The organism is Pseudomonas sp. A1230, assembly GCF_044218825.1.
GTDB classification, from domain to species: domain Bacteria; phylum Pseudomonadota; class Gammaproteobacteria; order Pseudomonadales; family Pseudomonadaceae; genus Aquipseudomonas; species Aquipseudomonas iridis.
Genome location: NZ_CP162582.1, coordinates 288,358 through 741,430, shown reverse-complemented (window position 1 = coordinate 741,430; position 453,073 = coordinate 288,358). Strand labels below are relative to the sequence as shown.

Genomic DNA, 453,073 nt, shown 5'->3' with positions numbered 1-453,073 from the left:
ATGATGTTGGTGCTGCCATTCTTTAGCCCTGTAACTTTCCCATCTGTGCTCACGGACGCGAAGGTGCTGTTTTCCGGGGTAAAAATATATGGAGGGACACCCCCCGTCGGCACACGCGTTTCTGTGTTGCCAATAACCTCACCGGGGGTAGCCCACCCATAATTCTGGATAAGCTTGAATCCCTTCAGATTCATCTGTGATTGAGAAATCGCCAACGGATGTGCCACCACCACCCTCCGCACCGTGGACACCGGGTTACTGGCATAGAGCCCCTTGGCCGTGAAGCTGTGGCTGGTCACGGCCAGCCCCGTCACATCCCGCGTCCAGATGCCGTTGCCATCGACATCCGCCTGGCCCTTGGAGGTCGTGCCGTCAAGGACCTCCACCTTCGTGTTGGCCGTCGCCGTGCCGGCCAGCTTCACGGTGGTGTCCACCGTGGTGTGACCATCGGGAATCTCCACCCCCTTGCTGTCCTTGACCGAGTTGATCGCCGGCGTCAGCGCCGCCAACACCACCACCCTCCGCACCGTGGACACCGGGTTACTGGCATAGAGCCCCCTGGCCGTGAAGCTGTGGCTGGTCACGGCCAGCCCCGTGACATCCCGCGTCCAGATGCCGTTGCCATCGACATCCACCTGACCCTTGGAGGTCGTGCCGTCAAGGATCTCCACCTTCGTGTTGGCCGTCGCCGTGCCGGCCAGCTTCACGGTGGTGTCCACCGTGGTGTGACCATCGGGAATCTCCACCCCCTTGCTGTCCTTGACCGAGGTGATCTCGGGCTTGAGCGCCACCAGCGCCTTGACCGTGTATATACGGATCGGGAACAGGACCGCCGTGCTTTCATCCGTACTGCCATCGAAGGTGACCTTGAACTCGATGCGCAGGGTCGAGCCGTCCTTCAAGCCGCGCAACTGGGCCACCGGCGCATTCGGGTACATCCCGCCAGGCAGGCCTTCGATGGGCACGGGCGTCGCGTCATAGGTCTGCGCGGCATAAGGCGTGTCATCCGCGTTGGTGCCGGCGTAGCTTAGCCAGAGCTTCTGACCGACGGCAATCTGCGGCCACCTGGCGATCCGGGTGCGCGCGTCGCTGGGCAGCGTCGTCACATCCAGCACACTGGCGCCGTTGGAGATCTTTTGTTCGCGCAGGTTCAACGCGCTGCTGTCCGGGGAGTTGGGGGTTTGGCTGGTCATGGGGGCAGACTCCTATCGCGGCTGGGGCGGATAGTTTTATTTACACCCGCGACAGGGAGGGTTGGCTACTGTCAGAAATTACAGGTAGGGAGTCTATTCCGACGAGTGGTGGCAGTTTTCACAAGCTGCAAACGCCGAACAAACAACGTCGACTAAATACCCCCCCCAAAAAAAACCGCTGACCAGAAAAGACTCAGCGGTTTCGATGACAAGGTGCAATGAATGGATCTGTCACAGATCTGTCACTTTTTTGTCTCCGGCAGTATCAACTCATATCAATGTTGAATGTCCAGGTTTCGTCGCGAGCGAGCATGGCCGAGGACCGTACCTTGGCCCTCCTCAACTTGCCTCAATCAGGCAGCCAGACCTTACGCCACGATGCCAGCGCATCGTCGTTGAGCATCCAGTCGCGCCGGACCACTTCACGCAAGGCATCGCCAGCAAGCGCCGTGGCATCCAGATCAGCCAGATGCATGCGAATGGCCTCGACCCAGTCTTTAAAGCGATTTTTCACTCGAGTAACCGGCAGATCACCCTGGTAGCAGACCAGAGAACTGCACACTACCGGGAAGCCGCACGCCCCATACTCCAGCAAGCGCAGATTGCTTTTGCATTCGTTGAATAGATTCTGCTCCACCGGCGCCACCGCCAGATCCAGATTCAGCCTGGCCAGCGCGGCCGGGTAAAGACTGATTTCGACCCCGCTATGAAATTCCTTCACATAGGGCCGAAGCTTGTCCGGACACATGCCGAAGAAAACCCAGTCGACTTCATGCGCCAGAGCCTTGACCACATCGCTGATCATTTCCAGATCACCCTTATGACCTATCCCGCCCGCCCAACCCACTCGCGGCTTGGCGCTGGTTCGACGCTGACTGACCGGTAACTCACTCCACCAATCTGGATCAAGGCGGTTTTTCATCACCTTGATATCAGGATGGAAGTCTTTTAACGCCTCGGCCAATGGCTCGGTCGACACTACAAAGCGATCCACATACGACAAGGCACGACGCAAGCTGCGCACAATATCCTTGGGCTGCTGCTCACGATAGATGCTTTTTAGCGGCAGGTTAGGCAGGTAGTCATCCAGTTCGAAGACCTTGAAGGCTCCGGAAAATTTCTGCATGCGACGCAGAGTATTGAGCTGCTCTTCACCGATCTGCCGTTGCAGGACGATTGCATCGGGTGCAAGGCGTTCTATTTCAGTCACCGGCAGCAACACTCCTGACATTACTCCGTCGATCAAACCGGCCTTCTTCTGCGCATTGAACGGCTGGATCACCCGATACTGACCACACCCGTAACGATCGGCGGGGTGTACCAACACTGTCGGCGAGGGTCGCCAGACCAGTGGACGCCAGCACAGCTGAGGGTCGGCGAACTGGAAAGCACTGCTCTGCATCAATGAAAAATTGAGATTGTAAGCCGGGTCGCGGGCGAGAACAGGGAGCCAACGTTCGTATAAAGCATCCTCGACCTTTTCTCCTAGCGGCTCGGCCTGCACGCTATGCATGAGTAGCGAGCGAGGCGTCCAGACAGTCAGATAGCCATGCTCACCGAGTCGCAGGCACAAATCCACGTCCGCACCCAACTCTGGAAACTGCTCTGTATCGAACCCGCCGACGCCATCGAACAGCGTTTTGCGAACCATCAAACAGGCATCGGAAACGGCGCCGCAACTCTGATCAACCAGCAAACGGTGCATGTACCCGGCAGAATCAATCTTTTCACCAGCAAATGCCGGTGCCGCTGCGCCCTGCAAGCCGAGGATCAACCCGGCATCGGTAATCTGACTGTCGCTGGAGACGGTTTTCGCCCCGACAATTCCCACTTCCTGACGCTGCGCATGGTTCAGCAACTCACCAAGCCACTGCCCCTGAAGAACGGCGGTGAAGGTACGTAGAAACAGCAGGTATTCGCCTTCGGCATATTGCGCACCGATATTATTCGCTGTCGAACGGTCCACCGCGTGCGTCAATCCAAGTACGCGAATGCGATTTTCCGACATCTCTTCGATCGCTTGCAGCCACTGCCGAGCCTCGTCCGTCTGACTCGCATTGTCGACGATCAGTATTTCGTAATACGGGTAAAGCGTTTGTTCCAGGACACTGAAAATACAACGCTGCAGCCCTGCCAACTCGTCGTTCAGCACCAGCACGATTGAGACCAACGGCTTGGACTCATGACCATAATCAATCTGGTAGTGACCCGGCTGCGAGCTATTGATGAGCGCCTGTTGATACCCACGCTGCTGAAGATGCTCGGCAATCGCGCGCCGCTCCCCGTCGTTTTCGCGCAACACTACTGCCTGATTGATCAGCAAGGGTTCGGATATATGCCCAAAACCCGAGGTCCCGCCCTGATTGATCAAACGTAAAATCAGCTCGAGCTCCAGCGCCTCTGTGTAAGCCGCGTCGAAACCACCGGCGTCCAATACCACCCCACGCCTGAATATCCAGTTGTGAGCCATGGCCGTCGGCAAGCTCAGTAAATAATCCAGATTAAAGTCCGGCCGCAACGCGATACCCATCTCGCCATTGCCCTGACGGAGAACGCCGTCACAAAAAACCGCCCGGCAATCGGGATCGGGCAACAGTTCCAGTCCGGCAATCAGCAAGCCGCTACGGGTGAATTCATCTCCCGCCTTGACCAACAGACACCACTCGAACTCCCCTGCCCGCAATAGTTGATTGATTTGCGCGACGTAGTCCGACTGCAAGGGCAGGAACTGCACCACCTCATCTGTGGAGGTCTCTGGAGGTTCTTCAGGCGTCAGCACCAGCACTTTCAGCGCGTCATAAAAATTGCGCTCACCCGCCAGACTCTCCAAGGTGCGCTTCAACGCCTGAGGCTCACCCGACAGATCCAATACAATCACCCCGATCAACGGGCCGCCACCGTTAGCCTGCAGGTAACTATCAATCAGTTGGTGCTGAATCTGGCTTGGCACCCGTGCAGCCATCCAGCGCCGTTGTTGTTCCGCCGATACCTGCTTGGCGTGGCTTTGTTCCAGCAGATCCAGGATGTCTACTTTTTCGAATACCCGCTCGCCATCCATTGGAGAAACCGATACCAGGCAGTTTTCAGGACCTTCCTGACTCCAGCCTAACTCTCGAAGACTGCGCCTGAAGTCGGCACGACCGTTATTGCCAATGCCAGGCTGATCGCGCCCCAGTTGACTACCCTGCTCAACAGACACACGAAAATCTGCCAATGGTTGTTTAAGCAAAGCCAGGTTGCCCTTTTGCAAGAGCTTCACATACATCGCCAGGTCGCCAAACCAGTAAATCAAACAACCGTTGAGCGACATTAAATCGTCACCCAAGGCCAAGAGATCTTCACGACGACAGAGTACGCAACTCGGTTCACCAATGAAGTTGATGGTGTGCTCACCGAGGAACGACGTCAGCTCCGCGCCATTGATCACGACATCGGTCGAAAAGGGCAGAGCCGTAGCAATAACATCCGGCAGTTGTTCCCCCTCACAATCCACCAGCCGCCGGCGCGAAGAAGCGATAGAAACAGAAGAGTCACCCTCCATGGCGGCGACGAGTTCAGCCACACAGTCGGGATGCAGGACATCATCATCATGGAGAAACTTTATGTATTTGCCGTTGGCAAGTTTTATACATTCAATCGCATTGAAAAGCTCTCCGCGCACCTGCTCGTTAAATTCATAACGAATAGAAACTCCCGAAGACTCCTGATACTGGCGTACCAACGCACTGATTATATCGGTGCGCGAATCATCACAAACTACAATTTCCAAAGGTTCATAGGTTTGTCGACAAGCACTGGCCAGTGCCGCGTCAAAATACATGGTTTTGTAGGCAGGAATAACCACACTAACCAGTGGCTTGTCGTTCATATAAACCTTCTTTATTTCTAACACCAACATACTGTAATCAGTTACAGCCGACGCTTGCCACAATCAAAAATTACGCATTAGATTGCAGCAAGGCAGCACTAAAACCACCATCCCTTCCCAAGCACCTTAATAAAAATAAAGGCAGGTGTCCCAGCGCTCTTCAGTATGGTGGCGAATGCCTATTTTATAATCACCACGCAACCCTTCAACGTATTTGGAAATGTCCAACAAGTCAGAAGCTCTGTGATAGGCCGAGATCGCCATTTTTGGGCGCCCATGAAGAATATGTTCCTGCGCCCCTTTCAAGGTCTCGAGTTCTGCGCCCTCGATATCCATTTTTATCAACGTAGGCGAATCATCCAGCAGACCGTCCAATCGTCGAACCGCAACATTCCTGCAAATTGCTTGATCTGTAGGGGCTGCCAAAAGATGACCACCATGCCCACCCTCATGCAAGAACGGCATTTCTCCATCCTCGCTACCCAGTGCGACCCCCAACAACTCAATGACACCTTTTTCGCCCGTGACAGGGGGCCCCGAATAATCCGTGATAAAAGATGCAATTGTCCGCTGATTGACCTCGTCGGGCTCAATCATCCATATTCTCTTGAAGACGCCATCTGTCGCGTCGATAAAAGCTTTAGTGGATTCAGCTATCGAGGCACCGCAATCAGCAAAGCGTTCGCCCTGGCTGGGTAGCCATAAGCCCGATCGAAAATATAAAGTCAGGTACGGTTTCGCCGCATTCAAAATCCACTCAGGGTTACAGGTCAGATGACTGAGTAAAACGCTGAACAAGGTAAAGCGAGAATAATCGTCATCCAAACGATGACTGAGAGCGATCAGTTCGGCTGCATGCGAAGCGATGTATCCACCCCAGTCATCAATTCGATGATCAGTACAGGGGCTAATTGAAAGCAAGCGCAGAGCCTGTTCAAAGTTCAACATTGGAATGACGTGCTGCAACGTCAGATTCTTGAAATAACGCCGTGAATAGTCATATCGGCAGCCGTTGATACTGATGATCCGCTGCTCGCGCGCCAACCTCAACATGGCCTCCGAACTGATAATGGGAATGCCATGAAAAGCAGCGCCGTCTTTTGCCTTAAAATCGTCTACCACGCCAACAATCTTAATCCGCCCTGCAGCTTCATTAATAAAAAGCTGAGAGAACTGGGTTGTGCCCAGCAATACAACCTGCGTCAAACCGCCTTCGGACTGGTAAATCCGGCAGGCCTCAGGTGGTATGCAAAACCATGGACTCACTTGATAGGATGATACCGCTTGCTGAAAAATGGTTATGAGATTTTGATAATTACCCGCCACTTCCAGACCCATCATTTCGCTATAACCCTTCGACATTTTGCTTCCCAAAAAAATATAATTTCATGTTGATGCACCGGTATAAAAACCAGGCTAAAAATCTAATTATTTTTTTTCAAGATTCTCGCTCCATCAGGCATCAAGCGATCAAAAAAAGATTGATCCGGAATTATTTCTGGCAACTGCCCACCCAATAACCACTCACAATGGTGGCCGATTTTTGTTCCTTTCAACGCAAAACTTCCCGTGGAAAGCGTAGTGCCTTTTCCAACCACCACGTCCCGCCCCAGAGTCACCCCACACTGCAGCGTCACGCATGAACCCAAACGCACCGAGTGATCTATAGTGACCTGGCGATCCAACCAGCAGCCCAAACCGACAACACTTTGTCCGGCGAGATTACAGCCAGCGCCAACATAGACATTCCCCATCAGCACGACCCCCTCGTCGACTATCGCCTTGGGTGATATCAAATTAAATAATCGATAGCCCGCCATACGAACTCGCGCAATCAATTTGTGTCGAGAGTAATTGACTGCACGCTCATCTAACGCTGCAAAAACCAGCGTATCGTCGGACGCATAGGTTGCAAAAAAATCATCAAGCTGAAAGTTATAACGATCCGCCGAAGGCAACTCAACCCTTACGCAGGCCATCCCCAGATCGTCCGCTACTCCACAGGCGCACTCAAGTGCCGAGCCTTCACCCAATACAACATAGTTCGTCATACCTTCTCCCCCAGCACATGGGTTCGATACCAGAGATGCTGCTGAACTATATGGGCTTCATATTCTCCATGCATAAATCGACCTGAATGCTTTCCAAACCCATCCTGCAGGCTTTCAAGGACCACCGTATCCTCTGCAATAACCGTCCGCTCCCCACGAATAAGCGCCGATAATAACGCCGTAAAGTCGGTGCGTTCATCCTTTCGGGTTGCCGTCATCATCCACAAGTGGTAATCGGTGACTCCTGGCGACACCGGGTCAAACTGTTGCAGCAAAAAATGCTCACCTTTGACACTACAAAAATTTACATTGGGGTATATAAACCAGTTGTAGTAGGCCTGCTCATCACCGTACTTATTACACAAAGAAGCAAACCAGTTCTCATAAGGCTTAATCGAGGCCTTTGAACTATAACTTAGACTCCCAAGTTCTGGCGCAACACTTTCATCTATTAACTGGACCACCTTCGAAGGTTCCTCCGAGTCAACAACATGAAGCGCTTTCACCATCTTGGCCAACGCTGGCATAAACGTTTTCGAGTGCACGAAAGGCACGTGATTATAGTCTTTTACGTTCTCCATGTTTAATTTCCAGTTGTATCGAACGCGATGACAACTGTAAATCACCTGAGAGTCCAAATGAGACGATACATCTCTCAACTGTTCAAGAAAGTCTTCAGAGAACTGTTCCGTCAAGGCAATCGGATTTTCCGAAAAATTTATAAAAAGTAACTGCCCTACTTCTGCCACTTGAAGCTTCTTCAGGCAAATTTTCTCTCGCTCTGCCGCACTGAACTGATAGAGCCCTTCGTTGGGCATGCCACGAAATTCACCCTCAGCCCCAAAAGACCATGCGTGATAAGGGCAGACTAATGGGCGTTTGCCGGTGCTGCTCGTCTGAATGGGCGACAGTCGATGCGGACACTCATTGATAAAAGCACGAATACCGGCCTCGGTACGCTGAATGAGGACAGGCGTGCCCGCGACCTTTCGAGTGAAGAATTGGTTACGCTCGTGCACCATCGAACTGAAACCGACAAAGCTCCACAATTTCCCAAAAAGCTTCTCGCGTTCAAGCGAGAGCGTTTCCGGACTGGTGTAGTGCATTCCATCCAAAGCATGACGCGGCATAAACTTACCCGTAAAAATTCGTGACCAGGCAACCACAACCTGGAGCTCTTACAATGCCTTGTTAAATATAACGCGAGCCGGGTTACCCACTACGGTCGCCCCGGCAGGGACATCCTTAAAAACCACTGCCCCCATACCAATTACTGCACCTTCACCCACACGGACGCCACGAGCAATCATGGCTCCGGAATTAATCACCACTCCGTTTTCGATCGTTACATAGCCTGCCAGCAGACACCTGGGGGCGATATGAACGTAATCGCCAATCACCACGTCGTGACCAATCATGGTTTCCTGATCGATAAAGCCAAAATCACCTATCTTGCAGTCAACACCACAACTGGCGTCATAACCAAAAAAAGTCGGGCCCCAACTACTTCGGGTACCTAATTGGCAGCGAGTACGAATGGCCACAAACTCTGCGCCCTTATCGAGGAGTAGCTTCACCTGCCGTTGGCGGCTTGACGGATCGCCAATGGCGACAACAAACAGGTGCTCAGGCCCAGGCTCAAAGTGCTCGGGATATCCTAACCAGGGATAGTAAAGCGATTCGGAAACGACCTCTGGACCGCGCTCGTCGACAAAACCGCCAATCACCCAATCTATGCCGTGAGAGTAATCAACCTGTAGCTGAGCCAATACCTGGCGTCCGAGCCCTCCAGCACCCAAAATGATTATCTTCTTCATGCCCTGGCTCCTTCGGCCCCTAAGTGATCGTCAGTCCACCGTCCATCACTAATGTTGTGCCCGTTACCCAACGGCTGGCACTTGAGAGCATAAAGATCGCTGCGTTAGCGATATCCTCAGGTTTGCCGAAGCCCAAAGGATGATTTTCAAGTTGCTGAGTCATAGAGTTCATCACTTTGACTGCCTCATCAAACAGCGGCGTTTCGACCAATGACGGCGACAAGCAGTTGACGCGAATACGCCGCTTGATGACTTCCATTGCCAGACACCGTGACATAGCGATCAAGGCCGCTTTGGTTCCGGAGTAAGCCCCAACCCCTGGCACGCCAATGTGGGCAGCGATAGAGGCGATAAACAATATTGATCCATCTACAGCCATCAGGTTGCGCTTCAATATGCCCTGGGTGAGCAACATGGGAGCCTCGACGTTGATAGTTTGAAGCTCTCTCAGATGCCCCTCGCTCATCATACGAGTGGGGCAAAGCCGGGAAATACCTGCGCTATGCACCAAACCATGAATCTCTGAACCAAGTGCCTCCACTACCGCCGCGCGCCCTTCAACAAGAACCAGGTCAGCCTCAATCATTCGATGAGGCAAATCCGAAATACTCAGCAGGTCCTCAAAAGTCTTCGTCAAACGTCCCTTATCACGGCCCGTTATAATAAGCTCTGCCCCCATACGGGCACAGCTCAACGCAATGGCCTGCCCCAAACCGGAACTTGCGCCGGTCACTAACACTCGTTTGCCGGCCAAGCTGAACGGATTGAAACTGATATCGGTACTCACCACTTTATTCTCCAGCTCATTATTCAAGTACTTGCAAACGGATATCAGGACTCGATCAGGTCAGGAAACTTCGCCCCATTGATGTCGATCAAGCAAGTGCCCCATGACAAGCCGATACCGAAACCCGACATCAATACGCGATTAGGCCCATCTTCGAGCTGCTTGTTGATCCTGACGGTCATGGTCAATGGCAAAGAAGCGCCACTGGTATTACCGAAGTCGCGCAAAGTGGAAGGCACTTTCTCTACCGGAAGAGCCAGCTTTTTCCGGATAGTTTCATTGATCATTCGATTGGCCTGATGGAAAACAAAATAATCCACCTCTTCTTTCGATGTATTCGCGTACTCAAGCATTTTTTCTACTGCAGGAGGAATCCGCTGAGTCGAGAAACTCAATACGGCAGTGCCATCCAACTGAAGATCGATAGCACGCCTCCAGTGATCGTTTTCGTCTTCACGAAACGGAATCAAGTGCTGCATGCTGACAGGCTCGCGGTGCCCGCCGACGGGCAATATAATTGCTTTGTGACCGCTACCGTCGCTGTTCAAATCAAAATGCATCGGCGGCGCGTCAGCACAAAACTCCAGAGCCGTTGCGGTTCCTGCGTCGGAGAAAATCGGGTCGCTCAAACTTGCGCCACGATCTCCGACCAACACAAGTCCCTTCTTCACCCCGCCAGCAGCAATCATTGACCCGAGCAGATGCAGGGCAAACGGATAACCCGAACATCCCAGATTGACATCAAAGGCGAGGGTCGAATGAGCCAGCCCCAGGCGATCCTGAAGAATGATCGCAGTGGCAGGCGCCAGGTAGTCTGGCGACTGGGTTACAACAATAAGCGCATCAACTTCCTCACGCTTCCACTCCAGACTTTCCAACAACTTTTCGGCGGCATCGAAAGCCAAATCGGAGAAACACTGCCACTCCTGCGCTAGTCGCCGAAACTCAATACCGATGTTGCGGACCAGCCTTTCGCGTTCCTGGCGAAGTTGTGGTTTACAATCAGTCAGATTGGAAACAATGCGTGTTGGGACGCAGGTTGCCATTCCAGCGAAGCGCACAGATTTCAACGTAACAAGTGGCATATCAACTAACCTACCAAGTTATAGAGATCACCAACAGTGACAGCCTTATGCAGGTCATCCCCAGTGAGTACTTTTTGGTATTCCATGTCGAACATGACGATAACGCCCAGTGCTGCCAGGGAATCCCATTCAGGCAGATTCATCAATTCGGTGTCCATACTGACTTCGACCGGAGTCTGAAAATCGGTGGCCGAAAGGAAGTTTTCAATAAATTGTTCTTGACTCATACCGCAACTCCATCAATTAATAAATTACACTGCATCATCATGCCACGACCAGAAAACAGCGCATTCCAATGACGCACTGTTTTCCAGCAAAACAAATACTACTCACAACCGGCTCGAATAATTGACACAATCCTTTCGACATCCACCAATTCAAGCCCGGGATAAATCGGCAGGCAAATAACTTTCTTTGCCACCTCCTCAGCATGAGTCAACGGATGCCGACGCAATTCAGCTTTTTCGCTATATACCGACAACTCGGTAATCAGCGGGTAAAAATAGCGGCGCGCAAATATATTGTGTTCTTGCAGCAGGTAATAAAGCTGGTCCCGAGACAATCGATACTCAGCTCCCACCAATATCGGAAAATAAGCGTAGTTGGATACCTGCAATGGCGTTGGCGGCTTCAGTTCGATGCCTGGTATTGACTGAAGTTGCGCGCGATAGAAGCTGTTGATCTCCTTGCGCTGCTGGAGGGCGCGATCAATGTGCTGTAACTGCAAGAGACCGAACGCTGAATTAAGCTCACTCATTTTTCCGTTGATGCCACAAGTCACCACGGTGACCTCATCGACGAAGCCGAAGTTTCTTAGCTGATCGATGTGCAACTTGGTTTCCGCATCGGGGCTAATAATTGCGCCCCCTTCAAACGTATTAAACACTTTGGTTGCATGCAGGCTTAATACACTGAGATTGCCATGACGTAGAATACTGCCGCCCTTATCCTGCACGCCAAAGGCATGTGCGGCATCATAGATAACCCGTAGGCCATGCTTATCGGCAATTCGTTGTATCGCCTCAACATCGCAGGAATTACCATAACAATGCAACGGCATGATAGCGGTCGTCTGCGCAGTGATAGCCTGCTCTATTTTTTCCGGATCAATATTGAAGGTCTGCGGATCAATATCTACAAACACCGGAGTCAGCCGATTCCAAACCAACGCATGGGCTGTGGCAACAAAGGAATAAGGAGTGGTAATAACCTCTCCGACCACATGCAACGCTTGCAGCGCAGTAATCAACGCCAGCGTACCATTGGTAAACAACGACAAATGCCCAACACCGAGGTAACGAGCTAGTTCCTGCTCTAACTCTTGGTGAAAGGGACCGTTATTGGTCAGCCGTTTGTTTTTCCATATCTGCTCAAGATAGGGAATAAACTCCTCCAATGGCGGCAAGAGCGGACTGGTCACCGAGATTATTTCATTCATGCCTTATTATTTCTTATCGAACCCAGCATCCTCACGAAGGAACTCAATCCCCCCACCCCGTACCCTAGCCATGCCTGGCAGACCCTGCGAAGTCAAAAAAATAGCTATTTCCAGACACCACTCGCAGACGAAGCAATAATCCAGCCAAAATCCGAAGAGATCAAAAAGTCAAACCAAAAAAGGTTCGACACTGATAGTCACGATGCAAATCCAGGGGAATCGGCAGACACGCTCAAGCTCTGGGCCCTGTAGCAGCTGTATGTTGTCAGGAATCGCGGCGCAAGTCCGGCGGGATCGGCAGGTCGTCCTTGAGCGGATCCGGACGCTTACCCTTGCCCGCGTGGTATTGGCGGATCTGATAGACGTAGGCCAATACCTGGGCAACGGCCAGGTAAAGCCCACCAGGGATTTCCTGATCGAGTTCGGTCGAGTAGTAGATCGAACGCGCCAACCCCGGCGATTCGAGGAGCATGACGTTATTGGCCACGGCAATTTCGCGGATCTTCAGTGCCAGGAAATCACTGCCCTTGGCCAGCAGTATCGGCGCCCCACCCTTTTCCGAATCGTATTTCAGCGCCACGGCGTAGTGGGTCGGGTTGGTGATGACCACGTCGGCGTCGGGAATGGCCGCCATCATGCGTCGCTGGGACATTTCGCGCTGGGTCTGGCGGATGCGCTGTTTGACCTCCGGGCGACCTTCCTGATCCTTGTGCTCGTCGCGCACTTCCTGCTTGGTCATCTTGAGCTTTTTCATGCTCTCCCAGATCTGCACCGGGACATCGACCGCCGCGATGATGATCAAGCCACAGGCCAGCCACAGCGTGCTCCAGCCGACCAGCACCACACTGTGAATGATCGCCAGCTCGAGTGGCTCATGGGCAATACGCAGCAAGTCATCGACGTCCGCAGCCAACACCATCAAGGCCACGGACAAGGTGATCAAAAACTTTGCCAGCGCCTTGAGCAGTTCGATGATGGCCTTCATCGAGAACATCCGCTTCAGGCCGGCTCCCGGGTTCATCCGGCTGAACTTGGGCGCCATGGAGCCTGCTGCGAACAGCCAGCCACCGAGGGAAATCGGCCCGATCAGCGCGGCCAGCAGCAGCGTGATCATGATCGGCTGGATCGCCACCAACGCGAGTTTCCCTGACTGCAAGAGAAACGCGCCCATGGAGCCCTGGTCCATGATCACTTCGCGCGACAGCGTGAAGTTAAGGCGCATCAGGTCCATCAGGTCTTCGGCAAGCATGCCGCCGAACACCAGCAGCGCGCCGGAACCGGCCATCATTACAGCGAGGGTGTTTAGTTCTTTGGAGCGGGCAATCTCGCCCTTCTCACGGGAGTCCTTTTTACGTTTCTCCGTGGGGTCTTCTGTTTTGTCCTGACCGCTTTCGCTCTCTGCCATGACTCAGCGCGTCCGTGCGAGTTCGCGTAGCAACTGCAAGGCCTCGGTGGCCAGCGGCTGATACTGATTGAGAATATCCGCCAGACCGACCCAGACGATGAACAGCCCGAGCACCAGGGTCAGCGGAAAACCGATGGAGAAAATGTTCAGTTGCGGCGCGGCGCGGGTCATTACGCCGAAAGCGATGTTGACCACCAGCAACGCGGTCACTGCCGGCAGCACCAGCAGCAACGCCGCCCCCAGGACCCAGCCGAGTTTGCCGGCCAGCTCCCAATAATGCGCGGTCATCAGCCCGCTACCCACCGGCAACGTAGTGAAGCTCTCGGTGAGGACTTCAAATACCACCAGATGGCCATTCATCGACAGGAACAACAACGTCACGAGCATGGTGAAGAACTGCCCGATCACCGCCACCGAAACGCCGTTGGCCGGGTCGACCATCGAGGCGAAGCCCATACCCATCTGGATCGCGACAATTTGCCCGGCCACGGCAAATGCCTGGAAAAACAGCTGCAGGGAAAAGCCAAGCACGGCGCCGATCAGAATCTGCTCGGCAATCAGCAGCAAGCCACTGAGATCGAGCGGACTCACCGCCGGCATCGGCGGTAGACCCGGGACAATCACCACGGTGATCGCGACGGCGAAATACAGGCGCACGCGCCGCGGGATGAGGGTCGTGCCGAATACCGGCATGACCATCAGCATCGAGGCCACGCGAAACAGCGGCAACATGAACGTCGCCACCCAGGAACTGATCTGGGTGTCGGTCAGCTGAAGCAGCGACTGCATGGCTTAGCCGATGACCATCGGGATGTTTTTGTACAGCTCGATGATGTATTCCATGAACGTCTGCACGATCCACGGACCGCCGACGATCAGGGTCACCAGCATCACCAGCAGACGCGGCAGAAAGCTCAAGGTCTGTTCGTTGATCTGCGTGGCTGCCTGAAACATCGCCACCAGCAAGCCCACCAACAGGCTCGGCACCACCAGAATCGCGACCATCAGTGTGGTCAGCCACAGCGCCTCACGAAAGATATCGACCGCGACTTCCGGCGTCATGGCGAGACACCTCCGAAACTGCTGGCCAAGGTGCCGATAATCAGCGCCCAGCCATCCACCAGCACGAACAGCATGATCTTGAACGGCAGCGAGATGATCAGCGGCGAGAGCATCATCATACCCATCGCCATCAGCACACTGGCCACGACGAGGTCGATGATCAGGAACGGAATGAAGATCATGAAGCCGATCTGGAAGGCCGTTTTCAGCTCGGACGTGACGAACGCCGGCACCAGAATAGTCAGTGGCGCCTGATCCGGGGTGGCGATGTCGGTGCGCTTGGACAGGCGCATGAACAACTCAAGATCGCTGGTGCGCGTCTGGGCGAGCATGAAGTCCTTGATCGGCACCTGGGCTTTTTCCACAGCTTGCTGGGCGGTGAGTGTCTCCGCCAGATACGGTTGCAGCGCATCTTTGTTCACCCGGTCGAACACCGGCGCCATGATGAACATCGTCAGGAACAGAGCCATGCCGGTGAGGATCTGGTTCGACGGCGTCTGCTGCAAGCCCAGGGCCTGACGCAGGATCGAGAAGACGATGATGATCCGCGTGAAACTGGTCATCAGGATGACCGCCGCCGGGATAAAACTCAGCGCGGTCATGATCAGCAGGATCTGCAGACTGACCGAATACTCCTGCGCGCCGTCGGCGTTGGTGCCCAGCGTGATCGCCGGGATCGACAACGGATCGGCGGCGAACGCCAGCGGCGCGGCCAGCATCAGGGCCAGCGTCAAGACGATGCGTAGCGCACCCATTACTTCTTATCCTTCTGATCCTTGCCGAGAATCCTCAGCAGATGCTGGGCAAATTCCGGCGTCGCTTTCTCGCTGGTGCTCGGCACCTCGACCGGTTCCTTGAGCACGTGCAGCGCGGTGATGGTGCCGGGGCTCAAGCCGAGCAGAATCTGCTCATTACCGACCTGCACCAGCATCAGACGGTCACGCGGGCCGAGCGCGCGCGAGCCAATCAGCTCGATCACCTGCCCTTTACCCGCCGGCCCCGCCTGCTGCACCCGACGCAACAGCCAGGCGAGGAAGAAGATCAACCCCAGCACCAGCAGCAGGCCGAACACCAGCTGCGTCAATTGCCCAGCCACGCCACTGTTGACCATCGGTGCGGTAGCAGCGGCAGGCGCGGCGTGGCCAGCCACCGGTTCGGCAGCCAACACGCTCAGGGGCAAGGCCAGCAGAGCCCAGAGAAACCTTTTCACTCAGCGCAGCTTCTTGATGCGTTCGCTTGGGCTGATCACGTCGGTCAGGCGGATGCCGAACTTCTCGTTGACCACCACTACTTCGCCGTGAGCGATCAGCGTGCCGTTGACCAGGACGTCCAGCGGCTCGCCGGCCAGGCGATCGAGCTCGATCACCGAACCCTGGTTGAGTTGCAGCAGGTTGCGGATGTTGATGTCGGTGCTGCCGACTTCCATCGAAATGGACACCGGGATGTCGAGGATCACGTCCAGGTTCGGGCCGTCCAGTGTCACTGGGTCCTTGTTCTTCGGCACGCTGCCGAACTCTTCCATCGGCAGACGCGAGCCGCTGGATGCGTCGGCCGCCAGCAGTGCGTCGATTTCGGATTGACCATCACCGGTCTCTTCCAGGGCAGCAGCCCATTCGTCAGCCAGTGCCTGATCGTCCTGGGCGTTCATATCGTCGTTCATCATTTGTCCTCGGCGGGCAAAAATTCAGCTAAATGTGGGGGTAAAAGCGCCGCTTCAGCGACGCTCGATCGGCTCGATCACCTGCAACGCGAGGTTGCCTTTGTGCGAGCCCATCTTGACCTTGAAGGCCGGCACGCCGTTGGCGCGCATGATCATTTCGTCCGGCATCTCGACCGGGATCACATCCCCCGGCTGCATGTGCAGGATGTCGCGCAGCTTCAACTGGCGGCGGGCCACAGTGGCACCGATCGGCACGTCGACATCGAGCACGTCCTGGCGCAGGGCGTTGACCCAGCGCTCGTCCTGATCGTCGAGGTCCGACTGGAAACCGGCGTCGAGCATTTCCCGCACCGGCTCGATCATCGAGTACGGCATGGTCACGTGCAGGTCGCCGCCACCGCCATCGAGTTCGATGTGGAAGGTGGAGACCACAATCGCTTCGCTCGGGCCGACGATGTTGGCCATGGCCGGGTTCACTTCCGAGTTGATGTACTCGAAATTGACTTCCATGATCGCTTGCCAGGCTTCTTTCAGATCGACGAAGGCCTGCTCCAGCACCATGCGCACCACGCGCAGTTCGGTCGGGGTGAATTCACGCCCTTCGATCTTGGCGTGACGGCCGTCGCCGCCGAAGAAGTTGTCCACCAGCTTGAACACCAGTTTGGCGTCGAGGATGAACAGCGCGGTGCCGCGCAGGGGTTTGATCTTGACCAGGTTGAGGCTGGTCGGCACATACAACGAGTGCACGTATTCGCCGAACTTCATCACCTGTACGCCACCGACGGCAACGTCCGCCGAGCGGCGCAGCATGTTGAACATGCTGATGCGGGTGTAACGGGCAAAACGCTCGTTGATCATTTCCAGAGTCGGCATGCGTCCACGGACGATGCGATCCTGGCTGGTCAGGTCGTAGCTTTTGACACTGCCGGGTTCGGCAGCGTTATCGGTCTGTACCAGACCATCGTCGACGCCATGCAACAGCGCATCGATTTCATCCTGGGACAGCAGATCCTGCACGGCCATGTCGTGTTCCTACTGCAGTACGAAATTAGTGAAAAGCAACTGTTCGATCACCACTTTGCCCAGCTCTTTCTGCGCCACTTCCTGGACGCTGGCGGTGGCCTTCTGGCGCAACATTTCCTGGCCGACCGGGGTCGCCAAGGTGGCGAAGTCCTGACCGGAGAAGAGCATTACCAGGTTGTTGCGGATCACCGGCATGTGCACTTTCAGCGCTTCCAGGTCGGCCTGGTTACGCGCCAGCATGGTGATGCTCACCTGCATGTAGCGCTGACGGCCGTTCTGGTTGTAGTTGGCGACAAAGGCGGGGGCCATCGGTTCGAAAATCGCCGGCTGCTTGCCGACCGGCGCTGCTTGGGCGGCATCGGCAGGCTTGCTCTGAGCGCTGTGCATGAAGAACCAGGTCGCCCCCACGGACGCACCAATGGCCAACAACAACGCCAGCACGATCACGATGATCAGCTTGAGTTTGCCTTTGGTTGCGGGGTCTTTTACTGCTGCTGTTTCGCTCTTCGCCATGCCAATAATCCGTCACTATTCGGGTTTTCACAGTCGCACGGCAAGGCAAGAGCAAGTGTTATGCCAGAAGTGTTGGAGGGGAGGACGGGCACCATAAAACAACTGTGGGAGCGAGCCTGCTCGCGAAAGCGATGTAACAGTCGACGTAAAAGTTGAATGTTAAACCGCATTCGCGAGCAGGCTCGCTCCCACAAGGGCGATCAGTGCTTTATCAGGCGTAATAATCGACTGCGCTGGTACCGATCACGCTGGTGGTTTGAACGGCTGCTTCAGCAACAGCGGCGGCTGCCAATTCTTCATCTGCCGAATCCAGTCGACCACCGCCAGCGCTGGTGCGCCCGCTCTGGCCTTGTTGCGCCTGTTCCTGACCTTGCTGACCCTGCCAGCCACGGCTCTGGTCGGAGACGTTGACGTCGACCTGGCCCATGCCCTGCTGGTTGAACATCTCACGCAGGCGATGCATCTGCCCGTCGAGCGCTTCACGCACACTCGGGTGCGCACTCATGAACGTCACTTGGGTTTGCTGGTCCGGGACCATGTTCACGCGGATATCCAGACGGCCCAATTCGGCCGGCTGCAACTGAATGTCCGCCGCCTTGAGATTGACGCTCGACAGATACATGACGCGATTGACCACTTCTTCGGTCCAGCCGCTCTGATGCATGGCAATCGGCTGATTGACCGGCACTGCGTTCGCGGTCTTCGGTGTAGCGGCCTGGGTCAGCGCTGCCAGACGGTTAGCGAAGTCATCGACGCGGGTATCGCTGGTGGCGGACTTGAGGTCTTTGAGGCCGTCATCGAGCAGCCCGCTGAAAGCTTTGTCACCGCCCTGACTGGTGCTGTCCTTGTCGGTCTGCACGTCGAGCATGCTCGCCATGCCCGCGGCAAAAGTCTGCGCCGAGGTCAATTCACCATCGGCCTGTGCTGGCGCAGCTTTGGGCTGAGCCTGGCTAGCGGCGGAAATATGACCACCCTGCTCCATCGCCATCCGCACGGCAGGCAGCGAATCAAGCGGATCGGCCGAAGGGTCGAAATCGCTGTCGGCGCTGGCCGCCGGGTCTTTGACCATACTCGCCATCACGGCAACTTCCGGAGTTTCGTCCTGGGCCGGTGCGGTCGCTGGACCCGCTACGACGGGCGCCGTCACGGTCGGCTGCACGATGGCAGCCAACGCCGGATCCAGGGCCGGGTCAACCACTGCGGCGTCACCGACAGTGGCGTCGGCTACCGGCGTCTGTGCGCCATCGTCGCTGGCAGCCTTGTCGTCGCTCGATGCCGCTGTATCAGCAGGCAACGCCTTGCCGCTATCGGCAACCGCCGGCTCGGGAGCGGCAGACTGATCGGTGCCGGCGTCCTTTTTGCCACCGGTATCGGCAACCTTGTCGCGCGCCGATTTCACCGAATTATCAGCAGAGACCGCAGGCTTGTTCGAGCCCTGATCGGCGAACACTTTGGCGAAGCTTGTAGCCTTGTCCCCAGCGTCTGCGGCCATTGCCGACGATTTGGCAGACGCGGCCTGAGCCTTGGCCTGGGCGGCGTTCTGAAGAAGAATGTTGGGGGTCGCAGGCATGAAACGGTCTCCGCTGCACTGGGATCGTAGGTACAGTTATGGAGTTATTAGCAAGCGCCGGGCCATATTTGCCCCACACTTAAGAAAAGCGCCGAACGGAAGAATCAGTGGAGGTGGATGTGCTGTCGTTCGTTTTCGTAAACAGGGCGCACATTGGCAAATTCGCCGCTGATTTCAGCCACCAGTTTGACGTTTTCTGCCGGGCTCTTGTTTTTTGCGTCCGATTCAAGCTCCTGGCAAAGCGCTGCCAGTCGAACAGCCCCCATATTGCTGGCGCTGCCCTTGAAGCTGTGCGCAACCTCCGAAAGAACCCTGGCATCAGCGGTCTTTTGCAGCTCATGCAAACGGCTTTCGGAATCGCTCAGGAAGGTATCCAGCAGGTCCGGATAACTGTCTTCCATCACTTCGCGCAAGGTATCGAGTACCTCGCGATCAACTTGTTTATCTGCCACTTGTTCACTCCTTGATCAAGAATTGCGCGGATTATGCCTCAACCTCCCAGAAAAACTCCACGTGGGCACTACGACCTTCGTCCGACCAACGGGCGTTGCGCCCCAATTGCCGGACCAAGCTGACACCACGCCCCGACAAACGGACACCGTCCAGCGGTCGTTCCATCACCCGCGCCACATCAAATCCCTTGCCGCTGTCATCGACACGAATGACCAGACAGCCGCCCGCGCCTTGCGGTCTGACCTGCAAATGCACACGCACATAGCCGTCCTGCAAGACCTCCAGACGCGCGTTGCGCTGTTCATAATAGCGGGCGAATCCTGCGGCATCGCGCTTGAGGCTGGAATCGAGCCCCAGCACCCCGTGCTCCAACGCATTGGAATACAACTCCGCGAGCACACTGTACAGCGCGCCGCTTTGCGTGCGCAGGCCGTGCACTTCCAACAGCAATTGCAGCAGGTAGGGCAAAGGGTTGTAACGCCTGAGCGTAGCGCCACGGAATTCGAAGCTCACCGACCAGTCCAGCGGGCTCAATTGGCCGCTGTCGGAATACATGGGCGCCGGCGGCTGAACCTGCTCAGGCCTCAGCAGACTGACCTCGACCATGCTGACATCGTCGCGAGCCTCGCCGCGAAAATCCCGCAGCGCCCGCTCGATATCCTCGAACAGCCGATCCGGCTCACGGTTGGCGGCAAATACTTGCTGTAAACGCTCGACGCCGAACAATTGATCGTTGGCATCGCTGGTGTCGATCACCCCGTCAGACAACAGAAAGACCCGATCACCAACGGCCATCGGGTGCACCTGTGTACCGTCATCAAATGCTTGCGGGCTGAGCACACCCAGCGGCAAATGCCGTGCGGCCAACGGTATGCGTTCACCACTGGCGATGCGGTGCAGATAACCGTCCGGCATGCCGCCGTTCCACACTTCAACCGAGCACCGCTGAAAGCTCAGGGACAGCAGCGTCGCGCAGCAAAACATGTCCACCGGCAGAATGCGTTTGAGCTTGGCATTCATCTCGCGCAGGGTTTCGGACAAGCCGTAACCCTTGGCTGTCATGCCATAAAACACCTCCGCCAACGGCATGGCGCCCACCGCAGCCGGCAAGCCGTGCCCGGTGAAATCGCCGAGCAGCACGTGCATGTCGCCCGCCGGCGTGTACGCCGCCAGCAACAAATCACCATTGAACAGCGCGTAGGGGGATTGCAGATAACGGATGTTCGACGCACTCAAGCAACCGGAATGCGCGACTTTATCGAATACCGCTTTTGCAACACGTTGCTCATTAAGCAGGTAGTCGTGATGTTTGGCGATCAGGTCGCGCTGTTGCAGCACCGTGGCCTGCAAGCGGCGCAAGCGGTCCATCGCCTTGATTTTGGCGGCAAGGATCACCTGGTTGTAGGGCTTCGCCAGAAAGTCGTCGCCGCCAGCCTCCAGACAACGGGCCAGCGCTTCACTTTCAGTCAGCGACGTGAGGAAGATGATCGGCACCAGCGTTTCCCCAGCCAGCGCCTTGATCTGCCGCGCAGCCTCGAAGCCGTCCATCACCGGCATCATCGCGTCCATCAGCACCAGACTCGGTTGCTGCTGGCGAAAGATATCGACGGCTTCGGCCCCGTTGGCCGCCGTCAGCACCTCATGACCTTGGCGGCGGACAATGGTCGACAGCAGCAACCGGTCAGCGGCGCTGTCTTCGGCGATCAGGATTATCAGCGGCTCTTGCGCCTGCATGGCCGTCAACTGATGTCAAAGAGCTTGTCGAAGTTGGAGATGGCGAGGATTTTGCGCACGTCGGAGTTAGAGTTGACGACGCGGATCTGCGAGTCGTCTCCGCCAGCGTGATCACGCAAAAGCAGCAGCATCCCAAGCGCGGAACTGTCCAGGTAAGTGGCGTCTTTCAGGTCGACCACGATGGACTCGGGCTTTTGATTGAGTCGCTCGTAGGACTCGCGAAACTCCTGATGGCGACCGAAATCGAACCGCCCTTTGACTGAAATCGTCAGTTTGTGACCATCGGGAGAGACTTCTGTAACGACTGACATTGACTGGCTTCCTTGTCATTAACAAACGTCTACAAGGTTTAGCACTTGGTAGACGCAGGGGCAAGGTGCAACGCAAGATCAAATGTGGGAGCGAGCCTGCTTGCGAAGGCGTCGTGTCAGTCAACATTTCAGTCAACTGGCCGACTGCATTCGCGAGCAGGCTCGCTCCCACAGGGTATATCGCAGTGGTTTAAAACGGATCATGCCGTGGCAAACGCTGGGACAACTCATCCAGCAACTTCTGCTCACGCTTGTCTTCCAGGCGTTGCGCCTCTTCGCGATACCGCTGGACCAGTTTGCGCAGGCCTTCGACCTTGGCGAACGCTTTCTGCCATTCGTCACGCGCCTTGTCGAGATTGTTCTGGTGCCAGACCAGGCTCTGGCGCTGCTGATCAACTGCCGTATCGAGTTGCGCGAGAAACCCCTGAAAGCCGAGCAACCATTGCCCGCTCACGCCAGTGCTGCCGCGTACGATCCACTGCTCGGAGTAATCCAGACGAAAGGCGTTCAGGTCGGCGAGTTTGCTTTCAGCGACCTTGACCTGGCCCTGAAAGTACCCAAGGCGCTGCACGGCGGTTTTCTCGGCCTTCTCGGCCATGTCCACCACCGGCGCCAGGCGCGCGGCTCGGCTGACGGCCATAAACGGTTACCCGCCCGCCGCAGGGGCGAACAGGGTTTCGAGATATGCCTGGCTTTCGCCCATGTTGATTTTGTCGTTCAGGCCCTGACGCTGATACCTGACCAACTGCGCTTGCAGGGAAATCGCCAGGTCGGTCTCGCGGTCGCCACCGGCGACATAGGCACCGACGCTGATCAAGTCGCGACTCTGCTGATAACGCGACCATAGCTGCTTGAAATATTGCGCGCGCTGCATGTGCTCCGCCGAGACAACCGCCGGCATTACCCGGCTGATCGACGCTTCGATATCGATGGCCGGGTAGTGACCTTCCTCGGCCAGACGCCGCGACAGCACGATGTGACCGTCGAGCACGCCCCGCGCCGAGTCGGCAATCGGGTCCTGCTGGTCATCGCCTTCGGATAACACGGTGTAAAACGCGGTGATCGAACCCCCGCCCTTCTCGGCATTACCGGCGCGCTCCACCAGTTTCGGCAGTTTGGCGAATACCGACGGCGGATAACCCTTGGTCGCTGGCGGTTCGCCGATGGCCAAGGCGATTTCCCGCTGGGCCTGGGCGAAACGGGTCAGCGAATCCATCAGCAACAGGACATTCTTGCCCTTGTCGCGAAAATACTCGGCGATACGTGTGCAGTACATCGCCGCGCGCAAACGCATCAATGGTGCGTCGTCCGCAGGCGACGCGACCACCACCGAGCGCTGGAGGCCTTCTTCACCAAGGCTGTGCTCGATGAATTCTTTCACTTCCCGACCCCGCTCACCGATCAGCCCGACGACGATAATGTCGGCCTCGGTGAAGCGAGTCATCATGCCCAGCAATACCGATTTACCGACACCGGTACCGGCGAACAGACCCAGACGCTGGCCACGACCGACCGTCAGCAAACCGTTGATGCAACGGATGCCGACGTCCAGCGGCTCGCTGATCGGGTCACGGTTGAGCGGGTTGATCGTCGGGCCGTCCATCGGCACCCAGTCTTCGGCTTTCATGCCGCCCTTGCCGTCCAGCGCACGACCGGCGCCATCGAGCACACGACCGAGCATGCTCATGCCCATCGGCAGGCGACCGGTATCGGCCAAAGGCACCACGCGGGCGCCCGGGGCAATACCGGCGACGCTGCCAACCGGCATCAGAAAGACTTTGCTGCCGGAGAAGCCCATGACTTCCGCTTCCACCTGCGAAGGATGGTAGCTGTCGTCGTTGATCACCAGGCAGCGCGTGCCCATGGCGGCGCGCAGGCCCTCGGCTTCCAGCGTGAGGCCGACCATGCGCAGCAGGCGACCTTCAAGAATTGGCGCCCCGGCAATTTCAGTAGCCTCGGTGTAAGTGCTCAGGCGCTTGGCGAAGCTGGTGCGTTCAAGGCGCATCGTCGGCGTCCGCGAGCGGCTCGTCAGTCACGGCAGCCGGTTTGACGTCTTCGGCAATGTCCAGACTCAAGTCCGCCGCCGCCGGGTGCAGGGACTGTTCGTGCAACTGATTGAACAGTTTGTCCATAACCTGCGTCACACGCGATTCAATGCTTGCATCAATGCGGCTGTGCGCCGTCTCAACCCGGCAACCGCCCGGCATCAGCGCTTCATCCTCGACAATGCGCCAGGTTTCTTCGTGACGTTCGCGCAGGGCTTTGGCCTGCTCGAAGTCCTGCGGATTGACGAACAGGCGGACATTGTCGACACCCAACGGCAACAGCTTGAGGGCGTCGCGCATGACGTGTTCGATCTGGCTCGAATCGATGGACAGTTCGCGCTTGATCACCTGTTTGGTGATGTGCTGAACGAGATCAACCAACGATTTTTCGATCTGTGTGTCTTGCTCGGCAATGGGCTCGAACAGGTTCGCCATCAATTGCTCAAGGCTGGCCAGTTTCGCCGCCAAGGCGACTTCAGCCTCTTGGCGCACCTTCAAAGTGGTGCTGTGAAAACCTTCTTTTTCGCCGGTCGCGAAGCCTTCGTTATAAGCCTCCTGGCGGATGCTTTCGAGTTCTTCCAGGGTCAGTGGCTGGACTTCTTCCAGCGGCACTTCTTCCATTTCCGGCGGTTCGGGCTCTGGCTCAGGCTCGGGTTCCGGTTTTGGCGGATCGAAGCTTGGCATCGCCCAGGACTCGAAACCGCGTACATCGCGGGCACGGATCAGATCCGTCACATCGTCGTCGTGCTTGTCCATGGGCTTAGATCATTTCCTCGCCGCCCTTGCCACCGAGCACGATTTCTCCGGCTTCGGCCATACGGCGGGCGATGGTGAGGATTTCCTTCTGCGCGGTTTCGACGTCGCTGACGCGCACCGGGCCTTTGGCCTCGAGGTCGTCGCGCAACAGTTCGGCGGCACGTTTGGACATGTTCTTGAAGATCTTCTCCTTGACGCCTTCGTCCGAACCCTTGAGGGCCAGGACCAGCACGTCGGAGGACACTTCGCGCAGCAGCGCCTGTATCCCGCGGTCGTCGACATCGGCGAGGTTGTTGAACACGAACATGAGGTCTTCGATCTGACCGGACAGGTCTTCGTCGACTTCGCGGATCGAGTCCATGAGCTGGCCTTCGATCGAGCTGTCGAGGAAGTTCATGATGTCGGCCGCACGCTTGATGCCACCCAGGGTGGTGCGCGAGGCATTCGAGTTGCCGGAGAACTGCTTCTCGAGAATCTGGTTGAGTTCTTTCAATGCCGCCGGTTGCACGGTGTTCAACGAGGAGACGCGCAGGATGATGTCCAGACGCACCTTGTGGTCGAAGTTGCCGAGCACTTCACCCGCCTGATCGGGGTCGAGGTAGGCGACCACGATCGCTTGAATCTGCGGGTGCTCGTAACGGATCACGTCGGCAACAGCACGCGGCTCCATCCATTTCAGGCTGTCGAGACCGCTGGTGTTGCCACCGAGCAGGATGCGGTCGATCAGGCCGTTGGCCTTGTCTTCGCCCAATGCCTGGGTGAGCATTTTGCGCACGTAGTCGTCGGAACCGACGCCCAGGCTGGTCTGGTCGCCGACGATGTCGACGAACTCGCTCATGACCTGTTCGACCTGCTCACGATGGACGTTGCCCATTTGGGCCATGGCCACACCTACACGCTGAACCTCTTTGGGGCCCATGTGGCGCAGCACTTGCGCAGCATCGGTCGAACCCAGTGACAGCAGCAGAATCGCAGCTTTGTCGACCTTGGTCAGCTTGACGGTTGCGGCTCGGTTATCACTCATCTGCGTTAATCCACTCTTTCACGACCTGAGCCACACGACCCGGATCTTCGGCCACCAGGCTCTTGATTGCATTCAGTTGCGCGTCATAACCCTCGCTCGGGCTCGGCAACAGAATGCTCTGCGGACCACCGAGGCTCACGCGGTCGTTGGACAGTTCGCCATCCAGGCCACCCATGCCTCCGAGTTCCACGTCGCTGCCCAAACCGGCCAGCTCCTTGCCTTTGCCGCCGCCGGTAATGTTGTTGAGTACCGGACGCAGCACACCAAACACCAGCACCAGGATGAACAATACACCCAGCACTTGTTTGACGATGTCCCAGAACCAAGGCTGGGAGTAGAACGGAATTTCGGCAAACACTTCACCGCGCTCGGCGGAGAACGGCATGTTGATCACGCTGACGCTGTCGCCACGGCTGGCATCGAAGCCAACCGCGTCCTGCACCAGACGCGTAAAGCGGCCCAGTTCGTCGGCGGTCCACGGCGCGCGGGTGGTTTCACCGTTGGCCGCGTTGACCTTGACCTGATCGTCGACCACTACCGACACCGACAGGCGATTGAGGCGACCCTGCTGCTGCTTGGTGTGGCTGATGGAACGATCGAGCTCGAAGTTCTTGGTGGATTGTTGACGCTTGTCTGCAGGGTACGGCGCGAGCATCGGCTGCCCGGTGGCCGGGTCCATGATCTGCTGGCCGTTGGCGTCAACCAATGGCTGACCTGGCTGTACCATGGCGGCCGGAGCGGCTGCACCCGCGGTGGTTTGCGGCGCCGAAGCCGGCGACGGCGGCTGGTTGCTCAAGGCCCCCGGCACACCTTGCGGGCCATTGCTGGCGGTGCGTTGCTCGCTGACCGACTGCTCGCTGCGCAACGCCGGTTGATCCGGGTTGAACTGTTCGGCAGTCGACTCGACGGCGTTGAAATCGATATCGGCCGAAACCTCAGCCTTGTAGCGATCGTTGCCCAGCACCGGTTGCAGAATGTTGTGGACGCGCTGGGTCAGCATGCTTTCCATGCGGCGGCTGTAATCGAACTGCTTGCCGGCCATGGTCATTTCGGAGTTTTCCGCCTGATCAGAGAGCAGGTTGCCCTTCTGGTCGACGACGGTGATCTGCGATTTGCTCAACTCTGGTACGGAAGTCGCCACCAGATTGATGATCGCTACCACCTGACCCGGCTCCAGCGAACGACCGGAATACAGCTCGACCAGAACCGAAGCACTTGGCTTGCGCTCATCGCGAACGAATACCGAACTCTTCGGAATCGCCAGGTGCACGCGGGCACCCTTGACGTTGTTCAGGCTGGAAATGGTTCGCGCCAGTTCACCTTCGAGGCCGCGACGGTAACGGGTCGCCTCCATGAATTGGCTGGTACCCAGACCCTGTTCCTTGTCGAGGATTTCATAACCGATGTTGCCGTCGCTGGGAGTGACACCAGCGGCTGCGAGCTTGAGCCGCGCACGGGACAAGTCATCGGCCTTGACCAGCAAGGCACCGGAGTTCGGTTCGACGTTGTAAGGGATGTCGGCGGCGGCCAGTGTTTCCATGACCTGCTTGGCGTCCAGGCCGGCAAGGCTGCCATACAACGGACGGTAATCCGGCTGCTGCGACCACAGCACCACGGCAAAGCCAATCGCCACGCTCGCAGCCAGGCCGACCAACAGGCCCACCTGACGCAGCACGGTCATCTCGGAGAGGTTTTCCAGGAAGGACAGGCCGAACAACGGCGGTTTGCCGTCTATCGGGGTGGCCTTGGCCGGAACGTTATCGGCGACTGCTTCTGCCATGACTCAATCTCGTCCTTATACCGGCATCTGCATGATGTCTTGATAAGCCTGAACCAGTTTGTTGCGCACCTGGGTCAGAGCCTGGAACGACACGCTGGCTTTTTGCGAAGCGATCATCACGTCCGTCAGATCGACGCCGCTCTTGCCCACTTCAAAGGCGTTGGCCAACTGAGTCGACGCCTGCTGGGTATTGCTGACTTTGTTGATCGCCTGACCGAGCATGTCGGAAAAGCTGCTGCCCGCCAATTCAGGGACAGCGGCAGTCGATTTCGGCGCTGACATGGCGTCTATTTTCATAGCCTTCATGTCCATCATCAATCGATTGAATTCAATACCTTGGCTCATGGTCTACTCTCTTGGGCGGCCCGCAATTTTTTGACACTCACTCGGCGGGTACACAGGTATTAGCAACAAGGGTGCCAGCTCATGGCCGGCCCTTTCAGAAAAGCGTTTTCAAACATTGCGCCAGCGATCAAGTGGCGAACAGATAACCTTCGACGTCCATCCCGGCATCGCGCATTTGCGCCAGTTTGTAGCGCAGGGTGCGCGGGCTGATGCCGAGTTTTTCCGCGGCTTCCTTGCGTCGGCCGCGCTCGCTGCGCAAGGTGTCGATGATCATCTGAAACTCCCGGCGGCGCAGGTCATCGCCCAAGGCACCGGCCGAATCAGCATCGATTTCGACTTCACGAATGACCGCAGGCGTCGGCACTGACACAGGCAACGCAGCAAACATCACCGGCCCGGCCAGGCAGAAATCCTGCGGCTGAATCACGCCGCCCTGCTGCAAGATCAACGCACGCTGAATCGCGTTATCCAGCTCACGCACGTTGCCCGGCCACGGGTATGCGGTCAGGCACGCTTGCGCCTCAGGCGAAAGTTTGGCCGCTGCATGCTTCATTTTATTGACGTGTTTGGTCAGCAACCGCTCAGCCAGCGGCAAGATATCGGCAGTGCGCTCGCGAAGTGGACGCCACGCCAGGGGGAAAACCGACAGACGGTAGAAAAGATCTTCACGGAAGCGCCCCGCCGCCACTTCTGCGGCCAGATCACGGTTGGTCGTGGCGACCACACGGATATCAAGGGTAATGGGCTTGCGCCCGCCGACCCGTTCGACTTCACGCTCTTGCAGCACTCGCAGCAGCTTGGCTTGCAGGCCGAGAGGCATTTCGGAAATTTCGTCGAGCAGAATGGTGCCACCATCCGCCTGCTCAAACTTGCCCGGCTGCGCGGCGATGGCGCCGGTGAACGAGCCTTTTTCGTGACCGAACAGTGTGGCTTCGAGCATGTTGTCGGGGATCGCGGCGCAATTGATTGCGATGAACGGTTGAGTGGCGCGATAGGATTGCTGGTGAATGTAGCGCGCCAGCACTTCCTTGCCGGTACCGGACTCACCGGAGATCAGCACCGTGGAATCACTGCGGGCCACTCGCGCCGACAGCTCCAGAAGCTGGGCACTGGCCGGCTCGACCGCAATCGGGCCTTCGACGTCAGTTGCACCGACACTGCCTAGCGCATGTCGCGACACCAGATCGAGCAAGGCTTTGGGCTCGAACGGCTTGACCAGATAATCCGCAGCACCCTGGCGCATCGCATCGACGGCACGCTCGACGGCGCCGTGGGCAGTCATCAGCAACACCGGCAATTGCGGCTGACGCACTCGCAGCAGCGAGAGCAATTGATGACCATCCATACCGGGCATGTTCACGTCACTGATCACCAGGCTGAACGCTTCGCGCGCCACCGCCGTCAACGCTTCTTCAGCGCTGCCGACTGCGTGGTAATCATGGCCGGCCAACAGCAACGTATCAGCCAGCGCTTCGCGCAACGAACGATCATCCTCGACCAGTAACACCTTGATGCCCATGTCTTTTACTCAGCTCCGTGGACAGCGCAAAACAGCGGCAGGATCACCTGCGCGCACGTGCCGCGCCCGACTCGCGAGCGCAGCTGCAATTCTCCCTGATGTGCTCGCGCCACCGCTTTGACCACGGTCAGGCCCAGGCCAGTGCCGGTGACCTTCGTGGTAAAAAATGGCTCACCGAGTCGCGCCAACACCGCAGGCTCGATCCCGCTACCGGAATCGCTGATGCACAGACGCAGGGTGTTGTCGCGGGTGTAGCAATGCACTTTCAGGCGCACCTCGCCGGCGCTGGCCTGAATCGCGTTTTCGATCAGATTCAAGAGCGCGCCGACCAATGTGTCACGGTTGCACAGCAGCTCACCGGCATGGCTGTCGCACTGCCAGCGAATCGGCAGATCCTGTACGTGGGTCAGGGCCGCAGCTTGCAGCGCCTGCATCAAGGCATTGGGGGTGAGGCGATCCGTCAGCGGCAATTCGCCGCGAGCGAACACCAGCATGTCGCGCACCTGATGCTCCAGCTCGTGCAGGCGCTCTTTAAGACGCCCGGCAAAACGTTGCTGAGTGGCGACCGGCAACTCCTGCTCAGTCAAATGACTGGCGTAGAGCAAAGCGGCGGACAATGGCGTGCGGATCTGATGAGCCAGCGAGGCCACCATTCGCCCCAGCGAGGACAGACGTTCGTGGCGCGCCAGTTGATCTTGCAGATGACGGGTTTCTGTCAGGTCGTTGAGCAACACCAATTGCCCAGGCTCGGCATCCAGCGAACGCGTGGCAATCGACAGGCGTCGACCGTTTTTCAAGGAGATTTCGTGACCGTCGTCTTCACGCGGGGCGAAGCAGCGAGCGATGACATGGCGCCACAACTCGCCCTCCAGCGGCAGACCGAGCAAGTCGATGGCGGCAGGATTGGCTTCGCGCACGATGCCGTGACCATCAATTACGATGACGCCACCGGGTAACAGATCAAGGAGGTTTTGCAGACGGTTGGCCAGACGTTCTTTTTCCGCCAGCTCCTGCATGCGCTGTGCACTGACCACGGCCAGTTCACCCTTGAGCTCGGTGACCCGCGCTTCAAGCATGCTGTAGGAGTCGGTCAGTTGGCTCGACATCTGACTGAACAGCTCGAAAGCCTGCTCAAGCCCCTGGCGGCTTGCCTGCTCTACGGACGAAGGTTGCCCCTCGGGATTGGAGGCAGAGATCTGGGCGGCTTGGGGCATTGTGCTCTCTCGCTGGCTGACCGTCAGTTAAACGGAACGTTGCGAGGGATGTAGCAATACCCGTGCCTAAAAAAAACTGCTTATAAATGAAGCAGTTGGAAAACAGGCGTCAATCCTCCGCCTGTTCGTCACCGTCGCGCCGGCTCATGCCGTACTTGCGCATCTTCTCCACGAGCGTGGTACGGCGAATGCGCAAGCGCTCTGCCGCGCGCGCCACAATGCCATTGGCATCGTCCAGCGCCTGCTGAATCAGGCCCTGTTCCAGACCACCGAGGTAGTCCTTCAGGTCCAGGCCTTCCGGCGGCAACATGGCGTTGGCGGTAAAGTCCGGCGTATGGCCATTGATTGCCACGCGCTCTTCAAGATCGCTGCGCAGGCTGTCGACCAATTGCTCGTCTTCGTCGTCGACGTAGCGGAATTTCTTCGGCAACTCGACCACGCCGATCACCCCGTACGGATGCATGATCGCCATGCGCTCCACCAGGTTGGCCAGTTCGCGGACGTTGCCCGGCCAGCCGTGACGGCACAGCGACATGATTGCCGCCGAGTTGAAACGGATCGAACCGCGCTTTTCGTGTTCCATGCGCGAGATCAGTTCGTTCATCAGCAACGGAATGTCTTCGACACGCTCGCGCAGCGGCGCCATCTCGATCGGGAACACGTTCAAGCGGTAGTAGAGATCTTCGCGGAATGTGCCGATCTCGATCATGCTTTCGAGATTCTTGTGGGTCGCGGCGATGATGCGCACGTCGACGCTCTGGGTCTTGTTGCTACCCACGCGCTCGAAGGTGCGCTCTTGCAGCACGCGCAGCAGTTTGACCTGCATCGGCAGCGGCATGTCGCCAATTTCATCGAGGAACAGCGTACCGCCGTTGGCCAGCTCAAAACGGCCGGCTCGGCTGGTGATAGCGCCAGTGAAGGCGCCCTTCTCGTGGCCGAACAGTTCGCTTTCCAGCAACTCGGCCGGGATCGCCCCGCAGTTGACAGGTACGAATGGCCCGTCGCGACGCTTGGAGTGGTAATGCAAGTTGCGCGCGACCACTTCCTTGCCGGTGCCCGACTCGCCGAGGATCAGCACGCTGGCGTCGGTGTCGGCCACTTGCTGCATCATCTGGCGCACGTGCTGAATCGCCCGGCTGGTGCCGACGAGGCTGCGGAAAAGATTAGGTTCGCGATGACGGCCACGCTCGCGGGCCTGGTCGTACATCTCGCGATAGACCTGGGCACGGTGCAGAGAGTCGAGCAATTTGCTGTAGCTGGGCGGCATTTCGAGGGTCGAAAGCACTCGGCGACGCTGGTCTTCAGGCAAGTCGATGGAAGAATTATCGCCCATTAACAAAACCGGAAGGAACTCATCCCAGGTTGAGAGTGTCTTTAGCAAGCCCAAAAGCGCGCCAGGAGCATTTACAGTCCCGATCAGTACGCAAATGACCTCACGACTAGACGACAAAGAGCCGACTGCCTGCTGCCAGTCATGGCTGCCGCAGGGTAAATTTTCTTCGCCGAGAAAATTTAGAATCACCGCCAGGTCGCGGCGGCGAACGCTATCGTCATCGATCAGCAGAATTTTGGTTTCACGCCACATGCAATAGCAACTTCCCTAGTCAACTCAATGCCCGAAAAATGGGGCAAGCGAGACGCTTGCAGGACACCATGTGCCTGTAGACGCCTGAAATCTGAAAACAGCCACTAGTTAAGTCAAAAAACCGTGCACAGTCAAATTTATGGCGCACATGTTTGGATTAACTGGAGGTTAATTAGCCAAACAGATGGTAAACCTTTGCCGCCTTCTGCGCTTGGGTGATCTGCGACATCTCGTTGGCTATCGCCTGCCGCTCCCCCATGGCCACCTCAAGAAGCTCCTTGTAGACATGGAGCAACTCCTCAAGGTTATCGCGCAACGCGACCTCATCCATCGAAGCCTCACTCAAGACGTCTTCCATGCAGGAACGGCAAGCCAGATCCAACTCGCCAATGGCTTCCCAGTTGCGCTCGGCCAAGGCACTGACCAATGCTTCACGGGTATCGGCAATTCGCTGCAATACAAGACTCATGGTGATCTCCTTAAAACTGGGGGCCTGGTGGAGCAATTCCGTCCCAGCCTTCTTTTACGGTGCGCAGCAGGCCGGCGACTTCGTCGAGAATCTGCGGATCACTCTTGACGTTGGCTTCGGCAAGTCGCTTCATCATGTAGATGTAGAGCTGGTTGAGGTCACCTACCGAATCTGCGCTATTTTCCAGATCCAGGCCTTCACACAGGCCACCAATGATGCCCAAAGCCTTGCTGATGGCCGTGCATTTGGCAGCAATATCCTTGCGCTCGATGGCGCCCTTGGCCTCGGCAATACGCCCGAGACCACCTTCCATCAACATTTGCACCAAACGGTGCGGGCTCGCTTCGGACGTCTGTGCGTGTGCGCCGACTTTCTGGTATTGCCGAAGGGCTAACATCGGATTCATGTTCTACCTCATTGCCACAATGACTCGTATAACCAGTGTATCGCCAACGAATCACAGAACTTTAGATCAATAAGACAAAAACCCGGCACACGCCGATAAAGCGTAGCCGGGTTTTTGTCGTGCCTGCCTGTTACTTCGCGGACTGCTGAGCGTTCAGCGAGCTGAAGAACGAAGTGATGTTGTTCGCCGTCGCCTTCATCTGCCCTACCAACAAGTCCATGGCGTTGTACTTGGCAGTCAACGTCTTGGTCAGGTTATCGACACGCAAGTCCAGTGCCGCTTGCTGGTCGGTCAGGTTTCTGGTGTTTTTAGTCAGAATGGCCATGCGCTGATCAAGCAGACTGGTGCCGGTGATGCTACCCGCCGGTGGCTTGAGATACGAATCAACAGCCTTGCTCATACGCGCCAGCAGACCATTGGTGTCGTTGGTACCAGTGAACAACTGCTGAACCTGGCCAGTCATGCCTGGCTGCGCCATGGTTTTAGTGAAGGCATTGGTATCGAACGTCAGGTTGCCGGTGTTGCGGTCGGTCATCACGCCCAACTGGGACAGCACCGCCAACGGACCGCCAGCCCCTTCCGCCGTCAACTGACCACGAATATCGGCGATCAGCGAACGCGGCATCGCGTCACCCGTGAACGCTGCTTGCACAGTTAGCTTGCCATCCGCGTCCGGCGTCGCCTTGGACAGCGTGTCGATGGTCGTCTTCAACTTGTTGTAAGCGTCGACAAACGACTGAATCGATGTCTGCAAACCCTTGGTGTTGGCATCCACACTGACAACAGTCGGAGTCGCAACGCCACCCGAGAGAGGACTTACAGTCGTCAGATTCAGGGTCAGACCACTGATTGCACCGGTCACCGTGTTGCTTTTGCTAGTGACTTCAAGGCCGTCGATGGTCAGCTTGGCGTTTTTCGCAATGTCGTTGACGGCCCCTGAGGCGCCTGCAGCCGGGCTAGTGCCCATCGGCTGGGTACCATCGATTTCCAGACCGGCAATACCGCTGACGGAAAGGTCAGAACCTGCGCCGGTCTTGCTCGAGCTGATCACCAGGCGCGAAGAACCGGAGCTGTCGGTCACAATGTTGGCGGAGATACCGTTGGCGCCCTGAGCCTTGTTGATCGCGTCGCGGGTAGTCTGCAACGTGGCATTGGCCGGAATATCGACATTGTAATCAGTGCCATTCTGACTGATTTTCAGGGTACCACTCGGAATGGCACTGGCGGCACCGCCGGCGAAAGAGGCACTGGCGATTTTCGAGCCAGTGGCCAATTGACTGACGACAACGTTGTAACTGCCCGCCACTGCGGTGCTGTCGGAAGTCGCGCTCAGAGTGGCATTGTTCGAAGTTGCGGTGAAGCCGGAAAATGCAGGATTGGTCTTGCTGCCCAGATCGGTCATCGCCGTCTGGAACGCGGTCAACGCGCTCTTCAACGAACCGACACCGGAAATCTTCAGCGTGTTGACCTTGGTCGCGGTGTCGATCTGCGTCTGCTTCGGCGCCTTGTCGGCGTTGACCAGTGCAGTAACGATAGCACCGATGTCCAGGCCGGAACCCAGTCCGGAACCCGGTAGAATTGGACTTGCCATGTGCATCTCCCTTCAGATTGTTGCCATTCTTTTGACCGTTACACGCATCTTGAGAACGTACAAACATTATTCATGCCAGCTATCAGGCCTTGGCGTCGAACAACACATGACTTGCGTTGGCGAGGCTGTCTGCCAGCTTGAGGGCTTCTGCGGAGGGAATCTGTCGAACGATTTCACCCGTCTCGCTTGCGATCACCTTGACGATGACCTTCCCGGAATGCTCATCGATAGAGAACTCCAGATTGCGCTTGATCGATTGAACAAACTTCTCGATCTCCTGCACTGCCAGTTTCAACTTGGCATCGTCCGTATCCTGACTCTTGGCAGCGACCGGAGCTTCAGCCTTGGTAACTTTAGGCGTCTCTGACGGTTTGTCAGCAACCGGCGTTACTGGCTTGGGAGCCGGATAAGACAGGTTAAGCTTCACGCTCATGTCCATGCTCATCACCTCCTGACGTAAAAAGGCGAGAGAGCACGACTAGCGCACTCCCCCGCCCAAACTTGTTCCGAAATTACTGAAGCAGTTTCAGTACAGCGGAAGGCAGTTGGTTGGCTTGAGCCAGAACGGAGGTCGAAGCCTGCTGCAGAGTTTGCTGCTTGGTCAGGTTAGCAGTTTCTGCGGCGAAGTCGGTGTCTTGTACACGACCCTGTGCAGCAGTGGTGTTTTCTACGATGTTCTGCAGGTTGGCGATGGTGCTGGTCAGACGGTTTTGCGAAGCACCCAGGCTCGAACGAGTGGTGTTGATCGCGGCAATTGCAGCGTCGATCGCGGTGATTGCGTTGTCGATGTTGGTAGCAGCGGCCGCGGTGCTTGCACCGGTCAGAGCTACAGTACCGCTACCTACGCTCAGGCTGACGGCGTCGAACTTGGAGCTCAGTACCAGGTCGATGTGGTTAGCCGAACCGGTGTTTGCGCCTACTTGCAGGGTCACAGTACCAGCCGAACCGTCCAGCAGGTTTTTGCCGTTCAGGTTGGTGGAAGCAGAGATACGGGTCAGTTCGTCCGACATCTGGGCGAATTCATCGTTCGTTGCTTTCTGGTCGATGCTGCCGTTGGTACCGGTACGGGCTTTAACAGCCAGTTCACGCATACGCTGCAGAATGTCGGTCGAAGCTTGCAGAGCGCCTTCAGCGGTCTGGGCAACGGAGATACCGTCGTTGGCGTTCTGAATCGCCTGGTTGCCACCACGGATCTGGGAAGTCATACGAGTAGCGATCTGCAGGCCAGCGGCGTCGTCTTTAGCGCTGTTGATTTTCAGGCCGGAAGACAGGCGCTGCATCGAAGTCGACAGAGCGTCGGAAGCGCGGTTCAGGTTTTTCTGAACGTTCAACGACGTGGTGTTGGTGTTTACTGTTAAAGCCATGACGAATTCCTCGTTGGTTGGGTACTGCGGCTTCCGGCCCTGGCAACCGCCGGGTATGGCCTAGAGAACCTTCGTAATAGTTATCGTCGGGAATGCAGGTTGCTTGAGGGCTTTTTAAAAAATATTTGCCATCACCCTGCCACTCCCAAAAAAACAAGGGCTTAGCGCGCCCCACCCACGAAAAAATGACGCCATAAAACTGCCCACATCACGAACCCCCGTGCCAGAGCCGTCGGTCCCCCCTCAGATCTGCACGCTGTCCAGCAATTCAATCAGTTCATACTCGATGAAATCGGCGAGCCCCAACCAATCCTGGCGCTCCTGACAATCCAGAATGTGCGTCAGTACCTGTGCCCACGACTGCTGGGCTTCCTCATGGGCGAGCGAGAAAAACCGTTGTGCCTCGTCAAATACATCGACCATGGTCAGTGCCGCTTCCACATCACGCCCCAGACGAAATAATCCGGCGCATTGCCGGCATGCGCTGATGCACATCAACTGCGCACTCATTGCACAAACTCCGGATTGAACTGCGTGCCCACGATCATCGCCCCTGCCCGACTGCTGTTAAGGAAGCTGACCTCTGGATGCAGAGCGATATAACGCTCCAGCACGCACAGGTAGCCACGAAAATTCAACTGCGTCCTGACCCGTTCGCCATTGCCGTCACGGACCCAGTGCCGAGCCTGCGCCACGGCTGGCCCCAGATCGCCATCGTCCCATCCGGCATGCGTCTTGTTCATCGGGAAGGCAAAGTCGGCGCCGAACAGCGTGATGCGTGTACCACCCATTTTCACGGCCAGGTCCACGGCGGGGTGAATCACGCTGCCGCCGGCATGCAATTCGGCCCGAGGGTGCTGCTGACGCAACGTGGCGTAGATGGGGCTAGCGGTATAAGCGCCATAGCGCTTGCCTTTCCAGGCCTTCAACACCGCAGGAGAGCTCATGGGCAGGTACACCAGCGGGATGCCGTCGGACTCCTCAAAAGGCAGATGCCGACAGCTGATCAACTGATCGATCGTCACCACCAGATCGGGGATAATCCCATGCTGACGCAAAGGCCGATAAGCCGTGTCGACACAAATGAACAGTGGCCGCCCGGCCTGCCCACGCACCGACGCCAGCCGTTCAAAATGTCCTTCCAGGCTCGGCCCGGTGCCGATCACATAGATTTCGCGGCCGATGCAGGTGCCAAACAGTTGCGCCACATCATCATCCGCAAGCAGCAACTCCAGGCTATCGCGCAAGCGCTGCTGAATCGCCGGCAATTGCGGATCGAACTGCCGATTGTTGAAACTGAGGTGAACTTCATTGACCAGTCGATCACGAATTTTGGCGCTGAAGTCATCGGCCAGGAGCATTTCCGCGGGCAGCGCAAAAAACGGCGTGTAGATATCCGCATGATCGCCGGCGTACATCAGTTCCACTCTGGGGTCTTCAAGCCATTGCCGCTGGTCGAGCAACTGCAGCACCAACGCAAACAAGGCGCCATTGAGAATGTGCACGTACAACCGCTCAAGCACGGCTCGCTCCAGCAACACCGACGGGAGGTCCCCAAGACCGGTGCCGTAGACGTGCAAGCGAGGCTTTTGCGGCAGGCTGGCTGCCTGGACCCGGGCCTCGTGGATCCGGTCGTGGCGACTGGTAAGTTGAATGCCGTCCACACTCAGCGTAGAGCCCAGGCCTTGCACGAGTTCGGCTTGAATCGCCAAACTGTCTTCAGCCACTAATCGTGCAAACAGCGCCGGCCAGCGTTGCTGGATCACTTGGGCGTTGGCCTGGAAAAACTCGCTCATGGCGCCTCGCGCTCCGTTTCAGGCAAAAAAATAGCGTTCAAGGTTAACCTTGAACGCTATTTTTGTATCCGCCGTTTTTAATCAGGCTCAGGGGCGGAAGATGATCGCCGAGCCCCACGACAGACCGACACCGAAACCACTGAGCGCGACACGCTGCCAAGCGGAATCGATTACGTGCTTTTCCAGCAGCAGCGGAATACTCGACGACACGGTGTTGCCAGTCTCGACCATGTCCTTGATGAACTTCTCAGGCTCGCCTTCAAAGCGTCGCGCCACGGCATCGACGATCGCCGCACTGCCCTGGTGGATGCAGAAGGCATCGATATCATCAGCCTTGAGACCGGAATCATCGAGCAACTCGTGCAAGTGTGCTGGGACTTTGAGCAGCGCAAAGTTGAACACCTGACGACCGTTCATGAAGAACACGCCATCGGTGACCTTCAGGTGTGGCGCGCCGGAACCGTCGGTGCCGAACTTGGCCTTGCCCAGCGCCCAGGTCGGATCTTCACCCATCCAGGTCGCGGTGGCGGCATCACCGAACAGCATGGTGGTGTTGCGATCTTCCGGGTCAACGATTTTCGAATACGGGTCGGCGGTGATCAGCAGGCCGTTCTTCAGGCCTGCGGCTTCCATGAAGCCCTTGATCGCATAGATGCCGTAGACATAACCGGAGCAGCCCAACGAAATATCGAACGCGGCAACGTTGGTCGGCAGACCGAGTTTGTCCTGCACGATCGCGGCAGTGTGCGGCAGGCCTTCTTCATCACCGTTCTGGGTGACGACGATCAAGGCATCGATCGATTCACGCTTCAGTTCAGGGTTGCTGGCAAACAGCGCGTTGGCTGCTTCCACACACAGATCGGAAGTTTCTTGATCAGCGTCTTTGCGCGGCAGGAATGCCGAGCCAATCTTGCCAAGGATGAACTCTTCATCCTTCTCGAATTTTGCACCTTGTGCGTAATTGTCCACGCCGGCTACAGGAACGTAGCTCGCAATGCTTTTTATGCCAATCATTACGGCTTCCCAATAAAAAACAGCCCAAGACCACCGCTCGCAAGGATTTGAGGGGCGCCGACAAACAGAAAATGGTTGCCACGGCGGGCAACCAAGGGGAGCGCAAAGGGCTATCACTGGAACCGAAAACGGGCCAGGCGCCATCTCCCCGATCAATACAATACAGTGAAGATGCGCGTTATGACTCGCAGGTCACGCTATTTTGCCGAATCCATTACAGATTGGGTTATTCGACCAATGACCAATCCAGCGGCGTACCGCGCTTGATCGGCGCGCGAGCGCAGCGCCCGAGGACGGCATCGGTGTGCTTGGGCGGCAGGCCGAGGCCGGGACGAATGGCGCGCAGATTGTCCCGCGTAAAGGGGTCACCGGCGGCCATGTCGGCGGTCACGTACAGCGAGCGGCGATACACCACCGACTTGAGTTCGGCTTCGGTTGCGCCGTATTGCACCTTGCCGAGCGCTTGCCATGCGCGTTCGGTTTCCACCACCAGGCTGGCCATCTCGGCCGGCTCCAGCGAGAAACTGGCATCCACCCCGCCCGCCGAACGGTCGAGGGTGAAATGCTTTTCCACCACCGTCGCGCCGAGCGCCACGGCCGCCACCGAGACGCCAACGCCCATCGAGTGATCGGACAGCCCCACCTCACAACCGAACAATTCCCGCAGATGCGGGATCGTCCGCACATTGCTGTTTGCCGGAGTCGCCGGATAAGTGCTGGTGCACTTGAGCAACACCAGATCCTTGCACCCGGCTTCACGGGCGGCGCGCACGGTTTCATCAAGTTCGGCGATGCTGGCCATGCCGGTGGAGATGATCAGCGGCTTGCCCGTGGCGGCGACACGGCGGATCAACGGCAGGTCGGTGTTTTCAAAACTGGCGATCTTGTAAGCCGGCACGTCGAGGCTTTCGAGAAAATCCACGGCCGTGTCGTCGAACGGCGTCGAAAACGCGAGCATCCCCAGTTCCTTGGCGCGAGCGAAGATCGGCGCATGCCATTCCCACGGTGTGTGAGCCTGCTCGTACAAGTCATACAAAGAAGTGCCGGCCCACAGACTGCCCGGGTCTTTGATGAAGAACTCGCCCTCGGCCAGATCCAGCGTCATGGTCTGGGCGGTGTAGGTTTGCAGTTTCAGGGCGTGCGCGCCGGCCTTGGCGGCGGCTTCGACGATTTGCAGGGCCACGTCCAGCGACTGGTTATGATTGCCGCTCATCTCGGCAATGATGAACGGCGGCGCGTCGGCACCGATCAGACGGTCGCCAATCTTGAAACTACTCATGAACGGTGTTCCCTATTATTCAAACTGGAGTTCAGCCCGTCGGGCAGCAACTGCGCATCGTCCAGTGTGGCGTGGCTTGACTTGAGCACACCATCGGCCAATGCCGCGGCGACTCGCAATGCACCGCGTCCATCGACCATTTGCCGAGAACGTTCGGCCAGGCTCTGGCGCAGATAAAAGTTGCCTGCGACAAAACCAATCGCGTCACGCAACTTCGTAACGCTGACCTGCTCGCGCGCGCCCATGAATACATGCGCGCCGGCTGCCGCCATGACCTCGCCGTTGACCTGCTGGTTATTCGACACCGCTATACAGATCGTCGGCAGACCCAACGCCGCACGCTCCCAGCTGGTGCCGCCACCGGCGCCGATAAACAGATCGGCCTCGGTCATACGTTGATGGAAATCGCTGACAAAACTGTGCAGACGCCAGTTCGGCCGCGTTTGCGCAAGTGTCTGCATCTGCGCCCATGCCGGATTGTCGACACCGGCGACGAAGTCCACTTCAAGTTCAGTAAAATGGGCCAACGCCAACATCGCGTGATGGGTCTGCATCGCCGCGTCGAAACCGCCGAAGTTCACCAGCACTCGCCGGGCTTCGGGTTTGATTTCGATCGCCGGGCAATCGAACTCTTCACGCAACATCGCATAGCGCGGGCCGAGCAGTGTGCGGCAGCCCTCGGGCAACAGCGGCGTGTAGTTATCGCTGAGGCCGGACAAATTCTGATTGAGCAGCAAATCAACGCTGTAGCGCCGAGTGGCGAGATCGTCGACGGCAGCAATACGCGGCGCCCAACGCCGTGCGGCGGTCTGCCAGTGATGATCGAGGCCGTAATGATCGACGATTATCCAGTCGAATTCGGCGTGATCTTCCATCAGCAAATCCAACGCATCGATGTCGACCTGCCACGGCAGCATCGACTCGATGGCCTGCTGCGGATCTTCACCGGGATAAAATTCAGGCAGTGCGAATGTCTCGAAACCTTCGGCGCTCAGAGCATCGAGTCGATGCCCCGGCAACTGCCGACAGGCAAACGCGACATGACTGCCCTGCTTGCGCAGCACCCGCGCCAGCGTCAGGCAGCGGGCGATATGGCCGCTGCCGATGGTCGGCGAGGCGTCAGCGCGAATCAGGACTCTCATTGCAACTCTCCGCCGGCCTTGAGCGCGGCGTAAAGGTATTCGGCACGTTTCCAGTCTTCAGGCGTATCGATGTCCTGCACCAGATGCCGGGGCAAAATCACCGGCAGACTGGCTGGCGAATAGACTACCTCACCGCGCAGCCACGCGTCGCTGCGCCCCCAGTAGAACTGGCCAGCATCCTGAAACGCCTCGGACAGATCCTGCGAACGGGTGTCACGAAATTCCGGGTACAGCGCCGTAAGCGCGCCCTGCCCGTCCAGTGTCAGCGCACGCTGCACCGGAAAACCGAAATTGCACACGGAGAAAGCGAAAGACTTGTCCGGATGCTGCTCCAGCAACTCGAATCCTTCGCGCAGATAACGCACCTGCAACAGCGGCGCCGTGGCGTACACGCAACAGGCGTAATCGAAGGCCGGCAGTTGCTGCAAGGCATGCACGATCACCGCTGCGGTGCCGGTGAAGTCATCGGCCAGTTGCGCCGGACGCAGGAACGGCACCTCGGCGCCATGAGCCCGCGCCACGTCGGCAATCTCGGCGTCGTCGGTGCTGACCACAACCTGATCGAACAAACCTGAATCGAGCGCCGTGCGGATCGAACGGACAATCATCGGCACGCCGTCGAACGGCGCAAGATTCTTGCGCGGGATGCGTTTGCTGCCCCCGCGCGCCGGGATGATTACGACATTGCTCAAAGGTGTTTTTCCAAGAGGAACCAAGTGACATCGTCCGCCGGGAATTGTGGGTCGCGGTGATAGACGAAGCCGTAATCGAGCAGTTGCAGATCCGGGTAGCGATCAAGCATTTCGCCAGCGAAATCACGCTTGAACAGTTTGCCGCTGTTGCCACGATAGGACACTTCCAACGGTGCCGGGTTGTAGTACTCGGCGATCAGAATGTAGCGCCTGCTCAGTTCATATAGCTGCGCATACGCGGTCGGCAGCAGCTCTGGCGCCAGATGGATCAGCACGCCTTTGCTCAAGCTCAGGTCATAGCTGCGCTCACGCGGGAAGTCGAACAGCGAACCGTGCCAGATCCGTGCGATCTGCAGCGCCCGGGCCTGAGCACAAGCGCTGTCATTGATCTCGACGCCAAACAATTCGCAGTGCGGCAACAGTTGATGCAGCGCCTGCAAATTGTTGCCGGCGTTGGTGCCCAGCTCCACCAGGCTCTCGATCTTGCCCGCGCGTCTCAGCGCCTTGGCAAACAACGCCAGATTGACCGCCACCAGTGGTTGACCAACGTTACGGTCAACGTACTGATTACCGAACTCGCCCTGCCAGAATTTTTCCTGCTCACTCAGATCACGCATTGCAGACACCCATCCACCGCCGCAGAGGCATTTATTCGGTCAACCGGCGCAATTGCTCGACCACATAGTCCTGCTGCTCATCGCTCAGCAACGGGAACAACGGCAGGCTGATCGCTTCAGCGTAATAGCGTTCAGCCTCAGGGAAGTCGCCCTCGGCAAAACCCAGGTCTTGATAGTAAGGCTGCAAATGCACGGGTATATAGTGCAGATTCACACCGACGCCGGCCGCGCGCAAGCCTTCAAAAACCTGGCGATGACTGAGACTGATTCGATCTGTCTGCAAGCGAATCACATACAAGTGCCACGACGACTCTGCGTCTGGTTGAGCGCTCGGCAACGTGATCGGCAAGTACGTCAGCAGACGTTCGTACCGGGCCGCCAGCTCACGGCGTCGGGTGATGAAACCCTGCAGTTTTGCCAGTTGCGACAAACCCAGTGCGGCTTGCAGATCGGTGATCCGGTAATTGAAGCCCAGCTCGATCTGCTGGTAGTACCAAGGGCCGTGGCTGGGCTCGGTCATCTGCTGCGGATCGCGGGTCATGCCGTGGCTGCGCAGGCGTTGCAGGCGCTCGGCCAGTGCCGGGCGATTGGTCAGGACCATGCCGCCCTCGGCACTGGTGATGATCTTCACCGGATGGAAACTGAAAACGGTCATCGCTGCGAATTCGCCGCAGCCGACCGGGCGTCCGGCGTAACTGGCGCCCACCGCGTGCGAAGCATCTTCGATCACGGTGAAGTTGTAGCGCTCGGCCAGTTCGGCAATCCGCCGCATGTCGCAGCTCTGTCCGGAAAACGCTACAGCCACCAGCACTTTTGGCAAGGTGCCGTCCTGCTCGGCCTGATCCAGTTTCGCTGCCAGCGCAAAAGCATCAAGGTTCCAGGTCAGCGGATCGATGTCGACGAAATCGACGTCCGCGCCGCAGTAACGCCCGCAATTGGCCGAGGCCAAAAACGTATTCGGTGTAGTCCAAAGGAGATCACCGGGCCCAAGCCCTGCCGCCAGACAGGCAATGTGCAACGCCGCCGTGGCGTTGCACACCGCCACGGCGAAATCGGCCTGGCAACGCTCGGCCACAGCCTGCTCGAAGCGCTCGATGGTCGGCCCTTGCGTCAACCAGTCCGACTGCAACACCTCGACGACGGCATCAATGTCCGACTGATCGAGACTCTGGCGGCCGTAGGGAATCATACCGAGAGCTTCGCGTGCAGCGCCGCGATCTGTCCGACCGAGAGGAAGTGCGGATTGGTGTCGGAGCGATATTCAAAATCTTCGCTCACCGCGCGCCCATGCTCGCCGAGTTTGTCGACGGCAAAATCGACATCGACGCTGGTAAAGCGAATCGACGGCTGGATGGTGTAGTGATCCTCGAATTCAATAGTCATCCGCGCATCGTCCAGCGGCACCATCAACTCATGGAGTTTTTCCCCTGGACGAATGCCGACGTTTTTGTGCGGCAGATGTTCAGCCATGCCACGGGCCAGATCGACTATGCGAATCGACGGAATCTTCGGCACAAACACTTCACCACCGTGCATGCGCGCAAAGCTGTCGAGCACGAACTGCACGCCGTGATCCAGAGTGATCCAGAAGCGGGTCATGCGTTCGTCGGTGATCGGCAACTCACTGGCGCCATCGGCGATCAGTTTGCTGAAGAACGGCACCACCGAGCCACGCGAACCGGCCACGTTGCCGTAGCGCACCACGGCAAATCGGGTTTCCTGCTCGCCGGCAATGTTGTTGGCGGCCACGAACAGTTTGTCCGAGAGCAACTTGGTCGCGCCATACAGATTGATCGGGCTGGCAGCCTTGTCGGTGGACAACGCCACAACCTTTTTCACACCGTTGTCGATGGCCGCGGCGATGATGTTTTCCGCGCCATTGACGTTGGTGCGAATGCATTCGGTCGGGTTGTACTCAGCCGCCGGCACCTGCTTCAACGCGGCGGCATGCACCACGTAATCGATGCCGCGCATGGCCTGACGCAGACGGTCAGCGTCACGCACGTCACCGATGAAGTAACGCATGCACGGCGCATTGAACGTCTGCTGCATTTCGTATTGCTTGAGTTCATCGCGCGAGAACACCACCACCCGCTTGGGCTGGTATTGCTCCAGCAGGTGGCGGATGAAATTGCGCCCGAAGGAGCCGGTGCCGCCGGAGATGAAGATCGATTTTCCGTTGAACATGTTCTGATTCCTGTCCGGCAAAACTCAGGCGAGCAACTGCGCCCAATTGATCGAGGCATTTTCGCCCAGGGTAAAGCCTTTGCCGCTCAGAGCCAGGTTGGCGTTGTAAGCCGGATCCTGGGCGAAAGCGCCTTGCCACTTCTCACGTAATGCCGCCAGCGCTTCAGCAGCCTGTGGCAGTTCGCCGGTATGCAGCACCTGCACCAACGGCGTCCACACAGTGAGGTATCCGGCCTGACCGGCCTTCAGGCACAGGTCGACATCGCTGAAAGCGTCAACGAATGTCACTTCGTCCAGACCGCCGAGGGCGTTGAACAATTGCTTGCGGACCATCAGGCACACTTTCGATACGGCGGAATAATTCTGCTCGACCGCCAAACGCTGCATGTAACCGGCGCTGGCGTGTTTTTCGCCAATAAATGGCGAACCGACGCCCCCGTTCAGGCCGAGAATCAAACCGGCCTGGGCAATCTTGCCGTCGCGCCCCACCAATTTGGCACCAACGATGCCGACTTCCGGACGTTGGGCATGGTTGAGCAGCGAGTCGACCCAGTTCGGGTTGACGACTTCGCTGTCAGCGGCCAGCAACACCAGATACTCCCCCTGCGCCTGCTCGCTGGCGGCGTTATACAACGCCACTTCACCGAGCGTCTGACCGGCACGCAATACGCTGACTTTCGGATTGCGCATTTGACCCAGCCAGTCGTTTACCGCTGCCGACTGATTCGGATTGGCCGCCACCAGTACCTCATAGCGGCTGTAGCGGGTCCTGAGCAGCACACCTTCCACGCAGCGGCGCAACGCAGGCAAATCATCACTGGCCGGCACGATGATCGACACCAGCGGCTGTTCGGTGTGACGGTAATCGACCTGCCAGGTGCCCGGCAGTGCCGAAGTGACCCTGGCCTTGTAACCGCGATTGCCCAAATGGCGCAGCAACGCCTGCCGTTCGTGAGCGTTCTCTTCCAGCGCCACGGCCTGGGTGATCAGCAGCGGTTCGTCGAGATGCGCCAGACCGTCGAGGCCGCCCTGCTCGATCAGGCGCAGCAACAGGTCAAACTCCAGCGCCTTGTTGAAATCGGCCTGATACCCGCCCACTTCGAGGAAAGCCTCCCGTCGGATCAACCAGTGGCGCGCCATCAGCGAAGGAACGCTTTGCAGCAGATCAAGGTTGAATCCCGGGCGGAACACGTCCACCAGCGCGCCATTTTCAGTACGCTGGATTTCGTCGGTGGCCACCGCACGCAGGCTCGTGGCCGACATCAATTCCAGGCCGGCACGCAGCAGACCACCGGCGGTGAATTCATCGCCCACGCTGGCCAGCAGCAACCAGTCACATGAAGCCTGCGCCGCGCTCTGGTTGAGTTTGTCGACGAGGTTGCCCGGCGTGACCCGGACAAAGTGCAAGATGTTCTGCGCGGTGGTCGCCGTCTGCGGTTCGCCCGTGGTGAAGACGACGATTTTGAAAGCCTTGCTGTGGCCTTCGACGAGGCTGTCGAGGGTCACTTGCAGCTTCTCGACGTTGTCGTCCAGGTCCAGCAGGAAAATGCCGAACTGTGGCCCGCCATGGTGCGCCGCCAGATGCGCGGCGATCAATGCAGCCTGTTCGGCGTCCGGCTTGCGGCCCGCCAGCCAGTCGAGCAAACGGCCGGAGCGCATCTTGTCGAAAACCGGGTAGTGATCGACGCTCGATACGTCTTCAAGACGAGCGCCCCACTCAGCCATTTCCTGCGCCTGATCTGCCTCGTCGAGCACTTGCAGTTGCTCGGCCAGACGCTTGACCACACTACGGTTGAACACGTTGCAGTCATGCGCCCGCCACAAACGGTCGAGGACACTTTGCGGGGTATCGTTATTGCGCGCCTGCAGCAGATACTCTTGCTGGGTCCATACACCCTCAAGTTTCTCCAGTTGGACACGACCGGCCGGCATCGCGTGAAGTAGAAACTCGAACTGGGTCAGCAAGTCAAAAAAGCGCTGGTTGTAGAACGGCATCTCGACGTATTGCAGTGGCCCGAATTTGCGCTCCGGTGCCTTGGTCAGGTGGTTCCACTTCGATTCGAAAATCAACTCGATCGTCAACGCCCGTCTGGTGACCAGGCTGTCAGCCATAGCCGCGAAGCTTTCCAGGGCAAAAGCCTTGCGCTGTGACTGATCCAGATCATTGATACCGGTTGGCAGCGACGCGAGAAATTCGGCGAAGGCTTCGCGCTCGGCCACCGACTTGGAATCGGTGTACGACAGCGCGTGATACACCTCGGTGTTGTGATCGGAGAAACCGAAGTTGATCTCGCGCACGACATAAGGGATCGGCAGGATGCGCGCCTTGGCGTTCGCCAGCAGGTAATAGGTGTGGCCGATTTCCTGCCATTCGAAACTGGTGCCCGGCGGCAATGCTGCGTACCAGTCCTTGATGATCGAGGTGCGACACACACCATAGAACGGCGGCACGTACTGATGCATGAAGTCGAGGACCCGATCCTCGGCGCGCTCCGAGGCATAGTCTTCGCAGATTTTCTTGTCGCGACGGAAGTAGTCGACGCTGTCAGCCCGCGCCAGGTACATCAGGCAATAGCCGTGGCACAAACCATAGTCGCGGTTTGCTTCCAGAAAACTCACCGACTCGGCAAGCGACTCGTGCAGTATGAAGTCGTCATCGGCGGCAAATACCATATACGGCGTCGTCAGTTGCTCGACGCCGTAGGTCAGTTTGGCCTGCATCCCCCAGTAGGCGAATTGCGGCAGGTGCTGATAATCGACCGCAGAGAAATCACCTTCCGGGCGCTCGGGAGAAGAGTCCAACACCAAAACCTTGCAAGGCAGGCTGCTGTAATACTGCAGCGCTCGACGCAAAAAAGCCGGGCGGTTGTGGGTGATCAGTACCACCGTCAGCAACTCGCTCAATGGCTGCTTGTTTTCAGAACCGTACTTGCCTTGCATAACTTCTCCCTACAACCGGCGAAACCGCCTGAAAAACGCTTGAAGATGAAACTGATTAACGGACGCGACGCAGATAGCCGTCCGAGGCAACGGTGATCAGCAGCTTGTCTTGCATCTGCTGATCGATCTCGAAATCACCGTTCTCCTTGAGGTAAGCCCAGACGGCGGTTTTCGGATTGTCGCCCGGCCCCCATGGACGATCCGGGAAGGCATCGGCCGGCATGTCTTCAACCACGGTGTCCATGACCACGCAGTAGCTGTCCACCGAGACCAGCGGTGCGTAAAGACGCAGTTCTTCGAGGACATGGTCGTGGGTGTGGTTGGAATCGAGCACCACGATCACTTTCTTGCCGGCCGCAGCCTGACGAACCTGTTCGACCACTGCCGGATCGAGGCTCGAGCCTTCGATCATGCTGATGCGCTTGATCATCTGATGGCTTTCGATGGCCTCACGGTTGTGCGCACGGATGTCGCGATCGATGCCCAGCACTTCGCCGTGGCCCTGCAATTCGAGCAGCGAGGCGTAGTAAATGATCGAACCGCCGTGGGCGATACCGCACTCGATCACCAGGTCTGGCTTGATCCGCCAGATCAGTTCCTGCATTGCCATCATGTCTTGCGGCAATTGAATGATCGGACGACCCATCCACGAAAAGTGATAGGTGTATTTGTGTTTGGCCGACTGGTTGTAGAACTCCTGGGCCAACGCCTTCAGGTCCTTGTCCTGGCCTTGGGCAATCACTTCGGCCTGGCACTCCGCCTCGAAGGCTTTGATTACGTTATCGCTCATTGTCCGGTCTCACTGAAAAGTCATTTGATCTTCGAAGCGCATCAACGTGTCCGCTGCGTTTCAAGTAATTGTTCCAAACGGTCGACCACCGCCCAAAACGCCATGGGCTCGTGTGTCGGGTAGGGGTAATGCCCCAGATTCAAATTGATCGAAGCGCCGCGTTCACGAACGCGTTGCTCGACCAGGGTTCTTACCGAAATCGGATGGCCACTGGCGCAATTGATCACACCGCTGAAGTCCCGTTGCTGAACGATTGCGCAGAGAAAATCGGCAGCGTTCCTGATCGGCAGGAAGTCGCGCAACTGCTCCCCGGCCGACATGTTGAACGTCGCATCCCCGGCATCGATCGCCCGGTCCAGCGCCGCCAGCAGACTGTTTGGGTTCTGCCCTTCGCCATGCAGATAGAACAAGCGTGCCCACTGCAAAGTGAACGGATTTTCTTGGGCAAGGTTCTGCAAAAACAGATGCAGGGTGTGCTTGGCCAGACCGTAGGGATTACTCGGCTGCGGCTCGGCCTGCTCGCTGAGCGGGCCGCTTTGCATGCCGTATTCAAAGCATGTGCCAGTCACTAGAACCTGCTTCACGCCCGCTTCGACCGTGCCTTTGATAAAGCGGTAATCGGCCATCAGGTTGTGCTCGAAATGGAACAGCGCCCGATAGTTCGGCAAACCCGGCCAGGCCAGATGGGCAAGAACATCGATGCCATCGGTGAGCGCTGCAATGTCCAGCTCAGGCGCGTGAATATCCGCCGCGACGAACTCGACATCGTTGATCCACGGCATGCCCTGCGCGGTTTCTGCGTTGCGTGCAACTGCACGAACAACGCAGCCGCGCGCCAGCAATGCCGCGACCAGATGCCGACCGACGAAGCCCGTGGCTCCGGTTACGAGGACCTTCACAGCACTTTCAACTCAGGCACCGCAATCACGAAGCGGCCGTCCCACTGACGCAGCTGCGCCAGTTGCTGACTGACTTCGTGCAGCAGGTTCCACGGCAGCACCAACACGTAGTCGGGTTTTTCGATATCGATCTGTGCCGGCGCAACAATCGGGATGCGGCTGCCCGGCAGAAACTTGCCTTGCTTGTGCGGGTTGGCATCGGCCACCCAGGCGAGCAGGTCCGGTTTGACCCCGGCGTAGTTGAGCAAGGTGTTGCCCTTCGCCGCCGCGCCGTAACCCACCACACGTTTACCGTCAGCCTTGGCCTGCAGCAAAAAGCGCAGCAGTTCATGCTTGATTCGTTCGGCGGCAGGCGCGAGGGTCGCGTAGTACTCGGGCGTTTTCACCCCTGCATCAAGTTCAGCCTGCAACTGTTGTTGCACCGCTGGTTGCACCGGGCGACGCTCGCCGTCCTTGCGCTGCACAAATACCCGCAGCGATCCGCCGTGAGTGCTCAACTGGCTGACGTCGAAGACTTCCAGGCCGTTGCGTTCGCACAGGGTTTGCACAGCCGTCAGCGACAGATACGAATAGTGCTCGTGATAAAGCGTGTCGAACTGCGCGCCCGCCATCAGCGTCAACAGTTGCGGGAATTCGAAAGTCGCCACACCGGTCGGTTTCAGCAGTGCCGCGAAACCACCGAGGAAATCGTTGATGTCCGGTACATGCGCGAGCACGTTGTTGGCGGCCATCAGGTCAGCGGCCCAGCCTTCGCTTTTCAGCTGCGCGGCGGTGTCGCGACCAAAGAACAGCTCACGAATGTCCAGCCCCTTTTCCCGCGCCGCTTGTGCGGTGCTGCGGGTCGGCTCGACGCCCAGACACGGAATGCCGCGACCGGCTACGTATTGCAGCAGGTAACCGTCATTGGCAGCGACTTCGACCACGCGGCTGTCGGCGGTCAGGCCAAAGCGTTCGACCATCTCGGCCACATAGCGCTCGGCATGGGCCAGCCAGGTGCTGGAGAACGAACTGAAGTAGGCGTACTCGGCGTCGAACAGGCTGTCGGCGGAGGTGTAATCCTCGGTCTGCACCAACCAGCACTGCTGGCACACGGCGACCTTCAGCGGCACCCAGTGCTCTGCCTGTTCCAGCCGACCGGCATGCACGTAGGCGTTGGACGGTGGCGAGGTGCCGAGGTCGATCAGCGGCAGGCTCAGCGGTGCGGCGCACCCACGGCAATTCATAGACGCACTCCAGCGAAGTGTTGATCGAGCGCGGGATGGCTGGAATCACGCGCTGACAAATTATTGACAGGCAACGGCCAGGCAATCGCTAGCCGTGGATCATTCACCGACAGACCGCCCTCATGCGCAGGTGCGTAATCGGCGCTGTGCAGGTAAAGCAATTCGGCGTCTTCGGTCAGCGTCTGGAAACCGTGGGCGAACCCGGCCGGAATCAACAGACTGCGACCGTCCCCGGCCTTCAGATGCTCGGCGTGCCAGTGCAAAAAGGTTTCCGAGTCCGGACGCAAATCGACCGCCACATCCCACACTTCGCCGCGCAGGCAGGTGATCAGTTTGGCCTCCGGAGCGTTCGCGTTCTGGTAATGCAGACCGCGCACGCTGCCCTTCTCGCGGGTGCAGGAATGGTTGATCTGGCGGATATGAAATTCACTGCCAAACGCACTCAGACTGCCTTCGCAGAACAACCGGGCAAAGTGCCCGCGCTGATCTTCAAAGCGTTTGTGCTGCACGCTGAACAATCCGGCCAGCGGCAATGCCTGCAAGGAAAACTCGCTCACAACGCGCCTCGGTACAGGTTCAGTTGGCCGAGGGTGACGGCGCGCATGTCGTCGCCGCTCTGCCACGCCAAATGCCAGTCGAGGGTCTGGGTCAGGCATTGCTGCAAGGTCCAGCGTGGTTGCCAACCGAGCAGTTGGCGTGCGCGGCTGCTGTCCAGACGCAGCAGACCGGCCTCGTGCAGTTCGCTCGGCTCGATGCGCAGACCGCGCGCTTGCGGCCAGCGGCTGGCGAGCAATTCGACCACTTCGCCGACGCTGCACATGTCCGCCTCGCCGGGGCCGAAGTTCCACGCACCGGCGTACTCCGGCCCTTGCTCGTAGAGGCCGGCAGCCAGTAGCAGATAACCGGCCAATGGCTCCAGCGCGTGTTGCCATGGACGCACGGCGTGCGGGTAACGCAGGGTCACCGGCTCGTCTGCCGTCCAGGCTTTCAGCACATCGGGAATCAGCCGCTCAGGGGCAAAATCACCGCCGCCCAACACGTTGCCGGCACGCGCCGTGGCCAGGGCCAGGCCGTGCTCGGCGTACTTGTCTGCCGGGAAGAAAGACGCCGCGTAAGACTGCGCCAACAGTTCGCAACAGGCCTTGCTGCTGCTGTAGGGATCATGACCACCGAGGGCTTCGTCTTCGCGGTACGGCCACAGCCATTCCTTGTTGGCGTAAACCTTGTCGGTGGTCACCAGCACACAGGCACGTACGCAGCCGACCTGACGAATCGCTTCGAGCAGGTTCAGCGTGCCCATGACGTTGCTGGAATAAGTACCTAGCGGGTCGCGATAGCCTTCGCGCACCAGCGGCTGGGCGGCCAGGTGCAGGACGATCTCCGGCTCGGTGTCGGCAATGATTTCGAGCAAGGCACCAAGGTCACGCAGATCGCCGCGCTGATCATCGATGCCTTCGTGCACCCGCGCCAGTTCGAACAGGCTCGGCTCGGTCGACGGATCCAGTGAAAAACCGCTGACTTGCGCGCCGAGGCTTTGCAACCACAGGGTCAGCCAACTGCCCTTGAAACCGGTGTGGCCGGTAACCAGCACACGCTTGCCGCGCCAGAAATCCGCACTCAGGCCCATTGCTTCCATGGGGCCTCCCCGCTCTGCCACAGCGCTTCGAGATGGTTTTTGTCGCGCAGGGTGTCCATGGGTTGCCAGAAGCCATCGTGCTCGAAGGCCTTGAGCTGTTCGTCCTGAGCCAGGCGGGCCAATGGCTCCGCTTCCCAAGTGGTGTCATCACCCGTGATGTACGGCAACACTTTTGGCGACAGTACGAAGAAACCGCCGTTGATCCAGCCACCGTCTCCACGAGGTTTTTCGGTGAAGCCAAGGACCTGATCGCCTTGGCGTTCGAGAGCACCGTAACGACCCGGCGGCTGCACCGCAGTGACGGTCGCCAAGCGACCGTGAGCCTTGTGGTAATCGACCAGTTGGCGAATATTCAAATCGGAAACGCCATCGCCGTAGGTGAAGCAGAACGCTTCTTCATCCTGCAGGTAACGGCCTGCGCGCAGCAGACGGCCACCGGTCATGGTTTCTTCGCCGGTGTCGATGAGCGTGACACTCCATGGCTCGCTGTAATTCTGGTGCACGTCCATGCGGTTTTCGCGCATGTTGAAGGTGACGTCGGAGGTATGGAGGAAGTAGTTGGCGAAGAAGTCCTTGATCGCGTAGCCCTTGTAGCCGAGGCAGATGACGAAGTCGTGAATTCCGTGGGCGGAATACTGCTTCATGATGTGCCAGAGAATTGGCTTGCCGCCGATCTCGATCATCGGTTTGGGCTTGAGGTGCGACTCTTCACTGATGCGCGTGCCGAGGCCACCCGCCAAAATAACTGCCTTCATCGTCTCCCCTCTCGTTCGTCACCGGGCTGCGTACGGCTTTTTTGAGCATTGCGGCCTACTGGCTAACCTTTTTTGCCGGTTCGGGCGCAGGTGGGATGCCCGCGAGCGCTCGTTTTATGGCGATTTGAGGGGGACTTGCAGGAAACGCGCCAGCTCATGAACCCCTCACCACTTAACAAAATGAGCGCAAGCTCGGCTGCAGCTCTTGACCTTGAAAGGCCCGTCGGCAGGCTGAGTGGCGGGATTGATCCGGGGGTGGGAGCGCCTCGACCGTTTGGCGAAACCAAACACATCACGAGGAGGTACAGCGAAGCAAACCGGAGGCGCGTCGCGGTGAATGCGGGACTGTTATCGCGCCGAAAGTCAGCGATGGTTTTGAAATCGGGGGCCAGTAGAACCAACAGCCACATGACTTCAACATTGCGCTGACACTCGGCTTCGAGTCGTTGCGAGGAGCCAATACGCTGGAAATAACCGTAGAGGTCGAGTTTGAGCAAATCGGCAGGATCATCCAGCGGCACTGTAAACAGCGCTGTCCGGGAATGGTTGTCACCTTGGAGATAGCGCATAAGAAAAATGCCCATATCTGGCGATACGGGCATTTTCTTTAACCGGCCAGCACATCGCCAGGTTTCACACCGCCGACTCTCAGGTCGCCTTTCCAGTGCAGCTTAACGGATCAATCCGCCAACCAGCCATATTCCCAATACCGCAGATTGTCGCCACGCAACACGTAATCGCGCAGCACCACCTCACGCAAATCGTCACCCATGCGATAGCTGGCGTCCGGGTCGGCCAGGTGCATGCGGATTGCCTGCAACCATTCGTCCGTGGTGTTGGTCTTGATCCGTGTGCACGGCAGATAGCCTTGGTAGGCCTCGGTGTTGGTGCAAATCACCGGATAACCGCAGGCGCCGTACTCCAGCAGTCGCAGGTTGCTCTTGCAGTCGTTGAAAATGTGGAACTCCAACGGTGCGAGGGCCAGGTCCAGATTCAGGCCGGCCAGCTTCGCCGGGTATTCGTCCAATGCAATTACGCCGTGGAATTCATGCATGTACGGAAGTAAATCATCCGGGCACATGCCGAAGAATACCCAGTCAACCTCGTTGGCCAATTCACGCACCACATCGGCGATCACCGCAAGGTCTCCATGGTGACTGGTGCCGCCCCCCCAGCCGACCCGCGGTTTTTTCGATGTACGGCGCTGACTGTGCAGGTTGCCCCACAAGTCCTTGGCCAGCATGTTCGGTACCACACGAATGTCATGGTGCATGTCCGACAGCATGTTGGCCAGTGGCTGAGTCGACACGACCACGCGATCACACAGACCGATCGCACGCCGCACCATGCGCTCCATATCCTGCTTGTTCGGCATGTTGCGGATATGCGCATTGCGGTGAGGAACATCGATGACATAGTCATCGAGTTCGAAGATCCGCCGCGCATTGAAGTATTTCTTCAGCGGTGGAATTTCATCGATGGAGTGCTCGGAGTAGCGCCCTTGCAGAACGATCACGTCGGGCGCCTGACGCTCGATGTCGATGATCGACGGCAAGCCGTAGCAAACACGTCCTTCAGCCCTGTTGGCCGCTTCCAGTTCGATCATCGGCTGGCTCATGCGGTAATGGCCAATGGCAGAGGCGTTGATCGGCACCACCAGCAGGTTGGGCAATTGCGCCTTGGAAAACGCGCTCCATCCGGTACGCATACCGGGTTCAAGACTGAAATTGGTGGCGCCGACGCCCTGCAATGTGAGGTTGACGTTGTAGGCTGGGTCCCGCGCAATGATCGGCAGCCAGCGCTGGTAGAAGGTATCCGTTTCTTTGACGAGCAATGCTTCCTCTTCGTGCGTCGCCGTTGCTACCGGCCGCGCACCCACGGCCATTACAGCATGCGGGTTCATCACCACAAGGTAGCCTTCGCGGCCGACCCGCAGGCAAAGATCCGCGACATTCAGGGTTTTTTTCAGTTCCTGTTGATCAAGCCCGCCGACCGCTTCGAACACCGACTTGCGAATCATCAGGCAATCGCCACCGACGGCGCTCAGATCGTGCACCGCTTGCAGGCGGAACATGTAGCCTTCGGTATGCATCGCCTGGCCAATGAACGGCAGCCCGACCGGTCCGTTCAAGCCAAGAATTACGCCCGCATGCGACACACCACCGTCCGGGCTGAACAGTTTGGCGCCGACGACTCCGACCTCGGCACGCTGCGCGTGATTGAGCATTTCGTCGAGCCAGTCGCTTTGGGTGATCACTGCAAAGGCATTGAGCACCAACACATATTCGCCACGCGCCTGCGCCACTGCAAAATTGTGAACGGCGGCAGCGTTATCCTTTTGCGGATAGCGCAACAGACGAATCCGCTCGCCGCCCAGTTGTGCCATGCCATCCAGCCATGCCAGTGCTTCAGCGCTTTCGCTGCCGTTGTCGACCAGCAGCAACTCATATTCGGTGTAGGCAGTTTTTTCCAGCAGTGTCTCGACACAGCGCTGCAATGCAGCCGTCTGGTCCTGAGTGACAATGATCACCGACACCAGCGGACGCCGGGCGTGATGATAGTCGACACGATTGAGCAGATTTTTGCCGCCACCACGGATTTCGTGGGCAATGCCGAGGCGTTGCAGATGCGCTTCGACTACCCGTGGGTTTTGCTCGACAACACCCGGCTCGGTGAGCCATTGCGACAGATCGAATTTCGACTCCAGCAACACCTCAGCGATGTGGCCCACCACCTGTAGGCCTTCGCTTTCGACCATGCGCCACAGTACGTCATGAGGCGCAAGCTCGGCGAAGTCGGGCACGAACCCTCCGAGCTGCAGAAACCGCTCGCGCTTGAATGCCAGGGCACGCCCGACGTACGGGTAGCTGCGCATGAGGTCGAGATTGAAATCCGGCTTGAACGCCGGTTCAGCCGACTCGCCATCGCGCAGACTGCCTTCATCGCTGTACAAGCACGTCAGTGAGTTCGAGTGCGCGATTCGATCGGCCATCACCAGCAGGGCCGGTGCAACCGGACGATCGCCTGGTTGCAAAAGATAGAGCCAGTCAGCGCCCTCCAGCTGTGGCAGCAGCGCGTTGATCTGCTCCAGTCCGTCGGCCTGCAACGGCATACTGAAGACACGCCCTTCGAGTTGCGCCTCAGTGCAGGAAACCGACAACACCAGAATCAGTTCGGGCGGATAATCCTGAGCACCCAGCGCCTCTAATGTACGCTCCAGGCCATCGCGGCTGCCCCGCGCGTCAACAATGATCGGCACAATCCGAGGACGGCTCGGCCAACCGGCGAGGATTTCCGGTAGCCACTTGCGTTGCGCCTCAGTGAGCACACGGCATTCGAGCCATTGTGTGTAGAGCTCGCCAAAACTGAAGCTGTCGACACCGACGCCCAGCTCCTGACGACTCTGTTTAGAGCCCAGAGTCCGACTCAGGGCGAGCTCTTCCCAGACCCGTGGTGATTCCTCAACCTTGGTCAAATGCACATAACGAACCCACCCCTGCGCGGGTGCCGACTCGCCACTGCGTACCTTGAGCATTTGCGAAATCCACTCGCGCTCGATTTCCACTGCATCCTTCATCGGTTGCTGTGCACTCAACCGTTCCGGGTAGAGACGCTCGACACTCAGTACATTGTTGGACGCAACCAGATTGCCGCGTCGCAGCAGACAGACATACAAGGCGAAATCCAGGGTCGCGGTGAAGCAGGCGCCCTCCTCCGTCAATGCGGGCAACAACTCGACGACATCGGCACGACGGAACAGCGCACAGCTGAAACCGCCGAGCACGTTCACCGGAAATTTTTCAAAAATGCCAAGTACATCGTCGCCCTTGAGCAGCCCGCTCACCGGTGTCAGCGACGTGTTTTCCAGGCGTGGGGGCAGGATGATGTCGTTCGCATCCCAGAGCAGTCGCTGAGCCACCGCCAGACTGACCTCGGCATGACGCATCTCGTGAGCCTGCTGTTCGATGCAGGTGGAATAGAGCAGGTCATCGTCACACAGAAACTTGATGAGTTCGCCCTGCGCCTGGTCAAGACAGGCTTTCAGGTTGCCGACGAATCCGAGTGTGCGAGGGTTGCGCACGTAACGCACCGCAACGCCCGCCTGCTCCGAGACCGACGCCACAATATCTTCGATTGCGTTGTCACGACTGTCATCGCAAACAATGATCTCCAGATGACCGTAGCTCTGGCTCACGGCACTGTTGAGCGTGCGCTCGAAAAAACGCGAATTGAAGGCAGGAATAACAAGGCTGACAAGGGGAAGTGAATTCACGGCGGACTCGCAAGCGGCGGGACCCCGCCCGGAACAGCGAGCCCTCTGAAACCGCGAAAAAAGACATTGGAAACTAAAGAGCCGAGCTAGCGGGCGCTTGCGCGCCCGTTACCGTCAAATCTTGTTGAACAGGCCCAACTGACTGATCTTGCTGAACGCCAGTTGCGCGGCCTGCAACATGGTCTGTTGCAAGGTCAGGCGGGTCATGACTTCAGCCGGGTCCGAATCACGGATCGAGCCTTGGGTCGTGGTGTTCGCTGTGCTCAGGCTGTCGTTGGTGACGGACTGCATATCCAGCGACTGGCCACGGGCACCGATGGAGGTGACAGCGGTGCCGATCTGATTGGTGGCGGCGTCGATGTTGCCGATACCTGCTTCCATGGCGCCCTGCAGTTTCTGCTTGGCCACCGGGTCGCCATCGATCGGCGTATTCAGCGCGGTAATCATCTGACCCAGGGTGTCGAGCACGTTCTGAGTCTGGTGGTTGTTTGGCTGAATAGAGAATTGATCGCCGGCTGCCGGGGCGCTACCCAGAGCGAACGTCACACCGGCTGCCGTCGCGTTGCTACCAGCCACAGTGCCCGAAGACACAGGTTTGCTGTCAGCAGTTACCGGCGCCGCGTACAGGTCGAACGCAGTGGCACTGGTGAACTTGAGGATCGCCCCGCCCTGCGGAAATGCCGCGGTGTAGGCCGCCTGGTCGGTGATGCTGGACCCCGTGATCACCGCCGTCGATGGATTGCCCGGGCTACGCGACGTGGTGAACGTGTCCGGTGTCACCGCCAGTTGAAAACTGTGCCCGGCAATGACCGCATCCGGGTTGGTGTCACCGGCCTTCAGGTTGATGTTCAGCTTCATGTCGACACCGCGGAAGCTGAAGCTCTGGTTGCTGCCGCTGGTGTTGTTGATCACGCCGTTCTTGCTGGCGTCAGCAGTCACGTCATTACCCAGCGCGTCGGTGATCTTCATCTGCGTGCTGCTGACGAAGGCGACGGTGTAGGGCTGACCGCTGACGAACTTCGAGTTATAGGTGGCAGCGGTGCCAACGGTACCGTTGGACAATACGACGCGACCGTCATCCACCGCTGGGGCAGTCAGGCTGGTGTTGGTGCGACCGGTATTGATGGTTTGCTGGAATGCCTCCCAACCGGTGGTATTGGTGCCGACCGTCAGGCCATCGCCGATGCCCAGATTGATGGTGGTCTGGTCACCGTTATAGCTGTAGGTGCCGTCGGTGTTTTGCGAATACGGCGCGGTGTCGGTTTTCGAACCGGAGAACAGGTAGTTGCCGTTGGCATCCTTGGAGTTCATCAGGCCCAATACCTGTTTCTGGATCTCGCCCAGTTCCGCCGCGTAAGCCTGGCGATCCTTGTCGGTGATCGTGCCGTTGTTGGCGGCCAGGGACAGTTCCTTGGCGCGGCTCAACGCCGTGGTGATGGCATCCAGCGTGGTTTCCTGCACGGTCAACGCACTCTTGGTGCTGTTGATGTTGGTGGTGTACTGATCCAGCATCGCGGCCTGCTGACCCAGTTGCAGCAGGCGACCGGCACCGACCGGATCATCCGCGGCGGTGTTGATGCGTTGCAGGTTGCTCGCCTCGCTTGCGGTGGCCAGCGCCTTGTTGAAGTTACGCTGATAGTCCGCAGCTTGCGTTCCGTAATACTGGGCGGTGGAAATGCGCATGAATTACGACTCCTTAAAGGCTGTTGATCAGCGTGGCGAAAGTTTCCTGCGCAGCTTTGATGATCTGCGAAGACGCTGTGTAGTACTGCTGGTATTTGACCAGGTTGCCGGTTTCTTCATCCAGGTTGACCCCGGACAGCGAATCACGCGCACCGGCAGCCTGCGTCAGGATCGCCGTGGTGGCTTCAACGTCAGACTTGCCTTGTGCGGTCTTGGTACCGACGTTGGTCACGAGTTTGTTGTAGGCGTCGGTCAGGCTGATGCCTTTGCTCGCCGAACCGGTGTCGACGGTCTGTTTGGTTTGCAGGCCAACCAGCGCCTGGGCATTGCGGTTATCCGAAGAGGCCGCGCCGGTCATGTTCATGGTGAAGGTTTCGCCATCCTTCGGCGTGCCGCCGACGGTGGTCTGCACGGTGAACGTCTTCTGCACGTTAGGCGTGACCGAGGTGTCCATGATCTTGGCGCCGTTGGCATCGACCATACCCACTTTCAGGTCCAGGGTGTTCGCCTGCCCCGGAACGATCGTACCGGAGCTGATGAGCCCGCCCTTGGCGTCGACCATGGTGTACGGCTGGCTGCCGCCGCTCGCCTCGCCGAACACCAGTTTTACCGGCGTCGAATATTTCAGCGCAGTCTGCATTTCGGCCTGAGCGGCCGGGTTGTAGATGTTGATCTTGTCGGTGAGCGTCGGCTGGGTATAGGTGCCGGAATTATTGGCGCTAGCGACACCGGTCAACGGGCCCGCTGCAGCGATTTTCTTCGGATCGGTCAGTACGGTCTGGATGCTCGCTGCCGCATTGCGCGTCGGCGTCACTTTGAAGCTGTCGCCCGCGCTCAACGCGCCGCCCTTGAGGGCCAGACTGAAGCCGTCGATCACCGGCGGTGGCGTCGTGTTGGTGCTGAACGTCCCCATGTCAGTGCCGTCGGAGCGCTTGACGCTGTAATCGGTGGCGCTGGTGAACGTCACCTGGTAATCGCTGGTGGTCAGCTTGCCGGTGTCCTTGATGGTGACATCAAGGTTGCCCGAGCCTGCGCTGTTGCCCGACTGCGCAATGCTGCGCTGGCTGATCAGCGCGGCACTGTTGATATTGTTGAAAATCGCCGCGCCGAAGTCACCGTTCTTGTCGATGCCCTGGGCTTGCTGGCTGTTGATCTGATCGGCGATGACCAGCGCTACACGCCCCAACTCGTTGAGCGACGGGTCGAGCACTTCTTTGCGATAAGTCAGCAAGCCACCGATTTCGCCACCGTTGATCACCGAAGTGATGTCGATGGTGCTCGAACCGCGATCCATCTGGATGCCCAGGCGCGTCGGGTCATCCTTGCTCGGCACGGTGCTGAGGGAGTTGGTGGTGTTGCCGATGACCAGCGGCTGGCCGCTGCCGACATACACATCGAAACTGGTGCCACGCTCGACGACTTGCGCGCCGGTCAGTTCGGACAACTGACGCACGGCCTCATTACGGCTGTCGAGCAAATCGTTCGGCGCACCGCCGCTGGTGGAGATCTCACCGATCTTCTGGTTGAGCGCGGCGATCGAGTTGGCCAGTTTGTTCACCTGGGCGGTCATGTCGCTCAGGCTGCCGTTGATCGTGGTGTTCTGGTCGTTCAATTGCTTGGCGATGGAATTGAAGCGACCGGTCAGCGCCTGTGCGCCAGTCAGCACCGATTGACGGGAAGTGTCATCGGTGGCCGAAGTCGATACGCCCTGCATCGAGGTGAAGAATTTCTGCAACACACCGGTCAGGCCGGTGTTCACGTCGGACAGCGTGCCGTCCAGCGGTTTGGCTTGCGCCAGAAACGACGCCGATTCGCTGTTGAGCGAAGTCGCGGTGTGCAACTGGGTTTCCAGGTACGAGTTGTAGACCCGGCGCACGTCGGCCAGGGTTGTGCCTGTGCCGATGAAAACGCTGCCGTACTGCTGCGAGGATTTGGTGCCCTGCACGGTTTGCTGGCGCGAATAACCGGCGGTGTCGACGTTGGCAATGTTGTTGCCTGTCGTAGCCAAAGAGGACTGGCTAGCCGACAGCCCCGACATCCCGATATTGAGCAAACTCATGGTTCAGACCTTATACCTTGTGCCTTATAAAGGCGTGGTGGAAACGCCCGCCGCAGCGTAGTTTTCAAAACTGTTCATCTGCTTGGCTATCTGCGAAATCTTGCTCGCGTAGTTCGGGTCGGTTGCGTAACCGGCCTTCTGCAACTCGCGTACAAACTGTTCTGGGTTATCGGCCGACTTCAGCACTTCTTGATAGCGATTATTGGACTGCAGCAAAGTCACCAGATCGTGGAAGCTGTCCTTGTACGAGGCATAGGAACGGAACTCGGCCGTCTCCTTGACCATCGCGCCATTGCGGAACTCGCTGGTGATTGCCCGGGCCGAATCGCCCTGCCAGTTGCTGCTCGCCTTGATGCCGAACAGGTTGTGGCTGCTGCTGCCATCCTGCGCGCGCATGACCGATTTGCCCCAACCGGTTTCCAGCGCGGCTTGCGCCACCAGGTAACGCGGATCGACGCCGATACGGTCGGCGGCTTCCTTGGCCATCGGCAGCATGGTGTTGACGAATTCGTCGGCAGAGCTGAAGGCTTTTTTCGCTGGTGCCAGCGGAATCTGCGCCACCGCACGGCCGTAAACCTGCATCTGGCCGCCCGAGGCTTTTTCGGCCTCGGCACGCGCCAGCCAGTCGCCGTTGTACAGCGGGCCTGTGCCAGTGATGGCAGCAGTCGTGGCGCGTTGCGGCAATTGAGTTGTCGCGGCAGGCGTTGCCGACGGCACCAGCCCAGCGAGCAAACGATCAGCCAGTTTCGGCGGCAAGGCCAGACGGCGCTGGTTGATCAGCGCCATGTCATTGCTGTGCGCGAGCAGGGTGTTCGGCGCATGCACCGCACGCGAGGCCCACAGCGGACGCTCGCCATTGAGGCGTGACAACGGGCCAGTGCCGACGGTGCCGGCCGCAATCGGCGTGGCGACATTAGCGGCAGCGGCTTTCGCGGCTTCCTGCTTGGCAGCAGAGGCGGCTTCAGCTTCGCCCGGCGCCATCGGTTTGTTCTTCGACATCTGGCGCATCAGCACGTCGGCCAGGCCAATACCACCGCCCTCGCGGGACATGGAAACGGCCAGTTGCTGGTCGTACATTTCCTGGTACTGCTTGGCCGCCGGCGTGTTCAGCGGATTGTCTTCGCCCAACGCATTAGTGGCAGAGCGCATCGACTTGAGCATTTCACCGAGGAACAGCGATTCAAACTCCTGCGCAACTTTGCGCATGTTCGCATCGCTGTCCTTGTCGCCGACCTTGAGCTGATTCAGACGATTGAGATCGGAGTAGGAACCCGAATCGCTGCTGCCGACCAGACCGCTTTTGCGCATATCCATAGTGGCTGTCCTCAGATCACGATCAGGTCGGCTTGCAACGCACCGGCCTGTTTCAATGCTTCAAGAATCGCCATCAGGTCGCCCGGTGCCGCGCCGACCTGGTTCACCGCACGAACGATCTCGTCGAGGGTGGTGCCCGGGCCGAACTTGAACATCGGTTTGGCTTCCTGTTCGGCATTCACTCGCGAACGCGGTACGACAGCGGTCTGGCCGTTGGACAACGGACCTGGCTGGCTGACGATCGGGTCTTCGGTGATGGTCACGGTCAGGCTGCCGTGAGTCACGGCGGCTGGCGAAACCTTCACGTTCTGGCCGATGACGATGGTGCCGGTGCGCGAGTTGATGATGACTTTGGCGACGGCCTGACCCGGATCGACTTCGAGGTTTTCCAGGATCGACAGATAGTCGACACGCTGGCTCGGATCGAGCGGCGCGGTCACGCGAATCGAACCGCCGTCGATGGCTTGTGCGACGCCAGGGCCGAGCATGTCGTTAATCTTGTCGACGATGCGTTTGGCGGTGGTGAAGTCGGAGCGATTGAGGTTCAGCGTCAGGCTGTTGCCCTGGTTGAAACCGCTCGGCACTGAACGCTCAACCGACGCACCGCCAGGGATGCGACCGGCCGACGGAACGTTGACGGTAATCTTCGAACCGTCACGACCTTCAGCGTCGAAACCACCGACAACAAGGTTGCCCTGAGCAATGGCGTAGACGTTGCCGTCGATACCCTTGAGCGGGGTCAGCAACAGTGTGCCGCCGCGCAGGCTCTTGGAGTTACCGATCGACGAAACGGTGATGTCGACCTGCTGACCCGGCTTGGCGAACGCCGGCAGATCGGCACTGATCGACACCGCCGCGACGTTCTTCAACTGCACGTTGCCCGATCCCGGCGGCACCTTGATGCCGAACTGCGAGAGCATGTTGTTGAAGGTCTGCAGGGTGAACGGCGTCTGCGTCGTCTGGTCACCGGTGCCATTAAGCCCGACCACCAGGCCATAGCCGATCAACTGGTTGGAACGCACGCCGGAAATACTGGCGATGTCTTTCAACCGTTCGGCGTGTGCAGTGAAGGCCACCGACAACATAACGGCGGCCAGCATGAGGCTCTTGAAATTCAACGTAGCCACCTAGAAAGGGAACAGCGGGCTGAGGAAGAAGCGGTCGAACCAGCCTGGCTGACTCGTGTCGGCAAACGCGCCGGTACCCGAATAGGTGATGCGTGCATCGGCGACGCGAGTCGACGAAACGGTGTTGTCGGTGGCGATGTCATCGGCGCGAACCATACCGGCGATGCGCACCAGCTCGTCGCCGGTGTTCAGCGTCAGCCACTTCTCGCCGCGCACGGCGATGATGCCGTTAGGCAACACGTCGGCGACGGTTACGGTGATCGAACCGGTCAGGCTGTTGCTCTGTCCCGACTTGGCGTCACCCTTGGTCGAGCGGTCGGCGCTGTAGCCGGCGTTCAGGCTCAGGTCGCCGCCACCAATCGGGTTGTTGGTGGTCAGGCTGGAACCGAACAACGAGGTCAGGCCGATCGAGTTGTCGCTGTTCTTGTCCATCTGCGAGTTGGCATTCTTGCTCGCCTGGGTGCGCTCGTTCAGGGTGATGGTGATGATGTCACCGACCCGAAACGCCTTGCGGTCGCTGTACAGGTTCTGCTCGAAACCGGCCTGATAGATCGAGCCATTGTTGGCAGCCGCCGGCAACGGCGTGCGCGGCAACACCGGAGCGTAGTAAGGGTCATTGGGCTTGGGCGTCGGAGCGACGCAGCCCGCGAGCGAGACGACCCCACTCAATGCCAGAACAGATACAAAGCGATTCATGACCCTACCTCACGGTGTTGCAGGCGACCTCATGGCCGCCTCATAGACTTGATTACAGATTCTGCGTTACGAACGAGAGCATCTGGTCGGCGGTGGAGATCACCTTGGAGTTCATCTCGTAAGCGCGCTGAGTGGTGATCATGTTGACCATCTCTTCAACGGTGCTGACGTTGGACGTTTCCAGCGTGTTCTGCAGCGTGGTGCCGAACCCGGCCAGGCCCGGAGTACCGACTTGCGGCGCGCCGGAAGCGGCGGTTTCCAGGAACAGGTTGTTGCCCACGGCTTGCAGACCGGCCGGGTTGATGAAGTCAGCGGTCTGCAGGTTGCCGATCACTTGCGAGGCGGCGTTGCCCGGCAGCGTGACGGAAACGGTGCCGTCATTGCCGACGGTGAAGGTTTGCGCGTCGTTCGGGATAACGATTGCAGGCTCCAGAGCGAAACCACTGGCGTTGACGATCTGGCCATTGGAGTCGAGGTGGAACGTACCGTCACGGGTGTAGGACGTGGTGCCGTCCGGCTGCAGGATCTGGAAGAAACCGCGACCGTTGATGGCCATGTCCAGCGGTTGCTCGGTGGTCTGCAGGCTGCCGGCGGTGAAGTTTTTCTGGGTGCCGACGATGCGCACACCGGTACCCACTTGCAGACCCGACGGCAGTTCGCTGTCCTGAGTCGACTGGGCGCCTGGCTGGCGTTTGATCTGGTACAGCAAGTCCTGGAACTCGGCGCGGTCACGTTTGAAACCCGTGGTCGAGACGTTCGCCAGGTTGTTGGAAATGGTGGTCAGGTTAGTGTCCTGAGCGGACAGACCCGTTTTGGCAACCCATAGAGCCGGAAGCATTCGATTCTCCTCGTGCGCCTGTTTTACGGCGCGACGTTCTGATAATTAGCTGATCTGCAAGACCCGAGCCATGGCCTGGTCGTCGTCTTTGGCGGTGTTCATCATCTTGACGTGCAACTCGAACTGCTTGGCCAGGGCCAGCACCGAGGTCATCTCTTCGACGGCATTGACGTTGCTCGACTCAAGGAACCCCGACACCAGTTTGACGTTGGCATCAGCCTGCGCCGGCTGGCCGTCCTTGGTGTAGATCGAGCCGTCGAGGCCTTTATTCATGTTCTTGATGTCAGGGTTGACCAGTTTGATCCGGTCGACTTCGGCCATCACACGCGGGCCTTCGCCCATCGCACGAATACTGATGGTGCCGTCTTCACCGACTTCGATTTGCTGCTCGGGCGGCACGGCGATCGGACCGCCATTGCCCATCACCGGCATGCCGTTGCCGGCGCGCAATACACCGAGGGCATCGACGTTGAGGCTGCCGGTGCGCACGTAGCTTTCGCCGCCGCTCGGGTTCTGCACGGCGATCCAGCCGTTGCCGGTCACGGCGACGTCAAGGTCACGTCCGGTCTGCACCAGCGAGCCCGGAGTGAAATCGGTGGCGGGCCGCTCGCTCATGGCAAACGCACGCGCCGGAAAGCTGTCACCGAACACCGGCATCGAACGCGCCTGCTCCAGGTCGCGCTGAAAACCGTTGGTGGAAATGTTCGCCAGGTTGTTGGCATGAGCCCTTTGCGCCAGCGCGTTTTGGCTCGCGCCGGTCATTGCTACATAAAGGTACTTGTCCACGCTCTTTCCTCTGCATGCCGGACGTTTGCCGCCCACTGCTGTACTGCTGAGCCATAAGCAATTTGCAGACCAACTTTTTTCTGGCAGCGCGAAGCCCGGCAAACAAAGGACTTGAGGGGGATTGCGGGGAAAGGGGAAATGTATCGAAGTCGAAAAACCGGCGGTGTTGTGCCGGTAGGTGGCAAAGGCTGACACCGACGTTGTCTGCAATGCCGCCTTCGCGAGCAGGCTCCCTCCCACAGGGGAGTGCATTGCAACTGTGGGAGCGAGCCTGCTCGCGAAGAGGCCATCAAAGCCAATGGAGTTTTTGACTATGACTCAGACTTGCCAACCTCATACTCTCGCAATTTATTGGCAATGGTCGTGTGCGAGACGCCCAGTCGCTTGCCCAACTGCCGACTGCTCGGGTGCTCCGAATACAACCGCTCCAACACGGCTTTCTCGAAGCGCCCGACGATCTCGTCCAGCCCGCCCTCCAGCGAAAAATCGCCAAGCGGCTGACGCACGCCGTAATCCGGCAGGCGAATATGTTCGGCTTTGACCATACCGCCGTCACACAGCGAAACGGCCTGGAACAGCACGTTTTCCAACTGCCGCACGTTGCCCGGCCAATGGTAATGGCTGAGCCGATCCATCGCCGCCGGCGCCAGTTTCGGCAGCGAACAGCCGATCTGCCGACTGGCCTGATCGAGGAAGTGCTCCACCAGCGGCGTCAAACCGTCGAGGCATTCGCGCAGCGGTGGAATGTGCAGCGACAGCACGTTCAAGCGGTGATACAGATCCTGGCGAAATTCGCCCCGCGCGCACAATTCGGACAGGTCCACCTGCGTCGCGCAAATCACCCGTACATCCAGATAAACCTCTTCATCACTGCCAACGCGACGGAAGCAGCCGTCCTGCAGAAAGCGCAGCAGTTTGACCTGGAGGCGCGGACTCATCTCACCCACGCCATCGAGAAACAGCGTCCCCCCTGCCGTCAATTCCAGCAGACCAAGCTTGCCTTCGGCCCGCGCACCTTCGAAAGCACCGGGGCCATAACCGAACAGTTCGGTCTCGGCCATCGACTCCGGCAGACCCGCGCAGTTGAGCGCCATCAGTGGCGACTGCCCGCGCGGACTGGCGAGGTGACAGGCGCGCGCCAGCAACTCCTTGCCCGTACCGGTTTCGCCTTCTATCAATAGAGGTGCATCGAGTGGCGCCATCCGCCGTGCTTCACGCACCACTGCGGCCATGACTTTGGAGCTCTGGAAAATGCTGTCGAACCCACGCAGCTCCTGCTTGCGCACGTTGTAGATGCGCTCGCCGACGCGGTCGGCGCGGTGCAGGGTCAACACCGCACCGGCCATCGCTTCGCTGTCGTCGTGTTCCGATTGCAGCGGGGCGATATCGGCCAGAAACACGTCGCCCTTGACCTTGACCCGCATGCCGTTGATTCGCGATTTATTTGCTCGCACCAGTTCCGGCAAATCGAAATCTTCGGCATAGCGCGACAGTGGAATCCCCGGTACTTCATCGACCCGCACGCCGAGCAACTGTGCCGCCGCGCGGTTGGCGGCGACGATCGAGCCGCCCATGTCGATCGACAGCACCGGAAACTCCAGCGCACCGAGCAATGCGTTCAATTCCATGTGCCGGCGCTCGCTCGGCATCAACCCTACCCGCTTGACGCCGAACACGCCGGCAATCGCTTCGAATTTCGGCCGCAGCGCCTGGAACTGGATATTGATCAGGTTCGGACAATGCAGATAGATCGCGTTGCCATGCTCACCGCCGACCTCGCCGCGCGCGACGTTGATCCCGTACGCCACCAGCAAATTGAGGATGTCGCGCAGGATGCCGATGCGGTTCTGGCAGTGGACTTTGATACGCATATAAATGACCCGACAGACCAGTAAAAAGGTTGAACACAGACCCTGTGGGAGCGAGCCTGCTCGCGAAGGCGGCGTCACATTCAGCAGTGATGTGTCAGACAATCCGTATTCGCGAGCAGGCTCGCTCCCACAGGGGATACTTTCTGCCGAGGCACGCAGATAGTTGTCAAGATTATGTGACAGCTACCGACCTTTTCAAACCCGTGAATCACTGTAAACGCGAGATATTCGTCAAAGCGTAATGATTACTTTACGAATTAAAGAGAAATTTCCTACGCGCAGGTGATTCAACCTGCTGCACATCAACGCGCTCTCAGGTAAATCTGAGTCCATCGCTGGACATAACAAGAACGAATTCCCCTAGCAGGAGAGCAGTATGAAGCAGACGCAATACGTGGCCCGCGAGCCCGATGCGCAAGGTTTTATCGACTACCCCGCCGAAGAACACGCGGTGTGGAACACGCTGATCACTCGCCAACTGAAAGTGCTTGAGGGTCGTGCGTGCCAGGAATACCTGGACGGTATCGAAAAACTCGGTCTGCCCCACGACCGCATTCCGCAACTGGGCGAGATCAACAAAGTGCTCGGCGAGACCACCGGCTGGCAGGTCGCCCGTGTCCCGGCGCTGATCCCCTTCCAGACCTTCTTCGAATTGCTCGCCAGCAAACAATTTCCGGTGGCCACGTTCATTCGCACCCGCGAAGAGCTCGACTACCTGCAAGAGCCGGATATTTTCCACGAGATTTTTGGTCACTGCCCGCTGCTGACCAACCCGTGGTTCGCCGAATTCACTCACACCTACGGCAAACTCGGCCTGCAAGCCACCAAGGAAGAGCGCGTTTATCTCGCGCGCCTGTACTGGATGACCATCGAGTTCGGCCTGGTCGACACCCCGCAAGGCAAACGCATCTACGGCGGTGGCATTCTGTCTTCGCCCAAAGAAACTGTTTATTCGTTGTCGGACGAGCCCGAGCATCAGGCATTCGATCCGCTGGAAGCGATGCGCACGCCGTATCGCATCGACATCCTGCAACCGCTGTACTTTGTCCTGCCGAACCTCAAGCGCCTGTTCGATGTGGCCCATGAAGACATCATGGCCATGGTCAGACAAGGTATGCAGCTAGGTCTGCACGCGCCGAAATTTCCGCCAAAACCAAAAGCGGCGTGACCCGCCACTTTTGCTGACAAGTGAGTCTGTCAGTTGCCGCCACTTTGCTTTAGCGTGGCGGCATTGACGGCCAATATAAAAAAACACCTCCAGATTTCAGGAAGCCCACCATGTCTACTTTGAACCAAGCCCACTGCGAAGCCTGCCGCGCCGATGCGCCACAAGTCAGCGACGAAGAACTGCCGATCCTGATCAAGCAGATCCCTGACTGGAACATCGAAGTTCGCGATGGCGTGATGCAACTGGAAAAACTGTTCCTGTTCAAAAACTTCAAGCACGCGCTGGCCTTTACCAACGCCGTCGGCGAGATCTCCGAGGCCGAAGGTCACCACCCGGGCCTGCTGACCGAATGGGGCAAAGTCACCGTGACCTGGTGGAGCCACTCGATCAAAGGCCTGCACCGTAACGACTTCATCATGGCCGCGCGCACGGATGAAGTGGCCAAGACCGCTGAAGGACGCAAGTAATGCACTTTGACGCCATCGGCCGGGTCCCCGGCGACCCTATCCTCGGTTTGATGGAGGCGTATGCGCAGGACCCTAACCCGCGCAAATTCGACCTGGGCGTTGGCGTCTACAAGGACGCCCAAGGCCTGACGCCGATCCCTGAAGCGGTGAAAATCGCCGAGGCGCGGCTGGTCGAAAGCCAGGACACCAAGACCTACATTGGTGGCCACGGTAATCCGTTGTTCGGCAAGGTCATCAACGAGCTGGTGCTTGGCGCCGGTTCGAAACTGCTCGCCGAGCAGCGTGCAGGCGCCACTCAGACGCCGGGCGGCACCGGAGCCCTGCGTCTGGCTGCCGACTTCATCGCCCAATGCCTGCCGGGCAAAGGTGTATGGCTGAGCAATCCGACCTGGCCGATCCACGAAACCATTTTTGCGGCGGCCGGTGTCAAGGCCAGTCACTACCCTTATGTGGGCAGCGACAACCGTCTCGACGTCGAAGCGATGCTCGCGGTGCTCAATGAAGTGCCGAAGGGCGACGTGGTGTTGCTGCATGCGTGCTGCCATAACCCGACCGGTTTTGACCTCAGCCATGACGACTGGCAGCGTGTGCTGGACGTCGTGCGCAGCCGTGATTTGTTGCCGCTGATCGACTTCGCCTATCAGGGCTTTGGCGATGGCCTGGAGCAGGATGCGTGGTCAACCCGGTTATTCGCCGCTGAACTGCCTGAGCTGTTGATCACCAGTTCCTGCTCGAAAAACTTCGGCCTGTATCGCGACCGTACCGGTGCGCTGATCGTCTGCGCGAAAAGCGCCGACAAGCTCATCGATATCCGCAGCCAACTGGCCAACATCGCCCGCAATTTGTGGTCGACGCCGCCGGATCATGGTGCAGCTGTGGTCGCGACGATCCTCGCTGATCCAGAGCTCAAAGCCCGTTGGGCCGACGAAGTGGAAGCCATGCGCTTGCGTATTGCGCAATTGCGCAGCGGCCTGGTCGAAGCGCTGGAGCCGCACGGGTTGCGCGAGCGTTTTGCACACATTGGCGTGCAGCGCGGGATGTTCTCCTACACCGGCCTGTCGCCGGAGCAAGTGAAACAACTGCGCGAGCATCACAGTGTGTACATGGTGAGTTCGGGTCGGGCCAACGTTGCCGGCATCGATGCGACACGCCTGGCGCTGCTGGCCGACGCAATCGCCGACGTCTGCAAGTAACACCGCAATACCCTGTAGGAGCTGCCGCAGGCTGCGATCTTTTGATCTTTTTTAAAGCAAGATCAAAAGATCGCAGCCTGCGGCAGCTCCTGCATTTGTTTTTGCAGCAATCTTTTGCTTCCCGCCCTCCCCCTGCGGCCATTTGTCGCAATAAATTGAATTAAAAGTCTGATTGTCATTTTTCCTGCTGTATCCTGCGCAAGCTTTCTGAAAGCGCGGATCTACCAGATCTATCAACAGACTTAGCGAGGAGCGCAACCATGCACGAGATTCCTAATCTCCCCTTCCCAAGCCTGCACGAGCCTGAGCAGACGACCATGCAACAAGCCGGCGCCGCACAGGCCGAGCCTGAAGAAGCTGCTGAGAGCCGTCCGGCCGACAGCGAAGAGTAAGCAACACCCGCCGTACAGACCGTGTGGAAAGCGCTAAGATGCGCTTTCCACACTGCCTGAACCGAGCCCGCCATGACCGACGAATTCTCCGAAAGCCAAGCTGCCGTCCTGATCGGCGCCACCGAGAAAATGATCGAGATCTGGAGCCGCCTCTCTCCCGAGAAACAAGCCGCCCTGCTCGCCCGTTTCGGCAGCGAAGAAAATGCCCTCGCTGCACTGGTCACCACGCAACTGGTTGCTCCCGCCAAACCATGAAGTCGCCGCCAGGCAAATAGTTTTACTTTTCCCGCCCCAGATCTTTTCTCGCCGGTATCATGAGCAGCCTATCTATTGTGCTGCTCCCGTGGATCTTTACCCATGTCGTCCTCTATGTCCGAGCCCCAGCGCCCTATGAAGGTTACGCTGCAGGTTGTTTCCATCGTCCTCTTCACCTTTATCGGTTATCTGAACATCGGCATTCCGCTCGCGGTGCTGCCGGGCTATGTCCACAGTGATCTGGGTTTTGGCGCGGTCGTCGCCGGGCTGGTGATCAGTGTGCAATACCTCGCCACCCTGCTCAGCCGCCCGTACGCCGGCAAGATCATCGACAACAAGGGCAGCAAGCTGGCCGTCATGTATGGCCTGGCCGGTTGTGGCCTTAGCGGCGTGTTCATGCTGATTTCCGCGTGGACGCCGAACCTGCCGGTGCTTAGCCTGATCAGCCTGTTGATCGGGCGTCTGGTATTGGGCAGCGCGGAAAGCCTGGTCGGCTCCGGCTCGATTGGCTGGGGCATCGGCCGCGTCGGCGCAGCGAACACCGCCAAAGTCATCTCGTGGAATGGCATCGCCAGTTACGGCGCACTGGCGATCGGCGCGCCGTTCGGGGTGTGGCTGGTCAGTCGACTGGGCTTGTGGAGCATGGGCGTGAGCATAATCTTGCTGGCCGTGCTGGGCCTGCTGCTGGCGTGGCCGAAAACCGCCGCCCCGGTGGTTGCCGGTGAGCGCTTGCCGTTCATGCATGTGCTTGGGCGGGTTTTCCCGCACGGCTGCGGACTGGCGCTGGGCTCGATTGGTTTCGGCACCATCGCCACCTTCATCACCCTGTATTACGCCACGCAACATTGGGACAACGCGGTGTTGTGCCTGAGCCTGTTCGGCGCCAGTTTCATCGGCGCGCGGCTCTTGTTCGGCAACCTGATCAATCGCCTCGGCGGCTTCCGCGTGGCGATTGCCTGCTTGTCGGTAGAGACACTGGGGCTGTTGCTGCTGTGGCTGGCGCCGGATGCGCATTGGGCCTTGGCGGGCGCGGCACTGAGCGGTTTCGGCTTCTCGCTGGTGTTCCCGGCGCTGGGCGTAGAGGCAGTGAATCTGGTGCCTGCGTCCAGCCGGGGCGCGGCAGTCGGCGCCTACTCGCTGTTCATCGACCTGTCGCTGGGGATCACCGGGCCATTGGCCGGGGCCATTGCTGCCGGATTCGGTTTCGCCTCGATCTTCCTGTTCGCCGCCCTCGCCGCGCTCAGTGGCCTGGCGCTGAGCGTGTACCTGTACAAGCACACGGCGAAATACCGCGAAGACTAGAAATCCACCTTGCCGCGCCCGGCCTTGATGCTGCCGCGCTTGGTTTTCGATTCGAGCCGACGCTTCTTTGAACCGAGGGTCGGCTTGGTCGGGCGACGTTTCTTCTCGACTTTGGTGGCGCTGACGATCAACTCAACCAGACGTTCCAGCGCATCGGCCCGGTTAGCCTCCTGCGTGCGGTATTGCTGGGCCTTGATGATCAACACGCCGTCGCTGGTGATGCGACTGTCGCGCAGCGCCAGCAACCGTTCCTTGTAGAACTCGGGCAAGGACGAGGCCGCAATGTCGAAGCGCAGGTGCATGGCACTGGAGACCTTGTTGACGTTCTGCCCACCCGCACCCTGGGCGCGAATGGCCGTCAATTCGATCTCGGCATCCGGCAGATGCACATTGTTGGAAATCACCAGCATGGAAAAGCGTCCGTATTCAGTAAGCGCAGGATACCGCGAAAACCCTCTCGAACCTGACGAAGATCCACTGTGGGAGCGAGCCTGCTCGCGAATACGCAGTGTCAGTCGAAAATCATTCAGCTGACACACCGCCTTCGCAAGCAGGCTCGCTCCCACAAAGAATTTGCAAAAGGCTCAGAAACAACAAACCCGGCACATTGGCCGGGTTTGTTGTTTGTGCAGCTTGCTTACTTGGCGGCAGAACTCGCCGCGTGCAGCGCCTGCTGCGCGCCACGCTTGTTCTTGATCACGTAGCAGACCCACATGAACACGACCCACACCGGAATCGCGTACACCGAGATCTGAATACCCGGGATCAACAGCATCACGCCGAGAATGAACGCGACGAACGCCAGGCAAACGTAGTTGCCGTACGGATACCACAGAGCCTTGAACAACGGCGTCTGCTTGGTTTTGTTCATGTGCTGGCGGAACTTGAAGTGCGAGAAGCTGATCATTGCCCAGTTGATCACCAGGGTCGCCACAACCAGCGACATCAGCAGTTCCAGCGCATGCTGCGGGATCAGGTAATTGAGCAGCACCGCCACCAGCGTTACCGCTGCGGAGGCCAGAATCGAACGCACCGGCACGCCGCGCTTGTCGATTTTCGCCAGCGCTTTCGGCGCATCACCCTGCTCGGCCATGCCCAGGAGCATGCGGCTGTTGCAGTAGGTGCCGCTGTTGTATACCGACAGCGCAGCGGTCAACACCACGAAGTTGAGGATGTGCGCGGCAGTGTTGCTGCCGAGCATCGAGAACACCTGCACGAACGGGCTGCCGCTGTAGGAATCGCCAGACGCGTTGAGGGTTGCCAGCAGGCTGTCCCATGGGGTCAGCGACAGCAGGATCACCAGGGCGCCGATGTAGAAAATCAGGATTCGGTAGATCACCTGATTGATCGCTTTCGGGATCACGGTTTTCGGCTTGTCGGCTTCGGCTGCGGTGAAACCGAGCATTTCCAGGCCGCCGAACGAGAACATGATGATCGCCATGGCCATCACCAGACCGCTGACGCCGTTGGGGAAGAAACCACCGTGGGACCACAGGTTGCTGACCGAGGCTTGCGGGCCACCGTTGCCGCTGACCAGCAGGTAGCTGCCGAGGGCAATCATGCCGACAATCGCCACGACCTTGATGATCGCGAACCAGAATTCGGCTTCACCGAAGACTTTGACGTTGGCCAGGTTGATCAGGTTGATCAGCACGAAGAACCCGGCAGCGGACACCCAGGTCGGGATCTCCGGTGCCCAGTAGTGGATGTACTTGCCGACCGCGGTCAGCTCCGACATGCCCACCAGAATGTACAGAATCCAGCAGTTCCAGCCCGACAGGAAACCGGCAAAGCCGCCCCAGTACTTGTGCGCGAAATGGCTGAAGGAACCGGCCACCGGCTCTTCGACGATCATCTCACCCAACTGGCGCATGATCATGAAGGCGATGAAGCCGCAGATGGCGTAGCCGAGGATCATCGACGGGCCGGCGGATTTCAGGACCCCGGCCGAGCCGAGGAACAATCCTGTACCGATCGCGCCACCGAGGGCGATCAGTTGAATGTGTCGATTTTTCAGGCCGCGTTTCAGCTCGCCTGATTGAGAGGGTTGTCCACTCATGAAAAAGGTCTCACGCAAGGTTTGATGATGTTCAGTAGACGTTGCTGCAAGGTTGCGATTTCAAGCAGCCCCGATCAAACCCCAGCGCAGGCACCAGGAGTTCAGCTTTTTTACAACGGTCATGCGTCACCTGTTTGTTTTTATCTGTGACGAAATCGAACCCGACACGCTTGTGGCGCGGCGGAGTGAACAAGGCGTATAGCCTTGAGATTCATGCGATTACGCAGAGGGTCACAGTTAAAACGCGGCGCATTGTACACCGCTAACCCCCTGCCGCCAGACCCCGCTGGATCAGCGTGTCGGTTGCCGGGATTGCGTGTGTCCGCCTCGAGACGCTCGAGCGGCTGCAAAAATTGAGTCAAGCCTTTGCGGGCCATCGACGGGAACGGTAGGAAAACCGTCCCACGGTGAGAAGTGGAAATCAGTCACGGCGTTCATTGCGCCTCCTTCTTGTTATGCACCTGCACGGCAGGCATGAGGCGCATCTCACCCTTCAAACGCCTCTGAAACAAGCGCGCCAGAGCCTTGCGCAGCTCCCGGCGGATGGGGCTTCGGCAGGTTTTCCTTACAGCGTTGACATCAGGCTCCTTTCACTGGGGTTTACCGCAGATTTCGTAAACATTTATTTACAGACCGTAACGAAGAGTTTCCATTTCAGAAATTTCTGTCAGACGTCTGCAAATTGACGGTAGCTAGCTTGCTAACGATCCGAACGCTTAGTTTTTTGTTTTTAAATAAGAAAACCGCCTTCAAAAAACAGAATAAAAAATCCATTTAAAAATTAAATGAATGATTTTTTGCATTATAAAAATCCCTGAACTAGGTTCTTCACGTCTCGCCGGCCAACTCGACCGGCCAGTCACAACCGTGAAAGTCATCTAGGAGATCGACCATGCAAGCATTGGAAAAAGACTTGGATAGCGAACTGCAACTGGACGAATGGTTTGAAGCACCGACCCACGAGGCCGCCGTAGAAATGATGCAAGCCGACGCGGTCGTTCCGTTCGGCACCGCGATGTGGCCTCTGTAAAGACATCACCGGGCAGGCACGATCCGGCCGGTCATGCCTGCCGCTTTCTTCACGGTCAGTCAGGGAGGACTCATGGATAAGCCCCGCGCGATCTCGCATTTCCTTTACTACCTCGAACATCATCCAGCCCTCGCCGGCCTCGACTCGGCGCAGGTCTTGCTCGGCCACACCGCCGATTACGAAGCCCTGACCGGCGCGATCGCCGAACAGGCCGGCGATCATCCACGTTTCAACTTCAGCGCCCGGCGCCTGGACCTGGAGAGCACCGCAGCGCTGACCTCGGCGATAACCGACAGCGATCTGTACATTTTCTTCTACGACTCTTCCACCCTGCCTAACCCGCGCCCCGACGGCCCGGAGTTTGTCCGCGCGCTACAAGCGGTCATGGCGCAAAACTGGAAGAAGTCGCTGCTGTTCAAGGATTACGGCGATTATTTCTACGACACGTTCAGCGTCACGCCGCAGCGGATTGCCGGACTGAACAGCCACCTGATTCAGCGCATGTCCCAGGCCACCACCCTGAGTTTCAAGGATGACCTCGGCTCATGGTTTGAAACGCCGATGAGCAGCATCAAGAAGTGGACCGACATCAACGGTGTCGGCAACTTCGACCTGGCCCCCGGTGAAATCGCCACCCACAGCGAAGAAATCAACGGCCACGTGAAGTTCAAGGGCACCTTCCTCAGCACCATTCCGTTTGCACGCAAGTACGGCGTGCTGGAGTCGCCGCTGGAGTTGTGGATCGAAAACTCGACCATCAGCCGCATCGCCACGGATGTGCCGGGCCTGGAGCATGACTTCAACAAATACCTGGATGCGAATCCGTCGAACCGGCGGATCGAAGAACTGGGGATTGGCACCAACGAAGGCGTGAAAGACCTGTATGCGCGCAACGCCGGGTTCGAGGAACGCCATTGTGGCTTGCATCTGGGGCTTGGTGGCGGGGCCAAGGGCAGCCATCACCTGGATCTGATCTTCTCTGGAGGGGTGTTGGCGCTGGATGACAAGCCGGTGTTTGATGGGCGGTTTGTGTTCTGATTCTGGAAATCATGGGGCTGCATTGGCCTCATCGCTGGCAAGCCAGCTCCCACAGGGATCTGCGGTGTTCACAGGATTTATGCAACGCAACAAAAACCTGTGGGAGCTGGCTTGCCAGCGATGAGTCCCTCAAAAGCACTACCCCACTTTCGCCAGACGAAAAAAAACGCCAACCCTGCGGTTGGCGTTTCTGCTTTAGCTTGAAGCTTGCCGCTAGAAGCTCACAGCTGCCTTATTCCGGTTTCTTGCGACCGAAACCCGGACGCTGGCCGGAACCGGCCGGTGCGCCGCGACGCTTGCCCGATGGCTTGTCGTCGGCCAGTTTGATCCCCGGACGCTTCGGTGCAGGCTTGGCCGGACGCTTGTTGGTGGTGTCCGCTGGACGATCCGCCACTGGCGTACCACGACCGGCAGGTGCTCCCCGCTCGCCACGCTCGGTGCGACCGTTGGCCGGACGCGGAGCGCGCTCGCCGTCACGGACAACCGGCTTGCGACCCGGACGCTCGCCTTCGATGTGCGGCTCGCGCGATGGACGCGGGCCGGTCGGAGCACCAGCGGCAGGACGCAGCGTACGCACGCGCTCGGTCTTGCCCATCGGGCGCGACGACTTGCGCTGCAGACGCTCAAGCTTGTCTTTGCTCTTGGCGTTCAGTTGCGGCATCGCCACCGGTGTCAAACCCACTTCAGCACTCAGAATGTCGACTTCGTACTGGCTCATTTCGCGCCAGCGGCCCATCGGCAGATCCGAGTTGAGGAACACCGGGCCGAAACGCACGCGCTTCAGACGGCTGACCACCAGGCCCTGGGATTCCCACAGACGACGAACCTCACGGTTACGACCTTCCATCACCACGCAGTGATACCAGTGGTTGAAGCCTTCGCCGCCCGGCGCCTGTTTGATGTCGGTGAACCTGGCAGGACCGTCTTCCAGCACCACGCCCGCCTTCAGGCGCTCGATCATTTCGTCATCGACTTCACCGCGTACACGCACGGCGTACTCGCGGTCCATCTCGTACGACGGGTGCATCAGACGGTTGGCCAGCTCACCATCGGTGGTGAACATCAGCAAACCGGTGGTGTTGATGTCGAGACGACCGATGTTGATCCAGCGCCCTTCTTTCGGACGCGGCAGCTTGTCGAACACGGTCGGACGGCCTTCCGGGTCGTCACGGGTGCAGATCTCGCCATCGGGTTTGTTGTACATGATCACGCGGCGCACCGATTCGGCAGCCTCTTCACGCTTGATCACTTTGCCATCAATGGTGATGGCGTCGAGAATGTCGACGCGCAGACCGAGGGTGGCGTCTTTGCCATTGACCTTGATCCGGCCCTGGGTGATCCAGGCTTCCACGTCACGGCGCGAGCCGACGCCGATACGGGCGAGGACTTTCTGCAGTTTTTCGCCTGCTGGGCCGATTTCCTGGTCGTCTTTCTGATTGATGTCACTCATCTGGGCACCTCCCGGTGTGGTCTGTTCAGCCGTCCTGAGCTGGGCGTCTGAAGCATTGGAATCTGGGTTCTTCACCGAAGGGATCGGCGAAGGGTCGCGAATCATACGCGGATGTGCGGCATCGCGCATCAGAGACTAGTCGATCAGGCCAAGGTTATTTCTTTTTCCGCCGACCGGCGCCGCCGAGTTTGATCAGGCGCAACGCGGCTTCGGCCAGTACAGTGTGCTTGTCATCCTTGTCGAGTTTCTTCCAGGCCTTGATTTCGCGCTTGCTGCGCCCGCAACCGAGGCAGATGTCGTCGGTGAATTTGCAGAGGCTGATGCAGGGGTCTTTTGTAGAACTCATCAGATACTCCAGATGTGCAGGGCTCCATGTGGGAGCGAGCCTGCTCGCGAAAGGGTCCTGTCAGTTGACATCATCGTTGCCTGATACAACGCATTCGCGAGCAGGCTCGCTCCCACAGGGGGCAACAGTGTTCTTGAGGAAGGATCAGTCCTCGAACTCGCGACGTTCGGCTTCGATGGCTTCGGCCAGGGCGCGGGCTTCGGCTTCTTCTTCGCTCAACTCCGGTTCGGGTTCTGGCGCGGGTGGCTCCAGAGCCGCCACGGCAGCGAGCAGTTTTTCCCGAGCTTCGGCTACGCCCAGAATGTCCTCTTCAGGTTCGGCTTGCGGCTCTTCTTCGAGTTCAACTTCGTTCACCGGCTCGACAGTTTCGGTCTCGGTCGACGGTGCTTCGGAATCGGAGTCGGCACCGGCATCGGCGCCATCGCGCAACAGATCGTCGAAGTCGGTCTTGATCCCCTCCTCCATGCTGTCCAGCTCCAGCAACAGCGTATGGAAACTGGTTTCTTCTTTCTCTTCCTCCGGCTCGGCGCTGGCGTCGGCCAGTTCCTGCAAGCCTTGCGGCACCGGGGCATCGTCGAAATCGAGTATCGGGTCGGCTTCCATCTCGCGCAGTTCGGCCAGCGGTGGCAGGTCTTCCAGATTCTTCAGGTTGAAGTGATCGAGAAACCCCTTGGTGGTGGCGAACATTGCTGGCTTGCCGGGCACGTCGCGGTAGCCGACGACGCGGATCCACTCGCGTTCGAGCAGGGTTTTGACGATGTTGCTGTTGACTGCTACGCCCCTTACGTCTTCGATCTCGCCACGGGTGATCGGCTGGCGATAGGCGATCAGCGCGATGGTTTCCAGCAAGGCCCGGGAATAACGCTGCGGCCGCTCTTCCCACAGGCGCCCGACCCACGGCGAAAACTTCTCGCGGATCTGCAAGCGATAGCCGGACGAGACCTCTTTGAGCTCAAACGCCCGGCCCTCGCAGGACTTGCCCAGCAGGGTCAGGGCTTTCTTGAAGACTGCCGGTTCAGGCCGTTCGCCTTCTTCGAACAGTTCAAAAAGGCGCTCAAGGGATTGCGGCTTTCCCGAGGCCAACAGAAAGGCTTCAAGCAGGGACGCCAGCTCGCGGGGTTCAGTCAGGTTCATGTTTCGACTCGTTATTCGGCTCGGGCTCGCACGTGGATCGCGGCGAACGGCTCATTCTGCACCAGCTCGACCAAGGATTCCTTGACCAGTTCAAGGATCGCCATAAAGGTCACCACTACACCCAGGCGACCTTCTTCGGCGGTAAACAGCTCGACGAACGGCACAAAACCGCCGCCCTTGAGCCGCTCCAGCACATCGCTCATGCGTTCGCGGGTGGACAGCGCTTCGCGGCTGACCTGATGGCTTTCAAACATGTCGCCACGGCGCAGCACTTCGGCCATGCACATCAAAATCTCTTCCAGCGCCACGTCGGGCAACAGCTTGCGCGCCCGGGCTTCGGGGGCGTCGAGCTTGGGCACGACCACATCACGGCCAACCCGGCTCAAGCCGTCGATGCCTTCGGCAGCAGCCTTGAAACGCTCGTACTCCTGCAGACGACGGATCAGTTCGGCGCGAGGGTCGTCCTCTTCCGCCTCGACGGTTTCGGCCCGCGGCAGAAGCATGCGCGATTTGATCTCGGCGAGCATCGCGGCCATCACCAGATACTCGGCGGCCAGTTCCAGACGCACCGACTGCATCAACTCGACGTAGCCCATGTACTGGCGAGTGATTTCCGCCACCGGGATGTCGAGGATGTTGATGTTCTGTTTGCGGATCAGGTAAAGCAGCAGGTCGAGCGGACCTTCAAAGGCCTCAAGAAAGACTTCCAGCGCATCCGGCGGAATGTACAGGTCCAGCGGCATTTCCATGACCGCCTGGCCATAGACCATGGCGAACGGCAGCTCCTGCTGGGCGCCGGCCTGAGGATCGGCAACGGTTTCCACTGCGGACATTCAGGCCTCGACCATGAACGGGGTCGGATCGCCGCAACCGACGCGGACTACTTCAGGATCGTCGCCCGTCAGGTCAATCACGGTGGAGGCCTTGATGCCGCCGAAACCGCCGTCGATGATCAGGTCCACTTGATGCTCAAGCAATTGACGCATTTCGTATGGATCCGTCATTGGATCTTCATCACCGGGCATGATCAGCGTCACGCTCATCAGCGGCTCGCCAAGTTCGGCCAGCAGCGCCAGCGCAATCGGATGGCTGGGAACGCGCAAACCGATGGTGCGCTTCTTGGGGTGCAGCAACAGGCGCGGCACTTCACGGGTGGCGTTGAGAATGAAGGTGTACGGTCCCGGCAAATGCGCCTTGAGAATACGGAACGTGCCGGTGTCGATCTTGGCGTAGTTGCCCAGTTGCGACAGGTCGCTGCAGATCAAGGCGAAATTGTGCTTTTCGTCGAGCTGACGCAGGCGTCGAACGCGCTCGATGGCGGTCTTGTCGCCAATTTGGCAACCGATGGCGTAGGAAGAGTCGGTGGGATAAATCACGACCCCGCCCTTGCGGATGATCTCGACCGCCTGTTTGATCAGGCGCGCTTGCGGGTTTTCCGGATGTATCTGGAAAAATTGACTCACGTTCTCTACCTGTTCAGACGGCGGCAATAACTGTGTCATGTTTGAACCGACACCACAGGGGTGGAAGGTCCTCGGGAACCGGCCGGTACTGGCCGATCTCGGACCAACCTCCAGGGCCATGAAAATCACTGCCGGCGCTGACCAGCAGACCGAACTCACGGGCAAGGATTGCCAGGCTGCCCACCTGTTCCGCGGGCTGATGGCCATTGACCACTTCGATCGCGTGCCCGCCCGCTTGAATATAGTCGGCAATCAGCTTTCGGCGTTTGCTGCGGGTGAAATCGTAGTGCCACGGATGCGCCAGGCTGACCCAGGCACCCGCAGCGCGCAGCGTGCCAACGGTGTCTTCGAGCGTCGGCCAGTGTTGCTTGACGTCGCCCAGCTTGCCGGCCCCGAGCCACTTGCGGAAGGCTTCGGCGCGATCCTTTACAAAACCTTCACGGACCATCCAGTCGGCGAAATGCGGACGGGCCGGGGCGTTGCCGCTGTCGCCCAGCTCCTGCTGGATCTGCCTCGCACCATCGAGGGCACCGGGCATGCCCTTGAGGGCGAGTTTGCGGCTTATTTCTTCCGACCGCAGCCAACGCCCATCGTGCAATCTGGCGATCGCCTCGACCAACGGTGCTGCATTGACGTCGAAACCGTAACCCAACACATGAATGGTCGCCCCGCCCCAGGTGCAGGACAATTCGACGCCGTTGACCAGTTGCATCCCCAGTTCGGTCGCGGCCGTGTGCGCTTCGGCGAGGCCTTCGAGGGTGTCGTGGTCGGTCAGGGCCAGGACTCGCACGCCGTTCTCGAACGCACGCGCAACCAGAACCGCAGGCGCCAGGGCGCCATCGGAGGCCGTGCTATGGCAGTGCAAATCAACATTCACGGAGAGTTGTAACCTCAAATCAGCGAGCGCTATCGCGCGCCCATATGTTTGTTATTATGCCGCCACATCCAGCTTCTGGCTCTCACTGTGAAACAATTCATCGATTTCATCCCGCTTTTGCTGTTCTTCATCGTTTACAAACTTGATCCACGGGTCGTCGACATCGCTGGCCATGAAGTGACTGTAGGCGGTATTTACAGCGCCACCGCGATGCTGATCATCAGCTCCCTGGTGGTGTACGGCGCGCTTTTCATCCAACAGCGCAAGCTGGAAAAGAGCCAATGGCTGACCCTGATCGCCTGCCTCGTGTTCGGCAGCCTGACACTGGCGTTCCACAGCGAGACCTTCCTGAAATGGAAAGCCCCTGTGGTCAACTGGCTGTTCGCCGTCGCCTTCATCGGCAGCCACTTCATCGGTGACCGCCTGCTGATCAAACGCATCATGGGCCACGCGCTGACCCTGCCGGATCCGGTGTGGACCCGTCTGAACATCGCCTGGATCGCCTTTTTCCTGTTCTGCGGGGCCGCCAACCTGTTCGTCGCCTTTACCTTCCAGAGCATCTGGGTGGACTTCAAGGTGTTCGGCAGCCTGGGCATGACCGTGCTGTTCCTGGTCGCGCAGGGCGTTTACCTGTCCCGTCACCTGCATGACGCCGATACTACAACACCAAAAACCGAGGACTGACATGCTCTACGCAATCATTGCCACCGACGTCGCCAATTCACTGGAAGCTCGCCTGGCTGCGCGCCCTGCGCATCTGGAACGCCTGCAAGCGCTCAAGGGCGAAGGTCGTATCGTATTGGCCGGCCCGCACCCGGCCGTCGACAGCAATGATCCGGGCGCAGCGGGTTTCACCGGCAGCCTGATCGTTGCCGAGTTCGACTCCCTGAGCGCCGCGCAAGCCTGGGCAGATGCCGATCCATACATCGCGGCAGGCGTTTATGCCAACGTGATCGTGAAGCCGTTCAAGCAAGTCCTGCCTTAAAAAGTCCGGTAATGAGGAGATTCATCTCCTCATTACCCGCGACACACCTGTAACACTGAACCTTGTCTGTTCATCACACTCTCAATCGCTCATTATTCTCGTTTGCCTGCCGACAACCTGCCCAATATCCATTTGGAAACAGGTGTCGCGATGCGCAAGGGTCCGTTGTGTCTGATGTTGGTCACGTTGTCGATCATGGCGCCCGCCCATGGTGATGAAACCACCGAAGGCGGCAGCTCCACGCCATTGTCATTAAGCGCCGGCAGCCAGATCACCGAGTTGCAGCAGCGCCTCAAAGTGAGCGAGCAGCAGCGGGAAGAATTGAGCAAACAACTGCAAAATGCCGACAACCAACGTGAAAGCGCTCAGCTCGCCCGGTTGCGCCAAGAGAACCAGCGCCTCAAGCTGCAACTCAAGGAAGCCCAGGCCAGCCCGGTGCCGCGCTTGTTGACCGATCAGCAGCAGTGGTTCGTCACGGGTGCCGGAGTAGCGCTATTGGCGCTGCTCTGCGGTATCTTTGCCAGTGGGGCAAGCCGAAAACGTCGGCAATGGTTAAATTGAGTGAGTCATGAGCGAGCTGTTAATTATTGATGATGACCAGGAGCTGTGTGAGCTTCTGAGCAGTTGGCTAAGCCAGGAAGGCTTCCAGGTACGTGCCTGCCACGATGGCCAGAGCGCCCGCAAGGCCTTGGCCGAAACCGCCCCGGCGGCGGTGGTGCTGGATGTGATGCTGCCCGATGGCAGCGGTCTGGAACTGCTCAAGCAATTGCGCAACGATCACGCCGATCTGCCGGTGTTGATGCTCTCGGCCCGTGGCGAACCGCTGGACCGGATCCTCGGTCTGGAACTGGGCGCTGACGACTACCTGGCCAAACCGTGTGATCCACGCGAGCTGACCGCACGCCTGCGCGCCGTGCTGCGCCGCAGCCACCCGGCGGCCGTGTCGACGCAGCTTGAGCTGGGCGACCTGAGTTTCAGCCCGGTGCGCGGCGTGGTCAGCATCGACGAGAGAGAACTGACCCTCACCGTTTCCGAAAGCCGTCTGCTCGAAGCCCTGCTCAAGCAGCCCGGCGAGCCGCTGGACAAACAGGAACTGGCGCAACTGGCCCTCGGCCGCAAGCTGACCCTGTACGACCGCAGCCTCGACATGCACGTGAGCAACCTGCGCAAAAAAATCGGCCCGCATCCGGACGGGCGCCCGCGCATCGTTGCCTTGCGCAGCCGCGGTTACTTCTACTGCCTCTGACCTGATCCCCCCTCCAATGGGAGCGCCCCCCCTGTAGCAGCCTTCGGCAGCTCACAGGGGTATGTGTGTAAGGCTTGAGACAAATCGTCTTTACCCAAGCTTTACCTAGCGCTGACCGCCGCTGACCTTGATCTGCGTAATCTGAACTCATCCGGAACGTACCGGGAACGAGACAAGGAGATACACCATGCGCAAGACTCTTATCGCTCTGATGTTCGCTGCCGCTCTGCCAACCGTCGCCATGGCCATGCCGCAAGACGGCGGCCCGATGGGTGGCCCGCTCGACGGCCCACGCCACGGCGGTCAGATGCACGGCATGCACGGCAAAGGCCCGTACAGCCAACTCGACCTGTCCCGCGAACAACGCGAGCAGATCCGCAAGATCATGGGCGAGCAGATGCACGAGCGTAAGCAAGTGGTCGACAAGTACCTGGAAAAACTCTCGCCGGCTGACCAGAAAGCCATGAAGGATGAGATGGCAGCCAACCACAAGAAAGCCGAGGCCGATGTTCGCGCCGTGCTGAAACCGGATCAACAGAAGAAATTCGACGAGATCCAGAAGAAAAAGGCCGAGCGTCGCGCCGAATGGGCTGAGTTCAAGGCGTGGAAAGCGCAACAGCCGCAAAAAGCGCAATAATGTTTTAACCACAGGCCCGACGGCTAACACCGTCGGGCCTGTTCATATCCGCCCTCTGTAGGAGCTGCGGCACGCTGCGATCTTTTGATTCTGCTTTTGAAAAACAAGATCAGAAGATCGCAGCGTGCCGCAGCTCCTGCAGGGGTTACGCGTTTGATTGAGGATTTTCTGTGCGGTCATTGTTCTGGCGTATTCTCGCAAGCTTCTGGCTGGCCATCGCTCTGGTTGCAGGGCTGTCCATTCTGTTGGGGCACATGCTCAATCAGGACGCGTGGATACTCAGTCGCCATCCGGGCCTCAACACCCTCGCGGCTGAGTGGACGCAAAGCTACGAAGCACAAGGCGAAGAAGCCGCTCAGCAGATCCTCCAACAACGCAAACGCCAGTACCACATCGACGTTCAAGTGCTGAACGAAAGCGGTGACCCGGTCGTGCGCGGCACCTTCCCCCGTCGTGCCGCTGCCTTCGAAGCCCGCCAGAACAACGATGACCGACGCCTGCCGTGGCGGCGCCTGACCGATGAGTTCACCAGTGAAAAAACCGGTGACACCTACCTGTTCATCTACCGCATCCCACATCCCGAACTCGACTCCTGGCACCGCGAAAGCCTGCTCTGGCCATTGAGTGCTCTGGGCATTGCGCTGGTGGTACTGACTCTGTTCAGCTTGCTGGTGACCTTCTCCATCACCCGTCCGCTTAGCCGTTTGCGCGGCGCGGTACATGACCTGGGGCAGGCGACTTATCAGCAGAACAGCCTGGCCAAACTGGCCAACCGCCGCGATGAGTTCGGCGTCCTAGCCAACGACTTCAACCGCATGGGTGCGCGCCTGCAAAGCCTGATCGGCAGTCAGCGTCAGTTGTTGCGCGACGTATCCCATGAACTGCGTTCACCGCTGGCGCGGCTGCGAATTGCCCTGGCGCTGGCAGAGCGCGCCAACCCTGAAGAACGCGAAAAACTCTGGCCACGACTGACCCGCGAATGCGATCGCCTGGAAGCGCTGATCAGTGAAATTCTGGTGCTGGCGCGGGTCGATGCCGACAACGCCAGCGCTGAAGACGTGGATTTGAATACGCTGCTGAGCGCCCTGCAAAAGGATGCGCAGTTGGCGTCGCCGGAACAGAACGTGAGTCTGGACGCCGAGCAACAGCTGAATCTGAAGGGCTGGCCGACCATGATCGAGCGCGCCGTGGACAACCTGCTACGCAATGCGCAGCGCTTCAATCCCCAGGGTCAGGCGATTGAAATGCAGGCCTCGCGGCAGGGTGAGCGGATAGTCATCAGTGTTCGCGATCATGGCCCGGGGGTTCAGGCCGAGCACCTGAGTCAGTTGGGCGAGCCGTTTTATCGGGCGCCGGGGCAGACAGCGGCGGGTCATGGTCTGGGCCTGGCGATTGCACGGCGTGCGGCGGAACGGCATGGCGGAAGTCTGGTGCTGGCAAATCATCCTGACGGCGGATTTGTTGCCAGTCTGGAATTGCCGCTGGTGCCGGGGGCAGTCGTCCAGCCCTGACAGCGACCCTCATCGGAACGCCGCCCGCCCAGCCCTCTCCCTTCGGGAGAGGGTTAGCGTGAGGGGCTTTTGATCTTCAGGCCTTACCAGGCCAAGCGCTGACAAACTCCGCCAGATCGACCTTTTCCGCCACCCGCGGCTCTTTCTGCGGAGTGCCGAGGTACAGGAACGCAATCACCTCCTCGCCCTCCACCAGTCCCAAGCCTTTCGCGACATGCTGCGAATAAGCCAGATCGCCGGTACGCCAAACCGCACCAATCCCCTGCGCATACGCCGCCAGCAAAATCCCGTGGGCGGCACACCCGGCGGCCAGCAACTGCTCGGCCTTCGGGTACTTGACGTGTTCCTGCAGTTTCGCGATCACCACAACCACCAGCGGCGCACGCAGGGGGCCGTTGCGCGCCTTGTCGATCATGGCTTCAGTGATTTCGCCTTCCTGCTTCTGCGCAGCTTCAGCCAACAGTTCGCCCATCTGCTCGCGCGCAGCACCTTCGACGCTCAAAAAACGATACGGCTGCAAGTGCCCGTGATCCGGCGCGCGCAAAGCGGCGGCAAACAGGGCTTCGCGCTGCTGCGCTGTAGGGGCCGGTTCGACCAGTCGTGGAACGGAAACACGGTTGAGCAAAGCGTCGAGAGCCTGCATCGGCCACCTCCTGAAAAAAATATGCGGCTATTCTAGCGGTATCTACCAAAAGGATGCCGGTTTACATGCCCTGCCCCACGGGTAGAATGGCGCCCTTCCCCTATCAGCCCGAGCAGACTTCATGGCGTTGCCGACCTTACGGATCATTGGTTTCATCATCGGCATCTTCCTGATTACTCTGGCAATTGCCATGGTCGTGCCGATGGCCACCCTGGTGATTTTCGACCGCACCGGCGATCTGCCGTCGTTCCTCTGGGCGAGCATGATCACCTTCGTTGCCGGCCTCGCACTGGTGATTCCGGGCCGCCCGGAACACATTCACCTGCGCCCGCGTGACATGTACCTGCTGACCGTCAGCAGTTGGCTGGTGGTGTGTATTTTCGCCGCGCTGCCGTTCCTGCTGACTCAGCACATCAGCTACACCGACTCGTTTTTTGAAAGCATGTCCGGCATTACCGCGACCGGCGCGACCGTGCTTAACGGCCTCGACAGCATGTCCCCCGGGATTCTGATGTGGCGTTCACTGCTGCACTGGATTGGCGGCATCGGCTTTATCGGCATGGCGGTGGCGATTCTGCCGCTGCTGCGAATTGGTGGCATGCGCCTGTTCCAGACCGAATCGTCGGATCGCTCGGAAAAGGTCATGCCCCGTTCACACATGGTGGCGCGCCTGATCGTGGGGGCGTATGTCGGCATCACCATCCTCGGCAGCCTGGCGTTCTGGTGGGCAGGGATGAGCCTGTTCGACGCGATCAATCATGCGATGTCGGCTATTTCCACGGGTGGATTCTCGACCTCCGACCAATCCCTGGCCAAGTGGACGCAACCGGCTGTGCACTGGGTGGCGATCGTCATCATGATTCTCGGCAGCCTGCCGTTCACCCTGTACGTGGCGACGATGCGCGGTAATCGCCGAGCGTTGATCAAGGATCAGCAGGTGCAGGGCATGCTGGCGATGTTGCTGGTGACCTGGCTGGTGCTCGGCACCTGGTACTGGTGGACGACCCAACTGCATTGGCTGGATGCGCTGCGCCATGTGGCGCTGAACGTGACGTCGGTGCTGACCACCACCGGTTTTGCCCTCGGTGACTACAGCCTGTGGGGCAACTTCTCGTTGATGTTGTTCTTCTATCTGGGTTTTGTCGGCGGCTGCTCAGGATCGACGGCAGGCGGGATCAAGATCTTCCGCTTCCAGGTCGCCTACATCCTGCTCAAGGCCAACCTTAATCAGCTGATTCACCCCCGTGCGGTGATCAAGCAGAAGTACAACGGTCACCGGCTCGACGAAGAGATCGTGCGTTCGATTCTGACGTTTTCGTTTTTCTTCGCCATCACCATCTGCGTGATCGCCCTGCTCCTGTCGCTGCTGGGCGTGGACTGGATGACCGCGCTGACCGGCGCCGCCAGCACCGTGTCCGGCGTCGGCCCGGGCCTTGGCGAGACCATCGGCCCAGCGGGCAACTTCGCCACCCTGCCGGATGCCGCGAAGTGGATCCTGTCGTTCGGCATGCTGCTCGGCCGACTGGAAATCATTACGGTGTTTGTACTGTGTATACCGGCCTTTTGGCGTCACTGACGGCGTTGAGCGCCTTGGCCAACCGCGCCCGGTAATCACCGGGCGTGCTGTCGAACCAGCGGCGGAAGGCACGAAAAAAGTTGCTCGGATCAGCAAAGCCCAACAGATAGGCGATTTCCAGCAGGGTCATGCTCGGCTGAGCCAGGTACTGTTCGGCCAGTTCGCGGCGAGTGTCATCGAGCAACTGCTGAAAACTCGTGCCCTCCTCCTGCAGCCTGCGTTGCAACGTGCGTTGCGAGAGGTGCAGAGTCTGCGCCACCGCATCGCGCTTGGGCTCACCCTGAGGCAACAACCGACAGAGCACCTGCCGCGCCTTGTGGGTCACACGGCTTTCGGAAAACCGCGCCAGGTATTCTCCCGCAAAGCGATCGTGCAACAGCGCCATGGCCTCGTTGGCGGTGGGCAGCGGCGCCTCCATGTCAGCGCGTTTGAAGATCAGCGCATCGTAAGGCGCGCTGAACACCAGCGGCGCATGGAAAGCGTGTTTGTAGGGTTGCAGATCAGCCGGCTCATCGCCCTGCAGCAACACTTTGACCGGATGCAGCGTGCGCCCGCTCAGCCAGCCGCACAGGGCGAGCGCACAGGCCAGCGACGCTTCGGCGCTTTGCCGGGTGGGCGGCAGGTGATCGCCGTGCACCGTCAGAATCAGGGCGTAACCTTCATCCAGCAGACGAAAACTCAGGTCGGCGCTTTCGGCGATGATTCGTTGATAGCGCACCAGCCGTTGAAAGCCTTCGACCAGGGTATTACTGGACATCAGCGCGTAACCGGCGACATGAAACGAGGCCGGACGCACCACTTTGCCCATGTTCAGACCGATGGCCGGATTGCCGGACACCTCCACCGCCCGTTGCCAGAGCCGGGTCATGGAGTCTTGGGGGAAACGCGCATCCGGATCATCCAGAGCCGAGTAATCCAGCCCCAGTTGCTTGAACAGAACCCGGCAATCCAGGCCGTCCATCTCCAATGCTTTGACAATCCCCATCGCCCAGCTTGCAGAAGTCGTTCGTTCGCTCATGGCGTTTTTCTTTTGCATGGCGGGTCGCCTGTTGCGGCCCGATTTGCGAAGGATACTAAAGTGGCGCCAATTGTCACTGGCCCACCCCCATGATCACTCTAGACTCAAATAAGCTGCCCGCAGCACAACTCGTCGCCAGAACAATAACCACAGAGATCGCAGTCGTGGAAAACATCAAGCATTTCAAAAGCTTCGCCGAGTTCTATCCGTATTACCTCAGCGAGCACAACAACAGCACCTGCCGTCGCCTGCATTTCATTGGCACGACCCTGGTTATTTTCATTCTCGCGCTGACCATCGCCAAAGGCGCCTGGCTGCTGTTATTGGCCCTGCCGCTGGCGGGTTACAGCTTCGCGTGGGCGGGACATTTCTTCTTTGAAAAGAACCGGCCGGCGACGTTCCAGCATCCGCTCTACAGCCTGCTCGGCGACTTCGTCATGTACCGCGACATGATTCTGGGTCGCGTGGCGTTCTGAAAACAAGCAACAACGAGGATTGCCGATGACCGTCAGTGCCCGCTTCACCCATATGCAGGATGGCACCCAGGAAGACTGGGCGATCATCGCCGCAGACTTCAGCGCCTATGCCAAGCAGTTGTCATCACGCATCACCACTCACCTGAAGTTGCTCGAAGGCGATTTCGGCGGTTTCCCGGTGGATCGCCTGACCCACTCGCTGCAAACCGCCACCCGCGCCTTTCGCGATGGCCGTGACGAGGAATATGTGGTGTGCGCCCTGCTGCACGACATTGGCGATACCTTGGGCTCGTACAACCATCCGGACATTGCGGCGGCGATTCTCAAGCCGTTCGTCAGTGCCGAGAACCTGTGGATGGTCGAGAAACACGGGGTGTTTCAGGGTTACTACTTCTTTCATCATCTGGGGATGGATCGGCATCTGCGCGAGCAGTTCAAAGAGCACCCGCAGTTTCAGGCAACTGCCGAGTTTTGCGCCAGATACGATGCAGCGGCGTTTGATCCAGAGTACGACACGCTGCCGTTGAGCTTCTTTGAGCCGATGATGGAGCGCTTGTTTGCCCAGCCGAAGAATTCGATCTACAAAGCGGCGATGGAAGAACACAGCCCGGCCTAAGATCAAAAGATCGCAGCCTTCGGCAGCTCCTACATTGGAATGTGTACCCCTGTAGGAGCTGCCGAAGGCTGCGATCTTTTGCTTTTCAGGCGGGTTCGGCAACTTTGGCAGCTTTCAACTCCGCCTCCCGCGCCTGCGCATCCGCCAGCCGATACAACTCGATCGTGCCGTCCCAATGCTCGATCAGCGCGGTGCACGACTCTACCCAATCGCCGCAGTTAAGGTAATCCACGTCGCCGACCTTGCGGATTTCGGCGTGGTGAATGTGCCCGCAAACCACACCGTGCAATTCGCGCTTCACACATTCATGGGCGATGGCTTCTTCGAAGTCACTGATGAAGCTTACGGCCGTCTTCACCTTGTGCTTGAGGTACGCCGACAACGACCAGTAACCGTAGCCATATCGCGCGCGCCAGTGGTTGAGCCAGCGGTTGAGCGTCAGGGTAAATTCGTAGGCCGAGTCGCCGAGAAAGGCCAGCCAGCGGTGATAACGGGTGATCACATCAAACTGGTCACCGTGTATCACCAACAGATGGCGACCGTCCGCCGTGACGTGCACGGCCTCGTCGACCAACTGGATATTGCCCAGAATCAGCTTCGAGTAACGCCGCAGGAATTCATCGTGGTTGCCGGTGACGTAGATCACTTCGGTGCCGCGCTTGCTCATGGTCAGCAATCGGCGGATCACGTTGGTGTGAGCCTGCGGCCAATACATGCCGCCGCGCAGTTTCCAGCCGTCGATAATGTCACCGACCAGGTAAATCCTGTCGGTGTGATAGCCCTTGAGAAATTGCGACAAATGCTCGGCCTGGCAATCCCGCGTGCCCAGGTGCACGTCGGAAATCCACAAGGTTCGCACCCGTTGTTTGCGGCTGGGTTTGGCGAGCTCGGCGCTGGTCATGGGCAACCCTCTGGATGTTTTCGCCAGCTTGCGCGCGCCCGGTTAATCGTCCATGACAGCCGCGAGTCAGTCCTGTGACAACGCACTCGGGAGGCGCCGGTGTAGACTGTCGGTCACTTCGGAGACGACCTGCCATGCGACCGATCCTCACCCTGCGTCATTACTCTCACGACCTGATCGTCCACAGCCACGACCACGCGCAACTGGTGTTCGGCTTGTCCGGCGCGCTGGACTTCGAGGTCGAGGGCTGTGGCAGTCAGGTGCGTCAGCAGAGTTTCGTGGTCATTCCAGCCGACGCCCACCACGCCTGCGGCAGTCCGCAAGGCAGTCGTTGTCTGGTCATGGACATCCCTGACGAGCAATGGCTGCTCGATTCACTGGGCGAGCACGCCGAAGCCAGCCGCCGCCTACTCGACAAGACCGCCCGGTTATCGCTGGATTCAGGACAAAGCCAGTTGGTCAGTTGGCTGGCGAACAGCCCGGTTGGCGATCCGCTGATTGCGCAGCAAGGCGCGGTATTGCTGCTGGCCAGTCTGAATCATGCGCAACCTGTCGAACTCACCGCCCGGCGCTTGCCTTACGCGGCGCTGGATGCACACATCGAGCAGCATGCTGCTTATCCGCTGCAAGTCGCCGATCTGGCGCGGATCGCCGGATTATCCAGTGCACGTCTGCACGCGCGCTTCATGGCTGAATGCGGGCAGACGCCGATGGACTACATTCGCAGTCGGCGCCTGCACAAGGCTGTGACCCTGCTGCGTGAGACGGTGCTGCCGATTGGCGAAATCGCCAGTCGGGTCGGCTACAGCTCGCAAAGTGCATTTGCGGCAGCTGTGCTGCGCGAGTTTGGCGCCTCGCCGGGCCAATTGCGGCGCGAGGCTGGCGACAAAGGACAATAGTTTGCCGACAGATTTATGGGCTGCGACACGTTTCAATAGGTCTGTGAATCTGCGTTTGAATTAAGGACTGCAATGACTCCGCGTACCGCCCTCGGCGCCCTGCATATTGGCGCTCTGATGTTTGGCCTGACCGGCGTGTTCGGCAAGCTCGCCGCCGCGTCCCCTGCCGTGATTGTCTTTGGACGTGCCGCTTTCGCCGTCATCGCGCTGGCATTTTTTGCCCGATTCGCCAGCCAGCACGGTTGGCAAAAACTCCAGGCCGTGGATTGGCGGCGTCTGCTGCTCAGCGGTGTATTGCTGGCCGGGCACTGGGTGAGTTTTTTCATTTCGGTGAAGGTCGCGGGTGTAGCCATCGCGACGCTTGGCTTTGCCAGTTTCCCGGCGTTCACGGTGATTCTCGAAGGGCTGATCTTTCGCGAGCGCATCCGTGCCAATGAAATTCTGCTGGTGGTGCTGGTGAGCGTCGGTCTGGTGCTGGTGACCCCGGCGTTCGATCTTGGCAGCGGTGCAACCATAGGTTTGCTTTGGTCGGTGTTGTCCGGGCTGCTGTTTTCCCTGTTGTCGCTGACCAATCGCGCCAGCTCCGGGCGAATCCCGGCAGTGCAGGCAGCGCTCTGTCAAAACGTCGTGGTGGCTTTGTGTCTGCTGCCAGTGGCGGCGCCACAACTGAGCGAAGTGCGCGCGCTGGACTGGTTGTGGATCGCCCTGCTCGGCGTGTTCTGCACCGGCGTCGCCCACAGTTTGTTCGTTGCCAGTCTGGCAGTGATCAAGGCGCGCACCGCTGCTGTGGTGTTCGCCATGGAACCGGTCTACGGCATCACAATTGCCTGGTTGCTGTTCGATGAAAATCCGACGTTACGCATGCTGCTCGGCGGTGCGCTGATCATCGTCGCCATCGTGGTGTCGGCGCGGATGTCAGGCAATGCCGACAAAAAAACCGTCGCCGCCGAAGCCGCGTCTCACTGAGCGCGGTCGTTGTGGCCGAGGTCGCGGTCAGGTTCGATCTGGTCGCGCACCCGCTGCTTCAACACCTTGGCCTCCGGGAAACCGCCATCAACCTTGCGCTCCCAGATCTGCACGCCATCACAAGTGATGTGAAACACCCCGCCCGTGCCCGGTACTAGTGACACTTTGCCGAGGTCGTCGCCGAAGGTGCTGAGCAGTTCCTGCGCCAGCCACGCCGCGCGCAGCAGCCACTGGCATTGGGTGCAATAGGTGATGACAACTTCTGCTTTTGCGACAGTCATGTTCAATGAAACTCCGGAGACAGAGGGCGCCGCTATAATACCCGGCTTTATCGTTTGCCCCGAGACTCACAATGCGCCGTCTGCTGTTTTGCCTGCTGCTTGGTTTTCTTCCTTTGTTCGTGCTTGCCAGCGAAGCGCCGCGACCGAAAGTCGGCCTTGTGCTGTCCGGTGGGGCCGCTCGTGGTCTGGCACACATCGGCGTACTCAAGGCGCTGGAAGAGCAAGGCGTCAAGATCGATGCGATTGCCGGCACCAGCATGGGTGCGGTGGTTGGCGGCTTGTATGCCTCGGGCTACAAGATCGACGAGCTGGAAAAACTCGCCCTGGAAATCGACTGGCAGCAGGCGCTGTCCGACGCGCCGCCTCGGGAAGACGTGCCGTTCCGGCGCAAACAGGATGACCGCGACTTTCTGGTGAAACAAAAACTCAGCTTTCGCGACGACGGCAGTCTCGGCCTGCCACTGGGCGTGATTCAGGGGCAGAATCTGGCGCTGTTGCTCGAAAGCTTGTTGGCGCACACCAGCGACACTCGGGATTTCGACAAGTTACCGATCCCCTTCCGCGCCGTGGCCACCGACATCGCCAATGGCGAAAAAGTGGTATTCCGCAAGGGCCATCTGCCCCAGGTGATTCGCGCCAGCATGTCGATTCCGGCGGTGTTCGCGCCGGTCGAACTCGACGGCCGCCTGTTGGTGGACGGCGGCATGACCGACAACATTCCGCTGGATGTCGCGCGGCAAATGGGCGTCGACATCGCCATCGTGGTCGACATCGGTACGCCGCTGCGCGGTCGCAAGCAACTGAACACTGTGGTCGATGTGCTCAACCAGTCGATCACCCTGATGACCCGACGCAACTCTGAAGAACAACTGGCCGCGCTGAAAGCCACTGACGTGTTGATCCAACCGTCGCTGGCAAGCTTCGGCGTGACTGATTTCGGCCGCGCCCAGGAAATGATCGATGCGGGTTATCGCGCAACCCGAATCCTTGACGCTCGCCTCGCCAGTCTCAAACCTGCCGAGTCCCAGGACGCCGAACTCAACGCCGCCCGAGCGCCGGGTCAACGTACGCCGATCATCACCGCGATCAAGGTCGAGAACGATTCGAAAGTCGACGACGACGTGATCCGCTACTACATTCGCCAACACATCGGCGAACCGCTGGATCTGGGTCGATTGCATTCGGACATGGGCACCTTGTACGGCCTCGACTACTTCGAACAGGTGCAGTACCGCGTGGCGCACAAGGGGCAGGATCACACCCTGGTAATCAGTGCCCGCGGCAAACGCAGTGGCACCGATTACCTGAGGGTCGGCCTGAACCTGTCAGACGACATGCGCGGTAGCAGTGCTTTCAACCTCGGCGCCAGTTACCGCAAAAACGGCATCAATCGTCTCGGCGCGGAATGGCTGACGCGTGTGCAGATTGGCGACACACAGGAGCTGTACAGCGAGTTCTATCAGCCGCTGGACGTTGGCTCACGCTACTTCATCGCGCCGTCGGTGGTGTTCGAGGCGCAAAACGTCGATGCGGTGCTCGACAATGATCCGGTCGCCCAGTACCGCGTCGAGCGTTACGGCATGGCCTTGAATGTCGGCCGGCAAATCGGCAACAACGGCGAAGTGCGCTTCGGCGTCGGTGAGGCGTGGGGCAAGGCCGATGTGCGCATTGGCGATCAGGACCTGCCCAGCGAGAATTTCAACGAAGGCTTCTATTCGCTGAAGTATTCCTACGACTCACTGGACAACGTCTACTACCCCCACGAGGGCAAGGACGTCAGCCTGACAGTCCTGCAATTCGAGCCGAGCCTGGGCTCGGATACGCGTTATCGACAGTGGGAGTTCAAATTCGACAAAGCCATGAGCCGCGGACCGGACACATTGATTCTGGGCGGGCGCTATGGCCGTACCCTCGACGACACCAATGTGGTGACGTCGAGCTTCCTGCTCGGTGGCGCGCGCCAGCTGTCGGGCTTTCGCGAGGATGCGATTTCGGGGCAGAACGTCAGTCTGATGCGGGCGGTGTATTACCGCCGTCTGACACCGCGCTCGTATCTGCCGCTGGACTTCCCGCTGTACGCCGGCGGATCGCTGGAACGTGGGCGAGCGTGGAACAACGACAACGAGTTCGACAGCGGTTACATCAATGCGGCGAGTGTGTTTATTGGCTTCGATACGCCGCTGGGGCCGTTGAATTTCAGTTATGGGCTCAATGATGCGAACGAGCAGGCGGTGTATTTGAATCTGGGGCAGACGTTCTGATCAAGGTTCAGGAGTGAGGGTGCCTGGCCGGCCGCCATCGCGGGCAAGCCCGCTCCCACAGGTTGAGCGTCGTTCACTGCATTTTTGTTCGGCATCGATACTTGTGGGAGCGGGCTTGCCCGCGAAGGCGTCATCAAGATCGCCGCAACAGTGACTGAAGCTCTCGAATTATCGGATCCCGGCCAAAAGGGTTCTGGCGGTTTGCTTCAAAGGCTCGTCCCCGTCCTTGAGCAACTCATTGAGCAGCGCAATCGCGCTGTCGATGTCACCGTCATCGATGCAGGTCTGCGCCTGTTCGAGCTTCCCCGCCCCCGCCTCGTCTGGCGCTGACATCTGTAAATCCAATGGCTCCAGTGCCAGCGAGGGCAGCGGATCGGAAAACGCTTCAAGGAAGTCATCGTCCAGCGGCTGTGCCTCAGGCTCCGGAATCCATTCAAGCTCCGCGTCTTCACTGGCCGCGGTCTCTGGCAGGTCAAAGTCCTGCGGCAACACTTTCAGGCTGGAAGCGAAGCTGGAGTCGTCTGTTGCTGACTGAGCCAGTGCCGGGCGGCTGTCCTCCAGATCCCAGTTGGAGTTCACCGACAACTCATCCAGATTCAACTCGAAATTGTCCTCAGGCAACACGGGCCCGGCGACTACGACGGGAGCAATGCCAATGGCCGATGGCGTGACTGCCGCCAACGGCGCAGTGCCCAACAGCTTCGGATGCCGAGCGCGGATGTCCTGCAAGGCTTGTGCAGCAACGCCCTGTTCACGCAAATGACTTTCCTGCTGTTCGAACGCTGCGCTATCGCCCTGACGTCCTAGCACTTCGAGTAGCTGCAAACCAAGATCGGTGCGCTCGGGCTCTTTGTGCAGCGCATCGCGCAACAGTCCGGCGGCTTCGCCGAGGCGCCCATAGGCCAGGTAAATCCCCACGGCTTCCAGCACATCACCCGCCGTCGGCTCTTCACGAGGATCGGCCGAGGTGTGCCCCATGACCGGTTCAGTCACCCCCTGTGAGGAACCGGCGTCATCCCCATCGGGCTCGTTGCTCAACGGTAATAACGGCAAAGGTGCATCGCCCTGCTGCTGTTGCTGGCGTCGACGAAGTACGAGCAACCCGGCCAATGTCACCAGCAACAGCAAGCCACCGAGTAATGGCCAATTCAAACCGTCCTCTGCGGGCTCGATTGGCGCAGCGGCAGCTGTCGGTGTTGGTGCCGGTGTCACTAATGGCGCTGGCGGTGCCTTTTGCTGCTCGATCAAGCGTGCTTGCAGATCACTGACCTGTTTCCTGCCGTCGGCAATCTGCACATCCTGCGCCTGCAGTTTGGCGTTCAGCTCATCAAGGGACTTTTGCAGCTGCTGGTTCTGCAACACGCTGGCTGACAGTTGTTCGGCCAGTGCATCGTTGGCCGGAGCGGTTGTGGATGAAGGCGCGGCCGGCATGGCGCGTCTGCCCTGGGCCGCCTGTGGTGGCGCGCTCACGGGCTCCACAGTGGGAAATGCTGAGGATTGCGCGCGCGGGTCCGGCTCATCGGTTGCCGGCACGATACCCGGTGAACCCGGCGGATCGATCAGCACCGTGTATTCGCGCAGCAAGCGCCCATTGGGCTGATTGAGCTGCACCAGGAAATTCAGAAAGGGTTCGTTGACCGGTTTGCTGGAGGTCACCCGAATCATCTGGCGATTGCCATGCAGGATCGGCGTGAACTTGAGGTCGTTGAGGAAAAACACCCGCTCGACCCCGGCATGGCCAAACTCTTCTGCCGTGGCCAGGCTCACTGACAGGTCGTTCTGCGTCAGTGTCCCGACATCGATCAGCGCAATATCGGCCTTGAGCGGTTGATTGAGGGCTGAGTGAATCGTGATCTCGCCAAGCCCCAAAGCCATCGACAAGGTCGAATAGCCGAATGCGCCAGCGACCAATAATCCCTTGGCGTAAACGCGCAGTACCGTGTGCCAACTTGCGAGCATGAGCATCCCTTAAATAAGCAAAACCGACTTCTTATGCGTTCGCACATCCGGTACGAACACGATATTGCCTAGTAGTTCTTATAGTCTGCTCAGTGCGATCTCTCAAAAAACGGGTGCGCGGTTATGCCTCAAGATTTTTCCAGATTGGCCAGAATGTGACCGTGAACACGCATGCACACCTTTAAATCCGCCTCGTCGACACCGTCGAACAATTCGTGGCGCAGTTGGGTAGCAATGGTTTCGATTTGTTCGATCAACGGCAGGGCCGGTGCACACAGGACAATTTTTTTCGCCCGGCGGTCTTCAACCACCGACTGGCGTTGCACCAGCCCTTGGCTTTCCAGACTATCGAGCAAGCGCGCGAGGGTGGGGCCTTCGACGCCAACGCTTTGTGCCAGCTCTCGCTGTGTGGGCGCTTCCTCGAAACGCGCCAGATGCAGCAGCACCAGCCAGCGCGCCTGGGACAGGCCAAGGCCGGCCAGACGCCGGTCCAGCTCGGCACGCCAGCCGCGGGACATCTGGGCCAGTTGCATGCCAAAGCGGTGTTGATCGGTTAACGGCATAAAACACTCATGGTTAGACGGATGTAATAGAGAAAAACTAATTATTAGTCAGCTAAGCATGAGCTGCAGCTATAGGCAAGTGTCGGTCTGTACTGAATCGTTACATCTTGAAAAGCCCCTCTCCCAAAGGCAGAGGGGCTTGATTGGGGGATGCTGCACAAATCCACCGACCTGACAGGGCTTTACCGAATCCTTGATCGACATGGTCTGTCAGGTCGATGTAATCCGCAAAACACCTCGGTCGGCTCCCTCTCCTCTTGGAGAAGGCTGCGGGCGGCGTTCCGATGAGGGTTGGACCGAATTACATTTCGAACTCGGATTGCAGCGCCGCCCGCACACAGTAAAGGACGCCTTCAGGAACACGACCGGCGAACAGTTCGGCGATTTCGGCGACCGGCGGTAATTCACCCTCGCCATCAAGGAACGCGTCCTGCACCTCACCCATCAGCTCTTCAGGCAAGTCCAGAGCCTGTTCCAGTGAGAGTTGTTGCTTGCCGATCGCCTCGGCGAGCATGGTGTAGACGTTCTTTTCCGAGCACTGCAACTGCCCGGCAATCTGCATCGGGGTCATGCCGGCGCGGGCCAGGGTGATGAGCTCGTGACGCACATCGGCCACCACCTTCGGCGCCTCGACCTCGCCGCCGAGCACTTCGAGGAAAGCATCGCCGTAGCGCTCCAGCTTGCGCGCACCGACGCCGCTGACCCGGGCCATTTCCGCCAACGAAGTTGGCTGGCTGCGAAGCATTTCCAGAAGTGTCGAATCCGGGAAGATGACATACGGCGGCACGCCGTGTTCTTCGGCCAGTTTGCGTCGCAACGCACGCAGGGCTTCCCACTGCTCGCGCTCTTCGCCGCGCACCAGTTGGCTGGCCTGGCTCTTGCTGCCGCTCTTGGCGGTGACTTGTGGTTTGAGATCGCGGCGCAGTTCCAGTGTCACTTCGCCCTTGAGCAGTGGCCGGCAGGAGTCGTTTAAACGCAAGCCGCCATAACCTTCGTGGTCGACATCGGCCAGTCCACGCGCAACCAATTGACGGAACAGCGAGCGCCATTCACTTTCGCTCAGAGCCTTGCCAACGCCGAACACCGACAGATGCTGATGACCGAAACTGCGAACCTTTTCGTTGTCCTTGCCCAGCAGCACGTCGACCAGATGGCCGACGCCATAACGCTGACCGGTGCGAAAGATCGCCGACAAACCCTGACGTGCAGGCTCGGTGGCGTCCCAGGTCTGCACGCCGTCGACGCAGTTGTCGCAATGGCCGCAGGGTTCGGCCATCTGCTCATCGAAATACGCCAGCAGCGTCTGACGACGGCAACGAGTCTCTTCGCAGAGCGACAGCATCGCGTCGAGCTTGTGTTGCTCCAGACGCTTGTGACGCTCGTCGCCTTCAGAGTTTTGCAGCATCTGCTTGAGCATCACCACGTCTTGCAGACCGTAGGCCATCCACGCATCCGCCGGCAGACCGTCACGACCACCGCGTCCGGTTTCCTGGTAATACGCTTCGAGGGATTTCGGCAGATCGAGGTGGGCAACAAAACGCACGTTGGGCTTGTCGATGCCCATGCCGAACGCCACCGTGGCGACCATGATCAGGCCTTCCTCGTTGAGGAAACGCTTTTGGTTGAAGGCGCGTAGCTCGTTGGGCAGACCGGCGTGATACGGCAGCGCCGGGAAGCCTTGATCGCTAAGGAATGCCGCGACTTCTTCAACCTTCTTGCGCGACAGGCAATAGACAATGCCGGCATCGCTGCGCCGCTCGGCAAGAAACGCCAGCAACTGCTTGCGCGGCTGCTCCTTGGGCACGATGCGGTAGAAAATGTTCGGTCGGTCGAAGCTCGACAGGAAGCGCTCGGCGTTCTGCAGATGCAGGCGCTCGACGATTTCTTCGCGGGTACGTTTGTCGGCGGTGGCAGTCAGCGCGATGCGCGGCACAGTCGGGAACAACTCGGCCAGTTGCCCGAGTTGCAGGTACTCGCGACGGAAGTCATGACCCCACTGCGACACACAGTGCGCTTCGTCGATGGCGAACAGCGCAATGTCGAGACTTTGCAGGAAGGACAACATGCGTGGCTGCACCAGACGCTCGGGCGCCAGATAGAGCATCTTCACTTCACCGCGCTTGATCCGCGTTGCCAGATCACGCTGCTGTTCGGCACTCAACGTGGAGTTCAGCGCGGCGGCCGCCACGCCCAGCTCTTCGAGGGTGGCAACCTGGTCATCCATCAGGGCGATCAACGGCGACACCACCACTGCCAGGCCATCGCGTAACAGCGCCGGAACCTGGAAGCACAGGGACTTGCCGCCACCGGTAGGCATCAATACCAGCGCGTCACCGCCACTGGCCACGCGCTCAATGATTGCACCCTGGCGGCCACGGAAACTGTCGTAGCCGAAGATGTCCTTGAGGACGCGTTGTGCCTGTTCGAGCATAAAAACTCCAAAAATCTACCGATACATCCCTGCTCAGGCTGGTTCAGAACAGCCAGGGCCGTTTAAACAAAACGTAAGAACGCATTGCACGACAACCGCAATGCGGGCAGGGATCGCAAAACGCGGCAGTATACCCGAGGCCTCCCCTGCACAGGGTGCCGCTGATAAGACACTGATAACCCTGCCACACATAAATCCCTTGTGGTAGCGAGCCTGCTCGCGAATACGGTGGGTCATTCGACATAAAGGTGCCTGATACGCCGCTTTCGCGAGCAGGCTCGCTCCCACAGGATTTACATGCAGCCCGGCAATTGCGGCAAATCTGCCATGCGGCTGGCTTGAGCGCGCAAGAAGGCCTAGAATTCCCGCATTATTGATTCCCCAAGGTAGCAACGTAATGTCCTTCGCTGAGCAACTGACCCGCCTGCAAGTCTTCCTCGACGCCGACGAGCTGCACGACGAGGCGCTGGATTACGTGGCCGCCCACGGTTACCTGACCGCGCTGTCGATCTGCTCCGAAGAAGTGTCGGAGCGTGAATGGATCGACGCCCTGTTCGCCGAAGAGCCGCATTACAGCGACGAAGCACAGCGTGCCGAGATCGAAGCCACCCTGATCGGCCTCAAGGCGCACATCGCCCGTCAACTGGCGTCCGATGAAGAATTCGAACTGCCGTGCGAGCTGGATCTGGGCGAAGACCCGGACGATTCGGAATTGCGCGGCTGGTGCATTGGTTTCATGGAAGGCGTGTTCCTGCGTGAAGCCGCCTGGTTCGAAACCGCCGAAGAAGAAGTCAGCGAAATGCTCCTGCCGATCATGGTCGGTTCGGGTCTGTTCGACGAACAACCCGAGTTCGAAGACATCGCTCAAGACGCCAATCTGATGGACGACATGATTGTGCAGATCCCGGAAGCCCTGACCGCGCTGTACCTGCTGTGCCAGGCGCCAGACGAAAAACCGGCGATCCTCAAGCCACGTCACCACTAAGATCCAGCCTATGGACAACCCCATAGGCAACCGCCCCCTGATGTTGCGCTACTTCCTGCTGGCCATCGGCTGGCTCAGCGTGGCATTGGGGGTGATCGGGATTTTCCTGCCCGTCCTGCCCACCACCCCTTTCCTTCTGCTCGCCGCCGCCTGCTTCGCGCGCAGTTCTCCGCGTTTCTATCAATGGCTGGTCGAGCATCCACGGCTCGGGCCATGGATCCGCGATTACCTTGATGGCAACGGCATTCCCCTCAAGGGCAAGGTCTACGCGATCGGGCTGATGTGGACGAGCATTCTGCTTTCCTGCTACCTGGTGCCGCTGGTGTGGGCGCGGGGGTTTATGTTGACGAGTGCAGTGCTGGTGACGGTTTATATTTTGCGGCAGAAGACCCTGCGCAAATCCTGAAACACTAAAAGATCGCAGCCTGCGGCAACTCCTACATGAAGATCGTCTGTAGGAGCTGCCGCAGGCTGCGATCTTTTGACTTTAAACACCCACGTTTAAACCAGACCTGCAAACACTCTCCGAAGCTACACGTCCTTGCGTAATTGCCTACAGCTACGCCAGAATCCGCCGGCTTGTGCGCCTTGGGGACGGGTTCTATTGTGGGGCGGTCGCTGACGAATCAGCGATCGGGTCTCGCAGCCCGCTGATCTCTAGACGCACAACACCCGTCCTTGTTATGGCGGCTGTACGTGGGAGACCTTCGGGTCTGCCGGTTCTAGAGTCCCGGTCTGCGACCCGCGTATAGCTGCCACCTCCTTTTCGTATCGCAGCGAAATGTGGCGGCTCCGTCGACTCTAGGAGCTTCACCATGATCAAACCAACGCCCAACCCGCCCGAAACCGATCCCACCTCGCCTTACGAATCCATCGATTCGAGAAGGCTGAGCGAAGCCGCCGACCGTGCCCTCGACCACTACCTCTGCCCGCCCGGCTCCACGCCACCGCCCCGAAAAACCCGCCGGATGTACGCCGTGACCGCAGACTTCAAAAATGAAGAACTGCTGGCCGATGCCAGCGAAACACTCGCCTCAGCCAGAACCATCGCCCATGACTTCGCCCACCTCATACCCGCGTCGCAGCGCAGGACGCTGTTGGGGATCGCGCAACTGATCATGCTCGGGGAGCTGGCGGTGAATCGGGTGATCGATAATCTGGAGTTGCCGGGTTGATGCAGGCGTGATCAACCGCTGAGTTATTCGGCGTCAGATCTGGCGCTTTCGCGAGCAGGCTCGCTCCCAGAGTTAACCGCACTCCAATGTGGGAGCGAGCCTGCTCGCGAAGGGGCCAGAATGAGCAACGCCATACCATCAGACAGAAAAAACCCGCCGCCCCATCAACCGGGGCGGCGGGTTTTGTCGTTTCAGGTCTCGATCACACGGTATCCACCTTCAACGAATGATCATTCAACATCCCGCTGATGATCGTCGCTGTGTCGTGCCCGCTGGCAATCATTCCACCGGCGCCAGGCGTGACGCCGTAGTGGCTGGCGAGATTGACGCCGGCCAGATCGATCGTCTGGTTCGGCGTGGCGCCGGCCATGGCGCTGACGTCGATGCTGGTCATGACCGAGGCGCCGCTGCCGCTGACGGTGAAGTGCAGGTAGTCGTCGAGGGACGACGTAGTGCCGTTTTCGCCTTGCAGCAGTTGCGACAGGTCGAGCTTGTCGGTGCCGGGGGTGAAGTCGGTGATCAGGTCGTGGCCGCTGTTGCCTTTGAGCCACTGGAAGGTGTCGGCCCCTGCCCCGCCGGTCAGAGTGTTGTTGCCCATGCCGCCGATCAGCAAATCATCGCCGCCGCCACCATTGAGGGTGTCGTTGCCCAGGCCCCCGTTGATCACGTTGTTATTGTTGTCGCCGGTCAGGCTGTCGTTGAAGTTCGAGCCGACGAGGTTTTCGATGCCGGTCAGGGTGTCGGTCCCGGCGCCGAGGGTGTTTTGCGCGACGAGCAGGCCGAGGTTGACGGTGACGGCAGCAGTCGCATGGGCGTAGCTGGCGGTGTCGGTACCGCTGCCACCATCGAGCAGGTCATTGCCCGCGCCGCTGTAGAGCAAGTCGTTGCCCGCGCCGCCGTGCAGCTCGTTGTTGCCTGAGCCTGCGGTCAGTACGTCGTTGCCGTCGCCGGCATTGATGATGTTGTTGCCGGTGCCCGCCACCAGCACGTCATCGCCTGCTGTACCGGTGAGGGTGTGGCCGTCCTGATAGCTGATGCTCACGTTGGCGGTGTCGCTGCCGCCATGATTGTCGTTGGCGGTGTAAGTGCCGTGGTAGTCCGGGGCGATGTCCTGGGCCCCGGCGTAGTTGAGCTTCATGGTCAACTGGTAGTTTTCCGATCCGTTGACGTTGCTGCCCGAGGGATTGGTCAGGTTGGTGATGTGAATCTGGTAGACCGCGTTCGACGTCGCAGTGAGGGTTTGCCCGTCCGCCAGCGCGATCCAGCCGCCGCCGTTGATCGAATACTCCATGCTGACGTTACCGGCCGCCAGGTTGTGGTCGAGGTTTAGGGTTTCACCCTGACGCAGGTTGACGGTAATGCGGTCTTCATCGTTGGCATTGCTGTTGGTCACGGCGCCCAGGTAGCCGCTGACCACCAGCACGGCGGTCATGGTTGCCGCGTTCGCCGAGAACGCACTACGGACGTTGGCCAGATTCTGGTTGGCCGCCGTATTGACGTTGGTGCCCGTGAAATTGATCGCGCCGGTGCCGGTGAAGTCCGCCGCTTTCGACACCCAACCGGTGTTAAAACTGGTCGGCGTGGCGTTGAGGGTATCGCCGTTAGGGTCGGTGTCGTTGGCCAGCAACAGCTCACCCGGCACCACAATGTTGCCCGACAGCACGTTGGTGATGACGTGGTCGTCCATCGCCACCGGAGGCGCGTTGGGGATCACTTTTACGGTCAGCGTCGAGCTGGCCAGATCGCCATCGTTGTCGCTGACGGTGAAGCCGATATTTTCGGTGAGCACCACAGCGGTGGTTTTCTGCGAGGTGTAGGTGTATTCGCCCGTGTCGAGGTTGATCAGCAGCGTGCCGCTGTTGTTGGTCGCGATGCTCAACGTGTTGTTCGCGGTGTTGAAGGTGCCGTGATTGACACCACCGCTCGCGATCAGCGATCCCTGGCCACTGAGGGCTTTCGGGTCGTAGGTGTAAGTGGTGCCGTCGATCACGATGGATTTGATGAAACCGCCATCGGCGCCAAACGTGCCGCCCTCGCCCAGCAGCGAACCGGTGACCGGCGCGCCCTGCACGGTGCCCGACAGCACCGAGTTGAGCTGGTTGAGGTCAGTGACCACCACCGCGTTGGTGTTGGTGTGGTTGATGCCGTCGTAAGCCAGCGGATCGAGGTTGGCGTTGCTCACGCCACTGCCGAGGCCGATCGCGTAGTTCTTGATGTTGTTGGCATCGAGGAAGTTTTTCAGCGCGGCTTCGTCGGCAGCGTTGATGTCGCCCTCGTTGGGTTTGCCGTCGGAGAAAAAGTAACCGACGTTCTGCGCCCCGGTGAGTTTTCCCGAGGTGTTGAACGCGGTCTGCATCACCGCAACGGCAGCGTCGTAGTTGGTGCCGCCGCCGGCGGTCAGGCCTGCGAGAATCGTCTTCGCTGTCGCGACGTCCACCCACACGGCAGTTCTGTCGGTGGCGTTGCTGCTGAAGGTCACCAGTTGGACTTTGACGTCGCCCAGATCGTCGTACTTGTCGAGCAAGGCACTGATCGCCTGCTTGGCAAGCGCCAGGCGCGACAGGCCCGGAACGCCCGAGGCATCGGCCATGCTGCCGGAGATGTCGAGAACGATCAGCAGGTTGGAATCGATCTCCACTGCTGTCACCGAGCGATCCGAGGCCACGGCTTTTGGCACGTCATCAACGATGTTGACGACGAGGGTGCTGGTGGTGGTGTTGCCCAGCGCATCGGTGGCTTTGTAGGTGAAACTTTCGCTCAGGGTGTTCGGCCCGTCGTTGGCGTTCGGCGAGGTTTTTGGTGCCGAAGTCAGCGTGTAGGTGTAGGTGCCGTCGGCGTTGAGCTGGATCTGCCCGTAAGTGCCGGTGGCGCTGCCAACCAGGGTGTAGGTGAGCGCACCGCTGCCGCCGGTCACCGCACCGACCAGCGTGCCGCTGGCGGTTTCGCCGGTATTGCCAGGCTCGCTGCCGGTGACCGTGCCGGGTGCCAGATCCTGGCCATCTTTGCTCAAGTCCAAGGCCTTTTCGTAAACGGTCACGTCCTGATCGACCGAGGCGATGAGTTTGCTGTCGGCGACGTTGATGGTGATGGTCGTGGTGCTTTCGTCGCCGTCACTGTCGCGGATGCTGTAGGTGAACGTGTCGGTGGCGCCCGGTGGGCTCACCGAGTTCGGGTTGCTGTGGTAAACGGCATTGCCCGCCGCATCGAGGGTCAGGTAACCGTAGGCGCCGTTGATGTTGCTGTTGAGCCCGCCGACGGCCGAGGTGGCGGTGTTGCTGCCGGCGCGCACGCCGATCACCGTAACCGCGCCATCGGCACCGTTGACGTCGTTGCCCAGTACGCTGACGTTGACCGTACCACCCTCCGCCACCGAGCCGGTGTCGGGTTTGGCGGTCGGCAGATCATCGACGATGTTGACGTTGATCTGACCGCTGGCGGTACTGCCATCGGTGTCGGTCGCCACCACGTTGAAATTCTCGGTGATGCTGTTGGCACCGTTGGCGTTCGGGTGGGTTTCGTTATCGACCAGGGTGTAGCTGTAGCTGACCACGCCCGTTGTCGCGTTGAATCCGGTGATGGTGAACGTGCTGCCCAGCGGCGAGACGGTTGATTGCGGGAAACCTGCGGCCACGCCATTGGTGACCACGGCGATGCCACCGACAGTGAGGGTTTGCAGTCCATCGAGCGCGGTGACGGTGAAAGTACCGCTCTGGGTCAGCGCCGGGGTGTTGGGGCTGGTGCCGTCACTGAGGTTCTTCTCGTAGACGGTGAGTTCGCCGCCATTGACGTCGAGGCCGTTGAGCACCACCGGATCGTCATTGTTGTGGACGTTCAGCACCAGGTTAGCGGTGCTGGTATCGCCGTCGGCATCGGTCAAGGTGTAGGTGAACGTCTCGGTGCCGTTGCCGCCACCTTGCAGGTTTTTGAAGTCGGCGTCAGTGGCGTCGAGTGTGTAGGTGTAAGTGCCGTTGGCGTTGAGCACCAGCGTGCCGTACGTCCCGGTGAAAGTGCCGGGGGTAATCGGCCCGGTCGCCACCACGTCTGCGCCTTGCACATCGTTGGTCAGCACGTTGCCGCTCAGGGTCAGTTGGGTTTCCGAGGCCGTGTTGGCATTGCTGTCGTCCATCGCTTTGGGCACGTCATCGACAATGCTGACGACGATGGTGCTGGTGACGATGTTGCCCAGCGAATCGGTGGCCTGATAGGTGAAGGTTTCGGTCAGGGTGTTGGCGCCGTCATCGGCATTCGGTGTGGTGGTCGCTGGCGATGTCAGGGTGTAGGTGTACGTGCCGTTGGGGTTGAGGACGATCTGCCCGTAGTTGCCGGTGGCGCTGCCAATCAGCGCATAGCTGATCGCGCCGACGGCACCGTTGACCGAGCCGACCAAAGTGCCGGACGCGGTTTCGCTGGTGCTGGTCGGGTCGCTGCCGGTGACCGTGCCGGGCGCTAGATCCGCGCCGTCCCTGGTCAGATCAAGCGCTTTCTCGTAGACGGTGACATCTGTGTCGCTGACTGCATACAGTTTGCTGTTGGAGACATCAATGGTGATGGTGGTGGTGCTTTCATCGCCGTCGGAATCGCGCACGGTGTAGGTGAAAACATCCACTGCACCTGGGCCATTCACCGTGTTGGGATTGCTGTGGTAAACCGCGTTGCCGTTGGCATCGAGGGTCAGGTAGCCGTAGGTACCGTTGATCTGCGAGTTCAAGCCACCGATGGCCGAAGTCGAGGTATCGGCACCGACGCGCACGCCGACCACCGCGCCCGTCACGGCCGGGCCATCAGCACCGCCGATGTCGTTAAGCAACACGTTGCCGCTGACGGTGCCGCCCTCCGCAACCGACGCTGCATCGGAATAAGCGCTTGGCAGGTCATCGACGATATTGACGTTGATCTGCCCACTGGCGGTGCTGCCATCGGTGTCCGTGGCGACGACGTTGAAGTTCTCGGTGATGCTGTTGGCACCGTTGGCGTTCGGGTGGGTTTCGTTATCCACCAGGGTGTAGCTGTAGCTGACCACGCCCGTCGCTGCGTTGAAACCGGTGATGGTCAGCGTGCTGCCCAGCGGCGTGGTGACCGATTGCGGAAAGCCTGCGGCCACGCCGTTAGTGACGACGGCAATGCCGCCAACGCTGAGGGTTTGCAGACCGTCGAGGGCCGTCACGGTGAACGTGCCGCTCTGGGTCAGGGCCGGGGTGTTGGGGCTGGTGCCGTCACTGAGATTCTGCTCGTAAACAGTGAGCTCGCCACCGTTTACGTCGAGGCCGTTGATGATCACCGGATCGTCGTTGTTGTGGATCTGCAACACGAGGTTCGCGGTGCTGGTGTCGCCGTCGGCATCGGTGATGGTGTAGGCGAAGGTCTCCGTGCCGTTGCCACCGCCGGTCAGGGCTTTGAAGTCAGCATCGCTGGTGTTCAGCGTGTAGGTGTAAGTGCCATTGGTGTTGAGCACCAACGTGCCGTACGTCCCGGTGAAAGTACCGGCGGTTATCGGGCCGGTGGCGACGCGGTCGGCGCCCTGCACGTCGTTGGTCAGGACGTTGCCGGTCAGCGTGAGTTGAGCTTCCGAGGCGGTGGTTGCGTTGCTGTCGTCAACCGCGTTTGGCAGGTCGTCGACGATGTTTACGTCAAGAGTCGCATTGGCGGTGGTGCCGTTGTCATCGACCACGGTGACGGCGAATTGCTCAGGCAAATTGTTGGCGCCGTTGCCGGTTGCGTGCGCTTCGTTGTCGACCAGGGTGTAGCTGTAACTGACCACGCCCGTCGTCGCGTTGAACCCGGTGATGGTCAGCGTGCTGCCCAGTGGGGTGGTAACCGATTGCGGGAACCCGGCGGCGACGCCATTGGTGACCACGGCGATGCCACCGATAGTCAGCGTGGTAACGCCGTCCAGTGCGGTGATGGTGAAGGTACCGTTTTGGGTCAGCGCCGCAGAGTCAGGCGCGCTGCCGTCGCTGAGGTTTTTCTCGTAAACGGTGAGCTCGCCACCGTTCACATCCAGACCGTTGATGATCACCGGATCGTCGTTGTTATGGATCTGCAACACGAGGTTCGCGGTGCTTGTGTCGCCGTCGGCATCGGTGATGGTGTAGGCGAAGGTTTCCGTGCCGTTGCCACCGCCGGTCAGGGCTTTGAAGTCAGCATCGCTGGTGTTCAGCGTGTAGGTGTAAGTGCCGTTGGCGTTGAGCACCAGCGTGCCGTAGGTACCGGTAAAAGTACCGGCGGTGATCGGGCCGGTGGCGACGCGGTCGGCGCCTTGCACGTCATTGGTCAGGACGTTGCCGGTCAGCGTGAGTTGAGCTTCCGAGGCGGTGGTTGCGTTGCTGTCGTCCACGGCGTTTGGCAGGTCGTCGACGATGTTCACATCGAGGGTCGCGTTGGCAGTGGTGCCGTTGTCATCGACCACGGTGACGGCGAACTGCTCAGGCAAATTGTTGGCGCCGTTGCCGGTTGCGTGCGCTTCGTTGTCGACCAGGGTGTAGCTGTAACTGACCACGCCCGTCGTCGCGTTGAACCCGGTGATGGTCAGCGTGCTGCCCAGCGGGGTGGTAACCGATTGTGGGAACCCGGCGGCGACGCCATTGGTGACCACGGCGATGCCACCGATCGTCAGCGTGGTAACGCCGTCCAGTGCGGTGATGGTGAAGGTACCGTTTTGCGTTAGCGCGGATGAGTCCGGCGCGCTGCCGTCGCTGAGGTTTTTCTCGTAAACGGTGAGCTCGCCACCCTCTACGTTCAAGCCGTTGATGATCACCGGATCGTCGTTGTTTTGGATCTGCAACACGAGGTTCGCGGTGCTGGTATCGCCGTCGGCATCGGTGATGGTGTAGGCGAAGGTTTCCGTGCCGTTACCGCCGCCGGTCAGGGCTTTGAAATCGGCATCGCTGGTGTTCAGCGTGTAGGTGTAAGTGCCATTGGCGTTAAGCACCAGCGTGCCGTAGGTACCGGTAAAAGTACCGGCGGTGATCGGGCCGGTGGCGACGCGGTCGGCGCCTTGCACGTCGTTGGTCAGGACGTTACCGGTCAGCGTGAGCTGAGCTTCCGAGGCGGTGGTTGCGTTGCTGTCGTCAACCGCGTTTGGCAGGTCGTCGACGATGTTCACATCGAGGGTCGCATTGGCGGTGGTGCCGTTGTCATCGACCACGGTGACGGCGAATTGCTCAGGCAAATTGTTGGCGCCGTTAGCGGTTGCGTGCGCTTCGTTGTCGACCAGGGAGTAGCTGTAACTGACCACGCCCGTCGTCGCGTTGAAACCGGTGATGGTCAGCGTGCTGCCCAGCGGCGTGGTAACCGATTGTGGGAACCCGGCGGCGACGCCATTGGTGACAAAGGCGATGCCACCGATCGTCAGCGTGGTAACGCCGTCCAGTGCAGTGATGGTGAAGGTGCCGTTTTGCGTTAGCGCGGATGAGTCCGGCGCGCTGCCGTCACTGAGGTTTTTCTCGTAAACGGTGAGCTCGCCACCCTCTACGTTCAAGCCGTTGATGATCACCGGATCGTCGTTGTTTTGGATCTGCAGAACGAGGTTCGCAGTGCTGGTATCGCCATCGGCATCGGTGATGGTGTAGGCAAAGGTTTCCGTGCCGTTACCACCACCGGTCAGGGCTTTGAAGTCAGCATCGCTGGTGTTCAGCGTGTAGGTGTAAGTGCCATTGGCGTTGAGCACCAGCGTGCCGTACGTCCCGGTGAAAGTACCGGCGGTGATCGGGCCGGTGGCGACGCGGTCGGCGCCTTGCACGTCGTTGGTCAGCACGTTGCCGGTCAGCGTGAGTTGCGCTTCCGAGGCGGTGGTTGCGTTGCTGTCGTCCACGGCGTTTGGCAGGTCGTCGACGATGTTCACGTCAAGAGTCGCATTGGCAGTGGTGCCGTTGTCATCGACCACGGTGACGGCGAATTGCTCAGGCAAATTGTTGGCGCCGTTGCCGGTCGCGTGCGCTTCGTTATCGACCAGGGTGTAGCTGTAACTGACCACGCCCGTCGTCGCGTTGAACCCGGTGATGGTCAGCGTGCTGCCCAGCGGCGTGGTGACAGATTGTGGGAACCCGGCGGCGACGCCATTGGTGACCACGGCGATGCCACCGATAGTCAGCGTGGTAACGCCGTCAAGTGCGGTGATGGTGAAGGTACCGTTTTGGGTCAGCGCCGCGGAGTCCGGCGCGCTGCCGTCACTGAGGTTTTTCTCGAAGACGGTAAGTTCGCCACCCTCTACGTTCAAGCCGTTGATGATCACCGGATCGTCGTTGTTTTGGATCTGCAATACGAGGTTCGCGGTGCTGGTGTCGCCGTCGGCATCGGTGATGGTGTAGGCGAAGGTTTCCGTGCCGTTGCCACCGCCGGTCAGGGCTTTGAAGTCAGCATCGCTGGTGTTCAGCGTGTAGGTGTAAGTGCCATTGGTGTTAAGCACCAGCGTGCCGTACGTCCCGGTAAAAGTACCGGCGGTGATCGGGCCGGTGGCGACGCGGTCGGCGCCCTGCACGTCGTTGGTCAGGACGTTGCCGGTCAGCGTCAACGAGGTTTCTGAAGCGATGCCATTGCCGTCATCGACCGCGACCGGCAAGTCGTCGGTGATGTTGACGTCGAGCGTTCCCGTGGCAGTGTCGCCATTGCTGTCGCTGGCAATCACCGTGAACTGTTCACTGAGATTGTTGGCGCCGTCACCGGCCGCATGGGTTTCATTGCCGTTGAGCGTGTAGCTGTAGCTGACCACGCCAGTTGCCGGGTTGTAACCGGTGATGGTCAGCGTGTTGCCCAACTGCGTGGTGATCGACTGCGGAAAGCCGACCGCCACGCCAGCATTGATCAGGCTGATGCCGCCAATGCTCAAACTGGTCAGACCGTCCGGTGCCGATACGGTGAAGCTGCCGCTTTGCGTCAGAGCCCCGCTATTGCCGGCAGAGCCGTCGGGCAGATTGGCTTCGTTTACGTTCAGTTCGCCACCGTCTACCGCAAGCCCGCCGAGCGTGACGGGATTGTTCACCGGTGGCGGCGGAACAACAGGCACGACGATATCGCCGCCGTCGTCACCATTGTCGATGACCGCTTCGCGGCGCTCTTCGGGAAACTCGGGAATACCGTTAAAGCCGGCAGTGGGGAAACCGATAACCGGATCGACCCGCCCGCCGACTTCCTCCAGCAACACAAAGCTATGGCCGCCGCCCACCGCGCCCGGCGCACCCGTTGGGGCATTCGGGCCTGCAGCGGTGGCTTCAGCGGTTTTACTCGGGTCTTCACCGGCGGCGATGGCTTTCTGGATCTGTTCGACATCGGTCAGTTGTGCGTCACTCGGGGTCAGCGCTTCAGCGACGTTCACCTGTCCTGCCTGGCCCGCCAGCAATTGGTCGGTCATGGTCACGTTGCTACCGCGGCCCAAGGTCAGTTCCTGGCCATTTTGCAGATGAACGGCAACCGCGCCCTCGGCCCCGGTGATCAGTTGATCGCCTGCAAACAGCCGATCCCCCTCAACCAGGACGCGACGGGTGCCGTCGATACCTTGAGCGAAAACCTGACCAATAACCTTGGTGACTGTGCCGATGAGCGTTGCCATGTGAAATCCTCCGCTGCTGACCACCGTCAGCACTGGTTCGCGAAGTAGCCCATGGCTCAATCGGGTTGTCGGGGCGACGCTCGCACCCTCGACAGTTCGTTTCACAGGCCTTGCCCGAGCGAGAAATTTGAGTGCTTTCAAGCACCTCCAAACCCTGATCGAGGCAACCAACCTGCTAACGCTACGTAACGGTGGCGAAGCACTCGAGTGACAGAAATCTGTCGCTCATCAACCGTTACGCGTCCCTCCCCTTCAGCAGTACTTCGCCGTATGTCGCAAAGTGAATGGAACTTTCCTCAAGCCTTTTTGCGCTCCCTAAAGCGCACAAAACAAAGGCTTTCGTGGTGAACAATGTGCTGCATTTTACAAACCGCATAAGTTTTTTTCGGAATAAGCCTTATGAAAATTTTTTCTTAGCTACGCTTCAGGATGTTCTTAGCTCTGTTGTTACAAGAGTGAAACGCTTAGACCTCATAATATCGTCAAATATTTGGCGACAGTAACACACCATCAGGACTCAGGGAGATGCACCCCATGCGCGTTCTAACCCCCCTCTGCAGCGCGGTTTTGCTGGCCATGGCCTGCACTTCTCAAGCCCAGGCAATGAACCTCACGGAGGCGATTCAAAGCACTATCGCCACCCACCCGGAACTTGCGTCGCGCGTGGACGCGCGCCTATCGGCTGATGAACAAGTCAAGGTCGCCAAGGGTGGTTTCTATCCATCCGTCGATTTGAACGCGGCCTACGGTCGCGGTTACAGCGACAACACCAACACCCGGGCCTTCGGCAATCACAACACCGAAATCCTCACCTACACCCAGTCCGAGCTGCGCATGCGGCAGATGATCTTCGATGGTTTCAACACGGCCAACGAAGTCGAGCGCACCAAAGGTGTGTCCAACTCGCGCGCCTACTACGCGCAAGGCACCGCGCAAGACCTGGCCCTGCGCACCATCGAGGTCTACCTCGAAGTGCTCAAGCGCCGCGAACTGGTGACCCTGGCGACGAACAACCTGCAGGCGCACTTGCGCGTCAACGATCAGATTGGCCTGCGCACCGAGCGCGGCGTCGGCAGCGCCGCCGACTCCGACCAGTCGGTAGCCCGTAAAGCCTTGGCACAGAACAACCTCGACACCGCCGAAGTTGATCTGGCCGATGCCGAAGCCAATTTCTACAGCGTCGTCGGGCGCATGCCCGATGAACTGGAAACCCCGGCCTCGACTCGCGGCGAACTGCCCACCCAACTGCGCGAAGCCCAGCAGAGCATGGTCGACAACAACCCGTACCTGAAATCGGCGCAGGCTGACGTGCAGTCGGCCGAGAGCCAGTACGAAGTCGCCAAGTCGCCGTTCTACCCACGCTTCGATGCTGAAGCCGCCGTTGGTGCGAACAACAACGTGCAGGGTGACGAAGGCCACGACAACGAATGGCGCGTGGGCATTGTGATGAACTACAACCTGTTCCGTGGTGGCAGCGACAAGGCCCGACTGGCCGCGAACGCGCACGACATCAACCAGGCGATGGACATCCGCAACAACGCCCTGCGCCAGCTCAACGAGAACATTCGTCTGGCCTGGAACGCCATGGAAAATGCCAAGAAACAAACCCCGACCGCCCGTGAATACGCTGAAACCACCAAGCGTGTGCGCGCCGCGTACCAGGATCAGTTCGGCCTTGGCCAACGCACCCTGCTCGACTTGCTCGACAGTGAAAACGAGCTCTACAACGCCAACCGCCGCTACACCGAAATCCGCTACACCGAGGAATATTCGATGTATCGCGTGTTAGCCAATATGGGCCAGTTGCTGAGCAAACAACGGGTGGTGCTGCCAGCGGATGCGATTGCTTCTGCCGAAGTCAAAAACGAAGCACGCCTGCCAGAGCTGAAGTAAGTCCCATGTAGGAGCTGCCGAAGGCACGGGCCGCGATCGGACGATCTTTTGATGCTGTTTTCAAGATCAACAGATCGCAGCCTTTGGCAGCTCCGACGGGGGATATAGGGATACTCGAGCCAGTCCAACAGGGGCGATCAATATGACTAGCATGGCCGGAGGCGGCAACGCCGGGGTCGATCCACGGCTGAGCTTCGATGATCCGTTACTCGACGGTCTGTTGATCCTCTGCAAACTCCATGGCGCGACTGTCAGCCGCGCCAGCCTGAGTGCCGGACTGCCCCTGAACAAACAACGCCTGAGCCTGGATCTGCTGCCTCGCGCAGCCGCCCGGGCCGGGTTGCAGGCGCGGCTGTTACGCCGCGAGCTGAAAGACATTTCCCCGCTGAATCTGCCTATTCTGCTACTGCTCAACGACGGTCGCACCGCCGTGCTGCGGCGCTTTGGCGATGACGGCAAGGCGCTGATCCTGCCCAGCGAAGCCGATGGCGGCGAGCAGTGGGTCAGCCGCGAAGAACTCAGCGAACACTACAGCGGCCAGGCCTTGTTCGCGCGGCCACGGCATGAACTCGAAGACCTGCGCTCGCCGCTGGTGCCACGGGTGCATGCGTGGTTTCGCGACACCCTGAAGCTGTCTAAATGGCTGTACAGCGATGCGATTCTTGCCAGTTTCCTGATCAACCTGCTGGGCCTGATGGTGCCGCTGTTTGTCATGCAAACCTACGACCGCGTGGTGCCCAATCAGGCCACGTCAACCCTGTGGGTGTTATCGATCGGCCTGTTGATCGGCACCGGTTTCGAACTGGTGCTGCGAGTGGTGCGTGCACACCTGCTGGACAGCGCTGGCAAGAAAACCGATGTAATCCTTTCTGCGACTTTATTTGAACGCATCACCGGTATGTCGATGAAGGCTCGGCCGGCCACCATCGGCGGTTTTGCCCAGAGCATTCACGATTTCCAGGGCCTGCGCGAATTCCTCACCGCGGTTACCCTGACCAGTCTGATCGACCTGCCCTTCGTGGTGCTGATGCTGGTGGTGATCGGCCTGCTCGGCGGCTGGCTGGTGGTGATTCCACTGCTGGCGTTTCCGCTGACGATCATCTTCGCGATGATCATCCAGGTGCGCCTGCGTGACACCGTGCAGAAGAGTTTGAGCCTCGGAGCCGAACGCCAGGCCTTGCTGATCGAGACCCTCGGTGGCCTGGAAACCCTCAAGGCCTGCAGCGCCGAAAGCGAGCGCCAGCACAAATGGGAAAGCACCCACGGCGCCCTAACCCGCCTCGACAGCCATGCGCGCAATCTCTCGGCGCTGGCCACCAACGGCACATTGTTCATCCAGCAGTTCGCGGGGATGGCGACGATTGTTGCAGGGGTTTACAGCATCATCGCCGGCAACCTGAGCGTCGGCGCACTGGTGGCGACGTACATGCTCGGCAGCCGCGTGCTCGCACCGCTGGGGCAGATTGCCGGGCTGATTACCCGCTATCAGCAAGCGCAACTGACCATGAAAAGCACCGATGCGCTGATGTCGTTACCGCAAGAACGCGACGGCAAACAGCGGCCTCTGGAGCGCACACAACTGCAAGGCGCGCTGGACGTCAGCGGCGTGACCTTTCACTACAACGGCCAGAATGCCCCGGCGCTGAGCAACGTCAGTTTCAGCCTCAAACCCGGTGAACGGGTCGGTATCATCGGCCGCAGTGGTTCCGGCAAAAGTACCCTTGCGCGACTGCTGATGGGTTTTTACGAACCCGAAGAAGGCCAATTGCTGCTCGACGGCCTCGACCTGCGGCAACTGGATGTCGCTGACCTGCGCCAGCAGATCGGTTACGTCGCACATGATTTGCCGCTGCTGGCCGGCAGCCTGCGCGACAACCTGACCCTTGGTGCGCGCTACATCAGCGATTCACGCATGCTCGAAGTCGCCGAGCTGACAGGCGTCACCGAACTCGCCCGCCAACACCCGCAAGGCTTCGACCGGCCGGTGGGCGAACGCGGGCAACTGCTCTCCGGTGGGCAGCGCCAAGCGGTATTGCTGGCTCGGGCATTGCTGCTCGACCCGCCGATCATGTTGCTCGACGAACCCACCAGCGCCATGGACAACAGCAGCGAAGACCAACTGCGCCAGAAGCTGCATGGCTGGGTGCAAGGCAAAACACTGCTGCTGGTCACCCACCGCACTTCGATGCTGAGCCTGGTGGATCGGTTGCTGGTGCTGGATAACGGCCGGGTCGTCGCTGACGGCCCGAAAGAAGCGGTCATCGAAGCACTGCGCAAGGGCCGCGTCGGCTCGGCAGCGGTCTAGGAGTTGCCCCATGTCTGCTTCCACAGATAGCAAATCACGCGGCTACTTCGACAGTTTCGGCAAAAGCGCCGAGGTCGAGTTCATGCCGGAAACTGCCGGGGCTTCATTGCAGGATTCGCCGCGCTGGTCGCGGATCACCGTGTGGCTCGCGGCGGCACTGTTGATCAGCGCGGTGGTCTGGGCCAAGTTCGCCGTTCTCGAAGAAGTGACCATGGGCGAAGGCAAGGCGATTCCGTCGAGCAAGGTCCAGGTGATCCAGAACCTTGAGGGCGGGATCGTCACCGAGCTTTTCGTCCGTGAAGGGCAAATGGTCAACAAGGGCGACACCCTGCTGCGTCTGGATGACACGCGATTTTTGTCGAACAAGGGTGAAAGCGAGGCGGATCGTTATGCGTTGACCGCCCAGGTTGAACGGCTGTCGGCAGAGGCCGAGGGGCGCCCGTTCCAACTCTCCGCCGAGGTGATCGCCAAGGCCCCGCAAGTCGCTGAAGACGAACGCTCGCTGCACGAACAACGCCTGCGGCGGCTGGCCAGTGAACAACGCACCCTCAGCGAACAACTGCGGCAGAAGACTCAGGAACTGGCGGAGTTTCGCTCCAAGCAAGGCCAGTTCAGTTCAAGCCTCGCCTTGCTGCAACAAGAGATGAACATGTCCGAGCCGCTGGTCAAAACCGGCGCGGTATCACCCGTGGAGATCCTGCGGCTCAAACGCAATGCCGTGGAGATCCGCGGTTCGCTGAATGCGACCACCCTGGCGATTCCCCGCGCCGAATCGGCGATTGCCGAAATCCGCAGCAAGATCGACGAGTCGGAGCAAACCTTTCGTTCGGATGCCGCCAAAGAGCTGAATGAGAAACGCACCGACCTGTCGAAAATCACCGCATCGAGCATCGCCATCGATGATCGTGTGACGCGCACCACGGTGACCTCGCCGGTGCGCGGGGTGATCAAGCAGATGAAGGTCAACACCATCGGCGGCGTGGTCCAGCCAGGCAGCGACATGGTGGAAATCGTGCCGCTGGAGGACAACCTGCTGATCGAAGCCAAAGTACGCCCACAAGACGTCGCGTTCCTGCATCCGGGCCAGAAAGCCATGGTCAAGTTCAGTGCTTACGACTACACGATTTACGGTGGCCTGAGCGCCAAGCTTGAGCTGATCGGCGCCGACACGATTACTGACGACAAGGGCAACAGCTTCTACCTGATTCAGGTACGCACCGACAAAAACCATCTTGGCGGAGATGTGAAACCGCTGCTGATCATTCCGGGGATGGTGGCGACAGTGGACATCATCACCGGGGAGAAAAGTGTGTTGGATTACCTGCTTAAACCGGTGCTCAAAGCGCGGACCGAGGCGATGCGCGAAAGATAAGATCAAACGATCGCAGCCTTCGGTAGCTCTTACAAAAGCTGTGGCGCTCGCAAAACCCATGTAGGAGCTGCCGCAGGCTGCGATCTTTTGGTCTGGATTTTGTGGTGAATGATCTGGCCTTATCGCTGGCAAGCCAGCTCCCACAGTGCCCGTGTCGAACACAAAACCTGTGAACATCACCAAAACCTGTGGGAGCTGGTTTGCCAGCGATAAGGCCAGCAAAAGCACCGATCATTTTTCAGCATGATTACGCTGAAACGTCTCCTGCCCCATCGCTGCAATCTGCCCCTCGATCAACGCTTCAAAAGGTTTCAGCAACGGTTCGAAAGACGCTGGCGCTTCAAGCGTCTGCAATGCCTGCACAATCGCCTCGATGGTCGACAACGCCCCGGGGCCCGGTGCCTTGCGCAACCGATACCGCGACACCCCGCCTTCCGCCAGCGTCACCCGTGGCAACGCCATCAGCAGCGGATTGAGGTGCAGCATCTTGCGCGCCTTGCGCCAGGTGCCGTCGGGCACGACCAGCAACAGCGGTTCATCAGACGCGCCATAAACCTGCATCGGCTGCGCATCGTCAGCGGGGAACAACAACCGCGCCTGATAGCCCGGCCGGTTCAGCAGTGTCGGCAAATCCTCAAATACCTCACCGACAATCAGCTCGGCGTTGGTCAGCCCCAGCGCGGCCAGGCGCGCAGTGTTCAACGCATGATTGACCTCGCTCGGGTGCTGCAACAGCAACACCCGGGTGCGGCTGTCGAGGCTCGGGATCAACGGGCAAAGGCAATGGGTTTGTGGGCGCAGGCAGCGCGGGCATTGGACTCTGGACATCATTTTTACGCCTGGTTGAGCTGGGCTTTAAGCAAATCGCGGAAAGTCTGGATCAGCGGTTCGCGGCTGCGGCCACGGCGCATGATCATCGAAAACGGCGCCTGGTAGCCGAAGGTCGCGGGCAGCAACACGCGCAAATCGCCCTTGTCGGCCCAGGCCTGGGCGTAGTGCTCCGGCAGATAACCGATGTAAGCGCCGGACAGCACCAGAATCAACTGCGCCTCCATACTTTCTACCGTCGCCGCGCTGTGTTTGAAACCGTGGCGAGCCAGCTCTGCCTGGCTCCAGTAGCCACGACCGACCATGCGTTGCTGGGTGATGACTTGCTCGGGAATCCGTCGCTCGTTAAACAACGGGTGACGACTGCTGCAATACAGCCAGTGCTGTTCGCGGTACAGGGGCATGTAAATCAGACCGCTCATGCGCGTGGAGAACGCACCAATGGCCAGGTCGAGGCGGTTGTCCTGCACGCCGAGTTGCAGTTCGTAGGGGCTCATTACCGACAGGTGCAAATGCACGGCCGGGTGTTCCTGACTGTAGGCGCCGATGGCTTCGGCGAACGGCAACGCTTTGTCGCTGACGGTGGAGTCGATCACCCCGAGGTTGAGCGTGCCGCGCAATTCGCCCTTGAGCGCGGCGGCATATTGCTCAAACCCTTCGAGCTCGGCGAGCAGACGCAGGGTTTCCTGATGGAACAGTTCCCCTTTGCTGGTGAGGCTGAAACCACCGCGGCCGCGATGGCACAACACCAGGCCGAGCGCGGCTTCGAGCTGGCTCATGTAGGTGCTGATCGCCGAGGTCGACAGGTTGAGTTCCTGCTGGGCGTTGGCGAAACCCTGATGGCGCACGACGCTGACGAAGATGCGTAATAGTTTCAGGTCGGGTAAAGCGTTGGCCATGTTTGCTCCACACATCATCCAGATTTAAACCACAACCCTGTAGGAGCTGTCGCAGGCTGCGATCTTTTGATCTTGATTTTTGCCAGCCTTGGGGCCGCTGAAGATCAAAGGATCGCAGCCTTCGGCAGCTCCTACATAGGCAATCAGCAGTGGGAGAAGTCTAGCGTGGGCCTGGCCATTAGTTTAGAAAAATCTGAACTAAGTATTTGCCCGTAGCGATTCTTCCCCCTCACTACATTTTGCAGAATCGGCCCCACAGCGGCGTCCGAACCTTTGCTGAACGGCGCGCCGACATAAATAAAACAAAGACGATGAGGCCCTACCCGTGGACAAGATTCTTCACCAACCACTGGGCGGCAACGAAATGCCGCGCTTCGGCGGCATCGCCACCATGCTCCGACTCCCCCACTTGCCAACCGCTGCCGGCCTGGACGCTGCCTTTATAGGCGTGCCGCTGGACATCGGTACTTCGCTGCGCCCTGGCACTCGCTTCGGGCCGCGTGACATCCGCGCCGAATCGGTGATGATCCGCCCGTACAACATGGCCACCGGTGCTGCGCCGTTCGATTCGCTGTCGGTCGCCGACATCGGTGACGTCGCGATCAACACCTTCAACCTGCTCGATGCCGTGCGCATCATCGAAGAAGCCTACGACAACATCCTCGAACACAACGTGATTCCGATGACTCTGGGTGGCGACCACACCATCACCCTGCCGATCCTGCGTGCGATTCACAAAAAGCACGGCAAGGTGGGTCTGGTACACATCGACGCTCACGCTGACGTCAACGACCACATGTTCGGCGAGAAAATCGCCCACGGCACGACCTTCCGACGCGCCGTCGAAGAAGGCCTGCTGGATTGTGACCGTGTGGTGCAGATTGGTTTGCGCGCCCAGGGTTACACCGCGGATGACTTCAACTGGAGCCGTAATCAGGGTTTCCGCGTGGTGCAGGCCGAAGAGTGCTGGCACAAGTCGCTGGCGCCGCTGATGGCCGAAGTCCGCGAGAAAGTCGGCGGTGGTCCGGTGTATCTGAGCTTCGACATCGACGGCATCGATCCGGCCTGGGCGCCTGGCACGGGCACCCCGGAAATCGGTGGCCTGACGACCATTCAGGCCATTGAGATCATTCGCGGCTGCCAAGGCCTCGACCTGATCGGTTGCGATCTGGTAGAAGTCTCGCCCGCTTACGACACCACCGGCAACACCTCGCTGCTGGCCGCCAACCTGCTGTACGAAATGCTCTGCGTACTGCCTGGCGTGGTTCATCGCTGAGGGTCGGGTCATGAACGATCATGATCAGGTTTTGCATGCGGCGGCCGAGCTGGTTTCAGCCTTCGCACGCAATGATCGCGAAGCCTACTTCGGCGCGTTCAGCGCCGACGCCAGCTTCGTGTTTTACACCCTCGAACAGCCACTGCTGTCGCGCGATGCCTATCAGGCGTTGTGGGACAGCTGGCGCACCGAGGATGGCTTCGAGGTGCTTTCCTGCACCTCGAGCAACGCCTTCGTCAGCCTGCAGGGTGACGTGGCGATTTTCATCCATGACGTGGCCACCGAGCTGCGCATGCAAGGGGAGCAACACTTCAGCCAGGAGCGCGAGACGATTGTTTTCAAGAAACAAACGTCGAGCCTAGAACAACAAGGCCATTGGCTGGCCTGCCACGAACATTTGTCCGCAATGCCGGAAGGGCTGCCACCCCCTTAGCCAATGGTGACGCTCACGCACGATGAGCGCGCCTGATGATCGGAGCAGATCATGAATAACAACAACAATGAAAAACGCCTTAGCAGCATCGAAACAAACGGGGTCGAACAGATCCCGGATCATGAGCGTGACGCCCGGCCCAGCGACCTGTTTCGCTTGATCTTCGGCGGCGCCAATACCTTTGCCACGGCTGTGCTCGGCAGTTTCCCGGTGCTGTTCGGTCTGTCTTTTCAGGCTGGCGTCTGGGCGATTGTGCTGGGTGTGGTGGTCGGTGCGCTGATCCTCGCGCCGATGGGCCTGTTCGGCCCGCTCAACGGCACCAATAACGCCGTGTCTTCCGGTGCGCACTTCGGCGTGCATGGGCGGATCGTTGGTTCCTTCCTGTCATTGTTGACCGCTATCGCGTTCTTCTCGCTCTCGGTGTGGAGTTCGGGCGATGCATTGGTTGGCGGCGCCAAACGCCTGCTCGACCTGCCGGAAACCGACCTCACGCTCGGCTTGGCCTACGGGCTGTTCGCGCTGCTGGTGCTGACGGTTTGCATCTACGGCTTTCGCTTCATGTTGTGGGTCAACCGCATTGCGGTGTGGGCCGCGAGCCTGTTGTTCCTGCTCGGCATCTTCGCCTTTGCCCCCGCCTTCGACAGCCAGTACGCCGGCAGTGTGGCCATGGGTCAGGCCGGGTTCTGGGCGGCGTTCATCGGCGCGGCACTGGTGGCCATGAGCAACCCGATTTCCTTCGGTGCATTCCTCGGCGACTGGTCTCGCTACATTCCTCGCGAAACGCCGAAGGGCCGCATCATGCTGGCGGTGGTCGCCGCGCAACTGGCGACGCTCATCCCGTTCCTGTTCGGCCTGGCCACCGCAACCATCGTGGCGATCAAGGCACCTGACTACATCGCGGCAAACAACTATGTAGGCGGTCTGCTGGCGGTGTCGCCGAGCTGGTTCTTCCTGCCGGTGTGTCTGATTGCGGTGATCGGCGGCATGTCCACCGGCACCACGTCGCTGTATGGCACCGGTCTGGACATGTCGAGCGTGTTCCCGCGGGTGCTCTCGCGGGTCAAGGCGACGTTACTGATCGGCGTACTGTCGATTGCGTTCATCTTCATCGGACGCTTTGCGGCGAACCTGGTGCAGAGCGTGTCGACCTTCGCCGTGCTGATCATCACCTGCACCACGCCATGGATGGTGATCATGATCATCGGCCTGGTGGTGCGTCGCGGCTTCTACTGCCCGGATGACCTGCAAGTGTTCACGCGCGGCGAGCAGGGCGGACGCTACTGGTTCACCCACGGCTGGAACTGGCGGGGCCTGGGCGCGTGGATTCCGAGCGCGGCGGTGGGCCTGTTCTTCGTCAATTTGCCGGGGCAGTTCGTCGGCCCACTGGGTGAGTTGGCGGGCGGCATCGACATCAGTTTGCCGGTGACCCTGGGGCTGGCCTCGGTGGTGTATCTGACGCTGCTGCGCCTGTTTCCGGAGCCGGCGGCGGTTTACGGCCCGAAGGATGAACGCAGCCAATTCATGCCCCCCTCAGCGAAGCCCGAACTGGCCTGACACTTTTCCTCTGTGGGAGCGAGCCTGCTCGCGAAGACTTCGGCACATCCAGTATGGATGTCACTGACAGATCGCCTTCGCGAGCAGTCTCGCTCCCACACAGGGCAGCTCCATCGAACCAATTTTGTTTCACCATAAAAAAGACAATCGGAGACACGCCATCATGGCTTTGGATTTATTCGTCGTCCTCATCTACGCCGCCGGCATGCTTTTGCTCGGCTATTTCGGTATGCGCAAGGCCAAGACCAACGAGGACTTTCTCGTTGCCGGTCGCAACCTGGGCCCGAGCCTGTACATGGGCACCATGGCCGCGACGGTGCTGGGTGGCGCGTCCACCGTCGGCACCGTGCGTCTGGGCTACGTGCATGGCATTTCCGGTTTCTGGCTGTGCGCGGCACTGGGTTGCGGCATCATTGCGCTGAACCTGTTCCTGGCCAAGCCGCTGCTGAAACTGAAGATCTACACCGTTACCCAGGTCCTGGAAAAACGCTACAACCCGATGGCCCGCTCGGCGAGCGCGGTGATCATGCTGGCCTATGCACTGATGATCGGCGTGACCTCGATCCTGGCGATCGGCACCGTGCTGCAAGTGCTGTTCGACCTGCCCTTCTGGGTCTCGGTGTTGCTCGGCGGTGGTGTAGTGGTGGTCTACTCGGCGATCGGCGGGATGTGGTCGCTGACCCTGACCGACATCGTCCAGTTCATCATCAAGACCGTGGGCCTGATGTTCATCCTGTTGCCGATCTGCCTGTACCGCGTCGGCGGTTGGGATGAGCTGGTGCTGAAACTGCCGGCCACCGCGTTCAACTTCACCAGCATCGGCTGGGACACGATCATCACCTACTTCATGATCTACTTCTTCGGCATCCTGATCGGTCAGGACATCTGGCAACGGGTGTTCACCGTCAAGACTGCCAAAGTCGCCCAGTACGCCGGCAGCATCGCGGGCGTCTACTGCGTCCTCTACGGTCTGGCCTGCGCCCTGATCGGCATGGCCGCTCACGTGCTGATCCCGGATCTGGACAACGTCAACAACGCGTTCGCCGCGATCGTCAAACTGTCGCTGCCGGACGGCATCCGAGGCCTTGTGATCGCTGCCGCACTGGCCGCCATGATGTCCACCGCCAGCGCCGGCCTCCTCGCCGCCGCCACCACGCTGACCGAAGACCTGCTGCCGAAACTGCGTGGCGGCAAGCCATCGAGCCTGCGCATCAACCGTCTGTTCACCCTGCTGACCGGTGTTGTCGTACTGGGCATCGCGCTGGTGGTAAACGACGTGATCAGCGCCCTGACCCTGGCGTACAACCTGTTGGTGGGCGGCATGCTGGTTCCGCTGATCGGTGCGATCTTCTGGAAACGCGCGACCACCTCCGGCGCCATCGCCAGCATGGGCCTGGGCTTTGCCACCGCGCTGTTGTTCATGTTCAAGGACGGTCTGGACGCCAACACCCCGATCTACTACAGCCTGGCTGTGGGTCTGGTGAGTTTTGTGGTGGTCAGCCTGCTGTCGCCGCGCCCTGCGACGGTGGCCAGCGCGATCTAAGTTCGATGTAACAACTGATGCTTTCTTCGACGGGTGTGGCGTCGGTTGCCACACCCGTTTTTTTCGCCTGGAGGAAAGTGCTGGTGAAGATTCGATGCAAAGAGCTCAGCCACGCTCGATGATGGACGAATGGCTGCGGCAACAACCTTGATGCCTGCTGTAATCAGTCAAACAACAACGAAATATCTGCCATGAGAAGAGCTGCCGTACGTGCCGCCGTGCATCGGTATATCCGCCGCCTGCTGGAGAACCGCGAATTCAATGACAACACCAGCCTGGCGCAGTTGGGATTAGAGAAAGCTGATATCGAGGACCTGATCTTTCATCTGGAAGATGAATTCGGCCTGACAGCTTTCACCGCTGAAGAAGATCACCTGCTCAAAACTGCGAAGACCGCAAATGACTTGAGCCGGTTTTTGCTGATGATCGGGCGGCATTGAAAACAAAAAATCGCAGCCTTCGGCAGCTCCTACACTTTTCTCTGTAGGAGCTGCCGAAGGCTGCGATCTCTTGATCTTGAGTCTATTGACCCTTCACATCAGGGACATTACCGCCGACGAGGTTGGCGCCGACGCTGTTCGTCGTCAGTGCGGATCGGTACCGGTTGCAGAGGCGGTTCGATCAAGCCGAGGGCAACACCCAAATCATGCAGCCAGTTCTGAATTTTCTCTTTCATCGTCATGCCCCCTTCAGGGTAGTGCTGAGCGACCGGAATTCTGAGGCCGCTTCGCACTGATAATAGTCCGAAGTCCTACGCAATGCTCGGCCAAATCCGCAATGATCTGTTACTGAATTGAACAGAGTGCGCCACCATTGGTTCAAGCCGTTTCCAGGGATTCAACCAAAGGTGCGGGATAGACAGCTTGCTGCACTTCTATCCACGCATTGAGATTGGCGCCGACCATGCCCCGACGCCACATGAGCCATGTTGTCGCACCCGCGAACGGCTCGGCCAACGGATGCACCGCGACGCTGTCGCGCCCCGGCAGGCTGGCCAGCATCGACTCCGACATCAGCGCCACCCCGCTGCCGGCAATCACGCAGGCGAGCATGCCTTGATAGGACTCGATCTCCATCGCCCGGCCCATTGCCGCGTGGGCATGAGCGAACCATGCCTCCAGTCGCATGCGATAGGAACAGCCGCGACGAAAGGTGAACACCGAGCGCCCTTCGACATCACTGGCGCTGTGCACGGGCAGGTGATCGATCTCGGTGATCAGCACCAGCCTTTCCTCGCACAGCGCCACGCCGTCGAGCCCGGCCAGTTGCAGCGGCCCGTCTACCAACGCCGCGTCGAGGCGCCCGGTGAGCAAACCTTCCAGTAACTCACCGCTCGGCGCCGACTGCACTTGCAGGTTCACCGCCGGATATTGCTTGTGATAGCGCGCCAGCAATGCCGGCAGATGGATGGCTGCGGTGCTGTACATCGTGCCCAGCACAAAATCCCCCGCCGGTTGCCCGCCCATCACCGCCGCGCTGGCCTGATCGCGCAGGGCGAACAGTTTGCCGGTGTAGTCCAGCAAGACTTTTCCCGCAGGCGATAGCTGCAAACGCTGACGCTCACGGACGAACAATTCGACGCCCATTTGCTCTTCAAGCTGCTTGAGCCGCGTCGACAGATTCGACGGGACTCGGTGCAGGCGTTCGGCGGCGCGGGTGATCGAACCTTCCTCGGCGACTGCCTGAAAAATCCGCAGTTGGCTAAACTCCACAACCTTTCTCCATAACAGAACAAGTTACTCACTATTATTCAATTTTAAAGAAAGTCAATCAGTCCTAGCCTGACGGTCATTGATCTTGCCAACGGAATCCAGACCATGTCGCCGCTGATTCGCTTATCCGCCTGCTTCGTCGCCCTGATGATGGCCATGGGCATCGGGCGCTTCGCCCTCACCCCGCAAATGCCGCACCTGCTCAGCGAGGGGCAGTTTGACCTGACTGCCGCCGGTCTGATTGCCGCGGCCAATTACCTCGGCTACTTGCTCGGGGCGGTGGACGCGATGTTTGCCCATCGTGCGCAACAGGTGCAGCGGCGCCTGCACGGCGGCTTGTGGCTTTGTGTGCTGCTGACACTGGCGTCGTTCTGGGCGAATGGCTTCTGGGCACATCTGCTGCTGCGCTTCGGAACCGGTGTGGCAAGTGCCTGGGTGCTGGTGATGATTACCGCGCTGAGTCAGCCACTGGCGGTGGCAGCGGGTCGCCCACGGCTGGGAGCGCTGGTATTTGCCGGGCCGGGTCTGGGGATTTTTCTGACAGGGTTGCTGGCACTGGTCTCACATCTGTTGAACCAGACGTCCGCGACGTTGTGGCTGATTTATGCCGCGGCCGCGTTGGTAATGATGTTGGGGGTCTGGCGACTCCTGCCACAACCGGTCGCCGCGAAGGCAGCTGATGCAGCGGCCGTCAGCCCGGCGAATCGTGGCATTGGCCATCTGGCGTTGATTTACGCGCTGTATGGCGTCGGCTACATCATTCCGGCCACGTTTCTGTCGCAAATGGCCAACGTGCAGTTTCACGGGCAATGGCAGGCCGATCTGTTCTGGCCTTGCTTCGGCCTCGGCGCCGCCATCGGCGTTTTACTGGTGAGCCTGCGTCGTCACGAACCGCACACCACGCGTCACTGGTTGATGGCGACGTTGTGGCTGCAAGGCGCCGGGGTGTTCGCCTGCTTGCTGGGCAGCGGCTGGGGGTTGGCGCTGGGCGTGATCTTCTGCGGGACGCCGTTCCTGGCCTGCATGCAACTGGTCATGCAACGCTCGCGGGAACTGGCGCCGCACGCCACCCAGCGTAATGCCGGCATGCTCACCGCCTGCTTCGCCGTTGGCCAGCTCAGCGGCCCGTTACTGGCCGCGCTGAGCAGCCATTTCAGCGGTGGCTTGCAGCCGGCGTTGGTGATCGCCGGCAGTGGTTTGCTGATTGCCGGCGGTCTGGCGATGCAATCGACGGCTACTGGCCCAGTGCTTTGCGCAAACGCCGATGCAGCCACTGCTCGGCACTGACAAAAGTGATGCCGAGCAGCACCAGCACAGCACCGATGACGAAGTTCAGGCTCAGTTGTTCACCGAGCAGCAACACGCCGAAGGTGACGCCGAACAGCGGCGTCATGAACGAGAACACCGCGAGGTTGGCCGCCAGATAACGCCGCAGCAACCAGAACCACACCAGGTAGCTGAAGAACGACACCACCAGCCCTTGAAACAGCACGCTGGCCACCGCCACTGCGGTCAGGTTGACATGGCCAATCTGGCCGCTGAACAGTGCGATCAACAGCAGGCCGACGAAGCCGACGATCAACTGATAGAACAGGGTCAACGTCACCGGGGCTTCCGACAGTCGCGAGGCGCGCACCACCACCGTGGTCGCGCCCCAACAGGCACCGGCCAATACACCAAAGGCATCGCCCAATAACATGCGCCGATCGAGGTTGTCCCACGACACACCACCGGCAAATGCAATCGCGATACCGATGAAGGCGAGCAAAATCCCCAACCACTGCAACGGTCGCAAACGCTCACTGGCCAGCAGAAAATGCACGCCCAACGCGGTGAAAATCGGCGCGGTGTAGAGGAACACCGACATGTGCGCTGCCGTGGTCAGTTGCAGGCCTTCGGAGATAAAGAAGAACTCCAGCCCGAACAGCGCACCGGCCAGCAAGCCGCCGCGCCAGGTGCTCCCGACCTGATCCCAACCGCCCTTCCAGCAGATCAGCAATCCGACCAGCAACGCAGAAATCCCCGAGCGCCCCGCCGCTTGCATCACCGGTGCGATGTCAGGTGCAGCCCACTTGATCATCACCTGCTGCACGCCCCAGATCAGGCACAGACCGATCATCACCTGCAGGGCAAAACGGTCGGCGTTGCGCCGCTCGACAATCACCGCAACACCTCGAACACACACAACATGGCAGCCATCCATTGGTCAAAACAAAACCCCGGATCAATGTCCGGGGCGAAGAGTCGTGGCGTCGATTATTAACCAGTGCGACAGAAAAAGCCGTCTGGAAAAGACATTTAATTCCCTTGCTGCGTCAGTGGTGAATGGCTGTCGACTGCGCCGCCAATCGCTGGCAAGCCAGCTCCCACAAGTTCGTGGCGCCTACCCCTATCTCGTGCTCGACACAAAACCCTGTGAGAGCTGGCTTGCCAGCGATGACGTCAGCTCAATCAGCGCTGTTCAGGAGTCTGACTTCACCAGCCGTTTCGACACGACAAAACCAACAGTACAAGCCATAGCAGTGGCAAACGTCCCCCACGCCCAATCGAGCAAAGTCACTTGTACCGACCATCCGCGCAATGTCGCCCAATTGGTCAGGTCATACGTGCCATACGCCACCAGTCCCAACAGTGCGCCCATCGTCGCTGCCTTCTGCCATCTCAGCGCCGGCAACACCACAAACACCACGCAACCGAAAACATACAGGCAATAAAAAACCGCTGCCGGTAAGAGCAGCGGTTTTTCGAGCATCAATGGACCGAGCAGTTCGCGATAGGTCGGCGCCATCAGCAGGCCAAGCCATATCCCGTCGAGCAACAGAAACGTCACCAGCGTTGCAGAATAAGCAATCAGCGCTTTCTTCATCATACGACCCTCAATGTAGGCGTTGCTGCAGGCTGCGATCTTCTGCCGTTGAAGATCAACAGATCGCAGCCTTCGGCGGCTCCTACATGGGGCTGGTGCGCGATCAGCTTAGTTCAATGCGATCCGCATGAATGACGATCTTGCCTTCCTTGTACAGCGAACCGATGGCCTTCTTGAAGTTGCCCTTGCTGACACCGAACAGACTGCTGATCAATGCCGGATCGCTCTTGTCGCTGACCGGCAGGGTGCCGTCATTTTCGCGCAACTTGGTCAGAATCTTCGAGTTCAGGCTGCTCGCCGCTTCCTGGCCAACTGGTTGCAGGCTCAGGCTGATCTTGCCGTCGGCGCGCACTTCCTTGATGAAGCCTTTTTCGCTCATGCCGGCGCGCATGAACTTGAAGATTTCGTTCTTGTGAATCAAACCCCAGTGCTTGTTGTTGATGATTGCCTTGAAGCCCATATCGGTAGCTTCGGCAACCAGCAGATCAACTTCCTGACCCGGGCTGTAGGTGGCCGGGGTTTTGTCGAGGTAGCGATCCAGTCGCGCAGTGGCGGTGATGCGACGGGTGTGTTTGTCGAGGTAGACATGCACCACGCAATATTCGCCGGCAGTCATCTGACGCTTCTCTTCGGAATACGGCAGCAACAGATCCTTCGGCAAGCCCCAATCGAGGAACACACCGATGCTGTTGACTTCAACAACTTTCAAACTGGCGAATTCACCGACCTGAACTTTCGGTTTTTCAGTGGTAGCGAGAAGTTTGTCTTCGCTATCCAGATAAACAAATACGTTGAGCCAGTCTTCATCTTCGCTGGGAATATCTTTAGGGATATAACGGTTGGGCAAAAGAATTTCGCCGTCGGCACCGCCGTCCAGATATAAACCGAAGTTAGTGTGTTTAACCACTTGCAAACTGTTGTAGCGCCCGACTAAAGCCATTTCCAAAACCCTCATTGCGTGGGCGGCATTCTACCCGTTTTTACCGTGAACGTTCGCCGGCAAAACGGCGAGGCCGGGAAAATCTGCGCAACGCCTTGATTCTCCTTGGTCGGGCACGCACGCCGTGCCACTCGTCAGACTGATTCGGTGCCCAGCGCAAGACCGCCACAGCACCGCAATGCACAGATGTTCTTAACTAAAACAGCAGGTTAGCGAAATATTTCGGATATTTAACCGAGAATAATCCACCTTGAAGGTTGGTTATTCCGGGGGATATTTACCGAGCTATTGTCAAGTTATTCCTGTACGATGCCTGGCCGAGTTACTCTTCTACAGGTTAATGGCCGCCATGCGTGTAAAAGCATCCACCAGCAAAGCAAAGCCAGCCCCAGCCGTTGAAACAAGCGAATCGATCAACGATCAGATTGCTTTGTTCCTCAAGTCCGGCGGCGAGATCCAGCAAATTGCCAAAGGCGTCAGCGGCCAGACGTTCGGTCCGTCCAAGCAGATCAGCCTGGGCAAGAAGTAATCCCCGGTAATATACCCGTCCCTAGGCGCTTTGAGCTTCGAAGCGTCTGGACTGGCACCGCAAAATCCCCCTCCGCTTAAAAAAACACTTATCCATTCTTTGAAAATCGACGAACGGCCATCAATGCCGAGCATTCGCCGGTATCCTTGCACGCGTCTAGATCAAGCGTTTCAGCAGGCTCGCTGCCCTGCGCTCGCTGTACATGGAGTGACGCATGCGCAAATCATCCTGTTTATCGCTCGCTGGCCTGCTGGCTTGTTCGACTGCGCACGCGCAGATTTTCCAGCGTGAACTCGGTGATTTCGACCTAAAGCTCGGCACCACGCCCACGCGCAGCATGGCGCAAGGACTGGTCAAACCGGCGTCCACCGGCTCCTTTCATGGCGGACTCGACCTCAGCCACGACAGTGGCCTCTATATCGGCCAGTACGCACCGAGCATGGGCATCACGCCGGGCAAGAACCTCGAAATCGATTCCTACGTCGGCTTCAAACAACCTTTCGACGAAACCCTCGGCTACGAAGTGGGGATGATCCACTACAGCTATCCCAAAGTGGACACCCTCGACAGCCAGGAATTGTTCGGTGGTCTGACCCTGCTCGGCAGCCGGTTCGGCATTGCCTTGAGCAACGATCCGGATAAACAGAACAACACGCTGTTTGCCGATCTGCGCGGCAATCAACCCTTCGGCATTGGTGTCAGCATGAAATACACCACCCACCAACTGAATTCGCCGGTAGCGGTGGACGGTGGTTACGTCAGCAGTTTTACCGATTGGTCGGTGAAGTTGTCCCGGCCTTTCATGGGCGTCGACCTCGACCTGATCTACAGCAACTCCAGCCTCAGCGGCAGCGATTGCTCGGCCTATTCCGGGCACAACAGCGAGTGCGATGGCCTCGTCACACTCAAGGCTGCACGCGCGTTCTATTGATTGGCTGAACTGCCGGGCTCATTCTGCGTTCACATGAGAATCAGACCCTACGGCTGGCCATCGCAAGGATTCGCCTATGTCTCGCTGGTTCAAACACATCGCTGCCTTGTTGATTTGCACCCTCGCCCTTGGCGCCTGTAGCCGCGTCGGCCTGGCGTATCGCAATCTCGACGTGATTATCCCGTGGACGCTTGGCGACTACCTGGACATGAACGGCGAGCAAAAGGGCTGGTTCAACGAGCGCCTCCAGGAACACCTGAGCTGGCACTGCACCACACAATTGCCGGGCTATCTCGACTGGCTGGATCGTTTGCAAACGATGGTCGAAACCAATCAGGTCACTGACGAAGCGCTTCAGGCGCGCACCGTGGAAGCCAAAAACGCCATTGCCGAAACTGCGCGGGAGATCACCCCGTCAGCCATCGAACTTCTGCAAGGCCTGGACGATAAGCAGGTGGCGGAGATGAACGACGCGTTCGCCAAGGATCTGCGCAAACGCCAGCAGAATTACGTCGAACCGCCATTGGCCGAGCAGATCAAGGAACGTGGCGGGCGCATGGAGAAGCGTCTGAACGACTGGCTCGGCCCACTAAGCCCGACACAAAAAGAGCGGGTATTGGCTTGGACTAACGCTTTGGGCGATCAGAACACCCAATGGATTGCCAACCGTGAGCACTGGCAGAAGCAGTTCAGCGCTGCGGTTGCACAGCGCAAAAGTCCCGAATTCCCACAACGTATCGAGACCCTTCTGATCAACCGCGAAAGTTTGTGGACGGCGGATTACCGCAAGGCCTACGCCAACACCGAGGCACAAGGTCGAGCAATGGCAGTCGACCTGATGGCCGAGAGTACGCCGCAGCAGCGTAAACGGTTGCTGAAGAAGATCGAGGGTGTGCGTAAAGATTTCAATGATCTGAAGTGCTTGAGGGCTGCACGAAATAATTAAGATCAATGTAAAACCAATGTGGGAGCGAGCCTGCTCGCGAAAGCGCTGTATCAAACACTATGAGGGTGACTGACACTACGCATTCGCGAGCAGGCTCGCTCCCACAAGGGAGATTACTTCGAAGTCAGGCTATCTGCGCTTTGGACGCCACTTCATCAAACGTCCCCTCTGCCAGTGCATCTTCCTGTTCATCCAGCACCTGACGCGGATGGTCATTCCCGGGAATGCTGCTGTCGATCAGGCTCAACAGGCTCGATCCTCGCGGAGTCAGACTGAAGTTATTGCCGGTGCTGCCTTCATCTTCGCCACGTTGCTCGATGTAGCCGCGCAACAGCAGCAACCGCTCATATTCACAGGCCAGCGTTTTCAAGTGATCCAAATTCTCGATCGGCTCACCGGCGCTGGCTTTCGCTGCCGCGTAATCCTCCGCGTACGCCCGAGGGGCGAAACTATGGCCAGCGCTGTTCTGCACTTCATGCAGCAATCGCTCAATCAAATCCCAGTTATAAGTCGTCATCCTGATTCAACCTCCGGTGCGCGTGATTTAGGGCGCGTTCATAGGTTGTGACCCGGACGCGCCACAGCCGTTCAGCCGCATTTTGCGCGGCGACCGACCGGCGGTCTGTCGAATTCCCGGCGGGTTAAACGACTAGTCTGAAACAGACGGTTTCAACCCCGCAGGAGAAATCATCATGAACGTTGAGAATCATCCGGTGGTATCGCGCGAAGAATGGCTCGCCGCCCGTAAGCAGCACCTGGCTAATGAAAAAGCGTTCACCAGGGAACGCGACCGCCTCAGCGCTGAACGCCGGGCATTACCTTGGGTGAAAATTGACAAGGATTACCACTTCCAGGGCCCCAAGGGCGAACTAAGACTCGCCGATCTGTTCGGCAAAAACAGCCAACTGGTGATTTACCACTTCATGTTCGCCAAGGGCTGGGAGCAGGGTTGTAAGGGTTGCTCGTTCCTCAGCGACCACATCGATGGCGCCAATCAGCATCTGGCCCATCACGACATTGCTGTGGTTGCCGTTTCCCATGCGCCGTTCAACGAATTCCAGGATTTTAAACAGCGGATGGGCTGGAAGTTTGACTGGGTGTCGTCAGAAGGTTGCGACTTCAACTATGACTTCGGCGTTTGCCCAGATGCTGAAGAGGTTGCAGCTGGAAAGGCTATCTACAACTACGAAAAGACTGACAGCGCGGAGGAGGAGCTGCCGGGGCTGAGCGTGTTTTATCGCAATGATAAAGGTGAGATTTTCCACACCTACTCAACCTATGCCCGAGGCCTGGACATGCTGGTTGGCGCTTACAACTACCTCGACCTCACGCCCAAGGGCAGGAATGAGGACGAGATCATGGAATGGGTGCGCCATCATGATAGGTATGAAGGGGGAAACCGATCCAGTTGCTGCCACGCCAGTTAGTCTTTGATGCCGTGTCATCGCGATCGTGAGAAGCCTCGCTCCCATAAAGTCTGCGGAGGATTGATGGGAGCGAGACTGAACTTTTAACAGGCCAAAGCCCTCAACCGTTTTACCCGCCTTAACCGGAACTGAGGCCTGCTCCCATGAAAACCCTGATCAAGCTCACCCTCGCTGCCACCCTCGCCTGCGCCCTGCCCGTCTGGGCCTGCACGCCCGAAGAAGCCACGGCCAAACGTGAACAACTGGCCAAGGAAGTCACCCGGCTCACCGAACAGAATCCAGCCAAGGCCAAAGAGATCAATGCTGAATTGCAGAAGATGGACTTGGGCACGGCCAGTGCGGATTTGCCGGACAAGTGCCAGTTGATTGATCAGCGGTTGAAAGAGCTGAATTCGGCTGAGAAGAAAGCAGACAGCTAAAAGTCAAAAGATCGTCCGAACGCGGCCCGAGCCCTCGGCAGCTCCTACATGGGATTGATGGCCCACCTGTAGGAGCTGCTGAAGGCTGCGATCTTTTGATCTTAAAAATGCATCAGTGCATTTATTTTGTTGCACAAATGCATATTCAGGCTAAGGTTACCTCGAGCAAGGAGATCGGAACGCGCCATCCAACATGGCAACCCTTACGCACCGATAGCTCAGCAATACCGCAACACACTCACAAGCTGGACGCTTGTTTTCACTCATGGAGGATTGAAAAATGTTAGCCAATGAAGCAACCCGTTTTACCGCCGAGACCCTGCCAAGGTGTCTTATCGGCCACCTGATCGACCCGCAACTGGTCGACGTCGAAGCAGCGGCGCAGCCCCGCTCACTCGCCGCAGGCAGCCTCAACTTCACGATGCAGAAGCAAACCCAGACCAACTGGTGTTGGGCGGCCGTTTCCGCTTCAGTCGGCAACTATTACGGCACCGGGTCGTGGACTCAGTGCGGTGTTGCCAGTTCTGAGCTGAACCGCAACTGCTGCAATCAGCCGGGGCCGTGCAACGTCTATGGCTATCTGGACACCGCCCTGCGCACCACGCGCAGTTATAACGGCATGAATCAGGGGTCGCTGCAGATGTCGGCCATTCAGAACCAGATCAACATGGGCCGCCCGGTCGGCCTGCGCTGTGCCTGGTACGGCGGTGGTGCGCACTTCCTGACGATCTACGGCACCAATGGCAACTACGTACTGGTCGCGGACTCGATCTACGGCTATTCGACTCGCGCGCTGAACACATTCCCCCGTTCATACAACGGCGGCGGCAACTGGACCAACACTTACTTCACCGCAAAAAACCAGGGGGCGACCTTATGAACCTGACTTATCCAAAGGCGCCTTCCAACGGCGTACAGACCTTGCGTCCGGCTCTGCAAGCCACCCTGCAAACCCGAGGCTTTGGCGCTAACCGCCAATTCGCTAACGCCTCACCTGCGAAGATCAGCCTCAGCGAGGCCTGGCGCGGTTACTCGCTGAGTCTGGAGGATTTGAGCAACGGCAAAGGTCTGCAAGACGTTCGGATGGGCGACTGGCATTACCTGGTCTTCGCCGATGGCGTAACGATTGCCGATGCGCAACTGGCCGAAGTACGCGGCCACGTCGAGTTTGCCTCGTTGAACCACGGGACACTCGCCGCCGCTGCTGTCGGTGCGCTGAAACTGGCAGAGCAGTCGCCGCCATTGCAGGGCAAAACCGTGGAACCGCGGCTGCTGTTCGTCTCGGCACTGCACGTTGTGGCGATCTGGCTGCACGCGGACGGTGAAGATCTGCTGATTCCGATTGAGCCGACGCCCAAGGAACTGGCGACAACCCGGTTGTACAGCGAGGCCGCGCTGCTCGCGTTGCTGAAACCGGCCGCTGACAAGGCAAAGCAACGTTTTGATGCCGACACCAGCGGTCTGCTCGGGAGCTGACAAATCCCGGCCATAAAAAAACCCGGACACTGTCCGGGTTTTTTATGCGCCTGAAACGACTTACTCAGCCGCTGGCTCTGCCGGCTTGCGGCGCTTGAGCGGCGCCATGCCGTCGCTGCTCACCAGAGCGTCTGGCTTGGGACGGTTGACGCTCTTGCGCTTGGTCGGCGTCTTGGCGGCAGTTTTCTTCTTGTCGCCCTTGCCGTCGGTCTTTTTCTTCTTCACACCAACGGCTTTGCCCGAGGCCTTGACCTTCTTCGGTCCGCCGTAGGTGCCTTTGACTTCCTTGATGGTGCGGCGCTCGAAGCTCTGCCTCAGATAGCGCTCGATGCTCGACATCAGGTTCCAGTCGCCGTGGCAGATCAGCGAGATCGCCAGACCGTCGTTACCGGCACGGCCGGTACGACCGATACGGTGCACGTATTCGTCGCCGCTGCGTGGCATGTCGAAGTTGATCACCATGTCCAGGCCATCAACGTCCAGACCACGGGCCGCAACGTCGGTAGCCACCAGAATCTTCACGCCGCCCTGCTTCAGACGGTCGATCGCCAGTTTGCGATCCTTCTGGTCTTTCTCGCCGTGCAGCACGAACGCCTTGTATTCCTGAGCCACGAGACGGCCGTAAATGCGGTCGGCCATGGCGCGGGTGTTGGTGAAGACGATGGCTTTCTGGTAGGTCTCGTTGGCCAGCAGCCAGTTCACAATCTGTTCTTTGTGCTGGTTGTGGTCAGCGGTGATCACCTGCTGACGGGTGGTCGAATTCAGCTGGCTGACCGCGTTGAGCTGCAAGTGCTCAGGGTTGTTCAGCACCTTGGCGATCATCTCGCGCAGGCCCGAACCACCGGTGGTGGCGGAGAACAGCATGGTTTGCTGACGGTTCGGGCATTCGTCGACCAGACGTTGCACGTCTTCGGAGAAACCCATGTCGAGCATACGGTCGGCTTCGTCGAGCACCAGCACTTCGACTTCCTTGAGGTCGAGGTTGCCGGCGTTCAGTTGCTCGATCATCCGGCCCGGGGTGCCGATCAGGATGTCCGGCACCTTGCGCAGCATGGCGGCCTGGACCTTGAAGTCTTCACCACCGGTGATCAGGCCGGACTTGATGAACGTGAACTGCGCAAAGCGTTCCACTTCCTTCAAGGTCTGCTGAGCCAGCTCGCGGGTCGGCAGCAGGATCAGGGTCTTGATGCTGACTCGAACCTTGGCCGGGCCGATCAGGCGATTGAGGATCGGCAGTACAAACGCGGCGGTCTTGCCGCTACCGGTTTGCGCAGTCACCCGCAAATCACGCCCTTGGAGCGCCAGCGGAATGGCCGCGGCTTGCACAGGCGTTGGCTCGACAAATTTCAGCTCGGCCACAGCTTTTAGCAGGCGTTCGTGCAGGGCGAATTGGGAAAACACGGGTGCTACCTCGAAGATATGCAAAAAAACAGCTGCATAGGTTACCGGTTTCGAGCGCTCAGGCCGAGTTTCTTTATACAAACGGCGTGAATCAGTGGCTTTTTTGTTGCTCGATTTGTATCCAACGGTAATACATGGCGTCTTAAATGCTCTAATCGGCCATCGCGTCTTACAGAAGAATCGTTTCTCTTATGGATTTCAAACAGCTCTGGCTCAACGCCCAGGACCTCTGGGGCACCCTCGAACAACATCCGATCTTGCAGGCCGGCCTTGCCTTGACGGTTTTACTGGTGATCGCGCTGGTGCTCGGACGAGTGGCGCGTTATCTGATCCTGCACGCCAGCCGCATGCTCGGTCGCCAACCGGCCCTGCACTGGATCAACGACTTTCGTCACAACAAGGTGTTTCAGCGACTGGCGCAGATGACGCCGTCGCTGGTCATTCAGTTCGGCCTGCATCTGGTGCCCGAGCTGAGCAAAACCGCGATGACCTTCCTCGGTAACGTGGCGCTGTCGTTCACCATCCTCTTCCTGCTGCTGTCGATCAGCGCCCTTCTCAATGCCCTGCTCGATATCTACGCGCGCACCGAACACGCCCGTACGCGCTCGATCAAAGGCTACGTGCAACTGGCAAAAATGGTCCTGTACGTGTTTGGCGCGATCATCATCGTCGCCACGCTGATCGATCGTTCGCCACTGTTGCTGCTGTCGGGTCTGGGTGCGATGTCGGCGGTGATCCTGTTGGTCTACAAGGACACGCTGCTGTCGTTTGTCGCCAGCGTGCAATTGACCAGCAACGACATGCTGCGGGTCGGCGACTGGATCGAGATGCCGCAGGTCGGCGCCGACGGTGACGTGGTCGATATCACCCTGCACACGGTCAAGGTGCAGAATTTCGACAAGACCATCGTCTCGATCCCGACCTGGCGTCTGATGTCCGAGTCGTTCAAGAACTGGCGCGGCATGCAGCAGTCCGGTGGCCGGCGGATCAAGCGCAGCCTGTTCATCGACGCCAGCGGCGTGCGCTTCATTCGCGATGACGAGGAAGCAAAGCTGTCCCAGGTGCATCTGCTGACCGACTACATGGGCCGCAAGAAAGCCGAGCTCAAGGCGTGGAACGAGGCGCAGGGCAATGTCGCGGCCATGTCGGCGAATCGCCGGCGCATGACCAACATCGGAACCTTTCGCGCTTATGCGCTGGCTTATCTGAAGAGCCACCCGGAAATTCAACCGAACATGACCTGCATGGTTCGCCAGATGCAGACCACGGCGCAGGGCATTCCGCTGGAGATCTACTGCTTCACCCGCACCACGGTGTGGGCGGACTACGAGCGGATTCAGGGGGATATTTTCGATTACCTGCTGGCAGTGCTGCCGGAGTTTGGACTGAGCTTGTATCAGCAGCCGAGTGGCGGGGATTTGCGCTCGGGGTTGTTGCCGGCGGTATTGGGCGCGGCCAGCATCCCAGAGCCTGAAAAACATATTATGTAGCGCCACTGAAACCTGTGGGAGCGGGCTTGCCCGCGATGAGGGAGTGTCAGCAATGAATTCATCGACTGGTACTCCGCTATCGCGGGCAAGCCCGCTCCCACAGGGATATTTTTCAGTCAGGGATCATGCGGTGGCTGGGGTTTTACGGATGCCCAACCGGCTGATCCATACAGCGGCAAGGATGACACTCCCGCCAAGGAACAACCTTCCCAGTTCCTCATCCTGATTCCAGATCAGCAGATTCAGCAGTAACCCCACCGGCACATGCAGGTTGTTCATCACGGCCAATGTGCCGCCATTGACCATGCACGCTCCCTTGTTCCACCAGTACAAGCCCAGTGCGGTCGAGACCAGACCGAGGAACACCAGCACACCCCATTGCAGCGGCGCCTCCGGCAGGAAGTTCGATTTGCCGAACAACAGAAACGCCGGCAACACCACCGCCAGTGCGCCAAGGTAGAAGAAGCCAAAGCGACGGTAGTGCGGCAGATCGCTCGGGTGTTTGGCCACCAGATGCTTGTACAACACTTGCCCGGCGGCATAGGTGAAGTTGGCCAGTTGCAACAGCAGGAAGCCCATGAAGAAGTCCGGGTTGATCCGGTCGAAGCGAATCACCGCTGCGCCGCCCACCGCCACCAGTGCAGCAATCAGCGCCCACGGGTTGAAGCGCCGGTTCAAGGCATCTTCGATCAGGGTCACGTGCAGCGGCGTGAGGATGGTGAACAGCAGCACCTCCGGCACCGTCAACACGCGAAAGCTCAGGTACAGGCAGACGTAGGTCACGCCGAACTGCAACGCGCCGATCAGCAGCATGCCGCGCATGAACGCCGGCTCCACCGAACGCCAGCGTGTCAGCGGGATGAACACCAGCCCGGCCAGCACCACACGCACCAGCACCGCGAAGTAGCTGTCGACATGCCCGGCCAGGTATTCGCCGATCAGACTGAAGGAAAACGCCTGGATCAGCGTGACAAAAAGTAGATAGCCCATGGTCGCCCCTGTTTTGAATGGCGGCGACGATAGCGGTTTTTTGGTTTCACTGCGAATCGACTGGATACGCACAAATCCCCTGTAGGCGCTGTGTCCGCCTGCAAATCCCGGGCAAAAAAAAGCCCGATCTCGCTAATGCGTTCAATCGGGCTACAGCACTCAGGAGCAACAAGTGCAAAGGGAGGTTCGATGCGCGTAAAGCCTTGAAGGGGTTGCGCCAGAGCACTAGAACATCCAGTGATTATCTGGCGATTAACATATCAAGCGACCTGAGAAAGCCTGGCGTTGGCCTGGTTCAGGCCCTTCTCCTGGAAGTCGCCGCCCAGGTTCATGCCTTCAGCGTGGATGAAGGTCACGTCGTGAATGCCGATGAAACCCATCACCTGACGCAGGTACGGTTCCTGATGGTCGGCCGGGCCGCCAGCGTAGATGCCGCCGCGAGCCGTCAGCACGTAGGCACGCTTGCCGCTGAGCAAGCCTTGCGGGCCGGTTTCGGTGTACTTGAACGTCACGCCGGCACGCAGCACATGGTCAAGCCAGGCCTTGAGGGTGCTGGGGATCGCGAAGTTGTACATCGGCGCGGCCATCACCAGCACGTCAGCGGCGAGCAGCTCGTCGGTCAATTCGTTGGAGCGGTCCAGCGAGGACTGCTCGCTGTCATTGCGCTGTTCGGCGGGTTTCATCCAGCCGCCCAGCAGATTGATGTCGAGGTGCGGAACCGGGTTGACGGCAACGTCACGGACAGTGATCTGATCGGCCGGGTGCGCCGCTTTCCACTGACGGATAAAGGTCTGGGTCAGCTGACGGGAAACCGAGTCTTGCTGGCGGGCGCTGCTTTCGATGATCAGAACGCGGGACATGTTGTGTAGCCTCCATCCGAGAATGTTGTAGGTCGATGGAGTGAAGGTTAAGCAGTATCGTATCGATGAAAAAGCGCAAATAATTGCTGCAAAGCATCGAATAATTCGTTTAGATGCATTCACCCTTGTGGGAGCGAGCCTGCTCGCGAATACGCAATATCAGTCGGCACACACGTTGACTGATCCAGCGCATTCGCGAGCAGGCTCGCTCCCACAAGGGACTGGTACTACTTCGGCGTGCAGGTCAGCTTGATGCGCAGCTTGATGATCTCGCGGGTGAACTTGGCCGTGGCGTTCTTGTGTTTGCCGGCGGGCACATCGATGGTACGGGTGCGTGGCGCTTCCGGACCATTATTGAACACCGCTTTGCAGGTCGCATCGACATCGCCGTAGTTGGCCACCCGAATCGAGCCAATGTCGTTGTCGGTGTCGAAGGTCTCGTAGTCGATCTTCATGTCGTTGAGGTCTTTCTGCACGTCGATCGGATACGCAAACGCCGTCAGCGGCAGCAGCGCCAGCAGCACACAACAGAATTTTTTCATTCGGCAGTCTCCATGAGGGACAGCCAGCTTAGGACAAGAGGAGCTATTGATGAAAGCGCCCCGCGTGACCCTTGATCAATGGCGAACATTGCAGGCCGTGGTCGACCACGGCGGATTCGCCCAGGCCGCCGAGGCTCTGCACCGTTCGCAATCGTCGGTGAGCTACACCGTCGCCCGCATGCAGGACCAACTCGGTGTGCCGTTGCTGCGCATCGACGGGCGTAAAGCAGTGCTCACCGAGGCCGGCGGCGTTCTGCTGCGCCGCTCGCGACAACTGGTGAAACAGGCCAGCCAACTGGAAGACCTCGCCCACCATATGGAGCAAGGTTGGGAAGCCGAAGTACGTTTGGTCGTCGATGCGGCTTACCCCAGCGCTCGCCTCGTCCGCGCACTGACGGCGTTCATGCCGCAAAGCCGTGGCTGCCGGGTACGCCTGCGCGAAGAAGTGCTGTCGGGTGTGGAGGAAGTCTTGCTTGAAGGCGTGGCTGACCTGGCCATCACCGGGCTCAGCATTCCCGGTTACCTCGGCGCAGAATTGAGCGATGTCGAGTTCGTTGCCGTCGCCCATCCGGAACATCCCTTGCATCGTTTGAACCGCGAACTGAGCTTCCAGGACCTGGAAACCCAGATGCAAGTGGTTATCCGTGACTCCGGCCGCCAACAACCACGGGATGTCGGCTGGCTCGGCGCCGAGCAGCGCTGGACCGTCGGCAGTCTCGCCACCGCCGCGACCTTCGTCAGCAGCGGTCTGGGATTTGCCTGGTTGCCAAGGCACATGATCGAACGGGAATTGAAAGAAGGCTCGCTCAAGCTGCTACCGTTGGATCAGGGTGGCAGCCGCAACCCGAGTTTCTATCTGTACTCGAACAAGGACAAACCGCTGGGCCCGGCGACGCAAATCCTCATCGAACTGCTGCGCACCTTCGACACGTTGCCGCTGGATGCACCGTTCGCCGCACCTGAACAAGCCTGACACGGAGTTCACCGATGGCGTATTTCGAACACGACGGTTGCAACCTGCATTACGAGGAATATGGCCACGGCACACCGCTGCTGCTGGTCCACGGGCTCGGCTCGAGCACGCTGGACTGGGAAATGCAGATTCCCGCGCTGGCCGCGCACTACCGGGTGATCGTCCCGGACATCCGCGGCCACGGGCGCTCGGACAAACCCCGAGAGCGCTACAGCATCGCCGGGTTCAGCGCCGATCTGGTCGCACTGATCGAGCACTTGAACCTCGGTCCGGTGCACTACATCGGCCTGTCCATGGGCGGCATGATCGGTTTCCAGTTGGGTGTCGATCAGCCGCAACTGCTCAAGAGCCTGACCATCGTCAACAGCGCGCCCGAGGTCAAACTGCGTTCACGCGATGACTATTGGCAGTGGTTCAAACGCTGGAGCCTGATGCGCGTGCTCAGCCTGGCAACTATCGGCAAGGCATTGGGCAGTAAACTTTTCCCCAAGCCGGAACAGGCCGCTCTGCGGCAGAAAATGGCTGAACGCTGGGCAAAAAACGACAAACGTGCTTATCTCGCCAGCTTCGATGCGATTGTTGGCTGGGGTGTTCAGGAACGACTTTCCCGAGTGACCTGTCCAACGCTCATCGTCAGCGCCGACCGTGACTACACACCCGTCACGCTGAAAGAAACCTATGTAAAACTGCTGCCCGATGCGCGGCTGGTGGTGATCGCCGATTCGCGCCACGCCACCCCGCTCGATCAACCCGAACGCTTCAATCAAACGCTGTTGGAGTTTCTTGCCGCAGCCGATATTCATCCTCAGGATCACTGACCCATGCTGAAAAAAATCGCCCTCGCCGCCGGCACCGTGCTGTTTGCCGCCAACCTGATGGCTGCCACCCCGGCCAAAGCGCCGCACGTGCTGCTGGACACCACCAACGGCCAGATCGAAATCGAACTGGACCCGGTCAAGGCGCCGATCAGTACCAAGAATTTCCTTGAGTACGTCGACAGCGGCTTCTACACCAACACGATTTTTCACCGTGTGATCCCGGGCTTCATGGCTCAGGGCGGTGGTTTCACCCAGCAAATGCAGCAGAAAGACACCAAGGCACCGATCAAGAACGAAGCCAGCAACGGCCTGCACAACGTTCGCGGCACCTTGTCGATGGCGCGCACCTCCAACCCGGATTCGGCCACCAGCCAGTTCTTCATCAACGTGGCTGACAACGCTTTCCTCGACCCGGGCCGTGATGCCGGTTACGCGGTATTCGCCAAAGTGGTCAAGGGCATGGACGTGGTCGACATCATCGTCAACTCGCAAACCACCACCAAAGGCGGCATGCAAAACGTGCCTGTCGACCCTGTGATCATCAAGTCGGCCAAACGCATCGACTAAGTTTCGCGGGGCATTTCGAGCGGCGGCGGTCTCGGGCCACGCCGCTCACACTGATAAAAGGAGAGCCCGTATCCGGGCGGTTATCTGATGCTCTATCGCCGTTTCGAACAACTGATCGACATATTCCGCGACGCCCCGACGGCGGCCCCTCCAGATCGTGTCTGGCCCTTCTATACCTATTACCTGAAGCAGGTCTGGCCGAGTTTCGCCGCCCTGCTGGTCGTTGGCCTGTTCGCCGCGCTGATCGAAGTGGCGCTGTTCAGTTACCTGAGCCGCATCATCGACCTGGCCCAGGGCACACCCAACCCGAATTTCTTCAGCGATCACGCCCTCGAACTGACGTGGATGGTGGTGGTTGCGCTGGTCCTGCGGCCGATTTTCTTTGGTCTGCACGATCTGCTGGTGCACCAGACCCTGAGCCCCGGCATGACCAGCATGATCCGCTGGCAAAACCACAGTTATGTGCTCAAGCAGAGCCTGAACTTCTTTCAGAACGACTTCGCCGGGCGCATCGCCCAGCGCATCATGCAGACCGGCAACTCGCTGCGTGATTCAGCGGTGCAAGCCGTCGATGCGTTGTGGCATGTGGTGATCTATGCGATCAGCGCACTGGTGCTGTTCGCCGAGGCCGACTGGCGCCTGATGATCCCGCTGCTGGTGTGGATCGCCGCTTACATCGGCGCGCTCTACTACTTCGTGCCCCGGGTGAAAGAGCGCTCGGTGGAAGCCTCCGACGCGCGCTCGAAACTGATGGGGCGGATCGTCGACGGCTACACCAACATCGCCACACTGAAGCTGTTTGCCCACACCAACTTCGAACAGCATTACGCCAAGGAAGCCATCGAAGAACAAACCGTCAAGGCGCAAATGGCTGGCCGCGTGGTCACCAGCATGGACGTGGCGATTACCACCATGAACGGCTTGCTGATCGTTGGCACCACCGCCCTGGCGCTGTGGTTGTGGACGCAATCGTTGATCACCGTCGGTGCCATTGCCTTGGCGACTGGTCTGGTGATCCGCATCGTCAATATGTCCGGCTGGATCATGTGGGTGGTCACCGGCATCTTCGAAAACATCGGCATGGTCCAGGACGGTTTGCGCACCATCTCGCAACCGGTCAGCGTGACCGATCAGGAGCAGGCCAAACCGCTGGCCGTGGCCAATGGCGAAGTGCGTTTCGAGCATGTGGATTTTCACTACGGCAAGAAGCGCGGGATCATCGGCGACCTCAACCTGACCATCAAACCGGGTGAAAAAATCGGTCTGATCGGCCCGTCCGGTGCCGGTAAATCGACTCTGGTCAACCTGCTACTGCGCCTCTACGACGTCGAGGGTGGGCGCATCATGATCGACGGCCAGAACATCGCCGAAGTCGGCCAGGAAAGCCTGCGCGCACGTATCGGCATGATTACCCAGGACACCTCGCTGCTGCACCGTTCGATCCGCGACAACTTGTTGTACGGCAAACCTGATGCAACCGACGCCGAACTCTGGGACGCAGTGCACAAGGCCCGCGCCGACGAGTTCATTCCGTTGTTGTCCGACGCTGAAGGCCGCACCGGGTTTGACGCCCATGTCGGCGAGCGCGGCGTGAAGCTGTCGGGTGGCCAGCGTCAGCGCATCGCGATTGCCCGAGTGCTGCTCAAGGACGCGCCGATCCTGATCATGGACGAAGCGACCTCGGCACTCGACTCGGAAGTTGAAGCGGCGATTCAGGAAAGCCTGGAAACCCTGATGCAGGGCAAAACCGTGATCGCGATTGCCCACCGCCTCTCGACCATCGCCCGGATGGATCGCCTGGTGGTGCTGGAAAACGGCAAGATCGCCGAGAGCGGCACCCACGCTGAACTGCTGGCTCACCGTGGGTTGTATGCCCGGTTGTGGGCGCATCAGACCGGAGGGTTTGTCGGGATCGATTGATAGTAACCGCTCCACGAACCCCGCATTCAAAGCCGCGATTTGATGCCTGATGCTGTGCTCCCGATCTCTTTCAGAAGCCAGCGGCCATGATGCGTCCCGATGCCAAAGTTGAAAAAGTGTACCTCTACCCTAAACCCGTAGACTTTCGAAATCCATCGACGGCCTGGCCGCACTGGTGGAGTTGGATGTCAAAGTGGCGGTGTTCGATGCGGTGCTTTTCGTCTTTCTCAACAAGCCCCGCAATCGGGTGAAGATTTTGTATTGGGAGCGCAACGGCGGGTGGAGAAATTATCGAGGTTTGTAAGTATTTCGGAACTGCTGCAACTACATCCAGGGTGAAGCGCGTTGGCTTGCTGGTATGGGTTAAATTGGGGGGCTGGTTAGCCCCCCATGTAACTCACCGTCACTGGTTTGCCCAAGTTGAAGGCCACCACCGAGTTCGGCAGGCTGATCTCCTCATCCCTTGCGTCTCCGCTTACGTGAGGAGTATTTCGCAGCCCGTTAATGCCGTAGTCGAGCTCCAGGTATTAGTCATTAGATCCAGTTGATCGTCCAGGTGTTTCCCGTTAACCCCGACTCTAAATCTATTACTTGATAGCTCACAAAATGGGCAAGTGTCGGCCATCCCGAATGAGTGCGAGTGTCATAGCTTGATTGGTTCATAGCTGGGTACCCACTATAATAGCCTGCATATGACCCCTGAACTCGGATTTCTCGCTTCTTAGTGGGGTGGGGGTAACAATCGCCGTAAAATATGATGTTAACTCCTCTGGGGTGATTGGATCCTGATGGGATTGTTACCCCATTGTCTGCGCGGGCTACGCGTACGATGGTCGGCCTGGTAAAAGGAGGGGCGACCCTAAAGGTCCTGGCATTCGACACCGGAGCGTTGCCATAGAGTGCTTTGGCGGTGAAGCTGTGGCTTGCCACGGCCAGACCTGTCACGAGACGGGTCCAGGTGCCACTGCCATTGACATCGACGATCCCCCTGGAGATGGAGCCGTCGAATATCTCGACTTTCTGGCCTTTGGCGGCGGCACCATACAGCGTCACGGCGGTTTCAACCGTGGCTCCGTTTTGCGCAATCTCAATGCCGCTCGGCGAGCCCCTGACAGAAGTCAATGTCGGAGCGGTGGCCGCAACAACGGTTAGCGTCCTGATCTCCGACTCGGCACCCGTGCCATACAAGGCCTTGGCCTTGAAGCTGTGGCTTGCCACGGCCAGACCTGTCACGAGACGGCTCCAGGTGCCACTGCCATTGACATCGGCGATCTCCCTGGAGATAGCGCCGTCGAATATCTCGACTTTCTGGCCTTTGGCGGCGGCACCATACAGCGTCACGGCGGTTTCAACCGTGGTGCCGTTTTGCGCAATCTCAATGCCGCTCGGCGAGCCCCTGACAGAAGTCAATGTCGGAGCGGTGGCCGCAACAACGGTTAGCGTCCTGATCTCCGACTCGGCACCCGTGCCATACAAGGCTTTGGCCTTGAAGCTGTGCGTGGTAAGGGACAGTCCCGGCACTTCAAGTTCCCATCTGCCTGTGTTGCCGTTCACCTGAGCCGTGCCGATCGCGACAGCTCCATCGTAGATCTCGACTTCCAGGCGCGGAGTGGCGGTGCCGCTCAATTTGATGGTGGTATCGGATGTGTATCCATTGTCGGGTATTTCCACGCCTCCGGAGTCCTTCACCGAATCAATGGCAGGCGTCAGTGCATTGGAAAGGGTGAAGGTTCTGTCGGCAGAGATTTGACCCGTTCCGTAGTCGGCTTTAGCGGTAAATGTCCGCGTCCCGATGCCCGACAACGTAGTTTCGTAAGTCCATTCGCTAGCGGCATTGACCGGCCATTTTCCTTTAGAGGTGTTTCCCTCGAATACCTCGACTCGCTGCAGAGGCGTTGCAGTTCCGCTCAACTTCACCTGTGGATCGACAGTGCCGCCGTTATTCGGAATTTCCTTGTTCTGGGAGTCTGTGACCGAGGTGATTTCCGGTCGCAGATCAATCGGGGGCGCGTCGGTCACCGTGGCGTTGGCTGTGCTGGAATTCCCCACTAATCCCACATTGGGCCTGTGCACTTCATAAACCGCAGTCACCTTGCTACCAGCGAAAACTTTGTCATTGGGCACTTCAAGGAAGCAGGGCAGTTTTCCAATGAAGGGATCCTCTTCGACTTTGCCCCAGACAACCACAGGGTCGGTTTGCCCAGTAGTGGTATAGGTCGCCACAATCTCGTCGCCCACCGCAAAGCGGTTGTCTTTGGTGATCACGACAAGCAGCAACGGATTGCCCGCCAGTTTCTCCAGATCAATGATGCTCGCATCATCACCGGGATAGTCCTCTTTGCGTTCCAGCAAAATCGGCATCGGCAACCGAGTGCCATCCAGATCTTCATCCACGCTCTGTACCGGCGACCACGGCGCATCGGTGTCCGGGCCGTTGCCGATCTGGTCGGTGACGGTGTAGGAGAAATGCAGTTTTTTATCCTGACGTTTCGCCTTGTCGAGAAAGGCACGGGTGACGGTGAAGCAAATGGTGATGGGGGTTTCGTCACCGGGATTGGGCGGTTGCGGCGCCAGATTGGGGTTGACCTTGGGCTTGGGCTCCAGCAGTTCGCCGTTGCATTTGAGGGAGATAACGTCATATGCGCGGCAATACGGATAGGCCACGCACACTTCGGCGCTGACGAAATCCGCGCCGACGCCGTTCTTGATCACCTCCGGCAGTAGCAACTTGAGTTCGGAGTGGCCACCGGGGTCGGTCAGGCGATCCTTCAGGCCGGGGCGAATGCGGTTATAGAGGATTTCCAGCGGTGGTGTGGAAGTGCCGATATTACTGCTGCCGCGCCTGACGGTGTAGTACAGCATGTTGACTTTGTCCGGATGCAGGCGAGCCTTGGGAATGCGCAACGTGGTGCGCGCGTCCGGATCAACAATGGTTTCGCTGTCCAGTGCGGCCGCTTCATTCTCAAGCCAAAGCTCCATGACGTCGCCGGGATCCATAGTGCCCGACAACGGTGGGTCGACGAGGACAACGGCGCCTTCACCGTCGGTAACCAGATCATAGGCCACCAGGGGCACGCCAATATGTGCGCCTTCGACCGGTTCGGTCTGGCCATTTACTTTGGGTGGATAGAGTACGAGGACGGTGTTGTCCGGTGGGGTTGAGGTGGTCATGAAGCAAGCTCCTGCGCAGTGGGAATGGCAGGAGCTATCAGAGCGCTTTATGGCGATTTGCGCACCTGTCAGATCTGACAGGTGGCGACGAATGGTCATTGGCGCGAGCGTCCAAAGCTCCATCTGTCCTTTGGGATTTGCCGTCACGCCGAGTATCGCTAACTGCGCAATATTCAGCGGTATGACGCCAAAGGGAAAGTCGCTCAATAGATCATTGAGAAGTTATCTAAATCTGAGGAGTCTCCTCCATCAGTTATGTCTATAAATTTAATTTCCCTGTTTGATGTTTCTGTTATGTCAACCCATAAGAATGGTGCTACATCATATATCGGGGTGGAGCCGGCTTTAACGAGGTTTAGATTTTCGTAATAGCATTTGTATGTCGATCGACGTGCAAAGTAGTTGCCAATGCCGAACCTATTGCTTTTTGCTGGATATATTAGCGTAAATCTTAAAGTTGCGCCGGCGGCAGGATGTACAGACTTTCCTGTTGTAATGGGTTGAAAATAATTGTCGATATTCTGGATATCTGCACCTTCCGTCAATACCGTCACGGTGATGCTTGGGAAGTCCATGACTGTGCCAACGGGTTTGTCACCAAGTTTGCCTGTCTCGAAATCCTCTAACGTTATTAGAGGGGCTTTCAATTTTAAATTCAATGTTGAAAATATAACGAGTGCCAAATTGCTGGTGGGGCTTGGTAATACTTCAAAAGATACTTTTAATTCAGTGTCGTGTTTCAGGGTTAGCAGTTGCTCTGATTGATAGACCCGATCACCACCAACCTTGCAGGAGTGAGCCTGCATTCACCCGCAGACAAAACCGCCACAGCCCGCCAATCACGGGGGCTGGCGTTTTTTTTCGCCTGCTGGAAATCCGTGGAATGCGTGCTGTACTCAGCGAAGGTTCCAGCAGGGAACCTGTCGTAAGTCCGCAAGGACGCGCAACTCGATGCAGTCTCGATAGCAAGCCTATCAAGGACTCTTCTCATGTCTTTGTTCAAACGTTCAGTTACGGAGTTGCTGGGTACGTTCTGGCTGGTGTTGGGCGGTTGTGGCAGTGCGGTGATCGCCGCCTCTTCACCTTTGGGAATCGGGATGCTGGGGGTCGCCCTGGCGTTTGGTCTGACGGTGCTGACCATGGCCTTTGCCATCGGCCACATCAGCGGTTGTCATCTCAACCCGGCCGTGTCGGTAGGCCTGTTTGTCGGCGGTCGTTTTCCCGCCAGGGAACTGCCCGCCTACATCATCGCCCAGGTGCTGGGCGGGATTCTGGCGGCAGCGCTGCTTTACTACATCGCTAGCGGCAGGGAGGGTTTCGACATTGCCGCCGGTTTGGCCTCCAATGGTTATGGCGAGCATTCGCCCGGCAAGTATTCGATGGCTGCCGGATTTGTCACCGAGCTGGTGATGACCGCGATGTTTGTGATCATCATTCTGGGCGCCACCGACAAACGCGCTCCGCCAGGGCTGGCACCGATTGCCATCGGCCTCGCGCTGACGTTGATCCACCTGATCTCGATTCCAGTGACCAACACCTCGGTCAACCCGGCCCGCAGCACCGGGCCGGCGCTGATGGTCGGCGGCTGGGCGATCGCGCAGTTGTGGATGTTCTGGGTCGCGCCGTTGATTGGCGCGGTGGTCGGTGGCGGGATCTATCGCTGGTTGGGCAAAGAGGAAACCTGAGGGATGCCTGAGCTCACTTTGTAGGAGCTGCCGAAGGCTGCGATCTTTTGATCTTGATGTTCAAAAAACCAGATCAAAAGATCGCAGCCTTCGGCAGTTCCTACAGGGGATCTAGGTTTGGCGGTAGGGCAAGGCTGTTTTGGCTTCCTCGGCATAGGCCATAACGCCAGCGCGTTCCTGTTTCAGGAAATCCTTCACCGCCGCTTTCAATCCGGGATGGCGCAGGTAATGCCATGAATGGGTGATCACCGGTTCAAAGCCACGAATCAGTTTGTGCTCGCCCTGAGCACCGGCATCAAAACGCTGATAACCCTGGGCAATCGCGTAGTCCATGCCCTGATAAAAACAGGTTTCGAAGTGCAGCCGATCAAACTCGGCCAAACAGCCCCAATAACGTCCGTAAAAACTGTCGCCCCCCACCAGACTGAACGCCATGGCCACCGGCCGTGAGCCCTGTTTGGCCAGCACCACGCGAATCGCTTCGGGCATGCGCTCGGCCAGCAGGCTGAAAAATTCCCGGGTCAGATACGGCGTTTGCCGACGCACCGCGTAGGTATTGGCGTAGCAGGCGTAGACGAAATCCCACTGCGCCTCGTCCAGCGCTCCTCCCTCCAGCCATTCAAACTCGAAGCCCTGCCCCGCCACTTGCTCGCGTTCCTTGCGCATCTGTTTGCGCTTGCGCGAAGCGAGCACGTCGAGAAAATCCTGAAAGTCGCGATAGCCGCGATTCTGCCAGTGATACTGACAGCCAATGCGCTGCAACCAGCCCGGCTGTTCGGCCATGGCGGCGTCGGTGAAGGTATCGGTGAAATTGATGTGGGCACTGGAAAGCGCTTCTATTTCCAGATAACCGGGCAGGCTCTTGAGCAGCTCGAAACCGTCCTCGACCCTGGCGGCCAGCAGCCTCGGCCCACTGACGGGACTGAACGGCACCGCCGTCAAAAGCTTGGGGTAGTAATCGATTCCGGCGCGGGCACAGGCATCGGCCCAGCCATGATCGAACACGTACTCGCCGTAGGAATGCCACTTGCGATAACTGGGCAACGCCGCGATCAGCCGATCGTCTTCAATATGCAGCAAATGCTCCGGCTGCCAACCGGAGTGAGGGCCGACGCTGCCGCTGTCTTCCAATGCACTGAGAAACGCATGGCGCAGAAACGGCTGATTGTCCGGCACCAATGCATCCCAGGCATGTGAGGAAATTTCTGACAGGTTTTGCAGACGTTGCAACGGCATCAACAAGCTCTCCACAACAGGACTCCAGCGCCCGCCGAGTATCGCCGATTGCGCCGCAATGCACACCCGCAATCGGCCGACAGCGCTCTAGATCAATAGTTCACGATCAACGCACACCGTCATCATCCTGCCATCACTGTGCCACCGCACTGTCATAAACCATCGCGATACTGGCGCCTGTTTTTAGAGCGCCGGGTTCTAACCCGGACACTGTTTTCCGACCTCGATTGTCGGTTGTGCCCAGGATGGTCAAGCCATCCCCTCTCATCTTCGGAGATTGCTATGCGTCTTGCTTCCACGAAAACTGCGGCGGCCCTGTGCGGTGGCTTGTTGCTGGCCATGAGCGTTCCGGCCAGTGCTGCAGTCGACGCCAAACTGCTCGACATGCTCAAGGCTAACGGTTCGATTTCCCAGGCGCAGTACATTGAACTGCAAACTGAACTGGCCAAGGATCAGAAGGCTCAGCAAATCGCGCAGCAGGCGCAGCAAGAGACCAACGAACAAGTCGCGGCTGTCGCGAAAAAGACCAATGAACAAAGCGCTTTCGACCAGAAACTGGCATGGGCGGCGAAGACTCAGTTCAAGGGCGACGTGCGCATCCGTCAGGAAACCATCAAGATCGATGGCGAACCGAACAACGGCGGTCGCGACAAGGATCGTCAGCGCATCCGTGCCCGTCTGGGTGCCTACACCGAGATCAACCCGCAAGTGGACACCGGTATCCGTATCGCCACAGGCGGCGGCGACGATGCCCGTTCGACTAACCAGGATCAGGACAACTACTTCGACAAGAAGCAGATCTGGCTGGATCTGGGCTACATCGACTACCACCCTGACCAGATCAAGAACCTGCACGTGATCGGCGGCAAGATGCTGCAACCGTGGGTGAGCATGGGCGACGTGATCTGGGATAGCGACATCAACCCTGAAGGTCTGGCCGTTACTTACAAATACCCGCTGGGCAGCAGCGCCGAACTGTTCGGCAGCCTGGGTAACTACAACCTCAAGGACAACGTCGATGGTGACGGCGTGCAGTTCCGTCACGACCTGCGCCTGACCGCCGGCCAACTGGGTAGCCGCTTCAATATCACCGACAACCTGAAGCTGACCTTGGGCGGCAGTGTCTACGCTTACCAGAACGACGAGGATAGCCGTTGCACCGGCACTTCCACGCCGTGCGCGCTGGCGGTCAACGGCAACTCGGCAAACAACGAGTTCCGCCTGTACGAAGGTTTCAGCCAGGTCGACATCGGCGGTCTGCCAATGCCTCTGTCGTTCTACGGCCAATACGTGAAGAACAACGATGCCGTGACCGATCAGGACACTGCCTGGCTGCTCGGCGCCAAGTCGAAGGTCTTTGGTTTCAACCTCGACTACAACTATCGTGACGTGCAGCGCAACGCTGTGGTCGGCGCGTTCACCGACTCCGACTTTGCCAACGGCACCACAGGTTCGCGTGGTCACAAGTTCAAGGTCGGTTACGACATCGACAAGAACTTCGCTGTCGGCGCGACGTACTTCCTGACCAAGGCAGACTTCGCCAGCCGGACCCAGCGTGATGCAGATACCAACACCCTGCAGCTGGATGCGGAAGCCAAGTTCTAAACAGCAGCAATCAATAGCCTGACGTGGGCGGGACGATCCCCCATCATCCGTTCGTTTCACCCACGCGGGGCTATTTCAGAATGCGCAAAAAAACCCTGTAGGAGCTGCCGCAGGCTGCGATCTTTTGATCTTGCTTTTAAGATCAAAAGATCGCAGCCTGCGGCAGCTCCTACAGAGGCTTGTCTTCCCGTCGTTGCGTCGCCAGGCGCTCAGCCAGCGCATCGACACCCTCTTCAGGTTGTTCCGGCATGGCCTTCAGTGTCGCCTGCATCAACCGCATCTGGCGTATGAAACGCCGGCAGTTGCGGCAGAACATCAGGTGATGACGCACCATCAGCTTCTCGCCAAAACTCAGCTGACCATCGAGATAATCGCTGGATCGTGCCACTTGCTCCTTGCATGTCAACATTCTCCTGTCTCCTCAAAATGTTCCACGGTCGCGAAGACCTTTAACCGTGCCCGATGCAGCAGCACCCGAACATTGGAGAGCGAGATGTCCAGAAGATTACAGATCTCTTCGAGCTCCACGCCCTGGCGCTCACGCAACAGCAAAACGCTGCTTTGCAGTTCCGACAGGCTCAGCAACGTGTGCTCCAGGCACTCGCGCAGTTCGCCTTCGGTCAACAACGCCTCGGGAGTGTCCTGGTGCCAGGCGAAAGGCGCGACCAGCCAATGGCCGTCGCCGGACGAAAAACGGTCGTCGTCGATAGTGCCGTGGGGCGACGGCAAGTCGTCGAGCAGCACCTCACGGCGATTTTGCTTGTAGCGACTCTTGGCCGAGTTGGCAGTGATGGTCAGCAGCCAGGTCTTGAGACTGGAGCGCCCTTCGAAGCTGCCAATATGACGCACCACCGACAGCCAGGCGTCCTGCACCACTTCCTCGACATGACGCTGACCGACGATCGCATATGCAACGGCACGCATGGCGCTCTGATAAGTCGTGACCAGCTCCTTGAAAGCCTTCTGCTCGCCTGCCAGCAAACGCTCAAGCAATTGGGTGTCGTCCGTAACGGCCATTGACGCCTCGTTTCAGTTGATAGGACGCAAAAGATCGCAGCCCGCGGCAGCACTTACAACAACGGGTTTGAAACCGTCAGTGTAGGAGCTGTCGCAGGCTGCGATCTTTTGAAGGCAAACTCAGCGCTTGCGCAGAATCACGCTACCGATCGAGTAACCCGCACCGAACGAACTCAGCACTGCCAGCGAACCGGCGGCCAGGTCATCCTGGTACTTGTGGAAGGCAATGACCGAACCCGCCGAACTGGTGTTGGCGTAGGTGTCGAGGATTACCGGCGCCTCTTCTTCCGTCGCTTCGCGACCCAGCAGTTTGCGCACGATCAGGTGGTTCATGCTCAGGTTGGCCTGGTGCAGCCAGAAGCGCTTAACGTCGCCGACATTGAGCTGGTTCTCTTGCAGATGCTCGCCGATCAGTTCGGCAACCATCGGGCAAACGTCCTTGAACACCTTGCGGCCTTCCTGCACGAACAGCTTGTCGCGAGCACCGACGCCCTCTTCCGCCGCGCGGTTGAGGAAACCGAAGTTGTTGCGGATGTTGTTGGAAAACTTGGTCAGCAGTTTGGTGCTGACCACGTCGAACTGGTGCTTGGAGGTAGCCAGGTCGGCGCGTTCGATGATCACCGCAGTGGCTGCATCGCCGAAGATGAAGTGGCTGTCGCGGTCACGGAAGTTCAAGTGACCGGTGCAGACTTCCGGGTTGACCATCAGGATCGCCCGGGCCTGGCCCAGTTGCACGCTGTTGGTCGCTGCCTGAATGCCGAAGGTCGCCGAGGAACAGGCCACGTTCATGTCGAAACCGAAACCTTGAATGCCCAGCGCTTCCTGAACTTCGATGGCGATGGCCGGGTAGGCGCGTTGCAGGTTGGAGCAGGCAACGATGACACCGTCGATGTCGGCAGCGGTTTTGCCGGCGCGTTGCAAGGCTTGCTCGGCAGCACCGATGGCCATCTGGCAGAGTACCGACCATTCGTCGTTGGACCGCTCCGGCAGGCGCGGGGCCATGCGTTGCGGATCAAGAATGCCGTCCTTGTCCATGACAAAACGGCTTTTGATGCCCGAGGCTTTCTCGATGAACGGTGCGCTGGATTCAGTCAGTGCCTGGACTTCGCCGCTGGCGATGGCCTCGGCGTTGTCCGCGTTGAACTGTGCGACGTAGGTATTGAAAGACTGCACCAGCTCTTCGTTGGAGATGCTGTTGGCCGGGGTATACAGGCCGGTGCCGCTGATGACGACGTTATGCATGGTCGTTTCTCTAATCTGTTCAGGCAGAAAGTGCTGGAACCGTCGTACCAACACACAAAGGGTCTATTCCCATCCGGGGGACGCAAACCTGGCATCGCTTTATTCCGCTCCGGGACACGGCCGAAGGCTCTGGGTCGCGAACGCGGCGTTTATGGTCGCGAAGTTTGCCATAAACCCAAGGTTTTGGCCCCTTTCTCACGCACTACCCAAATCCCGACGTGGGAGCGAGCCTGCTCGCGAAGGCGGTATGTCAGTCACCGCTATGGTGTCTGATACAGCGCTTTCGCGAGCAGGCTCGCTCCCACAGGGGGCATTGCTTACGGAGCAAGATCAGGGCTCGACCTGAGTCCACTGCTTGTTCAGGCGTTTGTCGGAGATCGGTACTTTCGTCCCCAGCTGCTGGGCGAACAGCGAAACCCGATACTCCTCCAGCCACCAGCGGTACAACTCAAGCCGCGGATCGCGTTTGCCTTCCTGGGCGTGTTTGGCGGCGCGAGTCTGGTATTGCGCCCAGAGGCCAGCGAGCTCACCGCTCCAGACCCGATCCTTCTGCACCTGCGCGCCGAGTTTCTCGAAACGCTGCTCGACCGCTTTCAGGTAACGCGGCAACTCCTTGAGCCACTGCATCGGCGTTTCCCGGACAAAGCCCGGATAGACCAGATTACTGATCTGCTGCTTGATGTCATTGAGCGCCACGGCTTGGGCGAGGTCGATCTTGCCCTTGAAGCGCTTTTGCAGACCGTGCCAGATCTTCAGGATCTCCAGCGTCAGCCGCGCCACACGTTCGGCGTGTTCAGTCCAGCTGCTGCGCTTGCGCTCGGCCAATGCCGCCAGCCCTGCGCCGTCACGGGGCAACGGGTCTTCGCCCTCCAGAATGCAGCTGTCGAGGCTGGCCAGCAAAATGTCTTCGACCAAGGCATCGACCCGCCCCAGATCGCGGTAGAGCAAACCCAGTTCGGTCTGCCCCGGCAACTTGCCACGCAGGAATTTGGCCGGCTCGGCCAATTGCTGCATCAACAAACGCTGCAACGCACGACGATGCTGAAACTCGGCTTCGGCCGGCGTCGAGAATCGTCCTTCCTTGACCGTACCGCCCTCTTCCACCAGCGCCGGATACACCGTCATCGACAACCCGGCGATCTTCTGCTGAGTTTTTTCTGCCACCGGGGCAAAGACTTTCGCCTCCACCGGTTGCTGACTTTTAGCGCTCTGCGGCACAGCCAGTGCGGCCTGACTGGCTTCGGCAAAACGCGCGGTCAGCTCGGCCAGATCTCGTCCTTCGCCAAGAAACTTGCCTTGGCCGTCGACGATTTCCAGGTTCATCCGCAGATGCCCTTCGACCCCTTGCTCAGCCTCTGCCCACGCCTCATCGCTGACCCGTGCGCCGGTCATGCGCAACAGCTCACGGCCCAGAGCTTGCGGCAGCGAACCTTCGGCGAAGGTCATGCGTTGCAACGCTGCCTTGATGAAGTCCGGCACCGGCACGAAATTCTTGCGCAGCGCTTTCGGCAAGTTACGCACGAGGGCGATGCACTTGGCCTCGATCAACCCCGGCACCAGCCATTCCAGACGCTCCGGCGGCAACATCGGCAACAGCGGCGCCGGCACACGCAAGGTCACGCCGTCACGCGGGTGATTGGGTTCAAAATGATACGTCAGGGCCAGCTCCAGATCACCGATATGCAGGGTGTCCGGGTAATCCCGTGCGGTGACTTCACTGGCCTCGCGAGCCAGTACGTCTTCTTCACGCATGATCAACAGCTGCGGATCTTTCTGGCTGTTGATGCGATACCAACTGTCGAAGGTCGCCGTCTGGTGAATCTCTGCCGGCAAGCGTGCATCGTAGAAGGCGTACAGGGTTTCTTCGTCGGCGAGAATGTCGCGACGACGGGCCTTGGCTTCGAGTTCGTCGAGCTGTTCCAGTAGCTTCTGGTTAGCAGACAGACACTTGGCTCTGGATTGAATCTCGCCGCGCACCAGACCTTCACGGATAAACAATTCACGCGAGACCACCGGATCTACCGGACCGTAGTGCACCGGCCGGCGGCCAACCACGATCAGGCCGAACAGGGTGATCTGCTCGAACGCCACGACCTGGCCGCGCTTCTTCTCCCAGTGCGGCTCGAAGTGGTTTTTCTTGATCAGATGCCCGGCCAGCGGCTCGATCCAGTCAGCGTCGATCTTGGCGACCATGCGTGCGTAAAGCTTGGTGGTCTCCACCAGTTCGGCGGTCATCAGCCATTGCGGGCGCTTCTTGCCGATGCCTGACGACGGATGAATCCAGAAGCGTCGCTGACGGGCGCCGAGGTAATCGCCGTCCTCGGTTTTCTGGCCGATCTGGCTGAGCAGCCCCACCAGCACCGCTTTGTGCAGTTTCGGATAATCCGCCGGCTCTTTGTTCAGGCTCAGCTGCATGTCGCGGCAGATCAGGCTCAACTGGCGATGGGAATCGCGCCACTCGCGCAAACGCAAGTAATTGAGGAAGTTCTTCCGACACCAATTGCGCAGCGGACTGGCCGTGAGCGCCTGGCGCTGTTCTTCAAAACCGCGCCACAGATTGACCAGCCCGGCGAAGTCCGAGTCGATGTCTTTCCATTGCGCGTGGGCCTGATCGGCGGCTTGCTGACGCTCCGGCGGACGCTCGCGCGGGTCCTGAATCGACATGGCACTGGCGACGATCAGCACTTCTTGCAGACTGCCGAGCTTGGCCGCTTCGAGCAACATACGCCCCATGCGCGGGTCCACCGGCAGGCGCGCCAATTGGCGGCCGAGCGGGGTCAACTGGCTGTTGCGATCGACCGCCGAGAGTTCTTGCAGCAAATTGAAACCGTCACTGATCGCCTTGCCGTCCGGCGGCTCGATGAACGGGAACGCGGTGATTTCGCCGAGGCGCAGATGGAGCATCTGCAAAATCACCGCGGCGAGGTTGGTGCGCAGAATTTCCGGATCGGTAAATTCCGGGCGGCCGATGAAGTCTTCTTCGCTGTAGAGGCGGATGCAAATGCCCGGCTCGACCCGGCCGCAGCGACCTTTACGCTGGTTGGCACTGGCTTGGGAAATCGCTTCGATCGGCAGGCGCTGAACCTTGGCGCGATAGCTGTAGCGGCTGATGCGCGCAGTACCGCTGTCGATCACGTAACGGATGCCCGGCACGGTCAGCGAGGTTTCGGCAACGTTGGTCGCCAGCACCACACGACGGCCCGGGTGCGACTGGAAAATCCGCTGCTGCTCGGCCGGTGACAGACGCGCATACAGCGGCAGAATTTCGGTGTGCTTGATCTGCGCCTTGCGCAGCATATCGGCGGCGTCACGAATCTCCCGTTCGCCGGGCAGGAACACCAAAACATCACCGGGGCTGCGGCGTTCGCTGCGCTCATAAGCGGCGATTTCGTCGAGGGTGGCGAGGATCGCCTGATCCACGGTCAGGTCATCTTCGACACGGTTGCCCTCTTCGTCCTGCTCCAGGGTCAGCGGGCGATACCAGGTGTCTACCGGGAAGGTTCGGCCGGAGACTTCAACAATCGGTGCATCGTCGAAATGCCTGGAGAAACGTTCCAGATCGATGGTTGCCGAGGTGATGATGACTTTCAGATCCGGGCGACGCGGCAGCAGGGTTTTCAGGTAACCGAGCAGAAAATCGATGTTGAGGCTGCGTTCGTGGGCTTCGTCGACGATGATCGTGTCGTAGCGTTCGAGGTAGCGGTCGTTCTGGGTTTCCGCCAGCAGGATGCCGTCGGTCATCAGTTTGATCAGGGTGTTGGAGTCGCTCTGATCTTCAAAACGTACCTGATAGCCGACCAGCGAACCGAGGGGCGTTCCGAGTTCTTCGGCGACGCGGCTGGCGACGCTGCGCGCAGCGATCCGGCGCGGCTGGGTGTGGCCGATCAGACCGTGTTGACCACGACCGATTTCCAGGCAGATTTTCGGCAACTGGGTGGTTTTACCCGAGCCGGTTTCGCCCGCGATGATCAGGACCTGATGCTGCTCCAGCGCCTTTTTGATCTCGTCACGCTTGGCCGCAATCGGCAGGCTGTCGTCGTAACGAATGACCGGCAGGCTGGCCTTTCGCGCCAGCACCTGATCACAAGATGCCTGCATGCGCGTCACCCACTGGGCCAGCTTGGCCTCATCGGGATTCTTGCGCAGCTCAAGCAACTGCCGCCGCAGCCGGTGGCGGTCGGCGAGCATGGCGTGATCGAGGTTTTTCAACAGTTTGTCGATGGAGGGCGATTCGTCGGTCATCGGGTACGCAATTCGGTCGTCTATTTGTGCAGGGGGCGGATTGTCGCAGAAAAGTAGCTACAAGGGCCAAGCGCCAAGCTACAAGCCGCAAGTTCAAAGCGGCTTCTCACTTGTAGCTTGCAGCTTGGCACTTGCAGCTGCAGTTATTCGTTATCGAGGCCTTTACGCCGATACGGAAACACATCAATCACTTTGCCGGCGCGAATCGCGTCCTGCAGGCTTTTCCAGTAATCGGCGTTATACAACTCGCCATGCAACTGGTCGAACAACTTGCGTTGCCCCGAATCGGCAAACAGAAACGGCGGAAACTCCTCGGGAAACACATCCAGCGGCCCGATCGAATACCACGGTTCCGACGCCATTTCATCCTCGGGTGTGCGCGGTTGCGGGATGTGGCGGAAGTTGGCTTCGGTCAGGAAACAGATCTCGTCGTAGTCATAGAACACCACCCGGCCGTGACGGGTGACGCCGAAGTTCTTCAACAACATGTCGCCGGGAAAGATGTTCGCCGCCGCCAGTTGCTTGATCGCGAGCCCGTAATCTTCCAGCGCTTCATGCACCTGCGCATCGTTGGCGTTTTCCAGGTAAAGGTTGAGCGGGGTCATCCGCCGTTCCGTCCAGCAGTGGCGGATCAGCACCGTGTCGCCTTCGACCGACACCGTGGACGGCGCGACCTCCAGTAATTCCTCGAGGCACGCTGGCTCGAACTTGCTCAGCGGAAAACGAAAGTCGGCGAATTCCTGGGTATCGGCCATGCGCCCTACCCGGTCGACGCTTTTCACCAGTCGATACTTCTCGATGACCGTGGCACGGTCGACGTTTTTCGACGGTGAAAACCGGTCCTTGATGATCTTGAACACGGTGTTGAAGCCCGGCAGGGTAAACACGCTCATGACCATGCCACGCACGCCCGGCGCCATGATGAACTGGTCATCGGTGTTGGCCAGGTGATTGATCAGCGCCCGATAGAACTCGGACTTGCCGTGCTTGTAAAAGCCAATCGAGGTATACAACTCGGCGATGTGTTTGCCCGGCAAAATCCGCCGCAGAAAACCGATGAACTCAGCCGGCACCGGCACATCGACCATGAAATACGAACGGGTGAAAGAGAAGATGATCGACACATCGGCTTCGTCGGTGATCAGCGCATCAATCTGAATACCGCGCCCTTCGCGGTGCAGCAGCGGAATCACCAGGGGCCATTGCTCATCGCGGGTGTAAATGCGTCCGACCAGGTACGCGCCCTTGTTGCGGTACAACACCGAGGAAAACAGCTCGACGCTCAGTTCCGGGTCTTTGCACACCCAGTCCGGGAGATTTTCACGCAACTGCGCTTCGAGGCGGCGCAGGTCGCCGGGCAAATCGGCGTAATCCTCGCTGAAACGGTAGTCGGCAAAAATGCTCGCGAGCATCCCCGACAATTGCCCTTGCGGCTTGTACGTGCGGGTTTGCGCAGCCCGCGCTCGGCGCAGGCTCGGGCGGGTGGTGTGGATGAACATGCAGCCGTCGCTGATCAGGTCATGGCTGAACAGCCCGCAGAAAATCGAGTTGTACCAGGTCTCCGACAGTTCGTCGTCGAAGCGCAGGTCGATGACGCTGATGTAGGCGCTTTTCACCAGCGGCCAGCAACTGACATTCATCAGCGCTTCGTCGTCGAAGTATTCGCGCAGTCGGGCGATGGTTTCGCCGACTTTTTCCTCATACAGGTTGATTCGCGCCGCCGACGCGGTTTGCGTCTCCTGCCAGCGCGCCTGCTCGAATCGCTCCCGGGCGCCATCGGTGATGCGGCGGAAATGCTCGCGGTAATCATCAAAGCCATCGAGGATCATGCGGGCGATGTCGGTGGCGGGCCATTGCTGCGGCATAGATGAAACCTCTGCGTGCATTCGTGATGCCTGAGCTTAGCCACGGAACCGGCATGAGGAGAAGTGCAATTTCTGCCAAAACCGAAGCGCAGACGTACGGCTTGGCATTTTTTGCCAGGCATTCCTGCCGGGGACATTTAAATGCCCGATTAGCGGTTGCCATCGTCAGGACGCTCGGCAACACTCTCGTCCCGATCAAGCAAGGAGCCCGCCGTGAGCCCTGTCGATATTTTCCGTATGTTGTCGCTGGCTGCCATCTGGGGTGCGAGTTTTCTGTTCATGCGCATTATTGCGCCAGTGATCGGCACCATTCCGACGGCGTTTTTTCGGGTATCGATCGCTGCCGTCGGTCTGCTGGTGATCCTCGGACTGATGCGCATCAGCTGGGATTTCAAGGGCAAGCTGAAAACCCTGATGCTGCTCGGCGTGATCAACTCGGGGATACCGGCGACGCTGTATTCGGTCGCGGCTCAAGTGCTGCCAGCCGGTTATTCGGCGATCTTCAACGCCACCACGCCATTGATGGGTGTGTTGATCGGCGGGTTGTTCTTCAGCGAGAAACTCACCACGGCCAAACTGGCGGGCGTGTTCCTTGGATTGTTCGGTGTAGGCGTGCTGACGCGCGCCGGTCCCGTGGCCTTCGATATGCAATTGCTGCTGGGCGCCCTCGCCTGCCTGCTCGCGACCACTTGTTACGGTTTTGCCGGATTCCTTGCACGGCGCTGGCTGGATCAGGCCGGCGGGTTGGACAGTCGTTTGTCAGCCGTGGGCAGCATGCTCGGCGCGACACTGTTCCTGCTGCCGCTGTTCGGTTACAGCGTGGTAACTCAACCGCCGGCGAGCTGGGGCGGCTGGAGTGTCTGGCTGTCGCTGCTCGGCTTGGGCCTGGGCTGCACCGCGTTCGCCTACATTATTTACTTCCGCCTGCTCAGCTCCATTGGCCCGGTCAAATCGATGACCGTGACCTTCATGATTCCGCCGTTCGGGGTGTTGTGGGGGGCGCTGTTGCTGGATGAGCCGTTGTCGATGGCTCACGTCTACGGCGGGGTGTTGATTGCGTTGGCGTTGTGGCTGGTGTTGAAGCCGGCGGTGGTGAAAAAACTGTAGGTGCCGTCGCTGGCTGCGATCTTGTGACTTTAAAGATCAGGATCAAAAGATCGCAGCCTGCGGCAGCGCCTACAGGGGTCGCGTCATTGGGTTTTGCGGAACACGAAGGCCAACCCGACAATGATCAACAGCATCCCCAGCACGCTCAATGCCGCCAGGCGATTACCGAAAATCAGGTAGTCCATCACCGCCGTCACCGCTGGCACCAGATAGAACAGACTGGTGACATTCACCAGATTCCCCCTGGCGATCAGGCGATACAGCAGCAGCGTCGCCAGTACCGACACCACCAGCCCCATCCACAACACCGGCACGATGAAACCCGCGCTGTGTTCGAAATGAAACGGCTGGAACGGCACAAAGATCCCGCACAACAACAGCCCGGCCAGGTACTGCACCGGCAGCGTGCCGAGGGGATTTTCGGTGATGCGTTTCTGCATGATCGACCCCAGCGTCATGCTCCCCAACGCCAGCAGACCAAACAGCATCCCCGCCCACGACATGCCGGCCAGACCGATGCCCTGGTAAACCACCATGATCAGGCCCGCCAAGCCAAGCGCCAGCCCGAACAGCCGGCTCGCCGAGCGCTGCCGCTCCATTAATACCACCGTCAGAATCGGCTGCACGCCCATGATGGTCGCCATCACACCCGGGGTGATTTGGGTGTTCAGGGCCAGCAGATAGAAAATCTGATAAGCCCCCAACAACACCACCCCCGTGGCGATCGCAAACAGCATCGGCCTGCCGCCCTTGGGCAGTTTCAGTTTCAGTAATGGAATCAGCAGCACCAGCCCGCACAGGGCGATGGCAAAGCGAATGAACAGGAAAGCAAAGGGTGACGCGTGGGCCAGCCCCCATTTGGAGAAGATCGCCCCGCTGCTCCACAGCAGAACGAACAGGCACGTGGACAGCGCCGCAAGCGCGGACTTTTTCGAAAGGACAAACATGAATACCACCTGTAGTCAGGCAAATAGCCAACTCAGCCGAAGCTGAAATTCAGTAGGTTTTTGCAGGCGGGCGCAGGGGTCAGCAACAAATGCCGATCAGCCCGAAACACCAACGCCCGGCGGTGGCGGCGCAACTGCGCGCACCGGCGTGCTACTGACAGGTGGAGGGTAATGACTGATCTGCTTTGGCTGCTGATTCCCGCACGGCACGACGCCAGCGTTGACCGCTGAATCGACTACCGCGTTGATGAGGGATGCAGGCATTTGGGCTGATCTTCTTGGGATAGAGGTGTGAGTCGTATGGCTCACGAGGGCCGACTATAACCAGCGCGGGACATGGATTGCAATGATTTGACCAAAGCGCCAGCAGCGACAGACGGGGGTCAGGTGAATCGGCTTTCGAGGCCGGCTAAACCCATCGACGCAAGCCATCGCTCAGCGCAGGAGGCAAAATGAGCAAATCGACAAAGAAGCCTTCACGCGGAAAAATCGCTCCCAACGGCAGAAAGCCCGGTGAAGTAGCACTGACCGCCAGCCCTGCAATTACTTGTAACAGGCACTGAAACCGAAGAGCCAAACTTACTCGCCGCTGTCCGCCTGTAACTTTTTCACAGAAATAAAAAACCGCTCACAAGGAGCGGTTTTTTACTTCTGTAGTCCGGCCTCAACCAAACAACCAGTACCCCAACAACGTCAGCACAACTACCGCCAGCACCGGACGCATCACCCGGTAAGCCTTCGGATTACGGCGTTTCCACTGTTTGACCACGCCGCTGAACCGGTCACTGAAGTTCTTGCTCCAGGCGTAGGCCTGGTTGATCCCGCCGACGCGTTCATCGTCAAGGTTCTGCGGTGCGGTGGCGCGGCCGAGCCAGCCGCTGATGAAGCGGTTGATGCGGGTCATCAGGCGATTGCTCAGTGGACGTTCGATGTCGCAGAACAGGATGACGCGGGTCTTGTCGGTTTCGTTCTTGACCCAGTGCACATAGGTCTCATCGAACATCACGTCTTCACCGTCGCGCCACGCGTAGACCTGGCCGTCGACGAAGATCCGGCAATCATCTGAATTGGGCGTCGACAAGCCCAAGTGATAACGCAGGGAGCCGGCAAACGGATCGCGGTGCGGATTGAGGTGACTGCCGCCGGGCAACAGCGCAAACATCGCGCCTTTGACGTTGGGAATGGCACTGACCAACGCCACGGTTTTCGGGCACAGGGTCTCTGCCGATGGCAGCGGTTTGTCGTACCACTTGAGGTAGAAACGCTTCCAGCCCTTCTTGAAGAACGAGCCAAACCCGGCATCGTTGTTCTTTTCGGCCGCGCGGATATACCCCTCATCGAACAGGTGCATGGCTTCGTCGCGGATGATTTCCCAGTTGTCGCGCAGTACATCCAGTTCCGGAAACTTGCTGCGATCCAGATACGGCTTGGAGGGTACGCCGGAGAACAGGTACATCAAGGCGTTGTAAGGCGCGAACAGTGCCGAGTGGTTGACGAACTGGCGCAGCACCGGCAGGCGCGCCTTACCGCGCAGATGCACATAGAGGATGCTGCCGACAAACAGCAGCAGCACTGACACCTTGGCGGCTAACGAATAGGTCATCAACGACTCCTTGAATAAAAACAACGCTGCACAATGCCCTTTACCCGGCATGGCAGCCGGCCATGATAAACACTACCGGCCTGAGGCAAAACCCGTTCAACCTAAAATTCAGTGTTAAGGATTGCGTAACAAAGCATTTATTAACATAAGGGTCCTGAACCTTGGCTGATCCAAATCACCCTTGCGCGATCAAGGTCACAAACAGGATCAAAAGATCGCCCGTCACCGGGCGATCTTTTACTTGCCTGATTACTGCTGATTCTCCTGTTCGGTGAACAGATCGCTGAACAGCATGCTCGACAGATAACGCTCACCCGAGTCCGGCAGGATCACAACGATCGTCTTGCCCTGCATCTCCGGCGTCTCCGCCAAGCGAACCGCCACGGCCATCGCCGCGCCGCAAGAGATGCCGCACAAGATCCCTTCTTCCTGCATCAAACGCAGCGCCATGGCCTTCGACTCTTCGTCGGTCACCAGCTCGACGCGGTCAACCATCGACAAATCCAGGTTCTTCGGCACAAAACCGGCACCGATGCCCTGAATCTTGTGCGGGCTCGGCTTGATCTCTTCACCGGCCAGCGCCTGGGTAATCACCGGCGAGGCCACAGGTTCCACCGCCACCGAAGTGATCGGTTTGCCCTGGGTATTCTTGATATACCGCGAAACGCCGGTAATGGTTCCGCCGGTACCTACGCCAGCCACCAGCACGTCAACGGCGCCATCGGTGTCGTTCCAGATTTCCGGGCCGGTGGTTTTTTCATGGATGGCCGGGTTGGCCGGATTATCGAACTGCGCCGGCATGAAGTATTTGTCGGCATCGCTGGCAACAATCTCCGACGCCTTTTCGATCGCGCCTTTCATGCCTTTGGCCGGCTCGGTCAACACCAGTTCGGCGCCCAGCGCTTTCAGAACCTTGCGCCGCTCAATACTCATCGACGCCGGCATGGTCAGCATCAACTTGTAACCACGGGCGGCAGCCACGAAGGCCAGGCCAATGCCGGTGTTGCCCGACGTCGGTTCGACGATGGTCATGCCCGGCTTGAGTTTGCCGCTGCTTTCGGCGTCCCAGATCATGTTGGCGCCGATCCGGCACTTGACCGAATAACCGGGGTTGCGCCCCTCGATCTTGGCCAGGATGGTCACACCGCGTGGCGCGATGCGGTTGATCTGCACCAACGGCGTATTGCCAATGGAATGGGCATTGTCAGCAAAGATACGGCTCATGGCTGGGTCCTTATGCAGCATTGAATTTAGCGCTCCAAGGTATGCCTGTTGCCCATCACAGTCCAGTCGGGTCGAACGTCTGTCGACGTCCGCAGTCAATCGCTTTATATCGTTCGGGAATCGTCACCATGAAGCGTCGTTACAGTTGGCCGTTGTGGGCCTTCGCCACCGTCATTGTGTTACTGGTCGCCTTGCATATCGCCCTGCCCTACCTGGTGCGCGACTATCTGAATGACAAACTGGCGGACATGGGTGATTACCGTGGCCAGGTGACCGATGTTGACCTGGCGCTGTGGCGCGGCGCTTACAAAATCAACGGCCTGAAAATCGTCAAAGTCGACGGCAAGGTACCCGTGCCGTTCGTCAATGCGCCCGTGATTGATCTGGCGGTGAGCTGGCACTCGTTGTGGTACGACCATGCGGTGGTGGGCGAAGTGCAATTCTTCAATCCCGAAATCAACTTTGTCGACGGCGGCGCCAACAAGCAGAACTCCCAGACCGGTCAAGGTACTGACTGGCGCGAGCAATTGGGCAAACTCCTGCCGATTACCCTTAACGAAGTGCGCATCAGCGACGGGAAAATCACGTTCCGCAACTTCAACTCCAAACCGCCCGTGAACATGAATGCAACCAACGTCGATGCCAGCATCTACAACCTGACCAACGTGGTCGACACCGAAGGCAAACGAGATGCGCGTTTCGAGGGCAAAGCCTTGTTGCTCGGCCATGCTCCTCTGGAAACTACCGCGACCTTCGATCCGCTGAGCAACTTCGAAGACTTCGAGTTTCGACTTCGCGCAAAAGACATCGAGCTCAAGCGAATGAATGATTTCGCTTCCGCCTATGGCAAGTTCGATTTCAATGCCGGCCATGGCGACGTGGTGATTGAAGCGAAAGCCGAAAAAGCCAAAGTCACCGGTTACATCAAACCGCTGCTGCGCGACGTCGATGTGTTCGACTGGCAACAAGACGTCGAGAACAAAAACAAAGGACTGTTTCGCTCGGTCTGGGAAGCACTGGTCGGCGGTACCGAAACCGTGTTGAAGAACCAGGTCAAAAACCAGTTCGCCACTCGCGTAGAACTGAGCGGCAATGTTCATCAGCAAAATATCAACGCGTTCGAAGCGTTTTTGCAGATTTTGCGCAATGGATTTGTTCAGGCGTTCAATGCTCGCTATGAGCGGCCGAAGCCGGATGAGGGTTGAGTCAACATGTGACGCCCCATTCAGAGACTGAATAAGCCGTCTGCGTTCACAGTCGACCGGGCTGCGCGTTATAGTCGGGGCATCCGATTATTTCGCCCCCGCCCTGCCCGTTCAGGTCGGCGTTACCGTTCGAGGATTAGCAGATGAAGTTCGAAGGCACCCAGGCCTACGTTGCCACCGATGACCTGAAGCTGGCAGTCAACGCCGCCATCACCCTGGAGCGGCCGCTGTTGGTCAAGGGCGAGCCCGGTACCGGCAAGACCATGCTCGCCGAGCAACTGGCCGAATCGTTCAACGCCAAGTTGATCACCTGGCACATCAAGTCCACCACCAAGGCCCACCAGGGTCTGTACGAGTACGACGCGGTCAGCCGTCTGCGCGACTCGCAGCTGGGCACGGAAAAAGTCCACGATGTGCGCAACTACCTGAAGAAAGGCAAGCTCTGGGAAGCCTTCGAGTCCGAAGAGCGGGTGATTCTGCTGATCGACGAAATCGACAAGGCCGACATCGAGTTCCCGAACGACCTGCTGCAAGAACTCGACAAGATGGAGTTCTACGTTTACGAGATCGACGAGACGATCAAGGCCAAGAAGCGCCCGATCATCATCATTACCTCCAACAACGAGAAAGAGCTGCCGGACGCCTTCCTGCGTCGCTGCTTCTTCCATTACATCGCCTTTCCCGACCGCACCACCCTGCAGAAAATCGTCGATGTGCATTACCCGGACATCAAGAAGGACCTGGTCAGCGAAGCGCTGGACGTGTTCTTCGACGTGCGCAAGGTGCCGGGCCTGAAGAAGAAGCCATCGACTTCGGAACTGGTCGACTGGCTGAAGCTGCTGATGGCCGACAACATCGGCGAAGCAGTGCTGCGTGAGCGCGATCCGACCAAAGCCATCCCGCCGCTGGCAGGCGCGCTGGTCAAGAACGAACAGGACGTGCAACTGCTTGAGCGCCTCGCGTTCATGAGCCGTCGCGGCACCCGCTAAGAGGCTGATGCCATGTTGCTCAACCTGTTCAATGAAATGCGTGCAGCCAAAGTGCCGGTATCGGTGCGCGAGCTGCTCGACCTGATCAACGCGCTGAAACAGCGCGTCACGTTCGCCGACATGGACGAGTTTTACTACTTGTCGCGGGCGATTCTGGTGAAGGACGAACGGCATTTCGACAAGTTCGACCGTGCGTTCGGCGCTTACTTCAATGGCCTGGAAAAGCTCGACGATCACCTGCAGGCGCTGATTCCCGAAGACTGGCTGCGTAAGGAGTTCGAGCGCTCGCTGAGCGACGAGGAACGTGCGCAAATCCAGTCCCTGGGTGGCCTGGACAAGTTGATCGAAGAATTCAAAAAGCGCCTGGAAGAACAGAAGGAACGTCACGCCGGCGGCAATAAATGGATCGGCACTGGCGGCACCAGTCCGTTCGGCTCCGGCGGGTTCAACCCGGAGGGCATTCGGGTCGGCGATGCTGGCAAGCGCCAGGGCAAAGCGGTGAAAGTCTGGGATCAACGCGAATACAAAAACCTCGACGACTCGGTGGAACTGGGCACGCGCAACATCAAGGTTGCCCTGCGTCGCCTGCGTAAATTCGCCCGCCAGGGCGCCGCGGAAGAGCTGGATATCGACGGCACTATCGACCACACAGCCAAAGATGCCGGTCTGCTGAACATCCAGATGCGTCCGGAACGCCGCAACACGGTGAAGCTGTTGCTGCTGTTCGACATCGGCGGTTCGATGGATGCGCATGTGAAGATCTGCGAGGAACTGTTCTCGGCCTGCAAGACCGAGTTCAAGCATCTGGAGTATTTCTACTTCCACAACTTCGTGTACGAGTCGGTGTGGAAAAACAATATGCGCCGTACTTCCGAGCGCACTTCAACCCAGGACCTGCTGCACAAGTACGGAGCCGACTACAAAGTGATCTTCATCGGTGACGCCGCCATGGCGCCTTATGAAATCACCCAGGCCGGCGGCAGCGTCGAGCACTGGAACGAAGAGCCGGGATATGTGTGGATGCAGCGGTTTATGGCGAAGTACAAGAAGCTCATCTGGATCAACCCGTATCCGAAAGATACGTGGGGGTATACCTCGTCGACCAATATCGTCAGGGATTTGATCGAGGATCAGATGTATCCGCTGACCCTTCGCGGGCTGGAAGAAGGGATGCGGTTTTTGTCCAAGTAAAAGCAAAAGATCGCAGCCTTCGGCAGCTCCTACAGAGGAATCCGCGTTTCCCCTGTAGGAGCTGCCGAAGGCTGCGATCTTTTGATCTTCAACCAAGACGCTGCAAATACTCGACATGTTCGCGGTGCGCAACTTCCTGCACTACCGGCCTCAACCGCACCTGCGCCCCAGGCAGGCGCTGCGCCAATCTCGCCAACGCCAACGGCGTCAACGCCCCCAGGCGCGGATAGCCGCCAATGGTCTGCCGATCATTGAGCAACACAATCGGCTGCCCGTCCGGCGGCACCTGCACCGCGCCTAGCGGAATGCCCTCGGAAATCATCGGCACCCCTTGATATTGCAATGCCTTGCCTAACAGGCGAATACCCATGCGATCGGCGCGACTGTCGAGCGTCCAGGCGCTATTGAACACGTCAAACAGACTCTGCCCGCTGAACTGACCGATTTGCGCACCGAGCACCAGGTCCAGCGGCTCATTCGAGCGCAGGTCCGGTTGCTGCTGATGCGTTACTTCGCGCATTTGAGCGGCTTCGCCGTGATAGCTCAGCGTCGAGCCCTTGGCCAAGGGCAAGCCCATGCCATCAAGCCCGCCAAGCTCTTCGCGCACCACCGTTGCACTGCTGCCCAATACCTTTGGCGCGTCGAAGCCACCGGGCGCCGCCAGATAAGCCCGGGCGCCGAGCAATGGCTGGGTAAACTGCAATGTCTGCCCTTTGCTCAATTTGAAACTGCGCCATGGCGCCAACGCCTGGCCGTCGATCAGCGCACCAAGATCAGCCCCGGCCAGCGCCAGCATGCAGTCCTCTTCGGCCACCACCGCAAACCCGCCCAAGGTGATTTCGATGACCGGCACATCCAGTCCATTACCCAGCAACCAGTTGGCCCAACCCATCGAACACCAATCCGCCGCGCCGCCCTGAGTCACGCCCAGATGTCGCACGCCAAAGCGCCCGGCGTCCTGCAACAGGCACAGCGGTGTGCTGGTTTCAATCGTCAGTCGGCTCATGTCAGCGCCTCCAGCGGCGTGTCATCACCGCCCAGATTGATGAACTCGGCATGACTGACCGCTTCGAACCGCACCGTGTCACCGGGCTGCATCAGGCTGTAGCCGTCACGATTGCGATCAAAGAGCTTCGTCGGGGTGCGACCGATCAGGTTCCAGCCACCGGGCGATACGACGGGGTAAGCGGCAGTTTGCCGCTCGGCAATACCGACGCTGCCAGCGGCAACTTTCTTGCGCGGGGTATTCAGACGCGGCGCTGCCAGAACCTCTTCGACCAGTCCCATGAAAGCAAAACCCGGCGCAAAACCGAGGGCGAACACCTGGTATTCCCTGGCGCTGTGGCGACGAATCACCTCCTCCACGGCCAGACCGCTGCGCTCGGCGATCAAGCTCAGCTCGGGGCCGACACTCAGGTCGTACCAGACCGGCAACACGTGGCACTGACCGACGGTTCGCGCATCTGGCGACAGATCGATCAACGCCTCAGCGATCAATTCCCGCGCCTGCTTCGGACTCAACGACGTCAAATCGTAATGCACCATCAATGTGGTGTAGGACGGCACCAGGTCAATCAGCTGCGCGCCGAACACTTCACGCAACCGCACGCTGGCCGCGAGCATCCACGGCATGTTGGCTTCGGCGATTTCATCGAACAGGCGCAGCATCAGGCAATCCAGCGCCACCACTTCAATCCGTGGATTCATGGCGCGTTCTGCTGATTCAAAGCCTCACGGATGCGCTGCACGGCAGCCACCGAACTGGCGTTGTCGCCATGCACGCACAGGGTGTTGGCCTGCAAATGCAATGCACTGCCATCGCTAGCGGTGAGCGCGTCACCACGAGCGATGATCAAGGCTTGCTCGATGATTTTTTGCGGGTCGTGATGCACAGCGCCCGGCTGATGCCGCGAGACCAGTCGGCCGGCGCTGTCGTAGGCGCGGTCGGCGAAGGCTTCGAACCACAGGGTCACGCCGTACTCGTCACCGAGCTGCTGCGCCGCCGCATTGTCGCGGGTTGCCATGAGCATTAGCGGCAACGCGCGGTCGTAGGCGGCAACGGCCTGAATCACTGCGCGCAACTGCGCCGGGTTGGCCATCATGTCGTTGTACATCGCGCCATGGGGTTTGACGTAACTGACCCGCGCGCCCTGGGCTCGGCAGATACCGTCGAGGGCGCCAATCTGGTAATGCAGGATGTCTTGCAACTCTTGCGCGGAATAGGCCATGGAGCGGCGACCGAATCCGACCAGATCCTGATACGCGGGGTGCGCGCCAATCTGCACGCCGTGGCTGAGCGCACGGCTGACTGTTTTACGCATGATGCTCGGATCGCCGGCATGGAAACCGCAGGCCACGTTGGCGCAATCGATGAAGGGCATCACCTCGTCATCCAGACCCATGGTCCAGCTGCCGAAGCTCTCGCCAATGTCGCAGTTCAATAACAGGCGGCTCACGGTAAACACTCCTGTAGCTTCTTGTCTTTCTATCCGTAGGACAAAGCCCGTTGGGCAATGCCCCGCAGGTTATCAGTTACTGCGCATCCAGTTGCTTGCCGCGAGTCTCCGGCAAGCTCAACGCCGCGAGAATCACCACGCCGTACGACACCGCGGCAAAGGCCCCAATGCCCACGCTCAATGGCACTTTCTGGCTGAGCAGACCGATAAACAGCGGAAACAGTGCCGCCAGTGCCCGACCGATGTTGTAGCAGAAACCTTGGCCTGAACCGCGAATTCGCGTGGGGAACAGCTCAGTGAGAAACGCGCCCATGCCGCTGAAAATCCCCGAAGCAAAGAACCCCAACGGAAAGCCCAGCCACAGCATCACGCCGTTGCTCACTGGCAATTGCGTGTACAGCAGAACGATGGTGAACGAACCGACGGCGAAGAGGATGAAGTTCTTCTTGCGACCCAACAGGTCGGTCAGATAGGCGCTGATCACATAGCCGACATACGAGCCGACGATGACCATCGCCAGATAACCGCCCGTGCCGAGCACACTCAAGCCACGCTCGTTTTTGAGGAAGGTCGGCAGCCAGGAGGTGATCGCGTAGTAGCCGCCCAGCGCACCGGTGGTCAGCAACGACGCACGGATTGTGGTGAAGAGCATGCCGGGGGCGAATATCTCGTAGAACTTCGCCTGATTTTCCGGAGTTTGCGCAGCCTTGGCCTCGCGATAGATCTCCGGGTCTTTGACCAGACGCCGCACGAAAATCACGAAAATCGCCGGGACAATGCCGAGGATGAACAGCGCCCGCCAGGCGTCTTCCGGTGGCAATACCGAAAACAGCAGCGCATACAGTATCGCGGTCAGGCCCCAGCCCAGCGCCCAACCGGATTGCACCATGCCGACGGCTTTGCCGCGATCCTTGGCGCGGATCACCTCGCCGATCAGCACTGCGCCTGCGGTCCATTCACCGCCGAAACCGAAGCCCATCAGGGTACGAGCGATCAGCAGTTGTTCGTAGTTTTGCGCGAAGCCGCACAGGAAGGTAAAGAAGGCAAACCACAGCACGGTCAGTTGCAGCGTGCGCACGCGACCGATGCGGTCGGAGAGAATGCCGGCGACCCAACCACCAATGGCCGAAGCGATCAAGGTGCTGGTGTGAATCAGTCCCGCTTCACCGGTCGTGATTCCCCACATCGCGATCAGGGTCGGCACGACGAAACTGAGCATCTGCGTGTCCATGCCGTCCAGACCGTAGCCGATCTTGCAGCTCCAGAACGTCCGGCGCTCCTGTTGGTTGATGTTGCGATACCAGTCGAACGGCCCCGGACGCGCCGATGGCTTGGTTAGATCGATAGTGTCGGGAGCACTCATGGCAAATCTCCGCAGGTTTTTTATTGGTCTTGTTCGCAGCCCCGACGACGCCTATCGTGGGAACCGGATGCGCCGATTTTTCGTCCCGTAGCCCTGCTGCGTCCAACGAATAAAACCTCGCCTTAGGCATAAGAAAAATTTGTCACCCGAGCCTTGCCCATGAACCTGAAGTTTCTCGAGACCTTTGTCTGGGTCGCCCGGCTGAAGAGTTTTCGTCTGACCGCCGACAAGCTTTTCACCACCCAGGCGTCGATTTCCAGCCGCATTGCGGTGCTTGAAGGCGAACTCGGTGTGAAGCTGTTTTTGCGTGATTCGCGTGGCGTGAGCCTGACGCCCGAAGGCTTGAAAGTGCTGGACTATGCCGAGCAGATGCTCGACACCATGCAGGCACTGAAGCAATCGATCGAGACCCGTTCGAGCAAAGTCGGCCGTGTGCGTATCGGTGTCATGGACACGGTGATTCACACCTGGCTGAGCCCATTGGTGGCGCAGATGACCGAGCTGTATCCACAAGTTGAAATCGAGCTGGTGGCGGATACGTCGCTCAATCTCTGCGATCAGCTGCAAAAAGGCTTTCTCGATCTCATCCTGCAAACCGACCTGGTGCGCCATGAAAGCGTGCGCAGCCTGGAACTGGCCAGCCATCCGCTGGGCTGGATCGTCGCCAGCAATTCGATCTACAACCGCGAGTACGCCGATCTCGCCGAACTGGCACAGGAGCGGATCATCACCTACTCGAAAAACTCGCGACCGCATCAAGACATTCTGGCGCTGATGCAGGCCAGCGGCGTGCTGGCGCCGCGCTTGAACTGTGTGAATTCGGTGTCGGCGATTACCCGGTTACTGCGTGACGGGTTTGGCATTGGTGCGCTGCCACCGGTGCTGGTAGCCGAGGAACTGGCGCGCGGGGAATTGACCTTGCTCGGCATCGATAAAACACCGCCGGCGTTGCAGGTGGTGGTGTCGTGGCGGGTGGGGGTCGAGTGGGTCGAGGAGATCGTGACGTTGTGTCAGCAGGTGTTGGCGGGGTATGCGCGCAAGGTGGGCACGGGTTACATCAAGCTGAATATTTAGAAGCAAAAGATCGCAGCCTTCGGCAGCTCCTACAGGGAAATGCACATCCCCATGTAGGAGCTGTCGCAGACTGCGATCTTTTGATCCAGTGCCTTAGAGGCCGCGCACGTCGCGGTCTTCGATCGGCCGGCTCTGGCGCAGGCGCCTGCCGCCCAGCACGACCCAGTCGATCAGCCGGAACAGGCATTCGATGCCGAACGACAGCAACAACGCCCCGCTCATGCCCCAGATCATGGCTTCAGGCGTCAGCAGAATCTGGTAGCTGTAGCCATTCCAGGTTTCCTTGCGAATATCCGGATCGGCGGCCAGCACCACTTGCAGGAAGCGGATGTACCAAGGGCCCTGCATCGCCTGGAATTGCTTATCCAGTGCAATCTGACGGTTGAGCAGGGTGCTCAGGCTGTCGGCGTCGCTGCGAAACACAGGGTCTTCACTGGCGCGGTAATGCGCGACCAGCGCCTGAATGTCGCCCTTGAAGAACTGCTCGGCAGTGCCCTGAAACCCGCGCAGACCGGTCTGCGCCTCGATCAGATGCGCCTCGACCCGCTTCGCGTAATCGTTGATGAATCCCGGCACTTGGACACCGATCAACAGGCCCGCCGCAAACAACACCAGCCGTAGATAACTGAGCAACATGGGATGCAAATCCTTATTCGGTCTTGCCCTGGCTTACGCATTCGCCGCGTCGCCACAGGCTCCATTGGCCCGGTTCGTAGCGGGTCCAGGTTTCGTTTTCGGTCAACGGTTCAGTCGCAATGACCGTCACCACATCGTTTGGCGTGGTTTCGGCCTGAAAATCGACGATCACGTCGACATCCTTGAGCCGCGCCGGGCCGAACGGTGCGCGCCGGGTGATCTGTGCCAGTTTGGTCGTGCAATAGCAGAACAGCCAGTCGCCGTCGCTGAGCATGCAGTTGAACACGCCTTTGCTGCGGTATTCGGCGCACGCGGCGACCAGATCCGGCAGCAGCACTTCTATATCGACCGGTTCGGGAAATGCTGCACGCACACGGTTGAGCAAATCGCAGAACGCCGCTTCGCTGTCGGTATCGCCGACCGGGCGGTAGAAACTTTTGATCGGGGTGAAGTCGGCGAGTTGGCCGTTGTGCGCGAAGCACCAGTTACGCCCCCACAGTTCGCGGACGAACGGGTGGGTGTTGGACAGGCAGACCTTGCCGACATTGGCCTGACGGATGTGGCCAATGACCACTTCACTCTTGATCGGATAGCGCTGAACCAGGTTGGCGACTTCCGACTCGCAACTCGCCGCCGGATCCTGGAACAGCCGCAGGCCACGGCCTTCATAGAACGCAATGCCCCAACCGTCGCGGTGCGGGCCGGTGCGACCGCCGCGCTGCATCAGCCCGGTGAAGCTGAAGACGATATCGGTCGGCACGTTGGCACTCATGCCCAGTAATTCACACATGTGCGGACTCTCGGGATTACAGACGCGGCTCGACCCGCATGCGCTGCGGATTGTTCGGTACCGGCGGGCGACCGTAGCGGTCGTCTCCGGCGGCGCCGAAGGGTTGATCATCGTCACGATCGTCGGCGCGGGCGGCGGCTTTGGCAGCTTCAGCCTGTTCGCGGCGAGCTCTGGACGCGCGCTCGATCGGCAAGCGGATCAGCACGTAAATCAGGTAGATGCCGAAGGCAATCATGCCGTACATGAACAGATCGGAGACCGCCCGCCAGGCGTTGTTGCCCACCTTGAACGCCAGATCCAGCGCAGTGATGGCGATGGCCGGGGCGACCATTTCCTTCACCGGATCAACGATAGTCGGGCTGAACAGCAGCACCGCCATCAGTACACGAAGTGGCTCGCGCAACCAGCGCCACATCCAGCGGGTCAGGCGCATCCATACCAACAGGCAGCCTACAGCGGCAAAGCCGTAGAGGCCCCAGGCGATCAGATAGTCGTTCTCGGTCATGGTGTCCATGGCAAGGCAGGCAAAGAGGCGCTTATAGTAACGACTTTTCGCCCGCCAGGCTTGTCACAATAGACACACAACCTGTGAGAGCGAGCCTGCTCGCGAATACGGACGGTCAGTTGAAACATCATTATCTGACCCACCGCTTTCGCGAGCAGGCTCGCTCTCACAGAGGCTGCAGTGATTTCCAGAGCGGCGAAAACCCTGATTCCGTACATTGTCCGAGAGCCTTCCATGCCCCAATCCGCCAACGTCATGAGTGCCCCGATTGCCCGCAAGGCGGCCGGTGCCGACCCGTATGCCTGGCTGCAGGAACGCGACACCGACGCGGTGCTCGATTACCTCAAGGCTGAAAACGCCTATCAGGAAGCGCAAACCGCCGACCAGGCCGAGCTGCGCGAAACCCTGTTCGAAGAGATCAAGGGCCGCATCCTGGAAACCGATTTGTCCCTGCCCTCGCCGTGGGGTCCGTACCTTTATTACACGCGCACCACGGCGGGCGATGAATACGCTCGGCATTACCGCTGCCCGCGCCCGGCGGACGACAGCCTGACCCTCGACGAAAGCCGCGAACAGCTGCTGCTCGACCCGAACGTGCTGGCCAATGGCGGTTTCTTTTCGCTGGGTGCGTTCAGCATCAGCCCCGATCACCAGCGTCTGGCCTACAGCGTCGATGCCTCGGGCGATGAAATTTACACCCTGTTCGTCAAGGAACTGTCCAACGACAAGGTCAGCGAACTGGAATTCGAAGACTGCGATGGCAGCATGACGTGGGCCAACGACAGCCTGACGCTGTTTTTCGGCGCCCTCGACGACACTCATCGCCCTTACAAACTGTTCCGTTATCGCCTGGACGGCACCGCGGCCGAAGAAGTGTTCCACGAACCGGACGGGCGCTTCTTCCTGCACTGCTACCGCTCAAGCTCCGAGCAGCAATTGCTGCTGTCGCTGGGCAGCAAGACCACCAGCGAAGTCTGGGCGCTGGACGCCAATCAGCCGCATCTGCCGTTCACTTGCCTGGCGCCTCGGGTCGAAGACCATGAATACGATGTCGATCACGGCATGCTCGATGGCGCATGGACGTGGTTCATCCGCACCAACCGCGACGGCATCAACTTCGCCCTGTATCAAGCGCCGGATACGGGTGTCGCGCCGAGCGAGGCCGACTGGCAGAACCTGATCGCGCACAGCGATACGGTGATGCTCGACGGCGTGACCCTCAACACCGAAGCGATGACCCTGAGCCTGCGCGAAGGTGGCCTGCCGATCATTGAAGTTCACCCACATGGCCTGACGCCTTATCGCGTGCAATTGCCGGACGCGGCCTACAGCCTCTACGTGCAAAACAGTCTGGAATTTGAAAGCGATCGCATTCGTCTGCGCTACGAGGCCTTGAATCGCCCCGCTCAGGTACGCCAACTGATTCTGGCGACGGGCGAACAAACCGTCCTCAAGGAAACCCCGGTGCTCGGCCCGTTCGACGCCGACGCCTACGTCAGCCAGCGCCTGTGGGCGACCGCTCCGGACGGTACGCAAGTGCCGATCAGTCTGGTGATGAAACGTGAAATGGTCGGCAAACCGGTGCCGCTCTACCTCTATGGGTACGGCGCTTACGGTTCGAGCCTCGACCCGTGGTTCTCCCATGCCCGTTTGAGCCTGCTCGATCGCGGCATGGCCTTCGCCATCGCCCACGTGCGCGGCGGCGGTGAGCTGGGCGAAGCCTGGTATCGCGCCGGCAAGCAGGAGCACAAGCACAACACCTTTAGCGACTTCATCGCCTGCGCCGAGTTTTTGATTCTCAACGGCATCACCACTGCGCCACAACTGGCGATCAGCGGTGGCAGCGCCGGCGGTTTGCTGATTGGCGCGGTGCTTAATCAGCGGCCGGATCTGTTTGGTGTGGCGATTGCCGAAGTGCCGTTCGTCGACGTACTCAACACCATGCTCGACCCGGAGCTGCCGCTGACCGTCACGGAATACGACGAGTGGGGCAATCCCGAAGACCCGGACGTCTATGAGCGGATCAAGGCCTATGCGCCGTACGAAAACGTCAGCGCGCAGAATTATCCCGCAACGCTGGTCATCGCCGGCTACAACGACAGCCGTGTGCAGTACTGGGAAGCGGCCAAGTGGGTGGCGAAACTGCGCGCGAACAAGACTGACGACAATGTGCTGCTGCTCAAGACCGAATTAGGCGCCGGGCATGGTGGAATGAGCGGGCGATATCAGGGATTACGTGACGTAGCGCTCGAATATGCATTTGTTTTCAAGGTTCTGGGGCTTGCCTGAGGAACTCCGTCGGTCACTTGGGTCTTAATTGCAGACCCAAGAGGCCGATACCCCACAAATCCAATGTAGGGTTCATATAGCGCCTGAAAACCGAGAAAACAAAAAGACAGCAATGACATGTCAGAACCAACCTTACTGAACAATGAAATCCGCGACTGGCTGATGGATTGCGGCCTGTTCGATCAATTAGCGCCGGCGGATTTTGCCGCAGCCTCCGGCTACTTCAGCATCAGCACCGTGGCTGAGGGCGAGGCGATTTTCCGCGAAGGCGATGCCGGCAGCTTCATGTGCATTCTTCACACCGGCCAGGTCGCCGTGCAGAAAACCGGGCCCGACGGCCAGGTCATTACCATGGCCACGCTGCGCAGTGGTCGGGCATTTGGAGAAATGGCCGTGCTCGATGGCGAGCGACGCTCGGCGACGTGCATCGCGGCGAGCAATTGTCAGTTGCTGAACCTGGGCAAGGATTCGCTGGAAAAAATGCTCAACGACGCACCGAAGATCGCCGCCAAGATCATCCGCGCCCTCGCCGTCTCGCTGTCCAAACGCCTGCGCATGGCTGACGGCCAACTGGCGGCGCAGCAGATTTAACCGCCCGGGGTTTTCGCCTTGGTGCCGGTCGGCTCGATGCCCGGTACCGGTTGATCCTTGCTCGGCGGGCTGGGCATTTCGATCGGCACCAGCGGTGGGCTGCCACTGCCGGCGCCCGATTTGGGAATGTTGATCGGTGTGATCTGCGGGTATGGCGTCGGCGTTGCGGTCCCGGGCGAGCCGGGTTGCGGCGCCGGGCTGACCGGAATGGCCTGCTGTGCCTGCGCTGCAGTAATCGCGAGCGCGGCCAGGGCAATGACCGTTAGAATGGTGCGCTTCATCAAGGGCTCCGTTTGGCCTTAGTCTGCGCTCAGGCTACTCCCAACGGGCCTGCTTGCCTTCCCCCTTGTAGAGATTTCCATGAAACGTTTTGTTCTGCTCGACACCACCCCGATCCCTGAAAGCGGCGGTGCCCTGTGCCTGTTCGAGTATGGCGAGGATTTTGTCATCAAGATCCAGGGCGGCGACGGCGGGCAGTTGATGAACACGCGCATGCACGGCTCTGAAGATGCCTTGGCCGAGATCCCTTGCCGCAAGGTCGCCGGACGTCCGGATTCGCGGGTGCTGATCGGTGGCCTGGGCATGGGTTTCACCCTCGCCTCTGCACTCAAGCACCTAGGCAAAACCGCCGAAGTCGTGGTCGCTGAACTGGTCCCGGGCGTGGTCGAGTGGAACCGTGGCCCGCTTGGCGAAAAGTCCGGTCGCCCGCTGCTCGATCCGCGCACGGTGATCCGCCAGGAAGACGTTGCCAATGTGCTGCAAAGCGAGCCGAACGGTTTCGACGCGATCATGCTCGACGTCGACAATGGCCCTGAAGGCCTGACCCAGAAGGCCAATAGCTGGTTGTACTCCGCCGCCGGGCTGAACGCCTGCGCCAAGGCCTTGCGCCCCAAAGGCGTACTCGCCGTGTGGTCGGCCAGCGCCGATCGGCAGTTTTCCGACAAATTGAAGAAGGCCGGTTTCAAGGCCGAAGAAGTGCAGGTCTTCGCCCACGGCAACAAAGGCACGCGCCACACCATCTGGATTGCCGAGAAGCTCAAGGGCTGAGCTAAACTGCGAACATAACCGTCTTTAGTCTTCTGCAAAGGTGAACCCATGAGTTCGTCCACCCCCACCAACACGTCGAAGCTCGATCGCATCCTCGCCGACAACCAGCGCGACAAGGAAATGGGCTACCGCGACAAGGCCCTGAAGATGTACCCGCACGTGTGTGGCCGCTGCACCCGTGAGTTTTCCGGCAAGCGCCTGAGCGAACTGACCGTGCACCACCGTGACCATAACCACGACAACAACCCGCAGGACGGCTCGAACTGGGAGTTATTGTGCCTGTACTGCCATGACAACGAGCACTCGCGTTATACCGACCAGCAATACTTCAGCGAAGGCTCGCTGAGCACGCCGAAGATTGCCAAGGCGACGCACAATCCGTTTGCTGCATTGGCCGGGCTGATGAAGAAAGAAGACTGATCTTCATGCCCACACTGGCCCCATCGCTGGCAAGCCAGCTCCCACAGTGATTTGGGTCGATCACAATTTTGTGTACCCCCGAAATACCTGTGGGAGCTGGCTTGCCAGCGATAAGGCCGGATCAGATACGGCAGATATCGAAGCTGCCCGCCCTCCCCCAATCCCCGTATAATCGCGCTCTTTTTCCCGAAGGCTCCCCGCTCGTGGCAGACAAACGTTACAGCTGCATTGGTTTGTACAACCCAAAATCACCGGAGAACGTCGGTTCGGTGATGCGCGCCGCAGGCTGTTACGGCGTGGCGTCGGTGTTCTATACCGGCAAACGTTATGAACGCGCCGCCGATTTCGTCACCGACACCAAGCGCGTGCATTACGACATCCCGCTGATCGGTATCGATGATCTGAAAAAGATCCTCCCGCTCAACTGCGTGCCGGTCGCTGTGGAACTCGTGGAAGGCGCCCGCCCGCTGCCGGAATACACCCACCCGGACCGCGCGCTGTACATCTTCGGCCCGGAAGACGGCTCGCTTGATAAAGAGATCCGCGACTGGTGCGAAGACGTCGTGTACATCCCGACCACCGGTTGCATGAACCTCGCCGCGACGGTCAACGTTGTGCTCTACGACCGCATGGCCAAGGGCCTGAATACCCGCTCCGGGCCAAAATTCCGCTGAAGCGTCGCACATCCGATGGAACAAGCTGACCGCTCTGGCAGTCAGCTTGTTTATCCATTATTCATTGCCTGGAGAAAGATCATGACCGAGCTCAAACGCGTCGAGCGTATCGAATCCACCCCGTTTCAGTCCCCGTCCGACCAGAATGTTCAGGGCTGGGAGCGCATTGGCTCACTGGCCGGCGGCGTAGTGATGGTCGGCAAGGGCCTGCGCCGTGGCGGTGTGTTCGGGTTGATTCAGGTGGCGATTGGCGGTGTGGCCATGGCCCGTGGCATTACCGGGCACAGTTCGGTGAAAAGCCTGTTCGAGAGAAGCCGTCAGGACATGAACAACGTGCGGGCCAAGATCGAGCTCGCCGGTGAAGAACTGAGCAAGCTGAAGGCCAACGCCGAGGCTGCGACCAGCACCGCAACCGTTACTGGCAATGATTCGGTGAAATCGCCGAAAGCCGGGGTTTGAACCAGAGCTGTTGATGAGGCTCCCGGCCTCATCGGTGGCAAATCAGCTCCCGCAGGGTTTTGGAGTGTTCACAGGATCTGTGCCATTCAGATAAACCTGTGGGAGCTGGCTTGCCAGCGATGGCGGTATTAATAAACAACACATTATCCAGGACGTTTGTTCGTTAACCCGCGCGGAAAATCAGATGATCTTCCCAGTCATCCTCTGCCACGCTGCCTTCGGCAAGCATGCGCCCGGACTGGGAAATCCTTTCGTGGTGCACCGCATCTCGGTCGCCGCACACCAGGTGATGCCATAACGGCAGATCCTTGCCTTCGCTCACTAGTCGATAACCACAAGTCGGCGGCAGCCATTTGAACTCTTCAGCCTGGCCGGGAGTGAGCTGGATGCAGTCCGGGACAAACTTGATGCGGTTCGGGTAGTCGCTGCACTGGCAGGTTTTCAGGTCCAGCAGTTTGCAGGCGATGCGCGTGTAGTAAACGCTGTTGTCTTCCTCATCCTCGAGTTTTTGCAGGCAGCACAGGCCACAGCCGTCGCACAGCGATTCCCATTCCTCCAGATCCAGTTGATCGAGGGTTTTGCGTATCCAGAACGGTTCGACTTTGGCGGCCATGGCTCAAGCATCAACATCAGGTGGTGAAAAGGCCGCCAGTCTAGTGCCGAAGGCCCGGCGGGCCAAGCGCTGGCGACTGCCGGTTGCCCCGCACTTGTCAGTTTCTGTGGCGACGCGATCAATAACCGCGATTGAAATCCACTTCCCCGCGCAATGCTTCACCCGCCTGATACGCCTTCAAGTTGTCGACGAACAACTGCACCATCAACGCCGGTGACGTCGGTGCCGAGCTGTGACCGGTGAGCAGCAAGCCCCACGCCGTCCAGAACGGGTGACGTTGCGGCAGTGGCTCCTGACGGCAGACGTCGATCACCGCGCCCGCCAGATGACCTTCCTTGAGGGCCTCCACCAGATCCGCATCGACCACTGCCACGCCCCGCCCGACGTTCATGAACAACCCGGTCGGCTTGAATTGCTTGAACAGCGCCGCGTCGTAGATATCGTGGGTGTGTTCGGTATTGGGCAGCAGGTTGACCACGTAATCCACTTCGCCCACCAGTCGCGGCAGATCCGCCATTGAGCCGACCTCGACAAACGGCGCCTGCTCGCGGGCACTGCTGGCGATACCGTACAACTCAACGCCGAACGGCAGCAGAAACTGCGCCACGCTCTGGCCGATGTCGCCGGTGCCGACGATCAGCACCTTGCGCCCGACCAGACTCTGACCGGTGCGGTTGTCCCATTTACGCTCGACCTGGCTGACCAGCCGTGCCAGCACTTCGCGTTCGTGGCCGAGCATATAGGTCAGCACGTATTCAGCCATCACCTGGCCAAAAATCCCCACCGCGCGGGTCAAGCGATAATCCCGGCAGAGGCCGTCGGCGAGCAGCGGTGTGATGCCGGCCCAGGTCGATTGCAGCCATTGCGGTTGATGCCCCTGGCGCAACAAGGTCGCGAGCAGATCCGGCTGTCCCAGCCACACCGGGCAGTCGGCAGCCAGTTGAGCCAGTTCAGCCGAGTCGCCGCTGGTCAGCACTTCAAGCTCCGGCGCCGCCTGTTGCAGCAGCCGGGCGTATATCGCGTGGTCGTGTTCAGCAATCAGAACGCGCATCTTCAAACCTTTCGCAAATCGTGCAGATGGCCACAACATTCATCGCGGCCATCGCGTTAAAAACAGTTCCAGGGTTAACGAGGCCCAGAACAGGGCCTCGCCGATCACATTGGGTCGTTGCGGCGCAACAACTCTTCGGGCAAGTGCTCGATGTACTCGTCCTCGGCCGGTGGCATTTGCAGGTGATAGCCCTGCTTGTCGAGGTTTTCCAGCACCACGACGATATCTTCGCTGGCCAGCTTGCGCTCCGGCGACAGCACCAGATTGAACGAGTGTTTCGGCTTGCCGAACGCCAGCATCAGGGCTTCCGGAACACGCTCAAGCTCATCGCTCTTGAGCACATAGAGGTACATGCCGCTGCGTTTCGAGCTTTGGTAAATGGAGCAAATACGTTTCAAGGCTGTTCTCCCGCGGTGGCCAGGCTGTCGAGCAGCTTCTGACCCATGAGTTCGCGGCGCCAGCCACGCAGCGACTCAGGCAATTGGTAAGGACCCTCGGGGTAGCCGCTTTTGACCAGGGCTTCGAGGGTTTTCTTGCGCAGCATCAGTTCCGGGGCGATGTCCAGGCGCTCGGCCTCGGCTTGCCCCAGGGCGCGCAGTTGCTTGATCAACGCGGCCGCTTCGATCGGCAATGGCTCCGGCACAGCGGGCGGCCATTGATCAGGGCCCACACTGCCAGAGCGCTTGATCAGATCAAGCAGAAATTCGCCGTCCTGACGCACGGTACGCGGGTGCATGTCTTCGATCTTGCCCAAAGCACTGAGCGAGTCCGGTTGCGTGCGGGCCAGCGGCCACAGCGAATGCTCGCGGACGATACGGTTGCGCGGCAGGTCGCGCGCGCGGGCCTCGCGTTCGCGCCAGGCGCACAGTTCGCGCAGCACGGCCAACTGCGCACGGGACAGTTTCCACGCCAGTTTGGCGTCGCGATAAACCTCGTACGGATCGGTTTCGCGACGCAGGTTGGCGACCAGTTCAGCGCCATCCTCCAGTACCCAGGCGAACTTGTCGTCAGACAGTTTCGGGCGCAACTGTACGAAAACCTCCGCCAGATGCACGGCATCTTCGGCGGCGTAGCTGATTTGCGTGTCGGACAACGGACGCTGCAACCAGTCGGAGCGGGTTTCGCCCTTCGGCAGTTCGATGCCGAGCACTGATTGCACCAGCCGCGAATAACCCATCGAGAACCCGAGGTTCAGATAAGCGGCGGCCAATTGCGTGTCGAACATTGGCGCTGGCAGGCTGCCTGTCAGGCGCAACAGGACTTCGAGGTCTTCACTGCAGGCGTGCAGGACTTTAAGCACGGCCGGGTTTTCCAGCAGTGCGGCCAGTGGTTGCCAGGCATTGATGCTCAGCGGGTCAATCAGGTAGGCGCGCTTGCCGTCGCCAACCTGTAACAGGCCGGCAATCGGGTAGAAGGTGTCGACCCGCATGAATTCGGTGTCGATGGCCACGAAAGGCAGCTGCTGCCACTCGGCGCAAAATTGCGCGAGGCTTTCGTTGTCGCGAATCCAGTGAATATCGATGGCCACACGGCTCTCCCTTGAAGAATGGCGCGCAGTATATATCGCCACTGGCGGTTTCCGCGCCTCAACTGGACAAGAGCTTGATGAAATCTCCCGCCTGAAGGAAGAATAGTCTTACAAGGTGAGTCTGCTGGCTCACTCTTTGGCCAACACCCCGTCGATCACCGCGCCACGGCAGCCCGCGAACATGTCCAGATCCTGCTGATACACCGAGCTGTGCACTTCCAGCAGGCCCAGCATCGAATGAAACAGATTGTCCTGGCTCAATGGCTTGTCGCGAGTCATTTGCAGGCAATGCGTATCGACCGAGTAGGACTTCTGATAGCTGTCGGAGAACCACGCCAGCATGGCGACATGTTTCTGCTGCTCCGGCGCCAGCATGTAAGGCGTGCCGTGAAGGAACAGGTTGTACTCGCCCAGCGACTCACCGTGATCAGACAGATACAGCATCGCGGTATCGACCTTGTCCTGATTGCTGCGCAACACATCGATCAGACTCGACAGCACATGGTCGGTGTACACCAGCGTGTTGTCGTAACCATTAACGATACTTTCGCGGCTGCAGTTGTTCAGCGCATTACTTTCACAGACCGGGGTGAAGTGCTCGTACTCCTTCGGATAACGCTTGAAGTACTCCGGGCCGTGACTGCCCATCTGGTGCAATACCAGCACGGTGTCCTTGTCCAGATGATCGATAAAACCCTGCAGGCCTTGCAGGAGAATTTCGTCGCGACATTCGCTGTTGGCGCACAACGTCGGATCTTTCAAGTTGCTGACGTTTTGCACAGTGACGCGATTACAGGTGTCTTTGCAGCCGGACTGGTTATCGCGCCAGATCACGTCGATCCCCGCGCGCTTGAGCACATCCAGCAAACCCTCTTCATTCTTCGCCTTACTGGCGTCATAGTTCTTGCGGCCCATGTTGGAGAACATGCACGGCACTGAGACCGCCGTTTCCGTGCCGCAGGAATGCACATCGGTAAACGCAATCAACCCTGCTTCCTTGTCGAGTGTTGGCGTGGTGTCGCGGTCATACCCCAAAATGCCAAAGTTCTCCGCCCGCGCACTTTCACCCACCACCAATACGGTCAAGGATTTGCGCGGATGATTCTGCGAGGCAACATCGCGCTGAGCATCCTCGCCGATCTTGACGAATGGCTGCTGCGCAGAAGCGACTTGTTCACGCAGATAACCGGCCGATGCGCCGATGTAGTTGCTCGGAACCAGCATCAGGCGCAATTCGTGGTGATTGCGAAACAAGGATGACAAACCCTGGTAGTTGGCCAGCGCCACCCCACCGATGACCGCCACTGAGGCAAAGCTCACAATGACCTTGCTGAACAACTCGCGGTGCCAACGGCGGTAGTCGACTGGAACTTTCCACAGTATCCAGGACGGCACCACACCTAAAAAGACTATATAAGCGAGCAACTTTAGAGAGAGCAGGTCACGAACTTCGGTGACATTGGTTTCTGCGAAGTTACGCAACATCCCTGCATCGATCAATACACCGTATTGGCTCATGAAATAAGCCACGCTGGCGCTGATCAGGAACAGCAATATCAGTACCGGTTTCAAGACTCGGCGAAACGCCAGGAAGGTCAGCACAATGTTGAAGGCCGCGAAGATCATCGCCCCGAAAGCGACACGCAGGGCTATGCCCTTGGCATCCGCCGAGGTAATCGCGAACAGGTGCTGCCAAAGCACAAAGTTGAATCCAGCTAAAAAAAACGCACTGGCACACAACGTCACCCATTCCGGGCGCACGGCTTTTAACTTCAACATGATTAAGGATATTCCTGAAGAGAAGTGCCATCGCCAATTGTGAAAAGTTCATTGACTCAGACAGCACAAACTTTAAGCAGGCAACCATCAATTTTTTGTGAAAAATAAGATAACGATTAGTTGGTTGATGGCTAAAAGCCAAAACTTGCGAAGTATTTGAGAATGGTTCAGGTCTGGTTCAGCGAATCGCAGGATTCTCCTGCAGGGGGTCGCGAGGTTATTTGATTTTTAGGTGGGGTCGTGGATTTTCTGATTTGCCCCTCTCAGGTGAGTACGCGCCTAATCGTCAGCCTTCGGTTTTAAGGTCTGAACATGGAAAACGTCCGCATCACCGCCCGCCCCGCAACCTGGCTGATGCTCGGCATAGTCTTGGTCGGCCTTAACCTGCGCCCATCAATGGCGGCAGTTGGGCCGTTGTTATCGGCGATACGTGGCGATATTGCGTTGAGTTTCAGCGTCGCCTCGTTGCTGACGATGCTCCCTGTCATGGCGATGGGATTGGCGATGTTTTTCGCAATGGGCATCAGCCAGCGCCTCGGCGAGCAACGCACGGTACTGATGTCGCTGGCCATCATTGGTCTGGCGACCGTGGCACGCCTGTTTGTTGATTCGGCCGCCGAGCTGATTGTCAGTGCCGTGCTCGCCGGGTTCGGGATCGCCCTGATTCAGGCCTTGATGCCGGCGTTCATCAAGTCGCGTTTTCCCGACAACGTGGCGCTGTGCATGGGCCTGTATGTGACCTCGATCATGGGCGGCGCGGCCATCGCCGCCTCGTTTGCACCACTGGTCATGTCACGCACTGGCAGTTGGCGCGTCGGTCTGGCGATATGGGCAGGGCTGGCACTGCTGGCATTGTTGTTCTGGTGGGCACAGCGGGTGAATACGCCTCGGGGCTCGGCGCCAGCTGTAAGAAAACAATCCTTCTTCAAACATTCCCGCGCCTGGTTACTCGCAATCTTCTTCGGCCTGGGGACAGCGTCCTACACGTGCGTGCTCGCCTGGCTCGCGCCGTACTACGTTGAAAAAGGCTGGAGCGAACAAAGCGCCGGGCTGTTGTTAGGTTTTCTGACCGCCATGGAGGTGATTTCCGGCCTGGTAGTGCCCGCCATTGCCAATCGCAGCCGTGATCGTCGTGTGGTGCTGATGGCGCTTCTCGGGCTGATCATTGGCGGTTTCTGTGGACTGATCCTCAGCCCGCAATACCTCAGCCTGTTATGGCCGTGCCTGCTGGGTCTGGGGATTGGCGGCTTGTTCCCGATGAGCCTGATCGTTTCACTCGATCACCTCGACAACCCGCAGCGCGCCGGAGGTCTGACCGCCTTCGTACAGGGAATCGGCTATCTGATTGCCGGGCTCTCGCCACTGATGGCGGGGATGATCCGCGATCAGCTGGGCAGCTTCGAATGGGCGTGGTGGTCACTGACCGCAGTGATGGTGGTCATGCTTCTCATGGTGTGGCGTTTCGATCCCCGGCATTACGCACGCCAGTTCCAATGATCGGGCTAGAGGCCTCTGGCCATGTTTCAGCGGATTGATTGATGAAGTCGTCTTCCTAAAACTTTCTGTCCCACAACTGTCCGTGAAATGTCCTACAAGGCTTTGTCCTGGAACCATCGTTCCGTTAGGATCGTTCGCACACGTTTGCGCGTATTCAGCGCAAGGAGCACAGCGAGACAGTACGGATGCTGAACAGTAACTTGCTTCGAAAACTCGACATGCAGGATCTCATGGTGTTTGTCGCCGTGTATGAGCAGAGCAGCGTCACCGATGTTTCGGAAACGCTGTATGTCAGTCAGTCCACCGTCAGTTATTGCCTGAAAAAACTGCGCACCAGTTTCGAAGACGAGCTATTCATCAACACTCGCACGGGCATGCGCCCCACCTACAAGGCCTGCAGCATGTACGGCCATGTGCAGAAGATTCTTGAAAGTATCAACCTGTGCCACGCCGGCGCCCCGGTGTTCAACCCGACCCAGCAAGCGGTCACGTTCAACATCTGCGCACCGGAATATTTCGAGCAACTGATTCTGCCCCGCCTGTTGAAACGTTTCGACTTCGATGACTTGCCGGTGATGGTCAACGTGCACAAGTTCGAAACTGACGTCCCGGCCGACGAATTGCGCGATGGCAGCCTCGATCTGGTGATCAGTTTCGGCCCCAATTTTCACCGCCACCACACTGACCTGAAATCGCGAATGCTGCTGGAGGATGACCTGGTCTGCGTCTTCGACAAACGCGCCACGCCACTGGAGCCGCGATTGAGCCTGCAAGCGTTCACCGAGCGGCGGCATGTGTTCCCGACACCGTGGACGTCCACCACCAATATGGTCGACGGTTGGCTGGCACGGCAGGCACAGAAACGCCAGATCGTCGCGCGCTCGAACAGTTACAGCGCCGCACTGAAGATGATCACCGGCACAGATTTCATCCTCACCCTGCCCCGGCGCATCCAGCGTTTACTCACCAACGATGCGGTGTTTAATCACTGTGAGGCGCCCAATGGCCTACCGGGATTCACCCTCGATATGCAATGGAGCCAGAACGCCGATCAGGACAGCGCCAACGTGTGGCTGCGCGAGCAAGTGATCAAGGTGTGCAGCGAGCTGGAAGCAGGCTAAATGGCGGCTTTACTGTAGGACTCGCGGTCGATATCCAACAGTTCCACACACAACTGCACCTCGACGCCGGCCGGCCATTCGCAAAGCTCCTGCAACACCGCCAGCAGACTTTGCGACAGCTGCTTCTTGGTCTCCGCCGAACGACCACTGAGCAGCGCCAGTTTCACATGCACAAACGCCCGCTCGCCCATGGCCGTGCCGACCTTGAAGGTTTCCACTTTTACCGCACGGCTCTTGATATCGAACTCGGCGGCGAACTGACCGGAACCCACCAACGTGTTGTTTAGCCGGATCAACGCGAGGTCGGCGTTCAACTGCGGCAGGTTGGCGGTGTATTCCATGTGCAGGTGTGGCATGGGGATGCTCCAGTCAGCGGGTTGGGGGGGCATACATATAACACAGCCAGTCGCAGCGCCCTTGTTGGGGTCACGCCGGGATCAGAGGTCTTTCGCTCATGAACGCTTCAAGCCGCGAGCGCAACCAGCGCTCGGCCGGGTCGCTGTCGACGTGGCTGAGCCAGACCATCGACAGGTCCAGCGTCGGCGTCTTGAACGGGAACGGTTCCTTGAACAGCAATCCGGAAGTGGCCATGGCTGCGGCGGTGTAGTCCGGCAGGCTGGCGATCAGGTCGGTGCCGGCCAACAGCGCCGGCAACGCGCTGTATTGCGGCACCGACAGCACCACCTGACGGGTACGACCGAGTTCCGCCAGCCACTCATCGGCGAAGCCGCTGACGTTGGCCGTATGGGAGACCAGCACGTGCGGACGCGCGCAGTATTCATCGAGGGTCAGCGGTGTATCGGAGGCGTCGGCACGCAGGATGCTCGGCTGAATGTGCCGCAGCAGTTTGCGCTTGGCATTGGCCGGCAGGCCACGGGTCTGGCTGATGCCGACGGTGATGTCGCCGGCGGCCAGCAAGTCGGGGATCCGCCAGTAATCGACGTGTTGCACAACGAACACGACGCTCGGTGCTTCCTGACGCAGCGCGCGCAACAGCGGCGGCAACAGGCCGAACTCGACGTCATCGGACAGCCCGATGCGGAAGGTCATGGTGCTCACCGCCGGATCGAAATCGCGGGTCAGGCTCAGCGCCACCGACAGCGAATCCAGCGCAGGCTTGAGGTGGCGAAAGATATCTTCGGCACGGGCCGTCGGCTCCATACGGTGGCCGACGCGAATAAACAACGGATCGTTGAGCATCGTGCGCAATCGGTTGAGCGCCGAGCTGATGGTCGGCTGGCCGAGAAACAGCTTTTCCGCCGCGCGGGTGACGTTGCGTTCGAGCATCAAGGTCTCGAACACCACCATCAGGTTGATGTCAGCCTTGCGAAGTTCATTGCGGTTCATCCATAGCCCCCTGCTCCCCGGAATGCGGGCAGTGTAGAAAGGCCTGGGGGGCGGCGTCCATCGCCATGATGCGTCGGTCCACCGGCAGGCGATTCAAACCCGTCCGGATGACCAACTCAAGATCGAGCAACTGACGAAAAAATCTCATGGGGGCGCGGGAAAAGTCTGTCGAGAAAGTACGCCATACAGCCAATCAACCGGACACACCAGACGCTCTGGCTCAAGCCCTTCAGAAACATCCCCCAACGATTGGAAACAAATGTCCGATGGCCAAAAAAACCGCCTGCGCTAGGCTTGCGTCGATGCGCCACATAGGCTGTCGCACGTATTAATCGCATGGAGCGAACTGAATATATTTCGAGATTTACAGGCAATCCAGAGGCACCCCCACTACAGGCAAAGGCCAATGGCGCTGGAGGCTGCGCGCGGGCAATCACGAGACCATCGCCAGTGGCGAGTCGTATGTGAACAAGGCGGATTGTTTACACGTGATCGAGTTGATCAAGAGTGCGCATGGAGATACACCGGTTAAGGAAATTTAACCGCGAGAATCATTGCGCGACAACGTCCTACAGCCTTTTCCTTTTTTGCTTTAACGACTGGCGGGCCTCCTTTCCTCTCCTACGCTCTGTTGCGTATGGGGCAATCCGGCCCGGTTTCACCCAATCATTGAACTCAAAAGGAGCCGCAGACATGGCTAGAGACAAAGCGAAAGACGACAAGCATTTCAACTGCACACAAGCCCACGAAGCAGACTACGTCGCCAGCCTTTATCCGCACGCCAAGGAGGAAGTCAAAACCTTCCTTGCCTCGGCATGCAAGGACAACTCGCTGCATAACTCGACGCACAAGGAAGTTTATGAACTGATCAAACGGAAGCTGGGGCATTCTCAGCCGTGAGCGGACCGCCGAGGGGTTTGATGTAGACCCGGCTGAAATGCAAAGCCCCACAGGTTCGTCCTGGGGGCTTTTTCTATGTATGGCGGAGAGATAAAGATTCGAACCCCTTCTGAAGTCCTTGCAGGCCGCTTTAGCCCGCCAAAAACGGCGCTTTCGAGCTTCGCCGTTGGCGTACAGTGGGCTCAAGCGGCCTTCCATATGCCCTAATTTTGCCCTAAACAGAAACGCCGGCTCTCGGCCAAAAGCAGTCATTCCTAGAGGTATATTTCAGCTCCCTGATTACGGGAGCATCCGCTGCCAACGGATTGGTGGGGTGCGTTTACAGGTCGCCCCCACGACTAATCCACAATGTACAACTTCGCCCCGATCGTGGTGGATGAACGATGCCCCTCAGCATTATTGCCCACTTGATAGCTCATGCCTGGCGTCAGTGTGAACTGACGACCATCTTCAAGTTCTGTATCCAATTGACCCTCCAGGCACAACAGGATGTGCCCCCTCCAACACCAGTGATCGGCCAAATATCCAGGGCTGTATTCGACCATCCGCACACGAGCTGATCCAAACTGGCAGGTACGCCAATAGGCTGTGCCTGTCTGACCGGCATGCACCACCGGCTCTATCGTTGACCAATCGGTGGTACCAAATGGGATTGCAGTGAGATCCATTTTTGCCTCATCGATATGCAATAAATGCAGACCGTATCATTCGGGCGATGGTGCCGACAGACACAGACGGCCCGCATTTATAGGATACAGGGTGGGAGAAACTGCCTAGTCTTCAGCACGACCGCTGAATGATAAGCCGGGGTACCTGTCGTGGCGGGGTTACCTCCAAAACAGAGCGCGCCCAATCTGAAGGAAGCCAGACAAGGGCAGGCGGCAACAAAGTATTCCGGTCAGGAATACGCCCATGAACATCATGAATTTTATTTATCGCTGTAAATCTCGTAGCGTGCTTCCTTCTGCATAAGGAGATGACCTGTGAATAATTCCCGCCTGCGCTTGTACGTTGACTCTCAATTTTGCAGCCCCTATGCCATGTCGGCTTTCGTGGTACTCCGCGAAAAGGGCATCGAATTTGAAATGATCCCGCTAGACCTCGACTCGTCCGAAAACCAGTCAGAGGACTATGCCAGCCTCTCGCAGACCCAGCGGGTACCCACACTTGTGCACGGCGACTTCGCCTTATCTGAATCGTCGGCGATCACTGAGTACCTGGAAGACGTTTTCCCCCAGGCGCCGGTTTACCCACAAGACATGATGCAGCATGCAAAGGCACGACAAGTCCAGGCATGGGTGCGGAGTGACCTGCTGCCCATTCGGCAGGAACGATCCACATTGGTTGTGTTTTATGGACTCAAATCAAACCCCTTGTCGCCAGCTGCCGAGTCGGCAGCGCGCAAGCTGTGCGGTGCCGCACAAACGCTACTGGCCGACAGCCCCGAGTACCTGTTCGGTCAATGGTCGATCGCCGATGTGGATCTGGCCTTGATGCTCAACCGGCTGATATTCAACGGCGACTCCGTACCACCCGCGCTGGTGGAGTACGCGCAGCGCCAATGGCAACGACCAACCGTACAGGAGTGGGTCAAATTGCAACGTCCTCCGATGTAGTCGGCACACCTATCGTTTGTGGAGAGCGGCTTATATTTAGAGAGGGTTTCGGGCTCGTTTCAAAACTAGGCCTGGAACCCATTCTAGATGGCCGGATGTAACGCAAGCAGCTTCGGGAATAGGTACAGGGTACCAATCGAAAAACGTTTTCGATCAGCGGCGGCGATTGTAATCGGAGTGGATATCGCGTTTCTGAGCAAACTCCAAGTTCGCCGACTGACCGAACGCTGGCAGATTTCCGTAAAGACGAGGACTTCAAAATGCTGCTTGTGCTTTCACACAGCCTGGGTCGATAGCAGCACTTCACCACACGCAGCAATCGGCCCCGTTAGTGTAAAAACATCTTCCAAGTTCGACTGAGTATGTTTCAGGCCAGAGGTTGAACACAGCCTGAAAATTCTTGGTATGTTGCGAGAAGGCTTCCTCTTTTTAGGACAAAAATGATTTCACATGTATTCATCGGAGTGAATGACTTCAATAGAGCACTTGTGTTTTATCAAGGGGTCATGGAGATACTCGGACTTGATCTCAAGTTCACAGACGTTGAACGCCCATGGGCTGGCTGGAAACACCCCGACACTGCACGGCCTCTTTTCGTGGTGGGCAAACCGTTCGACAGCCAATCTGCGACGCTAGGGAATGGGCAAATGATTGCTCTGCTAGCACCTAATAGACAGATCGTACGCAACGCCCATGCTTTGGCGTTGGTCTTGGATGGAACATGCGAAGGCACTCCGGGCCTGCGACCCGAATACCACCCGGATTTTTATGGGGCGTACTTTCGAGACCCTGAAGGAAACAAGCTTTGCGTGTGTTGTCACGATCCAGAATAGATCAAGTGCAGGATATAAGATGTCTCAGGCGCCTTTCGAACGGCCGGTTATGGCCGCTTCTAGCCGTTATCTGCCTGTCGCGACGGGTGCACTGCTAAGGATTAGTTGCACCAGGGGATGACTATTTAGCAGGTGATTTCGAGGCCTCCACCCGCAAACATTCCGGGGTATGACGTTCAAGGACTGGCATGGGTATCCATACATCCTGCCAACAGCGCTACCGCCAGCGCTCCTATTAATATCCGCAGACTTACTCCTCATGGCCTCGCGCGCTGAAAGTCGAAAAATAGAAAGAGATTTTCTCTTCCTCAACATCTTTCAATTCGTACCTGATTCTGTCCAGGCCGTTATCGATTCGCGTCACGACGAGGTCCATGAATTGGGTTAGCCCGCCACCGAAGGCGTTTAGGTTCAGTGCGCTGACATCATGAAAAACAGCCGTCACACCCTCTGTTTCCGGGTCTTTGGAGGACGACATAGTCAAGGTGAGGTTGTATTTGAAATCCATCATTTCGAGATTCATCGAAGCTACACAATTGTGCTCGAAAAAGAGTTCATTTAAGCGAGAAATGTCCATCTACAGTCTCGAAAATAGCGCAAGTTTGGCCCTCAGAGCTTCGGACGCTACTACGAACAATTTCGTGTAGGTCACTTCTGTGAAAATGCTGGCAATTCACCACCCGCCGGCCGAAAAAATATGCCAAGAAAGGGCTCATAGTGCGACTGTCCGTGCATAGGCGCATGCAGGGCCCGACATTGATAAAACTCGAGACCTACAGGTTGTTACCACGCCGCCAAGCCACTCAAGAACTCACATTAACATCGTCGCTATGCCGCAGCGCCAAGGGCCTGCTTGCCCAGTAGAGTTTTTTGAACTGCGCGCAATCCATAGCCTTCGCGAACAGCCATCCCTGAGCGTAACGGACCTGGTTCGCACGTAGGTAGTCGAGCTGCCCTGTCGTCTCGACGCCCTCTGCAATCAGCGTCAATTCCAAGGCACGCCCCATCTGAATGACGTGAGTGACCAAGAGCGTCTTTTCAGTAGCTGCACCGACCTGCTCAACGAACGACCGATCGATCTTGAGCGCATCGAGCGGCAACTGCTGCAGATACTGCAAACTTGAATAGCCTGTACCGAAGTCATCTAGCGCGATAATAAAACCGGCATTACGCGCACGTTCTATGGTGATTTTGGCTGGAGCAGGATCGAGCAGGCTGCGCTCAGTCACCTCCAGCCAAATTTGCCCCGGGAGAACGTCCAGGCGCTGAACCTCCTCCAGTAGTTTCGGCAAAAAGTGCCCTGTACACACGTCGGCCGCCGCCAGGTTCAATGCCACATGCATCGAGCGATCACTGGCCAGTATTGTCCCGAGGTCATTTAGAACAGTCTGTATCACCTGATTCGTGATGCCCTCAATCAGCCCACTGGACTCGGCCAAAGGAATGAAGTGGTCGGGATAGACGATTGTGCCGTCGGTTTTTTGCCAGCGGACCAACGCCTCGGCTCCAATGCATCGATGGGTTTCAATCTCGATGATTGGCTGGTAATGGACGAGAAATTCGTTCCGGCGTACAGCCTGCTCCAACGCGTTAAGCGGTGACAGTTTTCGCCGCCACCAGCGCAGGTTCGCCAATAGCAACGCTGCCGACACAATCAGGCCAACAGGTAGCAGATAAAGCACATGTTTCCAGAGACTTCGCAGCAGTTCCTGCCGCGGGATAGCTGCAATGACTGTGAAGTTGCCCTGCGCCGCCGATGTATAGAGAAAACCGTCTTTCAGACCGTGAGTCGGGCCTTGATGGACCAATGCAAGGAAGCTCGCCATGTTAGGCCGCGCAGGGCCCAGCAAGCGGCCTTGCCGCGTCCCCACTGCCAGCTTGATGCCTTCATCGAGGTCCACTTCGCGAAATTGCTCGGGATCCACCAGAACATTGAACGCCGCGAACTGCAGGGCCAGCATCGGCTTGATCAGAGGGTTGTCGTCGTACGCCTCGATGGAAACCTTCACGCCATCCTCAGTGACGAAATCCTCGGGCCACTTAGTGGCGCGTGGCGACGTAGTGCCCCAGGAAGTACAGGCAAACACATCTTCCTCGTAGCCCACCGACTCAACCGAAAACGTGTTCATGGCAATCATGCGCATCTGCTCGATGCTTTCCGGCGTGCAGGGTTGCAGATCGGTAAGGGCAACGTTTTTGAGTGTTTGGGATGCCTGTTCAAACGTAGCACTGGCGCGTTGACTGGCAATCTGCGCGAGGGTGTGGAGTCGTTCGTTGGCGACATAGGTCGTCAACAGCCATCCACCCGCAAAAGTGAGGACCAGCGGGACGATCACCGATAGCAGCGCCAGGAGCATACCCTGGCTGCTGATCCTTGAACTGTTCATTTCACCGCCTGAGCAATGGCTATTGACGCGTCTTGGCCGTGGTTTGACGTGTCGGGTCGTTGATAAGGATTACTGCTTTTATCTTAAAATCCTGGAGCCAATCAACAAGCCATCAGCGAGTCGAAAGCGCGGGTGATACGCCTGATTCATCTTATTCTGGTCCGGCACTTTGGAGCGTTGATGCAAGGCACGATTCCACTCTATTACGCCCGCTCTGTTTGGCGCGATACAAGCATTCGTCTGCCTGCTTGAGCACAACGTCTGCGGGAGTGGGTGCTTGCACACAAGTCGCGACACCGATCGACGCGGTAATACGCCCGACTCCAGGGATGTCACTCGTAGCGATGGCTTGCCGAACTCGCTCGGCAATCAAATTCGCCGATTCGAGATCGGTATCCGGCAGAATCAGCAAGAACTCTTCTCCACCCGCTCTACACGCGAGATCACCGGTGCGTGAGTAGCTCGCCAGTGTTGCAGCGACCTGCTTGATCGCCAAGTCGCCCTTATCGTGGCCGAAGGTATCATTCACTTTTTTGAAATGATCGATATCCAGTGACAGTACCGAATATGTGCGGCCTGCCTGCTCTAGCCCAAGCAACTCTTCATCCATCGCCCTGCGATTGGCAATACCTGTCAGCGGGTCAGTAAACGCCTGCTGATTGAGGCGGCCTATTTTTGCTTGCAAAAGCTGCACGCTGGTCAGCATCGCTTGACGAATAGAAAAAGCCTCCCGATACCATGCCTTCACGTGGTGAAGTTTCTCGGTCGCTCGCGGTGCCGACAATTGGCCAGCGATGCTGGAAAGCTGGTGCAAAGGTCGACAGATCAACAGAGCCCCCCACCACATCAGGACAAAGCCGATCAGAGCCGCTGGCACCATGCCCAATATCACGTTATCCATCAACGTCTTCAGGGGCGCAAGGCTGACCTCGCGCGGCTGCTGTGCGACCACAGCCCAACCGGCGCCCGGAACCTGAGCGTATCCAGCAAGCATTGGTATGCCCTTGTAATTGGGCACCGCCATGAATCCGCTCTCGCCGCGTAACGCAGCGTCCACGGTCTTGCTCCATCCAAGCGTTTCGCCAATTCGCGACGTCTCGGGGTGATAGAGCAGATGCCGATTCTGATCCGCGACGAAGGCAAATGTCCCGGTGTGATAAAAATGCTGGCTGATCAAGGTATGCAGCGCATTGTCCTGCTGCAGGTAAATCGAACCGCCAATGATGCCAACGTAACGGTTTGACGAATCATAGATGGGCTCAGAGACGAACACGACCAGGTTCCCAGCCGCTGATTTGTAAGCAGGACTGATAAACGGGCGCCTCGCCTCGATGGCGTTCTGAACGGCATCGGAGTGCAGTGTAGAACCGATGATTTGCTGCGTATCCGGATACGCTTCCAGCACCCTGGCATCAACATCGACAATCGCTATTGAATTGAAATCGGCATCCTGCTTCTGCAGACGCATCGCTTCGGCACGCAATTCCTTGGCATTGCCCCACTCCTTGCCCAACTCCACAGCACCGTAGTGCAGGTGGCTCTGCGCCGAGCGAATAAATTCAGAAAGGCTTGAGGCTACTTTCGCCGCGTAAGCACTGTTTGACTGAAGCGCATGTTCTACCAGCGCATCCCGTTGCACTCGATAGGCCGTGATGAGGCTGTTGCCTAAAGTGGCCAGTACCGAGAGCACCACGAGGGTGAAGATAAGCCAACGCAAGTCCAGAACTACACCGGGCGGCCGGTCGCCTGCCCTCTTGTCATCGACCGAATCCCTTTGATTGTTGGCTCTATCCATCGATGTCTACCGTGACGCATCTGTTTTCGTGAGACCGCTCAGCGGAGCAGCCCTGCCAATATCAATATCTCTGCACACACGCCCTACACGTGCTTCACGCAATATGCATGACACCCGGCTGTCTCTCAAGATCACTCATTTCGCTGTCCATCCCTTAAGCGAGCACCAATGACTGTGAATACAAGCGCCCAACGAATAGCCAACGACAATCTCAGGAGCACACCACATGACGACCCCAATACAAATCGGCGCACCATCCTGGCGGAGATTAAAGAGCGCCGCTTCGACTATGCGGCTCACTTTCCCAACTCACCAAGGGCCGCCATGTTCACGGGCACCGGCGGCCCCTCCCTAAAGCGTACAGTCAACGAAGGCATCGACCGCTGGCTGGAGGTTCAAAAGGCGCTTAAAGCATCTAGCACCGTCGTCAATTACGTGAGCAAATCAAAACACGTGGAGACCAAGTTTGGCAGGCGCCGAATCCTCGATATCAGCAAGAGCGATATAGGGCTTTTTCAAGCACACCTACTGAAACAAGTTCTCTCCCCGCAAACCGTAAATGACATTTTCACTGTAGTACGGGGCGTCTGGGGTGACGCTTTCGGCGACGGCATTCTTAAATCCAATCAGCTAGACATGGTTAGCAATGTGGGGTCGGACGTCGATCTTGAGCACGCTGAGGCAGTTTGGACACGCTGACACAACGATGGTGAGAAAACATTATGGGAGGTGGATACCCAAAGACACCAAGAGCATGGCGGGTGTTGTGTCAAAAATGCTGGGGTTTAGACAGGACTAGAGCGGCATGTCGGGCAAGGTTTATGCCCTAGAAATGCCCTAAATGAATTCACAGAAACGAAAAAGCCCCCGCAATCAGCAATGATTACGGGGGCTTCGTCTTGTTCAATAATGGCGGAGAGATAGGGATTCGAACCCTAGGTACCGGTGAAGGTACAACGGATTTCGAATCCGTCCCATTCGGCCACTCTGGCATCTCTCCAACGGCGCGCATCATAACAACACTTTTACCGAAAGCAAACCCTCTTTCGAAAAAATCTGCGTGCTATCAGATGCTTGCGTCGATTAAAGCGGTACGCCCAGACGATTGGCGACTTCTTCGTAGGCTTCGATAACGTCACCGAGGCCCTGACGGAAGCGGTCTTTGTCCATCTTCTTCTTGGTGTCCTTGTCCCACAGACGGCAGCCGTCCGGGCTGAACTCGTCGCCCAGGACGATGGAGCCGTCGCTGAATACGCCGAATTCAAGCTTGAAGTCGACCAGCAACAGGCCTGCGTCGTCGAACAGTTTGCTCAGGACTTCGTTGACCTTGAGCGACAGTTCTTTCATGCGGACCAGTTGCTCGGCGGTGCCCCAGCCGAATGCCACAACGTGGGATTCGTTGATGAACGGGTCGCCCTTGGCGTCGTCCTTCAGGAACAGTTCGAAGGTGTACGGATTGAGCTTGATGCCCTCTTCCACACCCAAGCGCTTGACCAGGCTGCCCGCGGCATAGTTACGCACGACGCACTCGACCGGGATCATGTCCAGCTTCTTCACCAGGCACTCGTTGTCGCCCAGCAGTTTGTCGAATTGGGTCGGAATGCCGGCCGCTTCGAGCTTCTGCATGATGAAGGCGTTGAACTTGTTGTTCACCATGCCTTTGCGGTCGAGCTGTTCGATGCGCTTGCCGTCGAACGCCGAAGTGTCGTTGCGAAACAGCAGGATCAAGCGGTCAGCGTCGTCGGTCTTGTAAACCGATTTGGCTTTGCCGCGGTAGAGTTCTTCACGTTTTTCCATGATGGGCTCCGCTTGCTAAGTAGGTGGGCTAGGCGATGTGGCGCCAGTCGAGCCCTGAATCTTGATCGGCCAGTTGCAGCCAGTCCGGGTCGCACCCAAGGGTGTCGACAAAACATTGTCGGGCCAGCTGCGGCAAGTTGTTCTTGCTGCTCAGATGAGCCAGGACCAGATGTTGCAGCCCCTGCCAGCCCAGCTCGGACACCAGGAATGCCGCCTGATGGTTGTTCAAATGTCCCAGCTCGCCGCCCACCCGCTGCTTGAGAAAGTACGGGTAGTGACCACGGGCCAGCATGTCACGGCAATGGTTGGATTCGATCATCAACGCATCGAGATCCCGATAACCCTCCAGCACCCGCTCGCAGTAGGAACCCAGGTCGGTCAGCAGGCCGAAGCGCCGCTGCTCGATGTCACTGAATACATACTGGGTCGGTTCCTGCGCATCGTGGGCCACGGCAATGACCCCGATGTTCAGTGCACCGATCTGCAGTTGCTCGCCGCCGGCCAGAAAGCCTGCGGGTTCAATCGGTTTGCGCATCCCGCGCAGTGTGCCGCGACTGAGGTAGACCGGCAGATTGTAGCGCCGAGACAGTAAACCCACGCCATGCACGTGGTCGGCATGTTCGTGGGTTACGAGTATCGCGCTCAGTTGCGCCGGGTTTACACCCAGGCGCAACAGGCGTTTTTCGGTTTCCCGCAGGGAAAAACCACAATCCACCAGCACATACGTATCAGCACTGGCGATCAGCGTGCCGTTCCCTTGGCTACCGCTGCCGAGAACGGCAAAACGCATGTGATCAGCCCAGGTTGTCCTGAATTACGCTCAACACTTTGCGCGCCACGTCAGCCGGCGCAACGGTGTTGATGTTTTTCTCGACGGTCACCTGAATGTTCTCGCCAACCTTGCTCAGGCGAACCTGATAACGCTCGGCACGGGCTTCAACTTCTTCCTTGCTCGGCGCGCTGCCGAACAGGCTGCTGAAGAAACCAGGCTTGTCGTCTTTCTTCTCGGCTTTTTCGGCCAGGTTGATGTAGTACAGGCCCAGGCTGCGGTTGATGTCTTCAACGCGCCATTCACCTTGTTCCAGTGCACGGCCAACGCTCGACCAGGCACGGTCAAGGTCGGTACCGACGTTCAACACCGGGTTACCGCTGCCGTCTTCGTTGAGACTGACGCGGCTCGGGGTATCGAAATCACGCGACGCCAACATCGACACCGAACCGCCCTTCTCGGAGATACGGCTCATGCTCGCGAGCATGTCGTCGACCAGAGCGGCGTCCAGACCCGTGTTGACCGAACGGTTGGTGAAGGCCACATCGGCGCTGCTGCCGGCAGGACGCTCGGCGCTGACCACGTAGATTTCACTGGTGTTGCGCTGCACGCCTGGCTCGATCCGCACACGAACGCGGGTTTCGCTGTCGGTGCTGACGCCGGCTGCGCTCAGGCGCTTGGCCATTGCTGCCGACAGCTCGTCGGAATGCTGCCAGGTGGTGGTGAATTCGCCGGTTTGTGGACGCTGTTCATCCAGACGGAAACCGTTGTCCTGGAAGAACTGCACAGCCACTGGCCAGACTTCGGCCGGTGGATGCTGGGCCACGACCCAACGGGTATCGCCACTCTTCTGCAGCGAGTAGTCGCTGGCGTCGGCAACGGCCGACAACGGCTGAGGACGTGGAACCACGTACTCGCCCTTGGCGGTGTCGTCAGCGACGTTGCGCGGGATCGGCAGCAGCGGATCCAGACGCTTGGAAGTGCTGACGTCTGCTGGCAGTTGCATCGGTGCAGTCTGTTGCGCTTGCAGGTAATCGCTACCACGGTCGCGGAAATAACCTTCCGGCCCCCAGACCCATCCGCAGCCGCTGGTGCTGGAGATAATCAAGGCAAGTGCGGAAAGTCCGGCCATTCGCTTCATGCGTTGTACTTCCTCAATTAAACCAGGACGCTGCACTGGCGCAGGGCCGAGCGAAGCGTTTCATGACAAGGAGTGCTCAGCCAGGTGAGTGGCAGGCGGATGCCTTCGTGCATCAGGCCCATTTCAACCAAAGCCCACTTCACCGGAATCGGGTTGGCTTCGATGAACAGGTCTTTGTGCAGCGGCATCAGTTTTTCGTTGATGGCCCGTGCGGTCTCGGCGTCGCCCTTGAGCGCGGCCTCGCACAGATCAGCCATTTCGCGCGGAGCGACGTTGGCAGTAACAGAGATGTTGCCCTTGCCGCCCAGCAGGATCAGTTCGACGGCGGTCGGATCATCGCCGGACAGCACGATGAAATCCTTGCTCACGCCATCGATGATCGCTTTGGCACGAACCAGGTCGCCGGTGGCTTCCTTGATGCCGATGATGTTCGGCACGGTGGACAGGCGAATCACGGTCTCGGCCTGCATGTCGCAAGACGTGCGGCCAGGAACGTTGTAGAGAATCTGTGGGATGTCGACCGATTCAGCGATGTGTTTGAAATGCTGATACAAGCCTTCCTGAGTCGGCTTGTTGTAGTACGGAACGACCAGCAGGCAGGCATCGGCGCCAGCTTCCTTGGCGTTGCGGGTCAGCTCGACGGCTTCGCGAGTCGAGTTGGCGCCGGTGCCGGCGATGACCGGAATACGGCCTGCAACCTGTTTGACCACGGCTTTGATGACGGCGATGTGTTCTTCTACATCAAGGGTTGCCGACTCGCCGGTAGTACCGACCGCGACAATGGCATGGGTGCCGTTCTTGAGGTGGAAGTCCACGAGTTTGCTGAGGCTGTCCCAGTCAAGACGCCCTTGTGCATCCATGGGAGTGACCAGTGCCACCATACTGCCCGCAATCATGAAACCGCTCCTGCCGGAAAAAGAGAGCGGTAATGGTACTGGCGCCAAGATGCTTGCACAAGCAAAGTACTGCGCTGCCGCCATTCCCCTTGGCGTCGCTTTTCGCTACCCTTCAGACTTTGATCGGTACTGATCAGCTTGTACGCCGGGTTTCAGCCTCCCTTTTCGGCCTCCCAGGCCCCGTTCCAGCGTCGCATCGACGCGCTCCCGTTGAGTGGAGCGAGCCGCGAGCGCTTGCCGGGGCTTTCTGAACGGACAGCCTTAATGGGCACACGGGCACTCTGCGGCGATCAACGCCCGTAAACCTACCGACCGCTCATCGCTTTAGGAATGCTGCATGTCCACCCCCACAGTTCGCGAACAATTCCTTGTCATCAGTGCCCTCGGCGCCAACCCCATGGAGCTGACTAACGTCCTGTGCCGCGCCAGCCATGAAAATCGCTGCGCCGTGGTTACTTCCCGCCTGACCCGCCATGGCGAGTGCAGCGCGCTGATTCTCGAAATCTCTGGCAGCTGGGACGCCCTCGCACGCCTGGAAGGCAGCCTGTCAGGTCTCGCCAAGAAGCACGCGTTCACCGTCAACGTGGTGCGCAGCGCACCATTGGAGAACCGTCCGCAGGCGCTGCCATACGTGGCTTACGTCAGCTCCGCGTATCGTCCGGACATCATCAATGAGCTGTGCCAGTTCTTCATGGATCACAATGTCGAACTGGAAAACCTGACGTGCGACACGTATCAGGCACCACAGACCGGTGGCACCATGCTCAACGCCACGTTCACCGTGACCCTGCCGGCCGGCACCCAGATCAGTTGGCTGCGTGATCAGTTCCTGGATTTCTCAGACGCCATGAACCTCGATGCCCTGATCGAACCCTGGCGCCCACAAAACCCAATGTAAGGAAGCCTCATGGCCGTTGTCATCGACCAACCGGTTGCGGATTTCGAAGCCCCTGCCACCAGCGGGCAAACCGTCAGCCTGTCTGCCCTGAAGGGCAAGCAAGTGGTGATCTACTTCTATCCGAAGGACAGCACCCCGGGCTGCACCACCGAGGGTCAGGGCTTTCGTGATCAGTACGCGGCGTTCAAGGCCGCCAATACGGAAATCTTCGGCATCTCCCGCGACAGCCTGAAGTCTCACGAGAACTTCAAGGGCAAGCAGGAGTTTCCGTTCGAGCTGATCAGCGACAAGGACGAGGCTGTCTGCCAGTTGTTCGACGTGATCAAGCTCAAGAAGCTTTACGGCAAGGAATACCTGGGTGTTGATCGCAGCACGTTCCTGATTGATAAGGACGGAGTGCTGCGTCAGGAATGGCGTGGCGTGAAGGTACCGGGGCATGTCGATGCAGTTCTGGCTGCTGCTCAAGCGCTGAATAAAGCCTGAGGATCAAAAGATCGCAGCCTGCGGCAACCCCTACATGTTCGATGTTCGATCGCATATTGTGCGGTGACACCGAAAACTGTAGGAGCTGCCGCAGGCTGCGATCTTTTGTTTTAAAGCAGCGGCGCCACCACGGGTTCCTTACGCGGCCAGGCATCGAGCACTGCCTTGAACAGCGTCGCCAGAGGAATCGCAAAGAACACACCCCAAAACCCCCACAACCCGCCGAACAGCAGCACCGCGCAAATAATTGCCACCGGGTGCAGGTTGACCGCTTCGGAAAACAGCAACGGCACCAGTACGTTGCCATCCAGTGTCTGGATGATGCCGTAGGCCGCCATCAGATAAATGAATTGATCGCTCCAGCCCCACTGGAACAGCGCAATCAGCAGCACCGGCACGGTCACCACTACCGCGCCGACATACGGCACCACCACCGACAAACCGACCAGCAGCGCCAGCAGCGCGGCATAGTTGAGCCCGAGTGCGACGAAAGCGATGTAAGTCACACCGCCGCAAATCACGATCTCGATGCCTTTGCCACGAATGTAATTGGCGATCTGCCGGTTCATTTCCTGCGCAACTCGTGTGATCAGCGCCCGCTCACGCGGTAAATAGCCGCGCACCCACTCGCCGATCATTGCCCGATCCTTGAGGAAAAAGAACACCAGGATCGGTACGAGCACCAGATAGATCATGATGTTCACCAGCAGCGGCAGACTCGACAGCGAAAACGTCAACGCCCACTGGCCGAACTTGCCGATCTCGCCACGCGCCGCCTCGATCGCCTGCAACACTTGCTCATCGGAGACCAGATGCGGATAGCGCTCCGGCAGCAACAACAGCAACGATTGCCACTTGGCGAGCATGCCCGGCAGCTCATTGAACAGCGTAATCAACTGGTGCCAGAGCAGCGGCAGCACCACAACAATGAACAGCATCAGCGCGCCCATGAACAGCGCAAACACCAATCCCACCGCGACAGCACCTGGTACGCGCAGACGCTCCAGCGTCACCACCAGGCCCTGCATCAGGTATGCCAGCACCATCCCGGCCAGTACCGGCGCCAGCATGCCGCCGAGGGTGAGCACCGCGGTAAACGCCAGCACCAGCAGCACGGCAAGTACCACGGCTTCTTCATCGGAGAAGTAGCGCTGAATCCAGTCGCGTAACACTTTGAACATCAATAATCCTTAGGTTTTGGCGCTGTCGGTTTCAGGCTTTTTTCAACCAGTAACGGTAGACGCCCGCTTCGTCTTCTTCGCGCAGCAGCGTATGACCGGCCAACCTGGCAAAGGTGCGAAAGTCGCGCTGGGAGCCCGCATCGGTGGCGATCACCTTGAGCACCGCGCCGCTTGCAAGCTTGTTGAGTTCCATTTTTGCCTTGAGCAACGGTAACGGACAATTCAGGCCGCTGGCGTCCAGTTCTGCGTCATGGGCTAAAGCGTCAGTCATTGCGTCACTCCGGATCAGGTCAGTCGAGCAGCCTAGAATATCTGGTCGCAAGCCCGGTGTCCGGCTACAGTAAGGTCTTTGTCTTCTAAGGCTTTGTGCATGACTTTTCTGCGCCCTACCCTGCTGACGCTCGCTTGCCTGCTCGCCTCACCAGGCTTTGCCGACGATCTGCCGTCACTCGGCGACGCCAGTTCTGCCATCGTCTCGCCACAACAGGAATACCAACTCGGTCGCGCCTGGCTGGCCATGTTGCGCAGCCAGGTTTCACAGCTCAATGATCCGCAACTCAAAGACTATGTCGAATCCAGCGTTTACAAGCTGGTGGAGACCAGCCAGGTCAGCGACCGACGCCTGGAGTTCATCCTGATCAACAGCCCGCAGCTCAACGCCTTCGCGGCGCCGGGCGGCGTGGTCGGGGTCAACGGTGGTTTGTTCCTCAACGCACAGACCGAGGGCGAATACGCTTCGGTGCTGGCTCACGAATTGGCTCACTTGTCGCAGCGCCACTTTGCCCGCGGCGTCGAAGCTTCGCAACGCATGCAAGTGCCGATGATGGCGGCGCTGCTGGCCGGCATCGTGATTGCAGCGGCCGGCGGCGGTGACGCCGGGATCGCGACCATTGCCGGTACTCAGGCAGCGGCGCTTCAGGAGCAGCGGCGTTTCTCCCGCCAGAACGAGCAGGAGGCCGACCGTATCGGCATCCTCAATCTGGAAAAGGCTGGATATGACCCACGCTCGATGCCAACCATGTTCGAGCGCTTGATGCGTCAATACCGCTTCGACGCCAAACCACCGGAATTCCTGCTGACTCACCCGGTGACCGAATCACGGATCGCCGACACCCGCAACCGCGCCGAACAGGCCAGGCCCGGGGGCATCGAAGACACCAAGCGTTATCAACTGATCCGCGCCCGCGTGCAGTTGGTCTACGAAGAAACACCAGGACTGGGCGCCAAGCGTTTCCGTGCGCAACTGGATGAGAACCCTCAAAACGACGTGGCCCGCTATGGTCTGGCCATCGCGCAGATCAAGGGCGGTCAGTTGAACGAGGCTCGGGAGAACCTCAAACAGTTACTGGCCAAAGCGCCGAACGAGATCATCTACAACCTCGCTCAGATCGATCTGGACATCACCAACAATCGCCTGCCCGATGCCCAGTCGCGGGTTGATCGAATGCTCACGCAATACCCCGGTAACTATCCACTGAATCAGGTTCGAGTCGATCTTCTGCTCAAGCAGAACCGCGCGGCGGATGCCGAAAAAGCGCTGGAGGGATTGCTCAAGACTCGCCCGGATGATCCGGATGTCTGGTATCAGGTTGCCGAAACCCGTGGTTTGTCTGGCAACATCATTGGCCTGCACCAGGCGCGTGCCGAATACTTTGCCTTGGTCGGCGATTATCGTCAGGCGATCCAGCAACTGGATTTCGCCAAGCGCAAGGCTGGCAGCAACTTCCCCCTGTCCTCGCGGATCGATGCCCGCCAGCGCGAGCTGATGGAGCAGGAACGGATGGTCAAGGACATGATAGGCTGACGCTTCTTCGCAATTGAAATGCTTCAGGCATAAAAAAACCGCCTCTTTCGAGGCGGTTTTTATTTACCGCTCAATCCGGATTATTCAGCCAGCTTGAAGGTGATGAAGCTCGCACGGCCTTGACGCAGAACGCGCATCGACACCGAACGGTTCTTCGGCAGCGCCTTGGCGATCTCGGCGAACTCCTTGCTGGAGCCGATGGCCTGGTTGTTCAGGTGAGTGATGACATCACCCGGTTGCAGACCGATCAGGGCGGCAGGACCGTCCTGCACTTCCTTGATCACCACACCACCTTTGAGGTCGTAGGTTTTCTTCTGCTCAGCCGTCAGCTCGGCCACGGCAACGGCGAGACGGTTGCTGCTGGTTTCAGCGCCGGACTTCGGCAGCGCATCCAGCTCTTTTTCTTCATCCGGGATAGCGCCAACCGTCAGCTCGACGTTTTTGCGCTTACCTTCACGGATCACTTCCAGATTGGCTTTCGCGCCAGATTTCAGAGCGCCAACCAGATGCGGCAAATCGGCAGACATGACGATCGGTTGACCGTTCATGCTCAGGATTACGTCGCCCACTTGCAGACCGCCCTTGGCAGCCGGACCGTCATCCTGAATCTGTGCGACCAGTGCACCGGCCGGTTTATCCAGCCCGAACGATTCGGCCAGATCCTTGTTCACTTCCTGGATGACTACGCCCAGCCAGCCGCGGCTGACCTTGCCACCGCTCTTCAATTGATTGGAAACGTCCATCGCCACATCAATAGGGATCGCGAACGACACGCCCATGAAGCCGCCGGAACGGGTGTAGATCTGCGAGTTGATCCCGACCACTTCACCGTTCAGGTTGAACAGCGGGCCGCCGGAGTTGCCCGGGTTGATCGGCACGTCGGTCTGGATGAACGGCACGTAGTTTTCGTTCGGCAGGCTGCGACCAACGGCGCTGACGATGCCTTGGGTAACGGTGTGGTCAAAGCCGAATGGCGAACCGATTGCCACTACCCACTGACCAGCTTTCAAATCCTGGGATTTGCCGAGTTTGAGTACTGGCAGATCCTTACCTTCAATTTTCAGCAGGGCCACGTCGGAACGCGGATCGGTGCCGACCAGTTTGGCTTTCATTTCGCTGCGATCAGCCAGACGGACGAGAATCTCGTCTGCATCGGCAATCACATGGTTATTCGTCAGGATGTAGCCATCCGGGGAAATGATAAAACCCGAACCCAGCGACTGCGCTTCACGCTGACGATCGCCACGCGGTGAACGCTGCTGAGGTGGCATGCCGCGTTCGAAGAACTCGCGCAGCATTGGCGGCAAGCCTTCAAGGTCAGGCATCTGCTGGTTGACTTTGCGATCCGGCAGTTTCTGCGTGGTACTGATGTTCACCACCGCCGGCGAAGCCTGTTCGACCAGTTGGGTGAAATCAGGCAGATCGGCCGCTTGCGCAGCAGGGATCGCCTGACCGAGCAACAGCACGGTGGCGAAAATGGAGAGATAAGACTTCAAGCTAGGTATCGACATACAGCTCCCGTTACGACGAGCAGGGTTAAGCGATATGGAGCAAGGAACACCGGAAACCACCGTCCGGCATTTTTGTTCCGGGAACAACAAACAAGGCCAGAGCCGTGACGCTCTGACCTATAAAAAACTTTTGGAGTATTTGCAAATGAAAATGCTCAGCAAACATTTCCAGCTCTCGACGACGAAGTGGAAATGAATGTAATCAGCTCACTGCTTGCTGGTTGCAGAGACATCTTGATTACGCATCGACAGCGCGATTCGTTCGGCGGTGCCAATCGGAATCTCGCCGACAACCGTCACCATTATTTCACCTTCGGGTGTCGTCAGGCGTCGGGATACCGCGACAGTCGGGCCTAACTGGGTCCGGGTGTCGGTAACGGTAGCGCCGTTCAAAGGCTCGAGGAAAACCGAAAAACGCGCCAGACCATCGTCGTACATCAGGCTGTTAACCTGAACCTTGGTTTTGGGGTCTTTGTGCGACGTGCTGCTGGTCAGTTCGAACCCCGGCGGTAGCCAGTCCGAATGCCACACCTGAGCAGTCTTGACGGCAGAGGCCTTGTCACTGTCGAGGGTAATAACCTTGCAGTCGGAATCTGCCAGCAAGTCTTTATCCGTCGGGACATTGTCAGTATCGAGGCTGGTGAACTGGAAACGTTCGAGCAATTGCCCCTTGTCGTTCAACAGCAACGATTTCAGCGGCAAACCGGTTTCCTTGTCCAGGTGTAACTCAAAGCCATAACGGTGCTGGTCACGAGGCGTCAGCGATACGATCACTGCGTCTCGACCAGCCACACGCGACTTGCCAACAACGGCAAGTTCATACCAGTTTTTCAGCTTTTTTGGATCGAGAGGACGAGCGGCAGCGTTCGGAGAGTCTCCCAGTCCTGCAATCAGGGTGCCGCTGACGCATTGAGTATGTCCATCAATGCGCACGACTTCCTGTGCCGAACCGTCGAGCTGAAGCAAACGCTCGCGAACCTGACCATTCTGGACACGATGCCAGATGTTATGGGTAGAAAAACTACCGTTACGCTCGTAAACGAAAGTACCGTGAAAGCTTTGCTGCTGCTCGGCCTGGCCCAGACGGATCAACCAGTCCTGGGCCTCATCAGCGTGGGCTGGAACAACGAACCAGCCACTGAGCAGAAGCGAAAGTAGAGGTATGGCGCGCATGATCCTCCTTATTGGTTTTCCAGGCTTGCGGCACGTGCATAAGGCAACGCGCTTTCAGTACCCTTGAGCGCAGCTTGCTGAGCATGCTGGCGCAGGTAGCTTGGCAGACGCTGATCATGCCAACCCGGTTGACCTTGCAATACACCGTTAGCCATAGGGCCGGTGGCTTCGGAGCTCTCACTGTAGCCTGCCAGAACAGCCGGGCCTTTGACCTGCGGAGTGGCCAGGGTTGGCTGGTTGGACTGCTGGGCCAGTTCAACACCGGCAATTTCGTCCTGGTTGTACAGGCGAACACCAGCCAGAACGGCAACAGTTACCGAGGCTGCAACAGCCAGACGACCGAGGTTGCGCCATGGGCTGCGAGATACTTTGGCCGGAGCCGTTTCGTCTTCCAGCGCAGCAGACACTGCCGCAGCGATATCCAGACGTGGCAGCAGCAGATCCTTGTGCATGGCTGCCCGAGCGATCTGGTAACGAGCCCAGGTTTCACGGGTTTCAACGTCGTCCAGCGCATTGATCACTCGACGCAATTCCAGTTCGTCCGCTTCGTTATCCATCACTGCGGACAGCGATTCCTGCAGGGCTTCACGACTCATGGCGTTCCTCTCTTGGCTGTCGCCGCTGTCTCAGTTTTCCTGCAACAACGGCTGCAGGGCTTTATCGATGGCTTCCCGAGCGCGGAAAATCCGGGAGCGCACGGTACCCACCGGACACTGCATGACGCTCGCAATGTCCTCGTAACTCAGACCATCGAATTCACGTAAAGTTAAAGCCGTACGCAAATCCTCTGGTAGTTGCTGAATGGTTCGATGGACGGTGCCTTCGATCTCATCCCGCAACAGTGCTCGTTCTGGTGATTCGAGATCCTTGAGGCCATGATCGCCGTCGTAGAACTCTGCATCCTCAGAACTTACATCGCTATCCGGCGGCCGACGGCCGCGTGAAACGAGGTAATTCTTTGCCGTGTTGATGGCAATACGGTACAGCCACGTATAAAACGCACTGTCACCGCGAAAGTTTCCAAGTGCTCGATACGCCTTGATAAAGGCTTCCTGAGCTACGTCCTGGGCTTCATGGGTGTCGTGCACAAAACGCACGATCAACCCGAGAATTTTGTGCTGATATTTCAGCACCAGCAGATCGAAAGCTCGCTTGTCGCCACGTTGAACGCGCTCGACCAGCTGCTGATCCTCTTCCTGGGTTAGCATGAACACTCCTCGATAGGCCCGGAGGAGACTTGCATAACTAAACGACCAGACTTGCAAACATAGACTCGGGCTTTTCGCAAAAGTTCTCCCCCTCCAAGCAAGTTTCCTGCGAGCTCTGATTTGGCACGCACGAAAAACGCAGCGCGGGATAAACCGGCTGCGCGAATAATCTTGTCATCGATTTCGCCGGTAGAAACCCAGATCGCAGATTCCTCACTGAAACCGACACTGTCCCTTTTTCTGGCACGGTCTATTGATCTTGGGCCTTTGGCAAAAGTTCCAATTATTTATAGCCGCACCTGCCCGACATTGGGCAACACTGGACGGAAAAAGGCTGTTTCAGCGCCGATACAGTCGCCTTCCCCCGAAACCGACGAAAAATTCTTCCGACGAAGTACCCGGCTTTTTCCGTCACAGTAGTTTCACAATGCCATCTGGGCACGGCTATTGTGCCGACCTGCCCCTCTATATACTAGTGGGCTGTGTGGCTGTCTTGACTCGCCGATCCAGGTGTCATGCGCCAACCCCGACCCGGGTCGCTTTGAGCGGAATGCTGAAATGAGCCAACAGTTCCAACACGATGTTCTGGTCATTGGCAGCGGTGCTGCCGGTCTGAGTCTTGCGCTGACCCTGCCAGGTCATTTGCGCATTGCCGTATTGAGCAAGGGCGATCTCGCCAACGGTTCGACGTTCTGGGCCCAGGGCGGAGTCGCTGCCGTGCTGGACGACACCGACACTGTCGAATCCCACGTCGATGACACCCTGAATGCGGGCGGCGGCCTGTGTCATGAGGACGCCGTACGCTTCACAGTCGAACACAGCCGCGAAGCCATCCAGTGGCTGATCGACCAAGGCGTGCCGTTCACTCGCGACGAACAGTCCGGCACTGAAGACGGCGGTTTCGAATTCCATCTGACTCGCGAGGGCGGCCACAGTCACCGGCGCATCATCCATGCAGCCGATGCGACCGGCGCTGCGATCTTCAAAACCTTGCTGGCCCAGGCCAAAGAGCGCTCGAACATCGAACTGCTGGAACAGCGGGTGGCGGTCGATCTGATTACCGAACGACGTTTGGGCATGGACGGCGATCGCTGCCTCGGTGCCTATGTGCTCAACCGTGCGACCGGCGAAGTCGACACCTACGGCGCGCGCTTCGTGATTCTGGCTTCAGGTGGCGCGGCCAAAGTTTACCTCTATACCAGCAATCCCGACGGCGCCTGCGGTGATGGCATCGCCATGGCCTGGCGCTCGGGCTGCCGGGTGGCGAACCTGGAATTCAACCAGTTTCACCCCACCTGTCTGTATCACCCGCAGGCCAAGAGCTTCCTGATCACTGAAGCCCTGCGTGGTGAAGGCGCGCATTTGAAGCTGCCGAACGGCGAACGCTTCATGTATCGCTTCGACAAACGCGCCGAACTGGCGCCGCGCGACATCGTCGCCCGGGCCATTGACCATGAAATGAAGCGTCTGGGTGTCGACTGCGTTTATCTCGACATCAGCCACAAACCCGAAGCGTTCATCAAGACTCACTTCCCGACTGTTTATGAGCGCTGCCTGGGCTTTGGCATCGACATCACCAAACAACCGATTCCGGTCGTTCCCGCCGCGCACTACACCTGCGGCGGCGTAATGGTCGATCAGCATGGCCGCACCGATGTGCCGGGCTTGTACGCCATCGGCGAAACCAGCTTCACCGGCCTGCACGGTGCCAACCGCATGGCCAGCAACTCGTTGCTGGAGTGTTTCGTCTACGCCCGCTCGGCGGCGGCAGATATTCTGGCGCAACTGGATGACGTCACAGCGCCAAGCACCCTGCCCGTCTGGGACGCCAGTCAGGTGACCGATTCTGATGAAGACGTAATCATCGCGCACAACTGGGATGAACTGCGGCGATTCATGTGGGACTACGTTGGCATCGTGCGGACCAACAAGCGCCTGCAACGGGCTCAACATCGCGTGCGTCTGCTGCTGGACGAGATCGACGAGTTTTACAGCAACTATAAAGTCAGCCGCGATTTGATCGAGCTGCGCAATCTCGCGCAAGTGGCGGAGCTGATGATCAGCTCGGCCATGGAACGCAAGGAAAGTCGCGGCCTGCATTACACCCTCGACTACCCTGACCTGCTGCCCGAAGCGCTCGACACTATTCTGGTGCCGCCCACCTACGTCGGCTGAACTTGAGCCGCACCCGCAGGCGTCGATGCAAATCCGTCGCCTGCGAGTCACGTGGCACACAGATCGATCTGACGCGCCACTCACCGCGCAAACGAAAACGCAGCACCACGATCAGCGGCAGTGCAAGGCTGTCCGGTCGCAACTGCACCGCTTGCCAGCCATCCGCCTGATTCCACAATTGCCAGCCGTCGCCGTCTCGACGCAAACCGCGCATTGCCTTGGGATGACTGAGCAGAATCTGCCGCGGCAACACCCAAAACCCGTGAAGCAGGCAAACGAAAGCCCCGAGCAAGCTCGCCCATAAGGGAATGGAAAACACAAACAAGGCACCCAGAGCGAATGCCTGGGCCAACAGATATGCCGCCAGCAACTGCCGTGAGGCATGCCAGCGGCATTCGAACGTATTACTTGGGCTGAACACGATCCAGGATCATGCGAACCATGCGTTGCAGCTCCGGATCTTCGGACTCGTTGCGCTCCATGAACCAGCCGAACATGTCCTGATCCTCGCAAGTCAGCAGACGGACATACAGATCGCGATCGACTTGATTCAGGTTTGCGTAAACCTCCTGAACAAATGGCACCAGCAACACGTCAAGCTCAAGCATGCCGCGACGGCTGTGCCAAAAGAGGCGATTCAGTTCAACTTGTTCGACCATGGGGCCCTCCTCAAATTTGGCGGCAAGTATACAGCCCCAATGCCGCTCGCACAGTCGGCTTTGGTCGGGCACCACCGATCCTTTATCAACTACCCATTTCAACAACGCGCCCTTATGATGTGCCCCAGTCTATTTACCCTGCGAAGACCCATGGCCGATTCTGCTTTTTTCTGCACCCTGTCTCATGAAGGCGTTCTCGCGGTCCGCGGCGCGGATGCCGGAAAATTCCTGCAAGGCCAGTTGACCTGCAATATCAATTACCTGAGCGAAACAGCGTCCAGCCTGGGCGCTCGCTGCACGCAAAAAGGCCGGATGCAATCGAGTTTCCGCATTCTGCTCGAAAGCGATGGTGTGCTGCTGGCGATGGCCAGCGAATTGCTTGAGCCGCAACTGGCGGACCTGAAGAAGTATGCGGTGTTCTCCAAGTCGAAACTGACCGACGAAAGCGCCGCCTGGGTGCGTTTCGGGCTGAGGTCGGGCGATGCAGCGCTGAGCAGTCTCGGCCTGGATCTGCCCATTGAGACCGGCAGCGTGGTACGCAACGACGGCCTGATTGCAATTCGCGTCTCGCCGGACCGTGCCGAACTGTGGGTACCCGCCGATCAAGCACAAACCATCAAACAAACGCTGTCGATAACCCTGCCTGAAGGTGAACTGAACCAGTGGCTGCTCGGCCAGATCCGCGCCGGTATCGGTCAGGTCATGCCCACCACCCGCGAGCTGTTCATCCCGCAGATGCTCAACCTGCAGGCCGTCGGCGGCGTGAGTTTCAAGAAGGGTTGCTACACCGGCCAGGAAATCGTCGCGCGCATGCAGTACCTGGGCAAACTCAAGCGCCGTCTGTATCGCTTGAGCCTCGACGCCACACAATTGCCGGAACCCGGCACGCCATTGTTCGCGCCGAGCCACAACAGCTCAATCGGCGAAGTCGTACTGGCTGCTGGCGCCGGGCAAAACATTGAACTCCTGGCAGTGTTGCAGGCCGAAGCTGCAGAAGCGGGTGATCTGCATCTGGGCACCCTTGAAGGGCCTGCGCTGCATCTGCTCGATTTGCCCTACGAACTGGATCGCGACCGCGAAATCCAGCGCTGATCGCAGCATTTGTTGCAACACCCTAGAGAGCCTAAATGAACGAACTGGCGGATAAGATCCAACAGGATTTGGTTGAGGCCATCGATAAAGATGAGCTGGTTCTGCCAACATTGCCGGAAGTAGCCTTGCAAATTCGCAAGGCTGCTGAAGATCCGGAAATCAGCGTCAGCGAGCTGAGCAAAGTCATCGGCCGTGACACGGCGCTGTCGGCGCGCCTGATCAAAGTGGTCAACAGCCCGCTGCTGCGCGCGGCGCAGGAAGTCACCGACCTGCATACCGCCATCACTCGCCTGGGCATCAACTACAGCAGTAACCTGGCGATCGGCCTGGTGATGGAGCAGATTTTCCACGCCAGTTCCGAAGTGGTGGAACAGAAAATGCGCGAAGTCTGGCGCAAGAGCCTGGAAATCGCCGGGGTCAGTTATGCGCTGTGTCGTCGTTATACCCAACTCAAGCCGGATCAGGCGGCGCTGGGTGGACTGGTGCATCAGATCGGCGTGCTGCCGATTTTGACCTACGCCGAAGACCACTATGAACTGCTCTCGGATTCGGTCAGCCTCAACTATGTAATCGAACAGCTTCATCCGTTGCTCGGCGACAAGCTCTTGCGCGTCTGGGATTTTCCGGAACGACTGGTGGAGCTGCCGGGGCTGTATCAGGATCTCAAACGCGACTCGGTAAAGATCGATTACGTCGATCTGGTGCAGGTGGCGAGCCTCTATTGCCACAAGGGCACTGACCATCCGTTTGCGCGGATTGATCCGCTGAGTGTTCCGGCGTTCAGGAAGCTTGGGATTGATCCGGAGAACAAGGCGCTGTGCGCGGATCTGGAAGAATCGCGCTCGATGTTTTACTGATCAAGAACCGCGACGCGCCCTTCGCGAGCACCTCGCTCCCACATTGGAATGCATTCCCCCTGTGGGAGCGAGCCTGCTCGCGAAGAGGCCGGCAGGAACACCGCAGAATCACCCGGCAATAAAACTCACCCGCACCTTCAGCCCCGCCTGTTCACCATCATGCAGCGTGATCTGCGCCAGATGTGCCCGGCAGATCTCGCCGACAATCGCCAGCCCCAACCCCGATCCCGCCACCTGCTGATTACGCCGATAGAAGCGCTCGAACACTCGATCGCGCTCTTGCAGCGGAATCCCCGGCCCGTCGTCCTCAACCTCAAGCACTGCGGGGGTCAGCACGCGCAAGATCACGTTGCCGCCCGGCGGCGTATGCGCCAGGGCGTTATCCACCAGATTGCTCAATAACTCATTCAGCAGCGTCGGCTCGCCGCGCAGCCACACCGGTTCATCGGCCTCCAGCGCCAGCGCCACCCCGCGCTTGTGCGCCAGTGGCGCCATGGCCATGCCCAACTCGCGGGCCAACTGGCTCAGATCGAGCAACTGCGCACCGCCCTCGGCAATCGCTCGGGCGCCATTTTCGACGCGCGCCAGCGACAGCAATTGATTGGCCAGATGAGTCAGACGATCGGTGCCTTGGGCCGAAGATTCCAGCGTCGTCCGCCAGACCTGCGGGTCATTTGAACGCAGCCCCAATTCCAGCCGCGCCTTCAACGCCGCCAGTGGTGTGCGCAACTCATGCGCCGCATCGGCGATGAACTGCGCCTGGCGCTCGAACTGACCCCGCAGGCGCTCGGTGAAATGGTTGAGCCCGCGCACCAGCGGCCAGAGCTCATGTTGCACTTCTACCAGTGGCAATGGCCGCAAGTCATCGGGTTGGCGTTCCTCGACTGCCGTGCGCAAGCGCTCCAGCGGACGCAGTGCAGCGCTGACGGCAAACCAGACCAGCAGCAAGGCACCGATCGCCAACATGCCCAATCGCAACAGCGTATCGGCCGCCAGACTGCGCGCCATGCTGACGCGGGCTTCGTCGGTTTCGGCCACGCGGATTTCCGCCATGCCATTCATGTTCGGCTCGCTCACCGCTTTGAGCAGGCTGACCACGCGCACGTTCTGTCCTTTGTAAGTGGCATTGTAGAAACGCGCCAGCGCCGGATAGCTGTCAGTTCTTGGTGTACCGGGCGGTGGCCCGGGGAGGTTTTCGTAGCCGGAAATCAGCTTTTGATGGATGTCATTGACCTGGTAGTAAATCCGTCCGGCGCTGTCGTAAGCGAAGGTATCGAGGGCCACATAAGGCACGTCGGCACTGAGGCTGCCATCACGTTGCGACAGGCCAGCGGCGATGGTTCGCGCCGACGCCAGCAACGTGCGGTCGTACGCCGTGTCGGCCGCCTCGCGTCCATTCCAGTAAGCACTCAAGCCGCTGGCGAGCATCAACACCACCAGCAACAACGCCAGGTTCCACAGCAACCGCCAGCGCAGGCTGCTGGGCTTATGCATCGCGGCTTTCCAGCAGATAGCCGAGGCCGCGGAAGGTCACGATCGCGACCGGTTGACCGTCGAGTTTCTTGCGCAAGCGGTGCACGTAGATTTCGATGGCATCGGGGCTGGCCTCTTCATCAAGACCAAACACCTGCGCGGCCAGTTGCTCTTTGCTCATGACTCGCCCCGGCCGGGCGATCAGCGCTTCGAGTACGGCTTGTTCGCGGGACGTCAGCGTGAGCAGTTCCTCACCGAGGGAGAAGCGTCGGGTGTCCAGATCATAGGCCAGCACCCCGCAGCGCTGCTGGCGTTCACCACCCAACACACTGCGTCGCAACAGCGCTTTGACCCGGGCTTCCAGTTCGGTCAGTTCGAACGGCTTGGCGAGGTAGTCGTCGGCGCCAAGATTGAGGCCATGCACCCGATCTTTCACATCGCTGCGCGCCGTCAGCATCAGCACCGGCAGATTTTTTCCGCGAGCCCGCAGCCGCGCCAACACCTCAAATCCGTCCATGCGCGGCAGGCCCACATCGAGGATCGCCACGGCGTATTCCTCACTGCCCAGTGCCAGATCGGCAGCCACGCCATCGTGCAACACATCCACGGTCAGACCGGTGCTCTTGAGCGCCTGGGCGACGCTTTCGGCCAGTTGCAGATGGTCTTCGACGAGCAGAACACGCATGGATTTTTACCTCGTTCAGGGATGGCCGACGCCACTCTTTGCCGCGGAGTTTACAGCCGCAACCGCCACTGTGAAGCCCGAAAACATTGAAAGTCAGCTGAAAGGTTAGCGAAAGGTTAGGCCGTTAGAGTCGGGTTACGGACAGTTTCGACTGCCGTCGCTGCTGCCACACAGCGCTACGAAAAACGCCACGAAGCGTTTTCGACCAATAAGAACAATAATCGGAGTACACCCGCATGCCGTCCATGCAGCCCCAGGTCCTTGTGCCTGTTCGCCGTTCCCGTATCAGCCACACCGCCCTCGCCAGTGCAGCCGCCCTCGCGGGTTTTTCGCCGTTGAGTTTTGCCGACTTCATTGAAGACAGCAGCGCCACCTTCGAAACCCGCAACATGTATTTCAACCGCGACTTTCGCGATGGCACCAGCGCCCAGCAATCCAAACGCGATGAATGGGCTCAGGGCTTCATGCTCAATCTGCAATCGGGCTATACCGACGGCACCGTGGGGTTCGGTGTCGATGCGTTGGGCATGCTTGGTGTGAAACTTGATTCGAGCCCGGACCGCACCGGCACCGGCCTGTTGCCGACCCACGACGACGGGCGCGCAGCGAACGAATACTCGAAAGTCGGCCTGACCGGCAAAGTGAAAATCTCTGCCACGGAACTGAAAATCGGCAGCCTGATTCCCGAACTGCCGATCCTCAAGCCCAACGACGGACGCATCCTGCCGCAGACGTTTGAAGGTGGCTTGCTGACCTCCAAAGAAATCAGAAATCTGACCTTCACCGGCGGCCGTCTGGAGAAAGCCAAGGACCGCGACAGCACCGATTTCGAGGACATCGCCCTCAACAACAAGAACAGCCGCTTCGCCGGCACCGCTGCCGGCAAGCACTTTGACTTTGGCGGCGTTGATTACAAGTTCACCGACAAGATCACCGGCAGTTACCACTTCGCGCAACTCGACGAAGTCTACAACCAGCACTTCTTCGGTCTCGTTGCCTCGCGCCCGATGGGCCCCGGCACATTTGCCACCGACCTGCGTTTTGCCGTCAGTGACGATCAAGGTGCGGCCCGTGGCGGCGAGATCGACAACCGCTCGCTCAACGGCTTGGTCAGCTACGCCCTGAGCGGCCACAAGTTCAGCGCCGGTTATCAGCACATGTCCGGCGACAGCGCCTTCCCCTATGTCGATGGCAGCGACCCGTACCTGGTCAACTTCGTGCAGATCAACGACTTCGCCGGTGCCGAAGAACGCTCGTGGCAAGCGCGCTACGACTTCGACTTCGGCAAACTTGGCATTCCCGGCCTGAGCTTCATGAGCCGTTACTTGAGCGGTGACAACATCAAGCTCAAAAGCGGTGAAGAAGGCAAAGAGTGGGAGCGCAATACCGAGATCAAATATGTAGTACAAAGCGGCGCCTTGAAGGACGTCGCTGTGCGCCTGCGCAATGCCACTTACCGCTCCAATTACTCCGCTCGCGATGCAGACGAAGTGCGTCTGCTGGTGAGCTATAGCGTTGCCCTTTGGTAATTGATTGAAACGCCGGGGTGCTGTGATCGGAAGATCAAAAGATCGTCCGATCGCGGCCCGAGCCTGCGGCAGCTCCTACATAAAGCTTTACAACAAGAACCGTGGAGAATCGAATGAAATTGTCACTGCGTAAAGTTGCACTCGCCGCCAGTTGCGTGTTGTTCGCTGGCCAACTCATGGCCGAACCGAAGCGTCCGGAATGTATCGCTCCGGCGTCGCCCGGCGGTGGTTTCGACCTGACCTGCAAACTGGCGCAGAGCGCGCTGGTCAACGAAAAACTGCTGTCCAAACCGATGCGCGTGACCTACATGCCCGGTGGTGTTGGCGCGGTGGCGTACAACGCAGTGGTTGCGCAGCGGCCAGCCGATGCCGGCACGCTGGTGGCGTGGTCGAGCGGTTCGCTGCTGAACCTGGCGCAAGGCAAGTTCGGGCGCTTCGATGAGACCAACGTGCGCTGGCTCGCGGCAGTCGGCACCAGCTACGGTGCCATCGCGGTGAAAAGCGATTCGCCCTACAAGACCCTCGACGATCTCGTTCAGGCATTGAAGAAAGATCCCGGCTCCGTGGTCATCGGTTCCGGCGGCACCGTCGGCAGCCAGGACTGGATGCAAACCGCACTGATCGCCAAGGCTGCCGGGATCAACCCGCGCGAACTGCGTTACGTCGCCCTCGAAGGTGGCGGCGAGATCGCCACCGCCCTGCTCGGCGGCCACATCCAGGTTGGCAGCACCGACATCTCCGACTCCATGCCGCACATTCAGAGCGGTGACATGCGCCTGCTCGCAGTCTTCTCCGACAAGCGTCTCGACGAACCGGAAATGAAAGACATCCCGACCGCTCGCGAACAAGGCTACGACATCGTCTGGCCAGTGGTTCGCGGTTTCTACCTGGGGCCAAAAGTCAGCGATGAAGACTACGCCTGGTGGAAAGATTCGTTCGACAAACTGCTGGCCTCCGACGAGTTCGCCAAGCTGCGCGATCAGCGTGAACTGTTCCCGTTCGCCATGACCGGCCCGGAACTGGACACCTACGTGAAGAAGCAGGTTGCGGACTACAAAGTGCTGGCCAAAGAGTTCGGCCTGATTCAGTGATCGCCTCTGTCTAGCGGCCGCAGCCCCCGTTCGCGGGGCCGCGGCACAGGAGTTTCCCATGCTCTTACAACGCATTTTCGCTTCGGTGCTATTGCTGGCCTGTGTCGGCCTGGCACTGATGGCGTGGCCGTACCAAGCGGCTTTTTCCTACGAACCGGTGGGCCCGCGCGCCTTCCCTCTGCTGATGCTCGGCCTGATGGGCACAGCGCTGCTGTACATGGTGTTCCGCCCGACGCCGATCGAACACACTGAAGACGAGCCGCCACTGGATCGCCAGACCCTGACCAAGATCTGCATCTGCGTCGTGCTGTTGCTGGTGTTCGCCGGCCTCTTCGAACCGCTGGGCTTCATTCTCAGCAGCATGCTGATCGGCATTCCGATGGCGCGCCTGTATGGCGGTCGCTGGATGCCAAGCGTCGTGGTGACCACCCTGATGGCCATCGGTCTTTACCTGCTGTTCGACCGTGTGATGGACGTTCCGCTGCCCCTCGGCCTGCTCGACGTTCTGGAGAACTGATATGGATACTCTTGGCTATTTGGGTCAGGGCTTCGGCGTCGCGCTGAGCCCCTACAACCTGGTGACCGCGCTGTGCGGCACGCTGATCGGCACCGTTGTCGGCCTGTTGCCGGGCCTGGGCCCGATCAACGGCGTGGCGCTGCTGATCCCGATCGCATTCGCCCTCGGCCTGCCGCCGGAGTCGGCATTGATTCTGCTGGCGGCGGTGTATCTGGGCTGCGAATACGGCGGCCGGATCAGCTCGATCCTGCTGAACATTCCAGGCGAAGCTTCCACCGTGATGACCACCCTCGACGGCTACCCGATGGCCCGCAAAGGCATGGCCGGTGTGGCGCTGTCGTTGTCGGCGTGGAGTTCGTTCATCGGCGCCTTCATCGCCACCTGCGGCATGGTGATGTTCGCCCCGCTGCTGGCGAAATGGGCGATTGCCTTTGGCCCGGCGGAATACTTCGTGCTGATGGTGTTTGCGATTGTCTGTCTCGGCGGCATGGCCGGTGATCGACCGTTGAAGACATTTATTGCGGCGTTGATCGGTTTGTTCCTGTCGACGGTCGGCATCGACGCCAACAGCGGCGTGTACCGTTTCACCGGCGATAACATTCACCTGACCGACGGCATTCAATTCGTCGTGCTGGTGCTGGGCCTGTTCTCGATCAGCGAAATTCTGTTACTGCTGGAGAAAACCCATCGCGGCCAGGAAGCGGTGAAAGCCACCGGTCGAATGATGTTCAACTTCAAGGAAGCGGCATCGGTGTTCACCGTGAACATCCGTTGCGGCCTGCTCGGGTTCATCATGGGCGTGTTGCCGGGTGCCGGTGCGACGCTGGCCAGTGCCGTGGCCTACATGACCGAAAAACGCATCGCCGGTACCAGCGGCAAGTTCGGTGAAGGCGATGCCCGTGGCCTGGCCGCCCCGGAAACCGCCATTGGTGCTTCGGCATGTGGCGCACTGGTGCCGATGTTGACGCTGGGCGTTCCGGGTTCGGGGACCACGGCGGTGATGATCGGCGCGCTGTCGCTGTACAACATCACTCCGGGGCCGCTGCTGTTCCAGCAACAACCGGACATCGTCTGGGGCCTGATCGCTTCGTTGTTCATCGCCAACATCATGCTGGTGATCCTCAACATTCCGATGATCCGCATCTTCACCCGCATCCTCGCCGTGCCGAACTGGGCACTGGTGCCGGTCATCGCGATCATCACCGGCATCGGCGTCTACGCGGTACACGCGACCACCTTCGATCTGTTCCTGATGGTCGGCATCGGCATCTTCGGTTACATCCTGCGCAAGCTCGACTTCCCGTTGTCGCCGGTTCTGCTGGGGTTCATCCTCGGTGGTCTGATGGAGCAGAACCTGCGTCGCGCGCTGTCGATCTCCAACGGCGCACTGGAAATCCTCTGGTCGAGCCCGATCACCTTCGGGGTCTGGGTACTGACCGCGATCATGTTGCTCGTGCCGCTGCTGCGCATCTGGCGCAAACGTTCGGTCGCTCGGCGCGCTATCGCCGATGTTTGATCGGCTGTCGCTAAAGTCCTGGTGGGGAACCCCGCTGGTCGGTCTGCTTGGCGGTTACCTCGCCAGCCAGATCGGCTGGCCGTTGCCGTGGATGGTCGGCTCGTTGCTGGCGATCATCCTCGTGCGCTGCCTGACCCCGTGGCAACTGACGGAAATCCCAGGCGGGCGCAAATGCGGCCAGTGGATCGTCGGGATCGGCATTGGCCTGCACTTCACCCCGGTGGTGATGGAGCAGGTGCTGAGTCATTTCGGTTTGATCTTCTTCGGTGCGCTGGTCACCAGTTTGTCGGCGGTGGTTGGCGTGTGGTTGATGCGCCGCACCGGTGAGGACCGCGCCACGGCGTTTTTCTCCAGCATGCCCGGTGGCTCCGGGGAGATGGTCAACCTCGGCGCACGCAACGGCGCGATGCTCAGCCATGTCGCGGCGGGGCAAAGCTTGCGGGTATTGGTGGTGGTGCTGTGTGTGCCAGCGGCGTTCAAGTATTTGCTTGGCGACGGGACGCCAATTTCTCATGCCGGCAGCGTCGATTGGCGCTGGCTGGCGATTCTGTTTCCGGCGGGCGCCCTGCTCGCCTGGGTCTGGCAGCGTCTGCGCCAACCCAACCCGTGGTTGTTCGGGCCGTTGCTGGTGAGCGCGACGGTGAGCATCGGCTGGGATCTGCACATCGGCTTGCCCGATGGCGGCAGTCAGATTGGCCAATGGTTGATCGGCAGCGGATTGGGTTGTCACTTCAACCGGCAGTTTTTCAGGCGTGCGCCGTCATTCATGGGCCGCACATTGATCGGCACGGCACTGACCATGTTGATCGCAACCCTGGCGGCGTTGGGACTGAGCGCTTTAACGCATCTGGACCTGCGTTCGCTGACGCTGGGCATGATGCCCGGTGGTATCGCAGAGATGAGCCTGACGGCGGAAACCCTGCAACTGTCGGTGCCGCTGGTGACGGCGATGCAGGTGATGCGGCTGTTGTTTGTGCTGTTTCTGGCGGAGCCGTTGTTCAAGTACTGGAATCGTAATCCCGAGTAAGACCGAGTTGACTTCATCGCTGGCAAGCCAGCTCCCACAGATTATGTGCACACCGCAAAACCCTGTGGGAGCTGGCTTGCCAGCGATGGGGCCCTTCAGGCCAACATCAAACGGGCGGCAACCGCCACTCAATCGGCGTCTCGCCATTCTGCTCAAGAAACTTGTTGGTCCGGCCGAAGTGCCCGCATCCCAGAAAGCCACGATAAGCCGACAGCGGCGACGGATGCACCGAGGTCAGCACCAGGTGCTTGGTCGCATCGATCAGCTTCTGCTTGCTCTGCGCATGAGCGCCCCACAGCATGAACACCAGATGCGGCTGCCGCTCGCTGACCAGTTCGATGATCCGGTCAGTGAAAAACTGCCAGCCCTTGTCCTTGTGCGCATTGGCGTTGGCGCGCTCCACGGTCATGGTGGTGTTGAGCATCAACACGCCCTGATCCGCCCAGCTTTGCAAGTAACCGTGGCTGGGGATGTCGATGTTCAGGTCGCGCTTCAACTCTTTATAGATGTTGACCAGCGACGGCGGCGCTGGCACGCCCGGTTGCACCGAGAAACACAAGCCGTGGGCCTGGCCCGGGCCGTGGTAGGGGTCCTGGCCGAGGATCACCACCTTCACTTTATCCAGCGGTGTGGAGTTCAGCGCATTGAAAATCAGCGGCCGTGGCGGATAGATTTCCTTGCCGGCCGCCTGCTCCTGCTGCAGAAAGTTGCGCAACTCTGCCATGTAAGGCTGGTCGAATTCAGCACGCAGTGCCTCCTTCCAGCTCGGTTCGAGTTTGATACGGTCGTCAGCAGTCATGGTCATACCCGGCAAAAACAATGGGGCGAACCCTAGGAAAGCCGGCCACGCTTGTCAATTGATCTGACGCAGATCCGGCACTTTCCCACGCAGCGATCATACTGATCGTTCAAATTTCCGATCGAGGTCACGATGAATCTGCACTTCGAAGAACTCTGCGGCACCGCCGGCGCCCGCATCGGTATCGCCAGCCTGGATGCTGAAAAATCGCTCAACGCGCTGTCGCTGCCGATGATCAACGCGCTAGGCGACAAACTGAACGCCTGGGCCAAAGACCCGCAAATCGTCTGCGTGCTGTTGCGCGGCAACGGCGCCAAAGCCTTCTGCGCTGGCGGTGAAGTGCGCAGCCTGGTGGAAGCCTGTCGCGCGCATCCCGGCGAAGTCCCACCGCTGGCAGCACAGTTTTTTGCGGCCGAATACCGATTGGATTACAGCCTGCACACCTATCCGAAACCACTGATCTGCTGGGGCCACGGTTATGTGCTGGGCGGCGGTATGGGTTTGTTGCAAGGCGCCAGTACGCGGATCGTCACGCCGAGCAGCCGTCTGGCGATGCCGGAAATCAGCATTGGGCTGTATCCGGATGTCGGCGCCAGTTGGTTCCTGGCACGGTTGCCGGGCAAGCTCGGTCTGTTCCTCGGATTGACCGGCGCGCACATGAACGGCCGTGACGCGATCGATCTCGATCTGGCCGACCGCTTTCTGCTCGACGAGCAACAACCGGAGCTGATTGAAGGCCTGCTGCAACTCAACTGGCAGGAACAGACCGCCATGCAACTCAACAGCCTGCTCAAGGCCTTGCAGCAGGAAGCTGCGGCGCAAATGCCCGAGGCGCAGTGGCTGCCGCGTCGTCAGCAGATCGACGAACTGCTCGACGTCAGCGACGTGACCTGCGCCTGGAAAGCGATCAGCCTGCAGCGCGACAGCAGCGATCCGCTCATCGCCCGGGCAGCAAAAACGCTTAGCGAAGGCTCGCCGCTGACCGCCCATCTGGTCTGGGAACAGATTATCCGCGCACGGCACCTGTCGCTGGCTGAAGTCTTCCAGATGGAATACACCCTGAGCCTCAATTGCTGCCGGCATCCGGAGTTCAGCGAAGGGGTTCGGGCGCGGTTGATCGATAAGGATCAGAAACCGCACTGGCATTGGCCGGACATCAGCAGCGTGCCGGATGCGGTGGTTGAGGCGCACTTTCACAAGGTGTGGGAGGGGCGGCATCCGTTGGCGGATTTGACGGCTTACTGACTAAATCGCAGGCACAAAAAAGCGGCGCATCATGCGCCGCTTTTGTTGGCGGGTCAGTTACCAGCGATTGCCACGTCCGTTGTGGTCGCGTCGACCGCTGTGGCGGTCGTAATTGCCGCGACCGCGGTGGTCGTTGTCCCAACCGCCGCGACGGTGGCCGTCCCAGCGACCCCGATCATTACCGTGCCAGCGACGGCTCTCGTAGTACCGCGGGGCCGGTTGATAATAGCGCGGCGCCGACTGGTAATAACGCGGTTGCTGATAGTAACGCGGCGCTGGCTGGTAGTAGCGCGGGGCCGAGTAATACGTGCCGCCAGTGTTGTAGTACGCCGGTGCGGGTGATGTGTAGACCTCAGACCTGTAATAAGTGTCCGCGTACGAATACGGGGCACAACCGGTGACGGAAAACATCAACGCAGCAAGCAGAAGAATTCGTCGATACATGGCGGCCTCCTGGACCGCGGGTAGCCACACCAGCGACGCTGGCAGGCGTCAGTCTTTTATTCGGTGACTGACGAAAGATCAGACATCGATTTCCGAATCTGGTGCGATTCCGCAACAAGTTGAAACAAGTGATTATTAAACGCCACTATCCCCTTCAGGAGTGAATTTCCTCGCGATAGCGATTCACCGGCCAAATCGACGTTGACTGACCTGCTGCATTCGCGAGTAAGCTCGCTCCCACAAGGCCCTGCGCAATTTGCACGACTACAGGAACGAACATTCGCGTCGCCCATGGAGCAGTTATTTCCGCACAGTGCCACTAGAATGCTGCCATCGGGCCATTATCAACGGAACTGCCATGCCGCTTCGTTCTCCGCTGTACTCCCAACGTTCGTTGGTACTGACGCTGATCGCCCTGCTCGGCGCTGGCTTCCTCGCCACCTCGCTGCTGAGCTACTACGCCTCGCGCGCCTCGATCCGCGACAACATCGTCAACACCGAGTTGCCGCTGACTTCCGACACCGTCTATTCGGAAATCCAGAAAGACCTTGTCAGACCTATCCTGATTTCCTCGATGATGTCCCGCGACACCTTCATGCGCGATTGGGTGGTGAACGGTGAGCAAAACCCCGAGCAGATGACCCGTTATCTCAATGAGGTCATGACCCACTACGGCGCCTACACCGCGTTTTTCGTCTCCAATACCACCCTCACTTACTACCACGCCAAAGGTGTGCTCAAGCAGGTCAGCGTCGATGAGCCGCGCGACGCCTGGTACTTTCGCGTGAGGGACATGGAAGATCCGTACGAGATCAATGTCGACCCGGATCTGGCCAACAAGGACAACCTGACGTTCTTCATCAATTACAAGGTCTACGACTACCACAACCGCTTCATTGGCGCGGCCGGCGTCGGTCTGACCGTGGACGCGGTGATCAAACTGATCGACAAGTATCAACAACGCTATCAACGCAGCGTTTACTTCGTCGACACCTTCGGCCGACTGGTACTGACCGGTGCCGAAGGCGGGCCTGAAGGCGCGCATATCGGGCAAAGCCTCGCTGAAGTCGACAGCATGAAAAGCCTGGTCAGCCTGTTACCCAAACCCCACAGCGGCAGCTACGAGTATTCGACCCATGGCCAGGGGCACTTCCTCAACGTGCGGTTTATTCCGGAACTCAACTGGTACCTGTTTGTTGGTAAACGCGAGGATGGCGCGCTGATTGAAATCCGCCAGTCGCTCTATCTCAATCTGCTGATCTGTCTGCTGGTAACGTTGATCGTGTTGGCGCTGCTCAATCGCGTGATCAAACGGTTTCAATCGAAGATCCAGGCCCAAGCCACCCTCGACAGCCTTACCGAACTGCCGAACCGCCGCGGTTTCGACCTGCTTGCCGCTCAGGCATTGCACGAAGCGCAGCGTGAAACCAAACCGCTGACGGCGCTGCTGCTGGATCTCGATCACTTCAAGGTGTTGAACGACACTTATGGTCACATGGCCGGCGATCAAGTGTTGATCGGGTTTGCGCGGGATCTGCAAAGTTGCCTGCGCCATGCCGACATCGTTTGCCGCTGGGGCGGCGAGGAGTTCATCGTTTTGCTCAAGGACACCGACGGCGACACCGGCCAGAAAATTGCCGAGAAGATTCGCCAGCACATCGAACAACAGGAATATGCCTACAACGGCAACGCCCTAAATCTGACGGTGAGCATCGGCGCCACCACCCTGCAGCGCGATGACACCTTGCACAGTCTGCTGTCGCGGGCCGATCATGCGATGTACCGGGCCAAACAAACCGGCCGCAATCGCACCTGCGTGGAAATGCCTCACTCGACCTATGCCTGAATCTGACGTTAAACCCGACCTCTGCCCGGCCTGCGGCGCCCGCAACGATTGCAGCCTGGCTGACCCGCGCACCGCCGACCGCGCCTGCTGGTGCTACGGCGTGAGCATTGATCCGGCGGTGCTCCAAGCCTTGCCGCCAGCACTGCGCGACAAATCCTGCCTGTGCCCGCGATGCGCGCAGGTCGAGGCGCAACTGCAAGCGGCCGGTCAGCCGATCCCGTAAGATGCGTGCCCCTTGATCCGTTGAAACCTGAACATGCGCGTCGACCGCTTCCTCAGCAATCTGCCCCGCTACAACCGTAAGCAGGTTCGCCTGTTGCTGGTGGAAAAGCGCGTGCGCGTTGACGGAAAAGTCGTCAGTGACCCGCACAGTGAAGTTCTTGAATTCAGCTGTGTCGAAGTCGATGACGAAGTGCTGCAACTCGGCAAACCGGCGCGCTACTTCATGCTGCACAAGCCACCGGGCTGCGTCAGCGCCACTCGCGATCCGCAACATCCGACCGTGCTCGACCTGATCAACGAACCGGACAAGGATGAGCTGCACATCGCCGGGCGCCTGGACTTCAACACCACCGGGCTGATGCTGATCACCAACGACGGCGCCTGGTCGCGGCGCCTGACCCAGCCGCAAACCAAATTGCCAAAGGTCTATTACGTCGAGACCGAGCAGGAAATCGGCGCGCAATATGCGAGCACGTTTGCTGAAGGCATCTACTTCGCCTTCGAAGACCTGACCACGCAACCTGCGCAGCTGGAGCTACTCGGATCACGCTCGGCACGCCTGAGCATCGTCGAGGGCCGCTACCATCAGGTGAAGCGCATGTTTGGCTTTTTCAACAACAAAGTGCTGCGTCTGCACCGCGAATCCATGGGCCCGCTGCGGGTCGATGACGCGCTAAAACCGGGCGAGTATCGCGCTTTGCGCACCGAAGAGATTCATTTGTTCTAAGCACCCGACCGCTCAGCAGAAGTTGTCGAACAATTTACCTGCGGCACTTGCGCGATCCTGCTCCCCCTGCTTGAATCAGGACGTCGGCCGAAATGTGACCGATGAGTCACACCATACCTCTAAGAAACTTTTTGCCGGTCGTCAGCCCTCAAGGGCTGCGCCTCAGCCGGCAGACTGCCCGCCAATAACAATACCCGTCGACCGTAGTCATGGATCGACATGGGCCAAGCAAATTCCAGGCGTATGCCTACCTGTCACAAAGCTCGTGCAATGTCTATTTGCGCGCATACCCGCTTGCTTGCCAGGAGTCTTATGACATGAGGCCAGAAATCGCTGTGCTGGATATACAGGGTCAGTATCGGGTTTACACGGAGTTCTATCGCGCAGACGCCGCAGAAAAAACCATCATTCTGGTCAACGGCTCGATGGCCACGACTGCGTCGTTTGCACAAACCGTGAAAAATCTGCACCCGCAATTCAACGTGGTCTGCTACGACCAGCCCTACGCGGGCCGGTCAAAAGCCCACAACCGTCACGAGAAACATCTGACAAAGGACGTTGAAGGGCAAATTCTGCTGGAGCTGATCGACCACTTCGCCGCCGAACACGTGCTGTCGTTCTCCTGGGGCGGCGCCGCGACACTGGTTGCCCTTGCTAACCAGCCAAGACGCATCGAAAAAGCGGTGATCAGCTCGTTTTCGCCGGTGATCAACGCGCACATGCTTGATTACCTCGAGCGCGGCGTCGATTACCTCGGCCAGCGTGACGGTGATCGAGTCGGGCATCTGGTCAACAGCACTATCGGCAAACACCTGCCGTCATTGTTCAAACGCTTCAACTATCGCCACGTCAGCAGCCTGGCCGAGCACGAATACGGGCAGATGCACTTTCACATCAGCGACGTGCTGCACAGCGATCGTCAATGCTATTTAAACGCGGCGAAGAAGATCAACGTGCCGGTACTGTTTCTCAACGGTGAATGGGACGAATACACCGCCGCCGAAGATGCGCGTCTGTTCGGCAACCACGTGGCACAGAGCACCTTCACCACCGTGCAAGCCACCGGGCATTTTCTCGACATGGAGCACAAGGCTGCGTGCCGGGACAGCCAGAACGCCTTGCTGGGCTTTTTGAAACCGGCACCGCAGGCGAGCCGAACGCGGTACTCGTTTGTTCAGGATCACCATGCATTGGCCATTTGAAAGAGCGTCATCGCGAGCGAGCCTGCCGGGCTAACCGTTTTGTTTACGCCCCCCGCAGTGCTCGCTCGCGATTGACCGATTCAGCGCTGTAATGCCTTGCGCAAAAAAGAAAAACTTCAAATTCCCCGCCGAGTCTGGTACAAAGTCAGCCGCTCTGAGCGGGTATAGTTTAATGGTAGAACAGTAGCTTCCCAAGCTTCCGACGAGGGTTCGATTCCCTCTACCCGCTCCACTAAAATTTTGTCTCACGTTGTTTTTTGACGGGAGATGCAGAACAGAAAAAACCGGCCTTGATGGCCGGTTTTTTTGTGCCCGAAAAAAGGTTACATCTGACATCTGAAACAACGCAAAAGCCTGCAACACACTCTCCATGCCTTCGTCACCTCCCTCTCTAGACTGCTTCAAACCACTGAGCGGATTAGCCGCGGATGACCGCTCGGTGAATACATTGTTGCCCCCAGATCACCGGTAGGTATAGTACCCACCAAGCACACCACAAGGAGGTGTTGTCAATAGCCGTTTTTTAATCGGTCAGCTCGTCGCAGACGGTTGGTATTTAGTGAGGATCAGAGGCAGTCACCACCACTTCAAGCATCCGACCAAGCCTGGACTGGTCACGGTGCCACATCCGACGAAAGATCTGCTGAAGAGAACGGCCATCAGTATTTTGAAGCAGGCGCTGCTTTGACTGGCTCAGCCAGTAACCATGGAGATCAACGAATATGCTCTATCCGATCGCGATTTCAATAGGTGATGAAGAACACGCCTGGGGCGTAGAGGTACCGGATATTCCCGGCTGTTTTTCGGCTGGCGACGATCTGGATGATGCCGTCGCCATGGCTCGCGAAGCCATCGAGGGGCATTTCGAGATTCTGGCCGAGGACGGCGCGCCCATTCCGGCTGCCAGTAAACTGGGGCTGCATGTGGCCAATCCGAAATACGCCGGATGTGCGTGGGCAGTGGTGGATATTGATGTCGTGAAGTACTTGGGAAAAGCCCAGAAACTCAACATCACGCTGCCTGGGCATTTGCTCAACCGTATTGATGAGTATGTCCTGCATCACCCGGAGGAGAAGAGTCGTTCAGGGTTTCTGGCTTCGGCTGCCTTGAAGGTGTTGCAGCAGGGCTGAGACGGTGATCGAGGCCGCCATTGGCGGCGTCGTGAATTTACAATGAAATCGTGCGCCAACATTACAGTTCTCCAACACTCAATCGGTTCTCACCTTGCGTCCGCGCCGCTAGCATTTCCCCATCGACCACCACCCTCCCCCTGCGCGGCCATCGACGAATACGCGTCATCACTTTCGAGGGAACCCCATCGCGGCCACTTTGCCGCTGACGACCGAACTCAAAAGAGCACTCCCAATGACTCAAAACATCTACGACGATCCCGAATTCTTTCAGGGCTACAGCCAGATGAACCGCTCAATCGGCGGCCTAGATGCCGCGCCGGAATGGCCTGCGCTCAAGGCGTTGCTACCCTCCATGCACGGTTTGCACGTGGTGGATCTGGGTTGCGGTTACGGCTGGTTCAGCCGCTGGGCCAGCGAGCACGGCGCGGCCAACGTGCTGGGGCTGGACGTTTCGGAGAAGATGCTGGAACGCGCACGCGAAACCACTTCGGCGACGAACATCCGTTACGAGCGCGCCGACCTGGAACAACTCGACTTGCCCGCGTGCAGTTTCGACCTGGCCTACAGCTCGCTGGCGTTGCATTACATCAAGGATCTGCCAGGACTGTTTGCTCACCTCTACGCAGCGCTGAAGCCGGGTTCGCATTTTGTGTTTTCCATCGAACACCCAATCTTCATGGCCCCGCGCAATCCCGGCTGGCTGATCGACAGCGAAGGTCGCAAGCGCTGGCCGCTGGACAGTTATCAGATTGAGGGGGAGCGAGTGACCAATTGGCTGGCCGACGGGGTGATCAAGCAGCATCGTACTGTCGGTACGTTGCTCAATTCACTGATTGGCGCTGGATTTACTATTCGTCATGTCAACGAGTGGGGGCCAAGCGATGAAGAAGTGGCGGCGCAACCAGCGCTGGCTGAAGAGCGGGAGCGGCCGATGATGATGCTGGTGGCGGTACAGCGCTAAGCCTGGAGGGACAATTTAAATGTGGCGAGGGACTTTGCTCCCTCGCCACAGGTTTTGAACGCGCCTTCAGCGCGTCGCCACAATAAACAACCGCGGAAACGGCAACAGCACCGAGCCATCCGCCAACGCCGGATAAGCCTTCTCAACCTCAGCCAGATACTGCTCCAGATACTGTGCCCGCTCGCTTTCAGTCAGCGGACTCAGAAACGGAATCAGCCCACTGCCCTTGAACCACTCGACCACCCCGGCAGCGCCATCCGACAGTTGATGGTGATACGTGGTGCGCCACACATCGACCCGCGCGCAGTGCGGTCGCAGCATCGAGAAGTACTCGCTGGCGCTCGCCATGTCCGTACGCTGCCCGGCAGCGTCAGCGAGTTTGCTTGCCCACGGGCCATTCGCCGCGACTTCACGCATCAAGCGGTGGGAGGGTTCATTGAGATTGTCCGGCATCTGAATTGCCAGACTGCCGCCCTTCGCGAGCTTGCTCGCCAGCGCCGGCAGCAACGCCGCGTGATCGGGTACCCATTGCAATACCGCATTGGCAAAGATCACATCGAAAGGGCCTTCATCGGCCCATCGATCAATCTCGGCGACATCGAACTGCAACTGCGGCAAGCGCTTGCGTGCGGCCGCGATCATGTCTGCCGAGCTGTCCAGCCCACTGACTGTCGCCCCAGAAAAACGCTGCACCAGCAACTCCGTCGAGTTACCCGGGCCGCAACCGATATCGACCACCGATCGCGCTTCAGCCGTGGGAATCGCCGCCAGCAGATCGCGGGCCGGGCGGGTGCGTTCATCTTCGAAAGCGACGTACTGTTTGGCGGACCAACTCATTGCGTTCTCCTGTCATGGCGAAAAGCGAGTGCTGACACGATACCGTTACCCACGAAAACTGGCTCCCCTACCAACGTCGCGCAGGCTTCCTGGATTTGTAAGTAGAATTTTCACCAAGCCGTCAGTGTCTGAATTTCAGGCACCACACAACAAGGAACACGGCTATGAAATTCGCGAAGATTTCCCAGAAGCTTGCCCTGTGGGCCGGCAGCCCCAAGACCTTTATGGGGGCGTTGATCCTGATCGGTCTGTGGGGAATGAGCGGGCCGATTTTCAGTTACAACGACACTTGGCAACTGATCATCAATACCTCGACGACGATCATCACGTTCCTGATGGTGTTCCTGATTCAGAACACGCAGAACCGTGATACCGACATCCTGCATTTGAAGATTGATGAATTGCTGCGGGTGACCAAAGAGGCGCAGAACGCGATGTTGGGGCTGGAGGCGCTGGATCTGAAACAACTGGAAGCCTTGCGCAGGCACTACCGGACGTTGGGCGAAGGTGAGGTTTTCAATCTTGAGGGGCTGGCCGAGCAGAACAAGCCGAAGCAGGATTTGAACGAGTGCTGACTTAAAAGCAAAAGATCGCAGCCTGCGCCAGCGCCTACACAAAGCACTGCCGAAGGCTGCGATCTTTTGATCTTTAACTCAAATCAGCGGCTGGCTTGCAGCGACCGAGCCATTTGCAGATGGTTTTGCAGTTTGGGCAAGGTCTCATCGGCGAAGGCTTTGATCTCCGGCACGGTGGTAGTTTGAGCCTCCTGCTGAATCTGCTGGATCGCCTCTTCAGTGGCTTTGACCTGACTGGCGGCGTACGCCTGATCAAAGGTTGCGCCGTCTTTCACTTCAGGAATCAGTTCCTTGGCCTTGTCGGCCATTTCTTCACGCGGCGCGACGGGCAGGTCGAGTTTTTTCGCAATCTTCGCCAAATGTTGATTGGCCGTGGTGCGGTCGTTGATGACGACGATGGTGAAATCCTTGACCTCTTTGGATTCGGTCTTCTGATGCGCCAAACGGCTGGCTTCGATGTCGGCCATGCCTTTGGCCGAAGCATCGTTGATGAATTCGGCAGGCGACTGGGCAAAAGCACTGCTGGCGAACAATCCCAACAGCGTGACAAAACTTAAACGACGTACCTGGGTGGCCATCCGGCTCATGGTCGCGCCCTCCTTCTTGCTGAATTCAAGCGGGAGCTTGCGCCCCCGCCTCTCAATCAAAACTACCTTCACCGACTACTTCGATTTCTGAGCAGGCTTGCGGCCCGTTTCTGTTTTCGCAGGCTCTTTATCGACCGTCGTCGTGGTGGTTTTCCCACCTTTGCGACCGGCTTCAGAAGCCTTCGTTCGATCGTTGGCGAAGTTTCCCGAGTTCGAGTTTCTTGAATTAGGCATGATTCTCTACCTCTTGGTATTGATCGTGGCGAGCAGGTGCCCGCCTAGATTGAGAATTTTCTCACCGGCAAAGGTTTAGAAAAGTTGCCATCGCTGCGACGAACGGCGAACCCGCGGTGCGCAGATCAAACCTTGTTCGGCATCAATCCCGGCAAAGCATGCAGTAGCGCATTGATGGCGAAACCGATGAACATTACGCCGCACAATCGAGTGATGAGCAGTTCGTGACGCTGGTACACCGTGCGCACTCGCTGCGCGCCCACCACACCAATCAGAATCGCGTAGGCGAGCAGTCCACCAAGGAAACTCAGGGCGATCAGCGCTGGCAACATCGACCAGTTGAGCAGCTCGGCGCGGCTCGACAGCAGCGCGGTAAACGTCGCCACCGCCACCGGATAGGCTTTGGGATTGGTCAGGCCGAACAAAATGCCGTGCCAGAAGGGATTGCGCGCCGCGCCCTGCGGTTGATCGTCACTGCGCCGTTGCGCACGCACTGCACGCCAACCGAGCCAGAACAGGTACAAGCCACTCAGTACGCCAAGCACATCAAACGCAGTGCTGCCGATTTCCCGTGCACCGACAATCGCGATCAGCGCGGTGCTGCACCACACCACATCGCCCAGCAAATGCCCGCAGAGAAACCCCGCGCCAGCACGCCGCCCATGCGCCGCGCCGATGCCGAACACCGCCAGTACGCCCGGCCCGGGCGTGATGCCGTAAATGAAACCCGAGGCCAGCACGGCCATTAGCAACGATGGAGTCATGGGTTACCTGCAAACGCGAGAATACGTGGCGGCCAGTCTATATCAGCGAAAACGGTCTGTTCACGGCGCGTCGTAAAAACGCATGCCGGCATACGGTTTTTGCCGACACGCCGCCAGCCGCGAAGCGAGATCGCCGACGTGAACTTCGAACTGATGGCCGTCAGGATCGAGAAAGTAGAAAGAAGCACCTTCGCTGCGGTTATCCCGCCATTGCTGAACGTCTGCCGCTTTTAGTCTCTGTACCAAAACCGGGAAATCCGCCGCGCTGAGGCTGAAGGCGTAGTGGGTGTAATCGCCGCACGCCTGGGCACTGCGTGTCGAATCAAGCGAAAGGCACAACCACAGCCCCGGCAGCGACAGATAGGCGCCGGTGTCCCACGTCGCTTCGACGCGCAACTGCAGCACATCGCGGTAAAACGCCAGGCTGCGACTCAGGTCGCTGACGGCGAGGGTCAGGTGGTTGAGGCCGGTGAGCATCGCTTCAGTAACCTCTGAGATCTTCAGGGACGCCGTATTGCTGGCCGTCGTAGGTCAACGTGATCCGGGCTTTCTTCAGGTGAGTGGTTTTGGAAACGCACTCGTTGCCCGACTTGGAGTCGTTCATTTTGCTGGCGCTGGTGGTGATGATCAAATCGGCGAAACCATGGTGACTCGATGGACCGATCTCGACACTCCTGCGGACCTCATTGGTATAGCCCTCGCAATCGCTCATGAATTCACCATTGTTTTTGTAGACCACCAAGCCTTCCAGAACCGGGCGCAGGTTGTTGCCTTCGCGGACGTACAACGCCAGATCGGTTTTTTCGTAGGGAATGGCATGGGAGCTGTGCACGAACTTCGAGCGCAGACCAAACGCGCGAACATTCGGCGCCAGTCGGTAGCGACCGGTATCAATGCGCAGGTCATCGAAGCGCACGGCATCGGAGTTGTAAGCGCCGGGTTTGCGGTAAGTGGCGATGGGATTTGCATTGCTGGCGTTGACGATCGACAGGTCCAGATCGAACACCCCGGCATCGTCGTCGCCGGGGTCGGCCAGGTACGTGGATTTGACCGCGATCGCCTGCGACGGAAAGGCTGGCCAGACGATGCAGCGTGACAGTGATTGGCCGTCGAAGGCCTTGGTTGTGCAGGCGGCCTGGGCTTGGGCGGTGATGGCCAGAATAGCGAGGGCGATAAGGAGTCTGGTAGGGGTGAGCATGGTTCTTCCTTGATAAGAGTCGTGTTTCAGCAGGTGAATCAGAGCCCCTTGAGGCCTGGTGGCAGGACGTAATTCTTTCCGTCGTAATGCAATATTGTCAAAACCGGTTGGCGTACAGTCGTCTTGTCTTCACACGCGTCGCCTTCAACCACACTTGTCGTGCCTTTTTCCTGGGTTTTGACGATTAAATCTGCATAGCCATAGGAGCTCGTTTTAGCGATATCGACGGTTCTTGAAATTTCAAAACGCTGTCCGGCGCAGTTGTCATCCCACTCGCCGCCATACTCATAAACCACCAACTGACGCAGGACAGGACGCAACGTCTCGCCCTCCTTCACGTAGAGCGACAGTTGATGTTCCTCCACGGGATTGAGACGAGAGCCGTTAGCGAGTGTTGCGCGGACACCAAAGGCTCGAAGTTCGGGAGCGAGTTTGTAGCGTGCCGTGTCGAGCGTCAGATCCTTCAAGTGGACGCCATCCATTACGAAAGCGGCGGCCTGGTGGTAAGTCGCAATCGGAGTCGGTTGGCCATCCTGCAACACGGACACGTCCAGATCGTGGGTGCCGAGCGCTTCGGTAGTGCCCGGCTCAAACCGCGTCGAGGCGCTGATGGTCAGCCCCGGGTAGGCCGGCCAAACCTTGCAGGCAGAGACATTCTCCCCCGCAACCGCTGGCGGCGTGCAAGCGGCAAACACCTGCCCCGCCATCAACCACCCGCTCAACACCACACACCCGATCAATCCAGACTTCAGTGTCACTTCCCGCTCCTTGCTAACTTTCAGCCGCGCACTATCCCCTGCTCAATCCTGCGATTCAACCAATTCAACGCCTGATCCGCGCCCCGGCGCTTATGCCACGCCAGCACAAATGTGAACGGCGGAATCTCGAACGGTGGCGGCACGACGACAAGTTCGCGCGGGTCAATATCCCGCAAGCCCCGTGACGACACCGTAAGAATCAGATCCGTACCGCTGATGAACTGTGGCGCGACGTTCCAGTGCGGCAGGCTGATGGCGACGCGGCGGCGCTCACGCAGTGACGTTAACGCGCGTTCGATTTCCGGCGTGCCGCTGCCCCGCATTTCCAGCAACACATGCGGGCGAGAAAGGTAGGTCGGCAGATCCAGAACGCCGTCGGCAGGCAAACTGGCGCGATCCAGCAGGCACACGTAGCGCTCTTCAAACAGCAGCGTGCTGCGCAATTCGTTGGGCATTTCCGGGAACACGCCGGCGGCCACGTCGATATCGCCGTTGAGCACCCCTTCCAGCATGCCTTCGCGACTGGCGTGGCTGATTTGCAAGTCGATGCCTGGCGCTTCGCGGCGCAAGGTACGGATCAGCGTGGGCAGGATGATCGCCGCGCCGTAGTCAGACATCGCCACGCGAAAGGTGCGGCGCGCACTCGCCGGATCGAAGGTGTTGGGGGCCAGCAGCGACTGCACCTGGGCCAGCGCTTCGGCCAATGGCGCGACCAGCTCCAGGGCCCGCGCGGTGGGAACAAGGCCAGAGCCTGCGCGCACCAGCAATGGGTCACCAAGCAAGTCACGCAATCGCGCCAGCGCATGGCTGACCGCCGGTTGGCTGAGGTGCAGGCGCTCGGCGGCGCGGGTGTCGTGTTGCTCGCTGAGCAAGGCGTCGAGGATCACCAGCAGATTGAGGTCGATACGGCGCAGATCATTCATCTGGTGCATGTACTTGATGACAAAACGGAATTTAAATCTGCGCGACGAATAGCCTAGAGTCCAGCAAAACCTGTTGGAGGATGATCATGAGTACGTTGCAATGGGCCGGTATGCTCGCCCTGGCCGCTTTCGCCGGCGCCGTGGTGCCGTTTCAAAGTGCGATCAATAGCAATCTGGCGCGAGGGCTGGGGCATCCGTTGTGGGCGACATTGGCGTCGCTGCTGGTGAGTGTGCTGGTGTTGTTGCCGGTGATTCTGGCGTTGCGTTTGCCGTTGCCGTCAGTGGCGTTCATCAGCAAGGCGCCGTTGTGGATATGGGCCGGTGGCGCGTTCGGCGTGTGCTTTGTGGCACTGGCGGTGATGCTTTTGCCCAAACTCGGCGCGTCGGGATTTGTCGCGCTGGCGTTGGCCGGGCAGGTCATTGCCTCGATGGTGCTGGATCACTTCGGGCTGTTTGGTTTGATGGAAAAGCAGCTGACATTGCCGCGAGTATTTGGCGCGTTGTTGCTGATTGCGGGGGTGGTGTTGATTCAGTTTGGTGGGGTTTTCGAGAGGAATGTGGCGGTTGTTGGGTAACCTGAGAACTCAATAGATTTGCAGTGCCTGGTAATCAGTCTTCGCGAGCAGGCTCGCTCCCACAATTGAAATGCGATTCACTGTGGGAACGAGCCTGCTCGCGAACGGGCCGGTTTGACTGGATCGAAATTATCAGGAAAGCACTGACCTCAAAACGCGTTGCGGAAAATCTCCTCGATCTGCCGCTGATCCGCCGCGCGTGGATTGGTCAGCCCGCAAGCGTCTTTCAGGGCGTTGGTGGCGAGTACCGGAATGTCCGAGAGTTTCGCGCCCAGCTCCCGCAAGCCGCCCGGAATTTCCACGTCTCTGGCCAGGCAACGGATCGCCGTGATCGCCGCCTGAGCGCCCTCTTCCGGGCTCAAACCGTGAACATCGGCACCCATGGCGTGGGCGACATCGGTGAGCCGGTCGGCACACACCAGCGCATTGAACGTCTGCACATGCGGCAGCAGCACAGCGTTGCAGACACCATGAGGCAAGTCGTAGTAACCGCCCAACTGGTGCGCCATCGCGTGCACGTAGCCCAGCGACGCATTGTTGAACGCCATGCCGGCGAGGAACTGCGCGTAGGCCATGTTCTCCCGTGCGGCGAGGTCGCTGCCGTCACGCACGGCCAGACGCAGGTTGTTGCTGATCAGGGTCATGGCCTTCAGCGCACAGGTATCAGTGATCGGGTTGGCGGCGGTGGAGACGTAGGCTTCGATCGCATGAGTCAGGGCATCCATGCCAGTCGCGGCGGTCAGGCTCTTCGGCATCGCGACCATCAGCGCCGGGTCGTTGACTGACAGCAGCGGCGTGACGTTACGGTCGACGATAGCCATTTTCACGTGACGCGATTCGTCGGTGATGATGCAGAACCGAGTCATCTCGCTGGCAGTGCCGGCGGTGGTGTTGATGGCGATCAGCGGCAGTTGCGGCTTGCTCGATTGATCAACGCCTTCGTAATCGCGAATCTGCCCGCCATTGGTCGCACACAGCGCGATGCCCTTGGCGCAGTCGTGAGGCGACCCACCGCCCAGCGACACCACGAAATCACAATGACTTTCCTTGAGCAGGCCCAAACCGCACTCGACATTGGCGATGCTCGGGTTCGGTTTGGCGCCGTCGAAAATCACTGAATCGATGTCCTGCATCGCCAGTTTCTCCGCCACCATGCTCGCCACGCCGGCCTTGGCCAGGCCCACATCGGTGACGATCAGCGCCTTGCGAAAACCGTAGTTGCGGATCGCGACCATGGCTTCGTCGAGGCATCCATTGCCCATGATGTTGACCGCCGGAATGAAAAAGGTGCTGCTCATCGTGTGACTCCTGACTGGGGCCGAATCGACAGCTGCGATCCGACGGGTAAGCACAGGATCGACCGATCGGTCACGGCGTATGTTGATCTGGCTCAATGTCCGCTCGTGATAAAGTCACCGCCCATCAGCCCCTTTGTTTTGAGATGTGCCAAGTAATGAGCGATTTTCTGGATGTCGACGCCACCCTCGAAGACTGGAATACCCTGCGCGCCGCAACCGGCTTCAACGGTTTGCTGGTGGGCAACGGCGCCAGCCGGGCCGTTTGGGATGACTTCGGCTACGACTCGCTGTTCGAAAACGCCCGTACCGTGGAAGAAAAACCCCTGAGCGCGTCGGAGCTGGCGGTGTTCGACGCGATGCAGACGCACAGCTTCGAGCAGGTCCTCAGCGCCCTCAAAACCACCAGCCGGGTGAACAAGGCGCTGGCCGTCAGCTCGGCCGCACCGCGCAACCGCTACTACGCGATCAAGGAAGCATTGATCAACACCGTGCACGCCATTCACATTCCGTGGCGGCTGGTTCAGACCTCAACGCTCACTACGTTGAATGAAGAACTGGCGCGCTATCGCACGGTGTTCACCACCAATTACGACTTGCTCAACTACTGGGCGATCCAGCATCGCAGCGAGGCCATCGACGATCTGTTCAAGGGCGCCAACGCCAGTTTCGATATCAGCGAAACCGCTACGTCCAAACCGCGTTTGCTGTACCTGCACGGCGGCCTGCACCTGGTACGCAATCAGGATGGCACTGCGCGCAAACTGACCTCGACCGAGGGCACGCTGCTCGGCAGTTTTGCGATCAACAACACGATCAAGACGCTGGATGACGTACCGCTGTTCATCACCGAAGGGCCGAGCGCCGACAAGCTCAAGACCATTCGCAGCTCGGATTACCTGTCGTTCTGTTACGAGCAGTTATTGGGCCACAGCGACAGCCTGTGCATCTTCGGCCATGCCTTGGGCGAGCAGGACAGCCACATTATCCGGGCCCTGCGCCTGGCAAAACCGAAGGTTGTGGCGATCTCCATTTATCCGCGCAGCGCGGCGTTCGTTCAGCATCAGAAGCGCCACTACGCGAAGGTGTTTGAGGGGACGGGCGCGCAGTTGCGCTTTTTTGATGCGAAGACGCATGCATTGGGCAGTCCAAAGCTGTCGGTGCCCGTCGAGGTTTGATGTAGCCAGGACTGACGCCTTCGCGAGCAGGCTCGCTCCCACAGGGATTCTGGTTGGATCAGATCGTGTGGTGTGACCCATGACACTGTGGGAGCTGGCTTGCCAGCTCCCACAGGCATTTGTATTGGATTGGAAAGTGGAGTCAGAGGACCGGCAGGGTCTTGTCCTTGATGGTCTTCGTCGGGCCATTGGCCTTGACGCTGGCAATGCCTTTGTCACACGCCGCATCCGAGGAGTAGGCCTCGCTGCTGCCGATGACCTGATGATTGGCCGCTTTTAGATTGAAATACGGATGACCATCCTTGGTGGACTTTTTCTCATAGCGCTCATCCAGCGGACTGTTGGTCTGCACTGACGCAATGCCGCCGTCGGCTGCTGCGCGGGTGGTGTAGAGCTCGCTGGTGAGAATGGTTTCGGCGTTGGCAGCCTTGAGTACAAACCTGAACTGGCCGTTGCTGCTTTTACTCACTTCGTACCATCCGGACATGCTCGTGTCTCCTTGGCGGTTGAGAGGTTTCGCGCTTCAGAGTAAAGACCAACCTCAGACTTCTGTCGCCTGTACTGACGCCATCGCTGGCAAGCCAGCTCCCACAGAGTCCGGGTCGTTCACAAAATCCTTGTACCGCACACAGAACCTGTGGGAGCTGGCTTGCCAGCGATGGCAGCGACTCGGCATGAGTTATTTCACCACCGCCCGCACCACCGACAATGCCGGCGAATCCACCCGCCGCTGACTCAGATACCGCGTGCAACTCACCCGCAAGAACGACGCAAAATTGACCACCTCACCGCGGTAATCCATCACCTCTTCATACAGCTTGGCGATCAGTTGATTGGTGGTCATGCCGTCGATCTCGGCGATTTCGCCGAGGATGTCCCAGAACTGATTCTCCAGGCGCAACGTCGTCACCACCCCGCAGATACGCAGCGAGCGAGAGCGCGATTCATAGAGGATCGGGTCGGCCTTGACGTAGAGCTCGCACATGGACGAAACCTCGTTACAGGGTGATTTGGGTGCCCAGCAAACCGAGGAAACCGGCCAGCCAGTTCGAATGCGCCGGCCAGGCTGGCGCAGTCGCCAGATTGCCTTGAACGTGGCCGTCCGTCACCGGAATGTCGATGTACGTGCCGCCCGCCAGTCGTACCTCAGGCGCGCAGGCCGGATAGGCGCTGCACTCGCGACCTTCAAGAACGCCCGCCGCTGCCAGCAACTGCGCGCCGTGGCACACCGCTGCAATCGGTTTGCCGGACTTGTCGAAGGCACGCACTAGATCCAGGACTTTTTCGTTCAGACGCAGGTATTCCGGAGCACGACCGCCAGGGATCACCAGCGCGTCGTAATCGGCCTCACTGGCACTGGCGAAATCGAAATTCAGGGCGAACAGGTGACCGGGTTTTTCGCTGTAGGTCTGGTCACCTTCGAAGTCATGGATCGCGGTGCGCACGGTCTGGCCTGCGGCTTTGTCCGGGCAGACCGCGTGGACGGTGTGCCCGACCATTTGCAGGGCCTGGAACGGCACCATCACTTCGTAGTCTTCGACGTAATCGCCGACCAGCATCAGGATTTTTTTCGCGGCCATGGTGAGGACTCCTCTGGGAAATGCTTGGGAGTATTGAAGGTAGACCTTATCTGTCGGGGCGGGTAACAACCGGCTACTACGCCTGACGCGCCAGGCAGTTTGTACACGAACACCTGTAGGAGCTGCGGCACGCTGCGATCTTTTGACTCTGGTTTTGTAGCAACAAGATCAAAAGATCGCAGCCTGCGGCAGCTCCTACAGGTTACGAGTCAAGCCAGACAACCGTGGGCGCGCAGCGGAGTTGCGATTCAGGCCAGGTAGCCGTCAGCGCGCAGCAAGGTTTCCAGGCAGTGCTCGCTGATGTGGTAGAACGCCTTCAACTCCTGGATTTTCACCAGCAGTTGAGCCGGGTCCACCGGCTCGGCGCGTTTCACTGCCAGAATCATCTTGTTCTTGTTGGTGTGATCCAGCGAGATGAACTCGAACACTTTGGTCTCGTACCCACAGGCTTCAAGGAACAGCGCGCGCAGGCTGTCAGTGACCATTTCCGCCTGCTGACCGAGGTGCAAACCGTATTGCAGCATCGGCTTGAGCAGCGCCGGGCTCTGGATCTGCAGGCGGATCTGTTTGTGGCAGCACGGCGAGCACATGATGATCGACGCGCCCGAACGGATGCCGGTGTGGATCGCGTAGTCGGTGGCGATATCGCAGGCATGCAGGGCGATCATCACGTCCAGTTCGCTCGGCGCCACGCTGCGCACATCACCGCATTTGAACACCAGGCCCGGATGATCGAGTTTGGCCGCTGCGGCGTTGCACAGGCTGACCATTTCTTCACGCAACTCGACGCCCGTGACTTCGCCCTCGGCTTTCAAGGTATTACGCAGGTAGTCGTGGATGGCGAACGTCAGGTAGCCCTTGCCCGAACCGAAATCCGCGACCCGCACCGGTTTGTCCAGCGCCAGCGGTGACGATGTCAGGGCATGGCTGAAGACTTCGATGAACTTGTTGATCTGCTTCCACTTGCGCGACATCGCCGGGATCAGCTCGTGCTGGGCGTTGGTCACGCCCAGGTCCCTGAGAAACGGCCGGTTCAGGTCCAGAAAACGGTTTTTCTCGCGGTTGTGCTCGGCCGACGGTGCCTCGCGCAATTGCTGAGGTTGGCTCTTGAACAGCGAAGTTTTGCCCTTTTTGCTGTATTCGAGCTGAGCTTCGTCAGCCAGCGTCAGCAAGTGCGCATTTTTGAACGAGGCCGGCAGCAGCGCGGCAATGCTCGCAACGCCTTCGCTCAATGGCAGGTTCTTGGTGATGTCGCGGGTTTTGTAGCGATACACGAACGACAGGCAGGGCTGAGCCTTGACGGTCACCGGTTTGATGATGACGCGCTGCAAATCCGCTTCTTCACCGACGTATTTGGCCAGCACCAGTTTGATGAAACCGTTCTGCTCGAGGCTGGTTTGCAGCAACTCGATGAACTGGGCGTGGTGGTCCGGCGCGGGTTTGGCTGATGGCGCGGAGGGGGCGGTAACGGACATGAACAAGCGGCCTCGGGCGGGGCGAATCGGGAATGGCGGGTATTTTAGGGGGGATGGGGGTTGGGGACACGCTCTTATTTACCGAACGGTTTAAATGAGACCCTCACCCTGGCCCTCTCCCAGAGGTAGAGGGAACTGACCGAGGTGTTATCTCAAGCTACGCCGACCTGAATTATCGAGCCGAACTCAGGTTTTGAAACCAACAAATATCGGCTCCCTTTCCCCTCTCCCATTGGGAGAGGGCTGGGGTGAGGGGCTGGATTTCAAGTCAGACAATCCTTCTCAGGCCAACACCACCAACCGGTTCGGCAACTCATTGCGCACCTGCGTCACCGGCACATGCACCTTGAGCAATTCCCCACACGCCTCGATGCAGGTGACAAACCCCTCAAGCGTGCGCCCCTGCCGTACCTGCTCGGTAAACGCGGCGACAATCACATCCCAGCTTTCATTGCCCAACCGCTTCGAGATCCCCTCATCCACCAGAATCTCCACATAGCGCTCGGCCTCGCAGACGAAAATCAGCATGCCGGTGCTGCCCACGGTGTGATGCAGGTTCTGTTCGAGAAACTGCCGCCGCGCCAGGTTCGATGCGCGCCAGTGTCGTACACGGCGTGGCACCAGATGTGTGGTGATCTTCGGCAGACGAAACAGCAGGCACAGCACAATGAACAGGCCCCACTGCACCAGCAACAGGCTGCGCAGGGTCAGCGAGCCGGTCAGATAATGCACGACGCCCGGCACCACCAGCGCCAGCAGGCTGGCCCACAGCAGCGGGATGTATGCGTAGTCATCGGCGCGAGCCGCCAGCACTGTCACCAGTTCGGCATCGGTGTCGCGCTCGACCCGTGCGATCGCCTCGGCGACTTTGCGTTGTTCGTGTTCAGTCAGTAATGCCATGTCAAAAAGTGCCTGCTCATTATTCTTTTAATGTCACCAGCCGCCGGACGAACCACCGCCGCCGAAACTGCCCCCGCCGCCGCTGAAGCCCCCACCGCCACCGCCGCCACCAAATCCGCCGCCACCGCCAAACCCTCCGCCGCCACCGGAGCCGCCACGGCCGGTCGGCAGGATACCGAGCATCTGGCAGACAAACACCGTCAGGATGAACAACATCACCAGAAAAACGAACAACGTCGGATGGCGCGAGATGAAATCGCTCTGCGGGTCCCCGCTGGACTCATACACCGTCGACGGTTCGTCCAGCGGATTGCCGCCCAGCACAACCAGCATCGCCGCCACGCCGTCGCTGATGCCTTTGCTGAAATTGCCGGTCTTGAACGCGGGCGTGATGACTTGATGGATGATCACCGAGGTTTGCGCATCGGTCAGCCGGTCTTCCAGGCCATAACCGACTTCGATGCGCAATTTGCGCTCGTCACGGGCAACGATCAGCAGCGCGCCGTTATTCTTGTCCTTTTGCCCAATGGCCCAATGACGACCGAGCTGGACGCCATAATCCTCGATGGTGGTGCCTTGCAGATCGGGCAGCGTGACCACGACCAATTGCTCACCGCTCGCCTGTTCGTGGGCCTGCAACTGTTGGCTCAATTGCGCGCGCACCGATGGCTCGATCATCTGCGCCTCGTCCACCACGCGCCCGCTCAGCGCCGGGAACGTCAACTCGGCCCGGGCGCTGACGGCGAACATCCACAGCATCAGCACCAGGCCTATTTTCAACACACGCATGGGCAACCTCGAATCAGAACTTCACTTGCGGGGCCTTTTCCGCACCAGGAGTGGTGGCTTCGAAGGTTTCGCGCATCGGCAGGTCGCTGTACATCACGCTGTGCCAGAGGCGACCGGGAAAGGTGCGGATCTCGGTGTTGTACTTCTGCACCGCCAGAATGAAATCGCGTCGCGCCACGGCGATGCGGTTTTCCGTGCCTTCGAGCTGCGATTGCAGGGCGAGGAAGTTCTGATTGGCCTTCAGATCCGGATAACGCTCGGACACCACCATCAAACGGCTCAATGCGCCGCTCAACTGATCCTGCGCCTGCTGGTACTGCTTGAGCTTCTCGGGATTGTCGAGGGTACTGGCATCGACCTGAATCGACGTGGCTTTCGCCCGGGCTTCGATCACTGCGGTCAGGGTTTCCTTTTCGTGGGCGGCATAGCCCTTCACCGTTTCCACCAGATTGGGGATCAGGTCAGCGCGGCGCTGGTACTGGTTCTGCACCTGCCCCCACGCGGCCTTGGCCTGTTCGTCGAGAGTCGGGATGTTATTGATGCCACACGCGGTCAGCAAAGTCGCCAGCATCAACAATGTGGCGACCTGCAAACGCGAGCGATAGGTTGGACTTACATTCATTGCAGTGATGCTCCCTGACACATTTCATTAAAAAGCCGAGCGCGAAACCTTCTCAGCCGGTGGTTGGGGCATAATCGGCCGCGCCACTGGATTGCGACCGGTCAATGGGCTAAAAAGTGCCTGCGCGGTCGAGCTGCCTGCGGTCAACGGTGTTTTTTTGGCTTGGCGTTTTTGCGCCCGCACCCGAACAACAATAGTCGCTCCCTAAATTTTGGCTGGCCGGCATTGCATTGCCGTTTGTGCCCTTGAGAAAAATATTCATGAAGAAGCTGTGTTTGCTGGGCCTGTTCGTCAGTCTGGCCAGTCATCAAGTATTGGCCGCTGAGACCTCGGTACCTCTGGAAAACAAGGACGCCTTCATCAGCAACCTGATGAAGCAAATGACCCTCGACGAAAAGATCGGCCAGTTGCGCCTGATCAGCATCGGCCCGGAAATGCCCCGCGAGCTGATCCGCAAGGAGATCGCCACCGGCAACATCGGCGGCACGTTCAACTCGATCACCCGCGCGGAAAACCGTCCGATGCAGGACGCTGCCATGCGCAGTCGCCTGAAGATTCCGATGTTTTTCGCGTACGACGTGATCCACGGTCACCGTACGATTTTCCCGATCCCGCTAGCCCTGGCTTCGAGCTGGGACATGGACGCCATCGGTCGCTCCGGGCGCGTTGCCGCCAAAGAGGCCGCCGCTGACAGCCTCGACATCACTTTCGCGCCGATGGTCGACATCTCCCGCGACCCGCGCTGGGGCCGTAGTTCCGAAGGTTTCGGTGAGGACACCTACCTCACTTCGCGCATCGCCCGAGTCATGGTCAAGGCCTATCAGGGCGATGCTCCGAACACGGCCGACAGCATCATGGCCAGCGTCAAGCACTTTGCCTTGTACGGCGCGGTCGAGGGCGGTCGCGACTACAACACCGTCGACATGAGCCCGGTGAAGATGTACCAGGATTACCTGCCACCGTACCGCGCCGCGATTGATGCAGGCGCCGGTGGTGTGATGGTGGCGTTGAACTCGATCAACGGCATTCCGGCCACCGCTGACACATGGTTGATGAACGATCTGTTGCGCAGGGATTGGGGCTTCAAGGGCCTGGCGGTGAGTGACCATGGCGCGATCTTTGAACTGATCAAGCACGGTGTGGCTCGCGACGGTCGTGAAGCGGCGAAACTGGCGATCAAGGCCGGCATCGACATGAGCATGAACGACACCCTGTACGGCAAAGAGCTGCCAGGGCTGCTCAAATCCGGCGAGATCGAACAGAAACACATCGACAACGCTGTGCGTGAAGTCCTTGCGGCCAAGTACGACATGGGCCTGTTCAAGGACCCGTACCTGCGCATCGGCAAGGCTGAAGATGATCCGGCCGACACCTACGCTGAAAGCCGCCTGCACCGCGCCGACGCCCGTGACGTCGCGCGTCGCAGCCTGGTGCTGCTGAAGAACCAGAACGAAACCCTGCCACTGAAGAAGACTGCAAAAATCGCGCTGGTCGGCCCGCTGGCCAAGGCGCCGATCGACATGATGGGCAGTTGGGCCGCCGCCGGTCGTCCGGCGCAATCGGTGACCCTGTTCGACGGCATGAACGCACTTATCGGCGACAAATCGAACCTGATTTACGCCCGTGGCGCGAACATCACCAGCGACAAGAAGGTGCTCGATTACCTGAACTTCCTCAACTTCGATGCACCGGAAGTGGTTGATGATCCGCGCCCGGCCAACGTGCTGATCGATGAAGCGGTGAAAGCCGCCAAGGATGCCGACGTGATCGTCGCAGCCGTAGGCGAGTCCCGTGGCATGTCCCACGAATCATCCAGCCGTACCGACCTGAACATCCCGGAAACACAGCGCGAGCTGATCCGCGCGCTGAAAGCCACCGGCAAGCCGTTGGTGCTGGTCTTGATGAACGGCCGCCCACTGACCATTCTCGAAGAGAACCAGTCGGCCGATGCGATTCTGGAAACCTGGTTCAGCGGCACCGAGGGCGGCAACGCCATCGCTGACGTGCTGTTCGGCGACTACAACCCGTCGGGCAAACTGCCGGTAACCTTCCCACGCTCCGTTGGGCAGATTCCGACCTACTACAACCACCTGAGCATTGGCCGGCCGTTCACACCGGGCAAACCGGGCAACTACACCTCGCAGTATTTCGATGACACGACGGGGCCACTGTTCCCGTTCGGCTACGGTTTGAGCTACACCGATTTCAGCCTGAGCGACATGGCGCTGTCCTCGACCACCCTGAACGCCAGCGGCAAGCTCGACGCCAGTGTGATGGTGAAGAACACCGGCAAGCGTGACGGCGAAACCGTGGTGCAGCTGTACATTCAGGACGTTACCGGTTCGATGATTCGCCCGGTGAAAGAACTGAAGAACTTCCAGAAAATCATGCTCAAGGCCGGCGAACAGAAAGTCGTGCACTTCACCATCACCGAGGAGGAGCTGAAGTTCTACAACGCCCAACTCAAGTACGCCGCCGAGCCCGGCAAGTTCAACGTGCAGATCGGTCTGGACTCTCAGAATGTGACGCAGCAGAGCTTTGAGTTGCTGTAACTGCAAGCACACCGCAAAACCCTGTGGGAGCGAGCCTGCTCGCGAAAGCGGTCATTCAGATAAACAATTGCTGACTGACACACCGCCTTCGCGAGCAGGCTCGCTCCCACATTGGATTTAGGGTGTATTCAAAATCGGTTTTACCCGCGGCGGTCGAGGATGTTAACCACCAACCGATCCACCCACCCCCACATTCTCTGTTTCACCCGCCGCCACAACGGCCGCCTCTGCCACTCCTCCAGACTCACCTGCTGACTCAAGCCGAAATCCTTCTCGAAACTCGCCACCACCGCTGCCGTCAACGACGGATCGAGCGCCTCAAGATTCGCCTCCAGATTGAAGCGCAAATTCCAGTGATCGAAGTTGCACGAACCGATGCTCACCCAATCGTCCACCAGCACCATTTTCAGGTGCAGGAAGCACGGCTGGTATTCGTAAATCTGCACGCCGGCCTTGAGCAGTCGCGGGTAGTAGCGATGCCCGGCGTAGCGCACGGACGGGTGATCGGTGCGCGGCCCGGTCAACAGCAGGCGCACGTCGACACCTCGGGCAGCGGCCTTGCGCAGCGATCGGCGGATTTTCCAGGTCGGCAGGAAGTACGGCGTGGCCATCCAGATGCGTTTTTGCCCGCTGTTCAGCGCGCGAAACAGTGATTGCAGAATGTCGCGGTGCTGGCGGGCGTCGGCGTAAGCCACGCGGCCCATGCCCTCGCCCATGTCCGGCACCTTGGGCAAACGCGGCAAGCCGACATGCGCGGATGGCTTCCAGGCACGGCGATGGCGGTTGGCGATCCACTGGCGGTCGAACAATAGCTGCCAGTCGAGCACCAGCGGGCCGCTGATTTCCACCATCACTTCGTGCCACTCGCTGGTGTCGTGCCCCGGGGTCCAGAACTCATCGGTGACACCCGTGCCGCCGACCACCGCCAGCCGCTGGTCAACCAGCAGCAGTTTGCGGTGGTCACGATAGAAATTGCCGACCCAGCGCCGCCAGTGCAGGCGATTGTAGAAGCGCAGCTCAACCCCGGCGTGCGTCAAGCGTTTACGCAGGTTCAGGGTAAACGCGAGGCTGCCGTAGTCGTCGAACAGGCAGCGCACGCGCACACCTCGCTCGGCGGCCAGCACCAGCGCTTGGACGATGGTTTCGGCACAGGCGCCAGCCTCGACGAGGTACAGCTCAAGTTCGATCTGCTCCTGGGCGCCGGCAATTTGCTCAAGCATGCGCGGGAAGAATTGCGGGCCGTCGATCAACAGCTCGAAACGGTTGCCGTCACGCCAAGGGAAGATCGCGCCGCGCATGTCAGCGCGCCGTGAAAATCAGTACCGCACCCACCGGCACCGACAAACTGATGGCCGACAAATCGGCCAATTTGCGCAGGCTTTCCAGCCCTGGGGCAAGATCGAAATCCTCGGCGTTGATCACCACTGGCTCCAGTGTCACCACCTGGAAGCGTCGATCATCAAGACGCGTTGCCAAGAGCTCGGCCGGGTACTCGTGTTGCTTGCCATGCAGAGTGACGGTCAGCGGCAGACGCAATTCCAGTTGCGCACCGGAGGCCAGATCGTTGATCGGGCGCAGGTCGATCTGGGTGGTGATGGTCGCGTCGGGGAATTGCTCGATCTGGAACAGCTCCTTGCGCATGCGCTCGTCACGCAGCGGGATGCCGCTGTTGATCGAATCCATCTCGACCTCGACCTCGGCGCGACCGTTCGGATCGACCTTGCCATGCAGCACCAGAAAGCGCTGCACTTCGGAGATGTGGGCGTTTTTCGTGCTGACAAACGACAGCCGTGACGACTCGCCGTCCAGGTACCAATTGGCCTGCGCCGGCAACGCAGCGGCAGCCAGCAGCATGCAGGAAAGGGTTTTGTAGAGGGAGCGGTTGAACATTGAGGACTCGTGGGGGCGATAAACCTGAGCCGAACATTAACTGGCTGGGGCGTTATTGCAAATCGAAGATCAAAAGATTGTCCGATCGCGGCCCGAGCCTTCGACAGCTACAAGTTCCACTGTTGACGCTTCACCTGTGGGAGCTAGCTTGCCAGCGATTGGGCCGGCACAGGTGAAATTTTTGCTGAATGACACGCCGCCATTCGCTGGCAAGCCAGCTCCCACAGGGTTCTTTATTTGCAGGGCAATTGTGTGTTCAGGGGTTGAGGCGGCAGCCCTGGCGCTCACTCAACCATTGCGCGCTGTTGCTGCGGCCCATGCCGCTGACGGTGATGGTTTTGCTATCGACGTCATCGCTGAAGCCGCTGGTTGGCAGCCACTGTTTCACATAGCCACGGCAATATTCGGCGTCGTTGTTCATGACGTAGCGGCACGAACAATATTCCTTCGCCGTGTAGGCGCTGATGATGTCCGCAAAGGCCCAGAGGTTCTCGCGCTCATAGGCGATCCAGCCGAGCAGCACGACAAGCAACACCACCAAGAACCGCTTCATGGCCGCACCGCCGCAAGCACACGCTTGAGCAGTTCGTTGTGGCGGTAGCTGCCGTCGCGATCATCGGCGTAGCGCACGATCACCAGTTTTTCGCTGGGGATGACGTACAGCGCCTGCCCCCAATGACCCAGCGCGGCGAAGGTATCGGGCGGTGCATCGGCCCACGGTGACGATGCGCCTTGCGCCGGGCGATTAAGCCACCAGTGGCCGCCGGGCACGGCTTCATCCTGATTGGCCTTGTAACCGGCGAAGGGTTGCAGGTTGAAGGTGAGCCATTCCTTGGGCAGTAATTGCCGATCATTCCAGCGTCCGTCGCGGGCCATCAACACACCGACACGCGCCAGATCCCGCGCGGTCAGGTAGGCATAGGACGATGCGACGAACGTACCGTTGGCATCGGTTTCCCACACGGCGTGGCGGATGCCCAACGGTTCGAACAGTGCTGTCCACGGATAGTCTGGATATCGCTGTGGGCCGACGATGGATTTCAACGCGGCCGCCAGCAGATTGCTGTCGCCGCTGGAGTAACGGAATGCCTGCCCCGGTACGGCGTAGCTGTGGTGATCGGCGGTGAATCGCGCCATGTCCTGGTGACCACGGGTGTAGAGCATCGCCACCACCGAGGATTTCAGCGGGGCGTATTCATAGTCTTCCTGCCAGTCGATGCCCGAGGCCCAATGCAGCAGATCGGCAATAGTGATCGCCGGGTGTTTTTCCAGCGCCGGGTAGAACTTCACGGCTGGATCATCGAGCTTGAACAGGCCTTCACCGTAGGCAACGCCAAGCACCGCAGCCATCAGACTTTTGCTGATAGACCAGGTCAGGTGTGGGGTTTGCGCGTTAGTCGGGCCGGCGTAGCGTTCGTAGATGATCTGGCCATCGCGAATGATCAACAAGGCATCGGTGCGGATGCCCTGGCGAGTGGTGTCGTCGCGGGGTGGGAAGGCGTAGGCCTGAAGATCCTCAACCGCTGTGATCTGCGGACCAACCGGCCACTGTTCGCCGGGCCATGATTCGGCCTGAACGGTGAAGCTGATCAGCAGCAGAAACAGCGACAGGCCTTTGAACATGGTGAGGGCTCAGCAGAAAGTCTGCTGATGCTAGCGCAGAAAAATGACAGTTCCTGTGCGAGCTCTATGTAGGAGCTGCCGAAGGCTGCGATCTTTTGATCCTGCCTTAAAAAAACAAAATCAAAAGATCGCAGCCTTCGGCAGCTCCTACAGGGGATTGTGCATGGCTTTGGCCAGGCGCTTGGCTCTGGCGCCCGACGCCAACTGCATCACCGCCTGATCACGCTGCCACATCTGCGCCCATTCCGGATCACCTTCGCTTAACGCTTGGTCAAGCTCGGTCTTGAGCGCATCAAACTGCGCAAACAACCCACCGAGCAACACATGCCCCGCCGGATTGTTCGGCGGCTGCCGACTCATCTCCGCACACCCGGCCAGCAGCGCCAGCAAGCGCAGTTGCAGCGTCTGTGGCCAGTCGCTGTCCTGCCCGACGCCGTACAACCAGGCGGTCATCGCGCTCAGCACATAGACATCTTCCAGCGTGCGAAACGGTTTGACGTAAGCATCCCAGCCGTCCCCCGCGAGCAACTCGCACAGAGCCCCATCGAGATGCAGTCGGCCATGGCTGATGTCGGGCATCAACGGCAGAGCCGGCAGTTTTTCCACCGTCACACCGGGCTCACCGGGATACACCACCGCCAGACTCAGGCGCGGCGTTGCGCCGGCCTCTTCACTGCGTGCGGCGATCAGCAGCCAGTCCGCCGCATCGCCGGCGGTGACGAAATCCTTGGCGCCACTCAAGCGCAAATCCGTCAGCCGCGTTTGCATGTCGGACGGACGCAGGCTGCGCTGTTCGGTCGCACACAACGCGCCGAGGCTCAGCGGTGCGCTCGGCCACAACATGCGCAATGCCGCTTGATAACCGACCAGAAACGCCAGCCCTGGCGTCGCCATCCGCCGCCCGCCCGCCACCGCCAATTCGAACGGCGTGACGTTGCCCAACTGCTGCAACAACGTCGCAAAACCCTCGGCCAGGTCAGCAACGGCGGGCAATCGTTCACGGCTTTGCAACAGATCTGGCCAGGGCATAAGAGGCTCCTTGTGGGCTGTCATATAAGCATCACCAAAGGTTCATGGCGATGACACCGGGGCTACATAGCCTGACTTTGCACAACACGGCTGCATAAAGAAAGTCGATCGGCTGCAACCCATGACGGGTTCAAGGCCCGTACGGAGATTCAAATGACTCAGATCGCCCGCATCAGCGACACCGGCAATGAACGCCGTCTGCAAGCCGAACGCCTGATCGGCGCCGAAGCCTTGCAGCAAGCCCAGGCCCTGCGATTCAGCGTCTTCAGCGGCGAGTTCAACGCCAAACTGAAAGGCGCGGAACTGGGTCTGGACATGGATGATTATGATGTTCACTGCAGCCACATCGGCGTGCGTGACCTGAACACTGGTCGCCTGGTCGCGACCACGCGATTGCTCGATCACACCGCCGCCAGCAGCCTTGGCAAGTTCTACAGCGAAGAAGAATTCAGCCTGCATGGCCTCGCCCATCTGCAAGGCCCGATCCTGGAAATCGGCCGCACCTGCGTCGACCCGGCCTACCGCAACGGCGGGACGATTGCAGTGCTGTGGGGTGAGTTGGCCGAAGTGTTGAACGAGGGCGGCTACAGCTATTTGATGGGGTGCGCGAGCATCCCGATGCAGGACGGTGGCGTACAGGCCCACGCGATCATGCAGCGTCTGCGCGAACGTTATCTGTGCACCGAAAACTTGCGTGCCGAGCCGAAAAAACCGCTGCCAACCCTCGACATTCCGTCGAACGTGATCGCCGAAATGCCGCCGCTGCTCAAGGCTTATATGCGCCTGGGCGCGAAGATCTGCGGCGAGCCGTGCTGGGACGAAGACTTCCAGGTCGCCGACGTGTTCATCCTGCTCAAGCGCGACGAACTCTGCCCGCGCTACGCCAAGCACTTCAAGGCGGCCGTGTGATGAGCCGGTTGCGGGTTTACGCGCGGATCGCGCGAGTGCTGCTGGTGGTATCGCTGGGATTGACCATGGCCAGTCTGTTCGGCGTGTTCGAGAGGATTGGCCTGGCGCACTCGATGGAACGTCGCCAGCGCTGGTCGCGCTTTTTCATGGCGCGCCTGAGCAATGCCCTGCCCTTTCGCATGACCGTCCACGGTGAACTGCCAAAGCAGCCGATGTTGTGGGTCAGCAATCATGTGTCGTGGACCGATATTCCGCTGCTGGGCATGCTCACACCGCTGTCGTTTCTGTCCAAGGCCGAAGTGCGCACCTGGCCGGTCGCGGGTTGGCTCGCAGCCAAGGCTGGCAGCCTGTTTATCCGTCGCGGCTCGGGCGACAGCCAGTTGATCCGCAAACAGATGACCCGGCACCTGCAAACCGACCATTCACTGCTGATGTTCCCGGAAGGCACGACCACCGATGGCCGTTCACTGCGCACCTTTCACGGTCGCTTGCTGTCGGCGGCGATTGATTCAGAGGTGATGCTGCAACCGGTGGCGATCCGTTATCTGCGTGACGGCGAAGTCGATACGTTGGCACCGTTCATTGGTGACGATGATCTGCTGTCGCACCTGATGCGTCTGTTCAGCAATGATTGCGGCGATGTCGAAGTGCATCTGCTCAAGCCGATCGCCTGCGAGGGTCGGGAACGTGCGGCGCTGGCGTTTGAAGCGCAGCAGGCGGTGCAGAAGGTGTTGTTTGGATCGATTCCGGAAACCCGACAATCCCCAATGCGCCCGGCAATCGCCGCCTGAAATACAAATCCAGAAATCACCCTCGGCCCCTGTGGGAGCTGGCTTGCCAGCGATAGCGGTAGACCAGCCGACACGAATGTTGAATGTGCTGACGCCATCGCTGGCAAGCCAGCTCCCACAGGGATTCAGGGTGTTGCTGGAGACTGGGCGAAGTCCTGGAGTTGTGGGTAGAAAAGTCGGAAGTCTTCACTCAGTGGCTCGTACAACCGCCGCAATTCCTGCATCGCCCGCGCCAGTTCCTCTGGCCGGCTCAATCGCCGGGAGATCCCGCGCAACACCTGATCAAGCACTTCAAACTCCTGATACGAGCCCAACCAGTCATTGGCGACCATGTGCGGCGCAATCTTCGCCAGGCGCTCGGGCAATTGCGGTTCACGGGACAACACTCGATACACGTCAGCGGTGAACTGCGCCAGCGGTTGATCCGCGTACAACCGCCAGTCCCTCGCCAGACAGTGGTCGAAAAAGACATCAAGGACGATCCCGGCATAACGCCGACGGGTATCGGAAAACCGCCCCAGCGCGATGTCCACCAGCGGATGGCGATCAGTGAACACGTCAATCCGTCGATGCAGTTGAATCCCCGCCTCGACCTCCGGGGCAAACTGCCCTTGCAGCCGGCCTTTGACGAAATCGCCATACAGACTGCCGAGTAATTGGTCGGGGCGCTGGCCACCGAGATGCAAATGTGCGAGATAGTTCATGGGCGCAGCTTAGCACCGCGCCCTCGTTCCAATACACCCAACGTATCGTTATAACCCGATATACCGATTTGTGCGGTCGTCAGATCAAAATCATATTGGTATATCGCGAAGTAGCGATTTAAAGTTCGCCTCATCGCGATATAGCGTTTTACACACCGAGCACCCTGCCATGAACCTTGACCTCGACGAAATAATAAAAGCCCTGGCACACCCAGTACGGCGAGACATCCTCAACTGGCTGAAAGACCCGAAAGGCGAATTCCCGGAACAGTTGCACAACCACGAGTACGGCATTTGCGCCGGGCAGATCGATCAACGCTGCGGCCTGTCGCAATCAACCGTGTCCGCCCATTTGGCGACCCTGCAACGCGCCGGACTGATCAGCAGCCAGAAGGCCGGTCAATGGCACTTTTTCAAACGTAACGAGGACGTGATTCAGGCGTTCCTCAGCACACTCAGTAAAGAGCTCTGACCCTTAACGTCAGCCAGCCCACAAGGAAACAACGATGCCCCTCTCGCTACTCATACTCGCCTTGAGCGCCTTCGCCATCGGCACCACCGAATTCGTCATCATGGGCCTGCTGCCAGATGTGGCGGCCGACCTCGGCGTGTCGATTCCCGGCGCCGGCTGGCTGGTGACCGGTTACGCCCTGGGCGTGGCCATCGGTGCGCCGTTCATGGCACTGGCCACCGCCAAATTGCCGCGCAAGGCTGCACTGGTCGCGCTGATGGGCATCTTCATTGTCGGCAACCTGCTCTGTGCGATGGCCAGTGACTACAACGTGCTGATGTTCGCCCGTGTCGTCACCGCGCTTTGCCACGGTGCGTTCTTCGGTATCGGTTCGGTGGTGGCGGCAGGTCTGGTGGCGCCGAACAAACGCGCTTCGGCAGTCGCCCTGATGTTTACCGGTTTGACCCTGGCCAACGTCCTCGGCGTGCCGCTGGGCACCGCATTGGGTCAGGAGGCCGGCTGGCGTTCGACCTTCTGGGCAGTGACCGTGATCGGTGTGATCGCGCTGATCGGCCTGATCCGCTTCCTGCCGGCCAAACGTGACGAAGAAAAGCTCGATATGCGCGCCGAACTCGCCGCCCTCAAAGGCGCCGGCATCTGGCTGTCGCTGAGCATGACCGCTCTGTTCGCTGCCTCGATGTTCACCCTCTTCACCTACGTCGCCCCGCTGCTCGGCGATGTCACTGGCGTCTCGCCAAAAGGCGTGACCTGGACGCTGCTGTTGATCGGTCTCGGTCTTACCGTCGGCAACATCATCGGCGGCAAGCTCGCAGACAAACGCCTCGCTGCCACCCTGATTGGCGTGTTCGTGGCGATGGCGGTGATTTCCACGGTGTTGAGCTGGACCAGCGTCGCGCTGATCCCGACTGAAATCACCTTGTTCCTCTGGGCCACTGCATCATTCGCAGCCGTACCGGCACTGCAAATCAACGTAGTGACCTTCGGCAAAGCTGCACCGAACCTGGTCTCGACCCTGAACATCGGCGCGTTCAACGTTGGTAACGCACTCGGCGCCTGGGTCGGCGGCAGCGTCATCGCCCACGGCTTCGGCCTGACCAGCGTGCCTCTGGCCGCCGCTGCCCTGGCGGTGCTTGCCCTGCTGGTGACCCTGATTACTTTCCGTCAGAACGGCAATGCCGAACTGGCCCCTGCGACTCACTGATTAACCACTTAAACCAAGAGGGTTGTATTTCATGGCAACTATTTTCGATCCGATCAAACTGGGCGACATCGAGCTGGCCAACCGCATCATCATGGCCCCGCTGACCCGCTGCCGCGCTGACGAAGGCCGTGTGCCAAACGCGCTGATGGCCGAGTACTACGTACAACGCGCCTCCGCCGGCCTGATTCTCAGCGAAGCCACTTCGGTGACCCCGATGGGCGTCGGCTATCCGGACACCCCGGGCATCTGGTCGAACGATCAGGTGCGTGGCTGGACCAACGTGACCAAAGCCATTCACGCCGCCGGCGGCAAGATCTTCCTGCAACTGTGGCACGTGGGCCGGATCTCTCACCCTTCGTATTTGAACGGTGAAGCGCCAGTCGCCCCGAGTGCTATCCAGCCCAAAGGTCACGTCAGCCTGGTGCGTCCAATGGCCGACTACCCAACCCCGCGCGCACTGGAAACCGCTGAAATCGCCGAGATCGTCGACGCTTACCGCATCGGTGCCGAGAACGCCAAGGCGGCCGGTTTTGATGGCGTGGAAATACATGGCGCCAACGGTTACCTGCTCGACCAGTTCCTGCAAAGCAGCACCAACCAGCGCACCGACAACTACGGCGGCTCCCTGGAAAACCGTGCCCGCTTGCTGCTGGAAGTGACTGACGCGGCCATCGAAGTCTGGGGCGCCGGTCGTGTCGGCGTGCACCTGGCACCACGTGCTGATTCCCACGACATGGGCGACGACAATCTGGCTGAAACCTTCACCTACGTGGCACGTGAGCTGGGCAAGCGTGGCATCGCCTTCATCTGCTCCCGCGAGAAAGAAGGCGCCGACAGCCTCGGCCCGCAACTCAAAGAAGCCTTCGGCGGCCCTTACATCGCCAACGAACGCTTCACCAAGGACAGCGCCAACGCATGGCTGGCCAGCGGCAAGGCTGACGCCGTGGCGTTCGGTGTACCGTTCATTGCCAACCCGGATCTGCCAGCGCGCTTGAAAGCCGATGCGCCGCTGAACGAGCCACACCCGGAAACGTTCTACGCTAAAGGCCCGGTTGGCTACATCGACTATCCAACGCTGTAAGCCTTGACGCAGAAACGCAAAAGCCCCCGACTTGTGAGAGTCGGGGGCTTTTTTTCGCCAGCGGTTACCGGGCATTGGCAACACTCGTTCACACCAGCGACACAAAATCCCTACAAAATGCCTGGCTCGCTACCTATAAACTCCGCACCTCAAACGTATATAAAAGCAGGCCAACTGACATAAGCTGTGCCAATTACAGATTGTTCATTTGCGCAGGCTGGGGCTCAGCCGCAGCATGTCCATCCCTGTGTCGACCCAACGCTCGGCTTCGGCGTGCAACTCGAAGCTGTCCGGAGCCAATAGCCACCCATAGAGGAGGCCATCGATATAGGCATGAATGCTGATGGCCGCACGGACAGTGTCGAGATCTTCCGGCAGCTGGCCGCGATTCACCGCATTACGCAGGGTCAACCCGATACGCAGATTGCAATCGAGACTGGCCGTCCGGCGCTGCTGGCGCAGATCGCACATTTCATCGGTGAACTCGCACTTATGAAACAGAATTTCGTTGATGCGACGGGTCTTCGGGTCCAGCGCAACTTGATGAAACAAATGAATCAACAATTTGCGCATACAGCCCAACGGGTCGAGTTCATCTTCGCTTTCACTGGCTTTGGCCAATTCATCCAGCGGCTCATGCAAGCTGTCGAGCATGGCCTGCACCAGATCGGCCTTGTTGCTGAAATGCCAGTAAATGGCGCCGCGCGTGACGCCGGCCATTGTCGCGATATCCGCCAAAGTCGTGCGGGCCACGCCCCGTTCATAGAACGCTTTCTCTGCCGCTTCGAGAATCTGGCTTCGCGTTTCCTGAGCTTCTTCTTTGGTACGACGGACCATGGCAGTAAAACCTCAAACAGGATATTTCAGGGATGGATTGAACATCCGCTGAACAAAGAGGGGGTCGATCTCTCTTGAATCGGCTCCCCAGCCTACAATTTCAAACCTTGCAACGACTTTTGTAACAGGGTGGGTACGTGGCCAAGGTGTTTACAAACAACCATGAACGTAAGTATATTACTTAGCAAGCTACTTATCCACCCGATAGTATTTTTTTACCCTTCCACACTTCTTGTGCGTTTTTTGCGCGCCTGACCCGAGGATCTTCATGCAATTCAAGCCAGCTGTTACCGCTCTGGTCACTGCCGTCGCCCTGGCATCGCTGCTCAGCGGATGTAAAAAGGAAGAAGCGGCACCGGCCGCTCCGCCTCCTCAGGTCGGCGTCGTCACCCTGCAACCACAAGCGTTTACCCTCACCTCCGAGCTGCCGGGCCGCACCAGTGCGTTCCGCATCGCTGAAGTGCGACCACAGGTCAACGGCATCATTCTCAAGCGTCTGTTCAAGGAAGGCGGCGATGTCAAAGCCGGCCAGCAGCTGTATCAGATCGATCCGTCGGTTTATGAAGCGACCCTGAAAAGCGCCGAAGCCAACCTGCGTTCGACCAAGTCGATCTCCGACCGCTACAAGCAATTGGTCGATGAGCAAGCCGTGAGCCGTCAGGAATACGACACTGCCGTGGCCAATCGCATGGAATCGGAAGCGTCCTTGCAGACCGCTCAGATCAACGTGCGCTACACCAAGGTCTACGCGCCGATTTCCGGTCGCATCGGTCGCTCTTCGGTCACCGAAGGTGCGCTGGTCAACAACGGCCAGACCGACGCGATGGCTGTGATCCAGCAGCTCGATCCGATCTACGTCGACGTTACTCAATCTTCGGTTGAAATGCTGGAACTGCGTCGCGAGCTGGAAAGTGGCCGCCTGCAAAAGGCCGGCGACAATGCCGCCGCAGTCAAGCTGACCCTCGAGGACGGCAGCCAATACAAGCTCGACGGCAAGCTGGAATTTTCCGAAGTCTCGGTTGACCAGACCACCGGTTCCGTGACCCTGCGTGCCGTGTTCCCGAACCCTGATCACACCTTGCTGCCAGGCATGTTCGTCCACGCCCAGTTGCAGGCCGGCGTGAACAGCGCCGCGATACTCGCGCCACAGCAAGGCGTGACCCGCGACCTCAAAGGCACCCCGACCGCACTGGTTGTCGGCCCGGACAACAAGGTTGAACTGCGTCAGCTCAAGGCCAGCCGCACCGTAGGCAGCCAGTGGCTGATCGAAGATGGCCTGAAAGCGGGCGATCGTCTGATCACCGAAGGGCTGCAATACGTCAAACCTGGTGTCGAAGTAAAAGCCAGTGAAGCGACCAACGTCGGAGTAAAGAACCCGGCCCCCGCACAGGCAGCTGATAAAGCCGCCGGCGGCAAAGGGGAGTAACCCATGTCAAAATTCTTCATCGACCGTCCGATTTTCGCCTGGGTAATTGCCCTGGTGATCATGTTGGTCGGGGCACTTTCGATCCTGAAATTGCCGATCAACCAGTACCCGAGCATTGCGCCACCGGCCATTGCGATCTCCGTGACCTACCCGGGCGCCTCGGCGCAAACCGTGCAGGACACCGTGGTCCAGGTGATCGAGCAACAGCTCAACGGTATCGACAACTTGCGTTATGTGTCCTCGGAAAGTAACTCCGACGGCAGCATGACCATCACCGCGACCTTCGAGCAAGGCACCAACTCCGACACCGCGCAGGTACAGGTTCAGAACAAGCTGAACCTGGCCACCCCGCTGTTGCCGCAGGAAGTGCAGCAACAAGGTATCCGCGTGACCAAGGCAGTGAAGAACTTCCTGCTGGTGATCGGCGTGGTGTCGCGTGACGGCAGCATGAGCAAGGACGACCTGTCCAACTACATCGTGTCGAACATGCAGGACCCGATCTCCCGTACTGCGGGTGTCGGCGACTTCCAGGTCTTCGGTGCCCAGTACGCGATGCGCATCTGGCTCGATCCGGCCAAGTTGAACAACTTCAACCTGACCCCGGTCGACGTCAAAACCGCGATTGCTGCGCAGAACGTTCAGGTATCGTCCGGTCAGCTCGGCGGTTTGCCGGCCGTACAGGGCCAGCAGCTTAACGCGACCATCATCGGCAAAACCCGTCTGCAGACCGCCGAGCAGTTCAAAGAGATTCTGCTCAAGGTCAACAAGGACGGCTCGCAAGTCCGCCTCAAAGACGTCGCCAGTGTGGGCCTGGGTGGTGAGAACTATGCGATCAGCGCCCAGTTCAACGGCAGTCCGGCATCCGGCCTGGCGGTAAAACTGGCCAACGGTGCCAACGCCCTCGACACGGCCAAGGCCTTGCGCACCACCATCGACGGACTGAAACCATTCTTCCCGCAAGGCATGGAAGTGGTATTCCCGTACGACACCACTCCGGTGGTGACTGAATCGATCAAGGGTGTGGTTCACACGCTGATCGAAGCAGTGGTGCTGGTGTTCCTGGTGATGTTCCTGTTCCTGCAGAACTTCCGCGCCACGGTCATTACGACCATGACGGTGCCGGTGGTACTGCTCGGTACATTCGGCATCCTCGCCGCCGCCGGTTTCAGCATCAACACCCTGACCATGTTCGGTATGGTGCTGGCCATCGGCTTGCTGGTGGACGACGCCATCGTTGTGGTGGAAAACGTCGAGCGGGTGATGAGCGAGGAAGGCTTGTCACCCAAGGAAGCGACCAAAAAGTCCATGGGCCAGATCCAGGGCGCACTGGTCGGTATCGCGCTCGTACTGTCGGCGGTATTGCTGCCGATGGCGTTCTTCAGCGGTTCCACGGGTGTGATCTACAAGCAGTTCTCGATCACGATCGTTTCGGCTATGGCCCTGTCGGTACTGGTTGCCCTGATCTTCACCCCGGCGCTCTGCGCGACCATGCTCAAGCCGATTCCGAAAGGCGAGCACGGTACGCCGAAGAAAGGTTTCTTTGGCTGGTTCAACCGCAACTTCGACCGCGGCGTGCGGAGCTACGAACGCGGTGTCGGCAACATGCTGACCCGCAAGGCGCCGTACTTGCTGGCTTACCTGCTGATCGTCGTCGGCATGATCTGGCTATTCACTCGCATTCCGACCGCGTTCCTGCCGGAAGAAGACCAAGGCGTTCTGTTCGCCCAGGTGCAGACGCCGGCCGGCTCCAGTGCAGAGCGCACTCAGGTGGTCGTGGATGAAATGCGTGAATACCTGCTGCGTCCGAACAAGGATGGCGGTGAGGCTGACGCGGTGGCTTCGGTGTTCACCGTAACCGGCTTCAACTTCGCCGGTCGTGGCCAGAGCTCGGGTATGGCGTTCATCATGCTCAAGCCGTGGGGCGAACGAGACGCTGATAACAGCGTGTTCAAACTGGCCGCCCGTGCTCAACAGCACTTCTTCAGTTTCCGCGACGCGATGGTGTTTGCCTTCGCACCACCCGCAGTACTGGAGTTGGGTAACGCCACAGGTTTCGACGTGTTCCTGCAAGACCGTGCCGGTATCGGTCACGAAAAACTGATGGAGGCACGCAACCAGTTCCTTGGCATGGCGGCGCAGAGCAAAGTCCTGACCCAGGTGCGTCCGAACGGCTTGAACGACGAGCCGCAGTTCCAGCTGGAAATCGATGACGAGAAGGCCAGCGCCCTGGGCGTTACCATCAACGACATCAACAACACCTTGTCGATTGCGTTGGGTAGTAGCTACGTCAACGACTTCATCGACCGTGGTCGAGTGAAGAAAGTGTACATACAAGGCCAGCCGGACTCGCGCATGAGCCCGGAAGACTTGAAGAAGTGGTATGTGCGCAACGCCTCCGGCACCATGGTTCCGTTCTCCGCATTCGCCAAAGGCGAGTGGATCTACGGCTCGCCGAAGCTGGCACGCTACAACGGTGTGGAAGCGGTAGAAGTGCTGGGTGCTCCAGCGCCGGGTTACTCCACCGGTGAGGCCATGGCGGAAGTCGAAGCGATTGCCAAGAAACTTCCGTCGGGTGTCGGTATCTCCTGGACCGGTCTGTCCTATGAAGAACGTCTGTCCGGTTCGCAAGCACCAGCGTTGTACGCCTTGTCGCTGCTGATGGTGTTCCTGTGCCTGGCGGCGCTGTATGAAAGCTGGTCGATTCCGATCGCGGTCATGCTCGTGGTTCCACTGGGGATCATCGGTGCGTTGATGGCCACCAGCCTGCGCGGTCTGTCCAATGACGTGTACTTCCAGGTGGGCTTGTTGACAACCATTGGTCTGGCGGCAAAAAACGCCATTCTGATTGTCGAGTTCGCCAAGGAGCTGCATGAGCAAGGGCGCAGTCTGCGCGAAGCGGCGATTGAAGCCTGCCGCATGCGTCTGCGACCGATCATCATGACTTCGCTGGCCTTCGTGCTCGGTGTTGTACCGTTGGCAATCTCGACCGGTGCCGGTTCGGGCAGCCAGCATGCAATCGGTACTGGCGTGATTGGCGGTATGCTGACGGCCACGATCCTGGCGATCTTCTGGGTTCCACTGTTCTTCGTCACCGTGTCTTCCATTGGTCAGCGTAAAAATGCCGACAAGGATGACGCCATAGAAACTCCTAAAGAGGCTGGCCAATGAGCAAGTCGCTACTCTCCCTCGCAGTCGCCGCCTTCGTGCTGAGCGGTTGCTCGCTGATACCTGACTATCAGCAGCCTGAGGCCCCGGTCGCAGGCCAATACCCGCAGGGGCCGGCGTACTCGCCGGCCCAGGCACCGGCGCAAGCCGCTGCCGAGCAGGGCTGGAAGCAGTTTTTCCATGACCCGGCCCTGCAACAGCTGATCCAGGTTTCGCTGGAAAACAACCGCGACCTGCGTGTCGCGGCACTGAACATCGACGCTTATGCGGCTCAATACCGCATTCAACGTGCCGACCTGTTCCCGGCGGTTTCGGCCAATGGCAGCGGCAGCCGTCAGCGTCTGCCGGCGCGCGCGTCGCAGACCGGCGATTCGATGATCAGCAGTTCGTACTCCGCCACCGTCGGCATCAGCGCCTACGAACTCGACCTGTTCGGTCGGGTGCGCAGCCTGAGCGAACAAGCGTTGCAACAATACTTCGCCACTGAAGAGGCGCGTCGCAGCACCCAGATCAGTCTGGTCGCCAGCGTCGCCAACGCCTATCTGACCTGGCAGGCCGACAAGGAACTGCTCAAGCTGACTCAGGACACCCTCGGTGCCTTTGAAGAAAGCTACAAGCTGACCAGTCGCAGCAATGAAGTCGGTGTGGCCTCGGCACTGGATCTGGCGCAGTCGCGCACCTCGGTGGAAAACGCCCGGGCGCAACTGGCGCGTTACACCCGCCAGGTGGCTCAGGACGAAAACAGCCTGACCCTGCTGCTCGGTACCGGCATCCCGGCCAATCTGCAAACGGCCAAACCGCTGGCCGATGACCTGCTCAGCGACGTACCGCCGGGCCTGCCATCGGACCTGCTGCAACGTCGTCCGGACATCCTTCAGGCCGAGTACAACCTGAAGGCCGCCAACGCCAACATCGGCGCCGCCCGTGCAGCGTTCTTCCCGAGCATCAGCCTGACGGCCAACGCGGGTACCCTGAGCCCGGACCTGTCCGGTCTGTTCAAGGGTGGTTCGGGGACGTGGCTGTTCCAGCCGCAGATCAACCTGCCGATCTTCAACGCCGGCAGCCTGCGCGCCAGCCTCGACTACGCCAAGATCCAGAAAGACATTGGCGTGGCGAACTACGAGAAGTCCATTCAAACGGCCTTCCAGGAAGTCGCCGATGGCCTGGCCGCACGCCAGACCTACACCGAGCAATTGCAGGCGCAGCGTGATTTCGTGCAGGCCAACCAGGATTACTACCGCCTGGCCGAGCGTCGTTACCGCATCGGTGTCGACAGCAACCTGACCTTCCTCGATGCCCAGCGTCAGCTGTTCAGCGCCCAACAAGCGCTGATCACCGACCGCCTCGCGCAGCTGACCAGTGCGGTCAACCTGTACAAGGCATTGGGTGGTGGCTGGAATGCGCAGACTGCGCAAAACGAACCACAGAAAGAAGAAGCACCGAAGATGAAGTTGTTCTGATCATCTGCTGAACACAAAGAGCCCACCTTATTGGTGGGCTTTTTGTTGCCTGCCAGAAAGCTGTGTTGTCTGGGCGGGTGCTATCGCTGGCAAGCCAGCTCCCACAGGGTTCTCGGGTGTACCCGGGGTATGTGAACAACCCAAAAACCTGTGGGAGCTGGCTTGCCAGCGATAAGGCCATCACCTGCATCGCAAAACCCGGCCCAATCTTGCGTTCGATAATCGCCCCAAAACCGCTTTCCCCGATTGAAACCCCGCCTCCGCGCCCCGCACCATTCATCCCACAAAACCAATAACATCAGGTTCGACACCATGCCCCCGCGCCCTGCCCTGTCCGGCTGATCACCGCCGCTCATTCCGAAATCTGCAAGCCAATGCCCGCCGCAAAAAGCGCCGGCACCGGACTCCGTTCGCCCCAAAAAATAACAAGAGAAACTGCAATGACCCACCCAACTGCGCCGTACGCATTCCCCGGCCTGATCGCCCTGGCACTGGCTTGCGCGGCTTTGCCCGTTGCAGCTGAAGAAGCCGGTTTTGTCGAAGGGGCCAAGGTCAACCTGAACCTGCGCAACTTCTACATCAACCGCAACTTCACCAACCCGACCAAGGCTCAGGGCAAGGCTGAAGAGTGGACGCAAAGCTTCATCCTCGACGCCAGATCCGGCTTCACCCAAGGCACCGTCGGCTTCGGCATGGACGTGCTCGGGCTGTATTCGCTGAAGCTCGATGGCGGCAAAGGCACTGGCGGCACGCAACTGTTGCCGCTGGATCATGACGGTCGCCCGGCGGACAACTTCGGCCGCACCAACGTCGCGTTCAAGGCGAAGCTGTCGCAGACCGAAGTGAAGGTCGGCGAATGGATGCCGGTACTGCCGATCCTGCGTTCGGACGACGGTCGCTCGCTGCCGCAAACCTTCCGCGGCGGCCAGATCACGTCGAAAGAAATCGACGGCCTGACGCTTTACGGCGGTCAGTTCCGCGCCAACAGCCCGCGCGACGACAGCAGCATGAGCGACATGTCGATGACCGGCAAAGCGGCGTTCACCTCTGATCGCTTCAACTTCCAGGGTGGTGAATACGCTTTCAACGAAAAACGCACGCAGATCGGTCTGTGGAATGCCGAGCTCAAGGACATCTACAGCCAGCAATACATCAATCTGATCCACAGCCAGCCACTGGGCGAATGGACCCTGGGCGCCAACCTCGGTTTTTTCTACGGCAAAGACGACGGCAGCGCGCGCGCCGGGGATCTCGACAACAAGACCTGGTCCGCATTGTTCTCGGCAAAATATGGCGGCAGCACCTTCTATGTCGGCCTGCAAAAACTCACCGGCGACAGCGCGTGGATGCGCGTCAACGGCACCAGCGGCGGCACCCTGGCCAACGACAGCTACAACGCCAGCTACGACAATGCGCAGGAACGTTCCTGGCAGGTCCGCCACGACTACAACTTCGTAGCCCTCGGCGTCCCCGGCCTGACGCTGATGAACCGCTACATCAGCGGCGATAACGTACACACCGGGACCATCACCGACGGCAAGGAGTGGGGCCGCGAATCGGAACTGGGCTACACCGTGCAGAGCGGCACGCTCAAGGACCTGAACGTCAGATGGCGCAATTCGACCATGCGCCGGGATTTCAGCAATAACGAGTTTGATGAGAACCGGTTGATCGTCAGCTATCCGATCAGTTTGCTCTAACCTCTCCTCTTTATCAGCTGCGGCACGCTGTGATTTTTTGATCCTGAAAAACAGGATCAAAAGATCGCGGCGTACCGCAGCGCGTACAAAAAAAACCGCATCAGGATGCCACCCGTCAGGTCGGCTGGAGCTTTTTTTGCTGGCGAGTAGAGTTTAAAAACCTGAAGGACTCAGGCGTACAACCCTACCCACTTCCGTTATCTGTTGTAGTTGGTCCCCAAGACTTGAGCCAGGCTGTCACGGAAGACACTGCTGATCACCGGAGGACCACCTCATGATCGCTCGACTCAAAACGGCACCCGACTGGGATGCCAAGGCTTACCAGCAGTTTTCCCGTCTCAGGCAACGCCCGGTCAACGAATTGCTCGACCGTGTCGACCTGCAAACCCCACAGCGTATTTACGACCTTGGTTGCGGCACGGGCATTGCCACTCAGTTGTTGGCCGAGCGCTGGCCACACTCACAACTGCAGGGAATCGACAGCTCGCAGCAAATGCTTGAACAAGCCCGCTGCCTGCCGATCAACGCATCGTGGCAGCACTGCGACGTGCTCGACTGGCGACCCGAACAACCTGCTGACCTGCTGTTCGCAGCGGCGGTTCTGCATTTCATCAACGGTCATGAAACGTTACTGCCGAACCTGCTGGGTCTGCTCAATGATGGAGGGTGCCTGGCGGCACACATGCCGGACTGGCGCGATGCATTGTGGTATCGACTGATGCTCGACACCCTCGACGATGCCGGCCCCGGCAACACGCCACTGGGCACACCGCAACTGCGCCAGCGCATGGCCGCGCGGCCCTTGCTGTCACTTGAGGATTACTACCGTTTGCTCGCACCGCTGGCCGCGTCGCTGGACATCTGGGAGACCGAGCAATTGCAGGTGGTTGACGGCAAGTCGCCGGTGTATGACTGGATAAAAGTTTCGGCGCTAAGGCCGGTGATGCAGGCGCTGACGTCGGAGGAACAGGCGCGCTTCATTTATCACTTTCTGATGCGGGTGCATGCGCATTATCCGCAGGAGGAAAACGGGCACACGCTGTTTCCGTTCAAGCGCATTTTCATTGTGGCCACAGTCTGAAGATCAAAAGATCGCAGCCTTCGGCAGCTCCTACAATATGCAATGCAATCCCCTGTAGGAGCTGCCGAAGGCTGCGATCTTTTCAAACCCGACAATCACTCCCGGGATTCAACACCCAGCTCATCCCAGACCGACTCAGCCAGATGAAACGTCGCGTTCGCCGCTGGAATCCCGCAGTAGATCGCGCTCTGCATGATCACTTCCTTGATCTCGCCACGGCTCACGCCGTTATTGGCCGCCGCGCGCAGGTGCAGTTTCAGTTCGCCCTCGCGGTTCATGCCGATCAGCATGGCGATGGTGATCAGGCTGCGGGTATGCCGAGGCAAACCTGGGCGGGTCCAGATGTCGCCCCAGGCGTGGCGGGTGATCATCTCCTGAAATTCCGAGTTGAACTCGGTCAGTGTGGTCAGGCTGCGATCGACATGCGCGTCGCCCAACACTGCGCGGCGGACCTGCATGCCTTCGTCGTAACGTTGTTTCTCGTCCACAAAAACTTCCTCACTGAGCCTGTAAAAACGTCAACACGCGATCGCTGAAAGCGATACCTGCCTGCACGTTTGAAAGATGCGCCGCGTAGGACTCGGCGTACTCCGCACCGCGCACATGCTCCTGAATAAAGTGGCCACCGGACGGCGGCGTTACCGCATCTTCGGTACCGGCGATCACCAGTAGCGGCAGGTTGATGGACGCCAATTGATCACGGAAATCGGCATCACGCACTGCCGCGCAATTGGCCGCATAACCTTGCGGCGAAGTCGCTGCGAGCATGTCGGTAATCTGCTTGGCCGAGGCCGGATGGGCTTGGGAAAAGTCCGGGGTAAACCAGCGGGCAATCGACGCATCGCGCAGGGCAACCATTGCTGGCGCACCGTCACGCAGCACGGTTTCAATGCGCGGGTTCCACACTGACGGATCGCCGATTTTCGCTGCCGTATTACACACGATCAGTTTGTGCAGTCGATGCCCGGCATTGATCCCCAGCCACTGACCGATCAACCCGCCCATCGATAACCCGCAGAAATGCGCGCGCTCGATGTGCAGCGCATCCAGCAGCCCGAGCACGTCGTGGCCCAGTTGCTCGATGCTGTACGGCCCCGGCGTCACCAACGACTTGCCGTGCCCGCGGGTGTCGAAACGCAGCACGCGAAAGTGCTCGGTGAATGCCGGCATCTGCACGTCCCACATGTGCAGGTCGGTGCCCAGCGAGTTGGACAGCACCAGCACCGGCGCATCGACCGGGCCTTGGATTTGATAGTGCAGTTCGCCATCGGCGAGTTGAACGAAAGCCACAGCCCTCTCCTTCAGACAGTCAAAGCGTTGTGTTCGCCCACCGCTCGCTCGACCCAGACCTGCGCCTGACCGAGGTAATGGGCGGGGTTCAAAAGATTATCCAGTTCAGCGCTGCTCAATTGCGCAGTGACCTGCGGTTCGTCACCGAGCACGGCGCGCAAGTGGCGCTGTTCGGCCACGGCACGTTTGCAGCATTGTTCGAGCAAGTGATGGGCGGTGTCGCGGCCAACCCGTTGTGCGAGCACGATGCTCACCGCTTCGGCCAGCACCAGCCCTTGGGTCAGGTCGAGGTTGCGCGCCATGCGTGCGGCGTCTACCTCCAGGCCCTCAGCCAACAGGCGCGCCTGTTGCAGTGAGCCCGAGACAAGGCAGCAAATCTGCGGCAAGGTTTCCCATTCGGCATGCCACAGACCGAGGCTGCGCTCGTGCTCCTGCGGCATCGCACTGAACAGCGTCGACACCAGCCCCGGCACTCGCGTGGCTGCGCCGATCAACACGGCGGCACCCACCGGATTGCGCTTGTGCGGCATGGTTGACGAACCGCCCTTGCCCGGTGCCGAAGGCTCGAAAACCTCCGCTGCTTCGGTCTGCATCAACAGACTGATGTCGCGGCCAAGTTTGCCGAGGCTGCCGGCGATCAAACCCAGTACCGCGCCAAACTCCACCACGCGATCACGCTGGGTGTGCCACGGCTGTTCCGGCAAGGTCAGTTGCAGTTCTTCGGCCAAGGCCTGGGCAATCGGCAATGCCTGTTCGCCCAATGCCGCGAGGGTGCCCGACGCTCCGCCGAATTGCAGCACCAGCAAACGGGGTTTCAGCTCGCGCAAACGCTGGCGGCTGCGGGTCACGGCGCCGAGCCATCCGGCGATTTTCATGCCCAGAGTCACCGGTGTCGCGTGTTGCAACCACGTGCGCCCGGCCATTGGCGTTGCCGCGTGGCGCTGAGCCTGCGCAGCAAGAGAATCGGCCAGTTGCGCCAGATCGCTTTCGATCAGATCCAGCGCCTGACGCAATTGCAGGACCAACCCGGTATCCATCACGTCCTGACTGGTCGCGCCCAGATGCACATACCGCTCGGCCTCGGCGTCGGTTGCGGCAATCTGCTTGCCCAACGCCTTGACCAGTGGAATCGCCGAATTGCCCGCCGTGGCAATCGCCTCGCCCAGCGCTGCGAAGTCATAGAGGTCGGCGCGACAGGCATTCTCGATGGGCGCAACAGCGCTCGCCGGAATCAAACCCACCCGCGCCTCGGCCCGAGCCAGCGCCGCTTCGACGTCGAGCATCGCCTGCACGCGGCCCTGATCGCAGAACACCTCGCGCATATCGCGGGCGGTGAAGTAGGCATCGAACAATTGATCGCCCGGTCGCTGAGTCATAAACAGTCCTTGCCGGCGCGAGCCATCGCGGCCCGCGCACATGGGGTTACAGATCGTGGTGCAAATATTTCGCCTGCTTCGGCAACCGCAGGCTAAACAGGAAGGCCACCGCCATCATCGCCGTGACGTACCAATAGAAGACGTTTTCCATGCCGCCAGCCTTGAGGCTCAGCGCAACGAATTCGGCCGAACCACCGAAGATCGCGTTCGCCACCGCATACGCCAGGCCGACGCCGAGGGCGCGTACTTCCGGCGGGAACATTTCGGCTTTCACCAAGCCACTGATCGAGGTGTAGAAACTGACGATGGCCAGCGCCACGGTGATCAGCACGAACGCCAGGAACGGACTGCTGACAACCTTCAGGCTAAGCAGGATCGGCACCGTGAACAACGTACCGAGGGCGCCGAACCAGAGCATCGAACTGCGTCGGCCGATCTTGTCGGCGAGCATGCCGAACAGCGGCTGCATGCACATATAAAGGAACAGCGCGCCGGTCATGATGTAGCTCGCGGTCTTGGCGTGCATGCCGGCGGTGTTCACCAGGTATTTCTGCATGTACGTGGTGAACGTGTAGAAAATCAGCGAACCACCAGCGGTGTAGCCAAGCACGGTGATGAACGCGGCTTTGTGATCGCGGAACAACGCGCGGATGCTGCCGGCGTCCTTGTTTTCGCGCATTTCCTTGCTGGTGGTTTCTTTCAGCGAACGACGCAGGAACAGCGAAATCAGCGCCGCCACCGCACCGACCACAAACGGAATCCGCCAGCCGTAGGCACGCAGGTCGTCTTCAGTGAGGAACTGTTGCAGCACCACCACCAGCGACACCGCCAGCAATTGTCCGCCGATCAGCGTCACGTACTGGAACGAGGCAAAAAAACCGCGCTGGCCCTTGAGCGCAACTTCGCTCATGTAGGTCGCGGTGGTGCCATACTCGCCGCCGACCGACAGGCCTTGCAGCAGACGTGCGAACAGCAACAGCACCGGCGCCCAGACGCCGATGTCCTTGTAAGTCGGCAGGCAGGCGATGAGCAACGAACCGAAGCACATCATCAGAATCGAGATCAGCATCGAGTTCTTGCGGCCGTGCTTGTCCGCCACCCGGCCAAAAATCCAGCCGCCAATCGGCCGCATCAGGAAGCCTGCGGCGAACACCCCAGCGGTGTTGACCAGTTGTACGGTGGGATTGTCGGAGGGGAAAAACGCCGGGGCGAAATAGATCGCGCAGAAGGCGTAGACGTAGAAGTCGAACCATTCGACGAGGTTGCCGGACGAAGCGCCGACAATCGCGAAGATGCGCTTGCTGCGCTCTTCACCGGTGTAATGGGCGGTCTGGGTTGTCATTATTTTTCACTCAATAGGGACAGTCAGAGTCTAGACACACTTTGCAACAGTCCCGTTCCACAAGCTGGAACATCAAAAGATCGCAGCCTTCGGCAGTTCCTACAGAAAGCACATTCCAAATGCAGGAGCTGCCTAAGGCTGCGATCTTTTGCTCTTGATCTCAATAATCGAAGAACACCGTCTCGGCATCAGTGCCCTGCAAAATCACATTCCACTGATAAACCCCCGACGCATCCGGTTTGGCCAGCAACGTCGCACGACGTTCGGCCGGCACGCATTCGAGCAGCGGATCAGCAACGTTGGCCGGCTCACCCTCAAAGTAGATCCGCGTCAGCAAGTGCTTCACCAACCCGCGTGCAAACACCAGCACCACCAGATGCGGCGCCTGGGTCGAGCCCTTCAGGCCCTCAACCGTACCCGGTTTGATCGTGGTGAAACGGAAGCGCCCCTGCGCATCCACCGGCACCCGGCCAAACCCTTCGAAATGCGGATCGAGGGGTTTGGCCTGCTCGTCTTCCGGGTGGTCGTACTTGCCAGCGGCATTCGCCTGCCACACTTCAAGCATGGCGTCGTTGACGACATCGCCGTTGCCGTCCACCACTTGACCGGTGATCGCCACGCGCTCGCCGAGGGTTTGTTCATTGGCGAGGTTTTCGCGGTTCAGCCAGGTCAGGCCGATGTGGTAATACGGCCCGACGGTGTGGGACGTGGTCGCAGTCAGCGTCATCTTATTTCTCCATCGGCGTGGCTTCACGCCCGCGCAGCACGATGTCCCAGCGATAACCGAGGGCGTAGGACGGAATGGTTTTCTCCAGATCGAAACTGGCGATCAGACGTTCCTTGGCCGACGTATCTGGCACGCAGTTGTAGATCGGGTCATAGGCCAGCAGCGGATCGCCGGGGAAATACATCTGCGTGACGAGTCGGGTGAGAATGCTCGGCCCGAACAGCGAAAAGTGGATGTGCGCGGGGCGCCAGGCATTGTGATGGTTGCCCCACGGATAGGCGCCAGGCTTGATGGTCTGGAACTGATACCAGCCGTCGGCATCGGTCACGGTGCGGCCGGTGCCGGTGAAGTTCGGGTCCAGCGGCGCGTCGTGCAGATCGCGCTTGTGGTTGTAACGGCCGGCGGCGTTGGCCTGCCAGATCTCCACCAGAATCCCCGGCACCGGCAAGCCGTTTTCGTCGAGCACACGGCCATGGATGATGATGCGCTCGCCCTGCGGCTCGCCGTCGTGTTGGGCGGTCAGGTCGTTGTCCTTCTCGGCAACACGCTCGGCGCCGATGGTCGGACCGGTGATTTCCGACAGCGAATGCGGCAGAAACACCAACGGCTTGGACGGCGAGCGCAGATTGGTGGATTGATACGTCGGGTGCAGGTACTCAGGCTGGGTGCCTTCCTGCGGGCGACGGTAACCAGGCTTGTCAGACATTTCGATTTCCTCTGTTCTTCTTCGTCACGGCTGCGTCAGACGCGTTCGATGGCCAACGCCAGACCTTGGCCGACTCCGACGCACATGGTCGCCAGACCTTTCTTGCCACCGGTCTTTTCCAGCTGATGCAGGGCAGTCAGCACCAGCCGTGCACCGCTCATGCCCAACGGGTGCCCCAAGGCAATCGCGCCGCCGTTCGGGTTGACCTGCGCGGCATCGTCCGCCAGCCCTAATTCACGCAGCACTGCCAGGCCTTGGCTGGCGAAGGCTTCGTTGAGTTCGATCACATCAAAATCACTGACCGCCAGACCAAGGCGCTCGATGAGTTTGCGCACCGCCGGCACCGGGCCGATGCCCATCACCCGTGGCGCTACGCCGGCACTGGCCATGCCCAGCACTCTGGCGCGGGCGGTCAGACCGTGTTTTTTCACCGCGTCAGCCGAGGCCAGAATCAGCGCGGCGGCGCCGTCGTTGACCCCGGAGGCATTGCCGGCGGTGACGGTTTTGTCCGGGCCGTTGACCGGTTTCAGTTTGCTCAGCGCTTCAATCGTGGTGTCGGCACGCGGATGCTCATCCTGGCTGACCACGGTTTCGCCCTTCTTGTGCGCAATCCGCACCTCGACGATTTCTTCGGCGAAGTAGCCGGCAGCCTGCGCGGCCGCAGTACGTTGCTGACTGCGCAGGGCGAAAGCGTCCTGATCCTCGCGGGAAATTTCATAGTCATCGGCGACGTTGTCGGCAGTCTGCGGCATCGCATCGACGCCGTACTGCGCCTTCATCAACGGGTTGATAAAACGCCAACCGATGGTGGTGTCTTCCAGTTTCATGTTGCGCGAAAACGCCGCGTCAGCCTTGCCCATCACAAACGGCGCGCGGGACATCGACTCTACGCCGCCGGCAATCGCCAGCTCCATTTCGCCGCTGGCGATAGCACGGAACGCGGTACCAATCGCATCCATGCCCGAAGCGCAAAGGCGATTGAGGGTCACGCCCGGCACGATTTCCGGCAGGCCCGCCAGCAGCAACGCCATGCGCGCGACGTTGCGGTTGTCTTCGCCGGCCTGGTTGGCGCAACCGAGGAACACCTCGTCGATTGCGTTCCAGTCCACCGATGGATTGCGCTCCATCAGCGCCTTGATCGGCACGGCAGCCAGATCGTCGGCGCGCACGGCGGCCAGACCACCGCCGAAACGGCCAATGGGGGTGCGAATCGCGTCGCAGATATAAACGTCACGCATCATGCTTCTCCCGGTGCCTGACCGTGGGCCGCCGCGGTGCGCGCTTCGAGATCGCGCAGCGCGGTCAGTTCGACTTCGCTCGGTTCGGCAATGGTGGCGACATTGTCGGCAAAACGGATGGCCCAGCCGGTGGCGGCGATCACTTGTTCGCGGGTCACGCCTGGATGCAGCGCGGTGACCACGAACTCATGGGTGCCCTCTTCCGGCTCCATGGTGCACAGGTCGGTGATGATGCCAACCGGGCCAGCGCCCGGCAGGCCCAGGCGCTTGCGCGAATCACCGCCCTCGCCATGCCCGACCGAAGTGATGAAATCGAGCTTGTCGACAAACGAACGCGCCGACTGTTTAAGGATGATCAGCACGCTTTTCGCCGAACCGGCAATCTCCGGCGCGCCACCGGCACCCGGCAGACGCACTTTCGGCGCGTGGTAGTCGCCCACCACGGTGGTGTTGATATTGCCGAAGCGGTCGACCTGCGCCGCGCCGAGAAAACCGACGTCGATGCGTCCGCCCTGCAACCAATAGCGAAAAATCTCACCAGTCGGCACCACGGTGTCAGCGGTTTCCGCCAGTTCGCCGTCACCGATGGACAGCGGCAACACGCTTGGCTTGGCGCCAATCGGGCCCGATTCGTAGATCAGCACCACATCTGGCGACGAGGTCAGGCGCGCGAGGTTGGCAGCCTTGGAGGGCAGGCCGATACCGACGAAGCACACCGAGCCGTTCTTCAGGCGACGCGCCGCGGCGACGGTCATCATTTCATTGGTGGTGTAAGTCATTACTTGGCCTCCGAAGCAGCGGCCAACTTGGCCTGGAATTCGCTGAAATCAGCGCTGCCATGGATGTATTCGTTGATCCACGCAGTAAACGTCTCACGGTCGCGGGCGATCGGGTCCCACGCCTGATAGAAACGGTTATCGCGCTCGTTGTAACCGTGGGCGTAGGACGGATGCGCGCCACCGGGCACATGGCACACCGCACTCAGGGCCCAGGTCGGCAGAACACAGGAATTCATCGGGGCATTGAGGTCATCGACAAGTTCTTCGACGGTGACAATGCAGCGCTTGGCGGCCAGTGCGGCTTCCTTCTGCACACCGAGAATGCCCCACAGCAGCACGTTGCCTTTGCGGTCGGCTTTCTGCGCGTGGATCACCGTGACGTCCGGGCGCACCGATGGCACCGCCGCCAATACTTCACCGGTGAACGGGCAAGTGACGGACTTGATCAGTGGATTGACCTTCGGCAAGTCAGAGCCTGCGTAGGCACGAAGCACCGCGAACGGTAGGCCGGAAGCGCCAGCCACGTAGGCATTGGCCAGGTCGGCGTGGCTGTGTTCTTCGATTTCCAGCGGCTGCGGCCATTGCTTCTCGACCGCGTCGCGCAGACGGTGCAGCGAACCCACACCCGGATTTCCGCCCCAGGAGAAAATCAGTTTGCGCGCACAGCCGGCACCGATCAGTTGGTCGTAGATCAAGTCAGGCGTCATCCGCACCAGCGTCAGATCTTTCTTGCCCTGACGAATGATTTCATGACCCGCCGCCGTAGGGATCAGGTGAGTGAAGCCTTCGAGCGCAACGGTGTCGCCGTCGTTGACGAATTGCTTCACCGCGTCGTGCAGCGAAAGGATCTCAGCCATGGAGCGGGCTCCCGTTTTTGTAGTGGATCGCCAGTGATAAAAAGGCGCGAGGTTCAGCGCCGGAGTCACTGAAGATTAAGCCTGTGAAAATCACCAAACAATCCGATAATCGACTGAGTGTTCGTTTATCGAACAGATTGTTGTCAGCCTATCAATCAGATCAAACGCTTCGTCGGAACGCCGCCCGGAGCAGGCTCGCTCCGACAATTTGAAATGCATTCCATTGCGGGAGCGAGCCTGCTCGCGAAGGGGACGGAACATTCAACGAATATTCCTACGCTGAAACTCAGGTCGCATCCGCATGACTGACCATGCCCTTGATCACGACAGCAGCAGTCGCCAACGCCGCCGGAATCACCAATGCCGTCAACACCTGCTCAAAATTCCAGCCCAATCCGAGCAACGTCGCGCCCATCCACGCCCCGAGAATCGCGCCAAAGCGGCCGATCCCGAGCATCCACGACACACCGGTCGCCCGGCCCTGGGTTGGATAGAACCGCGCCGCCAGTGACGGCATTGCCGACTGCGCGCCGTTGACGCACATCCCCGCCACCAGCACCAGCGTCGCCAGCAGCGTGATGTTGCCCAGGCTCTGCCCCACCGCGTAGGCAAACACCCCGGCCAACAGGTAAAAAGTGCCGATGACCTTGTGCGGATTGAACCGGTCCATCGCCCAGCCTACGCCGACCGCGCTCAACACCCCGCCGAACTGGAACAACGCACCGATGAACGCTGCCTGCTCCATGCTCGCGCCGCTGTCACGCATCAGCGTCGGCAGCCAACTGGTCAGCAGATAGACGATCACCAGGCCCATGAAATAGGTCAGCCACAACAATAAGGTGCCGGTGCTGTAGGTGCCGGAGAAGATCACCGCGAACACGTTGCGTGCCTTGACGGTTTTCTGTTCCGGCACGCTGAAGCTTGAGGCTTGGGCGACGGTAACCGGATCGATAGGCGCCAGCGTCTTGCGCACTTTGTCAGTGCCACGGTTGCGCACCACCAGATAGCGCGCCGATTCCGGCAGCCAGAACACCAGCACCACGGTGAGAATCAGCGGCAGAATCCCGCCGATCAGCAACAGGCTGTGCCAGCCGAACGCCGGGATCAGCTTCGCCGAAATGAACCCGCCACCGGCCATGCCGAGGTTGAAGCCGCAGAACATGCTGGTCACCAACAGCGACTTCTTGCGCTCCGGGGTGTATTCCGAGAGCAGCGTAGTGGCGTTGGGCATACCGGCGCCCAGGCCCAACCCGGTGAGAAAACGCAGGACCAAAAGCTCTTCGATGTTAGTGGCGTAGGCCGACGCCAGGCTAAATGCGCCGAACAGAAATACCGCGCCGACCAGCACGACTTTGCGCCCGAAGCGGTCTGCCAGAGGCCCGGAACCGAGTGCGCCGAAGACCATGCCGATCAACGCGGCGCTCATCACGGGGCCGAGGCTGGCGCGATCAATGCCCCAATCCTGCGACAACGCCGGGGCAATAAAGCCCATCGCTGCGGTGTCGAGGCCATCGAGAAACACAATCAGGAAACACAGGATCACCACCCGCCACTGATAGCGCGAGATCGGTTGAGCATTGATGAAGGTCTGCACGTCGAGGCAGTTACCCACAGCGGACTGAGGCTGGTTCATTATTTTTATTCCACGCAAAAAACGCAGTCGAACGGCGGCCGGCCAGAGAGCGGCACAGGCACAAGAATAGAAGGTCGGAATCAGGCGTTGCGTTGAATCCGGCAACAGCGATCGGTGCGGAGACAGTCGGGGAGCGTGCGCATAGTGAGTTGCCTCTTGTCATTATTATGGGAGTCGGCAGTCCGGCGAGCTCATTCACATCAGCGCCGGATGACGCTGCCGCGACATTAATGATCCAGGGGTTTTAGCGTCAATTCGATAAACGCAACACTGTGCGTTTATCGAACAGCTTCATCAGGCAAACAGTTGCGCACTGAGGTCGCGACTGGCGCTGAGCAGGCCCGGCAGAAAGCGCTGTTCCAGCTCGGTGCGGCTGACACGACCGGCGTGGGTGCTGACGTTGAGCGCCGCCACCACTTGGCCGGAAGCGTCGTAAACCGGTACGGCAATCGAGCGCAGGCCTTGTTCCAGCTCCTGATCGACAATGCACCAGCCCTGCTGCCGCACTTGCTGCAAACATTCGAGCAAGGCGTCCGGGGTGTGGATCGTGCGGCTGGTCTTGGCAACGAGTTCGGCGTGGTCGAGGTATTCACCTAACGACGTGTCGTCCAGCGCCGCCAGCAGAATCCGCCCCATCGACGTGCAATATGCCGGCAGGCGCCCGCCCACCGACAGATCCACCGAGATCAAACGCTGGGTGGTCGCCGAACGGGCGATGTACAGAATGTCATCGCCCTCCAGCGTGGCCATGTTGCAGGCTTCGTGCAGTTGCTCGCTCATGCGGTCGAGGTATGGCTGGGCGGACACGGCCAGCGGCGTCGACGACAGATAAGCGTGGCCGAGGGTCAGCACTTTGGGCAGCAACGAGTAGGTGCGACCGTCCGTGGTGGCGTAGCCGAGTTTGATCAAGGTGTGCAGGCAACGGCGCACGGCAGCGCGGGGGATTTCCGTGCGATGACTGATCTGGGCGATGGTCAGGTGCCGTTTGCGCTCCTGAAATGCCTGAACCACCGCCAGGCCACGGGCCAGCGAGGTCATGAAATCCGGATCCCCCGTCAGCGCCTGAATGCGCTTGGCCGGCGAGGCGACGATCGGCGGCGCCACGGAAGTGAAGGAGTTGCGCATTCGATCGTTCATTTCAGGTCCTTATCCGGCACGGATCGATGGCTATACAAGCGGCTCGCGGCGGGATGCACAAGGGTTGCGACGCGAAGATTGGGCGATTATCGAACCGCCGACCGATTATCGCAATTGATCAGCTAGCGTTTGCCTGACCTCATGTGACGTTTGCTGACTTCGTCGGCACTTTGAATTTTCGTCTGAGTTGCTCGACTAAATGACGTCAAAAACAGATCACTTCGCAAATAACGGTCTGTGCACAGTTCAACTAGCGATAAAAGTTGCGAGTAACAAAACGATCACACATCCGGAACCGTTTTTAACTTGGCAAAGATAGTCATTCCCGAATCGACCGCTATAATGCACCTCAGTGGGACCCCGTTCTCAAATACCGGGGTCGCCACCCGCTGACGCGATGTCCATCGCTGTCGGCCCCGGCCAGCGCCTGGCACTTATTGTCAATGTAATGCCAACGCTCGCTGAAACTGGAAACTGATGCTGCGTCAGTTTTAATCTGGTGCCGTAGCCGCCTGCTAGACGCAAGTCTTGATCGTCTTGCCGATCCCAGCAACGCCTGTTCAGGTGTTGGTCTTCGGTAGATTGCTCAATCGATTCGTTGCAGTGCGTTTCACCAGACATTTAACTCAACTCATACAGGTAGCACTGTGACGAAAGACGAACTGCGCGCGGAACTTGAGCGCCAGGAACAACGTTACAAGGAAGTTTACGGCGGGGAAGTCACCACCTACGCCGCTCAGCCAGAACCAGAACGCAAGGCGTGGCGCAAGCGCCCCACCGTTCAGGATCAGGTCTTCAAGCAGGAAATCGAAAAGATCGAAAAGGAACTCAAAGCCGAAGAGCCATGAGCCAACCGGTTTTGATATTCGAGGGTCAGTGCGCACCGTATACAAGCGCGGTGTGATGACGATGCCCTGTGCGCCCGCTATCCGCGGGCAGCAGCCATTGCCCCGTCCTACAGGGTGATAGGAAGCTTCTTACAGGTTTCATTTATATTTCAGACAAGCGTATGAGCCCGTATTTTATCGGTCAAAAGCCCCGCCATCATTGGCCTTTCCCAATAAAATCAGCAACTTGAAAGACCCTGCACGCCGCTTGGTTTTAATGCGCTGCAACAAATTAATTCGAATAAGAGTGTTACTGATTAGCAGGTAGGGCATCGATTTCGAGACTTTTCTGGCATAATCGCGCCCCCTTACGACCGGGTCAGAAAACCTTCATGATCGATTTATTCAGCGGACTGGATGCTTGGGTGCTTGTGAGCCTCCTGCTCGCCCTGACATTCGTCCTCGCCTTCGAGTTCATCAATGGATTTCATGACACCGCTAACGCGGTAGCCACTGTTATCTACACCAAAGCCATGCCGCCTCACCTGGCGGTGTTCTTTTCCGGCGTGTTCAACTTCCTCGGCGTTCTGCTGGGTGGCGTTGGCGTGGCGTATGCCATTGTCCATTTGCTGCCGGTTGAGCTGCTGATCAATGTGAACACCGGCCACGGGCTGGCGATGGTGTTCTCGTTGCTCGCCGCGGCAATCGCCTGGAACCTTGGCACCTGGTACTTCGGTATCCCGGCCTCCAGCTCGCACACCCTGATCGGTTCGATCCTCGGTGTCGGCCTGGCCAACGCCCTGATCAACGACATTCCGTTGGCCGATGGTGTGAACTGGCAGAAGGCGATCGACATCGGCGCCTCGCTGGTGTTCTCGCCAATGGCCGGCTTCCTGATCGCGGCGCTGGTGCTGATCGGTCTGAAATGGTGGCGCCCGCTGTCGAAGATGCACAAGACGCCGGAACAACGCCGCAAGCTCGATGACAAGAAGCACCCACCGTTCTGGAACCGTCTGGTTCTGGTGATCTCGGCCATGGCCGTGAGCTTCGTGCACGGCTCCAACGATGGTCAGAAAGGCATCGGCCTGATCATGCTGGTGCTGATCGGTATCGTACCTGCGCAGTTCGTCCTCGACCTGAACAGCACCACCTACCAGATCGAACGCACCCGCGACGCGACGCTGCACCTGAGCCAGTTCTACCAGCGCAACAGCGATTCGCTGGGTGAATTCCTGGCTTTGGGCAAGAGCGTGGAAGGCGACCTGCCGGAGAAATTCCGCTGCAACCCGCAGCAGACCGAACCGACCATCACCGCCCTGTTGCACACCCTTAAAGGTGTTGCGGACTATCGCTCGCTGTCTTCCGAAAGCCGTATTGAAGTCCGTCGCTACCTGCTGTGCCTGGACGACACTGCGAAGAAAGTCGGCAAGTTGCCTGGCCTGGAACCACGCGAAAAGGCTGACCTCGACAAACTGCGCAAAGACCTGACCACCACCACCGAATACGCCCCGTTCTGGGTGATTCTGGCGGTCGCTCTGGCCCTGGGCCTGGGCACCATGGTCGGCTGGAAACGCGTAGTACTGACCATCGGCGAGAAGATCGGCAAGCAAGGCATGACCTACTCGCAAGGCATGTCGGCGCAGATCACTACCGCGACCCTGATCGGTATGGCCAACATCTTCAGCCTGCCGGTGTCCACCACCCACGTACTCTCCTCGGGCGTGGCCGGTACCATGGTCGCCAACAAGAGCGGCCTGCAAGGCGGGACGGTTCGCACCATCCTGCTGGCCTGGGTACTGACCCTGCCAGCGACCGTGGCACTGTCCGCCGGCTTGTTCTGGCTGGCGTCCAAGGCGTTGGGTAGCTGATAGATAGCTGGAAATGAAAAAGGCGCGATTCGAAAGGATCGCGCCTTTTTTTGGTTTGGGATTTGGGGCCATATCCTTGGCTGCGGTGATGGCTGCTTAGGGTCTCGCCCTAAACCTAAAAGGCTTTGCCCCGGCGTACGGCCTGCCGAAGGGGCAGCAAATCAAGAGCCCCTCACCCTAGGGAGAGGGCTGGCGCGAGGGAAAACCCACCACAAAACAAGAGTCGACCGCACGATCTTCCCCCACTCAACAGGATGAGCGTTAGCTCGGCTGAGCTTTTGATCTTCAGGCCCGTCGGAAGGCTGAGTGGAGGGATTCATCCGGGGAGAACATCGAAAGGAGGTGCAGCGAAGCAAACCGGAATCGATGCCCCGGATGGATCCCGGAGCGAAGGAACCCCGAGCCCCAGCGAGTGGGCCGAACGTCAGGGCAAAGCCTTTTGGGTTACCTTTTCGGCGCTTGGAAAAGGTGACCCGCCGTAAGGGCGGAACCCTACTCAGCCATCACCCAAAAAACGGATATTCACACAGCCCCCCCCCCAACAACCTGGTCGGCCCACAGGCCGCCAAGGCAAAAAAAAAGGGCAACCGAAGTCGCCCAAAATGCCTTGCGTGCTCATCAATCCAGAAGAATCACTTCTTGCGCTTATTCGCATCCTTCCAGATAAAAAATCCAAACCCTGCAAAAAACAGAACCATGAGGCCGACAGTCAGCACTCCGGCAAAAACCACGTTATCGAAAAACATGACTGGCCTCCTGAACCTGCTCTGCTGCGATGGAACTAAGTTAACCAAACACGCAGGCGCAATAATTGACCAGGATCAAGTCCGGCCAACACAGAACGCAAAGGAGGGGAAATAACTGACATGCATCAACGGATGCAGGAGGAGATCAACGCTTTTTCGGCTTGTTCTTCGATTTTTTCTTCGGTTTCCCCAAAGGCATTGCCTGCTCGAAGGCATTGCGCACTTCGTTCAAGCGCTTCTCTTTGATGTCATGTACGCGCTTGGCACGCTCAGAATTGAGGTCGATCAGTTTGTCGTCTTGGCTCATGGCAACATACATCGCTAAAAATAATCACAACTGCCGCGACAACGGCAGGACTGCGCCAATAATGCAGCCTCACGCCAGCGCTGACCAGTCGCCAGCACCAACGCTCTAGAACATTTCATGTAAACGACGAATATCAGATCTCGATATCGACCCACAAACCCTGACGCGGCTGATCTTCCATCAGCGGCACGACGGGCACGGTGTTGTCGGCATTGAGTTCATCGCCGGGCACGGCGAGGTGCTCTTCAGGGTCTTCATCGGCTTCGCGGCGACGGCGATCGCGCTCCTGCTGGCGACGCTGTTCTTCGCGCAGCAGCAAACCGTCCTCTTCAGGATCACGCTTTTGCAGATCGATCGTGCTTTCGTTCGAGCTTTCCTGCACCGGCACTACAGGAGGAATGTCCGGTCGCTGACGAATCGGATCCTGCTGGGAAGTAACTGGCACAACGCTCAAGGGGAGCATCGGTGGCAACATATAAGAGATCTCCTGTCAGCAGGCTATCGGCTGCGGCGAAGGTGCCTTGAGCCACTGGTCGCAAACTTGTGACAGGGTTGGCACTCACTGGTGCCCCACAACCTTCGCAAACTGACAGATGACCGCATTAGGCGTGCTACACGCTTGTGGCTAAAAACTTGCCGCTGCGCCTAATCCTTTGGCCCTGAAGCCTGCATTCCGTTAAGATAGCCCGCTTTTTCAAGGTGGGAGTCAGGCAGCATGGCGCAGCAGTATCAACCGGGGCAACGCTGGATCAGTGACAGCGAAGCAGAGCTTGGTTTAGGCACCGTTCTGGCACAGGATGGCCGCTTGTTGACCGTGCTTTACCCGGCCACTGGCGAAACCCGCCAGTACGCGCTACGGAATGCGCCCCTCACCCGCGTGCGGTTCTCGCCCGGTGACAGCATTACCCACTTCGAAGGCTGGAAGATGACCGTCCAGCAAGTCGACGACGTCGATGGCCTGATGGTCTATCACGGCCTCAACGCGCAGAACGAAGCTGTCACCCTGCCGGAAACCCAGCTGTCGAACTTCATTCAGTTCCGTCTGGCCAGCGACCGTCTGTTCGCCGGGCAGATCGACCCGTTGGCGTGGTTCTCCCTGCGTTACAACACCCTCGAACACACCAGCCGCCAGTTGCAATCTGCGCTCTGGGGTCTGGGCGGCGTGCGCGCGCAACCGATCGCGCACCAGTTGCACATCGCCCGTGAAGTCGCCGACCGCATCGCTCCACGCGTATTGCTGGCGGATGAAGTGGGCCTGGGTAAAACCATCGAAGCCGGTCTGGTGATCCATCGCCAACTGCTCTCGGGCCGTGCCAATCGCGTGCTGATCCTGGTGCCGGAAAACCTTCAGCACCAGTGGCTGGTGGAGATGCGCCGCCGCTTCAACCTGCAAGTTGCGCTGTTCGACGAAGAACGCTTCATCGAAAGCGATGCCGCCAACCCGTTCGAAGACACCCAACTGGCGCTGGTTGCGCTGGAGTGGCTGGTCGAAGACGAGAAAGCCCAGGACGCGCTGTTCGCCGCCGGTTGGGACTTGCTGGTGGTCGACGAAGCGCACCACCTGGTCTGGCACGAAGAGAAGGCCAGCCCCGAGTATTCGCTGGTTGAGCAACTGGCTGAAGTGATTCCCGGCGTGTTGCTGCTCACCGCAACCCCGGAACAACTGGGTCAGGACAGCCACTTCGCCCGTCTGCGCCTGCTCGATCCGAACCGTTTCCATGACCTGGCCGCCTTCCGCGCCGAGAGCGAAAACTATCGCCCGGTGGCCGAAGCCGTTCAGGAGCTGCTGGACAAAGGGCGCCTGTCGCCTGAAGCACACAAGACCATCCACGGGTTCCTCGGCAACGAAGGCGAAGCCCTGCTGACCGCGGTCAACGATGGCGACACCGAAGCCAGCGCCCGCCTCGTGCGTGAACTGCTCGACCGCCACGGCACCGGCCGCGTGCTGTTCCGTAACACCCGCGCCGCCGTGCAGGGTTTCCCGGAACGCAATCTGCACCCGTACCCGTTGCCGTGCCCGGACGAATACCTCGAACTGCCGCTGGGTGACCACGCCGAGCTGTATCCGGAAGTCAGCTTCCAGGCGCAGCCGGATGCGAATGAAGAAGAGCGCTGGTGGAAATTCGACCCACGCGTCGAGTGGCTGATCGATCAGCTGAAAATGCTCAAGCGCACTAAAGTGCTGGTGATCTGCGCCCACGCCGAAACCGCGATGGACCTGGAAGACGCCCTGCGCGTGCGCTCCGGCATCCCGGCCACGGTGTTCCATGAAGGCATGAACATCCTTGAGCGCGACCGCGCCGCCGCCTACTTCGCCGACGAAGAGTTTGGCGCGCAGGTACTGATCTGCTCGGAAATCGGCAGTGAAGGTCGCAACTTCCAGTTCGCTCACCATTTGGTGCTGTTCGATCTGCCGGCGCACCCGGACTTGCTGGAACAGCGTATCGGTCGTCTCGACCGGATCGGTCAGAAGCACATCATCGAACTGCACGTGCCGTACCTGGAAACCAGCCCGCAAGAGCGTCTGTTCCAGTGGTATCACGAAGCGTTGAATGCGTTCCTCAACACGTGCCCGACCGGCAACGCCCTGCAGCATCAGTTTGGCCCGCGCCTGCTGCCGTTGCTCGAAGAAGCCGACGACAGCGAGTGGCAAGCGCTGATCGACGAGGCGCGCACCGAGCGCGAGCGTCTGGAACAGGAGCTGCACACCGGTCGCGACCGCCTGCTGGAACTCAACTCCGGCGGTTCGGGCGAAGGCGATCAGTTGGTCGAGGACATCCTTGAGCAAGACGATCAGTTCGCCCTGCCGATCTACATGGAAACCCTGTTCGATGCGTTTGGTATCGACAGCGAAGACCATTCGGAAAACGCCCTGATCCTCAAGCCTAGCGAGAAGATGCTCGACGCCAGTTTCCCGCTGGGCGACGACGAAGGCGTGACCATCACTTACGACCGCAACCAGGCGCTGTCGCGCGAAGACATGCAGTTCATCACCTGGGAACACCCGATGGTGCAGGGCGGCATGGATCTGGTGCTGTCCGGTTCGATGGGCAACACCGCCGTCGCGCTGATCAAGAACAAGGCGCTGAAACCGGGCACCGTGTTGCTGGAACTGCTCTACGTCAGCGAAGTGGTTGCCCCGCGTTCGCTGCAACTGGGCCGTTACCTGCCGCCGGCCGCCCTGCGCTGCCTGCTGGATGCCAACGGCAACGACTTGTCGTCACGCGTTTCGTTCGAGACGCTGAACGATCAGCTCGAAAGCGTGCCACGTGCCAGCGCCAACAAGTTCATCCAGGCCCAGCGCGATCAGCTGACGCCACGGATCAACGCCGGTGAAGAGAAAATCACCCCGCGTCACGCCGAGCGCGTGGCCGAGGCCCGTCGCCGTCTGGCGGCCGACACCGACGAAGAACTAGCGCGCCTGACCGCGCTGCAAGCGGTCAACCCGACCGTACGTGACAGCGAACTGGTTGCGTTGCGCGAGCAGCGGGAGCAGGGCTTGGCGATGCTGGATAAAGCGGCGTTGCGCCTGGAAGCGATCCGGGTATTGGTGGCGGGTTAAACCACCCTGCTCCACCGCTGAAAACAAGAAAGCCCGCAGTGATGCGGGCCTTTTTGTTTGCCTGTTATTTATCCGCTGATATTGATGGCCTCATCGCTGGCAAGCCAGCTCCCACAGTGATGGAGTCGCCCACAAATCATGTGATCACCTCAGGACCTGTGGGAGCTGGCTTGCCAGCGATAGCGGTTATGCAGTCGCTACTGCAACATCAGGCTCAACCACAGCCACCAACCCCTCTTTCATCCGCTGCGCATCGCGCACAAAACACCGCGCCGCCAAAAACAGAAACACCATGGTCAGGAACAGTGCCACCGGAATCAGGTACATCGCGTCATGCAGCCCGACAGCCTTGAATGCTTCGGTCATCTGCTGCGCCCCAGCTGCCAACATCGCCGTGTGCGCGAAATGATCCGACAACCCGCCTACCACCACCGGTCCCAATCCTCCGCCCAGCAAATACAAACCGGCAAAGAACAACGCCATCGCCGTGGCCCGCAGGCGCGGTTCGACCACGTCCTGAATCGCCGTGTACACGCAAGTGTAGAAGTTGTAGGCAAACAGCCAGCCCAGGCTGAACACCGCAACAAACAGACCTATCTCGATCCGTCCGGCGTGCAGCGCCCACGCCGTGCACAGTGTCGAAATGATCAGGCTGAATGCCGCAAACAACAGACGACCGTTAGCCACCCGCTGGTGGATTTTGTCGGCAATCCAGCCGCCGAGGGTCAAACCGATCAGCCCGGTCACGCCGACGATCACACCGGTCGCCACCGCCGCTTCCTGCAACGGCATCAGGAAATAACGCTGCAGCATCGGCACCAGAAACGAATTGCAGGCATAAGTGGCAAAGTTGAAGCACAGCCCCGCCATCACCAGCCACAGGAAGGTCGGCACAGCGAGGATCCGGCGGATCGGCTTGTCGACTTTCTCCTGCGATACCTGCACGCTTTCCGCCGCCCCGCGCTTGGGTTCCTTGATGAAAAACATGAACACTGCCAGCAGCAAGCCCGGTACGGCGGCGATAAAGAAGGGTGCGCGCCAGCTGTCGAACGTCTTGACCATCCAGCCGATGGTGAAGAACGCCAGTAGCAACCCCAGCGGCAGCCCCAGCATGAAGATGCCCATGGCCCGCGCCCGGCGATGAGCCGGGAACAGATCGCCGATCAACGAGTTGGCGGCCGGCGCATAGCTGGCCTCACCAATGCCGATGCCCATGCGCACGATCAGGAAACTCCAGAAACTGCCGACCAGCCCGTTGACGGCGGTCAACGCACTCCATGTCGCCAGCCCCCACCCCATCAGTTTGCTGCGTGAGCCCGTATCAGCCATGCGCCCAAGCGGCAACCCGGCGATCGCGTAAACAATGGTGAATGCCGTACCGACGATGCCCAGCTGAAAGTCGCTGAGGTGCCATTCCATGCGGATCGGTTCGATGATGATCGCCGGGATGGTGCGGTCGAAGAAGTTGAACAGGTTGGCGAGGAACAGCAGGAACAGAATGCGCCAGGCATTCGCCGCTTGGGTCGAGTTCTGCATGGGTCCGTCTCTTTATTGTTATAGGGCTTCACTGCCAACGCATCCGAGCCCGGAACCTGCAATCTAGTCAGCGCTGTGGCGGCTGTCTGTGATCATTCGTCTGCCTGATATAGGGCCATGTCACTGTAACGAAACGTAAGTCCTTGATAAGTCTGCAATCCCCGTGAATCCGGGGCTTTTCCGGCAAAACCTTGCCATAAAAAAATAGTTTCAAGCCCCCCTTCCCATTGCCGTTGCGAAGCCTAGAATGGCCGCCGGATCCGTCCGGATCTCCCGATCAATCCCTTTGATACCCTCCCCAATGTCCGAAGTCAGTCCGTGTCTGAATTGCGGTGCCTGCTGTTCCCATTTTCGCGTGTCTTTTTTCTGGGGTGAATGTGCTTCGTCCGGGGGTACAGTGCCCGATGAGCTGGTGACTCAAATCTCTCCCAGCCGGGTGGCGATGAACGGCACCGACTGCAAATCGCCTCGATGCACCGCATTGGAAGGTGACGTTGGCAGCACCGTGAGCTGTTCGATTTATGACAAACGCTCCAGCACCTGCCGTGAATTCGAGTCGTCTTGGGAAAACGGCGAGCAAAATGTCGATTGCGACAAGGCGCGCGCCCGTTTCGGACTGCCTCCCTTGCAACCTGACTGGGCCGAAATCCCCTTTGAGAAGAGCGCCTGACCCTTAGTGCCAATCGCTATGACGCTAATGCCGAAATCATTAGCGCCAATGTGCCACTACCGCCAGCTCCCCGAAAACCGCCTCTATACTTCTGTCTTCAGCCAGCGTTAACCGCGCGGTAGGACTTCAGAGACGGGGCGTGCTATGGAGTGGCTTGGTTTGCAGTTCGTTACCGAGCTGCCGGAGAGCGGGCAGGTCATTCTTGATTGCACACATAATCCCTTGCTGGTGCTGGTAGCCTATCTGGTTGCTTGCGCTGCGAGTTTTGCCACCCTCGATATGGCCGAGCGGGTTGCCCACGCCGACGACCCGAGTTCCCAGCGATTGTGGCGCTGGATAGGCGCCACCTGCCTGGCCGGCGGCATCTGGGCCATGCATTTCATCGGCATGCTCACCTTTCAGGCGCCGATTGAAATCCAGTACGACCTGCCGATCACCCTGTTTTCCCTGTTGATCGCCCTGCTCGCCTCGTGGCTGGCGATGTACACGCTGAGCCATGCGCAGCCAAGCCTGGTGCTCTACCTGAAAACCGCACTGCTCATCGGCCTCGGCATCGCCGGCATGCATTACGTGGGTATGGCCGCCATGCAATCGCGCGCCACTGCGTACTACGAACCGTCCCTGTTTGCGCTGTCGATCGCGATCGCCATCGGCGCCAGTTTCGCCGCGCTGTGGGTAGCCGGTTACTTGCGCGAAGGCAATGGCATGGCTCATCAACTGCTCAAATACAGCGCGGCACTGATACTCGGCGCGGGCATTTTCAGCATGCATTTCACGGGAATGGCAGCCCTGCAACTGGTGTTGCCCGAGGGCAGCCTACCCGCGACGCCCGTCGATACCAGCCAGCTGCAACTGGGCCTGACAGTCGCGCTGATCATCCTGTTGATTCTGAGCAGCGCGATCAGCGCGGCGCTGTTCGACAAGAAACTGCAGAACAAGGAAAACGACCTGCGCCGGGTCAACGCCCTGCTCAGCCAACTTGATCAGGCACGCATGGCGCTGCAACAAGTGGCCAACTACGACGCCCTGACCAACCTGATCAACCGCCGCGGCTTCAATCAGATCTTTGCCGAGAAGCTCAGCCAGAAAACCACCGAAGGCGGCATGCTCGCGGTGATGTTTCTCGACATCGACCACTTCAAACGCATCAACGACAGCCTTGGCCACGACGCCGGTGATGCCCTGCTCAAGGTCATTGCCAATCACATCAAAGGTTCGGTGCGCAGCCATGAAGATGTGGTCGCGCGTTTCGGCGGTGACGAGTTCTGCATCCTGATCAGCCTGCGCGACCGCGATGAGGCGCGCAACATGGCCCAGCGGATCATGGCCAAGATGAAGGAGCCGATAGAACTGGCCGGACGCCGCATGGTGATGACCACCAGCATCGGCATCAGTCTGTTTCCTGAAGATGGCAGCACCTGCGAAGAATTGCTCAAGCACGCCGATCTGGCGCTGTATCAATCCAAGGGCGCCGGGCGCAATGGCCTGCACTTTTTCAGTTCCAGCCTGAAAAACCGCGCGACCCTCGAATTGCAACTCGAAGAAGAACTGCGCCACGCACTGCGCGAAGAAAACGGCCTGACGCTGTATTACCAACCGATCTTCGAACTGAAAACGGGTCGGGTGACCAAGCTCGAAGCGCTGATCCGCTGGCAGCATCCGATTCGTGGTCTGCTGACACCTGACTCATTTATCAGCATCGCGGAAAACAATGGCCTGATTGCCGAGCTGGACAACTGGGTGCTGCGCCGGGCCTGCAAGGACCTGGGCGAGCTGTCGAAACATGGCTGCGAAGATCTGAAAATCGCCTGGAACTGTTCGCCGTTGAACCTCGCTCGCGAAGAACTGGCCGACGAAATCGAAAATGCGTTGCGCACTGCTGGCGTCGCTCCGGAACGTCTGGAACTGGAAGTCACCGAAAATGCCTTGATGGGCAATATCGCCGATACTCTGGTGCTGTTGCGGCAGATCCGCGCCCTCGGCGTGTCGCTGTCGATCGACGACTTCGGCACTGGCTACTCGTCACTGGCTTACCTCAAGCGCTTACCGCTCAACACGCTGAAGATTGACCGTTCGTTCATCCTCGACATTCCCAAGGCGACGGCAGACATGGAGATCGTCCAGGCGATCATCGTCATGGCCCACACCCTGCATTTGCAGGTGGTCACCGAAGGCGTCGAAAGCCTGGAGCAGTACGAATTCCTCGAACGCTCCGGCTGCGACTTCATTCAGGGTTACTTGCTCAGCCGCCCGGTGCCGCTGGACGAGCTACGCCCGGTGCTGGAAGAAATCAATCAACGCAAACAATCACACTCGGTCAATCCGTTGATTCTGGCGCGCGGTACATTTGCACCAGTGTCGCTGGATCTTGCTCCAAAAAGCCTTGCGCCCCATGCAGGCGCATCAGTTGTGCGGCCAATCCGCTGATCGGCGTGGCCGAGCCTTGCTCGCGGGAGAATTTCACGGCGGTGTCGAGATCCTTGAGCAGCGTGCGCACGTGCCACTTCACCGGTTCGAAACGGCTCTCGGCCATTTGCGGGGCGAGGATCTGCAACGGTTTCGAATCGGCAAAACCACCGGCCAACGCTTCAGCGATCAAGCGCGCATCGACCCCGGCCTGCTCGGCCAGTGCCACCACTTCGGCGATCACCAGTGCATTGCAGGCGACGATCATCTGATTGCAGGCCTTGGTCACTTGACCGGCACCCACGCCGCCCATGTGCGTGACGCGCTGGCCAAGATTGAGCAGCACCGAGCGTACGCGCTCAAGATCTGCCGCCTCACCACCGACCATGATCGCCAGACTGCCGGCCTCGGCGCCGACCACCCCGCCTGACACCGGAGAGTCGAGCCAGGCCATGCCGGTTTGACTCAGCAATTGCGCGGCCATCTCACGAGTGGCCGTAGGTTCCAGGCTGGAAAAATCCACCAGCAACTGGCCGCCCTTCGCGCCCTCGGCGACACCTCCCGAGCCAAATACCACCTCGCGCACCACGGCGGTATCCGCCAGGCACAACATCACCACGTCGGCGTGTTCGCACAGCTCGGAAGGGCTGGCGACCTGTCGGGCACCGGCCGCGACCAGTGGCGCGCACTTGGCCGGATTGCGGTTCCACACCGTCAGCGGATAACCCGCCGCCAGCAGGCGTCGGCACATCGGCAGGCCCATCAGGCCAATTCCGGCAAACCCCAACGATGGTAGCGATGACATCATTTAGCCTCGTTTTGATTAAAGATCGCCGAATAATGGCCGATTCATCAACGATCAGGAAAGGATTCCCCCCAAGTGACAGTCAGGCCAAGTCCCTGACGCTCGGGCCAAATTCGCGCAAAAAAGACGCGACATCTTATTCCGTGAGGTTCGCTGACATTCAGTCACCGGGCCAACCCAGTCCAGGTACATGGCGCACAATGACTTCTAAAAACAATCCCGCCACAGCGGTATCCGATCTGACCTTGAGCCCGGCCGCCAACAGCCCGTCATCGTCCAAGCCATTGGTTCCTTCGCGCCCGCTGTCGACCCAGCAATACCTGTACTTCACCGAAACCAACACCGACCGCATCCTCGACAACCTCGACGGTTTGCGCGACATGGTGTTCCCGCGCCCGCCGCATCTGGAAGGCGACAACGAGCAGCACAGCGATCAGGAATTCCCGTCGGTGTGCCTGATCGGCCTCGGTCGCTGCGGCTCCAACATCGCCCTCGATGTGGCGGAGTTGGTGTACAACGCGCGCAAGTTCTACCTCAATGAGTTCAACAACGAAGACCGTGCAGGCGACCGGCGTTCGGCCGACAAGGGCTACAGCCCGGCGCAGTGGATCAAAAACAACCTGCGACTTGGCACCAGCAAAGCGAGCAAACCGGTGTTCCTGGTGGAACCGCTGGTCATGCTCGGCGACCTCGACAAGGACATCGCCGGACGCATCCGTTTCTCACGCAAGAGCGAAAAGAGCGGCTTCCTGCGCGACTACAGCAAAATGAAAATCATGGACTTGTCCGAAGTCCACGCCGGTGGCGCCGGTAACGCGCCGATCCTCGGCCAGTATCTGGCGAAGATCATCCTCAACAAGGACACCCAGCGCTTCTCCAGTCCTGACTGGAAAATGATCCACTCGTACCTGATCGACAGCTGCGGCATCAAGGCCAACCAGTCGCGCCTGTACTTTTCGATCTTCAGTGCCGGCGGCGGTACGGGTTCGGGCATGGCCTCGGAGTTTGGCCTGGCCCAGCAGCACTCGTACATGAACAAGACGTTCGACACCAAGCCGATGGATGAGCACGACGGCAAAAGCGGTCATTCGTTCGTGTTCGAGCCGATCTTCACCAGCGGCATCTGCGTACTGCCGAACATTTCCGACCACCGCAGCGAAATGTCCGAGGCGCTGCACATCAATGCCGGTCGCCTGCTGTGCAAATACCTTTCGGAAGAATGGGATTTCTCCTACAACTTTGCCAATGAAGACAGCAGCGAAGCCAGCGTCATGGGCCGTATCCGCCCATGGAACGCGATGATGCTGATCTCCAATGACATCATGCGTTACGCCGAAGAGAACGATGACGGCAACATCCAGAACATTGATGTCAATGCGATGGAGAAACACGCCAACCAGTACATCTCGCAGCAGATCTTCAACATTCTGACGGCGCAGGCAGTCACCACCGACTACGACCAGAACTACTTCCGTCGCGCCGGCATCGACATCGGCGAAACCATTCGCCTCGACGCCAACGACCTGTTCATGAGCCTGGCCGGCCCGGTGGCGATCGCCTACGCCGAATCGGTGGTGCCGGAAACCCCGCCACCGAGCAGCGACAAATTCAAGGTGTTCGATAAAGAACCGCAGCGTCTGAACATCGACGACTTGTTCTTCCGTTCGATCGACCTGCCGCACTTCAACAAAGTCACCCAGGCCATCGAAGGCATAAGCCTGTTGCCGATAGAATCCAAGCGCTATCGTGCCTCGCTCGAGCAGTACAAGAATTCCGGCTACGACGCCGCTGCCCTGCACGACCTGCATTTCTTCAAGAACTGCTCGTTGGTGGTCTCGATCGTTTCGCTGCCCAAAGACTACAAGCTGTCGTACATGGATCTGAACCGGTTGAAGACGCATCTCAACAGCCTGTTCCCCAATACCACGCTCAAGCGCTACGCACTGGTGATCGGTGCCTCGGCCAACCTGTCGCTCACCACCTTGATCGCCAAGAGCCCGTGCCTGTCGGACGACTTCCTGACACTGATCGTCGCGTTCATCAAACGCTGCTTCGCGAAAAACCCGTACCGTTTCGACGAGACGCTGGATAACTCGATCCTCGACTTCATCATCAATGAAGAATTCGACGAAGACCGCATCGACGAACTGCTCAACGAGTTCGAAAACCCGGCGAAGATCCTCGACACCAACTGGTACGCGATCAAACCGATGTACGAGAAGAAATACCGCGAACTGATCAACGATAAAGAGAAGTTTGTCTCGATCAACGACATTCGTCTGTCGCGTGATTGCGTGAAGAAGTCGATCAAGTACCTGCGCGAGATCTACCGGCACCGGATTGGCAAGACCAAGGTTATTTCGCTGAATAACCATACCGGGAAGTCGTTTACGGTCTGACTCCAGACCGAGTTGCCGCAATCGCTGGCAAGCCAGCTCCCACAGGTTTTGGGTCGTGCGCAGGTTGTGTGTTCAACACCGACCCTGTGGGAGCTGGCTTGCCAGCGATGAGGCCATCAAATTCACTGAAAATTTCAGCCGATCCAACATCCAGAAACAATTAAGCAGCCGTTAGGCGGCTTACTAAACTGTGCTCGTTACGTTTACGTCACCGTTATGCCACCCCTGCCTGTGGCGAATCTCTACGGCAACGTGCCATCACGCTACTCGGCTACACACTTTCTTCGGATGATGTAGCGCACCAATAAGGTGCGCACGCTTATTCGCCTGCCCTTTCCTGGATCAAAATCCACGGGCTGACCACTACCGCCCACAGCACAGGGTCACGCTCGAAAAGATCCAGCGCCCGCGATTCAGACAGCTTGGCGACCTTGTCTTCGGCCAGCCAGGCAGCGACTTTCTCGCCTTCATCCGAGGCCACGGCTTCAGCCGCGGCGATCAGATCCAGGCTCGGGTCGACCCACAATAGGGCACCCTTGGCGAAGAACGGCTCCAGCTCCTTCCAGGTAATAGATGCGGTTTCACCAAGCAGCTTGGCATAGAGGGTGCTAGGTTCTTGGTTCATGGGTTCTGTCCGGAAAAGAAATCGACGCGAATAATAACGTCGGTGGTCCGCCAGAAAAACCCGGTTGCAAAAAGCTGCACCGAACGAAAAGCGCAGGAAGGCCAAGGAATGCTGTTGATTGGGATATATGCCCACGAACGCCCCGCCGCAATTCTGTCTTTTTCATTCAAAAATGCGACACCCTCAAGTTTTGTCCCTCGGCGCCTGCTTCCCAGGCCAACAACCGGCGCTCTACACTGTACCGGTACAGTTGCCGAGGGCATTTCCGGAAGGTATCGCAAAGATATCTGACCCGGTTCTGCTGCTACGGCGCCAGAACTCAAAAAAAAATTACAACAGTAAGAGTGGAGCACTATGACTAAGGCTACTAAGCAGATTTCCAAACTGTTTGCCGCTATGGTTCTGGCCGGGGTTGCCAGCCATTCGTTCGCAGCTGACACCATCAAAATCGGTATCGCCGGTCCCAAGACCGGTCCAGTAGCCCAATACGGCGACATGCAGTTCAGTGGCGCGAAAATGGCCATCGAACAGATCAACGCCAAGGGCGGCGTCGACGGCAAGAACCTCGAAGCCGTTGAATACGACGATGCCTGCGATCCAAAACAAGCGGTAGCGGTTGCGAACAAGGTCGTCAACGACGGCGTCAAGTTCGTGGTCGGTCACCTGTGCTCCAGCTCCACTCAACCGGCTTCGGACATCTACGAAGACGAAGGCGTGATCATGATCACCCCGGCTGCCACCAGCCCGGACATCACCGCACGTGGTTACAAAATGATCTTCCGTACTATCGGTCTGGACAGCGCCCAGGGCCCTGCCGCCGGTAACTACATCGCCGATCACGTCAAACCGAAAATCGTCGGCGTGCTGCACGACAAGCAGCAGTACGGTGAAGGCATCGCCACTGCCGTCAAATCGACCCTTGAGAAGAAAGGCACCAAAGTTGCCGTGTTCGAAGGCGTCAACGCCGGCGACAAGGACTTCTCGGCAATCATTGCCAAACTCAAGCAAGCCAACGTCGACTTCGTTTACTACGGCGGCTACCACCCGGAGCTGGGCCTGATCCTGCGCCAGGCTCAGGAAAAAGGCCTGAAAGCCAAGTTCATGGGTCCGGAAGGCGTGGGTAACGACTCGATCACCCAGATCGCCAAAGACGCTGCTGAAGGCCTGCTGGTGACCCTGCCGAAATCCTTCGACCAGGACCCTGCCAACATCGCCCTGGCTGATGCATTCAAAGCGAAGAAAGAAGACCCGAGCGGCCCGTTCGTGTTCCCGTCCTACTCGGCCGTGACCCTGATCGCCGAAGGCATCAAGGCTGCCAAGTCCGAAGACCCGACCAAAGTGGCGGAAGCCATTCACGCCGGCACCTTCAAGACCCCGACTGGCGACCTGAGCTACGACGCCAAGGGCGACCTCAAGGACTTCAAATTCGTAGTCTACGAGTGGCACAACGGCAAACCTAAAACTGAAGTTTCGCCTCAGTAAGGCATTGCCAGACTGACTGCCAATAAAGCCCACGGCGTGCCGTGGGCTTTGTTTTACGAATGTATAGGGCCGCGCTGGCGTGATCCGCCAGTCTCCCCACCTGAAAATCTCAAAACCGTCATCAGCGGTTCGCTGGCAAAACCCGGATTCGAAGTGGATAAAGATCCACGGGGCCGGGCGGGAAAATGACTCCACCAGTGAAATGCGTATCAGGTTTTTAGGAGCGCTGTAATGCCTGACATCTATCACTTCTTCCAACAGCTGGTTAACGGCCTGAACGTTGGCAGCATGTATGCCCTGATCGCCATCGGCTACACGATGGTTTACGGCATCATTGGAATGATCAACTTCGCCCACGGCGAGGTGTACATGATTGGCTCCTACGTGGCGTTCATCGCCATCGCCGGGCTCACCATGATGGGACTCGACAGTGTCCCGCTGTTGATGACGGCGGCGTTCATCGCCAGCATCGTCGTTACCAGTTCCTACGGTTACAGCATCGAACGGATCGCCTACCGCCCCCTGCGCGGCAGCAACCGTCTGATCCCGCTGATTTCCGCCATCGGTATGTCGATCTTCCTGCAGAACACGGTTCTGCTGGCGCAAGACTCCAAGGACAAAGCTATCCCCAACCTGATTCCGGGCAACATCGTCTTCGGGCCAGGTGGCGCACAAGAAGTGCTGATTTCCTACATGCAGATCGTGGTGTTCGTGGTCACGTTGATCGCCATGCTCGGCCTGACACTGTTCATCTCTCGCTCTCGTCTGGGTCGCGCCTGCCGCGCCTGTGCCGAAGACATCAAGATGGCCAACCTGCTCGGCATCAACACCAACAACATCATCGCCCTGACCTTCGTCATTGGTGCTGCGCTGGCGGCCGTCGCGGCTGTGCTGCTGAGCATGCAATACGGGGTGATCAACCCGAACGCCGGTTTCCTCGTCGGCCTCAAAGCCTTCACCGCCGCGGTACTGGGCGGGATCGGCAGCATCCCCGGCGCCATGCTCGGCGGGTTGGTGCTTGGGGTGGCGGAAGCTTTCGGTGCCGATATCTTCGGCGACCAGTACAAGGACGTCGTGGCTTTCGGCTTGTTGGTTCTGGTGCTGTTGTTCCGTCCGACCGGCATTCTGGGCCGTCCGGAGGTTGAGAAAGTATGACTAGGAATCTGAAACAGGCACTGTTCAGTGCCTTGCTGGTGTGGGCCGTGGCCTACCCGGTACTGGGTCTGAAACTGACCATCGTCGGCATCAATCTGGAAGTGCACAACACCAGCACGGCTGTTCTGGCGACCATCGCCATCTGCTCGGTGCTGATGTTCCTGCGCGTGCTGTTCAACCAGCAGATCAGCAAGGCCTGGCGTTCCTCGCCGGGCATGCCGCTGATCCCGGCCAAGGCCAGCAACTTCCTGACCCTGCCGACCACCCAGCGCTATTTCATCATTGCGCTGATCCTGCTGGCGCTGGTGTGGCCGTTCTTCGGCTCCCGTGGCGCGGTGGACATTGCAACGCTGATCCTGATCTACGTGATGCTCGGCCTGGGCCTGAATATCGTCGTCGGTCTGGCCGGTCTGCTCGACCTTGGTTACGTCGGCTTCTACGCCGTCGGCGCCTACAGCTACGCGCTGTTGTCGCACTACTACGGCCTGAGCTTCTGGATCTGCCTGCCGATTGCCGGCCTGATGGCGGCGACGTTCGGATTCCTGCTGGGCTTCCCGGTATTGCGTTTGCGCGGTGACTATCTGGCGATCGTGACCCTCGGCTTCGGCGAGATCATCCGTCTGTTCCTGCGTAACCTGACCGACATCACGGGTGGCCCGAACGGCATCAGCAACATCGACAAGCCAACGTTCTTCGGCCTGACCTTCGAACGCAAAGCTGCAGAAGGGATGCAAACCTTCCACGAGTATTTCGGCCTGCAGTACAACTCGATCAACAAGGTGATCTTCCTTTACCTCGTTGCCCTGTTGCTGGCGCTGGCAGCACTGTTCGTCATCAACCGCCTGCTGCGCATGCCGATCGGCCGTGCGTGGGAAGCGCTGCGAGAAGACGAAATCGCTTGCCGCGCGCTGGGTCTCAACCCAACCGTGATCAAGCTTTCCGCGTTCACCCTCGGTGCTGCGTTCGCCGGTTTTGCCGGCAGCTTCTTCGCCGCCCGCCAAGGCCTGGTGACACCGGAGTCGTTCACCTTCATCGAGTCGGCGATCATTCTCGCCATCGTCGTGTTGGGTGGCATGGGCTCGCAGCTGGGCGTGATCCTCGCTGCCGTGGTGATGATCCTGTTGCCGGAAATGATGCGTGAGTTCAGTGAGTACCGCATGTTGATGTTCGGTGCCCTGATGGTGTTGATGATGATCTGGCGTCCACAAGGTCTGCTGCCGATGCAACGCCCACACATGGAGTTGCGAAAATGAGCCGCGAGATCCTTAAAGTTGAAAACCTGAGCATGCGCTTCGGCGGCTTGCTGGCGGTCAACGGCGTGGCCCTGACCGTGAAGGAAAAACAGGTGGTTGCATTGATCGGGCCGAACGGCGCGGGCAAGACCACCGTGTTCAACTGCCTGACCGGTTTCTACCAGCCTAGCGGCGGCAGCATCCTGCTCGACGGCGAGCCGATTCAGGGCCTGCCGGGCCACAAGATCGCCCTCAAAGGCGTGGTGCGCACCTTCCAGAACGTGCGGTTGTTCAAGGACATGACGGCGGTCGAGAACCTGTTGATCGCCCAGCACCGTCACCTGAACACCAACTTCCTGTCCGGCCTGTTCAAGACCCCGGCGTTCCGCAAAAGCGAGCGCGAGGCGATGGAATTTGCCGAGTACTGGCTGGATAAGGTCAACCTCAAAGAGTTCGCCAACCGTACTGCCGGCACCCTGGCGTACGGTCAGCAACGTCGTCTGGAAATCGCCCGCTGCATGATGACCCGTCCGCGGATCCTCATGCTCGACGAACCGGCCGCCGGCCTGAACCCGAAGGAAACCGAAGACCTCAAAGCGCTGATCAGCATGCTGCGTGAAGAGCACAACGTCACCGTGCTGCTGATCGAGCACGACATGAAACTGGTCATGAGCATTTCCGACCACATCGTTGTGATCAACCAGGGCACGCCTCTGGCCGACGGCACGCCGGAACAGATCCGCGACAATCCTGAAGTGATCAAAGCCTACCTGGGGGAAGCGTAAATGCTGCAGTTCGAAAACGTTTCCACCTTCTACGGCAAGATCCAGGCCCTGCACAGCGTCAACGTCGAAGTCCGTCAGGGCGAGATCGTGACCCTGATCGGCGCCAACGGTGCCGGCAAGTCCACGCTGCTGATGACGCTGTGCGGTTCGCCGCAAGCGCACAGCGGCAGCATCCGCTACATGGGTGAGGAACTGATCGGCCAGGACTCGTCGCAGATCATGCGCAAGAGCATTGCCGTGGTCCCGGAAGGTCGTCGGGTGTTTGCCCGTCTGACCGTTGAAGAAAACCTCGCCATGGGCGGATTCTTCACAGACAAGGGCGACTATCAGGAACAGATGGACAAGGTTCTCGGACTTTTCCCACGCCTGAAAGAACGCTTTGCCCAACGCGGCGGCACCATGTCCGGTGGCGAACAGCAAATGCTCGCCATCGGCCGTGCGCTGATGAGCAAGCCGAAACTGCTGCTGCTCGACGAGCCATCACTGGGTCTGGCACCGATCATCATCCAGCAGATCTTCGACATCATCGAACAGCTGCGCAAGGACGGTGTGACGGTGTTCCTGGTCGAGCAGAACGCCAACCAGGCGCTGAAAATCGCCGACCGTGCGTACGTTCTGGAGAACGGCCGCGTGGTCATGCAAGGCACCGGTGAAGCGCTGCTGACCGACCCGAAAGTGCGCGAGGCGTATCTCGGCGGTTGATGGGTTGCGCCAAACAAAAAAACGGCCTTCGGGCCGTTTTTTTGTGCCCGTCAAATCCCCCCCCCTCGGCAGCTCCTACACAGGGATGGCGTATTTTCTGAAAAAGATTTGTACGGGGCTGTAACGCATTGCCATGTCATTTCTCTAGAGGGACAAGCAAGCACATTTCGCTTGTAAAACCCCAAGCTGAATCTGGAGAAACACCATGACTGCTACTACCCGCACCCTGTCCGCCACCGCACTGGTTCTGGCCCTTGGCTCCGCGCTGAGCATCGCTAGCGTTTCGACCGCTCAAGCTGCCGACACCAAAATGGAAAAATGCTTCGGCGTGGCATTGAAAGGCAAGAACGATTGCGCTGCGGGCGCTGGTACCACTTGTGCCGGCACCTCGAAAATGGATTATCAGGCCAACGCCTGGAAACTCGTTCCGGAAGGCACCTGCGCCACCACCGAGAGCAAAACCTCGCCGACCGGCTTCGGTCAGATGACCGAGTTCAAAGCCAAGTCCTGATCTGCCGCCTGCCTGAGTGACGATCATGTTCACACCCCACGACCATGCCCTCCCCCGCACTCAGGCAGCCTGCGCAGCGCTCCCGCCCCGTGCCGGGCTGGGGCTCAAGACCGGGCACTTTCGCGAAGTGCTCGGTTCGCAGCCGGACATCGGCTTTTTCGAAGTCCACGCCGAAAACTACATGGTTGCCGGCGGTCCGTTTCATCATTTTCTCGGTTTGATTCGCGAGCAATATCCGTTATCGCTGCACGGTGTCGGACTGTCCATCGGCGCTGAAGGGCCACTGGATGTTCAGCATTTGCAGCGTCTCGGCGAGTTGATCGAACGCTATCAACCGCAATCCTTTTCCGAACATCTGGCATGGTCGAGCCACGGCCCGGTGTTCCTCAATGACCTGTTGCCACTGGCGTATGACGAGCCGACGCTGAAACGTGTTTGCGAGCATATCGACCAAGTGCAGAACACCCTCAAACGCCCCATGCTGCTGGAGAATCCAGCGACGTATCTGGCCTTCCGGCATTCGACCATCGACGAAGCAGATTTCATTGCCGAAGTGATCCGTCGCAGCGGCTGCGGTTTGCTGCTCGACGTCAACAACGTCTACGTGTCGTGCGTGAATCATCAGCGCGATCCCTTGGCCTACCTCGATGCGTTGCCGTTGCACGCGGTCGGCGAAATTCATCTGGCCGGTTTTGCCGAAGATTCCGACAGCCTCGGCGACCGCTTGCTGATCGACGATCACGGCGCGCCCATTGATCAAGCGGTCTGGGATTTGTATCGCCAAGTGCTGGAGCGCATTGGCCCGGTGGCGACGCTGATCGAGCGTGACAATCAGGTGCCGCCGTTCAACGTGTTGCTGGCCGAAGCGCAACAGGCCGATGAGTTGTTGCAGCGTGTGAGGCGTTCGTCATGAGCACTCACGCCGCTTTCTGCGCCGCGCTGCTCAACCCTGGATCGCCCTGCCCCGAAGGTTTGTGCAGTGCCAACGGCGCCGATCCTGAGAGCCGTTTCGCGGTGTATCGCAACAACGTGCAGAGTTCGTTGATCAACGCGTTGGCGGACAGTTGCCCGGTGGTCATGCAATTGGTTGGCGAGGCATTCTTTCGCGCCATGGCGGCCATTTTCGTCCAGGGCCAGCCGCCGCGAAGTCCGTTGATGAGCCGTTACGGCGAAGATTTTGCGGATTTCATAGCCGCGTTTGAACCAGCCTGCAGCGTGCCCTATCTGGCCGACATCGCGCGCCTGGAACACTTGCGCACCCGCGCCTACCACGCCGCCGATGCCGAGCCAGTGCGCCCGGAACAGATCACCGCGGCCCTGAACGCCCCGCAGGTATTGAGCGAGCTGCGTTTCGAACTGCATCCGTCCATGCACCTGCTTGATTCAGCCTATGCCGTGATTGCGATCTGGGCGGCGCACCAGCAGGAGGCAACACTCGCCGGCATCGACATCAGCCGTGAACAGCACGCTCTGGTACTGCGCAACGGCCTGGAGGTTGAAGTGTTTGCGCTCGAGCCCGGCGCCAGCACGTTCATTCGCCATTTGATCGAAGGCCAGCCACTGCTGGCGGCGGCAGAAAACAGTCCGCCATTCGATCTGGCCCAAACCCTCGGTCTGCTGATCGCGCACAACGCCATCACTCATCTGAAACTCAAGGAACAGCCATGAATAACCTGATCATCCGCGCCATCGCGCTGCTGGAAAAAATCCCCCACAGCCTGATCGCTTTTCTTGCACGCTTCTCGATTGCGGCGGTGTTCTGGAAATCCGGGCAAACCAAGGTCGAAGGCCTGGCCATCGATCTGATCGACGGCACCTTTCAATTGGGCTGGCCACACTTGGCCGGCTCGACGATTCCGCTGTTCGAAAGCGAGTACCACGTGCCGCTGCTTTCGCCCGAAATCGCCGCGCACATGGCCGCGTTTGCCGAGCATTTCTTTCCTGTTCTGATCCTGCTCGGTTTCGCTACACGCTTTTCGGCGTTGGCGCTGCTGGGCATGACCCTGACCATTCAGTTGTTTGTGTACCCGGATGCATACCCGACCCACGGCACCTGGGCGGCGGTGTTGCTTTACTTGATGGCAACCGGGCCGGGCAAGCTCTCGATCGATCACCTGATCGCCCGCCGATTCGCAAGCTGAGCAATTGCGTGTGGGAGCGAGCCTGCTCGCGAATACGATTTCACATTCAGCAAATGTGTTGCGCCATGTACGGCTTTCGCGAGCAGGCTCGCTCCCACGGAATTAGTGCTGAAGGCGGTCGAGCGCCTCGCCGCTGCGCTTGAACCAGCCGATCAAATAATCTGCCAATACCTGCGTGCGTTTAGGCAACCCGCCTTGATACGGGTGCACCAGATACATCGGCATGCGCCGGGTCTGGTAGTCGCGCAGGAGCCAGCGCAATCGCCCGTCAGCCAATTCTTCCTGCAGCAGGTACGACGGCAACCGGGCGATGCCGGCGCCGGTGAGAGCGGCTTTCTTCAGCAAATTGTAATGGTTGCTGGCGAACGGCCCCGACACCCGCACGCGCAGTAATTCGTGTTGCTGGTGGTACAACCATTCCTCGCGACCGCTGTAATGGCTGTTGAGCAAACAGCGGTGTTCGGCCAGCGCCTGCGGCGTCATTGGCTCGCCGAAGCGCTCGAGATAGTCAGGACTGGCACACGTCATTTCCTGCCAGGCCAGCAGCGGTTTGGCCACCAGCCGTTGGTCATTGGCGACTTCGCTACGAATCGCCAGGTCAAATCCATCCCGCGAAAGATCGCGATAGCTGTTGTTCAGTTCCAGCTCGATCTGCACTTCGGGGTATTGCTGCGAGAAATCCAGTAGCAGACCGTCGAAGAAGGTTTCCCCCAGCGAAACCGGAACCGTCATACGCACCGGGCCGGCCATGTCGTCCTTCAACCGCGCCAATGCCTGACGTGCCCTTTCCACTTGGGCTACAAGTGCCTGCGCCTGTGGCAACAATGCCGCACCGGCAGCGGTCAGGCTCAAACGTCGGGTCGTACGCTGTAGCAAGACCACGGAAAACCGCGCTTCCAGCTGACTGATGCGCTTGGACAACTGGCCTTTGCTGCAACCCAGTTGCTGCGCTGCCAAGGTGAAACTGCCAGCCTCGATCAACACGGCAAACGCGGCCAGATCATCCATTTCGCTCACGGATTGTTTCCATTTGAAAACCAAAGGTTGCCCATTAGCGCGTTTATCCGCAGGAAAAACCACTCTAGATTGAAACCTCGTTCAATCACTTGAGGCACAGCACGATGAAAATTCTGTTGATAGGCGCTGGCGGCACCATCGGTTCGGCCGTGGATAAAGAATTGTCGCAACGCCACGAGGTCATTCGTATCGGTCGTACCAGAGGTGACTATCACGTCGATATCAGCGACAGCGCGTCGATCCGCAAGCTCTTCGAGCAGACCGGCAAGTTCGATGCACTGATCTGCGCCGCCGGCAACGTGACATTCGCCCCGCTGGGAGAAATGAGTGAAGACAGCTTCGCACTCGGCCTCAAAGACAAACTGATGGGTCAGGTCAATCTGCTGTTGATCGGCCGTGAATTCGCCAATGACGGCGCCTCGTTCACATTCACCACTGGGGTGCTCAGCCACGATCCGATCCGCAGTGGCGCCTCGGCTGCACTGGTCAACGGTGCGCTGGACAGCTTCGTCCGTGCCGCCGCCATCGAACTGCCGCGCGGTTTGCGAGTGAACTCGATCAGCCCGAACGTTTTGCTGGAAGCGATGGGTAAATACGCCCCGTATTTCCGAGGCTACAAGCCCGTTCCTGCGGCGGATGTGGCGTTGGCCTACGCCAAAAGTGTCGAAGGCTTGCAGACAGGCCAGACATTTCACGTCGGTTGATGAGACTTAGTTGATCAGGGTCGGCAAAAGTCTTTTGGCCAAGGGGCGTTCTATCGATATCCGGAACCTCTCCCTCAAAACGGAATGCACCGTTACCGTGGTGACCGGCAGGCCATTGATCGATACGGTCAATGGCTGCCCCATCGCTGCAAGGCTCACTTGTTGAGCGCGCTTCGCCGCTTCGGCCGTCAGGGTGACTGATAATTCGACGTGGTCCGGGTTGGCCCCGTCTTGATCCTCGAGCAGTATTTGCAGCCGTTTGAAGTCTGCAGAAGAGGTAAATTGGAGGTCGGCTGCCTGGCCAGCGCCGGCTCCCGCCATCATCAGCAGCAACATCATGGTTTTCCATTGCATCCAAATCTCCTTCGCCACCGCTCCTCGACAGCGCATCACTATGCAATGACGCTGGAGGCCACTCAATAGCGTTTACACAAACCTTGTGATCGGCGGCTGGCCTCAGTAACGTGGCGGCACTTGTCTGGAGAGTCGAAGATGCGTGTTGCCCGTTCGTTAGTCCTTGTTGCCCTGTTGCCGTTGTTCGCCGCGTGCCAGTTGTTCGATGGCCAGCGTGAAAGTGCCTCCCATGTGGGGCAGACACGGATGCAGGGGCAACTGACCGCTGCCGACGGCAAACTGGTGTTCCAGTCGTGTCAGGATCAGCGTCAATACGTGGTCAACGACATCGGCGGCACTAGCGTCTTGCAAGAGGCCGCTACCCTCGCCGATGAACAAGGCAAGCTGTTCGCCGACGTGCGCGGCAAGGTCGCCGGCGACCGACTCGATCTGACTCAGTTGTATCGCGTCGAGCGCTCGGGCACGGCCTGCGATGACCCCAATTTCAAGCTATTGATCCTGCGTGCTGCCGGCCATGGCCCGGAATGGAACGTCAAGGTCAGCGGCAAAGGCATGGTCATCGACCGCGACGGTCAGCCACCACTCGCCGTGCCGTATGTTGAAGAACAATTGGGCGATGGCCGCTTCAATCTGAGCAGTGAAGCCAACAATCAGCGCATCGAATTGTGGGTCGCACCGCAGCGCTGCGTCGACAGCAGCACTGGCAGCGTGCAGCACATGAGCGCCGAGTTGCGCATCGATGGCCAGGTGCAGCGCGGCTGCGGGTATTTCGGCGGATCGCGTAACGACTGAGTGTTTTAGCCTCACCGGATCCGGCCTTTGCGGCTTATAATCCCGGCCTTCAAACGCCCTGGCGCAGTTGTGCGCCCCGCGAACCCGGATCCTCGCCATGTTACGAATCACTGAACTCAAGCTGCCAATCGATCATCCCGAAGAAGACCTGCGCGTTGCCATCGTGCAGCGTCTGGGCATCGCCAGCGATGACTTGCTCGATTTCACCTTGTTCAAGCGCAGCTACGACGCGCGCAAAAAGTCCTCCGAACTGTGCTTCATCTACACCATCGACCTCAACGTAAGCGACGAGGCCAAGGTGTTGGGCAAGTTCGCCGACGACCGTAACGTCAACGTGGCGCCGGATGTCAGCTACAAATTCGTCGGCCAGGCGCCGAGTGACCTGAACCAGCGCCCGATCGTGGTCGGTTTCGGCCCCTGCGGAATCTTCGCCGGCCTGCTGCTGGCGCAAATGGGCTTCAAGCCGATCGTTCTGGAACGCGGCACCGAAGTGCGCCAGCGCACCAAGGACACCTGGGGCCTGTGGCGTAAAAGTGTGCTTAACCCTGAGTCCAACGTGCAGTTCGGCGAAGGCGGCGCGGGTACATTCTCCGACGGCAAGCTGTACAGCCAGATCAAGGATCCGAAGTTCCTTGGCCGCAAGGTTCTGCACGAGTTCGTCAAGGCCGGCGCACCGGAAGAAATCCTCTACGTCAGCAAGCCGCACATCGGTACGTTCCGTCTGACCGGCATGGTTGAAAACATGCGCGAGCAGATCCGCGAACTGGGTGGCGAAGTACGCTTCCAGGAGCGCGTCAGCGACGTGCTCATCGAAGACGGAGAATTGGTCGGTGTGCAACTGGCCAGCGGCGAAACCCTGCACTCCAGACATGTGGTTCTGGCCCTCGGCCACAGCGCCCGCGACACGTTCCGCATGCTCCACAGCCGTGGCGTGTTCATGGAAGCCAAGCCGTTCTCGGTAGGCTTCCGTATTGAACATCCGCAATCGCTGATCGACCGTGCGCGTCTGGGCAAATACGCCGGCCACCCGAAACTCGGCGCCGCCGACTACAAACTGGTGCACCACGCCAAGAACGGCCGCTCGGTCTACAGCTTCTGCATGTGCCCAGGCGGCACCGTGGTGGCGGCGACTTCCGAGCCGAACCGGGTGGTCACCAACGGCATGAGCCAATATTCGCGTAACGAGCGCAATGCCAACTCCGGCATCGTTGTCGGCATCACCCCGGAAGTCGATTATCCGGGCGGCCCGCTGGCCGGGATCGAGTTGCAGGAACGCCTGGAATCCCACGCGTTCATCCTCGGCGGCAGCGATTACAAGGCTCCGGCGCAACTGGTCGGAGATTTCATCAACGACATTCCTTCGACCGAACTGGGTGAAGTCGAACCGTCGTACAAGCCGGGGGTCGCGCTGGGTGATCTGTCGCTGGCTCTGCCGGATTTCGCTATTGAAGCGATCCGCGAAGCCTTGCCGGCGTTCGAGAAGCAGATTCGCGGTTACTCGCTGCACGATGCGGTGTTGACCGGGATCGAGACGCGCACCTCGTCGCCACTGCGCATCACGCGCAACGAAACGCTGCAGAGCATGAACGTGAAGGGTTTGTTCCCCGCCGGTGAAGGTGCGGGCTATGCGGGCGGGATTCTGTCGGCGGGCGTGGACGGAATTCGGATTGCCGAAGCCGTGGCTCGGGACATTCTGGGCCTCAAAGCGTAAATCTCAAGATCAAAAGATCGCAGCCTTCGGCAGCTCCTACAGGAATGTATTCTCTTGTAGGAGCTGCCGAAGGCTGCGATCTTTTTGCTTTTAAATGTTGGCGCGCAGGACTGAGGTTGGTAATGCCTCACCGCGTTCGGCACTCGCCGCCACTGCCTCGATCAACTCGTCCAGCTCATACCCCTGAGCCTTGAGCCATTGCTGATCGTAGTAGGTGTCGGCATAACGCTCGCCGCCATCGCACAGAATCGCCACGATCGACCCCGACTCCCCCGCCGCTTTCATCTGCTGCGCCGCCATCAGTGCGCCAATCAGATTGGTCCCGCTCGACCCACCGACGTGCCGTCCCAGCCGCTGCGCCAGATAATGCATGGCCGCCAGTGACAAGGCGTCCGGTACCTTGACCATCGCATCGATCACTTTGGGCAGGAAGGAAGCCTCCACCCGTGGCCGACCGATGCCTTCGATCCGCGAACCGCAATCCAGGCGCAGGCTGGCGTCGCCAGTCTGGTAGTAATCGAAGAACACCGAACGTTCGGCGTCCGCACACAACACGCGGGTGCAGTGCTGGCGATAGCGTACGTAACGGCCGAGGGTTGCGGTGGTGCCGCCGGTGCCGGGGCTGGAAATCAGCCAGCTCGGCTCGGGATGCTGCTCGTAGCGCATCTGCTGGAAAATCGATTCGGCGATATTGTTGTTCGCCCGCCAGTCGGTGGCGCGCTCGGCATAGGTGAACTGGTCGATGAAGTGGCCGCCGTGCTCGCGAGCCAGGCGTTCGGATTCGGCGTAGATCTGCGTCGGATCTTTCACCAGGTGGCTTTGCCCACCGTAGAAAGCGATCTGGGCAATTTTCTCTTTGGACGTGGTCGCCGGCATCACTGCAATGAACGGCAGACCCAGCATGCGCGCGAAATACGCTTCGGAAATCGCCGTCGAACCGCTGGACGCTTCGATCACCGGCGCACCGGGTTTAAGCCAGCCGTTACACAGTGCATAGAGGAACAATGAGCGGGCCAGGCGGTGCTTGAGGCTTCCGGTCGGATGACTGGATTCGTCTTTGAAGTACAACTCGATGCCCGCAAAACCCGGCAACGGCAAGGGAATCAGGTGGGTGTCGGCGCTACGCTGAAAATCCGCTTCAATGATGCGGATGGCTTCGCGGGCCCACTGTCGGGTGTCGCTCATGGTCAGGGTTCTCGGTCGAATCGGGCAGGAGTTCAGCCTCCTCGAAGGCTCTCTCGCAAGCTTAGAAAAATTCCTGCATCGCGCACAGATACAGCTGAGTCTCAATGTGCCAGGCAACTGCTAGGCTGACCTTGGCTTTGCAGCAGACGCGTTGTAACGACATATAACAAAAAAGAATATAACTTTTGTTTTAACAACTAACGGTACGGGTTAGGGTGTTCCACCTTTTTGACTTATCGATGGAGAGCGACCTTGCCTCTGCGTAGCACTTTCACGCGTTTCTTTCAGTTGGAAGCTGCCAGCGGTCTATTACTGATCGCCGCGGCCATCCTCGCTTTGATTATCAACAACTCACAGCTTTCGTGGCTGTACAGCGGCCTGCTCGACACCCCCGTGGTGGCGCAGATCGGTGCGTTGAAAATCGCTAAACCCCTGCTGCTGTGGATCAACGACGGCTTGATGGCGCTGTTCTTCCTGCTGATCGGCCTGGAAGTGAAGCGCGAGGTGCTCGACGGTCAGTTGTCCAAGCCATCGCAGCTCGTCCTGCCCGGCGCGGCCGCTATTGGCGGCATGCTGGTGCCGGCGCTGATCTACTGGTTCCTAAACCGCGACAACCCTGCTGCCCTCGACGGCTGGGCGATTCCGACCGCCACCGACATCGCCTTCGCCCTCGGCGTGCTGGCTCTGCTAGGCAAACGCATACCGGTGTCGTTGAAGCTGTTCCTGATGACCCTGGCAATCATCGATGACCTTGGCGCCATCGTGATCATTGCAATCTTCTACTCAGGCGACCTCTCGACCCTCTCGCTGGGTCTGGCAGCGGCATGCATCGCCGCATTGGTGGCGCTGAACCGCCTCGGCGTGGTCAAGCTTGGCCCGTACATGATCATCGGCCTGATCCTGTGGGTGTGCGTACTCAAGAGCGGTGTGCACGCGACATTGGCCGGCGTAACCCTGGCCTTCTGCATTCCGCTGCGCACGAAAAACGCCGAGCCTTCGCCGCTGCTGACCCTCGAACACGCGCTGCATCCTTGGGTCGCCTACGGCATCCTGCCACTGTTCGCCTTCGCCAACGCTGGCCTGTCGCTGAGTGGCGTCACCGTCGAAAGCTTCACCCATCTCGTACCCATGGGCATTGCCGTGGGCCTGTTGGTGGGCAAGACCGTCGGTGTGTTCGGCCTGACTTGGCTGGCCGTGAAGACGGGCATCGCCGCCCTCCCTCAGGGTGCCAATTGGGGTCAGGTGCTGGGAGTCGCGATTCTTTGCGGGATTGGCTTCACCATGAGCCTGTTTGTCGGTTCGCTGGCCTTCGTTCCAGGTGCCAGCGAATACGCAGGCATGGACCGGATGGGCATTCTGACCGGCTCGCTGTTCGCCGCGTTGATTGGTTATGCGGTAACGGCGGCGGCCAGTCGCAAGAGCACGATACAAAGCGCCTGAGACGCACATTTCTACAAAAAGCAGAGCCCCTCCATGCGAAGGGGCTCTGCTCTGAACCCGGCAAGTGTGCTATATCTTTCGTAGAAACCAGTACTTTCTCAACACAGTTATCTGGAGTCAGATATGTCCCGTAAAGCAGAAAAACGCCCAATGACGGACGATCAGATTGCCGTGCAGGAGTCTCGGATTCCAGATATTGCTCTGAAGGCATTCAGCAACGCCTATAAGATGGCTCTTGCCAACGGCGCATCGGTTCTTGTTGCTAAAGATGGCCAGTTGTTTGAAGTAACAGAGAATAGCTCGATTGCTTTGCGCTCAATCGGCACCTATGGAAACCTAAAAAGCGGCACTCGCCTGCACATCAATAAATCTTCAAAACGGGTTACTTTTTGAGCACACCAAGAATACGGATATTTGCAGGCCCGAACGGATCAGGAAAAAGCACCTTCAATCGCCTCGTTCCCGCACATTTACTGGGCAATTACATAAATCCTGATGACATTGAACGCTCAATAAAAGACACCGGGTATTTTGACTTCACCTCCTATCGTATCGAAGCTCATAAAGAAGCTATCTTTGACTTTTTACGTGAGCATCCCCTACTTCAGAAATTCCCGCACTCGCTAGCAAAGCTCGATTCCCTCAAGATTGATGGTGAACGCCTAAGCTTTTCAAATACTGAAATCGACTCCTACGTCGCATCAGCGCTTTCCGATTTCATACGTAGATCATTGATCAAAGAACGCATTAGTTTTACGTTCGAAACCGTTATGTCCTCCTCGGACAAAGTCAGCCTGCTCGCCGAAGCCCATCAGTCCGGTTACAGGGTGTACGTTTATTAGGTCGCTACCGCCGATCCTCAGATCAACATTGCCAGGGTTGCCTATCGTGTATCCCAAGGCGGGCACAGCGTTCCTCCGGACAAAATAGAAGCACGTTACTGGAGATCTCTTGAGCTTCTGTCTGAAGCCATCCTGACATCCAACAGAGCGTACATTTTTGACAACTCGGACGAAGGTAGTGAAGGATTGACGCAAATAGCGGAGATCACTGATGGCGAGCTTATTGAAATCAAATCAGACATCCAGCCCCCTTGGTTCAAAGAATTCGTGCTCGTTAAATTGATTTAGTCGAACAATCCCTACCTCTTTAGCGACTCGTCCTACAGCCACAACTTTCCTGCTTCGTTAACGTCATGCAGCCCTTTCCAAGGGGCTGTCGATGGATGAACGAAAGGACGATCAGTGGCTCGCAACAAGGACATTCCCCGGGTTTCCAACCCACCCGCGGGCGACGGCCATCACGTCACTTACCGCTACATGACGGCCAGCGAACTCGCTGAACGCGACGCTCGTCAAAACGCTTATGACGCCATGTTGGCGCGGCAGGATGCTTTTGAGCGTAGCCGTGAAGTTGCCGCCAAAAAGCCTGAGCCCATCCGCGCCGGCTGCGTATTTGCCAAGTCCTGCAAGTTGCCGGACGCAATCATTGATTACTCCAATCCTTCGGGGATGGTGCCGACCGATAGTTTGAAAGACTACGGCGACCTGATTCTGCTCGGTGCTCGCGAGGCTGATGAGACCGGTGGATTTCATCTCAAGAAAATCGGTGCAACTGCCATCCCGGCAGGGTTTGGCAGTTTTGCATTGGCGGGTTCGGCTTTCGAAACACTGCCCGCGATTGTGTCCAGCGCAGTCATTACGCCATTGGTGGGCCTGGTAGCGCTGTTCATGCCATCGAGCCTTGGCGACAGCGCGCTGTATACCGATGAGCAATTGCGCGGACTTCAGCAGGCGCGAACTCGTGTTCGGTTGAGCGTCGAGCAACAGGCTGATGGAAGTTTGAAGGGCTACGGCTTCTACACCGGCAAGAACCGCGACTGGGAAATGGTCGATGTCGTGCAGTTCACCGCGCGCGGCGACCGGTTCGTCGCCGATCTGGGTGAAGGCACCGAACTGTTCTGGACGCCTGCTGTGGATGGCTCAGACATCCTCGGTATTCCAGCGCTTGAGGCTGCACCGCAAGCACCGCATATCTGGGTTTATCCACCGACGAAAGCGGCAGAGGGGATTCTGGTGAATCCGGTTTATCCGCCGGAGTACAGGGATTTCATTCTGGTGTTTCCGGTGGGGTCGGGTGTCAAACCGCTCTACATCGTAATCAACGAGGCGCGTAAAGGTTTAGCGACCGCGGGACATAGCTATCATCAACCTCCGAAAACAGAAGAAATCACCGCGTTCCCCGGTCTGAAGACCGCCAAAAAAATGAATCCGGTACAAGGTGGTGGAGGACTTCGAAAACGATGGACAGATTCAAAGGGCAAGAGAATTTACGAATGGGACTCAATGCACGGTGAACTGGAAGAATATCGTGCAAGTGATGGAGCCCATTTGGGAGCGTTTGACCCTGTGACAGGGGAACGACGAGAAGATCCCAAGCCTGAAAGAAGCATCCGAAAAAAATATTTGTGAGGTAATGATGGGACTGAAAATAGTTTTGGAGTGGTACGACAAGAGAACCGCCATTGGGCAAGGCGAGGAATTGTCCAAGGATTTAGGCGACGATGAGTCCGTACTAAATGCATTGGGGATCCCAGTGGAAAACAATATCAACAATGGAGGATTCAATGTCCTAGGACACTGGGTCGACATTATTCAGCCTTTTTTTCAGCACCCTATCGCCATGGACATATACGACTATCAAATTGCTTTTGAGTACAGCGACAACTGGTAGTACTGCACATGATCTACATCATTGAGGCCTTCGACAAAACGACTGACCTTCTCATATTCGAGGAAAAACTTCCGTGCGGACATGATGAAAAAATAAAACTCATCATGGGTTGGACGTAAGAACAATGGGGATGGGAAGGCTACGATCTTGAAGTGCATCAGTTTGAGGCGTTGGAAAAATTACTCGCCAAAAAAGTTCATGACCATCAGTGCTTTTTCCAGCTGACGTGTAACGTGAGCACCCGGTAAATATATAAAAACCCCGACCAGTCACCTGATCGGGGTTTTCTTTTACCGCTTGCTCTCGCTTAGTGCGAAACGCGGCTAGTCCCGCCAACAGTCGAAATCCGTACCCGCTCGCCAACACGGAACACTTCATTCTCCTGAACCTGCTGCACATAGGCGCGCATGCTGCCGTCGTCTTCACGAACGGTGATTTCCACGCCTTGAGTACGGGTCAGGCCTTCTTCGGTTGCGGAACCGAGCAGACCACCCGCCACCGCACCGATGACAGCAGCAACGATACTGCCCTTTCCGCCGCCGATAGCGCTGCCACCAACACCGCCGACCACAGCGCCTGCAGCGCCGCCAATCGGGGTCTTGGTGCCTTCGATTTTGACCGGACGCAGGGATTCGATGGTGCCCATGCGAATCGTCTGCACGCGACGCGCTTCGTCACGGGAGTAGGAGTCACCGGTCAGGCTCGATTGGCAACCGGTAAGCAACATCGCCATCGTGGAAAAGGAAGCAACCAGCAGAACAGACTTACGCATAGCATCAACTCCAAAAGAACATCTATTCATTAAACTCCGCAGCTTGACGTCTGTCACGACGCAGTGCGGATAAATTGGCTTTCATTCAGGCGAGGTACAGACGCCTGTGCTCTTCCCTCAGAATCCCAACCTTAGCGCCAAATGACCGATCCTGCGCCACCGCCCCGAGGATTTTCATGGATTACTTCATCATCGTCGTTACCACCGTCGCCGGTCTGTACTTCCACGTGTGGTTGTACTTGCGGATCAAACGCTGGATGGACCGCGACCTCGCGCTGTCACTGGCCGGCAAGGATGAAGGCAAACGTGCCTTCATGCTCGATCAGTTGGCCCGCGCTCAGGCGCTGAAGATCAAGCGCAGAGACCTGCCGATGTGGCTGGAGGCCGCAGCGGCAGGCTATCTCGCTCGGTAGACTGCTTAAGGTGCCAGACGTTCAAGAATCCAGTCGGCGCCTTGCAAACGGTAGTTGAGGCGATCGTGCAGTCGGCTCGCACGGCCCTGCCAGAACTCGATGCGCTCGGGCAGCAAGCGGTAACCGCCCCAGTGTTCCGGGCAATCCGGCTGGGTATCGCTGAAGCGCTGCTCGGTGGCCTTGAGCAAATCTTCCAGCTCCCCTCGCCCGTTGATCACCCGGCTCTGCGGCGACGCCCAGGCACCGAGACGGCTGCCCAATGGACGCACTTGATAATACGCATCGGACTCTGCAGGCGTGACTTTCACCACCCGACCTTCGATGCGCACCTGGCGCTCAAGGGTCGGCCAGAAGAAGGTCATGGCCGCGAACGGATTCGCCGCCAGATGCTGACCCTTGGCACTTTCGTAGTTGGTGAAGAAGGTGAAACCCTGCTCGTCCAGGCCCTTGAGCAACAGAATGCGGCAATGCGGACGCCCGTCCGCATCTACTGTGGCCACGGTCATGGCGTTGGCTTCAACCGGCGCCTGCTCGGTTTTCACCGCATCGGCAAACCACTGGTGGAACAGCGCAAACGGCTCGGCCGGGGCTTGCGCCTCGGTCAGGCCATCACGGGTGTAATCACGACGCATATCTGCCAGAGCCTGGGTCATGGCGCATTCCTTTTCGTTAGCGGATCACTTCTTGGCGGCATCGGTGGCGGCGACTTTCTTGTCGGTCGCCGCGGCTTTGGCTGGAGCAGTCTTCTTCGCTGGAGCTTTGGCTGGAGCCTTTTTCGCCGGAGCCTTGGCGGCAGCTTTCTTGGCCGGGGCCTTTTTGGCGGCTGGTACCGCAGCTTTCTTCGCGGCCGGAGCTGGCGTCACCGGTTTGGCCACTGGCTTGACGTCTTGCGCGGCAACCAGGGTCACTGGCTTCGGCGCCGGCATGTTGTATTTGCTGAGCAACGCAACCATGGTGTTTTGCGGGGTCACCAGCAGTTCAACACGACGGTTCAACGCACGGCCTTCAACGCTGTCGTTGGCCGCTCGTGGCGCTTCAGAGCCCATGCCACGCAGCATCAGACGATCACGCTGCAAACCGCTGAGGCGGAAAATCGCTGCAATGGCCTGGGCACGTTCCTGACTCAGTTTGACGTTGGCTGGAGCAGCACCGCTGGTGTCGCTGTGACCAAGTACAAGCACGGCAGTTTTCGGGTCGGCCTCGAGGATTTTCGCCACACGGGTGAACGGGCCGAGGGTGACTGGCAGCAACATCGCCGGGCGATCCGGGTTGAACGAACCTTCGACCGGCGCGGTGACCACCAGCACGTTTTCGCGGCGCTCGAGTTGCAGATTGCTGTCCTTGATGGCGGTGCGCAAACGCGGCTCGTAATCGTCGAGCCAGGCCTGGGTGACTTTCGGATCCGGCATCGGCACCGCTTTGGTCACAGGCTGATCCTTGCCGCCGAACGGCCACCACCATTTTCCACCTGCGTCAGCTTCAGCCTTGGCGACAGAGACCGGTTTCTTGGCTTCAGGGGCTACTTCGGCCTTCATGTCAGCTTTGGCAGCGGCATCATCGGAGCCGAACGGCCAGTACCAGGGATTGCTGCTTTCAGCCTTGGCAACCGGCGCGGTGGCGGCAGGTTTCAGCGGCGCCGGAGCTGGAGTCGGTGCAGGCTCATTGGCCGCCACTTTGTCGGAGGAACCGAACGGCCACCAAGTGCCGCCGTCCGCGTCGTTTTTAGGAGTCTGTGCACAACCGGTGATCGCAACACACAGGGCCAGGGCGAGAGTCGTTTTAGCTGACATTGAAAATCCACAAAATGAAGTAATGAAAAATCAGAGCACTTTCGCCCGGATAAACAGACGCTTTGAATCGAAAAACCTTTCGAGGTTCCGGCCCTGGAACCTCGGGTGATACTTTACAGACAAGTGGCTAGCACCCGCGCAAGCTTCTGCGCACGCGGATCCATCAAGACGTACGGTCCAAGCGTATTTGTCACAAAACCAAACGCGACATCATGCTCCGGGTCAGCAAAACCGATAGAGCCGCCCGCGCCCGGATGACCAAAGGCCCCTGGGCCGAGGCCGTAGGTGGCGTTGGGCACGTCCGGTTGATCGAGCATGCAGCCCAGACCAAAACGGGTGCGGGTCAACAGGGTCTTGTCTTCGCCGAGGCTATGCTCGCGGGTCAGTTCCTGCAGCATGTCGCTTTCGAGCAGGCTGCCATCAAGCAGTCCCGCGTAGAACCCGGCCAGACTGCGCGCATTGCCGTGGCCATTAGCCGCCGGTTGCTGCATGCGGCGCCATTCCGGTTTGTTGGTGCTGGTGAGCACCGACGGCGGATTGGTGAAGGCGCGAGTGGTCATGGCAGTAGGTTCACGCATCGTCGTTTGCAGCAGACGCTGAGCAGCGGCGTCGCCAGCGTTACCCTTGCCGCGGGCGATATGCGCCACGCGATAAAACTCTTCATCCGCCAGACCGACATGGAAATCCAGACCCAATGGCTTGGCGACACGGGCGACGATCGATTCACCCGGCCCGCGACCGTCGGCACGACGGAGCAGTTCGCCGACCAGCCAACCGTACGTGATCGCGGCGTAACCGTGACCGGTGCCCGGCGTCCACCACGGCGCTTCAGCCGCAAGGGCGTCCACCATGGTTTGCCATTCATAAAGCGCTTCGGGCGCGAGCAGTTCGCGCAGGGCCGGCAGACCTGCCTGATGACAAAGCAATTGACGCAGTGTGACGGATTCTTTGCCGGCGGCGGCGAATTCCGGCCAGTAGCGCGCGACCGGAACATCCAGTTGCAGTTTGCTTTCGGCAACCAGTTGCAACGCGGTGACGGCCGTGAAGGTTTTCGTGCAGGAGAACAGGTTGGCGATGGTGTCGCTGTGCCAGGCTTCGGCGCCATCCTTATCGGCAGTACCGGCCCAGAGATCGACGACGGTTTCTCCGCCGACCTGAATGCACAAGGCTGCGCCGCGTTCCTGGGGATCGTCGAACAGTGCGGCGAAAGCCTCGCGCACCGCTTCAAACTGAAGCTCGTAATGTCCCTGAATCTGCACCCGCAACTCCCCCGCGAAAACGCTCTACAAAGTGGCCCGCATTGTTCCAGCCCTTGAGGGATTTGGGAACAGCTGCGGGCTCGGTGGTCATCTCTAACCGAAGATCAAAAGATCGCAGCCTGCGGCAGCTCCTACAGAGAACGCAATCTCATGTAGGAGCTGCCGAAGGCTGCGATCCTGGCTATCTAAAACTCAGTGACCATTGCCGGAATGCCCACCCGAGTGGACCGCACCCGGACCTTTAGCCGCCTCACCCTTGCGGCCGCCTTCAGCTTCATGAGCCGCCGCAGCAGGCGGTTTCGCGGCCTCTTTGCCCAGCTGATCGACAGCCTGCAAATTGCCCTTGCGCACCGCGTCAACAAATCCTTGATACGGCAGATCCGTCACACCGACCAGACCGAAGTGCCCGTTCTCGCCGTCCAGCAGACGCCCGGTCACGGGTTGATCGAGAAACTGGAACCAGTGAACCCCGACAATCGACGGCTCGTTCAGCGCCTGTTTGAGGAAGTTGGCGTACGCCGCGCCGCGCTCCTCTTCCTTGGCCAGTTGCGTCACGCCGCCCCAGAACGGGCCGCGATCGGTCGAGCCAAAGTTGAACTCGGTGATCAATACCGGTTTGTCCAAAGCGCCCAGCGCGGCAAAGTCGTAACCGTCCTGCGGCTTGAGGGTGTACATGTTAAAGCTCAGTACATCGCAATACTGCGCGCACGACGCCACTGCTTCCGGAGTACTGACGGCGAAACGACCGCCGAGCAGCAGTTGATTCGGCGCATGCCATTTCAGCGAGTCGGAGATGGTCTTGTAATAAGTGTCAGCGAAGACTTTCTGGAAATATTTGAAATCGGCTTCGATTTCCGGATGCTCCGGGTTCGGCATGGGCGGCACGAAACCCGGATCTTCCATCAACTCCCACGCCGGCAGATCGATACCCCATGCCTTCGACAGCCCCGCCTGATTGCGGTACTTGTCGCGCAACTGCTTGAGGAACGCGCGTTTGGCCGGTACGTCAGTGGTCATTTTCAACGTGCCGTAAGCCAGCGCGTAACGCGATTGCGCATCGTCACCGGGACCGGCCCACGCCAGCTCGTTGTCGGCGAAATAGCCGATCAGCCACGGATCGTCGCGATGATCGCGGGCCGCGATGGCCACGGCACGCTCGGTCGCCATGGCGAAACGCGGGTCGAACGGATCGGGCATCGCGCCCCACCAGTCGTTGCCGGTGCTGATGCTGGTGTAATCGCCGACGATCGACAGCGGCAAGGTGTATGGCACGCGCTCGGCATCGACCACGGCGTCTGCACTCCAGTTGCCGAGGGTGTTGAAACCCCAGGCCTGAAGACGATCAAGGGTATGACTGGCCCACTTCTGCTCATCGACCGTGGCAGTACACGGCGTGGCAGCGGGCGGTTGGGCCGCTGGCGCAACCGATTCCGCTTTGGCCGCCTCAGCGACGCCAGCCTTGGGCTCCTCAGAGGTGGCAATCGGTTCTGCGGCATTGACGGCGGTTTCCTCAGCCGCGCCAGCCTTGGCCGCTTCGGCCACCCCGGCCTTGACGTCGCTGTCGGGTTTGCACGGTTCGCCATTCAAGCGCTGCAGGTTGGCGCCATAGAAGTCATACCAGCGCCCGTTGCCATAGCCTCGGCCCTGATCGGCGCCGTTGCCGCCACGGTTATCGCCTTCGCCGAAATGGCTGGCGAGAGGTTCACCGGGTTTTGGCAGGGATTCGAACATCCACTCGCGCCCGGCCACGTAGGTCTGATTGACCTCGGGGCTGACGGTGTTGACGCCGAGGGAGTAGAACGGATGCCCTTCAGGCGTCACCAGGTACCAGCGGCCGTCACGTTTTTCGGTGCGGAAAAAACCACTGGCCTTGAACGCAGGACCTTTGCTCCAGCCCCCGAACTTGTCCAGTGAGGACTTTTCACGCTCGGCAAGCCAGGTTTTCAGCTGTTGCTGTTCCTTGGCGGCGGCGGATTTGAGTTGTTCGTCACTGGAGACTTTTTCCGGCCATTTGCTGCGGGTCGATTGGCCGTAAGCGTCGACCAGATTGCCGTACACCGCTTGCGTGATCCCCTCGCCGTCCTGCACACCAAAGCGCTCAAGCAGCAGGCTTTGGGCAACTTTCGGCTGTTCCATCGACAGGCTCACCGATACCACTTGGCTGCGATCAATCTCACCGCTGCTGCTGGCCAGCAGAATGCGCTGGCCATCTACGGTCATCGGCATCGGTGGGCCGGCCTTCATGCCCTGGCTAAGTGGCGAACTTGCCACCAACGGCACCAGCAAGGTTTGCGCCGGGCCGGCCGGCAGATCGACGCGACTGGTCAGCGTCTGGCCGTTGTTGCTTTGAATCTGCACGTAGACCGTCACGGCCCAGTTCATCGCGCTCTGAATGCGCAGGCTCATCATCCCGGACTGCGACCAGTCCCATGCGCCGGTTTGCGGGGTCAGACGCAACGTCGGACGTGCCACCGCGTTGAACGTCACCCGGCGCAGCACTTCACCTTCAGCGGTTTGCTCGGCGTTGGCTTGCGGCAGGTCGGCGTTTTCCGTGGCGATTTTCACCACGTCGGCGGGACGGACAAAGTTGAACAGAGTCTGCTGGCCAGCAGGCGCCGCCAGCAACGGGGCAGCAAAGATCAAGGCAAATACGGCAGGCAACGAACGGCGGATCATAAGAACGGAGTTCTCCCTAACGACCAAATGGCCAATGGAAAAGCGATGGCAGAGAGATAGACAACGCGGCGGGCAAAACTGCCCACCGATGTCTCAGGATATTTCACGACGGAAAGGAGGCAACGCATTGAGGATCGCCTTGCCGTAGCGCTGGGTGACCAGCCGCCGATCGAGCAAGGTGATGGTGCCGCGGTCTTCTTCGGTACGCAGCAGACGACCGCAGGCCTGAACCAGTTTCAGCGAAGCATCGGGCACCGAGATTTCCATGAACGGATTGCCGCCCCGGGCTTCGATCCACTCCGCCAGTGCCGCTTCGACCGGATCGTCCGGCACCGAGAACGGGATCTTGGCGATCACTACGTGCTCGCAATACGCGCCCGGCAAGTCGACGCCCTCGGCAAAACTGGCCAGACCGAACAGCACGCTGGAATCGCCGCCATCGACCCGCGCCTTGTGCTTGTTCAGGGTTTCCTGTTTCGACAGGTTGCCTTGAATGAACACTTGCTTGCGCCAGTCACGGTCCAGACCGTCGAACACGTCCTGCATCTGTTTGCGCGAAGAAAACAGCACCAGCGTGCCGCGTGAGCCTTCGACCAGGTCCGGCAAATCACGGATGATCGCCGCCGTGTGGGCGGGAGCGTCGCGTGGGTCGGCCTTCAGATCCGGCACCCGCAACACGCCGGCATCGGCGTGATGGAACGGGCTCGGCACCACGGCGGTGACGGCTTTCTTCGGCAGACCGGCGCGCATGCGGAAGCGGTCGAACGTGCCGAGGGCAGTCAGGGTTGCGGAGGTGACCAGGCAACCATAGGCGACATTCCACAGGCTGCGGCGCAAGGTTTCAGCGGCGAGAATCGGGCTGGCGTTGACCTCGATATCAAACAGCGAACCGCTTTCGGCCAAGGTCAGCCAGCGCGCCATGGGCGGGCTGTCTTCCGGGTCTTCGGCGGTGAACGCGGTCCAGAGTTCCCAATTGCCGGACGCCCGCGACAACAGGCTGCCGAACAGTGGATACCATTCTTCGGCCTGATTGCTGGCGATGCCGATGTTGACCTCGCCATCCATGCCTTCCTTGAGCAGGTCGGTCAGGCGCGTGAACAGGTCATTGAGGCGGGAGAAGCCTTTTTTCAGCTCGATGCCCATTTCACGCATGTGCTCGGGAATGACCCCGGCGACAAAACGATGGCGCGGCCGCTCACGGCCTTCGACGTCTTCGCCGGGTTTGAAATCGGCAACTTGCTCGCAGGCGCTGAACATGAACTGCTGCTGGGCCTTGATCTCACGCGCCAGCTCCGGCACTTGCTCGATCAGTTTGCCAAGATCGCCCGGCAACGGGTGTTGGGCCAACAGCTTGGTGAGGTTCTTGGCGGTGGTTTCCAGCCAGTCGGCGGTGGAACGCAAACGCGTGTAATGGGCGAAATGGCCGATAGCCTTGTCCGGCAGGTGATGGCCTTCGTCGAATACGTAGATGGTGTCGCGGGGGTCCGGCAGCACAGCGCCGCCGCCCAATGCCAGGTCAGCCAGGACCATGTCGTGGTTGGTGACGATGACATCGACTTTGCCCATACCTTCGCGCGCCTTGTAAAAGGCGCACTGGCCGAAGTTCGGGCAATGGCGGTTGGTGCATTGGCTGTGGTCGGTGGTCAGTCGCGCCCAATCGGCGTCTTCGAGCGCGGTCGACCAGCTGTCGCGGTCGCCGTCCCATTTATTGCCGGCGAGCTTCTCGATCATGCTGGTGAACAGCTTCTGACTGGCCTCATCGACCTCGATCTTGAAGCCTTCTTCTTCGAACAGCTGAGCTGTGGCGGTTTGCGCGTGGCCTTCCTGCAACAGCATGTCGAGTTTGGACAGACACATGTAGCGACCACGGCCCTTGGCCAGCGCAAAGCTGAAATTCAGCCCGCTGTTGCGCATCAGGTCAGGCAAGTCCTTGTAGACGATCTGCTCTTGCAGGGCCACGGTCGCGGTGGCGATCACCAGGCGTTTGCCGGCAGCTTTCGCTGTCGGAATCGCCGCCAGGCTGTAGGCCACGGTTTTGCCGGTACCGGTGCCGGCTTCCACCGCGACAATCGCGGGGTCGCCACTGCGCCGGCCTTCGTCGTCGGTGTCGATATCCCCGAGGACTTTGGCGATTTCAGCGATCATCAGGCGCTGGCCGTAACGCGGCTTGAGGCTCTTGGCCTCTAGAAAACGCGAATAGGCGCCCTGGATCGTGGTTTTGAGTTCAGTGCTGATCATTGAGTGTCGGGCGCAAAAACGCTGGATAAATTTTCAGTGGTTCGGTTCGGCGGCTATCATACCCCGCGAATCGTTATCGCGCAGAACGGAGTACCTCAATGACACCTTTTAGCCTCGTTTATCCCCTGCATGTGCTGGCCGCTTTAGTGTGGGTCGGCGGTATGTTTTTCGCCTGGATAGTCTTGCGCCCCGCGGCTATGAAGGCTCTGGACGGCCCCAATCGGCTGACGCTGTGGGTAGAAGTATTTCAAGGTTTTTTCCGCTGGGTCTGGGTCGCGGTGATCCTGTTGCCAATCAGTGGCGTGGGTATGCTCCATCTGCAGCAAGTCGGGTTCGAGACCGCACCGAAATACGTGCAGGTGATGATGGGTTTGTATGTGGTGATGACCGCGCTGTTTATCAGGATTCAGGGGCTGATGCTGCCGGAGTTGCGCAAAGCGGTTGAGGCGAAGGACTGGCCGGCGGGTGCGGCGGTGCTGGGGCGGATTCGGCGGGTGGTGGGACTTAACCTGATTGTCGGGTTGCTGCTGGTGGCGATTGCGGCGGCTCGGCCGATGTTCTGAAGTACGGACGCTGAAGATCAAAAGCCCCTCACCCTAGCCCTCCCCCAAGGAGAGGGTTGGGGTGAGGGAGAGCTTCTACAGGCGCTGCACAGTCACCGCACCCGCCGCACCCACTGGCCCCGGCTGACCATCAGCCCCCGCCTTGCCGCTCTTGCCGCCATCGGCGCGGTACACCAGGCAGCCCTTGGACTTGCCGCCTTTCCCAGCCTTGCCGCCAACACCCGCCGGGCCACCGGCGCCGCCAGCCACATTGACCTTGATCAGCTCGACCGGAAATTCGCGCGGTACTTCAAGCCGTACCAGTGCACCCGGTGCACCTGGCTGGCCATCGCTGCCGTCACTGCCATCCGCACCGTGCCCGGCCGAGCCATAGGTGCAGCCCGGATCTTCACCGTTGCCGCCATCGAGTCCGACAAACCCCGGCGCGCCCGTGCCGCCGCGCGCATCGACTTGCAGCTGCGGTGCGCTCAATGCCTTGAATTGCAGATTCAGATTGCGCCCTGCGCGGGCAGCTTTTTCATAAGTGCCCGGGGCACCGCGAGCGGTGATCCGGCTGCCTTCGCTCAGTTCTGCGCGATTGACTTTCATGTCCAGCGCCTGCTCACCCGGAACGATAGCGATCCGTGCTTCATGGCCGAGGCGCAACTCACCGACACTCAACTCAGTCACATTGGCGGGAATCAGCAAAGTGCCGTAATCGGCCACTTCCAGTTTTTCAAGTTGCAAGGTGCCGGCGGTGTTGGGCAGGCGCATCAGGGAATTGGTTTCGACGCTGACCACCTGGGCACAGGCCAACGGGCTGATAAATGCAGCGAGCAGACAAAGTTTACGCATGGGAAGAAGCCTCCGGAGCGGCCGGGGCCGGGATGGTTTGCAGGTGGAATACGCCGAACAACAGGATGCGGGCACGATCACGCCAAGGGTGCGGACGCCCCTTGAGACTGCGATTGCACAGCAGCATTTCGAACACATGGATCAGCAACAGCAGACCGCCGGCCAGATTGACCAACAGGTGCAGCGGATGTACGAACGGCACCAGCTGATTAGCCAGCACCACGCAGCAGAACAGCAGGGTCAATAATCGCCCCAGCCCCCAAAACACTTTCATACGCTCCCCCGTGTTGCGAATTATTCTTTGGGCGCACAGTAACGGCTTCTGCGGGGGATAAGCCAGAGGCAAAAATGAAAAATCATTACGCAGCCGCCAAATGGCTGCCGGATCGACACTAATCGCCGTCCGACAGCTCTAGCTTGCGGACTACAGACCCATCCTAACGATTGATATGTAACTCCACGCGACGGTTTTGCGCGCGGCCCTCGTCCGTTGCGTTGTCAGCCACTGGCTCACTCTCGCCACGCCCTTCACTGGTGAGTTTGTTGGGTGCAAGCCCCTGACTCAGCAGGTAAGCCGCCACACTGCTGGCGCGCCGTTCCGACAATGCCTGGTTATACGCATCCGAACCTTTGCTGTCGGTATGACCGATCACCTTGATGCTCACCACATCGGCGTTGCGCAGTTTGTCCATCAGGGTATCGAGCTGGGCTGTCGCTGCCGGGGTCAGGTCGGACTTGTCGAATGCGAACAACACATCGCCGGCATCGCTCAAGGTGACGACTTCGGTTTGCGGCGCCGGTTCGACCGGTTTTTCAACGACCGGATACTGCGGCATCGGGCAGCCACGGTGATCGACTGGCGTGTTGGCCGGGGTATCCGGGCAACGGTCGCGACGGTCGAACACGCCGTCGTCGTCTTCATCGCCGTCCTGGGCGTAACAGATCAGTCCGCCGGTCAAAATCCCCAGCGCTGCGCCGCCACCGGCCCAGCCAGCGCTTTCAATAGCGCCGAGCCCGCCGCCGACCAGCCCGCCAAGAAGGCTGCAGATCGGCCACGTACGTTGATTGAGGGGTGCAGTGCCATCGCTGTGAGTGGCGCAACCGGTAAGCAAACTGCCAAGCAGCAGCACCGGCAAGACAGACCTTGAGAAAACAGTCATTGTGAAAGCTCCTGTGTCACCGGCCCATACCGGTTACACAGGAGTAAAGACCCGCATCCGCGACTGCACAAGCCGCGGATGCAAGAGGACTAACGGTTGATTTTGATTTCAGTACGACGGTTCTGAGCACGACCGTCAGCGGTTTTGTTATCCGCAACTGGCTGGCTTTCACCGGCACCGGTCACCGAAACGAAGCTGCCCTGCGGTATGCCGCTCTCGACCAGGTACTTGACCACCGAGTGTGCACGACGATCCGACAGTTTCTGGTTGTAGGCATCGCTGCCCACGCTGTCGGTGTGACCGGTGACGGTCAGTTGCGCAGTCGAGGATTCCTGTTTCAGGCGCGTGGCGACCTTGTCGAGCACCATTTTGTCAGCGCCGGTCAGCGTGGCTTTGTCGAACTGGAAGTGAACATCGCGGATGACGATGGTTTCTTCCTTGACCACTACGGCTTCTTCAACCACTGGCGCCGGGACTGGTGGAGGGCAACCATCTGCATCGACCTGCACACCTTTAGGCGTGCCCGGGCACTTGTCGCGGCTGTCCGGCACACCATCGCCGTCTTCGTCGCCATCACCGTGCACCCAGCAATAGGCCGCCGCCATACCACCGACGATCAGTGCGCCGCCGCCCGCCCAAGAGGCGCTCTCGGTCGCGCCGAGACCGGCACCGACGACTCCTCCGACCGCCGCACAGGTCGGCCAGTCGGTTTTCTGCAAACCTGCGCAACCAGTCAACACACTGGTTAGCAGAACCAAGGGTAATGCTGTCCGAACTATGCTCATCTAGTTTTCTCCTGAGGGATCGGCTTGAAACCGATTCAGGGAGTAAAGACCGGAGTTTTAATCTCCGCCAGCAATAGACGACTGCTGTTTGCCACCGTGTTCACAGGACTTCGGCGCTTTGGCTGGAAACCTGCGAGACAGGGCTCTTTGCTGCCGCAGTCAGGCAGGCTAGTCTTGGCGGTCTGATTGAGGAGCTTCGATGAACGCCGCCATTTCTTCCCGCACGCCCCAACAGGCGTTAGCCGCTTTGCTGGATCGCTATGCCCCGGCGCGCTTGCTGCTGATCGGCGCCAGTGAATTTCCGGCATTGGCCGCTTTTAAAGCAGCCCACCCGGACACCTGCGTGGCCCATGCGGCCCCGGGAGCCTTGCCTGCTGAACTGGAGGCGCGGCGTTTCGATCTGGCCCTTGTAGTAGATTGCCTGGAACATTTGCCCAAGCGCGACGGCCTGAATCTGCTGGGTGGCATTCGTAATCTCAACGCCAGTCGCATTGCGGTGCTGGCGGATCTGTCGGCCAGTGGCTGGCAGGAAACCGATTTCTATTCGCTGGCGCTGCAAGCCAGTGAGCGCTTTGCCCGCGACGAGCAGGTTCTGACTCTGTTCACTTATGATCTGCTTGACTACAAACAAGTCCCCGACTGGCTCAACTCACGGTTCTGGGCCAATCCGGAAAACTTCGGGAAATACTGGTGGTAATGCAATGAGTACAGCCATTTGCCCTTGCGGCAGCGGCAATCTGCTGGATGCCTGCTGCGGTCATTATCACGAAGGCCTCCCGGCCCCGTGCGCCGAAGCCTTGATGCGCTCGCGCTACAGCGCCTATGTGCTGGGGCTGATCGATTATCTGGTGGCGACCACCCTGCCCGCCCAGCAAGCAGGGCTGGACCGGCAATCGATCGGCGCCTGGAGCGCGCAAAGCACCTGGCTGGGCCTTGAGGTCGAAAGCTCGGAAGTCTTCGGCGGCCAGCCGGAACACGCCTTTGTCACCTTCACCGCGCGCTGGCACGACAGCCAGGGCGAACACAGCCACCGCGAACGTTCTTCATTTGTACAGAACGCCGGGCGTTGGTATTTCATCGATCCGACGGTGCAGTTGAAACTGGGGCGCAACGACAGTTGCCCGTGCGCCAGCGGGCAGAAGTTCAAGAAGTGCTGTGCGGGTTATTTCGGCGCTTGAGATGAAAAAACCGGCCAATCTTTTAGGGCTAGACTGAGCAACAAAAGGAGCTACTCCATGTTTGCTCAACGACGCGCATTGCAATCCCTCGCCTTTTTCCTGTTTCTGGGGCTCGGCGGCTGCGCCTCATGGTTCGCCGACGACACCCGCGACCCCGCCGTACACTTGGTTAATGTCGAAGTGGTGCGCGCCAAACTCCTCGAGCAGAGGTTTATCCTGCACTTTCGCATCGACAATCCCAACGACAGCGATCTGACCGTGCGCGGCCTGGAATACCGTATTCATTTGGCTGACATGTTGCTGGCTGAAGGCGAGCATGAACACTGGTTTACCGTCGGCCCCAAACACAGCGCGTACTTCAAAGTGCCGATCCGTACCAACCTGTGGCCGAAGGTAAAAGACGTGGTGAAAATGCTGAAAAACTCGAAGCAGCAGATTCCTTATCGATTGCAGGGGGAAATGGAAACCGGTTTATTCATCGCTCACTACGTGCACCTTGAGCGCAATGGCGTGATAATCCCCGCCGATTTAATTCCGGAGCAACACCGATGACCCAACAACCTCATGTCCATGGCCCTGATTGCAACCACGATCATGATCATGACCATCATCACGATCACGACCACGGCCATGTTCACGGCCCGAACTGCGGCCACGCCCACCAGGAACCGGTGCGCAACGCCCTGAAAGACGTCGGCCGCAACGACCCTTGCCCTTGCGGCAACGGCAAGAAATTCAAGAAGTGCCACGGGGCGTGATGTTCCGGGCGAACTATTCCTTCGCCTGATCAACCGCCTTCGCGAGCAAGCTCGCTCCCACAGTTGACCGGTGCCAGGCAAGACACCTGTGTGCACCGCAAATCCTGAGGGAGCTGGCTTGCCAGCGATGAGGCCGGCACTCTCGGCCGAAATGTCGCCTGATACACCGGTATCGCTGAAATGCCAGCTCCAGCAGTGATGGAGTTTCTTCAGTTGCAATGCAATCTACTGTGGGAGCGAGCCTGCTCGCGAAGAGGCAGGCACATTCAGTAAGGTTCAGCCTGCCGCCAGAATCTGCTCAACCCTGACCACCGTCGCATACTCCCCCTGCAGATTCCCCAGCGACATCCCATGCACCTCTTCAGCTGAACGCGGCGTGCCGAAAAAATCAGCCTTGTCGAACGTGAAGCATGCATCCTCCGCCACCCACGCATCAAACCCCAGGTTGCCCGCCGTGCGCGCCGTGGACTCCACCGAGTTGTGGGTGGCCACGCCAACGATGATCAACTGCCCAATCCCCGCCTCACACAGGCGCGCTTGCAGCCCAGTGGCGCAAAAAGCGTCCGGCACTTGTTTCTGAATCAGCCATTCGCCGTCCCGGGGCATAAATCTCTGCTGAAACTCCACCCCTTCCTGCTCGGGCCAGAACACTGAATCCGGCGAGCGCGACAGGTGCTGCACATGAATCACCGGCCGCCCACTGCGCCGCCAAATACTCAGCAAATCGAGGATGCGTTCTTCAGCCAGTGGATTATTGCGCCGCCCCAAACGCGGATGCAGGATGCCTTTTTGCTGGTCGATGATGATCAGTGCAGCGTTGGCCTGAAGCTCCATGGCGGTTTTCTCGCGAGGGTCATTTGATTTGTCGCAGTTCAGCATCTCTCCCTTCAACCAGGCAAGCCATGAAACGATCATCGATCAGTGGCAAGAAATAACCACTCGCCCCGCTTGCGCGGCATCCTCCTGCTCACTAACGTAGCGCCTTTATTGCGCCCCCAGCCTCTACACCCCCGCAGGAGCTTTGCCATGGCCTCGCCAGCCCTCACACATTTTCTTCCCCGGTTCGGCGTTGCCGCAGCAGTAGCCGGTGTTTTGAGCCTGACCGGTTGTCAGACCTGGAACGCTCAGGACACCCTCCCGCCCACCTCTGGCGTGCAACCGCTCAAGGGTCTGGCGCAGAACGTTTCAGTGCGCCGCAATGCCATGGGCATGCCGTTGATCGAAAGCAACAGCTTCCACGACGCGCTGTTCGCCCTTGGCTATGTCCACGCCAGCGACCGCATCAATCAGATGGTCACCCTGCGCCTGCTGGCTCAGGGCCGTCTCGCGGAAATGTCCGGCGCGTCGATGCTCGACGCCGACCGCTACATGCGCGCGGTCAATCTGAAGAAGAGCGCCGGTGAGCTGTACAAAGCCTCCTCACCCCGGCTCAAGCGCTTTTTCGAAGTCTATGCGCGGGGCGTCAACGCCTACCTGTTCCGCTATGCCGACAAGCTGCCGGGCGACCTCGCCTCCAGTGGCTACAAGCCTGAATACTGGAAACCAGAAGATTCGGCGCTGATTTTCGTCCTGCTGAACTTCAGCCAGTCGGCCAACCTGCCGGAAGAAATCGCTTCGCTGGTACTGGCACAGACCGTCACCACCGACAAGCTTGCATGGCTGACCCCGTCGGCGCCTGACGAAAACCTGCCGCTGGGCGAAGCCGACAAGCTGCAAGGCCTCAAGCTCAACGGGCAGATCCCCGGCCTGAGCGAATTGAGCAGCGCCAGCCAACAGCTGTCGACGTTGAACCTGCTGGGTGCCACGTCTTCGAACAACTGGGCCATCGCCCCGCAACGCAGCCGCAGCGGCAAAAGTCTTTTGGCCAGCGACAGTCACGGCCCGTTGGCCGCGCCGTCGCTGTGGAGTTTCGTGCAGATCCGCGCGCCGAAATATCAGGCTGCCGGCGTGACCGTTGCCGGTCTGCCGATGGTGCTCGGTGGTTTCAACGGCAAAGTGGCATGGAGCATGAGCAGCGTGCTCGGCGACAATCAGGATCTGTTCCTGGAAAAAATCCGTCGCCAGGGCAGCAGCCTGACCTACGAGGTCAATGGCAAATGGCAGCCACTGGGCGTGCGCAACGAAACCTACTTCGTCAAAGGCCAGCGGCCGATTCGCGAAGCGGTGTACGAAACCCGTCACGGCGCACTGCTCAACAGTGCCAAGGCTGCGGCGCAAGGCAGCGGCTACGGCCTGGCCTTGCAGACGCCAAGCTTCACCGACGACAAATCGCTGGACGCATTTTTTGATCTGAGCCGTGCACAGAACGTTGAACGCGCGTCGGACGCCAGCCGGGAAATCCGCGCTATCGCGTTGAATCTGGTGTTCGCCGACGCCAGCAACATCGGTTGGCAAGTCACCGGGCGCTTCCCCAATCGCCGTGAAGGCGAAGGCCTGCTGCCATCGCCGGGCTGGGAAGGTCGTTATGACTGGGACGGTTACGCCGACCCGATGCTGCACCCCTACGATCAGGACCCGGCGCAAGGCTGGCTCGGCACCGCCAACCAGCGAGTTATCCCGCATGGTTATGGCATGCAATTATCCAACTCCTGGGCTGCGCCGGAACGCGGCGAGCGTCTGGCAGAACTGGCCGGCAGCGGCAAGCACGACAGCCGCAGCGTGATCGCCATGCAATACGACCAGACCACAACATTCGCCGCCAAACTGAAGAAAGTCTTCGAAGCGCCAGGCATGAAGCAGCCGCTGAAACAGGCGATTGATGCGCTGCCGGAAGCCGATCGCAGCAAGGCGCGTGAGGCGTTTACCCGGTTGATGGCGTTCGACGGCAAACTCAGCCCGACTTCGGCTGATGCGGCGATCTATGAACTGTTCCTGCAAGAAAGCATGAAACAGATCTTCCTCGACGAACTCGGTCCCGAATCCAGCCCGGCGTGGAAAGCGTTTATCGCTAACGGCGAATTGTCCTACGCGGCGCAGGCCGATCATTTGCTGGATCGCGAGGACAGTCCGTTCTGGGATGACCTTCGCACGCCGCAAAAAGAAGACAAGGCCGTGATTCTCGCCCGCAGCTTGGCGGCGGCGATCAACGCTGGCGACAGTCAGTTGGGCGGTGATCACAAGACCTGGCAGTGGGGCAAATTGCACAGCTATGCGTGGAAGAACGCCAATGGCCAGACCGTTCGCGGGCCGCTGGCGGCAGGCGGCGATCACACGACGCTGAATACTTCGGCGTTTGCCTGGGGCCAGGACTTCACTACTACCCGCGCGCCATCGATGCGCTTTATCGTCGACTTCGGTCAGACCGAACCCTTGATGGGGCAAAACGGCACAGGGCAGTCGGGGAATCCGCTTAGCCCGAATTACCTTAACGGCATCGATCAGTGGCTCAAGGGGCAGTACATCGGATTGCCGATGCAGCCACAGAACTTTGATCGGGTTTATGGGAAGGCGCGTCTGACCCTGACACCGGGCAAGTAAGAGAAAGAACAAAAGATCGCAGCCTTCGGCAGCTCCTACACAGACAAATGCAGGAGCTGCCGAAGGCTGCGATCTTTTGATTTTCACCCCTGAAAATCCAATAGAACTTCCACCCTCGCGCCAACCTCATAGCTAACAAGCCCCCCATTCTGGCAATGACATGGATCTTGTTATCGCGCGCCCGGAAGGTTTGTACTGCCCCGCCGGGGATTTCTATATCGACCCCTGGCGCCCCGTCGAGCGTTCGGTGATCACCCATGCCCACGGCGATCACGCCCGCACCGGCAACCAGCACTATCTGGCCAGCAGCGCCAGCGAAGGGATTCTGCGCTCGCGCCTGGGACAGGACATCAACCTGCAAACCCTCGCGTACGGCCAACGCCTGACCCACCACGGTGTCACCTTGAGTTTCCACCCGGCCGGTCACGTGCTCGGCTCGGCGCAAGTACGCCTGGAATATGGCGGTGAAGTCTGGGTCGCCTCCGGTGATTACAAGATCGAGCCGGACGGTACCTGCGCGCCGTTCGAACCGGTGCGCTGCCACACCTTCATCACCGAATCGACCTTCGGCCTGCCGATCTATCGATGGCAGCCGCAGGCGCAGGTGTTCAGCGAAATAAACGAATGGTGGAAAGGCAATATCGCCGCCGGCAAGGCCAGCGTGTTGTTCTGCTATTCCTTCGGCAAAGCCCAGCGAATCCTCCACGGCATCGACGAAAGCCTCGGGCCGATCCTCAGCCACGGCGCCGTCGAACCGTTGAACCGGGTCTACCGCGACGCTGGCGTATACCTGCCGCCGACGATCTACGCCGGTGATGTGAAAAAAAACGATCCGATCATGCGCCAGGCCTTGGTCATCGCACCGCCTTCAGCCGGCGGCAGCACCTGGATGAGGCGCTTCGGTGACTTCAGCGACGCGTTCGCCAGTGGCTGGATGCGCCTGCGCGGCACGCGTCGGCGGCGTGGAGTCGATCGCGGTTTCGTGCTGTCCGACCACGCCGACTGGCCCGGTCTGCTATGGGCGATTGACCAGACCGGCGCCGAACGGGTGATGGTCACCCACGGCTCAATTGGTGTGCTGGTGCGCCATCTGCGCGAGCAAGGTCTCGATGCCCAAGGCTTCAACACCGAATACGGCGATGACGAAGAAGATAGCGCCGCAGCCACTCCGACCATCGCAGAGATACCAGCATGAAAGCCTTCGCCGAGTTGTACGCCGAACTCGACGCCACCACGTCCAGCAACGCCAAACTGGCCGCCATGCAGGCCTACTTCGCCAAGGCCGAACCGCAAGATGCGGCGTGGGCAGTGTACTTTTTGTCCGGTGGCCGGCCACGGCAACTGGTGCCGGTGCGGATCCTGCGCGAACTGGCGGTCGCGGTCTCCGGGCTGACGCCATGGCTGTTCGAGGAGAGCTATCAATCGGTCGGCGATCTTGCGGAAACCATTTCGCTGGTACTGCCGGAAAACCCGCACAGCTCCGACGCCGGCCTCGCCGAATGGATCGAGGACAAACTTCTACCGCTACGCGGTGAAACCCCGGAGTCTCTTTCACTGCAATTGCCCGCACTTTGGGTGCAACTGGATCGGCCGAGCCTGATGCTGTGCATCAAACTGATCACCGGCAGCTTCCGCGTTGGCGTATCGAAACTGCTGGTGACCCGCGCACTGGCGTCGATGGCCGGGCTAGACAGCAAACGTGTCGCCCAGCGTCTGGTGGGTTACACCGACCTGTCGAATCGGCCCGATGCAGCCAGTTATCTCAAGCTGATCGCCGCAGAATCTGCCGACGAGCATGCTCAGCGCGGTGGCCAGCCGTACCCGTTTTTCCTCGCGCATGCCTTGTCGCAACCGGTTGAGGATTTCGAAGCGCTGATCGGCCCTGCAAGCAATTGGCAGGTGGAATGGAAGTGGGATGGCATCCGCGCGCAAGTGGTCAAGCGTGACGGCCAGTTGTGGGTGTGGTCGCGCGGCGAAGAACTGGTGACCGAGCGCTTCCCCGAACTGGATGTGCTGGTCCACGGTTTGCCCGATGGCACGGTCATCGACGGTGAAATTGTGGTGTGGAAAAGCACCCGTCCGCACACCGAAGATGCCTTTGATCCGCAATCGACCGAGCCGCCCGCGGTGCAACCGTTCGCCCTGCTACAACAGCGAATCGGGCGCAAAACCCTCGACAAGAAAATCCTCGAAGACATACCGGTGGTGGTGCTCGCCTACGACTTGCTGGAATGGCAAGGCGAAGACTGGCGCAATCAGCCGCAAGCCCGGCGCCGCGCGCAACTGGAGGATGTCATCGCCCGCTGCAACAGCCCGGTGCTGCTGCCCTCGCCAGTATTGACCGGCACGGACTGGTTCGACCTCGCCCGTCAGCGCGAAGCCTCGCGGCGCCTGGGCGTCGAAGGCATGATGCTCAAGGCACGCGATTCTCTATATGGCGTGGGCCGCACCAAAGACATGGGCGTGTGGTGGAAATGGAAGGTCGACCCCTTCAGTGTCGACGCGGTATTGATTTATGCACAACGCGGTCATGGCCGCCGCGCCAGCCTGTACAGCGATTACACCTTCGCCGTGTGGGACGGCCCGCCCGAGTCCAGTCAGCGCGCACTGGTGCCGTTCGCCAAGGCCTATTCAGGGCTGACGGATGCCGAAATGCGGCAGGTCGACAGCATCGTGCGCAAAACCACCGTGGAAAAATTCGGCCCGGTCAGCAGTGTAAAACCAAGCCTGGTGTTTGAACTTGGATTTGAAGGCATCGCCCTGTCGCGCCGGCACAAGAGCGGAATCGCCGTGCGTTTCCCGAGGATGCTGCGCTGGCGGCAGGACAAGACTGTGGACGAGGCCGATAGCCTGGCGACGTTGCAGGATCTGTTGGCCTGACCCTCACCCGCTATCGCTCCCACGCACCGCACGGGAACGATCTCGCACACAAAAAGTGCATCACATTTGCGATGCCCGTTTCCGTGCATCAATTTTCTGCTTATCTATTAATCCCACCTTTTAAAACACTTGTTCGGGACTATGGTTCGGAAATTGCTACTTTCTATAGGTCGTACGCGTTCCAGTAACAATAATTCTGCGCCACAAGCGCTCATATTGGTTCTTAGGGATTGAATAATGAAAAAAGCATTGCTGACCCTTTCTGCACTGGCGTTGTGCATGGCCGCTGGCTCCGCGCTGGCCAAGGAATACAAAGAGCTGCGCTTTGGCGTTGACCCTTCGTACGCACCGTTTGAGTCGAAAGCGGCCGACGGCAGCCTGGTAGGCTTCGACATCGATCTGGGCAACGCGATCTGCGCCGAACTGAAGGTCAAGTGCAAGTGGGTCGAAAGTGACTTCGACGGCATGATTCCGGGCCTCAAGGCCAACAAATTCGACGGTGTGATCTCGTCGATGACCGTGACGCCGGCTCGCGAAAAAGTCATCGATTTCTCCAGCGAACTGTTCTCCGGCCCGACCGCTTATGTGTTCAAGAAGGGTTCCGGCCTGAGCGAAGACGTCGCCTCCCTCAAGGGCAAAACCGTTGGCTACGAGCAAGGCACCATTCAGGAAGCCTACGCCAAAGCCGTGCTGGACAAGGCTGGCGTGAAGACTCAGGCCTATCAGAATCAGGATCAGGTTTACTCCGACCTGACTTCTGGCCGTCTCGATGCCGCCATTCAGGACATGCTGCAAGCCGAACTGGGCTTCCTGAAGTCGCCAAAAGGTGAAGGCTACGAAGTCAGCAAGCCCGTCGACAGCGAATTGCTGCCGGCCAAAACTGCTGTCGGTATTAAGAAAGGTAACACTGAGCTGAAAGCGCTTTTGGATAAAGGTATCAAAGCGTTACACGACGACGGCAAATACGCCGAGATTCAAAAGAAACACTTTGGCGATCTGAATCTGTACAGCGGCAAATAATGCCCCGGCGCCCATCCTCGATGGGCGCCTTTTCCATCCGCTCAGGTTGCTGATTTATGTTCGAAAACCTCTTACAAAATCTGGGGCTCTCCGCGTTCAGCCTTCAGGGTTTCGGCCCGTTGCTGTTGCAAGGCACCTGGATGACCATCAAATTATCGGCGATGTCGCTGCTGGTGGCCGTGTTGCTCGGCCTGCTCGGCGCCAGTGCCAAGCTGTCAAAAGTCAAACTGGTGCGTCTGCCCGCCCAGCTCTACACCACGCTGATCCGCGGGGTGCCGGATCTGGTGCTGATGCTGCTGATCTTCTACAGCCTGCAAACCTGGCTGACGTCGCTGACCGATTACATGGAATGGGAATACATCGAGATCGACCCGTTCAGCGCCGGTGTGCTGACCCTGGGCTTCATTTATGGCGCGTATTTCACCGAAACCTTTCGTGGCGCGATCCTCGCCGTACCACGCGGGCAGGTTGAAGCCGCCACTGCGTATGGCCTCAAACGCGGCCAGCGCTTTCGCTTCGTGGTGTTCCCGCAAATGATGCGCTTCGCCCTGCCGGGCATCGGCAACAACTGGATGGTGATGCTCAAGGCCACGGCGCTGGTGTCGATCATCGGTCTGGCCGATCTGGTCAAAGCCGCGCAGGACGCCGGTAAAAGCACTTATCAACTGTTCTACTTCCTGGTCCTCGCCGCGTTGATCTATCTGCTGATCACCAGTGCCTCGAATTTCATCCTGCGCCGGCTTGAACGCCGTTATGCCGCCGGTTCCCGGGAGGCCGTACGATGATCGAACTCCTGCAGGAATACTGGAAAGCCTTCCTTTATACCGACGGCCAGAACATCACCGGGCTGGCGATGACGATGTGGCTGCTCAGCGCTTCGATCTTCATCGGCTTCATTGTGTCGATTCCGCTGTCGATCGCTCGGGTTTCCCCGCACTTTTATATCCGCTGGCCGGTTCAGTTCTACACCTACCTGTTCCGTGGCACGCCGCTCTACATTCAACTGCTGATTTGCTACACCGGCATCTACAGCCTCGCCGCGGTGCGCGAGCAGCCGATCCTCGACAGCTTCTTTCGCGATGCGATGAACTGCACGATCCTCGCGTTTGCCCTGAACACCTGCGCCTACACCACGGAGATTTTTGCCGGGTCGATCCGCAGCATGAATCACGGCGAAGTTGAAGCGGCCAAGGCCTACGGTCTGACCGGGTGGAAGCTGTATGCCTACGTGATCATGCCTTCGGCCCTACGGCGTTCGTTGCCTTACTACAGCAACGAAGTGATCCTGATGCTGCACTCGACCACCGTGGCCTTCACCGCGACCATCCCCGACATCCTGAAAGTCGCCCGGGACGCCAACTCGGCGACCTTTCTGACTTTTCAATCGTTCGGCATCGCCGCGCTGATTTACCTGACCATTACTTTTGCGCTGGTCGGCCTGTTTCGCCTCGCCGAACGCCGATGGCTGGCCTTCCTCGGGCCGACTCACTAAGCCGCGCTTTCAGGATTAAAGAGAAAGAACATGCGACACCAGATACATGACCTGCTCGCCCCGCTGCCGGGGACCGCACGACAGATTCACAGCTTTCACTTTGGCCCGGAACAGGCCAGAGGCAAGGTCTACATCCAGTCCTCGCTGCATGCCGATGAATTGCCCGGCATGCTCGTGGCCTGGCATCTCAAGCAGCGCCTTGCAGAGCTGGAGGCGGCCGGCCGTCTGCGCAGCGAGATCGTGCTGGTACCGGTGGCCAACCCGATCGGCCTCGAACAAGTGCTGATGGACGTGCCACTGGGCCGCTACGAACTGGAGAGCGGGCAAAATTTCAATCGCTGGTTCGTCGACCTCAGCGAAGAAATCGGCAATGCCATCGAGGGCAAGCTGGGCGATGACCCGCAACGCAACCTCGAACTGATCCGCACCAGCCTGCGCCACGCCCTCGCCCGCCAGACCGCCAGCACGCAACTGCAATCACAGCGCCTGACCCTGCAACGGCTGGCCTGCGATGCCGACATGGTGTTGGACTTGCACTGCGATTTCGAATCGGTGGTTCACCTCTACACCACGCCCGAAGCGTGGCCGCAGGTCGAGCCGCTGGCGCGTTACATGGGTTCGCAGGCCAGTCTGCTGGCCACTGACTCCGGCGGACAGTCGTTCGATGAGTGTTTCACCCTGCTTTGGTGGCAACTGCGGGAGCGTTTCGGCGAACAGTTCGAGATTCCGCTGGGCAGTTTTTCAGTGACCGTCGAGTTGCGCGGTCAGGGCGATGTCAATCACCCCATGGCCAGCCGCGACTGTCAGGCACTGATCGATTATCTGATCCAGTCCGATGCCATCGTCGGTGAGACAAAACCGCAGCCGCCATTGCCGTACCCCGCCACGCCACTGGCCGGGGTGGAACCAGTGACCACGCCGGTCGGCGGTCTGCTGGTGTACACCGCCACGGCGGGGCAATACCTGGAGGCGGGCCAACAGATCGCCGAAATCATCGACCCGATCAACGATCGCATCACCCCCGTTCATTGCACCACTGCCGGCCTGATGTACGCCCGCTCGCTGCGGCGCATGGCCACGGCCGGCATGGTGATCGCCCACGTCGCGGGCGCCGAAGCCTATCGCAGCGGCTACCTACTTTCGCCTTGAGGATGTCTGTCCCATGTACAAACTGACCGTTGAAGGCCTGCACAAAAGCTATGGCGACCATCAGGTGCTCAAAGGCGTGTCGCTCAAGGCCAAGACCGGCGATGTGATCAGCCTGATCGGCGCCAGCGGCTCGGGCAAAAGCACGTTTTTACGCTGTATCAACTTTCTCGAACAACCCAACGCCGGTGCCATGAGCCTTGATGACCAGGCCATCCGCATGGTCACCGACCATCACGGCATGCACGTCGCTGACGCAAGTGAGCTGCAACGCCTGCGCACGCGACTGGCGATGGTGTTTCAGCACTTCAACCTGTGGAGCCACATGACCGTGCTGGAAAACATCACCATGGCCCCGCGCCGGGTGCTGGGTTGCAGCAAACAGGAAGCCGAGGATCGCGCGCGGCGCTATCTGGACAAGGTCGGCTTGCCGGCACGCGTGGCGGATCAGTACCCGGCGTTTCTCTCCGGTGGTCAGCAGCAACGCGTGGCAATCGCCCGGGCATTGGCGATGGAGCCGGAGGTCATGCTGTTCGACGAACCGACCTCGGCGCTGGACCCGGAGCTGGTGGGTGAAGTGCTGAAGGTGATCCAGGGCCTGGCGGAAGAAGGCCGGACGATGATCATGGTGACGCACGAGATGAGTTTTGCCCGCAAGGTGTCCAGCCAGGTGTTGTTTCTGCATCAGGGCTTGGTGGAAGAGGAAGGTGCCCCCGAAGACGTATTGGGCAATCCAAAAAGCGAACGCCTGAAGCAATTCCTCAGTGGCAACCTGAAATAAGCTACACACGTAAACCCTGTGGGAGCGAGCCTGCTCGCGAAAGCGCTCTGTCAGTCACATTGATTGTGAATGTTCAGCCCCATTCGCGAGCAGGCTCGCTCCCACAGGGAAATCCATCACCCACAAAATTAAACTTGTCCTGCCAAGCCGCGGTCATTGGAAGAACCCCTCCAGAGCGCGCGCAGCCGGCATGGCGAAATCTCCCGACCTTGCAAAAACATGGTTCAGCGACCGTACCTGGAAACCCTTCGTCTTTCAGAAACAGGTCTGGGCCGCCGTAAAAAACGGCCAGTCCGGACTGCTCCACGCCAGCACCGGCGCCGGTAAAACCTATGCGGTGTGGTTTGCCGCGCTCAACCGTTTCGCTCGATCCGCGCCGGTTATTGAAACGGTGCGCAAACGCAAACCCGTTGCCGAACCACTGACCGTGCTGTGGATCACGCCGATGCGCGCCCTCGCCGCCGACACCGCCCGCGCGTTGCAAACGCCGGTGACCGATCTGCAGATCCCGTGGAGCATCGGCCTGCGCACCGGCGACACCAGCAGCAGCGAACGTGCGCGCCAGAGCCGACGTCTGCCGACCACGCTGATTACCACCCCGGAAAGCCTGACGCTGCTACTCGCCCGCTCCGATGCACACAGCGCACTGTCGACCCTGCGCATGATCGTCGTGGACGAATGGCACGAAATGCTCGGCAACAAACGCGGCGTGCAACTGCAACTGGCCCTCGCCCGCCTGCGTTATTGGCAGCCAGACCTGATCGTCTGGGGCGTCTCCGCCACGCTCGGTAATCAATCCCACGCCGAGCAGGTGCTGATCCCACAGGGCGGTGGCGTCAGCATTCAGGGCCAGAGTGAAAAATCCCTCAAGGTCGACACCCTCCTCCCACCGACCATCGAACGCTTTCCCTGGGCCGGACACATCGGTCTGAAGATGCTCCCGCAAGTAGTCGCCGAACTCGACGCCTGCGCCAGCAGCCTGGTGTTCACCAATACCCGGGCGCAGTCGGAAATCTGGTATCAAGCGCTGCTTGAAGCTCGGCCGGACTGGGCCGGGTTGATCGCTTTGCACCACAGCTCATTGTCCCGTGACACCCGCGACTGGGTAGAGCAGGCATTGAAGGACGGCCATTTGAAGGCAGTGGTCTGCACGTCCAGCCTGGATCTGGGTGTGGATTTTTTGCCGGTGGAGCGCGTGCTGCAAATCGGTTCGGCCAAGGGTGTCGCCCGCCTGATGCAGCGCGCCGGGCGTTCCGGCCATGCACCGGGACGCACCTCACGGGTGACGCTGGTGCCCACCCACAGCCTCGAGCTGATCGAAGCTGTCGCTGCCCGCGATGCCGTGGCGCAACGGCGTATCGAACCGCGACGCTCACCACTAAAACCGCTGGATGTGCTGGTGCAACATTTGGTCAGCATGGCGCTGGGGGGCGGATTTATCCCCGAGGAGCTGTACGAAGAAGTCCGCGGCGCCTGGGCTTATCGTGATCTGACACAGGCGGATTGGGCGTGGGCGCTGGCATTCGTGCGCCATGGCGGGATGTCTCTGACGGCGTATCCGGATTACCGACGAGTCGAACCGGATGAGCAAGGTGTCTGGCGCGTGCCAGATGCGCGGCTGGCGCGGCGGCACCGCATGAGCATCGGCACCATCGTCAGCGACGCGAGCATTCAGCTGAAGTTCTGGAGCAAGGGTGGCGGCGGCAAGCAGCTGGGCAGCGTCGAAGAAGGTTTTATTGCGCGGCTCAAGCCCGGTGATGGGTTTCTGTTTGCCGGACGTCTGCTGGAGCTGGTACGCGTGGAGAACATGACCGCCTACGTCAAACGCAGCACCGCGAAAAAAGCCGCCGTACCGCGCTGGAATGGCGGGCGCATGCCGCTTTCCAATGAATTGGCCGAGGCGGTAGTGACACGCTTCACCGCCGCCGCACAGGGGGAATTTGTCGGGCCGGAAATGCAGGCCCTGCGCCCTTTGCTGGAAACCCAGGCGCGCTGGTCTGGCCTGCCCACGACGCAAAACTTACTGGTCGAGGTGCTGAAATCCCGCGAAGGCTGGCACCTTTTCCTCTATCCGTTTGCCGGTCGCCAAGTGCACCTGGGGCTCGCCAGCCTGCTCGCGTGGCGTGCCAGTCAGCGTCAGCCGGTGACGTTCTCGATCGCGGTCAACGATTACGGTCTGGAGTTGCTCAGCGCCACACCGGTTGATTGGTCGCAGCAACTTGATGCCGAACTGTTCAGCCCCGAACATCTGCTGCGCGATGTGCTGGCCAGCCTCAACGCCGGCGAACTGGCCCTGCGGCGTTTTCGCGAAATCGCCCGAATTGCCGGGCTGGTGTTCGCCGGCTACCCCGGCGCGCCAAAAAGTACCCGCCAGGTGCAGGCCTCCAGCGGTTTGTTTTTCGAGGTTTTCAAACAATATGACGCCGACAACCTGCTGCTGGCGCAGGCCGGGGAAGAAGTCCTGCGAGAGGAACTGGATATTCACAGGCTTGAACAGACGCTGGAGCACATCAATCGCATGAAACTCGACGTACATCTGATCAAACGTCCTACACCCTTAGGCTTTCCGCTGCTGGTGGAACGCATGCGCGAGAGCATGAGCTCGGAAAAACTCGCTGACCGGATCAGACGGATGGTGGGTGATCTGGAGCAATCAGCCGACAAGGGCAAGGCCTGATGAATGCGCCCTACCCCGTTCGTCTGGCCGGTGAGGAGCTCTGGTTGTTACCGGAAAAGGCCCTGTATTGGCCGGCGCAGCAAGCGCTGTTGATCGCCGACGTGCATTTCGGCAAGGCTGCCGCCTATCGCAGCCTCGGTCAGCCGGTTCCGCAAGGCACGACGTCGAGCAACATCGCCGTGATTGATCGACTGTTGGCGAAACTGCCCTGTCGGCAACTGATCTTTCTTGGCGATTTTCTCCACGGCCCGGGCTCCCATGCGCCAGGCACGTTAAGCGCACTGTCCGAATGGCGGTCGCGCCACGCTGATCTGCCGATGACGCTGATTCGCGGCAATCACGACAAACGCGCGGGTGACCCGCCCGCATCGTTGAAAATTCGCGTCGTGCCGGAGCCGCTGTTGCTCGGCCCGTTCGCCTTGCAACACGAGCCCGATCCCCACGCTGAAAGACATGTGCTGGCCGGGCATGTGCACCCGGTCTATCGGCTGCACGGCAAAGGCCGGCAGAGCTTGCGTCTGGCCTGCTTCAAACTCGGCGAGCGCATCAGCCTGATGCCGGCGTTCGGTGCGTTCACCGGTGGTTATCAGGTCGACCGTGACGAGACCTGCAGGATTTTTGTTATCGGTGACAACGAAATTTGGCCAGTCAGTTGAAGTCTTTACGGACCTCTACTGACCGACCATTCATTTAGCGCGCCATTTAGCGCGTTTTTTAGTGCAAATCAGGCGACAGGTGCCGGTGGCGGCTCATCCGGAAGGGTCGGTTCGCCCGGCTCGGTCGGTTGTTCGTTGGGGGTATCGGGATCAGGCTGACCAGGAATCCCGCCGGCCATGCTGATGGGCGGATGTGCCAACAAGGACCAGGCTAAAACGCCAATCTGATTGGGCTCAAGCCTTGCCAGTTCGGCACTGATATGCGGATCGATCTTCATGGGGCACTCCTCGGCGAAGGCCCGTTTTGCCAGACACAAAAACGGGCAGTACACCCCATAGAGTGTCTGCCCGCCAAAGAATTCCCGACATCCGCCGGATGGACGAATCAGGTACGCGGCAGAGTCACGCCACGCTGGCCCTGATACTTGCCGCCGCGATCCTTGTAGGAAACTTCACATTCCTCGTCGGATTCAAGAAAGAGCATCTGCGCCACGCCTTCGTTGGCGTAGATTTTTGCCGGCAGATTGGTGGTGTTGGAGAATTCCAGCGTCACGTGGCCTTCCCACTCCGGCTCGAGCGGGGTGACGTTGACGATAATGCCGCAACGCGCGTAGGTGCTCTTACCCAGGCAGATGGTCAGCACGTTGCGTGGAATACGGAAGTATTCGACGGTGCTGGCCAGGGCGAAGGAGTTCGGCGGAATGATGCAAACGTCACTATGGATGTCGACGAAGCTGCCGGCGTCGAAGTTTTTCGGATCGACGATGGCCGAGTTGATGTTGGTGAACACCTTGAAGTGACTGGTGCAACGCACATCGTAGCCGTAGCTCGACACGCCATAGGAAATCACGCGGTTGTCGTCACTGCCACGCACCTGGCGCTCGACGAACGGTTCGATCATGCCGTGTTCCTGCGCCATGCGGCGAATCCACTTGTCCGATTTGATGCTCATGGCGGGTGTCCTGAATAGCGAGGTGGAAAAATTCTGTCCGGCATCTTACCGGTCGCGCCGCCGCGTTCAAAGTGCGCGGTGCAATTCTCGCCGAACACCCTGGATTTGCGGACTCTGGCGACGAACTGTCACACCGCCGATCCCGAAATTAAAGAAACCTTCGCAAGAAGCATTGGCACATTCCGGAAAAAGGGTTAAGGTGGCGCCACTGTGCTGCTTGTGTCACTGAGAATCTCTACACGATATGTTGAATTTCGATCCAACCATCTACAAGAATTTTTCCTGCTCTTTGCACTCAGTCTCGGCCAGGGTTCTTCCTGTGTCGCAGTTATCTTTGTTCAAGGAGTTACACCATGTCTAATCGCCAAACCGGTACCGTTAAGTGGTTCAACGATGAAAAAGGCTTCGGCTTCATCACCCCACAATCCGGTGACGACCTGTTCGTTCACTTCAAAGCTATCCAATCCGACGGCTTCAAAAGCCTGAAAGAAGGCCAACAGGTTTCTTTCATCGCTACCCGCGGTCAGAAAGGCATGCAAGCTGAGGAAGTACAAGTTATCTAACTTGTAGCTTCTTTAGAAAAGAGCCCCGCCCTTAAAAGCGGGGCTTTTTTGTGGGCGTCTGTTTTTCAGGCGCAAAAAAAGATCGCAGCCTTCGGCAACCCCTCCTGAATCCAGGGGCTGCCGAAGGCTGCGATCTTTTGCTTTACGTTACCAAGCCACGCCAAACCCAGCGGTATAACGGGTCTTGTTCAAATCTGCATCATTGGTACCGCTGATGATGTCACGCTCGGCCTTCAGGTTCAGCGAGGCCCACTCGGTGACCTTGTAGCGCAAGCCCATCTCGGCATCCAGCGCGTAATTGGCCACGTTGGACAACGGCTTGCCAACTTCGCCGTTGGTGAAGAACTCGACCTTCTTGCCGATCAGGTAGCGGTTGTAGTCCCACTTCATGGCAACGGAGTAGAAGTTGTCCTTGCTGCCATCCTTGTATTCGTAATCGGTGCGGTTGAGCAGCGAGCCCAGCGAGAACGCCCCCAACTCATCATCCCAGAACTGGTAGCCAGGACCGGTACCGACGACACGCTGACGCGCCAGCTCTTCGATGTGATCGCGCTTATAGTTCAGACGCCCCTGCCAGAACCACTGATCGGTCAGGAAGCGGTCAAGGGAGTACTCGGCGCGCCAGTTGTCAGTGGTGGTCACATCGTCCTGTACTTCACGGTTGTATTCGCCTTCGGCAATGTGCCGCCAGCGACCGTGCCGCGCCGTAGTCTTGAAGCCGATGTCGTAATCGTCGGTGTCCTTCTCCGCACGCTGATAGTCCAGCGCCAGATCGACATTGCCCTTCCACACAAGATCCTCGACCACCGGTTTGGGCTTGAGAATCTGCTGAATGCTCGCCAGCTCCACGGTTTTTGGCGCTTCGCCATTGGCCAGGGTGACCTTGCCGTCGTCAGCCGCGGTCAGCGATTTGGACATTTCACCCGTGTACGCATCCTGCTTGACCAGCAGGTGCTGATCACTGTCCAGGGTTTTGACTTCTTTCCAGTCAATCGTGACGGCCCCGGCATATTTGGTCTGGATCAACAGCTTGCCGCCGTCGAACACAGTGATAGTGCCGGTCAGCTTGTCACCGTTCTTCATCCAGACGGTGTCGGCAAGCAGGGGCGTGGACGCGCTACAAACAGCAAGGCACAGCAAGGTTCTGGAAAACATAAGCGAATCGAGGGCTCAAGTTTGCGTAAAGGGATCGGCATTATCCGGAGGAATAAAACCCTGACAAGGAGTGACCGGACTATTTCCATTGAGTTCATTTCTCAACTGGCCGATCAGGGTTTACGCTTCAGGCATTAATTCGACCCCGTTCAGGAACCGCGTACGTGACAGACCCGATCCATGAAGGCGAAAGCGAGGCGCAAATCCGACGCACGGCGCTCTACTCGACCCTTGCACAAGTGCCCACAGGTAAAGTCGTCAGCTACGGTCAATTGGCTGATCTCGCCGGGTTGGGGCGCGCCGCCCGCTGGGTCGGCCGCACGCTCAGCCAATTGCCCAACGACACCAAACTGCCCTGGCACCGCGTTCTCGGTGCCGGCGGTCGGATCAGCCTGCCGGCAGGCAGTCCCTCGGGCGATGAACAACGCGCGCGTTTACGCATGGAAGGCATCACCGTCCTGAACAATCGTGTGGATATTCAACGCCATGGCTGGCGTCCGGTAGAGCACTGCGGTTAGAGTGCGCGCTTTGTTCCCGCAATCTTGAGGCAGACTTCAGCCCATGCCCCGTAAAACCTGGCGCGCCGCGCTCGCCGCCTATGCCAGTCCTTCGACGCTCGTGCTGTTGTTGCTGGGTTTCGCCGCCGGCCTGCCGTACATGCTGGTGTTCTCAACGCTGTCGGTCTGGCTGCGTGAAGCCGGCGTGGCCCGTGAAACCATCGGCTACGCCAGCCTGATCGGTCTCGCCTACGCATTCAAATGGGTCTGGTCACCGCTGCTCGACCAATGGCGCCTGCCGTTGCTGGGCAAGCTTGGCCGTCGCCGTTCGTGGCTGGTGCTTTCGCAGTCACTGGTAATCCTGGGCCTGATCGGCATGGGCTTCTGCGATCCGCAGAAGCATCTGTCCTGGCTGATCGCCATTGCGGTGATCGTTGCCTTCGCTTCCGCGACCCAAGACATTGCGGTCGATGCCTATCGCCTGGAAATCGCCGACGACAGCCGACAAGCCGCACTCGCAGCCAGTTATATGTCCGGCTATCGCATAGCCGCGCTGCTGGCGACTGCCGGCGCACTGTTTTTCGCTGAAGGTTTTGGCTCAACCGGCTTCAACTATCAGCACTCGGCCTGGGCCGGCACCTACTTGCTGTTTGGCGCGCTAATGATCCCTGCCCTGCTGACAACGCTGTTCATGCGCGAACCGCCTGTACCGTTGCGCACGCAGTTGCAGGCCGGGCGCTACACCTTCATGCATCAACTGATGTCCGTGTTCGTGCTGATCGTCTTGCTGGTGTCTGTGCCGGCGATGTTCACGCAGCTCTACAACACCGATTTCGCCAGCGTGCTGTTCGAAGGCGCCAGCCTGCTCGACCTGCTGCTGGAAGACCGCGCCTTCCTGCGCGCCATCCTCTATACGCTGCTCACCGCATTGTGCCTGTCGGCCATGGGGCGTCGCGGGCTGGCACCGGTGCTGACGCCGGTCAACGACTTCATCCTGCGCTACCGCTGGCAAGCGCTGCTGCTGCTCGGATTGATTGCCACCTATCGGATGTCGGACACGGTGATGGGCGTGATGGCCAACGTGTTCTATATCGACCAGGGTTTCACCAAGGATCAGATTGCCAGTGTCAGCAAGATATTCGGCCTGATCATGACCCTCGTCGGCGCCGGCATGGGCGGACTGCTGATTGTGCGTTTCGGCATTTTGCCGATCCTGCTCATCGGCGGCGCAGCGTCGGCGGGCACCAACCTGCTGTTCCTGATGCTCGCCGACATGGGCCCGAACCTGCAGATGCTGATGGTGACCATTTCCCTGGACAACTTCAGTTCCGGTTTGGCGACGTCTGCATTTGTCGCTTACCTGTCGAGCCTGACCAACCTGAAGTTCTCCGCGACGCAATACGCGCTGCTCAGTTCGATCATGCTCCTGCTACCGCGCCTGATTGGCGGCTATTCCGGGGTCATGGTCGAGAAGTTCGGTTATCACAACTTCTTCCTGATCACTGCACTGCTCGGCGTGCCGACACTGGTGCTGATCGCGCTGCACTGGTTCCAGGAAAGCCGCCGCGAAGGCCCGACGCCAACGCCCGAGCCTGTACCGACGCCACTCGTGGACGAATCGTAAGACGTTTCGCCAACGGCGGGAGGAATCCCGCCGTTGGAACTCACTGCCGGCCGCACTTCTGTACGTCAGCAAAACTCGCCGGTACACTGCTCCGTCATTTCCAGTCTTAGCAACCGACAACGGCCAACCATGCGCACCAGTCAATTTTTGCTCGCCACACAGAAAGAAACGCCTTCCGATGCGGTCGTCATCAGCCACCAGCTGATGCTGCGTGCCGGCATGATCCGCAAACTCGCCTCGGGCCTGTACACCTGGCTGCCGATGGGCTTGCGGGTAATGCGCAAGGTTGAAGCCATCGTTCGCGAAGAAATGAACGCCGCCGGCTCTCTGGAAGTGTTGATGCCGAGCACCCAACCGGCCGAACTGTGGCAGGAATCGGGACGCTGGGAAGAATACGGCCCTGAGTTGCTGCGCTTCAAAGACCGCCACGGTCGTGACTTCTGCGCGGGCCCGACCCACGAAGAAGTGATCACCGATCTGATGCGCAACGAGTTGAGCAGCTATAAGCAGCTGCCAATCAACCTGTACCAGATCCAGACCAAATTCCGTGATGAAATCCGCCCACGCTTCGGCTTGATGCGCGGCCGCGAATTCATCATGAAGGACGCGTACTCCTTCCACGCCGATCAGCCGTCGTTGCAGGTCACTTATGACCGCATGCACCTGGCGTATTGCAACATCTTCACTCGTCTGGGCCTGAAATTCCGTCCGGTTGAAGCCGACAACGGCTCGATCGGCGGCGCCGGCTCTCACGAGTTCCACGTACTGGCCGAGTCCGGCGAAGACGATATCGCTTTCAGTAACGGCTCCGACTACGCGGCGAACGTAGAGAAGGCTGAGGCAGTGCCGCGCGAAACTTCGCGCCCTGCTGCGAGCGAAGAGCTGCGTCTGGTCGATACGCCAGACACCAAGACCATTGCCGCACTGGTGGAAAAATTCAATCTGCCGATTGAAAAGACCATCAAGACCCTGATCGTGCGCGCCGAAGAAGAAGGCAAGCTGATCGCGCTGGTCATTCGTGGCGACCACGAACTCAACGAGATCAAGGCAGCCCAGCAACCTGGCGTTGCCAGCCCGCTGGTCATGGCCACCGACGCCGACCTGCGTGACGCGATTGGCGCCGGCGCCGGTTCGCTCGGCCCGCTGAACCTGCCACTGCCGATCATCATCGACCGCTCGGTCGAACTGATGAGCGACTTCGCTATCGGTGCCAACATCGACGACAAGCACTACTTCGGCGTCAACTGGGAGCGCGATCTGCCGGTTCCAACCGTGGCCGACCTGCGTAACGTGGTTGCTGGCGACCCAAGCCCGGACGGCAAGGGCACTCTGGAAATCGCACGCGGCATCGAAGTGGGGCACATTTTCCAGCTGGGCAACAAGTACAGCAAAGCGATGAAGTGCGAAGTGCTGGGCGAGAACGGCAAGCCTGTCACCCTGGAAATGGGGTGCTACGGTATCGGCGTGTCCCGTGTGGTGGCAGCCGCCATCGAGCAGAACAACGACGAAAACGGCATCATCTGGAGCGACACTCTTGCGCCGTTCCAGGTCGCCCTCGTACCGCTGCGCTATGAAACCGAGCAGGTGCGCGAAGCCACCGACAAGCTGTACGCAGAACTGACTGCGGCCGGTTTCGAAGTGCTGCTGGATGATCGCGACAAGAAAACCAGCCCGGGCATCAAGTTCGCAGACATGGAACTGATCGGCATTCCACACCGGATCGTGGTCAGTGACCGCGGCCTCGCCGAAGGTAACCTGGAATACAAGAGCCGTACCGAAGGCGAGGCGCAAGCGCTGCCGGTGGCTGACGTATTGTCCTTCCTTCAGGCCCGTATCCGCCGCTGAAACCAGATAGAGACGTCATGTTCAAGCGAAACACCTTGGGCCTCGGAGGCACCGCCCTGTGCGGTGCCCTGCTGGTCAGCGGCTGTGCCAATCACATGTCACAACGCAGCGAGCACGAAGAGCGGGTCGAGCGAAAACTGCTCGATCACCGCCTGCAGATTGATGTCGGTGAGCCCAAGGTGCTTGAGCTGCCGCAGCGACGCGTAAAGATCAACGAGCAGAAGACTTTCGAAGTCACCGAGTTCGAAGTCACCCGCCGTTACGATCGTTACACGCCTTACCAACCCTGGCGCGAGGTCTACGAGATTCCGCTGGGTGCGGTGGCTGTGGTCGGTGGCGTCGGCGCGAACGTGGTCAACGTCTTCGCGCTCGGCAATCTGCCGGACAGCGTGACCCGGGACTGGCTCAGCTACGGTTTTGCCGGGCTCAACCCGTTCATGAACGTGCAATCCAACGGTCGTGCGCAACAGAACCTCGCCGGCATCGATGAAATCCAGCGCGACAAGCGCACGGAGTATTCGAGCCTGCCGTGGAGCGAGCGTCCAGTGCAAGTCAAGGCTGGCAAGCAGACCTTCGAGATGACCACCGACCGTAACGGCGTTTTGCGTCTGAACCTGCTCGACAGTCCGTTTGCCGAGAACGACCTCAACCATGTCGGCAAATTGCAGATCAGCGTCGAGGATGCCAAGGATGACGTGCACTCTGACTCATCCCTGATGATCAGCAGCCACCTGCGCGGCAAATTGCTGGAGGCGCACGGGCTGATCTACGACGATCTGGAAGATGACGAAGTCAGCGAGTGGGTCCACCGGGTCAAACGTCTCTCGGAACTGGGGCTGGAAGAAGAAGCCAGCGAACTGGAACAGAGCTTGATCGAGTTGACGCGTAACGATCCTGAGTTGCAGGCCGAGTTTCTCAAGTCGCTGACCAAGGATGCCGGGCGATTGGTCGCGGATCCAGGACCGAATTAAGCGCTATTAAAAGATCGCAGCCTTCGGCAGCTCCTACAGGAAAATGCATTCCAACGTAGGAGCTGCCGAAGGCTGCGATCTTTTGCTTTTACAGGTCAACGCTCAAACAATTCCATCTGCTCAAACCCACCCCGCAAGTCCTCCAGCCTCACCCCGACCCCAAGCAACCGCACCGGTTTACCCCCCCGATTGAATGCCTGCGTCAGCATTAACTGATAACTGCCCAGATCCCGCCCTGCCCCGGCCTGCTCCAATGTGGTCTGGGTGAAGTCGTGAAACTTCACTTTGACGAACGGCTTGCCCGGCCGATAACTGCTGTCGATACGGGCCATGCGGGTTTTCAGGGTTTCGAGCAGCTCGGGCAACTTGTCCAGGCAACTGCGCAGATCCGGTAGATCAACGTCGTAGGTATTTTCCACGCTGATCGACTGACGGCGACTGTCGTTATGCACCAGCCTGTCATCGATCCCACGAGCAAGACTCCACATTCGCTCACCGAAACTGCCGAATTCGCGCACCAGCGCCAGCTTGTCCCACTCGCGCAGGTGCTGACAGTCGACGATGCCGAGTCGGCCCAGTTTGTCAGCGGTGACTTTGCCCACACCGTGCAGCTTGCTGACCGGCAGGCCGCTGACAAAGTCTTCGACCTGATCCGGGGTGATCACGAACAAACCGTTGGGCTTCTTCCAGTCGCTGGCAATCTTCGCCAGAAACTTGTTCGGCGCCACGCCCGCGGAGACAGTGATATGCAACTGATTGGAAACGCGGCGGCGGATGTCCTGGGCAATACGCGTGGCACTGCCGCCGAAATGCGCGCTGTCCGACACGTCGAGGTAGGCTTCATCCAGCGACAAAGGCTCGATCAAGTCAGTGTAATCAGCAAAAATCGTGTGAATTTCCTTCGACGCTTCACGGTAAGCATCCATGCGCGGCTTGACGATGGTCAGGTCGGGGCACAGCTTTAGAGCGTGGCCGGAGGACATGGCCGAGCGCACGCCATACGCCCGCGCCTCGTAATTACAGGTGGCAATCACCCCGCGCCGATCCGCCGACCCGCCCACCGCCAACGGCTTGCCGGCCAGACGCGAGTCATCGCGCATCTCGATGGCGGCGTAGAAACAGTCACAGTCGACGTGGATGATTTTTCGCTGAGTCATGTCAGAAAAGGAAACGTGGCGAACCGGATCGGCAGTATCTCACTCACAACTGTATATAGCACCAGTGGTCAGAATGTTCTTTTCCTTCGGCAGGAAGCTTCGGTGAATTTATTTTCTCAATCGAAGAACGACCGCCAATAGAGCTGAAAGCCTTGCCCCACCTGCCCTGCGGCCTGTTTCAACCATCAAGAAAAGCGCTAACCGATTGAACCTCAACGGATTTTATCCAGATTGAAGGTTGACACCCCGGCGATCCTCTGTAGAATGCCGACACACAGACGCGGGATGGAGCAGTCTGGTAGCTCGTCGGGCTCATAACCCGAAGGTCGTCGGTTCAAATCCGGCTCCCGCAACCAAACATCAAGAAAGGCTACTCGAAAGAGTGGCCTTTTTTGTGCGCGCTTGTTTTGCAAAAGAAAGACTGTAAGGAGCGCCCTCCTCCAAACGGGAATTCGTTGCATTTCTTAGGGTTACCCGTCACGTGCGACCGTTTGACGCTATTTCGCACTTATTTGACCCTTTACGGGATTAGCGGTTGACACCCCGCCGTTCGCCTGTAGAATGCCGCCACACAGACGCGGGATGGAGCAGTCTGGTAGCTCGTCGGGCTCATAACCCGAAGGTCGTCGGTTCAAATCCGGCTCCCGCAACCAAACATCAAAAAAGGCTACTCGAAAGAGTGGCCTTTTTTGTATCTGCTGAAAAAGTCCTTTCGCAACAATGAGCTGTCATCGTGCAGTGAACCGTCCAGGATCATCAGAAACGCCGAGTTGCGACTATGCTTGAGTCGCGGCGCAGTCGCCTGCAATCCATGACTGCCCTCGCCGAGCCTCGGCGAGAGGCGTAATATTTTGTGATTATTTTTTTCTACAGGGATTGGTAACTTGGCTGGATACCTCCATCCTGTCGCGCACAATCCAAGAGGTGATTGATGCGCGCCAACTCGTCTGATCCACAAGGCAATGTCACAGCGGAACATCCGATCAAACCCGAGCGTTTGCGCTTGCTGGATCGGTTAAGCAAATACCGTCAACCCATCGGTCTGGCAGTCACTCTGCTGCTGTTTGCCATTGCACTGATTGCCTGTCGCCATTTGCTCGCCGAACTCGATCTCGATGCCTTGCACGACTCGATTCTCGAGGTACCGAAACCTGCCCTGCTCGGCGCGTTCGGTGCGACCGTGGTCGGCTTCATTATTCTACTGGGCTATGAATGGTCGGCTGCCCGCTACGCTGGCGTGACATTGCCACCGCGCACGCTGGCCCTCGGCGGCTTCACCGCGTTTGCGATAGGCAACGCGATCGGTCTGTCGCTGCTGTCCGGCGGCTCAGTGCGCTACCGTTTATATGCACGGCTTGGCGTGAGCGCATCGGAAGTCGCGCACATGACCTTGTTCGCCAGCCTGTCGCTGGGCTGCGCATTGCCACCGCTGGCCGCACTCGCGACCCTCAGCGATCTGCCCGGCGCATCCCAGGCCTTGGGGTTGTCTGAAGGATTGCTCGGCACTGTTGCTGGCGCCGTACTCCTGCTGGGCGCGATTCTAGCGATCGGCATCTATCGTCGGCGTTTGCCGGAACAGCCATTCGCGCACAATCTGCTGGTCAAGGCCGGCCGCCGCACCTTGCGCCTGCCGGGTCGACGCCTGACGTTCATGCAACTCGTCATCACCGCCCTCGACGTTGCCGCTGCCGCCACCGTGCTTTATCTGTTACTACCGGAAGCCCCACCGTTTGGCGCGTTTCTGCTGGTGTATCTGTTGGCCCTGGCCGCTGGTGTGCTCAGCCATGTGCCGGGCGGCGTCGGGGTGTTCGAGGCGATTCTGCTGGCCGCCTTCGCCAATCAGCTCGGTGCCGCGCCACTCGCCGCTGCGCTGCTGCTGTATCGCCTGATCTACGTAGTGGCGCCGCTGCTGGTGGCTTGCGTATTCCTGCTGATCAACGAAGGCCAGCGCCTGTTTCAGACCCAGACCATGCGCGCAGCATCCGGTCTGGCTGCGCCGATTCTGGCGGTGCTGGTATTTCTGTCCGGCGTGGTGCTGCTGTTCTCCGGCGCCACCCCAGAGATCGATACGCGCCTGGAACACATCGGTTTTCTGATCCCGCATCGACTGGTCGACGCTTCGCACTTCGGCGCCAGCCTGATCGGCGTGCTGTGTCTGTTGCTGGCCCAAGGCTTGCGACGCCGGTTGTCGGCGGCGTGGATGCTGACCACCATTCTGTTGCTGGTCGGCGCCCTCCTCTCGCTGCTCAAGGGTTTCGACTGGGAAGAAGCCTTGTTGATGACCCTGACGGCAAGTCTGCTGGCGGTGTTTCGCCGCTCGTTCTATCGCCCGAGCCGCTTGACCGAGCTGCCGTTCTCGCCGCTGTACCTGGTAGCCAGCCTGTGTGTGCTGGGTGCTTCAGCCTGGTTGTTGCTGTTCGCCTATCAAGACGTGCCTTACAGCCATCAACTCTGGTGGCAGTTCACCCTCGACGCTGACGCCCCACGCGGTCTGCGCTCGCTGCTCGGCGCCGCAGTACTGTTGCTGGTGATTGCCCTGACCTGGTTGCTGCGCACCGCGCGCCCGGTCATTCACCTGCCAACGCCGGACGAACTGGATCGCGCCTCAAAGATTCTGATGGCCTCGTCTCAACCCGATGGCGGCCTCGCGCTGACCGGTGACAAGGCGTTGCTGTTTCACCAGAACGACGAAGCGTTCCTGATGTACGCCCGCCGTGGCCGCAGTCTGGTAGCCCTGTACGACCCGATCGGCCCCGGCCAGCAACGGGCCGAGATGATCTGGCAGTTCCGCGACCTGTGCGACATCCACCACGCCCGCCCTGTGTTCTATCAAGTGCGCGCGGAAAACCTGCCGTACTACATGGACATCGGCCTGACTGCGATCAAGCTTGGCGAAGAAGCGCGGGTCGACCTCACCCGCTTTGACCTCGAAGCCAAGGGCAAGGAGATGAAGGATCTGCGTTACACCTGGAACCGTGGCACCCGCGACGGCCTGTCGTTGGAGATCCATGAACCGGGTCAGGCGCCGATGGATGAGCTCAAGGTGATTTCCGATGCCTGGCTGACCGGCAAGAACGTGCGCGAGAAAGGCTTCTCCCTCGGCCGTTTCAGCGACGATTACCTGAAGCATTTCCGCATCGCGGTAATTCGCTTCGAAGGCCGCCCGGTGGCGTTTGCCAATCTGCTCGAGACCTACAGCCATGACCTGGCCAGTCTCGACCTGATGCGCGCACACCCGGACGCGCCAAAACTGACCATGGAATTCATGATGGTCGGCCTGATTCAACACTATAAGAGTCACGGATACGCGCGCTTCAGCCTGGGCATGGTGCCGTTGTCGGGGTTGCAACCCCGGCGTGGTGCACCGTTGACCCAGCGTTTGGGCTCGATGGTTTTCCGCCGTGGTGAGCAGTTGTACAACTTCCAAGGTTTGCGCCGCTTCAAAGACAAATTCCAGCCTGACTGGGAACCCCGTTATATGGCCGTGCCCGCCGGACTCGATCCGTTGGTGGCGCTGGCCGACACTGCTGCCCTGATCGCGGGCGGCTTGACTGGATTGGTGAAACGCTGATGATTCAACGCTCCCTGAAGTACATCCTGGCCGCACTGATCGTGCTGGCCGTGATTGCCGGCGGCGGTTTCTGGTACCTCAAACGCCCGGCACCGGAACCAACGCTCGAACCTATTACGGCGGCAGACGGCACCGTTTTGACCCGCGTCATCCCCGGCACCAAACCCAAGGCGCAGGTGCTGGTCGCGGTCAACGACGACCAGAAACTCTCTGAAAAGCAACTGACCACCCTGAGCCGCAGCGCCTCGGCGCAGATCGTTCAGGTGATTCTGCCCAAGGACTGCCTGCTGCAAAGCCGCGCCCTGCAAACCGGTCTGCGCGAACTGAACGGCCCGGCCACACTCGTTAGCGGCATCGGCCCGGGCGCCGTGCTGGCCTGGCGCTGGTTGTCCGAGCAGAAGGACGACAAGGCTCAGGCCATCTCCGTCGACCTCGCACTGGAAAAACCCGGCTGCACTCACCTGCTGCCGAAAGCCGCCGCCCACGGCCACTGGCTGGTGGCGTGGAACGACAACCCGGACGACGCCAGCGCGGGTTTTGTGCGCGATCAACCGAACGCCGAAACCAGCATCAGCGACTACGACATCAACCTGCCGCAAGTGCTGAACAACGAACTGCGCAAGATCCTCGTCGGTGGCGACAAGGCCAATGGTGGTCTGGCGATCCCGGTGGTTGAAGTGCCGGCCGGTCAGGCCAAGGACACAGTAACCCTGTTCCTCTCCGGCGACGGCGGCTGGCGTGACCTGGACCGCGACGTGGCCGGTGAAATGGCCAAGATCGGCTACCCGGTCGTCGGCATCGACACCCTGCGCTACTACTGGCAGCACAAGAGTCCGGAACAAAGCGCCCTGGACCTGACCGAACTGATGCAACACTACCGGCAAAAGTGGGGCACCAAGCGCTTCATCCTCACCGGTTATTCGTTCGGCGCCGACGTCCTGCCAGCGATCTACAATCGCCTGCCGGACACCGAGCAGCAGCGCGTCGACGCAATCATCCTGCTGGCCTTCGCCCGCACCGGCAGTTTCGAAATCGAAGTCGAAGGCTGGCTCGGCAACGCCGGCAAAGAAGCCGCCACCGGCCCGGAAATGGCCAAACTGCCACCGGCCAAGGTCGTGTGCATTTATGGTGAAGAAGAGGCCGATGAAAGCGGCTGCACTGACAAGACTGCGGTGGGTGAAGCGGTGAAACTGCCGGGTGGTCATCACTTCGATGAGAACTATCCTGCGCTGGCAAAGCGTCTGGTGGACTTGATCCAGAAGCGCCAGGCGGCGAGTCAGGTGGCCGAAGAGTGATCTGAAACGCTCCAACAAAAAGCCCCCGCCACTTTGCAGTTGCGGGGGCTTTTTACATTCCGGCAACCGCCAAAATTTCCCGTGAGAGCGAGCCTGCTCGCGAATTCGGTGGGTCAGTAAACAGATTCGTTGACTGACAGTACGTATTCGCGAGCAGGCTCGCTCCCACAGGGGCATTGCGCTGGATTCGGATATCAATTCCTCCAGGCATATCTGCCAGACGTTTAGTTTCGTTTACTTCTCGTCTCTCAATATCGGATGACGCCCACAGACCTTGTAGGCAAACTCCGAATCGCGTGTTGCGGCGCCTTGCCGCCCTGTTGCGCTGTTTTTTGACGGGATACTCTCCGGACGTCGCTGACCCATTCAGCGATCGGGTGTGGTAACCCGGAGAAACCAGCGCAACAGCACGTCCATCACGTTATGGCAGCTGTGCGTGGGACGCCTTCGGGCGTGCCGGTTTCCTTGGTTCCCGGTTTACCACCCTGCGTACAGCTGCCTCCTTTCGCGTGGTAACGAAAGTCGCGGCACTTCGAACCAAGGAGTAACACGATGACCGAAAATGATCCGCACGGACCAGCACACATTAAAACCATCGGCTTCACCCCCTTCCTCTACAACTCAAATGAAGCGTTTTTCAACGTTCGCTCCGGCATCCCGATCATCGATGCCTTGTCCCAATCCTCCGACCTGCTGTACCTCGCCAAATCCTTCGCAGAAGACGCTGCCTACGCCAAAGACACCGACCGTCACGCTTGGGCGGCGCACTATCTGACGGTAATGGGCAAGGCTCTGATTGACGACGTGATACAAGCGCTGCTGCCACGACCTGCGCGCACGAAGACCGAGTCTGAAGCAGAGTTACCTGTAAGCAAGTAACACAGCCAAACCCTTGTGGGAGCGAGCCTGCTCGCGAATGCAGTGGATCAGCCATCAGATTCCTCGACTGACACTACGCCTTCGCGAGCAGGCTCGCTCCCACAGGGGATTGATGCAGGAATCAGGTGGGACCCGCAGGCACAAAAAAGCCCCCGCCAGCCACTAGGCTGACGGGGGCTTTTCAATGGGGCGGGGACTACATCTCGACTTGCGTCCCCAACTCAATCACCCGGTTCAGCGGCAGATTGAAAAACCTCAAGTTGCCGTTGGCGTTCTTCAACATGAACGCGAACAACGCCTCGCGCCAACGCGCCATGCCTTCGAGTTTCGAGGCAATCACCGTTTCACGGCTGAGGAAGTACGTCGTGCGCATCGGGCTGAAATCGAGCTCATCGAGATGACACAGCTTCAACGCCAGAGGCACGTCCGGCTCGTCGGTGAAGCCGAAGTGCAGGATCACCCGGAAGAACCCGTCACCGAAGGCATCCACCTCGAAACGCCGAGATGGGGGTACGCGCGGGATGTCTTCATAAACCACCGTCAGCAGCACCACTTGCTCGTGCAATACCTGGTTATGCAACAGGTTGTGCAACAAAGCGTGTGGCACGGCGTCGGAACGCGCAGTGAGAAACACCGCGGTGCCCTGCACGCGATGCGGCGGTTGCACGCGGATGCTGCTGATGAAGATCGGCAGCGGCAGCGCACCTTCGTCCAGACGCTCGACCAGCAATTGCTTGCCGCGCTTCCAGGTGGTCATCAGCACGAACAGCGCGATACCGGCGATCACCGGGAACGCACCGCCCTGCACGATCTTCGGCACGTTGGCGGCGAAGTACAGACCGTCCACCAGCAGGAAGCCGAGCAACACCGGCACCGCGAGGATCGGTGGCCATTTCCACAGCAGCAGCATGACTGCCGACACCAGAATTGTGGTCATCAACATGGTGCCCGTCACCGCCACGCCATAGGCCGAGGCCAGCGCGCCGGACGACTCGAAGCCCAGCACCAGCAGCACCACGCCAACCATCAACGCCCAGTTCACCGCACCGATGTAGATCTGGCCCTGCTCGTCACTGGAGGTGTGCTGAATGTACATGCGCGGAATGTAACCGAGCTGGATCGCCTGACGGGTCAGGGAGAACGCGCCGGAAATCACCGCTTGCGAGGCAATCACCGTGGCCATCGTCGCCAGCCCGACCAGCGGAATCAACGCCCAGCTCGGCGCCAGCAGATAGAACGGGTTACGCGCCGCTTCCGGGTTTTCCAGCAGCAAGGCGCCCTGACCGAAGTAGTTGAGCATCAGCGCTGGCAGCACCAGCAGAAACCACGCGCGGGCAATCGGCTTGCGGCCGAAGTGTCCCATGTCGGCATACAGCGCTTCGGCACCGGTCAGCGCCAGCACCACAGCGCCGAGAATAGCCACGCCCATACCAGGATGGACGACGAAGAAATTCACCGCCCACATCGGGTTCATCGCGTGCAGTACTTCAGGCGAGTGGCTGATGCCGTAGACACCGAGGGCGCCGAGCACGAGGAACCAAGTGACCATGATCGGCCCGAAGAGAATGCCGATGCGTGCCGTACCGTGCTTCTGAATCAGAAACAACGCAACCAGCACGACCAGTGACAGCGGCACCACCCAGTGATCAATGCCATCGAACGCCAGGCCCAAACCCTCAATCGCCGACAGAACGGAAATCGCCGGGGTGATCATGCTGTCGCCGTAAAACAGCGCCGCACCGATCAGCCCGCAGACCACCAGCAACGACCGCAGCTTCTTGCGTTCCCCCGCTGCTCGCCGCGCCAGCGCGGTGAGTGCCATGATCCCGCCCTCGCCCTGGTTATCGGCGCGCAGCACGAACATCATGTATTTGATCGACACGACCCAGATCAGCGACCAGAAGATCAACGACAGAATGCCTAGCACGCCATCGTGATTGACCGGCACACCGTAACCGCCGGAAAACACTTCTTTGAGGGTGTACAACGGGCTCGTGCCGATGTCGCCATAAACCACCCCGACCGCCGCGACCAGCATGCTCAGCGGTTTAGAGGCCGAACCCTCGGCGCCTGCCGCGTGACTACTTGCCTGACCCATCCAACAACTCCTGATTCCAGACCGGCTTCTTCGAATGAAGCACTATGCTTTGTGGTGCAGCATGCGCGTTTTTACGCCTTGTAACAGACGTTTTCTTGACTGTAAAAATTCAGTAAAACGCTACGGCGCGAAGCATAGCGCAGCACTCGTCGTATTTCCCTGCATAAAGCTGGTCAAGAGAGCTGCTCGTCGATAGAATTGCGCACTTTTTGATCAGAGGCGCGCCCTAAGCGCCCATCCGTCGATTCCCGCGTCAGGCAATCGATGTCACAAAATACCGAGGTTAGACATGTCCACCACTCCTGCGCCAGCCAATCCAAAGGTTGGCTTCGTATCCCTGGGTTGCCCGAAAGCTCTGGTCGACTCCGAACGGATCCTGACCCAGCTGCGCATGGAAGGCTATGACGTTGTGTCCACTTATCAGGACGCCGACGTCGTGGTGGTCAACACCTGTGGCTTTATCGATTCGGCCAAGGCTGAATCTCTGGAAGTGATCGGCGAAGCGATCAAGGAAAACGGCAAGGTCATCGTCACCGGATGCATGGGCGTGGAAGAAGGCAACATCCGCAACGTGCACCCGAGCGTGCTGGCCGTGACCGGTCCGCAGCAGTACGAGCAGGTAGTCAATGCTGTGCACGACGTCGTGCCGCCGCGCAAAGACCACAACCCGCTGATCGATCTGGTGCCGCCGCAGGGCATCAAGCTGACTCCGCGCCACTACGCCTACCTGAAGATTTCCGAAGGCTGCAACCACAGCTGCAGCTTCTGCATCATCCCCTCGATGCGCGGCAAACTGGTCAGCCGTCCCGTGGGTGATGTGCTCGACGAGGCCCAGCGACTGGTCAAATCCGGCGTCAAAGAGCTGCTGGTGATCTCGCAAGACACGAGCGCCTACGGCGTTGATGTGAAATACCGCACCGGCTTCTGGAACGGCGCGCCGGTGAAAACCCGCATGACCGAACTCTGCGAAGCGCTGAGCACGCTGGGCGTCTGGGTGCGTCTGCACTACGTTTACCCATACCCGCATGTCGACGAGCTGATTCCGTTGATGGCCGCCGGCAAGATCCTGCCGTATCTGGACATCCCGTTCCAGCACGCCAGCCCGAAAGTGTTGAAGTCGATGAAACGCCCGGCGTTTGAAGACAAGACCCTGGCGCGGATCAAGAACTGGCGTGAAATCTGCCCGGACCTGATCATCCGTTCGACCTTCATCGTCGGCTTCCCGGGCGAAACCGAAGAAGACTTCCAGTACCTGCTGAACTGGCTGACCGAAGCCCAGCTCGACCGCGTCGGCTGCTTCCAGTACTCGCCGGTTGAAGGCGCACCGGCCAATGACCTCGATCTGGACATCGTGCCAGACGACGTCAAGCAGGATCGCTGGGACCGCTTCATGGCGCACCAGCAAGCCATCAGCTCGGCGCGCCTGCAACTGCGCATTGGCCGCGAAATCGAAGTGCTGGTGGACGAAGTCGACGAGCAAGGCGCGGTCGGCCGCTGCTTCTTCGACGCCCCGGAGATCGACGGCAACGTGTTTATCGACAATGGCAGCAACCTCAAGCCAGGCGACAAGGTCTGGTGCAAAGTGACTGACGCTGACGAATACGACTTGTGGGCTGAGCAGATCTAACCCCGCACACCACTGTAGGAGCTGCCGCAGGCTGCGATCTGTTGATCTTGTTTTTTACAATCAAAAGATCGCAGCCTTCGGCAGCTCAGGATTTTTTCGCCGCGTCAGAAAGCCCCGCTCTTTTCTTGAAGATGCGGGGCTTTTTTACGGCTATCGTTTACCGGGGGATGGACTCCCTTGAAACGGACAAGAGGCAAACGCGCATGCGCCACCATTCGGTCATCCACACGCCGAAACTCAGCGATTATCAGGAACTGACCCAGGTCTGGGAGGCCTCGGTCCGCGCGACCCACGATTTTCTGCCCGACAGCTACATCGAGCTGCTGCGCAAACTGGTGCTGACCCGCTACCTCGACGCGGTAATGCTGATCTGCACCAAGGACAGCCACCAGCGCATCACCGGGTTTGCCGGTGTTGCAGCAGGCAAGATCGAGATGCTGTTTATTGACCCCGCACACCGCGGCCAAGGCCTGGGCAAGCGATTATTGCGTTACGCCATGGAGCACCTGAACGCCGACGAACTGGACGTCAACGAACAGAACCCGCAAGCGTTGGGGTTTTACTTCAAGCAGGGTTTCGAAGTGATCGGACGCTCGGAAGTCGATGGCATGGGCCAGCCGTATCCGCTGCTGCATATGCGGTTGCGCCAAACCGAGCAACGCTCGGGTAACGGCTGACACAACATAGATCCTTGTGGGAGCTGGCTTGCCAGCGATGCAGACGCCGCGGTCTGACAAATACATCGCTGGCAAGCCAGCTCCCACAAGTAATGCGAACGCACCGAAATGGAACCGGGCTTAACCGGCGCCACACAGGTACAATGCACACCCCTTTTTTGTTACGGCCCTGTCATGACTGACCCGATTCGCCTCTCCAAACGCCTCATCGAACTGGTCGGTTGCTCCCGCCGGGAGGCCGAACTGTTCATTGAGGGCGGCTGGGTCACCGTGGACGGCGAAGTCATCGACGAGCCGCAATTCAAGGTCGAAGGCCAAAAGGTCGAGCTCGACAAAGACGCCAAGGCCACCGCGCCTGAGCCCGTCACTATTTTGCTCAACGTGCCGGCCGGCATCGATACCGACAGCGCAATGCAGCTGATCAGCGCCGAAACCCTGAGCGAAGAGCACCGCTACGGCAAACGCCCGTTGCGCGGGCACTTCCTGCGCCTGAGCACCAGCGCCGACCTGCAGGCCAATGCCAGCGGTCTGCTGGTATTCACCCAGGACTGGAAAATCCTGCGCAAGCTCACCGCCGACTCCGCCAAGATCGAGCAGGAATACGTGGTTGAAGTAGAGGGCGATATGGTCGCTCACGGCCTCAACCGCTTGACCCACGGCCTCACCCACAAGGGCAAGGAGTTGCCGGCAGTCAAAGCCAGCTGGCAGAACGAAAACCGCCTGCGCTTCGCCATGAAAAACCCGCAGCCGGGGATCATTGCCCAGCTCTGCCAGGCCGTTGGCTTGAAGGTTATCAGCGTGCGCCGCATCCGCATTGGCGGTGTGTCCATCGGCAAAGTGCCAGTTGGCCAATGGCGCTACATGTCCGGCAAAGAGAAGTTCTGACGACTCTGTTTTGCCGCCCCACATTTTCGGCAGCGCCCCGCGCGATGCCCACAGCGAAAGATCAGGATTGCTCACATGATTCATAACGACGTATTGCGCAGCGTGCGCTACATGCTCGACATCAGCGACAAGAAAGTCATTGAAATCACCAAGACCGGCGGCATGGAAATCGCCCTCGAAGACCTGGTGAAATACCTCGACAAGAAAGAAGAAGACGAAGAAGGCTTCGTGCGCTGCCCGGACGAAGTCATCGCGCACTTCCTCGACGGCCTGGTGATCTTCAAACGTGGCAAGGACGAAAGCCGTCCGCCGCAGCCGATCGAAGTGCCGGTGACCAACAACATCATTCTGAAAAAGCTGCGTGTGGCCTTCGAACTGAAAGAAGACGACATGCACGCAATCCTCAAGGCTGCCGAGTTCCCGGTGTCCAAGCCTGAGCTGAGCGCGCTGTTCCGCAAGGTTGGCCACACCAACTACCGTCCGTGCGGCGATCAACTGCTGCGCAACTTCCTCAAGGGCCTCACGCTGCGCGTGAGAGCGTAAAACCAGCTACGAGCCGCAAGCTGCAAGCTCTTACTTGTAGCTTGTAGCTTGCCACTCGCAGCTGGCCGCATGGCCTAGAGTGTATTGATCCCTAACACTCAGGACTCGCCATGCACCCGTACTTTTCCCTGCAAGGCCGCACCGCTCTGGTGACCGGTGGCACTCGTGGTATCGGCAATGGGCCGAGCAAGGCAGCCTTGCATCAGCTGTCACGGATTCTGGCACGCGAACTGGTGAGCCAGCACATCAACGTCAACGTGATCGCACCGGGCCGCTTTCCGAGCAAGATGACCCAGCATATTGGCAACGATGAGCAGGCATTCGCCGAGGACACGGCGCTGATTCCGATGAAGCGCTGGGGGCGAGAGGAAGAGATGGCGGCGCTGGCGATCAGTCTGGCGAGTACGGCTGGGGCGTATATGATCGGGAATATCATTCCTTTGGATGGCGGGTTCAGCCTGTGAATCGGCGGTGAAGCTATCGCTGGCAAGCCAGCTCCCACAAGGTTCTCGAGCGTTTCCGTTATTTTGTGCACCACACAACCTGTGGGAGCTGGCTTGCCAGCGATGGCGTCAGCCCTGCCAACACCAGACTTGAGGTTGGAAGGGTTATCATGCCCGCCCTGATCCCGCCTCCGACCTCAAACCATGACTTACAGCGTCTCCCCCATCGGCTTCGTCCGCTCCTGCTTCAAGGAGAAGTTCGCCATCCCGCGCCAACCGCAATTGGCACCCGCCGCCCGTGGCGTGCTGGAACTGGTGCCGCCGTTCGATCAGGGTGACGCCGTGCAGGGTCTGGAACAGGTCAGTCACGTCTGGCTGCTGTTCCTGTTCCATCAGGCTCTGGAAGAAAAACCGCGTCTGAAAGTGCGCCCTCCCCGGCTCGGCGGCAACAAGTCCATGGGCGTGTTCGCCACTCGCGCCACCCACCGCCCGAATGGCATTGGCCAATCCGTGGTGAAACTGGACAAGGTCGAAGCCAATCGCCTGTTCATCTCTGGTATCGATCTGCTCGACGGCACGCCGATTCTCGACATCAAACCTTACGTGCCTTACGCCGACACCATCCCCGACGCCTCCAACAACATCGCCAGCGCTGCGCCGCAACTGATTGACGTGCAGTGGACGGACACAGCGCTGCAACAAGCGCACACACACGCACAGCGCCTGGCCGAGCCATTGGTCGAGTTGATCGAGCAGTGTTTGGCGCAGGATCCGCGCCCGGCGTATCAGACGCCAGCGCCGGAGCGTGAATACGGCGCACAATTCTGGGATCTGGACGTGCGCTGGCATTACCCCGTGCCTGAGCAGATTCGCGTCCTCGAAGTCATCCCCGCTGACGCATAAACCCCGAAAACGAAAAAGCCCGCGCCGCCTTCTCAGGCAACGCGGGCTTTTTGCTGTCACACCACAACACCCATTGTGGGAGCGAGCCTGCTCGCGAAGGCGTTGTGTCACCCAACATAAATGTTAATGACAGATCGCATTCGCGAGCAGGCTCGCTCCCATAGGGAATGTGTCTTACTTCTCGACGAACGCACGCTCGATCAGGTAATCACCCGGCTCGCGCATGCGCGGCGAGACTTTCAGGCCGAAGCTGTTCAACACTTCGCTGGTCTCGTCGAGCATGCTCGGGCTGCCGCACAGCATGGCGCGGTCGTCCTGCGGGTTGATCGGCGGCAGGCCGATGTCCCTGAACAGCTTGCCGCTGCGCATCAGATCGGTCAGGCGGCCTTCGTTCTCGAACGGCTCGCGGGTCACGGTCGGGTAGTAGATCAGCTTGTCGCGCAGCGCTTCGCCGAAGAACTCGTTCTGTGGCAGGTGCTCGGTGATGAATTCGCGGTAGGCGACTTCATTCACATAGCGAACGCCGTGGCACAGGATCACTTTTTCGAAACGCTCGTAGGTTTCAGGATCCTGGATCACGCTCATGAACGGCGCCAGACCGGTGCCGGTGCTGAGCAGGTAAAGGTGTTTGCCGGGTTTCAGGTCATCCAGTACCAGCGTGCCCGTAGGCTTTTTGCTGATGATGATCTCGTCGCCTTCCTTCAGGTGCTGCAACTGCGAAGTCAGCGGGCCATCAGGCACCTTGATGCTGAAGAATTCCAGATGCTCTTCCCAGTTCGGGCTCGCGATCGAGTAAGCGCGCATAAGCGGGCGGCCATTTGGCTGTTGCAGGCCGATCATCACGAACTGCCCATTCTCGAAGCGCAGGCCCGGGTCTCGGGTGCACTTGAAGCTGAACAGGGTATCGTTCCAGTGATGAACACTGAGGACACGCTCGTGGTTCATGTTGCTCATGTACGTTTGACTCCTGGATATTGGGTCTGCGCGTCTCTTGAAGCCAATGATGGCAGGCCGACGGTGCGCAATTGCATCGCATTCTAATAGCGACGACAATATCTGTTAACTGGATTATTAAGATAAGGGTTATCGGTTATATCGATATGCGATTTACTCTCCGTCAACTGCAAGTCTTCGTCGCCGTCGCCCAGCAGGAAAGCGTGTCCCGTGCTGCGGGTCTGCTCAACCTCTCACAATCGGCGGCGAGCACCTCGATCACCGAACTGGAGCGCCAGTCCAGCTGCCAGCTGTTCGACCGCGCCGGCAAACGGCTGAGCCTCAACGCCCTCGGCAAACAGCTGTTGCCGCAAGCGGTAGCCCTGCTTGATCAGGCCAAAGAGATCGAAGACCTGCTCAACGGCAAGTCCGGTTTCGGCTCACTGGCAGTCGGTGCGACGCTGACCATCGGCAATTACCTGGCGACCCTGCTAATCGGCAGCTTCATGCAACGCCATCCGGAAAGCCAGGTGAAGTTGCACGTGCAGAACACCGCTAACATCGTGCAACAGGTCGCTCATTACGAAATTGATCTGGGTCTAATTGAAGGCGATTGCAGCCACCCGGACATCGAAGTGCAAAGCTGGGTCGAGGATGAACTGGTGGTGTTCTGCGCGCCGCAGCATCCACTGGCCAAACGCGGTAGCGCGAGCATGGAAGAGTTGACGCACGAAGCGTGGATTCTGCGCGAACAAGGCTCCGGCACGCGCCTGACGTTTGATCAGGCCATGCGTCACCATCGCAGCGCGCTGAATATCCGACTTGAGCTGGAACACACCGAAGCGATCAAACGCGCGGTGGAATCGGGGCTGGGGATTGGCTGCATCTCGCGGCTGGCACTGCGTGATGCATTCCGGCGCGGCAGCCTGGTGGCGGTGGAAACGCCAGATATGGATCTGGCGCGGCAGTTCTACTTCATCTGGCACAAACAGAAGTACCAGACCTCGGCCATGCGCGAATTTCTCGAGCTGTGCCGCGCTTTCACCGCGGGTGTTCAGCGCAGCGACGAGATCGTCTTGCCGACTATCGCTTAAAGCAGAATCACTGCCCACACCAGCGCGATCATGCTCAACGCCACGAATTGCGCGGCGCTGCCCATGTCCTTGGCGTTCTTGGACAGTGGGTGCAGCTCCAGCGAGATGCGGTCGATGGCCGCTTCCACTGCCGAGTTCAGCAGTTCGACGATCAGCGCCAGCAGACACACGGCGATCAACAGCGCCTGTTCAACACGGCTGACATTCAGGAAAAACGTCAGTGGCACCAGCACCACATTGAGCAGCACCAGTTGGCGGAATGCCGCTTCGCCGGTGAAGGCTGCGCGCAGACCATCCAGCGAGTAACCGGAAGCGTTGAGAATGCGTTTCAGGCCGGTCTGGCCCTTGAAAGGTGACATAAAGTAGAAACCAACCAAAAAGGAGTGGGAAAGCTAGATCAACCAAAGTCAAAAAAGCGTGAACGCGCCAGCCATTACTGGCTCGGAATTGACTCCAGTTGTTGCAGAAGCAATGCCGCCTGAGTTCGGGTGCGCACATTCAGTTTGCGAAAGATCGCCGTGACGTGGGCCTTGATGGTCGCTTCCGACACACTCAACTCATAGGCAATCTGCTTGTTCAACAGGCCTTCGCAGACCATGGTCAATACGCGGAACTGCTGGGGGGTCAGGCTGGCCAGGCCATCGCTGGCGGCTTTGGCTTCGGCAGAAACGCTGACCGCTTCAAAAGCTTGCGGTGGCCAAAACACATCGCCATCGAGCACTTTGCGCACGGCTTCCTGAATCACGCTGAGGTCGCTGGACTTGGGAATAAAGCCACTGGCGCCGAACTCGCGGGATTTGACCATCACTGAGGCTTCTTCCTGCGCCGAGACCATCACCACCGGAATTTGCGGGTATTGGCCGCGCAACATCACCAACCCGGAAAACCCGAAAGCGCCGGGCATGTTCAGATCCAGCAGGACCAGATCCCAGTCAGCCTTTTCTGTCAGACGCGTTTCCAGTTCGGCGATGCTCGCCACTTCCACCAGCCGTACATCCGGGCCAAGGCCCAGCGTCACTGCTTGATGCAGGGCGCTACGAAACAGGGGGTGATCATCGGCAATCAGGATGTCGTATGTGGCCATTTTTCAAATGATCCTGTTTTTTGATGGCAGACCCGGTCTAGTCGGCTCTGGCCAAAGCAACTCAAGATGCCGCTTGTAGCGGCATCCACAGGGGCACGTTCAACGCCAATAACCAGCAAACACGGCGTTTCAAACCTTGGCAGCACCCTAATCGGCGCCAAGCATGCCCAGCGAAGACGGGGTGGTCAAGCAACACGGTCGCCGCGATGTGCAGTATGGGCCACTATTGGGCCAAGTCCGCCTGCGGCTTTCGTATAAAGGGTTGCAACTCGGCGTGGGCCGGCGTCGATTCATTCATATCCAATTGCTGTTTGGCGCCCAGATAATGCTGGCTGAACACATCGAAATAAGCGTCCAGCGCCGACGCTGCGTCGCTGTCACCTGCCAGCTCCAGACACAGCGCCGCGACTTCGGCGGTGCACAGGTGCTCACTGCGGGTCGAGCGGCGCAACCGGTAGCGCGACAGTTTGTCGGGCAGCAGACTGAGAATCGGCAAGCGCTCAAAATACGGGCTCTTGCGGAAGATCTTGCGCGCTTCGGTCCAGGTCGCGTCCAGCAGAATAAACAGCGGGCGCTTGCCGCTTTCGAGCTCGACGGTGTTGGTCACCCGCGACGGCTCGACATATTCCCCGGGAAACACCAGATACGGCTGCCACTGTGGGTCATTGAGCAGTGCCAGCATCTGCGGGTCGGGCTCGGTACGTGACCAGATGAATGCGTGGTTATCCCGTACCACATCAGCAATCAGCCAACCGGTGTTGCTCGGCTTGAACACTTCCTTGCCGGTCATGATCAGGCACACACCCGAGCGGGAGTCGACGCTTGGCCGCCAGGCGCACAGGCAATGACTGATGATTACCCGACAGTCACGGCAACGCTCGGAGCGAAAGCCTCGGGCCTGAATAGGCTTGATACCCTCGTCCTCGCGCTGATCACGCAAGCGGGCTACGGCGTTGGGGGCATGATGGATCACGGGCGGCGCCACTCAGCAGGGAAACTCGACACGAACGACACTCGGCAGGGCAATAAAGACCGGAAGTTTACCAGAGCGACAAGGACAAACCTGTACCGTCCAGACCGGCTCCCCTATAATTCGCCGCCACTGAACGCACAGTCACGTGGCTGGTCGAAACACCAGTCACTGAACCAGGAGAGTTTCATGCTGCGCCTTATCGTTCCCACCGCTGCCATTCTGCTGGCGTCGTCCTTCACCGCTCAAGCTGCATCCTTGAGTGAGCAGAATCTGAACAGAGAGCTGCGCAACGTCGCCGCCCAAAGCAGCGTCGGCACGCCACGGGCAATCAACGAAGACATTCTTGATCAGGGCTATACCGTTGAAGGCACTCAGTTGATCAATCACCTGAGCGTACAAAAGAGCCACGCCGACAAAATGCGCGCAGACCCCAAAGCCGTGTATTTCCAGTTGGGTGCGTCGGTTTGCAACAACCCATCGTTCCGCAAGCTGATGGCCAAAGGCGCGATCATGCGTTACGAATTCACCGAAGTGAAAACCAACAAGGCTGTTGGCGCTGCCAGCTACCAGGATTCGGATTGTCCAAAAGCCGCTCCGGCGAAAAAGAAGTAATCATCGCGAATTGGCGCGCCGCTGTTCATCCTCGGCGCGCAATTCGGCCACCAGGGCCTGTAAATAACGAGAACGCCGCTCCCCGCCTGCCAACCTTCGGCAGCACTCCTCTTCGAGACTCACCTGGTTGGTCTCGGCTGACGCCTTCAACATCCGGTACAGCTGCGTATCGATTTCCAGAATCACTCTGGCCACGTATCCCGCCTCCTTGCTGTCGACAAATCCTTGAATAGCGTGCTCCTTGCATACGGTCAGTAATGCCAAGTTGTAGCAAGGTGCCTGTAGGTTAGTTAATCAGAGGGTTTGCCGTTCGGCGCACGTTCGGACGAACGGTGAAATCATCGACCGGACAATCAACAAGCGATTGCTATCCGCCGCGCTGCAGCGCAATGATCAAGTCAGCGCAATCACGCGCAAGGGTCTAGATTCAGAGTATTCACGATCAGTTGTCAGCGGCAGGAAAAGGAACTGTCGATTGTGTGTTTTCGCAGCGCAGCCCTGACGCCGCGCGTCAGGGCGACCCGCTCTGTGCAGAAGGAGACGTTGAATGCCTTACCAACCGAATGACCTGCTCAGCCGTCATTTTCAGGAAAGCGGCCCCGACCTCATCAGCCAGGTCGAAGAACAACTCAACCGTGTTTCCACCAACAGTCCAAATATTCCCATCTACCGAGACATGATCCTGACTGTGCTGCGCATGGCCCAGGAAGACCACAACCGCTGGAACGCCAAGATCACGTTGCAAGCCCTGCGCGAGCTGGAGCAGACGTTTCGGGTTCTGGAACAATTCAAGGGCCGACGCAAGGTCACTGTGTTCGGCTCGGCGCGCACGCCGGTCGAGCATCCGCTGTATGCATTGGCCCGGGAACTCGGCGCGAAACTGGCGAGTTCGGACATGATGGTCATCACCGGTGCCGGTGGCGGCATCATGGCCGCCGCCCATGAAGGCGCAGGGCGTGATCACAGCCTCGGGTTCAACATCACCCTGCCTTTCGAACAACATGCCAACCCGACCGTAGACGGTACCGGCAACCTGCTTCCGTTTCACTTCTTCTTCACCCGCAAGCTGTTTTTCGTCAAGGAGGCCGACGCATTGGTACTGTGCCCGGGTGGCTTCGGCACGCTGGATGAAGCACTGGAAGTGCTGACACTGATCCAGACCGGCAAAAGCCCACTGGTTCCGGTGGTACTGCTGGACGCACCGGGCGGTACGTTCTGGCAAGGCGCGATGGATTTCATCCGCCAGCAACTGGAGGAAAACCACTACATCCTGCCGACCGACATGAAGCTGATGCGATTGGTCTACACCGTCGAGGAAGCGGTGGAACAGATCACCCAGTTTTATAGCAACTTCCACTCCAGTCGCTGGCTCCATGGGCAATTCGTGATTCGCATGAATCACAAACTCAGCGATCAGGCGTTGGAGCATATGCAGGAAGCCTTTGCTGATCTGTGTTTGAGCGGCCAATTCCATCAGCATGCCTACAGCGGCGAAGAACACGACGACGCCCAGTTCAGTCATCTGTCGCGCTTGGCTTTTGCCTTTACCGCCCGCAATCAAGGGCGCTTGAGGGAGTTGGTGGACTACATCAACTTGCCGGAAAACTGGGCCCATTCCCAACCGCAAACCGCCCAACGCAGCCGAGAATCTTCCAAGGTAATTTGAAGGCAAAAAAAAACGGCCCGCTATTTTCATAGCGGGCCGTTTCGTTTCAACCGTTCAATCGTCCATCCCTCTGCCGCTGAACAAGCGGTTGATCATCTCCATCGAGAAGCCCCGATACGCCAGGAAGCGGCCTTGTTTGGCCCGTTCCCTGGCATCAATCGGCAAATGCCCGGAGAATTTCCGCTGCCAGGTTTCCTGAAGTTGCTCCTGCCAGCTGATACCGCTTTCGCGCAGGGCGAGTTCGATATCGGCACGTTGCAAACCACGCTGGCTCAGCTCCTCGCGAATTCGCAGAGGGCCATAACCGGAACGGGCTCGGTAGGAAACAAAGCTTTCAAGATAACGGGCTTCGGAAAGCAACCCTTCTTCCGTCAAACGGTCGAGGGCTGTTTCGATCATTTCCGCCTCAGCGCCGCGCTGACGCAGTTTACGCGTCAGCTCGACTCGACCGTGCTCGCGACGTGCGAGCAGGTCCATGGCGGTTCGCCGCACCGCGACGAGGGTATCGAGTACAAGTGTCATTCAAAGACTTCAAACGTCGACATCGGCCTCAGCCATATCGTCGACTTTGTCCTTGGCCAGCGAAGCCTTGACGTCTGCCGCCGGGGCCAGCAGTTTGTCACGCAGTTGCTTCTCGAGCTTCTTGGCGATTTCCGGATTGTCTGCCAGGAACTTGGCCGAGTTGGCCTTGCCCTGACCGATCTTGGTGCCTTCATAGGCGTACCAGGCGCCGGACTTCTCGACGAAGCCGTGCAGCACGCCCAGGTCGATCATCTCGCCGTTGAGGTAGATGCCCTTGCCGTAAAGAATCTGGAACTCGGCCTGACGGAACGGCGAAGCCACCTTGTTTTTCACAACCTTGACGCGGGTTTCGCTGCCGACCACTTCGTCGCCTTCTTTCACCGCGCCAGTACGGCGAATGTCGAGACGAACCGAGGCGTAGAACTTCAGCGCATTACCACCGGTGGTGGTTTCCGGGCTACCGAACATCACGCCGATCTTCATGCGGATCTGGTTGATGAAGATAACCAGGCAGTTGGCGTTCTTGATGTTACCGGTGATTTTACGCAGCGCCTGGGACATCAGACGGGCTTGCAGGCCCACGTGCATGTCACCCATTTCGCCTTCGATTTCAGCCTTCGGCACCAGTGCAGCCACGGAGTCGACGATGATCACGTCAACGGCGTTGGAGCGCACCAGCATGTCGGTGATTTCCAGAGCTTGTTCGCCGGTGTCAGGCTGGGAAACCAGCAGGTCATCAACGTTGACGCCCAGTTTGCCGGCGTACTCAGGGTCGAGGGCGTGTTCGGCGTCGACGAATGCGCAGGTCGCGCCAGCTTTTTGAGCCTGGGCGATCACGGACAGTGTCAGTGTGGTTTTACCGGAAGATTCAGGACCATAGATTTCAACGATACGGCCTTTTGGCAGGCCGCCAATGCCGAGTGCAATGTCCAGACCCAGAGAGCCAGTGGAGATAGCCGGGATCGCCTGACGGTCCTGATCGCCCATACGCATTACGGCACCCTTGCCGAATTGACGTTCGATCTGACCCAGGGCCGCAGCCAAGGCTTTCTTCTTGTTGTCGTCCATTAAAGTCCTCACGTAATCAATAAGGCCTGACGGCCAACACCTGTATAAGTAGCCAGTATTATTCCACAGCGTTCGCGGATCGCCTACCCCTGTTTTTCGATTTCTCGTGCCGCTAGTCGCATGAGCCCCTCTAGCGCGGCCTTCACCGTTTGTCGGCGGACTTCATCGCGATTGCCCGCGAAGTGCTGCACTTCACTGGTAACCACATCGCCAACGCCCCAGGCCAGCCACACGGTGCCCACCGGTTTGTTTGGCGTGCCACCGTCGGGCCCGGCCACACCGCTGACCGCCACGGCGAACCGCGCCAGGCTCTGCGCCTGCGCACCTCGCACCATCGCCTCGACCACCTCGCTACTGACTGCGCCCACCGAGTCGAACAACTCGGCCGGCACATTCAGTTGCTGGGTTTTCTGTCGGTTGGAGTACGTCACGTAACCGGCCTCGAACCACGCCGAGCTGCCTGGAATCCGCGTGATGGCTTCGGCAATCCCGCCGCCGGTGCAGGACTCGGCGGTGGTGACGTGGGCATTGAGCACTTGCAGACGTCGGCCAAGCTCGGCTGCCAGTTGAGTGATCTCTTTCACGTTGCTCTCCGGATCGTGTGGAATGCGTCCACCGTACACGAGCCGGTTGTGCTTTCAATACACAAGCTTATTCAAAATGTTCGGGCGCCAACGCTCTGACATAGGCCTGACAGGCCTGCAAGGCAATCAGTCCGCGATCGCCTTCGTCGGTGATGGCGACAATTCGTTGAGCATGCGCCGGGTCAAGTCGGGCGCGTACGGTTGCATGATCCACGCCGCCGGTGCCGGCGGCGGCTGGCACTGCACAGCCTGCGGCAACGTCGCCTGCGTCGAGGAGGACTGACAGGCGCACATCAGCAGTGGCAAGACGATCGCGCAGGCGATCCTGATCACGTTGGGCATCGCTCAGCGCTCGATAGTGGGTTTGTTCACTGGCTGCGAGCCGCTGCTCGAGGGCCAGACGTTTATCCTGCTCGGCTTGTTGCGCGGTGGCTGCGGTCAGGGTCAGTTGATTGAGGACTTCTGCGTTTAACCGAGCCTGTTCGGCCAGTTGCCGTCCATAGCGCCAGTCCTGAACCTGCCAGCCCAGCGCCGCAGCCCCCAGGGCCAGCAACGCCACGCCGATCACTCGCCAAGTGATTGGCATAACACAGCCCTCGCCCGCGCCCAGATCTCGAGCCGTTCCTGCAAGCCGTTCAACCCGCCGTTGATACGACGGGTGATAGTGTTGAACTGGTCGCGGTCGGCGAGCTCGTTCAAGCCATTCTTTTCCCAGAACCACGCGGCGGACTCGGCGGCCCATTGCGGCTGCTCCAACAGTTCCGGCAAGGACAGCAGACGCTCATCGCCGAACAGGCCGAGGCTGCATTGACGATAGTTGCTACGGCCGGTGATCTGGATCAACCCGCGACCGCGGTACTTTTGTCCATCACCATCGGCCTGCGGCGTATTGCCCAGACGTAACGCCAGCGTGCCGGTGTCGTATTTGCTCAGGTACTGGTTGTTGCCCAACTCGCGCACGTACTGCAACTGGCCCGACTCGTGGCCGATTTGCGCAAGAAATGCAGCGACACGTTTAGGCGTATCGATGCGGTGGTTGGCCATGGCGCTGTTTAGCGCAGATACAAAAACGCCCGCTTGGCTGCGGGCGTTTGGCATGATGTTTAAAAGGTTGTTTTCAGTTATTTGCATGATGCGTAATCCTCCCTGGATGATCGGATTGAATCATGGTTGCCGACCAAACACTGCCAACCATTTGCTTTCCGGAATTTTCGGGGAAACAGTATTGAATTTGAGGCCTGCAGATTTAGAACGCAGCTTCCAACCAACTCGGCGCCACCGGTCGATGCTCGCTGAACGGGAAGAAAGAACCCTGCGGCCAGTCACGCAATTGACGGCGATAGGTTTGCAATTCGGCGTATTGCTCGGTGGTCAGCGTCGTGCCGCCACCGTCCTCGAGCTCATCGCGATCGCGTGCGACCAGACCGTCCGTGGCAGCCAATTGCGCAGTGCGCCACCGGCGCTCGATGTCGGCTGCTGCTTCTGCCGACGGAGGCGGTGGATCAACAAGAATGGGGTAGCCGTTATCCGCACGCACTCCAATCACTTTTGCAGTGACGGCCAGTTGCTGCAGCAGCGAAATCCAATAAGTCTGAGGAATTTCGATGACATCAGCGGGAATGTCGGTTGAGTTGATACCCGGTACATAAACGCCCCGGGTGCTGGCGCTGAACAAAACGTTATGCAGATTCATTCAATAGCCCTTCGCGAAATAGTTGATACCCCAGCCCGCAGCAACGTTACCGCCGAAATCACGCACCTTGAGCTTGCAGCCTTGTTGCTTTCCTGAGCCTGCGATCAAGATGACCATTGCCCCGTCGCCGCCCGCATGGGTGGCCACTACTGAAGAAAATGCAGTGGGGAAGGAAATTGGAAATGTGATATCGACTTCGCCCTTGGCATCCGTTGTGCCGACGCCCCATTGGTCAATGTTGCCGCTGGCAAACCTTTGATAGCCAACGTTGCCGTTAATGCCGGAATGGGCGGTGGCGTACCGATCGCTGACCGACCCTCCGTACAGCCGCCATTGGTTGGCCAGTTTGATCAGACACGCGGAATCACCGAGACCGAGTTTCAACGACCCGATCGTACCGTTACAGGTTTCTATTTGTTCGTTAGCGGCGGGATTGATGGTGAGCACACCGTTGCCCGCGTTAATCACGTGAAGTGTGCTGGCATGGGTGATGCCATTAATGGTGGGCAGCGTTGCCGTGATCGGCGTTGTACTGGCAAAACTCGCCACGCCCCCCACGTTGGCCATGGTCAGGGCAGTGCTCGTCGGGTACGAAATGAATCCGGAAAATTGCAAACCCGCGCGGGCCACGAACTCGGTAGTAGCGACTGTTTTGCCTTTGTCGAACTGCGGCGCAGTCACGAACAGATTGCTGCTACGCAGCGCACTGAGCAGCTGATTATTGGAGGCCTCCGTAGGGGTCAGGCCCGCGCTCTGGATGACCGTCAACAACTCTTGCGTAACACCATTGCCCCAACTGGCTGGAATCAACGACCCCGGCTTGCCCGTCAACAAATCCTCATCAACGAACTTGCCGTCCATCAACCCGGCGCTGGGAACACTCTTTGGATAATCCATGACTCATCTCCTTATCTGAAAATACATGCGAGCGGAGCGTCAGCCTGCATCGGCCATCAACCAATGCGGCGCTGTCGGTCGAGAGACCGCTGCCGGGAAAGTTCTGGATTCGGGCCAATCGCGCAGCGCTTGTCGGTACTCGAGTAGCTCCAGATATTGCTGGGCCTTGAGCGTCGTGCCCCGGCCAAGTTCCTGTTCATCGCGATGACGCACCACCCGCCACTCGGTCGCCGCAAGGGACGCATCCCGCCACGTGCGATCAGGTGTCCTTGGGTCTTGCTCTGCAACAACGCCTGCTGGAGTAACCACTGCTGTTTGCAGAACCTCCTGTGTCTTGATTTGCTGCGGCACCTCGCTCAGCGGCGCACCGATTTCGACTTTCATGCCGTCCGGCACCTGCACCATTGTCTCGACGAAGGCGGGGGCGAACAGTTGGGTAATCAGGTAGTCACCGGTATCGATCAGTTCGACCGCGACACCGTTTTCAACTCGTGCATAACGGGCCATTATTCGTACTCCCAGATTTCACAGAAGGCGTTGCCGCCAGCGCCGCTTAGCACTGAAGCGGAAGCGTTGGTTGAGCAAGAGCCGCTTCCCCCTGAGCCACGGCCACCAGAACCGCCAGTTCCGTTTACGCCGATACGTGGGGCACCGCCGTCGAACGGACTAGAGCCGCCAGCCCCGGCAAGTACCCCCCAATTGGCGTTGTACATCCCGTACTCACCACCGATGCCACGCGCATTGGAAAGTGTGCCACCGGTAACGGCCTGCCCTCCTGCACCTCCATGAATGAACCCCACTGCCGTTGCAGTTACCGCCAACGTCAGGATTTGCCCTCCCGCACCGTCCGCAGCACTCATATATGTGCCGAAGGAAGCGCCTCCTCCTGGCTGGCCCGCCGCGTTACTTGCTGCACCACCGGCCCCCAGCGAAACAGGGACACCTGCCAGCATTTGTGGGGTTACCTCATACAGGCTCTCCACGTACGCACCGGAACCTCCGCCGCCGCCGATCATTTGATGACTCGCAGCTACTGGCACACAACCGCCGCCAGATCCACCCGCCCCAACCAATCGCACGCGAATGCGTTTGGCTTTCGGATTTGGCTTGTAAACAGTGATACCAACCGTCTCGATCTGCCTGATTGCCAACAGTCGCCCGCCGGCATCGGTGATGCCGTAGCCACTCAGCGTGGTCGGGGTGTTTTTCAGTTTGCGGAAGTCGACCAGCGCGCCAATGGCGGTGGCCAACTGGTCGGTTTTAGCCTCATCGGGCGTCAGCCCGGCAGCCTTGATGGCGTTAAGAATTTCTTGTGTAACGTTGTTGCCCCAGGCGGCGGGGATCAACGATCCCGGTGTTCCGGCCACGGGGTTTTCATCGACGAAACCGCCGTTGACCAAGCCCACACCGGGGATGGTTTTTGGGTAGTCCATTGCACTTCTCCCTGTGCAGCCATCAGCTGTCTACGGTTGTGCCAGGCGCGATCGGCCAAGTGATTTGTTCGGGGAAGCCGGGCAGCTTTTCGATACGGTTCAGCTCAACGCTGTAGAGCTTCCATTCGAGCAGTCGCAGCTGTTCATCATGGCTGGCATCACCGATGTCTTCGGCGTATTGCAGGGGCGCGATGCGCAGGACGGCGTCACGAAGTAACGTGTCTCGCAAGCGGAACACATCGACCTTGATCGCAGATACGCGCGCGGTTTCATCGAGTTTCCAAGTGTTGTCGATCCAGAAGTAACCGTCGCCCGGCCACGGTTCGGCAGTGAGTTCGTCTGGTAACTCTCCCGGCTCACTCCATATCTGCTTTACTCCGTTTTCCTTCCGATACACCAATCCTCGACGGTCTATCACCTCACGGGGAACGTTATTCACCAGCGTCCAGACGCGGCCGCTTTCAGGCGCAGGCAATTCGAATGAAAGTTGAACGGCATTACTCGGTAGTTGGACACCGAGGCCTGGCGTAACCGCAAGTTCAATAGGGCCAGTCAGGAAGCCCGAGTGATCAATCAGATAATTAAACATGGGCACCTCAGATAAGTTTGATTCGACCCGGATAGGCAATATTTCGAGGTCGCGTGACACCGCCGTGGTTCAGCAACTCAGAGTCTGCAATCGGCGTAACCGGTGCAGCAGGTGTGATGTACTTGACAGTGGCACCCGCGTAATCGGTGTAGTTCCCCATATCGAGTCCCAACTGGACCTTCTGGGAAACGATGTGTGTCGCGAACAGAATGTTGTCAGCGATGCCGTTGTCACCCTGGACCAACGAGCCTTTTTGCCAAGACCCTGGCGCGCGTCCGGTATCAACCAGACCGCCTTCGGCCAGCACGCGCAAAAATTCACCACGGGCCTCTGGCAGGCGGAAGGTCGTGGCGCCGTCTCCTGGAGTCCACGCACCACCGCGATCAGCTTCAGAACGCAACATGCCCGACTGCTGAGCGTGATCCCAAAGCCATGGCCATTCCGAGCGATTCAGCAAGGAACCATTCAGCGCGGCATAGCCACCCGGTAGAACTGCCAGCGTGGTCTCAAAATCGATACGTCCGATTGAAGAACCGTCCAGACGACCGACCGGCCACCAGTTGCCCGCCAGATCGCTGCGCAGATGCCACCAGTCACCCGCCCCCATCAACACTAGAAATGGATAGCCCGAAGTATTCAGGTGGGTGTGAAACCTGATCACATCACCGCTTGAACTTTGCACGACCAAGCGGTTACCGCTGTTATCAACACGCCGCACAATGACGTCGCGGATACCCAGTTTGGCGTTGGCTGGCGGTAGGCTGACGCTCAATGCGCCGGCCCCGGCATCGATCAAAACCAGACCGAGTTCCTGCTCGATCAACGTCTTGGAAGCAGCGATCCGCGTGACAACCGAACGCATCGGACTGGCACTCCCGACAATCGCCTGAATCGCCTTGAGCAACTGGCTGTTGTCCGCTTCCGAAGCCACCAACCCACCGCCGCTGATCACACTCAGGATCTCCTGAGTCACGCTGTTGCCCCACACCGCCGGAATCAACGAACCGGGCTTACCCGCCACCGGGTTTTCATCGACGAAGCGGCCATCGACAAGGCCGACGCTGGGGACGCTTTTTGGATAATCCATAGGTTTTTCGTTCCTCTGAAATAACAAATGAACCGCGTCACGAGGGATGCTGCTGCAGGCTCGTCCGAAGTCTTTTTCTGAAAATAAAAAGCCCACAATGAAGTGGGCTTGAGAGATGCAAAACGAAGGTTCGTGATCTAGCTGTTCTGGCCGCTGACCAGTTGGCTTATAGCCAACAGCGCCTCGTCGGCGGCGCTACGCGCCAGATCGATGTTGCCCTTGGTCGCGTGCGCGCGGATCTGCGTTTTGGCCTTGAGGCGCAGGGTGCGCAGGGTCAAGAGGTGATCGGTGAGTTGATCGGCCTTGCCGAGAATCTGATCCGCAGCCTGTTTGGCCGTACGACCTTTGACAACCCAGGCAGCGACCGACAGCGGCACTTCCTTTTTCGGGTAACCGGCGTCCTGATAAGCCTGGGCGTCGGCGGCGGCCTGGGCGTATTCCATGGCTTTGAGCGGGTCGCCGGCCAGTGCCGTGCGAGCGTTGTCGGCGGCGGCATCGACTTTGGTGCACAGGTGTTCAGTTTCCTGCTCGTCCAAAACACGTTTTTTATCAGCGCTCAGTACCCACTGTTCGCCATCCCATTCGTGGGCAGTTGAAGGCTGGGGAACACGTAACTCGCCATCGAACTGGTGAAGTTCTTGAATAACGATCATCGAATAAGCTCCCACGAAAGCTGGACGTTCACGGCGTCAGAAAAGTTGATCGCGATACCAACGCTGTAGTCGGTGACTGGATGGCTCTTGATGCCCATGCTCAGCAATAATTCGTCACTGTCGGCAACCGATTGTCCAAGGTTGTGCTCAGCCTGATAGCACTGCCAGAGCGAGCGCAAATTGGCGTGATCGAAACTCGCAGTCAGACTGGAAACCGTAACGTCATTGACGATGTTGTTACTGAACAGCACGCACGGTGCAACCGTGGCCGGGTTCCAGCCACCCGGGTTATTGGAGCTGCCGGCGATAATGGGCGACAGAAAGCAATAGTTGCCTCCGGCCCAACCAGTTGACGGAAAGGCAACCGTTGTCACTGCCGTCGACGACGGAGTCGGGTTACCAGCAACCAGACGAGCAGAACGTGCATGAGGATCAAGCGGGAGGAATATTGCCCCAGTGCCATTGACGGTTTGTGTCCAGGTCAAACGTGCCCTGTTGTAAATGGTGCGCACCGTAGGCACGGAACCCGGCGCACCGGTCACCACCCACGCCAGGCACATGTCCAGCGCCGTGGATTGGAATCCGCCACCGGTAGCACCGTTGAGTGCCCCTTTCAGTGACTCCGGCACCACATCGTGAATGCCACCCCTTTGCATGTAGAACGTCAGCACACCACCGATGACCTGCGCACGCAGAAAGTAATGGCTGCTGGGCAGAAGATCCGCACTGCTCCAGGACGAAGTCACGAAAGTGCGTGAACGCCCCAATTGGCCGCTCACCACTTCCTGGCCAAGGCTGATAAACGTACCGGCAGCAATCGAAACTCTGCCACCACTGGTGGATGCCGCAGCCGGACTGACTGGCAAACGACCATCGGAGGTGGCGACCGTCGGCAGCGGCAATGCCACTAAAGGCAAAGCCAGATCCTGATTCCAGCCCTTGGATGTTACGGACTGAATCGCCTGCAACAATTGATCGTATTTGTTTTCATCCGGCGCCAGATCCCCGGCCCTGATCACGTTAATGATTTCTTGCGTGACGCTGTTGCCCCACTCCGCCGGAATCAACGACCCCGGCGTTCCCATCAGCGGGTTCTCATCGACAAACTTCCCATTCACCAACCCGGCGCTGGGCACACTTTTCGGATAATCCATCCCACTTACTCCCTAGTCATAGTTGATGTGCACCTTGGTATGCGCCGGCGCACTGCGGTGGATCAGGCATTCCAGCGCCGAGCCCGGGTTTACACCGAAGCGTTCGCCCCAGTAACTTGCCCCGAAGCGTCGACCCAGCAGCAGGCGGCCGCCGGTGTTGAGCGTCCACATGAACTGCGCTTCCCAAGTCCCGAAATGCGCCGCGCCGAACCGTGCACGACCCATGCGTGGGGCTTCGTGTTCGGTGATGGAGGCGTTGGGGTAACCCTGGCTTTTGGCGATTTCGAGGTAGTAACCGACGGCCTGACTGCCAACCGCGAGCAAGCGCCGGCGCACGGCGAGGCGGCGGTCGTCGAACAGCGGTTCGGCGCCCAGGCACGGGTCGGGCAGGTTCATCACCCGCTCCCAGTCCGGCACCAGTTCACTAACGCCGGCCGGGTCCATTTCGTTGAGCAGGTCGGCGGCGCGGGCGTCGAGGCGCGCCAGTTCGACGGCGACGCCTTGCAGCACTTCTTCAAGTTCCGGAACCCGCTCCGGGTCCCATGCGGGACCCGATGGCAGCAATGCGCGAAGTTGCGCCTGATATTGCGCGGCGGTTCTTATGCCCCCCATACGCAACCTCCGAAGGTGAGCAGTTCACTTGGGGCGGCGGGCACATCGACGACCGGTGCGGTGAGCGTGTGATCGTATTCGCCGCCAGCGCTGCTGATGGCTTCGCGGATGTGGCTGATCAGCAACGGCACGCCAAGATCGGCTTCACGGTTGTGCAAGTCGCGCAACTGCGCTTCGACGGCGGCACGCACGGCGGTGGTGTCGGGATTGACGCTTTTGAAGCGATACACCACCGGCACTTGAATCGGCTTCTGCACATGCACTTCGGCGGTGACCGGGCGCAGCGGTTCGATGTAGTCCTGAACTTCTGCCAGTTGCTCGTCGTTGGGTACTGGTTGCGGATCGTCGTCACGCATGATGAACACCGTTACCGTGCCCGGGCCGAGCAAACCGCCACGGCACCACGCGCGGGTCACGCCCGGCACTTCCAGCGCCCAGGTCTCGTAGTCATTGGCCGAGCCGCCATGGGGGATGACGCGATAGGAGCGGATCACCCGCGAACGCAGCGACTCCAGACTTTCGCGCGCCACGCCACCGCTGAGTCCCGGCGCCAACACCACAAAACTGCTGCCGACAATGCCGGCAATCGGCTGCACCGGGGTCAATGCCAGACCGGCATCGGCGTTACCCAAACTTCCGGCATCCAGCGCGGCAATGGTCGTGGTGTTGATGCCATTGGCGGTGGTGCGCGCCGTGGTCACTTTGTACGTGCGACCGTCGTTCGTTTGCAGCAGCGTGTCCACGTCCAGCACTGCGCCGGCCGTCGCGGTGAAACTGACGCTGCCGCTGGCCACTTGCGCGGGTTTGCGCGGCTGGTTCAGACGCAGCGCGGCGATGCGTTCCAGGGTCGACTCGTCGGCCTTGTCCGGCAGGATCTGCTCGGCGATCCAGTCGAGATAACCGTACAGACCATAAGCGGCGCCGCCCAAGGTGCGGGCCAGCACTTGCGCATCGGACTGGCGCAGCGAATCGCCGGCCAGGTCGCTTTGGGTGCGCTTGATCAGCACCGGCAGCGAAGGGGTTTCAAACGGCATAGATCACCTGCCAACTGTTATCGGGGTTGATGTCCAGACGTTCACCGTCGGCTAGGGTCAGGACCGTGCGCAGGTTCAGGCGCTGGGCGTCGAGGCGTTCGCTGATGATGTCGATGGCGCTGCAATGGCCGTCGTCGATCAGCCATTGCAAGGCTTCGCGGGCATAAAACTCGGCGTCCATCTGGGTCTGTCGGGTCAGCTTGACCCGACGCAACAGCCACAGACGCGAGCCGATGCGATCGTCGGCAACGGTGGGAAAAGTGTCGCCCCACCAGCCGTAGCGCTCTTCATCGTCGAGGGCGTCGTCATCGGCGGCGCGACGCCAGCTGAACAGGCTGATGAGCACGGCGCGGGTCAGCGCGGCGTGGAGGTTCTGGCTGATAAACATCACTTGCCTCCTGCCGGTGCGCCGGTCTGGCCGTTGCCGGCCTGCACGCCGACGTGCACGTGTTTGATCTGGCTGATGCCGCCGGCGAGTTGATCGCCGGTGGACACGATTTTTCCGGTCTGGTTGATCACCGGCGTATCGAAGTTCACAGCGGTACTGGCGCGTATGTTCAGCGTGGCGGTCTCGATGTCGATGATCCGCCCGCGCTTGAAGTGAATCTTGTCGCCCTCGTCGGTGTAAATCGCCACTTCGCCACTGGCGAGCGATTGCAGGCGGTAGCGACGATCGGCGACCACCAGGGCGATAGCGTGGGAACGGTCACCGCCCAGAAATGTGACGACACCTTCGGCGCCGGGCAGCGGGTTGCTGGTGAAGCCGTAAGGTTCGAAGTGTTCGAGGTCATCGTTGACTTCGCCGGCGGTGAGGCGCATTTGCAGCGATTGCAGCTTGGATGCCGAATTGGCGAGCACGACAGTGCCGCGCGCCAGGAGGCGTGTCAGTAGGCTCATGGGGTGTCCTTCAAAAAGTGGCCCGAATGGGATCAATGTGGGAGCGAGCCTGCTCGCGAATGCGCTGGGTCAGGCACTGTGATGCTGAGGCTGCCGACGCTTTCGCGAGCAGGCTCGCTCCCACAGCGTCGGTGTAGGGCTCAGGTTTTTTTCGGGGGGATTGGATCAGGATCGAAGGTATGCGGCGGCGCAACCTGCAGGGTTGTCACCGAGCCCTGTGCCGACAGTGAATAAGTCACTTTGGAAATCAGCATGTCGCCATCAAACCCGAGCACCGGATCCTTGACCTTCACCAGCGTGTTGTGACGCCACAGATCGCCGTTGGCCTGACGCCAGCCCTGTACCTGATAGGTGGTGGTTTGCGCCCGCCCCATGCGGGTGGCGCTTTCCCATTGGGCGCGCTGCTGGGCCAGTTCGAAAGTCAGCGCGGTGCCCTCGTTGATGATCGTGGTTCGTCGACGTTTGAAGCTCAGGTCGGCCGCTGTCGATTCAACTTCGCTGACGGCCGCCCCACTCTTCTTGTCCGAGCCCTTTTGCTGACCGATCACCCGGTATTCGGAGAACACCTGGCTGTGATCCATCGCAGCGTTGGCCGACAAGATGTTCTTGCCCAACTCCAATGCATCGCTGGCGCGCCCGCCACTGCCGGGCTTGGCCAGTACCAGCCGGCCTTGCTCGTCATCGGTGGAAAACACCCGGAACAACGAGAGCAAACGGTCGATCGACTGGAATACCGTTTCACCCGGCACAATCGTGTGCTTGGCCAGCCGCGAGGTCTCGGCAATTTCGTTGACCACCATCAACGAATACTCCATCGCCAAGGCCTGGACAATGCTCAGCAACGGTTGCTCCTGCCATTGATTGGGCCGGTTGGTGGCGGCGCAATCGACCAGATCCTGAGTTTTGGAACTGCCCTCGACACTCAGGCTGATCTGCCGACCGTCGTAGGTAATGGGCGCCTTGAACACGTAACCGGTGAGCACTAGGTCCTTGCCGATTTTCACTTCGCAGGGGTCACCCGGTTTGATCCGTTGATCCACCGCCTGCCCCGGCCATTGCCAGGTGATGTCGAGTTTGAAGGTGCGAAACTGGCGCTCAAGATCAGCCGTGATTTGCACGCTTTTCCAGCCGCCGTACTCCATGTCGTTGACTATCAACGTAACGCGGTTATCCATCTCGCTCATGGTTCACTCCCCGGAGACTTTCACGTCGTTGGGCGAAAAACCCGGATGAGATATCCCGTTACGCTGAGTCACTTCGGTCACCCGAGTTGCATCGCCAAATTGCTTGTAGGCCACGACCACGGCCGGAAAGCTCTCCTGAAAGGATTTGCTGACTTGCCGCACACCGGACGACGCCACAGCCTTGAGATGCGCAATCAGCGCCTCTTTCACATCGCTGATGGCCTGGAAGTGCGCGGGGTCGGCCTTGTCCAGCATTGGATTGATCGCCACGGCCACAGCGTCACGCAGAGCCTGCATGTCGTCACTGACCGGGACTTCCTGCCGGGCCACCGGGCTGGTCGCCTGTTGGCCTACCGATGGCGTCGATTGCAGCTTCACCGGGGTGGTCGCCACCGGCATCGATGCCACCCATTGCGCCACTTTGACCAGCATTGTGTCCTGCACCAGATCCGCCATGGCTTGCGCCGCCGCGGTGGTGTCCTTGCCGGTGGTGATCTTCGGTGCATCGGCCTTGCGGATGGCTTCGAGTTGTTGCGACACGTCGGCAATCACGCCACGGTAGCCCTCCTTCGCGAACGCCTTCAGCTCCTTGATATCGCCGAGCAAACCCTTGAACTCCGCCGCCACTTCCTTGGGCAGCTCCTTGACGGCTTTGACCAGTTCGGTGATCTGTTTGTACTGCTCGATCAGCGGTTTGAGCTGTTCCTTGATCACTTCGTAAACCCCGGTCAGGCTGTTGCGCAGATTGGCGATACCGATTCGCGCAGCCTTGATCAAGGTCATCGCCTGTTCGAAGCGTGCCACCGCCGAACCCAGCAAAGTGTCAGCCTTGGACAACAACACTTTCTGCGTACTGACGGTTGCCGTCGGAAACGGCAACGGCTGATCGGGATAGAACTTCAGCGCGAACGTGACCAACCCACCGTCCTGGCGGGTGTGGGTCATGTCGCACTCGCCGACCTTGACTTGCACGCGTCCGAGCCATGGATGCACCAGCTCACCGCTACCCGCCTCCAGCGCCTTGAGCAATTTGTCGCGCTGCTCCAGGCAATCGGCGCCGACGATAAATGCCGTCACCTCATGAGTCCGGGCCTGCTGGCCGAGATCCTCGAAAAACGGCAGGTCACGCTGCGGATATTCATGCAACTGACCTTTGCGACCGACCGGGGTTTTCGCCTGATCGATCCAGAACCCGACACCGCGAAAGGATGCCGGCAACAAGCGGTCACGCCAGTTCATTGGAACCTCCTGCCGACAGTGAGCGATAGCCGATGCGCGACGACAGCGCCAGGCCCGGTTGATTGGTTTGCGGTTGATCGGTACGCAGCCCGGCCGGCGCATTTTCGAAGCGCACGGTGAGGCCGCCCTCGAGTTGCGTGCGGTTGTTGGCGGCGCTTTGCTGGATCAGGGCGCTGGAAGATTGCGGCAACGTGCTATTCAGCGCCGCGCTCCCCGCAGGTGCGGCTGTGCTAGTGCCCGTGAGGGTCGCGAAGACGCCGGAGAAGTTGCCACCGAGCAGTTCTCTGACCTGTCCGAAGATGCCTTGCAGCTTTGTCCACATCTCACCGAACCAGCTCAGCACTGGCTGCCATGTTTGCTGGATCGACTCCAGCGGCGACTGACTGAACAGATCGCCAAACATGCCTTTTACCGATTGTGCATCCGAGGTCAACGATGCCCACAAACCGGAAAAATACCCGGTCACGCCATTCCAGGCCGCCGTTGCCGACTCCACGGGCAATACGTCGAACACGCTGCGCAGGTTGTCCTGCAGCACGGCCATCGAAGCCTGCAGGACATCCCAAAGCGCCGAAAACACTCCGGTCACGGGCTGCCACGCGGATTCAATCATTGCCACAGGCGATTGCGTAAAAATCGCTTTGACCTGTTCCCACTGCGCAGTCGCGTTACCTGCAACACCACCCACAAGATTGCCAAACACAGTGGTCAGCGAGCCCCAGGCGCCAGTAATCGTCTGCACCGGTGACCAGTTGAACTTCGCTTTGAGCGCTTCCACACCGGCGCCAGCTTTGGCCTGTGCGCCTGCGAAGAAATCACTGACGACACTGCTCGCGGTTGCCAGTGCCTTGCTCATCACCTCGCTCGGAGAGAAATCGAACTTCGCCTTGAGCTTGTCGATCCCCGCTTGCGCATCCGCCATCGTGCTGGCGAAGAAATCACTGACAACACTGCTGGCTTTCGCCAGTGCCTTGTTCCACACCTCACGCGGTGAGAAATCGAACTTCGCCTTGAGCTTGTCGATCCCCGCTTGCGCATCCGCCATCGTGCTGGCGAAGAAATCACTGACAACACTGCTGGCTTTCGCCAGTGCCTTGTTCCACACCTCACGCGGTGAGAAATCGAACTTCGCCCTGAGCTTGTCGATACCTGCTTGCGCATCCGCCATGGTGCTGGCGAAGAAATCACTGACGACACTGCTGGCTTTCGCCAGTGCCTTGTTCCACACCTCACTCGGCGAAAAATCGAACTTCGCCTTGAGCTTGTCGATACCCGCTCGCACCTTCGCCACCAAGTCGTCGTAGTATTTTCCGATACTGTCGACTCCGGCATTAAAGTCCGCACCGATCTCTGCCCACGCTTTGCTGATCGATGCGCCCATCGAATCGATCGCCTGCCCGGTCGCCGCAACTCCAGCCTTGAATTTCGCTGCGACGTAGTCCCACATCCCGCCGAAGAATCCGGAAATCGACGCCCAGTTGTTGGTGATCAAGCGGGCGCCAATCACGATGATGGCCACCGCTGCCGCAATAGCCGCTGCAATCAGGCCGATCGGCGATGCCAGAATCCCCAGCACACCGACCAGCCCCATCGCCCCGACAGTCACCACCGTGAACGCCACGGCAGCGGCCGCCAGCCCTTCGACCAGATACGGATTGTTGGCGACGAACTGACCAATCGACGTGATCACTGGAGTCAGTGCAGTGACGATACCGTTGACCGCTGGCAGTAACGCCTGACCGATATTCAGCGAAATCTTGTCCAGCGCTTCGTTGAATTTTGCCAGGTTGGCCGAGGTTTCCCCCTGCACGACCTTCGGCACTTTAAGCCCCTTGAGTGCCCTGGCTTTCTTCGCCAGCGCATCCTGCGCCTCGATGGCTTTTTTGATGCCGTCCTGAAACGGCTTGAGCAAGCCACCCTCAGAAATGAAGCCGGCCACGTCCAGAGGCTCGAGGCCGCTGTCTTCCATGCTTTTCTTGAATGCTGCGACCTTGCCGCGCAGCCCCTTCATCTCGGTCTCCATCTTCTCGGCACCCTTGAGCACCACGAGCATGTTGACCGTGACGGGAAAGTTCTGCGGGATCAGGCTCAAATTTGTATTCGCCATCACTGCACCTGCTGCATCGCATTGATCCGTTGCGCGTGCTCCAGCGATTCGCGGAGCACATCCAGTGGCCTGGCCATCATCTGTTCGGGGTCAACCTTCCAGAACCAGGCCAGGTCATAGGCGACGGCGATCAGGTCGGTGATGGCGCCGACGCCGCACTCATGAAAAAACTTGCAACGGCCCAGCTCAGCGCGTTGAGGTCAGCCAGATCCAACTGGTTGACCGACGACGGCGGAATGCCGGCGCACACGGCGATGTATTTGGCCGCGACGTCCATGTCGAGGCTGACTTCTTCGCTCTTGTCGATCTTGTACGGCAGCGCCTTGATCGCTCGCACTTCCTGCACCGTCGGACGGCGCAGGACGAGTTCGGTCAGGGGCTCGCCGTGAGCTTCGATCGCAACCTGAAGCTTCACGGCGCCGCTCATTGCCAGGTCCCCTTGATGCCTTCGAATTTCAGTTCGATGGTCGCGTCATCGCCTTTGGAGACTGGCTCTTCGACCAGGTAAGCGCCGGCCAGCACATAGACTTTGCCGTTGCTGAATTCGCAGGTGACGGTGATATCGGTGCCGTCGATCAGCTTCTTCAGCGGGAAGTCGGGGGTGTGCAGCGCAGTCACTTTGAACGACGGTGCGATGTCGGTTTCCTTGTAGAAACCGGGTACGACGGTTTCGCGTTTGACCGCCATCAACGGGGCTTCGCAGCCGCCATTGATAGTCAGTTGTGCGCCGTCGACCTTGACGTAGCAGGTGCCTGCAATCAGTTGACCCATGGTGTTACTCCCTTTCATAAAAAAGCCCACGCGAGGTGGGCTGAATGCTTGACGTCAAACGCTGCGATCAGGCTGCGTCGTCGTATTGCAGGCGGAATTGGTTGAGCAGTGCGAACACGCGCAGACCGTTGATGTAATCCGGCGGGAACAGCACGTTCACGCGGCTCGGGTCCTGCACGTCGCGCTCGACGATCAGGTGCTCGGCGAACAGTTCGGCGTTTTCTACGTGGCCTTCCAGTTCGAGCTTGGCGTACTGGGCGATCAGCTCACCGCGAATGGTGCTCGGGGTGACGATTGGCTGGCCGGCGCCGAAACGGGTGCCGTCGGAAGCCAGTTTGTGCCGGCCGTACTTGCTGGTGATCACGCTTTGCAGACGACGCACGATGAACGCCGACTGGTGCATGGTTTCGCTGTCCAGGTAGGAGTTGTCAGCCTGGCCGTAAGCGTTTTTCTGGTAGGTGGTGATCGAACGCTGGATGCGCACGTAGCCGCCTTCGTAGTACGCGGTGGCGATGCCGTAGTTGAGCAGCGACTGACGCTCGGTCAGGGTGAAGCGCTCGCTCGCCGGCGCCGGATCGACACCCGGCAGACTGCCGCTTTGGGTCGGACGGCTGGCGTCGGCGGAGATGAATACCGAGGTGCGTGCAGCCAGTGCGGCGGCTTGTACCCAGACCGGTTGCGGAACGCCCGGCTCCAGCGCCTGAATGGTCATGTGCTGATCATTACGCGCCTGGCCTGCAGCGACCAGAGTGCCGACGGTGCCGCGTTTGGCGCTGTAGACGTGACCGAACAGTTGCTTGGCCCAGGACCAGCGACCGGTGCTGTCATCCATGACCGCTTGCCAGGTGTTGAGGGTGGCCAGATCCGACCACGGCAGTGCGATGAACTCGAACGGCTCGTCACCCAGTGCCGCGACAGCAGCGATCTGATCGGGCACGCCGGCGCCGCCGGTCATGGCGGTGACTGCGCTGGTCAGGCCAGCCGGGGTTTCTTCGCCGTTGCTCTTGCCCAGGCGATTGAATTGCAGGCTGATGTCATTGCCGCTGTCGCCAGTCCATTTGGCAGACAGGGTGACCACACCTTCGGCCGCTGCCGCACTCACCGGGAGATCGGCACTGGCATTGATTTTCTGCGCCAGCGCAGTGGCTGCCTGAGCGGCGGTTGCGCCGTTGACCACGGTGGCTTGCACACGCACGCCGCCGACATACAGATTGAGCAGACCCGCCTGAGTCGCGGTGCCGGTCAGGGTCAGCACGCCTTTGGCGACGGCGCCTTCAGTGTTGTGCAGCGGCAGGCACCAGATCTCGCCGATCGGGTCGGCCTTGCGGAAGGTCTCGTACATCGAGGCGAGCATCGAGCCCTGACCACCAATGCTTTTCGCCAGTGCAACGCTGGAGACCAGCACCAGTTTGCCGACTTCACTCGGGGCGACGTTGTCGTTGACCTGGGCGACGATCAAACGGCGCATGGTCGAGCTCGCGCTATTGGCGGCCGAGTTGTCCATTTCGGCATAGAACAGCGGTACACGAATGTCCGCGGGGATGTTGCTGAATCCGATCGCCATTATTTGGCTCCCTGTGGTTTAGCCGCTTTTGCGGTTTTGAGTGTGATATCGCCGTCGGCCAGACGTCGGCGCCACCAGGCGCTGTCCAGCACTTCACGGCCTTCGAGGGGCAGCAGATCGCCCGCCTCCGGGTCAGGCACAGCACGGCCAGCGGCCGGCAGTACGGTGATGCGATTGCTCATGGGGTTACCTCTGCAGAGAAAGTCAGTTCCACGCGCCCATCGGGGCCCGGGCGTTTCAGGTTGGGGTCGGCGGGGTCGATCGCATCGACTCGCACGGTGGCCCCGGTAAAGGACGACAAACCGTCCAGTTCACGTTCGTGCCAACTCTCCGCAGGCTGACTTGGCAGATTGCGACCGAGCTGGAACTCGGCAAAAAAGCGCAGCCGGTAAAACACGCGGCTGCTGTCGATCGCGACCATTTCGCCGCCGTCATAAACGATGGCGTTGTAGTCGTTGTCAGGCTTGAACCCCACCAGCGCGCGCCACAGTTCGCCGCGCAGGTCATGCAACAGATCCAGCGCTTTTGTAGCGTCGGTGGCATCAAGCACGAGGACGATTTCGAAGCGGTCGCGGATCGGTTGAGTGATGAGGTTTTGTGCGGTGCTGCTACTGGCGACATCGGCCATTGGCAGCACATGGGCCGAGGGTGTCGGCAGATCGGAATTGCCTTGCAGCAATGCCAGATCAACACCTACCGCAATGTGACTGGCCAGGCTGGGGCATTGCGCACGCAACTGCGTGAGGATCGGGGTGATCTTCATGGGGGTGTTCCTGAGTCGGGGGAGTTATCGCAGGACACAATGGAGGAGTAAGCCTGCTCGCGGTGGCGTTGCCACATTCGAATTCGAAGTGTATGAGCCGCCGCTATCGCGGGCAGGCTGACGCGGTTGCCGGTGATCAGGTGTTCAGCAGCATGAAAAAAAGATTTGATAGAAAAAATTTGCGACGGAGGGCCAAGTTTCAAGCGCTAAAAAGTTGCCCCGCAATTACGCGGGGCATGCATCAGCGATAACTGATTAAAACGTCCAGACAGGACGATCATAAGTACTCCACGCACCGCCATCCCAATGGAAAACCCGTTTCGGCAGAATGGTCGGCGTAAAACCAAATCGTGCCCACACCGGTTTCTCGCTGATAATCGAGAAACTGCCATTAGCCTGTATCTTGGCCATCGCACCCGGCTTGCCAGCCGTGCCGGTAAACCAAAGTGGCGTATTGTCTTGACCATAAATAACGAAGTTACCGTCCTCCTGCATGACTGCACGAGTGGCACCTTTGTTTTGCGTCCAGCTCGCCCATAGCACACCGAGCGGACCATTCGAAACGACCAGGTTGCCGTCGGATTGGAAGACCAGGGTCGTGCCCCCCACTACATAACGTCGGTCCACTTCGAGCGTGGTACCGGTCGGAATGTAGATGGACTCCACCACTGGACTGATCGGAATGGCGGAGTTACTGGCCCACACGGGTACCGAGTCAGTCACAACGAGGTTGCCGTCATTCTGTAACGAGAGGTAGGTCCGAACGTAAGCGCCCCAAATGTCATTATTGAGTGGCGTGCTGTTTGCGGTACCCCACATACGCCCGTGAGTTGGATCGTTAAGAAAGGCGTAGTACATCAGATAAAAATATATCTTTGATTTATCAATCTGCTTTCCCGAAGAGGTAAACGGTTGACCGGCAGTTGCCACCCAAACCGCAGTGGCACCATCGTAGATCACTAGATTGCCATCGGCCTGAACATCCAGCCTGAAGCGTTTGTCCGGCGACTGAAGATATTGCCCGGCAGACATCTCATGCAGAGGTAGCAAAACCGAGCTGCCATTTTCAGTAAACGGATAACGAGGTAGCGTTGCCATAGAGTTTCACCTATTGCTCGATAAATTATTGTTTGCAGTCTGTAGCTGTCGGTTCGCTCACAGGCGGGTTGCGAGGATTGTTGGCCCTCGCATAATTCAGTGTCCTGCATCGAGGACATTTGATTTGAACTTGAAATACTGTATCTACTCTGGCCAGCAGGCGGTTGCATTGGCCGCAACGAAAATCGCTGAGCATGAATTGACCTCCGTATCAGATGCGTCGATGTTTGTGCACTACTCCTTGTTGTCATTGCCTGAAGGAACTTCGCAGACGCCGATGCGCTTGGCGGCCCAGCGTTCGTATAGACCGATGGCCACGTCGGCGCCGGCCATGGCGGTCAGGCAACCGAACGCACCGGCGGCCCAGATCGACAACCCTGCGGCATACAGCAGCATGATCGCCGACACGCCGCAGATCATGCAGGCGCCGGAGCGCAGGGCCAGGCGCCGCAGCAGTGACCAGCCACGGGCGCCCTCTTTATCGGCACGCCACATTTCGCCGGACACCCCGCCCACTACGGCAAGGAGGATGACCAGCCAGATCGGCATTTCTGCCAGCGCTTGTTGCTCGCTTGTCATGTCACGCCTCCTGGTGTGATGGATGAGTGGTATGTGTTGGGTTCAATCGTTTTCTCTTGAGGTAGGCATTCCAAAAAGCCCGGCCATTCGCCGGGCTTTTCAGTAATGCGCTCCTTCGCCTTCCTTTAAATCCTGTGTTCATAAAGGAAGCTGACTTTTCGGCGCTACTGGCGCGGTACGAGTCCATTCAAATTGTTTTTCCGACCGCGGTCCCTGCCCGCCGGATAACTGCTTGTGGTGTTTTACGCTGCACACCCGGGTCAGTTGCCAACCCTCTGAACCGTTGAGGCCGGTTCATCGCTGCCTGTTCTTGTGGAACTAAAGAGCTTTCGTTTCCAGCCGCTTTGTCGAGCGGCTTGGTGGCAATAATATGCATGGATGCATATACAGTCAATGCGTAAATGCATTTATTTGTGCGCGATAAATGCATGGGCGCATGAAAGCCGCATGGATCAAGGTTCCAAGGGTTTTTGACGGGCGAAAAAAAACCCGCCGATGGCGGGTTTTATCTGAAAGCGTTGTGATTACCGGGCGTACATGCCCCACCAGAAGACGTGACCGAGGATGACGATTTGCTCCTCCTGGATTTCCTGGAAGCTGTAGTCCTCGTCAGGGTGCTCGTCACGATTGAAGCTGCGCAGTCGAATCCCGGTAGGCAAGCGATAAAGCTGCTTCACCCGCAACTGGCCGTTGTGGTTGATCGCGTACAGATCACCATCAATGATGTCGCCGATGCCGCACTTGCCCGCGTTCACGCCGACCGTGGCGCCGTCACGCAGTACCGGCAACATGCTGTTGCCGCGCACGGTCACGCATTTGGCCTGGTCGAACTGCACGCCGTTATGGCGCAGGCTGCGCTTGCCGAAGCGCAGGCTAGAGCGTTCGCTCTCTTCGATGACGAATCTTCCTGATCCTGCTGCCAATTCAACCTCGCGAAGAAACGGCACCGACACCTCGTCGTCATCGACAGGTGTGTCGTCGTCCCACAGCATTATGTCCTTGAGTTCTGCGTGTACGTCACCGCGCCCGGCACCCGCCGACGGCGCGACATCCGCGCGCCCGCGCAACTGATCGGTGCTCACGGCGAAGTACTCGGCGATCTTCGAAATATGTTTATCCGAAGGATCGACGATCTTCCCGCTGAGAATCCGCGAGAGAGTGGATTGAGGCACGCCGGTGCGACGGTGGAGCTCCGTGGGGGAGATCCCGTGCTGATCGAGCAGTGCTCTTAAGACGGAGGATACGTTGCGTTTTTGCATAACGCGCATAATGCTTGAAGTTATTCGCCAAGACAAATGCTGATTTGCATAATCAATGCATATAGCGACTTTTCGACGAAGGAAATACACAGCGACCCGCGATGCCTGCGTCGAGCAGACTCCCCATGGTAACCTTGCGCCCATCGCGGAAAAGCCCGGTCGTTGTCCCCGCTTTTGCCCTACATCTTTTAACGAGTTGCCTGACAATCCGATGAATAAAGCCGTCTCCGATCTGTCCTCCCACACCCCGATGATGCAGCAATACTGGCGCCTGAAGAATCAGCACCCGGATCAGCTGATGTTCTACCGCATGGGTGACTTCTACGAGATCTTCTATGAAGACGCGAAGAAGGCCGCCAAGCTGCTCGACATCACGCTGACTGCGCGCGGGCAATCGGCGGGACAGGCGATTCCTATGTGCGGGATTCCTTACCACGCCGCAGAAGGTTACCTGGCGAAACTGGTCAAGCTTGGCGAGTCGGTCGTGATCTGCGAGCAGGTTGGCGATCCGGCCACCAGTAAAGGGCCGGTTGATCGTCAAGTGGTGCGAATCATCACGCCGGGCACGGTCAGTGACGAGGCACTGCTCGATGAGCGCCGCGACAACCTGATCGCCGCTGTACTGGGTGACGAGCGCCTGTTTGGTCTGGCGGTGCTGGACATCACCAGCGGCAACTTCACCGTGCTGGAAATCAAGGGCTGGGAAAATCTGCTGGCCGAGCTGGAGCGGGTCAACCCGGTGGAACTGATGATCCCGGATGACTGGCCGAGGGATCTGCCGGCGGAAAAACGCCGTGGCGTGCGGCGTCGTGCGCCGTGGGATTTTGAGCGTGATTCGGCGCTGAAAAGTCTCTGTCAGCAATTTTCCACCCAGGATCTGAAAGGCTTCGGTTGCGAAAACCTGACACTGGCCATCGGCGCTGCCGGTTGCCTGCTGGCCTACGCCAAGGAAACCCAGCGCACCGCCCTGCCCCACCTGCGCAGCCTGCGCCACGAACGTCTCGATGACACCGTTGTGCTCGACGGCGCGAGCCGGCGCAATCTGGAGCTCGACACCAACCTGGCAGGGGGCCGCGACAACACCCTGCAATCGGTGGTTGATCGCTGCCAGACCGCCATGGGCAGCCGTTTGCTGACCCGTTGGCTGAACCGTCCGCTGCGTGATCTGACCGTACTGCTGGCGCGTCAGACATCGATCACTTGCCTGCTCGACCGCTATCGTTTCGAAAAACTGCAGCCGCAACTCAAGGAAATCGGCGACATCGAGCGGATTCTCGCGCGAATCGGCCTGCGCAATGCGCGTCCGCGTGACCTCGCGCGCCTGCGCGATGCCCTTGGTGCGCTGCCTGAACTGCAAGTAGCGATGACCGATCTGGAAGCACCGCACCTGCAAAGCCTGGCGACGACCACCAGCACTTACCCGGAACTGGCGGCACTGCTGCAAAAAGCCATTATCGACAACCCGCCTGCGGTGATCCGTGACGGCGGCGTGTTGAAGACCGGTTACGACAGCGAACTCGACGAGTTGCAATCGCTGAGCGAAAACGCCGGCCAGTTCCTGATCGATCTGGAAGCCCGGGAAAAGGCTCGCACCGGGCTGTCCCACCTGAAAGTCGGCTACAACCGTATTCACGGCTACTTCATCGAGTTGCCGAGCAAGCAAGCCGAATCGGCACCGGCGGATTACATCCGTCGCCAGACCTTGAAAGGTGCCGAGCGTTTCATCACGCCAGAGCTGAAAGAGTTCGAAGACAAGGCGCTGTCGGCCAAGAGCCGCGCCCTCGCTCGTGAAAAGATGCTCTATGAGGCGCTGCTGGAAGATCTGATCAGCCAGTTGCCACCGCTGCAGGACACTGCCAGCGCGCTGGCCGAGCTGGACGTGCTGAGCAACCTCGCCGAACGCGCACTGAATCTGGATCTGAACTGCCCGCGGTTCGTCAGCGAGCCGTGCATGCGCATCACTCAGGGTCGTCACCCGGTAGTCGAGCAAGTCCTGACCACGCCGTTCGTGGCCAATGACTTGAGTCTGGATGACAACACGCGGATGCTGGTGATCACCGGCCCGAACATGGGCGGTAAATCCACCTACATGCGTCAAACTGCTTTGATCGTGCTGCTGGCACACATCGGCAGCTTCGTGCCGGCGGCCAGTTGCGAACTGTCGTTGGTTGACCGGATCTTCACCCGAATCGGTTCCAGTGATGACCTGGCCGGTGGCCGTTCGACCTTCATGGTAGAAATGAGCGAAACCGCCAACATCCTGCACAACGCCACCGAACGCAGTCTGGTGCTGATGGACGAAGTCGGACGCGGTACGAGCACCTTCGACGGCCTGTCGCTGGCCTGGGCTGCTGCCGAGCGCTTGGCGCATCTGCGCGCCTACACGCTGTTCGCCACGCACTATTTCGAACTGACTGTGTTGCCGGAAGCCGAGCCGTTGGTGGCCAACGTCCACCTCAACGCGACCGAACATAACGAGCGCATCGTGTTCCTGCACCATGTGCTGCCAGGGCCTGCAAGTCAGAGCTACGGCCTGGCCGTCGCACAACTGGCGGGCGTACCGAGCGAAGTCATCGTGCGGGCGCGGGAACATCTGAGTCGACTGGAAGAGACCGCGCTGCCCCATGAAGCGCCGAAACCGGTCAAGGGAAAACCCGCAGCGCCGCAACAAAGCGATATGTTCGCCAGTTTGCCGCACCCGGTGTTGGATGAGCTGGCTAAACTGGACATTGACGACATGACGCCGCGTCGTGCTCTGGAAATGCTCTATGCGCTGAAGAACCGGATATAAGCACTGAAGAACCGGATATAACGCAAACGGCTTCAAGCTGTTAGAATCTCGCGCGGTTTGGGATGCTGCTGGCTAATAGCCTGGCCAGCAGACATCGCTCCCGAACCTGGCGACCCCAACCGTGAAGGGGCAACGCTGCCGCCGCCTGAGGAGAGAACTAGAAATGACCTTCGTCGTCACCGACAACTGCATCAAGTGCAAGTACACCGACTGCGTAGAAGTCTGTCCGGTGGACTGCTTTTACGAAGGCCCGAACTTCCTGGTGATTCACCCGGATGAGTGCATCGACTGCGCCCTGTGCGAACCAGAATGCCCGGCCGTAGCCATTTTCTCCGAGGACGAAGTTCCGGAAGAGATGCAGGAATTCATCCAGCTGAACGTTGAGTTGGCGGAAATCTGGCCGAACATCACCGAGAAGAAAGAATCGCTGCCGGATGCCGAAGAGTGGGATGGCGTCAAAGGCAAGATCAAAGATCTCGAACGCTGATCTGTAACGCGCTCGAAAAAAGGCCCCTTGCGGGCCTTTTTGCTTTTGCGGTTTTTACTTTTTTGCAGACAAAAAAAGGGGCGGTTTGACCCGCCCACATTTTTCCCTATTCCCTGTGTTCCCTTTCATCGTCCTGATGAATCGCATCCTGCGATGTCCATTCCCCTCTTCCTTGAAGGGCGTGTCTGTCCGTCGACACAACCCCGATACTAGAGAATTTCCCGGCAAGAGCAATGCGTCCTGAGCGCTCAAACGGTCCGTCACAAACGCTTCATATTAAAAAATAATCATATTAATCAATAGGTTAAAAACATCCCATTAAAAAACAGACGCCTTCGACCGTGTAAAAATAACGAACACTTACGAAACAGTAAGAAAAGGCTTACAGAGAGAGACTACAAATCTCGACCGATAGCTTTTGTAGGAGCTGCCGAAGGCTCGGGCCGAGATTCGACGCGAACTCCAGGCAACAAAAAACCCCGAACCAGTCGGGGCTTTTTGCGGGTGGTCGTTTGAAGCGCTTACTGAAACAGCGACTCGCTCGACAGGCCATTCTTTTCAAGGATTTCGCGAAGGCGCTTGAGGCCTTCTACCTGGATCTGTCTTACCCGTTCCCGGGTCAGGCCGATCTCCAGGCCTACATCTTCCAGCGTGCTGCTCTCGTGGCCGCGCAGGCCGAAGCGGCGAATGACCACCTCGCGCTGCTTGTCGGTCAGTTCCGACAGCCATTGATCGATGCTCTGCGACAGGTCATCGTCCTGCAGCAGTTCGCATGGATCGGTCGGACGATCATCGGTAAGTGTGTCCAGCAGGGTTTTATCCGAATCCGGACCCAGCGAGACGTCGACCGAAGAAACGCGCTCGTTCAGGCCCAGCATGCGCTTGACCTCACCTACCGGTTTTTCCAGCAGGTTGGCGATTTCTTCGGGTGAAGGTTCGTGGTCGAGTTTCTGCGTCAACTCCCGTGCAGCCCGCAGGTACACATTGAGCTCCTTGACCACATGGATCGGCAACCGGATGGTCCGGGTCTGATTCATGATCGCGCGCTCGATGGTCTGACGAATCCACCAGGTCGCGTAGGTCGAGAAGCGGAAGCCGCGCTCGGGGTCGAACTTTTCTACCGCGCGGATCAAGCCGAGGTTGCCCTCTTCAATCAGATCCAGCAACGACAGCCCCCGATTGACGTAACGCCGGGCGATTTTCACCACCAGCCGCAGGTTACTTTCAATCATGCGCTTGCGCCCGGCCGGATCGCCACTTTGCGACAAGCGCGCAAAATGAACTTCTTCCTCGGGGGAGAGCAATGGGGAAAAGCCGATTTCGTTGAGATACAACTGCGTGGCATCGAGTGCCCGAGTGTAATCGATGTATTTATGTTGTTTGAGTGAAGCAGATTGTTTGGATTTGGAACGAACGGAAGGTGGAGCAGCCCCTTCATCATTCGACATCGAAGATTCCGAATCGATGCCGGCCTCCATAAGGAGAACCTCATCGTCGATGTCAAACTCCGGCACTTCTTTACTGAGAGCCATTGTTATAGTCCTTTGGTGAGTTCGACCCCAAGCTCAAGCGACGCCTCTATCCTTGGCAACGCTGGAGCCTGTCCCCTCTACGCGACGGAACAGGCTGGATTGCAAATCAACGCCTTGGCAGGAACTGCAGCGGATCTACTGGTTTACCTTGTCGGCGAATCTCAAAATGCAGTTTCACCCGGTCTGTACCCGTTGACCCCATTTCGGCAATTGTCTGTCCGACTTTGACCTGCTGTCCCTCCCGAACCAACAGCCTGCGGTTATGTCCGTAAGCACTGACGTAGGTTTCGCTGTGTTTGATGATGACTAATTCGCCGTAGCCCCTTAAGCCACTCCCGGCGTAAACCACCGTCCCATCAGACGCAGCTAAAACAGGCTGTCCCAAATCCCCGGCGATATCAATTCCTTTATTCAAACTACCGTTTGAAGAGAATTTACCAATCAGAATGCCATTAGATGGCCATCCCCAGCCGGTCGGGGCTGGACCGGCTGGAGGCATTGGAGCCGGGGTTTGCTTGTTGGCGACGGACGGTACAGCCCCAGCAGAACCGCGGGTTGTGGTGGTCGTTGTGCCATTTGCCTGGCGCCGGATTACCGTGGTTTTGCTGGACGATGATGGCGAAGAACTGGCGCTGCTCACCACGGCAGTCGACGTTGAACCGGTACGCCCGTCGAAGCGAATTGTCTGACCCGGATGGATCGTATACGGCGTAGGAATATTGTTCCGCGCCGCGAGGGCTTTGTAGTCCCAGCCGTAGCGAAATGCGATGGAAAACATCGTATCGCCCGGACGGACTACATATTGACCGGTCGTCACGGTAGGACGCTGTGCGGCCGCGCCGTTGCGATCGACTACCCGGACATTGCTCGATTTGGTGCTGGAGCAACCCACCAGCAAGGTGCTCAAGACAAGGCCAGTCACCAGGCGCTGAAAGCTCGTGTTACCCATACGCTGCGCAATGACAGTGAGACTCACCCGCCGCTCCCTTTGTGGTGGCTGAAAAATTCGAATGCCGAACTCCGGCATGAGGTGTCGCAAGTATAACGGGCCGAATCGGCTTTACCTTTAATGAAGCGAATTCGCTTCACGCACACGTTTGCAAGCTGACAATCTGCTGCGTTTAAACGATCGCCGCCGGTGTAAGACCAAGGCCAGCGAAAGGAATTCAGCGCCGTTGAACAAATGCTCAGGCCAGTGGACCATTGAGCAATGGCACGAAACGCACGGCGCCTAAAACGTGTCGAGAAAAACCATTTTCTTCGCGCACGATCAGCATCAATTGCTGCACTTCTCCGGAACCGACCGGGATCACCAATCGCCCGCCCGGTGCCAGTTGATCAAGCAACGCTTGCGGCACATCGGTGGCCACGGCAGTCACAATAATGCCGTTGTACGGTGCCAGCGCCGGCCAGCCTTCCCAACCGTCCCCCCAACGAAACACCACGTTGCGCAGATTGAGTTCGACCAGACGCTCCTTGGCCCGATCCTGCAAGACCTTGATGCGCTCGACCGAGAACACCCGCTCAACCAGTTGCGACAACACGGCAGTCTGGTAACCGGAACCGGTGCCGATCTCCAGCACCTTGTCCAACGGGCCCGCCTCCAACAGCAGCTCGCTCATGCGCGCCACCATATAAGGCTGGGAGATGGTCTGGTTATGGCCGATCGGCAGCGCAGTATCTTCATAAGCGCGGTGCGCCAACGCTTCGTCGACGAACAGGTGACGCGGCGTGCGCCGGATGACTTCCAGCACCTTGGCGTTGGACAGACCTTCTTCATACAGACGCTGGATCAAACGCTCCCGCGTGCGCTGGGACGTCATGCCGATGCCGCTGCGCATTCTGTCTTCGTGTTCACGAGCCATCAGCGCAGTCCCTCCAGCCAGCCATCGAGACTTCTGAAGGCGTCGTTGAAGGTGCGATCGAGTTGCAGTGGCGTGATGGAAACATAGCCCTGCATCACCGCATGAAAGTCAGTGCCCGGGCCGCCATCTTCGGCATCGCCGGCGGCAGCAATCCAGTAACCGGCCTTGCCACGCGGGTCGACCACTTTCATCGGCGCCGCCGCCCGGGCACGGTGCCCCAGTCGGGTCAGCTGGATGCCGCGAATGTGGTCGATCGGCAGATTGGGAATGTTCACGTTGAGCACCGTGCGCGGTGGCAAATCGAGCCCGGCGTGGGCTTCGACCAGTTTGCGCGCAAAGTAGGTCGCTGTAGGAAGATTATCGACCTGGCGTGAGACCAGCGAGAAGGCGAACGATGGGCGCTCGAGGAAGCGTCCTTCAAGGGCCGCCGCCACCGTCCCGGAATACAACACGTCATCGCCAAGGTTGGCGCCGAGATTGATCCCGGAAACCACCATGTCCGGCTGGCGCTCCAGCAACCCGTTCAGGCCCAGATGTACGCAGTCGGTTGGCGTGCCGTTGAGGCTGATAAAGCCGTTGGCCAGGTATTGCGGGTGCAACGGACGGTCGAGCGTCAGCGAACTGCTGGCGCCGCTTTTGTCCTGCTCAGGGGCGATAACCACGCACTCGGTGTAATCCGCCAGCGCAGCATAAAGCGCGGCGAGACCGGGTGCGGTTACCCCATCATCGTTAGAAATCAGAATACGCATGGGCTGTCCGTCTGCCCCACCGGCACCAGATCAACGAGCTCGCGCACCAATACAGTGGCGAAGCATCCGGCCGGGAGGACGAATTCCAGTTGCAGAATGTCAGACTGGGGATAATGCCACGTCAACCCGCCAATGGGCAGCCGCAGGATGCGACGTTCGTGACTCATGCCGGCGTTGATCAACCAATCGCGCAGATCCGCTTCACGCGCGGCAATCCCCTGCTCCAGATCATGGACAGCGCCAGCAGCCGGAGAGTCACCTTCACCCCACTGCGGGCCGGTCGGATGCAGATCGAGAATCGCCAGACGCGGGTCGCTCAATTCAGCTTCACCGGCCGGGAAGAAACTACGGCTATCGGTGAAAGCCAGCAGATCGCCAACCAGCGCGCGCTGCCAGGTGCCATCCGCCACACGTGCAGCCAACACCTGGTTAAACAGAAAACTGCGCGCCGTCGACAGCAGTCGCGAGCGTACATTGCGCTGCTCCGGCAAGGCCTTGCGCGCCGCCCACGATCGGGCATCGACGACGTTGCCGCCGTCATGGCCGAAACGCTGGGCGCCGAAATAATTGGGAATACCTTGTTTGACGATCAGTTGCAGGCGCTCTTCAATCGCGGCTTTGTCGCCGGCGAACTGTGTCAGGCGCAACGTGAAACCATTCGCCGAATGCGCGCCGCGTTGCAGCTTGCGCTTGTGGCGAGTGGTCTTGAGTATTTTCAACGTGTCGTTTTCCGCCGCCGACAGATCAGGATCTGCCTTGCCCGGCAGTTGCACACTGAACCACTGACGGGTCAGCGCCTGACGATCCTTGAGACCGGCGTAGCTGACAGTGCGCAGCGGCACACCGGCAGCCTTGGCGATACGCCGTGCGGCTTCCTCGGTGTTCAGGCCACGCTTTTCCACCCAGATCCACAGATGTTCGCCGTCGCCGCTGAACGGGATATCCAGCACTTCATCCACCTGAAAATCTTCAGCGATGGCTTTCAGTACCGCGGTGCCGAGGGGTTCGCCATAGGCGCGCGGGCCGAGCAATTGCAGTTCATTCATGCGCGCAGCAACAAGGCAACGGAGTGCACGGCGATGCCTTCTTCGCGACCGACAAAGCCAAGCTTTTCGGTGGTGGTAGCTTTCACGTTCACTTGATCCAACTCAACTTGAAGATCCGCGGCGATCAGTGCGCGCATCGATTCGATATGCGGGGCCATTTTCGGCGCCTGGGCAACGATGGTGTTATCGACGTTGCCGACTTTCCAGCCCTTGGCGTGGATCAGACCGACCACATGACGCAACAACGCACGGCTGTCGGCGCCCTTGAATTGTGGGTCGGTATCCGGGAAGTGTTTGCCGATATCCCCCAGCGCAGCCGCGCCGAGCAAGGCATCGCTCAAGGCGTGCAGCAGGACGTCACCGTCGGAATGAGCGAGCAGCCCGAAGCTGTGTGCAATGCGCACGCCGCCCAGAGTAATGAAATCGCCTTCAGCGAAACGGTGCACATCATAGCCGTGGCCAATACGCATAAAAAAAACGCCCCGATTTTTGTCAGGGCGTGATTCTACCTGCATTAGCCCCGAAGGGCTTGTGCGTGATGCTGCAAGTGGTCGTCTATAAAGCTTGAGATGAAGAAATAGCTGTGGTCGTAGCCCGGTTGCAGGCGCAGCGTCAGCGGATGACCCGCTTGTTTGGCCGCTTGTTGCAGAGCTTCGGGTTTAAGCTGAGTCGCGAGGAAGTCATCGCGATCACCTTGATCGACCAACAACGGGAGCTTCTCGTCAGCCTCGGCGATCAGCGCACAGGCATCCCACTCTTTCCACTTCGAACGGTCTTCACCCAGATAACGCGAAAATGCCTTCTGCCCCCAAGGACAATCCATCGGGTTGTTGATCGGCGAAAAGGCCGACACCGACTGATAACGTCCCGGATTGCGCAAGGCACATACCAACGCACCGTGGCCACCCATGGAGTGGCCGCTGATGCTGCGTTTATCCGAGGCCGGGAAATGCGCTTCAACCAGTGAAGGCAATTCCTGCACGACATAGTCATGCATCCGATAGTGCCGCGACCAGGGTTCCTGCGTGGCATTCAGATAAAACCCGGCACCGAGACCAAAGTCCCACGCACCATCCGGATCGCCCGGCACATCGGGACCACGCGGGCTGGTGTCCGGTGCGACGATGATCAGGCCGAGTTCAGCAGCCATGCGCAACGCGCCGGCCTTGTGCATGAAATTCTCGTCGGTACAGGTCAGCCCCGACAGCCAGTACAACACCGGCAGCTTGCCGCCCTGCTCGGCCTGCGGTGGCAGGTACACGGCAAATACCATGTCGCAGCCCAGCACGTCGGAACGGTGACGATAACGCTTGTGCCAACCGCCAAAACTCTTCTGACAGGAGATATTTTCCAGGCTCATGTAAAGACTCCTACGCGGTCACGGCCACAAGCCTTCAAGACTTGTAGCCATGACATCACGATTGATCAGAAATGGATGACGGTACGAATGCTCTTGCCTTCGTGCATCAGGTCGAACGCCTTGTTGATATCTTCCAGGCCCATGGTGTGGGTGATGAAGGTATCCAGCGGAATTTCACCGCTCTGGGCCATGTCGACATAGCTTGGCAATTCGCTGCGGCCACGTACGCCGCCGAATGCCGAACCGCGCCAGACGCGACCGGTGACCAACTGGAACGGACGGGTAGCGATTTCCTGACCGGCACCGGCGACACCGATGATGACCGACTCGCCCCAGCCTTTATGGCAGCACTCGAGGGCGGCGCGCATCAGTTGCACGTTGCCGATGCACTCGAAGGAAAAGTCGACGCCGCCATCGGTCATGTCGACGATGACTTCCTGAATCGGACGGTCGAAGTCTTTCGGGTTTACGCAATCAGTCGCACCTAGCTGCTTGGCGATTTCGAACTTGGCCGGGTTGATGTCGATGGCGATGATGCGCGCGGCCTTGGCCTTCACTGCACCGATGACAGCCGACAGACCGATGCCGCCCAAACCGAAAATGGCCACGGTGTCGCCCGGTTTGACCTTGGCGGTATTGAGCACTGCACCGATACCGGTGGTGACGCCGCAGCCAAGCAGGCAGACTTTTTCCAGCGGCGCGTCTTTAGCGATTTTGGCCACGGAAATTTCCGGCAACACGGTGTATTCCGAGAAGGTCGAAGTACCCATGTAGTGGAAAATCGTTTCGCCCTTGTAGGAAAAACGCGAAGTGCCATCCGGCATCAGGCCTTTGCCCTGGGTCGCACGAATGGCCTGACACAGATTGGTCTTGCCCGACTTGCAGAATTTGCACTGGCCACACTCCGGGGTGTAGAGCGGGATAACGTGATCGCCGACAGCAACCGATGTCACGCCTTCGCCGATCGCCTCAACGATGGCGCCGCCCTCGTGGCCGAGGATCGAAGGGAAGATCCCTTCCGGGTCAGCGCCGGACAAAGTGTAGGCATCAGTATGGCAAACACCGGAAGCGACTACCCGCAGCAGCACTTCGCCAGCCTTGGGCATGGCGACATCAACTTCTACGATTTCCAGCGGCTTCTTGGCCTCGAAGGCAACGGCGGCGCGCGACTTGATCATGCTGACTCTCCCGTGAATCCATTAAATAAAAAAGCAGACAAGGAGTGTAATACATGGCCTGACGATGAATAATCCGGCCAAAAGCAAAACATTATTGCCATACAGGGATAATCCTGATGTCCGAAAACCGCTGGGAAGGCATCGACGAGTTTGTCGCCGTTGCTGAATGCAGCCAATTCACCGCCGCTGCCGAACGTCTCGGGGTTTCTTCCTCGCACATCAGTCGACAAATCGTACGACTCGAAGAGCGATTGCAGACGCGCCTGCTCTATCGCAGTACCCGCAGGGTGACGCTGACCGAAGCCGGGCAGACATTCCTGCAACACTGCCAGCGCTTGCAGGACGGTCGCGAAGAAGCCTTGCGCGCGGTTGGCGATCTGACCAGCGAACCCAAAGGCATGCTGCGCATGACGTGCGCTGTGGCCTATGGCGAGCGATTTATCGTGCCGCTGGTGACACGGTTCATGGGGCTCTACCCGCAACTGCGCATCGATATTGAGCTGAGCAATCGTCAACTCGATCTGGTGCATGAGGGGCTGGATCTGGCGATTCGATTGGGACGATTGCAAGATTCACGACTGGTCGCGACGCGCCTGGCGCCACGGCGCATGTACCTCTGCGCGTCTCCGTCCTACCTGGAACGGTATGGACGACCACACAGCCTGTCGGAACTGAGCCGGCATAATTGCCTGATCGGCAGCACGGACATCTGGCAGCTTGAGCAAAATGGGCGGGAATTTTCCCAGCGAGTGCAGGGAAACTGGCGTTGCAACAGTGGGCAAGCGGTGCTGGATGCAGCTTTACAAGGGGTCGGTTTGTGTCAGTTGCCGGACTACTACGTGCTGGAGCACTTGCACAGCGGCGCATTGATTTCGTTGTTGGAGGCTCATCAGCCGCCGAATACCGCAGTGTGGGCCCTGTATCCGCAACAGCGACATTTGTCGCCGAAGGTGCGCAAGTTGGTGGACTTTCTTAAGGAAGGGTTGGCCGAACGGCCAGAGTATCGGATTTAAGATCAAAAGATCGCAGCCTGCGGCAGCTCCTACGGTGGTTTTTGTCGCGGCAAATCCCCTTGTAGGAGCTGCCGCAGGCTGCGATCTTTTAGCGGCGGTTGGCCCAACGCTGACGCAACCACTCCAGATCTTCCGGGCGGGTCACCTTGAGGTTATCCGCACGCCCTTCGATCAGACGGGGTGCCTGCCCCGCCCACTCCATCGCCGAAGCTTCATCGGTAATCACCGCATCCGCCACCAGGCTGTCCGCCAATGCGCGATGCAGTGCACCGAGGCGGAACATCTGCGGCGTGTAAGCCTGCCAGATCACGCTGCGGTCAACGGTTTCAACCACACGACCGTGCTTGTCGATCCGCTTGAGGGTGTCGCGCGCAGGAACCGCCAGCAAACCACCTACCGGGTCATCCGCCAGTTCAGCGAGTAATTTGTCGAGATCATCGCGACTCAGATTGGGCCGCGCCGCATCGTGCACCAGCACCCAGTCCTCATCGTCCGCACCTTGCGCGTGCAAATGCAGCAAGGCATTGAGCACCGAACCGGAACGCTCGGCACCGCCGTCAACGCACTGAATACGCGGATCGTTGACGCATGCCAGGCTCGGCCAATAAGGATCATCAACAGCAACACTGACCACCAAACCCTTGAGGCTCGGGTGATCGAGGAAACAGCCGAGGCTGTGTTCGAGAATTGTGCGCCCGCCCAGTTGCAGATATTGCTTGGGACGGTCCGCGGCCATTCGGGCACCGACGCCCGCGGCAGGAATCACGGCCCAGAAGGCCGGCAGGGAATTGATCATTGAGCCAACTGGTAAAGGGTTTCGCCGTCCTTGACCATGCCCAACTCGTGACGAGCCCGCTCTTCAACGGTCTCCATGCCTTTCTTCAACTCGCTGACCTCAGCGTCCATCACCCGGTTACGCTCCAGCAAACCTTCGTTCTCGGCATGTTGATCAGCAATCTGCTGATTCAGCTCGGCGACTTGCGCCAGACTGCCATTGCCCACCCACAGGCGGTACTGCAGACCGGCCAGCAGCAGGAGCAAAACGAGAAACAACCAGTAAGGACTGCGCATCGAATATCAGGTATCCAGTGAAAAAAGACAGCCACGCCAAAACTTTGCAGCGTCTGATAGCACGAAGCCTGGAAAATCCAGGCTTGTGCTGTTAAGGCATCAGATTAGTGGCAAATCCATCGCTGTCACGACTTTTTCGACACAATCCGGTGTCCTTTTATCAGTTTCAGCTTAACCGCGGAACTCGCTACGACCGTTGTACTTGGCTTTGCCATTCAACTGCTCTTCGATACGCAGCAGTTGGTTGTACTTGGAAACGCGGTCGGAACGGCACAGCGAACCGGTCTTGATCTGGCCAGCCGAGGTGCCCACAGCCAGGTCGGCAATGGTCGAATCTTCGGTTTCGCCGGAACGGTGCGAGATCACTGCGGTGTAACCGGCAGCCTTGGCCATCTGGATGGCTTCCAGGGTTTCGGTCAGGGTGCCGATCTGGTTGAACTTGATCAGGATCGAGTTGGCGATCTTTTTATGGATGCCTTCTTTCAGGATCTTGGTGTTGGTCACGAACAGATCGTCGCCCACCAACTGCACTTTCTCGCCGATTTTGTCGGTGAGAATTTTCCAGCCAGCCCAGTCGGACTCGTCCAGACCGTCTTCGATGGAGATGATCGGGTAACGCTCGGTCAGACCTTTGAGGTAGTCGGCGAAACCTTCAGCAGTGAACACCTGGCCTTCGCCGGACAGGTTGTACTTGCCGTCTTCGTAGAATTCGCTGGCTGCGCAGTCCAGGGCCAGGGTCACGTCGGTGCCCAGCTTGTAACCGGCGTTGGCCACGGCTTCAGAAATCACTTTCAGCGCGTCTTCGTTGGAAGCCAGGTTAGGCGCGAAACCACCTTCGTCGCCGACAGCAGTGCTCAGGCCACGGGCCTTCAGCACAGCTTTGAGGTGATGGAAAATCTCGGTGCCCATGCGCAGACCTTCCGAGAAAGACTTGGCGCCAACCGGCTGAACCATGAATTCCTGAATGTCGACGTTGTTATCGGCGTGCTCGCCACCGTTGATGATGTTCATCATCGGAACCGGCATCGAGTACACACCCGGGGTGCCGTTCAGGTTGGCGATGTGAGCGTACAGCGGCAGGTCCTGATCCTGTGCAGCAGCCTTGGCCGCAGCCAGGGACACGGCGAGAATGGCGTTGGCGCCCAGGGTCGCTTTGTTTTCGGTACCGTCGAGCTTGATCATCGCGTGATCGAGGGCTTTCTGATCGCTTGGGTCAGTGCCCAGCAGCAGATCGCGGATCGGGCCATTGATGTTGGCTACCGCTTTAAGCACGCCCTTGCCCAGGTAACGGCTCTTGTCGCCATCACGCAGCTCGAGCGCTTCACGCGAGCCAGTGGATGCACCGGACGGCGCGCATGCGCTGCCGATGATGCCGTTGTCGAGAAGCACGTCCGCTTCCACGGTGGGATTGCCACGGGAGTCGAGAACTTCACGACCTTTGATGTCGACGATTTTTGCCATTGTTGTAAACACTCCAAAGTTGACGAAAACGACGCAGCTAGAGGAAATCTTTTTACCGTCGGCAAGGGGGTGCAGCGGGCAGATTTGCAGACGATAACGCTCATGCCCGAGGGCATGAGCGACAAATCGTGCGGTACTTTACCGGAGAATTGAGGTTTACGCGGTTTCTACCGTCGGAAAACTCTTAACCAGTTCGTCCAAGGCTTTGAGCTGGGCCAGGAATGGCTCCAGTTTGTCCAGACGCAAGGCGCAAGGGCCGTCGCATTTGGCGTTGTCCGGATCCGGATGAGCTTCGAGGAACAGACCTGCCAGACCTTGGCTCATGCCAGCCTTGGCGAGGTCCAGGACCTGTGCACGGCGACCGCCGGCGGAGTCGGAACGACCGCCAGGCATTTGCAGCGAATGGGTCACGTCGAAGAATACCGGGTACTCGAACTGCTTCATGATGCCGAAGCCGAGCATGTCGACCACGAGGTTGTTATAGCCGAAGCTCGAACCACGCTCGCAGAGGATCAGTTGATCATTACCCGCTTCAACGCACTTGTTCAGGATGTGTTTCATTTCCTGAGGGGCGAGGAACTGGGCTTTCTTGATGTTGATGATCGCGTTGGTCTTGGCCATCGCCACGACCAGATCGGTCTGGCGCGACAGGAAGGCCGGCAACTGGATGATGTCGCAGATCTCGGCGACGACCGCGGCCTGTTCAGGCTCGTGGACGTCGGTGATGATCGGCACGCCAAAAGCCTGCTTGATGTCCTGGAAGATGCGCATGCCCTCTTCCAGGCCAGGACCGCGATACGAGGCCACAGAAGAACGGTTGGCCTTGTCGAAACTGGCCTTGAACACGTAAGGGATACCGAGTTTTTCGGTGACCTTCACATACTCTTCGCAAACCTGCATGGCCATGTCACGGCTTTCCAGCACGTTCATGCCGCCGAACAGCACCATGGGTTTGTCGTTGGCAATCTCGATGTCGCCGACGCGGATGATCTTCTGTGCCATCGGGGTTACGCCTTCTTCTGGTGTTGAGCCAACGCTGCTTTGACGAAGCCGCTGAACAGCGGATGGCCATCACGTGGTGTCGAGGTGAACTCTGGGTGAAACTGGCAAGCGACGAACCATGGATGATCCGGCGCTTCAACCACTTCAACCAGGGCTGCATCAGCGGAGCGACCGGAAATCTTCAGGCCGGCCTCGATGATTTGCGGCAGCAGGTTGTTGTTCACTTCGTAACGGTGACGGTGACGCTCGACGATCACGTCCTTGCCGTAGCAATCGTGCACTTTGGAGCCGGTTTCGAGCAGGCATTCCTGAGCGCCGAGGCGCATGGTGCCGCCCAGATCGGAGGCTTCAGTACGCATTTCTACGGCACCGGTGGCGTCTTCCCACTCGGTGATCAGGCCGACAACCGGGTGGCCGCTGGCGCGATCGAACTCGGTGGAGTTGGCGTCTTTCCAGCCCATGACGTTACGAGCGAACTCGATGACCGCCACTTGCATGCCCAGGCAGATACCCAGGTACGGAACCTTGTTTTCGCGAGCGTACTGAACGGCAGTGATCTTGCCTTCCACGCCGCGCAGACCGAAACCGCCCGGAACGAGGATGGCGTCTACGCCTTCCAGCAGCGCAGTGCCCTGGTTTTCGATGTCTTCGGAATCGATGTAGCGCAGGTTGACCTTGGTACGGTTGCTGATGCCCGCATGGCTCATCGCTTCGATCAGCGACTTGTAGGCGTCCAGCAGTTCCATGTACTTGCCGACCATGGCGATGGTGACTTCGTGTTCCGGGTTCAGCTTGGCATCAACCACAGCTTCCCACTCGGACAGATCGGCACCGCCGCACTGCAGACCGAAACGCTCGACGACGAAATCGTCCAGACCCTGCGAATGCAGAATGCCCGGGATCTTGTAGATGGTGTCGGCGTCTTCCAGAGCGATGACCGCACGCTCTTCAACGTTGGTGAACTGCGCGATCTTGCGACGCGACGAGATGTCGATCGGGTGATCGGAGCGGCAAACCAGCACGTCAGGCTGCAGGCCGATGGAACGCAGTTCCTTGACCGAGTGCTGGGTTGGCTTGGTTTTGGTTTCGCCGGCGGTGGCGATGTACGGCACCAGCGTCAGGTGCATCAGCATCGCGCGCTTGGCGCCGACTTCGAATCGCAGCTGACGGATGGCTTCGAGGAACGGTTGCGACTCGATGTCACCCACGGTGCCACCGATTTCGACCATCGCCACGTCGGCATCGCCTGCACCCTTGATGATGCGGCGCTTGATTTCGTCGGTAATGTGCGGAATCACCTGGATGGTTGCACCCAGGTAGTCACCACGGCGCTCTTTGCGCAGCACGTGTTCATAAACACGGCCGGTGGTGAAGTTGTTGTTCTGGGTCATGGTCGTGCGGATGAACCGCTCGTAGTGGCCCAGGTCCAGGTCGGTCTCGGCGCCGTCGTGGGTGACGAACACTTCACCATGCTGGAACGGGCTCATGGTGCCCGGGTCGACGTTGATGTACGGATCCAGCTTAAGCATGGTGACCTTAAGCCCCCGCGCCTCCAGGATAGCCGCCAATGAAGCCGAGGCAATGCCTTTCCCCAATGAAGAAACAACACCGCCCGTGACGAATATGTAGCGCGTCATGAAAAACCCTAGAAGTCTGCGTTAAAGCGGTACGAGCCGCCGGGGAAAGCGAAGGAAGGCCGAAGCCCCCGATCACCTGCATTAATCACAGTGCACCTTTCAAAAAAACCGCCGCGTTGGGACAGACCGGCAGATGAAACACCGGTACGTTGCTCGCTACACATTTTTTGGAATCGCCCAGCAAAGACTGCTTGGTAATCGGCAACTCCTGCAATTCAGGCGAATCCACAGAAGTTGTATCAAGAAGGGAGCGTAGTCTACCGGAATGCCCCTTTCATCTCAAACCTTGATCTTCGTCTGTTGGCTGCCAATGCAATTTCCAGCCGTCCTGCGCATTGCCATCAAGGCCCGGCAGGTTTGCCACCGCGAGCAATTCTTCACCGCGAAACAGCAGCGGCAATCTGCCACGCACGAAGGCCGGCACCGCACGTTCGTTGAGCAACCGTTTGAGATCACGATGGCCACGATCGGCCAGATGCATCAATTCCCCGCCCTGACGGTAAGCAATGCGCAACGGCCCGCAAGGCATCTGGCCACTGAACACGACGACCCCGTTACCGGACAAGCGTAGCGGTGATGTCGGGGTGTGCCACTCGCCGCCGATCACTGGCGCACGCAGCCAATCGCCGCTCAGCCACCAGAGACGACCGGCGCTGCGGTGCAACTCGCCATCGGCCAAACGCCAGACCGGCGATGCATCGTTGGCGGCATCGCACAAATCCGTCCAACCCGACCAATGGTCAGTATCAGGCAGCCGGGTGAGTGGTTCGAGCCAGTGGCTCAATGCATTTCGCTGACGGGCGACGGACAACGCCGCCAACGGTGCCAATTCCAGCGACGGCACGCACAGCCAGTCGAAATCAGTCGAGGCTTTGCCGTGCGCCAGATCGATCTGTGCCAGCTCATCCAGCAAGCCTTGCGCCTCACGCAGATGCGCGGCGCTGCGGGCCATGTTGGCTTGCGCTTGCGGCCAGCGCCCGGTCAGCAGCGGCACGATCTGATGACGCAGGTAATTGCGCGAAAATTGCCGATCTTCGTTTGACGGGTCTTCGATCCATTGCAACTGGTGCGCCGCGGCGTAGGCTTCAAGTTCGGCGCGAGTGACGTCGAGCAAAGGCCGAACCAACGTGCCCTGCCCCAACGGACGTTGCGCCGGCATTGCCGAAAGCCCACGCACGCCGGCACCGCGCAACAGACGAAACAACAGGGTTTCCGCCTGATCGTCGCGGTGCTGACCGGTCAGCAAAACGTCGTTGGACTGGTTTACCGAACCGAACACCGCATAACGCGCATCCCGCGCCGCCCGCTCAAGACTCGCCCCCGGTTGCACCTTCACCCGCTCCACTTGCAATGGAATGCTCAACGCATCGCAGACCGCCTGGCAATGTTCCGGCCACGCATCGGCTGCAGCCTGAAGGCCGTGATGGATGTGGATGGCGCTTAGCGTCGGGAGGGACTCGGTTTTGGCGAGATGGGCCAGCAGATGCAGGAGGACAGTGGAATCGAGGCCGCCGGAGAAAGCGACGCGCCAGTTCCTGGCATTGCGCCAGGCTGAAAGATTAAGCAAAAGCCGGGAAGGCAAATCAATCATGGACTGCCCCATATCGTTCTCTTTGCCTCAATCAAATGTGGGAGCGAGCCTGTTCGCGAAGACGGTTTAACATTCAACACATTCGTCGATTGTCATATCGCTTTCGCGAGCAGGCTCGCTCCCACATCAGGTATCGCGTTTCGACTTAGAGACCGTAGCTCATCAGTCGATCATAACGGCGCTTGAGCAGCGCTTCGTTGTCGAACTTCTTCAGCATCGCCAGTTGCGAGCTCAGCTCGGCACGGATCGACGCCGCAGCGGCTGCCGGGTCACGATGGGCGCCGCCCAGAGGCTCGCCGATAACCTTGTCGACAATGCCCAGGCCTTTCAGACGCTCGGCAGTGATGCCCATCGCTTCAGCGGCATCCGGTGCTTTTTCGGCGGTTTTCCACAGAATCGAGGCGCAACCTTCCGGCGAAATCACCGCGTAGGTCGAGTACTGCAACATGTTCAACTGATCGCACACGCCGATCGCCAATGCGCCGCCGGAACCGCCTTCACCGATGACGGTGGCGATGATCGGAGTTTTCAGGCGCGACATGACACGCAGGTTCCAGGCGATCGCTTCGCTCTGGTTGCGCTCTTCAGCGTCGATGCCAGGGTAGGCGCCCGGCGTGTCGATGAACGTCAGGATCGGCATTTTGAAACGCTCGGCCATCTCCATCAGACGGCAAGCCTTACGGTAGCCTTCCGGACGCGGCATGCCGAAGTTGCGGCGAACCTTCTCGCGTACTTCGCGGCCCTTCTGGTGACCGATGATCATCACTGGCTGGTCGTCCAGACGGGCAATACCGCCAACGATTGCAGCGTCGTCGGAGAAATGGCGATCGCCGTGCAGTTCGTCGAACTCGGTGAAGATGTGTTCGATGTAGTCCAGGGTGTACGGACGTTTCGGGTGACGTGCCAGGCGTGCGATCTGCCAGCTGGTCAGCTTGCCGAAGATGTCTTCGGTCAGCGTTTTGCTCTTGTCCTGCAGGCGGGAGATCTCATCGCCGATATTCAGCGAATTGTCATTACCGACCAAGCGCAACTCTTCGATCTTGGCTTGCAGGTCGGCGATCGGCTGTTCGAAATCTAGAAAATTCGGGTTCATAGGCGTCCGTCTTGGGTCGTGTCCCAAATGAGCTTGGGCCGGCCGGTTGTCTATTCGCGCCCTACCTTAAGGGAGAGGCGCGCTGAGGTCGAGATTAAAAATTCAGGTTGCGGGCAAGTGCAATGATGGCACCTGCCGGTCAACGGTATTGGAGGAAGACGTTGTCTCGCCCGAACTGGTCACGCAGGGCTTGAATCAAGGCATCCGCCGGGTCGATTCGCCAGGTCTCGCCGAACTGCAGCAAGGTCTTCGCATCAGGGCTGGTGTACTCCATTGTGATCGGGCACGCCCCGCGATGACGCTTGAGCAGATCACCCAACCAGCGTAGCTGATCGCCTTTGAGATCCTGCGTCTGCAACTTCAGACGCAGGCTCTCGGCGAGGTTGGTACGCGCATCTTCCATGCTCATCACCCGCTTGACCCGCAGGCGCAGGCCACCGGAGAAGTCGTCGTTACTGACTTCGCCTTCGACCACCACCATCGCGTCGGTCTGCAGCAGCGACTGCGCCGAGTGGAACGCCTCGGCAAACAGCGACGCCTCGATCCGCCCGGAGCGGTCGTCGAGGGTGATGAAACCCATCTTGTCGCCCTTCTTGTTCTTCATCACCCGCAGGGCAATGATCATCCCCGCCACGGTTTGCGTATCGCGCGCCGGTTTCAGGTCGATGATGCGCTGACGGGCGAAACGACGAATTTCGCCTTCGTATTCGTCGATCGGGTGGCCGGTAAGGTAAAGGCCCAAGGTGTCTTTCTCACCCTTGAGACGTTCCTTGAGAGTCAGCTCCTTGGCCTTGCGATGCACCGCATACACATCGGCGTCTTCCTCGACGAACAGCCCGCCAAACAGGTCGGCGTGGCCACTGTCGCGGGTACGGGCGGTCTGTTCGGCTGACTTGATTGCCTCTTCCATCGCCGCCAGCAGCACGGCGCGGTTGCGATCGATGTTGGCCTGATAAGCCTTCTGTTCGTCGTGAAAATACGGACCGAGACGATCCAGCGCACCGCTGCGGATCAAGCCATCAAGGGTGCGCTTGTTGATGCGTTTGAGGTCGACGCGGGCGCAGAAGTCGAACAGATCCTTGAACGGTCCCGCCTGACGCGCCTCGGTGATCGCTTCCACCGGGCCTTCGCCAACGCCTTTGATTGCGCCGAGGCCATAGACGATGCGGCCGTCGTCGTTCACCGTGAACTTGAACTCCGAATTATTCACATCCGGTGCGTCGAGACGCAGCTTCATGGTGCGAATTTCTTCGATCAAGGTCACGACCTTGTCGGTGTTGTGCATATCCGCCGACAGTACCGCCGCCATGAACGGCGCCGGGTAATGCGTCTTCAGCCAAGCGGTCTGATACGACACCAGACCGTAAGCGGCAGAGTGAGACTTGTTGAAGCCGTAACCGGCGAACTTTTCCACCAGGTCGAAAATGTTACCGGCCAGGTCCGCATCGATATTGTTGGTCTTGCAACCTTCAATGAAACCGCCGCGCTGCTTGGCCATTTCTTCGGGTTTTTTCTTACCCATGGCCCGACGCAGCATGTCCGCACCGCCAAGGGTGTAACCGGCCATGACCTGGGCAATCTGCATCACCTGTTCCTGATACAGGATGATGCCGTAAGTCGGCGCCAATACAGGCTTGAGGCCTTCGTACTGGTAGTCCGAGTGCGGGTACGCGAGTTCGGCGCGACCGTGCTTACGGTTGATGAAGTCGTCAACCATGCCTGACTGCAGCGGGCCCGGACGGAACAGGGCCACCAGTGCAATAAGGTCTTCCAGGCAGTCGGGCTTGAGCTTTTTGATCAGCTCTTTCATACCGCGCGACTCGAGCTGGAACACCGCCGTGGTTTCGGCTTTTTGCAGTAGCTGATAGGTCGGCTTGTCGTCCAGCGGGATGAACGCGATGTCCAGCGGCGGCTGATCGACCTTGGCACGGTCGCGGTTGATGGTCTTCAGCGCCCAGTCGATGACCGTCAGGGTTCGCAGGCCGAGGAAGTCGAACTTCACCAGTCCGGCGGCTTCAACGTCGTCCTTGTCGAACTGGGTCACCAGACCGTCGCCCGCCTCATCGCAATAGATAGGCGAGAAGTCAGTCAGCTTGGTCGGCGCGATTACTACACCACCGGCGTGCTTGCCGACGTTACGCACAACGCCTTCGAGCTTGCGCGCCATCTCCCAGATTTCTGCGGCTTCTTCATCGACCTTGATGAAATCACGCAGGATCTCTTCCTGTTCGTAAGCTTTTTCCAGGGTCATGCCGACTTCGAACGGAATCATCTTCGACAGACGATCCGCCAGGCCATAGGACTTGCCCTGCACCCGCGCCACGTCACGCACCACAGCCTTGGCGGCCATCGAACCGAACGTGATGATCTGGCTTACCGCGTTGCGGCCGTACTTCTCGGCAACGTAGTCGATGACCCGGTCACGCCCGTCCATGCAGAAGTCGACGTCGAAGTCGGGCATGGAAACCCGTTCCGGGTTAAGGAAACGTTCGAACAGCAGGTCGTATTCCAGCGGATCGAGGTCGGTGATTTTCTGCACATAGGCCACCAGCGAGCCGGCACCCGACCCACGGCCCGGGCCTACCGGCACACCGTTGCTCTTGGCCCACTGAATGAAGTCCATAACGATCAGGAAGTAACCGGGAAAGCCCATCTGGATAATGATATCCAGCTCGAAATTCAACCGGTCGACATAGACCTGACGCTTGGCGTCGTAATCTTCGGTGGTGTCTTTTGGCAACAAAACCGCCAGCCGCTCCTCCAGACCATCGAAGGACACCTTGCGGAAATACTCGTCGATGGTCATGCCATCGGGAATCGGGAAGTTGGGCAAAAAGTGTGTGCCCAGTTTTACTTCGATGTTGCAGCGCTTGGCGATCTCGACGGTGTTTTCGATTGCGTCGGGAATGTCGCTGAACAGCTCGGCCATTTCCTCGGCGCTTTTGAGGTATTGCTGATCGCTGTAATTCTTCGAGCGCCGAGGATCGTCGAGGGCACGGCCCTCACCGATGCACACCCGGGTTTCGTGGGCGGCGAAGTCTTCCTGCTTGATGAAACGCACATCGTTGCTCGCCACCAGCGGCGCGCCGAGCTTGTCGGCCAGGGCCACGGCGCCGTGCAACTGCTCTTCATCGTTAGGGCGACTGGTGCGCTGGATTTCCAGATAGAAGCGGTCCGGGAACACCGACATCCACTCACGCGTCAGGGCCTCGGCTTCGGCCGGGTTGCCACTGATCAGCGCCATGCCGATCTCGCCCTCTTTGGCGGCGGACAGCATGATCAGGCCTTCATTCGCCTCGGCAACCCACTCGCGCTCGATGATGATCATGCCGTTGCGCTGGCCTTCGATGAAGCCGCGCGAGATCAACTCGGTGAGGTTGCGATAGCCCTTGGCGTTCATCACCAACAGGCTGAGCCGGCTCAGGGGCGCGTCCGGGTCCTTGTTCGACAGCCACAGGTCGGCGCCGCAGATCGGCTTGATGCCTGCGCCCATGGTGTTTTTATAGAATTTGACCAGGGAACACATGTTGTTCTGATCAGTGACCGCAACCGCCGGCATGTTCATGGCGGTCAGCGCCTTGACCAGCGGCTTGATCCGCACCAGCCCGTCGACCAGGGAGTATTCAGTGTGCAGGCGTAGATGAACGAATGAAGCCGGCATAGTGATCCTGTCCAGTTACAGAGAGACAACAAGGCCCGGATTGTACCGGGCCTCGAACAAAACATCAGCCTTGCGACTAAACCTGCGTCAGACCTTCCAGCGCTTCATAAGCCTGACGTACCGGGGCGAACGAGCGCCGGTGAATCGGCGTCGGGCCCAAACGGACCAACGCTTCCAGATGAACGGGCGTCGGGTAGCCTTTATGGCCACCGATACCGTAACCCGGATAGATCAATTCGAATGCGGCCATTTCGCGGTCACGACTGACCTTGGCCAGAATCGATGCCGCTGCAATGGCTGGAACCTTGCCATCGCCCTGCACCACCGCTTCGGCGCGCATGGGCAAGTGCGGGCAGCGATTGCCGTCGATCATCGCCAGTTTCGGCTGAATGTGCAGCCCGGCCACCGCGCGCTGCATGGCCAGCATGGTCGCGTGCAGAATGTTCAGCTCGTCGATTTCTTCGACTTCGGCACGGGCGATGCACCAGCTCAGGGACTTCTCGATGATCTCGTCGTAAAGCTTTTCACGCTTGGCTTCGGTGAGTTTCTTCGAGTCATTGAGACCGAGAATCGGCCGGTTCGGATCGAGGATCACCGCCGCCGTCACCACCGCACCGCACAACGGGCCACGACCGACTTCATCGACACCGGCGACCAGTTCTTCAACTTCGGCAACCAGAGTGAAATCCAGGCCCATCTGCATATCTTTCTTGCTCATCGTGTTTGACCGACCAGGTTCAGCACGGCGTCCGCCGCTTGGTTGGAAGCATCCAGCCGCAGGGTGCGATGGATCTCGTCGAAACCACGGGTCTGCTCTTCGCCGCCCTCGATCAATGGCGACAGGGTCTGAGCCAGCGCCTCGACTGTCGCATCGTCCTGCAACAATTCCGGCACCAACAAGCGCTGGGCCAGCAGGTTCGGCAGGGACACGTACGGGCTCTTGACCATGCGTTTGAGAATCCAGAACGTCAGCGGTGCCAGGCGATACGCAACCACCATCGGCCGCTTGTACAACAGCGCTTCAAGGGTCGCCGTGCCGGAAGCGATCAGCACTGCATTGCACGCGGCCAGAGCCAAGTGGGATTTGCCATCGAGCAACGTCACCGGCAGATCACGGCCGGCGAGCAGCTCTTCAAGTTGCACACGGCGCTCCGGACTGGCGCACGGCATGACAAAACGCACACCCGGACGCAGGGCCCGCAGGCGCTGGGCAGTATCGAGAAACAACGCGCCGAGACGACCGACTTCACCGCCACGGCTGCCGGGCATCAACGCGACCAGCGGCCCGTCTGGCAGGCCCAGCTCGGCACGTGCAGCGGCGCGATCGGCTTGCAGCGGTATGGCGTCGGCCAGCGAGTGACCGACGAACCGCACTGGCACGCCTTTCTCTTCGTAGAATTTGGCTTCGAACGGGAACAGCGTAAGCATCAGATCGCAACCTTCGCGAATCTTCAGCACGCGCTTCTGCCGCCATGCCCACACCGACGGGCTGACGTAATGCACGGTTTTGATCCCGGCCTGACGCAGCTTGAGTTCGATATTGAGGTTGAAGTCCGGGGCATCGATGCCGATGAACGCGTCAGGCTTCTCGGCAATCAGCGTGGCAATCAGCTTTTTGCGACGCTTGAGCAACTCGCGCAATCGGCCGAGAACCTCAACCAGCCCCATGACCGACAAGCGCTCCATGGGGAAGTAGGAAGTCAGGCCTTCGGCCTGCATCAACGGACCGCCGACACCGATGAACTCGACTGACGGGTGTTGTGCCTTGAGGGCACGCATGAGGCCGGCACCGAGAATGTCACCGGAAGCCTCCCCCGCCACCAGCGCAATACGCAGACTGGCCATGATCAGCGGGTGATGCCGCGAGTCGACGACTCGATGGAATCGCGAAACACCGCGACTTCCGGGAACTGAGCAGCAGGTCCTGCCAGGTCGGCCAAGGCCTGATCAACTGTCAGCCCTTGGCGATAAACGGTTTTATAAGCACGGCGCAGCGCGTGGATAGCGTCTTCGCTGAACCCGCGACGGCGCATACCCTCGAAGTTCATGCTGCGCGCTTCGGCCGGGTTGCCAAATACCGTGACAAAGGCCGGAACATCTTTGCCGATCGCCGTGCCCATACCGGAAAAACTGTGGGCGCCGATGTGGCAATACTGGTGAACCAGGGTGAACCCGGAGAGGATCGCCCAGTCATCGACGTGCACGTGGCCAGCCAACGCGGTGTTGTTGACCAGAATGCAGTTATTGCCGATGACGCTGTCGTGACCGATGTGGGCATAGGCCATGATCAGGTTGTGATCGCCCAGCGTGGTTTCCGAACGATCCTGAACGGTGCCACGGTGAATCGTCACGCCTTCACGGATGACGTTGTGGTCACCGATCACCAGGCGGGTTTCTTCGCCCTTGTACTTCAAGTCGGGCGTGTCTTCGCCTACCGAAGAAAACTGGTAGATGCGATTGTGTTTACCGATGCGGGTCGGACCTTTGAGGATCACATGCGGCCCGATCACGGTACCCTCGCCGATTTCCACACCTGCGCCGATGATCGACCACGGGCCGACCTCGACGCCGTCAGCCAGAACGGCCGACGGATCGATGATTGCGCGAGGGTCAATCAAACTCATACTTTTTGTTCCGCGCAGATGATCTCGGCCGAGCAGACCGGCTTGCCATCGACCGAAGCCTGGCATTCGAATTTCCAGATCTTGCGTTTGCAGCTGATGAACGTGGCTTCAAGAATCAACTGGTCGCCCGGCTTGACTGGCTGACGGAAGCGCAGTTTGTCCGAACCAACGAAGTAATACAGAGTGCCGTCGGCCGGTTTGACGTCGAGCATTTTGAAACCGAGGATCCCGGCAGCCTGAGCCATGGCTTCGATGATCAGCACGCCCGGCATGATTGGGTGCGCAGGGAAGTGACCATTGAAGAACGGCTCATTGATGCTGACATTCTTGTAGGCGCGAATTCGCTTGCCTTCAGTGTCCAGATCCACCACCCGGTCCACCAGCAGGAACGGGTAACGGTGAGGCAGGTATTCGCGAATCTCGTTGATGTCCATCATTTCGGGGGGAAGCCTATGTAAAGATTGGGAGCGCGACTGACGCGCACTCCTCTAGCAAATCAAGGAGGCAGTCTAGAGGCTGTGCACACTTGATATGGAAATGGTATCAGCCATCTGATGAAGCATTGCCGTCAGGGGTCACTTCCCCTACGCGCTTTTCCAGCTGTTTCAAACGTCGCGCGATGTCATCGAGCTGACGGATGCGTGCCGCGCTTTTGCGCCATTCGGCAGCCGGTTGCATGGCTGTGCCGGAAGAATAGGCACCCGGCTCGGTAATCGAGTGGGTCACCATGGTCATCCCGGTCAGGAAAACGTTGTCGCAAATATCAATGTGCCCGACCAGACCGACACCGCCGGCCAGCATGCAGTGCTTGCCGATTTTGGTGCTGCCGGAGATGCCCACGCACGCAGCCATCGCGGTGTGATCACCAACCTGGACGTTGTGAGCAATCTGGATCTGGTTGTCGAGTTTTACACCATTGCCGATAACGGTATCGGCCAGCGCACCGCGGTCGATGGCGGTATTCACGCCGATCTCCACATCGTCACCGATGGTCACACCACCAATCTGGGCGATTTTCTGCCAGATACCCTTCTCGTTGGCAAAGCCGAAGCCTTCACCACCGAGTACGGCTCCGGACTGGATAACCACACGTTTGCCGATGCGCACATCGTGATACAGCGTCACCCGTGGAGCGAGCCAGCCGCCCTCACCGATTTCACTGCGTGCACCGATAACACAATGGGCACCCAGAGTGACCTGCGCACCAATCCGCGCACCCGCCTCGATCACCACAAACGCACCGATGCTGGCGGTTGGATCAACCACCGCATCAGCCGCAATCACCGCCGAAGGATGAATACCCGCAGTGGATTTTGGCTTGGGATCGAACAAGTGAGAGATGCGTGCATAGGCCAGATAAGGATCCGGCACCACCAATGCATTACCGGCAAAACCCTCGGCGTCCGCTTCTTTGAGCAGCAACGCTGCTGCCTGAGAACCGGCAAGGAATTTGCGATATTGCGGATTTGCCAGAAAGCTCAACTGAGCTGGGCCAGCCTCTTGCAAAGTGGCTAGCCCAGTAATTTGCTTCTCCGCGTCGCCACGCAGGGTGGCGCCGAGGAACTCGGCCAACTGGCCGAGCTTGATAGTCACGGTCATGGGTTACTTCAGCTGATTCATGCGCTCGATAACCTGGCGCGTGATGTCGTACTGAGGCTTGACATCGATGACTGCGCCACGCTCGAACACCAGGTCAAAACCACCTTTCTTGATGACTTCTTCCACGGCGCCATCCAGTTTAGGCTTCAGTTGCTTGAGCATTTCGCGGTCGGCAACGGCTTTGGCTTCGTTCAGTTCCTTGGACTGGAACTGGAAATCACGGGCCTTCTGCTTGAATTCAAGTTCCAGACGCTCACGCTCACCTTGCTGCATCTTGTCGCCACCGGCCATCAGACGATCCTGAATGCCTTTGGCGCTGCTTTCCAGAGTCTTCAGTTTGGTCAGTTGCGGACCGAACTTCTTCTCGGCATCCACGGCGTACTTCTTCGCCGCGTCGGATTCCAGCAAGGCCATCTGATAGTTCAGGACAGCGATTTTCATGTCGGCGAACGCCGGGCCTGCCACCAGTACGGAGGCCAGGAGAACCAATTGAGTCAACTTACGCACGATGCACTCCTACAAAATCCATTGTCGTTATCTTGGGTCAGACGCTTAGAACGTCTGGCCGAGGGAGAATTGGAACACTTGAGTTTCAGCGTCATCCGGTTTCTTGATCGGCATGGCCAACGCGAAGCTCAGAGGACCCAGCGCGGTGACCCAGGTCACGCCCACACCGACGGAACTTGCCATGTTGCTCAGGCTGATGTCATTGCACTTAGTGGCGGAAGTCGAACCGACGGTAGCGTTGGTAGTCTTCTCGCACTTGGAGTCAAATACGTTACCCACATCCCAGAATACCGAAGTACGCAGGGAGCGCTGATCTTTGACAAATGGCAGCGGGAACAGCAACTCGACACCACCCTGGATCAGCACATTACCGCCGAACGGCAGCGGATCCTGATCCGGATCGGCCAGCGTACCTGTGTTACCGGTCTCACCTACACCACGACTTGGCGTGCTTCGCGGGCCAAGCGTACTGTCCTTGAAACCACGAACCGAGTTGAAACCACCAGCATAGTAGTTTTCATAGAACGGCAAGCCGTCAGTCGAACCGTAACCGTCGCCATAACCGAGTTCGGTGTGCAGACGCATGGTGTAGTTTTCGCTCAGCGGCTGGAACAACTGGCCACGGTAATCAAGTTTGAAGAACGACAGGTCGCTGCCCGGAATGGTGCTCTCCAGGGTCAGGCTCTGGGAACGGCCACGGGTCGGCAAAACGCCTTTGTTCAGGGTCGATTCGGACCAGCCGGCCGACGCCTTGAAGTTCAGATAGCTGTCGCCTTCCTTTTTGACGAAGTCAAAAATCTCGTCAACGGTGTATTTACCTGTATTGATCGTGTCTTGCTGAGCAGACAGACCGAAGGTCAGTCGCGAAGTCTCGCTGATCGGGTAGCCAACGTTGACACCGGCGCCCAGGCTGTCTACGGAGTAGCTCGAGATATCGGCATCGAGTTCATCGTAGTCAGTGGTGCGGTAGAACGCGTTGTAACCCAGGCTTACGCCATCGGCGGTCCAGTACGGGTCAACATAGCCGAAGTTGTAGCGGCTCTGGTATTCGCTTCGTGTCAGACCGATGCTGACGCGGTTACCGGTGCCGAGGAAGTTGTTCTGGGTGATCGAACCACCGAGGATCAGACCGGCACTCTGGGCGAAACCGACACTGGCGGTAATCGAACCCGACGCCTGCTCTTCAACGCTGTAGTTCACATCAACCTGGTCATCGACGCCCGGAACGGCCGGGGTTTCGACGTTGACTTCTTTAAAGAAGCCCAGACGCTCAAGACGGGTCTTGGACTGGTCAATCAGGTAAGTCGAAGCCCAGCCACCTTCCATCTGACGCATTTCACGACGCAACACTTCATCTTCCGACTTGGTGTTACCACGGAAGTTGATGCGGTTGACGTAGGCACGCTTGCCCGGATCGACGGCAAACAGGATGTCCACGGTGTTGTCATCATCGTGCGGCTGAGGCACGCCGTTGACGTTGGCGAAGGTGTAACCCTCGTTACCCAGACGACGGGTGATCAGTTCAGAGGTGGTGGTCATCAGCTTGCGCGAGAACACCTGGCCTTTCTGCACCAGCAACAAGGACTTGATCTGGTCTTCAGGAACTTTGAGGTCACCGCTGAGTTTGACGTCGCGAACGGTGTACTTCTCGCCTTCGGTCACGTTGACAGTGATGTAGACGTGCTTCTTGTCCGGGGTGATGGACACCTGGGTCGAAGCGATATCCATGTTGATATAGCCGCGGTCCAGATAGTAGGAGCGCAGACGCTCCAGGTCACCGGACAGTTTTTCACGGGCATATTTGTCATCGTTCTTGAAGAACGACAGCCAGTTGGTGGTCTTCAGCTCGAACAGGTCGGTCAGGTCATCCTCAGGGAAAACCGTGTTACCCACCACGTTGATGTGCTGAATGGCCGCAACGGTGCCTTCGTTGATCTTCACTTTCAGGCCGACGCGGTTACGCGGCTGCGATACCACTTCGGTATCGACCGTAGCCGAATAGCGACCTTGCGCGACGTACTGGCGCTGCAGTTCGTTACGCACACCTTCGAGGGTGGCACGCTGGAAGATTTCGCCTTCGGCCAGACCGGACTGCTTAAGGCCTTTCATCAAGTCTTCAGTGGAGATCGCCTTGTTGCCCTCGATCTCGATACTGGCAACCGACGGACGTTCGACGACCGTGATCACCAGAACGTTGCCTTCGCGGCCCAGCTGGATATCTTGAAAGAAACCGGTTTTGAACAACGCACGAGTGGATTCCACCAGGCGACGATCATCCGCCTGCTCGCCGACGTTCAACGGCAAGGCACCAAAGACACTACCCGCGGAGACCCGCTGGAGGCCATTGACGCGAATATCAGAGATGGTGAAGGACTCGGCGTGAACTTCGGCGATCATCAATACGGTGAGAACCGCAGTTAGCAGCAGACGTTTCATGAAGTCCTTTCTTATTCCAACTGGCAATAAACAAACTGCCGCAAAATGCGGCAGATTCGCAATTCAGCGAAGCGTTACAGTCGACCCAGATCGTTGACCAGAGCAAGCAACATCACCCCGACCACCAAACTGATACCGATCTGTATCCCCCAACCTTGCACCCGATCCGACAAGGGACGACCACGCGCCCACTCGATCAGATAAAACAACAAATGCCCCCCATCCAGTACAGGAATGGGCAGCAAATTCAGAACACCCAGGCTAATACTCAGATAAGCAAGGAAATTCAGGAAATCAGCGACACCCGACTGGGCAGAAGCGCCCGCCACTTTAGCAATGGTTATCGGTCCACTCAAGTTTTTTACCGAGAGCTCGCCGAACAGCATTTTCTTGAGCGAATCCAGCGTCAGGATGCTCATGGTCCAAGTACGACGGGCGCCCTCGCCAATCGCGGCTAACGGACCATAACTGACTTCGCGGATCATCTCCGGCGGCCAGTCGATCGCTTTGACACCTGCGCCCAGATAACCGCTTGGCGCCTTGCTTTCACCGCGCGCTGCCAAAGTGACAGGGACGTCGATTTGAGCACCATCGCGCTCGACCCGCAGCAAGATTTTGGTATCAGGACGCGTACGAACGGTATCGACCACCTGCTGCCAGTCATTGAGCGCCTGACCGTCAAGAGACACCAGGCGATCACCGGTTTTCAGGCCAGCGGCCTGGGCCGGGCCTTTTGGATCAAGCTCGGCGAGCACAGGTGGCAGGGCAGGACGCCATGGACGAATCCCCAGAGAGCGGATCGGATCCGGCTCATCAGCCCCCTTGAGCCATTTGTCCAGCGTCAGCTCACGCGGCGAATCCGCCGTAGAGCCCTGCTCGCGCACTAGCACCTGCAGCGAGCCGCTTTCGCCGAGCCGGCGAACCAGCTGCAAATTGACGGCGGCCCAGCCGGAAGTCGGCTCGCCATCAATCGCGACGATCTCCTGACCTGCACCCAGACCAGCCTTCGCGGCGATGCTGCCGGATTCGACCGCACCGATTACCGGGCGGACCTGCTCACTACCGAGCATCGCCAATACCCAGAAGAACACCAGGGCCAGAAGAAAGTTGGCGATAGGGCCAGCCGCGACAATAGCAATACGCTGGCGAACGGACTTGCGGTTGAACGACTGATCGAGCTGATCAACCGGGACGTCGCCTTCGCGCTCGTCGAGCATCTTGACGTAGCCACCCAGCGGAATCGCAGCGATGACGAACTCAGTACCTTGCTTGTCGTGCCAGCGCAGCAGTGGCATGCCAAAGCCTACGGAAAAGCGCAGAACCTTGACGCCACAGCGACGCGCGACCCAGAAGTGGCCGAATTCGTGAAAGGTGACCAGCACACCCAAGGCGATCAGGGTGCCGGCAATCATATAGAGCGCGCTCATCTACTTTCTCCGCAATCCTGTTCAGTGCTGCTTGAAACTATTGTGTTGCAAAACCTATCGATCGTGACGAGCCAGCCATTGCTCGGCCAGAACTCGCGCCTTCGCGTCCGCCGTGAACACAGCATCGAGATCATCCAGCGCTACGACCGGCTCGAGGTTCAAGACTTCCTCGATGATACTCGCGATTTCCAGGTAACGAACCCGTCCGTCGAGAAACGCTGCCACCGCCACTTCGTTGGCCGCATTGAGCATCGCCGGTGCGCTGTCGCCCACCTCGGCCGCTTGCCGCGCCAGACGCAGGCACGGGAAGCGCTCTTCATCCGGCGCTTCGAAGTCCAGACGCGCGATCGCAAACAGATCCAGCGGCGCGACGCCGGAGTCGATACGCTCCGGCCAGGCCAGCGCGCTGGCGATCGGAGTGCGCATGTCAGGATTGCCCAACTGAGCCAGGACCGAACCGTCGACATAATCGACCAGCGAGTGAATCACGCTTTGCGGATGAATCACCACCTCGACCTGCGCTGGTTTTGCATCAAACAACCAGCAGGCCTCGATCAGTTCGAGACCTTTGTTCATCATGCTGGCCGAATCCACGGAAATCTTGCGACCCATTGACCAGTTCGGATGCGCACACGCCTGTTCAGGCGAAACATGCGCCAACTCACTCATGGGCGTCTGCCGGAACGGTCCACCAGAAGCTGTCAGTAAAATCCGACGGACTCCGACCTTGCTTAATCCACTGGCGAAATCCTGTGGCATGCACTGGAAAATCGCATTGTGCTCGCTGTCGATTGGCAGCAGCACCGAACCACTCTTGCGCACAGCCTGCATGAACAAGGCGCCGGACATGACCAGCGCCTCCTTGTTAGCCAGGAGAATCTTCTTGCCTGCTTCGACAGCCGCCAGCGTCGGACGCAGGCCTGCGGCGCCGACGATCGCCGCCATGACCGCATCGACTTCCGGCGCAGAAGCTACCTGACACAAGCCAGCCTCACCCACCAGCACACGGGTCGTCAGACCGGCTGCACGCAAATCGTCCTGCAAACCGCGAGCTGCAGCGACTTCCGGCACCACGGCAAATTGCGGCACGTGACGTATGCACAAGGCCAACAGTTCGCTGAGGCGCGTGAAACCGCTTAACGCGAACACCTGATAACGCTCAGGATGACGCGCAATCACATCAAGGGTGCTCAGACCAATCGAGCCGGTAGCACCCAGTACGGTAATCAGTTGCGGGCGGCTCACGGCGCAGCCATCCACAGCAACACGGCAAACACTGGAATGGCCGCGGTCAGACTGTCGATGCGATCAAGCACGCCGCCATGACCGGGCAGCAGGTTACTGCTGTCCTTGATGCCGGACTGGCGCTTGAACATGCTTTCGGTGAGGTCTCCCACGACCGAGATAAAGACGATCAGCGCAGCGCCAATCAGACCCTTGAGCAACTCGGCCACCGTCCAGTCACGCACCAGGCCGACAATCGCGGTGATCACCAGGCTCAGCGCCAGACCACCGTAAACGCCTTCCCAGCTCTTACCGGGGCTGACTTGAGGAGCCAACTTGCGCTTGCCAAATTTACGGCCAGAGAAATAGGCACCGATATCAGCGCCCCAGACCAACACCATGACCGCCATGATCAGCCAGTTACCCAGCGGGTACTGCTTGATTTGTACCAGACCTTGCCAGGCCGGCAGCAAAATCAGCAAGCCGATCACCAGTTTGGTGGCCGCACTGGACCAATGCTCGCTGGAACGTGGATAGGTCAGCACCAGATACGTCGCGACCACCCACCACAGCACCGAAGCACCGAGCACCCAAGGTGCGAGACCGGGCAGCACATACATGACGAACAGCATCAACGCGACGACGGCGGCAAAACCGACGCGGAACGATTGTGCAGTGAAGCCCGCGAGTCGCGCCCATTCCCAGGCGCCCAGGCTCACGACCAGACCGATGAACAGCGCAAAACCGGAACCTTCAAGCAGGAAAAACCCGCACAAGGCGATCGGCAGCAGGATCAGCGCGGTGATGATTCGTTGTTTAAGCATTAAACCCGGGCTCCAGCTTCGACCTGTTCGCTCGTTTTACCGAAGCGACGTTGGCGCGAAGCGAAATCGGCCAGCGCATTGCGCATGGCATCGTGTTTGAAGTCCGGCCAAAACAGGTCGGAGAAGTACAACTCGGCGTAAGCCAGTTGCCACAACAGGAAGTTGCTGATGCGGTGCTCGCCACCGGTGCGGATGCACAAGTCCGGCAACGGCAGATCGCCGGTTGCCAGACACGTCTGCAGCAGATCCGGGGTGATGTCTTCCGGACGCAGATGCCCGGCCTGAACCTCACGTGCAAGACGCTGTGCAGCTTGTGCGATATCCCACTGACCGCCGTAATTGGCGGCAATTTGCAGGATGAAACGGTTGGCACCCGCGGTCATGGCCTCGGCTTCGCGCATCGCGACCTGAAGCTCCGGATGAAAGCGCGAGCGATCACCGATGATGCGCAAGCTGATGTTGTTGTCGTTAAGGCGCTTGGCCTCACGACGCAGCGCCTTGAAGAACAGGTCCATCAAAGCGCTGACCTCATCGGCCGGGCGCTGCCAGTTTTCACTGGAGAAAGCGAACAGGGTGAGCACCTCGACCTTGGCCTCGGCACACACCTCGATTACCGCACGAACCGCATCCACGCCCGCCTTATGCCCGGCGACACCCGGCATAAAGCGTTTTTTCGCCCAGCGATTGTTGCCATCCATGATGATCGCGACATGGCGCGGCACCGCGGACGGCGCAGTCTGCTTGGTCTTGTCCATTAAAAACTCGACCCTTATACGGCCATCAAATCCGCTTCTTTCTGCTTGGTAGCCGCGTCGATATCAGCCTCAGCCTTGTCGGTGAGTTTCTGGATATCGGCTGCAGCGCGACGCTCTTCGTCTTCGCTGATTTCTTTGTCTTTAACCAGCTTCTTCAAATCGCCCAGCGCATCGCGACGGATGTTGCGCACGGCAACACGAGCGTCTTCAGCGGCACTGCGTGCCTGCTTGGTGAAGCCCTTGCGGGTTTCTTCGGTCAGGGCAGGCATGGAGATCAGCAACAACTCGCCCAGGTTGGTCGGGTTGAGGTTCAGGCCAGCGCTCTGGATCGCCTTGTCGACAGCCGCGAGCATGTTGCGCTCGAAAGCCACGACTTGCAGGGTGCGCGAGTCTTTTACGGTGATGTTGGCCACTTGGGTAATGGAGGTATCAGCGCCGTAGTACGGCACCATTACGCTGCCCAGAATGCTTGGGTGAGCCTTGCCGGTACGAATCTGACCAAATGCGTGGGCCAGAGAGTCCAGGGATTTCTGCATACGCTCTTGAGCGTCTTTCTTGATTTCGTTGATCATTGTTGACCTTCCTCGATCAGGGTGCCTTCAGCGCCGCCATGCACGATGTTCAGCAGGGCGCCGGGCTTGTTCATGTTGAATACACGCAGCGGCATCTTGTGGTCGCGGCACAGGCAAATAGCTGTCAGGTCCATTACACCCAGCTTGCGATCCAGTACTTCATCATAAGTCAGATGATCGAACTTCTCGGCATGCGGGTCTTTGAACGGATCTGCGGTGTAGACGCCATCGACCTTGGTCGCCTTGAGGACGACATCGGCATCGATTTCGATTGCACGCAGGCAGGCTGCCGAATCCGTGGTAAAGAACGGATTGCCGGTACCGGCTGCGAAAATCACGACGTCTTTGGAGTTCAGGTGACGCATGGCTTTGCGGCGATCATAGTGATCGGTCACGCCCACCATCGAAATGGCCGACATGACGATTGCCGAGATATTCGCACGTTCCAGCGCGTCGCGCATGGCCAGGGCGTTCATCACAGTGGCCAGCATGCCCATGTGGTCGCCTGTCACCCGATCCATACCGGCTTTGCTCAAGGCTTCGCCGCGGAACAGGTTGCCACCGCCGATCACCAGACCGACCTGTACGCCGATGCCGACCAGTTGGCCGACTTCCAGCGCCATCCGATCCAGCACTTTTGGATCGATCCCGAACTCTTCCGAGCCCATCAGGGCCTCGCCGCTAAGCTTGAGTAGAATGCGTTTATAGCGAGCCTGATAACCACTGCCCTGCTGAGCCATTGCGAATCTCTCCTGCGGCGTATTTAAAATTCTTTGCGAGCTGTTTTCAGCTGGCGTTCACTCTAGCTTGGCGCTGCTTCAGCGCCATCGGAACATGGCTTTGTAAGTCAGTTCCAAGTGGAAACCAATAAATAATTGGTTACCCCATCTGAAAAGAGGCTGCGCGCGTGAGCGGGCAGCCTCTTTCGGGCGACAGTTGAAAACCGTCTTACTGCTTGGCGGCAGCCAGCTGGGCAGCAACTTCTTCAGCGAAGTTGTCGACCGGCTTCTCGATGCCTTCGCCTACTTTGAAGTAGGTGAAGGAAACGATTTCAGCGCCGGCTTTCTTGGCCAGGTCGCCGACCTTGATTTCAGGGTTCTTGACGAACGCCTGCTCAACCAGGCTCGCTTCAGCCAGGAACTTGCTGATACGGCCTTTGATCATGTTTTCAACGATGTTTTCTGGCTTGCCAGCGATCTTGTCAGCGTTCAGGCTCAGGAAAACGCCCTTCTCACGCTCAACCGCTTCAGCGGAAACTTCCGATGGCAGCAGGAATTCAGGGTTGGTCGCCGCTACGTGCATAGCGATGTCCTTGGCCAGCTCAACGTCGCCGCCTTTCAGAACAACTGCAACACCGATCTTGTTGCCGTGCAGGTAACCACCAACAACATCACCTTCAACGCGAACCAGACGACGGATGTTGACGTTTTCGCCAACCTTGCCGACCAGTACCAGGCGATCAGCTTCCTGCGATTCGATCAGAGGCTCAACGGTAGTGAGCTTCTCGTCGAATGCTTTTTTGACGCTGGCAGCAACGAATGCCTTGAAGTCGTCTTGCAGAGCCAGGAAGTCGGTCTGCGAGTTCACTTCCAGCAGAACGGCAGACTTGCCGTCTTCAACCAGAGCGATCGCGCCTTCAGCAGCGACGTTGCCGGCTTTCTTGGCGGCCTTGATGGCGCCCGAAGCACGCATGTCGTCGATGGCTTTTTCGATGTCGCCGCCGGCCTTGGTCAAGGCCTTTTTGCAATCCATCATGCCTTCGCCAGTACGCTCACGCAGTTCTTTAACCAACGCTGCAGTAATCTCTGCCATTTTCAAATTCCTCTTGGATAGGTTTTCAACCATTCCACCCGATCGAACGGGCGTTCAATTCTTCCCGAAACACCCTTGTTAGCCGCTGCACGTTACAGATGCTGTAGCTGCGCTGTTAACAAATGGTTTTCGAGGTGGCAAAAAGGGGGCCAAGCCCCCTTTTTGCTTACTGAGTCAACGCCAGGGCGTCAATTACTCAGCTGCAGCTGCCGGAGCTTCTTCAGCTGCGAACTCTACAGTGCCGCCGCCAACATTGCTGCGACCACGGATAACAGCGTCAGCCATCGAACCCATGTACAGCTGGATAGCGCGGATTGCGTCATCGTTGCCTGGGATGATGTAGTCAACGCCTTCCGGGCTGCTGTTGGTATCGACAACGCCGATTACCGGGATGCCCAGCTTGTTGGCTTCGGTGATCGCGATGCGCTCGTGGTCAACGTCGATCACGAACAGTGCGTCTGGCAGACCGCCCATGTCCTTGATGCCGCCCAGGGAGCGATCCAGCTTCTCAAGATCACGAGTGCGCATCAGCGCTTCTTTCTTGGTCAGCTTGGCGAAAGTACCGTCTTCGGCTTGAACTTCAAGGTCACGCAGACGCTTGATGGAAGCACGAATGGTTTTGAAGTTGGTCAGCATGCCGCCCAACCAGCGGTGATCGACGTACGGCGAACCGCAACGTGCTGCTTCTTCAGCAACGATCTTGCCAGCGGAACGCTTGGTGCCGACGAACAGAATCTTGTTTTTGCCCTGGGCCAGACGCTCTACGAAAGTCAGAGCTTCGTTGAACATTGGCAGGGTTTTTTCAAGGTTGATGATGTGAATCTTGTTACGCGCGCCGAAAATGTATTTACCCATTTTCGGGTTCCAGTAACGGGTTTGGTGACCGAAGTGCACACCGGCCTTCAGCATATCGCGCATATTGACTTGGGACATGATAGTTCCTTAATAAGTCGGGTTTGGCCTCCACGTATCCCAATGACCAACCAGTGGCATAACGCCAAAAGCACCCAGGTCATCGTGTCGACACGTGTGTGGATTTAAGCCTTTCGGGGTATCCCCGGAAAGCGGCGCATTTTATATCACAAGGAAGGCAGAAACGGAACTCGAAATCTGCAATCACACCAAGGACATGGGCTCAGCTCTCTTGGAATCGGCGCCGCGGGCACCATTGTATAGACAGAAGCGATGCATGCAGGCGCGGATTTGCTCCTCTCGTCTGTTAGAATCGCGTTTTTCAGGGTCGCAAAAAACGCACACCTGCCACCCTATCCGTAACAGCAAGCGCCGCCGAGCGCAAAGAGAGCCTGTATGACCGTTAACCTCAAAACTCCCGAGGACATCGCTGGCATGCGTGTCGCCGGCAAACTGGCCGCCGATGTGCTGGAAATGATTGCCGAACACGTCAAACCGGGCGTTACCACCGATCAACTGAACCAGATCTGCCACGACTACATCGTCGACGTGCAGCAGGCCATCCCTGCCCCGCTCAACTACAAGGGCTACCCGAAGTCGATCTGCACCTCGATCAACCACGTCGTCTGCCACGGCATCCCGAATGACAAGCCGCTGAAAAACGGCGACACCCTGAACATCGACGTGACCGTGATCAAGGACGGTTACCACGGCGATACCAGCCGCATGTTCCATGTCGGTGAAGTGCCGGTGTGGGCCGAGCGTCTGTCGCAGATCACTCAGGAATGCATGTACAAGGCCATCGAGATCGTCAAACCCGGCTGCCGGCTCGGCGACATCGGTGAAGTTATCCAGAAACACGCGGAAAAGAACGGCTTCTCGGTGGTTCGCGAGTTCTGTGGCCACGGCATCGGCAAGGTGTTCCACGAAGAGCCGCAGATCCTGCACTACGGCCGCGCCGGTACTGGCATGGAACTGAAGGCCGGCATGACCTTCACCATCGAGCCGATGATCAATCAGGGCAAGGCCGACACCAAGGTATTGGGCGACGGCTGGACCGCGATCACCAAGGACCGCAAGCTCTCGGCCCAGTGGGAACACACCCTGTTGGTCACCGACACCGGCTACGAGATCTTCACCCTGCGTGCCGATGACACCATTCCACGCATCTCGGCCTGATCCACAAACGCTCCCAGCCTTATAGAAGGAAAGCCAATCGATGCCGCAGGTGGATCCCGAACTCTTCGACCGTGGCCAGTTCCAGGCTGAGCTGGCTCTGAAAGCGAGCCCCATCGCCGCCTTCAAGAAGGCGATTCGCCAGGCCCGCGAAGTGCTCGACGCACGTTTTCGCAGTGGTCGTGATATTCGGCGGCTGATCGAAGACCGTGCCTGGTTCGTCGACAATATCCTGCAAAAGGCTTGGGAGCAGTTCAACTGGAGCGAAGACGCGGACATCGCACTGGTCGCGGTCGGCGGCTACGGCCGGGGCGAATTGCACCCTTACTCGGACATCGATTTGCTGATCCTGCTGGACAGCGCCGACCACGAGGTTTTCCGCGATTCCATCGAGCGTTTTCTCACATTGTTGTGGGACATCGGCCTGGAAGTCGGTCAGAGCGTTCGCTCGGTGGACGAATGCGCGCAAGAGGCGCGCGCTGACCTGACCGTGGTCACCAATCTCATGGAAAGCCGCACCATCAGCGGCCCCGAGCGTTTGCGTCAACGCATGCTCGACGTCACCAGCACTGCGCACATGTGGCCGGCCAAGGAGTTTTTCCTGGCCAAACGCGCCGAGCAGAAAGCTCGCCACCACAAGTACAACGATACCGAATACAACCTGGAACCCAACGTCAAAGGCTCGCCCGGCGGACTACGGGATATTCAGACGATTCTGTGGGTTGCCCGTCGTCAGTACGGCACGCTGAATTTGCGTGCACTCGCCGGCGAAGGTTTTCTGGTGGAGAGCGAGAATGCGTTGCTCGCGTCCTCTCAGGAATTCCTCTGGAAGGTGCGCTACGCCCTGCACATGCTCGCCGGGCGCTCCGAAGACCGCCTGCTGTTCGATCATCAGCGTTCGATTGCGACGTTGCTGGGGTTCGAAGGCGATGACGCCAAGCACAGCATCGAAAACTTCATGCAGCAGTATTATCGGGTGGTGATGAGCATCGCCCAGCTGAGCGACCTGATCATCCAGCACTTCGAGGAAGTCATCCTCGCGCCGGAAGACGAAGCGCCGCCGCAGCCGATCAATTCGCGCTTCCAGCTACATGACGGCTACATCGAAGCGCGCAACGACAATGTGTTCCGCCGCACCCCATTCGCCATGCTCGAGATATTCGTGCTGATGGCCCAGCAGCCGGAAATCAAAGGCGTGCGCGCCGACACCGTTCGTTTGCTGCGCGAACATCGCCACCTGATCGACGACGACTTCCGCAACGACATCCGCAATACCAGCCTGTTTATCGAGCTGTTCAAATGCAAGATCGGCATTCATCGCAATCTGCGACGGATGAACCGTTACGGCATTCTCGGGCGCTACCTGCCGGAGTTCGGTTTTATCGTCGGGCAGATGCAACACGACCTGTTCCACATCTATACGGTCGATGCACACACGCTGAACCTGATCAAACACCTGCGTAAGCTGCAGTACACCCAGGTGTCGGAAAAATTCCCGCTGGCCAGCAAGCTCATGGCCAAGCTGCCGAAACCCGAGCTGATTTATCTCGCCGGCCTGTATCACGACATCGGCAAGGGCCGTCATGGCGATCACTCGGAGATAGGCGCGATCGATGCCGAGGCGTTCTGCCAGCGCCATCAGTTACCAGTGTGGGATAGCCGCCTGATTGTCTGGCTGGTGCAGAACCACCTGGTGATGTCGACCACCGCCCAGCGCAAGGACTTGTCCGACCCGCAGGTGATCCACGATTTTGCGCAGGCGGTCGGCGATGAAACCCGTCTCGACTATCTGTACGTACTGACCGTGGCCGACATCAACGCGACCAATCCGACGCTGTGGAATTCGTGGCGCGCCAGCCTGTTGCGCCAGCTCTACACCGAAACCAAGCGGGCATTGCGTCGCGGTCTGGAGAACCCGGTGGATCGCGAAGAGCAGATCCGCCAGACCCAGAGCGCGGCACTCGACATCCTCGTGCGCGGCGGCACCGATCCGGACGACGTCGAACAATTGTGGGCGCAACTGGGCGACGACTATTTCCTGCGCCACACCGCCGGCGACGTGGCCTGGCACAGCGATGCGATCCTCCAGCAACCCGTCGATGGCGGGCCGCTGGTACTGATCAAGGAAACCACCCAGCGCGAGTTCGAGGGCGGCACACAGATCTTCATCTATGCGCCGGATCAGCACGACTTCTTCGCGGTGACCGTGGCGGCGATGGATCAGCTCAACCTGAACATTCACGACGCCCGGGTTATCACCTCGAGCAGCCAGTTCACCCTCGACACCTACATCGTGCTCGACAACGATGGCGAATCCATCGGCGACAACCCTGTGCGGATCAAGCAGATCCGCGACGGTTTGACCGACGCTCTGCGCAATCCGGACGACTACCCGACGATCATTCAGCGTCGGGTGCCCCGCCAGCTTAAGCATTTCGCGTTCGCGCCACAGGTCACTATCCACAACGACGCGCAACGCCCGGTCACCGTACTGGAATTGACCGCGCCTGACCGACCAGGTCTGCTGGCGCGGATCGGCGGCATCTTTCTGGAGTTTGACCTGTCGCTGCAAAACGCCAAAATTGCAACGTTGGGCGAACGAGTGGAGGACGTGTTCTTTATTACTGATGCGAAAAATCAGCCCTTGTCCGATCCGCTGCTGTGCAGCCGCTTGCAGGATGCGATTGTCGAGCAGTTGAGCGTCAGCCATGAACCCGATATCAATCTTTCGCGCATCAGTATTTGAATGCGCGACCTGATTTAACCGCTTTGCACGAGACCCCGCACCGATGAACAACGCTCTGAACCAGCTCCAGCCCTACCCGTTCGAGAAGCTCCGCGCCCTGCTCGGCACCGTGACCCCGAACCCGGACAAGCGCCCGATCGCGCTGTCCATCGGTGAGCCGAAACACCGTTCGCCAAGCTTTGTCGCCGAGACATTGGCAAACAGTCTGGATCAGATGGCGGTGTATCCAACCACGCTCGGCATCCCGGCCCTGCGCGAAGCCATCGCCGGCTGGTGCGAACGCCGCTTCGGCGTTCCGAGCGGCTGGATCGACCCGGCCCGCAACGTATTACCAGTCAATGGCACCCGTGAAGCGCTGTTCGCCTTCACCCAGACCGTGGTCAATCGTGGTGATGATGCGCTGGTGGTCAGCCCGAACCCGTTCTATCAGATCTACGAAGGCGCGGCGTTCCTGGCCGGCGCCAAGCCACATTACCTGCCGTGCCTGGACGATAACGGCTTCAACCCGGATTTCGACGCTGTTTCAGCGGACATCTGGAAGCACTGCCAGATTCTTTTCCTGTGCTCGCCGGGTAATCCGACAGGCGCGCTGATTCCGGTCGACACCCTGAAAAAACTCATCGCCCTGGCGGATGAACACGACTTCGTGATCGCCGCCGACGAGTGCTACAGCGAGCTTTACTTCGACGAGCAGACTCCTCCGCCGGGCCTGCTCAGCGCGTGCGTCGAACTGGGTCGCAAGGATTTCAAGCGCTGCGTGGTGTTCCATAGCCTGTCCAAGCGCTCGAACCTGCCCGGTTTGCGTTCCGGCTTCGTTGCCGGCGATGCCGAGATCCTCAAGGGTTTCCTGCTTTATCGCACCTATCACGGCTGTGCGATGCCGGTTCAAACCCAACTGGCCAGCGTTGCCGCCTGGAATGACGAAGAACATGTGCGCGCCAACCGCACTTTGTATCGCGAGAAATTCGACGCGGTACTGGAAATCCTCAGCCCGGTAATGGACGTGCAGCGTCCCGATGGCAGCTTTTATTTGTGGCCAAACGTGAAAGGTGACGACGCGGCATTCTGCCGTGACCTGTTTGCCGAAGAACACGTGACCGTAGTGCCAGGTTCGTACTTGTCCCGCGAAGTGGAAGGCGTCAATCCGGGCGCAGGCCGGGTACGGATGGCGCTGGTTGCACCACTTGCCGAATGCGTTGAGGCGGCACAGCGGATCCGCGCGTTCATTACTCGCCAACAGTAATCATGGCCCGCACCGGGCAATCCGGTGCGGGTATCAACCGTCGTGATATAAGCGTTTACAACGAGCACATTTACTCTTCTCCCTGCTCGGTCTAATTTCCCCCTTGAAACGCTGGCCACTGTAGAGCGACTTTAATCGCGCGAACTTCTACTAAAACCGAGCCTGCCGAAAACCAAAACCCTATTACCCTCAAATATAAAAATTTTGACGCCAGCTGAATCAAGGCGACACTTTGGCAATCAATAAGGATATTGACCGTGCACAACTATAACCTCGTAAGAATGGCAAAACCGACAGACAACTTCGAGCGGCTCCCGGAAAACCATAACGACGCGCCGGCAGTGCGCCGTAAACGTTCCTTGGGTTACACAACCAAGTTCTGGGAGAATGCCAGCACTATTACGTTCTCTTTCATGCATGACGTGTCCGACGAACTGAAATATCGAATCGAACTAGGCATCCGGAAGTGGGAACCTTTCGTCAGCCTGGCCTTTGAATTGGTCGAAAACGTGCCAGGGATGATTCGGATCGCCCTGCAAGGAAAGGACAGCTATTCGTTTATAGGGATCGACGCAATGCAAGTGGATGTCAACGAACCCACAATGGTTTTGGGCACCACGCCGGACTCACCGCTTTTCGACCACACGGTCCAGCATGAATTTGGCCACGCCCTAGGCTTCCACCACGCCCATTTGCACCCGGAGGCGCGCATCCCGTGGAACAAGGAAGCGGCCTATGAGTTCCTGGGCAAGCAACATGGCTGGACAAGGGAGGACGTAGACAGCAACCTTTTCGAGCTGGAGTCTCCGGACGCTGCTGTCTTCGGCGACTACGACAAACTCTCGATCATGCATTACCCAACTACCAACCTGATCTACGGAAATGACGCGGTTGGCCTCAATTTGACGCTTAGCGACAAGGACAAGGCCTTCGCCAGAAAAATCTACCCTGCCCTCAACTATGGGCAGTTGCCTGCCTGAGCATGTCAGCGCCAACCCGGCAATTTCAAGTGACGCGCAACTGTGGTGTCCTGCTCGCACTTGCTTGAAACATTCAAAAACCAAGTAACAGCCCATATAACTGTGTAACGCACTTGCCTGCCGGCCAAGTACTAGTCTTGAATTGCACTATTCGCAGCATCTGAATAACTGCCGACTCTTAATTTCAAGGATAAAATCCACCATGCACGAACTGACAGATTGCCAACTTATACAATGGCCTGACGACCAAGAAGCTTACGCGGCAGCCATCAATGAAAATCCGGCCAATGCCGGCACGACGAAAAGCGCAACTACCGGCAACCGCCGCAAACGCTCGGTATTTAATTATTCAAAGCTATGGGCAAACGGCCGTACCTTGAAGATTGCCTTCATGGACGAACTTGAGGCGGATCACAAAGACAAAATCATCAAGGCAGCCAGTCAATGGTTGCCGTATATCAACCTGAAATTCGAGTTCGTTGACGACCTCGTGGGTGACATACGCATCGCCACTACCAATAACTTCAACAGCTCAATGCTCGGCACCGACGCGTTGTTGATTCATCCTGACGACAGAACCATGGACCTGGGCGTGAAACCGGATCATCCAGACTTCGAAGTCATCGTGACTCATGAGTTTGGTCACGCCCTTGGCGCAATGCATGAACACCAGCACCCGCAGGCGAAAATCCCTTGGGATAAGCCAAAGGTCTACGAGTTCTATCAGAATCGCGAAATGGGTCCGCTCACGCCCGCGCAAGTCGACCACAACCTGTTTACCCCTTTCGACACGCTGGAAGCGATTTACACGGCCTACGACAAAAGGTCGATCATGCATCACCCGGTGGCGAACGATCTGACAGTGGGTGACTGGGAAGTCCCCATCAACCGCAAGATCAGCAAAAAAGACAAACAACTGATGAAATTACTTTATCCGAGGTAAGCCAACTCGAACCGGGTGATTCCTTCACTTCACTACCCCCAGATTGGCCTCACTCAGATCCAGTTCACCCAACACTTCTCGCAGCACGTCATCGCCAATCTGGTGATGACGGCTGAGGCTATATAACTCCAGTCGTTGCGCACGCAGCGCTTTAAGGCGCAATCGGCGTTCCAGCAAATCCATCTGGAACGCCAGCGCCTGGGCTTCCGCCGAATCGTTGAACACGTCCAGTTGATGGCGGTATTCGGACATGATCCGCGCCTTCAGTTCCGCCGCCAGCGCAGCTTGCGCGGCGTCCTGCTGATTGGCCTCTTCGGTTTCGAGCGCGTGAATCGCGGCCTCGGCCGTCTTGCGCCAGGCATCGCGGACCTCTTGACGACGCTTGTCATCAGGGCTTTTTTCGATGCCGCGCAGCAACAACGGCAAGGCGATGCACGCCGACACCAGCGACAACAGGATCACCCCCGCAGCAATAAAGATCAGCAGATCACGCTCGGGAAAGGCGTCCGCCCCCATCAACATTGGCACCGACATCACACCCGCCAGTGTCACCGCACCGCGCACGCCGCCGACGGTCAGCAGCCAGCAGGATCGCGCAGTCGGCACTTGCGTCAGCGCACCTTTACCACGCAACCGCCGCAACAACACCGATAAGCGCCAGATGCTCTGTACCCAGATAAATCGCAACAGCACCAGCGCGAGGAAAATCGCGATCACATCGAGGCAGCGGTAAAACAACGCCGGCCACAACGTCGGTTCATGGCTGACCACCGCTTTGATGATGTCCGGCAATTGCAGACCGAGCAGAAGGAAAATCAAGCCATTGAAGGCGAACTCCAACAGCGACCAAACGCTGCGATTGAGCAATCGTGTGCTGGTCTGGCGCGGCAGCAGATCGAGCCAGCTCTGCATCATCCCCGCCGCCACCGCCGACAGAATGCCCGAGGCGCCAAGGCGTTCAGCCAACACATAAGCCGCAAACGGCAGCAGCAACATGAAGACCACGTGGGTCGCCGGATCATCCCACCCGCGAGCGATCATCCACGACCGCAAACGCCCGACCAGCCAACTCAGCGCCACACCAACGGCCAGGCCGCCGACCGCCACCAATACAAACGTCAAACTGGCGGTGGCCAGCGAGAACACGCCCGTTACCGCAGCGGCCAAAGCAAACTTGAACGTCACCAGGCCCGACGCATCGTTCATCAGCGCCTCGCCTTGCAGCATGTGCATCAAGGGGGTCGGCAAGCGGTTTTGCGAGATCGCCGAGACGGCCACGGCATCAGTCGGCGACAGCACTGCCGCCAACGCGAACGCCACCGGCAGCGGAATCGTCGGCAATAACCAGTGAATGAAGTACCCGGCGCCGACCACCGTGAACAGCACCAGCCCCACAGCCAGTGTCAGGATCGGGCCACGCAGGTGCCAGAGTTCGCGTTTGGGCATGCGCCAGCCGTCGGAGAACAGCAGCGGCGGCAGGAACAGGAACAGAAACAACTCGGGATCCAGCGCCACGTGCAAACCAAGGGTCGGCCAGGCCAGCAAGGCGCCGGCAGCAATTTGCACAAGTGGCAGCGGCAGTGGGATAACCCGTCCGACCAGACGCGAAACGCTGACCAGCATCAGCAGGATCAGGACGGTGTAAGCGGTTTGCATAAATCAAAATCTCGGACGATCGACAGCGTTGAACTGCCATATTAGCCGTTTAGGCTGCGCCTGACCGTTGCACCTATGTCGCACGCCGACACTGATCCCCGTGCAGGAGCTGCAGCACGCTGCGATCTTTTGATGTTTAAAAACAGAATCAAAAGATCGCAGCCTCGCTTCACTCGACAGCTCCTGCAGGGATTTGGTGCAGGGTAATGAAGCCGGGCGCCCGAAACGCTTTGGTCATGGCATAATCCGACACCATTTTTTTCCAGCACCTGTAAAGGGGGCAATTCCTTGACCGTTTCAAGTAAAACGTTGCACCTTTTCGGCATCAAAGCCTGCGACACCATGAAAAAGGCGCGCACCTGGCTTGATGAACACGCTGTCGCCTATGACTTTCACGACTACAAAACCGCCGGTATCGACCGAGAACACCTGACCCAATGGTGTGACGAGCACGGCTGGCAAACGGTGTTGAACCGCGCAGGCACGACCTTTCGCAAACTCGACGACGAACGTAAAGCCGATCTCGACCAAGCAAAAGCCATCGAACTGATGCTCGCCCAACCCTCGATGATCAAGCGCCCGGTGCTCGATCTCGGTGACCGAACCCTGATTGGCTTCAAGCCAGATATCTACGCGGCCGCTCTGAAGTAAGCAGCCCGTCACTCTTTGTAGAGGTATTCACATGTCCAACTCTCTGTTCAGCATCGCTTTCGGTGTCGGCACGCAAAACCGTCAGGGCGCCTGGCTCGAAGTGTTTTACGCACAGCCACTGCTCAACCCTTCGGCCGAACTGGTCGCTGCTGTTGCGCCGATCCTCGGTTACACCGAAGGCAACCAGGCCATCACCTTCACCACCGCACAAGCGGCGCAACTGGCTGAAGCAGTCAAAGGTATCGACGCTGTTCAAGGCAAACTGCTGACCCGTCTGGCCGAGAGCCACAAGCCACTGGTCGCTACTTTGCTGGCTGAAGACGCGCAACTGACTTCCACGCCTGAGGCGTACTTGAAGCTGCATCTGCTGTCGCACCGTCTGGTCAAGCCGCACGGCGTGAGCCTGGCCGGGATCTTCCCGTTGCTGCCTAACGTTGCATGGACCAGCCAGGGCGCAATCGACCTGAGCGAACTGGCGGAAATGCAGCTCGAAGCGCGTCTGCGTGGCGAGTTGCTGGAAGTGTTCTCGGTGGACAAGTTCCCGAAAATGACCGACTACGTGGTACCGGCCGGCGTGCGTATCGCTGACGCCGCGCGTCTGCGTCTGGGCGCTTACGTAGGCGAAGGCACCACCGTGATGCACGAAGGTTTCATCAACTTCAACGCCGGCACCGAAGGCCCGGGCATGATCGAAGGCCGCGTGTCGGCTGGCGTCTTCGTCGGCAAGGGTTCGGACCTGGGCGGCGGCTGCTCGACCATGGGCACCCTGTCGGGCGGCGGCAACATCGTGATCAAGGTTGGCGAAGGCTGCCTGATCGGCGCCAACGCCGGTATCGGTATTCCGTTGGGCGACCGCAACACCGTCGAGTCGGGCCTGTACGTGACCGCCGGCACCAAAGTCGCGCTGCTGGATGAGCACAACAATCTGGTTAAAGTTGTGAAGGCCCGTGAACTGGCCGGCCAGACTGACCTGCTGTTCCGTCGCAATTCGGAAACCGGTGCGGTGGAATGCAAAACCCACAAATCGGCGATCGAGCTGAACGAAGCGCTGCACGCTCACAACTAAGCAGCACATTGATCACCTGTGGGAGCGAGCTTGCTCGCGAAGGCGTCCTTGAAGTCGCCAAAAGCTTCGCGAGCAAGCTCGCTACCACAGGGTCAGGCGTATAACCCATGATGATTCCTTCTCCCTGGCGCGCCGATTTCCCGGCCATCGCCGCCCTGCAACGGCAAGACCAGACCTATCTGGATAACGCCGCCACCACCCAAAAACCCCAAGCCCTGCTCGACGCGCTGACGCATTACTACGCCAACGGCGCGGCCAATGTGCACCGCGCACAACACTTGCCCGGGGCCCATGCCACCCAGGCGTTCGAAGACAGTCGGCTGAAAGTTGCGCAATGGCTCAATGCCGGTGACAGCGGACAGATCATCTTTACCCACGGCGCCACCAGCGCGCTGAATCTCCTGGCTTATGGCCTGGAACATCTTTTCCAGCCGGGCGATGAAATTGTCATCAGCGCCCTGGAGCATCACGCCAACCTGCTGCCGTGGCAGCAACTGGCACAACGTCGTCAACTGAAACTGGTGATCCTGCCACTGGACGCCGACGGTTTGATCGACCTCGCCGCCGCTGTGCACCTGATCGGCCCGCGTACGCGCTTGCTGGCGGTCAGTCAGTTGTCCAACGTGCTCGGCGCCTGGCAACCCTTGCCGGCGCTGCTGGGCATGGCCAAGGCGCACAACGCGCTGACCGTGGTCGATGGCGCGCAAGGTGTGGTTCACGGTCGGCATGACGTGCAGGCACTGGGTTGCGACTTCTACGTATTTTCCAGCCATAAGCTGTACGGCCCCGATGGCCTCGGCGTGCTGTTCGGGCGCAATACTGCGCTTGAACAGCTGAAGCCGTGGCAGTTCGGTGGCGAAATGGTCCTGGAAGCCAACTATCACGACGCACGTTTCCGCCCTGCTCCGCTGGGTTTTGAGGCGGGCACGCCGCCGATTGCCAGCGTGATCGGCCTCGGTGCGACCCTCGACTATCTGGCCGGGCTGGATCAGGACGCGGTATCGGCACACGAAGCGGCATTGCATGACTATCTGTTGCGTGGCCTCGCGGCGCGTAACGGCATTCGCCTGCTGGGCAAACCGCAACTGGCGCTGGCCAGTTTTGTCGTTGAAGGCGTGCACAACGCGGATCTCGCGCACCTGCTGACCGAGCAAGGCATTGCCGTGCGCGCGGGTCATCACTGCGCGATGCCACTGCTGAAGCGTTTCGAGTTGGCGGGGGCGATTCGGGTGTCGCTGGCGCTGTACAACGATTCCGAGGATCTGGAACGGTTCTTTGAAGCGCTGGATCAGGCGCTGGAGTTGTTGCGATGAGCTTGCCGGTAGAGGCTGCCGAGGCGCTGCAAACGTTTCAGAATGCCGCCGGTTGGGAACAGCGGGCGCGGTTGTTGATGCAGTTTGGTGATCGTCTGCCGCCGTTGAATGACGCAGACAAGTGCGACGCCAACCGGGTACATGGCTGTGAAAGCCAGGTGTGGTTGGTCGGCGCGTTACAGGATGGCCACTGGCAGTTCGCAGCGAGCAGCGATGCACGGATGATTCGTGGATTGGTGGCGTTGCTGCTGTTGCGAGTCAATGGCCTGACCGCTAATGAGTTGCAGCAAGTGGATTTGCCGGACTGGTTCAGTCAGTTGGGGCTGTCGCGACAGTTGTCGCCGTCGCGCAGTAATGGCCTGAATGCTGTGCTCAAGCGGATGAATGAGTTGGCAGGTTAATCGCCTTCGCGAGCAGGCTCGCTCCCACATGTGAACGCATTCCAGTGTGGGAGCGAGCCTGCTCGCGAAGGGGCCATCACTGGCAATCTCAAACCTGAGGTTTGACCCGCTCCGCCGGGCGCCGAACACCCGCCACAATCTTGTCCACAGCCTTGGTCGCCGCAACCATCCCGAACGTCGCCGTGACCATCATCACCGCGCCAAACCCGCCCGCGCAGTCCAGCTTCACGCCGTCGCCGACAAAACTCTTCTGCAAACAAATGCTGCCGTCCGGTTTCGGATAGCGCAGTTGCTCGGTGGAGAACACGCACGGCACGCTGTAATGACGGGTCACGGTGCGCGAGAAACCGTAATCACGGCGCAATGTCGAGCGCACTTTCGAAGCCAGCGGATCGTTGAACGTGCGGTTGAGGTCACAGACCTGAATCAGCGTCGGATCAATCTGCCCACCCGCGCCACCGGTGGTGATGATTTGAATCTTGCGGCGCTTGCACCAGGCGATCAGCGCCGCTTTGGCGTTGACCGCGTCGATGCAGTCGATCACGCAGTCGATGTTCGGCGTGATGTATTCGGCCATGGTCTCGCGGGTGACGAAATCCGCCACGGCGTGCACCGTGCAGTCCGGGTTGATCCCGCGCAGACGCTCGGCCATCACCTCGACCTTGGGTTTGCCGACGGTGCTGTCCAGCGCGTGCAACTGGCGGTTGGCGTTGCTGACGCAGACATCATCGAGGTCGAACAGCGAAATCTCGCCCACGCCACAACGGGCAATGGCTTCCGCCGCCCAGGAACCGACGCCACCGACGCCGACGATCGCCACATGGGCCGCGCGCAAGCGCTCCATGCCTTCGATGCCATACAAACGGGCGATGCCTGCAAACCGCGGATCTTCTGTACTCATGACCATTACCCCAAAAACCGGCGCGCATTATAGGGCTACGCAGCCACAAGTTTTAAGCTTCAAGCGACAAGTGTAAGAACTTAAGTCAACGGTACTTGCCCAATGTGAGTAATTTCCCCGTCCGTTGTACGACTGGCGAACTACCGGTGTAGGATGCGCGCCCCTTTGGCGTATAGCCTACCGATCCTTCGTTCCACAGCCTTTGGAACCCGAAACAGCTATGTCATCGCGTAAATTTGGTCTCAACCTGGTGGTGGTTCTGGCAATCGCCGCCCTGTTCACTGGTTTCTGGGCGCTGATCAATCGCCCGGTCTCCGCGCCCAACTGGCCGGATCAGATCTCCGGTTTCTCTTATTCGCCGTTCCAGCAGGGCCAGTACCCACAGAAGGACCAGTATCCGTCTGACGACGAGATGCGCCGCGACCTCGAGATCATGAGCAAGTTGACGGATAACATCCGCATCTACTCGGTCGACGGCTCCCTGCAAGACATTCCGAAACTGGCTGAAGAGTTCGGTCTGCGCGTGACTCTGGGGATCTGGATCAGCCCTGATCAGGAGCGCAACGAGCGCGAAATCACTCGCGCCATCGAACTGGCCAACACGTCGCGCAGTGTGGTGCGCGTGGTGGTCGGTAACGAGGCGATCTTCCGTAAGGAAATCACCGCTGAACAACTCAGCGTATTGCTCGACCGGGTTCGTGCTGCGGTGAAAGTGCCGGTCACCACGTCCGAACAGTGGCACGTCTGGGAAGAACACCCGGAACTGGCCAAGCACGTTGACCTGATCGCCGCGCACGTTCTGCCTTACTGGGAATTCATCCCGGTCGACAAGGCCGGCCAGTTCGTCTTCGACCGTGCCCGCGACCTGAAGAAGATGTTCCCGAAAAAACCGTTGCTGCTGTCTGAAATCGGCTGGCCGAGCAACGGTCGCATGCGCGGTGGCGCTGATGCGTCGCCGGCGGATCAGGCGATCTACCTGCGCACGCTGGTCAACAAGCTCAATCGCCAGGGCTTCAACTACTTCGTGATCGAAGCGTTCGACCAGCCGTGGAAGGCCAGCGACGAAGGTTCGGTCGGCGCCTACTGGGGCGTTTTCAACGCCGCGCGTCAGCAGAAATTCAATTTCGAAGGCCCGGTGGTAGCGATCCCGCAATGGCGCGTGCTGGCAGTCGGCTCGGTGGTGCTGGCGCTGTTGTCGCTGACGTTGCTGATGATCGATGGCTCGGCGCTGCGCCAGCGCGGACGCGTCTTCCTGACCTTTATCGCCTTCCTTTGCGGATCGGTGCTGGTGTGGATCGGTTACGACTACAGCCTGCAATACAGCACCTGGTTCAGTCTGACGGTGGGTTTCCTGCTGGCGCTCGGTGCGTTCGGGGTGTTCATCGTGTTACTCACCGAGGCCCATGAACTGGCCGAAGCGGTGTGGATTCACAAACGTCGACGCGAATTCCTGCCGGTGGTTGGTGATTCGGACTACCGCCCGAAAGTGTCGATCCATGTGCCGTGCTACAACGAGCCGCCGGAGATGGTCAAACAGACACTCGACGCCTTGGCTGCCCTCGATTACCCGGACTACGAAGTCCTGATCATCGACAACAACACCAAGGACCCGGCAGTGTGGGAGCCGGTGCGCGACTACTGCGAAACCCTCGGCCCGCGCTTCAAGTTCTTCCACGTTTCGCCATTGGCCGGCTTCAAGGGCGGCGCGCTGAATTACCTGCTTCCGCACACCGCCAAGGATGCCGAAGTGATCGCGGTTATCGACTCGGACTACTGCGTGGCGCCGAACTGGCTCAAGCACATGGTGCCGCACTTCGCCGACCCGAAAATCGCCGTGGTGCAGTCGCCGCAGGATTACCGCGACCAGAACGAAAGCACCTTCAAGAAGCTCTGCTACGCCGAGTACAAAGGCTTCTTCCATATCGGCATGGTCACCCGCAACGACCGTGACGCGATCATCCAGCATGGCACCATGACCATGACTCGCCGTTCGGTTCTGGAAGAGTTGGGCTGGGCCGACTGGTGTATCTGCGAGGATGCCGAACTTGGTCTGCGCGTATTCGAAAAAGGCCTGTCGGCGGCGTATTACCACGACAGCTACGGCAAGGGCCTGATGCCGGATACGTTCATCGACTTCAAGAAGCAGCGCTTCCGCTGGGCCTACGGTGCGATTCAGATCATCAAGCGCCACACCGGCAGCCTGCTGCGCGGCAAGGACACCGAATTGACTCGCGGTCAGCGCTACCACTTCCTTGCGGGCTGGTTGCCGTGGGTCGCGGACGGTATGAATATCTTCTTCACCGTCGGCGCGCTGCTGTGGTCGGCGGCGATGATCATCGTGCCGCAACGGGTCGATCCGCCGCTGCTGATTTTCGCGATCCCGCCGTTGGCGCTGTTTGTGTTCAAGGTTGGCAAGATCATCTTCCTGTACCGTCGCGCCGTTGGCGTGAACCTCAAGGATGCGTTCTGCGCCGCGCTGGCCGGGCTGGCGTTGTCGCACACCATCGCCAAAGCGGTGTTGTACGGTTTCTTCACTAGCAGCATTCCGTTCTTGCGCACGCCGAAAAACGCTGATAACCACAGTTTCTGGGTGGCGATCTCCGAAGCACGCGAAGAGCTGTTCATCATGCTGCTGTTGTGGGGCGCGGCGCTGGGGATCTATCTGGTCAACGGCATGCCGAGCAACGACATGCGTTTCTGGGTGGTCATGTTGCTGGTGCAGTCGCTGCCGTATCTGGCGGCGTTGATCATGGCGTTCCTGTCGTCGCTGCCAAAACCGGCGGCGGCGCCTGAGCCGGCACCGGCCGTCTAATTCCTTGTCGATGCACTAAACGGCGGCCAATGGTCGCCGTTTTGCTTTAAGATAACCGCCATTTTGCGGGGCTTGGCGTGATAACCGGTCTTACTGACCGAACTCAATCCCCTGTGAGAGCGAGCCTGCTCGCGAAGGCGTTGTAACAATCACCGATTATGTTGACTGACACACCGCATTTGCGAGCAGGCTCGCTCCCACATTGGCCCTTGCCCAATTTCAAGTTTTCGGAGTTTTCCATGACGGCCCACGCCGACCTTTCGCCGACCCTTCAACTCGCCATCGACCTGATCCGCCGTCCGTCCGTGACGCCGGTCGACGCCGACTGCCAGAAGCAGATGATGCAGCGCCTGGGCGATGCCGGTTTCAAACTGGAGCCGATGCGCATTGAAGACGTGGATAACTTCTGGGCCACCCACGGCAACAACGATGGCCCGGTGCTGTGTTTCGCCGGTCACACCGACGTGGTGCCGACCGGTCCGGTGACTGCCTGGCAGATCGACCCGTTCAACGCGCTGATCGATGAACACGGCATGCTTTGCGGCCGTGGCGCGGCGGACATGAAAGGCAGCCTGGCGTCGATGACCGTCGCCGCCGAGCGCTTCGTCACCGACTACCCGAACCACAAAGGCAAGGTCGCGTTCCTGATCACCAGCGACGAAGAAGGCCCGGCGCACCACGGCACCAAGGCTGTGGTTGAGCGTCTGGCCGCACGTAACGAGCGTCTGGACTGGTGCATCGTCGGCGAACCGTCGAGCACCACCCTGGTCGGCGACGTGGTGAAAAACGGCCGTCGCGGCTCGCTGGGTGCCAAGCTCACCGTCAAAGGCATTCAGGGCCACGTGGCCTATCCGCATCTGGCCAAGAACCCGATCCACCTCGCCGCGCCGGCGCTGGCCGAACTGGCCGCCGAGCACTGGGATCACGGCAACGATTTCTTCCCGCCGACCAGTTTCCAGATTTCCAACGTCAATTCCGGCACCGGCGCGACCAACGTGATTCCGGGTGATCTGGTGGCCGTGTTCAACTTCCGCTTTTCCACTGAATCGACTGTTGAAGGCCTGCAGAAACGCGTTGCCGATATCCTCGACAAACATGACCTGGACTGGCACATCGACTGGGCGCTGTCCGGCCTGCCGTTCCTCACCGAGCCGGGCGCACTGCTCGACGCGGTGTCGGCGAGCATCAAGGACATCACCGGTCGCCAGACCAAGGCTTCGACCAGCGGCGGCACCTCCGACGGCCGTTTCATCGCGACCATGGGCACGCAAGTGGTTGAACTGGGCCCGGTCAACGCGACCATTCACCAGGTCAACGAGCGTGTGCTGGCGGCCGATCTCGATGTACTGACCGAGATTTACTACCAGACCATGATCAAGTTGCTCGCCTGATGCTCGCGTGCCCGATCTGCAGTGAGCCGCTGAATGCGGTGGAGAACGGCGTGGTCTGTCCCGCCGGGCATCGTTTTGACCGTGCGCGGCAGGGTTACCTGAACCTGCTGCCGGTGCAGCACAAAAACAGCCGCGATCCTGGCGACAATCAGGCGATGGTCGAGGCCCGCCGTGATTTCTTGAACGCCGGGCATTACGCGCCGGTGGCCAAGCGTCTGGCCGAACTGGCGGCGAGCTACGCGCCGGCACGCTGGGTCGATATCGGTTGTGGTGAGGGTTACTACACCGCGCAGATCGCCGATGCGCTGCCGGATGCCGATGGCTACGCATTGGACATCTCGCGTGAAGCCGTCAAACGCGCCTGCAAACGCAATCCGCAACTGACCTGGTTGATCGCCAGCATGGCCCGCGTGCCATTGGCCTCGGGCAGCTGCCAGTTTCTCGCCAGCGTCTTCAGTCCATTGGATTGGGAAGAGGCCAAACGCCTGCTGAGCGTCGGCGGCGGATTGATGAAAGTCGGCCCGACCAGCGGACATTTGATGGAACTGCGCGAAAGCCTGTACGACGAAGTGCGTGAATACACCGACGACAAGCATCTGGCCCTGGTGCCGCAAGGCATGGCGCTGGCGCACAGTGAAATCCTGGAATTCAAGCTGACGCTGGACAAGCCGCAGGATCGCGCCAACCTCCTGGCGATGACACCCCACGGCTGGCGCGCCAGTGCCGAGCGTCGTGCAGCAGTGATCGAGCAGGCCGAGCCGTTCGAGACCACCGTGTCGATGCGCTACGATTATTTCATTCTTCAATAACTATTGGTCTCGGGCAAATGCCCGGGGCCGGCTAAATCCGCGAATGGATTTTTCAGACCCGCAGTGAGGACATCCATGCGCCAACCGGACATCGAGATTTACCTGAAAGACGCCGACGTCGACCACAAGGCCATCTCCGCCTGGCTCGGCGCCGCGCTGGGCCCGTGCAGCGACTGGGTACAGAAGGGCCAGACCTACAAGTGCAAGGCCGGCAACGTCCCGGTCACCTGGCTGCCAAAAGCCGTGGGCAAGTGGAACAGCCTGTACCTGGAAAGCGACCAGACCCCGTGGGACGACGACATCGCCTGCGCCCGCGCAGCCTTTGCCGCGCTGAACGTCGAAGTGCGTTGCGCGCCGGGCACGTGGGTCGAGGAAGAAGGTGAGGAGACGGCGGATCGCTGGATGCGCATCAGCGAAGACGGTGAAGAAGAGATCACCTGGAAAACGGCGTAAAAGCAGCTGCAAGCTACAAGCTACAAGCTACAAGCCTCGAGCTGACCGCTTGTAGCTTGTAGCTCAAGCCTACAGCCCGACTACATCCTCAGCCTGCAAACCCTTCTCCCCCGTCACCACGGCGTACTCGACCTGCTGACCTTCCGCCAGCGAGCGGTGCCCTTCGCCGCGAATTGCGCGGTAGTGCACGAACACGTCCACCCCGTCTTCGCGCTGAATGAAGCCGTAGCCCTTGGCGTCGTTGAACCACTTCACGTTGCCGGTTTCACGTGTTGCCATCTGTTCATACTCCTTTTTTATTATTGGACAGGCTTTTCGCAGGAAAGCCTTTGAGGAACGCCAGCCTGCGTCCGACGGCCATTAAAGGGCCGCGACGACAGACCGCCGAGTATATGACAGGCGCAAAAACTCTCAACAGGAGATTACTTCGCCGCTTTTTTGCCGATTTTCGCCTAATCCGGCACACTAGGGGGCGTTCTTCATGAGTTTTCGCGCCGCGTTGTCGCCTTAAAGCGGACCAGGCAAGGCGCAGGCCGCTGGGAATGGTTGTTCCCTTTCCAAGGCCTGCAACGCAGCCTGGTCCGCTTTAAGGCACAACCCGAAGGGCCGCGCCTGCTGTTGTGCAGGGCTGCGTTGCTCGAAGCTTGTTTGGAATGACCAAACCACGCTTCTCGCGCCTTGCCCTGCACAGCAGCAGGCACGGCGCGGCACGAAAACTCATGAAGAACGCCCCCTGCCCACCCGAGCAAACGCTCGGTTTTATCCACTCACGCAGAAGCCGTATGACCCGTTCCCCGTTCCGCCGTCTTGTGTTTGGCACCTTGCGCCGACTGTTGTATCTCTGGGTTCGCTCGGAGACCATCAACCAGTCGTCGTTCACCCTCAACCTCGACCGCAGTCGTCCGGTGTTCTACGTCCTGCAAAACCCTTCGCTGACCGATCTGGCCGTGCTCGACACCGAGTGCACCAAGGCCGGCCTGCCACGGCCGGTGCTGCCGGTGTCGGTGGGTAATCTGCTGGAGCCGGCCGCGTTCTTCTACCTGACGCCGGACCCGGACTGGCTTGGCCGTCAGGACAAACGCGGCGCGCCGCCGACCCTGACGCGCCTTGTCAGCGCCCTCACCCAGAATGCCGCCGAAGACGCGCAGATCATTCCGGTCAGTGTGTTCTGGGGCCAGTCGCCGGACAGCGAATCGAGTCCGTGGAAGCTATTGTTCGCAGACAGCTGGGCAGTCACCGGACGCTTGCGTCGACTGCTGAGCATCATGATTCTCGGGCGCAAGACCCGCGTGCAATTCTCCGCGCCAATTCATCTGCGCGAACTGATCGATCACAACAAGGGCCACGAACGCACCGTGCGCATGGCCCAGCGAATCCTGCGCGTGCACTTTCGCAATCTCAAAGCCGCCGTTATCGGCCCGGACATTTCCCACCGGCGTAATCTGGTGAAGGGTCTGCTCAACCAGCCGCTGGTCAAGCAAGCGATCCTCGACGAAGCCGAACGCGAAAACATTTCGCCGGAAAAAGCCAAGGCCCAGGCCCTGCGCTATGGCAACGAGATCGCCTCGGACTACACCTACACCGCAATCCGCTTTCTCGAAGTGGTGCTGAGCTGGTTCTGGAACAAAATCTACGACGGCATCAAGGTCAACCACATCGAAGGCGTACAGAAAGTCGCGCAGGGTCACGAAGTGATCTACGTGCCGTGCCACCGCAGCCACATCGACTACCTGCTGCTCTCGTACCTGCTGTTCCGCAACGGCCTGACCCCGCCGCACATCGCCGCCGGGATCAACCTGAACATGCCGGTGATCGGCAGCCTGCTGCGCCGTGGCGGCGCGTTCTTCATGCGCCGCACGTTCAAGGGCAACCCGCTGTACACCTCGGTGTTCAACGAATACCTGCACACCCTGTTCACCAAAGGTTTCCCGGTCGAATACTTCGTCGAGGGCGGTCGCTCGCGCACCGGACGCATGCTGCAACCGAAAACCGGGATGCTCGCGATCACGATGCGCAGTTTCCTGCGCTCGTCGCGGATGCCAATTGTGTTCGTGCCGGTGTACATCGGTTACGAGCGGGTGCTGGAAGGTCGCACCTACCTCGGTGAGCTGCGCGGCGCGAGCAAGAAGAAAGAGTCGATCTTCGACATCTTCAAAGTCATCGGCGCACTCAAGCAGCGCTTCGGTCAGGTCGCGGTCAACTTCGGCGAACCGATCAAACTGGCGGAATTCCTCGACAGCGAGCAACCGGACTGGCGCCAACAGGAACTCGGTCCGCAATTCAAACCGGCGTGGCTCAACGAAACCACCAATCGCCTCGGCGAAAAAGTCGCGCAGCATCTGAACGAAGCGGCGGCGATCAACCCGGTGAATCTGGTCGCGCTCGCCCTCCTGTCGACCACACGCCTGGCGCTGGACGATCGGGCGATGGCACGGGTGCTGGATCTGTACCTGGCGCTTTTGCGCAAGGTTCCCTACTCGCCGCACACCACGCTGCCCGAAGGCGATGGCCGCGCGCTGATCGAGCATGTGAAGGACATGGACCTGCTGTCCGAGCAGAACGATGCGCTGGGCAAGATTCTCTATCTCGACGAGCAAAATGCCGTCCTGATGACCTACTACCGCAACAACGTGCTGCACATTTTCGCGCTGCCGTCGCTGCTGGCGAGCTTCTTCCAGAGCACCTCGCGCATGAGCCGCGAACAGATCCTGCGCTACACCCGCGCCCTGTACCCGTACCTGCAATCGGAGTTGTTCATCCGCTGGACCCTGGACGAACTCGACGCTGTGGTCGATCAGTGGCTGGACGCGTTTGTCGAGCAAGGTCTGCTGCGCTTCGAGAAAGAGGTGTACATGCGTCCCGCGCCAAGTTCGCGGCACTTCGTGTTGCTGACCCTGCTGTCGAAAAGCATCGCGCAGACCCTGCAGCGCTTCTACATGACCGTGTCGCTGCTGCTCAACGCCGGGCAGAACACCATCAGCGCCGAAGAACTGGAAGACCTGTGCACCGTCATGGCCCAGCGCCTGTCTATCCTGCACGGCCTCAATGCCCCGGAATTCTTCGACAAGAGCCTGTTCCGCCATTTCATCCAGACCCTGCTCGACCTCGACGTTTTGCGTCGCGACGACGCCGGTAAACTGAGCTACCACGAACTGCTCGGCGAACTGGCCGAAGGCGCGGCCAAACGCGTGTTACCGGCGGAGATTCGTTTATCGATCCGTCAGGTGGCGCTGCATCGCAGTGAAGATGCGGCCGATCAAGCCACCGCAGAGCCCGAAGTTTGATGCTTACCTGTAGGAAATCAGTCATGAAAAAACTCA

Annotated in this window: 433 protein-coding genes, 4 tRNA genes and 3 pseudogenes (2 of these 440 running past the window's edge); 175 read left to right on the top strand and 265 right to left on the bottom strand. The window is 59.0% G+C overall.

What is annotated here, in order from left to right; translation table 11 throughout:
* The 62 genes and pseudogenes from AB4P97_RS03505 to AB4P97_RS03200 all read right to left on the bottom strand — a co-directional run.
* On the bottom strand, positions 1 to 1,193 hold the 5' portion of the coding sequence (locus AB4P97_RS03505; protein WP_395602079.1) for a hypothetical protein. 358 nt of this gene lie to the left of the window's left edge; the window shows 1,193 of its 1,551 coding nt (coding positions 1-1,193); the start codon lies at positions 1,191 to 1,193; its stop codon lies beyond the left edge, outside the window.
* Positions 1,194 to 1,542: 349 nt separating this feature from the next.
* Positions 1,543 to 5,061, bottom strand: coding sequence for a glycosyltransferase (locus AB4P97_RS03500; protein WP_395602976.1), 3,519 nt, complete (start codon positions 5,059 to 5,061; stop codon positions 1,543 to 1,545).
* 126 nt (positions 5,062 to 5,187) lie between these two features.
* A complete protein-coding gene (locus AB4P97_RS03495; RefSeq protein WP_395602078.1) occupies positions 5,188 to 6,423 on the bottom strand; it encodes an FkbM family methyltransferase in 1,236 nt (411 codons plus the stop codon).
* A 62-nt stretch (positions 6,424 to 6,485) separates the two neighbouring features.
* Entirely contained in the window at positions 6,486 to 7,112 is a 627-nt protein-coding gene (locus AB4P97_RS03490; RefSeq protein ID WP_395602077.1) for an acetyltransferase, read from the bottom strand.
* Positions 7,109 to 8,242, bottom strand: a complete 1,134-nt coding sequence (locus AB4P97_RS03485) for an aromatic ring-hydroxylating dioxygenase subunit alpha (RefSeq protein WP_273875032.1) — start codon at positions 8,240 to 8,242, stop codon at positions 7,109 to 7,111. Before AB4P97_RS03485 ends, AB4P97_RS03490 begins: the two co-directional genes overlap by 4 nt.
* Before the next feature lie 48 nt (positions 8,243 to 8,290).
* Positions 8,291 to 8,929: an acetyltransferase gene (locus AB4P97_RS03480; RefSeq protein ID WP_395602076.1), complete on the bottom strand. Its 639-nt coding sequence runs from the start codon at positions 8,927 to 8,929 to the stop codon at positions 8,291 to 8,293.
* A gap of 19 nt (positions 8,930 to 8,948) precedes the next feature.
* Positions 8,949 to 9,716, bottom strand: a complete 768-nt coding sequence (locus AB4P97_RS03475; protein ID WP_042561989.1) for an SDR family NAD(P)-dependent oxidoreductase — start codon at positions 9,714 to 9,716, stop codon at positions 8,949 to 8,951.
* A gap of 44 nt (positions 9,717 to 9,760) precedes the next feature.
* Complete coding sequence (locus AB4P97_RS03470) at positions 9,761 to 10,801, bottom strand: ketoacyl-ACP synthase III (protein ID WP_042558234.1); 1,041 nt, start codon at positions 10,799 to 10,801, stop codon at positions 9,761 to 9,763.
* A 5-nt stretch (positions 10,802 to 10,806) separates the two neighbouring features.
* A complete protein-coding gene (locus AB4P97_RS03465; RefSeq protein WP_042558233.1) occupies positions 10,807 to 11,028 on the bottom strand; it encodes an acyl carrier protein in 222 nt (73 codons plus the stop codon).
* A 98-nt stretch (positions 11,029 to 11,126) separates the two neighbouring features.
* Positions 11,127 to 12,239 carry a DegT/DnrJ/EryC1/StrS aminotransferase family protein gene (locus AB4P97_RS03460; RefSeq protein ID WP_042558232.1) on the bottom strand — a complete coding sequence of 371 codons (1,113 nt, stop codon included), beginning with the start codon at positions 12,237 to 12,239 and terminating at the stop codon, positions 11,127 to 11,129.
* Between the two features lie 265 nt (positions 12,240 to 12,504).
* Entirely contained in the window at positions 12,505 to 13,644 is a 1,140-nt protein-coding gene (gene flhB / locus AB4P97_RS03455; protein ID WP_042558231.1) for a flagellar biosynthesis protein FlhB, read from the bottom strand.
* A gap of 3 nt (positions 13,645 to 13,647) precedes the next feature.
* Positions 13,648 to 14,433 carry a flagellar biosynthetic protein FliR gene (gene fliR, locus AB4P97_RS03450; protein ID WP_395602075.1) on the bottom strand — a complete coding sequence of 262 codons (786 nt, stop codon included), beginning with the start codon at positions 14,431 to 14,433 and terminating at the stop codon, positions 13,648 to 13,650.
* 3 nt (positions 14,434 to 14,436) lie between these two features.
* Positions 14,437 to 14,706 carry a flagellar biosynthesis protein FliQ gene (fliQ, locus tag AB4P97_RS03445; protein ID WP_042558229.1) on the bottom strand — a complete coding sequence of 90 codons (270 nt, stop codon included), beginning with the start codon at positions 14,704 to 14,706 and terminating at the stop codon, positions 14,437 to 14,439.
* On the bottom strand, positions 14,703 to 15,461 hold the full coding sequence (gene fliP / locus AB4P97_RS03440) for a flagellar type III secretion system pore protein FliP (protein WP_016984314.1): 759 nt from the start codon (positions 15,459 to 15,461) through the stop codon (positions 14,703 to 14,705). Before fliP ends, fliQ begins: the two co-directional genes overlap by 4 nt.
* Positions 15,461 to 15,916, bottom strand: a complete 456-nt coding sequence (gene fliO / locus AB4P97_RS03435) for a flagellar biosynthetic protein FliO (protein ID WP_042558228.1) — start codon at positions 15,914 to 15,916, stop codon at positions 15,461 to 15,463. Before fliO ends, fliP begins: the two co-directional genes overlap by 1 nt.
* Positions 15,917 to 16,366, bottom strand: a complete 450-nt coding sequence (gene fliN, locus AB4P97_RS03430) for a flagellar motor switch protein FliN (RefSeq protein WP_395602074.1) — start codon at positions 16,364 to 16,366, stop codon at positions 15,917 to 15,919.
* 54 nt (positions 16,367 to 16,420) lie between these two features.
* A complete protein-coding gene (gene fliM / locus AB4P97_RS03425) occupies positions 16,421 to 17,389 on the bottom strand; it encodes a flagellar motor switch protein FliM (RefSeq protein ID WP_007920032.1) in 969 nt (322 codons plus the stop codon).
* Positions 17,390 to 17,398: 9 nt separating this feature from the next.
* Positions 17,399 to 17,902, bottom strand: coding sequence for a flagellar basal body-associated protein FliL (fliL, locus tag AB4P97_RS03420; protein ID WP_042558226.1), 504 nt, complete (start codon positions 17,900 to 17,902; stop codon positions 17,399 to 17,401).
* A 211-nt stretch (positions 17,903 to 18,113) separates the two neighbouring features.
* Positions 18,114 to 19,472 (bottom strand): flagellar hook-length control protein FliK, encoded by a 1,359-nt coding sequence (locus AB4P97_RS03415; protein ID WP_395602073.1) that lies wholly within the window; start codon positions 19,470 to 19,472, stop codon positions 18,114 to 18,116.
* Positions 19,473 to 19,576: 104 nt separating this feature from the next.
* Positions 19,577 to 19,924, bottom strand: a complete 348-nt coding sequence (locus AB4P97_RS03410) for an Hpt domain-containing protein (RefSeq protein WP_042558224.1) — start codon at positions 19,922 to 19,924, stop codon at positions 19,577 to 19,579.
* Between the two features lie 31 nt (positions 19,925 to 19,955).
* Positions 19,956 to 21,659, bottom strand: coding sequence for a SpoIIE family protein phosphatase (locus AB4P97_RS03405; protein ID WP_395602072.1), 1,704 nt, complete (start codon positions 21,657 to 21,659; stop codon positions 19,956 to 19,958).
* Positions 21,660 to 21,664: 5 nt separating this feature from the next.
* Positions 21,665 to 21,970, bottom strand: a complete 306-nt coding sequence (locus AB4P97_RS03400) for an STAS domain-containing protein (RefSeq protein WP_042558223.1) — start codon at positions 21,968 to 21,970, stop codon at positions 21,665 to 21,667.
* Positions 21,971 to 22,160: 190 nt separating this feature from the next.
* Positions 22,161 to 22,610, bottom strand: coding sequence for a flagellar export protein FliJ (gene fliJ, locus AB4P97_RS03395; protein ID WP_042558222.1), 450 nt, complete (start codon positions 22,608 to 22,610; stop codon positions 22,161 to 22,163).
* 6 nt (positions 22,611 to 22,616) lie between these two features.
* Positions 22,617 to 23,975, bottom strand: a complete 1,359-nt coding sequence (fliI, locus tag AB4P97_RS03390; protein ID WP_210622240.1) for a flagellar protein export ATPase FliI — start codon at positions 23,973 to 23,975, stop codon at positions 22,617 to 22,619.
* Positions 23,965 to 24,771 (bottom strand): flagellar assembly protein FliH, encoded by an 807-nt coding sequence (gene fliH / locus AB4P97_RS03385; protein WP_210622239.1) that lies wholly within the window; start codon positions 24,769 to 24,771, stop codon positions 23,965 to 23,967. The genes fliI and fliH overlap by 11 nt, the downstream gene beginning before the upstream one ends.
* A 4-nt stretch (positions 24,772 to 24,775) precedes the next feature.
* Entirely contained in the window at positions 24,776 to 25,795 is a 1,020-nt protein-coding gene (fliG, locus tag AB4P97_RS03380) for a flagellar motor switch protein FliG (protein ID WP_016771079.1), read from the bottom strand.
* The gene (fliF, locus tag AB4P97_RS03375) at positions 25,788 to 27,575 is read right to left on the bottom strand and encodes a flagellar basal-body MS-ring/collar protein FliF (RefSeq protein WP_047300263.1); all 1,788 of its coding nucleotides are present in this window, start codon (positions 27,573 to 27,575) and stop codon (positions 25,788 to 25,790) included. Before fliF ends, fliG begins: the two co-directional genes overlap by 8 nt.
* 15 nt (positions 27,576 to 27,590) lie before the next feature.
* The gene (gene fliE / locus AB4P97_RS03370; protein ID WP_042558218.1) at positions 27,591 to 27,920 is read right to left on the bottom strand and encodes a flagellar hook-basal body complex protein FliE; all 330 of its coding nucleotides are present in this window, start codon (positions 27,918 to 27,920) and stop codon (positions 27,591 to 27,593) included.
* Between the two features lie 127 nt (positions 27,921 to 28,047).
* Positions 28,048 to 29,439, bottom strand: a complete 1,392-nt coding sequence (locus AB4P97_RS03365) for a sigma-54-dependent transcriptional regulator (protein WP_395602071.1) — start codon at positions 29,437 to 29,439, stop codon at positions 28,048 to 28,050.
* 5 nt (positions 29,440 to 29,444) lie between these two features.
* A complete protein-coding gene (locus AB4P97_RS03360) occupies positions 29,445 to 30,653 on the bottom strand; it encodes a PAS domain-containing sensor histidine kinase (RefSeq protein ID WP_042558216.1) in 1,209 nt (402 codons plus the stop codon).
* A gap of 109 nt (positions 30,654 to 30,762) precedes the next feature.
* Positions 30,763 to 32,238: a sigma-54 dependent transcriptional regulator gene (locus AB4P97_RS03355; RefSeq protein ID WP_042558215.1), complete on the bottom strand. Its 1,476-nt coding sequence runs from the start codon at positions 32,236 to 32,238 to the stop codon at positions 30,763 to 30,765.
* 172 nt (positions 32,239 to 32,410) lie between these two features.
* Positions 32,411 to 32,707 (bottom strand): hypothetical protein, encoded by a 297-nt coding sequence (locus tag AB4P97_RS03350; RefSeq protein WP_042558214.1) that lies wholly within the window; start codon positions 32,705 to 32,707, stop codon positions 32,411 to 32,413.
* Positions 32,708 to 32,717: 10 nt separating this feature from the next.
* Positions 32,718 to 33,113 (bottom strand): flagellar export chaperone FliS, encoded by a 396-nt coding sequence (fliS, locus tag AB4P97_RS03345; RefSeq protein ID WP_042558213.1) that lies wholly within the window; start codon positions 33,111 to 33,113, stop codon positions 32,718 to 32,720.
* 130 nt (positions 33,114 to 33,243) lie between these two features.
* Entirely contained in the window at positions 33,244 to 34,704 is a 1,461-nt protein-coding gene (gene fliD, locus AB4P97_RS03340; protein ID WP_042558212.1) for a flagellar filament capping protein FliD, read from the bottom strand.
* A gap of 82 nt (positions 34,705 to 34,786) precedes the next feature.
* Entirely contained in the window at positions 34,787 to 35,143 is a 357-nt protein-coding gene (locus AB4P97_RS03335) for a flagellar protein FlaG (protein ID WP_042558211.1), read from the bottom strand.
* A gap of 73 nt (positions 35,144 to 35,216) precedes the next feature.
* Positions 35,217 to 36,068 carry a flagellin domain-containing protein gene (locus tag AB4P97_RS03330; protein WP_042558210.1) on the bottom strand — a complete coding sequence of 284 codons (852 nt, stop codon included), beginning with the start codon at positions 36,066 to 36,068 and terminating at the stop codon, positions 35,217 to 35,219.
* A 243-nt stretch (positions 36,069 to 36,311) separates the two neighbouring features.
* A complete protein-coding gene (locus AB4P97_RS03325; protein ID WP_042558209.1) occupies positions 36,312 to 36,578 on the bottom strand; it encodes a hypothetical protein in 267 nt (88 codons plus the stop codon).
* A complete protein-coding gene (locus tag AB4P97_RS03320; protein ID WP_395602070.1) occupies positions 36,575 to 37,864 on the bottom strand; it encodes a motility associated factor glycosyltransferase family protein in 1,290 nt (429 codons plus the stop codon). Before AB4P97_RS03320 ends, AB4P97_RS03325 begins: the two co-directional genes overlap by 4 nt.
* An 87-nt stretch (positions 37,865 to 37,951) precedes the next feature.
* Positions 37,952 to 38,878: a ketoacyl-ACP synthase III gene (locus AB4P97_RS03315; protein WP_210700850.1), complete on the bottom strand. Its 927-nt coding sequence runs from the start codon at positions 38,876 to 38,878 to the stop codon at positions 37,952 to 37,954.
* A 226-nt stretch (positions 38,879 to 39,104) separates the two neighbouring features.
* Positions 39,105 to 40,157 (bottom strand): pseudaminic acid synthase, encoded by a 1,053-nt coding sequence (pseI, locus tag AB4P97_RS03310; RefSeq protein ID WP_042558206.1) that lies wholly within the window; start codon positions 40,155 to 40,157, stop codon positions 39,105 to 39,107.
* Between the two features lie 11 nt (positions 40,158 to 40,168).
* Positions 40,169 to 41,299 (bottom strand): annotated as a pseudogene (pseG, locus tag AB4P97_RS03305) (UDP-2,4-diacetamido-2,4,6-trideoxy-beta-L-altropyranose hydrolase); the annotation flags it as partial.
* A complete protein-coding gene (pseF, locus tag AB4P97_RS03300; protein ID WP_047300259.1) occupies positions 41,296 to 41,991 on the bottom strand; it encodes a pseudaminic acid cytidylyltransferase in 696 nt (231 codons plus the stop codon). The gene pseF and the pseudogene pseG, both read right to left, overlap by 4 nt.
* Positions 41,988 to 42,608 (bottom strand): pseudaminic acid biosynthesis-associated methylase, encoded by a 621-nt coding sequence (locus AB4P97_RS03295; protein WP_042558204.1) that lies wholly within the window; start codon positions 42,606 to 42,608, stop codon positions 41,988 to 41,990. The genes pseF and AB4P97_RS03295 overlap by 4 nt, the downstream gene beginning before the upstream one ends.
* Before the next feature lie 31 nt (positions 42,609 to 42,639).
* A complete protein-coding gene (pseC, locus tag AB4P97_RS03290) occupies positions 42,640 to 43,797 on the bottom strand; it encodes a UDP-4-amino-4,6-dideoxy-N-acetyl-beta-L-altrosamine transaminase (protein ID WP_395602069.1) in 1,158 nt (385 codons plus the stop codon).
* Complete coding sequence (pseB, locus tag AB4P97_RS03285; protein WP_047300257.1) at positions 43,794 to 44,795, bottom strand: UDP-N-acetylglucosamine 4,6-dehydratase (inverting); 1,002 nt, start codon at positions 44,793 to 44,795, stop codon at positions 43,794 to 43,796. The genes pseC and pseB overlap by 4 nt, the downstream gene beginning before the upstream one ends.
* A 24-nt stretch (positions 44,796 to 44,819) precedes the next feature.
* Complete coding sequence (locus AB4P97_RS03280; RefSeq protein ID WP_395602068.1) at positions 44,820 to 47,735, bottom strand: TIGR00180 family glycosyltransferase; 2,916 nt, start codon at positions 47,733 to 47,735, stop codon at positions 44,820 to 44,822.
* 55 nt (positions 47,736 to 47,790) lie between these two features.
* A complete protein-coding gene (locus AB4P97_RS03275) occupies positions 47,791 to 48,525 on the bottom strand; it encodes a cephalosporin hydroxylase family protein (RefSeq protein ID WP_042558200.1) in 735 nt (244 codons plus the stop codon).
* A 41-nt stretch (positions 48,526 to 48,566) separates the two neighbouring features.
* Positions 48,567 to 49,424 carry an NAD-dependent epimerase/dehydratase family protein gene (locus AB4P97_RS03270; protein ID WP_395602067.1) on the bottom strand — a complete coding sequence of 286 codons (858 nt, stop codon included), beginning with the start codon at positions 49,422 to 49,424 and terminating at the stop codon, positions 48,567 to 48,569.
* The gene (locus AB4P97_RS03265) at positions 49,421 to 50,647 is read right to left on the bottom strand and encodes a methyltransferase domain-containing protein (RefSeq protein WP_395602066.1); all 1,227 of its coding nucleotides are present in this window, start codon (positions 50,645 to 50,647) and stop codon (positions 49,421 to 49,423) included. The genes AB4P97_RS03270 and AB4P97_RS03265 overlap by 4 nt, the downstream gene beginning before the upstream one ends.
* Positions 50,644 to 51,204: a dTDP-4-dehydrorhamnose 3,5-epimerase family protein gene (locus AB4P97_RS03260; protein ID WP_042558197.1), complete on the bottom strand. Its 561-nt coding sequence runs from the start codon at positions 51,202 to 51,204 to the stop codon at positions 50,644 to 50,646. The genes AB4P97_RS03265 and AB4P97_RS03260 overlap by 4 nt, the downstream gene beginning before the upstream one ends.
* The gene (gene rfbG / locus AB4P97_RS03255) at positions 51,201 to 52,283 is read right to left on the bottom strand and encodes a CDP-glucose 4,6-dehydratase (protein ID WP_047300251.1); all 1,083 of its coding nucleotides are present in this window, start codon (positions 52,281 to 52,283) and stop codon (positions 51,201 to 51,203) included. Before rfbG ends, AB4P97_RS03260 begins: the two co-directional genes overlap by 4 nt.
* Positions 52,265 to 53,038 (bottom strand): glucose-1-phosphate cytidylyltransferase, encoded by a 774-nt coding sequence (gene rfbF, locus AB4P97_RS03250; RefSeq protein ID WP_042558195.1) that lies wholly within the window; start codon positions 53,036 to 53,038, stop codon positions 52,265 to 52,267. Before rfbF ends, rfbG begins: the two co-directional genes overlap by 19 nt.
* Before the next feature lie 326 nt (positions 53,039 to 53,364).
* Positions 53,365 to 53,607: pseudogene (locus tag AB4P97_RS03245) on the bottom strand (transposase); the annotation flags it as partial.
* Positions 53,608 to 53,717: 110 nt separating this feature from the next.
* Complete coding sequence (locus tag AB4P97_RS03240) at positions 53,718 to 57,311, bottom strand: glycosyltransferase (RefSeq protein WP_395602065.1); 3,594 nt, start codon at positions 57,309 to 57,311, stop codon at positions 53,718 to 53,720.
* A 114-nt stretch (positions 57,312 to 57,425) separates the two neighbouring features.
* Positions 57,426 to 58,994 carry a flagellar hook-associated protein 3 gene (locus AB4P97_RS03235; protein WP_042558192.1) on the bottom strand — a complete coding sequence of 523 codons (1,569 nt, stop codon included), beginning with the start codon at positions 58,992 to 58,994 and terminating at the stop codon, positions 57,426 to 57,428.
* A gap of 13 nt (positions 58,995 to 59,007) precedes the next feature.
* The gene (gene flgK, locus AB4P97_RS03230) at positions 59,008 to 61,053 is read right to left on the bottom strand and encodes a flagellar hook-associated protein FlgK (protein ID WP_047300247.1); all 2,046 of its coding nucleotides are present in this window, start codon (positions 61,051 to 61,053) and stop codon (positions 59,008 to 59,010) included.
* A 24-nt stretch (positions 61,054 to 61,077) separates the two neighbouring features.
* The gene (gene flgJ / locus AB4P97_RS03225; RefSeq protein WP_395602064.1) at positions 61,078 to 62,367 is read right to left on the bottom strand and encodes a flagellar assembly peptidoglycan hydrolase FlgJ; all 1,290 of its coding nucleotides are present in this window, start codon (positions 62,365 to 62,367) and stop codon (positions 61,078 to 61,080) included.
* A gap of 11 nt (positions 62,368 to 62,378) precedes the next feature.
* Positions 62,379 to 63,467 (bottom strand): flagellar basal body P-ring protein FlgI, encoded by a 1,089-nt coding sequence (locus tag AB4P97_RS03220; RefSeq protein ID WP_228732622.1) that lies wholly within the window; start codon positions 63,465 to 63,467, stop codon positions 62,379 to 62,381.
* Positions 63,468 to 63,494: 27 nt separating this feature from the next.
* Entirely contained in the window at positions 63,495 to 64,190 is a 696-nt protein-coding gene (gene flgH / locus AB4P97_RS03215) for a flagellar basal body L-ring protein FlgH (protein WP_042558188.1), read from the bottom strand.
* 52 nt (positions 64,191 to 64,242) lie between these two features.
* Positions 64,243 to 65,028 carry a flagellar basal-body rod protein FlgG gene (gene flgG / locus AB4P97_RS03210; protein WP_042558187.1) on the bottom strand — a complete coding sequence of 262 codons (786 nt, stop codon included), beginning with the start codon at positions 65,026 to 65,028 and terminating at the stop codon, positions 64,243 to 64,245.
* Positions 65,029 to 65,073: 45 nt separating this feature from the next.
* A complete protein-coding gene (locus AB4P97_RS03205; RefSeq protein ID WP_042558186.1) occupies positions 65,074 to 65,814 on the bottom strand; it encodes a flagellar basal body rod protein FlgF in 741 nt (246 codons plus the stop codon).
* A 311-nt stretch (positions 65,815 to 66,125) separates the two neighbouring features.
* Positions 66,126 to 67,685, bottom strand: a complete 1,560-nt coding sequence (locus AB4P97_RS03200) for a sigma-54-dependent phenylalanine hydroxylase transcriptional regulator PhhR (RefSeq protein ID WP_042558185.1) — start codon at positions 67,683 to 67,685, stop codon at positions 66,126 to 66,128.
* A 376-nt stretch (positions 67,686 to 68,061) separates the two neighbouring features.
* On the opposite strand from AB4P97_RS03200, the gene phhA reads away from it, so the two are divergent.
* The 6 genes from phhA (at position 68,062) to AB4P97_RS03170 (ending at position 72,462) form a co-directional block, all read left to right on the top strand.
* Complete coding sequence (gene phhA / locus AB4P97_RS03195) at positions 68,062 to 68,853, top strand: phenylalanine 4-monooxygenase (RefSeq protein ID WP_042558184.1); 792 nt, start codon at positions 68,062 to 68,064, stop codon at positions 68,851 to 68,853.
* Between the two features lie 110 nt (positions 68,854 to 68,963).
* Complete coding sequence (locus tag AB4P97_RS03190) at positions 68,964 to 69,320, top strand: 4a-hydroxytetrahydrobiopterin dehydratase (protein ID WP_042558183.1); 357 nt, start codon at positions 68,964 to 68,966, stop codon at positions 69,318 to 69,320.
* Complete coding sequence (locus tag AB4P97_RS03185) at positions 69,320 to 70,513, top strand: amino acid aminotransferase (protein ID WP_042558182.1); 1,194 nt, start codon at positions 69,320 to 69,322, stop codon at positions 70,511 to 70,513. The genes AB4P97_RS03190 and AB4P97_RS03185 overlap by 1 nt, the downstream gene beginning before the upstream one ends.
* Positions 70,514 to 70,773: 260 nt before the next feature.
* Positions 70,774 to 70,905, top strand: a complete 132-nt coding sequence (locus AB4P97_RS03180) for a hypothetical protein (RefSeq protein WP_258558327.1) — start codon at positions 70,774 to 70,776, stop codon at positions 70,903 to 70,905.
* 72 nt (positions 70,906 to 70,977) lie between these two features.
* Entirely contained in the window at positions 70,978 to 71,160 is a 183-nt protein-coding gene (locus AB4P97_RS03175) for a hypothetical protein (protein ID WP_042558181.1), read from the top strand.
* Between the two features lie 114 nt (positions 71,161 to 71,274).
* A complete protein-coding gene (locus AB4P97_RS03170; protein ID WP_200610954.1) occupies positions 71,275 to 72,462 on the top strand; it encodes an MFS transporter in 1,188 nt (395 codons plus the stop codon).
* Here AB4P97_RS03170 and arfB read toward each other — a convergent pair.
* Positions 72,459 to 72,872, bottom strand: a complete 414-nt coding sequence (gene arfB / locus AB4P97_RS03165) for an alternative ribosome rescue aminoacyl-tRNA hydrolase ArfB (protein ID WP_042558179.1) — start codon at positions 72,870 to 72,872, stop codon at positions 72,459 to 72,461. The two genes, AB4P97_RS03170 and arfB, sit on opposite strands and share 4 nt — an antisense overlap.
* Before the next feature lie 227 nt (positions 72,873 to 73,099).
* Positions 73,100 to 74,521 (bottom strand): amino acid permease, encoded by a 1,422-nt coding sequence (locus AB4P97_RS03160; protein WP_115147837.1) that lies wholly within the window; start codon positions 74,519 to 74,521, stop codon positions 73,100 to 73,102.
* 892 nt (positions 74,522 to 75,413) lie between these two features.
* Here AB4P97_RS03160 and AB4P97_RS03155 point away from each other — a divergent pair.
* Together AB4P97_RS03155 and AB4P97_RS03150 are read left to right on the top strand one after the other, a co-directional pair.
* A complete protein-coding gene (locus AB4P97_RS03155) occupies positions 75,414 to 75,551 on the top strand; it encodes a hypothetical protein (RefSeq protein ID WP_042558177.1) in 138 nt (45 codons plus the stop codon).
* A 72-nt stretch (positions 75,552 to 75,623) separates the two neighbouring features.
* Positions 75,624 to 76,589, top strand: a complete 966-nt coding sequence (locus tag AB4P97_RS03150; protein ID WP_047300245.1) for a hypothetical protein — start codon at positions 75,624 to 75,626, stop codon at positions 76,587 to 76,589.
* Between the two features lie 232 nt (positions 76,590 to 76,821).
* Here the strand turns inward: AB4P97_RS03150 and rluB are convergent, their stop codons facing one another.
* From rluB to AB4P97_RS03120, 6 genes are all read right to left on the bottom strand, one after another.
* Complete coding sequence (gene rluB / locus AB4P97_RS03145) at positions 76,822 to 78,039, bottom strand: 23S rRNA pseudouridine(2605) synthase RluB (protein ID WP_261736926.1); 1,218 nt, start codon at positions 78,037 to 78,039, stop codon at positions 76,822 to 76,824.
* 154 nt (positions 78,040 to 78,193) lie between these two features.
* Positions 78,194 to 78,385: a DUF1289 domain-containing protein gene (locus AB4P97_RS03140; RefSeq protein ID WP_395602063.1), complete on the bottom strand. Its 192-nt coding sequence runs from the start codon at positions 78,383 to 78,385 to the stop codon at positions 78,194 to 78,196.
* Between the two features lie 144 nt (positions 78,386 to 78,529).
* The gene (gene scpB / locus AB4P97_RS03135; protein WP_200610847.1) at positions 78,530 to 79,519 is read right to left on the bottom strand and encodes an SMC-Scp complex subunit ScpB; all 990 of its coding nucleotides are present in this window, start codon (positions 79,517 to 79,519) and stop codon (positions 78,530 to 78,532) included.
* Between the two features lie 11 nt (positions 79,520 to 79,530).
* Entirely contained in the window at positions 79,531 to 80,229 is a 699-nt protein-coding gene (locus AB4P97_RS03130) for a ScpA family protein (RefSeq protein ID WP_181818527.1), read from the bottom strand.
* A gap of 123 nt (positions 80,230 to 80,352) precedes the next feature.
* On the bottom strand, positions 80,353 to 80,982 hold the full coding sequence (locus AB4P97_RS03125) for an L-threonylcarbamoyladenylate synthase (protein WP_115147863.1): 630 nt from the start codon (positions 80,980 to 80,982) through the stop codon (positions 80,353 to 80,355).
* 13 nt (positions 80,983 to 80,995) lie between these two features.
* On the bottom strand, positions 80,996 to 81,859 hold the full coding sequence (locus tag AB4P97_RS03120; protein WP_395602062.1) for a PHP domain-containing protein: 864 nt from the start codon (positions 81,857 to 81,859) through the stop codon (positions 80,996 to 80,998).
* Between the two features lie 87 nt (positions 81,860 to 81,946).
* On the opposite strand from AB4P97_RS03120, the gene AB4P97_RS03115 reads away from it, so the two are divergent.
* From AB4P97_RS03115 to AB4P97_RS03090, 6 genes are all read left to right on the top strand, one after another.
* The gene (locus AB4P97_RS03115) at positions 81,947 to 82,543 is read left to right on the top strand and encodes a septation protein A (protein ID WP_042558169.1); all 597 of its coding nucleotides are present in this window, start codon (positions 81,947 to 81,949) and stop codon (positions 82,541 to 82,543) included.
* Between the two features lies 1 nt (position 82,544).
* On the top strand, positions 82,545 to 82,844 hold the full coding sequence (locus AB4P97_RS03110; protein WP_016987935.1) for a YciI family protein: 300 nt from the start codon (positions 82,545 to 82,547) through the stop codon (positions 82,842 to 82,844).
* Positions 82,845 to 82,994: 150 nt separating this feature from the next.
* A complete protein-coding gene (locus tag AB4P97_RS03105; protein WP_042558168.1) occupies positions 82,995 to 83,405 on the top strand; it encodes a translation initiation factor 2 in 411 nt (136 codons plus the stop codon).
* A gap of 7 nt (positions 83,406 to 83,412) precedes the next feature.
* The gene (locus AB4P97_RS03100) at positions 83,413 to 84,090 is read left to right on the top strand and encodes a response regulator transcription factor (RefSeq protein ID WP_047300242.1); all 678 of its coding nucleotides are present in this window, start codon (positions 83,413 to 83,415) and stop codon (positions 84,088 to 84,090) included.
* 187 nt (positions 84,091 to 84,277) lie between these two features.
* Positions 84,278 to 84,727, top strand: a complete 450-nt coding sequence (locus tag AB4P97_RS03095; protein ID WP_115147842.1) for a Spy/CpxP family protein refolding chaperone — start codon at positions 84,278 to 84,280, stop codon at positions 84,725 to 84,727.
* A gap of 170 nt (positions 84,728 to 84,897) precedes the next feature.
* The gene (locus tag AB4P97_RS03090) at positions 84,898 to 86,238 is read left to right on the top strand and encodes a HAMP domain-containing sensor histidine kinase (RefSeq protein ID WP_115147843.1); all 1,341 of its coding nucleotides are present in this window, start codon (positions 84,898 to 84,900) and stop codon (positions 86,236 to 86,238) included.
* 76 nt (positions 86,239 to 86,314) lie between these two features.
* Here the strand turns inward: AB4P97_RS03090 and AB4P97_RS03085 are convergent, their stop codons facing one another.
* On the bottom strand, positions 86,315 to 86,881 hold the full coding sequence (locus AB4P97_RS03085) for a nitroreductase family protein (protein ID WP_395602061.1): 567 nt from the start codon (positions 86,879 to 86,881) through the stop codon (positions 86,315 to 86,317).
* Between the two features lie 121 nt (positions 86,882 to 87,002).
* On the opposite strand from AB4P97_RS03085, the gene AB4P97_RS03080 reads away from it, so the two are divergent.
* Positions 87,003 to 88,457, top strand: coding sequence for a TrkH family potassium uptake protein (locus AB4P97_RS03080; RefSeq protein ID WP_042558162.1), 1,455 nt, complete (start codon positions 87,003 to 87,005; stop codon positions 88,455 to 88,457).
* Here AB4P97_RS03080 and AB4P97_RS03075 read toward each other — a convergent pair.
* Positions 88,414 to 89,475: an AraC family transcriptional regulator gene (locus tag AB4P97_RS03075; protein ID WP_200610871.1), complete on the bottom strand. Its 1,062-nt coding sequence runs from the start codon at positions 89,473 to 89,475 to the stop codon at positions 88,414 to 88,416. The two genes, AB4P97_RS03080 and AB4P97_RS03075, sit on opposite strands and share 44 nt — an antisense overlap.
* Positions 89,476 to 89,639: 164 nt before the next feature.
* Here AB4P97_RS03075 and AB4P97_RS03070 point away from each other — a divergent pair, with 164 nt between their 5' ends.
* On the top strand, positions 89,640 to 89,951 hold the full coding sequence (locus tag AB4P97_RS03070) for a DUF962 domain-containing protein (RefSeq protein WP_047300239.1): 312 nt from the start codon (positions 89,640 to 89,642) through the stop codon (positions 89,949 to 89,951).
* Positions 89,952 to 89,976: 25 nt separating this feature from the next.
* Positions 89,977 to 90,567, top strand: a complete 591-nt coding sequence (locus AB4P97_RS03065) for an HD domain-containing protein (RefSeq protein WP_047300238.1) — start codon at positions 89,977 to 89,979, stop codon at positions 90,565 to 90,567.
* An 85-nt stretch (positions 90,568 to 90,652) separates the two neighbouring features.
* Here AB4P97_RS03065 and AB4P97_RS03060 read toward each other — a convergent pair whose 3' ends face one another.
* On the bottom strand, positions 90,653 to 91,468 hold the full coding sequence (locus AB4P97_RS03060) for a UDP-2,3-diacylglucosamine diphosphatase (RefSeq protein WP_047300237.1): 816 nt from the start codon (positions 91,466 to 91,468) through the stop codon (positions 90,653 to 90,655).
* A 134-nt stretch (positions 91,469 to 91,602) separates the two neighbouring features.
* Between AB4P97_RS03060 and AB4P97_RS03055 the strand changes: the two genes are divergently transcribed.
* Positions 91,603 to 92,367 (top strand): AraC family transcriptional regulator, encoded by a 765-nt coding sequence (locus AB4P97_RS03055; protein ID WP_115147845.1) that lies wholly within the window; start codon positions 91,603 to 91,605, stop codon positions 92,365 to 92,367.
* Positions 92,368 to 92,439: 72 nt separating this feature from the next.
* Entirely contained in the window at positions 92,440 to 93,333 is an 894-nt protein-coding gene (locus tag AB4P97_RS03050; protein WP_042558157.1) for a DMT family transporter, read from the top strand.
* Here the strand turns inward: AB4P97_RS03050 and AB4P97_RS03045 are convergent.
* A complete protein-coding gene (locus tag AB4P97_RS03045) occupies positions 93,327 to 93,614 on the bottom strand; it encodes a SelT/SelW/SelH family protein (RefSeq protein WP_395602060.1) in 288 nt (95 codons plus the stop codon). The genes AB4P97_RS03050 and AB4P97_RS03045 overlap by 7 nt on opposite strands.
* Positions 93,615 to 93,685: 71 nt before the next feature.
* On the opposite strand from AB4P97_RS03045, the gene AB4P97_RS03040 reads away from it, so the two are divergent.
* The gene (locus tag AB4P97_RS03040) at positions 93,686 to 95,875 is read left to right on the top strand and encodes a patatin-like phospholipase family protein (RefSeq protein WP_042558155.1); all 2,190 of its coding nucleotides are present in this window, start codon (positions 93,686 to 93,688) and stop codon (positions 95,873 to 95,875) included.
* 168 nt (positions 95,876 to 96,043) lie between these two features.
* On the opposite strand, the gene AB4P97_RS03035 is transcribed toward AB4P97_RS03040, so the two are convergent.
* The 3 genes from AB4P97_RS03035 to recQ form a co-directional block, all read right to left on the bottom strand.
* Complete coding sequence (locus tag AB4P97_RS03035; protein ID WP_395602059.1) at positions 96,044 to 97,834, bottom strand: FimV/HubP family polar landmark protein; 1,791 nt, start codon at positions 97,832 to 97,834, stop codon at positions 96,044 to 96,046.
* A 128-nt stretch (positions 97,835 to 97,962) separates the two neighbouring features.
* On the bottom strand, positions 97,963 to 98,397 hold the full coding sequence (locus tag AB4P97_RS03030; protein ID WP_042558154.1) for a MarR family transcriptional regulator: 435 nt from the start codon (positions 98,395 to 98,397) through the stop codon (positions 97,963 to 97,965).
* A 301-nt stretch (positions 98,398 to 98,698) separates the two neighbouring features.
* Complete coding sequence (gene recQ, locus AB4P97_RS03025; RefSeq protein ID WP_047300232.1) at positions 98,699 to 100,828, bottom strand: DNA helicase RecQ; 2,130 nt, start codon at positions 100,826 to 100,828, stop codon at positions 98,699 to 98,701.
* A 397-nt stretch (positions 100,829 to 101,225) separates the two neighbouring features.
* Here recQ and AB4P97_RS03020 point away from each other — a divergent pair, with 397 nt between their 5' ends.
* The 3 genes from AB4P97_RS03020 to AB4P97_RS03010 all read left to right on the top strand — a co-directional run bounded on the left by AB4P97_RS03020 (position 101,226) and on the right by AB4P97_RS03010 (position 102,988).
* Entirely contained in the window at positions 101,226 to 101,813 is a 588-nt protein-coding gene (locus AB4P97_RS03020) for a YecA family protein (protein ID WP_042558152.1), read from the top strand.
* A gap of 10 nt (positions 101,814 to 101,823) precedes the next feature.
* On the top strand, positions 101,824 to 102,219 hold the full coding sequence (locus AB4P97_RS03015; RefSeq protein WP_115147847.1) for a YbaN family protein: 396 nt from the start codon (positions 101,824 to 101,826) through the stop codon (positions 102,217 to 102,219).
* 409 nt (positions 102,220 to 102,628) lie between these two features.
* Positions 102,629 to 102,988: a DUF6124 family protein gene (locus AB4P97_RS03010; RefSeq protein ID WP_115147848.1), complete on the top strand. Its 360-nt coding sequence runs from the start codon at positions 102,629 to 102,631 to the stop codon at positions 102,986 to 102,988.
* A gap of 202 nt (positions 102,989 to 103,190) precedes the next feature.
* On the opposite strand, the gene AB4P97_RS03005 is transcribed toward AB4P97_RS03010, so the two are convergent.
* Entirely contained in the window at positions 103,191 to 112,532 is a 9,342-nt protein-coding gene (locus tag AB4P97_RS03005) for a retention module-containing protein (protein ID WP_395602058.1), read from the bottom strand.
* A gap of 534 nt (positions 112,533 to 113,066) precedes the next feature.
* On the opposite strand from AB4P97_RS03005, the gene AB4P97_RS03000 reads away from it, so the two are divergent.
* The 3 genes from AB4P97_RS03000 to AB4P97_RS02990 all read left to right on the top strand — a co-directional run bounded on the left by AB4P97_RS03000 (position 113,067) and on the right by AB4P97_RS02990 (position 118,102).
* Positions 113,067 to 114,425 (top strand): TolC family outer membrane protein, encoded by a 1,359-nt coding sequence (locus AB4P97_RS03000; RefSeq protein ID WP_042558149.1) that lies wholly within the window; start codon positions 113,067 to 113,069, stop codon positions 114,423 to 114,425.
* A 142-nt stretch (positions 114,426 to 114,567) separates the two neighbouring features.
* Positions 114,568 to 116,730, top strand: coding sequence for a type I secretion system permease/ATPase (locus AB4P97_RS02995; RefSeq protein WP_042558148.1), 2,163 nt, complete (start codon positions 114,568 to 114,570; stop codon positions 116,728 to 116,730).
* 10 nt (positions 116,731 to 116,740) lie between these two features.
* Entirely contained in the window at positions 116,741 to 118,102 is a 1,362-nt protein-coding gene (locus tag AB4P97_RS02990; RefSeq protein WP_042558147.1) for an HlyD family type I secretion periplasmic adaptor subunit, read from the top strand.
* Between the two features lie 231 nt (positions 118,103 to 118,333).
* Here the strand turns inward: AB4P97_RS02990 and AB4P97_RS02985 are convergent, their stop codons facing one another.
* Both AB4P97_RS02985 and AB4P97_RS02980 read right to left on the bottom strand, forming a co-directional pair.
* Positions 118,334 to 118,930, bottom strand: a complete 597-nt coding sequence (locus AB4P97_RS02985; RefSeq protein WP_115147865.1) for a tRNA-uridine aminocarboxypropyltransferase — start codon at positions 118,928 to 118,930, stop codon at positions 118,334 to 118,336.
* A gap of 5 nt (positions 118,931 to 118,935) precedes the next feature.
* Entirely contained in the window at positions 118,936 to 119,829 is an 894-nt protein-coding gene (locus AB4P97_RS02980; protein WP_007914510.1) for a LysR family transcriptional regulator, read from the bottom strand.
* 325 nt (positions 119,830 to 120,154) lie between these two features.
* On the opposite strand from AB4P97_RS02980, the gene speB reads away from it, so the two are divergent.
* From speB to AB4P97_RS02955, 5 genes are all read left to right on the top strand, one after another.
* Positions 120,155 to 121,105, top strand: a complete 951-nt coding sequence (speB, locus tag AB4P97_RS02975; RefSeq protein WP_395602057.1) for an agmatinase — start codon at positions 120,155 to 120,157, stop codon at positions 121,103 to 121,105.
* Between the two features lie 10 nt (positions 121,106 to 121,115).
* Positions 121,116 to 121,538, top strand: a complete 423-nt coding sequence (locus tag AB4P97_RS02970; RefSeq protein ID WP_042558144.1) for a nuclear transport factor 2 family protein — start codon at positions 121,116 to 121,118, stop codon at positions 121,536 to 121,538.
* A gap of 51 nt (positions 121,539 to 121,589) precedes the next feature.
* Positions 121,590 to 123,092 (top strand): cytosine permease, encoded by a 1,503-nt coding sequence (locus AB4P97_RS02965; RefSeq protein ID WP_042558143.1) that lies wholly within the window; start codon positions 121,590 to 121,592, stop codon positions 123,090 to 123,092.
* A 163-nt stretch (positions 123,093 to 123,255) separates the two neighbouring features.
* Entirely contained in the window at positions 123,256 to 124,635 is a 1,380-nt protein-coding gene (locus tag AB4P97_RS02960; protein ID WP_047300224.1) for a sodium:solute symporter, read from the top strand.
* A gap of 191 nt (positions 124,636 to 124,826) precedes the next feature.
* Entirely contained in the window at positions 124,827 to 125,075 is a 249-nt protein-coding gene (locus AB4P97_RS02955) for a phosphopantetheine-containing protein (RefSeq protein WP_042558141.1), read from the top strand.
* A 107-nt stretch (positions 125,076 to 125,182) separates the two neighbouring features.
* Here the strand turns inward: AB4P97_RS02955 and AB4P97_RS02950 are convergent, their stop codons facing one another.
* Together AB4P97_RS02950 and AB4P97_RS02945 are read right to left on the bottom strand one after the other, a co-directional pair.
* The gene (locus AB4P97_RS02950) at positions 125,183 to 125,311 is read right to left on the bottom strand and encodes a PA1414 family protein (RefSeq protein WP_003184145.1); all 129 of its coding nucleotides are present in this window, start codon (positions 125,309 to 125,311) and stop codon (positions 125,183 to 125,185) included.
* A 142-nt stretch (positions 125,312 to 125,453) separates the two neighbouring features.
* Positions 125,454 to 126,347, bottom strand: coding sequence for a LysR substrate-binding domain-containing protein (locus AB4P97_RS02945; RefSeq protein WP_395602056.1), 894 nt, complete (start codon positions 126,345 to 126,347; stop codon positions 125,454 to 125,456).
* 105 nt (positions 126,348 to 126,452) lie between these two features.
* On the opposite strand from AB4P97_RS02945, the gene AB4P97_RS02940 reads away from it, so the two are divergent.
* Positions 126,453 to 127,634, top strand: coding sequence for an MFS transporter (locus tag AB4P97_RS02940; protein ID WP_395602055.1), 1,182 nt, complete (start codon positions 126,453 to 126,455; stop codon positions 127,632 to 127,634).
* Here AB4P97_RS02940 and AB4P97_RS02935 read toward each other — a convergent pair.
* From AB4P97_RS02935 to AB4P97_RS02925, 3 genes are all read right to left on the bottom strand, one after another.
* The gene (locus AB4P97_RS02935; RefSeq protein WP_395602975.1) at positions 127,582 to 128,466 is read right to left on the bottom strand and encodes a DMT family transporter; all 885 of its coding nucleotides are present in this window, start codon (positions 128,464 to 128,466) and stop codon (positions 127,582 to 127,584) included. The two genes, AB4P97_RS02940 and AB4P97_RS02935, sit on opposite strands and share 53 nt — an antisense overlap.
* 342 nt (positions 128,467 to 128,808) lie before the next feature.
* Positions 128,809 to 129,213 (bottom strand): DUF2177 family protein, encoded by a 405-nt coding sequence (locus tag AB4P97_RS02930; RefSeq protein WP_395602974.1) that lies wholly within the window; start codon positions 129,211 to 129,213, stop codon positions 128,809 to 128,811.
* Positions 129,214 to 129,316: 103 nt separating this feature from the next.
* Complete coding sequence (locus AB4P97_RS02925) at positions 129,317 to 130,153, bottom strand: S1 RNA-binding domain-containing protein (RefSeq protein WP_042558137.1); 837 nt, start codon at positions 130,151 to 130,153, stop codon at positions 129,317 to 129,319.
* A 340-nt stretch (positions 130,154 to 130,493) separates the two neighbouring features.
* On the opposite strand from AB4P97_RS02925, the gene AB4P97_RS02920 reads away from it, so the two are divergent.
* From AB4P97_RS02920 to AB4P97_RS02910, 3 genes are all read left to right on the top strand, one after another.
* Positions 130,494 to 130,682: a hypothetical protein gene (locus AB4P97_RS02920; protein WP_181818528.1), complete on the top strand. Its 189-nt coding sequence runs from the start codon at positions 130,494 to 130,496 to the stop codon at positions 130,680 to 130,682.
* A gap of 214 nt (positions 130,683 to 130,896) precedes the next feature.
* The gene (locus AB4P97_RS02915) at positions 130,897 to 131,613 is read left to right on the top strand and encodes a TorF family putative porin (RefSeq protein WP_042558136.1); all 717 of its coding nucleotides are present in this window, start codon (positions 130,897 to 130,899) and stop codon (positions 131,611 to 131,613) included.
* Between the two features lie 76 nt (positions 131,614 to 131,689).
* Complete coding sequence (locus AB4P97_RS02910) at positions 131,690 to 132,559, top strand: DUF6279 family lipoprotein (RefSeq protein WP_395602054.1); 870 nt, start codon at positions 131,690 to 131,692, stop codon at positions 132,557 to 132,559.
* A gap of 124 nt (positions 132,560 to 132,683) precedes the next feature.
* Here the strand turns inward: AB4P97_RS02910 and AB4P97_RS02905 are convergent, their stop codons facing one another.
* Entirely contained in the window at positions 132,684 to 133,076 is a 393-nt protein-coding gene (locus AB4P97_RS02905; protein ID WP_395602053.1) for a transcriptional regulator, read from the bottom strand.
* Between the two features lie 175 nt (positions 133,077 to 133,251).
* On the opposite strand from AB4P97_RS02905, the gene AB4P97_RS02900 reads away from it, so the two are divergent.
* The 4 genes from AB4P97_RS02900 (at position 133,252) to AB4P97_RS02885 (ending at position 135,881) form a co-directional block, all read left to right on the top strand.
* Positions 133,252 to 133,986 (top strand): thioredoxin family protein, encoded by a 735-nt coding sequence (locus AB4P97_RS02900; RefSeq protein ID WP_115147858.1) that lies wholly within the window; start codon positions 133,252 to 133,254, stop codon positions 133,984 to 133,986.
* A 143-nt stretch (positions 133,987 to 134,129) separates the two neighbouring features.
* Positions 134,130 to 134,405: a hypothetical protein gene (locus AB4P97_RS02895; RefSeq protein WP_042558132.1), complete on the top strand. Its 276-nt coding sequence runs from the start codon at positions 134,130 to 134,132 to the stop codon at positions 134,403 to 134,405.
* A 280-nt stretch (positions 134,406 to 134,685) separates the two neighbouring features.
* A complete protein-coding gene (locus AB4P97_RS02890) occupies positions 134,686 to 135,285 on the top strand; it encodes a papain-like cysteine protease family protein (RefSeq protein ID WP_395602052.1) in 600 nt (199 codons plus the stop codon).
* Positions 135,282 to 135,881, top strand: coding sequence for a hypothetical protein (locus tag AB4P97_RS02885; protein WP_395602051.1), 600 nt, complete (start codon positions 135,282 to 135,284; stop codon positions 135,879 to 135,881). The genes AB4P97_RS02890 and AB4P97_RS02885 overlap by 4 nt, the downstream gene beginning before the upstream one ends.
* Positions 135,882 to 135,941: 60 nt before the next feature.
* On the opposite strand, the gene AB4P97_RS02880 is transcribed toward AB4P97_RS02885, so the two are convergent.
* Positions 135,942 to 137,282 carry a DEAD/DEAH box helicase gene (locus AB4P97_RS02880; RefSeq protein WP_395602050.1) on the bottom strand — a complete coding sequence of 447 codons (1,341 nt, stop codon included), beginning with the start codon at positions 137,280 to 137,282 and terminating at the stop codon, positions 135,942 to 135,944.
* 191 nt (positions 137,283 to 137,473) lie between these two features.
* On the opposite strand from AB4P97_RS02880, the gene AB4P97_RS02875 reads away from it, so the two are divergent.
* Positions 137,474 to 138,772, top strand: coding sequence for a mechanosensitive ion channel family protein (locus AB4P97_RS02875; protein ID WP_210622195.1), 1,299 nt, complete (start codon positions 137,474 to 137,476; stop codon positions 138,770 to 138,772).
* Positions 138,773 to 138,895: 123 nt separating this feature from the next.
* On the opposite strand, the gene AB4P97_RS02870 is transcribed toward AB4P97_RS02875, so the two are convergent.
* The 3 genes from AB4P97_RS02870 to AB4P97_RS02860 all read right to left on the bottom strand — a co-directional run bounded on the left by AB4P97_RS02870 (position 138,896) and on the right by AB4P97_RS02860 (position 141,164).
* The gene (locus AB4P97_RS02870) at positions 138,896 to 139,762 is read right to left on the bottom strand and encodes a carboxylate/amino acid/amine transporter (protein ID WP_115147866.1); all 867 of its coding nucleotides are present in this window, start codon (positions 139,760 to 139,762) and stop codon (positions 138,896 to 138,898) included.
* A 260-nt stretch (positions 139,763 to 140,022) separates the two neighbouring features.
* Positions 140,023 to 140,622: an FMN-dependent NADH-azoreductase gene (locus AB4P97_RS02865; RefSeq protein ID WP_042558126.1), complete on the bottom strand. Its 600-nt coding sequence runs from the start codon at positions 140,620 to 140,622 to the stop codon at positions 140,023 to 140,025.
* Positions 140,623 to 140,849: 227 nt separating this feature from the next.
* Positions 140,850 to 141,164, bottom strand: coding sequence for a hypothetical protein (locus tag AB4P97_RS02860; protein ID WP_042558125.1), 315 nt, complete (start codon positions 141,162 to 141,164; stop codon positions 140,850 to 140,852).
* 49 nt (positions 141,165 to 141,213) lie between these two features.
* Here AB4P97_RS02860 and AB4P97_RS02855 point away from each other — a divergent pair, with 49 nt between their 5' ends.
* The 5 genes from AB4P97_RS02855 (at position 141,214) to tnpB (ending at position 145,746) form a co-directional block, all read left to right on the top strand.
* Positions 141,214 to 142,137: a LysR family transcriptional regulator gene (locus AB4P97_RS02855; protein ID WP_042558124.1), complete on the top strand. Its 924-nt coding sequence runs from the start codon at positions 141,214 to 141,216 to the stop codon at positions 142,135 to 142,137.
* Positions 142,138 to 142,151: 14 nt separating this feature from the next.
* On the top strand, positions 142,152 to 142,955 hold the full coding sequence (locus tag AB4P97_RS02850) for an alpha/beta fold hydrolase (RefSeq protein WP_042558123.1): 804 nt from the start codon (positions 142,152 to 142,154) through the stop codon (positions 142,953 to 142,955).
* 3 nt (positions 142,956 to 142,958) lie between these two features.
* Positions 142,959 to 143,522, top strand: a complete 564-nt coding sequence (locus tag AB4P97_RS02845; RefSeq protein WP_042558122.1) for a peptidylprolyl isomerase — start codon at positions 142,959 to 142,961, stop codon at positions 143,520 to 143,522.
* 87 nt (positions 143,523 to 143,609) lie between these two features.
* The gene (locus tag AB4P97_RS02840; protein WP_042558121.1) at positions 143,610 to 145,442 is read left to right on the top strand and encodes an ABC transporter ATP-binding protein; all 1,833 of its coding nucleotides are present in this window, start codon (positions 143,610 to 143,612) and stop codon (positions 145,440 to 145,442) included.
* Between the two features lie 175 nt (positions 145,443 to 145,617).
* On the top strand, positions 145,618 to 145,746 hold the full coding sequence (gene tnpB / locus AB4P97_RS02835; RefSeq protein ID WP_395602049.1) for an IS66 family insertion sequence element accessory protein TnpB: 129 nt from the start codon (positions 145,618 to 145,620) through the stop codon (positions 145,744 to 145,746).
* A 230-nt stretch (positions 145,747 to 145,976) separates the two neighbouring features.
* On the opposite strand, the gene AB4P97_RS02830 is transcribed toward tnpB, so the two are convergent.
* Positions 145,977 to 148,613, bottom strand: a complete 2,637-nt coding sequence (locus AB4P97_RS02830) for a hypothetical protein (protein ID WP_395602048.1) — start codon at positions 148,611 to 148,613, stop codon at positions 145,977 to 145,979.
* A 203-nt stretch (positions 148,614 to 148,816) separates the two neighbouring features.
* Positions 148,817 to 149,419 (bottom strand): hypothetical protein, encoded by a 603-nt coding sequence (locus tag AB4P97_RS02825; RefSeq protein WP_395602047.1) that lies wholly within the window; start codon positions 149,417 to 149,419, stop codon positions 148,817 to 148,819.
* Between the two features lie 183 nt (positions 149,420 to 149,602).
* Between AB4P97_RS02825 and aqpZ the strand changes: the two genes are divergently transcribed.
* Positions 149,603 to 150,298, top strand: coding sequence for an aquaporin Z (gene aqpZ, locus AB4P97_RS02820; RefSeq protein ID WP_042558120.1), 696 nt, complete (start codon positions 149,603 to 149,605; stop codon positions 150,296 to 150,298).
* Between the two features lie 111 nt (positions 150,299 to 150,409).
* On the opposite strand, the gene AB4P97_RS02815 is transcribed toward aqpZ, so the two are convergent.
* Entirely contained in the window at positions 150,410 to 151,534 is a 1,125-nt protein-coding gene (locus AB4P97_RS02815) for a GNAT family N-acetyltransferase (protein WP_395602046.1), read from the bottom strand.
* Between the two features lie 282 nt (positions 151,535 to 151,816).
* Here AB4P97_RS02815 and AB4P97_RS02810 point away from each other — a divergent pair, with 282 nt between their 5' ends.
* Entirely contained in the window at positions 151,817 to 153,139 is a 1,323-nt protein-coding gene (locus tag AB4P97_RS02810; RefSeq protein WP_042558119.1) for a putative porin, read from the top strand.
* Between the two features lie 169 nt (positions 153,140 to 153,308).
* On the opposite strand, the gene AB4P97_RS02805 is transcribed toward AB4P97_RS02810, so the two are convergent.
* The 5 genes from AB4P97_RS02805 to aceK all read right to left on the bottom strand — a co-directional run bounded on the left by AB4P97_RS02805 (position 153,309) and on the right by aceK (position 161,505).
* On the bottom strand, positions 153,309 to 153,548 hold the full coding sequence (locus AB4P97_RS02805) for an anti-sigma factor (RefSeq protein ID WP_210622188.1): 240 nt from the start codon (positions 153,546 to 153,548) through the stop codon (positions 153,309 to 153,311).
* Positions 153,542 to 154,156 carry an RNA polymerase sigma factor gene (locus AB4P97_RS02800; RefSeq protein ID WP_042558118.1) on the bottom strand — a complete coding sequence of 205 codons (615 nt, stop codon included), beginning with the start codon at positions 154,154 to 154,156 and terminating at the stop codon, positions 153,542 to 153,544. Before AB4P97_RS02800 ends, AB4P97_RS02805 begins: the two co-directional genes overlap by 7 nt.
* Positions 154,157 to 154,276: 120 nt before the next feature.
* Positions 154,277 to 155,398: a beta-ketoacyl-ACP synthase III gene (locus tag AB4P97_RS02795; RefSeq protein ID WP_042558117.1), complete on the bottom strand. Its 1,122-nt coding sequence runs from the start codon at positions 155,396 to 155,398 to the stop codon at positions 154,277 to 154,279.
* 330 nt (positions 155,399 to 155,728) lie between these two features.
* Positions 155,729 to 159,640 carry an ATP-dependent RNA helicase HrpA gene (gene hrpA, locus AB4P97_RS02790; protein WP_395602045.1) on the bottom strand — a complete coding sequence of 1,304 codons (3,912 nt, stop codon included), beginning with the start codon at positions 159,638 to 159,640 and terminating at the stop codon, positions 155,729 to 155,731.
* A gap of 143 nt (positions 159,641 to 159,783) precedes the next feature.
* Entirely contained in the window at positions 159,784 to 161,505 is a 1,722-nt protein-coding gene (aceK, locus tag AB4P97_RS02785; RefSeq protein ID WP_115147725.1) for a bifunctional isocitrate dehydrogenase kinase/phosphatase, read from the bottom strand.
* Between the two features lie 213 nt (positions 161,506 to 161,718).
* Here aceK and AB4P97_RS02780 point away from each other — a divergent pair, with 213 nt between their 5' ends.
* Positions 161,719 to 162,612 (top strand): DMT family transporter, encoded by an 894-nt coding sequence (locus AB4P97_RS02780; RefSeq protein ID WP_115147724.1) that lies wholly within the window; start codon positions 161,719 to 161,721, stop codon positions 162,610 to 162,612.
* A gap of 83 nt (positions 162,613 to 162,695) precedes the next feature.
* On the opposite strand, the gene AB4P97_RS02775 is transcribed toward AB4P97_RS02780, so the two are convergent.
* From AB4P97_RS02775 to cysK, 4 genes are all read right to left on the bottom strand, one after another.
* Positions 162,696 to 163,559 (bottom strand): DMT family transporter, encoded by an 864-nt coding sequence (locus tag AB4P97_RS02775; protein WP_115147723.1) that lies wholly within the window; start codon positions 163,557 to 163,559, stop codon positions 162,696 to 162,698.
* A gap of 96 nt (positions 163,560 to 163,655) precedes the next feature.
* The gene (locus AB4P97_RS02770; RefSeq protein WP_261735212.1) at positions 163,656 to 163,823 is read right to left on the bottom strand and encodes a hypothetical protein; all 168 of its coding nucleotides are present in this window, start codon (positions 163,821 to 163,823) and stop codon (positions 163,656 to 163,658) included.
* Positions 163,824 to 164,223: 400 nt separating this feature from the next.
* Positions 164,224 to 165,162, bottom strand: coding sequence for an aspartyl/asparaginyl beta-hydroxylase domain-containing protein (locus AB4P97_RS02765; protein ID WP_047300113.1), 939 nt, complete (start codon positions 165,160 to 165,162; stop codon positions 164,224 to 164,226).
* 249 nt (positions 165,163 to 165,411) lie between these two features.
* The gene (gene cysK, locus AB4P97_RS02760) at positions 165,412 to 166,386 is read right to left on the bottom strand and encodes a cysteine synthase A (protein ID WP_042558111.1); all 975 of its coding nucleotides are present in this window, start codon (positions 166,384 to 166,386) and stop codon (positions 165,412 to 165,414) included.
* Positions 166,387 to 166,514: 128 nt separating this feature from the next.
* On the opposite strand from cysK, the gene AB4P97_RS02755 reads away from it, so the two are divergent.
* The 3 genes from AB4P97_RS02755 (at position 166,515) to AB4P97_RS02745 (ending at position 169,771) form a co-directional block, all read left to right on the top strand.
* Positions 166,515 to 167,591: a DUF748 domain-containing protein gene (locus tag AB4P97_RS02755; RefSeq protein WP_042558110.1), complete on the top strand. Its 1,077-nt coding sequence runs from the start codon at positions 166,515 to 166,517 to the stop codon at positions 167,589 to 167,591.
* Positions 167,592 to 167,734: 143 nt separating this feature from the next.
* On the top strand, positions 167,735 to 168,580 hold the full coding sequence (locus tag AB4P97_RS02750) for a MoxR family ATPase (protein ID WP_042558109.1): 846 nt from the start codon (positions 167,735 to 167,737) through the stop codon (positions 168,578 to 168,580).
* Between the two features lie 12 nt (positions 168,581 to 168,592).
* Positions 168,593 to 169,771 carry a VWA domain-containing protein gene (locus AB4P97_RS02745; RefSeq protein WP_042558108.1) on the top strand — a complete coding sequence of 393 codons (1,179 nt, stop codon included), beginning with the start codon at positions 168,593 to 168,595 and terminating at the stop codon, positions 169,769 to 169,771.
* Positions 169,772 to 169,859: 88 nt separating this feature from the next.
* Here the strand turns inward: AB4P97_RS02745 and AB4P97_RS02740 are convergent, their stop codons facing one another.
* From AB4P97_RS02740 to AB4P97_RS02725, 4 genes are all read right to left on the bottom strand, one after another.
* Positions 169,860 to 170,777, bottom strand: a complete 918-nt coding sequence (locus tag AB4P97_RS02740; RefSeq protein WP_042558107.1) for a biotin-dependent carboxyltransferase family protein — start codon at positions 170,775 to 170,777, stop codon at positions 169,860 to 169,862.
* Positions 170,774 to 171,478 carry a 5-oxoprolinase subunit PxpB gene (gene pxpB, locus AB4P97_RS02735; protein WP_261735208.1) on the bottom strand — a complete coding sequence of 235 codons (705 nt, stop codon included), beginning with the start codon at positions 171,476 to 171,478 and terminating at the stop codon, positions 170,774 to 170,776. Before pxpB ends, AB4P97_RS02740 begins: the two co-directional genes overlap by 4 nt.
* Positions 171,475 to 172,227, bottom strand: a complete 753-nt coding sequence (locus AB4P97_RS02730) for a 5-oxoprolinase subunit PxpA (protein WP_273878419.1) — start codon at positions 172,225 to 172,227, stop codon at positions 171,475 to 171,477. The genes pxpB and AB4P97_RS02730 overlap by 4 nt, the downstream gene beginning before the upstream one ends.
* A 76-nt stretch (positions 172,228 to 172,303) precedes the next feature.
* Positions 172,304 to 173,590: an MFS transporter gene (locus AB4P97_RS02725; protein WP_395602044.1), complete on the bottom strand. Its 1,287-nt coding sequence runs from the start codon at positions 173,588 to 173,590 to the stop codon at positions 172,304 to 172,306.
* Positions 173,591 to 173,749: 159 nt separating this feature from the next.
* Here AB4P97_RS02725 and AB4P97_RS02720 point away from each other — a divergent pair, with 159 nt between their 5' ends.
* A complete protein-coding gene (locus tag AB4P97_RS02720; RefSeq protein ID WP_395602043.1) occupies positions 173,750 to 174,664 on the top strand; it encodes a LysR family transcriptional regulator in 915 nt (304 codons plus the stop codon).
* Between the two features lie 93 nt (positions 174,665 to 174,757).
* On the opposite strand, the gene AB4P97_RS02715 is transcribed toward AB4P97_RS02720, so the two are convergent.
* Genes AB4P97_RS02715 through AB4P97_RS02705 form a run of 3 tightly spaced genes read right to left on the bottom strand, consistent with a single transcriptional unit; the run spans position 174,758 to position 176,604 of the window.
* Positions 174,758 to 175,300 (bottom strand): DUF2937 family protein, encoded by a 543-nt coding sequence (locus AB4P97_RS02715; RefSeq protein WP_150594356.1) that lies wholly within the window; start codon positions 175,298 to 175,300, stop codon positions 174,758 to 174,760.
* 13 nt (positions 175,301 to 175,313) lie between these two features.
* The gene (locus AB4P97_RS02710) at positions 175,314 to 176,090 is read right to left on the bottom strand and encodes a class II glutamine amidotransferase (RefSeq protein WP_042558101.1); all 777 of its coding nucleotides are present in this window, start codon (positions 176,088 to 176,090) and stop codon (positions 175,314 to 175,316) included.
* A gap of 16 nt (positions 176,091 to 176,106) precedes the next feature.
* Positions 176,107 to 176,604 carry a hypothetical protein gene (locus AB4P97_RS02705; protein WP_042558100.1) on the bottom strand — a complete coding sequence of 166 codons (498 nt, stop codon included), beginning with the start codon at positions 176,602 to 176,604 and terminating at the stop codon, positions 176,107 to 176,109.
* Positions 176,605 to 176,829: 225 nt separating this feature from the next.
* Here AB4P97_RS02705 and AB4P97_RS02700 point away from each other — a divergent pair, with 225 nt between their 5' ends.
* Together AB4P97_RS02700 and AB4P97_RS02695 are read left to right on the top strand one after the other, a co-directional pair.
* Positions 176,830 to 178,884 (top strand): S9 family peptidase, encoded by a 2,055-nt coding sequence (locus AB4P97_RS02700; RefSeq protein WP_395602042.1) that lies wholly within the window; start codon positions 176,830 to 176,832, stop codon positions 178,882 to 178,884.
* Between the two features lie 117 nt (positions 178,885 to 179,001).
* Positions 179,002 to 179,475 carry a cyclic nucleotide-binding domain-containing protein gene (locus AB4P97_RS02695; protein ID WP_042558097.1) on the top strand — a complete coding sequence of 158 codons (474 nt, stop codon included), beginning with the start codon at positions 179,002 to 179,004 and terminating at the stop codon, positions 179,473 to 179,475.
* Here AB4P97_RS02695 and AB4P97_RS02690 read toward each other — a convergent pair.
* Complete coding sequence (locus AB4P97_RS02690) at positions 179,472 to 179,756, bottom strand: hypothetical protein (protein ID WP_042558096.1); 285 nt, start codon at positions 179,754 to 179,756, stop codon at positions 179,472 to 179,474. The two genes, AB4P97_RS02695 and AB4P97_RS02690, sit on opposite strands and share 4 nt — an antisense overlap.
* 79 nt (positions 179,757 to 179,835) lie before the next feature.
* Between AB4P97_RS02690 and AB4P97_RS02685 the strand changes: the two genes are divergently transcribed.
* The 4 genes from AB4P97_RS02685 to AB4P97_RS02670 all read left to right on the top strand — a co-directional run bounded on the left by AB4P97_RS02685 (position 179,836) and on the right by AB4P97_RS02670 (position 182,075).
* The gene (locus AB4P97_RS02685) at positions 179,836 to 180,522 is read left to right on the top strand and encodes a spermidine synthase (RefSeq protein ID WP_042558095.1); all 687 of its coding nucleotides are present in this window, start codon (positions 179,836 to 179,838) and stop codon (positions 180,520 to 180,522) included.
* Positions 180,523 to 180,570: 48 nt separating this feature from the next.
* Positions 180,571 to 180,942: a YajD family HNH nuclease gene (locus AB4P97_RS02680; RefSeq protein ID WP_007911336.1), complete on the top strand. Its 372-nt coding sequence runs from the start codon at positions 180,571 to 180,573 to the stop codon at positions 180,940 to 180,942.
* Between the two features lie 203 nt (positions 180,943 to 181,145).
* Positions 181,146 to 181,616, top strand: a complete 471-nt coding sequence (locus tag AB4P97_RS02675) for an RNA methyltransferase (RefSeq protein ID WP_007911337.1) — start codon at positions 181,146 to 181,148, stop codon at positions 181,614 to 181,616.
* Positions 181,617 to 181,697: 81 nt separating this feature from the next.
* Positions 181,698 to 182,075 carry a DUF2892 domain-containing protein gene (locus AB4P97_RS02670; protein WP_395602041.1) on the top strand — a complete coding sequence of 126 codons (378 nt, stop codon included), beginning with the start codon at positions 181,698 to 181,700 and terminating at the stop codon, positions 182,073 to 182,075.
* Between the two features lie 163 nt (positions 182,076 to 182,238).
* On the opposite strand, the gene AB4P97_RS02665 is transcribed toward AB4P97_RS02670, so the two are convergent.
* The 5 genes from AB4P97_RS02665 to AB4P97_RS02645 form a co-directional block, all read right to left on the bottom strand.
* Entirely contained in the window at positions 182,239 to 182,688 is a 450-nt protein-coding gene (locus AB4P97_RS02665; protein ID WP_042558093.1) for a YcgN family cysteine cluster protein, read from the bottom strand.
* Positions 182,689 to 182,806: 118 nt separating this feature from the next.
* Entirely contained in the window at positions 182,807 to 183,739 is a 933-nt protein-coding gene (locus AB4P97_RS02660) for a D-2-hydroxyacid dehydrogenase (RefSeq protein WP_042561975.1), read from the bottom strand.
* A 104-nt stretch (positions 183,740 to 183,843) separates the two neighbouring features.
* A complete protein-coding gene (locus AB4P97_RS02655) occupies positions 183,844 to 184,137 on the bottom strand; it encodes a YcgL domain-containing protein (RefSeq protein ID WP_042558092.1) in 294 nt (97 codons plus the stop codon).
* Positions 184,134 to 185,267, bottom strand: coding sequence for a ribonuclease D (rnd, locus tag AB4P97_RS02650; RefSeq protein ID WP_047300092.1), 1,134 nt, complete (start codon positions 185,265 to 185,267; stop codon positions 184,134 to 184,136). The genes AB4P97_RS02655 and rnd overlap by 4 nt, the downstream gene beginning before the upstream one ends.
* Positions 185,268 to 185,396: 129 nt before the next feature.
* A complete protein-coding gene (locus AB4P97_RS02645; RefSeq protein WP_395602040.1) occupies positions 185,397 to 187,046 on the bottom strand; it encodes a phosphoethanolamine transferase in 1,650 nt (549 codons plus the stop codon).
* 312 nt (positions 187,047 to 187,358) lie between these two features.
* Here AB4P97_RS02645 and AB4P97_RS02640 point away from each other — a divergent pair, with 312 nt between their 5' ends.
* Both AB4P97_RS02640 and AB4P97_RS02635 read left to right on the top strand, forming a co-directional pair.
* Positions 187,359 to 188,543, top strand: coding sequence for a cyanate transporter (locus AB4P97_RS02640; RefSeq protein WP_395602039.1), 1,185 nt, complete (start codon positions 187,359 to 187,361; stop codon positions 188,541 to 188,543).
* 185 nt (positions 188,544 to 188,728) lie between these two features.
* On the top strand, positions 188,729 to 189,664 hold the full coding sequence (locus AB4P97_RS02635; RefSeq protein WP_042558088.1) for a LysR family transcriptional regulator: 936 nt from the start codon (positions 188,729 to 188,731) through the stop codon (positions 189,662 to 189,664).
* Here the strand turns inward: AB4P97_RS02635 and AB4P97_RS02630 are convergent.
* Both AB4P97_RS02630 and AB4P97_RS02625 read right to left on the bottom strand, forming a co-directional pair.
* Positions 189,661 to 190,020 carry a 5-carboxymethyl-2-hydroxymuconate Delta-isomerase gene (locus tag AB4P97_RS02630; RefSeq protein ID WP_047300084.1) on the bottom strand — a complete coding sequence of 120 codons (360 nt, stop codon included), beginning with the start codon at positions 190,018 to 190,020 and terminating at the stop codon, positions 189,661 to 189,663. The two genes, AB4P97_RS02635 and AB4P97_RS02630, sit on opposite strands and share 4 nt — an antisense overlap.
* A gap of 70 nt (positions 190,021 to 190,090) precedes the next feature.
* Positions 190,091 to 191,011, bottom strand: a complete 921-nt coding sequence (locus AB4P97_RS02625; RefSeq protein WP_047300083.1) for a LysR substrate-binding domain-containing protein — start codon at positions 191,009 to 191,011, stop codon at positions 190,091 to 190,093.
* A 350-nt stretch (positions 191,012 to 191,361) separates the two neighbouring features.
* Between AB4P97_RS02625 and AB4P97_RS02620 the strand changes: the two genes are divergently transcribed.
* Both AB4P97_RS02620 and AB4P97_RS02615 read left to right on the top strand, forming a co-directional pair.
* On the top strand, positions 191,362 to 191,553 hold the full coding sequence (locus AB4P97_RS02620; protein WP_042558085.1) for a DUF1508 domain-containing protein: 192 nt from the start codon (positions 191,362 to 191,364) through the stop codon (positions 191,551 to 191,553).
* 151 nt (positions 191,554 to 191,704) lie between these two features.
* The gene (locus AB4P97_RS02615) at positions 191,705 to 191,911 is read left to right on the top strand and encodes a hypothetical protein (protein ID WP_115147713.1); all 207 of its coding nucleotides are present in this window, start codon (positions 191,705 to 191,707) and stop codon (positions 191,909 to 191,911) included.
* A gap of 338 nt (positions 191,912 to 192,249) precedes the next feature.
* On the opposite strand, the gene AB4P97_RS02610 is transcribed toward AB4P97_RS02615, so the two are convergent.
* Complete coding sequence (locus AB4P97_RS02610; RefSeq protein WP_395602038.1) at positions 192,250 to 192,579, bottom strand: DHCW motif cupin fold protein; 330 nt, start codon at positions 192,577 to 192,579, stop codon at positions 192,250 to 192,252.
* A gap of 315 nt (positions 192,580 to 192,894) precedes the next feature.
* On the opposite strand from AB4P97_RS02610, the gene yfcF reads away from it, so the two are divergent.
* Positions 192,895 to 193,527: a glutathione transferase gene (gene yfcF / locus AB4P97_RS02605; RefSeq protein WP_080963898.1), complete on the top strand. Its 633-nt coding sequence runs from the start codon at positions 192,895 to 192,897 to the stop codon at positions 193,525 to 193,527.
* Between the two features lie 440 nt (positions 193,528 to 193,967).
* Positions 193,968 to 194,360 carry a VOC family protein gene (locus AB4P97_RS02600; protein ID WP_395602037.1) on the top strand — a complete coding sequence of 131 codons (393 nt, stop codon included), beginning with the start codon at positions 193,968 to 193,970 and terminating at the stop codon, positions 194,358 to 194,360.
* A gap of 250 nt (positions 194,361 to 194,610) precedes the next feature.
* Here AB4P97_RS02600 and AB4P97_RS02595 read toward each other — a convergent pair whose 3' ends face one another.
* From AB4P97_RS02595 to AB4P97_RS02585, 3 genes are all read right to left on the bottom strand, one after another.
* Positions 194,611 to 194,937 (bottom strand): hypothetical protein, encoded by a 327-nt coding sequence (locus AB4P97_RS02595; RefSeq protein WP_042558081.1) that lies wholly within the window; start codon positions 194,935 to 194,937, stop codon positions 194,611 to 194,613.
* A 226-nt stretch (positions 194,938 to 195,163) separates the two neighbouring features.
* Positions 195,164 to 196,747, bottom strand: coding sequence for an EAL domain-containing protein (locus tag AB4P97_RS02590; protein ID WP_042558080.1), 1,584 nt, complete (start codon positions 196,745 to 196,747; stop codon positions 195,164 to 195,166).
* Between the two features lie 151 nt (positions 196,748 to 196,898).
* Positions 196,899 to 198,542: a diguanylate cyclase gene (locus AB4P97_RS02585; RefSeq protein WP_395602036.1), complete on the bottom strand. Its 1,644-nt coding sequence runs from the start codon at positions 198,540 to 198,542 to the stop codon at positions 196,899 to 196,901.
* A 168-nt stretch (positions 198,543 to 198,710) separates the two neighbouring features.
* Between AB4P97_RS02585 and AB4P97_RS02580 the strand changes: the two genes are divergently transcribed.
* The gene (locus AB4P97_RS02580) at positions 198,711 to 199,241 is read left to right on the top strand and encodes a hypothetical protein (RefSeq protein WP_395602035.1); all 531 of its coding nucleotides are present in this window, start codon (positions 198,711 to 198,713) and stop codon (positions 199,239 to 199,241) included.
* Positions 199,242 to 199,452: 211 nt separating this feature from the next.
* Here AB4P97_RS02580 and AB4P97_RS02575 read toward each other — a convergent pair.
* From AB4P97_RS02575 to dapA, 5 genes are all read right to left on the bottom strand, one after another.
* A tRNA-Ser gene (locus tag AB4P97_RS02575) sits at positions 199,453 to 199,542 on the bottom strand.
* Positions 199,543 to 199,625: 83 nt separating this feature from the next.
* On the bottom strand, positions 199,626 to 200,339 hold the full coding sequence (gene purC / locus AB4P97_RS02570) for a phosphoribosylaminoimidazolesuccinocarboxamide synthase (protein ID WP_042558078.1): 714 nt from the start codon (positions 200,337 to 200,339) through the stop codon (positions 199,626 to 199,628).
* A 28-nt stretch (positions 200,340 to 200,367) separates the two neighbouring features.
* Positions 200,368 to 201,129: an MBL fold metallo-hydrolase gene (locus tag AB4P97_RS02565; RefSeq protein WP_042558077.1), complete on the bottom strand. Its 762-nt coding sequence runs from the start codon at positions 201,127 to 201,129 to the stop codon at positions 200,368 to 200,370.
* A 4-nt stretch (positions 201,130 to 201,133) separates the two neighbouring features.
* Entirely contained in the window at positions 201,134 to 202,249 is a 1,116-nt protein-coding gene (gene bamC / locus AB4P97_RS02560) for an outer membrane protein assembly factor BamC (RefSeq protein ID WP_047300077.1), read from the bottom strand.
* 17 nt (positions 202,250 to 202,266) lie between these two features.
* Positions 202,267 to 203,145, bottom strand: coding sequence for a 4-hydroxy-tetrahydrodipicolinate synthase (dapA, locus tag AB4P97_RS02555; RefSeq protein ID WP_042558075.1), 879 nt, complete (start codon positions 203,143 to 203,145; stop codon positions 202,267 to 202,269).
* Between the two features lie 337 nt (positions 203,146 to 203,482).
* Here dapA and AB4P97_RS02550 point away from each other — a divergent pair, with 337 nt between their 5' ends.
* Positions 203,483 to 204,043: a glycine cleavage system protein R gene (locus AB4P97_RS02550; RefSeq protein WP_047300076.1), complete on the top strand. Its 561-nt coding sequence runs from the start codon at positions 203,483 to 203,485 to the stop codon at positions 204,041 to 204,043.
* A 9-nt stretch (positions 204,044 to 204,052) separates the two neighbouring features.
* Complete coding sequence (locus AB4P97_RS02545; protein WP_047300075.1) at positions 204,053 to 204,526, top strand: peroxiredoxin; 474 nt, start codon at positions 204,053 to 204,055, stop codon at positions 204,524 to 204,526.
* 110 nt (positions 204,527 to 204,636) lie between these two features.
* Here the strand turns inward: AB4P97_RS02545 and AB4P97_RS02540 are convergent, their stop codons facing one another.
* Positions 204,637 to 205,707, bottom strand: a complete 1,071-nt coding sequence (locus tag AB4P97_RS02540) for an AI-2E family transporter (RefSeq protein WP_261735201.1) — start codon at positions 205,705 to 205,707, stop codon at positions 204,637 to 204,639.
* Positions 205,708 to 205,738: 31 nt separating this feature from the next.
* Positions 205,739 to 205,978 (bottom strand): sulfurtransferase TusA family protein, encoded by a 240-nt coding sequence (locus AB4P97_RS02535; RefSeq protein ID WP_042558071.1) that lies wholly within the window; start codon positions 205,976 to 205,978, stop codon positions 205,739 to 205,741.
* Between the two features lie 99 nt (positions 205,979 to 206,077).
* On the opposite strand from AB4P97_RS02535, the gene AB4P97_RS02530 reads away from it, so the two are divergent.
* A complete protein-coding gene (locus AB4P97_RS02530; protein WP_042558070.1) occupies positions 206,078 to 207,511 on the top strand; it encodes a M48 family metalloprotease in 1,434 nt (477 codons plus the stop codon).
* Positions 207,512 to 207,591: 80 nt separating this feature from the next.
* Here the strand turns inward: AB4P97_RS02530 and AB4P97_RS02525 are convergent, their stop codons facing one another.
* From AB4P97_RS02525 to rpoE, 4 genes are all read right to left on the bottom strand, one after another.
* Complete coding sequence (locus AB4P97_RS02525; protein WP_395602034.1) at positions 207,592 to 209,022, bottom strand: DegQ family serine endoprotease; 1,431 nt, start codon at positions 209,020 to 209,022, stop codon at positions 207,592 to 207,594.
* 207 nt (positions 209,023 to 209,229) lie between these two features.
* Positions 209,230 to 210,195, bottom strand: coding sequence for a MucB/RseB C-terminal domain-containing protein (locus AB4P97_RS02520; protein WP_395602033.1), 966 nt, complete (start codon positions 210,193 to 210,195; stop codon positions 209,230 to 209,232).
* A gap of 8 nt (positions 210,196 to 210,203) precedes the next feature.
* A complete protein-coding gene (locus AB4P97_RS02515; RefSeq protein ID WP_042558067.1) occupies positions 210,204 to 210,791 on the bottom strand; it encodes a sigma-E factor negative regulatory protein in 588 nt (195 codons plus the stop codon).
* A gap of 30 nt (positions 210,792 to 210,821) precedes the next feature.
* Entirely contained in the window at positions 210,822 to 211,403 is a 582-nt protein-coding gene (gene rpoE / locus AB4P97_RS02510; RefSeq protein WP_003172477.1) for an RNA polymerase sigma factor RpoE, read from the bottom strand.
* 558 nt (positions 211,404 to 211,961) lie between these two features.
* Between rpoE and nadB the strand changes: the two genes are divergently transcribed.
* Entirely contained in the window at positions 211,962 to 213,578 is a 1,617-nt protein-coding gene (nadB, locus tag AB4P97_RS02505; protein ID WP_042558066.1) for an L-aspartate oxidase, read from the top strand.
* On the opposite strand, the gene AB4P97_RS02500 is transcribed toward nadB, so the two are convergent.
* The gene (locus tag AB4P97_RS02500) at positions 213,547 to 213,999 is read right to left on the bottom strand and encodes a protein YgfX (RefSeq protein WP_042558065.1); all 453 of its coding nucleotides are present in this window, start codon (positions 213,997 to 213,999) and stop codon (positions 213,547 to 213,549) included. The two genes, nadB and AB4P97_RS02500, sit on opposite strands and share 32 nt — an antisense overlap.
* Positions 213,983 to 214,237, bottom strand: a complete 255-nt coding sequence (locus AB4P97_RS02495) for a succinate dehydrogenase assembly factor 2 (protein WP_042558064.1) — start codon at positions 214,235 to 214,237, stop codon at positions 213,983 to 213,985. Before AB4P97_RS02495 ends, AB4P97_RS02500 begins: the two co-directional genes overlap by 17 nt.
* Before the next feature lie 150 nt (positions 214,238 to 214,387).
* Here AB4P97_RS02495 and AB4P97_RS02490 point away from each other — a divergent pair, with 150 nt between their 5' ends.
* Together AB4P97_RS02490 and AB4P97_RS02485 are read left to right on the top strand one after the other, a co-directional pair.
* Positions 214,388 to 215,329: a folate-binding protein YgfZ gene (locus AB4P97_RS02490; RefSeq protein WP_042558063.1), complete on the top strand. Its 942-nt coding sequence runs from the start codon at positions 214,388 to 214,390 to the stop codon at positions 215,327 to 215,329.
* 35 nt (positions 215,330 to 215,364) lie between these two features.
* Positions 215,365 to 216,186: an HDOD domain-containing protein gene (locus AB4P97_RS02485; protein WP_042558062.1), complete on the top strand. Its 822-nt coding sequence runs from the start codon at positions 215,365 to 215,367 to the stop codon at positions 216,184 to 216,186.
* Between the two features lie 108 nt (positions 216,187 to 216,294).
* Here AB4P97_RS02485 and AB4P97_RS02480 read toward each other — a convergent pair whose 3' ends face one another.
* Positions 216,295 to 217,680, bottom strand: coding sequence for a sensor histidine kinase (locus tag AB4P97_RS02480; protein WP_042558061.1), 1,386 nt, complete (start codon positions 217,678 to 217,680; stop codon positions 216,295 to 216,297).
* Positions 217,673 to 218,344 (bottom strand): response regulator, encoded by a 672-nt coding sequence (locus tag AB4P97_RS02475; protein WP_042558060.1) that lies wholly within the window; start codon positions 218,342 to 218,344, stop codon positions 217,673 to 217,675. The genes AB4P97_RS02480 and AB4P97_RS02475 overlap by 8 nt, the downstream gene beginning before the upstream one ends.
* Before the next feature lie 236 nt (positions 218,345 to 218,580).
* Here AB4P97_RS02475 and AB4P97_RS02470 point away from each other — a divergent pair, with 236 nt between their 5' ends.
* The 5 genes from AB4P97_RS02470 to AB4P97_RS02450 all read left to right on the top strand — a co-directional run bounded on the left by AB4P97_RS02470 (position 218,581) and on the right by AB4P97_RS02450 (position 224,024).
* Positions 218,581 to 219,873 (top strand): OprD family porin, encoded by a 1,293-nt coding sequence (locus AB4P97_RS02470; protein ID WP_042558059.1) that lies wholly within the window; start codon positions 218,581 to 218,583, stop codon positions 219,871 to 219,873.
* A 113-nt stretch (positions 219,874 to 219,986) separates the two neighbouring features.
* Positions 219,987 to 220,964 carry a tripartite tricarboxylate transporter substrate binding protein gene (locus AB4P97_RS02465; RefSeq protein WP_042558058.1) on the top strand — a complete coding sequence of 326 codons (978 nt, stop codon included), beginning with the start codon at positions 219,987 to 219,989 and terminating at the stop codon, positions 220,962 to 220,964.
* Positions 220,965 to 221,022: 58 nt separating this feature from the next.
* On the top strand, positions 221,023 to 221,481 hold the full coding sequence (locus AB4P97_RS02460) for a tripartite tricarboxylate transporter TctB family protein (protein ID WP_042558057.1): 459 nt from the start codon (positions 221,023 to 221,025) through the stop codon (positions 221,479 to 221,481).
* Between the two features lies 1 nt (position 221,482).
* Positions 221,483 to 222,997 carry a tripartite tricarboxylate transporter permease gene (locus AB4P97_RS02455; protein ID WP_042558056.1) on the top strand — a complete coding sequence of 505 codons (1,515 nt, stop codon included), beginning with the start codon at positions 221,483 to 221,485 and terminating at the stop codon, positions 222,995 to 222,997.
* On the top strand, positions 222,990 to 224,024 hold the full coding sequence (locus AB4P97_RS02450) for an AbrB family transcriptional regulator (protein WP_042558055.1): 1,035 nt from the start codon (positions 222,990 to 222,992) through the stop codon (positions 224,022 to 224,024). Before AB4P97_RS02455 ends, AB4P97_RS02450 begins: the two co-directional genes overlap by 8 nt.
* A 106-nt stretch (positions 224,025 to 224,130) precedes the next feature.
* Here AB4P97_RS02450 and ung read toward each other — a convergent pair whose 3' ends face one another.
* Positions 224,131 to 224,823, bottom strand: a complete 693-nt coding sequence (gene ung / locus AB4P97_RS02445) for a uracil-DNA glycosylase (RefSeq protein WP_042561972.1) — start codon at positions 224,821 to 224,823, stop codon at positions 224,131 to 224,133.
* A 132-nt stretch (positions 224,824 to 224,955) separates the two neighbouring features.
* Between ung and AB4P97_RS02440 the strand changes: the two genes are divergently transcribed.
* On the top strand, positions 224,956 to 226,068 hold the full coding sequence (locus tag AB4P97_RS02440; RefSeq protein ID WP_042558054.1) for an enoyl-CoA hydratase/isomerase family protein: 1,113 nt from the start codon (positions 224,956 to 224,958) through the stop codon (positions 226,066 to 226,068).
* A gap of 57 nt (positions 226,069 to 226,125) precedes the next feature.
* Here AB4P97_RS02440 and AB4P97_RS02435 read toward each other — a convergent pair whose 3' ends face one another.
* Positions 226,126 to 226,512 carry a hypothetical protein gene (locus AB4P97_RS02435; RefSeq protein WP_042558053.1) on the bottom strand — a complete coding sequence of 129 codons (387 nt, stop codon included), beginning with the start codon at positions 226,510 to 226,512 and terminating at the stop codon, positions 226,126 to 226,128.
* Positions 226,513 to 226,870: 358 nt separating this feature from the next.
* Here AB4P97_RS02435 and AB4P97_RS02430 point away from each other — a divergent pair, with 358 nt between their 5' ends.
* The 8 genes from AB4P97_RS02430 (at position 226,871) to AB4P97_RS02395 (ending at position 232,603) form a co-directional block, all read left to right on the top strand.
* Positions 226,871 to 228,358 (top strand): sensor domain-containing diguanylate cyclase, encoded by a 1,488-nt coding sequence (locus tag AB4P97_RS02430; RefSeq protein ID WP_042558052.1) that lies wholly within the window; start codon positions 226,871 to 226,873, stop codon positions 228,356 to 228,358.
* Positions 228,351 to 228,581, top strand: coding sequence for a cysteine-rich CWC family protein (locus tag AB4P97_RS02425; RefSeq protein WP_042558051.1), 231 nt, complete (start codon positions 228,351 to 228,353; stop codon positions 228,579 to 228,581). Before AB4P97_RS02430 ends, AB4P97_RS02425 begins: the two co-directional genes overlap by 8 nt.
* 33 nt (positions 228,582 to 228,614) lie before the next feature.
* Positions 228,615 to 229,307, top strand: a complete 693-nt coding sequence (locus tag AB4P97_RS02420; protein ID WP_395602032.1) for a pseudouridine synthase — start codon at positions 228,615 to 228,617, stop codon at positions 229,305 to 229,307.
* A 317-nt stretch (positions 229,308 to 229,624) separates the two neighbouring features.
* Complete coding sequence (locus AB4P97_RS02415; protein WP_047300062.1) at positions 229,625 to 230,509, top strand: alpha/beta fold hydrolase; 885 nt, start codon at positions 229,625 to 229,627, stop codon at positions 230,507 to 230,509.
* A gap of 158 nt (positions 230,510 to 230,667) precedes the next feature.
* A tRNA-Gly gene (locus AB4P97_RS02410) sits at positions 230,668 to 230,741 on the top strand.
* A gap of 294 nt (positions 230,742 to 231,035) precedes the next feature.
* Entirely contained in the window at positions 231,036 to 231,197 is a 162-nt protein-coding gene (locus tag AB4P97_RS02405) for a type II toxin-antitoxin system HicA family toxin (RefSeq protein ID WP_395602973.1), read from the top strand.
* Between the two features lie 34 nt (positions 231,198 to 231,231).
* A complete protein-coding gene (locus AB4P97_RS02400; protein ID WP_210622149.1) occupies positions 231,232 to 231,639 on the top strand; it encodes a type II toxin-antitoxin system HicB family antitoxin in 408 nt (135 codons plus the stop codon).
* Positions 231,640 to 231,874: 235 nt separating this feature from the next.
* Positions 231,875 to 232,603: a bifunctional 2-polyprenyl-6-hydroxyphenol methylase/3-demethylubiquinol 3-O-methyltransferase UbiG gene (locus tag AB4P97_RS02395; protein WP_042558046.1), complete on the top strand. Its 729-nt coding sequence runs from the start codon at positions 231,875 to 231,877 to the stop codon at positions 232,601 to 232,603.
* A 66-nt stretch (positions 232,604 to 232,669) separates the two neighbouring features.
* Here AB4P97_RS02395 and tam read toward each other — a convergent pair whose 3' ends face one another.
* The gene (tam, locus tag AB4P97_RS02390; RefSeq protein WP_395602031.1) at positions 232,670 to 233,440 is read right to left on the bottom strand and encodes a trans-aconitate 2-methyltransferase; all 771 of its coding nucleotides are present in this window, start codon (positions 233,438 to 233,440) and stop codon (positions 232,670 to 232,672) included.
* A gap of 164 nt (positions 233,441 to 233,604) precedes the next feature.
* On the opposite strand from tam, the gene AB4P97_RS02385 reads away from it, so the two are divergent.
* The gene (locus tag AB4P97_RS02385) at positions 233,605 to 234,015 is read left to right on the top strand and encodes a low affinity iron permease family protein (protein WP_115147667.1); all 411 of its coding nucleotides are present in this window, start codon (positions 233,605 to 233,607) and stop codon (positions 234,013 to 234,015) included.
* An 83-nt stretch (positions 234,016 to 234,098) separates the two neighbouring features.
* Here the strand turns inward: AB4P97_RS02385 and AB4P97_RS02380 are convergent, their stop codons facing one another.
* The 7 genes from AB4P97_RS02380 to AB4P97_RS02350 all read right to left on the bottom strand — a co-directional run bounded on the left by AB4P97_RS02380 (position 234,099) and on the right by AB4P97_RS02350 (position 238,488).
* Entirely contained in the window at positions 234,099 to 234,602 is a 504-nt protein-coding gene (locus AB4P97_RS02380; RefSeq protein WP_042558043.1) for a DUF4142 domain-containing protein, read from the bottom strand.
* Between the two features lie 75 nt (positions 234,603 to 234,677).
* Positions 234,678 to 234,836 carry a KGG domain-containing protein gene (locus AB4P97_RS02375; protein WP_080762009.1) on the bottom strand — a complete coding sequence of 53 codons (159 nt, stop codon included), beginning with the start codon at positions 234,834 to 234,836 and terminating at the stop codon, positions 234,678 to 234,680.
* Between the two features lie 125 nt (positions 234,837 to 234,961).
* The gene (locus AB4P97_RS02370) at positions 234,962 to 235,600 is read right to left on the bottom strand and encodes a LysE family translocator (RefSeq protein ID WP_395602030.1); all 639 of its coding nucleotides are present in this window, start codon (positions 235,598 to 235,600) and stop codon (positions 234,962 to 234,964) included.
* Positions 235,601 to 235,660: 60 nt separating this feature from the next.
* A complete protein-coding gene (gene fos / locus AB4P97_RS02365) occupies positions 235,661 to 236,077 on the bottom strand; it encodes a fosfomycin resistance glutathione transferase (RefSeq protein ID WP_395602029.1) in 417 nt (138 codons plus the stop codon).
* Positions 236,078 to 236,081: 4 nt separating this feature from the next.
* Positions 236,082 to 236,798, bottom strand: coding sequence for a hypothetical protein (locus tag AB4P97_RS02360; protein ID WP_395602028.1), 717 nt, complete (start codon positions 236,796 to 236,798; stop codon positions 236,082 to 236,084).
* Between the two features lie 38 nt (positions 236,799 to 236,836).
* Complete coding sequence (locus AB4P97_RS02355; protein WP_115147664.1) at positions 236,837 to 237,556, bottom strand: hypothetical protein; 720 nt, start codon at positions 237,554 to 237,556, stop codon at positions 236,837 to 236,839.
* A 20-nt stretch (positions 237,557 to 237,576) separates the two neighbouring features.
* Positions 237,577 to 238,488 carry a LysR substrate-binding domain-containing protein gene (locus tag AB4P97_RS02350; RefSeq protein ID WP_395602027.1) on the bottom strand — a complete coding sequence of 304 codons (912 nt, stop codon included), beginning with the start codon at positions 238,486 to 238,488 and terminating at the stop codon, positions 237,577 to 237,579.
* 77 nt (positions 238,489 to 238,565) lie between these two features.
* Between AB4P97_RS02350 and AB4P97_RS02345 the strand changes: the two genes are divergently transcribed.
* Positions 238,566 to 239,054: a DMT family transporter gene (locus tag AB4P97_RS02345; protein WP_395602026.1), complete on the top strand. Its 489-nt coding sequence runs from the start codon at positions 238,566 to 238,568 to the stop codon at positions 239,052 to 239,054.
* Between the two features lie 149 nt (positions 239,055 to 239,203).
* Here the strand turns inward: AB4P97_RS02345 and yiaY are convergent, their stop codons facing one another.
* On the bottom strand, positions 239,204 to 240,352 hold the full coding sequence (gene yiaY, locus AB4P97_RS02340; protein WP_042558037.1) for an L-threonine dehydrogenase: 1,149 nt from the start codon (positions 240,350 to 240,352) through the stop codon (positions 239,204 to 239,206).
* Positions 240,353 to 240,507: 155 nt separating this feature from the next.
* On the opposite strand from yiaY, the gene AB4P97_RS02335 reads away from it, so the two are divergent.
* On the top strand, positions 240,508 to 241,527 hold the full coding sequence (locus AB4P97_RS02335; RefSeq protein WP_395602025.1) for a DUF4917 family protein: 1,020 nt from the start codon (positions 240,508 to 240,510) through the stop codon (positions 241,525 to 241,527).
* A 142-nt stretch (positions 241,528 to 241,669) separates the two neighbouring features.
* Here AB4P97_RS02335 and AB4P97_RS02330 read toward each other — a convergent pair whose 3' ends face one another.
* From AB4P97_RS02330 to AB4P97_RS02300, 7 genes are all read right to left on the bottom strand, one after another.
* On the bottom strand, positions 241,670 to 242,014 hold the full coding sequence (locus AB4P97_RS02330; RefSeq protein WP_042558035.1) for a YegP family protein: 345 nt from the start codon (positions 242,012 to 242,014) through the stop codon (positions 241,670 to 241,672).
* Positions 242,015 to 242,206: 192 nt separating this feature from the next.
* The gene (locus AB4P97_RS02325; RefSeq protein WP_047300051.1) at positions 242,207 to 242,512 is read right to left on the bottom strand and encodes a ribbon-helix-helix domain-containing protein; all 306 of its coding nucleotides are present in this window, start codon (positions 242,510 to 242,512) and stop codon (positions 242,207 to 242,209) included.
* Between the two features lie 13 nt (positions 242,513 to 242,525).
* On the bottom strand, positions 242,526 to 243,107 hold the full coding sequence (locus AB4P97_RS02320; protein WP_395602024.1) for a DJ-1/PfpI family protein: 582 nt from the start codon (positions 243,105 to 243,107) through the stop codon (positions 242,526 to 242,528).
* A gap of 248 nt (positions 243,108 to 243,355) precedes the next feature.
* Positions 243,356 to 244,582: a class I SAM-dependent methyltransferase gene (locus AB4P97_RS02315; protein ID WP_395599244.1), complete on the bottom strand. Its 1,227-nt coding sequence runs from the start codon at positions 244,580 to 244,582 to the stop codon at positions 243,356 to 243,358.
* A 282-nt stretch (positions 244,583 to 244,864) separates the two neighbouring features.
* On the bottom strand, positions 244,865 to 245,482 hold the full coding sequence (locus AB4P97_RS02310) for a TPM domain-containing protein (RefSeq protein WP_395602023.1): 618 nt from the start codon (positions 245,480 to 245,482) through the stop codon (positions 244,865 to 244,867).
* Between the two features lie 33 nt (positions 245,483 to 245,515).
* The gene (locus AB4P97_RS02305) at positions 245,516 to 246,271 is read right to left on the bottom strand and encodes a YgcG family protein (RefSeq protein ID WP_047300047.1); all 756 of its coding nucleotides are present in this window, start codon (positions 246,269 to 246,271) and stop codon (positions 245,516 to 245,518) included.
* 13 nt (positions 246,272 to 246,284) lie between these two features.
* Positions 246,285 to 246,893: a LemA family protein gene (locus AB4P97_RS02300; RefSeq protein ID WP_042558030.1), complete on the bottom strand. Its 609-nt coding sequence runs from the start codon at positions 246,891 to 246,893 to the stop codon at positions 246,285 to 246,287.
* 260 nt (positions 246,894 to 247,153) lie between these two features.
* On the opposite strand from AB4P97_RS02300, the gene bglX reads away from it, so the two are divergent.
* Entirely contained in the window at positions 247,154 to 249,445 is a 2,292-nt protein-coding gene (bglX, locus tag AB4P97_RS02295; RefSeq protein ID WP_047300046.1) for a beta-glucosidase BglX, read from the top strand.
* A gap of 140 nt (positions 249,446 to 249,585) precedes the next feature.
* On the opposite strand, the gene AB4P97_RS02290 is transcribed toward bglX, so the two are convergent.
* The 5 genes from AB4P97_RS02290 to AB4P97_RS02270 form a co-directional block, all read right to left on the bottom strand.
* Positions 249,586 to 250,743, bottom strand: a complete 1,158-nt coding sequence (locus tag AB4P97_RS02290) for a phosphatidylserine/phosphatidylglycerophosphate/cardiolipin synthase family protein (protein WP_395602022.1) — start codon at positions 250,741 to 250,743, stop codon at positions 249,586 to 249,588.
* 1 nt (position 250,744) lies between these two features.
* A complete protein-coding gene (locus AB4P97_RS02285) occupies positions 250,745 to 251,335 on the bottom strand; it encodes a YceI family protein (protein WP_395602021.1) in 591 nt (196 codons plus the stop codon).
* A 256-nt stretch (positions 251,336 to 251,591) separates the two neighbouring features.
* Positions 251,592 to 251,888: an amidase gene (locus tag AB4P97_RS02280; protein WP_395602020.1), complete on the bottom strand. Its 297-nt coding sequence runs from the start codon at positions 251,886 to 251,888 to the stop codon at positions 251,592 to 251,594.
* Complete coding sequence (locus AB4P97_RS02275) at positions 251,885 to 252,958, bottom strand: serine hydrolase (protein WP_042558025.1); 1,074 nt, start codon at positions 252,956 to 252,958, stop codon at positions 251,885 to 251,887. The genes AB4P97_RS02280 and AB4P97_RS02275 overlap by 4 nt, the downstream gene beginning before the upstream one ends.
* A gap of 147 nt (positions 252,959 to 253,105) precedes the next feature.
* Complete coding sequence (locus AB4P97_RS02270) at positions 253,106 to 253,987, bottom strand: acyl-CoA dehydrogenase (RefSeq protein WP_395602019.1); 882 nt, start codon at positions 253,985 to 253,987, stop codon at positions 253,106 to 253,108.
* A gap of 153 nt (positions 253,988 to 254,140) precedes the next feature.
* Here AB4P97_RS02270 and olsB point away from each other — a divergent pair, with 153 nt between their 5' ends.
* Complete coding sequence (gene olsB / locus AB4P97_RS02265) at positions 254,141 to 254,896, top strand: L-ornithine N(alpha)-acyltransferase (protein WP_042558023.1); 756 nt, start codon at positions 254,141 to 254,143, stop codon at positions 254,894 to 254,896.
* Positions 254,896 to 255,687: a 1-acyl-sn-glycerol-3-phosphate acyltransferase gene (locus tag AB4P97_RS02260; protein ID WP_042558022.1), complete on the top strand. Its 792-nt coding sequence runs from the start codon at positions 254,896 to 254,898 to the stop codon at positions 255,685 to 255,687. Before olsB ends, AB4P97_RS02260 begins: the two co-directional genes overlap by 1 nt.
* 125 nt (positions 255,688 to 255,812) lie before the next feature.
* Here AB4P97_RS02260 and AB4P97_RS02255 read toward each other — a convergent pair whose 3' ends face one another.
* Positions 255,813 to 256,391, bottom strand: a complete 579-nt coding sequence (locus AB4P97_RS02255) for an ACP phosphodiesterase (protein ID WP_115147651.1) — start codon at positions 256,389 to 256,391, stop codon at positions 255,813 to 255,815.
* A gap of 169 nt (positions 256,392 to 256,560) precedes the next feature.
* Between AB4P97_RS02255 and AB4P97_RS02250 the strand changes: the two genes are divergently transcribed.
* Genes AB4P97_RS02250 through AB4P97_RS02240 form a run of 3 tightly spaced genes read left to right on the top strand, consistent with a single transcriptional unit; the run spans position 256,561 to position 259,145 of the window.
* On the top strand, positions 256,561 to 256,863 hold the full coding sequence (locus AB4P97_RS02250; protein ID WP_016771327.1) for a helix-turn-helix transcriptional regulator: 303 nt from the start codon (positions 256,561 to 256,563) through the stop codon (positions 256,861 to 256,863).
* 34 nt (positions 256,864 to 256,897) lie between these two features.
* Positions 256,898 to 258,064: an MFS transporter gene (locus AB4P97_RS02245; protein WP_047300040.1), complete on the top strand. Its 1,167-nt coding sequence runs from the start codon at positions 256,898 to 256,900 to the stop codon at positions 258,062 to 258,064.
* 31 nt (positions 258,065 to 258,095) lie between these two features.
* Positions 258,096 to 259,145, top strand: a complete 1,050-nt coding sequence (locus AB4P97_RS02240) for an alkene reductase (RefSeq protein WP_115147650.1) — start codon at positions 258,096 to 258,098, stop codon at positions 259,143 to 259,145.
* 204 nt (positions 259,146 to 259,349) lie between these two features.
* On the opposite strand, the gene emhR is transcribed toward AB4P97_RS02240, so the two are convergent.
* Complete coding sequence (emhR, locus tag AB4P97_RS02235) at positions 259,350 to 259,982, bottom strand: efflux system transcriptional repressor EmhR (RefSeq protein ID WP_042558018.1); 633 nt, start codon at positions 259,980 to 259,982, stop codon at positions 259,350 to 259,352.
* A 268-nt stretch (positions 259,983 to 260,250) separates the two neighbouring features.
* Here emhR and emhA point away from each other — a divergent pair, with 268 nt between their 5' ends.
* The 5 genes from emhA (at position 260,251) to AB4P97_RS02210 (ending at position 268,814) form a co-directional block, all read left to right on the top strand.
* Positions 260,251 to 261,408 (top strand): efflux RND transporter periplasmic adaptor subunit EmhA, encoded by a 1,158-nt coding sequence (emhA, locus tag AB4P97_RS02230; protein WP_042558017.1) that lies wholly within the window; start codon positions 260,251 to 260,253, stop codon positions 261,406 to 261,408.
* 3 nt (positions 261,409 to 261,411) lie between these two features.
* Positions 261,412 to 264,576 (top strand): efflux RND transporter permease subunit EmhB, encoded by a 3,165-nt coding sequence (gene emhB / locus AB4P97_RS02225; RefSeq protein ID WP_042558016.1) that lies wholly within the window; start codon positions 261,412 to 261,414, stop codon positions 264,574 to 264,576.
* Positions 264,573 to 266,033 (top strand): efflux RND transporter outer membrane subunit EmhC, encoded by a 1,461-nt coding sequence (emhC, locus tag AB4P97_RS02220; RefSeq protein WP_047300039.1) that lies wholly within the window; start codon positions 264,573 to 264,575, stop codon positions 266,031 to 266,033. The genes emhB and emhC overlap by 4 nt, the downstream gene beginning before the upstream one ends.
* Before the next feature lie 440 nt (positions 266,034 to 266,473).
* On the top strand, positions 266,474 to 267,733 hold the full coding sequence (locus AB4P97_RS02215; protein ID WP_395602018.1) for an OprD family porin: 1,260 nt from the start codon (positions 266,474 to 266,476) through the stop codon (positions 267,731 to 267,733).
* Between the two features lie 274 nt (positions 267,734 to 268,007).
* On the top strand, positions 268,008 to 268,814 hold the full coding sequence (locus AB4P97_RS02210) for a methyltransferase domain-containing protein (protein ID WP_395602017.1): 807 nt from the start codon (positions 268,008 to 268,010) through the stop codon (positions 268,812 to 268,814).
* Positions 268,815 to 268,909: 95 nt separating this feature from the next.
* On the opposite strand, the gene pcaC is transcribed toward AB4P97_RS02210, so the two are convergent.
* The 11 genes from pcaC to pcaR form a co-directional block, all read right to left on the bottom strand.
* Positions 268,910 to 269,302 (bottom strand): 4-carboxymuconolactone decarboxylase, encoded by a 393-nt coding sequence (gene pcaC / locus AB4P97_RS02205; protein WP_007917093.1) that lies wholly within the window; start codon positions 269,300 to 269,302, stop codon positions 268,910 to 268,912.
* 10 nt (positions 269,303 to 269,312) lie between these two features.
* The gene (gene pcaD / locus AB4P97_RS02200; protein WP_395602016.1) at positions 269,313 to 270,104 is read right to left on the bottom strand and encodes a 3-oxoadipate enol-lactonase; all 792 of its coding nucleotides are present in this window, start codon (positions 270,102 to 270,104) and stop codon (positions 269,313 to 269,315) included.
* An 11-nt stretch (positions 270,105 to 270,115) separates the two neighbouring features.
* Positions 270,116 to 271,480 carry a 3-carboxy-cis,cis-muconate cycloisomerase gene (locus tag AB4P97_RS02195; RefSeq protein ID WP_395602015.1) on the bottom strand — a complete coding sequence of 455 codons (1,365 nt, stop codon included), beginning with the start codon at positions 271,478 to 271,480 and terminating at the stop codon, positions 270,116 to 270,118.
* A 46-nt stretch (positions 271,481 to 271,526) separates the two neighbouring features.
* Positions 271,527 to 272,822 (bottom strand): MFS family transporter, encoded by a 1,296-nt coding sequence (locus tag AB4P97_RS02190; protein ID WP_042558009.1) that lies wholly within the window; start codon positions 272,820 to 272,822, stop codon positions 271,527 to 271,529.
* 160 nt (positions 272,823 to 272,982) lie between these two features.
* Positions 272,983 to 273,549, bottom strand: coding sequence for a protocatechuate 3,4-dioxygenase subunit alpha (pcaG, locus tag AB4P97_RS02185; RefSeq protein WP_047300034.1), 567 nt, complete (start codon positions 273,547 to 273,549; stop codon positions 272,983 to 272,985).
* 1 nt (position 273,550) lies between these two features.
* Positions 273,551 to 274,255 carry a protocatechuate 3,4-dioxygenase subunit beta gene (gene pcaH / locus AB4P97_RS02180; protein ID WP_042558007.1) on the bottom strand — a complete coding sequence of 235 codons (705 nt, stop codon included), beginning with the start codon at positions 274,253 to 274,255 and terminating at the stop codon, positions 273,551 to 273,553.
* Positions 274,256 to 274,290: 35 nt separating this feature from the next.
* A complete protein-coding gene (gene pcaF, locus AB4P97_RS02175) occupies positions 274,291 to 275,496 on the bottom strand; it encodes a 3-oxoadipyl-CoA thiolase (RefSeq protein WP_395602014.1) in 1,206 nt (401 codons plus the stop codon).
* Positions 275,493 to 276,272, bottom strand: a complete 780-nt coding sequence (locus tag AB4P97_RS02170; protein ID WP_395602013.1) for a CoA-transferase subunit beta — start codon at positions 276,270 to 276,272, stop codon at positions 275,493 to 275,495. Before AB4P97_RS02170 ends, pcaF begins: the two co-directional genes overlap by 4 nt.
* Positions 276,272 to 277,129, bottom strand: coding sequence for a CoA transferase subunit A (locus AB4P97_RS02165; RefSeq protein WP_200613429.1), 858 nt, complete (start codon positions 277,127 to 277,129; stop codon positions 276,272 to 276,274). Before AB4P97_RS02165 ends, AB4P97_RS02170 begins: the two co-directional genes overlap by 1 nt.
* Positions 277,130 to 277,415: 286 nt before the next feature.
* Positions 277,416 to 278,762: an MFS transporter gene (locus tag AB4P97_RS02160; protein WP_047300030.1), complete on the bottom strand. Its 1,347-nt coding sequence runs from the start codon at positions 278,760 to 278,762 to the stop codon at positions 277,416 to 277,418.
* A gap of 294 nt (positions 278,763 to 279,056) precedes the next feature.
* A complete protein-coding gene (pcaR, locus tag AB4P97_RS02155; protein ID WP_395602012.1) occupies positions 279,057 to 279,899 on the bottom strand; it encodes a pca regulon transcriptional regulator PcaR in 843 nt (280 codons plus the stop codon).
* A 647-nt stretch (positions 279,900 to 280,546) separates the two neighbouring features.
* Between pcaR and AB4P97_RS02150 the strand changes: the two genes are divergently transcribed.
* Together AB4P97_RS02150 and AB4P97_RS02145 are read left to right on the top strand one after the other, a co-directional pair.
* On the top strand, positions 280,547 to 280,747 hold the full coding sequence (locus AB4P97_RS02150; RefSeq protein ID WP_008080067.1) for a hypothetical protein: 201 nt from the start codon (positions 280,547 to 280,549) through the stop codon (positions 280,745 to 280,747).
* Between the two features lie 371 nt (positions 280,748 to 281,118).
* Positions 281,119 to 282,594: an inorganic phosphate transporter gene (locus tag AB4P97_RS02145; protein WP_047300029.1), complete on the top strand. Its 1,476-nt coding sequence runs from the start codon at positions 281,119 to 281,121 to the stop codon at positions 282,592 to 282,594.
* Between the two features lie 632 nt (positions 282,595 to 283,226).
* Here AB4P97_RS02145 and ccoM read toward each other — a convergent pair.
* The 3 genes from ccoM to AB4P97_RS02130 all read right to left on the bottom strand — a co-directional run bounded on the left by ccoM (position 283,227) and on the right by AB4P97_RS02130 (position 284,122).
* Positions 283,227 to 283,340, bottom strand: coding sequence for a cytochrome c oxidase subunit CcoM (gene ccoM, locus AB4P97_RS02140; RefSeq protein ID WP_003222396.1), 114 nt, complete (start codon positions 283,338 to 283,340; stop codon positions 283,227 to 283,229).
* Between the two features lie 145 nt (positions 283,341 to 283,485).
* A complete protein-coding gene (locus AB4P97_RS02135; RefSeq protein WP_164488105.1) occupies positions 283,486 to 283,647 on the bottom strand; it encodes a hypothetical protein in 162 nt (53 codons plus the stop codon).
* 133 nt (positions 283,648 to 283,780) lie between these two features.
* Positions 283,781 to 284,122: a hypothetical protein gene (locus tag AB4P97_RS02130; protein ID WP_042558000.1), complete on the bottom strand. Its 342-nt coding sequence runs from the start codon at positions 284,120 to 284,122 to the stop codon at positions 283,781 to 283,783.
* A gap of 240 nt (positions 284,123 to 284,362) precedes the next feature.
* Between AB4P97_RS02130 and rapA the strand changes: the two genes are divergently transcribed.
* Complete coding sequence (rapA, locus tag AB4P97_RS02125) at positions 284,363 to 287,209, top strand: RNA polymerase-associated protein RapA (protein ID WP_042557999.1); 2,847 nt, start codon at positions 284,363 to 284,365, stop codon at positions 287,207 to 287,209.
* A 186-nt stretch (positions 287,210 to 287,395) separates the two neighbouring features.
* Here the strand turns inward: rapA and AB4P97_RS02120 are convergent, their stop codons facing one another.
* Positions 287,396 to 288,745: a spinster family MFS transporter gene (locus AB4P97_RS02120; protein ID WP_395602011.1), complete on the bottom strand. Its 1,350-nt coding sequence runs from the start codon at positions 288,743 to 288,745 to the stop codon at positions 287,396 to 287,398.
* A gap of 301 nt (positions 288,746 to 289,046) precedes the next feature.
* On the opposite strand from AB4P97_RS02120, the gene AB4P97_RS02115 reads away from it, so the two are divergent.
* Both AB4P97_RS02115 and AB4P97_RS02110 read left to right on the top strand, forming a co-directional pair.
* Positions 289,047 to 289,415 (top strand): YkgJ family cysteine cluster protein, encoded by a 369-nt coding sequence (locus tag AB4P97_RS02115; protein WP_042557997.1) that lies wholly within the window; start codon positions 289,047 to 289,049, stop codon positions 289,413 to 289,415.
* A 144-nt stretch (positions 289,416 to 289,559) separates the two neighbouring features.
* Positions 289,560 to 291,842: a putative bifunctional diguanylate cyclase/phosphodiesterase gene (locus tag AB4P97_RS02110; RefSeq protein WP_395602010.1), complete on the top strand. Its 2,283-nt coding sequence runs from the start codon at positions 289,560 to 289,562 to the stop codon at positions 291,840 to 291,842.
* Here AB4P97_RS02110 and AB4P97_RS02105 read toward each other — a convergent pair.
* Entirely contained in the window at positions 291,733 to 292,629 is an 897-nt protein-coding gene (locus tag AB4P97_RS02105; protein WP_162184573.1) for an NAD(P)-dependent oxidoreductase, read from the bottom strand. The two genes, AB4P97_RS02110 and AB4P97_RS02105, sit on opposite strands and share 110 nt — an antisense overlap.
* Positions 292,630 to 292,826: 197 nt before the next feature.
* Here AB4P97_RS02105 and AB4P97_RS02100 point away from each other — a divergent pair, with 197 nt between their 5' ends.
* Complete coding sequence (locus AB4P97_RS02100) at positions 292,827 to 295,025, top strand: hypothetical protein (RefSeq protein WP_395602009.1); 2,199 nt, start codon at positions 292,827 to 292,829, stop codon at positions 295,023 to 295,025.
* Positions 295,026 to 295,344: 319 nt separating this feature from the next.
* Here the strand turns inward: AB4P97_RS02100 and AB4P97_RS02095 are convergent, their stop codons facing one another.
* Positions 295,345 to 295,650: a DUF2288 domain-containing protein gene (locus AB4P97_RS02095; protein ID WP_042557993.1), complete on the bottom strand. Its 306-nt coding sequence runs from the start codon at positions 295,648 to 295,650 to the stop codon at positions 295,345 to 295,347.
* A gap of 354 nt (positions 295,651 to 296,004) precedes the next feature.
* On the opposite strand from AB4P97_RS02095, the gene AB4P97_RS02090 reads away from it, so the two are divergent.
* From AB4P97_RS02090 to AB4P97_RS02050, 9 genes are all read left to right on the top strand, one after another.
* Positions 296,005 to 297,132, top strand: coding sequence for a branched-chain amino acid ABC transporter substrate-binding protein (locus AB4P97_RS02090; protein WP_047300025.1), 1,128 nt, complete (start codon positions 296,005 to 296,007; stop codon positions 297,130 to 297,132).
* 231 nt (positions 297,133 to 297,363) lie between these two features.
* Positions 297,364 to 298,287, top strand: coding sequence for a high-affinity branched-chain amino acid ABC transporter permease LivH (gene livH, locus AB4P97_RS02085; RefSeq protein WP_042557991.1), 924 nt, complete (start codon positions 297,364 to 297,366; stop codon positions 298,285 to 298,287).
* Positions 298,284 to 299,540 (top strand): high-affinity branched-chain amino acid ABC transporter permease LivM, encoded by a 1,257-nt coding sequence (locus AB4P97_RS02080; protein ID WP_042557990.1) that lies wholly within the window; start codon positions 298,284 to 298,286, stop codon positions 299,538 to 299,540. Before livH ends, AB4P97_RS02080 begins: the two co-directional genes overlap by 4 nt.
* Entirely contained in the window at positions 299,537 to 300,304 is a 768-nt protein-coding gene (gene livG, locus AB4P97_RS02075; protein ID WP_042557989.1) for a high-affinity branched-chain amino acid ABC transporter ATP-binding protein LivG, read from the top strand. The genes AB4P97_RS02080 and livG overlap by 4 nt, the downstream gene beginning before the upstream one ends.
* Positions 300,305 to 301,006 carry an ABC transporter ATP-binding protein gene (locus AB4P97_RS02070; RefSeq protein ID WP_042557988.1) on the top strand — a complete coding sequence of 234 codons (702 nt, stop codon included), beginning with the start codon at positions 300,305 to 300,307 and terminating at the stop codon, positions 301,004 to 301,006. It begins immediately after the preceding gene.
* Positions 301,007 to 301,211: 205 nt separating this feature from the next.
* Positions 301,212 to 301,517 carry a DUF2282 domain-containing protein gene (locus AB4P97_RS02065; RefSeq protein ID WP_042557987.1) on the top strand — a complete coding sequence of 102 codons (306 nt, stop codon included), beginning with the start codon at positions 301,212 to 301,214 and terminating at the stop codon, positions 301,515 to 301,517.
* Between the two features lie 25 nt (positions 301,518 to 301,542).
* Entirely contained in the window at positions 301,543 to 302,430 is an 888-nt protein-coding gene (locus AB4P97_RS02060; RefSeq protein WP_047300024.1) for a DUF692 domain-containing protein, read from the top strand.
* Positions 302,427 to 303,185: a DUF2063 domain-containing protein gene (locus tag AB4P97_RS02055; RefSeq protein ID WP_395602008.1), complete on the top strand. Its 759-nt coding sequence runs from the start codon at positions 302,427 to 302,429 to the stop codon at positions 303,183 to 303,185. Before AB4P97_RS02060 ends, AB4P97_RS02055 begins: the two co-directional genes overlap by 4 nt.
* Entirely contained in the window at positions 303,182 to 303,658 is a 477-nt protein-coding gene (locus tag AB4P97_RS02050) for a DoxX family protein (protein WP_042557984.1), read from the top strand. The genes AB4P97_RS02055 and AB4P97_RS02050 overlap by 4 nt, the downstream gene beginning before the upstream one ends.
* 102 nt (positions 303,659 to 303,760) lie before the next feature.
* Here AB4P97_RS02050 and AB4P97_RS02045 read toward each other — a convergent pair whose 3' ends face one another.
* A complete protein-coding gene (locus AB4P97_RS02045; protein WP_047300021.1) occupies positions 303,761 to 304,675 on the bottom strand; it encodes a LysR family transcriptional regulator in 915 nt (304 codons plus the stop codon).
* A 104-nt stretch (positions 304,676 to 304,779) separates the two neighbouring features.
* Between AB4P97_RS02045 and AB4P97_RS02040 the strand changes: the two genes are divergently transcribed.
* A complete protein-coding gene (locus AB4P97_RS02040) occupies positions 304,780 to 305,379 on the top strand; it encodes a short chain dehydrogenase (protein WP_395602007.1) in 600 nt (199 codons plus the stop codon).
* A 6-nt stretch (positions 305,380 to 305,385) separates the two neighbouring features.
* Here AB4P97_RS02040 and AB4P97_RS02035 read toward each other — a convergent pair whose 3' ends face one another.
* Positions 305,386 to 305,733, bottom strand: a complete 348-nt coding sequence (locus AB4P97_RS02035; RefSeq protein WP_395602006.1) for a hypothetical protein — start codon at positions 305,731 to 305,733, stop codon at positions 305,386 to 305,388.
* Positions 305,734 to 305,871: 138 nt separating this feature from the next.
* Between AB4P97_RS02035 and AB4P97_RS02030 the strand changes: the two genes are divergently transcribed.
* Together AB4P97_RS02030 and AB4P97_RS02025 are read left to right on the top strand one after the other, a co-directional pair.
* Positions 305,872 to 306,525, top strand: a complete 654-nt coding sequence (locus tag AB4P97_RS02030) for a COG3650 family protein (protein WP_395602005.1) — start codon at positions 305,872 to 305,874, stop codon at positions 306,523 to 306,525.
* A 97-nt stretch (positions 306,526 to 306,622) separates the two neighbouring features.
* Positions 306,623 to 308,236 (top strand): NAD(P)/FAD-dependent oxidoreductase, encoded by a 1,614-nt coding sequence (locus tag AB4P97_RS02025; RefSeq protein ID WP_395602004.1) that lies wholly within the window; start codon positions 306,623 to 306,625, stop codon positions 308,234 to 308,236.
* 90 nt (positions 308,237 to 308,326) lie between these two features.
* Here the strand turns inward: AB4P97_RS02025 and AB4P97_RS02020 are convergent, their stop codons facing one another.
* Positions 308,327 to 309,421: a PLP-dependent cysteine synthase family protein gene (locus AB4P97_RS02020; protein ID WP_042557978.1), complete on the bottom strand. Its 1,095-nt coding sequence runs from the start codon at positions 309,419 to 309,421 to the stop codon at positions 308,327 to 308,329.
* Between the two features lie 252 nt (positions 309,422 to 309,673).
* On the opposite strand from AB4P97_RS02020, the gene nhaA reads away from it, so the two are divergent.
* The 5 genes from nhaA (at position 309,674) to AB4P97_RS01995 (ending at position 313,594) form a co-directional block, all read left to right on the top strand.
* Positions 309,674 to 310,861, top strand: a complete 1,188-nt coding sequence (nhaA, locus tag AB4P97_RS02015) for a Na+/H+ antiporter NhaA (protein ID WP_042557977.1) — start codon at positions 309,674 to 309,676, stop codon at positions 310,859 to 310,861.
* Between the two features lie 123 nt (positions 310,862 to 310,984).
* Positions 310,985 to 311,254, top strand: a complete 270-nt coding sequence (locus tag AB4P97_RS02010) for a hypothetical protein (RefSeq protein ID WP_042557976.1) — start codon at positions 310,985 to 310,987, stop codon at positions 311,252 to 311,254.
* A complete protein-coding gene (locus tag AB4P97_RS02005) occupies positions 311,251 to 311,703 on the top strand; it encodes a hypothetical protein (protein ID WP_235378383.1) in 453 nt (150 codons plus the stop codon). The genes AB4P97_RS02010 and AB4P97_RS02005 overlap by 4 nt, the downstream gene beginning before the upstream one ends.
* Before the next feature lie 402 nt (positions 311,704 to 312,105).
* Positions 312,106 to 313,332: a colicin E3/pyocin S6 family cytotoxin gene (locus AB4P97_RS02000; RefSeq protein ID WP_042557975.1), complete on the top strand. Its 1,227-nt coding sequence runs from the start codon at positions 312,106 to 312,108 to the stop codon at positions 313,330 to 313,332.
* Between the two features lie 4 nt (positions 313,333 to 313,336).
* Entirely contained in the window at positions 313,337 to 313,594 is a 258-nt protein-coding gene (locus AB4P97_RS01995) for a colicin E3-like toxin immunity protein (protein WP_395602003.1), read from the top strand.
* A gap of 307 nt (positions 313,595 to 313,901) precedes the next feature.
* Here AB4P97_RS01995 and AB4P97_RS01990 read toward each other — a convergent pair whose 3' ends face one another.
* Positions 313,902 to 314,366, bottom strand: coding sequence for a glycine zipper 2TM domain-containing protein (locus AB4P97_RS01990; protein ID WP_016771369.1), 465 nt, complete (start codon positions 314,364 to 314,366; stop codon positions 313,902 to 313,904).
* A 176-nt stretch (positions 314,367 to 314,542) separates the two neighbouring features.
* On the opposite strand from AB4P97_RS01990, the gene AB4P97_RS01985 reads away from it, so the two are divergent.
* Positions 314,543 to 314,779: a hypothetical protein gene (locus AB4P97_RS01985; RefSeq protein WP_042557974.1), complete on the top strand. Its 237-nt coding sequence runs from the start codon at positions 314,543 to 314,545 to the stop codon at positions 314,777 to 314,779.
* Between the two features lie 5 nt (positions 314,780 to 314,784).
* Here the strand turns inward: AB4P97_RS01985 and pdxH are convergent, their stop codons facing one another.
* The 5 genes from pdxH to dinG all read right to left on the bottom strand — a co-directional run bounded on the left by pdxH (position 314,785) and on the right by dinG (position 322,742).
* Complete coding sequence (gene pdxH, locus AB4P97_RS01980; protein ID WP_042557973.1) at positions 314,785 to 315,432, bottom strand: pyridoxamine 5'-phosphate oxidase; 648 nt, start codon at positions 315,430 to 315,432, stop codon at positions 314,785 to 314,787.
* A 24-nt stretch (positions 315,433 to 315,456) separates the two neighbouring features.
* Positions 315,457 to 316,569 carry an OmpA family protein gene (locus AB4P97_RS01975; RefSeq protein ID WP_042557972.1) on the bottom strand — a complete coding sequence of 371 codons (1,113 nt, stop codon included), beginning with the start codon at positions 316,567 to 316,569 and terminating at the stop codon, positions 315,457 to 315,459.
* A gap of 113 nt (positions 316,570 to 316,682) precedes the next feature.
* Positions 316,683 to 317,828, bottom strand: a complete 1,146-nt coding sequence (locus AB4P97_RS01970) for an EstA family serine hydrolase (RefSeq protein ID WP_042557971.1) — start codon at positions 317,826 to 317,828, stop codon at positions 316,683 to 316,685.
* A 192-nt stretch (positions 317,829 to 318,020) separates the two neighbouring features.
* Positions 318,021 to 320,504 (bottom strand): beta-galactosidase, encoded by a 2,484-nt coding sequence (locus tag AB4P97_RS01965; protein ID WP_395602002.1) that lies wholly within the window; start codon positions 320,502 to 320,504, stop codon positions 318,021 to 318,023.
* Between the two features lie 93 nt (positions 320,505 to 320,597).
* Positions 320,598 to 322,742, bottom strand: coding sequence for an ATP-dependent DNA helicase DinG (gene dinG, locus AB4P97_RS01960; RefSeq protein WP_042557969.1), 2,145 nt, complete (start codon positions 322,740 to 322,742; stop codon positions 320,598 to 320,600).
* 98 nt (positions 322,743 to 322,840) lie between these two features.
* Here dinG and AB4P97_RS01955 point away from each other — a divergent pair, with 98 nt between their 5' ends.
* A complete protein-coding gene (locus AB4P97_RS01955; protein ID WP_042557968.1) occupies positions 322,841 to 323,305 on the top strand; it encodes a CopD family protein in 465 nt (154 codons plus the stop codon).
* A gap of 75 nt (positions 323,306 to 323,380) precedes the next feature.
* Here the strand turns inward: AB4P97_RS01955 and AB4P97_RS01950 are convergent, their stop codons facing one another.
* The 4 genes from AB4P97_RS01950 to AB4P97_RS01935 form a co-directional block, all read right to left on the bottom strand.
* The gene (locus tag AB4P97_RS01950; protein WP_047300011.1) at positions 323,381 to 324,139 is read right to left on the bottom strand and encodes a hypothetical protein; all 759 of its coding nucleotides are present in this window, start codon (positions 324,137 to 324,139) and stop codon (positions 323,381 to 323,383) included.
* Complete coding sequence (locus tag AB4P97_RS01945; RefSeq protein ID WP_042557966.1) at positions 324,132 to 324,413, bottom strand: DUF1145 domain-containing protein; 282 nt, start codon at positions 324,411 to 324,413, stop codon at positions 324,132 to 324,134. Before AB4P97_RS01945 ends, AB4P97_RS01950 begins: the two co-directional genes overlap by 8 nt.
* Before the next feature lie 163 nt (positions 324,414 to 324,576).
* Positions 324,577 to 325,299 (bottom strand): OmpA family protein, encoded by a 723-nt coding sequence (locus AB4P97_RS01940; protein WP_042557965.1) that lies wholly within the window; start codon positions 325,297 to 325,299, stop codon positions 324,577 to 324,579.
* An 89-nt stretch (positions 325,300 to 325,388) separates the two neighbouring features.
* On the bottom strand, positions 325,389 to 326,084 hold the full coding sequence (locus AB4P97_RS01935; protein WP_042557964.1) for an OmpA family protein: 696 nt from the start codon (positions 326,082 to 326,084) through the stop codon (positions 325,389 to 325,391).
* Between the two features lie 199 nt (positions 326,085 to 326,283).
* On the opposite strand from AB4P97_RS01935, the gene AB4P97_RS01930 reads away from it, so the two are divergent.
* From AB4P97_RS01930 to AB4P97_RS01915, 4 genes are read left to right on the top strand one after another with little or no spacing between them, the layout of a single operon-like run.
* Positions 326,284 to 326,781 (top strand): DUF6231 family protein, encoded by a 498-nt coding sequence (locus tag AB4P97_RS01930; protein ID WP_395602001.1) that lies wholly within the window; start codon positions 326,284 to 326,286, stop codon positions 326,779 to 326,781.
* Between the two features lie 4 nt (positions 326,782 to 326,785).
* On the top strand, positions 326,786 to 327,262 hold the full coding sequence (locus AB4P97_RS01925; protein ID WP_115146436.1) for a YchJ family protein: 477 nt from the start codon (positions 326,786 to 326,788) through the stop codon (positions 327,260 to 327,262).
* 57 nt (positions 327,263 to 327,319) lie between these two features.
* Complete coding sequence (locus AB4P97_RS01920; RefSeq protein ID WP_115146435.1) at positions 327,320 to 327,814, top strand: LEA type 2 family protein; 495 nt, start codon at positions 327,320 to 327,322, stop codon at positions 327,812 to 327,814.
* Positions 327,811 to 328,020, top strand: a complete 210-nt coding sequence (locus tag AB4P97_RS01915) for an SEC-C metal-binding domain-containing protein (RefSeq protein WP_008083915.1) — start codon at positions 327,811 to 327,813, stop codon at positions 328,018 to 328,020. The genes AB4P97_RS01920 and AB4P97_RS01915 overlap by 4 nt, the downstream gene beginning before the upstream one ends.
* A gap of 276 nt (positions 328,021 to 328,296) precedes the next feature.
* On the opposite strand, the gene AB4P97_RS01910 is transcribed toward AB4P97_RS01915, so the two are convergent.
* Positions 328,297 to 328,854, bottom strand: coding sequence for a cysteine hydrolase family protein (locus AB4P97_RS01910; RefSeq protein ID WP_395602000.1), 558 nt, complete (start codon positions 328,852 to 328,854; stop codon positions 328,297 to 328,299).
* Between the two features lie 192 nt (positions 328,855 to 329,046).
* Between AB4P97_RS01910 and AB4P97_RS01905 the strand changes: the two genes are divergently transcribed.
* The 10 genes from AB4P97_RS01905 (at position 329,047) to pdeM (ending at position 342,149) form a co-directional block, all read left to right on the top strand.
* Positions 329,047 to 331,497: a penicillin acylase family protein gene (locus AB4P97_RS01905; RefSeq protein ID WP_395601999.1), complete on the top strand. Its 2,451-nt coding sequence runs from the start codon at positions 329,047 to 329,049 to the stop codon at positions 331,495 to 331,497.
* Between the two features lie 160 nt (positions 331,498 to 331,657).
* Positions 331,658 to 332,692 (top strand): ligase-associated DNA damage response exonuclease, encoded by a 1,035-nt coding sequence (locus AB4P97_RS01900; RefSeq protein WP_395601998.1) that lies wholly within the window; start codon positions 331,658 to 331,660, stop codon positions 332,690 to 332,692.
* On the top strand, positions 332,689 to 334,377 hold the full coding sequence (locus tag AB4P97_RS01895) for an ATP-dependent DNA ligase (RefSeq protein ID WP_395601997.1): 1,689 nt from the start codon (positions 332,689 to 332,691) through the stop codon (positions 334,375 to 334,377). The genes AB4P97_RS01900 and AB4P97_RS01895 overlap by 4 nt, the downstream gene beginning before the upstream one ends.
* 237 nt (positions 334,378 to 334,614) lie before the next feature.
* The gene (locus AB4P97_RS01890) at positions 334,615 to 335,397 is read left to right on the top strand and encodes a transporter substrate-binding domain-containing protein (protein WP_042557957.1); all 783 of its coding nucleotides are present in this window, start codon (positions 334,615 to 334,617) and stop codon (positions 335,395 to 335,397) included.
* A gap of 56 nt (positions 335,398 to 335,453) precedes the next feature.
* Positions 335,454 to 336,182, top strand: coding sequence for an ABC transporter permease (locus tag AB4P97_RS01885; protein WP_042557956.1), 729 nt, complete (start codon positions 335,454 to 335,456; stop codon positions 336,180 to 336,182).
* Positions 336,179 to 336,889 carry an ABC transporter permease gene (locus AB4P97_RS01880; RefSeq protein ID WP_047300003.1) on the top strand — a complete coding sequence of 237 codons (711 nt, stop codon included), beginning with the start codon at positions 336,179 to 336,181 and terminating at the stop codon, positions 336,887 to 336,889. The genes AB4P97_RS01885 and AB4P97_RS01880 overlap by 4 nt, the downstream gene beginning before the upstream one ends.
* Positions 336,890 to 336,919: 30 nt before the next feature.
* Positions 336,920 to 338,038, top strand: a complete 1,119-nt coding sequence (locus tag AB4P97_RS01875; protein ID WP_047300002.1) for a succinylglutamate desuccinylase/aspartoacylase family protein — start codon at positions 336,920 to 336,922, stop codon at positions 338,036 to 338,038.
* A gap of 13 nt (positions 338,039 to 338,051) precedes the next feature.
* Positions 338,052 to 338,816 (top strand): ABC transporter ATP-binding protein, encoded by a 765-nt coding sequence (locus AB4P97_RS01870; RefSeq protein WP_042557953.1) that lies wholly within the window; start codon positions 338,052 to 338,054, stop codon positions 338,814 to 338,816.
* Between the two features lie 190 nt (positions 338,817 to 339,006).
* Entirely contained in the window at positions 339,007 to 341,493 is a 2,487-nt protein-coding gene (locus tag AB4P97_RS01865) for a ligase-associated DNA damage response DEXH box helicase (protein ID WP_395601996.1), read from the top strand.
* On the top strand, positions 341,493 to 342,149 hold the full coding sequence (gene pdeM, locus AB4P97_RS01860) for a ligase-associated DNA damage response endonuclease PdeM (RefSeq protein ID WP_047300000.1): 657 nt from the start codon (positions 341,493 to 341,495) through the stop codon (positions 342,147 to 342,149). Before AB4P97_RS01865 ends, pdeM begins: the two co-directional genes overlap by 1 nt.
* Positions 342,150 to 342,217: 68 nt before the next feature.
* On the opposite strand, the gene AB4P97_RS01855 is transcribed toward pdeM, so the two are convergent.
* Together AB4P97_RS01855 and dcd are read right to left on the bottom strand one after the other, a co-directional pair.
* A complete protein-coding gene (locus AB4P97_RS01855; RefSeq protein WP_042557949.1) occupies positions 342,218 to 342,427 on the bottom strand; it encodes a hypothetical protein in 210 nt (69 codons plus the stop codon).
* Between the two features lie 107 nt (positions 342,428 to 342,534).
* Positions 342,535 to 343,101 carry a dCTP deaminase gene (gene dcd, locus AB4P97_RS01850; RefSeq protein ID WP_010462661.1) on the bottom strand — a complete coding sequence of 189 codons (567 nt, stop codon included), beginning with the start codon at positions 343,099 to 343,101 and terminating at the stop codon, positions 342,535 to 342,537.
* 353 nt (positions 343,102 to 343,454) lie between these two features.
* Between dcd and AB4P97_RS01845 the strand changes: the two genes are divergently transcribed.
* Positions 343,455 to 343,664, top strand: a complete 210-nt coding sequence (locus AB4P97_RS01845) for a cold-shock protein (protein ID WP_002554837.1) — start codon at positions 343,455 to 343,457, stop codon at positions 343,662 to 343,664.
* A gap of 147 nt (positions 343,665 to 343,811) precedes the next feature.
* Here the strand turns inward: AB4P97_RS01845 and AB4P97_RS01840 are convergent, their stop codons facing one another.
* On the bottom strand, positions 343,812 to 344,819 hold the full coding sequence (locus AB4P97_RS01840) for a DUF481 domain-containing protein (protein ID WP_042557948.1): 1,008 nt from the start codon (positions 344,817 to 344,819) through the stop codon (positions 343,812 to 343,814).
* A gap of 164 nt (positions 344,820 to 344,983) precedes the next feature.
* On the opposite strand from AB4P97_RS01840, the gene AB4P97_RS01835 reads away from it, so the two are divergent.
* From AB4P97_RS01835 to AB4P97_RS01820, 4 genes are all read left to right on the top strand, one after another.
* The gene (locus AB4P97_RS01835) at positions 344,984 to 345,337 is read left to right on the top strand and encodes an MGMT family protein (protein WP_042557947.1); all 354 of its coding nucleotides are present in this window, start codon (positions 344,984 to 344,986) and stop codon (positions 345,335 to 345,337) included.
* 43 nt (positions 345,338 to 345,380) lie between these two features.
* Complete coding sequence (locus tag AB4P97_RS01830; protein ID WP_047299999.1) at positions 345,381 to 346,940, top strand: AmpG family muropeptide MFS transporter; 1,560 nt, start codon at positions 345,381 to 345,383, stop codon at positions 346,938 to 346,940.
* 129 nt (positions 346,941 to 347,069) lie between these two features.
* Entirely contained in the window at positions 347,070 to 348,785 is a 1,716-nt protein-coding gene (locus tag AB4P97_RS01825; protein WP_115146427.1) for a proline--tRNA ligase, read from the top strand.
* A gap of 17 nt (positions 348,786 to 348,802) precedes the next feature.
* On the top strand, positions 348,803 to 349,756 hold the full coding sequence (locus AB4P97_RS01820; RefSeq protein WP_042557944.1) for a hypothetical protein: 954 nt from the start codon (positions 348,803 to 348,805) through the stop codon (positions 349,754 to 349,756).
* A 95-nt stretch (positions 349,757 to 349,851) separates the two neighbouring features.
* Here the strand turns inward: AB4P97_RS01820 and dinB are convergent, their stop codons facing one another.
* Positions 349,852 to 350,913, bottom strand: coding sequence for a DNA polymerase IV (gene dinB, locus AB4P97_RS01815; protein WP_395601995.1), 1,062 nt, complete (start codon positions 350,911 to 350,913; stop codon positions 349,852 to 349,854).
* A 279-nt stretch (positions 350,914 to 351,192) separates the two neighbouring features.
* Here dinB and AB4P97_RS01810 point away from each other — a divergent pair.
* From AB4P97_RS01810 to AB4P97_RS01790, 5 genes are all read left to right on the top strand, one after another.
* A tRNA-Met gene (locus tag AB4P97_RS01810) sits at positions 351,193 to 351,269 on the top strand.
* A 220-nt stretch (positions 351,270 to 351,489) separates the two neighbouring features.
* Positions 351,490 to 351,566: transfer RNA gene (locus tag AB4P97_RS01805), tRNA-Met, on the top strand.
* A gap of 278 nt (positions 351,567 to 351,844) precedes the next feature.
* A complete protein-coding gene (gene mprF / locus AB4P97_RS01800) occupies positions 351,845 to 354,484 on the top strand; it encodes a bifunctional lysylphosphatidylglycerol flippase/synthetase MprF (protein WP_200613562.1) in 2,640 nt (879 codons plus the stop codon).
* Positions 354,484 to 355,779 carry a virulence factor family protein gene (locus tag AB4P97_RS01795; protein ID WP_042557942.1) on the top strand — a complete coding sequence of 432 codons (1,296 nt, stop codon included), beginning with the start codon at positions 354,484 to 354,486 and terminating at the stop codon, positions 355,777 to 355,779. Before mprF ends, AB4P97_RS01795 begins: the two co-directional genes overlap by 1 nt.
* Before the next feature lie 552 nt (positions 355,780 to 356,331).
* Positions 356,332 to 356,658: a DUF3077 domain-containing protein gene (locus AB4P97_RS01790; RefSeq protein ID WP_395601994.1), complete on the top strand. Its 327-nt coding sequence runs from the start codon at positions 356,332 to 356,334 to the stop codon at positions 356,656 to 356,658.
* Between the two features lie 196 nt (positions 356,659 to 356,854).
* On the opposite strand, the gene AB4P97_RS01785 is transcribed toward AB4P97_RS01790, so the two are convergent.
* Complete coding sequence (locus AB4P97_RS01785) at positions 356,855 to 358,696, bottom strand: KUP/HAK/KT family potassium transporter (protein ID WP_390896360.1); 1,842 nt, start codon at positions 358,694 to 358,696, stop codon at positions 356,855 to 356,857.
* A 349-nt stretch (positions 358,697 to 359,045) separates the two neighbouring features.
* Between AB4P97_RS01785 and rimO the strand changes: the two genes are divergently transcribed.
* The 6 genes and pseudogenes from rimO (at position 359,046) to tsaA (ending at position 363,834) form a co-directional block, all read left to right on the top strand.
* On the top strand, positions 359,046 to 360,383 hold the full coding sequence (gene rimO / locus AB4P97_RS01780) for a 30S ribosomal protein S12 methylthiotransferase RimO (RefSeq protein ID WP_042557939.1): 1,338 nt from the start codon (positions 359,046 to 359,048) through the stop codon (positions 360,381 to 360,383).
* A gap of 203 nt (positions 360,384 to 360,586) precedes the next feature.
* Positions 360,587 to 361,060, top strand: a complete 474-nt coding sequence (locus AB4P97_RS01775) for a GNAT family N-acetyltransferase (protein ID WP_042557938.1) — start codon at positions 360,587 to 360,589, stop codon at positions 361,058 to 361,060.
* Positions 361,061 to 361,234: 174 nt separating this feature from the next.
* Positions 361,235 to 361,945: an rRNA pseudouridine synthase gene (locus AB4P97_RS01770; RefSeq protein WP_042557937.1), complete on the top strand. Its 711-nt coding sequence runs from the start codon at positions 361,235 to 361,237 to the stop codon at positions 361,943 to 361,945.
* Between the two features lie 75 nt (positions 361,946 to 362,020).
* Entirely contained in the window at positions 362,021 to 362,488 is a 468-nt protein-coding gene (locus AB4P97_RS01765) for a DUF1456 family protein (protein ID WP_042557936.1), read from the top strand.
* 176 nt (positions 362,489 to 362,664) lie between these two features.
* Positions 362,665 to 362,952, top strand: a pseudogene (locus AB4P97_RS01760) (SDR family oxidoreductase); the annotation flags it as partial.
* 183 nt (positions 362,953 to 363,135) lie between these two features.
* Positions 363,136 to 363,834 carry a tRNA (N6-threonylcarbamoyladenosine(37)-N6)-methyltransferase TrmO gene (tsaA, locus tag AB4P97_RS01755; RefSeq protein WP_395601993.1) on the top strand — a complete coding sequence of 233 codons (699 nt, stop codon included), beginning with the start codon at positions 363,136 to 363,138 and terminating at the stop codon, positions 363,832 to 363,834.
* A 174-nt stretch (positions 363,835 to 364,008) separates the two neighbouring features.
* Here the strand turns inward: tsaA and fpr are convergent, their stop codons facing one another.
* A complete protein-coding gene (fpr, locus tag AB4P97_RS01750; RefSeq protein WP_042557934.1) occupies positions 364,009 to 364,788 on the bottom strand; it encodes a ferredoxin-NADP reductase in 780 nt (259 codons plus the stop codon).
* Between the two features lie 146 nt (positions 364,789 to 364,934).
* On the opposite strand from fpr, the gene AB4P97_RS01745 reads away from it, so the two are divergent.
* Positions 364,935 to 365,861 (top strand): LysR family transcriptional regulator, encoded by a 927-nt coding sequence (locus AB4P97_RS01745; protein ID WP_042557933.1) that lies wholly within the window; start codon positions 364,935 to 364,937, stop codon positions 365,859 to 365,861.
* Here the strand turns inward: AB4P97_RS01745 and AB4P97_RS01740 are convergent.
* The 3 genes from AB4P97_RS01740 to AB4P97_RS01730 all read right to left on the bottom strand — a co-directional run bounded on the left by AB4P97_RS01740 (position 365,858) and on the right by AB4P97_RS01730 (position 367,915).
* Complete coding sequence (locus AB4P97_RS01740; RefSeq protein WP_042557932.1) at positions 365,858 to 366,220, bottom strand: diacylglycerol kinase; 363 nt, start codon at positions 366,218 to 366,220, stop codon at positions 365,858 to 365,860. The two genes, AB4P97_RS01745 and AB4P97_RS01740, sit on opposite strands and share 4 nt — an antisense overlap.
* A 74-nt stretch (positions 366,221 to 366,294) precedes the next feature.
* On the bottom strand, positions 366,295 to 366,945 hold the full coding sequence (gene erdR / locus AB4P97_RS01735; RefSeq protein ID WP_042557931.1) for a response regulator transcription factor ErdR: 651 nt from the start codon (positions 366,943 to 366,945) through the stop codon (positions 366,295 to 366,297).
* Positions 366,946 to 367,168: 223 nt separating this feature from the next.
* Positions 367,169 to 367,915: a tRNA-uridine aminocarboxypropyltransferase gene (locus AB4P97_RS01730; RefSeq protein WP_181818461.1), complete on the bottom strand. Its 747-nt coding sequence runs from the start codon at positions 367,913 to 367,915 to the stop codon at positions 367,169 to 367,171.
* A 189-nt stretch (positions 367,916 to 368,104) separates the two neighbouring features.
* Here AB4P97_RS01730 and AB4P97_RS01725 point away from each other — a divergent pair, with 189 nt between their 5' ends.
* Complete coding sequence (locus tag AB4P97_RS01725) at positions 368,105 to 368,530, top strand: PA3611 family quorum-sensing-regulated virulence factor (RefSeq protein WP_042557929.1); 426 nt, start codon at positions 368,105 to 368,107, stop codon at positions 368,528 to 368,530.
* On the opposite strand, the gene AB4P97_RS01720 is transcribed toward AB4P97_RS01725, so the two are convergent.
* The gene (locus AB4P97_RS01720; protein WP_003222272.1) at positions 368,531 to 368,725 is read right to left on the bottom strand and encodes a hypothetical protein; all 195 of its coding nucleotides are present in this window, start codon (positions 368,723 to 368,725) and stop codon (positions 368,531 to 368,533) included. It abuts the gene before it with no gap.
* Positions 368,726 to 369,077: 352 nt separating this feature from the next.
* Here AB4P97_RS01720 and AB4P97_RS01715 point away from each other — a divergent pair, with 352 nt between their 5' ends.
* Positions 369,078 to 370,196 carry a TIGR00730 family Rossman fold protein gene (locus tag AB4P97_RS01715; protein ID WP_395601992.1) on the top strand — a complete coding sequence of 373 codons (1,119 nt, stop codon included), beginning with the start codon at positions 369,078 to 369,080 and terminating at the stop codon, positions 370,194 to 370,196.
* A gap of 54 nt (positions 370,197 to 370,250) precedes the next feature.
* Here AB4P97_RS01715 and recX read toward each other — a convergent pair whose 3' ends face one another.
* From recX to AB4P97_RS01570, 29 genes are all read right to left on the bottom strand, one after another.
* Positions 370,251 to 370,718, bottom strand: coding sequence for a recombination regulator RecX (gene recX, locus AB4P97_RS01710; protein ID WP_115146419.1), 468 nt, complete (start codon positions 370,716 to 370,718; stop codon positions 370,251 to 370,253).
* A gap of 9 nt (positions 370,719 to 370,727) precedes the next feature.
* Positions 370,728 to 371,786 carry a recombinase RecA gene (gene recA / locus AB4P97_RS01705; protein ID WP_042557927.1) on the bottom strand — a complete coding sequence of 353 codons (1,059 nt, stop codon included), beginning with the start codon at positions 371,784 to 371,786 and terminating at the stop codon, positions 370,728 to 370,730.
* A gap of 83 nt (positions 371,787 to 371,869) precedes the next feature.
* On the bottom strand, positions 371,870 to 372,370 hold the full coding sequence (locus AB4P97_RS01700; protein ID WP_042557926.1) for a CinA family protein: 501 nt from the start codon (positions 372,368 to 372,370) through the stop codon (positions 371,870 to 371,872).
* Between the two features lie 67 nt (positions 372,371 to 372,437).
* Positions 372,438 to 372,956 (bottom strand): lysis system i-spanin subunit Rz, encoded by a 519-nt coding sequence (locus AB4P97_RS01695; RefSeq protein WP_115146417.1) that lies wholly within the window; start codon positions 372,954 to 372,956, stop codon positions 372,438 to 372,440.
* On the bottom strand, positions 372,935 to 373,501 hold the full coding sequence (locus AB4P97_RS01690) for a glycoside hydrolase family 19 protein (protein WP_395601991.1): 567 nt from the start codon (positions 373,499 to 373,501) through the stop codon (positions 372,935 to 372,937). The genes AB4P97_RS01695 and AB4P97_RS01690 overlap by 22 nt, the downstream gene beginning before the upstream one ends.
* Positions 373,502 to 373,616: 115 nt before the next feature.
* Positions 373,617 to 374,063: a phage tail assembly chaperone gene (locus tag AB4P97_RS01685; protein WP_100847370.1), complete on the bottom strand. Its 447-nt coding sequence runs from the start codon at positions 374,061 to 374,063 to the stop codon at positions 373,617 to 373,619.
* On the bottom strand, positions 374,064 to 374,960 hold the full coding sequence (locus AB4P97_RS01680; protein WP_042557922.1) for a hypothetical protein: 897 nt from the start codon (positions 374,958 to 374,960) through the stop codon (positions 374,064 to 374,066). It abuts the gene before it with no gap.
* A 39-nt stretch (positions 374,961 to 374,999) separates the two neighbouring features.
* Positions 375,000 to 375,467 carry a phage tail assembly chaperone gene (locus AB4P97_RS01675; protein WP_395601990.1) on the bottom strand — a complete coding sequence of 156 codons (468 nt, stop codon included), beginning with the start codon at positions 375,465 to 375,467 and terminating at the stop codon, positions 375,000 to 375,002.
* Positions 375,467 to 376,393, bottom strand: a complete 927-nt coding sequence (locus AB4P97_RS01670; protein WP_395601989.1) for a hypothetical protein — start codon at positions 376,391 to 376,393, stop codon at positions 375,467 to 375,469. The genes AB4P97_RS01675 and AB4P97_RS01670 overlap by 1 nt, the downstream gene beginning before the upstream one ends.
* A 22-nt stretch (positions 376,394 to 376,415) precedes the next feature.
* Positions 376,416 to 376,982 carry a tail fiber assembly protein gene (locus AB4P97_RS01665; protein ID WP_115146412.1) on the bottom strand — a complete coding sequence of 189 codons (567 nt, stop codon included), beginning with the start codon at positions 376,980 to 376,982 and terminating at the stop codon, positions 376,416 to 376,418.
* 7 nt (positions 376,983 to 376,989) lie between these two features.
* Entirely contained in the window at positions 376,990 to 378,069 is a 1,080-nt protein-coding gene (locus AB4P97_RS01660) for a phage tail protein (protein ID WP_115146411.1), read from the bottom strand.
* 137 nt (positions 378,070 to 378,206) lie between these two features.
* The gene (locus tag AB4P97_RS01655) at positions 378,207 to 378,722 is read right to left on the bottom strand and encodes a phage tail protein (RefSeq protein WP_210622058.1); all 516 of its coding nucleotides are present in this window, start codon (positions 378,720 to 378,722) and stop codon (positions 378,207 to 378,209) included.
* Complete coding sequence (locus tag AB4P97_RS01650) at positions 378,719 to 379,876, bottom strand: phage tail protein (RefSeq protein ID WP_395601988.1); 1,158 nt, start codon at positions 379,874 to 379,876, stop codon at positions 378,719 to 378,721. Before AB4P97_RS01650 ends, AB4P97_RS01655 begins: the two co-directional genes overlap by 4 nt.
* Positions 379,877 to 379,888: 12 nt before the next feature.
* A complete protein-coding gene (locus AB4P97_RS01645) occupies positions 379,889 to 380,488 on the bottom strand; it encodes a YmfQ family protein (RefSeq protein WP_042557915.1) in 600 nt (199 codons plus the stop codon).
* A complete protein-coding gene (locus AB4P97_RS01640) occupies positions 380,476 to 381,522 on the bottom strand; it encodes a baseplate J/gp47 family protein (RefSeq protein WP_047299944.1) in 1,047 nt (348 codons plus the stop codon). Before AB4P97_RS01640 ends, AB4P97_RS01645 begins: the two co-directional genes overlap by 13 nt.
* Positions 381,512 to 381,910: a phage GP46 family protein gene (locus tag AB4P97_RS01635; RefSeq protein ID WP_042557913.1), complete on the bottom strand. Its 399-nt coding sequence runs from the start codon at positions 381,908 to 381,910 to the stop codon at positions 381,512 to 381,514. The genes AB4P97_RS01640 and AB4P97_RS01635 overlap by 11 nt, the downstream gene beginning before the upstream one ends.
* Positions 381,910 to 382,419, bottom strand: coding sequence for a phage baseplate assembly protein V (locus tag AB4P97_RS01630; protein WP_042557912.1), 510 nt, complete (start codon positions 382,417 to 382,419; stop codon positions 381,910 to 381,912). Before AB4P97_RS01630 ends, AB4P97_RS01635 begins: the two co-directional genes overlap by 1 nt.
* 140 nt (positions 382,420 to 382,559) lie before the next feature.
* Positions 382,560 to 383,603: a phage baseplate assembly protein gene (locus tag AB4P97_RS01625; protein WP_395601987.1), complete on the bottom strand. Its 1,044-nt coding sequence runs from the start codon at positions 383,601 to 383,603 to the stop codon at positions 382,560 to 382,562.
* A gap of 3 nt (positions 383,604 to 383,606) precedes the next feature.
* Positions 383,607 to 384,842: a DNA circularization protein gene (locus AB4P97_RS01620; RefSeq protein WP_047299941.1), complete on the bottom strand. Its 1,236-nt coding sequence runs from the start codon at positions 384,840 to 384,842 to the stop codon at positions 383,607 to 383,609.
* Positions 384,829 to 386,949: a hypothetical protein gene (locus tag AB4P97_RS01615; RefSeq protein ID WP_395601986.1), complete on the bottom strand. Its 2,121-nt coding sequence runs from the start codon at positions 386,947 to 386,949 to the stop codon at positions 384,829 to 384,831. The genes AB4P97_RS01620 and AB4P97_RS01615 overlap by 14 nt, the downstream gene beginning before the upstream one ends.
* A 130-nt stretch (positions 386,950 to 387,079) precedes the next feature.
* On the bottom strand, positions 387,080 to 387,376 hold the full coding sequence (locus AB4P97_RS01610) for a phage tail assembly protein (protein ID WP_007908778.1): 297 nt from the start codon (positions 387,374 to 387,376) through the stop codon (positions 387,080 to 387,082).
* Positions 387,373 to 387,720 carry a phage tail tube protein gene (locus tag AB4P97_RS01605; protein ID WP_042557909.1) on the bottom strand — a complete coding sequence of 116 codons (348 nt, stop codon included), beginning with the start codon at positions 387,718 to 387,720 and terminating at the stop codon, positions 387,373 to 387,375. Before AB4P97_RS01605 ends, AB4P97_RS01610 begins: the two co-directional genes overlap by 4 nt.
* 67 nt (positions 387,721 to 387,787) lie before the next feature.
* Complete coding sequence (locus AB4P97_RS01600; RefSeq protein WP_273875135.1) at positions 387,788 to 389,284, bottom strand: phage tail sheath subtilisin-like domain-containing protein; 1,497 nt, start codon at positions 389,282 to 389,284, stop codon at positions 387,788 to 387,790.
* On the bottom strand, positions 389,284 to 389,466 hold the full coding sequence (locus tag AB4P97_RS01595; RefSeq protein ID WP_003222219.1) for a DUF2635 domain-containing protein: 183 nt from the start codon (positions 389,464 to 389,466) through the stop codon (positions 389,284 to 389,286). Before AB4P97_RS01595 ends, AB4P97_RS01600 begins: the two co-directional genes overlap by 1 nt.
* Positions 389,463 to 390,047, bottom strand: coding sequence for a hypothetical protein (locus AB4P97_RS01590; protein WP_042557907.1), 585 nt, complete (start codon positions 390,045 to 390,047; stop codon positions 389,463 to 389,465). Before AB4P97_RS01590 ends, AB4P97_RS01595 begins: the two co-directional genes overlap by 4 nt.
* A 255-nt stretch (positions 390,048 to 390,302) precedes the next feature.
* Positions 390,303 to 391,145: a putidacin L1 family lectin-like bacteriocin gene (locus tag AB4P97_RS01585; protein ID WP_042557906.1), complete on the bottom strand. Its 843-nt coding sequence runs from the start codon at positions 391,143 to 391,145 to the stop codon at positions 390,303 to 390,305.
* A 25-nt stretch (positions 391,146 to 391,170) separates the two neighbouring features.
* Complete coding sequence (locus AB4P97_RS01580) at positions 391,171 to 391,341, bottom strand: Com family DNA-binding transcriptional regulator (protein WP_080895994.1); 171 nt, start codon at positions 391,339 to 391,341, stop codon at positions 391,171 to 391,173.
* Positions 391,342 to 391,379: 38 nt separating this feature from the next.
* Positions 391,380 to 391,724 (bottom strand): phage holin family protein, encoded by a 345-nt coding sequence (locus AB4P97_RS01575; protein ID WP_042557905.1) that lies wholly within the window; start codon positions 391,722 to 391,724, stop codon positions 391,380 to 391,382.
* A gap of 524 nt (positions 391,725 to 392,248) precedes the next feature.
* Positions 392,249 to 392,992 carry an XRE family transcriptional regulator gene (locus AB4P97_RS01570; RefSeq protein ID WP_080895993.1) on the bottom strand — a complete coding sequence of 248 codons (744 nt, stop codon included), beginning with the start codon at positions 392,990 to 392,992 and terminating at the stop codon, positions 392,249 to 392,251.
* A gap of 202 nt (positions 392,993 to 393,194) precedes the next feature.
* Between AB4P97_RS01570 and mutS the strand changes: the two genes are divergently transcribed.
* Both mutS and fdxA read left to right on the top strand, forming a co-directional pair.
* Positions 393,195 to 395,774, top strand: coding sequence for a DNA mismatch repair protein MutS (gene mutS, locus AB4P97_RS01565; RefSeq protein WP_395601985.1), 2,580 nt, complete (start codon positions 393,195 to 393,197; stop codon positions 395,772 to 395,774).
* Positions 395,775 to 395,937: 163 nt separating this feature from the next.
* Positions 395,938 to 396,261 carry a ferredoxin FdxA gene (fdxA, locus tag AB4P97_RS01560; protein WP_007908827.1) on the top strand — a complete coding sequence of 108 codons (324 nt, stop codon included), beginning with the start codon at positions 395,938 to 395,940 and terminating at the stop codon, positions 396,259 to 396,261.
* A gap of 521 nt (positions 396,262 to 396,782) precedes the next feature.
* Here the strand turns inward: fdxA and rpoS are convergent.
* The 8 genes from rpoS to AB4P97_RS01520 form a co-directional block, all read right to left on the bottom strand.
* Positions 396,783 to 397,793: an RNA polymerase sigma factor RpoS gene (gene rpoS / locus AB4P97_RS01555; RefSeq protein WP_047299921.1), complete on the bottom strand. Its 1,011-nt coding sequence runs from the start codon at positions 397,791 to 397,793 to the stop codon at positions 396,783 to 396,785.
* A 106-nt stretch (positions 397,794 to 397,899) separates the two neighbouring features.
* A complete protein-coding gene (locus tag AB4P97_RS01550) occupies positions 397,900 to 398,769 on the bottom strand; it encodes a peptidoglycan DD-metalloendopeptidase family protein (RefSeq protein WP_047300200.1) in 870 nt (289 codons plus the stop codon).
* 211 nt (positions 398,770 to 398,980) lie between these two features.
* Positions 398,981 to 399,616 (bottom strand): protein-L-isoaspartate(D-aspartate) O-methyltransferase, encoded by a 636-nt coding sequence (locus tag AB4P97_RS01545; protein ID WP_170947254.1) that lies wholly within the window; start codon positions 399,614 to 399,616, stop codon positions 398,981 to 398,983.
* A 41-nt stretch (positions 399,617 to 399,657) separates the two neighbouring features.
* Positions 399,658 to 400,407 carry a 5'/3'-nucleotidase SurE gene (gene surE, locus AB4P97_RS01540; protein WP_042557899.1) on the bottom strand — a complete coding sequence of 250 codons (750 nt, stop codon included), beginning with the start codon at positions 400,405 to 400,407 and terminating at the stop codon, positions 399,658 to 399,660.
* Entirely contained in the window at positions 400,395 to 401,453 is a 1,059-nt protein-coding gene (truD, locus tag AB4P97_RS01535; RefSeq protein WP_395601984.1) for a tRNA pseudouridine(13) synthase TruD, read from the bottom strand. The genes surE and truD overlap by 13 nt, the downstream gene beginning before the upstream one ends.
* Positions 401,450 to 401,923 carry a 2-C-methyl-D-erythritol 2,4-cyclodiphosphate synthase gene (gene ispF, locus AB4P97_RS01530; RefSeq protein ID WP_042557897.1) on the bottom strand — a complete coding sequence of 158 codons (474 nt, stop codon included), beginning with the start codon at positions 401,921 to 401,923 and terminating at the stop codon, positions 401,450 to 401,452. The genes truD and ispF overlap by 4 nt, the downstream gene beginning before the upstream one ends.
* A gap of 44 nt (positions 401,924 to 401,967) precedes the next feature.
* On the bottom strand, positions 401,968 to 402,813 hold the full coding sequence (gene fghA, locus AB4P97_RS01525; protein WP_042557896.1) for an S-formylglutathione hydrolase: 846 nt from the start codon (positions 402,811 to 402,813) through the stop codon (positions 401,968 to 401,970).
* A 65-nt stretch (positions 402,814 to 402,878) separates the two neighbouring features.
* Complete coding sequence (locus tag AB4P97_RS01520; protein ID WP_042557895.1) at positions 402,879 to 403,991, bottom strand: S-(hydroxymethyl)glutathione dehydrogenase/class III alcohol dehydrogenase; 1,113 nt, start codon at positions 403,989 to 403,991, stop codon at positions 402,879 to 402,881.
* 116 nt (positions 403,992 to 404,107) lie between these two features.
* Here AB4P97_RS01520 and AB4P97_RS01515 point away from each other — a divergent pair, with 116 nt between their 5' ends.
* Positions 404,108 to 405,004, top strand: a complete 897-nt coding sequence (locus AB4P97_RS01515) for a LysR substrate-binding domain-containing protein (RefSeq protein ID WP_042557894.1) — start codon at positions 404,108 to 404,110, stop codon at positions 405,002 to 405,004.
* Positions 405,005 to 405,092: 88 nt separating this feature from the next.
* Here AB4P97_RS01515 and ispD read toward each other — a convergent pair whose 3' ends face one another.
* The 23 genes from ispD to rpsB form a co-directional block, all read right to left on the bottom strand.
* Positions 405,093 to 405,800, bottom strand: a complete 708-nt coding sequence (ispD, locus tag AB4P97_RS01510) for a 2-C-methyl-D-erythritol 4-phosphate cytidylyltransferase (RefSeq protein ID WP_042561963.1) — start codon at positions 405,798 to 405,800, stop codon at positions 405,093 to 405,095.
* The gene (gene ftsB / locus AB4P97_RS01505; protein ID WP_007908838.1) at positions 405,797 to 406,075 is read right to left on the bottom strand and encodes a cell division protein FtsB; all 279 of its coding nucleotides are present in this window, start codon (positions 406,073 to 406,075) and stop codon (positions 405,797 to 405,799) included. The genes ispD and ftsB overlap by 4 nt, the downstream gene beginning before the upstream one ends.
* Before the next feature lie 171 nt (positions 406,076 to 406,246).
* Complete coding sequence (gene eno, locus AB4P97_RS01500) at positions 406,247 to 407,536, bottom strand: phosphopyruvate hydratase (protein WP_395601983.1); 1,290 nt, start codon at positions 407,534 to 407,536, stop codon at positions 406,247 to 406,249.
* 156 nt (positions 407,537 to 407,692) lie between these two features.
* Positions 407,693 to 408,538 carry a 3-deoxy-8-phosphooctulonate synthase gene (gene kdsA / locus AB4P97_RS01495; RefSeq protein WP_042557892.1) on the bottom strand — a complete coding sequence of 282 codons (846 nt, stop codon included), beginning with the start codon at positions 408,536 to 408,538 and terminating at the stop codon, positions 407,693 to 407,695.
* A 5-nt stretch (positions 408,539 to 408,543) separates the two neighbouring features.
* The gene (locus AB4P97_RS01490; protein ID WP_395601982.1) at positions 408,544 to 410,175 is read right to left on the bottom strand and encodes a CTP synthase; all 1,632 of its coding nucleotides are present in this window, start codon (positions 410,173 to 410,175) and stop codon (positions 408,544 to 408,546) included.
* 274 nt (positions 410,176 to 410,449) lie between these two features.
* Positions 410,450 to 411,778 (bottom strand): tRNA lysidine(34) synthetase TilS, encoded by a 1,329-nt coding sequence (tilS, locus tag AB4P97_RS01485; RefSeq protein ID WP_042557890.1) that lies wholly within the window; start codon positions 411,776 to 411,778, stop codon positions 410,450 to 410,452.
* Positions 411,779 to 411,911: 133 nt separating this feature from the next.
* A complete protein-coding gene (locus AB4P97_RS01480) occupies positions 411,912 to 412,859 on the bottom strand; it encodes an acetyl-CoA carboxylase carboxyltransferase subunit alpha (RefSeq protein ID WP_042557889.1) in 948 nt (315 codons plus the stop codon).
* A 139-nt stretch (positions 412,860 to 412,998) separates the two neighbouring features.
* Positions 412,999 to 416,520 carry a DNA polymerase III subunit alpha gene (gene dnaE / locus AB4P97_RS01475; RefSeq protein WP_042557888.1) on the bottom strand — a complete coding sequence of 1,174 codons (3,522 nt, stop codon included), beginning with the start codon at positions 416,518 to 416,520 and terminating at the stop codon, positions 412,999 to 413,001.
* Between the two features lie 76 nt (positions 416,521 to 416,596).
* Positions 416,597 to 417,223, bottom strand: a complete 627-nt coding sequence (gene rnhB, locus AB4P97_RS01470; RefSeq protein WP_042557887.1) for a ribonuclease HII — start codon at positions 417,221 to 417,223, stop codon at positions 416,597 to 416,599.
* An 11-nt stretch (positions 417,224 to 417,234) separates the two neighbouring features.
* Positions 417,235 to 418,365 (bottom strand): lipid-A-disaccharide synthase, encoded by a 1,131-nt coding sequence (gene lpxB / locus AB4P97_RS01465; protein ID WP_042557886.1) that lies wholly within the window; start codon positions 418,363 to 418,365, stop codon positions 417,235 to 417,237.
* 2 nt (positions 418,366 to 418,367) lie between these two features.
* Entirely contained in the window at positions 418,368 to 419,144 is a 777-nt protein-coding gene (lpxA, locus tag AB4P97_RS01460; RefSeq protein WP_042557885.1) for an acyl-ACP--UDP-N-acetylglucosamine O-acyltransferase, read from the bottom strand.
* Positions 419,141 to 419,581 carry a 3-hydroxyacyl-ACP dehydratase FabZ gene (gene fabZ / locus AB4P97_RS01455; protein ID WP_042557884.1) on the bottom strand — a complete coding sequence of 147 codons (441 nt, stop codon included), beginning with the start codon at positions 419,579 to 419,581 and terminating at the stop codon, positions 419,141 to 419,143. Before fabZ ends, lpxA begins: the two co-directional genes overlap by 4 nt.
* Positions 419,582 to 419,687: 106 nt before the next feature.
* Positions 419,688 to 420,743 (bottom strand): UDP-3-O-(3-hydroxymyristoyl)glucosamine N-acyltransferase, encoded by a 1,056-nt coding sequence (gene lpxD, locus AB4P97_RS01450; RefSeq protein WP_047299912.1) that lies wholly within the window; start codon positions 420,741 to 420,743, stop codon positions 419,688 to 419,690.
* 3 nt (positions 420,744 to 420,746) lie between these two features.
* Entirely contained in the window at positions 420,747 to 421,250 is a 504-nt protein-coding gene (locus AB4P97_RS01445; protein WP_042557882.1) for an OmpH family outer membrane protein, read from the bottom strand.
* Positions 421,251 to 421,295: 45 nt separating this feature from the next.
* Positions 421,296 to 423,686, bottom strand: a complete 2,391-nt coding sequence (gene bamA / locus AB4P97_RS01440; RefSeq protein ID WP_042557881.1) for an outer membrane protein assembly factor BamA — start codon at positions 423,684 to 423,686, stop codon at positions 421,296 to 421,298.
* A gap of 74 nt (positions 423,687 to 423,760) precedes the next feature.
* Complete coding sequence (gene rseP / locus AB4P97_RS01435; protein ID WP_047299911.1) at positions 423,761 to 425,113, bottom strand: sigma E protease regulator RseP; 1,353 nt, start codon at positions 425,111 to 425,113, stop codon at positions 423,761 to 423,763.
* Positions 425,114 to 425,167: 54 nt separating this feature from the next.
* Entirely contained in the window at positions 425,168 to 426,358 is a 1,191-nt protein-coding gene (gene ispC, locus AB4P97_RS01430; RefSeq protein WP_200613715.1) for a 1-deoxy-D-xylulose-5-phosphate reductoisomerase, read from the bottom strand.
* Complete coding sequence (locus AB4P97_RS01425) at positions 426,355 to 427,161, bottom strand: phosphatidate cytidylyltransferase (protein ID WP_047299909.1); 807 nt, start codon at positions 427,159 to 427,161, stop codon at positions 426,355 to 426,357. Before AB4P97_RS01425 ends, ispC begins: the two co-directional genes overlap by 4 nt.
* On the bottom strand, positions 427,161 to 427,916 hold the full coding sequence (uppS, locus tag AB4P97_RS01420; RefSeq protein WP_042557877.1) for a polyprenyl diphosphate synthase: 756 nt from the start codon (positions 427,914 to 427,916) through the stop codon (positions 427,161 to 427,163). Before uppS ends, AB4P97_RS01425 begins: the two co-directional genes overlap by 1 nt.
* A 14-nt stretch (positions 427,917 to 427,930) precedes the next feature.
* Positions 427,931 to 428,488 (bottom strand): ribosome recycling factor, encoded by a 558-nt coding sequence (gene frr, locus AB4P97_RS01415; RefSeq protein WP_042557876.1) that lies wholly within the window; start codon positions 428,486 to 428,488, stop codon positions 427,931 to 427,933.
* Positions 428,485 to 429,228: a UMP kinase gene (pyrH, locus tag AB4P97_RS01410; RefSeq protein ID WP_003222124.1), complete on the bottom strand. Its 744-nt coding sequence runs from the start codon at positions 429,226 to 429,228 to the stop codon at positions 428,485 to 428,487. The genes frr and pyrH overlap by 4 nt, the downstream gene beginning before the upstream one ends.
* Positions 429,229 to 429,436: 208 nt before the next feature.
* Positions 429,437 to 430,300 (bottom strand): translation elongation factor Ts, encoded by an 864-nt coding sequence (tsf, locus tag AB4P97_RS01405; RefSeq protein WP_042557875.1) that lies wholly within the window; start codon positions 430,298 to 430,300, stop codon positions 429,437 to 429,439.
* 192 nt (positions 430,301 to 430,492) lie between these two features.
* Positions 430,493 to 431,233, bottom strand: a complete 741-nt coding sequence (gene rpsB / locus AB4P97_RS01400; RefSeq protein ID WP_042557874.1) for a 30S ribosomal protein S2 — start codon at positions 431,231 to 431,233, stop codon at positions 430,493 to 430,495.
* A gap of 375 nt (positions 431,234 to 431,608) precedes the next feature.
* On the opposite strand from rpsB, the gene map reads away from it, so the two are divergent.
* The 5 genes from map (at position 431,609) to AB4P97_RS01375 (ending at position 438,300) form a co-directional block, all read left to right on the top strand.
* Positions 431,609 to 432,391: a type I methionyl aminopeptidase gene (map, locus tag AB4P97_RS01395; RefSeq protein WP_042557873.1), complete on the top strand. Its 783-nt coding sequence runs from the start codon at positions 431,609 to 431,611 to the stop codon at positions 432,389 to 432,391.
* Between the two features lie 40 nt (positions 432,392 to 432,431).
* On the top strand, positions 432,432 to 435,134 hold the full coding sequence (locus tag AB4P97_RS01390) for a [protein-PII] uridylyltransferase (RefSeq protein WP_395601981.1): 2,703 nt from the start codon (positions 432,432 to 432,434) through the stop codon (positions 435,132 to 435,134).
* Positions 435,135 to 435,177: 43 nt separating this feature from the next.
* The gene (gene dapC, locus AB4P97_RS01385; RefSeq protein WP_395601980.1) at positions 435,178 to 436,377 is read left to right on the top strand and encodes a succinyldiaminopimelate transaminase; all 1,200 of its coding nucleotides are present in this window, start codon (positions 435,178 to 435,180) and stop codon (positions 436,375 to 436,377) included.
* 257 nt (positions 436,378 to 436,634) lie between these two features.
* Positions 436,635 to 437,357 (top strand): M12 family metallopeptidase, encoded by a 723-nt coding sequence (locus AB4P97_RS01380; RefSeq protein WP_395601979.1) that lies wholly within the window; start codon positions 436,635 to 436,637, stop codon positions 437,355 to 437,357.
* A 202-nt stretch (positions 437,358 to 437,559) separates the two neighbouring features.
* A complete protein-coding gene (locus AB4P97_RS01375; protein ID WP_200613722.1) occupies positions 437,560 to 438,300 on the top strand; it encodes a M12 family metallopeptidase in 741 nt (246 codons plus the stop codon).
* 24 nt (positions 438,301 to 438,324) lie between these two features.
* On the opposite strand, the gene AB4P97_RS01370 is transcribed toward AB4P97_RS01375, so the two are convergent.
* Complete coding sequence (locus AB4P97_RS01370; RefSeq protein WP_273875111.1) at positions 438,325 to 439,956, bottom strand: Na+/H+ antiporter; 1,632 nt, start codon at positions 439,954 to 439,956, stop codon at positions 438,325 to 438,327.
* Between the two features lie 342 nt (positions 439,957 to 440,298).
* Between AB4P97_RS01370 and AB4P97_RS01365 the strand changes: the two genes are divergently transcribed.
* The 4 genes from AB4P97_RS01365 to AB4P97_RS01350 all read left to right on the top strand — a co-directional run bounded on the left by AB4P97_RS01365 (position 440,299) and on the right by AB4P97_RS01350 (position 443,387).
* Positions 440,299 to 440,607, top strand: a complete 309-nt coding sequence (locus AB4P97_RS01365) for an arsenate reductase (RefSeq protein WP_230679665.1) — start codon at positions 440,299 to 440,301, stop codon at positions 440,605 to 440,607.
* 31 nt (positions 440,608 to 440,638) lie between these two features.
* Positions 440,639 to 441,673 (top strand): 2,3,4,5-tetrahydropyridine-2,6-dicarboxylate N-succinyltransferase, encoded by a 1,035-nt coding sequence (gene dapD / locus AB4P97_RS01360; protein WP_003222105.1) that lies wholly within the window; start codon positions 440,639 to 440,641, stop codon positions 441,671 to 441,673.
* A 107-nt stretch (positions 441,674 to 441,780) separates the two neighbouring features.
* Positions 441,781 to 442,986 carry an aminotransferase class V-fold PLP-dependent enzyme gene (locus AB4P97_RS01355; protein ID WP_042557867.1) on the top strand — a complete coding sequence of 402 codons (1,206 nt, stop codon included), beginning with the start codon at positions 441,781 to 441,783 and terminating at the stop codon, positions 442,984 to 442,986.
* Positions 442,983 to 443,387 (top strand): SufE family protein, encoded by a 405-nt coding sequence (locus tag AB4P97_RS01350; RefSeq protein ID WP_042557866.1) that lies wholly within the window; start codon positions 442,983 to 442,985, stop codon positions 443,385 to 443,387. The genes AB4P97_RS01355 and AB4P97_RS01350 overlap by 4 nt, the downstream gene beginning before the upstream one ends.
* An 88-nt stretch (positions 443,388 to 443,475) precedes the next feature.
* On the opposite strand, the gene tcdA is transcribed toward AB4P97_RS01350, so the two are convergent.
* A complete protein-coding gene (tcdA, locus tag AB4P97_RS01345) occupies positions 443,476 to 444,294 on the bottom strand; it encodes a tRNA cyclic N6-threonylcarbamoyladenosine(37) synthase TcdA (protein WP_042557865.1) in 819 nt (272 codons plus the stop codon).
* Positions 444,295 to 444,508: 214 nt separating this feature from the next.
* On the opposite strand from tcdA, the gene AB4P97_RS01340 reads away from it, so the two are divergent.
* The 4 genes from AB4P97_RS01340 (at position 444,509) to AB4P97_RS01325 (ending at position 449,753) form a co-directional block, all read left to right on the top strand.
* Positions 444,509 to 447,100: a glycosyltransferase gene (locus AB4P97_RS01340; RefSeq protein ID WP_042557864.1), complete on the top strand. Its 2,592-nt coding sequence runs from the start codon at positions 444,509 to 444,511 to the stop codon at positions 447,098 to 447,100.
* Between the two features lie 239 nt (positions 447,101 to 447,339).
* Positions 447,340 to 448,491 (top strand): succinyl-diaminopimelate desuccinylase, encoded by a 1,152-nt coding sequence (gene dapE / locus AB4P97_RS01335; RefSeq protein ID WP_042557863.1) that lies wholly within the window; start codon positions 447,340 to 447,342, stop codon positions 448,489 to 448,491.
* A complete protein-coding gene (locus AB4P97_RS01330; RefSeq protein ID WP_273875106.1) occupies positions 448,491 to 449,300 on the top strand; it encodes a putative RNA methyltransferase in 810 nt (269 codons plus the stop codon). The genes dapE and AB4P97_RS01330 overlap by 1 nt, the downstream gene beginning before the upstream one ends.
* A 75-nt stretch (positions 449,301 to 449,375) precedes the next feature.
* Positions 449,376 to 449,753 carry a hypothetical protein gene (locus AB4P97_RS01325; RefSeq protein ID WP_016985110.1) on the top strand — a complete coding sequence of 126 codons (378 nt, stop codon included), beginning with the start codon at positions 449,376 to 449,378 and terminating at the stop codon, positions 449,751 to 449,753.
* A 69-nt stretch (positions 449,754 to 449,822) separates the two neighbouring features.
* On the opposite strand, the gene AB4P97_RS01320 is transcribed toward AB4P97_RS01325, so the two are convergent.
* Positions 449,823 to 450,032 (bottom strand): cold-shock protein, encoded by a 210-nt coding sequence (locus tag AB4P97_RS01320; protein ID WP_010462862.1) that lies wholly within the window; start codon positions 450,030 to 450,032, stop codon positions 449,823 to 449,825.
* A 503-nt stretch (positions 450,033 to 450,535) separates the two neighbouring features.
* Between AB4P97_RS01320 and plsB the strand changes: the two genes are divergently transcribed.
* Positions 450,536 to 453,037 (top strand): glycerol-3-phosphate 1-O-acyltransferase PlsB, encoded by a 2,502-nt coding sequence (gene plsB, locus AB4P97_RS01315; protein ID WP_395601978.1) that lies wholly within the window; start codon positions 450,536 to 450,538, stop codon positions 453,035 to 453,037.
* 23 nt (positions 453,038 to 453,060) lie between these two features.
* Positions 453,061 to 453,073, top strand: the 5' end (the start) of a protein-coding gene (locus AB4P97_RS01310) for a YbaY family lipoprotein (protein WP_115146377.1). 386 nt of this gene lie beyond the right edge of the window; the window shows 13 of its 399 coding nt (coding positions 1-13); the start codon lies at positions 453,061 to 453,063; its stop codon lies beyond the right edge, outside the window.

What these genes read in the sequence shown, in the direction of transcription:
- AB4P97_RS03500 (WP_395602976.1), bottom strand. Translation starts at nt 5,061, where the DNA reads ATGAACGACAAGCCACTGGTTAGTGTGGTTATTCCTGCCTACAAAACC.
- AB4P97_RS03495 (WP_395602078.1), bottom strand. Translation starts at nt 6,423, where the DNA reads ATGTCGAAGGGTTATAGCGAAATGATGGGTCTGGAAGTGGCGGGTAAT.
- AB4P97_RS03490 (WP_395602077.1), bottom strand. Translation starts at nt 7,112, where the DNA reads ATGACGAACTATGTTGTATTGGGTGAAGGCTCGGCACTTGAGTGCGCC.
- AB4P97_RS03485 (WP_273875032.1), bottom strand. Translation starts at nt 8,242, where the DNA reads ATGCCGCGTCATGCTTTGGATGGAATGCACTACACCAGTCCGGAAACG.
- AB4P97_RS03480 (WP_395602076.1), bottom strand. Translation starts at nt 8,929, where the DNA reads ATGAAGAAGATAATCATTTTGGGTGCTGGAGGGCTCGGACGCCAGGTA.
- AB4P97_RS03470 (WP_042558234.1), bottom strand. Translation starts at nt 10,801, where the DNA reads ATGCCACTTGTTACGTTGAAATCTGTGCGCTTCGCTGGAATGGCAACC.
- AB4P97_RS03465 (WP_042558233.1), bottom strand. Translation starts at nt 11,028, where the DNA reads ATGAGTCAAGAACAATTTATTGAAAACTTCCTTTCGGCCACCGATTTT.
- AB4P97_RS03460 (WP_042558232.1), bottom strand. Translation starts at nt 12,239, where the DNA reads ATGAATGAAATAATCTCGGTGACCAGTCCGCTCTTGCCGCCATTGGAG.
- flhB (WP_042558231.1), bottom strand. Translation starts at nt 13,644, where the DNA reads ATGGCAGAGAGCGAAAGCGGTCAGGACAAAACAGAAGACCCCACGGAG.
- fliR (WP_395602075.1), bottom strand. Translation starts at nt 14,433, where the DNA reads ATGCAGTCGCTGCTTCAGCTGACCGACACCCAGATCAGTTCCTGGGTG.
- fliQ (WP_042558229.1), bottom strand. Translation starts at nt 14,706, where the DNA reads ATGACGCCGGAAGTCGCGGTCGATATCTTTCGTGAGGCGCTGTGGCTG.
- fliP (WP_016984314.1), bottom strand. Translation starts at nt 15,461, where the DNA reads ATGGGTGCGCTACGCATCGTCTTGACGCTGGCCCTGATGCTGGCCGCG.
- fliN (WP_395602074.1), bottom strand. Translation starts at nt 16,366, where the DNA reads ATGAACGACGATATGAACGCCCAGGACGATCAGGCACTGGCTGACGAA.
- fliM (WP_007920032.1), bottom strand. Translation starts at nt 17,389, where the DNA reads ATGGCCGTGCAGGATCTGCTGTCCCAGGATGAAATCGATGCGCTGTTG.
- fliL (WP_042558226.1), bottom strand. Translation starts at nt 17,902, where the DNA reads ATGGCGAAGAGCGAAACAGCAGCAGTAAAAGACCCCGCAACCAAAGGC.
- AB4P97_RS03415 (WP_395602073.1), bottom strand. Translation starts at nt 19,472, where the DNA reads ATGCCTGCGACCCCCAACATTCTTCTTCAGAACGCCGCCCAGGCCAAG.
- AB4P97_RS03405 (WP_395602072.1), bottom strand. Translation starts at nt 21,659, where the DNA reads ATGCAGGCGCAAGAGCCGCTGATAATCCTGATCGCCGAAGACAGCGCC.
- AB4P97_RS03400 (WP_042558223.1), bottom strand. Translation starts at nt 21,970, where the DNA reads ATGTCAGTCGTTACAGAAGTCTCTCCCGATGGTCACAAACTGACGATT.
- fliJ (WP_042558222.1), bottom strand. Translation starts at nt 22,610, where the DNA reads ATGGCCGTCAGCCGAGCCGCGCGCCTGGCGCCGGTGGTGGACATGGCC.
- fliI (WP_210622240.1), bottom strand. Translation starts at nt 23,975, where the DNA reads ATGCGCCTTGAACGCACCAGCTTCGCCAAGCGCCTGAGCACTTACACC.
- fliH (WP_210622239.1), bottom strand. Translation starts at nt 24,771, where the DNA reads ATGGACAAGCACGACGACGATGTGACGGATCTGATCCGTGCCCGCGAT.
- fliG (WP_016771079.1), bottom strand. Translation starts at nt 25,795, where the DNA reads ATGAGTGATAACCGAGCCGCAACCGTCAAGCTGACCAAGGTCGACAAA.
- fliF (WP_047300263.1), bottom strand. Translation starts at nt 27,575, where the DNA reads ATGGCAGAAGCAGTCGCCGATAACGTTCCGGCCAAGGCCACCCCGATA.
- fliE (WP_042558218.1), bottom strand. Translation starts at nt 27,920, where the DNA reads ATGAGCCAAGGTATTGAATTCAATCGATTGATGATGGACATGAAGGCT.
- AB4P97_RS03365 (WP_395602071.1), bottom strand. Translation starts at nt 29,439, where the DNA reads ATGGGCATCAAGGTGTTACTGGTCGAGGATGATCGTTCGTTGCGCGAA.
- AB4P97_RS03360 (WP_042558216.1), bottom strand. Translation starts at nt 30,653, where the DNA reads ATGCCCCAAGCCGCCCAGATCTCTGCCTCCAATCCCGAGGGGCAACCT.
- AB4P97_RS03355 (WP_042558215.1), bottom strand. Translation starts at nt 32,238, where the DNA reads ATGTGGCGTGAAACCAAAATTCTGCTGATCGATGACGATAGCGTTCGC.
- AB4P97_RS03350 (WP_042558214.1), bottom strand. Translation starts at nt 32,707, where the DNA reads ATGAGTCTTGTATTGCAGCGAATTGCCGATACCCGTGAAGCATTGGTC.
- fliS (WP_042558213.1), bottom strand. Translation starts at nt 33,113, where the DNA reads ATGAATCCGATGTTAGCCCTTCGGCAATACCAGAAAGTCGGCGCACAC.
- fliD (WP_042558212.1), bottom strand. Translation starts at nt 34,704, where the DNA reads ATGGCAAGTCCAATTCTACCGGGTTCCGGACTGGGTTCCGGCCTGGAC.
- AB4P97_RS03335 (WP_042558211.1), bottom strand. Translation starts at nt 35,143, where the DNA reads ATGGACATGAGCGTGAAGCTTAACCTGTCTTATCCGGCTCCCAAGCCA.
- AB4P97_RS03330 (WP_042558210.1), bottom strand. Translation starts at nt 36,068, where the DNA reads ATGGCTTTAACAGTAAACACCAACACCACGTCGTTGAACGTTCAGAAA.
- AB4P97_RS03325 (WP_042558209.1), bottom strand. Translation starts at nt 36,578, where the DNA reads ATGAGTGCGCAGTTGATGTGCATCAGCGCATGCCGGCAATGCGCCGGA.
- AB4P97_RS03320 (WP_395602070.1), bottom strand. Translation starts at nt 37,864, where the DNA reads ATGAGCGAGTTTTTCCAGGCCAACGCCCAAGTGATCCAGCAACGCTGG.
- AB4P97_RS03315 (WP_210700850.1), bottom strand. Translation starts at nt 38,878, where the DNA reads ATGATTGGCATAAAAAGCATTGCGAGCTACGTTCCTGTAGCCGGCGTG.
- pseI (WP_042558206.1), bottom strand. Translation starts at nt 40,157, where the DNA reads ATGAGTAGTTTCAAGATTGGCGACCGTCTGATCGGTGCCGACGCGCCG.
- AB4P97_RS03295 (WP_042558204.1), bottom strand. Translation starts at nt 42,608, where the DNA reads ATGCGTGATCTGAGTGAGCAGGAAAAATTCTGGCAGGGCGAGTTCGGT.
- pseC (WP_395602069.1), bottom strand. Translation starts at nt 43,797, where the DNA reads ATGATTCCCTACGGCCGCCAGAGTCTCGATCAGTCGGACATTGATGCC.
- pseB (WP_047300257.1), bottom strand. Translation starts at nt 44,795, where the DNA reads ATGTTCAACGGAAAATCGATCTTCATCTCCGGCGGCACCGGCTCCTTC.
- AB4P97_RS03280 (WP_395602068.1), bottom strand. Translation starts at nt 47,735, where the DNA reads ATGCAAGGCAAGTACGGTTCTGAAAACAAGCAGCCATTGAGCGAGTTG.
- AB4P97_RS03275 (WP_042558200.1), bottom strand. Translation starts at nt 48,525, where the DNA reads ATGAGCGATAACGTAATCAAAGCCTTCGAGGCGGAGTGCCAGGCCGAA.
- AB4P97_RS03265 (WP_395602066.1), bottom strand. Translation starts at nt 50,647, where the DNA reads ATGAATTGCCGTGGGTGCGCCGCACCGCTGAGCCTGCCGCTGATCGAC.
- rfbG (WP_047300251.1), bottom strand. Translation starts at nt 52,283, where the DNA reads ATGGAAGCAATGGGCCTGAGTGCGGATTTCTGGCGCGGCAAGCGTGTG.
- rfbF (WP_042558195.1), bottom strand. Translation starts at nt 53,038, where the DNA reads ATGAAGGCAGTTATTTTGGCGGGTGGCCTCGGCACGCGCATCAGTGAA.
- AB4P97_RS03235 (WP_042558192.1), bottom strand. Translation starts at nt 58,994, where the DNA reads ATGCGCATTTCCACCGCCCAGTATTACGGAACGCAAGCTGCGGACTAT.
- flgK (WP_047300247.1), bottom strand. Translation starts at nt 61,053, where the DNA reads ATGAGTTTGCTCAATATCGGGATGTCGGGGCTGTCGGCTAGCCAGTCC.
- flgJ (WP_395602064.1), bottom strand. Translation starts at nt 62,367, where the DNA reads ATGGATATGCGCAAAAGCGGTCTGGTCGGCAGCAGCGATTCGGGTTCC.
- AB4P97_RS03220 (WP_228732622.1), bottom strand. Translation starts at nt 63,467, where the DNA reads ATGCTGGCCGCCGTTATGTTGTCGGTGGCCTTCACTGCACACGCCGAA.
- flgH (WP_042558188.1), bottom strand. Translation starts at nt 64,190, where the DNA reads ATGAATCGCTTTGTATCTGTTCTGGCATTGAGTGGGGTCGTCTCGCTC.
- flgG (WP_042558187.1), bottom strand. Translation starts at nt 65,028, where the DNA reads ATGCTTCCGGCTCTATGGGTTGCCAAAACGGGTCTGTCCGCTCAGGAC.
- AB4P97_RS03200 (WP_042558185.1), bottom strand. Translation starts at nt 67,685, where the DNA reads ATGCGTATCAAAGTCCACTGCCAGAACCGCATCGGCATCCTGCGCGAC.
- phhA (WP_042558184.1), top strand. Translation starts at nt 68,062, where the DNA reads ATGAAGCAGACGCAATACGTGGCCCGCGAGCCCGATGCGCAAGGTTTT.
- AB4P97_RS03190 (WP_042558183.1), top strand. Translation starts at nt 68,964, where the DNA reads ATGTCTACTTTGAACCAAGCCCACTGCGAAGCCTGCCGCGCCGATGCG.
- AB4P97_RS03185 (WP_042558182.1), top strand. Translation starts at nt 69,320, where the DNA reads ATGCACTTTGACGCCATCGGCCGGGTCCCCGGCGACCCTATCCTCGGT.
- AB4P97_RS03180 (WP_258558327.1), top strand. Translation starts at nt 70,774, where the DNA reads ATGCACGAGATTCCTAATCTCCCCTTCCCAAGCCTGCACGAGCCTGAG.
- AB4P97_RS03175 (WP_042558181.1), top strand. Translation starts at nt 70,978, where the DNA reads ATGACCGACGAATTCTCCGAAAGCCAAGCTGCCGTCCTGATCGGCGCC.
- AB4P97_RS03170 (WP_200610954.1), top strand. Translation starts at nt 71,275, where the DNA reads ATGTCCGAGCCCCAGCGCCCTATGAAGGTTACGCTGCAGGTTGTTTCC.
- arfB (WP_042558179.1), bottom strand. Translation starts at nt 72,872, where the DNA reads ATGCTGGTGATTTCCAACAATGTGCATCTGCCGGATGCCGAGATCGAA.
- AB4P97_RS03160 (WP_115147837.1), bottom strand. Translation starts at nt 74,521, where the DNA reads ATGAGTGGACAACCCTCTCAATCAGGCGAGCTGAAACGCGGCCTGAAA.
- AB4P97_RS03155 (WP_042558177.1), top strand. Translation starts at nt 75,414, where the DNA reads ATGCAAGCATTGGAAAAAGACTTGGATAGCGAACTGCAACTGGACGAA.
- AB4P97_RS03150 (WP_047300245.1), top strand. Translation starts at nt 75,624, where the DNA reads ATGGATAAGCCCCGCGCGATCTCGCATTTCCTTTACTACCTCGAACAT.
- rluB (WP_261736926.1), bottom strand. Translation starts at nt 78,039, where the DNA reads ATGAGTGACATCAATCAGAAAGACGACCAGGAAATCGGCCCAGCAGGC.
- AB4P97_RS03140 (WP_395602063.1), bottom strand. Translation starts at nt 78,385, where the DNA reads ATGAGTTCTACAAAAGACCCCTGCATCAGCCTCTGCAAATTCACCGAC.
- scpB (WP_200610847.1), bottom strand. Translation starts at nt 79,519, where the DNA reads ATGAACCTGACTGAACCCCGCGAGCTGGCGTCCCTGCTTGAAGCCTTT.
- AB4P97_RS03110 (WP_016987935.1), top strand. Translation starts at nt 82,545, where the DNA reads ATGCTCTACGCAATCATTGCCACCGACGTCGCCAATTCACTGGAAGCT.
- AB4P97_RS03105 (WP_042558168.1), top strand. Translation starts at nt 82,995, where the DNA reads ATGCGCAAGGGTCCGTTGTGTCTGATGTTGGTCACGTTGTCGATCATG.
- AB4P97_RS03100 (WP_047300242.1), top strand. Translation starts at nt 83,413, where the DNA reads ATGAGCGAGCTGTTAATTATTGATGATGACCAGGAGCTGTGTGAGCTT.
- AB4P97_RS03095 (WP_115147842.1), top strand. Translation starts at nt 84,278, where the DNA reads ATGCGCAAGACTCTTATCGCTCTGATGTTCGCTGCCGCTCTGCCAACC.
- AB4P97_RS03085 (WP_395602061.1), bottom strand. Translation starts at nt 86,881, where the DNA reads ATGCAGGCTCTCGACGCTTTGCTCAACCGTGTTTCCGTTCCACGACTG.
- AB4P97_RS03080 (WP_042558162.1), top strand. Translation starts at nt 87,003, where the DNA reads ATGGCGTTGCCGACCTTACGGATCATTGGTTTCATCATCGGCATCTTC.
- AB4P97_RS03075 (WP_200610871.1), bottom strand. Translation starts at nt 89,475, where the DNA reads ATGAGCGAACGAACGACTTCTGCAAGCTGGGCGATGGGGATTGTCAAA.
- AB4P97_RS03065 (WP_047300238.1), top strand. Translation starts at nt 89,977, where the DNA reads ATGACCGTCAGTGCCCGCTTCACCCATATGCAGGATGGCACCCAGGAA.
- AB4P97_RS03060 (WP_047300237.1), bottom strand. Translation starts at nt 91,468, where the DNA reads ATGACCAGCGCCGAGCTCGCCAAACCCAGCCGCAAACAACGGGTGCGA.
- AB4P97_RS03055 (WP_115147845.1), top strand. Translation starts at nt 91,603, where the DNA reads ATGCGACCGATCCTCACCCTGCGTCATTACTCTCACGACCTGATCGTC.
- AB4P97_RS03050 (WP_042558157.1), top strand. Translation starts at nt 92,440, where the DNA reads ATGACTCCGCGTACCGCCCTCGGCGCCCTGCATATTGGCGCTCTGATG.
- AB4P97_RS03045 (WP_395602060.1), bottom strand. Translation starts at nt 93,614, where the DNA reads ATGACTGTCGCAAAAGCAGAAGTTGTCATCACCTATTGCACCCAATGC.
- AB4P97_RS03040 (WP_042558155.1), top strand. Translation starts at nt 93,686, where the DNA reads ATGCGCCGTCTGCTGTTTTGCCTGCTGCTTGGTTTTCTTCCTTTGTTC.
- AB4P97_RS03035 (WP_395602059.1), bottom strand. Translation starts at nt 97,834, where the DNA reads ATGCTCGCAAGTTGGCACACGGTACTGCGCGTTTACGCCAAGGGATTA.
- AB4P97_RS03030 (WP_042558154.1), bottom strand. Translation starts at nt 98,397, where the DNA reads ATGCCGTTAACCGATCAACACCGCTTTGGCATGCAACTGGCCCAGATG.
- recQ (WP_047300232.1), bottom strand. Translation starts at nt 100,828, where the DNA reads ATGCTCGAACAGGCACAACGCGTCCTCAAGGACATCTTCGGCTACGAC.
- AB4P97_RS03020 (WP_042558152.1), top strand. Translation starts at nt 101,226, where the DNA reads ATGTCCTTCGCTGAGCAACTGACCCGCCTGCAAGTCTTCCTCGACGCC.
- AB4P97_RS03015 (WP_115147847.1), top strand. Translation starts at nt 101,824, where the DNA reads ATGGACAACCCCATAGGCAACCGCCCCCTGATGTTGCGCTACTTCCTG.
- AB4P97_RS03010 (WP_115147848.1), top strand. Translation starts at nt 102,629, where the DNA reads ATGATCAAACCAACGCCCAACCCGCCCGAAACCGATCCCACCTCGCCT.
- AB4P97_RS03005 (WP_395602058.1), bottom strand. Translation starts at nt 112,532, where the DNA reads ATGGCAACGCTCATCGGCACAGTCACCAAGGTTATTGGTCAGGTTTTC.
- AB4P97_RS03000 (WP_042558149.1), top strand. Translation starts at nt 113,067, where the DNA reads ATGCGCGTTCTAACCCCCCTCTGCAGCGCGGTTTTGCTGGCCATGGCC.
- AB4P97_RS02995 (WP_042558148.1), top strand. Translation starts at nt 114,568, where the DNA reads ATGACTAGCATGGCCGGAGGCGGCAACGCCGGGGTCGATCCACGGCTG.
- AB4P97_RS02990 (WP_042558147.1), top strand. Translation starts at nt 116,741, where the DNA reads ATGTCTGCTTCCACAGATAGCAAATCACGCGGCTACTTCGACAGTTTC.
- AB4P97_RS02985 (WP_115147865.1), bottom strand. Translation starts at nt 118,930, where the DNA reads ATGTCCAGAGTCCAATGCCCGCGCTGCCTGCGCCCACAAACCCATTGC.
- AB4P97_RS02980 (WP_007914510.1), bottom strand. Translation starts at nt 119,829, where the DNA reads ATGGCCAACGCTTTACCCGACCTGAAACTATTACGCATCTTCGTCAGC.
- AB4P97_RS02970 (WP_042558144.1), top strand. Translation starts at nt 121,116, where the DNA reads ATGAACGATCATGATCAGGTTTTGCATGCGGCGGCCGAGCTGGTTTCA.
- AB4P97_RS02965 (WP_042558143.1), top strand. Translation starts at nt 121,590, where the DNA reads ATGAATAACAACAACAATGAAAAACGCCTTAGCAGCATCGAAACAAAC.
- AB4P97_RS02960 (WP_047300224.1), top strand. Translation starts at nt 123,256, where the DNA reads ATGGCTTTGGATTTATTCGTCGTCCTCATCTACGCCGCCGGCATGCTT.
- AB4P97_RS02955 (WP_042558141.1), top strand. Translation starts at nt 124,827, where the DNA reads ATGAGAAGAGCTGCCGTACGTGCCGCCGTGCATCGGTATATCCGCCGC.
- AB4P97_RS02950 (WP_003184145.1), bottom strand. Translation starts at nt 125,311, where the DNA reads ATGAAAGAGAAAATTCAGAACTGGCTGCATGATTTGGGTGTTGCCCTC.
- AB4P97_RS02940 (WP_395602055.1), top strand. Translation starts at nt 126,453, where the DNA reads ATGTCGCCGCTGATTCGCTTATCCGCCTGCTTCGTCGCCCTGATGATG.
- AB4P97_RS02935 (WP_395602975.1), bottom strand. Translation starts at nt 128,466, where the DNA reads ATGATCGGTCTGTGCCTGATCTGGGGCGTGCAGCAGGTGATGATCAAG.
- AB4P97_RS02930 (WP_395602974.1), bottom strand. Translation starts at nt 129,213, where the DNA reads ATGAAGAAAGCGCTGATTGCTTATTCTGCAACGCTGGTGACGTTTCTG.
- AB4P97_RS02925 (WP_042558137.1), bottom strand. Translation starts at nt 130,153, where the DNA reads ATGGCTTTAGTCGGGCGCTACAACAGTTTGCAAGTGGTTAAACACACT.
- AB4P97_RS02920 (WP_181818528.1), top strand. Translation starts at nt 130,494, where the DNA reads ATGGCCGCCATGCGTGTAAAAGCATCCACCAGCAAAGCAAAGCCAGCC.
- AB4P97_RS02915 (WP_042558136.1), top strand. Translation starts at nt 130,897, where the DNA reads ATGCGCAAATCATCCTGTTTATCGCTCGCTGGCCTGCTGGCTTGTTCG.
- AB4P97_RS02910 (WP_395602054.1), top strand. Translation starts at nt 131,690, where the DNA reads ATGTCTCGCTGGTTCAAACACATCGCTGCCTTGTTGATTTGCACCCTC.
- AB4P97_RS02905 (WP_395602053.1), bottom strand. Translation starts at nt 133,076, where the DNA reads ATGACGACTTATAACTGGGATTTGATTGAGCGATTGCTGCATGAAGTG.
- AB4P97_RS02900 (WP_115147858.1), top strand. Translation starts at nt 133,252, where the DNA reads ATGAACGTTGAGAATCATCCGGTGGTATCGCGCGAAGAATGGCTCGCC.
- AB4P97_RS02895 (WP_042558132.1), top strand. Translation starts at nt 134,130, where the DNA reads ATGAAAACCCTGATCAAGCTCACCCTCGCTGCCACCCTCGCCTGCGCC.
- AB4P97_RS02890 (WP_395602052.1), top strand. Translation starts at nt 134,686, where the DNA reads ATGTTAGCCAATGAAGCAACCCGTTTTACCGCCGAGACCCTGCCAAGG.
- AB4P97_RS02885 (WP_395602051.1), top strand. Translation starts at nt 135,282, where the DNA reads ATGAACCTGACTTATCCAAAGGCGCCTTCCAACGGCGTACAGACCTTG.
- AB4P97_RS02875 (WP_210622195.1), top strand. Translation starts at nt 137,474, where the DNA reads ATGGATTTCAAACAGCTCTGGCTCAACGCCCAGGACCTCTGGGGCACC.
- AB4P97_RS02870 (WP_115147866.1), bottom strand. Translation starts at nt 139,762, where the DNA reads ATGGGCTATCTACTTTTTGTCACGCTGATCCAGGCGTTTTCCTTCAGT.
- AB4P97_RS02865 (WP_042558126.1), bottom strand. Translation starts at nt 140,622, where the DNA reads ATGTCCCGCGTTCTGATCATCGAAAGCAGCGCCCGCCAGCAAGACTCG.
- AB4P97_RS02860 (WP_042558125.1), bottom strand. Translation starts at nt 141,164, where the DNA reads ATGAAAAAATTCTGTTGTGTGCTGCTGGCGCTGCTGCCGCTGACGGCG.
- AB4P97_RS02855 (WP_042558124.1), top strand. Translation starts at nt 141,214, where the DNA reads ATGAAAGCGCCCCGCGTGACCCTTGATCAATGGCGAACATTGCAGGCC.
- AB4P97_RS02850 (WP_042558123.1), top strand. Translation starts at nt 142,152, where the DNA reads ATGGCGTATTTCGAACACGACGGTTGCAACCTGCATTACGAGGAATAT.
- AB4P97_RS02845 (WP_042558122.1), top strand. Translation starts at nt 142,959, where the DNA reads ATGCTGAAAAAAATCGCCCTCGCCGCCGGCACCGTGCTGTTTGCCGCC.
- AB4P97_RS02840 (WP_042558121.1), top strand. Translation starts at nt 143,610, where the DNA reads ATGCTCTATCGCCGTTTCGAACAACTGATCGACATATTCCGCGACGCC.
- AB4P97_RS02830 (WP_395602048.1), bottom strand. Translation starts at nt 148,613, where the DNA reads ATGACCACCTCAACCCCACCGGACAACACCGTCCTCGTACTCTATCCA.
- AB4P97_RS02825 (WP_395602047.1), bottom strand. Translation starts at nt 149,419, where the DNA reads ATGCAGGCTCACTCCTGCAAGGTTGGTGGTGATCGGGTCTATCAATCA.
- aqpZ (WP_042558120.1), top strand. Translation starts at nt 149,603, where the DNA reads ATGTCTTTGTTCAAACGTTCAGTTACGGAGTTGCTGGGTACGTTCTGG.
- AB4P97_RS02815 (WP_395602046.1), bottom strand. Translation starts at nt 151,534, where the DNA reads ATGCCGTTGCAACGTCTGCAAAACCTGTCAGAAATTTCCTCACATGCC.
- AB4P97_RS02810 (WP_042558119.1), top strand. Translation starts at nt 151,817, where the DNA reads ATGCGTCTTGCTTCCACGAAAACTGCGGCGGCCCTGTGCGGTGGCTTG.
- AB4P97_RS02805 (WP_210622188.1), bottom strand. Translation starts at nt 153,548, where the DNA reads ATGTTGACATGCAAGGAGCAAGTGGCACGATCCAGCGATTATCTCGAT.
- AB4P97_RS02800 (WP_042558118.1), bottom strand. Translation starts at nt 154,156, where the DNA reads ATGGCCGTTACGGACGACACCCAATTGCTTGAGCGTTTGCTGGCAGGC.
- AB4P97_RS02795 (WP_042558117.1), bottom strand. Translation starts at nt 155,398, where the DNA reads ATGCATAACGTCGTCATCAGCGGCACCGGCCTGTATACCCCGGCCAAC.
- hrpA (WP_395602045.1), bottom strand. Translation starts at nt 159,640, where the DNA reads ATGACCGACGAATCGCCCTCCATCGACAAACTGTTGAAAAACCTCGAT.
- aceK (WP_115147725.1), bottom strand. Translation starts at nt 161,505, where the DNA reads ATGCCGCAGCAATGGCCCGCCACCGACATCGCCCGCATGATCCTCGAT.
- AB4P97_RS02775 (WP_115147723.1), bottom strand. Translation starts at nt 163,559, where the DNA reads ATGTTTGTCCTTTCGAAAAAGTCCGCGCTTGCGGCGCTGTCCACGTGC.
- AB4P97_RS02770 (WP_261735212.1), bottom strand. Translation starts at nt 163,823, where the DNA reads ATGCCTGCATCCCTCATCAACGCGGTAGTCGATTCAGCGGTCAACGCT.
- AB4P97_RS02765 (WP_047300113.1), bottom strand. Translation starts at nt 165,162, where the DNA reads ATGACCTATTCGTTAGCCGCCAAGGTGTCAGTGCTGCTGCTGTTTGTC.
- cysK (WP_042558111.1), bottom strand. Translation starts at nt 166,386, where the DNA reads ATGAGCCGTATCTTTGCTGACAATGCCCATTCCATTGGCAATACGCCG.
- AB4P97_RS02755 (WP_042558110.1), top strand. Translation starts at nt 166,515, where the DNA reads ATGAAGCGTCGTTACAGTTGGCCGTTGTGGGCCTTCGCCACCGTCATT.
- AB4P97_RS02750 (WP_042558109.1), top strand. Translation starts at nt 167,735, where the DNA reads ATGAAGTTCGAAGGCACCCAGGCCTACGTTGCCACCGATGACCTGAAG.
- AB4P97_RS02745 (WP_042558108.1), top strand. Translation starts at nt 168,593, where the DNA reads ATGTTGCTCAACCTGTTCAATGAAATGCGTGCAGCCAAAGTGCCGGTA.
- AB4P97_RS02740 (WP_042558107.1), bottom strand. Translation starts at nt 170,777, where the DNA reads ATGAGCCGACTGACGATTGAAACCAGCACACCGCTGTGCCTGTTGCAG.
- pxpB (WP_261735208.1), bottom strand. Translation starts at nt 171,478, where the DNA reads ATGAATCCACGGATTGAAGTGGTGGCGCTGGATTGCCTGATGCTGCGC.
- AB4P97_RS02725 (WP_395602044.1), bottom strand. Translation starts at nt 173,590, where the DNA reads ATGAGTGCTCCCGACACTATCGATCTAACCAAGCCATCGGCGCGTCCG.
- AB4P97_RS02720 (WP_395602043.1), top strand. Translation starts at nt 173,750, where the DNA reads ATGAACCTGAAGTTTCTCGAGACCTTTGTCTGGGTCGCCCGGCTGAAG.
- AB4P97_RS02715 (WP_150594356.1), bottom strand. Translation starts at nt 175,300, where the DNA reads ATGTTGCTCAGTTATCTACGGCTGGTGTTGTTTGCGGCGGGCCTGTTG.
- AB4P97_RS02710 (WP_042558101.1), bottom strand. Translation starts at nt 176,090, where the DNA reads ATGTGTGAATTACTGGGCATGAGTGCCAACGTGCCGACCGATATCGTC.
- AB4P97_RS02705 (WP_042558100.1), bottom strand. Translation starts at nt 176,604, where the DNA reads ATGGACACCATGACCGAGAACGACTATCTGATCGCCTGGGGCCTCTAC.
- AB4P97_RS02700 (WP_395602042.1), top strand. Translation starts at nt 176,830, where the DNA reads ATGCCCCAATCCGCCAACGTCATGAGTGCCCCGATTGCCCGCAAGGCG.
- AB4P97_RS02695 (WP_042558097.1), top strand. Translation starts at nt 179,002, where the DNA reads ATGTCAGAACCAACCTTACTGAACAATGAAATCCGCGACTGGCTGATG.
- AB4P97_RS02690 (WP_042558096.1), bottom strand. Translation starts at nt 179,756, where the DNA reads ATGAAGCGCACCATTCTAACGGTCATTGCCCTGGCCGCGCTCGCGATT.
- AB4P97_RS02685 (WP_042558095.1), top strand. Translation starts at nt 179,836, where the DNA reads ATGAAACGTTTTGTTCTGCTCGACACCACCCCGATCCCTGAAAGCGGC.
- AB4P97_RS02680 (WP_007911336.1), top strand. Translation starts at nt 180,571, where the DNA reads ATGAGTTCGTCCACCCCCACCAACACGTCGAAGCTCGATCGCATCCTC.
- AB4P97_RS02670 (WP_395602041.1), top strand. Translation starts at nt 181,698, where the DNA reads ATGACCGAGCTCAAACGCGTCGAGCGTATCGAATCCACCCCGTTTCAG.
- AB4P97_RS02665 (WP_042558093.1), bottom strand. Translation starts at nt 182,688, where the DNA reads ATGGCCGCCAAAGTCGAACCGTTCTGGATACGCAAAACCCTCGATCAA.
- AB4P97_RS02660 (WP_042561975.1), bottom strand. Translation starts at nt 183,739, where the DNA reads ATGCGCGTTCTGATTGCTGAACACGACCACGCGATATACGCCCGGCTG.
- AB4P97_RS02645 (WP_395602040.1), bottom strand. Translation starts at nt 187,046, where the DNA reads ATGTTGAAGTTAAAAGCCGTGCGCCCGGAATGGGTGACGTTGTGTGCC.
- AB4P97_RS02640 (WP_395602039.1), top strand. Translation starts at nt 187,359, where the DNA reads ATGGAAAACGTCCGCATCACCGCCCGCCCCGCAACCTGGCTGATGCTC.
- AB4P97_RS02635 (WP_042558088.1), top strand. Translation starts at nt 188,729, where the DNA reads ATGCTGAACAGTAACTTGCTTCGAAAACTCGACATGCAGGATCTCATG.
- AB4P97_RS02630 (WP_047300084.1), bottom strand. Translation starts at nt 190,020, where the DNA reads ATGCCACACCTGCACATGGAATACACCGCCAACCTGCCGCAGTTGAAC.
- AB4P97_RS02625 (WP_047300083.1), bottom strand. Translation starts at nt 191,011, where the DNA reads ATGAACCGCAATGAACTTCGCAAGGCTGACATCAACCTGATGGTGGTG.
- AB4P97_RS02615 (WP_115147713.1), top strand. Translation starts at nt 191,705, where the DNA reads ATGGCTAGAGACAAAGCGAAAGACGACAAGCATTTCAACTGCACACAA.
- AB4P97_RS02610 (WP_395602038.1), bottom strand. Translation starts at nt 192,579, where the DNA reads ATGGATCTCACTGCAATCCCATTTGGTACCACCGATTGGTCAACGATA.
- AB4P97_RS02600 (WP_395602037.1), top strand. Translation starts at nt 193,968, where the DNA reads ATGATTTCACATGTATTCATCGGAGTGAATGACTTCAATAGAGCACTT.
- AB4P97_RS02595 (WP_042558081.1), bottom strand. Translation starts at nt 194,937, where the DNA reads ATGGACATTTCTCGCTTAAATGAACTCTTTTTCGAGCACAATTGTGTA.
- AB4P97_RS02590 (WP_042558080.1), bottom strand. Translation starts at nt 196,747, where the DNA reads ATGAACAGTTCAAGGATCAGCAGCCAGGGTATGCTCCTGGCGCTGCTA.
- AB4P97_RS02585 (WP_395602036.1), bottom strand. Translation starts at nt 198,542, where the DNA reads ATGGATAGAGCCAACAATCAAAGGGATTCGGTCGATGACAAGAGGGCA.
- AB4P97_RS02580 (WP_395602035.1), top strand. Translation starts at nt 198,711, where the DNA reads ATGACTGTGAATACAAGCGCCCAACGAATAGCCAACGACAATCTCAGG.
- purC (WP_042558078.1), bottom strand. Translation starts at nt 200,339, where the DNA reads ATGGAAAAACGTGAAGAACTCTACCGCGGCAAAGCCAAATCGGTTTAC.
- AB4P97_RS02565 (WP_042558077.1), bottom strand. Translation starts at nt 201,129, where the DNA reads ATGCGTTTTGCCGTTCTCGGCAGCGGTAGCCAAGGGAACGGCACGCTG.
- bamC (WP_047300077.1), bottom strand. Translation starts at nt 202,249, where the DNA reads ATGAAGCGAATGGCCGGACTTTCCGCACTTGCCTTGATTATCTCCAGC.
- dapA (WP_042558075.1), bottom strand. Translation starts at nt 203,145, where the DNA reads ATGATTGCGGGCAGTATGGTGGCACTGGTCACTCCCATGGATGCACAA.
- AB4P97_RS02550 (WP_047300076.1), top strand. Translation starts at nt 203,483, where the DNA reads ATGTCCACCCCCACAGTTCGCGAACAATTCCTTGTCATCAGTGCCCTC.
- AB4P97_RS02545 (WP_047300075.1), top strand. Translation starts at nt 204,053, where the DNA reads ATGGCCGTTGTCATCGACCAACCGGTTGCGGATTTCGAAGCCCCTGCC.
- AB4P97_RS02540 (WP_261735201.1), bottom strand. Translation starts at nt 205,707, where the DNA reads ATGTTCAAAGTGTTACGCGACTGGATTCAGCGCTACTTCTCCGATGAA.
- AB4P97_RS02535 (WP_042558071.1), bottom strand. Translation starts at nt 205,978, where the DNA reads ATGACTGACGCTTTAGCCCATGACGCAGAACTGGACGCCAGCGGCCTG.
- AB4P97_RS02530 (WP_042558070.1), top strand. Translation starts at nt 206,078, where the DNA reads ATGACTTTTCTGCGCCCTACCCTGCTGACGCTCGCTTGCCTGCTCGCC.
- AB4P97_RS02525 (WP_395602034.1), bottom strand. Translation starts at nt 209,022, where the DNA reads ATGTCGATACCTAGCTTGAAGTCTTATCTCTCCATTTTCGCCACCGTG.
- AB4P97_RS02520 (WP_395602033.1), bottom strand. Translation starts at nt 210,195, where the DNA reads ATGCGCGCCATACCTCTACTTTCGCTTCTGCTCAGTGGCTGGTTCGTT.
- AB4P97_RS02515 (WP_042558067.1), bottom strand. Translation starts at nt 210,791, where the DNA reads ATGAGTCGTGAAGCCCTGCAGGAATCGCTGTCCGCAGTGATGGATAAC.
- rpoE (WP_003172477.1), bottom strand. Translation starts at nt 211,403, where the DNA reads ATGCTAACCCAGGAAGAGGATCAGCAGCTGGTCGAGCGCGTTCAACGT.
- nadB (WP_042558066.1), top strand. Translation starts at nt 211,962, where the DNA reads ATGAGCCAACAGTTCCAACACGATGTTCTGGTCATTGGCAGCGGTGCT.
- AB4P97_RS02495 (WP_042558064.1), bottom strand. Translation starts at nt 214,237, where the DNA reads ATGGTCGAACAAGTTGAACTGAATCGCCTCTTTTGGCACAGCCGTCGC.
- AB4P97_RS02490 (WP_042558063.1), top strand. Translation starts at nt 214,388, where the DNA reads ATGGCCGATTCTGCTTTTTTCTGCACCCTGTCTCATGAAGGCGTTCTC.
- AB4P97_RS02485 (WP_042558062.1), top strand. Translation starts at nt 215,365, where the DNA reads ATGAACGAACTGGCGGATAAGATCCAACAGGATTTGGTTGAGGCCATC.
- AB4P97_RS02480 (WP_042558061.1), bottom strand. Translation starts at nt 217,680, where the DNA reads ATGCATAAGCCCAGCAGCCTGCGCTGGCGGTTGCTGTGGAACCTGGCG.
- AB4P97_RS02475 (WP_042558060.1), bottom strand. Translation starts at nt 218,344, where the DNA reads ATGCGTGTTCTGCTCGTCGAAGACCATCTGCAACTGGCCGAAAGCGTC.
- AB4P97_RS02470 (WP_042558059.1), top strand. Translation starts at nt 218,581, where the DNA reads ATGCCGTCCATGCAGCCCCAGGTCCTTGTGCCTGTTCGCCGTTCCCGT.
- AB4P97_RS02465 (WP_042558058.1), top strand. Translation starts at nt 219,987, where the DNA reads ATGAAATTGTCACTGCGTAAAGTTGCACTCGCCGCCAGTTGCGTGTTG.
- AB4P97_RS02460 (WP_042558057.1), top strand. Translation starts at nt 221,023, where the DNA reads ATGCTCTTACAACGCATTTTCGCTTCGGTGCTATTGCTGGCCTGTGTC.
- AB4P97_RS02455 (WP_042558056.1), top strand. Translation starts at nt 221,483, where the DNA reads ATGGATACTCTTGGCTATTTGGGTCAGGGCTTCGGCGTCGCGCTGAGC.
- AB4P97_RS02450 (WP_042558055.1), top strand. Translation starts at nt 222,990, where the DNA reads ATGTTTGATCGGCTGTCGCTAAAGTCCTGGTGGGGAACCCCGCTGGTC.
- ung (WP_042561972.1), bottom strand. Translation starts at nt 224,823, where the DNA reads ATGACTGCTGACGACCGTATCAAACTCGAACCGAGCTGGAAGGAGGCA.
- AB4P97_RS02440 (WP_042558054.1), top strand. Translation starts at nt 224,956, where the DNA reads ATGAATCTGCACTTCGAAGAACTCTGCGGCACCGCCGGCGCCCGCATC.
- AB4P97_RS02435 (WP_042558053.1), bottom strand. Translation starts at nt 226,512, where the DNA reads ATGTATCGACGAATTCTTCTGCTTGCTGCGTTGATGTTTTCCGTCACC.
- AB4P97_RS02430 (WP_042558052.1), top strand. Translation starts at nt 226,871, where the DNA reads ATGCCGCTTCGTTCTCCGCTGTACTCCCAACGTTCGTTGGTACTGACG.
- AB4P97_RS02425 (WP_042558051.1), top strand. Translation starts at nt 228,351, where the DNA reads ATGCCTGAATCTGACGTTAAACCCGACCTCTGCCCGGCCTGCGGCGCC.
- AB4P97_RS02420 (WP_395602032.1), top strand. Translation starts at nt 228,615, where the DNA reads ATGCGCGTCGACCGCTTCCTCAGCAATCTGCCCCGCTACAACCGTAAG.
- AB4P97_RS02415 (WP_047300062.1), top strand. Translation starts at nt 229,625, where the DNA reads ATGAGGCCAGAAATCGCTGTGCTGGATATACAGGGTCAGTATCGGGTT.
- AB4P97_RS02400 (WP_210622149.1), top strand. Translation starts at nt 231,232, where the DNA reads ATGCTCTATCCGATCGCGATTTCAATAGGTGATGAAGAACACGCCTGG.
- AB4P97_RS02395 (WP_042558046.1), top strand. Translation starts at nt 231,875, where the DNA reads ATGACTCAAAACATCTACGACGATCCCGAATTCTTTCAGGGCTACAGC.
- tam (WP_395602031.1), bottom strand. Translation starts at nt 233,440, where the DNA reads ATGAGTTGGTCCGCCAAACAGTACGTCGCTTTCGAAGATGAACGCACC.
- AB4P97_RS02385 (WP_115147667.1), top strand. Translation starts at nt 233,605, where the DNA reads ATGAAATTCGCGAAGATTTCCCAGAAGCTTGCCCTGTGGGCCGGCAGC.
- AB4P97_RS02380 (WP_042558043.1), bottom strand. Translation starts at nt 234,602, where the DNA reads ATGAGCCGGATGGCCACCCAGGTACGTCGTTTAAGTTTTGTCACGCTG.
- AB4P97_RS02375 (WP_080762009.1), bottom strand. Translation starts at nt 234,836, where the DNA reads ATGCCTAATTCAAGAAACTCGAACTCGGGAAACTTCGCCAACGATCGA.
- AB4P97_RS02370 (WP_395602030.1), bottom strand. Translation starts at nt 235,600, where the DNA reads ATGACTCCATCGTTGCTAATGGCCGTGCTGGCCTCGGGTTTCATTTAC.
- fos (WP_395602029.1), bottom strand. Translation starts at nt 236,077, where the DNA reads ATGCTCACCGGCCTCAACCACCTGACCCTCGCCGTCAGCGACCTGAGT.
- AB4P97_RS02360 (WP_395602028.1), bottom strand. Translation starts at nt 236,798, where the DNA reads ATGCTCACCCCTACCAGACTCCTTATCGCCCTCGCTATTCTGGCCATC.
- AB4P97_RS02350 (WP_395602027.1), bottom strand. Translation starts at nt 238,488, where the DNA reads ATGCACCAGATGAATGATCTGCGCCGTATCGACCTCAATCTGCTGGTG.
- AB4P97_RS02345 (WP_395602026.1), top strand. Translation starts at nt 238,566, where the DNA reads ATGAGTACGTTGCAATGGGCCGGTATGCTCGCCCTGGCCGCTTTCGCC.
- yiaY (WP_042558037.1), bottom strand. Translation starts at nt 240,352, where the DNA reads ATGAGCAGCACCTTTTTCATTCCGGCGGTCAACATCATGGGCAATGGA.
- AB4P97_RS02335 (WP_395602025.1), top strand. Translation starts at nt 240,508, where the DNA reads ATGAGCGATTTTCTGGATGTCGACGCCACCCTCGAAGACTGGAATACC.
- AB4P97_RS02330 (WP_042558035.1), bottom strand. Translation starts at nt 242,014, where the DNA reads ATGTCCGGATGGTACGAAGTGAGTAAAAGCAGCAACGGCCAGTTCAGG.
- AB4P97_RS02325 (WP_047300051.1), bottom strand. Translation starts at nt 242,512, where the DNA reads ATGTGCGAGCTCTACGTCAAGGCCGACCCGATCCTCTATGAATCGCGC.
- AB4P97_RS02320 (WP_395602024.1), bottom strand. Translation starts at nt 243,107, where the DNA reads ATGGCCGCGAAAAAAATCCTGATGCTGGTCGGCGATTACGTCGAAGAC.
- AB4P97_RS02315 (WP_395599244.1), bottom strand. Translation starts at nt 244,582, where the DNA reads ATGTCCGTTACCGCCCCCTCCGCGCCATCAGCCAAACCCGCGCCGGAC.
- AB4P97_RS02310 (WP_395602023.1), bottom strand. Translation starts at nt 245,482, where the DNA reads ATGGCATTACTGACTGAACACGAACAACGCAAAGTCGCCGAGGCGATC.
- AB4P97_RS02305 (WP_047300047.1), bottom strand. Translation starts at nt 246,271, where the DNA reads ATGCGTGTGTTGAAAATAGGCCTGGTGCTGATGCTGTGGATGTTCGCC.
- AB4P97_RS02300 (WP_042558030.1), bottom strand. Translation starts at nt 246,893, where the DNA reads ATGAATGTAAGTCCAACCTATCGCTCGCGTTTGCAGGTCGCCACATTG.
- bglX (WP_047300046.1), top strand. Translation starts at nt 247,154, where the DNA reads ATGAAGAAGCTGTGTTTGCTGGGCCTGTTCGTCAGTCTGGCCAGTCAT.
- AB4P97_RS02290 (WP_395602022.1), bottom strand. Translation starts at nt 250,743, where the DNA reads ATGCGCGGCGCGATCTTCCCTTGGCGTGACGGCAACCGTTTCGAGCTG.
- AB4P97_RS02285 (WP_395602021.1), bottom strand. Translation starts at nt 251,335, where the DNA reads ATGTTCAACCGCTCCCTCTACAAAACCCTTTCCTGCATGCTGCTGGCT.
- AB4P97_RS02280 (WP_395602020.1), bottom strand. Translation starts at nt 251,888, where the DNA reads ATGAAGCGGTTCTTGGTGGTGTTGCTTGTCGTGCTGCTCGGCTGGATC.
- AB4P97_RS02275 (WP_042558025.1), bottom strand. Translation starts at nt 252,958, where the DNA reads ATGTTCAAAGGCCTGTCGCTGTTTCTGCTGCTGATCAGCTTCACCGTT.
- AB4P97_RS02270 (WP_395602019.1), bottom strand. Translation starts at nt 253,987, where the DNA reads ATGCCCTGGCCAGATCTGTTGCAAAGCCGTGAACGATTGCCCGCCGTT.
- olsB (WP_042558023.1), top strand. Translation starts at nt 254,141, where the DNA reads ATGACTCAGATCGCCCGCATCAGCGACACCGGCAATGAACGCCGTCTG.
- AB4P97_RS02260 (WP_042558022.1), top strand. Translation starts at nt 254,896, where the DNA reads ATGAGCCGGTTGCGGGTTTACGCGCGGATCGCGCGAGTGCTGCTGGTG.
- AB4P97_RS02255 (WP_115147651.1), bottom strand. Translation starts at nt 256,391, where the DNA reads ATGAACTATCTCGCACATTTGCATCTCGGTGGCCAGCGCCCCGACCAA.
- AB4P97_RS02250 (WP_016771327.1), top strand. Translation starts at nt 256,561, where the DNA reads ATGAACCTTGACCTCGACGAAATAATAAAAGCCCTGGCACACCCAGTA.
- AB4P97_RS02245 (WP_047300040.1), top strand. Translation starts at nt 256,898, where the DNA reads ATGCCCCTCTCGCTACTCATACTCGCCTTGAGCGCCTTCGCCATCGGC.
- AB4P97_RS02240 (WP_115147650.1), top strand. Translation starts at nt 258,096, where the DNA reads ATGGCAACTATTTTCGATCCGATCAAACTGGGCGACATCGAGCTGGCC.
- emhR (WP_042558018.1), bottom strand. Translation starts at nt 259,982, where the DNA reads ATGGTCCGTCGTACCAAAGAAGAAGCTCAGGAAACGCGAAGCCAGATT.
- emhA (WP_042558017.1), top strand. Translation starts at nt 260,251, where the DNA reads ATGCAATTCAAGCCAGCTGTTACCGCTCTGGTCACTGCCGTCGCCCTG.
- emhB (WP_042558016.1), top strand. Translation starts at nt 261,412, where the DNA reads ATGTCAAAATTCTTCATCGACCGTCCGATTTTCGCCTGGGTAATTGCC.
- emhC (WP_047300039.1), top strand. Translation starts at nt 264,573, where the DNA reads ATGAGCAAGTCGCTACTCTCCCTCGCAGTCGCCGCCTTCGTGCTGAGC.
- AB4P97_RS02215 (WP_395602018.1), top strand. Translation starts at nt 266,474, where the DNA reads ATGACCCACCCAACTGCGCCGTACGCATTCCCCGGCCTGATCGCCCTG.
- AB4P97_RS02210 (WP_395602017.1), top strand. Translation starts at nt 268,008, where the DNA reads ATGATCGCTCGACTCAAAACGGCACCCGACTGGGATGCCAAGGCTTAC.
- AB4P97_RS02195 (WP_395602015.1), bottom strand. Translation starts at nt 271,480, where the DNA reads ATGACTCAGCGACCGGGCGATCAATTGTTCGATGCCTACTTCACCGCC.
- AB4P97_RS02190 (WP_042558009.1), bottom strand. Translation starts at nt 272,822, where the DNA reads ATGACAACCCAGACCGCCCATTACACCGGTGAAGAGCGCAGCAAGCGC.
- pcaG (WP_047300034.1), bottom strand. Translation starts at nt 273,549, where the DNA reads ATGACGCTGACTGCGACCACGTCCCACACCGTCGGGCCGTATTACCAC.
- pcaH (WP_042558007.1), bottom strand. Translation starts at nt 274,255, where the DNA reads ATGTCTGACAAGCCTGGTTACCGTCGCCCGCAGGAAGGCACCCAGCCT.
- pcaF (WP_395602014.1), bottom strand. Translation starts at nt 275,496, where the DNA reads ATGATGCGTGACGTTTATATCTGCGACGCGATTCGCACCCCCATTGGC.
- AB4P97_RS02170 (WP_395602013.1), bottom strand. Translation starts at nt 276,272, where the DNA reads ATGACTTACACCACCAATGAAATGATGACCGTCGCCGCGGCGCGTCGC.
- AB4P97_RS02165 (WP_200613429.1), bottom strand. Translation starts at nt 277,129, where the DNA reads ATGGCTGAGATCCTTTCGCTGCACGACGCGGTGAAGCAATTCGTCAAC.
- AB4P97_RS02160 (WP_047300030.1), bottom strand. Translation starts at nt 278,762, where the DNA reads ATGAACCAGCCTCAGTCCGCTGTGGGTAACTGCCTCGACGTGCAGACC.
- pcaR (WP_395602012.1), bottom strand. Translation starts at nt 279,899, where the DNA reads ATGAACGATCGAATGCGCAACTCCTTCACTTCCGTGGCGCCGCCGATC.
- AB4P97_RS02145 (WP_047300029.1), top strand. Translation starts at nt 281,119, where the DNA reads ATGATCGATTTATTCAGCGGACTGGATGCTTGGGTGCTTGTGAGCCTC.
- ccoM (WP_003222396.1), bottom strand. Translation starts at nt 283,340, where the DNA reads ATGTTTTTCGATAACGTGGTTTTTGCCGGAGTGCTGACTGTCGGCCTC.
- AB4P97_RS02135 (WP_164488105.1), bottom strand. Translation starts at nt 283,647, where the DNA reads ATGAGCCAAGACGACAAACTGATCGACCTCAATTCTGAGCGTGCCAAG.
- AB4P97_RS02130 (WP_042558000.1), bottom strand. Translation starts at nt 284,122, where the DNA reads ATGTTGCCACCGATGCTCCCCTTGAGCGTTGTGCCAGTTACTTCCCAG.
- rapA (WP_042557999.1), top strand. Translation starts at nt 284,363, where the DNA reads ATGGCGCAGCAGTATCAACCGGGGCAACGCTGGATCAGTGACAGCGAA.
- AB4P97_RS02120 (WP_395602011.1), bottom strand. Translation starts at nt 288,745, where the DNA reads ATGCAGAACTCGACCCAAGCGGCGAATGCCTGGCGCATTCTGTTCCTG.
- AB4P97_RS02115 (WP_042557997.1), top strand. Translation starts at nt 289,047, where the DNA reads ATGTCCGAAGTCAGTCCGTGTCTGAATTGCGGTGCCTGCTGTTCCCAT.
- AB4P97_RS02110 (WP_395602010.1), top strand. Translation starts at nt 289,560, where the DNA reads ATGGAGTGGCTTGGTTTGCAGTTCGTTACCGAGCTGCCGGAGAGCGGG.
- AB4P97_RS02105 (WP_162184573.1), bottom strand. Translation starts at nt 292,629, where the DNA reads ATGATGTCATCGCTACCATCGTTGGGGTTTGCCGGAATTGGCCTGATG.
- AB4P97_RS02100 (WP_395602009.1), top strand. Translation starts at nt 292,827, where the DNA reads ATGACTTCTAAAAACAATCCCGCCACAGCGGTATCCGATCTGACCTTG.
- AB4P97_RS02095 (WP_042557993.1), bottom strand. Translation starts at nt 295,650, where the DNA reads ATGAACCAAGAACCTAGCACCCTCTATGCCAAGCTGCTTGGTGAAACC.
- AB4P97_RS02090 (WP_047300025.1), top strand. Translation starts at nt 296,005, where the DNA reads ATGACTAAGGCTACTAAGCAGATTTCCAAACTGTTTGCCGCTATGGTT.
- livH (WP_042557991.1), top strand. Translation starts at nt 297,364, where the DNA reads ATGCCTGACATCTATCACTTCTTCCAACAGCTGGTTAACGGCCTGAAC.
- AB4P97_RS02080 (WP_042557990.1), top strand. Translation starts at nt 298,284, where the DNA reads ATGACTAGGAATCTGAAACAGGCACTGTTCAGTGCCTTGCTGGTGTGG.
- livG (WP_042557989.1), top strand. Translation starts at nt 299,537, where the DNA reads ATGAGCCGCGAGATCCTTAAAGTTGAAAACCTGAGCATGCGCTTCGGC.
- AB4P97_RS02070 (WP_042557988.1), top strand. Translation starts at nt 300,305, where the DNA reads ATGCTGCAGTTCGAAAACGTTTCCACCTTCTACGGCAAGATCCAGGCC.
- AB4P97_RS02065 (WP_042557987.1), top strand. Translation starts at nt 301,212, where the DNA reads ATGACTGCTACTACCCGCACCCTGTCCGCCACCGCACTGGTTCTGGCC.
- AB4P97_RS02060 (WP_047300024.1), top strand. Translation starts at nt 301,543, where the DNA reads ATGTTCACACCCCACGACCATGCCCTCCCCCGCACTCAGGCAGCCTGC.
- AB4P97_RS02055 (WP_395602008.1), top strand. Translation starts at nt 302,427, where the DNA reads ATGAGCACTCACGCCGCTTTCTGCGCCGCGCTGCTCAACCCTGGATCG.
- AB4P97_RS02050 (WP_042557984.1), top strand. Translation starts at nt 303,182, where the DNA reads ATGAATAACCTGATCATCCGCGCCATCGCGCTGCTGGAAAAAATCCCC.
- AB4P97_RS02040 (WP_395602007.1), top strand. Translation starts at nt 304,780, where the DNA reads ATGAAAATTCTGTTGATAGGCGCTGGCGGCACCATCGGTTCGGCCGTG.
- AB4P97_RS02035 (WP_395602006.1), bottom strand. Translation starts at nt 305,733, where the DNA reads ATGCAATGGAAAACCATGATGTTGCTGCTGATGATGGCGGGAGCCGGC.
- AB4P97_RS02030 (WP_395602005.1), top strand. Translation starts at nt 305,872, where the DNA reads ATGCGTGTTGCCCGTTCGTTAGTCCTTGTTGCCCTGTTGCCGTTGTTC.
- AB4P97_RS02025 (WP_395602004.1), top strand. Translation starts at nt 306,623, where the DNA reads ATGTTACGAATCACTGAACTCAAGCTGCCAATCGATCATCCCGAAGAA.
- AB4P97_RS02020 (WP_042557978.1), bottom strand. Translation starts at nt 309,421, where the DNA reads ATGAGCGACACCCGACAGTGGGCCCGCGAAGCCATCCGCATCATTGAA.
- AB4P97_RS02010 (WP_042557976.1), top strand. Translation starts at nt 310,985, where the DNA reads ATGTCCCGTAAAGCAGAAAAACGCCCAATGACGGACGATCAGATTGCC.
- AB4P97_RS01995 (WP_395602003.1), top strand. Translation starts at nt 313,337, where the DNA reads ATGATGGGACTGAAAATAGTTTTGGAGTGGTACGACAAGAGAACCGCC.
- AB4P97_RS01990 (WP_016771369.1), bottom strand. Translation starts at nt 314,366, where the DNA reads ATGCGTAAGTCTGTTCTGCTGGTTGCTTCCTTTTCCACGATGGCGATG.
- AB4P97_RS01985 (WP_042557974.1), top strand. Translation starts at nt 314,543, where the DNA reads ATGGATTACTTCATCATCGTCGTTACCACCGTCGCCGGTCTGTACTTC.
- pdxH (WP_042557973.1), bottom strand. Translation starts at nt 315,432, where the DNA reads ATGACCCAGGCTCTGGCAGATATGCGTCGTGATTACACCCGTGATGGC.
- AB4P97_RS01975 (WP_042557972.1), bottom strand. Translation starts at nt 316,569, where the DNA reads ATGTCAGCTAAAACGACTCTCGCCCTGGCCCTGTGTGTTGCGATCACC.
- AB4P97_RS01965 (WP_395602002.1), bottom strand. Translation starts at nt 320,504, where the DNA reads ATGATCCGCCGTTCGTTGCCTGCCGTATTTGCCTTGATCTTTGCTGCC.
- dinG (WP_042557969.1), bottom strand. Translation starts at nt 322,742, where the DNA reads ATGATCAGCACTGAACTCAAAACCACGATCCAGGGCGCCTATTCGCGT.
- AB4P97_RS01955 (WP_042557968.1), top strand. Translation starts at nt 322,841, where the DNA reads ATGACACCTTTTAGCCTCGTTTATCCCCTGCATGTGCTGGCCGCTTTA.
- AB4P97_RS01950 (WP_047300011.1), bottom strand. Translation starts at nt 324,139, where the DNA reads ATGCGTAAACTTTGTCTGCTCGCTGCATTTATCAGCCCGTTGGCCTGT.
- AB4P97_RS01945 (WP_042557966.1), bottom strand. Translation starts at nt 324,413, where the DNA reads ATGAAAGTGTTTTGGGGGCTGGGGCGATTATTGACCCTGCTGTTCTGC.
- AB4P97_RS01940 (WP_042557965.1), bottom strand. Translation starts at nt 325,299, where the DNA reads ATGACTGTTTTCTCAAGGTCTGTCTTGCCGGTGCTGCTGCTTGGCAGT.
- AB4P97_RS01935 (WP_042557964.1), bottom strand. Translation starts at nt 326,084, where the DNA reads ATGAGCATAGTTCGGACAGCATTACCCTTGGTTCTGCTAACCAGTGTG.
- AB4P97_RS01930 (WP_395602001.1), top strand. Translation starts at nt 326,284, where the DNA reads ATGAACGCCGCCATTTCTTCCCGCACGCCCCAACAGGCGTTAGCCGCT.
- AB4P97_RS01925 (WP_115146436.1), top strand. Translation starts at nt 326,786, where the DNA reads ATGAGTACAGCCATTTGCCCTTGCGGCAGCGGCAATCTGCTGGATGCC.
- AB4P97_RS01920 (WP_115146435.1), top strand. Translation starts at nt 327,320, where the DNA reads ATGTTTGCTCAACGACGCGCATTGCAATCCCTCGCCTTTTTCCTGTTT.
- AB4P97_RS01915 (WP_008083915.1), top strand. Translation starts at nt 327,811, where the DNA reads ATGACCCAACAACCTCATGTCCATGGCCCTGATTGCAACCACGATCAT.
- AB4P97_RS01910 (WP_395602000.1), bottom strand. Translation starts at nt 328,854, where the DNA reads ATGGAGCTTCAGGCCAACGCTGCACTGATCATCATCGACCAGCAAAAA.
- AB4P97_RS01905 (WP_395601999.1), top strand. Translation starts at nt 329,047, where the DNA reads ATGGCCTCGCCAGCCCTCACACATTTTCTTCCCCGGTTCGGCGTTGCC.
- AB4P97_RS01900 (WP_395601998.1), top strand. Translation starts at nt 331,658, where the DNA reads ATGGATCTTGTTATCGCGCGCCCGGAAGGTTTGTACTGCCCCGCCGGG.
- AB4P97_RS01895 (WP_395601997.1), top strand. Translation starts at nt 332,689, where the DNA reads ATGAAAGCCTTCGCCGAGTTGTACGCCGAACTCGACGCCACCACGTCC.
- AB4P97_RS01890 (WP_042557957.1), top strand. Translation starts at nt 334,615, where the DNA reads ATGAAAAAAGCATTGCTGACCCTTTCTGCACTGGCGTTGTGCATGGCC.
- AB4P97_RS01885 (WP_042557956.1), top strand. Translation starts at nt 335,454, where the DNA reads ATGTTCGAAAACCTCTTACAAAATCTGGGGCTCTCCGCGTTCAGCCTT.
- AB4P97_RS01880 (WP_047300003.1), top strand. Translation starts at nt 336,179, where the DNA reads ATGATCGAACTCCTGCAGGAATACTGGAAAGCCTTCCTTTATACCGAC.
- AB4P97_RS01875 (WP_047300002.1), top strand. Translation starts at nt 336,920, where the DNA reads ATGCGACACCAGATACATGACCTGCTCGCCCCGCTGCCGGGGACCGCA.
- AB4P97_RS01870 (WP_042557953.1), top strand. Translation starts at nt 338,052, where the DNA reads ATGTACAAACTGACCGTTGAAGGCCTGCACAAAAGCTATGGCGACCAT.
- AB4P97_RS01865 (WP_395601996.1), top strand. Translation starts at nt 339,007, where the DNA reads ATGGCGAAATCTCCCGACCTTGCAAAAACATGGTTCAGCGACCGTACC.
- pdeM (WP_047300000.1), top strand. Translation starts at nt 341,493, where the DNA reads ATGAATGCGCCCTACCCCGTTCGTCTGGCCGGTGAGGAGCTCTGGTTG.
- AB4P97_RS01855 (WP_042557949.1), bottom strand. Translation starts at nt 342,427, where the DNA reads ATGAAGATCGATCCGCATATCAGTGCCGAACTGGCAAGGCTTGAGCCC.
- dcd (WP_010462661.1), bottom strand. Translation starts at nt 343,101, where the DNA reads ATGAGCATCAAATCGGACAAGTGGATTCGCCGCATGGCGCAGGAACAC.
- AB4P97_RS01845 (WP_002554837.1), top strand. Translation starts at nt 343,455, where the DNA reads ATGTCTAATCGCCAAACCGGTACCGTTAAGTGGTTCAACGATGAAAAA.
- AB4P97_RS01840 (WP_042557948.1), bottom strand. Translation starts at nt 344,819, where the DNA reads ATGTTTTCCAGAACCTTGCTGTGCCTTGCTGTTTGTAGCGCGTCCACG.
- AB4P97_RS01830 (WP_047299999.1), top strand. Translation starts at nt 345,381, where the DNA reads ATGCCCCGTAAAACCTGGCGCGCCGCGCTCGCCGCCTATGCCAGTCCT.
- AB4P97_RS01825 (WP_115146427.1), top strand. Translation starts at nt 347,070, where the DNA reads ATGCGCACCAGTCAATTTTTGCTCGCCACACAGAAAGAAACGCCTTCC.
- AB4P97_RS01820 (WP_042557944.1), top strand. Translation starts at nt 348,803, where the DNA reads ATGTTCAAGCGAAACACCTTGGGCCTCGGAGGCACCGCCCTGTGCGGT.
- dinB (WP_395601995.1), bottom strand. Translation starts at nt 350,913, where the DNA reads ATGACTCAGCGAAAAATCATCCACGTCGACTGTGACTGTTTCTACGCC.
- mprF (WP_200613562.1), top strand. Translation starts at nt 351,845, where the DNA reads ATGCGCGCCAACTCGTCTGATCCACAAGGCAATGTCACAGCGGAACAT.
- AB4P97_RS01795 (WP_042557942.1), top strand. Translation starts at nt 354,484, where the DNA reads ATGATTCAACGCTCCCTGAAGTACATCCTGGCCGCACTGATCGTGCTG.
- AB4P97_RS01790 (WP_395601994.1), top strand. Translation starts at nt 356,332, where the DNA reads ATGACCGAAAATGATCCGCACGGACCAGCACACATTAAAACCATCGGC.
- AB4P97_RS01785 (WP_390896360.1), bottom strand. Translation starts at nt 358,696, where the DNA reads ATGCTGGTCGCGGCGGTCGGGGTGGTTTATGGCGACATCGGCACGAGC.
- rimO (WP_042557939.1), top strand. Translation starts at nt 359,046, where the DNA reads ATGTCCACCACTCCTGCGCCAGCCAATCCAAAGGTTGGCTTCGTATCC.
- AB4P97_RS01775 (WP_042557938.1), top strand. Translation starts at nt 360,587, where the DNA reads ATGCGCCACCATTCGGTCATCCACACGCCGAAACTCAGCGATTATCAG.
- AB4P97_RS01770 (WP_042557937.1), top strand. Translation starts at nt 361,235, where the DNA reads ATGACTGACCCGATTCGCCTCTCCAAACGCCTCATCGAACTGGTCGGT.
- AB4P97_RS01765 (WP_042557936.1), top strand. Translation starts at nt 362,021, where the DNA reads ATGATTCATAACGACGTATTGCGCAGCGTGCGCTACATGCTCGACATC.
- tsaA (WP_395601993.1), top strand. Translation starts at nt 363,136, where the DNA reads ATGACTTACAGCGTCTCCCCCATCGGCTTCGTCCGCTCCTGCTTCAAG.
- fpr (WP_042557934.1), bottom strand. Translation starts at nt 364,788, where the DNA reads ATGAGCAACATGAACCACGAGCGTGTCCTCAGTGTTCATCACTGGAAC.
- AB4P97_RS01745 (WP_042557933.1), top strand. Translation starts at nt 364,935, where the DNA reads ATGCGATTTACTCTCCGTCAACTGCAAGTCTTCGTCGCCGTCGCCCAG.
- AB4P97_RS01740 (WP_042557932.1), bottom strand. Translation starts at nt 366,220, where the DNA reads ATGTCACCTTTCAAGGGCCAGACCGGCCTGAAACGCATTCTCAACGCT.
- erdR (WP_042557931.1), bottom strand. Translation starts at nt 366,945, where the DNA reads ATGGCCACATACGACATCCTGATTGCCGATGATCACCCCCTGTTTCGT.
- AB4P97_RS01725 (WP_042557929.1), top strand. Translation starts at nt 368,105, where the DNA reads ATGCTGCGCCTTATCGTTCCCACCGCTGCCATTCTGCTGGCGTCGTCC.
- AB4P97_RS01715 (WP_395601992.1), top strand. Translation starts at nt 369,078, where the DNA reads ATGCCTTACCAACCGAATGACCTGCTCAGCCGTCATTTTCAGGAAAGC.
- recX (WP_115146419.1), bottom strand. Translation starts at nt 370,718, where the DNA reads ATGACACTTGTACTCGATACCCTCGTCGCGGTGCGGCGAACCGCCATG.
- recA (WP_042557927.1), bottom strand. Translation starts at nt 371,786, where the DNA reads ATGGACGACAACAAGAAGAAAGCCTTGGCTGCGGCCCTGGGTCAGATC.
- AB4P97_RS01695 (WP_115146417.1), bottom strand. Translation starts at nt 372,956, where the DNA reads ATGCCAATCACTTGGCGAGTGATCGGCGTGGCGTTGCTGGCCCTGGGG.
- AB4P97_RS01690 (WP_395601991.1), bottom strand. Translation starts at nt 373,501, where the DNA reads ATGCAAATAACTGAAAACAACCTTTTAAACATCATGCCAAACGCCCGC.
- AB4P97_RS01685 (WP_100847370.1), bottom strand. Translation starts at nt 374,063, where the DNA reads ATGAATCTGCATAACGTTTTGTTCAGCGCCAGCACCCGGGGCGTTTAT.
- AB4P97_RS01680 (WP_042557922.1), bottom strand. Translation starts at nt 374,960, where the DNA reads ATGGATTATCCAAAGAGTGTTCCCAGCGCCGGGTTGATGGACGGCAAG.
- AB4P97_RS01675 (WP_395601990.1), bottom strand. Translation starts at nt 375,467, where the DNA reads ATGGCCCGTTATGCACGAGTTGAAAACGGTGTCGCGGTCGAACTGATC.
- AB4P97_RS01670 (WP_395601989.1), bottom strand. Translation starts at nt 376,393, where the DNA reads ATGGACTACCCAAAAACCATCCCCGGTGTGGGCTTGGTCAACGGCGGT.
- AB4P97_RS01665 (WP_115146412.1), bottom strand. Translation starts at nt 376,982, where the DNA reads ATGTTTAATTATCTGATTGATCACTCGGGCTTCCTGACTGGCCCTATT.
- AB4P97_RS01660 (WP_115146411.1), bottom strand. Translation starts at nt 378,069, where the DNA reads ATGGATTATCCAAAAAGCGTCCCCAGCGTCGGCCTTGTCGATGGCCGC.
- AB4P97_RS01655 (WP_210622058.1), bottom strand. Translation starts at nt 378,722, where the DNA reads ATGATCGTTATTCAAGAACTTCACCAGTTCGATGGCGAGTTACGTGTT.
- AB4P97_RS01650 (WP_395601988.1), bottom strand. Translation starts at nt 379,876, where the DNA reads ATGGATTATCCGAAAAGTGTGCCCAGCGCCGGGTTGGTGAATGGGAAG.
- AB4P97_RS01645 (WP_042557915.1), bottom strand. Translation starts at nt 380,488, where the DNA reads ATGGGGGGCATAAGAACCGCCGCGCAATATCAGGCGCAACTTCGCGCA.
- AB4P97_RS01640 (WP_047299944.1), bottom strand. Translation starts at nt 381,522, where the DNA reads ATGCCGTTTGAAACCCCTTCGCTGCCGGTGCTGATCAAGCGCACCCAA.
- AB4P97_RS01635 (WP_042557913.1), bottom strand. Translation starts at nt 381,910, where the DNA reads ATGTTTATCAGCCAGAACCTCCACGCCGCGCTGACCCGCGCCGTGCTC.
- AB4P97_RS01630 (WP_042557912.1), bottom strand. Translation starts at nt 382,419, where the DNA reads ATGAGCCTACTGACACGCCTCCTGGCGCGCGGCACTGTCGTGCTCGCC.
- AB4P97_RS01625 (WP_395601987.1), bottom strand. Translation starts at nt 383,603, where the DNA reads ATGAGCGAGATGGATAACCGCGTTACGTTGATAGTCAACGACATGGAG.
- AB4P97_RS01620 (WP_047299941.1), bottom strand. Translation starts at nt 384,842, where the DNA reads ATGAACTGGCGTGACCGCTTGTTGCCGGCATCCTTTCGCGGTGTCGGG.
- AB4P97_RS01615 (WP_395601986.1), bottom strand. Translation starts at nt 386,949, where the DNA reads ATGGCGAATACAAATTTGAGCCTGATCCCGCAGAACTTTCCCGTCACG.
- AB4P97_RS01610 (WP_007908778.1), bottom strand. Translation starts at nt 387,376, where the DNA reads ATGAGCGGCGCCGTGAAGCTTCAGGTTGCGATCGAAGCTCACGGCGAG.
- AB4P97_RS01605 (WP_042557909.1), bottom strand. Translation starts at nt 387,720, where the DNA reads ATGGGTCAACTGATTGCAGGCACCTGCTACGTCAAGGTCGACGGCGCA.
- AB4P97_RS01600 (WP_273875135.1), bottom strand. Translation starts at nt 389,284, where the DNA reads ATGGCGATCGGATTCAGCAACATCCCCGCGGACATTCGTGTACCGCTG.
- AB4P97_RS01595 (WP_003222219.1), bottom strand. Translation starts at nt 389,466, where the DNA reads ATGAGCAATCGCATCACCGTACTGCCGGCCGCTGGCCGTGCTGTGCCT.
- AB4P97_RS01590 (WP_042557907.1), bottom strand. Translation starts at nt 390,047, where the DNA reads ATGAAGATCACCCCGATCCTCACGCAGTTGCGTGCGCAATGCCCCAGC.
- AB4P97_RS01585 (WP_042557906.1), bottom strand. Translation starts at nt 391,145, where the DNA reads ATGGCAACGCTACCTCGTTATCCGTTTACTGAAAATGGCAGCTCGGTT.
- AB4P97_RS01580 (WP_080895994.1), bottom strand. Translation starts at nt 391,341, where the DNA reads ATGCTCAGCGATTTTCGTTGCGGCCAATGCAACCGCCTGCTGGCCAGA.
- AB4P97_RS01575 (WP_042557905.1), bottom strand. Translation starts at nt 391,724, where the DNA reads ATGACAAGCGAGCAACAAGCGCTGGCAGAAATGCCGATCTGGCTGGTC.
- AB4P97_RS01570 (WP_080895993.1), bottom strand. Translation starts at nt 392,992, where the DNA reads ATGCGCGTTATGCAAAAACGCAACGTATCCTCCGTCTTAAGAGCACTG.
- mutS (WP_395601985.1), top strand. Translation starts at nt 393,195, where the DNA reads ATGAATAAAGCCGTCTCCGATCTGTCCTCCCACACCCCGATGATGCAG.
- fdxA (WP_007908827.1), top strand. Translation starts at nt 395,938, where the DNA reads ATGACCTTCGTCGTCACCGACAACTGCATCAAGTGCAAGTACACCGAC.
- rpoS (WP_047299921.1), bottom strand. Translation starts at nt 397,793, where the DNA reads ATGGCTCTCAGTAAAGAAGTGCCGGAGTTTGACATCGACGATGAGGTT.
- AB4P97_RS01545 (WP_170947254.1), bottom strand. Translation starts at nt 399,616, where the DNA reads ATGACGTCCCAGCGCACGCGGGAGCGTTTGATCCAGCGTCTGTATGAA.
- surE (WP_042557899.1), bottom strand. Translation starts at nt 400,407, where the DNA reads ATGCGTATTCTGATTTCTAACGATGATGGGGTAACCGCACCCGGTCTC.
- truD (WP_395601984.1), bottom strand. Translation starts at nt 401,453, where the DNA reads ATGAATGAACTGCAATTGCTCGGCCCGCGCGCCTATGGCGAACCCCTC.
- ispF (WP_042557897.1), bottom strand. Translation starts at nt 401,923, where the DNA reads ATGCGTATTGGCCACGGCTATGATGTGCACCGTTTCGCTGAAGGCGAT.
- fghA (WP_042557896.1), bottom strand. Translation starts at nt 402,813, where the DNA reads ATGAGCCTGGAAAATATCTCCTGTCAGAAGAGTTTTGGCGGTTGGCAC.
- AB4P97_RS01520 (WP_042557895.1), bottom strand. Translation starts at nt 403,991, where the DNA reads ATGATCAAGTCGCGCGCCGCCGTTGCCTTCGAGGCCAAGAAGCCGCTG.
- AB4P97_RS01515 (WP_042557894.1), top strand. Translation starts at nt 404,108, where the DNA reads ATGTCCGAAAACCGCTGGGAAGGCATCGACGAGTTTGTCGCCGTTGCT.
- ispD (WP_042561963.1), bottom strand. Translation starts at nt 405,800, where the DNA reads ATGATCAATTCCCTGCCGGCCTTCTGGGCCGTGATTCCTGCCGCGGGC.
- ftsB (WP_007908838.1), bottom strand. Translation starts at nt 406,075, where the DNA reads ATGCGCAGTCCTTACTGGTTGTTTCTCGTTTTGCTCCTGCTGCTGGCC.
- eno (WP_395601983.1), bottom strand. Translation starts at nt 407,536, where the DNA reads ATGGCAAAAATCGTCGACATCAAAGGTCGTGAAGTTCTCGACTCCCGT.
- kdsA (WP_042557892.1), bottom strand. Translation starts at nt 408,538, where the DNA reads ATGGCACAGAAGATCATCCGCGTCGGCGACATCGAGATTGCCAACGAC.
- AB4P97_RS01490 (WP_395601982.1), bottom strand. Translation starts at nt 410,175, where the DNA reads ATGACGCGCTACATATTCGTCACGGGCGGTGTTGTTTCTTCATTGGGG.
- tilS (WP_042557890.1), bottom strand. Translation starts at nt 411,778, where the DNA reads ATGGGGCAGTCCATGATTGATTTGCCTTCCCGGCTTTTGCTTAATCTT.
- AB4P97_RS01480 (WP_042557889.1), bottom strand. Translation starts at nt 412,859, where the DNA reads ATGAACCCGAATTTTCTAGATTTCGAACAGCCGATCGCCGACCTGCAA.
- dnaE (WP_042557888.1), bottom strand. Translation starts at nt 416,520, where the DNA reads ATGCCGGCTTCATTCGTTCATCTACGCCTGCACACTGAATACTCCCTG.
- rnhB (WP_042557887.1), bottom strand. Translation starts at nt 417,223, where the DNA reads ATGCAGATGGGCCTGGATTTCACTCTGGTTGCCGAAGTTGAAGAACTG.
- lpxB (WP_042557886.1), bottom strand. Translation starts at nt 418,365, where the DNA reads ATGGCCAGTCTGCGTATTGCGCTGGTGGCGGGGGAGGCTTCCGGTGAC.
- lpxA (WP_042557885.1), bottom strand. Translation starts at nt 419,144, where the DNA reads ATGAGTTTGATTGACCCTCGCGCAATCATCGATCCGTCGGCCGTTCTG.
- fabZ (WP_042557884.1), bottom strand. Translation starts at nt 419,581, where the DNA reads ATGATGGACATCAACGAGATTCGCGAATACCTGCCTCACCGTTACCCG.
- lpxD (WP_047299912.1), bottom strand. Translation starts at nt 420,743, where the DNA reads ATGACCGTGACTATCAAGCTCGGCCAGTTGGCCGAGTTCCTCGGCGCC.
- bamA (WP_042557881.1), bottom strand. Translation starts at nt 423,686, where the DNA reads ATGAAACGTCTGCTGCTAACTGCGGTTCTCACCGTATTGATGATCGCC.
- rseP (WP_047299911.1), bottom strand. Translation starts at nt 425,113, where the DNA reads ATGAGCGCGCTCTATATGATTGCCGGCACCCTGATCGCCTTGGGTGTG.
- AB4P97_RS01425 (WP_047299909.1), bottom strand. Translation starts at nt 427,161, where the DNA reads ATGCTTAAACAACGAATCATCACCGCGCTGATCCTGCTGCCGATCGCC.
- uppS (WP_042557877.1), bottom strand. Translation starts at nt 427,916, where the DNA reads ATGGACAAGACCAAGCAGACTGCGCCGTCCGCGGTGCCGCGCCATGTC.
- frr (WP_042557876.1), bottom strand. Translation starts at nt 428,488, where the DNA reads ATGATCAACGAAATCAAGAAAGACGCTCAAGAGCGTATGCAGAAATCC.
- pyrH (WP_003222124.1), bottom strand. Translation starts at nt 429,228, where the DNA reads ATGGCTCAGCAGGGCAGTGGTTATCAGGCTCGCTATAAACGCATTCTA.
- tsf (WP_042557875.1), bottom strand. Translation starts at nt 430,300, where the DNA reads ATGGCAGAGATTACTGCAGCGTTGGTTAAAGAACTGCGTGAGCGTACT.
- rpsB (WP_042557874.1), bottom strand. Translation starts at nt 431,233, where the DNA reads ATGTCCCAAGTCAATATGCGCGATATGCTGAAGGCCGGTGTGCACTTC.
- map (WP_042557873.1), top strand. Translation starts at nt 431,609, where the DNA reads ATGACCGTTAACCTCAAAACTCCCGAGGACATCGCTGGCATGCGTGTC.
- AB4P97_RS01390 (WP_395601981.1), top strand. Translation starts at nt 432,432, where the DNA reads ATGCCGCAGGTGGATCCCGAACTCTTCGACCGTGGCCAGTTCCAGGCT.
- dapC (WP_395601980.1), top strand. Translation starts at nt 435,178, where the DNA reads ATGAACAACGCTCTGAACCAGCTCCAGCCCTACCCGTTCGAGAAGCTC.
- AB4P97_RS01375 (WP_200613722.1), top strand. Translation starts at nt 437,560, where the DNA reads ATGCACGAACTGACAGATTGCCAACTTATACAATGGCCTGACGACCAA.
- AB4P97_RS01370 (WP_273875111.1), bottom strand. Translation starts at nt 439,956, where the DNA reads ATGCAAACCGCTTACACCGTCCTGATCCTGCTGATGCTGGTCAGCGTT.
- AB4P97_RS01365 (WP_230679665.1), top strand. Translation starts at nt 440,299, where the DNA reads ATGAAAAAGGCGCGCACCTGGCTTGATGAACACGCTGTCGCCTATGAC.
- dapD (WP_003222105.1), top strand. Translation starts at nt 440,639, where the DNA reads ATGTCCAACTCTCTGTTCAGCATCGCTTTCGGTGTCGGCACGCAAAAC.
- AB4P97_RS01355 (WP_042557867.1), top strand. Translation starts at nt 441,781, where the DNA reads ATGATGATTCCTTCTCCCTGGCGCGCCGATTTCCCGGCCATCGCCGCC.
- AB4P97_RS01350 (WP_042557866.1), top strand. Translation starts at nt 442,983, where the DNA reads ATGAGCTTGCCGGTAGAGGCTGCCGAGGCGCTGCAAACGTTTCAGAAT.
- tcdA (WP_042557865.1), bottom strand. Translation starts at nt 444,294, where the DNA reads ATGGTCATGAGTACAGAAGATCCGCGGTTTGCAGGCATCGCCCGTTTG.
- AB4P97_RS01340 (WP_042557864.1), top strand. Translation starts at nt 444,509, where the DNA reads ATGTCATCGCGTAAATTTGGTCTCAACCTGGTGGTGGTTCTGGCAATC.
- dapE (WP_042557863.1), top strand. Translation starts at nt 447,340, where the DNA reads ATGACGGCCCACGCCGACCTTTCGCCGACCCTTCAACTCGCCATCGAC.
- AB4P97_RS01330 (WP_273875106.1), top strand. Translation starts at nt 448,491, where the DNA reads ATGCTCGCGTGCCCGATCTGCAGTGAGCCGCTGAATGCGGTGGAGAAC.
- AB4P97_RS01325 (WP_016985110.1), top strand. Translation starts at nt 449,376, where the DNA reads ATGCGCCAACCGGACATCGAGATTTACCTGAAAGACGCCGACGTCGAC.
- AB4P97_RS01320 (WP_010462862.1), bottom strand. Translation starts at nt 450,032, where the DNA reads ATGGCAACACGTGAAACCGGCAACGTGAAGTGGTTCAACGACGCCAAG.
- plsB (WP_395601978.1), top strand. Translation starts at nt 450,536, where the DNA reads ATGACCCGTTCCCCGTTCCGCCGTCTTGTGTTTGGCACCTTGCGCCGA.